The organism is Micromonospora sp. NPDC048871, from assembly GCF_043198155.1.
Taxonomy (GTDB): domain Bacteria; phylum Actinomycetota; class Actinomycetes; order Mycobacteriales; family Micromonosporaceae; genus Micromonospora.
This window is the reverse complement of record NZ_JBICUM010000001.1, coordinates 1-451,594: the sequence shown is the minus strand read 5'-3', so window position 1 is coordinate 451,594 and position 451,594 is coordinate 1. Positions and strand designations below refer to the sequence as shown.

General features: G+C 71.4%; 417 protein-coding genes, 9 tRNA genes, 4 pseudogenes and 1 riboswitch (1 of these 431 cut by a window edge). Of the genes and pseudogenes, 260 read left to right on the top strand and 170 right to left on the bottom strand.

Going from position 1 to position 451,594, the window contains the following annotated elements:
* Nucleotides 1-930, bottom strand: the 5' portion of a protein-coding gene (locus tag ACGFIK_RS02150; RefSeq protein WP_327022339.1) for a LacI family DNA-binding transcriptional regulator. It extends 84 nt beyond the left edge of the window; 930 of the gene's 1,014 nt are visible here — the first part of the coding sequence; the start codon lies at nucleotides 928-930; its stop codon lies off the left edge, out of view.
* 322 nt (nucleotides 931-1,252) lie between these two features.
* On the opposite strand from ACGFIK_RS02150, the gene ACGFIK_RS02145 reads away from it, so the two are divergent.
* From ACGFIK_RS02145 to ACGFIK_RS02130, 4 genes are all read left to right on the top strand, one after another.
* A complete protein-coding gene (locus tag ACGFIK_RS02145) occupies nucleotides 1,253-2,530 on the top strand; it encodes an extracellular solute-binding protein (protein ID WP_327022338.1) in 1,278 nt (425 codons plus the stop codon).
* Between the two features lie 76 nt (nucleotides 2,531-2,606).
* Nucleotides 2,607-3,599, top strand: a complete 993-nt coding sequence (locus ACGFIK_RS02140) for a sugar ABC transporter permease (protein ID WP_327022337.1) — start codon at nucleotides 2,607-2,609, stop codon at nucleotides 3,597-3,599.
* A 62-nt stretch (nucleotides 3,600-3,661) separates the two neighbouring features.
* Nucleotides 3,662-4,507, top strand: coding sequence for a carbohydrate ABC transporter permease (locus tag ACGFIK_RS02135; RefSeq protein WP_327027239.1), 846 nt, complete (start codon nucleotides 3,662-3,664; stop codon nucleotides 4,505-4,507).
* Nucleotides 4,504-6,987 (top strand): glycoside hydrolase family 2 protein, encoded by a 2,484-nt coding sequence (locus ACGFIK_RS02130; protein ID WP_327022336.1) that lies wholly within the window; start codon nucleotides 4,504-4,506, stop codon nucleotides 6,985-6,987. The genes ACGFIK_RS02135 and ACGFIK_RS02130 overlap by 4 nt, the downstream gene beginning before the upstream one ends.
* Before the next feature lie 58 nt (nucleotides 6,988-7,045).
* Here the strand turns inward: ACGFIK_RS02130 and ACGFIK_RS02125 are convergent, their stop codons facing one another.
* The 4 genes from ACGFIK_RS02125 to ACGFIK_RS02110 all read right to left on the bottom strand — a co-directional run bounded on the left by ACGFIK_RS02125 (nucleotide 7,046) and on the right by ACGFIK_RS02110 (nucleotide 9,609).
* A complete protein-coding gene (locus tag ACGFIK_RS02125) occupies nucleotides 7,046-7,834 on the bottom strand; it encodes a hypothetical protein (RefSeq protein WP_327022335.1) in 789 nt (262 codons plus the stop codon).
* Entirely contained in the window at nucleotides 7,831-8,163 is a 333-nt protein-coding gene (locus tag ACGFIK_RS02120) for a hypothetical protein (protein ID WP_327022334.1), read from the bottom strand. Before ACGFIK_RS02120 ends, ACGFIK_RS02125 begins: the two co-directional genes overlap by 4 nt.
* 37 nt (nucleotides 8,164-8,200) lie before the next feature.
* Nucleotides 8,201-8,893 carry a YbaB/EbfC family nucleoid-associated protein gene (locus tag ACGFIK_RS02115; protein WP_327022333.1) on the bottom strand — a complete coding sequence of 231 codons (693 nt, stop codon included), beginning with the start codon at nucleotides 8,891-8,893 and terminating at the stop codon, nucleotides 8,201-8,203.
* A 104-nt stretch (nucleotides 8,894-8,997) separates the two neighbouring features.
* Complete coding sequence (locus ACGFIK_RS02110) at nucleotides 8,998-9,609, bottom strand: hypothetical protein (protein ID WP_327022332.1); 612 nt, start codon at nucleotides 9,607-9,609, stop codon at nucleotides 8,998-9,000.
* A 141-nt stretch (nucleotides 9,610-9,750) separates the two neighbouring features.
* Here ACGFIK_RS02110 and ACGFIK_RS02105 point away from each other — a divergent pair, with 141 nt between their 5' ends.
* The 3 genes from ACGFIK_RS02105 to ACGFIK_RS02095 all read left to right on the top strand — a co-directional run bounded on the left by ACGFIK_RS02105 (nucleotide 9,751) and on the right by ACGFIK_RS02095 (nucleotide 13,563).
* The gene (locus tag ACGFIK_RS02105; protein WP_327022331.1) at nucleotides 9,751-10,089 is read left to right on the top strand and encodes a metalloregulator ArsR/SmtB family transcription factor; all 339 of its coding nucleotides are present in this window, start codon (nucleotides 9,751-9,753) and stop codon (nucleotides 10,087-10,089) included.
* Between the two features lie 38 nt (nucleotides 10,090-10,127).
* Nucleotides 10,128-11,792 (top strand): SulP family inorganic anion transporter, encoded by a 1,665-nt coding sequence (locus tag ACGFIK_RS02100; RefSeq protein WP_327027237.1) that lies wholly within the window; start codon nucleotides 10,128-10,130, stop codon nucleotides 11,790-11,792.
* 199 nt (nucleotides 11,793-11,991) lie between these two features.
* Nucleotides 11,992-13,563, top strand: coding sequence for a carbohydrate-binding protein (locus tag ACGFIK_RS02095; RefSeq protein WP_327022330.1), 1,572 nt, complete (start codon nucleotides 11,992-11,994; stop codon nucleotides 13,561-13,563).
* A gap of 65 nt (nucleotides 13,564-13,628) precedes the next feature.
* On the opposite strand, the gene ACGFIK_RS02090 is transcribed toward ACGFIK_RS02095, so the two are convergent.
* The 3 genes from ACGFIK_RS02090 to ilvD form a co-directional block, all read right to left on the bottom strand.
* Nucleotides 13,629-14,261 carry an endonuclease/exonuclease/phosphatase family protein gene (locus ACGFIK_RS02090; RefSeq protein WP_327022329.1) on the bottom strand — a complete coding sequence of 211 codons (633 nt, stop codon included), beginning with the start codon at nucleotides 14,259-14,261 and terminating at the stop codon, nucleotides 13,629-13,631.
* Between the two features lie 179 nt (nucleotides 14,262-14,440).
* On the bottom strand, nucleotides 14,441-15,538 hold the full coding sequence (locus ACGFIK_RS02085; RefSeq protein WP_327022328.1) for a DUF4037 domain-containing protein: 1,098 nt from the start codon (nucleotides 15,536-15,538) through the stop codon (nucleotides 14,441-14,443).
* Nucleotides 15,539-15,552: 14 nt separating this feature from the next.
* Nucleotides 15,553-17,400 carry a dihydroxy-acid dehydratase gene (ilvD, locus tag ACGFIK_RS02080; protein ID WP_327022327.1) on the bottom strand — a complete coding sequence of 616 codons (1,848 nt, stop codon included), beginning with the start codon at nucleotides 17,398-17,400 and terminating at the stop codon, nucleotides 15,553-15,555.
* Between the two features lie 109 nt (nucleotides 17,401-17,509).
* Here ilvD and ACGFIK_RS02075 point away from each other — a divergent pair, with 109 nt between their 5' ends.
* The 5 genes from ACGFIK_RS02075 (at nucleotide 17,510) to serA (ending at nucleotide 25,567) form a co-directional block, all read left to right on the top strand.
* Nucleotides 17,510-19,843 (top strand): EAL domain-containing protein, encoded by a 2,334-nt coding sequence (locus tag ACGFIK_RS02075; protein WP_327022326.1) that lies wholly within the window; start codon nucleotides 17,510-17,512, stop codon nucleotides 19,841-19,843.
* Nucleotides 19,844-20,069: 226 nt separating this feature from the next.
* On the top strand, nucleotides 20,070-21,935 hold the full coding sequence (locus ACGFIK_RS02070) for an acetolactate synthase large subunit (RefSeq protein ID WP_327022325.1): 1,866 nt from the start codon (nucleotides 20,070-20,072) through the stop codon (nucleotides 21,933-21,935).
* 121 nt (nucleotides 21,936-22,056) lie between these two features.
* Entirely contained in the window at nucleotides 22,057-22,572 is a 516-nt protein-coding gene (ilvN, locus tag ACGFIK_RS02065; RefSeq protein WP_327022324.1) for an acetolactate synthase small subunit, read from the top strand.
* Between the two features lie 85 nt (nucleotides 22,573-22,657).
* Nucleotides 22,658-23,671, top strand: a complete 1,014-nt coding sequence (gene ilvC / locus ACGFIK_RS02060) for a ketol-acid reductoisomerase (RefSeq protein ID WP_327022323.1) — start codon at nucleotides 22,658-22,660, stop codon at nucleotides 23,669-23,671.
* A gap of 297 nt (nucleotides 23,672-23,968) precedes the next feature.
* Nucleotides 23,969-25,567 carry a phosphoglycerate dehydrogenase gene (serA, locus tag ACGFIK_RS02055; RefSeq protein ID WP_327022322.1) on the top strand — a complete coding sequence of 533 codons (1,599 nt, stop codon included), beginning with the start codon at nucleotides 23,969-23,971 and terminating at the stop codon, nucleotides 25,565-25,567.
* A gap of 73 nt (nucleotides 25,568-25,640) precedes the next feature.
* Here serA and ACGFIK_RS02050 read toward each other — a convergent pair whose 3' ends face one another.
* Both ACGFIK_RS02050 and ACGFIK_RS02045 read right to left on the bottom strand, forming a co-directional pair.
* Nucleotides 25,641-26,000: a hypothetical protein gene (locus ACGFIK_RS02050; protein ID WP_327022321.1), complete on the bottom strand. Its 360-nt coding sequence runs from the start codon at nucleotides 25,998-26,000 to the stop codon at nucleotides 25,641-25,643.
* Nucleotides 26,001-26,320: 320 nt separating this feature from the next.
* Nucleotides 26,321-27,166: an FAD:protein FMN transferase gene (locus ACGFIK_RS02045; protein ID WP_327027236.1), complete on the bottom strand. Its 846-nt coding sequence runs from the start codon at nucleotides 27,164-27,166 to the stop codon at nucleotides 26,321-26,323.
* A 220-nt stretch (nucleotides 27,167-27,386) separates the two neighbouring features.
* Between ACGFIK_RS02045 and ACGFIK_RS02040 the strand changes: the two genes are divergently transcribed.
* Together ACGFIK_RS02040 and ACGFIK_RS02035 are read left to right on the top strand one after the other, a co-directional pair.
* Nucleotides 27,387-28,418, top strand: coding sequence for a 3-isopropylmalate dehydrogenase (locus ACGFIK_RS02040; protein ID WP_327022320.1), 1,032 nt, complete (start codon nucleotides 27,387-27,389; stop codon nucleotides 28,416-28,418).
* 195 nt (nucleotides 28,419-28,613) lie between these two features.
* On the top strand, nucleotides 28,614-29,711 hold the full coding sequence (locus ACGFIK_RS02035; protein WP_327022319.1) for a branched-chain amino acid aminotransferase: 1,098 nt from the start codon (nucleotides 28,614-28,616) through the stop codon (nucleotides 29,709-29,711).
* Between the two features lie 53 nt (nucleotides 29,712-29,764).
* Here ACGFIK_RS02035 and ACGFIK_RS02030 read toward each other — a convergent pair whose 3' ends face one another.
* Nucleotides 29,765-30,505 (bottom strand): tyrosine-protein phosphatase, encoded by a 741-nt coding sequence (locus ACGFIK_RS02030; RefSeq protein WP_327022318.1) that lies wholly within the window; start codon nucleotides 30,503-30,505, stop codon nucleotides 29,765-29,767.
* A 70-nt stretch (nucleotides 30,506-30,575) separates the two neighbouring features.
* A complete protein-coding gene (locus tag ACGFIK_RS02025) occupies nucleotides 30,576-31,034 on the bottom strand; it encodes a PRC-barrel domain-containing protein (protein ID WP_327022317.1) in 459 nt (152 codons plus the stop codon).
* Nucleotides 31,035-31,339: 305 nt separating this feature from the next.
* On the opposite strand from ACGFIK_RS02025, the gene cimA reads away from it, so the two are divergent.
* Nucleotides 31,340-32,917 carry a citramalate synthase gene (gene cimA / locus ACGFIK_RS02020; protein WP_327022316.1) on the top strand — a complete coding sequence of 526 codons (1,578 nt, stop codon included), beginning with the start codon at nucleotides 31,340-31,342 and terminating at the stop codon, nucleotides 32,915-32,917.
* A gap of 77 nt (nucleotides 32,918-32,994) precedes the next feature.
* Here cimA and ACGFIK_RS02015 read toward each other — a convergent pair whose 3' ends face one another.
* Nucleotides 32,995-33,981 carry an endonuclease/exonuclease/phosphatase family protein gene (locus ACGFIK_RS02015; RefSeq protein ID WP_327022315.1) on the bottom strand — a complete coding sequence of 329 codons (987 nt, stop codon included), beginning with the start codon at nucleotides 33,979-33,981 and terminating at the stop codon, nucleotides 32,995-32,997.
* Between the two features lie 166 nt (nucleotides 33,982-34,147).
* Between ACGFIK_RS02015 and ACGFIK_RS02010 the strand changes: the two genes are divergently transcribed.
* The 7 genes from ACGFIK_RS02010 to ACGFIK_RS01980 all read left to right on the top strand — a co-directional run bounded on the left by ACGFIK_RS02010 (nucleotide 34,148) and on the right by ACGFIK_RS01980 (nucleotide 40,212).
* Entirely contained in the window at nucleotides 34,148-35,197 is a 1,050-nt protein-coding gene (locus ACGFIK_RS02010) for an AAA family ATPase (protein ID WP_393337221.1), read from the top strand.
* A gap of 20 nt (nucleotides 35,198-35,217) precedes the next feature.
* A complete protein-coding gene (locus ACGFIK_RS02005) occupies nucleotides 35,218-36,204 on the top strand; it encodes a DUF58 domain-containing protein (RefSeq protein ID WP_393337218.1) in 987 nt (328 codons plus the stop codon).
* The gene (locus ACGFIK_RS02000; protein ID WP_393337215.1) at nucleotides 36,201-37,160 is read left to right on the top strand and encodes a VWA domain-containing protein; all 960 of its coding nucleotides are present in this window, start codon (nucleotides 36,201-36,203) and stop codon (nucleotides 37,158-37,160) included. Before ACGFIK_RS02005 ends, ACGFIK_RS02000 begins: the two co-directional genes overlap by 4 nt.
* A gap of 77 nt (nucleotides 37,161-37,237) precedes the next feature.
* Nucleotides 37,238-38,083 carry a trypsin-like peptidase domain-containing protein gene (locus ACGFIK_RS01995; RefSeq protein ID WP_357532263.1) on the top strand — a complete coding sequence of 282 codons (846 nt, stop codon included), beginning with the start codon at nucleotides 37,238-37,240 and terminating at the stop codon, nucleotides 38,081-38,083.
* Between the two features lie 110 nt (nucleotides 38,084-38,193).
* On the top strand, nucleotides 38,194-38,490 hold the full coding sequence (locus tag ACGFIK_RS01990; protein WP_327022310.1) for a hypothetical protein: 297 nt from the start codon (nucleotides 38,194-38,196) through the stop codon (nucleotides 38,488-38,490).
* A 9-nt stretch (nucleotides 38,491-38,499) separates the two neighbouring features.
* Nucleotides 38,500-38,925: an alternative ribosome rescue aminoacyl-tRNA hydrolase ArfB gene (gene arfB / locus ACGFIK_RS01985; RefSeq protein WP_327022309.1), complete on the top strand. Its 426-nt coding sequence runs from the start codon at nucleotides 38,500-38,502 to the stop codon at nucleotides 38,923-38,925.
* A gap of 117 nt (nucleotides 38,926-39,042) precedes the next feature.
* Nucleotides 39,043-40,212 (top strand): cellulose binding domain-containing protein, encoded by a 1,170-nt coding sequence (locus tag ACGFIK_RS01980; RefSeq protein WP_327022308.1) that lies wholly within the window; start codon nucleotides 39,043-39,045, stop codon nucleotides 40,210-40,212.
* Nucleotides 40,213-40,263: 51 nt separating this feature from the next.
* On the opposite strand, the gene ACGFIK_RS01975 is transcribed toward ACGFIK_RS01980, so the two are convergent.
* Together ACGFIK_RS01975 and ACGFIK_RS01970 are read right to left on the bottom strand one after the other, a co-directional pair.
* Nucleotides 40,264-41,124, bottom strand: coding sequence for a 3-methyladenine DNA glycosylase (locus ACGFIK_RS01975; protein WP_327027235.1), 861 nt, complete (start codon nucleotides 41,122-41,124; stop codon nucleotides 40,264-40,266).
* A gap of 73 nt (nucleotides 41,125-41,197) precedes the next feature.
* Nucleotides 41,198-42,535: a hypothetical protein gene (locus ACGFIK_RS01970; RefSeq protein ID WP_327022307.1), complete on the bottom strand. Its 1,338-nt coding sequence runs from the start codon at nucleotides 42,533-42,535 to the stop codon at nucleotides 41,198-41,200.
* A 134-nt stretch (nucleotides 42,536-42,669) separates the two neighbouring features.
* Here ACGFIK_RS01970 and ACGFIK_RS01965 point away from each other — a divergent pair, with 134 nt between their 5' ends.
* The 4 genes from ACGFIK_RS01965 to ACGFIK_RS01950 all read left to right on the top strand — a co-directional run bounded on the left by ACGFIK_RS01965 (nucleotide 42,670) and on the right by ACGFIK_RS01950 (nucleotide 44,264).
* Nucleotides 42,670-43,473: a fumarylacetoacetate hydrolase family protein gene (locus ACGFIK_RS01965; protein ID WP_327022306.1), complete on the top strand. Its 804-nt coding sequence runs from the start codon at nucleotides 42,670-42,672 to the stop codon at nucleotides 43,471-43,473.
* A 95-nt stretch (nucleotides 43,474-43,568) separates the two neighbouring features.
* Nucleotides 43,569-43,640: transfer RNA gene (locus ACGFIK_RS01960), tRNA-Gln, on the top strand.
* Between the two features lie 135 nt (nucleotides 43,641-43,775).
* A tRNA-Glu gene (locus ACGFIK_RS01955) sits at nucleotides 43,776-43,848 on the top strand.
* A 340-nt stretch (nucleotides 43,849-44,188) separates the two neighbouring features.
* A tRNA-Glu gene (locus ACGFIK_RS01950) sits at nucleotides 44,189-44,264 on the top strand.
* A gap of 196 nt (nucleotides 44,265-44,460) precedes the next feature.
* Here ACGFIK_RS01950 and ACGFIK_RS01945 read toward each other — a convergent pair.
* The gene (locus ACGFIK_RS01945; RefSeq protein ID WP_327022305.1) at nucleotides 44,461-45,147 is read right to left on the bottom strand and encodes an IclR family transcriptional regulator; all 687 of its coding nucleotides are present in this window, start codon (nucleotides 45,145-45,147) and stop codon (nucleotides 44,461-44,463) included.
* 49 nt (nucleotides 45,148-45,196) lie between these two features.
* On the opposite strand from ACGFIK_RS01945, the gene leuC reads away from it, so the two are divergent.
* From leuC to ACGFIK_RS01925, 4 genes are all read left to right on the top strand, one after another.
* Nucleotides 45,197-46,642, top strand: coding sequence for a 3-isopropylmalate dehydratase large subunit (gene leuC, locus ACGFIK_RS01940; RefSeq protein ID WP_327022304.1), 1,446 nt, complete (start codon nucleotides 45,197-45,199; stop codon nucleotides 46,640-46,642).
* Nucleotides 46,643-46,656: 14 nt separating this feature from the next.
* A complete protein-coding gene (gene leuD, locus ACGFIK_RS01935; RefSeq protein ID WP_327022303.1) occupies nucleotides 46,657-47,244 on the top strand; it encodes a 3-isopropylmalate dehydratase small subunit in 588 nt (195 codons plus the stop codon).
* Between the two features lie 172 nt (nucleotides 47,245-47,416).
* A complete protein-coding gene (locus tag ACGFIK_RS01930) occupies nucleotides 47,417-48,079 on the top strand; it encodes an HU family DNA-binding protein (protein WP_327022302.1) in 663 nt (220 codons plus the stop codon).
* 125 nt (nucleotides 48,080-48,204) lie between these two features.
* Nucleotides 48,205-50,139: an endonuclease/exonuclease/phosphatase family protein gene (locus tag ACGFIK_RS01925; protein ID WP_327022301.1), complete on the top strand. Its 1,935-nt coding sequence runs from the start codon at nucleotides 48,205-48,207 to the stop codon at nucleotides 50,137-50,139.
* A 23-nt stretch (nucleotides 50,140-50,162) separates the two neighbouring features.
* Here the strand turns inward: ACGFIK_RS01925 and ACGFIK_RS01920 are convergent, their stop codons facing one another.
* The 4 genes from ACGFIK_RS01920 to cofC are packed head-to-tail and all read right to left on the bottom strand — an operon-like array spanning nucleotide 50,163 to nucleotide 54,259.
* On the bottom strand, nucleotides 50,163-51,095 hold the full coding sequence (locus ACGFIK_RS01920) for an NUDIX hydrolase (RefSeq protein WP_327022300.1): 933 nt from the start codon (nucleotides 51,093-51,095) through the stop codon (nucleotides 50,163-50,165).
* A gap of 4 nt (nucleotides 51,096-51,099) precedes the next feature.
* Nucleotides 51,100-53,319, bottom strand: coding sequence for an RNA degradosome polyphosphate kinase (locus tag ACGFIK_RS01915; RefSeq protein WP_327022299.1), 2,220 nt, complete (start codon nucleotides 53,317-53,319; stop codon nucleotides 51,100-51,102).
* Between the two features lie 53 nt (nucleotides 53,320-53,372).
* Nucleotides 53,373-53,570, bottom strand: coding sequence for a cold-shock protein (locus tag ACGFIK_RS01910; protein WP_327022298.1), 198 nt, complete (start codon nucleotides 53,568-53,570; stop codon nucleotides 53,373-53,375).
* Nucleotides 53,571-53,629: 59 nt separating this feature from the next.
* Complete coding sequence (gene cofC, locus ACGFIK_RS01905; RefSeq protein WP_327022297.1) at nucleotides 53,630-54,259, bottom strand: 2-phospho-L-lactate guanylyltransferase; 630 nt, start codon at nucleotides 54,257-54,259, stop codon at nucleotides 53,630-53,632.
* 122 nt (nucleotides 54,260-54,381) lie between these two features.
* On the opposite strand from cofC, the gene ACGFIK_RS01900 reads away from it, so the two are divergent.
* The 5 genes from ACGFIK_RS01900 to ACGFIK_RS01880 are packed head-to-tail and all read left to right on the top strand — an operon-like array spanning nucleotide 54,382 to nucleotide 59,164.
* On the top strand, nucleotides 54,382-55,116 hold the full coding sequence (locus tag ACGFIK_RS01900) for a lysophospholipid acyltransferase family protein (RefSeq protein WP_327022296.1): 735 nt from the start codon (nucleotides 54,382-54,384) through the stop codon (nucleotides 55,114-55,116).
* A complete protein-coding gene (locus ACGFIK_RS01895) occupies nucleotides 55,113-56,111 on the top strand; it encodes an NAD(P)H-dependent glycerol-3-phosphate dehydrogenase (RefSeq protein ID WP_327022295.1) in 999 nt (332 codons plus the stop codon). The genes ACGFIK_RS01900 and ACGFIK_RS01895 overlap by 4 nt, the downstream gene beginning before the upstream one ends.
* 4 nt (nucleotides 56,112-56,115) lie before the next feature.
* The gene (locus ACGFIK_RS01890; protein ID WP_327022294.1) at nucleotides 56,116-57,264 is read left to right on the top strand and encodes a cystathionine gamma-lyase; all 1,149 of its coding nucleotides are present in this window, start codon (nucleotides 56,116-56,118) and stop codon (nucleotides 57,262-57,264) included.
* On the top strand, nucleotides 57,261-58,079 hold the full coding sequence (locus ACGFIK_RS01885; protein WP_327022293.1) for a putative protein N(5)-glutamine methyltransferase: 819 nt from the start codon (nucleotides 57,261-57,263) through the stop codon (nucleotides 58,077-58,079). Before ACGFIK_RS01890 ends, ACGFIK_RS01885 begins: the two co-directional genes overlap by 4 nt.
* A 38-nt stretch (nucleotides 58,080-58,117) precedes the next feature.
* On the top strand, nucleotides 58,118-59,164 hold the full coding sequence (locus tag ACGFIK_RS01880) for an ROK family protein (protein WP_327022292.1): 1,047 nt from the start codon (nucleotides 58,118-58,120) through the stop codon (nucleotides 59,162-59,164).
* Between the two features lie 100 nt (nucleotides 59,165-59,264).
* Here ACGFIK_RS01880 and ACGFIK_RS01875 read toward each other — a convergent pair whose 3' ends face one another.
* Both ACGFIK_RS01875 and ACGFIK_RS01870 read right to left on the bottom strand, forming a co-directional pair.
* Entirely contained in the window at nucleotides 59,265-59,465 is a 201-nt protein-coding gene (locus ACGFIK_RS01875; RefSeq protein ID WP_327022291.1) for a DUF397 domain-containing protein, read from the bottom strand.
* Nucleotides 59,465-60,313 (bottom strand): helix-turn-helix transcriptional regulator, encoded by an 849-nt coding sequence (locus tag ACGFIK_RS01870; protein WP_327022290.1) that lies wholly within the window; start codon nucleotides 60,311-60,313, stop codon nucleotides 59,465-59,467. The genes ACGFIK_RS01875 and ACGFIK_RS01870 overlap by 1 nt, the downstream gene beginning before the upstream one ends.
* A 225-nt stretch (nucleotides 60,314-60,538) precedes the next feature.
* Here ACGFIK_RS01870 and ACGFIK_RS01865 point away from each other — a divergent pair, with 225 nt between their 5' ends.
* Both ACGFIK_RS01865 and ACGFIK_RS01860 read left to right on the top strand, forming a co-directional pair.
* Nucleotides 60,539-60,871: a hypothetical protein gene (locus ACGFIK_RS01865; protein WP_393337201.1), complete on the top strand. Its 333-nt coding sequence runs from the start codon at nucleotides 60,539-60,541 to the stop codon at nucleotides 60,869-60,871.
* A 110-nt stretch (nucleotides 60,872-60,981) separates the two neighbouring features.
* Nucleotides 60,982-62,088 carry a D-alanine--D-alanine ligase family protein gene (locus tag ACGFIK_RS01860; protein WP_327022288.1) on the top strand — a complete coding sequence of 369 codons (1,107 nt, stop codon included), beginning with the start codon at nucleotides 60,982-60,984 and terminating at the stop codon, nucleotides 62,086-62,088.
* 48 nt (nucleotides 62,089-62,136) lie between these two features.
* Here the strand turns inward: ACGFIK_RS01860 and ACGFIK_RS01855 are convergent, their stop codons facing one another.
* Both ACGFIK_RS01855 and ACGFIK_RS01850 read right to left on the bottom strand, forming a co-directional pair.
* Nucleotides 62,137-62,748 (bottom strand): DUF3515 family protein, encoded by a 612-nt coding sequence (locus tag ACGFIK_RS01855; protein ID WP_327022287.1) that lies wholly within the window; start codon nucleotides 62,746-62,748, stop codon nucleotides 62,137-62,139.
* 9 nt (nucleotides 62,749-62,757) lie between these two features.
* Nucleotides 62,758-62,991, bottom strand: coding sequence for an Lrp/AsnC ligand binding domain-containing protein (locus ACGFIK_RS01850; RefSeq protein ID WP_013732068.1), 234 nt, complete (start codon nucleotides 62,989-62,991; stop codon nucleotides 62,758-62,760).
* Between the two features lie 168 nt (nucleotides 62,992-63,159).
* Here ACGFIK_RS01850 and ACGFIK_RS01845 point away from each other — a divergent pair, with 168 nt between their 5' ends.
* Together ACGFIK_RS01845 and ACGFIK_RS01840 are read left to right on the top strand one after the other, a co-directional pair.
* Entirely contained in the window at nucleotides 63,160-64,098 is a 939-nt protein-coding gene (locus ACGFIK_RS01845) for a thiamine-phosphate kinase (protein ID WP_327022286.1), read from the top strand.
* 62 nt (nucleotides 64,099-64,160) lie between these two features.
* Nucleotides 64,161-64,628 (top strand): GNAT family N-acetyltransferase, encoded by a 468-nt coding sequence (locus ACGFIK_RS01840; protein ID WP_327022285.1) that lies wholly within the window; start codon nucleotides 64,161-64,163, stop codon nucleotides 64,626-64,628.
* Between the two features lie 89 nt (nucleotides 64,629-64,717).
* On the opposite strand, the gene rpmB is transcribed toward ACGFIK_RS01840, so the two are convergent.
* Complete coding sequence (rpmB, locus tag ACGFIK_RS01835; RefSeq protein ID WP_007075181.1) at nucleotides 64,718-64,909, bottom strand: 50S ribosomal protein L28; 192 nt, start codon at nucleotides 64,907-64,909, stop codon at nucleotides 64,718-64,720.
* Between the two features lie 232 nt (nucleotides 64,910-65,141).
* Here rpmB and ACGFIK_RS01830 point away from each other — a divergent pair, with 232 nt between their 5' ends.
* From ACGFIK_RS01830 to mutM, 10 genes are all read left to right on the top strand, one after another.
* On the top strand, nucleotides 65,142-66,755 hold the full coding sequence (locus ACGFIK_RS01830) for a DAK2 domain-containing protein (RefSeq protein WP_327022284.1): 1,614 nt from the start codon (nucleotides 65,142-65,144) through the stop codon (nucleotides 66,753-66,755).
* On the top strand, nucleotides 66,752-68,950 hold the full coding sequence (gene recG / locus ACGFIK_RS01825; protein WP_327022283.1) for an ATP-dependent DNA helicase RecG: 2,199 nt from the start codon (nucleotides 66,752-66,754) through the stop codon (nucleotides 68,948-68,950). Before ACGFIK_RS01830 ends, recG begins: the two co-directional genes overlap by 4 nt.
* A gap of 356 nt (nucleotides 68,951-69,306) precedes the next feature.
* Entirely contained in the window at nucleotides 69,307-69,870 is a 564-nt protein-coding gene (gene rsmD, locus ACGFIK_RS01820) for a 16S rRNA (guanine(966)-N(2))-methyltransferase RsmD (RefSeq protein WP_327022282.1), read from the top strand.
* Entirely contained in the window at nucleotides 69,867-70,358 is a 492-nt protein-coding gene (coaD, locus tag ACGFIK_RS01815; protein ID WP_327022281.1) for a pantetheine-phosphate adenylyltransferase, read from the top strand. The genes rsmD and coaD overlap by 4 nt, the downstream gene beginning before the upstream one ends.
* A gap of 249 nt (nucleotides 70,359-70,607) precedes the next feature.
* A complete protein-coding gene (locus ACGFIK_RS01810) occupies nucleotides 70,608-71,105 on the top strand; it encodes a hypothetical protein (RefSeq protein ID WP_327022280.1) in 498 nt (165 codons plus the stop codon).
* A 225-nt stretch (nucleotides 71,106-71,330) separates the two neighbouring features.
* Nucleotides 71,331-71,894, top strand: coding sequence for a YceD family protein (locus tag ACGFIK_RS01805; protein ID WP_327022279.1), 564 nt, complete (start codon nucleotides 71,331-71,333; stop codon nucleotides 71,892-71,894).
* Nucleotides 71,895-71,899: 5 nt separating this feature from the next.
* A complete protein-coding gene (rpmF, locus tag ACGFIK_RS01800) occupies nucleotides 71,900-72,073 on the top strand; it encodes a 50S ribosomal protein L32 (RefSeq protein WP_013732077.1) in 174 nt (57 codons plus the stop codon).
* A 129-nt stretch (nucleotides 72,074-72,202) separates the two neighbouring features.
* Complete coding sequence (locus ACGFIK_RS01795; protein WP_327027234.1) at nucleotides 72,203-73,156, top strand: phosphate acyltransferase PlsX; 954 nt, start codon at nucleotides 72,203-72,205, stop codon at nucleotides 73,154-73,156.
* Complete coding sequence (gene rnc / locus ACGFIK_RS01790) at nucleotides 73,153-73,995, top strand: ribonuclease III (RefSeq protein ID WP_327022278.1); 843 nt, start codon at nucleotides 73,153-73,155, stop codon at nucleotides 73,993-73,995. The genes ACGFIK_RS01795 and rnc overlap by 4 nt, the downstream gene beginning before the upstream one ends.
* Nucleotides 73,988-74,845: a bifunctional DNA-formamidopyrimidine glycosylase/DNA-(apurinic or apyrimidinic site) lyase gene (mutM, locus tag ACGFIK_RS01785; RefSeq protein ID WP_327022277.1), complete on the top strand. Its 858-nt coding sequence runs from the start codon at nucleotides 73,988-73,990 to the stop codon at nucleotides 74,843-74,845. Before rnc ends, mutM begins: the two co-directional genes overlap by 8 nt.
* A 6-nt stretch (nucleotides 74,846-74,851) precedes the next feature.
* Here mutM and ACGFIK_RS01780 read toward each other — a convergent pair whose 3' ends face one another.
* Nucleotides 74,852-75,682, bottom strand: coding sequence for an endo alpha-1,4 polygalactosaminidase (locus ACGFIK_RS01780; RefSeq protein WP_327022276.1), 831 nt, complete (start codon nucleotides 75,680-75,682; stop codon nucleotides 74,852-74,854).
* Nucleotides 75,683-75,830: 148 nt separating this feature from the next.
* Nucleotides 75,831-77,276, bottom strand: coding sequence for a CAP domain-containing protein (locus ACGFIK_RS01775; protein WP_327022275.1), 1,446 nt, complete (start codon nucleotides 77,274-77,276; stop codon nucleotides 75,831-75,833).
* A gap of 357 nt (nucleotides 77,277-77,633) precedes the next feature.
* Here ACGFIK_RS01775 and ACGFIK_RS01770 point away from each other — a divergent pair, with 357 nt between their 5' ends.
* The 3 genes from ACGFIK_RS01770 (at nucleotide 77,634) to ACGFIK_RS01760 (ending at nucleotide 82,346) form a co-directional block, all read left to right on the top strand.
* Nucleotides 77,634-77,828, top strand: coding sequence for a hypothetical protein (locus ACGFIK_RS01770; protein ID WP_327022274.1), 195 nt, complete (start codon nucleotides 77,634-77,636; stop codon nucleotides 77,826-77,828).
* A 283-nt stretch (nucleotides 77,829-78,111) separates the two neighbouring features.
* Nucleotides 78,112-81,726, top strand: a complete 3,615-nt coding sequence (gene smc, locus ACGFIK_RS01765) for a chromosome segregation protein SMC (protein ID WP_327022273.1) — start codon at nucleotides 78,112-78,114, stop codon at nucleotides 81,724-81,726.
* Nucleotides 81,726-82,346: an HAD-IA family hydrolase gene (locus tag ACGFIK_RS01760; protein ID WP_327022272.1), complete on the top strand. Its 621-nt coding sequence runs from the start codon at nucleotides 81,726-81,728 to the stop codon at nucleotides 82,344-82,346. The genes smc and ACGFIK_RS01760 overlap by 1 nt, the downstream gene beginning before the upstream one ends.
* A gap of 7 nt (nucleotides 82,347-82,353) precedes the next feature.
* Here ACGFIK_RS01760 and ACGFIK_RS01755 read toward each other — a convergent pair whose 3' ends face one another.
* From ACGFIK_RS01755 to ACGFIK_RS01735, 5 genes are all read right to left on the bottom strand, one after another.
* Nucleotides 82,354-82,881: a DinB family protein gene (locus ACGFIK_RS01755; protein WP_327022271.1), complete on the bottom strand. Its 528-nt coding sequence runs from the start codon at nucleotides 82,879-82,881 to the stop codon at nucleotides 82,354-82,356.
* Between the two features lie 56 nt (nucleotides 82,882-82,937).
* The gene (locus tag ACGFIK_RS01750; protein WP_327022270.1) at nucleotides 82,938-83,423 is read right to left on the bottom strand and encodes a universal stress protein; all 486 of its coding nucleotides are present in this window, start codon (nucleotides 83,421-83,423) and stop codon (nucleotides 82,938-82,940) included.
* 5 nt (nucleotides 83,424-83,428) lie between these two features.
* On the bottom strand, nucleotides 83,429-85,027 hold the full coding sequence (locus ACGFIK_RS01745) for an MDR family MFS transporter (protein WP_327022269.1): 1,599 nt from the start codon (nucleotides 85,025-85,027) through the stop codon (nucleotides 83,429-83,431).
* 116 nt (nucleotides 85,028-85,143) lie between these two features.
* Nucleotides 85,144-85,608 carry a MarR family transcriptional regulator gene (locus ACGFIK_RS01740; protein WP_327022268.1) on the bottom strand — a complete coding sequence of 155 codons (465 nt, stop codon included), beginning with the start codon at nucleotides 85,606-85,608 and terminating at the stop codon, nucleotides 85,144-85,146.
* 106 nt (nucleotides 85,609-85,714) lie between these two features.
* Nucleotides 85,715-87,418 carry an alkaline phosphatase D family protein gene (locus ACGFIK_RS01735; RefSeq protein WP_327022267.1) on the bottom strand — a complete coding sequence of 568 codons (1,704 nt, stop codon included), beginning with the start codon at nucleotides 87,416-87,418 and terminating at the stop codon, nucleotides 85,715-85,717.
* A gap of 149 nt (nucleotides 87,419-87,567) precedes the next feature.
* Between ACGFIK_RS01735 and ftsY the strand changes: the two genes are divergently transcribed.
* From ftsY to ACGFIK_RS01630, 21 genes and pseudogenes are all read left to right on the top strand, one after another.
* Complete coding sequence (gene ftsY / locus ACGFIK_RS01730) at nucleotides 87,568-88,758, top strand: signal recognition particle-docking protein FtsY (protein WP_327022266.1); 1,191 nt, start codon at nucleotides 87,568-87,570, stop codon at nucleotides 88,756-88,758.
* Between the two features lie 24 nt (nucleotides 88,759-88,782).
* Nucleotides 88,783-89,628, top strand: a complete 846-nt coding sequence (locus ACGFIK_RS01725) for an aminoglycoside phosphotransferase family protein (RefSeq protein WP_393337670.1) — start codon at nucleotides 88,783-88,785, stop codon at nucleotides 89,626-89,628.
* 219 nt (nucleotides 89,629-89,847) lie between these two features.
* Nucleotides 89,848-91,173 carry an ammonium transporter gene (locus tag ACGFIK_RS01720; protein WP_327022264.1) on the top strand — a complete coding sequence of 442 codons (1,326 nt, stop codon included), beginning with the start codon at nucleotides 89,848-89,850 and terminating at the stop codon, nucleotides 91,171-91,173.
* Between the two features lie 25 nt (nucleotides 91,174-91,198).
* On the top strand, nucleotides 91,199-91,537 hold the full coding sequence (locus ACGFIK_RS01715) for a P-II family nitrogen regulator (RefSeq protein ID WP_165521895.1): 339 nt from the start codon (nucleotides 91,199-91,201) through the stop codon (nucleotides 91,535-91,537).
* Between the two features lie 13 nt (nucleotides 91,538-91,550).
* Entirely contained in the window at nucleotides 91,551-93,905 is a 2,355-nt protein-coding gene (locus tag ACGFIK_RS01710; protein ID WP_327022263.1) for a [protein-PII] uridylyltransferase, read from the top strand.
* 277 nt (nucleotides 93,906-94,182) lie between these two features.
* The gene (gene ffh / locus ACGFIK_RS01705; protein WP_327022262.1) at nucleotides 94,183-95,730 is read left to right on the top strand and encodes a signal recognition particle protein; all 1,548 of its coding nucleotides are present in this window, start codon (nucleotides 94,183-94,185) and stop codon (nucleotides 95,728-95,730) included.
* Between the two features lie 66 nt (nucleotides 95,731-95,796).
* Nucleotides 95,797-96,375, top strand: a complete 579-nt coding sequence (locus ACGFIK_RS01700) for a Uma2 family endonuclease (RefSeq protein WP_327022261.1) — start codon at nucleotides 95,797-95,799, stop codon at nucleotides 96,373-96,375.
* A gap of 18 nt (nucleotides 96,376-96,393) precedes the next feature.
* On the top strand, nucleotides 96,394-97,473 hold the full coding sequence (locus ACGFIK_RS01695; protein ID WP_327022260.1) for an amidohydrolase family protein: 1,080 nt from the start codon (nucleotides 96,394-96,396) through the stop codon (nucleotides 97,471-97,473).
* Between the two features lie 67 nt (nucleotides 97,474-97,540).
* Entirely contained in the window at nucleotides 97,541-98,947 is a 1,407-nt protein-coding gene (proS, locus tag ACGFIK_RS01690; protein WP_327022259.1) for a proline--tRNA ligase, read from the top strand.
* Nucleotides 98,948-99,092: 145 nt separating this feature from the next.
* The gene (locus tag ACGFIK_RS01685) at nucleotides 99,093-99,740 is read left to right on the top strand and encodes a DUF402 domain-containing protein (protein ID WP_327022258.1); all 648 of its coding nucleotides are present in this window, start codon (nucleotides 99,093-99,095) and stop codon (nucleotides 99,738-99,740) included.
* A gap of 245 nt (nucleotides 99,741-99,985) precedes the next feature.
* Nucleotides 99,986-100,432, top strand: a complete 447-nt coding sequence (rpsP, locus tag ACGFIK_RS01680; protein ID WP_327022257.1) for a 30S ribosomal protein S16 — start codon at nucleotides 99,986-99,988, stop codon at nucleotides 100,430-100,432.
* Nucleotides 100,407-100,667 (top strand): RNA-binding protein, encoded by a 261-nt coding sequence (locus tag ACGFIK_RS01675; protein WP_357530361.1) that lies wholly within the window; start codon nucleotides 100,407-100,409, stop codon nucleotides 100,665-100,667. Before rpsP ends, ACGFIK_RS01675 begins: the two co-directional genes overlap by 26 nt.
* On the top strand, nucleotides 100,667-101,230 hold the full coding sequence (gene rimM / locus ACGFIK_RS01670) for a ribosome maturation factor RimM (RefSeq protein ID WP_327022256.1): 564 nt from the start codon (nucleotides 100,667-100,669) through the stop codon (nucleotides 101,228-101,230). The genes ACGFIK_RS01675 and rimM overlap by 1 nt, the downstream gene beginning before the upstream one ends.
* 18 nt (nucleotides 101,231-101,248) lie before the next feature.
* Complete coding sequence (gene trmD / locus ACGFIK_RS01665; protein ID WP_327022255.1) at nucleotides 101,249-102,025, top strand: tRNA (guanosine(37)-N1)-methyltransferase TrmD; 777 nt, start codon at nucleotides 101,249-101,251, stop codon at nucleotides 102,023-102,025.
* Nucleotides 102,026-102,167: 142 nt separating this feature from the next.
* Complete coding sequence (gene rplS / locus ACGFIK_RS01660; RefSeq protein ID WP_327022254.1) at nucleotides 102,168-102,524, top strand: 50S ribosomal protein L19; 357 nt, start codon at nucleotides 102,168-102,170, stop codon at nucleotides 102,522-102,524.
* A 183-nt stretch (nucleotides 102,525-102,707) separates the two neighbouring features.
* A pseudogene (gene lepB, locus ACGFIK_RS01655) lies at nucleotides 102,708-103,582 on the top strand (signal peptidase I).
* A 9-nt stretch (nucleotides 103,583-103,591) separates the two neighbouring features.
* The gene (lepB, locus tag ACGFIK_RS01650; RefSeq protein ID WP_327022252.1) at nucleotides 103,592-104,227 is read left to right on the top strand and encodes a signal peptidase I; all 636 of its coding nucleotides are present in this window, start codon (nucleotides 103,592-103,594) and stop codon (nucleotides 104,225-104,227) included.
* Between the two features lie 53 nt (nucleotides 104,228-104,280).
* Nucleotides 104,281-104,766: an NUDIX domain-containing protein gene (locus ACGFIK_RS01645; protein WP_327022251.1), complete on the top strand. Its 486-nt coding sequence runs from the start codon at nucleotides 104,281-104,283 to the stop codon at nucleotides 104,764-104,766.
* Nucleotides 104,760-105,572, top strand: a complete 813-nt coding sequence (locus ACGFIK_RS01640; protein ID WP_327022250.1) for a ribonuclease HII — start codon at nucleotides 104,760-104,762, stop codon at nucleotides 105,570-105,572. Before ACGFIK_RS01645 ends, ACGFIK_RS01640 begins: the two co-directional genes overlap by 7 nt.
* Nucleotides 105,569-105,892: a DUF2469 domain-containing protein gene (locus ACGFIK_RS01635; RefSeq protein WP_007075222.1), complete on the top strand. Its 324-nt coding sequence runs from the start codon at nucleotides 105,569-105,571 to the stop codon at nucleotides 105,890-105,892. Before ACGFIK_RS01640 ends, ACGFIK_RS01635 begins: the two co-directional genes overlap by 4 nt.
* Nucleotides 105,893-106,105: 213 nt before the next feature.
* Nucleotides 106,106-106,837, top strand: a complete 732-nt coding sequence (locus ACGFIK_RS01630; protein ID WP_393337665.1) for a M23 family metallopeptidase — start codon at nucleotides 106,106-106,108, stop codon at nucleotides 106,835-106,837.
* On the opposite strand, the gene ACGFIK_RS01625 is transcribed toward ACGFIK_RS01630, so the two are convergent.
* From ACGFIK_RS01625 to ACGFIK_RS01605, 5 genes are all read right to left on the bottom strand, one after another.
* Nucleotides 106,725-107,906 carry an aminotransferase class V-fold PLP-dependent enzyme gene (locus ACGFIK_RS01625; protein ID WP_327022249.1) on the bottom strand — a complete coding sequence of 394 codons (1,182 nt, stop codon included), beginning with the start codon at nucleotides 107,904-107,906 and terminating at the stop codon, nucleotides 106,725-106,727. The genes ACGFIK_RS01630 and ACGFIK_RS01625 overlap by 113 nt on opposite strands.
* An 88-nt stretch (nucleotides 107,907-107,994) precedes the next feature.
* Nucleotides 107,995-109,080: a tyrosine recombinase XerC gene (locus tag ACGFIK_RS01620; RefSeq protein ID WP_393337179.1), complete on the bottom strand. Its 1,086-nt coding sequence runs from the start codon at nucleotides 109,078-109,080 to the stop codon at nucleotides 107,995-107,997.
* A 10-nt stretch (nucleotides 109,081-109,090) separates the two neighbouring features.
* Nucleotides 109,091-110,311 (bottom strand): DNA-processing protein DprA, encoded by a 1,221-nt coding sequence (locus ACGFIK_RS01615; RefSeq protein ID WP_393337176.1) that lies wholly within the window; start codon nucleotides 110,309-110,311, stop codon nucleotides 109,091-109,093.
* Entirely contained in the window at nucleotides 110,308-111,825 is a 1,518-nt protein-coding gene (locus ACGFIK_RS01610) for a YifB family Mg chelatase-like AAA ATPase (protein ID WP_393337174.1), read from the bottom strand. Before ACGFIK_RS01610 ends, ACGFIK_RS01615 begins: the two co-directional genes overlap by 4 nt.
* Nucleotides 111,825-112,184: a YraN family protein gene (locus tag ACGFIK_RS01605; protein WP_327022245.1), complete on the bottom strand. Its 360-nt coding sequence runs from the start codon at nucleotides 112,182-112,184 to the stop codon at nucleotides 111,825-111,827. Before ACGFIK_RS01605 ends, ACGFIK_RS01610 begins: the two co-directional genes overlap by 1 nt.
* 192 nt (nucleotides 112,185-112,376) lie before the next feature.
* On the opposite strand from ACGFIK_RS01605, the pseudogene ACGFIK_RS01600 reads away from it, so the two are divergent.
* The 8 genes and pseudogenes from ACGFIK_RS01600 to ACGFIK_RS01565 all read left to right on the top strand — a co-directional run bounded on the left by ACGFIK_RS01600 (nucleotide 112,377) and on the right by ACGFIK_RS01565 (nucleotide 121,012).
* Nucleotides 112,377-113,358, top strand: a pseudogene (locus ACGFIK_RS01600) (hypothetical protein).
* A gap of 310 nt (nucleotides 113,359-113,668) precedes the next feature.
* Complete coding sequence (gene rpsB, locus ACGFIK_RS01595; RefSeq protein ID WP_327022244.1) at nucleotides 113,669-114,526, top strand: 30S ribosomal protein S2; 858 nt, start codon at nucleotides 113,669-113,671, stop codon at nucleotides 114,524-114,526.
* Between the two features lie 132 nt (nucleotides 114,527-114,658).
* Nucleotides 114,659-115,486, top strand: coding sequence for a translation elongation factor Ts (tsf, locus tag ACGFIK_RS01590; protein ID WP_327022243.1), 828 nt, complete (start codon nucleotides 114,659-114,661; stop codon nucleotides 115,484-115,486).
* Nucleotides 115,487-115,636: 150 nt separating this feature from the next.
* On the top strand, nucleotides 115,637-116,404 hold the full coding sequence (gene pyrH / locus ACGFIK_RS01585; protein WP_327022242.1) for a UMP kinase: 768 nt from the start codon (nucleotides 115,637-115,639) through the stop codon (nucleotides 116,402-116,404).
* Nucleotides 116,405-116,483: 79 nt separating this feature from the next.
* Nucleotides 116,484-117,041: a ribosome recycling factor gene (gene frr, locus ACGFIK_RS01580; protein WP_327027231.1), complete on the top strand. Its 558-nt coding sequence runs from the start codon at nucleotides 116,484-116,486 to the stop codon at nucleotides 117,039-117,041.
* A 317-nt stretch (nucleotides 117,042-117,358) separates the two neighbouring features.
* Nucleotides 117,359-118,594 (top strand): phosphatidate cytidylyltransferase, encoded by a 1,236-nt coding sequence (locus ACGFIK_RS01575; RefSeq protein WP_327027230.1) that lies wholly within the window; start codon nucleotides 117,359-117,361, stop codon nucleotides 118,592-118,594.
* A gap of 92 nt (nucleotides 118,595-118,686) precedes the next feature.
* Nucleotides 118,687-119,838 carry a 23S rRNA (adenine(2503)-C(2))-methyltransferase RlmN gene (gene rlmN, locus ACGFIK_RS01570; RefSeq protein ID WP_327022241.1) on the top strand — a complete coding sequence of 384 codons (1,152 nt, stop codon included), beginning with the start codon at nucleotides 118,687-118,689 and terminating at the stop codon, nucleotides 119,836-119,838.
* 31 nt (nucleotides 119,839-119,869) lie between these two features.
* Complete coding sequence (locus ACGFIK_RS01565; RefSeq protein ID WP_327022240.1) at nucleotides 119,870-121,012, top strand: DivIVA domain-containing protein; 1,143 nt, start codon at nucleotides 119,870-119,872, stop codon at nucleotides 121,010-121,012.
* 174 nt (nucleotides 121,013-121,186) lie between these two features.
* On the opposite strand, the gene ACGFIK_RS01560 is transcribed toward ACGFIK_RS01565, so the two are convergent.
* A complete protein-coding gene (locus ACGFIK_RS01560; protein ID WP_327022239.1) occupies nucleotides 121,187-121,408 on the bottom strand; it encodes a DUF2631 domain-containing protein in 222 nt (73 codons plus the stop codon).
* A 269-nt stretch (nucleotides 121,409-121,677) separates the two neighbouring features.
* Between ACGFIK_RS01560 and ACGFIK_RS01555 the strand changes: the two genes are divergently transcribed.
* Entirely contained in the window at nucleotides 121,678-123,252 is a 1,575-nt protein-coding gene (locus ACGFIK_RS01555) for a Rieske 2Fe-2S domain-containing protein (RefSeq protein WP_327022238.1), read from the top strand.
* Nucleotides 123,253-123,332: 80 nt separating this feature from the next.
* Here the strand turns inward: ACGFIK_RS01555 and ACGFIK_RS01550 are convergent, their stop codons facing one another.
* On the bottom strand, nucleotides 123,333-124,916 hold the full coding sequence (locus ACGFIK_RS01550) for an NAD(P)/FAD-dependent oxidoreductase (RefSeq protein ID WP_327022237.1): 1,584 nt from the start codon (nucleotides 124,914-124,916) through the stop codon (nucleotides 123,333-123,335).
* A gap of 110 nt (nucleotides 124,917-125,026) precedes the next feature.
* Nucleotides 125,027-125,863 (bottom strand): YhjD/YihY/BrkB family envelope integrity protein, encoded by an 837-nt coding sequence (locus ACGFIK_RS01545; protein WP_327022236.1) that lies wholly within the window; start codon nucleotides 125,861-125,863, stop codon nucleotides 125,027-125,029.
* Between the two features lie 88 nt (nucleotides 125,864-125,951).
* Here ACGFIK_RS01545 and ACGFIK_RS01540 point away from each other — a divergent pair, with 88 nt between their 5' ends.
* The 5 genes from ACGFIK_RS01540 to ACGFIK_RS01520 all read left to right on the top strand — a co-directional run bounded on the left by ACGFIK_RS01540 (nucleotide 125,952) and on the right by ACGFIK_RS01520 (nucleotide 132,503).
* Entirely contained in the window at nucleotides 125,952-126,494 is a 543-nt protein-coding gene (locus tag ACGFIK_RS01540) for a GNAT family N-acetyltransferase (RefSeq protein WP_327022235.1), read from the top strand.
* 116 nt (nucleotides 126,495-126,610) lie between these two features.
* Nucleotides 126,611-129,175, top strand: coding sequence for a M14 family metallopeptidase (locus ACGFIK_RS01535; protein WP_393337165.1), 2,565 nt, complete (start codon nucleotides 126,611-126,613; stop codon nucleotides 129,173-129,175).
* Between the two features lie 293 nt (nucleotides 129,176-129,468).
* A complete protein-coding gene (locus ACGFIK_RS01530) occupies nucleotides 129,469-131,133 on the top strand; it encodes a hypothetical protein (protein WP_327022233.1) in 1,665 nt (554 codons plus the stop codon).
* Nucleotides 131,134-131,211: 78 nt separating this feature from the next.
* Nucleotides 131,212-131,760 (top strand): GNAT family N-acetyltransferase, encoded by a 549-nt coding sequence (locus ACGFIK_RS01525; protein WP_327022232.1) that lies wholly within the window; start codon nucleotides 131,212-131,214, stop codon nucleotides 131,758-131,760.
* Nucleotides 131,761-131,819: 59 nt separating this feature from the next.
* The gene (locus ACGFIK_RS01520) at nucleotides 131,820-132,503 is read left to right on the top strand and encodes an endonuclease V (protein ID WP_327022231.1); all 684 of its coding nucleotides are present in this window, start codon (nucleotides 131,820-131,822) and stop codon (nucleotides 132,501-132,503) included.
* Here ACGFIK_RS01520 and ACGFIK_RS01515 read toward each other — a convergent pair.
* The 3 genes from ACGFIK_RS01515 to ACGFIK_RS01505 are packed head-to-tail and all read right to left on the bottom strand — an operon-like array spanning nucleotide 132,442 to nucleotide 133,207.
* Nucleotides 132,442-132,714, bottom strand: a complete 273-nt coding sequence (locus ACGFIK_RS01515; protein ID WP_357530300.1) for a hypothetical protein — start codon at nucleotides 132,712-132,714, stop codon at nucleotides 132,442-132,444. The genes ACGFIK_RS01520 and ACGFIK_RS01515 overlap by 62 nt on opposite strands.
* On the bottom strand, nucleotides 132,714-132,956 hold the full coding sequence (locus ACGFIK_RS01510) for a DivIVA domain-containing protein (protein ID WP_327022230.1): 243 nt from the start codon (nucleotides 132,954-132,956) through the stop codon (nucleotides 132,714-132,716). The genes ACGFIK_RS01515 and ACGFIK_RS01510 overlap by 1 nt, the downstream gene beginning before the upstream one ends.
* Nucleotides 132,953-133,207: a hypothetical protein gene (locus ACGFIK_RS01505; RefSeq protein ID WP_327022229.1), complete on the bottom strand. Its 255-nt coding sequence runs from the start codon at nucleotides 133,205-133,207 to the stop codon at nucleotides 132,953-132,955. The genes ACGFIK_RS01510 and ACGFIK_RS01505 overlap by 4 nt, the downstream gene beginning before the upstream one ends.
* A 202-nt stretch (nucleotides 133,208-133,409) precedes the next feature.
* Here ACGFIK_RS01505 and ACGFIK_RS01500 point away from each other — a divergent pair, with 202 nt between their 5' ends.
* Nucleotides 133,410-134,291 carry a helix-turn-helix transcriptional regulator gene (locus tag ACGFIK_RS01500; RefSeq protein ID WP_327022228.1) on the top strand — a complete coding sequence of 294 codons (882 nt, stop codon included), beginning with the start codon at nucleotides 133,410-133,412 and terminating at the stop codon, nucleotides 134,289-134,291.
* 4 nt (nucleotides 134,292-134,295) lie between these two features.
* Nucleotides 134,296-134,478 (top strand): DUF397 domain-containing protein, encoded by a 183-nt coding sequence (locus ACGFIK_RS01495; protein WP_327027229.1) that lies wholly within the window; start codon nucleotides 134,296-134,298, stop codon nucleotides 134,476-134,478.
* 113 nt (nucleotides 134,479-134,591) lie between these two features.
* Here the strand turns inward: ACGFIK_RS01495 and ACGFIK_RS01490 are convergent, their stop codons facing one another.
* Both ACGFIK_RS01490 and ACGFIK_RS01485 read right to left on the bottom strand, forming a co-directional pair.
* Nucleotides 134,592-134,720, bottom strand: a complete 129-nt coding sequence (locus ACGFIK_RS01490) for a hypothetical protein (RefSeq protein ID WP_327022227.1) — start codon at nucleotides 134,718-134,720, stop codon at nucleotides 134,592-134,594.
* A 2-nt stretch (nucleotides 134,721-134,722) separates the two neighbouring features.
* Nucleotides 134,723-134,971, bottom strand: a complete 249-nt coding sequence (locus ACGFIK_RS01485; RefSeq protein WP_327022226.1) for a hypothetical protein — start codon at nucleotides 134,969-134,971, stop codon at nucleotides 134,723-134,725.
* A 208-nt stretch (nucleotides 134,972-135,179) separates the two neighbouring features.
* On the opposite strand from ACGFIK_RS01485, the gene ACGFIK_RS01480 reads away from it, so the two are divergent.
* The 4 genes from ACGFIK_RS01480 to ispG all read left to right on the top strand — a co-directional run bounded on the left by ACGFIK_RS01480 (nucleotide 135,180) and on the right by ispG (nucleotide 139,587).
* Entirely contained in the window at nucleotides 135,180-135,845 is a 666-nt protein-coding gene (locus tag ACGFIK_RS01480) for a Uma2 family endonuclease (protein ID WP_327022225.1), read from the top strand.
* A 98-nt stretch (nucleotides 135,846-135,943) separates the two neighbouring features.
* Complete coding sequence (gene dxr, locus ACGFIK_RS01475; RefSeq protein ID WP_327022224.1) at nucleotides 135,944-137,155, top strand: 1-deoxy-D-xylulose-5-phosphate reductoisomerase; 1,212 nt, start codon at nucleotides 135,944-135,946, stop codon at nucleotides 137,153-137,155.
* Nucleotides 137,155-138,405, top strand: coding sequence for a site-2 protease family protein (locus ACGFIK_RS01470; RefSeq protein ID WP_357530294.1), 1,251 nt, complete (start codon nucleotides 137,155-137,157; stop codon nucleotides 138,403-138,405). The genes dxr and ACGFIK_RS01470 overlap by 1 nt, the downstream gene beginning before the upstream one ends.
* A 9-nt stretch (nucleotides 138,406-138,414) precedes the next feature.
* Entirely contained in the window at nucleotides 138,415-139,587 is a 1,173-nt protein-coding gene (gene ispG / locus ACGFIK_RS01465; RefSeq protein WP_327022222.1) for a flavodoxin-dependent (E)-4-hydroxy-3-methylbut-2-enyl-diphosphate synthase, read from the top strand.
* Between the two features lie 139 nt (nucleotides 139,588-139,726).
* Here ispG and ACGFIK_RS01460 read toward each other — a convergent pair whose 3' ends face one another.
* Nucleotides 139,727-140,326, bottom strand: a complete 600-nt coding sequence (locus tag ACGFIK_RS01460) for a PadR family transcriptional regulator (protein ID WP_393337156.1) — start codon at nucleotides 140,324-140,326, stop codon at nucleotides 139,727-139,729.
* Nucleotides 140,327-140,500: 174 nt separating this feature from the next.
* Here ACGFIK_RS01460 and ACGFIK_RS01455 point away from each other — a divergent pair, with 174 nt between their 5' ends.
* Nucleotides 140,501-141,340, top strand: coding sequence for a GNAT family N-acetyltransferase (locus ACGFIK_RS01455; protein WP_357530292.1), 840 nt, complete (start codon nucleotides 140,501-140,503; stop codon nucleotides 141,338-141,340).
* Nucleotides 141,341-141,470: 130 nt separating this feature from the next.
* Nucleotides 141,471-145,091, top strand: a complete 3,621-nt coding sequence (locus tag ACGFIK_RS01450; RefSeq protein ID WP_327022220.1) for an ABC transporter ATP-binding protein — start codon at nucleotides 141,471-141,473, stop codon at nucleotides 145,089-145,091.
* 100 nt (nucleotides 145,092-145,191) lie between these two features.
* Here ACGFIK_RS01450 and ACGFIK_RS01445 read toward each other — a convergent pair whose 3' ends face one another.
* Genes ACGFIK_RS01445 through ACGFIK_RS01435 form a run of 3 tightly spaced genes read right to left on the bottom strand, consistent with a single transcriptional unit; the run spans nucleotide 145,192 to nucleotide 147,945 of the window.
* Complete coding sequence (locus ACGFIK_RS01445; RefSeq protein ID WP_393337152.1) at nucleotides 145,192-146,259, bottom strand: NADH:flavin oxidoreductase/NADH oxidase; 1,068 nt, start codon at nucleotides 146,257-146,259, stop codon at nucleotides 145,192-145,194.
* Between the two features lie 26 nt (nucleotides 146,260-146,285).
* The gene (locus ACGFIK_RS01440; RefSeq protein WP_393337150.1) at nucleotides 146,286-146,987 is read right to left on the bottom strand and encodes a DUF998 domain-containing protein; all 702 of its coding nucleotides are present in this window, start codon (nucleotides 146,985-146,987) and stop codon (nucleotides 146,286-146,288) included.
* Nucleotides 146,980-147,945, bottom strand: a complete 966-nt coding sequence (locus ACGFIK_RS01435; RefSeq protein WP_327022217.1) for a glutathione S-transferase C-terminal domain-containing protein — start codon at nucleotides 147,943-147,945, stop codon at nucleotides 146,980-146,982. The genes ACGFIK_RS01440 and ACGFIK_RS01435 overlap by 8 nt, the downstream gene beginning before the upstream one ends.
* Before the next feature lie 106 nt (nucleotides 147,946-148,051).
* On the opposite strand from ACGFIK_RS01435, the gene pcaF reads away from it, so the two are divergent.
* The 4 genes from pcaF to ACGFIK_RS01415 all read left to right on the top strand — a co-directional run bounded on the left by pcaF (nucleotide 148,052) and on the right by ACGFIK_RS01415 (nucleotide 152,940).
* Nucleotides 148,052-149,254: a 3-oxoadipyl-CoA thiolase gene (gene pcaF / locus ACGFIK_RS01430; RefSeq protein WP_393337147.1), complete on the top strand. Its 1,203-nt coding sequence runs from the start codon at nucleotides 148,052-148,054 to the stop codon at nucleotides 149,252-149,254.
* A gap of 145 nt (nucleotides 149,255-149,399) precedes the next feature.
* Nucleotides 149,400-150,218 (top strand): SAM-dependent methyltransferase, encoded by an 819-nt coding sequence (locus ACGFIK_RS01425; RefSeq protein WP_393337144.1) that lies wholly within the window; start codon nucleotides 149,400-149,402, stop codon nucleotides 150,216-150,218.
* 4 nt (nucleotides 150,219-150,222) lie between these two features.
* The gene (locus ACGFIK_RS01420; RefSeq protein ID WP_327022214.1) at nucleotides 150,223-152,361 is read left to right on the top strand and encodes an EAL domain-containing protein; all 2,139 of its coding nucleotides are present in this window, start codon (nucleotides 150,223-150,225) and stop codon (nucleotides 152,359-152,361) included.
* 78 nt (nucleotides 152,362-152,439) lie between these two features.
* Complete coding sequence (locus tag ACGFIK_RS01415) at nucleotides 152,440-152,940, top strand: DUF456 domain-containing protein (protein ID WP_327022213.1); 501 nt, start codon at nucleotides 152,440-152,442, stop codon at nucleotides 152,938-152,940.
* 236 nt (nucleotides 152,941-153,176) lie between these two features.
* Here ACGFIK_RS01415 and ACGFIK_RS01410 read toward each other — a convergent pair whose 3' ends face one another.
* The 3 genes from ACGFIK_RS01410 to ACGFIK_RS01400 form a co-directional block, all read right to left on the bottom strand.
* The gene (locus tag ACGFIK_RS01410; protein WP_327022212.1) at nucleotides 153,177-153,824 is read right to left on the bottom strand and encodes an SRPBCC family protein; all 648 of its coding nucleotides are present in this window, start codon (nucleotides 153,822-153,824) and stop codon (nucleotides 153,177-153,179) included.
* A gap of 51 nt (nucleotides 153,825-153,875) precedes the next feature.
* On the bottom strand, nucleotides 153,876-154,220 hold the full coding sequence (locus tag ACGFIK_RS01405; protein ID WP_327022211.1) for a metalloregulator ArsR/SmtB family transcription factor: 345 nt from the start codon (nucleotides 154,218-154,220) through the stop codon (nucleotides 153,876-153,878).
* A gap of 507 nt (nucleotides 154,221-154,727) precedes the next feature.
* Nucleotides 154,728-155,186 carry an SDR family NAD(P)-dependent oxidoreductase gene (locus ACGFIK_RS01400; RefSeq protein WP_327022210.1) on the bottom strand — a complete coding sequence of 153 codons (459 nt, stop codon included), beginning with the start codon at nucleotides 155,184-155,186 and terminating at the stop codon, nucleotides 154,728-154,730.
* Between the two features lie 63 nt (nucleotides 155,187-155,249).
* Between ACGFIK_RS01400 and ACGFIK_RS01395 the strand changes: the two genes are divergently transcribed.
* Nucleotides 155,250-155,834: a TetR/AcrR family transcriptional regulator gene (locus ACGFIK_RS01395; protein WP_327022209.1), complete on the top strand. Its 585-nt coding sequence runs from the start codon at nucleotides 155,250-155,252 to the stop codon at nucleotides 155,832-155,834.
* A 197-nt stretch (nucleotides 155,835-156,031) separates the two neighbouring features.
* On the opposite strand, the gene ACGFIK_RS01390 is transcribed toward ACGFIK_RS01395, so the two are convergent.
* A complete protein-coding gene (locus ACGFIK_RS01390; protein WP_327022208.1) occupies nucleotides 156,032-156,487 on the bottom strand; it encodes an SRPBCC domain-containing protein in 456 nt (151 codons plus the stop codon).
* A gap of 223 nt (nucleotides 156,488-156,710) precedes the next feature.
* Between ACGFIK_RS01390 and ACGFIK_RS01385 the strand changes: the two genes are divergently transcribed.
* Nucleotides 156,711-157,325, top strand: coding sequence for a DUF4291 domain-containing protein (locus ACGFIK_RS01385; RefSeq protein ID WP_327022207.1), 615 nt, complete (start codon nucleotides 156,711-156,713; stop codon nucleotides 157,323-157,325).
* Between the two features lie 58 nt (nucleotides 157,326-157,383).
* Here ACGFIK_RS01385 and ACGFIK_RS01380 read toward each other — a convergent pair whose 3' ends face one another.
* Nucleotides 157,384-157,791 carry a nitroreductase family deazaflavin-dependent oxidoreductase gene (locus tag ACGFIK_RS01380; protein WP_327022206.1) on the bottom strand — a complete coding sequence of 136 codons (408 nt, stop codon included), beginning with the start codon at nucleotides 157,789-157,791 and terminating at the stop codon, nucleotides 157,384-157,386.
* Nucleotides 157,792-157,928: 137 nt separating this feature from the next.
* Here ACGFIK_RS01380 and ACGFIK_RS01375 point away from each other — a divergent pair, with 137 nt between their 5' ends.
* Complete coding sequence (locus ACGFIK_RS01375) at nucleotides 157,929-158,099, top strand: hypothetical protein (protein ID WP_327022205.1); 171 nt, start codon at nucleotides 157,929-157,931, stop codon at nucleotides 158,097-158,099.
* Nucleotides 158,100-158,117: 18 nt separating this feature from the next.
* Here ACGFIK_RS01375 and ACGFIK_RS01370 read toward each other — a convergent pair whose 3' ends face one another.
* Both ACGFIK_RS01370 and ACGFIK_RS01365 read right to left on the bottom strand, forming a co-directional pair.
* Nucleotides 158,118-159,233, bottom strand: coding sequence for a MerR family transcriptional regulator (locus tag ACGFIK_RS01370; RefSeq protein WP_327022204.1), 1,116 nt, complete (start codon nucleotides 159,231-159,233; stop codon nucleotides 158,118-158,120).
* Between the two features lie 63 nt (nucleotides 159,234-159,296).
* On the bottom strand, nucleotides 159,297-159,665 hold the full coding sequence (locus ACGFIK_RS01365; protein WP_327022203.1) for a VOC family protein: 369 nt from the start codon (nucleotides 159,663-159,665) through the stop codon (nucleotides 159,297-159,299).
* 135 nt (nucleotides 159,666-159,800) lie between these two features.
* Here ACGFIK_RS01365 and ACGFIK_RS01360 point away from each other — a divergent pair, with 135 nt between their 5' ends.
* From ACGFIK_RS01360 to ACGFIK_RS01340, 5 genes are all read left to right on the top strand, one after another.
* Complete coding sequence (locus ACGFIK_RS01360; RefSeq protein ID WP_327022202.1) at nucleotides 159,801-160,055, top strand: flavin reductase; 255 nt, start codon at nucleotides 159,801-159,803, stop codon at nucleotides 160,053-160,055.
* 101 nt (nucleotides 160,056-160,156) lie between these two features.
* The gene (locus tag ACGFIK_RS01355; protein ID WP_327022201.1) at nucleotides 160,157-161,521 is read left to right on the top strand and encodes a glutamine synthetase family protein; all 1,365 of its coding nucleotides are present in this window, start codon (nucleotides 160,157-160,159) and stop codon (nucleotides 161,519-161,521) included.
* Between the two features lie 151 nt (nucleotides 161,522-161,672).
* Nucleotides 161,673-163,022 carry an aldehyde dehydrogenase family protein gene (locus ACGFIK_RS01350; RefSeq protein WP_327027228.1) on the top strand — a complete coding sequence of 450 codons (1,350 nt, stop codon included), beginning with the start codon at nucleotides 161,673-161,675 and terminating at the stop codon, nucleotides 163,020-163,022.
* Between the two features lie 2 nt (nucleotides 163,023-163,024).
* A complete protein-coding gene (locus ACGFIK_RS01345) occupies nucleotides 163,025-163,792 on the top strand; it encodes a 3-oxoacyl-ACP reductase (RefSeq protein ID WP_327022200.1) in 768 nt (255 codons plus the stop codon).
* A gap of 158 nt (nucleotides 163,793-163,950) precedes the next feature.
* Nucleotides 163,951-167,598 (top strand): SpoIIE family protein phosphatase, encoded by a 3,648-nt coding sequence (locus ACGFIK_RS01340; protein WP_327022199.1) that lies wholly within the window; start codon nucleotides 163,951-163,953, stop codon nucleotides 167,596-167,598.
* Nucleotides 167,599-167,619: 21 nt separating this feature from the next.
* Here ACGFIK_RS01340 and ACGFIK_RS01335 read toward each other — a convergent pair whose 3' ends face one another.
* Complete coding sequence (locus ACGFIK_RS01335; RefSeq protein WP_327022198.1) at nucleotides 167,620-167,934, bottom strand: STAS domain-containing protein; 315 nt, start codon at nucleotides 167,932-167,934, stop codon at nucleotides 167,620-167,622.
* Between the two features lie 95 nt (nucleotides 167,935-168,029).
* Between ACGFIK_RS01335 and map the strand changes: the two genes are divergently transcribed.
* The gene (gene map / locus ACGFIK_RS01330) at nucleotides 168,030-168,887 is read left to right on the top strand and encodes a type I methionyl aminopeptidase (protein WP_327022197.1); all 858 of its coding nucleotides are present in this window, start codon (nucleotides 168,030-168,032) and stop codon (nucleotides 168,885-168,887) included.
* Nucleotides 168,884-169,600, top strand: a complete 717-nt coding sequence (locus tag ACGFIK_RS01325) for a VIT1/CCC1 transporter family protein (RefSeq protein ID WP_327022196.1) — start codon at nucleotides 168,884-168,886, stop codon at nucleotides 169,598-169,600. Before map ends, ACGFIK_RS01325 begins: the two co-directional genes overlap by 4 nt.
* Nucleotides 169,601-169,777: 177 nt before the next feature.
* Here ACGFIK_RS01325 and ACGFIK_RS01320 read toward each other — a convergent pair whose 3' ends face one another.
* The 6 genes from ACGFIK_RS01320 to ACGFIK_RS01295 form a co-directional block, all read right to left on the bottom strand.
* Complete coding sequence (locus ACGFIK_RS01320; protein WP_327022195.1) at nucleotides 169,778-170,245, bottom strand: nitroreductase family deazaflavin-dependent oxidoreductase; 468 nt, start codon at nucleotides 170,243-170,245, stop codon at nucleotides 169,778-169,780.
* A 19-nt stretch (nucleotides 170,246-170,264) separates the two neighbouring features.
* Complete coding sequence (locus tag ACGFIK_RS01315) at nucleotides 170,265-173,003, bottom strand: FtsX-like permease family protein (protein ID WP_327022194.1); 2,739 nt, start codon at nucleotides 173,001-173,003, stop codon at nucleotides 170,265-170,267.
* Nucleotides 173,000-173,752: an ABC transporter ATP-binding protein gene (locus ACGFIK_RS01310; RefSeq protein ID WP_327027226.1), complete on the bottom strand. Its 753-nt coding sequence runs from the start codon at nucleotides 173,750-173,752 to the stop codon at nucleotides 173,000-173,002. Before ACGFIK_RS01310 ends, ACGFIK_RS01315 begins: the two co-directional genes overlap by 4 nt.
* 50 nt (nucleotides 173,753-173,802) lie before the next feature.
* Nucleotides 173,803-174,384 (bottom strand): PadR family transcriptional regulator, encoded by a 582-nt coding sequence (locus ACGFIK_RS01305; RefSeq protein ID WP_327022193.1) that lies wholly within the window; start codon nucleotides 174,382-174,384, stop codon nucleotides 173,803-173,805.
* A gap of 96 nt (nucleotides 174,385-174,480) precedes the next feature.
* The gene (locus ACGFIK_RS01300) at nucleotides 174,481-174,921 is read right to left on the bottom strand and encodes a ferritin-like domain-containing protein (protein ID WP_327022192.1); all 441 of its coding nucleotides are present in this window, start codon (nucleotides 174,919-174,921) and stop codon (nucleotides 174,481-174,483) included.
* Entirely contained in the window at nucleotides 174,918-175,376 is a 459-nt protein-coding gene (locus ACGFIK_RS01295; RefSeq protein ID WP_327027225.1) for a hypothetical protein, read from the bottom strand. The genes ACGFIK_RS01300 and ACGFIK_RS01295 overlap by 4 nt, the downstream gene beginning before the upstream one ends.
* Nucleotides 175,377-175,597: 221 nt before the next feature.
* On the opposite strand from ACGFIK_RS01295, the gene rimP reads away from it, so the two are divergent.
* The 10 genes from rimP to ACGFIK_RS01245 all read left to right on the top strand — a co-directional run bounded on the left by rimP (nucleotide 175,598) and on the right by ACGFIK_RS01245 (nucleotide 185,455).
* The gene (gene rimP, locus ACGFIK_RS01290) at nucleotides 175,598-176,242 is read left to right on the top strand and encodes a ribosome maturation factor RimP (protein WP_327022191.1); all 645 of its coding nucleotides are present in this window, start codon (nucleotides 175,598-175,600) and stop codon (nucleotides 176,240-176,242) included.
* On the top strand, nucleotides 176,239-177,282 hold the full coding sequence (gene nusA / locus ACGFIK_RS01285) for a transcription termination factor NusA (protein ID WP_327022190.1): 1,044 nt from the start codon (nucleotides 176,239-176,241) through the stop codon (nucleotides 177,280-177,282). Before rimP ends, nusA begins: the two co-directional genes overlap by 4 nt.
* Nucleotides 177,215-177,607: a YlxR family protein gene (locus ACGFIK_RS01280; protein ID WP_393337127.1), complete on the top strand. Its 393-nt coding sequence runs from the start codon at nucleotides 177,215-177,217 to the stop codon at nucleotides 177,605-177,607. The genes nusA and ACGFIK_RS01280 overlap by 68 nt, the downstream gene beginning before the upstream one ends.
* Before the next feature lie 115 nt (nucleotides 177,608-177,722).
* Entirely contained in the window at nucleotides 177,723-180,722 is a 3,000-nt protein-coding gene (gene infB, locus ACGFIK_RS01275; RefSeq protein ID WP_327022189.1) for a translation initiation factor IF-2, read from the top strand.
* A gap of 91 nt (nucleotides 180,723-180,813) precedes the next feature.
* On the top strand, nucleotides 180,814-181,107 hold the full coding sequence (locus ACGFIK_RS01270) for a DUF503 domain-containing protein (RefSeq protein WP_327022188.1): 294 nt from the start codon (nucleotides 180,814-180,816) through the stop codon (nucleotides 181,105-181,107).
* Between the two features lie 143 nt (nucleotides 181,108-181,250).
* Entirely contained in the window at nucleotides 181,251-181,742 is a 492-nt protein-coding gene (rbfA, locus tag ACGFIK_RS01265) for a 30S ribosome-binding factor RbfA (protein ID WP_327022187.1), read from the top strand.
* A gap of 101 nt (nucleotides 181,743-181,843) precedes the next feature.
* A complete protein-coding gene (locus ACGFIK_RS01260; protein ID WP_327027224.1) occupies nucleotides 181,844-182,902 on the top strand; it encodes a bifunctional oligoribonuclease/PAP phosphatase NrnA in 1,059 nt (352 codons plus the stop codon).
* 65 nt (nucleotides 182,903-182,967) lie between these two features.
* Nucleotides 182,968-183,375: a hypothetical protein gene (locus ACGFIK_RS01255; protein ID WP_327027223.1), complete on the top strand. Its 408-nt coding sequence runs from the start codon at nucleotides 182,968-182,970 to the stop codon at nucleotides 183,373-183,375.
* Nucleotides 183,375-183,584: a DUF6186 family protein gene (locus ACGFIK_RS01250; RefSeq protein ID WP_181445169.1), complete on the top strand. Its 210-nt coding sequence runs from the start codon at nucleotides 183,375-183,377 to the stop codon at nucleotides 183,582-183,584. Before ACGFIK_RS01255 ends, ACGFIK_RS01250 begins: the two co-directional genes overlap by 1 nt.
* Before the next feature lie 521 nt (nucleotides 183,585-184,105).
* Nucleotides 184,106-185,455, top strand: coding sequence for an MATE family efflux transporter (locus tag ACGFIK_RS01245; protein ID WP_327022185.1), 1,350 nt, complete (start codon nucleotides 184,106-184,108; stop codon nucleotides 185,453-185,455).
* Nucleotides 185,456-185,472: 17 nt separating this feature from the next.
* Here the strand turns inward: ACGFIK_RS01245 and ACGFIK_RS01240 are convergent, their stop codons facing one another.
* Nucleotides 185,473-185,787, bottom strand: coding sequence for a hypothetical protein (locus tag ACGFIK_RS01240; RefSeq protein ID WP_327022184.1), 315 nt, complete (start codon nucleotides 185,785-185,787; stop codon nucleotides 185,473-185,475).
* 147 nt (nucleotides 185,788-185,934) lie between these two features.
* On the opposite strand from ACGFIK_RS01240, the gene truB reads away from it, so the two are divergent.
* The 6 genes from truB to dapB all read left to right on the top strand — a co-directional run bounded on the left by truB (nucleotide 185,935) and on the right by dapB (nucleotide 193,242).
* The gene (gene truB, locus ACGFIK_RS01235; protein ID WP_393337122.1) at nucleotides 185,935-186,819 is read left to right on the top strand and encodes a tRNA pseudouridine(55) synthase TruB; all 885 of its coding nucleotides are present in this window, start codon (nucleotides 185,935-185,937) and stop codon (nucleotides 186,817-186,819) included.
* 56 nt (nucleotides 186,820-186,875) lie between these two features.
* Nucleotides 186,876-187,805 carry a bifunctional riboflavin kinase/FAD synthetase gene (locus ACGFIK_RS01230; protein WP_327022183.1) on the top strand — a complete coding sequence of 310 codons (930 nt, stop codon included), beginning with the start codon at nucleotides 186,876-186,878 and terminating at the stop codon, nucleotides 187,803-187,805.
* Between the two features lie 186 nt (nucleotides 187,806-187,991).
* Complete coding sequence (gene rpsO, locus ACGFIK_RS01225; protein WP_137782330.1) at nucleotides 187,992-188,261, top strand: 30S ribosomal protein S15; 270 nt, start codon at nucleotides 187,992-187,994, stop codon at nucleotides 188,259-188,261.
* 224 nt (nucleotides 188,262-188,485) lie between these two features.
* Nucleotides 188,486-190,861 carry a polyribonucleotide nucleotidyltransferase gene (locus ACGFIK_RS01220; RefSeq protein ID WP_327022182.1) on the top strand — a complete coding sequence of 792 codons (2,376 nt, stop codon included), beginning with the start codon at nucleotides 188,486-188,488 and terminating at the stop codon, nucleotides 190,859-190,861.
* A gap of 130 nt (nucleotides 190,862-190,991) precedes the next feature.
* Nucleotides 190,992-192,374: a M16 family metallopeptidase gene (locus ACGFIK_RS01215; RefSeq protein ID WP_393337117.1), complete on the top strand. Its 1,383-nt coding sequence runs from the start codon at nucleotides 190,992-190,994 to the stop codon at nucleotides 192,372-192,374.
* 100 nt (nucleotides 192,375-192,474) lie between these two features.
* Complete coding sequence (dapB, locus tag ACGFIK_RS01210; RefSeq protein WP_327022180.1) at nucleotides 192,475-193,242, top strand: 4-hydroxy-tetrahydrodipicolinate reductase; 768 nt, start codon at nucleotides 192,475-192,477, stop codon at nucleotides 193,240-193,242.
* 27 nt (nucleotides 193,243-193,269) lie between these two features.
* On the opposite strand, the gene ACGFIK_RS01205 is transcribed toward dapB, so the two are convergent.
* Entirely contained in the window at nucleotides 193,270-193,851 is a 582-nt protein-coding gene (locus ACGFIK_RS01205; RefSeq protein ID WP_327022179.1) for a GNAT family N-acetyltransferase, read from the bottom strand.
* Nucleotides 193,852-193,886: 35 nt separating this feature from the next.
* Between ACGFIK_RS01205 and ACGFIK_RS01200 the strand changes: the two genes are divergently transcribed.
* Nucleotides 193,887-195,173, top strand: coding sequence for a glycosyltransferase family 87 protein (locus ACGFIK_RS01200; protein WP_327027220.1), 1,287 nt, complete (start codon nucleotides 193,887-193,889; stop codon nucleotides 195,171-195,173).
* On the opposite strand, the gene ACGFIK_RS01195 is transcribed toward ACGFIK_RS01200, so the two are convergent.
* Nucleotides 195,072-195,623 carry a GNAT family N-acetyltransferase gene (locus ACGFIK_RS01195; protein ID WP_327022178.1) on the bottom strand — a complete coding sequence of 184 codons (552 nt, stop codon included), beginning with the start codon at nucleotides 195,621-195,623 and terminating at the stop codon, nucleotides 195,072-195,074. The two genes, ACGFIK_RS01200 and ACGFIK_RS01195, sit on opposite strands and share 102 nt — an antisense overlap.
* A gap of 79 nt (nucleotides 195,624-195,702) precedes the next feature.
* On the opposite strand from ACGFIK_RS01195, the gene ACGFIK_RS01190 reads away from it, so the two are divergent.
* The 6 genes from ACGFIK_RS01190 to ACGFIK_RS01165 all read left to right on the top strand — a co-directional run bounded on the left by ACGFIK_RS01190 (nucleotide 195,703) and on the right by ACGFIK_RS01165 (nucleotide 202,602).
* Nucleotides 195,703-196,932: a DNA glycosylase AlkZ-like family protein gene (locus ACGFIK_RS01190; protein ID WP_327022177.1), complete on the top strand. Its 1,230-nt coding sequence runs from the start codon at nucleotides 195,703-195,705 to the stop codon at nucleotides 196,930-196,932.
* 161 nt (nucleotides 196,933-197,093) lie between these two features.
* The gene (locus ACGFIK_RS01185; RefSeq protein WP_393337657.1) at nucleotides 197,094-197,621 is read left to right on the top strand and encodes a DUF2752 domain-containing protein; all 528 of its coding nucleotides are present in this window, start codon (nucleotides 197,094-197,096) and stop codon (nucleotides 197,619-197,621) included.
* Nucleotides 197,622-197,854: 233 nt separating this feature from the next.
* A complete protein-coding gene (thyX, locus tag ACGFIK_RS01180; protein ID WP_327027218.1) occupies nucleotides 197,855-198,598 on the top strand; it encodes an FAD-dependent thymidylate synthase in 744 nt (247 codons plus the stop codon).
* A 78-nt stretch (nucleotides 198,599-198,676) separates the two neighbouring features.
* The gene (gene dapA, locus ACGFIK_RS01175; RefSeq protein ID WP_327022176.1) at nucleotides 198,677-199,603 is read left to right on the top strand and encodes a 4-hydroxy-tetrahydrodipicolinate synthase; all 927 of its coding nucleotides are present in this window, start codon (nucleotides 198,677-198,679) and stop codon (nucleotides 199,601-199,603) included.
* Between the two features lie 52 nt (nucleotides 199,604-199,655).
* The gene (locus tag ACGFIK_RS01170) at nucleotides 199,656-201,347 is read left to right on the top strand and encodes a ribonuclease J (protein WP_327022175.1); all 1,692 of its coding nucleotides are present in this window, start codon (nucleotides 199,656-199,658) and stop codon (nucleotides 201,345-201,347) included.
* Between the two features lie 70 nt (nucleotides 201,348-201,417).
* Nucleotides 201,418-202,602 (top strand): S1 family peptidase, encoded by a 1,185-nt coding sequence (locus tag ACGFIK_RS01165; RefSeq protein ID WP_327022174.1) that lies wholly within the window; start codon nucleotides 201,418-201,420, stop codon nucleotides 202,600-202,602.
* A gap of 63 nt (nucleotides 202,603-202,665) precedes the next feature.
* On the opposite strand, the gene ACGFIK_RS01160 is transcribed toward ACGFIK_RS01165, so the two are convergent.
* The gene (locus ACGFIK_RS01160; protein ID WP_327027216.1) at nucleotides 202,666-204,255 is read right to left on the bottom strand and encodes a YbjN domain-containing protein; all 1,590 of its coding nucleotides are present in this window, start codon (nucleotides 204,253-204,255) and stop codon (nucleotides 202,666-202,668) included.
* 35 nt (nucleotides 204,256-204,290) lie between these two features.
* The gene (locus tag ACGFIK_RS01155; protein WP_327022173.1) at nucleotides 204,291-204,770 is read right to left on the bottom strand and encodes a YbjN domain-containing protein; all 480 of its coding nucleotides are present in this window, start codon (nucleotides 204,768-204,770) and stop codon (nucleotides 204,291-204,293) included.
* Nucleotides 204,771-204,880: 110 nt separating this feature from the next.
* Here ACGFIK_RS01155 and ACGFIK_RS01150 point away from each other — a divergent pair, with 110 nt between their 5' ends.
* Nucleotides 204,881-207,310: a DNA translocase FtsK 4TM domain-containing protein gene (locus ACGFIK_RS01150; RefSeq protein ID WP_327022172.1), complete on the top strand. Its 2,430-nt coding sequence runs from the start codon at nucleotides 204,881-204,883 to the stop codon at nucleotides 207,308-207,310.
* 76 nt (nucleotides 207,311-207,386) lie between these two features.
* On the opposite strand, the gene ACGFIK_RS01145 is transcribed toward ACGFIK_RS01150, so the two are convergent.
* The gene (locus tag ACGFIK_RS01145; RefSeq protein ID WP_327022171.1) at nucleotides 207,387-207,614 is read right to left on the bottom strand and encodes a hypothetical protein; all 228 of its coding nucleotides are present in this window, start codon (nucleotides 207,612-207,614) and stop codon (nucleotides 207,387-207,389) included.
* A gap of 86 nt (nucleotides 207,615-207,700) precedes the next feature.
* Nucleotides 207,701-208,015: an SMR family transporter gene (locus tag ACGFIK_RS01140; RefSeq protein WP_327022170.1), complete on the bottom strand. Its 315-nt coding sequence runs from the start codon at nucleotides 208,013-208,015 to the stop codon at nucleotides 207,701-207,703.
* A 57-nt stretch (nucleotides 208,016-208,072) separates the two neighbouring features.
* Nucleotides 208,073-208,137: riboswitch (guanidine-III (ykkC-III) riboswitch) on the bottom strand.
* A 95-nt stretch (nucleotides 208,138-208,232) separates the two neighbouring features.
* On the opposite strand from ACGFIK_RS01140, the gene ACGFIK_RS01135 reads away from it, so the two are divergent.
* The 7 genes from ACGFIK_RS01135 (at nucleotide 208,233) to ACGFIK_RS01105 (ending at nucleotide 214,408) form a co-directional block, all read left to right on the top strand.
* Nucleotides 208,233-209,162, top strand: a complete 930-nt coding sequence (locus tag ACGFIK_RS01135) for an ornithine cyclodeaminase family protein (protein WP_327022169.1) — start codon at nucleotides 208,233-208,235, stop codon at nucleotides 209,160-209,162.
* A 66-nt stretch (nucleotides 209,163-209,228) separates the two neighbouring features.
* Nucleotides 209,229-210,707, top strand: a complete 1,479-nt coding sequence (gene rimO, locus ACGFIK_RS01130; RefSeq protein WP_327022168.1) for a 30S ribosomal protein S12 methylthiotransferase RimO — start codon at nucleotides 209,229-209,231, stop codon at nucleotides 210,705-210,707.
* Between the two features lie 53 nt (nucleotides 210,708-210,760).
* The gene (gene pgsA / locus ACGFIK_RS01125; protein ID WP_327022167.1) at nucleotides 210,761-211,354 is read left to right on the top strand and encodes a CDP-diacylglycerol--glycerol-3-phosphate 3-phosphatidyltransferase; all 594 of its coding nucleotides are present in this window, start codon (nucleotides 210,761-210,763) and stop codon (nucleotides 211,352-211,354) included.
* Nucleotides 211,355-211,421: 67 nt separating this feature from the next.
* Nucleotides 211,422-211,985: a CinA family protein gene (locus ACGFIK_RS01120; RefSeq protein WP_393337105.1), complete on the top strand. Its 564-nt coding sequence runs from the start codon at nucleotides 211,422-211,424 to the stop codon at nucleotides 211,983-211,985.
* A 125-nt stretch (nucleotides 211,986-212,110) separates the two neighbouring features.
* The gene (locus ACGFIK_RS01115; RefSeq protein WP_327022166.1) at nucleotides 212,111-212,551 is read left to right on the top strand and encodes a helix-turn-helix transcriptional regulator; all 441 of its coding nucleotides are present in this window, start codon (nucleotides 212,111-212,113) and stop codon (nucleotides 212,549-212,551) included.
* A 194-nt stretch (nucleotides 212,552-212,745) separates the two neighbouring features.
* Nucleotides 212,746-213,603, top strand: a complete 858-nt coding sequence (locus ACGFIK_RS01110) for a PspA/IM30 family protein (protein ID WP_327022165.1) — start codon at nucleotides 212,746-212,748, stop codon at nucleotides 213,601-213,603.
* A 22-nt stretch (nucleotides 213,604-213,625) separates the two neighbouring features.
* A complete protein-coding gene (locus ACGFIK_RS01105; protein WP_327022164.1) occupies nucleotides 213,626-214,408 on the top strand; it encodes a hypothetical protein in 783 nt (260 codons plus the stop codon).
* A gap of 65 nt (nucleotides 214,409-214,473) precedes the next feature.
* Here ACGFIK_RS01105 and ACGFIK_RS01100 read toward each other — a convergent pair whose 3' ends face one another.
* Both ACGFIK_RS01100 and ACGFIK_RS01095 read right to left on the bottom strand, forming a co-directional pair.
* Nucleotides 214,474-218,112, bottom strand: coding sequence for a hypothetical protein (locus ACGFIK_RS01100; RefSeq protein ID WP_327022163.1), 3,639 nt, complete (start codon nucleotides 218,110-218,112; stop codon nucleotides 214,474-214,476).
* Nucleotides 218,113-218,292: 180 nt separating this feature from the next.
* Nucleotides 218,293-219,087: a DNA-formamidopyrimidine glycosylase family protein gene (locus ACGFIK_RS01095; protein ID WP_327022162.1), complete on the bottom strand. Its 795-nt coding sequence runs from the start codon at nucleotides 219,085-219,087 to the stop codon at nucleotides 218,293-218,295.
* Between the two features lie 111 nt (nucleotides 219,088-219,198).
* Between ACGFIK_RS01095 and ACGFIK_RS01090 the strand changes: the two genes are divergently transcribed.
* Nucleotides 219,199-220,398 (top strand): hypothetical protein, encoded by a 1,200-nt coding sequence (locus tag ACGFIK_RS01090; protein WP_327022161.1) that lies wholly within the window; start codon nucleotides 219,199-219,201, stop codon nucleotides 220,396-220,398.
* A 43-nt stretch (nucleotides 220,399-220,441) separates the two neighbouring features.
* Here ACGFIK_RS01090 and ACGFIK_RS01085 read toward each other — a convergent pair whose 3' ends face one another.
* Nucleotides 220,442-220,669, bottom strand: a complete 228-nt coding sequence (locus ACGFIK_RS01085; RefSeq protein WP_327022160.1) for a CPCC family cysteine-rich protein — start codon at nucleotides 220,667-220,669, stop codon at nucleotides 220,442-220,444.
* Nucleotides 220,670-220,733: 64 nt separating this feature from the next.
* Nucleotides 220,734-221,570, bottom strand: a complete 837-nt coding sequence (locus ACGFIK_RS01080; protein ID WP_393337100.1) for an S-adenosyl-l-methionine hydroxide adenosyltransferase family protein — start codon at nucleotides 221,568-221,570, stop codon at nucleotides 220,734-220,736.
* 67 nt (nucleotides 221,571-221,637) lie between these two features.
* On the opposite strand from ACGFIK_RS01080, the gene ACGFIK_RS01075 reads away from it, so the two are divergent.
* A complete protein-coding gene (locus ACGFIK_RS01075) occupies nucleotides 221,638-222,318 on the top strand; it encodes a hypothetical protein (protein ID WP_327022159.1) in 681 nt (226 codons plus the stop codon).
* Between the two features lie 42 nt (nucleotides 222,319-222,360).
* On the opposite strand, the gene ACGFIK_RS01070 is transcribed toward ACGFIK_RS01075, so the two are convergent.
* Entirely contained in the window at nucleotides 222,361-226,935 is a 4,575-nt protein-coding gene (locus ACGFIK_RS01070) for an ATP-dependent helicase (RefSeq protein WP_327022158.1), read from the bottom strand.
* Nucleotides 226,936-227,116: 181 nt separating this feature from the next.
* On the opposite strand from ACGFIK_RS01070, the gene ACGFIK_RS01065 reads away from it, so the two are divergent.
* The 10 genes from ACGFIK_RS01065 (at nucleotide 227,117) to ACGFIK_RS01020 (ending at nucleotide 237,324) form a co-directional block, all read left to right on the top strand.
* The gene (locus tag ACGFIK_RS01065) at nucleotides 227,117-227,488 is read left to right on the top strand and encodes a hypothetical protein (RefSeq protein ID WP_327022157.1); all 372 of its coding nucleotides are present in this window, start codon (nucleotides 227,117-227,119) and stop codon (nucleotides 227,486-227,488) included.
* 166 nt (nucleotides 227,489-227,654) lie between these two features.
* Complete coding sequence (locus ACGFIK_RS01060; RefSeq protein ID WP_327022156.1) at nucleotides 227,655-230,492, top strand: Na+/H+ antiporter subunit A; 2,838 nt, start codon at nucleotides 227,655-227,657, stop codon at nucleotides 230,490-230,492.
* Nucleotides 230,489-230,956 carry a Na(+)/H(+) antiporter subunit C gene (locus ACGFIK_RS01055; protein ID WP_327022155.1) on the top strand — a complete coding sequence of 156 codons (468 nt, stop codon included), beginning with the start codon at nucleotides 230,489-230,491 and terminating at the stop codon, nucleotides 230,954-230,956. Before ACGFIK_RS01060 ends, ACGFIK_RS01055 begins: the two co-directional genes overlap by 4 nt.
* A 34-nt stretch (nucleotides 230,957-230,990) precedes the next feature.
* Nucleotides 230,991-232,493 carry a Na+/H+ antiporter subunit D gene (locus ACGFIK_RS01050; RefSeq protein WP_327022154.1) on the top strand — a complete coding sequence of 501 codons (1,503 nt, stop codon included), beginning with the start codon at nucleotides 230,991-230,993 and terminating at the stop codon, nucleotides 232,491-232,493.
* Nucleotides 232,490-233,080, top strand: a complete 591-nt coding sequence (locus ACGFIK_RS01045) for a Na+/H+ antiporter subunit E (protein WP_327022153.1) — start codon at nucleotides 232,490-232,492, stop codon at nucleotides 233,078-233,080. Before ACGFIK_RS01050 ends, ACGFIK_RS01045 begins: the two co-directional genes overlap by 4 nt.
* On the top strand, nucleotides 233,077-233,340 hold the full coding sequence (locus ACGFIK_RS01040) for a monovalent cation/H+ antiporter complex subunit F (protein ID WP_327022152.1): 264 nt from the start codon (nucleotides 233,077-233,079) through the stop codon (nucleotides 233,338-233,340). The genes ACGFIK_RS01045 and ACGFIK_RS01040 overlap by 4 nt, the downstream gene beginning before the upstream one ends.
* A 77-nt stretch (nucleotides 233,341-233,417) precedes the next feature.
* Nucleotides 233,418-233,747 (top strand): monovalent cation/H(+) antiporter subunit G, encoded by a 330-nt coding sequence (gene mnhG, locus ACGFIK_RS01035; protein WP_327027213.1) that lies wholly within the window; start codon nucleotides 233,418-233,420, stop codon nucleotides 233,745-233,747.
* Nucleotides 233,748-233,987: 240 nt separating this feature from the next.
* Nucleotides 233,988-235,340 (top strand): hemolysin family protein, encoded by a 1,353-nt coding sequence (locus ACGFIK_RS01030; RefSeq protein ID WP_327022151.1) that lies wholly within the window; start codon nucleotides 233,988-233,990, stop codon nucleotides 235,338-235,340.
* Nucleotides 235,337-236,404, top strand: a complete 1,068-nt coding sequence (locus ACGFIK_RS01025) for a hemolysin family protein (protein ID WP_327022150.1) — start codon at nucleotides 235,337-235,339, stop codon at nucleotides 236,402-236,404. The genes ACGFIK_RS01030 and ACGFIK_RS01025 overlap by 4 nt, the downstream gene beginning before the upstream one ends.
* An 11-nt stretch (nucleotides 236,405-236,415) precedes the next feature.
* Nucleotides 236,416-237,324 carry a sporulation protein gene (locus ACGFIK_RS01020; RefSeq protein ID WP_327022149.1) on the top strand — a complete coding sequence of 303 codons (909 nt, stop codon included), beginning with the start codon at nucleotides 236,416-236,418 and terminating at the stop codon, nucleotides 237,322-237,324.
* A gap of 27 nt (nucleotides 237,325-237,351) precedes the next feature.
* On the opposite strand, the gene leuE is transcribed toward ACGFIK_RS01020, so the two are convergent.
* Together leuE and ACGFIK_RS01010 are read right to left on the bottom strand one after the other, a co-directional pair.
* Nucleotides 237,352-238,014 (bottom strand): leucine efflux protein LeuE, encoded by a 663-nt coding sequence (gene leuE / locus ACGFIK_RS01015; protein ID WP_327022148.1) that lies wholly within the window; start codon nucleotides 238,012-238,014, stop codon nucleotides 237,352-237,354.
* Entirely contained in the window at nucleotides 238,014-239,255 is a 1,242-nt protein-coding gene (locus tag ACGFIK_RS01010) for a bifunctional pyridoxamine 5'-phosphate oxidase family protein/GNAT family N-acetyltransferase (RefSeq protein WP_327022147.1), read from the bottom strand. Before ACGFIK_RS01010 ends, leuE begins: the two co-directional genes overlap by 1 nt.
* 34 nt (nucleotides 239,256-239,289) lie before the next feature.
* Here ACGFIK_RS01010 and ACGFIK_RS01005 point away from each other — a divergent pair, with 34 nt between their 5' ends.
* The 8 genes from ACGFIK_RS01005 to rny all read left to right on the top strand — a co-directional run bounded on the left by ACGFIK_RS01005 (nucleotide 239,290) and on the right by rny (nucleotide 248,342).
* Entirely contained in the window at nucleotides 239,290-240,630 is a 1,341-nt protein-coding gene (locus ACGFIK_RS01005) for an aminotransferase class I/II-fold pyridoxal phosphate-dependent enzyme (protein WP_327022146.1), read from the top strand.
* A gap of 243 nt (nucleotides 240,631-240,873) precedes the next feature.
* Nucleotides 240,874-241,566, top strand: coding sequence for a UdgX family uracil-DNA binding protein (locus tag ACGFIK_RS01000; protein ID WP_327022145.1), 693 nt, complete (start codon nucleotides 240,874-240,876; stop codon nucleotides 241,564-241,566).
* Between the two features lie 164 nt (nucleotides 241,567-241,730).
* On the top strand, nucleotides 241,731-243,095 hold the full coding sequence (locus ACGFIK_RS00995; protein WP_393337091.1) for an MFS transporter: 1,365 nt from the start codon (nucleotides 241,731-241,733) through the stop codon (nucleotides 243,093-243,095).
* Nucleotides 243,086-243,286, top strand: a complete 201-nt coding sequence (locus ACGFIK_RS00990; protein ID WP_327022143.1) for a DUF3046 domain-containing protein — start codon at nucleotides 243,086-243,088, stop codon at nucleotides 243,284-243,286. Before ACGFIK_RS00995 ends, ACGFIK_RS00990 begins: the two co-directional genes overlap by 10 nt.
* A 185-nt stretch (nucleotides 243,287-243,471) precedes the next feature.
* The gene (recA, locus tag ACGFIK_RS00985; RefSeq protein WP_327022142.1) at nucleotides 243,472-244,518 is read left to right on the top strand and encodes a recombinase RecA; all 1,047 of its coding nucleotides are present in this window, start codon (nucleotides 243,472-243,474) and stop codon (nucleotides 244,516-244,518) included.
* Between the two features lie 12 nt (nucleotides 244,519-244,530).
* Nucleotides 244,531-245,223 carry a regulatory protein RecX gene (locus tag ACGFIK_RS00980; RefSeq protein WP_357530233.1) on the top strand — a complete coding sequence of 231 codons (693 nt, stop codon included), beginning with the start codon at nucleotides 244,531-244,533 and terminating at the stop codon, nucleotides 245,221-245,223.
* A gap of 26 nt (nucleotides 245,224-245,249) precedes the next feature.
* Nucleotides 245,250-245,954, top strand: coding sequence for a 3-keto-5-aminohexanoate cleavage protein (locus ACGFIK_RS00975; RefSeq protein ID WP_393337086.1), 705 nt, complete (start codon nucleotides 245,250-245,252; stop codon nucleotides 245,952-245,954).
* Between the two features lie 621 nt (nucleotides 245,955-246,575).
* Nucleotides 246,576-248,342 (top strand): ribonuclease Y, encoded by a 1,767-nt coding sequence (rny, locus tag ACGFIK_RS00970; RefSeq protein WP_327022139.1) that lies wholly within the window; start codon nucleotides 246,576-246,578, stop codon nucleotides 248,340-248,342.
* A 107-nt stretch (nucleotides 248,343-248,449) separates the two neighbouring features.
* Here rny and ACGFIK_RS00965 read toward each other — a convergent pair whose 3' ends face one another.
* The 4 genes from ACGFIK_RS00965 to ACGFIK_RS00950 form a co-directional block, all read right to left on the bottom strand.
* Complete coding sequence (locus ACGFIK_RS00965; protein WP_327022138.1) at nucleotides 248,450-249,322, bottom strand: amino acid ABC transporter permease; 873 nt, start codon at nucleotides 249,320-249,322, stop codon at nucleotides 248,450-248,452.
* Entirely contained in the window at nucleotides 249,322-249,996 is a 675-nt protein-coding gene (locus ACGFIK_RS00960; protein WP_327022137.1) for an amino acid ABC transporter permease, read from the bottom strand. The genes ACGFIK_RS00965 and ACGFIK_RS00960 overlap by 1 nt, the downstream gene beginning before the upstream one ends.
* Before the next feature lie 81 nt (nucleotides 249,997-250,077).
* Nucleotides 250,078-250,941 (bottom strand): glutamate ABC transporter substrate-binding protein, encoded by an 864-nt coding sequence (locus ACGFIK_RS00955; protein ID WP_327022136.1) that lies wholly within the window; start codon nucleotides 250,939-250,941, stop codon nucleotides 250,078-250,080.
* A gap of 59 nt (nucleotides 250,942-251,000) precedes the next feature.
* Entirely contained in the window at nucleotides 251,001-251,756 is a 756-nt protein-coding gene (locus ACGFIK_RS00950; RefSeq protein WP_327022135.1) for an amino acid ABC transporter ATP-binding protein, read from the bottom strand.
* A gap of 182 nt (nucleotides 251,757-251,938) precedes the next feature.
* On the opposite strand from ACGFIK_RS00950, the gene selD reads away from it, so the two are divergent.
* Together selD and ACGFIK_RS00940 are read left to right on the top strand one after the other, a co-directional pair.
* Nucleotides 251,939-252,928 carry a selenide, water dikinase SelD gene (gene selD / locus ACGFIK_RS00945; RefSeq protein WP_327022134.1) on the top strand — a complete coding sequence of 330 codons (990 nt, stop codon included), beginning with the start codon at nucleotides 251,939-251,941 and terminating at the stop codon, nucleotides 252,926-252,928.
* 213 nt (nucleotides 252,929-253,141) lie between these two features.
* Complete coding sequence (locus ACGFIK_RS00940) at nucleotides 253,142-253,621, top strand: hypothetical protein (protein ID WP_327022133.1); 480 nt, start codon at nucleotides 253,142-253,144, stop codon at nucleotides 253,619-253,621.
* 90 nt (nucleotides 253,622-253,711) lie between these two features.
* Here ACGFIK_RS00940 and ACGFIK_RS00935 read toward each other — a convergent pair whose 3' ends face one another.
* Nucleotides 253,712-253,921 (bottom strand): DUF2277 family protein, encoded by a 210-nt coding sequence (locus ACGFIK_RS00935; protein ID WP_327022132.1) that lies wholly within the window; start codon nucleotides 253,919-253,921, stop codon nucleotides 253,712-253,714.
* 52 nt (nucleotides 253,922-253,973) lie between these two features.
* Between ACGFIK_RS00935 and miaB the strand changes: the two genes are divergently transcribed.
* A complete protein-coding gene (gene miaB, locus ACGFIK_RS00930; RefSeq protein ID WP_327022131.1) occupies nucleotides 253,974-255,476 on the top strand; it encodes a tRNA (N6-isopentenyl adenosine(37)-C2)-methylthiotransferase MiaB in 1,503 nt (500 codons plus the stop codon).
* Between the two features lie 44 nt (nucleotides 255,477-255,520).
* Here miaB and ACGFIK_RS00925 read toward each other — a convergent pair whose 3' ends face one another.
* Nucleotides 255,521-256,957: an RICIN domain-containing protein gene (locus tag ACGFIK_RS00925; RefSeq protein WP_393337079.1), complete on the bottom strand. Its 1,437-nt coding sequence runs from the start codon at nucleotides 256,955-256,957 to the stop codon at nucleotides 255,521-255,523.
* A gap of 438 nt (nucleotides 256,958-257,395) precedes the next feature.
* Nucleotides 257,396-258,604 (bottom strand): DUF349 domain-containing protein, encoded by a 1,209-nt coding sequence (locus ACGFIK_RS00920; RefSeq protein ID WP_327022130.1) that lies wholly within the window; start codon nucleotides 258,602-258,604, stop codon nucleotides 257,396-257,398.
* A gap of 299 nt (nucleotides 258,605-258,903) precedes the next feature.
* On the opposite strand from ACGFIK_RS00920, the gene ACGFIK_RS00915 reads away from it, so the two are divergent.
* The 3 genes from ACGFIK_RS00915 to dapF are packed head-to-tail and all read left to right on the top strand — an operon-like array spanning nucleotide 258,904 to nucleotide 261,384.
* Nucleotides 258,904-259,626, top strand: a complete 723-nt coding sequence (locus tag ACGFIK_RS00915) for a hypothetical protein (protein WP_327022129.1) — start codon at nucleotides 258,904-258,906, stop codon at nucleotides 259,624-259,626.
* On the top strand, nucleotides 259,623-260,537 hold the full coding sequence (miaA, locus tag ACGFIK_RS00910) for a tRNA (adenosine(37)-N6)-dimethylallyltransferase MiaA (protein ID WP_327022128.1): 915 nt from the start codon (nucleotides 259,623-259,625) through the stop codon (nucleotides 260,535-260,537). The genes ACGFIK_RS00915 and miaA overlap by 4 nt, the downstream gene beginning before the upstream one ends.
* A gap of 7 nt (nucleotides 260,538-260,544) precedes the next feature.
* Nucleotides 260,545-261,384 carry a diaminopimelate epimerase gene (gene dapF / locus ACGFIK_RS00905; RefSeq protein WP_327022127.1) on the top strand — a complete coding sequence of 280 codons (840 nt, stop codon included), beginning with the start codon at nucleotides 260,545-260,547 and terminating at the stop codon, nucleotides 261,382-261,384.
* A gap of 317 nt (nucleotides 261,385-261,701) precedes the next feature.
* On the opposite strand, the gene ACGFIK_RS00900 is transcribed toward dapF, so the two are convergent.
* Nucleotides 261,702-263,174, bottom strand: coding sequence for an NAD-dependent malic enzyme (locus ACGFIK_RS00900; RefSeq protein ID WP_327022126.1), 1,473 nt, complete (start codon nucleotides 263,172-263,174; stop codon nucleotides 261,702-261,704).
* A gap of 174 nt (nucleotides 263,175-263,348) precedes the next feature.
* Between ACGFIK_RS00900 and hflX the strand changes: the two genes are divergently transcribed.
* Both hflX and ACGFIK_RS00890 read left to right on the top strand, forming a co-directional pair.
* Complete coding sequence (hflX, locus tag ACGFIK_RS00895) at nucleotides 263,349-264,791, top strand: GTPase HflX (protein ID WP_327022125.1); 1,443 nt, start codon at nucleotides 263,349-263,351, stop codon at nucleotides 264,789-264,791.
* Between the two features lie 51 nt (nucleotides 264,792-264,842).
* A complete protein-coding gene (locus ACGFIK_RS00890) occupies nucleotides 264,843-266,705 on the top strand; it encodes a hypothetical protein (protein WP_327022124.1) in 1,863 nt (620 codons plus the stop codon).
* Nucleotides 266,706-266,881: 176 nt separating this feature from the next.
* Here ACGFIK_RS00890 and lexA read toward each other — a convergent pair whose 3' ends face one another.
* Nucleotides 266,882-267,664: a transcriptional repressor LexA gene (gene lexA / locus ACGFIK_RS00885; RefSeq protein WP_327022123.1), complete on the bottom strand. Its 783-nt coding sequence runs from the start codon at nucleotides 267,662-267,664 to the stop codon at nucleotides 266,882-266,884.
* Between the two features lie 563 nt (nucleotides 267,665-268,227).
* On the opposite strand from lexA, the gene nrdR reads away from it, so the two are divergent.
* Entirely contained in the window at nucleotides 268,228-268,728 is a 501-nt protein-coding gene (gene nrdR / locus ACGFIK_RS00880) for a transcriptional regulator NrdR (RefSeq protein ID WP_327022122.1), read from the top strand.
* Nucleotides 268,729-268,791: 63 nt separating this feature from the next.
* Entirely contained in the window at nucleotides 268,792-271,671 is a 2,880-nt protein-coding gene (locus ACGFIK_RS00875; RefSeq protein WP_327022121.1) for a vitamin B12-dependent ribonucleotide reductase, read from the top strand.
* Between the two features lie 226 nt (nucleotides 271,672-271,897).
* Here the strand turns inward: ACGFIK_RS00875 and ACGFIK_RS00870 are convergent, their stop codons facing one another.
* Together ACGFIK_RS00870 and ACGFIK_RS00865 are read right to left on the bottom strand one after the other, a co-directional pair.
* Nucleotides 271,898-273,145 carry an RNA polymerase sigma factor gene (locus tag ACGFIK_RS00870; protein ID WP_393337653.1) on the bottom strand — a complete coding sequence of 416 codons (1,248 nt, stop codon included), beginning with the start codon at nucleotides 273,143-273,145 and terminating at the stop codon, nucleotides 271,898-271,900.
* 116 nt (nucleotides 273,146-273,261) lie between these two features.
* Entirely contained in the window at nucleotides 273,262-273,603 is a 342-nt protein-coding gene (locus tag ACGFIK_RS00865) for a YciI family protein (RefSeq protein ID WP_327022120.1), read from the bottom strand.
* Nucleotides 273,604-273,766: 163 nt separating this feature from the next.
* On the opposite strand from ACGFIK_RS00865, the gene ACGFIK_RS00860 reads away from it, so the two are divergent.
* Nucleotides 273,767-274,006: a DUF5522 domain-containing protein gene (locus ACGFIK_RS00860; RefSeq protein ID WP_327022119.1), complete on the top strand. Its 240-nt coding sequence runs from the start codon at nucleotides 273,767-273,769 to the stop codon at nucleotides 274,004-274,006.
* A 9-nt stretch (nucleotides 274,007-274,015) separates the two neighbouring features.
* Here the strand turns inward: ACGFIK_RS00860 and ACGFIK_RS00855 are convergent, their stop codons facing one another.
* Entirely contained in the window at nucleotides 274,016-274,705 is a 690-nt protein-coding gene (locus ACGFIK_RS00855; RefSeq protein WP_327022118.1) for a metal-dependent transcriptional regulator, read from the bottom strand.
* Nucleotides 274,706-274,804: 99 nt separating this feature from the next.
* On the opposite strand from ACGFIK_RS00855, the gene ACGFIK_RS00850 reads away from it, so the two are divergent.
* Genes ACGFIK_RS00850 through ACGFIK_RS00840 form a run of 3 tightly spaced genes read left to right on the top strand, consistent with a single transcriptional unit; the run spans nucleotide 274,805 to nucleotide 279,476 of the window.
* On the top strand, nucleotides 274,805-275,662 hold the full coding sequence (locus ACGFIK_RS00850) for a sulfurtransferase (protein ID WP_327022117.1): 858 nt from the start codon (nucleotides 274,805-274,807) through the stop codon (nucleotides 275,660-275,662).
* A 51-nt stretch (nucleotides 275,663-275,713) separates the two neighbouring features.
* Complete coding sequence (locus ACGFIK_RS00845; RefSeq protein WP_327022116.1) at nucleotides 275,714-276,895, top strand: acetoin utilization protein AcuC; 1,182 nt, start codon at nucleotides 275,714-275,716, stop codon at nucleotides 276,893-276,895.
* Nucleotides 276,896-276,920: 25 nt separating this feature from the next.
* Nucleotides 276,921-279,476, top strand: a complete 2,556-nt coding sequence (locus ACGFIK_RS00840) for a GNAT family N-acetyltransferase (RefSeq protein WP_393337071.1) — start codon at nucleotides 276,921-276,923, stop codon at nucleotides 279,474-279,476.
* Nucleotides 279,477-279,505: 29 nt separating this feature from the next.
* Here ACGFIK_RS00840 and ACGFIK_RS00835 read toward each other — a convergent pair whose 3' ends face one another.
* From ACGFIK_RS00835 to sigB, 3 genes are all read right to left on the bottom strand, one after another.
* A complete protein-coding gene (locus ACGFIK_RS00835; protein WP_327022114.1) occupies nucleotides 279,506-279,913 on the bottom strand; it encodes a VOC family protein in 408 nt (135 codons plus the stop codon).
* Between the two features lie 4 nt (nucleotides 279,914-279,917).
* Nucleotides 279,918-280,151, bottom strand: coding sequence for a hypothetical protein (locus tag ACGFIK_RS00830; RefSeq protein WP_393337068.1), 234 nt, complete (start codon nucleotides 280,149-280,151; stop codon nucleotides 279,918-279,920).
* Between the two features lie 65 nt (nucleotides 280,152-280,216).
* Nucleotides 280,217-281,221, bottom strand: a complete 1,005-nt coding sequence (sigB, locus tag ACGFIK_RS00825; protein WP_393337064.1) for an RNA polymerase sigma factor SigB — start codon at nucleotides 281,219-281,221, stop codon at nucleotides 280,217-280,219.
* A gap of 237 nt (nucleotides 281,222-281,458) precedes the next feature.
* On the opposite strand from sigB, the gene ACGFIK_RS00820 reads away from it, so the two are divergent.
* On the top strand, nucleotides 281,459-282,247 hold the full coding sequence (locus tag ACGFIK_RS00820) for a sporulation protein (protein WP_327027209.1): 789 nt from the start codon (nucleotides 281,459-281,461) through the stop codon (nucleotides 282,245-282,247).
* A gap of 45 nt (nucleotides 282,248-282,292) precedes the next feature.
* On the opposite strand, the gene dtd is transcribed toward ACGFIK_RS00820, so the two are convergent.
* Together dtd and ACGFIK_RS00810 are read right to left on the bottom strand one after the other, a co-directional pair.
* Nucleotides 282,293-282,715: a D-aminoacyl-tRNA deacylase gene (gene dtd / locus ACGFIK_RS00815; protein WP_393337061.1), complete on the bottom strand. Its 423-nt coding sequence runs from the start codon at nucleotides 282,713-282,715 to the stop codon at nucleotides 282,293-282,295.
* Nucleotides 282,715-284,199 (bottom strand): methyltransferase, encoded by a 1,485-nt coding sequence (locus tag ACGFIK_RS00810; protein ID WP_393337060.1) that lies wholly within the window; start codon nucleotides 284,197-284,199, stop codon nucleotides 282,715-282,717. The genes dtd and ACGFIK_RS00810 overlap by 1 nt, the downstream gene beginning before the upstream one ends.
* Nucleotides 284,200-284,377: 178 nt before the next feature.
* Here ACGFIK_RS00810 and ACGFIK_RS00805 point away from each other — a divergent pair, with 178 nt between their 5' ends.
* Nucleotides 284,378-285,598, top strand: coding sequence for a S8 family peptidase (locus tag ACGFIK_RS00805; protein ID WP_327022109.1), 1,221 nt, complete (start codon nucleotides 284,378-284,380; stop codon nucleotides 285,596-285,598).
* Between the two features lie 47 nt (nucleotides 285,599-285,645).
* On the opposite strand, the gene ACGFIK_RS00800 is transcribed toward ACGFIK_RS00805, so the two are convergent.
* From ACGFIK_RS00800 to ACGFIK_RS00780, 5 genes are all read right to left on the bottom strand, one after another.
* A complete protein-coding gene (locus ACGFIK_RS00800) occupies nucleotides 285,646-286,719 on the bottom strand; it encodes an ABC transporter ATP-binding protein (RefSeq protein ID WP_327022108.1) in 1,074 nt (357 codons plus the stop codon).
* A gap of 34 nt (nucleotides 286,720-286,753) precedes the next feature.
* Entirely contained in the window at nucleotides 286,754-288,280 is a 1,527-nt protein-coding gene (locus ACGFIK_RS00795) for an iron ABC transporter permease (protein ID WP_327022107.1), read from the bottom strand.
* Between the two features lie 74 nt (nucleotides 288,281-288,354).
* Nucleotides 288,355-289,413, bottom strand: coding sequence for an iron ABC transporter substrate-binding protein (locus ACGFIK_RS00790; RefSeq protein ID WP_327022106.1), 1,059 nt, complete (start codon nucleotides 289,411-289,413; stop codon nucleotides 288,355-288,357).
* A gap of 59 nt (nucleotides 289,414-289,472) precedes the next feature.
* Entirely contained in the window at nucleotides 289,473-289,712 is a 240-nt protein-coding gene (locus ACGFIK_RS00785; protein ID WP_327022105.1) for a hypothetical protein, read from the bottom strand.
* A gap of 129 nt (nucleotides 289,713-289,841) precedes the next feature.
* Nucleotides 289,842-290,129, bottom strand: a complete 288-nt coding sequence (locus tag ACGFIK_RS00780) for a hypothetical protein (RefSeq protein ID WP_327022104.1) — start codon at nucleotides 290,127-290,129, stop codon at nucleotides 289,842-289,844.
* 88 nt (nucleotides 290,130-290,217) lie between these two features.
* On the opposite strand from ACGFIK_RS00780, the gene ACGFIK_RS00775 reads away from it, so the two are divergent.
* Nucleotides 290,218-290,799 carry an HhH-GPD-type base excision DNA repair protein gene (locus tag ACGFIK_RS00775; RefSeq protein WP_327022103.1) on the top strand — a complete coding sequence of 194 codons (582 nt, stop codon included), beginning with the start codon at nucleotides 290,218-290,220 and terminating at the stop codon, nucleotides 290,797-290,799.
* Nucleotides 290,800-290,844: 45 nt separating this feature from the next.
* Here the strand turns inward: ACGFIK_RS00775 and ACGFIK_RS00770 are convergent, their stop codons facing one another.
* On the bottom strand, nucleotides 290,845-291,156 hold the full coding sequence (locus ACGFIK_RS00770; RefSeq protein ID WP_327027207.1) for a hypothetical protein: 312 nt from the start codon (nucleotides 291,154-291,156) through the stop codon (nucleotides 290,845-290,847).
* 2 nt (nucleotides 291,157-291,158) lie between these two features.
* Nucleotides 291,159-291,458, bottom strand: a complete 300-nt coding sequence (locus ACGFIK_RS00765; RefSeq protein ID WP_327022102.1) for a hypothetical protein — start codon at nucleotides 291,456-291,458, stop codon at nucleotides 291,159-291,161.
* A 107-nt stretch (nucleotides 291,459-291,565) separates the two neighbouring features.
* Between ACGFIK_RS00765 and ACGFIK_RS00760 the strand changes: the two genes are divergently transcribed.
* Complete coding sequence (locus ACGFIK_RS00760) at nucleotides 291,566-291,922, top strand: DUF3099 domain-containing protein (RefSeq protein ID WP_327022101.1); 357 nt, start codon at nucleotides 291,566-291,568, stop codon at nucleotides 291,920-291,922.
* 92 nt (nucleotides 291,923-292,014) lie between these two features.
* On the opposite strand, the gene ACGFIK_RS00755 is transcribed toward ACGFIK_RS00760, so the two are convergent.
* Both ACGFIK_RS00755 and ACGFIK_RS00750 read right to left on the bottom strand, forming a co-directional pair.
* Nucleotides 292,015-292,944: a PfkB family carbohydrate kinase gene (locus ACGFIK_RS00755; RefSeq protein ID WP_327022100.1), complete on the bottom strand. Its 930-nt coding sequence runs from the start codon at nucleotides 292,942-292,944 to the stop codon at nucleotides 292,015-292,017.
* 4 nt (nucleotides 292,945-292,948) lie between these two features.
* Nucleotides 292,949-293,869: a pseudouridine-5'-phosphate glycosidase gene (locus tag ACGFIK_RS00750; protein WP_327022099.1), complete on the bottom strand. Its 921-nt coding sequence runs from the start codon at nucleotides 293,867-293,869 to the stop codon at nucleotides 292,949-292,951.
* Nucleotides 293,870-293,961: 92 nt separating this feature from the next.
* Between ACGFIK_RS00750 and ACGFIK_RS00745 the strand changes: the two genes are divergently transcribed.
* The 3 genes from ACGFIK_RS00745 (at nucleotide 293,962) to ACGFIK_RS00735 (ending at nucleotide 296,781) form a co-directional block, all read left to right on the top strand.
* On the top strand, nucleotides 293,962-294,180 hold the full coding sequence (locus ACGFIK_RS00745; protein WP_327022098.1) for a DUF3039 domain-containing protein: 219 nt from the start codon (nucleotides 293,962-293,964) through the stop codon (nucleotides 294,178-294,180).
* Nucleotides 294,181-294,208: 28 nt separating this feature from the next.
* Nucleotides 294,209-294,862 (top strand): trimeric intracellular cation channel family protein, encoded by a 654-nt coding sequence (locus tag ACGFIK_RS00740; RefSeq protein WP_327022097.1) that lies wholly within the window; start codon nucleotides 294,209-294,211, stop codon nucleotides 294,860-294,862.
* 188 nt (nucleotides 294,863-295,050) lie between these two features.
* Nucleotides 295,051-296,781, top strand: coding sequence for a DEAD/DEAH box helicase (locus ACGFIK_RS00735; RefSeq protein ID WP_327022096.1), 1,731 nt, complete (start codon nucleotides 295,051-295,053; stop codon nucleotides 296,779-296,781).
* 210 nt (nucleotides 296,782-296,991) lie between these two features.
* Here ACGFIK_RS00735 and ACGFIK_RS00730 read toward each other — a convergent pair whose 3' ends face one another.
* On the bottom strand, nucleotides 296,992-297,225 hold the full coding sequence (locus tag ACGFIK_RS00730) for a hypothetical protein (protein WP_327022095.1): 234 nt from the start codon (nucleotides 297,223-297,225) through the stop codon (nucleotides 296,992-296,994).
* 243 nt (nucleotides 297,226-297,468) lie between these two features.
* On the bottom strand, nucleotides 297,469-299,082 hold the full coding sequence (locus tag ACGFIK_RS00725) for an RNA polymerase sigma factor (protein ID WP_327022094.1): 1,614 nt from the start codon (nucleotides 299,080-299,082) through the stop codon (nucleotides 297,469-297,471).
* 284 nt (nucleotides 299,083-299,366) lie between these two features.
* Between ACGFIK_RS00725 and ACGFIK_RS00720 the strand changes: the two genes are divergently transcribed.
* Nucleotides 299,367-300,182, top strand: a complete 816-nt coding sequence (locus tag ACGFIK_RS00720) for an inositol monophosphatase family protein (RefSeq protein ID WP_327022093.1) — start codon at nucleotides 299,367-299,369, stop codon at nucleotides 300,180-300,182.
* Between the two features lie 147 nt (nucleotides 300,183-300,329).
* Here ACGFIK_RS00720 and ACGFIK_RS00715 read toward each other — a convergent pair whose 3' ends face one another.
* Complete coding sequence (locus tag ACGFIK_RS00715; RefSeq protein WP_327022092.1) at nucleotides 300,330-300,845, bottom strand: LytR C-terminal domain-containing protein; 516 nt, start codon at nucleotides 300,843-300,845, stop codon at nucleotides 300,330-300,332.
* A gap of 421 nt (nucleotides 300,846-301,266) precedes the next feature.
* Between ACGFIK_RS00715 and ACGFIK_RS00710 the strand changes: the two genes are divergently transcribed.
* Together ACGFIK_RS00710 and ACGFIK_RS00705 are read left to right on the top strand one after the other, a co-directional pair.
* Nucleotides 301,267-301,563, top strand: a complete 297-nt coding sequence (locus tag ACGFIK_RS00710; RefSeq protein WP_007075406.1) for a DUF4193 domain-containing protein — start codon at nucleotides 301,267-301,269, stop codon at nucleotides 301,561-301,563.
* A 208-nt stretch (nucleotides 301,564-301,771) separates the two neighbouring features.
* Nucleotides 301,772-302,590 carry a hypothetical protein gene (locus tag ACGFIK_RS00705; protein WP_327022091.1) on the top strand — a complete coding sequence of 273 codons (819 nt, stop codon included), beginning with the start codon at nucleotides 301,772-301,774 and terminating at the stop codon, nucleotides 302,588-302,590.
* 134 nt (nucleotides 302,591-302,724) lie between these two features.
* On the opposite strand, the gene ACGFIK_RS00700 is transcribed toward ACGFIK_RS00705, so the two are convergent.
* Complete coding sequence (locus ACGFIK_RS00700; protein WP_327022090.1) at nucleotides 302,725-303,213, bottom strand: DUF3093 domain-containing protein; 489 nt, start codon at nucleotides 303,211-303,213, stop codon at nucleotides 302,725-302,727.
* 84 nt (nucleotides 303,214-303,297) lie between these two features.
* Between ACGFIK_RS00700 and dut the strand changes: the two genes are divergently transcribed.
* The 4 genes from dut (at nucleotide 303,298) to ACGFIK_RS00680 (ending at nucleotide 305,769) form a co-directional block, all read left to right on the top strand.
* On the top strand, nucleotides 303,298-303,828 hold the full coding sequence (gene dut, locus ACGFIK_RS00695; protein ID WP_327022089.1) for a dUTP diphosphatase: 531 nt from the start codon (nucleotides 303,298-303,300) through the stop codon (nucleotides 303,826-303,828).
* Entirely contained in the window at nucleotides 303,825-304,484 is a 660-nt protein-coding gene (locus tag ACGFIK_RS00690) for a DUF3710 domain-containing protein (RefSeq protein ID WP_327022088.1), read from the top strand. Before dut ends, ACGFIK_RS00690 begins: the two co-directional genes overlap by 4 nt.
* Nucleotides 304,485-304,628: 144 nt before the next feature.
* Nucleotides 304,629-305,009 (top strand): OB-fold nucleic acid binding domain-containing protein, encoded by a 381-nt coding sequence (locus ACGFIK_RS00685; RefSeq protein WP_327022087.1) that lies wholly within the window; start codon nucleotides 304,629-304,631, stop codon nucleotides 305,007-305,009.
* Nucleotides 305,010-305,085: 76 nt separating this feature from the next.
* A complete protein-coding gene (locus ACGFIK_RS00680; RefSeq protein WP_327022086.1) occupies nucleotides 305,086-305,769 on the top strand; it encodes a DUF3159 domain-containing protein in 684 nt (227 codons plus the stop codon).
* 32 nt (nucleotides 305,770-305,801) lie between these two features.
* On the opposite strand, the gene ACGFIK_RS00675 is transcribed toward ACGFIK_RS00680, so the two are convergent.
* Together ACGFIK_RS00675 and ACGFIK_RS00670 are read right to left on the bottom strand one after the other, a co-directional pair.
* Entirely contained in the window at nucleotides 305,802-306,491 is a 690-nt protein-coding gene (locus ACGFIK_RS00675; protein ID WP_327022085.1) for a TrkA family potassium uptake protein, read from the bottom strand.
* 2 nt (nucleotides 306,492-306,493) lie between these two features.
* Nucleotides 306,494-307,156 carry a TrkA family potassium uptake protein gene (locus ACGFIK_RS00670; RefSeq protein WP_327022084.1) on the bottom strand — a complete coding sequence of 221 codons (663 nt, stop codon included), beginning with the start codon at nucleotides 307,154-307,156 and terminating at the stop codon, nucleotides 306,494-306,496.
* A 155-nt stretch (nucleotides 307,157-307,311) separates the two neighbouring features.
* Between ACGFIK_RS00670 and ACGFIK_RS00665 the strand changes: the two genes are divergently transcribed.
* From ACGFIK_RS00665 to dxs, 3 genes are all read left to right on the top strand, one after another.
* Entirely contained in the window at nucleotides 307,312-309,384 is a 2,073-nt protein-coding gene (locus ACGFIK_RS00665; RefSeq protein WP_327022083.1) for an APC family permease, read from the top strand.
* 5 nt (nucleotides 309,385-309,389) lie between these two features.
* The gene (locus ACGFIK_RS00660; protein ID WP_327027206.1) at nucleotides 309,390-310,649 is read left to right on the top strand and encodes a TRAM domain-containing protein; all 1,260 of its coding nucleotides are present in this window, start codon (nucleotides 309,390-309,392) and stop codon (nucleotides 310,647-310,649) included.
* A 98-nt stretch (nucleotides 310,650-310,747) separates the two neighbouring features.
* Entirely contained in the window at nucleotides 310,748-312,697 is a 1,950-nt protein-coding gene (gene dxs, locus ACGFIK_RS00655) for a 1-deoxy-D-xylulose-5-phosphate synthase (protein WP_327022082.1), read from the top strand.
* 136 nt (nucleotides 312,698-312,833) lie between these two features.
* On the opposite strand, the gene ACGFIK_RS00650 is transcribed toward dxs, so the two are convergent.
* Complete coding sequence (locus ACGFIK_RS00650) at nucleotides 312,834-314,009, bottom strand: hypothetical protein (RefSeq protein WP_327022081.1); 1,176 nt, start codon at nucleotides 314,007-314,009, stop codon at nucleotides 312,834-312,836.
* 313 nt (nucleotides 314,010-314,322) lie between these two features.
* Here ACGFIK_RS00650 and ACGFIK_RS00645 point away from each other — a divergent pair, with 313 nt between their 5' ends.
* Complete coding sequence (locus ACGFIK_RS00645; RefSeq protein ID WP_393337649.1) at nucleotides 314,323-316,161, top strand: hypothetical protein; 1,839 nt, start codon at nucleotides 314,323-314,325, stop codon at nucleotides 316,159-316,161.
* 4 nt (nucleotides 316,162-316,165) lie between these two features.
* Here ACGFIK_RS00645 and ACGFIK_RS00640 read toward each other — a convergent pair whose 3' ends face one another.
* Entirely contained in the window at nucleotides 316,166-317,917 is a 1,752-nt protein-coding gene (locus ACGFIK_RS00640) for a hypothetical protein (RefSeq protein WP_393337045.1), read from the bottom strand.
* Between the two features lie 179 nt (nucleotides 317,918-318,096).
* Here ACGFIK_RS00640 and ACGFIK_RS00635 point away from each other — a divergent pair, with 179 nt between their 5' ends.
* The 5 genes from ACGFIK_RS00635 to ACGFIK_RS00615 all read left to right on the top strand — a co-directional run bounded on the left by ACGFIK_RS00635 (nucleotide 318,097) and on the right by ACGFIK_RS00615 (nucleotide 323,162).
* Complete coding sequence (locus tag ACGFIK_RS00635) at nucleotides 318,097-319,395, top strand: PQQ-binding-like beta-propeller repeat protein (protein ID WP_393337043.1); 1,299 nt, start codon at nucleotides 318,097-318,099, stop codon at nucleotides 319,393-319,395.
* Between the two features lie 64 nt (nucleotides 319,396-319,459).
* Nucleotides 319,460-320,746: a PQQ-binding-like beta-propeller repeat protein gene (locus ACGFIK_RS00630; protein WP_393337041.1), complete on the top strand. Its 1,287-nt coding sequence runs from the start codon at nucleotides 319,460-319,462 to the stop codon at nucleotides 320,744-320,746.
* A gap of 113 nt (nucleotides 320,747-320,859) precedes the next feature.
* Nucleotides 320,860-321,528: a response regulator transcription factor gene (locus tag ACGFIK_RS00625; RefSeq protein WP_393337039.1), complete on the top strand. Its 669-nt coding sequence runs from the start codon at nucleotides 320,860-320,862 to the stop codon at nucleotides 321,526-321,528.
* A complete protein-coding gene (locus ACGFIK_RS00620) occupies nucleotides 321,525-322,718 on the top strand; it encodes a sensor histidine kinase (RefSeq protein WP_393337036.1) in 1,194 nt (397 codons plus the stop codon). Before ACGFIK_RS00625 ends, ACGFIK_RS00620 begins: the two co-directional genes overlap by 4 nt.
* 63 nt (nucleotides 322,719-322,781) lie before the next feature.
* Nucleotides 322,782-323,162 carry a VOC family protein gene (locus ACGFIK_RS00615; RefSeq protein ID WP_393337034.1) on the top strand — a complete coding sequence of 127 codons (381 nt, stop codon included), beginning with the start codon at nucleotides 322,782-322,784 and terminating at the stop codon, nucleotides 323,160-323,162.
* Between the two features lie 17 nt (nucleotides 323,163-323,179).
* Here the strand turns inward: ACGFIK_RS00615 and ACGFIK_RS00610 are convergent, their stop codons facing one another.
* On the bottom strand, nucleotides 323,180-323,908 hold the full coding sequence (locus tag ACGFIK_RS00610) for an IclR family transcriptional regulator (protein ID WP_393337031.1): 729 nt from the start codon (nucleotides 323,906-323,908) through the stop codon (nucleotides 323,180-323,182).
* A 122-nt stretch (nucleotides 323,909-324,030) separates the two neighbouring features.
* Between ACGFIK_RS00610 and mdlC the strand changes: the two genes are divergently transcribed.
* The gene (gene mdlC / locus ACGFIK_RS00605; protein WP_327022072.1) at nucleotides 324,031-325,620 is read left to right on the top strand and encodes a benzoylformate decarboxylase; all 1,590 of its coding nucleotides are present in this window, start codon (nucleotides 324,031-324,033) and stop codon (nucleotides 325,618-325,620) included.
* A gap of 19 nt (nucleotides 325,621-325,639) precedes the next feature.
* Nucleotides 325,640-326,731 carry a Glu/Leu/Phe/Val dehydrogenase dimerization domain-containing protein gene (locus tag ACGFIK_RS00600; protein WP_327022071.1) on the top strand — a complete coding sequence of 364 codons (1,092 nt, stop codon included), beginning with the start codon at nucleotides 325,640-325,642 and terminating at the stop codon, nucleotides 326,729-326,731.
* A gap of 107 nt (nucleotides 326,732-326,838) precedes the next feature.
* Here ACGFIK_RS00600 and ACGFIK_RS00595 read toward each other — a convergent pair whose 3' ends face one another.
* Together ACGFIK_RS00595 and ACGFIK_RS00590 are read right to left on the bottom strand one after the other, a co-directional pair.
* Entirely contained in the window at nucleotides 326,839-327,336 is a 498-nt protein-coding gene (locus tag ACGFIK_RS00595; protein WP_327022070.1) for a polyketide cyclase, read from the bottom strand.
* Between the two features lie 66 nt (nucleotides 327,337-327,402).
* Nucleotides 327,403-327,951, bottom strand: a complete 549-nt coding sequence (locus ACGFIK_RS00590) for a TetR/AcrR family transcriptional regulator (protein WP_327022069.1) — start codon at nucleotides 327,949-327,951, stop codon at nucleotides 327,403-327,405.
* Nucleotides 327,952-328,102: 151 nt separating this feature from the next.
* Here ACGFIK_RS00590 and ACGFIK_RS00585 point away from each other — a divergent pair, with 151 nt between their 5' ends.
* On the top strand, nucleotides 328,103-328,327 hold the full coding sequence (locus ACGFIK_RS00585; protein WP_327022067.1) for a hypothetical protein: 225 nt from the start codon (nucleotides 328,103-328,105) through the stop codon (nucleotides 328,325-328,327).
* 130 nt (nucleotides 328,328-328,457) lie between these two features.
* Here ACGFIK_RS00585 and ACGFIK_RS00580 read toward each other — a convergent pair whose 3' ends face one another.
* The 4 genes from ACGFIK_RS00580 to ACGFIK_RS00565 form a co-directional block, all read right to left on the bottom strand.
* Entirely contained in the window at nucleotides 328,458-330,557 is a 2,100-nt protein-coding gene (locus ACGFIK_RS00580) for a 3-hydroxyacyl-CoA dehydrogenase NAD-binding domain-containing protein (protein ID WP_327022066.1), read from the bottom strand.
* 50 nt (nucleotides 330,558-330,607) lie between these two features.
* Complete coding sequence (locus ACGFIK_RS00575) at nucleotides 330,608-331,804, bottom strand: acetyl-CoA C-acyltransferase (RefSeq protein WP_327022065.1); 1,197 nt, start codon at nucleotides 331,802-331,804, stop codon at nucleotides 330,608-330,610.
* A gap of 204 nt (nucleotides 331,805-332,008) precedes the next feature.
* Complete coding sequence (locus ACGFIK_RS00570; RefSeq protein WP_327022064.1) at nucleotides 332,009-333,325, bottom strand: ribonuclease D; 1,317 nt, start codon at nucleotides 333,323-333,325, stop codon at nucleotides 332,009-332,011.
* Nucleotides 333,326-333,405: 80 nt separating this feature from the next.
* Entirely contained in the window at nucleotides 333,406-333,978 is a 573-nt protein-coding gene (locus tag ACGFIK_RS00565) for a DUF3000 domain-containing protein (RefSeq protein ID WP_327022063.1), read from the bottom strand.
* 191 nt (nucleotides 333,979-334,169) lie between these two features.
* Here ACGFIK_RS00565 and hemE point away from each other — a divergent pair, with 191 nt between their 5' ends.
* The 3 genes from hemE to hemQ are packed head-to-tail and all read left to right on the top strand — an operon-like array spanning nucleotide 334,170 to nucleotide 337,371.
* Entirely contained in the window at nucleotides 334,170-335,258 is a 1,089-nt protein-coding gene (hemE, locus tag ACGFIK_RS00560) for a uroporphyrinogen decarboxylase (protein ID WP_327022062.1), read from the top strand.
* 5 nt (nucleotides 335,259-335,263) lie between these two features.
* Nucleotides 335,264-336,673: a protoporphyrinogen oxidase gene (gene hemG, locus ACGFIK_RS00555; protein WP_327022061.1), complete on the top strand. Its 1,410-nt coding sequence runs from the start codon at nucleotides 335,264-335,266 to the stop codon at nucleotides 336,671-336,673.
* Nucleotides 336,670-337,371, top strand: a complete 702-nt coding sequence (gene hemQ / locus ACGFIK_RS00550; RefSeq protein WP_327022060.1) for a hydrogen peroxide-dependent heme synthase — start codon at nucleotides 336,670-336,672, stop codon at nucleotides 337,369-337,371. The genes hemG and hemQ overlap by 4 nt, the downstream gene beginning before the upstream one ends.
* 139 nt (nucleotides 337,372-337,510) lie before the next feature.
* On the opposite strand, the gene ACGFIK_RS00545 is transcribed toward hemQ, so the two are convergent.
* The 3 genes from ACGFIK_RS00545 to ACGFIK_RS00535 form a co-directional block, all read right to left on the bottom strand.
* Nucleotides 337,511-338,596, bottom strand: a complete 1,086-nt coding sequence (locus tag ACGFIK_RS00545; protein ID WP_327027203.1) for a lytic polysaccharide monooxygenase — start codon at nucleotides 338,594-338,596, stop codon at nucleotides 337,511-337,513.
* Between the two features lie 162 nt (nucleotides 338,597-338,758).
* Nucleotides 338,759-339,199 (bottom strand): GNAT family N-acetyltransferase, encoded by a 441-nt coding sequence (locus tag ACGFIK_RS00540; protein ID WP_327022059.1) that lies wholly within the window; start codon nucleotides 339,197-339,199, stop codon nucleotides 338,759-338,761.
* Between the two features lie 76 nt (nucleotides 339,200-339,275).
* Entirely contained in the window at nucleotides 339,276-339,536 is a 261-nt protein-coding gene (locus ACGFIK_RS00535; RefSeq protein ID WP_327022058.1) for a Prokaryotic metallothionein, read from the bottom strand.
* Nucleotides 339,537-339,732: 196 nt separating this feature from the next.
* Here ACGFIK_RS00535 and ACGFIK_RS00530 point away from each other — a divergent pair, with 196 nt between their 5' ends.
* The 3 genes from ACGFIK_RS00530 (at nucleotide 339,733) to ACGFIK_RS00520 (ending at nucleotide 341,498) form a co-directional block, all read left to right on the top strand.
* On the top strand, nucleotides 339,733-340,008 hold the full coding sequence (locus ACGFIK_RS00530) for an isoamylase early set domain-containing protein (RefSeq protein WP_327022057.1): 276 nt from the start codon (nucleotides 339,733-339,735) through the stop codon (nucleotides 340,006-340,008).
* 93 nt (nucleotides 340,009-340,101) lie between these two features.
* Nucleotides 340,102-340,851 carry a lytic polysaccharide monooxygenase gene (locus tag ACGFIK_RS00525; protein WP_327022056.1) on the top strand — a complete coding sequence of 250 codons (750 nt, stop codon included), beginning with the start codon at nucleotides 340,102-340,104 and terminating at the stop codon, nucleotides 340,849-340,851.
* On the top strand, nucleotides 340,836-341,498 hold the full coding sequence (locus ACGFIK_RS00520; RefSeq protein WP_327022055.1) for a DUF305 domain-containing protein: 663 nt from the start codon (nucleotides 340,836-340,838) through the stop codon (nucleotides 341,496-341,498). Before ACGFIK_RS00525 ends, ACGFIK_RS00520 begins: the two co-directional genes overlap by 16 nt.
* Before the next feature lie 5 nt (nucleotides 341,499-341,503).
* Here ACGFIK_RS00520 and msrB read toward each other — a convergent pair whose 3' ends face one another.
* Nucleotides 341,504-341,914 carry a peptide-methionine (R)-S-oxide reductase MsrB gene (msrB, locus tag ACGFIK_RS00515; protein ID WP_327022054.1) on the bottom strand — a complete coding sequence of 137 codons (411 nt, stop codon included), beginning with the start codon at nucleotides 341,912-341,914 and terminating at the stop codon, nucleotides 341,504-341,506.
* Nucleotides 341,915-341,961: 47 nt separating this feature from the next.
* Between msrB and ligD the strand changes: the two genes are divergently transcribed.
* On the top strand, nucleotides 341,962-342,987 hold the full coding sequence (ligD, locus tag ACGFIK_RS00510; RefSeq protein WP_327022053.1) for a non-homologous end-joining DNA ligase: 1,026 nt from the start codon (nucleotides 341,962-341,964) through the stop codon (nucleotides 342,985-342,987).
* A gap of 131 nt (nucleotides 342,988-343,118) precedes the next feature.
* Here ligD and ACGFIK_RS00505 read toward each other — a convergent pair whose 3' ends face one another.
* Nucleotides 343,119-343,316, bottom strand: coding sequence for a DUF397 domain-containing protein (locus tag ACGFIK_RS00505; RefSeq protein WP_393337019.1), 198 nt, complete (start codon nucleotides 343,314-343,316; stop codon nucleotides 343,119-343,121).
* Complete coding sequence (locus ACGFIK_RS00500; protein WP_393337017.1) at nucleotides 343,309-344,175, bottom strand: helix-turn-helix domain-containing protein; 867 nt, start codon at nucleotides 344,173-344,175, stop codon at nucleotides 343,309-343,311. Before ACGFIK_RS00500 ends, ACGFIK_RS00505 begins: the two co-directional genes overlap by 8 nt.
* A gap of 404 nt (nucleotides 344,176-344,579) precedes the next feature.
* Between ACGFIK_RS00500 and ACGFIK_RS00495 the strand changes: the two genes are divergently transcribed.
* Entirely contained in the window at nucleotides 344,580-344,834 is a 255-nt protein-coding gene (locus ACGFIK_RS00495) for a hypothetical protein (RefSeq protein WP_393337014.1), read from the top strand.
* On the opposite strand, the gene ACGFIK_RS00490 is transcribed toward ACGFIK_RS00495, so the two are convergent.
* Entirely contained in the window at nucleotides 344,824-345,276 is a 453-nt protein-coding gene (locus ACGFIK_RS00490) for a GNAT family N-acetyltransferase (RefSeq protein WP_393337011.1), read from the bottom strand. The two genes, ACGFIK_RS00495 and ACGFIK_RS00490, sit on opposite strands and share 11 nt — an antisense overlap.
* 98 nt (nucleotides 345,277-345,374) lie before the next feature.
* Entirely contained in the window at nucleotides 345,375-346,034 is a 660-nt protein-coding gene (locus ACGFIK_RS00485) for a C39 family peptidase (RefSeq protein ID WP_393337008.1), read from the bottom strand.
* Between the two features lie 354 nt (nucleotides 346,035-346,388).
* Between ACGFIK_RS00485 and ACGFIK_RS00480 the strand changes: the two genes are divergently transcribed.
* On the top strand, nucleotides 346,389-348,017 hold the full coding sequence (locus ACGFIK_RS00480; protein ID WP_327022047.1) for a hypothetical protein: 1,629 nt from the start codon (nucleotides 346,389-346,391) through the stop codon (nucleotides 348,015-348,017).
* An 82-nt stretch (nucleotides 348,018-348,099) separates the two neighbouring features.
* Here ACGFIK_RS00480 and ACGFIK_RS00475 read toward each other — a convergent pair whose 3' ends face one another.
* Together ACGFIK_RS00475 and ACGFIK_RS00470 are read right to left on the bottom strand one after the other, a co-directional pair.
* On the bottom strand, nucleotides 348,100-349,683 hold the full coding sequence (locus ACGFIK_RS00475; RefSeq protein ID WP_393337005.1) for an alpha/beta hydrolase: 1,584 nt from the start codon (nucleotides 349,681-349,683) through the stop codon (nucleotides 348,100-348,102).
* Nucleotides 349,684-349,716: 33 nt separating this feature from the next.
* A complete protein-coding gene (locus tag ACGFIK_RS00470; protein WP_327027201.1) occupies nucleotides 349,717-350,829 on the bottom strand; it encodes an ATP-dependent DNA ligase in 1,113 nt (370 codons plus the stop codon).
* Between the two features lie 135 nt (nucleotides 350,830-350,964).
* Between ACGFIK_RS00470 and ACGFIK_RS00465 the strand changes: the two genes are divergently transcribed.
* A complete protein-coding gene (locus ACGFIK_RS00465) occupies nucleotides 350,965-351,177 on the top strand; it encodes a hypothetical protein (RefSeq protein WP_327022046.1) in 213 nt (70 codons plus the stop codon).
* Between the two features lie 26 nt (nucleotides 351,178-351,203).
* Here the strand turns inward: ACGFIK_RS00465 and ACGFIK_RS00460 are convergent, their stop codons facing one another.
* Nucleotides 351,204-352,121 carry a DNA-3-methyladenine glycosylase family protein gene (locus ACGFIK_RS00460; RefSeq protein ID WP_393337002.1) on the bottom strand — a complete coding sequence of 306 codons (918 nt, stop codon included), beginning with the start codon at nucleotides 352,119-352,121 and terminating at the stop codon, nucleotides 351,204-351,206.
* Nucleotides 352,122-352,620: 499 nt separating this feature from the next.
* Between ACGFIK_RS00460 and ACGFIK_RS00455 the strand changes: the two genes are divergently transcribed.
* From ACGFIK_RS00455 to ACGFIK_RS00440, 4 genes are read left to right on the top strand one after another with little or no spacing between them, the layout of a single operon-like run.
* A complete protein-coding gene (locus tag ACGFIK_RS00455) occupies nucleotides 352,621-354,477 on the top strand; it encodes a stealth family protein (RefSeq protein WP_393337001.1) in 1,857 nt (618 codons plus the stop codon).
* Nucleotides 354,474-356,075 carry a stealth family protein gene (locus ACGFIK_RS00450; protein ID WP_393336999.1) on the top strand — a complete coding sequence of 534 codons (1,602 nt, stop codon included), beginning with the start codon at nucleotides 354,474-354,476 and terminating at the stop codon, nucleotides 356,073-356,075. Before ACGFIK_RS00455 ends, ACGFIK_RS00450 begins: the two co-directional genes overlap by 4 nt.
* Nucleotides 356,072-358,270, top strand: coding sequence for a glycosyltransferase family 4 protein (locus ACGFIK_RS00445; RefSeq protein ID WP_393336997.1), 2,199 nt, complete (start codon nucleotides 356,072-356,074; stop codon nucleotides 358,268-358,270). The genes ACGFIK_RS00450 and ACGFIK_RS00445 overlap by 4 nt, the downstream gene beginning before the upstream one ends.
* Nucleotides 358,271-358,328: 58 nt before the next feature.
* Entirely contained in the window at nucleotides 358,329-360,095 is a 1,767-nt protein-coding gene (locus tag ACGFIK_RS00440) for a stealth family protein (RefSeq protein WP_393336995.1), read from the top strand.
* Nucleotides 360,096-360,151: 56 nt separating this feature from the next.
* On the opposite strand, the gene ACGFIK_RS00435 is transcribed toward ACGFIK_RS00440, so the two are convergent.
* The 9 genes from ACGFIK_RS00435 to ACGFIK_RS00395 form a co-directional block, all read right to left on the bottom strand.
* Nucleotides 360,152-360,838, bottom strand: a complete 687-nt coding sequence (locus tag ACGFIK_RS00435) for a hypothetical protein (protein WP_393336994.1) — start codon at nucleotides 360,836-360,838, stop codon at nucleotides 360,152-360,154.
* Between the two features lie 184 nt (nucleotides 360,839-361,022).
* The gene (locus ACGFIK_RS00430) at nucleotides 361,023-361,799 is read right to left on the bottom strand and encodes a zf-HC2 domain-containing protein (protein ID WP_327022040.1); all 777 of its coding nucleotides are present in this window, start codon (nucleotides 361,797-361,799) and stop codon (nucleotides 361,023-361,025) included.
* The gene (locus ACGFIK_RS00425; RefSeq protein WP_327022039.1) at nucleotides 361,796-362,488 is read right to left on the bottom strand and encodes a sigma-70 family RNA polymerase sigma factor; all 693 of its coding nucleotides are present in this window, start codon (nucleotides 362,486-362,488) and stop codon (nucleotides 361,796-361,798) included. The genes ACGFIK_RS00430 and ACGFIK_RS00425 overlap by 4 nt, the downstream gene beginning before the upstream one ends.
* Nucleotides 362,489-362,571: 83 nt before the next feature.
* Complete coding sequence (locus ACGFIK_RS00420) at nucleotides 362,572-363,429, bottom strand: fused MFS/spermidine synthase (RefSeq protein ID WP_327022038.1); 858 nt, start codon at nucleotides 363,427-363,429, stop codon at nucleotides 362,572-362,574.
* The gene (locus tag ACGFIK_RS00415) at nucleotides 363,429-364,409 is read right to left on the bottom strand and encodes a hypothetical protein (RefSeq protein ID WP_327022037.1); all 981 of its coding nucleotides are present in this window, start codon (nucleotides 364,407-364,409) and stop codon (nucleotides 363,429-363,431) included. Before ACGFIK_RS00415 ends, ACGFIK_RS00420 begins: the two co-directional genes overlap by 1 nt.
* A 7-nt stretch (nucleotides 364,410-364,416) precedes the next feature.
* Nucleotides 364,417-366,891, bottom strand: coding sequence for an SMC family ATPase (locus ACGFIK_RS00410; protein ID WP_327022036.1), 2,475 nt, complete (start codon nucleotides 366,889-366,891; stop codon nucleotides 364,417-364,419).
* Nucleotides 366,891-368,039 carry an exonuclease SbcCD subunit D gene (locus tag ACGFIK_RS00405; protein WP_327022035.1) on the bottom strand — a complete coding sequence of 383 codons (1,149 nt, stop codon included), beginning with the start codon at nucleotides 368,037-368,039 and terminating at the stop codon, nucleotides 366,891-366,893. The genes ACGFIK_RS00410 and ACGFIK_RS00405 overlap by 1 nt, the downstream gene beginning before the upstream one ends.
* 70 nt (nucleotides 368,040-368,109) lie before the next feature.
* Nucleotides 368,110-369,861, bottom strand: coding sequence for an ATP-binding protein (locus ACGFIK_RS00400; protein WP_327022034.1), 1,752 nt, complete (start codon nucleotides 369,859-369,861; stop codon nucleotides 368,110-368,112).
* 167 nt (nucleotides 369,862-370,028) lie between these two features.
* Entirely contained in the window at nucleotides 370,029-370,772 is a 744-nt protein-coding gene (locus tag ACGFIK_RS00395; protein ID WP_327022033.1) for a pyrimidine reductase family protein, read from the bottom strand.
* A gap of 150 nt (nucleotides 370,773-370,922) precedes the next feature.
* Between ACGFIK_RS00395 and ACGFIK_RS00390 the strand changes: the two genes are divergently transcribed.
* The 6 genes from ACGFIK_RS00390 (at nucleotide 370,923) to ACGFIK_RS00365 (ending at nucleotide 377,540) form a co-directional block, all read left to right on the top strand.
* A complete protein-coding gene (locus tag ACGFIK_RS00390) occupies nucleotides 370,923-371,486 on the top strand; it encodes a plasmid pRiA4b ORF-3 family protein (protein ID WP_327022032.1) in 564 nt (187 codons plus the stop codon).
* Between the two features lie 269 nt (nucleotides 371,487-371,755).
* Entirely contained in the window at nucleotides 371,756-373,048 is a 1,293-nt protein-coding gene (locus ACGFIK_RS00385) for an extracellular solute-binding protein (RefSeq protein ID WP_327022031.1), read from the top strand.
* 114 nt (nucleotides 373,049-373,162) lie between these two features.
* Complete coding sequence (locus tag ACGFIK_RS00380) at nucleotides 373,163-374,131, top strand: sugar ABC transporter permease (protein ID WP_327022030.1); 969 nt, start codon at nucleotides 373,163-373,165, stop codon at nucleotides 374,129-374,131.
* Nucleotides 374,132-374,198: 67 nt separating this feature from the next.
* Nucleotides 374,199-374,981, top strand: a complete 783-nt coding sequence (locus ACGFIK_RS00375) for a carbohydrate ABC transporter permease (RefSeq protein WP_327027198.1) — start codon at nucleotides 374,199-374,201, stop codon at nucleotides 374,979-374,981.
* On the top strand, nucleotides 374,978-376,411 hold the full coding sequence (locus ACGFIK_RS00370) for a GH1 family beta-glucosidase (protein ID WP_327022029.1): 1,434 nt from the start codon (nucleotides 374,978-374,980) through the stop codon (nucleotides 376,409-376,411). Before ACGFIK_RS00375 ends, ACGFIK_RS00370 begins: the two co-directional genes overlap by 4 nt.
* 82 nt (nucleotides 376,412-376,493) lie before the next feature.
* Nucleotides 376,494-377,540 carry a LacI family DNA-binding transcriptional regulator gene (locus ACGFIK_RS00365; RefSeq protein WP_327022028.1) on the top strand — a complete coding sequence of 349 codons (1,047 nt, stop codon included), beginning with the start codon at nucleotides 376,494-376,496 and terminating at the stop codon, nucleotides 377,538-377,540.
* 235 nt (nucleotides 377,541-377,775) lie between these two features.
* Here the strand turns inward: ACGFIK_RS00365 and ACGFIK_RS00360 are convergent, their stop codons facing one another.
* Both ACGFIK_RS00360 and ACGFIK_RS00355 read right to left on the bottom strand, forming a co-directional pair.
* Nucleotides 377,776-378,990: an acyl-CoA dehydrogenase family protein gene (locus tag ACGFIK_RS00360; protein ID WP_327022027.1), complete on the bottom strand. Its 1,215-nt coding sequence runs from the start codon at nucleotides 378,988-378,990 to the stop codon at nucleotides 377,776-377,778.
* Nucleotides 378,990-380,060, bottom strand: a complete 1,071-nt coding sequence (locus ACGFIK_RS00355; RefSeq protein WP_327022026.1) for a phosphotransferase family protein — start codon at nucleotides 380,058-380,060, stop codon at nucleotides 378,990-378,992. Before ACGFIK_RS00355 ends, ACGFIK_RS00360 begins: the two co-directional genes overlap by 1 nt.
* 153 nt (nucleotides 380,061-380,213) lie before the next feature.
* Here ACGFIK_RS00355 and ACGFIK_RS00350 point away from each other — a divergent pair, with 153 nt between their 5' ends.
* The 3 genes from ACGFIK_RS00350 (at nucleotide 380,214) to ACGFIK_RS00340 (ending at nucleotide 385,524) form a co-directional block, all read left to right on the top strand.
* Nucleotides 380,214-380,915 carry an amino acid-binding protein gene (locus tag ACGFIK_RS00350; RefSeq protein ID WP_327022025.1) on the top strand — a complete coding sequence of 234 codons (702 nt, stop codon included), beginning with the start codon at nucleotides 380,214-380,216 and terminating at the stop codon, nucleotides 380,913-380,915.
* 111 nt (nucleotides 380,916-381,026) lie between these two features.
* Nucleotides 381,027-382,073, top strand: a complete 1,047-nt coding sequence (locus ACGFIK_RS00345) for a GNAT family N-acetyltransferase (RefSeq protein ID WP_327022024.1) — start codon at nucleotides 381,027-381,029, stop codon at nucleotides 382,071-382,073.
* A gap of 526 nt (nucleotides 382,074-382,599) precedes the next feature.
* Entirely contained in the window at nucleotides 382,600-385,524 is a 2,925-nt protein-coding gene (locus ACGFIK_RS00340) for a glycoside hydrolase family 9 protein (RefSeq protein WP_327022023.1), read from the top strand.
* A gap of 237 nt (nucleotides 385,525-385,761) precedes the next feature.
* Here ACGFIK_RS00340 and ACGFIK_RS00335 read toward each other — a convergent pair whose 3' ends face one another.
* From ACGFIK_RS00335 to bioB, 3 genes are read right to left on the bottom strand one after another with little or no spacing between them, the layout of a single operon-like run.
* Nucleotides 385,762-386,271, bottom strand: a complete 510-nt coding sequence (locus ACGFIK_RS00335) for a GNAT family N-acetyltransferase (protein WP_393336983.1) — start codon at nucleotides 386,269-386,271, stop codon at nucleotides 385,762-385,764.
* 2 nt (nucleotides 386,272-386,273) lie between these two features.
* Nucleotides 386,274-386,468, bottom strand: coding sequence for a hypothetical protein (locus tag ACGFIK_RS00330; protein ID WP_327022022.1), 195 nt, complete (start codon nucleotides 386,466-386,468; stop codon nucleotides 386,274-386,276).
* 5 nt (nucleotides 386,469-386,473) lie between these two features.
* Nucleotides 386,474-387,469, bottom strand: coding sequence for a biotin synthase BioB (gene bioB / locus ACGFIK_RS00325; protein WP_327022021.1), 996 nt, complete (start codon nucleotides 387,467-387,469; stop codon nucleotides 386,474-386,476).
* A gap of 158 nt (nucleotides 387,470-387,627) precedes the next feature.
* Here bioB and ACGFIK_RS00320 point away from each other — a divergent pair, with 158 nt between their 5' ends.
* Nucleotides 387,628-388,764, top strand: coding sequence for an 8-amino-7-oxononanoate synthase (locus ACGFIK_RS00320; protein ID WP_327027196.1), 1,137 nt, complete (start codon nucleotides 387,628-387,630; stop codon nucleotides 388,762-388,764).
* The gene (gene bioD / locus ACGFIK_RS00315) at nucleotides 388,761-389,489 is read left to right on the top strand and encodes a dethiobiotin synthase (protein WP_327022020.1); all 729 of its coding nucleotides are present in this window, start codon (nucleotides 388,761-388,763) and stop codon (nucleotides 389,487-389,489) included. Before ACGFIK_RS00320 ends, bioD begins: the two co-directional genes overlap by 4 nt.
* A gap of 12 nt (nucleotides 389,490-389,501) precedes the next feature.
* Here the strand turns inward: bioD and ACGFIK_RS00310 are convergent, their stop codons facing one another.
* Together ACGFIK_RS00310 and ACGFIK_RS00305 are read right to left on the bottom strand one after the other, a co-directional pair.
* Nucleotides 389,502-390,686, bottom strand: coding sequence for a cytochrome P450 (locus ACGFIK_RS00310; protein WP_393336979.1), 1,185 nt, complete (start codon nucleotides 390,684-390,686; stop codon nucleotides 389,502-389,504).
* Between the two features lies 1 nt (nucleotide 390,687).
* Nucleotides 390,688-391,356 carry a 50S ribosomal protein L11 methyltransferase gene (locus ACGFIK_RS00305; RefSeq protein WP_327022019.1) on the bottom strand — a complete coding sequence of 223 codons (669 nt, stop codon included), beginning with the start codon at nucleotides 391,354-391,356 and terminating at the stop codon, nucleotides 390,688-390,690.
* A gap of 177 nt (nucleotides 391,357-391,533) precedes the next feature.
* Between ACGFIK_RS00305 and ACGFIK_RS00300 the strand changes: the two genes are divergently transcribed.
* Nucleotides 391,534-392,457: a hypothetical protein gene (locus tag ACGFIK_RS00300; RefSeq protein ID WP_327022018.1), complete on the top strand. Its 924-nt coding sequence runs from the start codon at nucleotides 391,534-391,536 to the stop codon at nucleotides 392,455-392,457.
* A gap of 16 nt (nucleotides 392,458-392,473) precedes the next feature.
* On the opposite strand, the gene ACGFIK_RS00295 is transcribed toward ACGFIK_RS00300, so the two are convergent.
* Nucleotides 392,474-393,049, bottom strand: coding sequence for a TIGR03086 family metal-binding protein (locus tag ACGFIK_RS00295; protein ID WP_327022017.1), 576 nt, complete (start codon nucleotides 393,047-393,049; stop codon nucleotides 392,474-392,476).
* Between the two features lie 54 nt (nucleotides 393,050-393,103).
* Entirely contained in the window at nucleotides 393,104-393,706 is a 603-nt protein-coding gene (locus tag ACGFIK_RS00290) for a TetR/AcrR family transcriptional regulator (RefSeq protein WP_327022016.1), read from the bottom strand.
* Between the two features lie 269 nt (nucleotides 393,707-393,975).
* Between ACGFIK_RS00290 and ACGFIK_RS00285 the strand changes: the two genes are divergently transcribed.
* The 4 genes from ACGFIK_RS00285 to ACGFIK_RS00270 all read left to right on the top strand — a co-directional run bounded on the left by ACGFIK_RS00285 (nucleotide 393,976) and on the right by ACGFIK_RS00270 (nucleotide 395,021).
* Nucleotides 393,976-394,048, top strand: a tRNA-Gly gene (locus tag ACGFIK_RS00285).
* A 34-nt stretch (nucleotides 394,049-394,082) separates the two neighbouring features.
* Nucleotides 394,083-394,153, top strand: a tRNA-Cys gene (locus ACGFIK_RS00280).
* A 13-nt stretch (nucleotides 394,154-394,166) separates the two neighbouring features.
* A tRNA-Val gene (locus tag ACGFIK_RS00275) sits at nucleotides 394,167-394,238 on the top strand.
* A 168-nt stretch (nucleotides 394,239-394,406) separates the two neighbouring features.
* A complete protein-coding gene (locus ACGFIK_RS00270; protein ID WP_393336975.1) occupies nucleotides 394,407-395,021 on the top strand; it encodes an FAD-dependent oxidoreductase in 615 nt (204 codons plus the stop codon).
* A gap of 24 nt (nucleotides 395,022-395,045) precedes the next feature.
* Here ACGFIK_RS00270 and ACGFIK_RS00265 read toward each other — a convergent pair whose 3' ends face one another.
* Nucleotides 395,046-395,288, bottom strand: a complete 243-nt coding sequence (locus tag ACGFIK_RS00265) for a DUF6458 family protein (RefSeq protein WP_327022015.1) — start codon at nucleotides 395,286-395,288, stop codon at nucleotides 395,046-395,048.
* 149 nt (nucleotides 395,289-395,437) lie between these two features.
* On the opposite strand from ACGFIK_RS00265, the gene ACGFIK_RS00260 reads away from it, so the two are divergent.
* The 3 genes from ACGFIK_RS00260 (at nucleotide 395,438) to ACGFIK_RS00250 (ending at nucleotide 397,004) form a co-directional block, all read left to right on the top strand.
* Nucleotides 395,438-395,510 (top strand) — tRNA-Gly (locus ACGFIK_RS00260).
* Nucleotides 395,511-395,548: 38 nt separating this feature from the next.
* Nucleotides 395,549-395,623 (top strand) — tRNA-Val (locus tag ACGFIK_RS00255).
* 88 nt (nucleotides 395,624-395,711) lie between these two features.
* A complete protein-coding gene (locus ACGFIK_RS00250; protein ID WP_393336971.1) occupies nucleotides 395,712-397,004 on the top strand; it encodes an MFS transporter in 1,293 nt (430 codons plus the stop codon).
* Between the two features lie 18 nt (nucleotides 397,005-397,022).
* Here the strand turns inward: ACGFIK_RS00250 and ACGFIK_RS00245 are convergent, their stop codons facing one another.
* Together ACGFIK_RS00245 and ACGFIK_RS00240 are read right to left on the bottom strand one after the other, a co-directional pair.
* Nucleotides 397,023-401,087, bottom strand: coding sequence for a trypsin-like peptidase domain-containing protein (locus ACGFIK_RS00245; protein WP_393336969.1), 4,065 nt, complete (start codon nucleotides 401,085-401,087; stop codon nucleotides 397,023-397,025).
* A 19-nt stretch (nucleotides 401,088-401,106) separates the two neighbouring features.
* Nucleotides 401,107-401,436 carry a CU044_2847 family protein gene (locus ACGFIK_RS00240; RefSeq protein ID WP_327022013.1) on the bottom strand — a complete coding sequence of 110 codons (330 nt, stop codon included), beginning with the start codon at nucleotides 401,434-401,436 and terminating at the stop codon, nucleotides 401,107-401,109.
* A 415-nt stretch (nucleotides 401,437-401,851) separates the two neighbouring features.
* Between ACGFIK_RS00240 and ACGFIK_RS00235 the strand changes: the two genes are divergently transcribed.
* Both ACGFIK_RS00235 and ACGFIK_RS00230 read left to right on the top strand, forming a co-directional pair.
* Nucleotides 401,852-402,457: a hypothetical protein gene (locus ACGFIK_RS00235; protein ID WP_393336967.1), complete on the top strand. Its 606-nt coding sequence runs from the start codon at nucleotides 401,852-401,854 to the stop codon at nucleotides 402,455-402,457.
* A complete protein-coding gene (locus tag ACGFIK_RS00230) occupies nucleotides 402,454-405,816 on the top strand; it encodes a helicase HerA domain-containing protein (protein WP_393336964.1) in 3,363 nt (1,120 codons plus the stop codon). Before ACGFIK_RS00235 ends, ACGFIK_RS00230 begins: the two co-directional genes overlap by 4 nt.
* A gap of 61 nt (nucleotides 405,817-405,877) precedes the next feature.
* Here the strand turns inward: ACGFIK_RS00230 and ACGFIK_RS00225 are convergent, their stop codons facing one another.
* Nucleotides 405,878-406,549, bottom strand: a complete 672-nt coding sequence (locus ACGFIK_RS00225; protein WP_327022010.1) for a polysaccharide deacetylase family protein — start codon at nucleotides 406,547-406,549, stop codon at nucleotides 405,878-405,880.
* Between the two features lie 4 nt (nucleotides 406,550-406,553).
* Nucleotides 406,554-406,805, bottom strand: coding sequence for a hypothetical protein (locus ACGFIK_RS00220; RefSeq protein WP_393336961.1), 252 nt, complete (start codon nucleotides 406,803-406,805; stop codon nucleotides 406,554-406,556).
* 252 nt (nucleotides 406,806-407,057) lie between these two features.
* Between ACGFIK_RS00220 and ACGFIK_RS00215 the strand changes: the two genes are divergently transcribed.
* The 4 genes from ACGFIK_RS00215 (at nucleotide 407,058) to ACGFIK_RS00200 (ending at nucleotide 411,887) form a co-directional block, all read left to right on the top strand.
* Nucleotides 407,058-408,350: an extracellular solute-binding protein gene (locus tag ACGFIK_RS00215; protein WP_393336958.1), complete on the top strand. Its 1,293-nt coding sequence runs from the start codon at nucleotides 407,058-407,060 to the stop codon at nucleotides 408,348-408,350.
* Between the two features lie 62 nt (nucleotides 408,351-408,412).
* Nucleotides 408,413-409,432 carry a LacI family DNA-binding transcriptional regulator gene (locus tag ACGFIK_RS00210; RefSeq protein ID WP_327022007.1) on the top strand — a complete coding sequence of 340 codons (1,020 nt, stop codon included), beginning with the start codon at nucleotides 408,413-408,415 and terminating at the stop codon, nucleotides 409,430-409,432.
* 183 nt (nucleotides 409,433-409,615) lie between these two features.
* Entirely contained in the window at nucleotides 409,616-410,632 is a 1,017-nt protein-coding gene (locus ACGFIK_RS00205) for a LacI family DNA-binding transcriptional regulator (RefSeq protein WP_327022006.1), read from the top strand.
* Between the two features lie 253 nt (nucleotides 410,633-410,885).
* Nucleotides 410,886-411,887, top strand: a complete 1,002-nt coding sequence (locus ACGFIK_RS00200) for a reductase (protein ID WP_327022005.1) — start codon at nucleotides 410,886-410,888, stop codon at nucleotides 411,885-411,887.
* Here ACGFIK_RS00200 and ACGFIK_RS00195 read toward each other — a convergent pair.
* Nucleotides 411,884-412,861, bottom strand: coding sequence for an Acg family FMN-binding oxidoreductase (locus tag ACGFIK_RS00195; RefSeq protein ID WP_327022004.1), 978 nt, complete (start codon nucleotides 412,859-412,861; stop codon nucleotides 411,884-411,886). The two genes, ACGFIK_RS00200 and ACGFIK_RS00195, sit on opposite strands and share 4 nt — an antisense overlap.
* A gap of 265 nt (nucleotides 412,862-413,126) precedes the next feature.
* Between ACGFIK_RS00195 and ACGFIK_RS00190 the strand changes: the two genes are divergently transcribed.
* Nucleotides 413,127-413,765: a response regulator transcription factor gene (locus tag ACGFIK_RS00190; protein ID WP_327022003.1), complete on the top strand. Its 639-nt coding sequence runs from the start codon at nucleotides 413,127-413,129 to the stop codon at nucleotides 413,763-413,765.
* Between the two features lie 29 nt (nucleotides 413,766-413,794).
* On the opposite strand, the gene ACGFIK_RS00185 is transcribed toward ACGFIK_RS00190, so the two are convergent.
* Together ACGFIK_RS00185 and ACGFIK_RS00180 are read right to left on the bottom strand one after the other, a co-directional pair.
* Entirely contained in the window at nucleotides 413,795-415,423 is a 1,629-nt protein-coding gene (locus tag ACGFIK_RS00185; RefSeq protein ID WP_327027191.1) for a GAF domain-containing sensor histidine kinase, read from the bottom strand.
* A gap of 140 nt (nucleotides 415,424-415,563) precedes the next feature.
* On the bottom strand, nucleotides 415,564-416,559 hold the full coding sequence (locus ACGFIK_RS00180) for an Acg family FMN-binding oxidoreductase (protein ID WP_393336953.1): 996 nt from the start codon (nucleotides 416,557-416,559) through the stop codon (nucleotides 415,564-415,566).
* 242 nt (nucleotides 416,560-416,801) lie between these two features.
* On the opposite strand from ACGFIK_RS00180, the gene ACGFIK_RS00175 reads away from it, so the two are divergent.
* Nucleotides 416,802-418,730, top strand: coding sequence for a heavy metal translocating P-type ATPase (locus tag ACGFIK_RS00175; RefSeq protein ID WP_393336951.1), 1,929 nt, complete (start codon nucleotides 416,802-416,804; stop codon nucleotides 418,728-418,730).
* 27 nt (nucleotides 418,731-418,757) lie between these two features.
* Here ACGFIK_RS00175 and ACGFIK_RS00170 read toward each other — a convergent pair whose 3' ends face one another.
* From ACGFIK_RS00170 to ACGFIK_RS00160, 3 genes are all read right to left on the bottom strand, one after another.
* Complete coding sequence (locus tag ACGFIK_RS00170) at nucleotides 418,758-419,633, bottom strand: universal stress protein (protein ID WP_327022001.1); 876 nt, start codon at nucleotides 419,631-419,633, stop codon at nucleotides 418,758-418,760.
* Between the two features lie 12 nt (nucleotides 419,634-419,645).
* Nucleotides 419,646-422,039, bottom strand: coding sequence for a phosphoketolase (locus ACGFIK_RS00165; RefSeq protein ID WP_393336949.1), 2,394 nt, complete (start codon nucleotides 422,037-422,039; stop codon nucleotides 419,646-419,648).
* Between the two features lie 115 nt (nucleotides 422,040-422,154).
* Complete coding sequence (locus ACGFIK_RS00160) at nucleotides 422,155-423,018, bottom strand: universal stress protein (protein WP_393336946.1); 864 nt, start codon at nucleotides 423,016-423,018, stop codon at nucleotides 422,155-422,157.
* Nucleotides 423,019-423,212: 194 nt separating this feature from the next.
* Here ACGFIK_RS00160 and ACGFIK_RS00155 point away from each other — a divergent pair, with 194 nt between their 5' ends.
* The 5 genes from ACGFIK_RS00155 (at nucleotide 423,213) to ACGFIK_RS00135 (ending at nucleotide 428,494) form a co-directional block, all read left to right on the top strand.
* Nucleotides 423,213-424,214: a diacylglycerol/lipid kinase family protein gene (locus tag ACGFIK_RS00155; protein WP_393336944.1), complete on the top strand. Its 1,002-nt coding sequence runs from the start codon at nucleotides 423,213-423,215 to the stop codon at nucleotides 424,212-424,214.
* Between the two features lie 52 nt (nucleotides 424,215-424,266).
* The gene (locus ACGFIK_RS00150; RefSeq protein ID WP_393336941.1) at nucleotides 424,267-425,313 is read left to right on the top strand and encodes a YihY/virulence factor BrkB family protein; all 1,047 of its coding nucleotides are present in this window, start codon (nucleotides 424,267-424,269) and stop codon (nucleotides 425,311-425,313) included.
* A gap of 48 nt (nucleotides 425,314-425,361) precedes the next feature.
* Nucleotides 425,362-426,852, top strand: coding sequence for a phosphatase PAP2 family protein (locus ACGFIK_RS00145; RefSeq protein WP_393336938.1), 1,491 nt, complete (start codon nucleotides 425,362-425,364; stop codon nucleotides 426,850-426,852).
* Nucleotides 426,853-426,858: 6 nt separating this feature from the next.
* Entirely contained in the window at nucleotides 426,859-427,635 is a 777-nt protein-coding gene (locus tag ACGFIK_RS00140) for an endonuclease/exonuclease/phosphatase family protein (protein WP_393336936.1), read from the top strand.
* 124 nt (nucleotides 427,636-427,759) lie between these two features.
* A complete protein-coding gene (locus tag ACGFIK_RS00135; protein ID WP_393336934.1) occupies nucleotides 427,760-428,494 on the top strand; it encodes a hypothetical protein in 735 nt (244 codons plus the stop codon).
* 7 nt (nucleotides 428,495-428,501) lie between these two features.
* Here ACGFIK_RS00135 and ACGFIK_RS00130 read toward each other — a convergent pair whose 3' ends face one another.
* Both ACGFIK_RS00130 and ACGFIK_RS00125 read right to left on the bottom strand, forming a co-directional pair.
* Nucleotides 428,502-428,657 carry a hypothetical protein gene (locus ACGFIK_RS00130; protein ID WP_393336931.1) on the bottom strand — a complete coding sequence of 52 codons (156 nt, stop codon included), beginning with the start codon at nucleotides 428,655-428,657 and terminating at the stop codon, nucleotides 428,502-428,504.
* 223 nt (nucleotides 428,658-428,880) lie between these two features.
* On the bottom strand, nucleotides 428,881-429,843 hold the full coding sequence (locus ACGFIK_RS00125) for a TIGR03557 family F420-dependent LLM class oxidoreductase (RefSeq protein ID WP_327021993.1): 963 nt from the start codon (nucleotides 429,841-429,843) through the stop codon (nucleotides 428,881-428,883).
* A 358-nt stretch (nucleotides 429,844-430,201) separates the two neighbouring features.
* Between ACGFIK_RS00125 and ACGFIK_RS00120 the strand changes: the two genes are divergently transcribed.
* The 3 genes from ACGFIK_RS00120 to ACGFIK_RS00110 all read left to right on the top strand — a co-directional run bounded on the left by ACGFIK_RS00120 (nucleotide 430,202) and on the right by ACGFIK_RS00110 (nucleotide 433,564).
* Complete coding sequence (locus ACGFIK_RS00120) at nucleotides 430,202-431,587, top strand: cellulase family glycosylhydrolase (RefSeq protein WP_327021992.1); 1,386 nt, start codon at nucleotides 430,202-430,204, stop codon at nucleotides 431,585-431,587.
* A 107-nt stretch (nucleotides 431,588-431,694) separates the two neighbouring features.
* Entirely contained in the window at nucleotides 431,695-432,252 is a 558-nt protein-coding gene (locus ACGFIK_RS00115; RefSeq protein WP_393336928.1) for an AAA family ATPase, read from the top strand.
* Between the two features lie 118 nt (nucleotides 432,253-432,370).
* A complete protein-coding gene (locus tag ACGFIK_RS00110; RefSeq protein ID WP_393336925.1) occupies nucleotides 432,371-433,564 on the top strand; it encodes a sporulation protein in 1,194 nt (397 codons plus the stop codon).
* A gap of 97 nt (nucleotides 433,565-433,661) precedes the next feature.
* Here ACGFIK_RS00110 and ACGFIK_RS00105 read toward each other — a convergent pair whose 3' ends face one another.
* Nucleotides 433,662-433,967, bottom strand: coding sequence for a hypothetical protein (locus tag ACGFIK_RS00105; RefSeq protein WP_327027188.1), 306 nt, complete (start codon nucleotides 433,965-433,967; stop codon nucleotides 433,662-433,664).
* Between the two features lie 443 nt (nucleotides 433,968-434,410).
* Between ACGFIK_RS00105 and ACGFIK_RS00100 the strand changes: the two genes are divergently transcribed.
* Nucleotides 434,411-434,812, top strand: coding sequence for a hypothetical protein (locus ACGFIK_RS00100; protein WP_327021989.1), 402 nt, complete (start codon nucleotides 434,411-434,413; stop codon nucleotides 434,810-434,812).
* 134 nt (nucleotides 434,813-434,946) lie between these two features.
* Here the strand turns inward: ACGFIK_RS00100 and ACGFIK_RS00095 are convergent, their stop codons facing one another.
* The 3 genes from ACGFIK_RS00095 to ACGFIK_RS00085 form a co-directional block, all read right to left on the bottom strand.
* Nucleotides 434,947-437,169, bottom strand: a complete 2,223-nt coding sequence (locus ACGFIK_RS00095; RefSeq protein ID WP_327027187.1) for an ATP-binding domain-containing protein — start codon at nucleotides 437,167-437,169, stop codon at nucleotides 434,947-434,949.
* A 219-nt stretch (nucleotides 437,170-437,388) separates the two neighbouring features.
* The gene (locus tag ACGFIK_RS00090; RefSeq protein ID WP_393336923.1) at nucleotides 437,389-439,329 is read right to left on the bottom strand and encodes a tetratricopeptide repeat protein; all 1,941 of its coding nucleotides are present in this window, start codon (nucleotides 439,327-439,329) and stop codon (nucleotides 437,389-437,391) included.
* Nucleotides 439,330-439,386: 57 nt separating this feature from the next.
* Entirely contained in the window at nucleotides 439,387-439,860 is a 474-nt protein-coding gene (locus ACGFIK_RS00085; protein ID WP_327021987.1) for a MarR family transcriptional regulator, read from the bottom strand.
* A 51-nt stretch (nucleotides 439,861-439,911) separates the two neighbouring features.
* Here ACGFIK_RS00085 and ACGFIK_RS00080 point away from each other — a divergent pair, with 51 nt between their 5' ends.
* Nucleotides 439,912-440,433: a VOC family protein gene (locus ACGFIK_RS00080; RefSeq protein ID WP_327021986.1), complete on the top strand. Its 522-nt coding sequence runs from the start codon at nucleotides 439,912-439,914 to the stop codon at nucleotides 440,431-440,433.
* Between the two features lie 56 nt (nucleotides 440,434-440,489).
* Complete coding sequence (locus ACGFIK_RS00075; RefSeq protein ID WP_393336920.1) at nucleotides 440,490-441,329, top strand: hypothetical protein; 840 nt, start codon at nucleotides 440,490-440,492, stop codon at nucleotides 441,327-441,329.
* Between the two features lie 85 nt (nucleotides 441,330-441,414).
* Here ACGFIK_RS00075 and ACGFIK_RS00070 read toward each other — a convergent pair whose 3' ends face one another.
* A complete protein-coding gene (locus ACGFIK_RS00070; protein WP_327021984.1) occupies nucleotides 441,415-441,594 on the bottom strand; it encodes a DUF4236 domain-containing protein in 180 nt (59 codons plus the stop codon).
* Between the two features lie 245 nt (nucleotides 441,595-441,839).
* Between ACGFIK_RS00070 and ACGFIK_RS00065 the strand changes: the two genes are divergently transcribed.
* Nucleotides 441,840-442,451, top strand: coding sequence for a flavin reductase family protein (locus tag ACGFIK_RS00065; RefSeq protein ID WP_393336917.1), 612 nt, complete (start codon nucleotides 441,840-441,842; stop codon nucleotides 442,449-442,451).
* 22 nt (nucleotides 442,452-442,473) lie between these two features.
* Here ACGFIK_RS00065 and ACGFIK_RS00060 read toward each other — a convergent pair whose 3' ends face one another.
* Nucleotides 442,474-442,929: an Rrf2 family transcriptional regulator gene (locus tag ACGFIK_RS00060; RefSeq protein ID WP_327021982.1), complete on the bottom strand. Its 456-nt coding sequence runs from the start codon at nucleotides 442,927-442,929 to the stop codon at nucleotides 442,474-442,476.
* Nucleotides 442,930-442,990: 61 nt separating this feature from the next.
* Nucleotides 442,991-443,884, bottom strand: a complete 894-nt coding sequence (locus ACGFIK_RS00055) for an AraC family transcriptional regulator (RefSeq protein ID WP_327021981.1) — start codon at nucleotides 443,882-443,884, stop codon at nucleotides 442,991-442,993.
* Between the two features lie 176 nt (nucleotides 443,885-444,060).
* On the opposite strand from ACGFIK_RS00055, the gene ACGFIK_RS00050 reads away from it, so the two are divergent.
* Nucleotides 444,061-444,837 (top strand): glucose 1-dehydrogenase, encoded by a 777-nt coding sequence (locus tag ACGFIK_RS00050; RefSeq protein ID WP_327021980.1) that lies wholly within the window; start codon nucleotides 444,061-444,063, stop codon nucleotides 444,835-444,837.
* Nucleotides 444,838-444,946: 109 nt separating this feature from the next.
* Here ACGFIK_RS00050 and ACGFIK_RS00045 read toward each other — a convergent pair whose 3' ends face one another.
* Entirely contained in the window at nucleotides 444,947-445,378 is a 432-nt protein-coding gene (locus tag ACGFIK_RS00045) for an SsgA family sporulation/cell division regulator (protein WP_007457244.1), read from the bottom strand.
* A 373-nt stretch (nucleotides 445,379-445,751) separates the two neighbouring features.
* On the opposite strand from ACGFIK_RS00045, the gene ACGFIK_RS00040 reads away from it, so the two are divergent.
* The 6 genes and pseudogenes from ACGFIK_RS00040 (at nucleotide 445,752) to ACGFIK_RS00015 (ending at nucleotide 449,721) form a co-directional block, all read left to right on the top strand.
* Complete coding sequence (locus ACGFIK_RS00040) at nucleotides 445,752-446,354, top strand: TIGR02611 family protein (protein ID WP_393336913.1); 603 nt, start codon at nucleotides 445,752-445,754, stop codon at nucleotides 446,352-446,354.
* Between the two features lie 50 nt (nucleotides 446,355-446,404).
* A tRNA-Val gene (locus tag ACGFIK_RS00035) sits at nucleotides 446,405-446,476 on the top strand.
* Nucleotides 446,477-446,604: 128 nt separating this feature from the next.
* Entirely contained in the window at nucleotides 446,605-446,988 is a 384-nt protein-coding gene (locus tag ACGFIK_RS00030) for a hypothetical protein (RefSeq protein WP_393336910.1), read from the top strand.
* A 467-nt stretch (nucleotides 446,989-447,455) separates the two neighbouring features.
* Nucleotides 447,456-448,655: a helix-turn-helix transcriptional regulator gene (locus ACGFIK_RS00025; RefSeq protein WP_327021977.1), complete on the top strand. Its 1,200-nt coding sequence runs from the start codon at nucleotides 447,456-447,458 to the stop codon at nucleotides 448,653-448,655.
* Between the two features lie 401 nt (nucleotides 448,656-449,056).
* Nucleotides 449,057-449,428 (top strand): annotated as a pseudogene (locus tag ACGFIK_RS00020) (hypothetical protein).
* Nucleotides 449,425-449,721 carry a hypothetical protein gene (locus ACGFIK_RS00015; protein WP_327021976.1) on the top strand — a complete coding sequence of 99 codons (297 nt, stop codon included), beginning with the start codon at nucleotides 449,425-449,427 and terminating at the stop codon, nucleotides 449,719-449,721. Before ACGFIK_RS00020 ends, ACGFIK_RS00015 begins: the two are co-directional and overlap by 4 nt.
* 227 nt (nucleotides 449,722-449,948) lie before the next feature.
* Here the strand turns inward: ACGFIK_RS00015 and ACGFIK_RS00010 are convergent, their stop codons facing one another.
* Nucleotides 449,949-451,127, bottom strand: a complete 1,179-nt coding sequence (locus tag ACGFIK_RS00010) for a polysaccharide deacetylase family protein (RefSeq protein WP_327021975.1) — start codon at nucleotides 451,125-451,127, stop codon at nucleotides 449,949-449,951.
* 296 nt (nucleotides 451,128-451,423) lie between these two features.
* Nucleotides 451,424-451,594 (bottom strand): annotated as a pseudogene (locus ACGFIK_RS00005) (DinB family protein); the annotation flags it as partial.

Sequence of the window (451,594 nt, the reverse complement as noted above, 5' to 3'; positions counted from 1 at the left end):
CCGAAGGAGTTGCCGGGCGGCATGTGCCCCGTAGGCCGGGATGTCCCGGCCCACCGCGGTCAGCGGCGGATGCACCAGCCGACACAGTGGAGAGTCGTCCCAGGCCACGATGGACAGATCGGCGGGAACGGTCAACCCCATCTCCTGGGCCACGGACAACCCGGCGATGGCCATCACGTCGTTGTCGTAGATCACCGCGGTGGGGCGGACCCGGGAGCTGAGCAACCGCCGGGTCACCCGGGCCCCTTCCTCCCCGGTGTAGTCCGTCGAGACGACGACCGACTCGGCCAGCCCCAGACGCTGACACACCTCGGTGAAGGCCCGGGTGCGGATGTCGGTGTGCAGCAGGTCGGGCAGGCCGGCCACCCGGGCCACCCGGCGATGCCCCAGGGCGTACAGGTACTCCACGGTCTCCACGAGGGCCGCGGCGTCGTCGGCCCAGACGCTGGCCAGCCGCCCGGTGCCGGACGGCCCCCCGATCACCACGGCGGGCAGCCCCAACTCCTCCAGCACCGGCACCCGCTGGTCGTCGGTGCGCAGGTCGCAGACCAGCACCCCGTCGACCCGCCGCTCACCCCACCACCGGCGGTAGACCGCGATCTCGGCCTGCGGGTCGGCGACCACCTGGAGGGTCAGGGCGTACGACCGGGCGGACAACTCCGCCTCGACGCCACTGATCAGCTCCATGAAGAAGGGTTCTATGCCGAGGGTCTGGGCGGGGCGGGCGAGGATCAGGCCGATGGCCCGGGCGGTGGCCCCGGACAGGGCCCGGGCCGCACTGCTGGGGCTGAAGCCGATCTCGGCGGCGATGGCGAGGATGCGTTGCCGGGTCGCCTCGGAGACCCCGGGCTGGCCGTTGAGGGCGTACGACACCGCGCCCTTGGAAACCCCCGCCCGCCGGGCGACATCCGCGATCGTGGGCCGCTTCACCGGCGTACGCCCTCCTGAGCCAGTCCGTTGTCCGCTGGACAGGCTACCCGCCGATGGCCACCGACCAGGTGTGGGCCTGAAGGTGGCAACTTGTTCGGTTCAGCCCAGCACCTGAGGGCTCGGGTTCTGTCGAGCTGAGCCGGCCAGGCCCCCTGTATCGCCGGGTGGATCAGGGTTTTGTCGTCCTGAGGTTACGGGCGGGCCGGTTTGGTGACCCGCCGTTGACACGCCTGATGCGTCCCCGTACGGTGGCGTCACTTATCCGGTTCAGTCGATGTATCTCGATCTTTGTATCGATCCCACTCGTCTTGGAGGATGGGTCATGAAGCGGTCTACGCCTCGATGGCTGCGGGTAGCAGCCGTGGCACTGGCGGTCGGCTCCCTCGTCGTAGCCTGCAGCGGACGCAGCACCACCGGTGGCACCGGCGGTGACGGTCAGGTCACCCTGACGATCAACTTCTGGGGCGACTTCGGCCTCCAGGAGCTCAAGACCAGGTACGAGGCCGAGCACTCGAACGTCAGGATCGCCCTCAACTCGGGCGAGTACAACGCCCAGCACGAGGACCTGCAGAAGAAGCTGATCGCCGGTTCCGGTGCGCCCGACATCGCGGCCATCGACGAGGGCTTCATGGTGCAGTTCCGCAGCCAGGCGGACCAGTTCGTCAACCTGCTCGACCGTGGTGCGGGCAAGTACGAGAGCAACTATCTGCCGTGGAAGTGGAAGCAGTCGCTGTCGGCCGACGGCAGGACCCAGATCGCTCTCGGCACCGACGTGGGCGGCCTGGCCATGTGCTACCGCACGGACCTGTTCGCCGCCGCCGGCCTGCCCACCGACCGGGACCAGGTCTCCGCCCTCTGGCCCACCTGGGACGACTTCCTGACGGTGGGCCAGCGCTATGTAGCCCAGACGAACAGGAAGTTCCTCGACAACGCGACGAACCTGTTCAACCCGATCCTCGGCCAGCAGCCGGTCGGCTTCTACGACTCCGAGGAGCGGCTGCTGATGGCGGGCGGCCCGAAGGTCGCCTTCGACTACGCGGTCAAGGCCGCCGACCTGGGCCTGTCGGCCAACCTGACCAGCTTCCAGGCCGACTGGGACAAGGGTTTCACCAACGGCTCCTTCGCGGTGCTCACCTGCCCGGCATGGATGCTCGGTCACATCCAGAACACCGCGCCCGGGACCGAGGGCAAGTGGGACATCGCTGCGGTGCCCGGCGGTGGTGGCAACTGGGGCGGGTCCTTCCTGACCGTCCCCAAGCAGGGAAAGAACATCGATGAGGCGTACAAGTTCCTGGAGTGGCTGATCCAACCCGAACAGCAGATCGAGGTCTTCAAGACGGTAGGCAACCTGCCCTCACAGCCCGGGCTCTACACCGATCCGGCGATCGCCGACTTCAAGAACGAGTTCTTCAACTCGGCGCCGGTCGGGCAGATCTTCCCGAAGATGGCCGAGGGCCTGACGCCGCAGTACCTGGGACGGAAGAACGGACCGACCCGGGTGGCGGTGGAGAACGTGATCAACCGGGTGCAGAACGGCACCCTGAAGTCGGACGCGGCCTGGGCCGAGGCGATCAAGGAAGCCGAGAAGGCCAGCAGGTGAGGTGACCGGGGCGCGCGGGCGGGTCCGCGCGCCCCGGCACCGGTCCGTCGTCCCGTCGTACCTGGAGTGTGTCCTCATGCCCACCACGCGCGCGGCCGGCGAACCGGCCCTCCGCCGCCGAGGGGCGGCCCCCGACCGGTCGATGACCTGGCGGGATCGGCTCCACCGCTTCGACGTGCGTTACGTGCCGTACCTGTTGATCGCGCCGTTCTTCCTGCTCTTCCTCGTCTTCGGGCTGTTCCCGATGGTCTTCAACGCGGTGGTGGCACTGCGGCACTGGCGCCTGGACCAGCCGGACCTGACCGGCTGGGCCGGGACGGAGAACTTCCGCCGGCTGTTCACCGACGGCGACTTCGGCAACGCCCTCTACAACACCTTCGGCATCTTCCTGCTCTCCACCATCCCGCAACTGCTGCTGGCGCTGGTCGTCGCCTCGATGCTGAACCGTCGGCTGCGGGGCCAGACCTGGTGGCGGGTCAGCGCGTTGCTGCCGTACATCACCCCGATCACCGCCTCCACCCTGGTGTTCAACGTCTTCTTCGCCCGTGACCTGGGCATGGCGAACTGGGCGCTCGGGCTGGTCGGGATCGGCACCGAGAATCCGATCGACTGGCGGGCCGACAAGCTGCACTCCTGGATCGCCATCGCCACGATGGTCAACTGGAAGTGGGTCGGCTACCACGCCCTGCTCTTCCTGGCCGCTATGCAGTCCATTCCCCGGGACGTGTACGAGGCCTCGGCCCTGGACGGGGCCGGCCCCTGGCGTCAGCTCTGGCGGATCACCGTGCCGATGATCCGTCCGGTGCTCATCTTCAGCGTGGTGCTCTCCACCATCGGCGGGCTCCAGTTGTTCACCGAGCCGATGCTGTTCGACCTCAACGCACAGGCCGCCACCGGGGGTTCCGGCGGGGAGTGGCAGACCGTGGCCCAGCTGATCTACCGGGTGGGCTGGAAGGACCTCAACCTCGGGTACGCCGCCGCGATGTCCTGGGCGCTGTTCCTCATCATCCTGGTGGTCGCCGCGCTGAACACCGCACTGACCAATCGCATGTCGGGGGGACGCAGGTGAGTCTTCTTCAGCGGCGGCGTACCGCCCCGGCCGTACCCTCCGCCGCGCGTCGGCGGTCCGCGATGCTGGGTCGGGCACCGCAGGACACCCCGGCCGGCATCGGCACCTATCTCTTCCTGTCGGTCACCGCACTGTTCGCGGCCTTCCCGCTGTACTGGATGTTTGTCATCGCCACCAGCACCGACGAGGCCACCTCGCAACTGCCGCCGGTGGTGATCCCCGGGGACCGGTTCCTGGCGAACCTGGAGGAGGTCTTCTCCCTCCAGGACGTCTACTTCGCCGCATCCCTGGTCAACAGCGTCATCGTCGCCACGGCGGTGACCGCCTCGGTGCTGTTCTTCTGCTCGCTGGCCGGCTTCGCCTTCGCCAAGCTGCGGTTCCGGGGCAGCCGGGCCCTGATGCTCTTCGTGATCCTGACCCTGACCGTGCCCAACCAGCTCGGCATCGTCGCGCTCTACATCGTGATGGGCAGGCTAGGTTGGAACGGCACCCTGCTGGCGGTGATCGTGCCCGGCATGGTCACCGCGTTCGGGGTGTTCTACATGCGACAGTTCATCGTCAACACGGTGCCGGACGAGTTGGTCGAGGCCGCTCGGGTGGACGGGGCCAGCACCATGCGGATCTGGTGGACGGTCGCCCTGCCCGCGGTGCGTCCGGCCCTGGTGGTGCTCGGCCTGCTCACCTTCGTCGCCACCTGGAACGACTTCCAATGGCCCCTGATCACCCTCAACGGCACCGACTACCCCACCTCGATGGTGGCCATCTCCGACCTGGCCAGCGGCAACTACGTCATCTACCGGCGGGTGCTGGCCGGCGCGTTCGTGGCAACGGTGCCACTGCTGATCATGCTCGTCATCGGTGGTCGACAGATCGTCCGAGGAATCATGGAAGGCGCGGTGAAATCGTGAGCGACACGCGCGGGACCGGTCCGCTCCGGCAGGCACTGCACGAGGGTTGGACCCTGCGGGCGGTCACCGGCCCGCAGGTCCCACCGGAGACAGAGGGTCGGATCGTACCGGCCACCGTGCCCGGCTGTGTGCACACCGACCTGCTGGCCGCCGGGCTGATCCCCGACCCCTACCTGGACGACAACGAGACCCGGCTGGCCTGGATCGGGCACACCGACTGGGTCTACGAGACCACCTTCGACCGGCCCCCCGGCGCCCACCGGCGGCTCGACCTGGTCTGTGCCGGGCTGGACACGGTGGCCACGGTGGCCCTCAACGGGGTCGAGGTGGGCCGGACGGAGAACATGCACCGCGGCCACCGCTTCGACCTGACCTCGCTGCTACAACCCAGGAACAACACCCTGGCCGTACGCTTCGACTCCGCCTACCGGTACGCCCATGCCCACCGGGACCGCCTCGGCGACCGGCCCAACGCCTACCCGGAGCCGTTCCAGTTCATCCGCAAGATGGCCTGCAACTTCGGCTGGGACTGGGGGCCCACCCTGGTGACCGCCGGAATCTGGCAGGAGATCGGCCTGCACGGGTGGTCGGTAGCCCGGCTGGCCACCGTACGCCCACTGGTCACCGTCACCGGTGGCGACGGGCGGGTGGACCTGCATGTCGAGGTGGACCGGCTGGCCGAGGTGCCGCTTACCGTACGGGCCCAGGTGGCCGGGGTGCTCGTCGAGGCGACCCTCCCGGCGGGGCAGCGCAACACCACCCTGGTCGTCGAGGTGCCCCGACCCGCCCGGTGGTGGCCACGGGGCCACGGCGACCAGCCCCGCTACGACCTGGACCTGACCCTGCACGGGCCGGAGGGGGACATTCTCGACACCTGGCACCGGCGGATCGGGTTCCGCTCGGTACGCCTGGACACCACCCCGGACCCGCACGGTGCCCCGTTCACCCTGCACGTCAACGAGGTGCCGATCTTCGTCCGGGGAGTCAACTGGATCCCGGACGACGTCTTCCCCACCCGGGTCACCCGGGAACGCCTGGCCCACCGCTTCGACCAGGCCCTGGCGGCCAACGTCAACCTGCTGCGGGTCTGGGGCGGCGGCCGGTACGAGTCGGCGGACTTCTACGACCTGGCCGACGAGCGGGGCCTGCTGGTGCAGCAGGACTTCCTCTTCGCCTGCGCGGCCTACCCGGAGGAGGAGCCGTACGCCGGGGAGATCGCCGCCGAGGCCGCCGAGCAGGTGACCCGGCTGGCGTCGCATCCCTGTTTGGTGCTGTGGACCGGGAACAACGAGAACATCTGGGGCTGGCACGACTGGGGTTGGCAGGAGCAGTTGGCCGGGCGCAGCTGGGGTCGCGGCTACTACCTGGACCTGCTGCCCGGCATCCTCGCCGACCTGGACCCCACCCGCCCCTACTGGCCGGGCAGTCCCTGGTCGGGCAGCGAACAGATCCACCCCAACGACCCGGCGTACGGCACCACCCACATCTGGGACGTCTGGAACACCGAGGACTACCTCAGGTACCGCGACTACCTGCCCCGGTTCGTCGCGGAGTTCGGATACCAGGGGCCACCGGCGTACGCGACCCTGCGCCGGGCGATCTCCGACGAACCCCTTGCGTACGACTCGCCCGGCATGGCGCACCACCAGAAGGCCATCGACGGCGACGCCAAACTGCGCCGGGGGTTGGACGCCCACCTGCCCGAGCCGCGCGACTTCGACGACTGGCACTACCTGACCCAGCTCAACCAGGCCCGGGCCATCCAACTGGGGGTGGAGCACTTCCGCTCCCACCGGGGGCGGTGCATGGGCACCATCGTCTGGCAGCTCAACGACTGCTGGCCGGTCACCTCCTGGGCCGCCATCGACGGGGACGGTCGCCGCAAACCCCTGTGGTACGCCCTGCGCCGGGCGTACGCCGACCGGCTGCTCACCCTGCAACCCCGCGACGGCGGACTGGCCCTGGTAGCGGTCAACGACACCGGCAGGCCCTGGCGGGCCCCGGTCACGGTCACCCGGTTCACCCTGGCCGGGGAGCCCCGCGCCAAGACCACCCTGGAGGTGGCGGTGCCCGGGTACGCCACGGTCACCCTGGCCCTGCCGGCGGACCTGGCCCGCCCGGAGGACCCGTACACCGAACTGCTGGTGGCCGAGGCGGGCGAGGCGGCCGGACGGGCCTGGTGGTTCTTCGCGGAGGACCGTGACCTGCCGTTGCCGGCGGCGGACTTCGCGGCCACCGTGCAGCCGGTCGACGGCGGCCTGCGGGTCCGGGTGCACGCCCACACCCTCCTGCGGGACCTGGTGCTCTACCCGGACCGGCTAGATCCCGACGCCGAGGTCGACGAGGCCGTGGTGACCCTGCTGCCCGGGGAGTCGACGACCTTCACGGTGCGCACGGCGCAGCCGATCGACCCGACCGCCCTCATCACCCGACCCGTGCTGCGCTGCGTCAACGACCTGTCCACCCCGTCACCGGCCTGATCGACCGGCCACCCCGCCGCCCGGCACCGGGTCTCGGGCGGCGGATCATGGCGGTGGGTCAGTCTGCGACCCGCCAACGTCCGCTGGCGGCCGTGGGATCCACCCGGGGCCAACCCCACTGGCCACCCTGCTCGACCAGCCCGCCGTTGTCGTTGAGGGCCTGCTGGAGGCTGGTCAGGCTGGTGCTGCGGGTCTGCAGGTAGGCGGTGGTCAGGCCCACCGTGGCTGCGATCAGGCCGATCACTGCGGCGGCGGTGGCCCCGGCGTCGACCGGTGCGGCAGGCGCACCGATCAGGGAGGCCAGCAGACCGACCGCGGCGGCCAGGCCGACCACGAAGGTGACGAGGGCTCCGGCGATGCCGATCCAGAAGCCGATGACCCCCCAGGCGAGCTCCTCGAGGATCTCCTGCACCCGTTCCGCCAGCGGCTTGATCGTCGCCACCGCCCGGGACTGGGCGTCGGCGGAATCCGCGTACGCCGAGGCGGCCGAGCCGGTCCACCGGTTGTCGGCCTTCATGCCATATGTCGAGACCTTCTGTTCCAGCCCGCTGGCCGGCGTGCCGACGTGCTGGTCCCAGTACTCGCCCAGCCGGAACAGGGTGGGGGGCATACCCGGCTGGGTGATGAACTTCTGCACCTCGTCGAAGATCTGGTTCGCCTTGGGGCGGAACTTTCGCCAGCACCACCGCATCGTCGCCACCACCGGGATGGGCAACCACTTGGCCACCCGGTCGATCCCGTCCGACAGTTCGTTGATCGCCTGCTGAATGTCCTCAAGGAGTTCGTCGACGTCCTTGAGCAGTTCCTCGAAGATGAGTTCGAGTTCGCCGGCCCCCGCAGTGCTCACTTCGGCTCCCCGATCGTCTTGAAGCTGATCGACGCCTCCGCGTCGGTGTACTGGTAGTCCTCGACCACCGAAACCAGGACTCCCGCCATCTCCTGCATGGCGCGGGCACCCTCGGTCAGCAGGCGGACTGCCAGATCCTGCACCTCCTGGTACTTGCTGGTCACCCCGCCGCTGTCGGCCAGGTAGCCGAGATGCGTCCCAGAGAGGTTGAGAGATCGTGCGTGGGCGGCTGCCATGTTCAGGGTGTCGGCGGATCGGCGCCAGTTAGCGGCGTCCTGGTGGATCGCCTCGAAGGCGGCGACGACCTCTTCGTTGCTAGGGTGCGACATCAGGCTCCTCGAAGGACGCGGATGGTCGGCGGCCGACTCAGGCCAGCAGGCCGATGCGGCGCAGCATGGCGGTCGGGTCGGCGGCGTTGGACGGGTGCGCCGCAGCGATCGCCGGGAAACCGGCCAGCACCTCGGCCGCCTGGGTGGCAGCCCGGTCATAGGCGTCCCGGCAGGCCCGCAGGATCTCCTCGGCCAGTTCCCGACTGCCGGGCCGCTCACGTAGCCAGCGCGGGCTGATCTCGATGCTGGTCACCTGCTCACCCACCAGCCGTACGGTGACCCGGTCGCCCGCGCGGCCGAGGATCTCCTTCTCGGCCTGCGCCTCGAGTGCCTGCCGGTAGCTCCGCAGATCCGCACGCACCTGCCGCAGCTCCGTCAGGGTCTGCCGCAGCGCCTCGATCTGCCCCGCCAGATCCGGTGCCGGGGCGAAGCGGGGTCGGCTGATCGCCGGGTCCGGCTGCGGCACCGGTCCGGACTCCTCCGCCCGGGTATCGACCCGACGTGCCCAGGCTTCCCGACGATCGGAGACCGCCGCCTCGATCGCGGCCTGCACCGCTGTGGGAAGACCATGTGGGCCCACGATGGAGGCCCACCGCGCAGTGATCTCCAGTCGGGTGACCCGGTCGGCGTGGTCGACCTGAACGTGAACCACCTGGGCCTCGTCCCGGCCCTCACCGACGATGTCTGATCCGTCCATCTGCCACATCAGCTGCTGTGCGTCAGCGTGCATGGCGAAAAACTCGCGCTCGGCGACCATTGCATCCCCCCGGTGTCGTCGCCGGCCGAAGCTAGCAGATCTTGGTCGCTTCCGATGGCCCGTGACGGTGGCGGCGGTCAGCCCTGTGGTGCCCGGGTGGCCAGGGCGGACAACTCCTGGGCCACCTCGGCCGTGCCGGGTCGTCCCGCGGCGGACAGCATGGTGGCCAACGCGATCAGTTCGCGCTGTGGCAGCGGCGCCCCGGTGTCCACGGCCAGCATGAGACGGACCGATCCCTCGGGGCCGGTCACCACCAACTCCGGGATGCGTTCCTCGTTGACCCTGGTCACTCCGGGTCCGGTCACCGTGAACCGACGCGTCGTCGGCCGCAGGGTCACCTGGTGCGCCGTGGCCAGGTCCACCGTGCGGGGTCGAATCCGCTGTACGGTCAGCCGGGTTCCCTCCAACCAGGCGGCCGACCGCAGCACCACGAGCACGCTGCGGATGACCCAGGCCGTCATGGCGGTGGCCAGCACAGCGGGTGTGCCGAAGATCACCACATTGAACAGGGGTCGACTCCCCGTGTCGCTCGAACTCAGCGTCCAGAGCAGGAACATGCCGAGGACGGCACCGAGGCAGCCGGCTACCACGACACCGAGTACGCCGAGGAGCACCAGGACCGTCAACCGTCCGGACCGGGTCTGCCGAAAGCCGGACGACAACTGGATTCTCTGGCTGTGGGGGTTCACCCGCTGATCATGTCAAGAAGGCCCGCTCCGGTGCTGCCCCGACCGATCCGGGCCGTCCTATCGATCTTCCAAATTGAAGAATCCTGCAAGTGCTAAAGTCTTCAGCGTGCCGACCCGGGCGCTGGGGAAGGAGTACGAGGCGTGTCCGTGCCGCTGTACCAGGCGAAGGCGGAGCTGTTCCGCACCCTCGGCCATCCCGTCCGCATCCGGGTGCTGGAGCTGCTCCAGGACGGCCCCAAACCGGTGCGTGACCTGCTCGCCGCCATCGATGTGGAGGCCTCCAACCTCTCCCAGCAACTGGCCGTGCTGCGCCGGGCGGGCATGGTCACCTCCCACCGGGACGGCCCACTGGTGATGTACGCGTTGAGCACCCCCGACGTGGCCGACCTGTTGGCCGCCGGTCGGCGGATCCTCGGGGCGGTGCTCGCCGACCGGGACGGCCTGCTCGACCAGTTGCGTGCCGGGGGAGCGGGCCGGTGAACGACGTCGGAGCCGCACACAACAGCGGGCCGGGCTCGATGCTGGCCGCCGTCTGGCGGCGTACCCGTGCACTGCTGCCCGACCGGGCCGACCTGCAGGCGGTCCGGCGAGCGCCGCGCCGCGACCTGGTGGCCGGGCTGACCGTGGCGGTCGTCGCCCTGCCGCTGGCCCTGGCCTTCGGGGTCACCTCCGGGCTGGGGGCGGAGGCCGGGCTGATCACCGCGGTGGTGGCCGGTGCGGTGGCCGCCGTCTTCGGCGGGTCCAACCTCCAGGTCTCCGGGCCCACCGGGGCGATGACGGTGGTGCTGGTGCCGATCGTGGCCCAGTTCGGGGCGGCCGGGGTGCTGATGGTCGGCGCCCTGGCCGGGCTGATCCTGATCGCCCTGGCCTTCGCCCGCATGGGGCGATTTGTGCGCTTTCTTCCGGTCCCGGTGATCGAGGGCTTCACCGCCGGCATCGCCGTGGTCATCGCCCTGCAACAGGTGCCGGCCGCCCTGGGGGTGACCGAGGCCGAGGGGGAACGGGTCTGGGCGGTGGCCGCCGACGCGGTGGCCCGTTTCGTCGTACACCCCCAGCCGGCCCCGATCGCGATGGCCCTCGGGGTGGCGGCGGTGATGCTGCTCGGTGCCCGATGGCGTCCCGGAGTGCCCTTCTCGCTGCTGGCCGTGGCCGCCGCGACCCTGCTGGCGGAGTTCGCGCCGGTCGACCTGATCCGCATCGGGGCGCTGCCGCAGTCCCTGCCCGCCCCGTCGCTGGACTTCCTGGACCTGGGTGCGGTCGGGGTCCTGCTGCCCGCCGCCCTGGCGGTGGCGGCACTGGCCGCGTTGGAGAGCCTGCTCTCGGCCACGGTCGCCGACGGCATGACGGTCGGCCAGCGACACGATCCGGATCGGGAACTGTTCGGGCAGGGCCTGGCGAATCTGGCCGCCCCGCTGTTCGGCGGCATCCCGGCCACCGCGGCGATCGCGCGTACCGCCGTGAACGTGCGGGCCGGCGCGGTCTCCAAGCTGGCCGCCCTGGTCCACGCCCTGGCCCTGGCCGGCATCGTGCTGGCCGCCGCGCCGCTGGTCGGCCGCATCCCACTGGCGGCCCTGGCCGGGGTCCTGCTGGCCACCACGGTACGGATGGTCGAGGCGGCCTCGCTGTGGGCGCTGGCCCGCTCCACCCGGGGCGACGCCCTGGTGCTCGTGCTCACCTTCGCCGTCACCGTCATCTGGGACCTGGTCACCGCCGTGGCGGTCGGGGTGGGGGTCGCCGTCGTGGTGGCCCTGCGTGCCGTGGCCCGCAGCGCCCGGCTGGAACAGGTCCCCCTGGACCGTGGCGAGCACACCGAGGAGGAGCAGGCCCTGCTGGCCGAGCACATCGTGGCCTACCGCCTGGACGGTCCCCTCTTCTTCGCGGCCGCGCACAACTTCCTGCTCCAGCTCTCCGACGTGGCCGACGTGCGGGTGGTCATCCTGCGGATGTCCCGGGTCTCCACCATCGACGCCACCGGCGCGCAGGTGCTCGGCGACGCCATCCGCCGTCTCCAGGGCCGGGGCATCACCGTGCTGCTGTCCGGCATCGATCCCGACCACGACCAGGTGCTGGACACCCTCGGGGTGGCCGATCAGCTACGCCGCGACAACCTGATCTTCCCGGACACCCCGGCCGCCATCGCCCACGCCCGCACCCTGGCCCTGCCCGCCGCAGCCGCGGCCTAGGCGGCGAGGGCGCGCTGGTAGGGTCGCCGCCCCCTAGGCGGACACCCGCTGACCGTCCGTCGGGCGGGGGCGCCGCCGCCGTAACGGCGCCGCCATCCCGCACGCATTGACCGATGTCGAATGACCGGCTACCATTCGGCGGGTCGGAAAGCGCTTTCCCGCTGGCGGGTGGCCCGGCCTCGATCCTTGGAGAAGCCCCATGGAGTGGAAGTCAGTCGGTGCCGCCCTCCTACTCGTGGCCGCCGCCGTCACCGTGCCGGCGGCCGGACCGGCATCGGCCGCCCCGGTCCGGTACGAAGCCGAGCACAGCCCGGCACGGTGCACCGGCACCATCGACAGCAACTGGCCCGGCTACTCCGGCAGCGGGTTCTGCAACGGCAACAACGCCGTCGGTGCGTACGCCGAGTTCACGGTCTCCGCCGCCACCTCCGTGACGGCGGAGGTGCGGGTCCGGTTCGCCAACGGCACCACCGGCAGCCGTCCGGTCGACCTGATCGTCAACGGATCGACCGTGCGGAGGGTGTCCTTCGAGAGCACCGGGGCCTGGGGCACCTGGGTGACGAAGTCGCTGTCGGTGAGCCTGCGTGCCGGCAGCAACACCATCCGACTGCACCCGACCGCCGCCGAAGGGCTGCCCAACCTGGACTACCTGGAGTGGGACACCGACCCCGCGCCGTCGGAGGTGCTCCATGTGGCCACCAACGGCGACGACGGCAATCCGGGCACCCTGGCCGCCCCGCTGGCGAGCATCCAACGGGCCGTCGACCTGGCCCAGCCCGGCCACACCATCCTGATCCGGGGCGGGCGGTACGCCCCCGGCAGCAACATCCAACTGCTCAAGGACGGCACCTCCGGCCGACCCATCACGATGCGCAACTACCCCGGGGAGCGGGTGGTCATCGACGGGGAGAACATGCCGCACACCCCGGCCCCGGTCGGCGGCAGCATCCCCCGGCCCGAGCGGGGCGCGGTCCACATCGAGGGCGGCTGGTGGCGGCTGATCGGTCTGGAGATCATCAACGGCCCGTACGGGGTGTTCGGGCTGGATGTCAACAACGGGGTCTTCGAACGCCTGGTGACCCGGGACAACTACGAGTCCGGCTTCCACCTGCAAGGGGCCTCGAGCAACAACCAGATCATCAACCTGGACTCGTACGGCAACCGGGATCCGCGGAAGAACGGGGAGAGCGCCGACGGCCTGGCCATCAAGGAGGGGTCCGGCAGCGGCAACCTGGTGCGGGGCGTCCGGTTGTGGAACAACTCCGACGACGGGCTGGACTACTGGATGTTCGCCTCGCCCATCCTCACCGAGAGCAGCCTGGCCTGGGGCAACGGGTTCAACCGGTGGAACCTGCCGGACTACACCGGTGACGGCAACGGGTTCAAGCTCGGCGGCAATTCCGTCTCCGCCAACCACACCGTGCGCAACAGCATGGCCTGGGACAACGCGGTCGGCGGCTTCATCGACAACAACAACCCCGGACAGCACCGGATCGAGCGGAGCACCGCCTGGCGCAACCCGGGCACCGGATTCAACCTCAGCCGCTCCACCAGCACCCTGACCGGCAACCTGGCCGTGGGCAACGGCACCAACGTCTCGCTGGGTGCCAACTCCCGGGGCAGCGGCAACTCCTGGGACCTCGGCGGCAGTTGGTCGCTGGCCAACACCAACCCCACCACGATCACCGGCCCCCGCAACGCGGACGGTTCGATCCCCTCCTCGACCTTCCTGCGCCCGGCCAACGGAGCCAACGTCGGAGCCCGCTTCTGAGGGCCTGCGCCGAGGAGGTCGACAAGGCCCTGGGACAGTCGACACAGGCCCAAGGGACGGCCGCCTCAGCGCCGCAGGTCCAGCCAGACCAGCCGGTGGTCGGAGGTGGGGAAGCCGCCCGGCAGGGCGGGGGAGTAGTCGCCGACCAGCCGGAACAGCGGGTCACCCGGCACCGGCCAGAAGACCCCGGCGGAACGGACCGGCAGGCCCCGGCTCGGCAGCAGGTAGTCGACCCGCAGGTTGCCGGGGCTGGTGTCGGCGAAGTCACCGGTGTCGAAGCGCGGATCGCCGCGGTGGTCGAGGTTGGCGCCACCCTGCCGCTGGGCTGCGGCCGTACCACCCGCGCTGGCCGGCACGACCCGGTCGTCGACCCGGGGGTGGTCGAGCAGCTGCTGCGCCGCCCCGGGCACGCTGTCCCCGTCGTACGGGTCGGCGTTGAGGTCCCCGGCGATCACGAGGTAGTTCTCCTGGAACAGCGCCAACGCCCGGCCGGCCGGGTCGTAATCGAACTCGTTGACCAGCAGTACCTCGGGGCGTACCCGCTGGATCACCTCGGCGACGTTGGCGGCCTGGGCGTTGTCCCGGCGGGACACGTCGGCGACCAGCCCACCGGCGGTGTCCCGGTTCAGCGAGGCGTTGAAGGTGGCCACCCGTACGGTGGCAGGATGCCGCCCACCGGCACCGGCCGGACCCGTCACCGCGAGCGTCGCGGTCGCCGCCAGCAGCGCCGCCGTGACACCGGCGCAGACCTCCGCCTAGCACCCATCGAGGTACCTCCCCATTCACGATTCACGATCGCCACGCTACCGAAAGCGGCGTGGCGGCAGGATGAACCGCGATCGACGATCGTGCCCGGGATGAGCGCTCAGGGCGAGGGTCACCGGTGCAGGGCGGCTGTGACCGCGCGGGCCCGGTCGGGCACGGTGAGGACCTCCGTGCTGTCCACGAACTGGTCGACCCCGCCGAGGTGTCGCGGCAGGGCCGACACCTCCGGATCGGTGATCGACCGGTGGGTGGAGTCGGCGAAGCGGTCCGCGGCCAGCACCCGGAAGGGTCGGTCGTGGAACTGGCGCACCCGGGGCTCGACCGGTTCGCACAGGCCGAGGTCGTTGTGGGCGCGGGCCAGATGCTCGTACGCGGCGCAGAGGGCCTCCTCACGCTGTGGCCAGCCGGGGGCGGCCAGGGCCTCGGTGAGCCACGGTTGCAGGGTCGGGGCGCAACGCAGTCGGGCGAACGCCGTACCCAGCCATTTGCTGTAGGGCGGGTAGCTGCGTTCGATCAGCATCGCCAGGCGCATCAGGTCGCGGACCAGCCGCGCGGTGACCAGCCGGCAGCCGAGGTCGTCGCCGACCTCGGCGCAGCGGCCCGGGAAGGATTCCTCCTGGGCGATGCGCCGCCACTGGCCGGCCAGCAGATACCGCCAGATCTCCTCGGGATACCAGGCCAACGCGGCCCGCAGGGGTTCCAGTCGGCCCAGCCCGTCGTGGAAGACCGCACCGGAGGTGAGCTCCAGCAACCGTTGGGTCGGGAGGGCCAGCCAGTCGCGGGCGGACAGCCCGCCGCGCGGGTCCGTGCCGAGGCGGGCGACCAGCCAGGTGTCCAGGTCGATCACCTCGACCCGGTGCGCCACCGGGCCCTCGCCGACCGGCCCCAGGGTGCCCGAGCGGCCCGGCTCGGGCGGGCTGAAGTTCGTGCTCCAGCCCCGCACCGTGGCCGGCATCCGCTCGGCCAGCATCCGGATCAGGTCCTCGGTGTGCCGGTGGGCGTCGGCGGGCCGGAGGAACAGCAGCAGCCGGGGTCCCCAGTCGTGGTCGGTCGAGCGGGGGGTGTCGAAGCCGAGCACCTCCGACCCGGGGCCCAGCAGGGCCGCGGAGTGGACCAGCCCGGGGTGGGTGGCATCGAGGATCGGCCGCACCGCCTCGTGGTAGGTGTCGGCCGCGAGAGACAGACCAGGGATGAACGCCGGTACGCCCATCCCTGGTGTCTAGCTCATTCGGGCACGCGGCGGTAGGCGCCGTCGCTGGCCGAGGTGGCCATCGAGGCGTACGCGCGCAGTGCCGCGGAGACCGGGCGCTGCCGGTCGACCGGGGTGTACGGGCGGTCCCGCTTCTCCTGGGCGATGCGGCGGGCCTGTAGCACGTCCTCCGGCACGTTCAGCTCGATGGACCGGTTCGGGATGTCGATGACGATCTCGTCGCCGGGCTCGACCAGCGCGATCAGCCCACCGGCGGCGGCCTCGGGGGAGGCGTGGCCGATGGACAGCCCGGAGGTGCCACCGGAGAACCGGCCGTCGGTGAGCAGGGCGCAGGCCCGGCCCAGCCCCCGGCCCTTGAGGAAGGAGGTGGGGTAGAGCATCTCCTGCATGCCGGGGCCACCCTTGGGCCCCTCGTAGCGGATCACCACCACGTCCCCGGCGACGACCTCCTTGGCCAGGATGGCGGTCACCGCGTCGTCCTGCGACTCGTAGACCTTGGCCGGGCCCCGGAAGGTCAGGCACTCCTGCGGCACCCCGGCGGTCTTCACCACGCAGCCCTCCGGCGCCAGGTTGCCGTAGAGGATGGCCAACCCGCCGTCGGCGCTGTACGCGTGCTCCCGGTCCCGGATGCAGCCCTCGGCGGCGTCGGTGTCCAGGGTGGACCAGCGGTTGGTGGTGGAGAAGGGTTCCGTGGTGCGCACCCCGCCCGGTGCGGCGTGGAACAGCTCGGTCGCCTCCGGGGTGGCCGAGCCGCTACGCACGTCCCAGTCGGCCAGCCAGCGCTCCAGGGTGGGGGAGTGCACGGCGTGCACGTCCCGGCGCAGCAGCCCGGCGCGGTTCAGTTCGCCGAGGATCGCCGGGATGCCACCGGCCCGGTGCACGTCCTCCATGTGGTACTGCGGGGAGTTCGGGGCGACCTTGGCCAGGCAGGGCACCCGGCGGGAGATCTCGTCGATGTCGGCGACGGTGAAGTCCAGCTCGGCCTCGCGGGCGGCGGCCAGCAGGTGCAGGATGGTGTTGGTCGAGCCGCCCATCGCCACATCCAGGGCCACGGCGTTCTCGAAGGCGGCCCGGGAGGCCACCACCCGGGGCAGTACGGAGGCGTCGTCCTCGTCGTACCACCGCTTGGCGATCTCCACGACGGTGCGGCCGGCCTCGACGAACAGGGACCGCCGGGCGGCGTGGGTGGCCAGGGTGGAGCCGTTGCCGGGCAGGGCCAGGCCGATGGCCTCGGTCAGGCAGTTCATCGAGTTGGCGGTGAACATGCCCGAGCAGGAGCCGCAGGTCGGGCAGGCGGAGCGCTCGATCTCGCCGAGCTGGTCGTCCGTGACGGCCTCGTTGGAGGAGGCGATCATCGCGTCGATCAGGTCGATCTTGGAGTGCACGATGCCCTCGATGGCCACCGTCTTGCCGGCCTCCATCGGGCCGCCGGAGACGAATACCGTGGGGATGTTCAGCCGCAGGGCGGCCAGCAACATGCCCGGGGTGATCTTGTCGCAGTTGGAGATGCAGACCAGGGCGTCCGCGCAGTGCGCGTTGACCATGTACTCCACCGCGTCGGCGATCAGTTCCCGGCTGGGCAGGGAGTAGAGCATCCCGCCGTGGCCCATGGCGATGCCGTCGTCGACCGCGATGGTGTTGAACTCCCGGCCCACCCCGCCGGCCTCCGCTACAGCGTCGGCAACCAGGCCACCCATGTCCTTGAGGTGTACGTGACCCGGGACGAACTGGGTGAAACTGTTCGCGATGGCGACGATCGGCTTACCGAAATCGTCGTCGGTCATCCCGGTGGCCCGCCACAGGGCCCGGGCACCGGCCATCGTCCGACCGTGCGTGGAGGTCTTCGACCGCAGCTCAGGCATGGGTACCAGTCTGGCACCGTCGTCCCGGGGTCGGACAGGTGAGTCGGATGTGTCCCAACAGATGCACACCCGATCCCCACGGCGCGCGGCCATCCGGCAGAGTGAGGTGGTGCACACACCCCCGGGCATGATCGGTGCCGCGGTGCTGAGCGCGCTCGTCGCCGTCGCGGCCGGGGTGTTGCTGGCCGCCGCCGCCCGGCGTCGTGGTGGGCCGCACCGCCAGGCGTACGCCCTGCTCGCGGTCGCTGCGGCGGTGTCCCTGATCACCCTGTTGCTGGCCGCGGCCGGTGCCCTGAGCGCCAACGAGCACTGGGCACACGAGCAGGCGCAACGCACCGACTGGGCCAGTGCGGTGGCGGTCGGCACCGCGGTGAGCGGCCTGTTGTTCTGCGGCGGTCTGCTCCGGATGCCCGGGGTCGCCGGTTCGGTGGGCTCGGCCGGTGGGCTGGCCCTGGAGGGCGTGGTCGTGGGTGCCGCGCTGTGGTTCGTCGGTTGGGTGCTGGTTTCCGAACCGACCCGGCTGCTCGGCGACGGCACCCCGGCGGCCTGTCCGGCGATCCTGCTCACCTCGGTCAGCGCGGCGCTGTGCTGCGGCCTGGCTGCCATCCTGGTGCTGCGGGCCACCCGACCGCGACGTGGCCTGGCCATGCTGGGCGCCGGCATCTCCGTGGCCACCTGCGGCGGCCTGGGGGTGGCGGCCGGGCTCTGCCAGGTCGGTCCCGCGGTGACCTCGGTCAGCCTGATCGTGCTCGCCGTCGGCCTGCTGACGGCCGCGGTGGCGGTGGGCCGGATCGACCCCTCCGGGCAGCTCACCACGGATGTGATCCGCCACGACGGCGAGTACGCCTTCATCCCGATGGCCGCGATGGCCGGTTCGGCGATGTACCACCTGCTGCGGGGCGGCCAGTTCGACGCCCTGGGCATCATCGCCGGCAGCGTGGAGGGTTTCGCCCTGGTGGCCCGGCAGCACCTGACCCTGCACCTGCTCCGGGCCTACGCCGGGCGGTTGGCGGAGCGGGAGGCCCACTTCCGGCAGCTCGCGCACACGGACGCGCTCACCGGGCTGGCCAACCGGCGTGGGCTGCTGCGGGCCCTGCACCGGTGCGCGCAGAGCCCCTGCATGCTGGTCAGCCTGGACCTTGACGGCTTCAAGAACGTCAACGACATGCGCGGTCACGACGTCGGTGACGCGGTGCTGGCCGAGGTGGGTCGGCGGCTGCGGAGCAACCTCCGGCCGGGGGACCTCGCCGCCCGCCTTGGCGGAGACGAGTTCGCGGTCCTCATGCACGGGCAACCGGCCGAGGTGGAGGCGGTCGCCGAGCGGCTGCGCAAGGTGCTGGGGGAGGCGTACCAGCAGCCCGAGGGGCCGGTCTTCCTCTCGGTCAGCATCGGCCTGGCGACCTGGGCCGACACCCCGGACGTGGAACTGCTGCTGCGGCACGCCGATCTGGCGCTGCGCTACGCCAAGCAGCGGGGCAAGAACCGGACCGAGCGGTACGACGGGGGGTACGACCGGCTGCTGCGCCGGCGGACCACCCTGGAGCACGAGTTGCGGGGCGCGATCGGGCGCGACGAGCTGCGGCTGGTCTTCCAGCCGGTGGCCTCCCTGCCCTCGGTGCGGCCGGTCGGGGCGGAGGCGCTGCTGCGCTGGCGCCACCCCGAGCTCGGCAACGTCCGCCCGGACGAGTTCATCCCCCTGGCCGAGGAATGCGGCATGATCGCCGAACTCGGTGCCTGGGTGCTGCACCAGGCCTGTCGGCAGTTGTCCCGCTGGCTGGCCGAGGGGCACGACGTCTGGGTGTCCGTGAACGTCTCCCCCCGGGAACTGCACGCCCCGGCCTACGTGGTCCAGGTGGCCGAGGCGCTGCGGATCCACCACGTCCCGCCGCAGCGGCTGGTGCTGGAGGTCACCGAACACGCGGTAGCCACCGATCTGGACGAGCTGATCCGCCGGCTGACCGCCCTGCGGCGGACCGGGGTGCGGATCGCCCTGGACGACTTCGGTGCCGGCTACTCCTCCCTGGGCCAGCTGCGCCGACTCCCGATCGACATCCTCAAGATCGACCATGGTCTGGTGGCCGAGCACGAGCCGGTCCGCCCGGTAGGGAGCGAGGGTCCGGCCTTCGCCCCCATGGTCGACATCGTGATGCGGCTGGGGCACCAGTTCGGCCTGGAGGTCATCGCCGAGGGGGTGACCACCCCCACGGAGTTGGCCGCGGTGGTGGCCGCCGGCTGCCGCTTCGGTCAGGGGGCCCTGTTCGGGTGGGGCGTACCGGCAGAGCATCTGGAGGCGATGCTGGAGGCGGCCACCTCGCCGGGGGCCCGCCCGGCGCGTCCGGCCGGGGTGGGCTCGGTGCCCGCCCAGAGGGCCGAAAATGGGACGTCGGAGCAGGTCAAACCGGGTGCTGCGGGCCTGCCAGGGGGCAATACCCCCCGTCCGTGAACCAAAATGTGGGATCAGTTGACTCATCGCGTGAGATGCGTCAGTCTTGAGCCATGTCGTACCGGTCGCTGCGAGTACTTATCTGAGCGCACTCTCCTCACTGAGAGTGCGCTGGCCCCGTGCATCTGGCACGAGGGCTTTTTTGTTGCCGTCGAACCCACCGCATCCGGCTCGTCCGTGTGCACTGTGTGAGCAGCCCAACCAACTCCAGCCGAAGGCAATCGCCATGACGAGACCCACACCAGAGACCATCGCCCATTCCGTCCGGCGAGCCCGTAACTCCGCCGAGACCACGGGTGACAACGACCACACCCGCGCGGAGGTCGCCTCGGCCCCGGCGGTACAACCCGCCCAGGTCTCGGGAGCCGGCTCGCTGGTGCGCTCCCTGGAGGCGCTCGGGGTCGACGTCGTCTTCGGCATCCCCGGCGGGGCGATCCTGCCGGCGTACGACCCCCTGTACGACTCGACCGTCCGGCACATCCTGGTCCGGCACGAGCAGGGGGCCGGTCACGCGGCCACCGGCTACGCGCAGGCCACCGGCCGGGTCGGGGTCTGCATGGCCACCTCCGGTCCGGGCGCCACCAACCTGGTGACCCCGATCGCGGACGCGTACATGGACTCCGTGCCCCTGGTGGCGATCACCGGCCAGGTGGCCCGTCCGGCGATCGGCACGGACGCCTTCCAGGAGGCGGACATCCAGGGCATCACCCTGCCGATCACCAAGCACAACTTCCTGGTGCAGAGCCCCAGTGAGATCCCGCGCATCCTGGCCGAGGCGTTCCACCTGGCCTCGACCGGCCGGCCCGGCCCGGTCCTGGTGGACATCCCCAAGGACGTCCTCCAGGCGGAGACCACCTTCGTCTGGCCGCCCACCCCGGACCTGCCCGGCTACCGGCCGACCCTGCACCCGCACGGCAAGCAGATCCGCGAGGCGGCCCGGCTGATGACCACCGCCCGCCGCCCGGTGCTCTACGTCGGCGGTGGGGTGCTCAAGGCCGCTGCCACCGAGGGGCTGCGCCGGCTGGCCGAGCTGACCGGCATTCCCGTGGTGACCACCCTGATGGCCCTGGGCGCCTTCCCGGACTCCCACCGCCAGCACCTGGGCATGCCCGGCATGCACGGTACGGTCGCCGCGGTCTACGGGTTGCAGAAGGCCGACCTGATCGTGGCCCTGGGTGCCCGGTTCGACGACCGGGTCACCGGCAAGCTGGACTCCTTCGCCCCGGACGCCACCGTGGTGCACGCCGACATCGACCCGGCCGAGATCGGCAAGAACCGGCACGCCGACGTGCCGATCGTCGGTGACGCCCGGTACGTCATCGACGAGCTGCTCGCGGCGGTCACCGCCGAGCAGGCCGCCGGGCGGGTCGCCGACCTCGGCGACTGGTGGACCCAGCTGGACGACCTGCGGGAGCGCTACCCCCTGGGCTACGAGGAGCCCTCCGACGGCACCCTTTCCCCGCAGTACGTGATCAAGCGGCTGGGCGAGATCGCCGGGCCGGACGCGATCTACGTCGCCGGGGTCGGCCAGCACCAGATGTGGGCCTCCCAGTTCATCTCGTACGAGAAGCCGCAGACCTGGCTCAACTCCGGTGGTCTCGGCACCATGGGGTACGCCGTGCCGGCCGCGATGGGCGCCAAGGTCGGCCGGCCGGACGCGGTGGTCTGGGGCATCGACGGTGACGGCTGCTTCCAGATGACCAACCAGGAGCTGGCCACCTGCGCCCTGGAGGGCATCCCGGTCAAGATCGCCGTGATCAACAACGGCAACCTCGGCATGGTCCGGCAGTGGCAGACCCTGTTCTACGGTGAGCGCTACTCCAACACCGACCTGGGCACCCACAAGCACCGCATCCCGGACTTCGTCAAGCTGGCCGAGGCGCTCGGCTGCGTCGGGCTGCGCTGCGAGACCGCCGAGGACGTGGACAAGACGATCGAGGCGGCGATGTCCATCAACGACGCGCCGGTGGTCATCGACTTCGTGGTCGGCAAGGACGCGATGGTCTGGCCGATGGTCGCCGCCGGTACCAGCAACGACGAGATCATGTTCGCCCGCGGCGTCCGCCCGACCTTCGACGAGGATGACATCTAGTCATGGCCGATTGCACCGAGCGAAGCGAGGGCCAAGAGGACATGACGAGGAAGGCTTCGGCCATGGCCGATTGCACCGAGCGAAGCGAGGGCCAAGAGGACATGACTAGGAAGGCACTGCCATGACGATGCACACACTGTCCGTGTTGGTGGAGAACAAGCCGGGCGTGCTGGCCCGGGTCTCCGGGCTGTTCTCCCGGCGCGGCTTCAATATCGACAGCCTCGCGGTCGGGGAGACCGAGAACCCGGACGTCTCGCGGATCACCATCGTGGTCAACGCCGACTCCTCCCCGCTGGAGCAGGTCACCAAGCAGCTCAACAAGCTGGTCAACGTGCTCAAGATCGTCGAGCTGGACCCCTCCACCTCGGTGGCCCGGGAGCTGCTGCTGGTGAAGGTGCGCGCCGACCGCGCCGCCCGGGGACAGGTCCTGGAGACGGTGAGCCTGTTCCGGGCCCGGGTGGTCGACGTGGCCGCCGACACGCTGACCATCGAGGCCACCGGCACCCCCGACAAGCTCGACGCGCTGCTGCGCGACCTCGAGCCCTTCGGCATCAAGGAAATGGTCCAGTCGGGCCTGGTCGCGATCGGACGCGGCCCGCGTGCGATCACCGCCGGCCCGGCCCTGAGGGCCGCCTGACCCACATCACCCCGGCCGGGTCCGCCTGGACCGGCCGGCCACGAGCCACGACGGGCCGCTGCGGCCGCCGTACGAAAGGGAAGTCATGAGCGTTGAGGTGTACTACGACGACGACGCCGACCTGGGCCTGATCCAGGCGAAGAAGGTCGCCGTGATCGGGTACGGCAGCCAGGGCCACGCCCACGCGCTGTCGCTGCGCGACTCCGGTGTCGACGTGGTGATCGGTCTGCCGGAGGGCTCGAAGAGCCGCCCCAAGGCCGAGGAGCAGGGCCTGCGGGTGCTCACCCCGGCCGAGGCGGCGGCCGAGGCCGACGTGATCATGATCCTCGCCCCGGACACCGCGCAGCGGCACATCTACACCGAGTCGATCGCGCCGAACCTCACCGCAGGCAAGGCGCTGTTCTTCGGGCACGGGTTCAACATCCGCTACGGCCTGATCAAGCCGCCGGCCGACGTGGACGTGGCGATGGTCGCCCCGAAGGGCCCGGGTCACCTGGTCCGCCGGCAGTACGTCGACGGCAAGGGGGTGCCCTGCCTGGTCGCGGTCGAGCAGGACGCCAGCGGCACCGCCTTCGCGCTGGCCCTGTCGTACGCCAAGGGCATCGGCGGCACCCGGGCGGGTGCGATCAAGACCACCTTCACCGAGGAGACCGAGACCGACCTCTTCGGCGAGCAGGCCGTGCTCTGCGGTGGGGCGGCAGCCCTGGTGCAGACCGGCTTCGAGGTGCTCACCGAGGCCGGGTACGCCCCCGAGGTGGCCTACTTCGAGTGCCTGCACGAGCTGAAGCTGATCGTGGACCTGATGTACGAGGGCGGCATCGCCCGGATGCGCTACAGCGTCTCCGACACCGCCGAGTACGGCGACCTGTCCCGAGGCCCGCGGGTCATCGACAGCCGGGTCAAGGACGAGATGCGCAAGATCCTCGGTGAGATCCAGAACGGCGAGTTCGCCCGCGAGTGGGTGGCCGAGGACGAGGCCGGCCGGCCGAACTTCGGCAAGTGGCAGGCCGAGGGCGCGGCTCACCCGATCGAGGAGACCGGCGCCAAGCTGCGCGGCATGATGAGCTGGGTGGACCGCCCGATCACCGAGACCGCCTGAGATCTTCGCGACGGGTTGCGAGATCCGTCTCACCCGACGGCACCCGCGCCGGACGTTCTCCCCGACGTCCGGCGCGGGTGCCGTGCTGTTCGGACCCACCGGCAAGGGGTCAAACCGCACGTCACGTCCGGTTTGTGAGGGCACTCACCCCCTGGTCCGGGCCATCTCGGGCGGCCGGGCCCCTACGATTCCGGGTAGGTGCTCCAGCCGCACCCCACGGCCATGGCCCTGCCCGCGCCGGGCGCAGCGCAGCGTCCACGCACCGGCCGACCGCTCTGACGACATCTACGAGGACCAATGACTCCTGTCGTACTGATCGCCGAAGAACTCGCTCCTGCCGCAATCGAGGTGCTCGCTCACGACTTCGACGTCCGGCACGTCGACGGCACCGATCGCCCGGCTCTGCTCTCCGCCCTGGCCGAGGCCGACGCCGTCATCGTCCGCAGCGCCACTCAGATTGACGCCGAGGCGATCGCCGCCGCACCCCGGCTGAAGGTCGTGGCCCGGGCGGGCGTGGGTCTGGACAACGTCGAGGTGCCGGCCGCCACCGCGCGGGGCGTCATGGTCGTCAACGCCCCCACCTCCAACATCGTCTCCGCGGCCGAGCAGGCCGTCGCGCTGCTGCTGGCGGTGGCCCGCAACACCGCCAGCGCCAGCGCCGCCCTCAAGGCGGGGGAGTGGAAGCGGTCGAAGTACACCGGCGTGGAGTTGCAGGGCAAGACCGTCGGCGTGGTGGGCCTGGGCCGCATCGGGGTGCTGTTCGCGTCTCGTATCGCCGCCTTCGGCACCCGGCTGATCGCCTACGACCCCTACATCCAGCCGGCTCGGGCCGCGCAGCTCGGGGTCCGCCTGGTCGGCCTGGAGGAGCTGCTGCGGGAGAGCGACTTCATCTCCATCCACCTGCCGAAGACCCCGGAGACCGTGGGCCTGATCGGTGAGAAGGAGTTGTCGATCGTCAAGCCGGGCGTACGGATCATCAACGCCGCCCGCGGCGGACTGGTCGACGAGCAGGCCCTGGCCGACGCCCTGGCCGAGGGTCGGGTCGCCGGTGCCGGGGTGGACGTGTACGCCAAGGAGCCCTGCACCTCCTCGCCGCTGTTCGCCTTCGACAACGTGGTGGCCACCCCGCACCTGGGTGCCTCCACCGCCGAGGCCCAGGACAAGGCCGGCCTGGCCGTGGCCAAGAGCGTGAAGCTGGCCCTGCAGGGCGAGTTCGTGCCGGACGCGGTCAACGTGCAGGCCGGTGGGGTGGTCGCCGAGGACGTACGCCCGCTGCTGCCGCTGGCCGAGAAGCTCGGCCGGGCCTTCACCGCGGTCGCCGGTGGGGTGGCCGCCAGCGTCACCGTCGAGGTGCGCGGTGAGATCGTCAACCACGACGTCTCGGTGCTCAAGCTGGCCGCCACCAAGGGCCTGTTCAGCTCGGTGGTGGAGGAGCAGGTCACCTACGTCAACGCGCCGCACCTGGCCGCCCAGCGTGGGGTGGAGGTCTCCCTGACCACCCACACGGAGACCGTGGAGCACCCGGTGCTGGTCACCGTGCGCGGCGCCCTGCCGGACGGTCGTACGGTCAGCGTCTCCGGCACGGTGACCCACGCCGGCACCCGGGACATCATCAAGCTGACCGAGGTGGACGGCTTCGACGTGGAGATCGGGGCGGAGGGCATCCTGCTCTTCCTCCGCTACGCCGACCGTCCCGGGGTGGTCGGCACGGTCGGCACCCTGCTCGGCGAGGCCGGGATCAACATCGCGGCGATGCAGGTGGCCCGCCGGGAGGCCGGTGGCGAGACCCTGATGACCCTCACGGTCGACCAGGCCCTCGGGGCCGACCTGCTCACCTCGGCGGCCGACTCGATCGGCGCGGCCTCGGCCAGCGCGGCGGACCTGCGCGACGAGTAACAGTTCAGGCGACGCCACCAGGGGCTCGGCCATCGGCCGGGCCCCTGGTGCTTGACGTCTGCGTGGTGCCGGGTCAGCCGGACAGTCGGGCTACCGGCGGCGGGTAGACCGAGCCGTCCTGGGCGTCGTAGAGCATCAGCCGGTGCTCTCCGGCCAGCCGCTCGATGTCCAGCAGCACCTCATCCGGGCAGGCCGGGTCGAGATTCATCTCGATATGGTCGGCCGTCGCGTGCAGTGGTGCCACCGCCCAGGGCCCACCGGTGATCCCCGGTTGGTCGGGGTAGCGGGCGGTGATCGCCCGGTAGAAGGCGACCACCCGGGGGTCCGGTCGGTGCTGGGCGTGCTGGCCCTCCCGGCACCGCTGCACCGCCGCGCGCACATCGTCAGGCGTCGCCCCGTCCGCCAGGGCCCACACGCTCAGATCGAAACTCACGGCCGACAGCGTGCCATCCGCGATTGTCCCTGTCGAAAACGGCCCTGGCACGGGCCTGCGGTGACGGGTGTGATGGTCCCCTGTAGAGCCTTGCCGTGAAACACGCCGATTCGCTAGCTTACTGGTGCGGTTTCTGGCCGATCCGATGATGCCGGCCCGTCTTCGGGTGGCGAGGTCGACGTCCGATCGACCGGCCCGTACCCCTCGATTGCGCGAGCCATGCGCATTCGCCTCGACCGGCCTCCGCGGCCGTTGCCGCGGCCGTGGAGGCCGATCGCCGAGACTCCACGATGGACCCTGTCCAGGGTGCATGTGGACGGTCAGTGGTGGGTGGCGATGAGGGCGCGGTAGGGCGATCCGGCCCGGAACCAGTTCAGCCCGGTCGGACCGGCGGCGTACAGCGCGGTGGCGTAGGCGTCCGCGACCGCCAGGTCCGGGCCCACCACGGTGGCGGCGACCATCTGGTCGGCCGGTTCCCCGGTGCGCGGGTCGACCACATGCCCGCGTCGGCCGGTCACCCCGGAGGTGCCGATCGCACCCGCCGTCATCTCCAGCACCAGTGGCGCCCGACGGTGGTCGGTCGGATGGTGCACGGCCACCCGCCACGGGCCGCCGTGCCCGGCGTGTCCGCGTACCACCAGGTCGGCGCCGGTGAGCACGGCGTAGTTCGTGATGCCGGCGGCGCGCAGCCGGGCCGCCGCCCGTTCGACCGCCCAGCCGCCGAGCAGGCCACCGGGGTCGAATCCGCCCGGCACCGCCCAGGCGTCGAACCAGCCGTCCGTGGCGGCGCGCATCGCGGCGCAGCGGTCCACCAGGTCCGCCAGCGGCGGGTAGGACTCCGGACTGATCTCGCCCCGACGCAGCCGGGACACCAGACTCTCCGGCCGGTTGGGACCGTAGGTCAGGTCGATCGCGCGCAGTTCGGCCACCGCGTCCCGCAGGGCCTCACCGACTCCCCGCCGACCCGGCCCGGTCGGGGCGTTGAGCAGCAGGGTGTACTCGGCGGTGGAGGTGCGCACGGTGTGCCGTACGGTGAGCCGGTCGTCGGCACCCCGGCCGGCCCGGTCCGGGCGCGCGTCGCGGATGCCCAGGCGCAGGTCCGGTCGGCGGTAGCGAAAGGTCGCCGGGTCGATCCAGCGGGTACGCGGCTGCTCGTCGGTCCACATGGTGTCCGCCCCTCCTTCGACGACCGGCCCCACGCCGTAGTGGTCGTCGTCGGCCCTGTCCGGCCGGTTGTCGCTCACGCTAGGCAGCCCAGATGACGGCAGCATGAGCGGACGCTGAGAAGCTGCTGTGCGTGTCACATCCCGAAAAGTGGAACACTCGTACCGGGAGGCGGGACGGCGGCGTACCGTCTAGCCGATACGAGCGAAGGAGCTGACGAACGTGGCACGGATCGCGGTGGTGGCCGGGGACGGGATCGGACCCGAGGTGGTCGCGGAGGCCCGCAAGGTCATCGATGCGGTTCTGCCCGGGGTGCAGGCCACCGAGTACGACCTCGGTGCGGCACGTTACCACCGCACCGGCGAGGTGCTGCCGGACTCGGTGTTGGCCGAGCTGGCCGGGCACGACGCCATCCTGCTCGGTGCGGTCGGCGACCCCACCGTCCCCCCGGGGGTGCTGGAGCGGGGTCTGCTGCTCAAGCTGCGTTTCGCCTTCGACCAGTACGTCAACCTGCGGCCCTCCCGGCTCTGGCCCGGGGTGGCCAGCCCGCTGGCGACGGTCAAGCCCGGCGAGGTCGACCTGGTGGTGGTCCGCGAGGGCACCGAAGGGCTGTACGCCGGTGCCGGCGGCACCCTGCACCGCGACACCCCGGCCGAGGTGGCCACCGAGGAGAGCCTGAACACCCGATACGGGGTGGAGCGGGTGGTCCGTGACGCCTTCGCCCGGGCCAGCCGTCGGGAACGGCGCAAGGTGACCCTGGTGCACAAGACCAACGTGCTCACCCACGCCGGCTCGTTGTGGGCCCGCGCCTTCGAGGCGGTGGCCGCGGAGTACCCCGAGGTGACCACGGAGTACCAGCATGTCGACGCCGCCGCGATGTTCCTGGTGACCCAGCCCCAGCGCTACGACGTGGTGGTCACCGACAACCTCTTCGGCGACATCCTCACCGACATCGCCGCCGCGGTGACCGGCGGGATCGGGCTGGCCGCCAGCGGCAGCATCAACCCCGACCGGACCTACCCCTCCATGTTCGAGCCGGTGCACGGCTCCGCGCCGGACATCGCCGGGCGTGGCATCGCCGACCCGGTGGCCGCGGTCCTCTCCGGCGCCCTGCTGCTCGACCAGCTCGGCCACTCCGAGGCCGCGGAGCGGATCACCGCCGCGGTCGGTGCGGAACTCGCCGCTCGTACCCCGGGCGAGGCGGTACGCACCGCCGAGGTGGGCGACCGGATCGCCGCCCAGGTAGCCGCCTGAGTCCACATCAGGTCTCGCCACCGGCGACAGCCGGTGGCGATCGGCCCGAACGTCCGGGTGGAAGCGACGACTCGCTGGTACTACCGACCAGTGCGCCTACCCGCTGAACGACCGTTCGGGGTAAGTTTTTGGCACAAATACTTCTGATGTGCGCCGCCTCGGCGCATGTCGTCGTCCCCCAGGGAGGTCAGCGCGATGAGCGGTGGTGACAAGCTCGAATTCGAGATCCGTCCGAATCCCGCGCCGGTATCCGCCGCCGACCGGGCCGCGCTGCTGGCCAACCCTGGATTCGGCCGGGTGTTCACCGACCACATGGCCATCATCCGCTACGCCGACGGCAAGGGCTGGTACGACGCCCGGGTCGAGGCCCGGGGGCCGATCCCGATGGATCCCGCCAGCGCGGTGCTGCACTACGCGCAGGAGATCTTCGAGGGGATGAAGGCGTACCGCACGGTCGACGGCGGGGTGACCATGTTCCGCCCGTACGCCAACGCGGCCCGGTTCAACACCTCCGCCACCCGGATGGCCATGCCGACCCTGCCGGAGCAGGCCTTCGTCGACTCGCTGCTGCGGCTGATCGAGATCGACCGGGAGTGGATCCCGGAGGGCGAGGACGGCAGCCTCTACCTGCGGCCCTTCATGTTCGCCAGTGAGGTCTTCCTCGGCGTCCGCCCGGCCAACGAGTACCTCTACGTGGTGATCGCCTCCCCGGTGGGGGCGTACTTCTCCGGCGGGGTCAAGCCGGTGACGGTCTGGGTGTCGCCGGACTACACCCGGGCCGCCCCGGGGGGCACCGGCGCGGCGAAGTGCGGCGGCAACTACGCGGCCTCCCTGGCCGCCCAGGCCGAGGCCGCCGAGCACGGTTGCGAGCAGGTGGTCTTCCTGGACGCGGTGGAGCGCCGGTACGTCGACGAGCTGGGCGGCATGAACGTCTTCTTCGTCTACGACGACGGCTCGGTGGTCACCCCGCCGCTGACCGGCACCATCCTGCCCGGCATTACCCGGGAGTCCGTGCTCACCCTGGCATCGGCGGCCGGTCATTCCGTGCAGGAGCGGCCGGTGAGCTTCGACGAGTGGCAGGCGGACGCGAACAGCGGCCGACTGCGCGAGGTCTTCGCCTGCGGCACCGCCGCGGTGATCACCCCCATCGGCCGGGTCCGGTACCCGGAGGGGGAGTTCACCATGGGCGGTGGTGAGCCGGGTCCGATCACGATGGCGTTGCGTCAGCAACTGGTCGACCTGCAGCGCGGCAACGCCCCCGACCCTCACAACTGGGTCCACCGCGTCCTCTGAGCTGTGCGAAAGGGCCCCCTGCCGGTGCGGGGGGCCTTTTTCGCAACCAGGGCTCAGTCGAGCAGGTGGGTGCGCAGGGCGGCGAGTTGGTCGTCGGTGACCCCGGCGTGCCGCAGGTAGCCGTCGATCGAGCCGTGGCCCTCGCGGATCTCCGCCAGGAAGGTCAGCATCGTCTCCGCCGGTGAGAACACGAACGGGGCGGGAAGTTCCGGCAGGTGGGGGTAGGCGGTGGCGAGCCAGGCGACGAACCGCTGCGAGGCCTCCGTGCTCAGCGCGTAGTCCGCGGCGATCTCGGCATCATCGACACCCAGGGCCGCCAGGGTCAGGCCGCAGACGATGCCGGTGCGGTCCTTGCCGGCCACGCAGTGCACCACCACGGGGGCGTTGGCGCTGTCGGCGATCAGGCCGATGGCCTGGGCCAGCCCGGCGGTCCCGGTCCGGGCCAGGTCGGCGTACCGGTCGGCCAGGTAGCGGGCCAGATCGCTGCCGGGCTGGTACGGCTGCCTGCCCCATTCCTCGTGCTCGGGGTGGATGTGCTGGTAGTCGAGCCCCTCGATTTCGGGGACCCGGCCGTCGCGTTGGACCTCCTGGGGGCGGCGCAGGTCGACGACCGTGCGTACCCCCAGGGCGCGGAAGGCGTCCAGGTCCGCGCCGTCCATCCGGTGCAGGGAGTCGGAGCGGTAGAGCCGCCCGGAGCGCACCGTCCGCCCGTCCAGGCCGCGGTAGCCACCCACGTCCCGGAAGTTGAACATCGCGGTGAAGGGGATCCTGCGCCTGTCGTCGATCGCGTCCATGCGGACACCGTATCGGCCGGTGGGAGGCTTTCCCACCGGCCGATACCGCGGATCAGTACTTCAGGTCGCCTCAGCGAAGGCCGCCGGGCGGGGTGGCGGAGTAGGTGTCGTTGTAGTACCCGCCGAGCTTGTCCCGGTACGCCGGGTCGTTGATCGAGTCGTCGTACTCCGGCGCGGCCTTGATCTGGTCCTTGGTGCGGTCGACGTAGACCTTCTGCTCGTCGTGGTCGACGTGGTTGACCGTCCCGGCCGGCAGCATGACCTTCTTGCCGAAGATCCACGGGCCGGTGTCGACCACCAGGTAGCTGGCGTCGACCTCGCTGCTGTCACTGTCGATCTTGCCGATCGAGCCGTCGCTGGCCTCGACCTTGTAGCCGATCAGGCTGGTGCCGGCGACCCCGGCCTCGTCCCGGTAGCTCCAGGGGCTGAAGGAGCTGGTGGGGGCGCCGGTGGTGACCACGTCCTGGTCGACGGCGCGCAGGGCCGGGTCCGGCGTGGCGTGCGTGTTGTTCGGGTCGAGCCTGTCCATGGGATCTCTCCTGTCTCGACTTGGATCAGTCGTCTCGGAGGTACGTGGTTCGTTGTCCCGAAAACTCCTACCCGGTGCGACTCGTCCTACACCCACCTTCTCCGATGAGACCCAAGTCATCGTCCCGAGATATGGATTCTGCCTCCCAGATCCGCCGCCGAGTGGCAGAGTGCAGAGCGTGACCAGCACCGCCCGCATTATTGGCAACTAGCGCGCCGGCCTTCCCCTCCGCCGAGCGCGCAGACCTCCCGCAGCCGCGGGGGGTCTTTTTGTTGCGCCGGCCGGTGCCATACGAAGGGATCACCATGACGTTCCAGGTCTACGACACCACCCTCCGCGACGGTGCCCAGCGCGAGGGGGTCAGCTACTCCGTGGTCGACAAGCTCGCGGTGGCTCGACTGCTCGACGAGTTCGGCGTCGGGTTCATCGAGGGTGGCTGGCCGGGAGCGGTGCCCAAGGACACCGAGTTCTTCCGTCGGGCGCGTACCGAGCTGGAGCTGCGGCACGCCGTGCTGGTCGCCTTCGGCGCCACCCGCCGGGCCGGTGCGGTGGCCGCCGACGACCCGCAGGTGCGCGGCCTGCTGGAGGCGCAGACCCCGGCGATCGCCCTGGTCGCCAAGGCCGACCTGCGGCATGTCGAGCGGGCCCTGCGGACCACCGCCAAGGAGAACCTGGCGATGATCCACGACACGGTCACCCACCTGGTCGCCGAGGGCCGTCGGGTCTTCGTCGACGGGGAGCACTTCTACGACGGCTACCGCCACGATCCGGCGTACACCGCCTCCGTGGTGGAGACCGCCCTGGCCGCGGGCGCCGAGCGGTTCGTGCTCTGCGACACCAACGGCGGCATGCTGCCCTCGCAGGTCACCGCGGCCATCACCGACCTGACCGACCGCATCGGGGTGGCCCCCGAACTGCTCGGCATGCACGCCCAGAACGACACCGCCTGCGCGGTGGCCAACACCATCGCCGCCGTCGAGGCCGGGGTCCGCCACGTGCAGGGCACCGCCAACGGGTACGGCGAGCGGCCGGGCAACGCCGACATCTTCGCGGTCGTCGCGAACCTTCAACTCAAGCTCGGGCTGCCGGTCCTACCGGAGGGCTGCCTGGAGCAGATGGTGCGGGTCTCCCACGCCATCGCCGAGATCGCAAACATCGCCCCCGACACCCACCAGGCGTATGCAGGGGCCGCAGCCTTCGCTCACAAGGCGGGACTGCACGCGAGTGCGATCAAGGTGGATCCGCTGCTGTACAACCACATCGAACCCGAGGTGGTCGGCAACGACATGCGGATCCTGGTCACCGAGATGGCCGGCCGGGCCAGCATCGAGCTCAAGAGTCGTGAGCTCGGGCTGGATCTGGCCGGCCATCCGGAGGCCCTGTCCCGGGTCACCAACCGGGTCAAGGAACTGGAGGCCGGCGGCTGGTCCTTCGAGGCCGCGGACGCTTCCTTCGAGCTGCTGGTGCGCTCCGAGTTGCCGGGCGCCGCGGCGGTGCAGCCCTTCAACCTGGAGTCGTACCGGGTGCTGGTCGAGCACCGGGAGGACGGCGCGGTGGTCTCCGAGGCGACCGTGAAGATCCGGGTGGGCGGCGAACGGGTGATCGCCACGGCCGAGGGCAACGGCCCGGTCAACGCCCTGGACGAGGCGCTGCGGGTCGGTCTGGGCCGGCACTACCCGCAACTGCGGGACTTCGAGCTGGCCGACTACAAGGTGCGCATCCTGGAGGGCAGCCACGGCACCGGAGCGGTGACCCGGGTGCTGGTCGAGACCGCGAACGGCCGTGGCGGCGGCTGGACCACGGTGGGTGTGCACCCCAACGTGGTCGAGGCGAGCTGGCACGCCCTGGTCGACGCCCTGACCTACGGCCTGGGCCGGGGGTAAGGAAGGGCCCCTGCTTAACGCCTGCGGTAGAGGAAGGGCCCCCTGTTAACGCCAACCCGTGAGCCGTGCCGGCTGGCTCAGCCGGTGTCGGCTGCGGGCAGGCGCAGTTCGGCCAGCACCATGCGGTGGTCACTGCCCGGCAGTGGCCGGACGGTCGCATCGTGTACCGCGATGCGACGGTCGACGAGCACGTGGTCGATCGTTACCGGGGGGATCAGGCTGCCGTCGTACGGGCCCCAGGTGCCGGTGAGCCCGGCGCCGACCGCCGCGGCGGCGTCGACATAGCCGGTATCCAGCAGGGCCCGCAGCGGCCCGTGGTCGAGGGTGGCGTTGAAGTCTCCGGCGAGGATGCTCAGCGCCCCCTCCGGGGTGGCCGCCGGCTGGGCCGCCAGGTCGTCGCGCCAGAAGCCCGTCTGATCCAGGGCGTACGGCGCGGAGGGGTGGGCGGACTCGACGCGTACCTCCTGGGCGCCCGGTACGGCCACGGTCGCGTACGCCTGGGTGAAGCCCCAGCCACCGCGCAGGGTCCGGAGGCCGGCGTCGCGGATCGGGTGGCGGGCGTACAGGCCCGAGCCCGGGGTGCCGACCACCGGGTTGAGGTGGCGGTACGGCAGCAGCCGGTCCAGGCCCAGCCGATCCAGTTCGACCTGGGCCGAGGGGGTGAACTCCTGCACCACGAGCACGTCGACCCGCTCGGTGCGGACCAGTTCGACCACCGTCGCCGGGTCGGCGGCACCGGCCAGCAGGTTGGCGGTGAGCAGCCGTACCGTCGGCCCGTTCACCTGCGGTTGGGGCGAGGGCAGGGCCCGGGGCACCACCACGGCGACCAGGGCCACCGTGGTCAGCGCCGCGACCACGGCCGGCCAGCGGCGCCGTAGGGCGAGCGCGAGCAGCAGCGGCACCAGGCTGCCGAGCGCCGCGTACGGGGTGAACGCCAGCAACTGCACCAGGGGCCCGCGGTCCAGGCCCAGCAGTCGGGCCAGTACCCAGCCGAGGCCCGGTACGACGGCCAGCCAGCAGATCGCGGTGCCGAGCCGGGGGAGTCTCGCGGTGACGATCTGCACATCTGGAGGCTACGGGTGCCCCGCCCGCATCCGGTTGCTGACCGGCCGGGCGGCTCTGGGCGGTCCGGCACCCTCCAGGGTCGTAACGCCGCCGCCGCGCGGTCTGGGTGCCCCACGGCCGTAAATTCCGACGTTTGTCCGACGGCCGTCGCGGGAAGCAAGCACCGTGACGGACATCTCGGACACCCTGTCCAGCCTGCCCACCCCGGCCGATCAGGACGCGACCGCGGCCGAGCTGCACCAGACCCTCAACGAGGTCAGACGGGTGATCGTCGGGCAGGATCAGCTCGTCGAACGCCTGCTCACCGCCCTGCTGGCGGACGGGCACTGCCTGTTGGAAGGCGTACCAGGGGTGGCCAAGACCCTGGCCGCACAGACCCTGGCCACAGTGGTCGGTGGCACCTTCTCCCGGATCCAGTTCACCCCCGACCTGGTGCCCTCGGACATCGTCGGCACCCGCATCTACCGGGCCTCCAAGGAGAGCTTCGACGTCGAACTGGGCCCGATCATGGCCAACCTGGTGCTGGCCGACGAGATCAACCGGGCTCCGGCGAAGGTGCAGTCCGCCCTGCTGGAGGCGATGGCCGAGCGGCAGGTCTCGATCGGTGGGCGCAGCTACCCGGTGCCGGAGCCCTTCCTGGTCCTGGCCACCCAGAACCCGATCGAGTCCGAGGGGGTCTACCAGTTGCCGGAGGCCCAACGGGACCGCTTCCTCATGAAGATCGTCATCGACTATCCGGACGACGCCGACGAACTGGCGATCCTCTACCGGATGAGCGCCGAGCGCCCCCGGGCCCACCGGGTGCTGCGACCGGACCGGCTGCGGGAGTTCCAGCTCCACGCCCGGCAGGTCTTCGTCCACCACGCCATCGCCGAGTACGTCGTCCGACTCATCCTGGCCACCCGTGACCCGGCCCGGTACGGGATGCCGGACCTGGCCCCCCTGCTCGCGTACGGTGCCAGTCCTCGCGCCACCCTGGGGATGGTCGCCGCCGCCCGGGCCCAGGCCCTGCTGCGCGGCCGGGAGTACGTGCTGCCGGAGGACGTCCGGGAACTCGCCGTGGACGTGCTGGCCCACCGGCTGGTGCTCTCCTTCGACGCGGTCGCCGACGGGGTGAGCGCCGAATCGGTGGTACGCCGACTGGTCGAGGTGGTGCCGCTGCCCCGGGTGGTCAACGGCCAACCGGAGTACGCCGCCGATCTGGCGGCCGCGTGATGAGAGGTGGCCGGGTCCCGGTGCCGGCGGACCCGGTGCTCACCGAGCTGACCCCCGACCAGCGGCTGCGCCGGCTGGAACTGACCGTCACCCGGCGCCTGGACGGTCTGTTGCACGGCGAGCATCGGGGTCTGCTGCCCGGACCGGGCAGCGAACCCGCCGGCAGCCGCGAGTACCGGCCCGGCGAGGACGAGGTACGCCGGATGGACTGGGCGGTCACGGCCCGGACCACCGTGCCGCACGTCCGGGAGGTCGACGCCGACCGGGAACTGACCACCTGGCTGCTGGTCGACGCCAGCCCCAGCATGGAGTACGGCACCGCAGAACTGGACAAGCGGGAACTGGCCGTGGCGGCGGTGGCCGCCATCGGCTTCCTCACCGCCGGCAGCGGCAACCGCCTGGGGGCGCAGGTGCTCACCCCGTACGGGCTGCATCGGGTGCCCGCGCGGGGTGGACGCAGCCATCTGGTCGGCCTGATGCGCGGCCTGCTGGCCGCCCCCCGGCAGGGGGTCAACCCGCCGGCCCGCCCGCCCGGCGAGGAGGTCGACCTGGCCGCCGGGCTGGCCGCGGTGCACCGGACGGCCAACCGGCGGGGTCTGGTGGTGGTGATCTCGGACTTCCTGGACGGCCTGCCGGACGACCCACGGTCACCGGCCGACTGGGAACGCCCGCTGCGCCGGTTGGGCGTGCGGCATCAGGTGCTGGCGGTGGAGGTGGTCGATCCGCGCGAACTGGAACTGCCGGACGTCGGACTGATCACCCTCACCGATCCGGAGACCGGCGCACGCCGCGAGGTCTGGACCGGCGACCCCGGCCTGCGGGAGCGGTACGCGGCCGCCGCCGCGGCCCAGCGGGACCAACTCCGCCAGGCCCTGCGCCGGGCCGGGGCGGCCCACCTGGCGTTGCGTACCGACCGGGACTGGGCCACCGACATCGTGCGGCATGTGCACGCCCAGCGTCGGTTGGCCCTGGCACCGGCCGCGCCGAGGCGGGGAGGTGTCGCATGATCTGGGAGTCACCCATCCGGCTCTGGTTGCTGCTCGGGGTGGCCGCGCTGGCGCTGGCCTACCTGGTGGCGCAGCGCCGCCGCAGCCGGTACGCCGTCCGGTTCACCAACCTGCGTCTGCTGGACCGGGTGGCCCCCCAGCGCCCGACCTGGCGTCGGCACCTGCCGGCCGGTCTCTTCCTGGCCATGCTGGCGTTGCTGGTGGTCGGCTTCGCCCGGCCGACGGCGGAGGTTCGGGTGCCCCGGGAACGGGCCACCGTGATGGTCGCGGTGGACGTCTCCACCTCGATGCTCGCCACCGATGTGGACCCGGATCGGCTCAGCGCCGCCAAGAGCGCCGCCCGGGAGTTCGTCGACGGACTGCCCAGGGAGTTCAACGTCGGGCTGGTGGCCTTCGCCGGCAGCGCCGCCGTGCTGGTGCCGCCGAGCACCGACCGGGAGGCGTTGGACGAGGGGATCCAACGCCTGGCGGAGGGGATCACCGGGGTGCAGGGCACCGCCATCGGCGAGGCGATCAGCACCTCCCTGGGCGCGGTCCGGGCCCTGGACGAACAGGCCACCACCGAACCGCCCCCGGCCCGGATCATCGTGCTCTCCGACGGGGCCAACACCTCCGGCATGGATCCGATGGAGGCCGCCGCGGAGGCGGTGGCCGTGGAGGTGCCGGTGCACACGATCTCCTTCGGTACCCCGGGCGGCTTCGTGGACCGGGGCGGGCGACCCATCCAGGTGCCGGTGGACGGGGAGACCCTGCAGGCCGTGGCCGAGCAGACCGGCGGGGCCTTCCACCAGGCCGACACCAGCGACGAGTTGCGTGCCGTCTACGACGACATCGGCAGTTCGGTGGGGTGGCGCAAGGAGCGGCAGGACATCTCGGCCCGGTTCATCGGGCTCGGCCTGGTGTTCGCGATGGGGGCGGCCTTCGGCTCCATGCGCTGGTTCTCCCGCCTGCCCTGATCGCGTACCGGCCGGTCCGACCCCGGCCCGGCCCGACCTCCGCACCAGCTGCGGGCGCACATGTGAGGAGCGTACGAATGGCAGTGCAGACCGGACTGGGTGAGCCCCGTGGGCCCTGGTTCGTCTCGCCGGAGCTCGACCCGCACGGTCGGGACGGGACGGGGCAGGCTGCCCGGATGCGCGACGAGGCGGGGTGGGGTTGGCGTCGTCGACTGCTGGGCGGGCTGGCGGTGCTGGCCCTGTCGACCGGCTCGGGGGCGGTGGCCGGTGGCTGGGTGGCCAGTCGGGGGATTCCCGAACCGGCGGCGGCCTCGGCCGCGCCGGTGCCCGCCGAGCTGGTGACCGCCGCCGAGAAGACCGTGCCCGGGGTGGTCTCCGTGCTGGTGGGTGGGGCCACCGGGTCCGGCTTCGCGGTCGACTCCGAGCAGCACATCATCACCAACGACCACATCCTGGCCAAGGGCCGGGGTGGCCCGGTGACGGTGGAGTTGCCCGACGGCCGCCGGTTCGGCGCCCAGGTGGTCGGCCGGGAACCCGGCAGCGATCTGGCGGTGTTGAAGGTGCCGGGGTCCGCCGGGCTGGCCTCGCTGCCACTGGCCAAGCCGGGCTCGACCCGGGTGGGGGAACCGGTGCTGGCGGTCGGGTCCCCGCTGGGGCTGTCCGGCACGGTCACCGCCGGCATCGTCAGCGCCCTGGACCGGCAGGTGCGCCTCGGGGACAACCGGCACCGGGCGGTGCAGACCGACGCCTCGATCAACCCGGGCAACTCCGGCGGACCGTTGGTCAACGCCCGGGGGGAGGTGGTCGGGGTGAACACCGCGATCGCCACCATCGACGGTAACGGCTCGATCGGCATCGGCTTCGCCATCCCCATCGAGCAGGTGCAGCAGACCGCGGACACGATCATCGGCAAGGGCGGCTGATATCACCGAGAGCGACTGTCCGATTACGGAAGCATGGGGGGATCTGTCGGATTCTGGCGATCAAAGATCGGAGAATGGAAATATCACGCTGAGTATGCATACTCACGGTTGTGGAGCGTCCTCTCATCGCGGTCCTCCTGCTGGTGGGCCTCATCATCGGAACCGGCGTGGGGTCCTCGTACGCCCGCGCTCGACGGGGCTGGACCGACTACCAGACCGCCAAGAAGACCGTGCCGGGTGCCCGTCGTGGCGCCTGGCTCCTGATCAAGGTGGCCACCACGAAGATCGGGGTGATCCTCCTGCTGCTGATCGGGGCGGTCGCCTATGCCGCGACCGGGGGAGACGACGACTCGGAGCCGGCCTCGCCGAACCCGAGCAGTTCTCCCGAAGCGTCCCCGGGGCGCTAGCCTCAGGGCGTGGACGGCGGACTGCGGGTTACCGATCGGTGGGTCGTGCCCGCTGCCGAGCTGCGGGAGCGGTTCTCCCGTTCCTCCGGGCCGGGCGGGCAGGGGGTCAACACCACGGACTCCCGGGTGGAGCTGAGCTTCGACCTGGCCGCCTCACCCAGCCTGCCGGAGTCGCTGCGGGTGCGGGCGCTGGACCGACTCGCCGGACGGCTGGTCGACGGGGTGCTGACCATCGCCGCCAGCGAACACCGGGCCCAGTTGGCCAACCGGGAGGCGGCCCGGGAGCGGTTGGCCGCCCTGCTGCGCGAGGCGGTCGCCCCGCCACCGGCGCCGCGTCGGCCCACCAAGCCCTCCCGCGGGGCCAAGGAGCGGCGGCTGGCCGACAAGAAGCGCCGTTCCCAGCGCAAGCGCGACCGTCGGGTGGACGGCGACTAGCCGGGTCGACTCCAGGAGAGCCCGGACATTGATGATTTTCATCTTTGTTGGTTGAATGCGCGCGGGAGCATTCGGGCCGTCACACGAACTTCGACACGTGACAGGAGTCCCTCCACCATGCTCCGTAGGCCTCTGCGCAACGCTGCCGCCGGGTTCGCGGCCGTCCTCCTGGCGATCACCGCCTGGTCCGCGCCATCGACCCCACCAGCCGACCCCCTCCAGTCCGCCTCCCCGGTCGCCGCCTCGGCGCCCCTCGCCTCGGCGCCCCTCGCCTCGGCGGCGCTTGCCGATCCGGTACGCATCATGCCGCTCGGCGACTCGATCACCGGTTCACCGGGCTGTTGGCGGGCACTGCTCTGGAACCGCCTCCAGTCCGCCGGGCACTCCGCCATCGACTTCGTCGGCACCCTCGGCCCGCAGGGCTGCGGCCAGCCCTACGACGGGGACAACGAGGGCCACGGCGGCTACCTGGCCACCAATGTGGCCAACCAGAACCTGCTCCCGGGCTGGCTGTCGGCCACCCGGCCGGACATCGTGCTGATGCACTTCGGCACCAACGACGTGTGGAGCAACATCGCCCCGACCACCATCCTGGCCGCCTACAGCAGGCTGGTGGACCAGATGCGGGCCAGCAACCCCGCCATGCGCATCCTGGTAGCGAAGATCATTCCGATGGCCCCGAGCAGTTGCCCGGAGTGCGGGCAGCGGACCGTGGCCCTGAACAACGCCATCGACGGTTGGGCGGCGGGCAAGACCACCAGCCAGTCGCCGATCGTCGTGGTGGACCAGTGGACCGGCTTCAACACCGCCACGGACACCTACGACGGGGTGCACCCCAACGCCGCCGGCGACCAGAAGATGTCCGACCGCTGGTACCCCGCCCTGGTGTCCGCCCTGACCGGCATCCCGACCCCCACCCCGACGCCCACTCCCACTCCCACTCCCACTCCCACGGTCACCGCGACCCCGACCCCGCCGCCGCCGGGAGGTTGCGTGGCCGGCTACCGGCTGGCCGGTAGCTGGCAGGGCGGGTTCCAGGCGGAGGTGACCGTACGCAACGACGGTGCGACCGCACTCGCCGGCTGGGTGGTACGACTCGACTTCGCCGACGGGCAGCGGGTCACCCAGGCCTGGAGCGCCGAGGTGACCCAGACCGGCTCGGTGGTCACCGCCCGAAACGCCGGCTGGAACGGCACCCTGGCGCCCGGCGCCCAGACCACCTTCGGGTTCCTGGCCTCCGCCGGCGGCACCAACACCGCGCCGACGGCACACTGTTCCCGCTCGTGACCACGGCTGCGGGGCCACCGGTCGGTGGTCCCGCAGCCCTCTGCCCGCTGGTCAGGCCGGCGCCGGTTGCTCCACTGTGGCCAGCAGGGTGGTGCAGACCTCGATCAACCGGGCCCGGAGCAGCCCGGAACGCTGGGCGAACTCCCGTTGCCGGGTCACGTACTCGGCCTTGCCCTCCGGGGTCTCGATGGCCACCGCCGGCTGCCCGTAGGAGGAGAGGTCGTACGGGGAGGCCTGCATGTCCAGCAGCCGGATGTCCCGGGCCAACTCGAAGCAGTCCAGGGCCAGTTCGCCGGGGACGGCCGGGCCCAGCTTGGTGGCCCACTTGTGGCAGTCCATCGCGGCGTGCAGGCAGCCCGGCTGGTCCAGGTCCACCTGGCTGGCCCGGGTGGGACGCAGCCGGTTGAGGTCGACGGCCTCCGGGGTGAAGAACCGGTACGCGTCGAAGTGCGAGCACCTGATCTGGTGCGCCTCGACCACCGCGTCGGTGCCCTCCTGCCCCAGCCGCAGGGGCAGGGGGTGCCGATGCTCGCGCTGGCGGTAGACCATCGCCCACTCGTGCAACCCGAAACAGCCCGTGAAGGCCGGGCGGGTGGCGATCGAGGAGAGCAGCCGCCAGATGAAAAGTACCGATTCGGCCCGGTCGGCGAGGAACGCCGCCGCGTCGAAGCCGACCCGGCCCTCGGAGTCGGTCGCGTACCACCGCCACTGCCCGTTCGGTGCCGGGCCCTGCGGCCCGGGTTCCAGCCGGACCCCCACCCCGGGATGCCAACGGCGCAGCATCGAGGGCCGGGTGCCGTAGTACTCGTAGAGGAAGTCGTCGATCGCGTGACGTTGCCGGGCCGCCCGGCGCCGGCGATGTGCGGCCGTCAGGGCGTCGGCCCGCTCCTCGTGGGCCCGGGCGCGCGGCATCCACACGGCAGCCGGCAGGCTGTCGAAGCTGGGGTGGGCGGCGGTCACCGTCCAAGGGTACGACCGCCGCTGATCAGGGCACGTCCACCCGTACCCCGGAGGAGAAGACCCCGCTGCGAAGCTCCAACTGCTGCGGTGCCTCCCCGCCGTTGACGGTGAAGACCAGCGGCAGCACCATGCGGCTGCCCGCGGCCATCGGCTCGGCGAAGACGTCCCGGCCCTGGTTGACCCGGCGGGTGGCCTGCTCGTCGGTGGTCACCCAGTTGCCGTTCGCCAGGTACGCCCGTTGCAGCTTGCCGTGCCAGCTGTGGTGCTCCCGGGTCAGGTTCCGGACCCCGACGGTGGCCTGGCACTGCCGGGCGCCCTGCCCCGGATCGCAGTTCATCCGGTAGACGGTGAACTCGAAGGCGTCCTCCCGCAGGGGTATCCCCAGGCCACCGGTGACCCCGGTGCCCTTCCAGGCCCCGTTGGTCGGCTGGCTGTCGGTGTCGATCGCGGCCACCCGGCGGGTGGCGGTCCACGCCGCTATGCCCAGGGTGGCCGCCAGCACGGTCGCGGCCACCGGGACGATCACCCACACCGGCGGGGTACGCCGACGGGTGGGCGGCCGAGGTGCGGCCGGTCGGGGATAGATCCGCCCGGGCCCCTCCGAGGCCAGCGCCGCCGCGGCCGGGGGCCGGCGCCGCCGCCAGGTGGCGAAGCCCAGGCCGGCGAGGACCAGCAGCACGGCCACCCCGGCCAGCAGGGCGGGTGCCTGGTCACGCCACCCCGGGGACTCCTGGGCGCGCGCCTCGGTGGCACCCGGGGCCGTCCAGGTGGCGGTCGCGCAGTCGTACGGCCGGCGGCCGTCCACCGCGAAAGCGCAGGCCGGAGCGGTCACCGGCTGCTGCGCCGCCGTACCGCTCAGGGTGGTGTCCAGCTTGGTGGTGCTGCGCGGGGACAACCTCAGCCGCCAGGTCACCTCCGTGGCCGTGGACCCCCCGGGACGTACCTCCCGACCGCCGTCGCTGATCGCGGTCGCCGAGACCCCCTGGGGCAGTTCCTGGCGCACGGTGGTCTCCACCGGGGTGTTGCCGGCGTTGCGGACCTCGATGCGGTAGCTCGGCTGGGTGGTGCTGGCCGGAGCGACCTGCACGCTGACCTTCGGCGCCGGAGCGGGCGAGGCCAGCCGGGTCGGAGTGGGCACGGCCGGTGGTGCCGAGGGCATCGTCGGCTCCGCCGTGGCCACCGCCGCCGGACGCCCGGCCGCTGCGACCGCCGGACGTTCGGCCGCCGAGACTGCCGGCGGACGTTCGGCCGCCGCGGGCTCTGCCGCGGTGAACGCCGGTAGCGCCGGCACCGCGGCGGTGAGAAACCCCACGCAGTGCACGATCGCCGCCAGGGCCTTGTGGTGTCGTGTCGATGCAGGCATACGAACGAACCTCCGCAGCCGACGCTAGGTCGACGGCGTCGTCGGCCGGGTACGAAGCGGCGAATCCGGCACCGAGGGTGATCGTCAGGGGTAAGCTGCCGCACCCGGTCCACGGGCGGGGCTAGATTGTCCTGGTGCGTATCGCTCGTTTCGCTCATGCCAAGGGAATGTCGTTCGGAGTCGTCGAGGGGGAGCCGGGGACGGGCCCGCAGGGGCTGACCATCGCCGAGATCTCGGGACATCCGTTCGGCCAGATAACTTTCAGCGGCGCCCGTTGGGCGCTGTCCGACGTCCGCCTGCTCTCGCCGATCCTGCCCAGCAAGGTGGTCTGCGTCGGCCGTAACTACGCCGAGCACGCCGCCGAGCACGGCAGCGAGGTGCCCAGCGAGCCGCTGCTGTTCCTCAAGCCCTCCACCTCCGTCATCGGCCCTCGGGACGCCATCCGGCTGCCCGAGTTCAGCAAGCAGGTGGAGCACGAGGCCGAGCTGGCCGTGGTGATCGGTGCCCCGGGGGCGCGCCGCGCCGACCGGGCCGCGGCGCAGCGGGCCATCTTCGGCTACACCTGCGCCAACGATGTCACCGCCCGGGACCTGCAACGCTCCGACAACCAGTGGACCCGGGCCAAGGGGTTCGACTCCTTCTGCCCGATCGGCCCCTGGATCACCACCGGCCTGGACATCAGTGACCTGGAGATCCGGTGCGAGGTGGGACGGGACCCGGAGGAGATGGAGGTCCGCCAACTGGGCCGGACCCGGGACATGGTCTTCGACGTGCCCGCCCTGGTGTCGTACATCTCGCATGTGATGACCCTGTTGCCGGGCGACGTCGTGCTGACCGGCACCCCGGCGGGGGTTAGCCCGCTCGTGGACGGGGATACGGTCACCGTCCGGATCGAGGGGATCGGCGACCTGACCAACCCGGTGGTATCCGCCACCTGAGCCTGTTTCCGCAGGTCAGAGGTGGGTTGGGGAAGTCGATTTGGCCTGCCGGTGCCGGGAGGGTAAGGTTTGATCCCGGCGCCGCAAGGGGCTGATGGGGTATGGGGTAATTGGCAGCCCAACTGATTCTGGTTCAGTTAGTCTAGGTTCGAGTCCTGGTACCCCAGCGCATCCGAGGTTCGCGAGAACCGAGGTCGCTGGATTCTGGTGGGTTCAGCATCAAGGTTCCGCCACGGAACATTGATCGCTAGGTCTGGTAGAGTTCGGCGACACCACCGAAAGGTGGTGTCGCATTGTGTTCTGGCCCCGTCGTCTAGCGGCCCAGGACGCCGCCCTCTCAAGGCGGTAGCGCCGGTTCGAATCCGGTCGGGGCTACAGATAGGTTCACGGCTCGTCCCTCCAGGGGCGGGCCGTTCGCCGTTTTCCTGCTCAGTGTCCCCTTCACCCCGCCCGGCCAGTGCCCGCTGCGGCGCACAGCGCCTCTCCGGTTCAGCCGGACCGACGCCCGCCGGCCCGGCGCAGCAACCCCTGCCAGCCCGGCGCGCAGTTGCTCTGACCCGCCCCCGCGTTCGAGCATTCGACCAGCTAGGAGGCGCCGCCAGGGTTCGGCGCGCCGACGGTGCACCAAGCCCACCCACCCCGCTGATACGGCGCTGGAGATCGCCGCTAGACTACTGCCGCACCGCTGGAAACGGCGGTGAACCAGGGAAGTTCTGGCCCCGTCGTCTAGCGGCCCAGGACGCCGCCCTCTCAAGGCGGTAGCGCCGGTTCGAATCCGGTCGGGGCTACCAACCGAAAGCCCGCCTCCTCGAGGCGGGCTTTCCCCTTCCCCCACCCCACCCCTGCTCCGTCCCAGCCCCACCCCAGCCCCGTCCCAACCCCGTTGATCATGAGGTTGGCGGCATCTGTCGATCTTCAAGCTGCCGCCAACCTCATGATCAACGGGGGCAGCGCGGGGGCAGTGCGGGGGTGGGGGGTGGGGGTGGGTTAGAGGCCGGAGAGGCGTTGGCCGGCTCTCACTACGGCCATGGCGTGGCGTTCGCCGGGGCGGCGGCCGAGGCGTTCGATGGGGCCGGAGATGCTGATGGCGGCGATCACCCGGCCGGTACGGTCGCGGATCGGGGCTGAGACACTGGCCACACCGGCCTCGCGTTCCGCGACGCTCTGCGCCCAGCCTCGGCGGCGTACCTCGGCCAGGGTGCGGCCGGTGAACTTGGCCCGCGGCAGCAGTGGCATGACCGCCTCGGGTGGCTCCCAGGCGAGCAGGATCTGGGCCGCCGACCCGGCGGTCATCGGCAGCACCGAGCCGACCGGGACGGTGTCCCGCAGGCCGCTGGCCCGTTCGGCGGCGGCCACGCAGATCCGTTCGTCCGCTCTGCGTAGATAGAGCTGGGCGCTTTCGCCGGTGGCGTCCCGCAACGCGGCCAGCAGTGGCTCGGCCGCGGTCAGCAGGACGTCCGGCGCGGCATTGGCCAGCTCGCCCAGGCGAGGGCCGGGGCGCCAGCGGCCCTGGGTGTCCCGGACGAGCATCCGGTGGATCTCCAGGGCTTGGGCCAGCCGGTGCGCGGTGGCTCGGGGCAGCTTGGTGCGTTCAACGAGTTCGGCCAGGCTGGCGCCGTCGACACAGGCGGCCAGGATGACCACCGCCTTGTCGAGAACGCCGACACCGCTCATACTGTGTCCCACAAGCCGAAATTTACCTCCCAGAATTTAGGATGTCCAGATGGTGGGAGCCACTACTCAGCCGAGAACCTTGGCCGAGAAGGTCTGGGACGCGCATGTCGTCCGGTCTGTCGAGGGAGAGCCCGATCTGCTCTTCATCGACTTGCACCTGCTGCACGAGGTGACCAGCCCGCAGGCGTTCGACGGGCTGCGGCTCGCCGGTCGGCGGGTGCGTCGTACCGACCTCACCCTCGCGACCGAGGACCACAACACCCCGACCGGGTACGCCGATCCGTCGTTCCAGCAGCGCCGTGGTGACCTGCTCACCATCGCTGACCCCACCTCGCGTACCCAGATCGAGACCCTGCGCCGCAACTGCGCGGAGTTCGGCGTGAAGCTGCACCCCCTGGGCGACGAGAACCAGGGCATCGTGCATGTCATCGGTCCGCAGCTCGGGCTCACCCAGCCCGGCATGACCATCGTCTGTGGCGACTCGCACACCGCCACCCACGGCGCCTTCGGGGCCCTGGCCTTCGGCATCGGCACCAGTGAGGTCGAGCACGTGCTGGCCACCCAGACGCTGCCGCAGGCCCGTCCGAAGACCATGGCGGTCACCGTCAACGGTCAGCTCGGCCCCGGTGTCACCGCCAAGGATCTGGTCCTCGCGCTGATCGCCAAGGTCGGCACCGGTGGCGGTCGCGGGCACATCGTCGAGTACCGCGGTGAGGCCATCCGGGCGCTGTCCATGGAAGGCCGGATGACCATCGCCAACATGTCGATCGAGTGGGGTGCCAAGGCCGGCATGATCGCGCCGGACGAGACCACCTTCGCGTACCTGAAGGGGCGGCCGAACGCCCCCACCGGCGCCGACTGGGACGCGGCGCTGGCCTACTGGCGGACCCTGCCCACCGACGAGGGGGCGACCTTCGACGCCGAGGTGATCCTGGACGCATCGGAGATCACGCCGTTCGTGACCTGGGGCACCAACCCGGGGCAGGGCGTTCCGCTGGGCGCGGCCGTGCCGGACCCGGAGGACTTCACCACGGACGCGGAACGGGCCGCCGCCCGTCGCGCCCTGGAGTACATGGACCTGCGACCGGGCACCCCGCTGCGTGACCTGGCGGTCGACGTGGTCTTCGTCGGCTCCTGCACCAACGGCCGGCTGGAGGACCTGCGTGCCGCCGCGGACGTGCTGCGCGGTCACCGGGTCGCCGAGGGCGTACGCATGTTGGTGGTGCCCGGCTCCGCCTCCGTACGGGAGGCCGCCGAGGCCGAGGGGCTGGACAAGGTCTTCACCGACGCGGGTGCCGAGTGGCGCTTCGCCGGGTGCTCGATGTGCCTGGGCATGAACCCGGACACCCTCTCGCCGGGGCAGCGCTCCGCCTCGACCTCCAACCGGAACTTCGAGGGCCGCCAGGGCCGGGGCGGGCGTACTCACCTGGTGAGTCCGCCGGTCGCCGCCGCGACCGCAGTGGTCGGCCGACTGGCCGCTCCCGCCGATCTGTAGAAGGGCTGCGACAGATGGACAAGTTCACCGTGCACACCGGCACCGCCGTGCCGCTGCGTCGGTCCGACGTGGACACCGACCAGATCATCCCGGCCGTCTACCTGAAGCGGGTGACCCGTACCGGTTTCGCCGACGGGTTGTTCAGCGCGTGGCGGGAGGACCCGGGATTCGTACTCAACGATCAGTCTTATGCCGGGGCGTCGATTCTCGTCGCCGGTCCGGAGTTCGGCACCGGGTCCTCCCGCGAGCACGCCGTCTGGGCGCTGCGCGACTACGGGTTCCGAGCCGTGATCGCACCCGGCTTCGGTGACATCTTCCGGGGCAACGCGCTCAAGGAAGGGTTGCTTCCGGTAGAGCTGGAATTGAAAGCGGTCGAGGAAATCTGGGGTCTGGTCGAGGCCGACCCCGACACCTCGATCACCGTGGACCTGACCACCCGCCAGGTCCGGGCCGGCACCTTCACGTGGTCGTTCCCGCTCGACGACTTCAGCCGCTGGCGGCTGATGGAGGGCTTGGACGACATTGGACTCACCCTTCGGCACGAGGAGCAGATCAGCACCTTCGAGACCACTCGGCCGTCCTTCCTGCCCCGGGTCGCATAGCCGTTCGCCGGGTCTGTTCGCCGATTCCGCCCCCACCGGTGCCGCCGGTGGGGGCGAATCCGTTACGACACAAGGGCTTTTTTCCACCGAATGTTTGTGTCCCGGCAGCACAGGGCATACCGTGCGCGCAGAATGGCTCGCGTCGAGTCAGTTGCACAATCAGGAGGAAGTCGTGAACAAGGCCGAGCTCATCGAGGCGCTCGCCGTTCGCCTGGGGGACCGGAAGACGGCGACGGCCGCGCTCGACGCGGTCCTCGCTGAGGTCCAGGCGGCGGTCACCAAGGGCGAAAAGGTGGCGATCACCGGATTCGGAGCGTTCGAGAAGCGTGTTCGTGGCGCTCGAACAGCGCGCAACCCGCGCACAGGCGAGGCGGTGAAGGTCAAGAAGACCTCCGTCCCGACCTTCCGCCCAGGCGCCGGGTTCAAGGAGATGGTGGCCAGCGGCAAGGTGCCGAAGGCCACGGCGGCGGCGAAGAAGGCAGCCGCAACCACCGCCAAGACCACCGGCGCGAAGGCTACCGGTGCCAAGGCGACCACCGCGAAGAAGACGACCGCGACCAAGACCACCACCACGGCGGCCAAGACCACGGCGGCCAAGAAGACCACCGCGACGAAGACCGCGGCGGCCACCAAGAAGGCCGCACCGGCGAAGAAGGCCACCGCGACCAAGACCACGGCGGCCGCGAAGACCACCACGAAGAAGGCCGCACCGGCGAAGAAGGCCACCGCGACCAAGGCCACCGCGACCAAGACCACCACGGCGGCCAAGGCCACGGCGGCCAAGAAGGCCCCGGCGAAGAAGGCGCCGGCCAAGAAGACCACGACCCGGCGCTGACCGGCCGTACGAGCAAGGGCGCCCGCCTCGGTGGTGGGCGCCCTTTGCCGTGCGCGGACCGCACCGCACTGCCCCGTTGACCGACGCGCCGCCTGGCACCAGAATCGCCGCACACCCTCGGCGAAATGAGGACCGTGTTGCGTCGTCGCCACCTCGGTACCGCCACCCTGGCGTTGGGTCTGCTCGTCTTCACCGACGTGCTGCGGGTCTTCCTGCCGTCGGTCATCACCATCTTCGGGCAGGCCGCCTCGACCCCGGCCGAACTGCTCGGTGCCTTCGCGCTCGGCTGGTTCGTGCTCGCCCTGGCCGCACCGGCCCTCGTAGCCCGGGTCGGTGCCCGTCCCGTCGGCCTGGTGGCGGTGGCCGTACTCAGCGCCGCCCGGCTGGCGTTGACCGCGACGCCCGGGGGTCGTACCCAACTCTGGTTGGCCACCGCAGGCCTGCTGGCCGGGCTGGTGTGGCTGGCCGCCATCGCCGGCCCGGTCAGCCGACCGCTGCCCGGGCTGGTCCTCGGACTGACCGCCGGGGCGCTCGGCCAGGCCTTGACCGGTACCCACGACCCGGTGTGGTGGGGACGCTGGGAGGCCTGGCTGCTGAGCCTTTTCCTGGTGGGGTCCTTGCTGGTGGTCGCCTTCGCCGCGAAACCCGAATCCGGTCGGCCTGAGGACGACACCGAGGCGCTACCGCCGGGCCGGAGTTGGCTGCTCGTCGGGCCCGGGTTGCTGTTGGGTGGCATGGTCGCGTTGTCACCGGCGGTCGCGAGCACCGCGATGTCCTTCTGGCTCGGTGCGGCCGGCACCGCCGGCACCCCTCTGTTCGCCCTGGCACCCCTGGCCGCCGCGGTGGCGCTGTTCGTGCTCTGCGCGTTGACCCCGCCGCCGAGCCGTCCCCTGTTCCCGGTGCTGCTGCTGGCCGGGGCGCTGCTGTTCGGGTACGGGCCACCGGGGTTCCTCGGTGTCGCGATGCTGCTCACCGCAGCGGGGCTGGGCGGCTGCCTGGCCCTGGCCGCCGCCGACCGGGGGCGGTCGACCGCTGCCCGTCGTGGGTACGCGGCGACCGGCGGCATGCTGGTCTTCGCCCTGGCGGCGGTGCTCTACTACGCCGCCTACGACATCGGCTACCCCAACGGCTGGCTGCCCGCCCTGGTGGCGGCGATGGTAGGGATCGTCGCGCTGGGCGGACGGCGGCGACCTGCGACAGCGGCCCCCGCTGCCCCGCCGCCGGTACCCCTCGCCACCGGACGATCGGGGTGGCTGGTCGCCCCGATGGCAGCCCTGTTGGCCGCCGTGCTCGCCCTCGTCGCCGCGGCCGTGCAGGGGCCGTGGCTGGTGGCCACCAACCGGGGCGGGCCACCCGAGCAGATCCGGCTGGTGGCGTACAACATCCGGATGGGCTTCGGCCTGGACGGGCGGCTCGACCTGGCCGCTCTGGACCGGGCGGTCGGGCGGGCCGACGTGGTGCTGCTCAGCGAGGTCGACCGGGGCTGGCTGCTCAACGGCGGTCACGACACCCTGCACCTGTTGGCGAACCGGCTGGATATGCCGTACGTCTTCGCGCCCGCCGCCGGGGCCCTGTGGGGCGATGCGGTGCTGAGCCGGTGGCCGGTCCAGCGGGCCCGGACCCGTACGCTGCCTGCGGTCGGCGCACCCACCGGTGCCCAGGCCCTGGGGGTGACGGTCGACTTCAGCGACGGCGTACGGCTGGCGGTGGTGAGCACCCACCTGCAACCCCCACCGGGTACGGATCCGGTGGTGCAGGCCCGGGTGGTCGCCGAATTCGCCACCGGGTACGCCGAGGGTGGGCCGCTCGTCGTCGCCGGTGACTTCAACACCGAGCCGGGTGATCCGGCCTTCACGGCCCTCACCGACGCCGGGCTGGTCGACGCCCTGGCGGCCGTACGCCCGCTGCCCACCAGCCCGGCCGACGACCCGCGTACCCAGATCGACCACATCTTCGTCTCCCCGGACCTGTCGGCCACCGACCCGACCGCCACCCCGAGCACCGCCAGCGACCACCTGCCGGTAGCCGTCACCCTCAAACTGCCACCGGCCCGGCCGTAACGGCCCAGCCGTGCGGGAGGGATTCAGAGGCGGTCGGCCGCTAGCAGGCGGTCGCCGGTGAAGGTGAGCAGCCAGCCGCCGCCCTTGCCGGTGGCGTAGTCGCCGGGCTGGCCGGCGAGCCGTTCCAGCGCGCCGGGGATGACCTTGCCCTGGCTGCACGCCGCTACGGACTCGCTGTTCGCCGCTGATGCGGTCAGTGCTGCCGCTACGGCCAGGGCGCACTCGTCGGCCTGCTGGCCGGCGCGGGGCTCGTCCAGGTCACCGCTGATCTCGATCGGCAGGTCGAGCTGCGCGGCGGCCGGGTCCAGGGTCTGCACGCATCGGCGGGGCGAGGCGGAGAGCAGTCGGGTGGGACGGACCAGCGCGATCAGCGGCGCCAAGGCGTGCGCCTGCGACCAGCCACGGGGGTCCAGGGGGCGGCCGGTGTCCGGGCCGGACCAGTCCAGTCGCCGACCGGCGTGGCCGTGGCGGACCAGCAGCATGGTCGCGGTCACGCGGGGCAGCGCGGCGAAGGCGGCCAGCACCTGGTTGTCGTGCGGGTAGCTGACCAGCCGCATCGCATCGTCCACCCCCAGCCAGCGCACCTCGTCGACCTCGGTGCCGGGTTGGAAACCGCCCGTGCCGACCGCCCGCATCGACCAGTAGTCGACCGTCTTGTCCAGGCCCTCGCTGCGGTACCGCACGCTGGGCAGGCGCACCTGGGGTACCGCCTGGGCGTCGGCCTCCTCGGCGACCTCCCGGACTGCGGCCAGCAGTGCATGCTCGCCCGGCTCCAGCTTGCCCTTCGGCAACGTCCAGTCCCCGTACCGGGGGCGGTGCACCAGGCACACCTGGACCCCGCCGTCCGGTGCCGGTCGCCACACCACCCCGCCGGCCGCTCGGATCTCGGCCACGCCGGCATCGGGTTGCAGGGTACGCCGACGGCCGGGAAGCGCCGGATCCTCCTCCTCGACCATCTGCTCAGCCTATTGCCCGGGCGGCTCGTCCGGCGGTGCCCCCGACCCGATGCAGCAACAGATCCTGTAGATGGTCCAGGGGCGCCGCGGGAGTGCCGCTGCGCCGGATCCAGCTGCCGTCGGCGGTCAACTCGAACGCCTCGACCTCCGGGCTCATCGCGGCCTGGAGCACGTGGTCCAGTTCGGCGCGGGCCACCGGGTCGCTGACCTGGACCAGTGCCTCGACCCGTCGATCCAGGTTGCGGTGCATCAGGTCGGCCGAGCCGATCCAGAACTCGGCGTCACCGTCGTTGCCGAAACGGAAGATCCGGGAGTGTTCCAGGAACCGGCCGAGGATGGAGCGGACCCGGATGTTGTCCGACAGCCCCGGCACCCCGGGACGCAGGGTGCACATCCCCCGGATGATCAGGTCGACGTGTACCCCCGCCTGGGAGGCCCGGTACAGGGCGTCCGTGATGGCCTCGTCGACGAGGGCGTTCACCTTGAACTGCACCAGGGCGGGCCGGCCGAGCCGGACCTGGGCGATCTCCCGTTCGATCCGCTCGATCAGACCCCTGCGTACCCCCTGGGGTGCCACCAGCAGCCGCCGGTACGCGGTCTGCCGGCTGTAGCCGGTGAGCACGTTGAACAGGTCGGTCAGGTCGGCGCCGATGTCCGGGTCGGCGGTCAGCATGCCGAAGTCCTCGTAGAGGCGGGCGGTCTTGGGGTGGTAGTTGCCGGTGCCGATGTGGCAGTAGCGCCGGATCTGGTCGCCCTCCTGGCGTACCACCAGGGCCGTCTTGCAGTGGGTCTTGAGGCCGACCAGCCCGTAGACCACGTGGCATCCGGCCCGTTCCAGGGTGCGGGCCCAGCCGATGTTGGCCACCTCGTCGAAGCGGGCCTTCAACTCGACCAGCACCACCACCTGCTTGCCGGCCGCGGCGGCCTCCACCAGGGCGTCCACGATGGGGGAGTCCCCGCTGGTGCGGTACAGGGTCTGCTTGATGGCCAGCACGTTCGGGTCGGCGGCGGCCTGCTCGATGAAGCGTTGCACGCTGGTCGCGAAGGAGTGGTACGGGTGGTGCACCAGCACGTCCCCGTCGCGCAGGGTCGCGAAGACGCTGCGGGGCACCTCGCCCTCGGCCAGCCGGGGATGGGTGGCCGGTACGAAGGGAGGGTCCTTCAGGTCGGGGCGGTCCGCCTCGCCGTAGAGCTGCCACAGGGCGGACAGGTCGAGCAGCCCGCGGACCCGCAGCACGTCCTGGCGGTCCATGTCCAGTTCCCGGACCAGCAACTCCAGCATGTGGTCGGAGATCGAGTCGGCGACCTCCAGCCGGACCGGGGGACCGAACCGGCGCCGGGCCAGTTCCCGTTCCAGGGCCTGCAGCAGGTCCTCGTCGCGGTCCTCGTCGACCTCCACCTCGGCGTTGCGGGTCACCCGGAACAGATGGCACTCCACGACCTGCATGCCGGAGAAGAGTTGACCCAGGTGGACGGCGATGAGGTCCTCCACCGGCAGCACCCGTACCCCGGGCTGGTCCCGGTCGACCCGGACGAACCGGGGCACGTTGTTGGGCACCTTGACCCGGGCGAACAGCTCAGGTCCGCCGTCCGGGTCGCGCACCGACACGGCCAGGTTGAGCGACCGACCGGAGATGTACGGGAAGGGGTGGGCCGGGTCGACCGCCAAGGGGGTGAGCACCGGAAAGATCTGCTGGCGGAAGTAGGAGTGCAGCCGGTCCCGCTCACGGTTGCCGAGGTCGGACCAGCCCAGCACCCGGATGTCCTCCGCCGCCAGCGCCGGCAGCACGTCGTCGATGAGACAGGCGGCGTGCCGGGCCACCAGGGTGGCCGCCTTGGCGGCGACCAGTTCCAGTTGGGTACGCAGGGGCAGCCCGTCTCCGCCGCGTACCGGCAGCCCGGCGGTGAGGCGCCGTTTCAGCCCGGCGACCCGCACCATGTAGAACTCGTCCAGGTTGCTGGCGAAGATGGCGAGGAACTTGGCCCGCTCCAGCAGGGGGGTGCGCCGGTCCTCGGCCAGGGCCAGGACCCGGGCGTTGAAGTCGAGCCAGGACAGCTCCCGGTTGAGGAACCGGTCCTCCGGCAGGGGGCGGTCGGGCCGCGTCTCGGGGGGTTCCGGCAGGGCCGGCCCGGGGCCGGGGTCCAGCACCTCCGCCAACCCGGAGGAAGCTGCCGCAGGGTCGGGTCGGTCGGGATTGTCCGGGCCTTCGCGAGGGGTGCTCACCTGCCCATAATCACCCGGTCACGGTTAACCCGAACTGAACTTGAGCTGGGAGGTCAGGACATCGTCGGGATGGTCACCCGGACGACGACACCCTCGCTGTCGGTTTCCACCCTGACCCGCTGACCCAGGCGCAGCAGCCGCAGCCCGGAGGCGTCGAACGCGGGAGCCGGGAAGGGCAACTCCGTGCCGTCGTCGAGCAGCAGCAGGCCGCTGCGGGTCGCCGCGTCGAAGGTAGCCACCGTGCCCTGCATGCCCAGCACCGTACACGCAGCCGCCGCCCAGCCGGGGGCAAGCCCGCCGCCAGCGCCGCTCAGCCGGTCAGGCAGTCGGCGGTCAGGGCAGCGGTGCGGGGACCGAGCCCGAGCCGGGCCGCAGCGGCCAGGTCGGCGGCGGTGTCCACATCCCGGCGCAGGCTGGGCCAGGCGGCGGTGAGCGGCCGGGCCCCGCTGCGCGCGTGCGCGGCGGCCGAGCCGGGCCCGAAGCGGGGATCCAGGGGTACCCCGGGCGGGGCGGCCAGCAGCACCGTGCCGGTCCCGGGGCAGTCGCTGACGAAGGACCGGAGGTGCGGCGGGCCTGTCCGGGCGGCGTCCAGAGCGGCGGCCAGTTCGGCCGGACGCAGGGCGGGCAGATCGGCGGTGAGGGCCACCACCCACCCGTCGACCCCGGCCGCGCCGTGCCGGAAGGCGGCGTTCAGGCCGGGGGTCGGGGGGTCGGGCAGCACCCGGGCGTCGATCATCCGGGCCAGCAGGCTCACCTGGGGGTCGTCGGTGACCACCCGGATCTCGGCCACCCCGGGACAGGCGCGCACCACGTCCAGGGTGTCGGCGATCAGGGCCAGGGTCAGCTTCTCGTGAGGTACGCCGGGCACCCCGCCGCGCAGCCGGGTCTTCGCGGCGGTCAGACGCTTGACCGGTACCACCACGGTCCATGGCTGACTCACACTGTCATCCTGCCAGCCTTGCATCGGTACCCTCACTGGCCGTACCAGGGTCGAGCAGGCATGATTTCGGCTGCGGGCGTCACCGGTTCCTCCGGTGGGCGGGGCTGGTACGAGGAGGCACGGTGGGTCAGCGCAGGCTGGGGTTCTGGCAACGGGTGGCCGTGGTGCTGGTCAAGCCGGTGATGACGGTCTGGACCCGGCGTACCTGGCGGGGGATGGAGCACCTCGGCACCGAGGGTCCGATGATCATCGTGGCGAACCACATGTCGCATGCCGATCCGTTGGTCGCCTCCCACTTCATCTACGACTCCGGACGGTGGCCGCAGTTCCTGGGCAAGGCGAGCGTGTTCAAGGTCCCGGTGATCGGCTGGATTCTGCACCGGTGCAAGCAGATCCCGGTCGAGCGGGGGACGGTCGACGCGGCCAAGTCGCTGGACGCCCTGATCAAGGCGCTCGGCGAGGGTGACGCCGTGATCATCTACCCGGAGGGCACCATCACCCGGGAACCGGACCTGTGGCCGATGAAGGGCAAGACCGGGGCCGCTCGGCTGGCGTTGGCCACGGGTGCCCCGGTGGTGCCGGTGGTGATGTGGGGCCCGGAGCGGATCTTCGACCCGCGCCGGGGCCGGCTCAGCCTGCGGCCCCGGATCCCGGTGACCGTGGTGGCCGGGCCGCCGATCGACCTGAGCCGGTGGGCCGGTGCCGCTCCCAGCCGGTCGGTGCTGGAGGAGATGACTGACGTGATCATGCTGCGGCTGCGGGACATGCTGGCCGAGATCCGAGGTGGCACCCCACCGCCGCTGTGGCAGCGCAACGGTCGGGCCAACGTCGAGCAGCGTCCGGAGGCGACGGCGTGAGTGGGCACGTGGCGGTGCTGGGCGCCGGGTCCTGGGGTACGGCGTTCGCGAAGATCCTGGCCGACGCCGGCCGGGAGGTGACCATCTGGGCCCGCCGACAGCCGATCGCGGACCTGATCCGTACGGAGCGACGCAACCCGGAGTACCTGCCGGGGGTGCTGCTGCCGGAGCGGGTCACCGGCACCGGCGACCCCGTAGAGGCGATCAAGGGCGCCGAGATGGTGGTGCTGGCGGTGCCCTCGCAGACCCTGCGGGGCAACCTGGCCGAGTGGGTCCCGCACCTGCACCCCGACGCCACCCTGGTGTCCCTGATGAAGGGCATCGAACTCGGCACCACCAAGCGGATGAGCGAGGTGATCGTCGAGACCGCCCAGGTGGCGGCGGACCGGGTGGTCGTCGTCTCCGGCCCCAACCTGGCCCCGGAGATCGCCGCCGAGCAGCCGGCCGCCACGGTGGTCGCCTGCACGGACTCCGACCGGGCCACCCTGGTGCAGCGCTCCATCACCACGCCCTACTTCCGGCCGTACACCAACGACGACGTGATCGGCTGTGAGCTGGGCGGGGCGGTGAAGAACGTGATCGCCCTGGCGTACGGCATCGCCACCGCGATGGGCTTCGGTCACAACACCCGGGCCATGCTGGTCACCCGAGGGCTGGCCGAGACCGCCCGGCTGGGGGTGGCCCTCGGCGCGGACCCCCTGACCTTCGCCGGGCTGGCCGGCATGGGTGACCTGGTGGCCTCCTGCTCCTCGCCGTCGGCCCGTAACCGCACCTTCGGCGAGCACCTGGGGCGGGGCGCCACCCTGGAGGAGGCGCGGGTGGCCACCCGGCAGACCGCCGAGGGGGTCAAGAGCGCCCTGGCCATCCGCGACCTGGCCCGGGCCCACGGGGTGGAGATGCCGATCACCGAGCAGGTCGAGCTGGTCTGCCACGAGGGGGTCGACCCGCGGGTCGCGGTACGCGCTCTGATGAGCCGTACCACCAAGCCGGAGTGAGCGGATGAGTGAGGGCGGGTTCGCGCAGCGGCCTGCGGCCGACGGCGACGGCGACGGCACCCGGTGTGTGCGGGCCGGGCTGCCCGCCCCGGAACCGGGCCGACCCTTCCTGCCGGGGCCGGTCTTCGCCGCGCCGTACCATCTGGACCCCCGGCACGGGCCGGAGGCGGCGGCCGACGGGTACGGACGCCCGGACAACCCCACCCGGCGGCTGCTGGAGGCGGCGATCGGCGAGCTGGAGGGCGGCGAGTGTCGGGTCTTCGCCAGCGGCCAGGCGGCCATCACCGGGCTGCTGCTGGGGCTGCTGCGCGCCGGTGACACCGTGGTGCTGCCGGCCGACGGGTACTTCCCGGTCCGGGCCTTCGCCACGGACACCCTGGCCGGCAACGGCGTACGGGTGCTGCTGGCACCGACCGCCGGGCCCTACCCCTCCTTCGAGGGGGTACGCCTGGTGCTGGTGGAGACCCCGGCCAACCCGGGACTGGACGTGGTGGACCTGCCGGCGCTGGCCGAGCGGGTGCACGCTGCCGGTGCCCTGCTGGCGGTCGACAACACCACCGCCACCCCGCTGGGACAGCGTCCCCTGGATCTCGGTGCCGACCTGGTGGTCGCCTCCGGCACCAAGGCCCTGACCGGGCACTCCGATCTGCTGCTGGGTTACCTGGCCACCCGGTCGGCGGAGCTGGTGCAGCGGTTCACCACCTGGCGTACGGCCACCGGGGCGGTGCCCGGGGCCTTCGACGCCTGGCTGGCGCACCGGTCCCTGGCCACCCTGGACCTGCGCCTGGCCCGGCAGAGCGCCAACGCCGAGGCCCTGGCCGGGCTGCTGGCGGCCCGTGCCGAGGTGACCGGGCTGCGGTGGCCGGGCCTGCCGGCGGATCCGGCCTATCCGGTGGCCTCGCGTCAGCTGCGGCGGATGCCCGGGGTGCTCTCCTTCGATCTGGGTACCGCCGAGCGGGTGGCCCGCTTCCTGGAGGCGGCCCGGCTGGTCGGTGCGGCCACCTCCTTCGGTGGCCTGCACACCACGGCCGACCGACGGGCCCAGTGGGGTGACGACACCTCACCCGGTTTCGTCCGGCTCTCCTGCGGGGTGGAGGACACCGCCGATCTGATCGCCGACGTGTCGGCCGCCCTGGACGCCGCCGCTAGATGATCGACGTCTCCTCGGCGGTACGGGACGCCACGGTCGACCGGCTCCGCCGGGCCGGCTGCGTCTGGGCCGAGGACGAGGCACGGCTGCTGCTCGAGGCGGCCGACAGCCGGCAGAACCTGGCCGCACTGGTCGACCGACGGGTGGCCGGGGAACCGCTGGAGTACCTGCTGGGCTGGGCCGAGTTCTGCGGCGAGCGGATCGTGGTCGTACCCGGGGTGTTCGTGCCCCGGGCGCGTACCGCCCTGCTGGTCTCGGCGGCCGTGGCGGTGACCGGGCCGGGGGCCAGGGTGGTCGAGCTCTGCTGCGGCTCCGGCGCCCTGACCCGGGCCCTGGCGCGGCGGCTGCGCGCCCCCAGGCTGCTGGCGGCGGCCGACGTGGACCCCGCCGCGGTGGCCTGTGCCCGCCGCAACCTGGCCGAGTTGGCCGTGCCGGTCCGCACCGGTGACCTGTTCGAGGCCCTGCCGGGGGCCTGGCGGGGCAGCCTGGACCTGGTGGTGGCGAACGCGCCGTACGTGCCCAGCGCGGCCCTGGAGCTGCTGCCGGCCGAGTCGCGCCGGTACGAGGCCCCGGTGGCCCTGGACGGTGGGCCGGACGGGTTGGCGGTGCTGCGCCGACTGGCCGAGGAGGCGGCGCGCTGGCTGGCCCCGGGTGGGAACCTGGTGGTGGAGGTCGGCGAGTCCCAGGTCGACCCGCTGGCGGCCGTACTGCGGGCGGCCGGACTGATCCCGACGACCGTCCGGAACGAGTCGCTGGGGGCCACCGCGATGACGGCCCGCCGGCCGGTCGACATGGCGGGTAGCGGGTTGGAGAACTAGCCTCACGTCAGAGCGGATCGGTGGGAGGCGGTTGGCGGGTGGCTGGCACAACGGTGGTCGTGGGCATCGACAACGGCGGTACGAACAACAACGCCACAGTGCTCACGGCCGATGGGCGGTTCCTGGTCGATCACCTGGTGGAGACCCCCAGCGAGGTACGCGCCGGACCGGAGGCCGCCGTCGAGGCGATGGCCGGTTCCTTCGCGGAGGTCCTGGCCCTGACCGGGGTGTCCCGCGACCAGGTGCAGGCCGTCGGGCTGGACACCCCCGGTCCGGCCAGCGCCACCGGAGTGATCTCCGCTAAGGGGTCCACGAACTTCTCCCAACCGGCCTGGCGGGGCCACGACATCCGCAGGGCCCTGGAACGCCGGCTAGGGCTGCCGGTGGTCTACCACAACGACGGCAACGCCGCCGCCCTCTACGCCCACCACGTCCACTTCGGCGCCGAGGCCATGCAGCGGTCATCCGTGTCGGCGATCGTGGGCACCGGGCTGGGCGGTGGTCTGGTCGAGCACGGTCGGGTGGTCGCCGGGGCGGCGGGAATGGCCGGTGAGCTGGGGCATGTGCACATTCCGCTGACCCAGGTGCTGGCCGCCGACCAGCCCGTGCCGACCTGCGCCTGTGGCTTCGCCGGTGACGTGGAGTCGGTCGCCTCGCTGACCGCGATCGAGCGCAACCTGCTGCCGTACTGGCTCACCCGGTTTCCGGACCATCCGCTGGCCGCTGAGCCGCCGGCCCGGGCGGCGAAGCTGGTGCGCGGCTACGGCGAGCGGGGCGACGAGCTGGCCCGGGAGATCTTCGCCCAGCAGGCGAGGGCCCTGGGGGCCCTGTTCACCATCGCGGCCAACTTCACCGACCCCCATGCGTACTTCGTCGGGGGTGGGGTGGTGGAGACCGGCCCGGAGTTCCGGGACTGGTTCCTGGCGACCGTACGCGGGCACACCGCGTTGCGGGACGAGCAGGCCGCCCTGGCCACCTTCGCGCTGGTGCCGGACCGCGACATGGCCGGGGCCCGAGGCGCCGCCCTGGCCGCCCTGGCGACCGTACGCGCCCTGCCGGCCCCGCCGCCGCTGGTCGGCGGCTGACGACTGTCCACGGACGCGGGGCTGACCGGGCCGGCGGTGCCCTTGACCGGCCCGGTCAGCGGTTCCGGGTGACTGTCGGATCAGGGAAGGGCCGATCGCGTCAACGCACCGGTGGTGCCCCGGCGAAGGCGGTCCAGGCGGCCGGGGCGAAGAACAGCAGCGGGCCCTGCGGGTCCTTGGAGTCGCGTACGGCCACCGCGCCCGGTGCCATCCCCACCTCCACACAGGCCCCCTCGTCACCGCTGTGGCTGCTCTTGCGCCATCCGGCCACCGCCGGGGTGGCGTTGGTCGTCGGTGTCATCAGCTACGTCCCTTCAGGATCGTGATCAGTTCGTCGCGGCTGGCCGCCGGGCTCAGCGCGACCGTCCGCAGGTGTTCCATGATCCTGGTGCAGGTGCGCAGTTCTGCGGGCCGGTCGAGGATCATCTGACCGGCCACCGTCTCCACCGAGGCGATGATCGGATCCTCCGGATCGGCGAATTCGAGGATGTGCAGCGAGCCCCGGGTGCCCCGGTGGTAGCCGGCCGCCAACGGGATCAGCTGGACGGTGATGTTCGGCAACTCGCTCATCTTGAGTAGGTGGCGCAGTTGCCCCTGCATGGTGGCCGTGTCGCCGACCGGGCGCAGCAGCGCGGCCTCGTCGATGATCGCGTCGAAGATCGGGGGTTCGTCACCGGTGAGGCGCTGCTGCCGGTCCAGCCGTAGGTGGACCCGCTCCTCCACATCACTGTCGCTGAGGGTGTGCGGGCCGCCCCGCATCACCCCACGGATGTAGTCGGCGGTCTGCAACAGGCCGGGCACCACGGAGGGCTCGAAGTTGGCGATGCCGGTGGCCTCCGCCTCCAGGGCGATGAAGTCGATGGTGCGCCGGTCCAGCAGGTACGAGTAGGACACCCACCAACCGGGCTTGCGGGCGTCCTTGGCCAGCGCGACGGCGGCCGCCACCTCGTCCGCCCCCACCCCGTAGAGGGTGAGCAGCGCGCGTACGGTGGCCGGACTGACCAGGGTCTGCGCGTTCTCGTAGCGGGACAGGGTGCTGCGGGTGCTGTTGATCTCGTCTGCCGCGACTTCGAGGGTCAGGCCGGCGGCCTCACGGTGCTGGCGCAGGGCGATGCCCAGCCGACGGGCACGGGCGGTCTTCGGAGCCATGAATCGATGATCGCACATATTTGAGACCGTGTACATGAGAAAACGCGTGTGGGAGTTGCATTCACAACCGTGATGGTGTCAGGCTGTCGTCAAGTCCTCACCATCGGTTGTCGTGGCGACGGTGATGGTGAGTGACCGGAGGGGATGGGGCGCGCGGCGGTCGGGTTATTCCCCCTACCCGGCCGCCGCGTGCCCTGCCATGAGCCCGTACCGGAAAGGGGGGCGATGTGCGCAGCGACCCTCGGGCAGTCTCGCGGCGGTCACGACGGACCCGGGTGGCGGCCGATGGCCCGCTTCCTGGTGGTGCTGACCGATGTCCGGCCGAATGTCGCCGGTGGACGCGACGAACGAACCGCCCCCGAGCGTCGCCGTCAGGTGGTCGGGGCGAGTAACCGGGAGGCCGCCGAACGGATCGCCGGCGCCTTCATGGCCCTGGGCATGGTGCGGGCCGGTCGGCAGCGGGTCAAGGTGCTCGCGATCGGCCGACGGCGTGCTCCGGGGCGGGGGAGCCGCCCGGTCGACCGGCTGACTGATTACTCACCGTATGGTGATGATTGACCGGATGTGCCCGCCTCGGCTTCTCGCAGGGTATCGGCAACCGGCTACGGCCACGCACAGTAAGGTCATCCGGGGAAGCGCCAGCAGTGCGTCCCGGAAAGGTGACCGCAGTGACCACCCCAGGCAAGACCCGCGTGGCGATCGTCTTCGGCGGCCGCAGCCCGGAACACGGCATCTCCTGCGTCAGCGCCGGCAGCGTGCTCGCCGCTCTGGACCCGGACGAGTTCGAGGTGGTGCCGGTCGGCATCACCCGAGCGGGCCAGTGGGTGCTCACCGACGGGGATCCCACCCGATTGTCGATCAGCGCGCGTAGCCTGCCGGAGATCACCGCCGAGTCCGGCCACGACATCGTGCTGCGGACCGACCCGACCGGCGGCGGCCTGGTGGTGCTGGACCCCACCGAAGGGCCCCGGGCACTGGCCGATGTGGACGTGGTCTTCCCGGTGCTGCACGGCGCCTACGGCGAGGACGGCACCATCCAGGGCATGTTGGAGATGGCCGGCATCCCGTACGTGGGGGCCAAGGTGTTCGCCTCCGCCGCCGCGATGGACAAGGAGTTCACCAAGAAGCTCTGCGCCGCCGAGGGCATCCCGGTCGGCGCGTACGCGGTGCTGCGCAGCGGCATGACCCTCAGCGAGCAGGACAAGCAGCGGCTGGGGCTGCCGGTCTTCGTCAAGCCCTCCCGGGCCGGATCGTCCTTCGGGGTCAGCAAGGTCACCGACTGGGCGGACCTGGACGCCGCGGTGGCCGCCGCCCGGAAGATCGACAGCAAGGTACTGGTCGAGGCGGCCATCGTCGGCCGGGAGATCGAGTGCGGAGTGCTGGAGGGCGAGGCCGGCGGCATGCCCGAGGCCTCCGTACTGGCCGAGGTGCGAGTGGTCGGCGACTACGACTTCTACGACTTCGAGGCCAAGTACATCGACGCGGAGTCGGCCTGCGAGTACGACGTCCCCGCCGACCTGCCCGACCGGGTGGCCCGGCAGGTACGCGACTACGCCGTGCGGGCCTTCACCGCGCTGGACTGCGCCGGACTGGCCCGGGCCGACTTCTTCGTCACCCCGGAACTGGACGTCTACCTCAACGAGATCAACACCATGCCGGGGTTCACCCCGACCTCGATGTTCCCCCGGATGTGGGCGGCCTCCGGCCTGGAGTACCCGAAGCTGGTGGACCGGCTGATCCGTACCGCCCTGCTGCACGGCCCCGGGCAGTACTGACCGATCCCGGCGGCTTCGATCGGGTGCTGACCGGCCTGGCGGCTTCGATCAGGAGGTGCAGCCGGACGGGACCGAGTCCGCCGAGGGGACGGAGGCGACGACCGTGGTGGCGATCGGGGCGGCCCACTGCAAGGCCTCGCCGTAGAAGTGCGGCACCCGTACGGTCACCGGGGTCTCCCGATCCAGGGTGGTCAGCACGGTGGCGTCGACCTCCTCCACCGCGTGCCAGCACACCGCGTTGACCAGGTAGACATGGTCGGTGGGGCTCACCTCGGGCGCGGTGCCACCGCAGGCCACCGTCACGGCCGGATCGCCGTAGGCGGCGTTCTGCTCCGGCCCGGCGCTCACCGGCCGCTGCGGCAGGTCGCGGATCGAGGCGGGCAACTGGGACAGCAGGGCGCGGCAGACCGTGGCCGGTCGCTCGGCCAGCGCCGGGGCGGCCATCTCGACCGGGGCGGTGGACTGCGGCCGGGGTACGGTCGGCGAGGGGGAGGCCGTGGGGGTCGAGTCCTCCGGCGCCAGATTGACGAAGGCCAGGGTGCCGACCAGCAGGGCCACCGGCAGGGCCACGGCCGTGGCGACCAGGGCCGCGGTGCGGCTGGTCCGGTCGGTCCCCTTCGGGGTGCCCTTCTCGCTGGTCTCGGTGGGAGATTCGGACATGGTGCCCACTTACAACCGCACCACCGAACACGTCAGGGTCCGGGTGATCCCGGGCACCATCTGCACGTTGCTGACGATGAGTTTGCCGAGCTCGTCGACGGTGTTCGCCTCGGTGAGCACGACCACGTCGTACGGCCCGGTCACCGCGTCGACCCGGACCACGCCGGGAAGATCCGCGATGAGACCGGCCACGTCACGCGCCCGGCCGACCTCTGTCTGGATGAGGATGTACGCCTGTACCACGACTCGACCTCCCTCCGTCGCCGCCTGCCAGGCGGCCCGAAGGGAGAAAGTACCTTACGGACCAGGTGTGATCCCTATCGGCGGCCGAGGAGAAGCGGTGAGCGAGCGTACCTTCAGGTTCGGCGGGGTGGCCCCAGACGCCGCCGCGGAGTGTGGCGGAGTGGCGGCGTGAGTGTCGCGGGGGTCGGCGAGTTCGGCCTGATCGACCGGGTCACCGCCCGGTTGTCCTACGGATCGACCGTGTTGCTCGGGCCGGGTGACGACGCGGCCGTGGTCGCCGCACCGGACTCCCGGGTGGTCGCCTCCACCGACGTGCTGGTGGAGGGGCGGCACTTTCGCCGGGACTGGTCCGAGGCGTACGACATCGGTCGTCGGGCGGCGGCGGCCAACCTGGCCGACGTGGCGGCGATGGGGGCGGAGCCGACCGCCCTGCTGGTGGCCCTCTGCGTGCCGACGGAGGTGGAGACCGGCTGGGTCGAGCAGCTCGCCGACGGCATCGGTGCCGAGGCGGCCGGGGTGGGCGCGAGCGTGGTCGGTGGGGACATGTCGGCCAGCCCCACCCTGACCATCGCGGTCACCGCCCTGGGCGATCTGGCCGGACGGCCCCCGGTGACCCGGTCCGGCGCCCGACCGGGCGACCTGGTGGCCCTGGCCGGGCGCACCGGCTACGCCGCGGCCGGGTTCACCGTGCTCTCCCGTGGCTTCCGCACCCCCCGGCTGCTGGTCGAGGCGTACCGGCGGCCGGAGGTGCCCTACGCGGCCGGTCCGGTGGCCGCCCGACTCGGCGCCACCGCCATGATCGATATCTCGGACGGGTTGCTGGCCGACCTCGGGCACGTGGCCAGGGCCAGCGGGGTGGCCGTCGACCTGCGCCGGGAGGCCTTCGAGGTGCCACCGCAGATGCGCGACGCCGCCCAGGCCCTCGGGGTCGACCCGTACGCCTGGTTGCTGGCCGGTGGCGACGACCACGCGCTGGCCGCGACCTTCCCGCCGGAGGTGGAGCTGCCGGACGGGTGGCGTCCGATCGGTCGGGTGGCCGAGGGCCGTGGGGTGACCGTGGACGGGGCACCCTTCGACGGCCCGGCCGGCTGGGACCATTTCCGCTGAGCCCCTGCCAGGGTCCCCTGGTCGCCGGCGGTGCGGGGGTGGGCTGGTCGTACGCTGAACAGGTGCAGCAGATCGAGATCCACGTGGTGCCGTTCGACTCTCCGGTGGCGCAGCGACTGATCACCTCCGCGCTGGCCGACCTGGGCGCCCGGTACGGCGGTGACGGCGACGAGACCCCGGTCGAGGCCGGCGAGTTCACCCCGCCGCACGGCACCTTCCTGGTCGCCCACCTGGACGGTGAGCCGGTCGGCTGCGGTGGTTGGCGCAGTCACGGCAGCGACGGCGAGACGGCCGAGTTGAAGCGGATGTACACCGCCCCGCAGGCCCGTGGCCGGGGGGTGGCCCGTACGGTGCTGGCCGCGATCGAACGCTCCGTCCGTGAGCAGGGCCGCAAGCGGATCATCCTGGAGTGCGGGGACCGGCAGCCCGAGGCGATCGCGATGTACACCTCGGCCGGCTACGAGCGCATCCCCAACTTCGGCTACTACGCCGCCGAGCCCGGCTGCCTCTCCTTCGGCCGCACCCTCTGACATCCCGCTGGAGGGTCGGCGGACACGACGATGCCGGCGGGCCATCGAGGCCCGCCGGCGATGCAGATCGTGGTGCCGGTGCTACCGCGTCAGGCGCGGGTGACCTTGCCCGCCTTGATGCAGGAGGTGCAGACCTTCAGCTTCTTGGTCGTGCCGCCACCGGCCGGGGTACGCACCGACTGGATGTTCGGGTTCCAGCGGCGGTTGGTCCGCCGGTGCGAGTGGGACACGTTGTGGCCGAAGCCCGGTCCCTTGCCACAGACGTCGCACACGCTAGCCACGGGATACTCCTGGGATTGAAACGTTCATGAGGTCGCCGCCAGGCGATGCCCGGGCAACCTGGCCAGGTTACCCGATGGTGAAAGCCCTCGCCCAACCGGGCTCGGCAGCGTGACCGCCGTCGGCGGCCCGGTCCAGGGGGCCGACCACGACGCAGGCCCCGCTGGTCACCGGAGCGTACCGGACACGCCGGCCCGGCAGCGACTGTCAGGGTACGCCAGTAGGCTTCCCAGCGTGCTGGACACCCTCGATGCCGCCGCCGTGCGCCGCTGGTGCGCCAGCGGGCTGGCCACGCTGAAGCGGCACCAGGGGGAGATCGACGACCTGAACGTCTATCCGGTGCCCGACGGCGACACCGGCACCAATCTGGTGCTGACCCTCACCTCGGCGCAGCAGGCCCTGGCGATGAACCTCGACACGGTCGCCGACGGCGCCGCCACCCCGCACGGGCACGCCCTGCGGCTGATGGCCCGAGGGGCCCTGCTCGGCGCCCGGGGCAACTCCGGGGTGATCCTGTCGCAGATCCTGCGGGGCTTCGCGGACGCCCTGGCCACCACCCCCAGGGTCGAGGGCCCGGAGTTGGCCGCCGCCCTGCGTGCCGCCACCACCGCGGCCTACTCGGCGGTCGCCCGGCCGGTGGAGGGCACCCTGCTCTCCGTGGTCGCCGCCGCCGCCGAGGCGGCCGAGCGGGCCGACAGCCCGCAGCTGCGGGTGGTCGCCCGGGAGGCGGCGGATGCGGCCGCCCAGGCCCTGGCGCGTACCCCGGAGCAGTTGCCCGCCCTGGCCCGCGCCGGGGTGGTCGACGCCGGTGGGCGCGGGCTCTGCCTGCTGCTGGACGCCCTGGTCGAGGTGGTCACCGGAGAGAGCCCGCAGCACCCCGAGCCACCGCCGACCATCCCGCCCCGGAGGGTGCCCCCGCCGGCCACGGCCGCCCGGGAGACCGGCTCCCCGGAGTACGCCTACGAGGTGCAGTTCCTGCTCGACGCCGAGCCCGAGGCGGTCGGCCGGATGCGGGACACCCTGGCCGCCCTGGGTGACTCGCTGGTGGTGGTCGGCGATCAGGGCACCTGGCAGGTCCATGTGCATGTCAACGACGTCGGGGCGGCGATCGAGGCCGGGGTGGTCGCCGGTCGCCCGTACCAGATCTCGGTGACCCGCTTCGCCGACCAGGTCCCGCCGAGGCCGGTCCGCGCGCCGGACGGTCGGGCCGCCGTGGTGGTCGCCGCCGGGGCCGGGATCGCCGAGCTGCTCACCCGGGAGGGCGCGGTGGTGGTGCCCGGCAATCCCTCCACCGGGGAACTGCTGGAGGCGGTCTTCGGCACCGGGGCGGCCCGGGTGGTGGTGCTGCCCAACGACCCGGACGCGCAGGCGGTGGCGAACCAGGTAGCCGAGGAGGCGCACCGGTCGGGGGTCAAGGTCAGCGTGGTGCCCACCCGCTCTCCGGTGCAGGCACTGGCCGCGCTGGCCGTACGCGATCCCCGCCGCCGCTTCGAGGACGACGTGATCGCGATGGCCGAGGCCGCCGGGGCCTGCCGGTACGCCGAGGTCGTGCACGCCGGGCGGGACGCCCTGACGGTCGCCGGTCCCTGCCGGGCCGGTGACGTGCTGGCCCTGGTCGAGGGGGAGGTGCATCTGATCGGCGCCGACCTGGTCGACACCTGTGTGGCCCTGGTCGACCGGCTGCTGGGTGGCGGCGGTGAACTGGTCACCCTGCTGGTCGGGGCGGATGCGCCGGACGGGCTGACCGACGCGGTGTCCACCCACATCGCCCGCCGGTGGCCCTTCGTCGAGGTGCAGGCCTACCCGGGCGGGCAGCCGCGCTATCCGTTGCTGGTGGGTGTCGAATGACCGCAGAGCCGTCCACCGTGGACACCCCCCTGGCCAAGCTGGTCGGGGAGAAGACCGCCAAGGCGCTGGCCGGGCATCTGGACCTGCACACCGCCGGTGACCTGATCTACCACTTCCCGCGCCGCTACGACGAGCGCGGCGAGCACACCGACATCCGCTCCCTCGACGTCGGCGAGCAGGTCACCGTGCTGGCCCAGGTGCAGCGCACCGCCGTACGCCCGATGCGGCAGCGCCGGGGCAACCTGCTGGAGGTCACCGTCGGGGACGGCTCCGGGGGCAGCCTCACCCTGACCTTCTTCGGTAACCAGGCCTGGCGCGAGCGGGAACTGCGGCCCGGCCGGTGGGGGCTGTTCGCCGGCAAGGTCACCGATTTCCGGGGCCGACGACAGCTCAACGGGCCGGAGTACGTCCTGCTCGGCGACCAGACCGACGGGGAGGCGGCGGCCACCGAGCAGATCGAGGAGTTCGCCGGGGCCCTCATCCCGGTCTACCCGGCCGCCGCAGCCGTACCGACCTGGGTGATCGCCCGCTGCGTACGGGTGGTGCTGGACACGGTGGCTCCCCCGGAGGACCCCCTGCCGGCGGGGGTACGGGCCAGCCGGAACCTGGTCGGCCTGGGCGGTGCCCTGCGGGAGATCCACCGGCCCTCCAGTCGGGAGGAGCTGTACCGGGCCCGTCGGCGGTTGAAGTGGGACGAGGCCTTCGCCGTGCAGTTGACCCTGGTGCGGCGCAAGCACCAGGCCGCCGCCTCGCCCGCCCGGGCCCGGCCGCCCCGGACGGACGGTCTGCTGGCGGCCTTCGACGCCCGGCTGCCGTACGAGCTGACCGGCGGCCAGCGTGAGGTCGGTGCCGAGATCGCCGCCGACCTGGCCACCGGCCATCCGATGCACCGGCTGTTGCAGGGTGAGGTGGGCTCCGGCAAGACCGTGGTCGCTCTGCGCGCCATGCTCCAGGTGGTCGACGCGGGCGGGCAGGCCGCGCTGCTGGCCCCGACGGAGGTGCTCGCCGCCCAGCACTACCGGGGCATCCTCGACCTGCTCGGCCCGCTGGCCCAGGCCGGTGAGCTGGGCGCCGCCGAGCACGCCACCCGGGTGGAGCTGGTCACCGGCTCCCTGGGGGCGGCGGCCCGGCGCCGGGCCCTGGCCGAGGTCGCCGGTGGCGCCGCCGGCATCGTGCTGGGCACCCACGCCCTGCTGTACGAGGGGGTCGACTTCGCCGACCTGGGGCTGGTGGTCGTCGATGAGCAGCACCGGTTCGGGGTGGAGCAACGCGACGCCCTGCGGGCCAAGGCGGAGCAGCCCCCGCACGTGCTGGTCATGACCGCCACCCCGATCCCCCGTACGGTGGCCATGACGGTCTACGGCGACCTGGAGATCTCCACCCTGTCCCAGTTGCCCCGGGGCCGGTCACCGATCGCCTCCCATGTGGTGCCGGCCGCCGAGAAGCCGGCCTTCCTGGACCGGGCCTGGCGGCGGCTGCGCGAGGAGGTGGCCGCCGGCCATCAGGCGTATGTCGTCTGCCCGCGTATCGGTGAGGCCACTGCCGAGGAGGAACCACCGGCGGTGGACGACAACGGTCGACGCCCGCCCCTGGCGGTGACCGAGGTGGCCCCGTTGCTGGCCGAAGGGCCACTGCACGGGCTGCGCATCGGGGTGCTGCACGGTCGGCTGCCGGCCGACGAGAAGGACGCCGTGATGCGCTCCTTCGCCGGCGGGGAACTGGACGTTCTGGTGGCCACCACGGTGGTCGAGGTCGGGGTGGACGTACCCAACGCGACCATGATGGTGGTGCTGGACGCCGACCGGTTCGGGGTCTCCCAACTGCACCAGTTGCGGGGCCGGGTGGGTCGGGGCAGCGCACCCGGGCTCTGTCTGCTGGTGACCGAGGCGACCGAGGGCAGCAGCGCCCGGGAGCGGCTGGACGCGGTGGCCTCCACCACTGACGGGTTCAAGCTGGCCGAGCTGGATCTGGAGCAGCGGCGCGAGGGCGACGTGCTGGGGGCCGCCCAGTCCGGGCGGCGGTCCCACCTGCGCCTGCTGTCCCTGCTCCGCGACGCCGATCTGATCCGGGACGCCCGGGCCGAGGCCATCACCATGGTCGAACAGGATCCGGAACTGGCCCGGCAGCCCGCCCTGGCCGCCTCGGTGGCCGCCCTGGTCGACGCCGACCGCGCCGAATACCTGGAAAAGGGCTGACCCCCCCGGGGGTCCCTACCCGGTCGAGGCGCGCTACCCCCCGGCTGCCTCCTGGACGCGGGAGAACCGCCCCTGGCGTTGTGCTCACCTGAACCCGCTCACCATGATCGCGCTCGATCCTGGATCGAGTGGTCTCGGGCTGGCTCGAAGGCACTCGATCCTGGATCGAGTGGCCATCGGCCTGTATCGGAAGCGATCGATCTGTGCTCCTTTCGGATGGTGTGGCTCGTTGGGAGGGCTCGACGCCGGTCGCGTAGCGTCGGCGGCATGAGCGGAAGCAGGCTCGACAGCAGGCGCAGGTGGGTGCCCGGTCTCAGGTGCGAGGTCGGGTTCGGCGGCGTCCCCGGCAGTGGGCGATGACCCGGATCGTGGCCGGCAACCTGGGTGGCCGGCGGATCGCCGTACCACCGGGAGTCGGCACCCGACCCACCTCAGATCGGGTACGCGAGGCCCTGTTCAGTTCCGTGCAGGCGGAGATCGACCTGGTCGGGGCCCGCTTCGCCGACCTGTACGCGGGCTCGGGTGCGGTCGGCCTGGAGGCCCTGTCCCGGGGAGCGGGGCACGTGCTGCTGATCGAATCCGACGCCCGGGCCGCCCGGGTGATCAGGGAGAACATGGCGATCCTGCGCGCGGCACCGGCCGCTCGACTGGTCACCGGGAAGGTCAGCGCCGTGCTGGCGGCCGGCCCGGACGGCGAGCCCTACGACGTGGTCTTCGCCGACCCGCCGTACTCCCTGTCGCCCGAGGGGGTGCGGGCGATGCTCACCGCCCTGGTCGAGGGCGGTTGGCTGGCCCCGGAGGCCATGGTGGTGGTGGAACGGTCGACCCGCAGTGAACCGGTCGACTGGGTGGAGGGGATCACTGGTCAGCGCAGTCGTCGGTACGGCGAGACCACCATTTGGTACGGTCGCCGATCATGAGACGTGCGGTGTGCCCCGGCTCGTTCGATCCGGTCACCAATGGTCACCTCGACATCATCGGCCGAGCCAGTCGGCTGTTCGACGAGGTGATCGTCGGCGTTCTGATCAACCAGTCAAAGACCGGACTGTTCACCATCGAGGAGCGGATAGCCATGCTCCGCGAGGTGACCGCCTCCTATGACAACGTCCGGGTGGAGTCCTTCCGGGGGCTGCTGGTGGACTTCTGCCGCGCCCAGCAGGCGAGCGTACTGATCAAGGGCATCAGGGCGGTCAGCGACTTCGACTACGAACTCCAGATGGCCCAGATGAACATCGGCCTGGCGGGTGTCGAGACGTTGTTCATGCCCACGAACCCCCTCTACTCCTTCCTCTCCTCCAGCCTCGTCAAGGACGTGGCCAAGTGGGGCGGCGACGTAACCCCCCACGTCCCCGACCTCGTCCGCGAAGCCCTCAAATCCCGCCTGACCCCCCCACCCCCCACCCCCTAACCCACGCGCCCTCACCCCTTTTCCCCGTCGATCTTGCAGTTTTGGTCGCTGCTTTGTCCGCTTGTGCGGCTTATGCGGGGACGAAAAGTGCAAGATCGGCGGGGAAAGACGGGGGTGTGGGAGCGACTCGCCGGGGGTGGGGGTGTGGCGGTGGGTGGGGGGTGGGACGACATCATTGGATGAAGCGGGAGACTGGCCTTAGCCCGCATGATGTAGGTCGGCCTGACCAACGACAGGAGTGAGGTGCCGGTGGACCCGCTCGACCGCATCGAGGAACTGATTGCCATCGTGGAGCAGGCGCGCTCCGTCCCGATGTCGCGCACCAACTGCATGGTCGATCGGGGCGAGATGATCGCTGCTCTCGACGAGTTGCGTGCCGAGCTTCCGGCTGACCTGCGCCGGGCCGCCGCTCTCCTGGAGGAACGCGACAAGATCATGGAGGCCGGCAAGCGGGAGGCCGACCGGATCATCAGCGAAGGTGAGGCGGAACACGCCCGCCTGGTCTCGGTGAACGAGATCACCGTCTCCGCCGAGCACGAGGGCGCCCGGATCATTGCCGAGGCCCGGGCCGAGGCCCAGCGCCTGCGCGAGGAGGTCGACGACTACGTCGACACCGCGCTGGCCAACTTCGAGCAGTTCCTCACCCGGGCGCTGGCCTCGATCGAGCGCGGGCGGGACAAGATGCACGCGCTGCGGGAGATCGGCACCTTCGGTGGTGAGGAGACGGAACGGCCGCTACCGTTCTGAGCGGCCCGACCGCATCGGCGCCGCGATCTTCCAGCCACACCGACCAGAGCCGGCGACAATCCGGAGACCGGCAGCCGACCGGAGCCCGGGAACCGGCGATCGTTCGGAGCTGGCCTGCCACCCGCATCCGCCCCGCCGCCAGCGGTGGGGCCGCCCCCGGTTCGACGTTCGAGTGCCTGTCCAGGTAACCTCGTTTGTCGGCCTCTCACCGGCCGGAGTCTGACTATGCCCAAACACACGCCTTCTTCACTCGACCCCAGGTCGCCGCTGGTCCTCGACACGAGGGAGCTGCCGCGCCGACCTGGTGCGTTGCGTACCGTCGAACGGGTGGTTCAGGCACCGTCGGACCTCGGCGTTGAGTTGATCGGCGTGCCGGAAGGCGCGGACCTCGAACTCGATCTGCGGATGGAGTCGGTGTCCGAGGGCGTGCTCGTGTCGGGGACCGTCAGCGGTTCGATCCGGGGCGAGTGCGGTCGGTGCCTACGCGAGATCGACGACTCGGTGACGGTGACCATCCAGGAGCTGTACGCGTACGAGAACAGCACCACGGACGCCACCACCGAAGAGGACGAAGTCGGTCGATTGCAGGGTGACCTGATCGACCTGGAACCGGCGCTGCGGGACGCGGTGGTGCTCGCACTGCCGACCAACCCGCTCTGCCGTCAGGACTGCCCGGGCCTGTGCCCCGAGTGTGGGGTGCACTGGGACGATCTGCCGGCGGACCACAGCCACCAGCAGGTCGACCCGCGTTGGGCGGGCCTGTCGCAACTGACCCGTACAGAGGAGTAAGAACCGTGGCCGTCCCCAAGCGCAAGATGTCGCGCAGCAACACCCGGTCCCGCCGGGCGAACTGGAAGGCCGCGGCGGTCGCGACCGTGGCCTGCCCGCAGTGCAAGTCCCCCAAGCTGCCGCACGCCGCCTGCTCCGTCTGCGGCACCTACAACGGCCGCCAGGTTCTCGAGGTCTGACCCGGACGCCGCGTGACGTCTCCGACCGCGAGTCGGGCGACACGCACGCCCCGGCGATCGCCCGCTGCTCCCGCCGACGCCGGCCGGCTCTCCCCGGCCGGCGTCGTCACGGAGCCGGGTACCGCACGGATCGCCGTTGACCTCCTCGGCGGGGACGACGCTCCCGACGTGGTGGTGGACGGCGCTCTACGGGCGGTGCGCGCCGACCCCGACCTGCACCTTCTCCTCGTCGGCCCGACCAAGGCAGCCGGCGTGCTGGTGAGCGCCCTGGACCCGGCCCAACGGGCCCGGGTGACGCTTCGACCGGCGCGTACCGCCGTCGGCATGGCCGCCGATCTCACCACGGCCCGCGCCGACACCACCGTCCGGGCGGCCGTCGCCGCGGTCCGCACCGGTCAGGCCGACGCGGTGGTCTCCGCCGGCTCGACCGGTGCCACCGTCGCCGCCGCCGCTCTCGGCCTGGGCCGCTGGCCGGACACCCGACGGCCGGCGCTGGCCGCCACCCTGCCGGGCACCTCCGGGCCGGTCGTACTGCTCGATGTCGGCGGCTCGATGGAGTCGGGCCCGACGACCCTGACCCGGCACGCCGTGCTCGGCGCCGCGTACGCCGCCATCAGCCACGATCTCGCCGCCCCCCGGGTGGGGCTGCTCTCGGTGGGCACCGAACCCGGTAAGGGCGACCGTTCCCGCCGGCTGGCCGAGCCCCTCCTGAGCGCGGTGGAACTGCCCGCTGACGCCCGGTACGTGGGCCTGGTCGAGGGGTACGACGTCTGCCTCGGCACGCGCGCCGATGTGGTGGTCACCGACGGGTTCACCGGTAACGTGCTGCTCAAGGCGATCGAGGGCGCGTACGCCATGGCCGGGGGGCCACCCCCCGATGGGGGCGCGCCTCGGGCGGCCGCGCTGCTCGGGGTGGCCGGCACCGTGGTGGTCTGTCACGGCGCCGCCCGCCCGGCCGACATCGCTTCCGGCATCGCACTGGCCGCCCACCTGTGGCGGCGAGCCGCCACCGACCGGGTCGCCGCGCTGCTCGCCGCCGACCGCATCGATCGCACGACCGACACCGAGGTACGCACATCATGAGCAATGACAATCGACGGCGCCCCTCCATCGGCCACCTCGAGGCAGCCTTCGGCGTGTCAATGGACCCGGACCTGCTGGAGCGGGCCCTGACCCACCGCTCGTACGCGTACGAGAACGGTGGCCTGCCGACCAACGAGCGGCTGGAGTTCCTCGGCGACTCGGTACTCGGGGTGGTGATCACCACCGCCCTCTTCCACAACCACCCGGACCTGCCGGAAGGGCAGTTGGCCAAGTTGCGGGCCAGCGTGGTCAACATGCGGGCCCTGGCCGATGTGGCCCGGGGCCTGGGCCCGGACGGGCTCGGCCCGTACCTGCTGCTGGGTAAGGGGGAGGAGACCACCGGGGGCCGGGACAAGGCGAGCATCCTCGCCGACACCCTGGAGGCCCTGCTCGGTGCGATCTACCTCCAGTACGGGCTGGACACCGCCGCCATGGTCATCCACCGGCTGTTCGACCCGCTGATGGCGGAGTCGGCCGGTCGGGGTGCCGCCCTGGACTGGAAGACCAGCCTCCAGGAGCTGACGGCCGCGCTGGGTCTGGGTGTGCCGGAGTACCGGATCGAGGGGGCCGGACCGGATCACCTGAAGACCTTCACCGCCTGGGTGGTGGTCGCCGGCAACCGGTACGGCGGCGCCGACGGGCGCAGCAAGAAGGAGGCCGAGCAGCGGGCCGCCGAGTCGGCCTGGCGGACCCTGAACGCGCAGGCCGAGGCTGACCGGGCGGAGTCGGCGACGGACGAGCCCGCGGTCGCCGGGGTGGCCGCCGACCCGGTAGCGGTCGGCGACGGGCGGATCGGCGCGGACAGCGGCCGGCCCGAGGTGCAGGCGCCAAGTGCCTGAGCTGCCCGAGGTGGAGACCGTCCGCCAGGGGCTGGCCCGCTGGGTCACCGGCCGACGGATCGACTCGGTCGAGGTACGCCACCCGCGGGCGGTACGCCGCCATCTGGCCGGGGGTGCCCACTTCGCCGACGTGCTGGCCGGGCGGACCGTGCTGGACGTGTGCCGACGCGGCAAGTATCTCTGGCTGCCGTTGGACAGCGGGGACGCGGTGATCGGGCACCTGGGCATGTCCGGGCAGCTGCTGCTGCAACCGGCTGCCGCCCCGGACGAGACCCACCTGCGGGTCCGCTTCCGGTTCGCCGACGAGGGCCCGGAGTTGCGCTTCGTCGACCAGCGTACGTTCGGCGGGCTGTCGGTCAGCGAGGGCGGCGCGATCCTGCCCTCGGAGATCGCCCACATCGCCCGGGATCCCCTGGATCCGCACTTCTCCGACCAGGACTTCGTCACCGCGCTGCGCCGTCGGCGAACCGAGGTCAAGCGGGCCCTGCTCGATCAGACCCTGATCTCCGGGGTGGGCAACATCTACGCCGACGAGGCGCTGTGGCGGGCCGGACTGCACGGCACCCGCCCGACGGACGCCCTGACCGGCCCGGCGGTGGGGCGGCTGCTGGGCCACGTACGCGACGTCCTGGGTGAGGCGATCGTCGCGGGCGGCACCAGCTTCGACGCCCTGTACGTCAACGTCAACGGGGAGAGCGGCTACTTCGATCGGGCCCTGAACGTCTACGGCCGGGAGGGTCAGCCCTGCCGGCGGTGCGGCGCCCCGATCCGCCGGGAGGCCTTCATGAACCGGTCGTCGTACAGCTGCCCCCGCTGCCAGCCCCGCCCCCGCGCCACCCTGCGGGGCTGACCCGGATCACGGGGCGGGGCAGGGCAGCCGCCAGGCGTCCAGGGTGCGGTTCTTCCGGATGGAGGCGAATCCGTACCCGACGCTGGTGACACAGAAGTCCGTCAGGGTACCGGCGTACTCGACATGGAAGACCGGCTTGCCGGCGTCGACGAAGGGCAACAGCTTCGCGCACCGCTTGAGGCGTACGCATTCCTCGTCGACCGCGAAGTCGAAGTCCGGCTCCAGCGCGGCCACCTGCCCCAGGTTGCCCAGCAGGCCGGGGGAGAGGTCCAGCGAACGGGCCAACCCCGCTACCCGGCGGTTGAACTGCAACTGGTCGTCGAACTCCAGCGGGAAGCCGGGGGAGCGGGCGTAACCGTCGGCGTCGGCCAGCAGCACCGCGCCGAAGCCCTTGCCCCGGCAGAGCCGAAACCGGTCGGCCAGCACCGGCCGCAGGGCCTCCCATCGGCGTACGTCCAGCCACCGGCGACCGGTGCGGGCAGCGGTCGCGCCACGGACCTGGGGTGCGAACCGGGTCGCATCCGGGTCCTGCGGATGCACCGAGCCGACATGCACCTGGCAGACCAGCCGGCGGTCCAGGGCCCGCAGCTCACCGGTCTGCGCCGAGGTGGTGGCTACCGGATCCAGGACGAACACGTCCGCCTCGACCGTCAGGTCCAGCGGGCCGTCGAGCTGCCACTGCCACCGCCACAGCCGGGCCGAGGCGGCCGGCCAGGTGGTCGGCGCCCCGGGCGGGGTGAGATCCGGCCGGCAGGCGGCCGGCGACACCAGCAGCGTGAGGGCCAGGGCGGCGAGCAGTACCCCTCGTACCGGTCGCCCGCCCAGCCCGATCCGCATCGCCAGCTCCGCAGGTAGCGCCGGCGGCGTCCTGCCGCCCGAGCCGGTACGCCGGCCCGGCGTACCTCACCCGGTAGAACGAGCACAGACCCGACAAGGACTCGCGGCTGCGGCTGATGGCGACCCGGCGGCGGTCCGTCGCGCCGGCTCAGCGGGGTTTGGCGAAGACCTGGGTCCAGTACGGCCCGTTGCTGCTGGCCACCCCCACCCCGATCTCGGTGAAGGTGCAGTTGAGGATGTTGGCCCGGTGCCCGGGGCTGTTCATCCAGGCCTCCATCACCGCGGCGGGCGACTGCTGGTTCCAGGCCACGTTCTCGCCGTAGGTCTGCCAGGTGTACCCGACCCGGTCGATCCGCTGGCCCGGGTCGCTGCCGTCGCTGCCGGTGTGCGACATGTTCCGGTTGTCGGCCTGGTCCTGGCTGTGTCGCTGGGCCGCCGTCATCAGCTTGTCGTCGATGCTCAGCGCGCCGCAGCCGGCCTTGGCCCGTTCCTCGTTGACCAGTTCGACGACCTGGGTGGTCTGGGCGGTGGCGGACCCGACCGTGGCGGGTGGGGTGGTGGCCGTGGCACCCCGGCTGGGGCTGCCTCGACGTTCGGCGGCCTGCTGGGAGGGGGTGCTGCTGCGTGCGGGTGCGGTGGGGCTCGGCTTGGCGGTGCGGCTGGGCTTCGGTGCGGGGGTGGCGCTGGGCGAGAGGCTGGGGCTGGGGCTCGGCGAGTCGGTCGGGTCCAGGGTGTCGATCGGCTCCTCCGGATCCACCAGCGCCGGTCCGGTGGCCACCGGACCCTCCTCGGCCGTGGTACCGCTCGGCGCCTTCTCCCCGGGCAGGGCCAGGGCGGCGATCCCGATGCTCACGACCAGGGTGGCCGCCGCGGCGGCACCCCCCAGCACCAGGGGACGCGACCGGCGGCGGTGCGCGGGCCGGGGCTCCGCCTCGGTCATCTGCGTACCGATCTCGGTCGGCTGCGCACCGGCCTCCGACGGCCGAGAGTCGGCCTCGTACGGCTGAGCGTGGTGCGGCCGGGTGCCGGAGTGCCGCCAACTGCCGGCGTACCCCTGGTCCGGCTGCCACCCGGCCTGGTACGGCTCGGGAGCGGCGTACGGGTCGGCCTGGTCGTACCGCGCGGCCTGATACGGCTCAGGTGTGACGTACGGCTCCGGGACGGTGTACGGCTCGGGGGAGGTGTACCCGTCGGGGGCGGCGTGTCGGGCGGGCTGGGGGTCGGTCCAGCCGCCGACCTGGGTGGTCGGCTCCTCGGCCCGCCAGCCGCCGTCGTGGCTGCCCGGCGCGGTGCCGCCGTACGGTGCCTCGGCCGCCGGCCAGGCGGAGTCCCGGTAGTGCCGGCCGCTGCCGTGATCGACGCCGTGATCGTGACCAGTGGGCTCGGCGGACCGGTGTGGGCTCTGCCACTGTTCGGTGGGCTGGTGGTCGTACCACCGGTCGGAAGAACTGTCGGGTTCGTCACCGAACAGGTACGACGAGCGCGGCGCCGGGCGGTCGGTCAGCCAGGCCGGGTCGTCGTTCGGTGGCTCGGATCGCCGGGTGCCGTCCGGGTCGAGGGGGTCGTTCCAGCCGTGCACGCCTGTCGCCTCCACGGGTCAATTACGGGCCGGGGTGACGCTACGTGCTTGCTTTGAACAGCAGCAACGTGGCTAAGAAAGAGTTAAGGGGACCCTGTACATCCGGGTGAGGTATTCCGTCGAATCGGTGCGTAGAGTTGGGTTGTCCGGACAGAGTGTGTCCGCGCCGTGTGGCAGCCTCCCAAGATGGGTCTGGTCGACGCAGAGATGATCTACGGCCTGCGAGAACTTGACGAAACGGGGACTGTCGGCTCAATATGGAGGTGTCGCCAGTCGCGCCCGGCCGTGCCCAGATTCCGTGGGAATGGTAGTCGCGTACACCAAGGGCGCGCGTTGGCCGGCCTCTCCGGCAGCGCAATTCAAGGAGTCAACATGGCGAAGGCCCTCTTCGGCCACGTAGGTGCGGCGCCCGACCGGCGCCTGCTCGACGAGGTCACCCGACTGCGTGCCAGGGTTCAGTCACTGGAGTTCGAGATCACGCGGCTGCGTGCCGAGAATGATCGGCTCGCGGCGGCTGCGGCGGAGACGGATGATCTTCTTCGTCTCGCCGAACCCGCACTCACCTGATCAACCTGGCCGCCACAACCGAATAGCACGACCGCACAAAAAGCGCGCCGACACCAAGTGCCGGCGCGCAATTCTGTGCCCCACTGATCCGTCCGTAACTGATCCACTCGGTGTGTGAATGATCGAACTGGTTGTCCGACCAGGGTGAATTAGGGACGCCGGTGACATCACCGCCGGGTGGGTCGCATCGCACCGGTCATCCGGTGCCGGGTTAGTCTGCGGGTTCACCAAGGTCCGCGCAGCCGGGCGACGGTACGGCGGCCACCGGACGAGGATCGAGAAGGTGCATCTCAAGAGCCTGACGGTGAAGGGCTTCAAGTCCTTCGCCTCCGCGACGACGCTGAAGCTGGAGCCCGGGATCACCTGCGTGGTGGGCCCGAACGGCTCCGGCAAGTCCAACGTCGTCGACGCCATCGCCTGGGTGCTCGGCGAGCAGGGGGCGAAGGCGCTGCGGGGCGGCAAGATGGAGGACGTCATCTTCGCCGGCACCGCCGGGCGGGCCCCCCTGGGCCGCGCCGAGGTGACCCTGACCATCGACAACACCGACGGCGCCCTGCCGATCGAGTACACCGAGGTCTCCATCACCCGCCGGATGTTCCGCTCCGGTGAGAGCGAGTACGAGATCAACGGCGACACCTGCCGCCTGCTCGACATCCAGGAGCTGCTCTCCGACTCCGGCATCGGCCGGGAGATGCACATCATCGTCGGGCAGGGCCGACTCGACGGGATGCTGCACGCCAAGCCGGAGGACCGGCGGTCGTTCATCGAGGAGGCGGCCGGGGTCCTCAAGCATCGCAAGCGCAAAGAAAAGGCCCTGCGCAAGCTGGACGCGATGCAGACCAACCTGAACCGGCTGACCGACCTCACCGCCGAACTGCGCCGTCAACTCAAGCCGCTGGGTCGCCAGGCCGAGGTGGCCCGCCGCGCCGCGGTGATCCAGGCCAGTCTGCGCGACGCCCGGCTGCGGCTGCTCGCCGACGACCTGGCCACCCTGCGTACCACCCTGGACAAGGAGATCGCCGACGAGACCGCCCTGCGGCACCGGCGCGAGGAGGTGGAGGCCGAGCACACCGAGGTGCAGGGCCGCCTAGGTGAGCTGGAGGAGGCCCTGGCCGCGGACGCGCCGTTGCTGGCCGCCGCCCAGGACACCTGGTACAAGCTCTCCGCCCTGCAGGAACGCTTCCGGTCCATCGAGCAGCTCGCCGTGGAACGGCTGCGGCACCTCAGCGCCACCCCGGACGACGAGCGGCCGGGCCGGGACCCGGACCAGTTGGAGGCCGAGGCCGAGCGGGTCCGGGAGCAGGAGGAGGAACTGCGCGCGGCGCTCACCGACGATCAGGTCCGCCTGGCCGAGGCGGTGGAGCACCGGCAGGAACTGGAACGGCAGCTCGCCGCCGCCGAGCGGGAACTGGTCGCCGCCGCCAAGGCGATCGCCGACCGTCGTGAAGGGCTGGCCCGGCTGACCGGCCAGGTCAACTCGGCCAGGGCCCGGACCACCAGCGCCGGTGAGGAGATCGAGCGGCTGGCCGCCGCCCACGCCGACGCCATGGCCCGGGCCGAGCGGGCCCAGGCCGACCTGGACGCCGTGGCGGAGCAGTCCACCGAGGCCGACCGGGACAACGCCGACCTGGACGCCCGGCACGCCGAGGCGGTCGGTGTCCAGGAGCAGGCGCAGGCGACCGTCCGCTCGCTGTCCGACGCGGAACGGGCGGCGGAGAAGGACGCCGCCACCTGGAAGGCCCGCGAGGAGGCCCTGGCCCTCGGCCTGCGTCGCAAGGACGGTGCCGGTGCCCTGCTGGCCCGCACCGACCAGGTACCCGGGCTGCTGGGCAGCCTGGCCGGCCTGCTCACGGTGGCCCCCGGGCACGAGGCGGCCCTGGCCGCCGCCCTGGGCGGGCTGGCCGACGCGGTGGCGGTCAGCGGGGTGGACGAGGCGGTCGAGGCGATGCGGCTGCTGAAGATCTCCGACGCCGGGCGTGCCGGGCTGCTGGTCGGCAGTCCGGCCGGGCCGGGGATGTCCGGTTCCGCCGAGGCGCTGCGCCCCAAGCTGCCCGACCGCGCGCACTGGGCCCCCGACCTGGTCGAGTGCGACAGCCGGATCCGTCCGGCGGTGCACCGGGCGCTGCGCGACGTGGTGCTGGTAGACGATCTCGCCGCCGCGGCGGAGGTGGTCGCCGCCAACCCTGAGCTGCGGGCGGTAACCCGCGAAGGAGACCTGCTGGGGGCGTACGCGGCGGCCGGCGGCTCGGCGAAGGCCCCCAGCTACATCGAGGTGCAGGCGGCCGTCGAGGAGGCCCGGGCCAACCGACTGGCCGCCGAGGAGACCAGCGCGGAACTGCGCGGACAACTGGTCGAGGCCCGGGCGGCCGTGGCCGAGGCCAAGGAGCGGGTGCAGCACGCCGCCGCGGCGAAACGGGAGGCGGAGAGCCACCGCAACGCCGCCGCCCGCCGGCTGGCCGAGTTGGGTGCCGCCGCCCGGTCCGCCAAGGCCGAGACCGACCGGCTGGGCGAATCGCGGGCCCGGGCCGAGGCCGCCCGGGAGCGGGACCTGACCGCCCTGGCCGAGTTGGCGGAGCGGCTGCGCCTGGCCGAGGCCACCCCGATCGACGCGGAACCCTCCACGGAGGAACGCGACCAACTGGCGGCGATGGTGCCGCAGGCCCGGCAGAACGAGATGGAGGTCCGGCTAGCGGTGCGTACCGCCGAGGAGCGGGTGTCCTCCATCGCCGGGCGGGCCGACTCGCTGCGTCGGCAGGCCGCCGCCGAACGGGCCGCCCGGGAACGGGCCGCGGCGCGGCGGGCGGCGCGGGTCCGGGGGGCGGGCATCGCCCGTGCCGTGGCCGGTGGGGCCCGGGAGGCGCTGACCCGGCTGGCCACCAGCATCGCCCGGGCCGAGGAGCACCGCGACGCGGTGGCCCGGGCCCGGGCCAGCCGCGAGGCGGAGCTTCAGGAGGTGCGGGCCGCCGCGAAACGGCTCGGTGCGGAACTGGAGCGGTTGACCAGCCAGGTGCACCGCGACGAGGTGGCCCGGGCCGAGCAGCGGCTGCGCATCGAACAGTTGGAGGCCAAGGCCGCCGAGGACTTCGGGTTGACCGTGGAGACCCTGATCGCCGAGTACGGGCCGAGCCAGCCGGTGCCGCCCACCGAGGCCGAGGTGGCCGCCGCCGAACGCGACGGCCTGCCGGTGCCCGAACCGGTCCGCTACGAGCGCCCGGTGCAGGAGAAGCGGGCCGCCAAGGCCGAACGCGAACTGGCCCTGCTGGGCAAGGTCAACCCCCTGGCGCTTGAGGAGTTCGCCGCGCTGGAGGAGCGGTACAAGTTCCTCTCCGAGCAGTTGGAGGACCTCAAGGCGACCCGGCGTGACCTGCTCACCGTGGTCAAGGATGTCGACGACCGGATCCTGGAGGTCTTCGCCAGCGCCTTCGCCGACACCGCCCGGGAATTCGAGCAGGTCTTCACGGTGCTGTTCCCCGGTGGGGAGGGGCGGCTGGTGCTCACCGACCCGGACGACCTGCTGACCACCGGGGTGGAGGTCGAGGCCCGCCCACCCGGCAAGAAGATCAAGCGGCTGTCGCTGCTCTCCGGTGGTGAGCGGTCGCTGACCGCGGTGGCGATGCTGGTGGCCATCTTCCGGGCCCGGCCCAGCCCGTTCTACATCATGGACGAGGTCGAGGCGGCGCTCGACGACGTGAACCTGGGTAGGCTGATCACTCTGCTCGCCCAGTTGCGGGAGAAGAGTCAGCTCATCGTCATCACCCACCAGAAACGGACCATGGAGATCGCCGACGCCCTGTACGGCGTGACCATGCGGGGCGGGGTGACCCAGGTGATCAGCCAACGGCTCAACCGGGCCGACGGAGACGACGAGCGGCGAAGCCGCGGCGAGGAGAACGGTTAGTGGCTCGGGAACGCGCGTCAGCGCTCCTGGTGGACCTCGACGGCGTACTGCGGCGTTGGGACCCGGCGGTCGCCGCCGGGGTGGAGCGGGAGTACGGCCTCTCCACCGGGGTGCTCGGGGAGATCGCCACCTCCTGGGGGATGCTCCAGCCGGTGCTCACCGGCCGGGTCAGCCACGCCGACTGGATGTCCAGTGTGGTCGACGCGCTGACCCCCGCGGTGGGGGACCCGGAGCGGGCCCGGGCGGCCGTGGAGCAGTGGCAGCGCTACCGCGGTGAGGTCGACCCGCAGGTGTTGGCGTTCATCCGCGAGGTGCGGGCCGCCGGCATCCGGGTCGGGTTGGGCACCAACGCCACCGACCTGCTCGACGCCGACCTGGCCGCCCTGGACCTCACGGACGAACTCGACGTGGTGGTCAACTCCTCGGCCATCGGCATCCACAAGCCGGCCAAGGAGTACTTCCAGGCGGCCTGTGTGGCCCTGGAGACCCCGCCGGACCGGGTGCTCTTCGTCGACGACGAGGACCGGGCGATCAACGGGGCCCGGGTGGCCGGGCTGTCGGCGTACCGCTGGAACGGGCCGGAGGACCTGCGCTATCTGCGGGCCGTGCTGGCCTACTGAACGCGGGTCACTCGCCGGTCACCCCGTCGATCGCCTCGCGGATCAGGTCGGCGTGCCCGTTGTGCCGGGCGTACTCCTCGATCATGTGCAGGTAGACCCAGCGCAGGCTGACCTCATGGCTCTTCTCGGCGCGGCGCAGGGTGAAGACCTCGTCCAGGTCGTGGCCGGCGGTGGCCGCGTCGGCAGCGGTGATCTCGGCGCGGAACGCCGCGAAGTCGGCCTCGGGGTCGGCGGTGTCCACGGTGTTGAACTCGGCGTCCGGGTCGGCGTCGAAGTCGTACAACTCGGGTAGGTCCTCGCCGGCGAAACACTGCCGGAACCACGACCGCTCGACGACGGTCATGTGCCGCACCAGACCGAGCAGGGTGAGCGTGGACGACGACACGCTCGCCGTCCGTAGTTGCTGGCCGGTCAGCCCGGCGCACTTGAGCAGCAGGGTGTCACGGTGGTAGTTGAGCCAGCCCTCCAGCATGGTGCGCTCGTCGGCGCGGTAGGGCTCGCTGCGGCGGTCGATGGGCGGTGCGGTCCATGTCATGCCGGTCATCGTGCGGCCCGGGTACGACAACGGCGAGCGAATTTCGGGCTTCGATGTCAGGGCACGACGACGACCGGCCAGCGGCCGGTGCGGACCAGGCGGGTGGCGACCGAGCCGACCAGGCGATGCCCGGCCTGCTCGGAGGAGCCCACCACGACCGCGTCCGCCTGGGTCTCGTCGGCCGCGGCGCAGAGTTCGGCGTACGCGTCGCCGCGCCGACACAGGAAGGTCACCGGTACGCCCAGTTCCTCGGCGCTGCGCCGGCACTCCTGACGCAGGTCCTCGGCCAGTTCGTCATGGCTCTGCTGCACCGCCTCCGCGACGAGGTCGGACAGAACCGCGTAGGCGGTCGGCGAGCTGACGAAGACCACCACCAGCCGGGCGCCCTGGCGACGGGCCAGCCCGGCGGCGTACGAGGCGGCGCGCAGCGAGGTCCGGGTGCCGTCCACCCCGACCAGCACGACCCGTGGCCCGTCGGTGCCCCGCTCGAAGGGCACCGGCCGGGCCTGCGGGCCGTACTGCTGACGATCAGCGGTGTTCATCCGAGTCAGTTCTGGGCGCCGGTGCGGATCGCTGCGGCGTCCTCGGTCGACTCCTCCTTGTCGGCGAGCGGCCCGCCGGTGTGCCGCAGCAGTGGCACCTCCTTGATGAACAGGATGGCGATCAGCGCGATCAGTCCGAAGGGTGCGGCCGCCAGGAAGATGTCCCCGGCTCCGTGCCCGTACGCGGACTCCACCACGGCCCGGATGGGCGCGGGCAGGGTGGTCACGTCCGGCAGGGTCCCACCGCCTGCCCCCGAGGTCGGCAGGCCGAGGGCGGCCAGCCCGTCGCTGAGGTAGCGGGCCACGTTGTTGCCGAGCAGGGCGCCCAGGGCGCTGACCCCGACCGCACCGCCCAGGCTGCGGAAGAAGGCCACCACGGAACTGGCCGTGCCGAGTTCGTGCGGGTCGACCGTGTTCTGCACGGCGAGCACCAGGTTCTGCATGGTCATGCCCACACCCACCCCGATCAGCGCCATGTAGATGCTGAGCAGCCAGTACGGGGTGTCCGACCGCAGGGTGCCCATCAGGGCGAAGCCGACGGTCAGCAGGGCCGCGCCGATGACCAGGTACCGCTTCCACCGGCCGGTGGTGGTGATGAGCCGGCCGACCACGGTGGAGGAGACCAGCAGGCCGATGATCATCGGCAGGGTCATCAGGCCGGACATGGTGGGGGTGGCCCCCCGGCTGATCTGGAAGTACTGGCCTAGGAAGACCGAGGCACCGAACATGCCCACACCGACGGCGATGCTGGCCACCACCGAGAGGGTCAGGGTGCGGTTGCGGAACAGGCGGGGCGGGATCAGCGGCTCGCTGACCCGGGTCTCTACCCGGATGGCGGCGGCACCGAGCAGGAGGGCGCCGGGCACCATCACCGCGGTCTGCCAGGAGAGCCAGTCGTACCGGCTGCCGGCCAGGGACACCCAGATCAGCAGCAGCGACACCGCGCCGGTGATCAGGGTGGCACCCCACCAGTCGATCTCCACCTTGCGGCGGACCACCGGCAGGTTGAGGGTCTTCTGGAGTACGACCAGGGCGGCCAGGGCGAAGGGCACCCCCACGTAGAAGCACCAGCGCCAGCCGAGCCAGGGGGTGTCGACGATCACGCCGCCGATCAGCGGGCCGCCGATGGTGCCGACGGCCATCACCGAACCCAGGTAGCCGCTGTAGCGGCCCCGCTCCCGCGGCGAGATCATGGTCGCGATGATCACCTGCACCAGTGCGGTCAGACCACCGGCCCCGATGCCCTGGACCACCCGGCAGGCGATCAGTTGTCCGGTGGACTGCGAGAGCCCGGCCAGAACGGAACCGAGTACGAAGATCGCCAGGGAGGCCTGAACCAGGACCTTCTTGCTGACCAGGTCGGCGAGCTTGCCCCAGAGCGGGGTGGTCGCGGTGGTCGCCAGCAGGGTCGAGGTAACCACCCAGGTGTACGCGGACTGGCTGCCGTTGAGATCGGTGATGATCCTCGGCAGGGCGTTGCCGACGACCGTGCCGGACAGGATCGCGACGAACATGCCCAGCAGCAGGCCGGAGAGGGCCTCCAGGATCTGCCGGTGGCTCATCTGCACGGTGCTCGCTCGGGCGGGCGCGCTCGCCTGAGTCATGGGGAGGGCCTCCAGATGGAGTGGAAGATGTTGCTGAAGGCAACGGTACGACTTGGTTGCCTAAAGCAACAACATGCGCCGGTCCCGGTCTATTTCCGCGTGGCCGGCAGTCTGGATCAGCCCCAGGCGTCGTTGAACCGGCGGATCAGCCGGGCGAACTCCTCGACGTCCTGTTGCGGCCAGCTCTGTAGCGCTCGCCGGATCTGTCCGAGTCGGGGCGCCCGGGCGGCGTCGAAGCGGCGCTGGCCCTCCTCGGTCAGGCTGAGCTGGGCGGCCCGCCGGTCACCCGGATCCGGGTCCCGCCGTACCAGGCCGAGGGTCTCCAGGTTGTGGATCTGACGGCTCAGGGTGCCCTTGCCGACCCCCAGCCGGGCGGCCAGGTCGGTGAGCCGGATCGCGCCGGAGCGACGCAACCAGAGCAGCAGCCCGTACGCGTTCGGCTCCAGATTCGGATGCACCTCGCTGGCGATCTCCCAGGAGATTGCCCTGGCCCGCCGGAGCAGGGCGGCCAGCTCGTCCTCCACCTCGCGCAGGCTCACCGGCAGATCCTCGTCCACGCTCACCGGCAGATCGTCGTCCACAGCGACGAGACTACGGAGCTGGGGTGACGGTCTGCTGGCCGCCCCGCAGCACAGCGTTAACCGGGGGCCCTTCTACTACGCCAGGCGTTAACAAGGTGCCCTTCCTTCAGGGGGTCAGGCGGTGGTGGGCCACCTGGCGCAGGTGGCCGTCGTTGGTGGTGCCCTCGATGATCACGTCGGCGGTGCGTTTGGCGTGCGTCAGGGTGGCCACCGCGTTGCCGAAGTACGGCCCGGCCAGCTTGCGCCAGCGCACCTGCGGCCGGGGCACCCCGGCGGTGCGGGCCAGGGCCCGGGTGGCCGAGGCCGGTCCCCGGGCCCAGCCCAGCCGCATCAGGGGACGCATCCCGGCCGGCACCTGGTTGTGGATCGGCGAGCAGGTCAACTGGTGCACCGGGGTGCGTACGGCCGGATCGGCGAACCGGACCCGGGCCACGTACGAGTGGTGCACATCACCGGAGAGCACGTTGATCGATGCCGGGGGCGGGTACGCCGGACCGGCCCCCTTGCGGTCGCCCGGCTCACCCGGGGTGCCGCCGCCGACCCGGGCGAACAGGGCGCCCATGGCGTCGAAGGAGCGGCGGAAGGCACCCCAGTGCTCCAGGTCCAGTCCTCGGCGGAGCCGCTCGGACACCGCGGCCAGCCAGGGGCGGGGCGAGTCGGCCAGCTTCTCGTTCCAGGCCTCGACGTGGTGGATGCCCGGCGGCAGCAGCCAGGGCAGCGAGGAGCCGACCACCAGGTGGTCGTAGTCGCCGTGCACCCGGTCGACGAACCAGGCCCACTCCCCGGGCGGCAGCATCGCCCGTTGGCCCGGCCGCAGCACCCGGCTGCACCGGGTGTCCAGCATGACCAGGCGGGTACGCCCCAGATCCAGGGAGTAGCTCCACTGGTACTGCACCGCATGCCACCGCTCGGGGTCGTGCGCCAGGTCGGCCTCGGTGTCCACCCGCTGACCGAACTCGCGCAGCACCTCGGTGGCGTCCCCGGCCGTGGTCACCTTGGCGTAGATCGGGTCGGCCGCGATCTCGTCCGGCGAGAGGTTGCCCAGGTGCTGATACACCCAGTAGGTGGCCAGGCCGCTGGCGATCCGCTCGGCCCACCAGGGCTGCTCGCGCATGTCCGCGCGCCAGGAGGCCGAAGTGTTCCAGTCGTCGATGATCTCGTGATCGTCGAAGATCATCACACTGGGCACGGTCGAGAACAGCCAGCGGATCTCCGGATCCCCCCAGGACTCCAGGTAGAGCTTGGTGTATTCGTCGAAGCTGACCACCTGGTCGCTGGGAGCCTTCGCCGGGCGGCGTCGCCGTCGCTTGAGCAGTCGCTTGACCGTCGGTGAGGTCTCGTCTGCGTACACCTGGTCGCCGAGGAGCACCAGCAGGTCCGGCAGGGCCGCCGGGTCCGGGTCGGCCAGGATCCGCCGGGCGTACGCGTCCAGGGCGTCCGGGGGCAGCTTGCGGGTGGTGGCGTGCTGGGTGGTCTCCCGGCAGGAACCGAAGAGCAGCCGTACCGGCTGGTCCCGGTCATCGGCGGCCCGGGTCCGGATCACACTCGGCGGAAACCGCCCCTTGGGCAGCGGCCAGACCACCTGGTCGTCGAGGAACACCTCGTAGGTGGTGGCGCTGTCCGGGATCAGCCCCTCGACCACCACCAGGGCGTAGTGATGGTCGTACGCGGTGAAGGTGTGCGCCGTGCCGGTGGCGCCGGCGGCCGTGCGGACGGTGACCACCGCCGGGGCCGTGGTCTCCACCCAGATCGTGGCCCGCGTACCGATGACCCGGCGCAGCAGTGGGCCGATGAGCAGTTCGGCGGGCATGAGGAACCTCCAGATGAGAGTGGTTCAACCTCTACTACCCGATCGGCGGCCAGGCCAGTGCTGGCTGTGGTGCAGACTATCGCCGTCGGCGCGCCGGGGTGGGGAGCGGTGGCTGAGACGCGGTCGTCGCCATCTGACAGGATTTCGGCATGACGGAATACCTCCTCATCGCTCTGGCCCTGCTCGGTGTGCTGATCCTCGGCGGCATCGGGTTGGTCGTGCCGAGGCTGCGCCGTCGGCCGGCACCGCCGCTGCCGCGCACCGAGGTGGACACGCGGGCGGAGGAGGAGCTGGCCGGGCCGCCGGTGGAGGCCCCGGAGGCCGAGCTGTCCACCGGGGTGCTGGTCGAGCCGCCGCCGGTGGTGGAGGCGCCGGCCCCGACCGTGGAGGTGCCCGAGCCGACGGCCGGTCGGCTGGTCCGGCTGCGGTCCCGCCTGTCCCGTTCGCAGAACGCCTTCGGCAAGGGGCTGCTCGGTCTGCTCAGCCGCGACCGCCTGGACGAGGACGTCTGGGAGGAGATCGAGGACAGCCTGATCACCGCCGACGTGGGGATCGACGCCACCCGGGAGATCGTCGACCGGCTGCGGGAGCGGACCCGGGTGCTCGGCACCCGTTCGGCCGCCGAGCTGCGCGCCCTGCTCGCCGCCGAGCTGGTCAACGCCCTCGACCCGGAGCTGGACCGCTCGCTGCGCACCACCCCCAAGGAGGGGGTGCCGGCGGTGCTGCTGGTGGTCGGGGTCAACGGCGCCGGCAAGACCACCACCTGCGGCAAGATCGCCCGGGTGCTCATCGCCGACGGCCGCACCGTGCTGCTCGGAGCGGCGGACACCTTCCGGGCCGCCGCGGCCGACCAGTTGGAGACCTGGGCCGGGCGGGTCGGGGCGGAGACCGTCCGGGGCCCGGAGGGCGCCGACCCGGCCAGTGTCGCCTTCGACGCGGTCCGACGCGGCATCGACACCGGGGTGGACACCGTGCTCGTGGACACCGCCGGCCGGTTGCAGAACAAGGTCGGCCTGATGGACGAGCTGGGCAAGGTCAAGCGGGTGGTGGAGAAGCACGGCCCGATCGACGAGACCCTGCTCATCCTGGACGCCACCACCGGGCAGAACGGGCTGGAGCAGGCCCGGGTCTTCACCGAGGTGGTCAATGTCACCGGGGTGGTGCTCACCAAGCTCGACGGCACCGCCAAGGGTGGCATCGTGATCGCCGTACAGCGCAAGCTGGGCATTCCGGTGAAGCTGGTCGGGCTCGGCGAGGGTCCGGACGACCTGGCCCCGTTCGACCCGGTGCAGTTCGTCGACGCCTTGCTGGGCACCGAAGCCCCCGGGCCGACCGCGTAACCTCGGGTGACCAGAGACAATCGCGTGTACGCGGGCTGGCGTGACCCGAGCCACCCGTCGCAGCGCCTCGGGAGACCGTACGTGACTTCGCAGGAGATCCCCCTGCACGGCGGGAACGTCAGCACGGTGGTGCGGGTCGGCGACACGGTCCGGCGTAACGCCGGCCCGTGGACCCCGGCGGTGCACGCCCTGCTGCGTCACCTGGAGTACGTCGGGTTCACCGGCGCCCCCCGGGCCCTGGGCATGGACGAGCGCAACCGGGAGGTGCTGTCGTACCTGGAAGGGGAGTGCGGGGAGTACCCGCTGGCCCCGCACTGGGTCACCGACGAGGCACTGGTCACGGTCGCCACCATGCTGCGGATGTTCCACGACGCCCAGTACGGTTTCGTGCCCCCGCCCAACGCGGTGTGGCGCTCCTTCGGGCCCCCGCCCCCGGACACCGAGGTGATCTGTCACCACGACGCCGCGCCGCACAACGTGATCTGGCGGCCGGACGGCACCCTGGGGCTGATCGACTTCGACCTGGCCTCACCGGGTGCCCGGATCTACGACGTGGCGTACGCGGCCTGGACCTGGGTGCCGATCTTCTCCGACCGGGACTCGATCACCCTGGGCTGGAAGCGTCCGGACCGGCCGCGCCGGTTGCGGTTGTTCGCCGACGCGTACGGGTTGATTCCGCGGGACCGGCACCGGCTGATCCGTACCATCCGCAAGCGGATCGTCGACCATGTCGAGGGCATCCGGCGGATGGCCGCGGCCGGGGAGCCGGCCTTCGTGCGGATCGTGCACAAGGGTCACCTGCGTAGGCCGATGCGTGATCTTCGACTGCTCGATTACGAGCGTCATGCCCTGGAGTACGCCCTGCGGTGAACCGTCAGGGGGATAGACCGGCACCAAATGGCTGATTGACCCCCGTCGAAGCGCTGAGGTGTGCGTTTTTCTTCACACGTACGAAACAAGCCGTCACGGTCCGGAAACCAGCCGGGGACCCTCGTCGAAACAGCCGGCGACCAGGCTTCCGGCCAACCGGCGTACGGGCGATGCTGCGCGATGCCGGGAGGGAGGGAAAACAACCCGAGAGGAGGCAGCGTGCCGGAGCTAGATTCTGGTGCCACCGCCTGGATTTTGACTTCTGCCGCCCTGGTGTTGCTCATGACGCCCGGCCTGGCCCTGTTCTACGGCGGCATGACGCGATCCAAGTCCGTGCTCAACATGATGATGATGAGCTTCGGTGCGATCGGCCTGGTCAGCCTGTTGTGGGTGTTCTACGGCTACAGCATCGCATTCGGCGAGGACATCGGCGGGATCACCGGTGATCTCTCCGCCGCCGGTCTGCGGGGCATGTTGGAAAGCGGCACCGAGGGAGGAATCCCCGACCTGCTGTTCGCCGGTTTCCAGTTGATGTTCGCGGTGATCACGGTCGCCCTGATCAGTGGTGCGATCGCCGACCGGGCCAAGTTCGGCCCGTGGCTGCTCTTCGCCGGCCTCTGGGCCACCCTGGTCTACTTCCCGGTCGCCCACTGGGTCTGGGGCGGCGGCTGGATCATGGAGCTCGGCGTGCTCGACTTCGCCGGTGGCACGGCGGTGCACATCAACGCCGGTGCCGCGGCCCTGGCCCTGGCTCTCGTCCTCGGCAAGCGGGTCGGCTGGCCGAAGGACAAGTTCAAGCCGCACAACCTGCCCATGGTGCTGCTCGGTGCGGGTCTGCTGTGGTTCGGCTGGTTCGGCTTCAACGCCGGCTCCGCCGGTGCGGCCAACGGCACCGCCGCCATCTCGCTGATCAACACCCAGGTCGCCACGGCCGCCGCGGTGCTCGGCTGGATCGTGGTCGAGTGGCTCCGTGACGGCAAGCCGACCACCCTGGGTGCGGCCTCCGGTGCGGTCGCCGGTCTGGTCGGTATCACCCCCGCCTGTGCCTTCCTGGAGCCCCTGGGCGCGATCGCCCTCGGTCTGATCGCCGGTGCCATCTGCGCCCTCGCGGTCGGCATGAAGTACAAGCTCAAGTACGACGACTCCCTCGACGTGGTCGCCGTGCACATGGTCGGCGGCATCATCGGCTCGCTGCTCATCGGCTTCCTGGCCATCGAGGTGCTGGCCGGCGAGGGCAACGCGGGTCTGCTCTACGGCGGCGGCATCAAGCTGCTGGGTCTGCAGGCACTCGGCGTGGTCGCCGTGCTGGTCTACTCCTTCGTGGTCGCGTACATCATCGGCCTGGTGATCGAGAAGACCATCGGCTTCCGGGTCAGCGCCGAGGCCGAGGTCGAGGGCATCGACAACGCCGAGCACGCGGAGAGCGCGTACGAGTTCAGCTCCACGAGTGGTGGTGGCGGGGCCTTCGCCGCCGCGGGTATCGCCCCCTCGGCCAAGCCGAAGAGTGAGCCCACCGAGGCGGTAACCGAAAAGGTCGCCAGCTAACGTTCGTGAGATGGAGGGGTTGGACATGAAGCTGGTGACCGCGGTCATCAAGCCGCACCAGTTGGACGCCGTCAAGGAGGCCCTGCACGCCCTGGGCGTGGCCGGACTCACCGTCAGTGAGGTCCAGGGCTACGGACGGCAGAAGGGCCACACCGAGGTCTACCGGGGTGCCGAGTACACCGTCGAGTTCCTGCCCAAGATCCGGGTGGAGGTGCTGACCGACGAGATCGACGTCGAGAAGATCGTCGACGCCGTGGTCGGGGCCGCCCGGACGGGCAAGATCGGTGACGGCAAGGTCTGGGTGACCGGAGTCGAGGAGGTCGTCCGGGTCCGCACCGGTGAGCGCGGCCTGGACGCCCTGTAAGGAGACACCGTCGATGACCTCGTTGACCTCTCGGCAAGCCTCGGCTTCCAGCCCCACGGCAGCACCGAAGGTCAACGAGGTCGTCGGCGTACCGGCCGGGATCGGCGCGGCGGCGCGTCGAGCCCGAGCCGAGGCGTACGACGCCTGGCTGGCCCGGCTGCTGCCGGACCGGCCGGGGGTCGCCCTGCTGACGGTCGGCGGGCTGGGCCGGCAACAGTGCGCCCCCTACGGCGACCTGGACCTGGTGCTGGTGCACTCCGGGGTGGCCGGGATCGACGAGTTGGCCGCGGAGCTGTGGTACCCGATCTGGGACGCCGGCCTGCGGCTGGACCACTCCGTACGTACGGTCGCCGAGGCCCTGTCGGTGGCCCAGGACGACGTCAAGGTGGCCCTGGGGCTGCTGGACGCCCGCCTGGTCGCCGGCGACCCCGAACTGGCCGACACCCTGATCCGCAGCGCCACCGACCACTGGCGGCGCACCGCCGTACGCCAACTGGCCCCGCTGCGGGAGACCACGGTCGCCCGCTGGCAGGCCCACGGCGAGCTGGCCTTCCTGCTGGAGGGCGACCTCAAGGAGGCCGCCGGAGGGTTGCGGGACGTCGGCATCCTGCGGGCCGTGGCGCTGGCTGGGATCACGGATGCGCTGCGTCCCGCCGTACACGCCGCCCACCTTCGCCTGCTGGACACCCGGGACGCCCTGCACCAGCAGGTGGGTCGTCGGGTCGACCGGCTGCTGGCCCAGGAACGCGAAGGGGTGGCCGCCCTGCTCGGCCTGCGCCAGACACCCCCCGGCGACCCCGACACCGATGCCGCGGGCCCGGGTGGATCGGCTACCGCTGCGGGGCCGGCTGGAGCGGCCGGTGACGGGGACGCCCTGCTGCGTCGGGTGGCCGGGGACGCCCGGACGGTCAGCCACGCCCTGGACGACGCCTTCCGGGCCGCCGACCGGCTGCGCACCGGCCGCCGTCGAGGCGCCGACGGGCGTCCGCTGCGTCGCCCGGTGGCCCGGGACGTGGTCGAGCACGACGGGGAGCTGGTGCTGGCCCGCACCGCCATCGGGGCCCGCCCCGACCCCAACCTCTCGCTGCGGGTGGCCGCCGCGGCGGCGGTCACCGGGCTGCCGATAGCCCGGGCCACCTGCGAATGGCTGGCCACCTACTGCCCACCCCTGCCCACCCCCTGGCCGGCGGAGGCCCGAGCCGCCCTGACCACCCTGCTCGGTGCCGGCACCGGGCTGCTGCCCGCCTGGGAGACCTGCGACCGGTACGGGCTGATCGACGGCTGGCTGCCGGAGTGGACCCGGCTGCGCAGCCTGCCCCAGCACAACCCGGTGCACCGCTTCACCCTGGACCGGCACCTGGTGCAGACCGCCTTCGAGGCCAGCCGACACACCCGGGACGTGGACCGCCCCGACCTGCTGCTGCTCGGGGCCTTCCTGCACGACATCGGCAAGGGTCTGCCGGGTGACCATTCCACGGTCGGGGCCCCGATCGCCGAGTCCATCGCCGCCCGGATCGGCCTGCCCGCCGCCGAGGCGAAGCTGATCGGCACCCTGGTCCGGCTGCACCTGCTGCTGCCCGAGGTGGCCACCCGCCGCGATCTGGCCGATCCGGTGACCATCTCCGGGGTGGCCGAGGCGGTCGGCGACGTCACCACCCTCGACCTGCTGCACGCGCTGGCCCGGGCGGATGCCGCCGCCACCGGACCGGGGGCCTGGTCGGACTGGAAGGGCCGGCTGATCGCCGAACTGGTGGCCCGGGTCCGCACCACCCTGGACACCGGGGCGGTACCGGAACCGCCCGCCCCGGACCCGGCCCTGGTGGCGGGGCCGCTGCCGGTCGTACACCTGACCGGGGACCGGGTGGCGGTGGCCGCGGCCGACCGGCGGGGCCTGCTCGCCACGGTGGCCGGTTGCCTGGCCCTGCACCGCCTGGAGGTGCTCGCGGCCGACGCCTCGACGGTGGACGGGCGGGCCCTGGTGGAGTGCCGGGTGCAGCCCCGCTACGGGCTGCCCCCCGAGCCGGTGGCGCTCAGCTCCGACCTGCGTAGGGCGGTCGGTGGCGACGTCTCCGTCACCCAGCGACTGCGTGGACGGGCCCTGGCCGCACGGGGGGCCGGGGCCGAACCACGGGTGGTCTGGCACCGGGACGCCGCCACCGACGCGGTACTGCTGGAGTTGCGGGCCGCGGACGCCGCGGGCCTGCTGTACCGGGTGACCAGCGCCCTGGACGCGGCCGGCGCCCAGGTCCGCGCGGCCCGCATCGCCACCCTGGGCGGAGACGTGGTCGACGTCTTCTACCTCGTCGGCTCCTGGCCCTCCGACGAGGACCGCACCCGCCTCGAAGCCGCCGTCCTAGCCGCCGTGTAACCGCCCCCGGCGGCGTCTCCCGGGAAATCGGACAGCAGTTTCGGGGAAAGTGCTGCCTCACCAGCCGACGAGGCAGCACTTTCCCTGATGTTGCTCGCCGCAGCCGCGCAGTGCGCGGCGCGCAGGGTGGGGGCGCGGGTGTGCGGGTGGGCTGCCGTCGGGAAAGGGGGCGGCTGGGCCGGGCCGGGGAAGCGGGGTCGGGCTAGGCTAGCGGTGGGCTGGACACCACCCGCGTGTCCGTACCGTGCCCGCCGAAGACGACAATCGGGATGTTCGCGTGTTTGACACCTTGAGTGACCGCCTCTCCGGGATCTTCACCAAGCTCCGCGGCAAGGGACGCCTCACCGACGCCGACATCGACGCCACCGCGCGCGAGATCCGCCTCGCGCTGCTGGAGGCCGATGTCGCGCTGCCGGTGGTCAAGGGCTTCATCGCGAACGTCAAGGAACGGGCGCGTGGTGCGGAGGTCTCCCAGGCGCTCAACCCGGCCCAGCAGATCATCAAGATCGTCAACGAGGAGCTGGTCGCCGTCCTCGGTGGCGAGGGGCGTCGGCTCCAGTTCGCCAAGCAGCCGCCGACGGTGATCATGCTCGCCGGCCTCCAGGGTTCCGGTAAGACCACCCTCGCCGGCAAGCTGGCCCGCTGGCTCAAGGCCCAGGGCCACCAGCCCCTGCTGGTCGCCGCCGACCTCCAGCGCCCCAACGCCGTCGGGCAGCTCCAGGTGCTCGGTGGCCGGGCCGGGGTCGAGGTGTACGCCCCGGAGCCCGGCAACGGGGTCGGCGACCCCGTGCAGGTGGCCAAGGCCTCCCTCGAACACGCCCGCCGGGCCGCCCGCGACGTGGTCATCGTCGACACCGCCGGTCGACTCGGCATCGACGCCGAGATGATGCGGCAGGCCGCCGACATCCGGGACGCGGTCGACCCCGACGAGGTCATCTTCGTCATCGACGCGATGGTCGGCCAGGACGCGGTGCGTACCGCCGAGGCCTTCCGTGACGGCGTCGGCATCACCGGCGTGGTGCTCTCCAAGCTCGACGGCGACGCCCGGGGTGGTGCCGCCCTGTCGGTGCGTGAGGTCACCGGGCAGCCGATCCTGTTCGCCTCCACCGGCGAGAAGCTGGAGGACTTCGACGTCTTCCACCCCGACCGGATGGCCAGCCGGATCCTCGGCATGGGCGACGTTCTCACTCTGATCGAGCAGGCCGAGGCGGCCTTCGACACCGATCAGAAGGAGAAGATGACCGCCAAGCTGATGGGCGGCGAGCAGTTCACCCTGGAGGACTTCCTCGACCAGCTCATCGCGGTCCGCCGGATGGGGCCGATCGCCAACGTGCTGGCCATGATGCCCGGCATGGGGCAGGTCAAGGACCAGTTGGCCGAGGTGGACGACAAGCACTTCGACCGGATCACCGCGATCATCCGGTCGATGACCCCGGCCGAGCGGACCAACCCGAAGATCATCAACGGCTCCCGCCGGGCCCGGATCGCCAACGGTTCCGGGGTCACCGTGATGGACGTCAACCAGCTGCTCAACCGCTTCGCCGACGCGCAGAAGATGATGAAGCAGATGGGCGGCATGATGGGCCTGCCGGGCGGGCGGCGCAAGGCCACCAAGAGCCCGAAGAACAAGCGCAAGGGTACGAAGGGCGGCGGTCGGCCGCGTACCGGTGCCGGGCTGCCCGGTGGCTTCCCGGGTGGCATGCCGCAGCTTCCGCCGGGCATGAAGCCGGAGGACCTGGCGGCCGGTCAGGGCCTCCCGCCGGGCTTCAAGCTCCCGAAGATCGACTTCAACAAGCTCGGCAAGGGCGGCCAGCCACCCCGCTGAGCGTGTCGGTGACGGCGGGTGGTGTTGTCGGCGCTTAGGGTGATGCCGCCCCTGGAAGGAGGAGTCATGACCGTGGCGCCCATCCTGCCCGAGCGGTCGGAGTGGACGGTTGACGACCTCGGCGACCTGCCGAAGGACCTTCCGTACGAACTGATCAACGGAAGGTTGATCGTGCCGTCCCCCACTGCCCTGCACCAAGATCTCTGTGTCCGGCTGCTGCTGGCGCTTGAAGTCAACTGCCCGGCGGAATACCTGGTCAGCATCGACCTGTCGATGCGGGTCGACCGCCGCAACGAGCCTCGGCCGGACGTGGTCGCGATCCGTCGTCAGCACGCCGACCGCTCGCCCGTGCCGGTCGAGGACGCCCTGCTGGCCGTCGAGGTGGTCTCGCCCTCCTCGACCTTCCGCGACCTCTACGACAAGGCCCGGGTCTACGCCCGCGCGGGAGTACGCACCTACTGGGTGGTCGACCCCCTGCACGAGAAGATGACCCTGACCGAGTACGTGCTGACCTCCGCCGGTGAGTACGAGGTGGCCGCCCACACGGAGGACCTGTTCGTCACCGAGCGACCCTGGAAGGTGTCGGTCGACCTGCCGGCGTTGACCGTACGGCGGGCGGGGCTCCTCGCCAGCGACGGAGAGTGATCCGGTAGGACTGTGCGCATGGCTCTGCATGTGCGCGGTGTGCTCCTGCCGGACGACGAGGTCCGGGATCTGTGGCTGGTCGGCGACCGGATCACCTTCGAACCGGTGCCCGGTGCCGAGACGATCGCCGACGGCGGCTTCGTCCTGCCGGGGCTGGTGGACGCGCACTGCCACATCGGCATCGCCCGGGGCGCGACCCCGATCACCTCGCTGGACCAGGCGCGGGCCTTGGCGCGGATCGACCGGGACGCGGGTGTGTTGGCGATCCGGGACGCCGGTTCGCCCTTTCCGTACCCGGAGCTTGAGGACGAACCCGACCTGCCCCGGATGATCCGGGCCGGGCGGCACATCGCGCCGCCGAGGCGCTACCTGCGCGACATCGGGGTGGAGGTCGAGGCGGCCCAGGTGGCGGCGACCGTGGCCGAGCAGGCGGCGGCCGGCAGCGGCTGGGTCAAGCTGGTCGGGGACTGGATCGACCGGGGGGTCGGTGACCTGGCGCCGGCCTGGGACGCGGACACCATGGCCGCCGCGGTGGCCGCCGCGCACGCCGCCGGGGTGCGCGCCGCCGTGCACACCTTCAGCGAGTCGGCCGTGGAGATCATGGTGCGGGCCGGGGTGGACTCGGTCGAGCACGGCACCGGGTTGAGCCTGGACGTGATCGACCTGATGGCCCGGCAGGGCACCGCGCTGATCCCCACGATGATCAACATCCGGACCTTCGGCCACATCGCCGACCAGGCCCGACCCAAGTTCCCCGGGTACGCCGACCACATGATCGCCCTGCGGGACCGCTTCCCCGAGGTGGTGCGTTCGGCGTACGAGGCCGGGGTGCCGATCTTCGTGGGTACCGACGCCGGTGGTGGCATCGACCACGGCCTGGCCGCCGAGGAGATGCTGTTGCTGCACGAGCAGGCCGGCATGAGCACCGAGGACGTGCTCGCCGCCGCCACCTGGCGGGCCCGGCAGTGGCTGGGCTTCCCCGGTCTGGTCGACGGTGGCCTGGCCGACCTCGTCGTCTACTCCGAGGACCCGCGCCGGGACCTGCGGGTGGTTCGCGAGCCTGCCCGCATCGTCCTGCGCGGTCGGGTCATCCGCTGACCCGACCTACCAGTGATGCCGCGCCCGATCGCGCTGCCCCGTCCGCCCCTGCATAGGATGTGCGGTTATGGCGCGCGTGCTTACTCCCCGGGCTGAAGACTTCCCCCGGTGGTACCAGGACCTCATCGCTAAGGCGAAGCTGGCCGACAACGGGCCGGTGCGGGGGACCATGGTGATCCGACCGGCCGGCTATGCCATCTGGGAGCGGATGCAGGCCGAGATGGACGACCGGATCAAGGCGGCCGGGGCGGAGAACGCGTACTTCCCGCTGTTCATTCCGGAGAGCTACCTCAAGCGCGAGGCCGAGCACGTCGAGGGCTTCTCGCCGGAGCTGGCGGTGGTCACCCACGGCGGCGGCAAGCAGTTGGCCGAGCCGGTCGTGGTGCGCCCCACCAGCGAGACCGTCATCGGCGAGTTCATGGCCAAGTGGATCGACTCGTACCGGGACCTGCCGCTGCTGCTCAACCAGTGGGCCAACGTGGTCCGCTGGGAGCTGCGCCCCCGGATCTTCCTGCGCACCAGCGAGTTCCTCTGGCAGGAGGGGCACACCGCCCACGCCACCCGCGAGGACGCCCGGGCCTACGCCCGCAAGATCCTGCACGAGGCGTACGAGGACCTGATGGTCAACGTGCTCGGCATCCCGGTGGTGGTCGGGCTCAAGACCGCCCGGGAGCGGTTCGCCGGGGCGACCGCCACCTACACCTGCGAAGGCATGATGGGCGACGGCAAGGCCCTGCAGCTCGGCACCAGCCACGAGCTCGGGCAGAACTTCGCCAAGGCCTTCGACATCAGCTACTCCTCGGCCGAGGGCGGCCGGGAGCACGTCTGGACCACCTCCTGGGGCACCTCGACCCGGATGCTCGGCGGTCTGATCATGTGCCACGGCGACGACAACGGCCTGCGGGTGCCGCCAAGGCTGGCCCCGGTGCAGGCGTACGTCATGGTGGTCAAGGACGGCGAGGGTGTGGGCGAGGCGGCGGCCAAGCTGCGCGACGCCCTGCGCGACGCCGGGGTCCGGGTCCTGCTCGACGACCGCACGGACACCCCCTTCGGCCGCCGGGCCGTCGACGCCGAGCTGCGCGGCTACCCGGTACGTGTCGAGGTCGGCCCCCGTGACCTGGCCGCCGGCAACGCGGTCGTGGTCCGGCGTACGGACGGCTCGAAGGCCCCCACCCCCATCGCGGACGTGGTCGGCGCGGTGCTCGCCGCCCTGGCGGCCGACCAGCAGGCCCTGCACGACCAGGCGCTGGCCTTTCGCCAGTCCCGCACCACCGAGGTCGCCACCCTCGATGAGGCGATCGAGGCGGCGGCCACCGGCTGGGCAAGGGTTCCGTGGTCGGCGGTAGGTGTCGAAGGCGAAGCCAAGGCCAACGCCCAGGGCGTCACCGTCCGCTGCCTGGTCCGCGCCGACAACTCCGTCCCGGACACCGAGGACGAACCCGACCTGACCGCCATCCTCGCCCGCGCCTACTAACCCACCCCAGGCGCTACCCACGCGCCCCCACCCCCGCTCTGCTCGTCGATCTTGCACTTTCTGTCGGGGCGAACCCGCAGCAAAGGTGCATTTCGGCGACCAGAAGTGCAAGATCGCGGGGAATGGGGGGCGGTAGGGTCGGGGGGTGAGGTTTGAGGTGGGGCGGTTGGTGGTGCACCGTAATGTGCGCCGGGGGCGGATCGGGTGGGTTCGGCCCGCCCGGGTGGTCAGTGATGACGAGCGGGGGCTGCTGCTCTGGGTGGCCGAGGGGTCGCCGGTGGCCGGCGAGGTGAACGCCGACGGGCTGGGGATGCGGGCGGTTCCGTTCGCGCAGTGGCTCACTCCGACCTTCCAACTGAAGCAGGGGCGGTGGAACGGGCCGCCGCTGCTGAAGTTCCTGCCTGCCGGGGCGGCGCATTCCGTCTGGTGGTTCCGCGACCCGCAGGGGCGTTTCGCCGGGTGGTACGTCAACCTGGAGGAGCACGGGGTCCGGTGGGACGACGGCGGGCTGGCCGGGGTCGACATCGTGGATCAGGATCTCGATGTGTGGGTGCGCCCGGACCGCAGCTGGGAGTGGAAGGACGAGGGCGAGTTCGTCGAGCGGCTGGCCTTCCCAGAGCACTACTGGGTGACCGACGAGGCGGCCGTACGAGCCGAGGGCAAGCGGGTGATCGCCCTGGCCGAGGCCGGGGAGTTCCCCTTCGACGGCACCTGGTGCGATTTCACCCCACCCCCGCAGTGGGTGCCCCCGGAGCAGTTGCCCACCGGCTGGGACCGCCCACCCGCACGCTGAGCCGGCTGTGTTCTGCGTCACTTCGGGGCCACTGCGGGTGACCCGCCCCGGTCCGATGTGAGGGATCCCGGGTGGATCTGGCAGAATGGCTGGCTGGTATCCGGCGCGCGTCCGGCGCCCTCTAACCCGGGCGTGCCGCCAGTCCACCCGAGCTGTCTCCGGCCCAACCCCACTGTGCCGGTTGGCGCTCACCCGTGCACACCGCCCACCTGGGCCGGTGAGATCGCAACAGGAGCGAAACAACCGTGGCCGTAAAGATCCGGCTCCTGCGGATGGGCAAGATCCGCAACCCGCAGTACCGCATCGTCATCGCCGACTCGCGTACCAAGCGCGACGGCCGGGCGATCGAGTTCGTCGGGATCTACCAGCCGAAGGAAGACCCTTCGGTGATCGAGGTCAAGTCGGAGCGGGTCCAGTACTGGCTGTCCGTCGGCGCCCAGCCGAGCGAGGCGGTGCAGCGGCTGCTGGAGCTGACCGGTGACTGGCAGAAGTTCAAGGGCCTGCCGGCCCCGCCGCCGCTGAAGGTGGCGCCGGAGCGGGTCGACCGCACGGCCGCCTACGAGGCCGAGGCCAAGGCCGCCGCCGGTGTGGCGGACACCCCGGCCAAGCCGGCCAAGAAGGCCGCCAAGGCCGAGGCGGAGGCGCCGAAGGCCGAGGAGCCGGCCGCTGCGGACTCCGGTGAGCAGGCCTGACATGGCACTGCGGCCGGCGTTGGAGCACCTGGTCAAGGGCATCGTCGATCACCCCGATGACGTACGCGTCCGGATGGTCGACTCCCGTCGGGGCAAGCGGCTCGAAGTCCGCGTGCACCCCGAGGACCTGGGCACCGTGATCGGGCGGTCCGGTCGGACCGCCAAGGCACTGCGCCAGGTGATCGGCTCCATCGGTGGGCGCGGCGTGCGCGTCGACATCGTCGACTCGTACTGATGCAGCTCATCGTCGGCAGGATCGGCAAGCCGCACGGCATCCGCGGTGAGGTCACCGTGGAAGTGCGTACGGACGAGCCCGAGACGCGGTTCGCCCCCGGCATGGTGTTGACCACCATGCCGGGGGCGGTTCCCCGTGGCCGCCAGGAGCCGGCCGCCAGTCCGGGAGAGCGCTACGAGGTGCCCGCCGAGCTGACCGTGGAGGCTGCCCGCTGGCACCAGGGTCATCTCCTGGTCGCCTTCGACGGCGTGCTGGACCGCAACGTCGCGGAGGCGTTGCGGGGCACCCTGCTCGCCGTGGACAGCGCCGACGTGGCCCCGCCGGAGGACCCGGAGGAGTTCCACGACCACCAACTGGTCGGGCTGGCCGTGGTCACCCCGGCCGGGGAGCGACTGGGCGAGGTGGCCCGGATCGACCACGCACCCGCCTCGGATCTGCTGGTGCTGCGTCGCCCCGAGGGACGTACCGCGCTGATTCCCTTCATCAAGGTGATGGTCCCCGAGGTCGATCTCGCCGGTGGTCGCGTCGTGGTCGACCTGCCTGACGGCCTGCTCGACCTCTGATCCCGCGGAGCACCCCTGATGCGTGTCGACATCGTGTCGATCTTCCCGGAGTACTTCGCCCCCCTGGATCTGTCCCTGATCGGCAAGGCTCGGGCCAACGGCACCCTGCGGCTGGGCGTACACGATCTGCGTACCTGGACCCACGACGTGCACCGCACGGTCGACGACACCCCGTACGGCGGTGGGCCGGGCATGGTGATGCGGCCCGAGCCCTGGGGTGCGGCCCTGGACGCCCTGGCCCCCGCGGAGTCGGCGGCGACCCCCCGACTGCTGGTGCCCTCCCCGGCCGGGGTGCCCTTCACCCAGGCGTTGGCGTACGAGTGGGCCGCCGAGCCGCACCTGATCTTCGCCTGCGGCCGGTACGAGGGCATCGACCAGCGGGTCCTGGACCACGCGGCCACCCGGATGCCGGTCACCGAGGTCAGTCTGGGCGACTACGTGCTCTTCGGTGGCGAGGTGGCCGTGCTGGTGATCCTGGAGGCGGTCACCCGGCTGCTGCCCGGGGTGCTCGGCAACGCCGGCTCGCTGACCGAGGAGTCACACGCCCACGGGCTGCTGGAAGCGCCGATGTACACCAAGCCGGCGGCCTGGCGGGGGCTGGAGGTGCCGGAGGTGCTGCGCTCCGGCGACCACGGGCGGATCGCCCGCTGGCGCCGCGACGAGGCCCTGCAGCGCACCGGCCGACGTCGGCCGGACATGCTGGCCGCCCTCGACCCTGAGCAGTTGGACAAACGGGACGTGGCGACCCTCGACCGGGCCGGGTTTCCGGTGCCCGGACGGGATATGGCAAAGTAGAGGGGTTGCCGCAGTCGTCTGCGCCGTGGACGGCTGCGAGGATCCCCGACCGGGGTCGGTTCCACCGGCCGCCATCCGGGGATCAGTATCACCCATTCGCGCGCCGATTGACGGTGCGCCGTGAGCCTCACGAGGACGAGCGATGAACATCCTGGACGCTCTTGACGCCCAGTCGAAGCGCACCGACCTTCCCGACTTCCGCGCCGGTGACACCGTGAAGGTGCACGCGCGAGTGGTCGAGGGTAACCGCTCCCGGGTCCAGATCTTCCAGGGCGTGGTCATCCGTCGCCAGGGCGCCGGACTGCGCGAGACCTTCACCGTCCGCAAGCTCAGCTTCGGCGTCGGTGTCGAGCGGACCTACCCGATCAACAGCCCGGCGATCGACCGGATCGAGGTCGTGACCCGTGGTGACGTCCGCCGCGCCAAGCTCTACTACCTGCGCGAGCTGCGGGGCAAGAAGGCCAAGATCAAGGAGCTGCGCGAGAAGCAGCCGAGCTGACCTCGCGCTGCGCCACGCCGCCTCAGCTGCGCGTATGTCGTACCGGCCAGACCGCACTACCCTGGTCGTACGGGCGCAGCGGGGCGGCGACCCGCCATGGCCGGCGGGTGACCTCCACTACCGCCCGGGAAGTCTCGACGAGACTGCCGGGCGGTAGTCGTATCTGCGGACCGGGGAGTGGGCGTGGTACAGGCGCTTGACGACAGCGGCTCGGTTGATCCGTGGCGACGACGGGCCCGGCGTGAGAAACGGCAGATGCCGCTCTGGCAGGAGTTGCCGCTGCTGCTCGTCGTGGCCTTCTGCCTGGCGGTGCTGATCCGTACCTTCCTGCTCCAGGCGTTCTTCATCCCCTCGGGGTCGATGGAGGACACCCTGCTGGTCGGGGACCGGGTCCTGGTCAACAAGGTCGTCTACAACGTGCGGGATCCGCAGCGTGGCGAGGTGGTGGTCTTCCGGGGCACCGACCAGTGGGTCCCGCAGGTGGACGTGGAGCCGGCCGGGGGTTTCACCGACCGGCTAGGCCGCACGGTGGGTGACCTGGTCGGGCTGAGCCGCCCGGGGGAGAAGGACTTCATCAAGCGGGTCATCGGCCTGCCGGGTGACCGGGTCAGCTGCTGCGACGAGCAGGGGCGGGTGCTGGTCAACGGCACCCCGCTGGACGAGTCCGCGTACGTGCTGCGGGACTCCCCCCTGGAGTTGCCCCCCAACCCGCAGGAGTGCCGGTCCCGGCGGTTCGAGGAGATCGTGGTCCCGCCCGGTCAGATGTTCGTGCTCGGCGACCACCGGCTCGTCTCCCAGGACGCCCGCTGCCAGGGCACGGTGCCGATTGACAACGTGGTGGGCCGGGCCTTCGCGGTGGTCTGGCCCTCCAGCCGCTGGCACACTCTGCCGGTGCCGGAGACCTTCGCCGAGGTGCCTCCGGCGGTCACGGCCACCGGCGGGGCGGCCCCACCGGTGCGGCCCACGACCGAAGGAGGGGTGGTCCTGGTGCTTCCGATCGCGGCCACCCTAGCCGTTCTAGCGCGTTCCACGCGGTGGCACCGATCCGGGCAACGTAGGCTCCTCCCGTGATTGACGAGCAGACCGACAAGCCACGCCACTCGTTCTGGAAGGAACTTCCCATCCTGCTGGGGGTGGCGATCCTGGTCGCGGTACTGGTGCGGGCCTTCGTACTGCAGACCTTCTTCATCCCGTCGCCCTCCATGGAGAACACCCTCAAGATCGATGATCGGGTGCTGGTCAACAAGTTGGTGTACAACTTCCGGACCCCGCACCGGGGCGAGGTGATCGTCTTCAAGGCCCCGGTCGAGTGGAGCGGCAACCCCGCGGGCGAGGACTTCATCAAGCGGGTGATCGGGGTCGGCGGGGATCGGCTGGTCTGCTGCGACGCCCAGGACCGTCTGGTGATCAACGGGGTGCCGCTGGACGAGCCGTACATCTTCTCCTTCGACGGCAACCGGGACAAGCCGGCGGACCAGGAGTTCGACGTCGTCATTCCGCAGGGTCGGCTCTGGGTGATGGGTGACCACCGTTCCGCCTCCGGTGACTCCCTGGAGCACTACCAGCAGTCCGGGGAGAACGTCACCGCGGCGACCATCCCGGAGAAGGACGTAGTGGGCCGGGCCTTCACGGTCTTCTGGCCGTTCAACCGGGCCACCCTGCTGACCGTGCCGGAGGAGTTCGAGGCCATTCCCACCCCCTGAGGTGTCGGGGACGGGACGTGGGCGTTGTCGGCCACGTCTGGCAATCTGGTGCGGTGACGCTCTACACCCCGAGGCGCGCCGCCCGGGTGCTCCTGGTCGACCGGGCCGACCGGTTGCTGCTCTTCCGGGGCTTCGATCCCGCCCGTCCGCAGGACGGACGCTGGTGGTTCACCCCGGGTGGCGGACTGGACCCGGGGGAGAGCTACCCCGAGGGCGCGGCGCGGGAGTTGGCGGAGGAGACCGGGTTGCGGTTGGCGATGACCCAGTTCGGTGAGCCGGTGCACGCCGAGGTGACGGAGTTCTCCTTCGACGGGGTGTGGTACCGGCAGGAACAGCGGTTCTTTCTGGTGCGGGTCGCCGCACACGAGGTCGACACGACGGGATTCAGCGAGGTGGAGCGCAACAGCGTGGACGGTCACCGGTGGTGGTCGGCCCAGGAACTGCGCAGCACCGCCGAGCGGTGCTACCCCCTGGACCTCCCCGAGGTCCTGACCCGGGCCCTGGCCTCTACGGCCACGGCTCCCGGTGCGCCATGCTGACCCCGCCGCGCACGGTGGTGCGCCGGGAGGCCGGGCTGTACGCCCTGGAGCGGGCCCTGCAACGGCGTGGCTTCCGGTACGTCGCCGGTGCCGACGAGGCCGGCCGGGGGGCCTGCGCCGGGCCGCTGGTGGCCGCCGCCGCGGTGCTGCCGGAAGGGCGGCGAGGTGAGATCGAGGGCCTGGCCGACTCCAAGCTGCTCACCCCGGCGAGCCGGGAGCGGGTGTACGCCGAGGTCGTCGCGCGTGCCCTGGCATACGCCGTGGTGGTCATCCCGGCCGAGGAGGTCGACGCCCGGGGGCTGCACGTGTGCAACCTGGCCGCGATGCGTCGGGCGCTGGCCTCGCTGACCGTGCGACCGGAGTACGTGTTGACCGACGGGTTCGGGGTCGACGGCCTGGACGTGCCCGGTCTGGCCGTGTGGAAGGGCGACCGGGTGGCGGCCTGCGTAGCGGCGGCCAGCGTCCTGGCCAAGGTGACCCGGGACCGGATCATGGTCGACCTGGAGGCTACCTACCCGGGGTACGGCTTCGCCGAGCACAAGGGGTACATCACCGCCGATCACACGGCGGCCCTGCGCGAGCGGGGTCCGTGCCGGGAACACCGGTTCTCCTACGTCAACGTAGCGGCCGTCTCCGGCCTGGACGGCCGTCCACCCCGCTCCCGTCGACCGCTGGGCGCAAGCTGGGACGAGCCGATGGAGCGCTCAGGCTTCGCAGGGGGTACCGTCGGCGTGGCGTTGGGCGAGCAGCCTCAGCCTCCGGCGTCGGTGGGGGAAGATGTGGTCATGGAAGGCGGAGTGCGATGAGCGCGGAAGATCTCGAAAAGTACGAGACCGAGATGGAGCTACAGCTCTACCGGGAGTACCGCGACATCGTCCGTCAGTTCTCCTACGTGGTGGAGACCGAGCGGCGGTTCTATCTGGCCAACCAGGTCGACCTGCACGTGCGCAACTCCGACGGCGAGGTCTACTTCGAGGTCGAGATGCACGACGCCTGGGTGTGGGACATGTATCGTCCCGCCCGGTTCGTCAAGAACGTGCGGGTGATGACCTTCAAGGACGTCAACGTCGAGGAGCTGGAGAAGCCGGACATCTCCCTGCCGGCCGACTCCGGCTTCGGCGGCTGATCCCTGCTGAACCCCGGCTGATCTCCGGCCGGTTTCCGCGCGGTGGACCCCCACCCGCCGCGATCGGTCCACACTGGCGGTCCGGCCCGGCTGTCGTCAGGCCATAGCAGATCAGCTTCGTCGGCGTGGGTTGTCCACAGGACCCCGCGTCGTCCACAGGCGACCCTTGCCGGGCAGCGAGGCCGCCCCAGGATCGGCACACTCGCCGCCATGGTGACCCGAACCCGGGCGCTCTGCGCCCTCCTGCTGCTGCCCCTCCTCATGCCGACCCTCTCCTCGTCCGGACAGCGGTCGTCCCCCACCATGCTGCCGCTCTCAACGGTGGTGGCTGGTCCGTCGGGGGTGGTGCCGTCGCCCAGCGTCGTGCTGTCGCCAGGGGGCGGGTCTGCCGGGCAGGGGTACCGGTGGCCGGTCGAGGGGGTGCCTCGACCGGGCCGCCGGTTCGATCCTCCGGCTCGGCCCTGGCTGTCCGGCCATCGTGGGGTGGATCTGATCGCCCCGGCGGGCGCGCCGATCCGGGCCGCCGGCAGCGGCACGGTCTCGTACGCCGGTCTGGTCGCCGGCCGGCCGGTGATCTCGGTGACCCACCCCGACGGGCTGCGCACCACCTACGAGCCGGTGGAACCGGTGGTCACGGTCGGCACGGCGGTGGCGGCCGGCACCCTCCTGGGGGTCCTGGCGCCCGGGCACCTGGGCTGCCCCGAGGCGGCCTGCCTGCACTGGGGGCTGCGCCGGGGTACTGACTACCTGGACCCGTTGGCCCTGCTCGGTCTCGGTCGCACCCGGCTGCTGCCGCTGGCCGAGGAGCCGATCAGCCTGGCCGGGAAGCCGGTCAGCGTTGGGCCAGCAGGGCGGGCAGCCGCCCGGCTAGCCGGTCGTACTCGTCGGGCGAGTTGTACACCTGGCCGCACAGCCGCAGCCAGCCCTGCCCGTTCCAGGGGTTGACCGCGACCTGGATGGCGAGCCGCTCGGCGATCCGGGCCCGCAGCGCCAGGGCGCCCTCGACCGTGGTGGCCAGCCCTGGCGGCAACGGGATGATCCGCATGGCGACCGTGGGTCCGCCGGGCTCGGGCAGATCGGCCGGCCGCACCCCCAGGGCATCCCCCACCACCCGCTGGCCGTACGCCGCCAGAGCCGCGTTGTGCGCGCGCACCCGGTCCACCCCGAGGGTACGCAGCAGGTAGAGCCCCACCGGGGCACTCAGCCAGGCGGTGTAGTCCGCGGTCGCCTGCCACTCCACCCGGCTGGGGAAGCCGGCCGCCTGCTCCCAGGAGACCACCAGGGGTTCGATGCGGTCCCGCCAGGACGGGGCGACCACCAGCACGGCCGTGCCACGGGGGGCGTACCCCCACTTGTGCAGGTTGCCGACCCAGAAGTCGGCCCCGATGCTCTGCACGCTCGCCGGCAGCATCCCGGGAGCGTGGGCGGCGTCGACGAGCACGGACACCCCGTGTTCCCGCGCCACCCCGACGATGGCGGCGACCGGCAACAACCGTGCCGTGGCCGAGGTGAGCTGGTCGACCACGAGCAGCCGGGTACGCCCCGGACGCAGCCCGGACCGGACGATCTGCACGATCTCCTCGGTGGTCGCCGACAGTGGCACCGGCAGCACCCGATGGGTCGCTCCGCTGCGGCGGCACTCCCGGGCGATGGCGAAGTCGACCGCACCGTAGCCATGATCGGTGGTGAGCACCTCGTCGGCCGGGCCCAGCCCTAGGGACTGCAACACCACCGCCACCCCGGTGGTGGCGTTGACGGTCAGGGCGGTGCCGTCCGGGTCGGCGCCGAGGAAGCCGGCCAGGTGCCGGCGGGCGTGGGTGATCCGGTCGACCAGGCCGGTGGCGAAGAAGCGCAGCGGGTCGGCCTCCATCTCGTCCCGCAACCGCTGCTGGGCCCGCTGCACGATGATCGGCACTGCGCCGAACGAGCCGTGGTTGAGGTGACTGACCGCCGGGTCGAGGGAGAAGAGCAGGCGGGCGCCCGTCATAGGCTCAGGCGGAGGCGGGACGCTCACCGGATGATCGTAACGCCACCCCCGGGCCCTGGGTGATGGATCTTGATCGGAAAGTGTTCCGCCATTCGGGCGCTGTCGTGGCCGCGACTTAGGCGCGGGGGTGGGCCTGGCGGTACGCCGCACGTAGCCGATCGACCGAGACATGGGTGTAGACCTGCGTACTGGCCAGCGAGGAGTGGCCCAGCAACTCCTGTACCGCCCGCAGGTCCGCCCCGCCTTCGAGCAGGTGGGTGGCGGCCGAGTGGCGCAGCGCGTGCGGTCCGATCCGGGGCAGGTCGGCGGCCTCGGCGTACCCACCGACGATCCGGCGGGCGGTGGTCGGATTCAGCCGGCCACCCCGGGCGCCGAGCAGCAGCGCCTCCCCGGAGGCCGGGACCGCCAGCACGGGCCGCCCGTGTCGCAGCCACTCGTCGAGGGCCCGCTGCGCCGGCAGGCCGTACGGCACGGTCCGTTCCCGGCCACCCTTGCCCCGGACCCGAACCACCCGCCGGCCATGGTCGACATCGGCCAGGTCGATGCCGCACACCTCACTGACCCGCACCCCGGTGCCGTAGAGCAACTCCAGCAGCACCCGGTCACGCCACCGCACCGCCCGAGCCACCCGCTCTCCGTCCTCGGCACCCTCCGCTTCCTCTGTGCCGGTGCCATCGGCGGTGGGAGGGCCAGCCGTGGGGTGGGCGTCGGCCTCGGGGGTGGGATGGGCGCCGGAAGTGGCGCGGCCATCGGCGGTGGATCGGGTGGGTGCCTCGACGAGGAGGGCGGCCTGGTCGGCGCGGAGCACGGTGGGCAGGGTGCGCTGCGGGCGGGGACTGGCCAGGGTGGCGGCCACATCCGTGGGCAGCAGCCCGCCCCGGTGCGCCCAGGCACTGAAGGTGCGCGCCGCCGCCGCGCGTCGGGCCAGCGACGCCCGGGCCGCTCCCATGGTGCGCTGCTTGGCCAGCCAACTGCGTACCGTGTCCAGGTCCAGTTCGGCCACCTCGGCGGCGCCCATCCGATGCGCGTGATCCAACAGGGAGACCAGATCGGCGACGTAGGCCCGTACGGTGTGGGCCGAACGGTTGCGGACCGAGGCCAGGTGCCGGGCGAACTCGTCCACCGCCTCGCGTAGCGGCTCCGGCAGCGCCGCGTGCACGGCCCGGGTGCCACGGGTGCTGCGACCTTCCGTACCCCCCACGGGTCACAGCCTAGGGTCGGGTGCCTCCGCCCGCGACACCGTCAGGGTGGGCGGCTCGGCGGGCGCCTGGGGCCGTCACCAGGGCGTAGCCGTCGCCGCGGCGAACCACCAGGGCCAACTCCTCCAACAGGGACAGCTTGCGCAGCACGGTGCGTACCGCCAGACCGGCGCGACCGGCCAGGTCGTCCACCCCGATCGTGCCCCGTCGGGGCATCACCTCCACGATCGCCCGGGCGTCGTCGTCGATCAGGTCGGTGGGTCGCTGCGGACCTCTTGGCACCGGGGCCAGTTCCCCGATCCGACCCACCTCCTCCAGCACCTGAGCCAGCCCGGTCACCAGGCGGGCGTCCGGTTCCTCCCGCAGGAACTCGTGCGTGCCGACCGACATCGCCGAGGTGACCGGACCGGGCACCACCATCGCCGGTTTGTGCAGCGCCAGGGCCCGTCGGGTGGTCTGGGTGGCGCCGCTGCGGGCCGCCGCCTCCACCAGCACGGTGCCCTTCGTACCGGCCGCGATCACCCGGTTGCGGATCAGGAAACGGGGACGAAGCGGCTCGGCCTCCGGCGGCCATTCGCTGACCAGCAGCCCGGAGTCGGCGATCCGGTCGAACAACGCCGTGTTACCCATCGGGTAGGGGCGGTCCACTCCACAGGCCAGCACCGCGACCGTCCGGCCGCCCGCGCTCAGCGCGCCCCGGTGTGCGGCGGCGTCGATGCCGAAGGCACCGCCGGAGACGACCGTCCAGTCCCGGTCGGCCAGGCCGTAACCCAGGTCCCTGGCGACATGCAGGCCGTACGGGGTGGCGGCCCGTGCCCCGACCACGGCCACCGACCGGTCCAGCGTCTCGGCCAGCGGCAACGGCCCGCGTACCCAGAAGCAGAGGGGTGGGGCGGTCTCCCGGTCGACCCGGCGGCGCGCATCCTGCAGCACGAGGGTGCGCAGTTGCTCGACCGAGGCGGGCCACTCGTCGTCATCCGGCACGATGACGCGGGCACCTAGCCGTTCGCCGCGTTCCAGGGCCTCGGCGGCGATGGCCCGCGCATCCCCGGCCTGGCGGCGGGCCGCCACGCTGTCGCGTAACTCCTCCTGGGGCGCCCCGCCGTCGAGCAGCAGATCCAGGGCGGCCACCGGGCCGAGTTCGTCGACCAGCGCGTACACCGAGCGGGTGCCCGGCTCGGCCAGCCAGGTCAACGCCACCCGGGCCAGTGTGGTCTCGTCGTACGTGCTCATATGCCCTCTCCCGTCCTGAGGTGGATGGCCTCGCCGACGTCGTGTCGGTCCGGGCGGGGGCGCCCGTCGAGGTCGGCGATGGTCCAGGCGAGCCGGATGACCCGGTCGAAGCCGCGCGCGGAGAGCGACCCCGAGTCGAGCCGGGCTCGTAGTTCGGCGGTGTCGGCGGCGGGTAGCTGCCACGGGGGCCGGCGCAGTTGCTGACCGGGCACCTCCGCGTTGAGGCGGCGACCCAACACCGACCAGCGCTCCGCCGCCGCCCTACGAGCGGCCAGCACCCGGGACGCCACCACCGCGGAGGACTCGTGGGTGCCCGCCTCCATCAGGTCGGCGGCGCGCATCGGCAGCAGCCGCACCTGAAGATCGATCCGGTCGAGCAGGGGACCGGAGAGTCGACCCAGGTAGCGGCGGCGGGCCTGCGGGGGACACTCGCACCGGTCGTCGCCGGCCGGACTGGCACACGGGCAGGGATTGGCCGCGATCACCAGCTGTGCCCGGGCGGGGTACTCGGTGCCGCCCCGGCTACGGGCCAACCGCACCCGACCGTGCTCCAGCGGTTGGCGTAACGCCTCCAGGGCGGCGCGGCTGAATTCCGGAGCCTCGTCCAGAAAGAGCACCCCTCGGTGGGCCAGCGAGATCGCGCCGGGCCGGGCCATCCCCGTCCCGCCGCCGACGATGGCCGGGATGGTCGCGGTGTGGTGCGGGGCCTGGAACGGGGGCCGCCGCAGCAGCCCACCCTCCGCCGGCAATAGCCCGGCGATCGAGTGCAGCGCGGTCACCTCCAGGGCGGCGGCGTCGTCCAGCTCCGGCAGAATCGAGGGCAGACGCTCGGCCAGCATCGTCTTGCCGGCCCCCGGCGGGCCGATCAGCGCCAGGTGGTGGCCCCCGGCGGCAGCCACCTCCAGGGCCCGCCGACCGAGCCCCTGCCCGGCCACCTCGGCCAGATCGGGGCCGGGATCGGCCGGCGGCGGCAGGTGGGTCGGGGGCTCGATCAGGGGTACGCCGTCGCGGACGTAGGCGATCAGCCGGTGCAGGTTGTCCACGCCGCGTACCCGCAGGCCGGGCACCACGGCGGCCTCGGCACTGTTGGCGGCCGGCACGATCACCCGCTGGACCCCGGCCCGGGCCGCCGCGGCGGCCATCGGCAGCACCCCCCGGACCGGTCGGACGGTGCCGTCCAGGCCCAGTTCGCCGAGGATCACCACGCCCTCCAGCGGGGCCAGGGGCAGCTCACCGGAGCCGCCGAGCAGCGCCGCCGCGATCGCCAGGTCGAAGGCCGAGCCGAACTTGGGCATGGTGGCCGGTAGCAGGTTCAGGGTGATCCGCCGGTTCGGCCAGCGCTGGCCGGAGTTGACCACGGCGGCGCGGACCCGGTCCCGGGCCTCGTGCAGGGCGGTGTCCGGCAGCCCGGAGATGACCACGGCGGGCAGGCCGGGTGCGAGATCCGCCTCCACCTCCACCAGATGACCGGTGACCCCGACCAGGCCGACACAGAGCACCCGGGCGTAGCTCATCAGAAGGCTCCCTTGAGATGTTCGACCTGGGCCCGGCCGGTGCGCGGCAGCAGGACCGAGACGACGTCGAAGCGGATCTCCTCGGCGGTAGTGCCGGTGGCCGCCAGCCACGCCACGGCGAGCCGACGCAGCCGGCGGGCCTTGCGGCTGACCACCGCCTCGGCCGGGGTGCCGAAGTCGTGGTTGCGGCGGGTCTTCACCTCGCAGATGACGAGCACCGGCCCGTCCCAGGCCACGATGTCGATCTCTCCGGAGGGGCAGCGCCAGTTCCGGGCCACCGGGCGCAGCCCTGCCTCGATCAGGTGCCGGACGGCGCAACGCTCCCCGTACCCGCCGACCGCCTGGTTCCGCTTGCTCATGGCCGGCACCCTGCCGGGACCGGAGCCGTCGAGGTGCCCCCGGTGGTACGACCTGTGGACAACGGGAGGTGTTGTGGACAGCCGGACGATCATGCCCTTGGTGTGCTAAGGCGGGCCTGAGTGACGAATCAGCTTCTTGCTCTGCGTACCCGGTCGAATCGCCCTTCCGGTCCTGGTCAGGGCCGGGGCCGAATGGCGACCGGCCGGTTGGTCGCATACCGTGCCGGACGTGGATGGACGACGTAGCTTTGCCGATGATCAGGAGTCGCGTTGGTACCCCGGCGACCGTGATTACCGCGACCCGGACTGGCTCGGCACGGCGCAGGCGAGACACCTGGACGACCAGCTGTCGGTGGCCCCCGAACAACGGGTCGACGACGAGGACCGGCACGACACCTCGGCGCGGCGCTTCGGCGGTGCGGATCCCCTGGCCGAGACCTCGGCCGAGCCCGAGCGCTACCGGGCCTCGCGCGCCCGGCGAGCCGGGTCGACCGACCCGGACATCTCCGGTGAGCTGCCCACCGAACGGTCGCCCTGGCGGACCGCCCAGGAGACCAGCCCGCCGGTGGCTGGAGATCCCCTGGGTGACCCGACCCGCCCGGCGCCGATGGTGAGCGACCCGGCCCCGCTGGCGTCCGTGGTGGGTGACCCGGCCCGGCCCGTGCCGCTGGCCGGGTATCCGATCGTGGAGGCCAAACGGGGCACGGAGGCGGTGAATCCCCTGGAGCAGCCGACCGGGCCGATGCCGCCGGTGGCCCCTCGGGGTGACCTGTCGGCGGGGGAGGCCGGGACGGACACCGGCTTCCGGCCGGCGGCCGGGGAAGCCGGCTACCAGGTGCCGGGCGTACCGGCCGGGTCGCCCAGCGGCGACGGGGTCTACCGGACCCGCCGACCGGTGCTCGCGGTGCTGTTCGCCGTCCTGTTGGTGATCCTCGAGGTGCCGGCCCTGCGGGTGTTGCTGCACGGGGCGACCGCGGATCCGGTTTCCGCCGCCGATGTGCTGGTGGGTACCTTCCTGGTGGTCGGTCTGCCGATCTTCGCGGCCGGTCTGTACGGGCTGCGGACCACCGGGTTCGCGCTCACCGACGGGGCACGCGGCTGGCTACGCCCGCCCACCGCCTACCTGACCGTCGGCCTGGCGCTCTTCCTCGCCGCGGCGCTGGCCGCCGGCTGACCCACCTGCCGCTCCACCGGCTGACCATCTGGGCGCTCGGAGGTGTTAACAAGGGGCCCTTGCTCTACCGCAGGCGTTAACAGGGGGCCCTTCCTTGCACCCGGGGGCTGGGCGGTGGGGCAGGGGCGTACACTGGTCGACTGGCGACCGCCTCGCGCGGTCGACCTCGCGTGCCCTCCTCACGAAGTCGTCGTGCGGCGGCGGCCTCCCTGGTCCCGACCTGTCGGGCCCATCCTGGCCGACGACCGGGCACCAGGCCACTCGGCCGCCGGCCGAGCGGACGAACCAGGGACCCCAAGGAGTACGAACCATGGCCGTCGTGACCATGCGTCAGCTGCTGGAAAGTGGTGTTCACTTCGGGCACCAGACCCGGCGCTGGAACCCGAAGATGAAGCGCTTCATCTTCACCGAGCGCAATGGCATCTACATCATCGACCTGCGCCAGACCCTCGACTACATCGAGAAGGCGTACGAGTTCGTGCGCAACACGGTGGCCGAGGGCGGCAGCATCCTGTTCGTCGGCACCAAGAAGCAGGCCCAGGAGGCCATCGCCGAGCAGGCGACCCGGGTCGGCCAGCCGTACGTCAACCACCGCTGGCTCGGCGGCATGCTGACCAACTTCCAGACGGTGTACAAGCGGCTGCAGCGGATGAAGGAGCTGGAGGCCCTCGGTGACCTCAGCGGCACCGCTGCCGGCTACACCAAGAAGGAGACCCTTCAGCTCTCCCGCGAGAAGATCAAGCTCACCAAGACCCTCGGTGGTCTGCGGGACATGCAGAAGCTCCCGGCCGCGGTCTGGATCGTCGACACCAAGAAGGAGCACATCGCCGTCGACGAGGCCCGCAAGCTGGGCATCCCGGTGATCGCCGTGCTCGACACCAACTGCGACCCGGACGAGGTCGACTTCCCGATCCCGGGCAACGACGACGCGATCCGCTCGGCCGAGCTGCTGACCCGGGTCGTGGCCGCCGCCGTCGCCGACGGCCTGATCGCCCGTTCCGGCCGTCGCCGTGGTGGCGACGAGAAGCCGGAGGCCGGTGTCGCCACCGACGAGCCGCTGGCCGAGTGGGAGCGCGAGCTGCTCGAGGAGCCCAAGAAGGCTGACGAGGAGCCCGCCGCCGCCACCGAGCCGGCCCCCGAGCAGCCGGCTGCCGTTTCCGGTCAGTGATCCCGCCGCCGTCCGGTCACCGTCGATTCGCTGATGGTGACCGGCGGCGACCAGGTCGGCACGAACTTCCCGAATCCGGGTAACCGGCACCTCAGACCATCCCATCGCAATCTCAACACCGAAGAGAGAGCCATGTCCCAGATCACCGCCGCGGACGTCAAGAAGCTCCGCGACCTGACCGGCGCCGGCATGATGGACAGCAAGAAGGCCCTGACCGAGGCCGAGGGCGACTTCGACAAGGCCGTCGAGATCTTGCGCGTCAAGGGCGCCAAGGATGTCGGCAAGCGGGCCGGTCGTACCGCCGCCAACGGGCTGATCGCCCACGCCGGCCAGGCCCTGCTCGAGTTCAACTGCGAGACCGACTTCGTCGCCAAGAACGACGCCTTCATCGCTCTGGCCCAGCAGTTGGTCGAGCACGGTGAGCGTTCCGGCGTGAGCAACGCCGAGGAACTGCTGGCCAGCGAGATCGACGGCCGTCCGGTCGCCGACCTGGTCCAGGAGCAGTCGGCCAAGATCGGCGAGAAGCTGGTGCTGAACCGCTTCGCCAAGCTCGACGGCACGGTCGCGGTCTACCTGCACCGTAAGGCCCAGGACCTGCCCCCGGCGGTCGGCGTGATGGTGCAGTACACCGGCAAGACCGACGAGGCCGCCGACGCCGACGCCCGCGCCGCTGCCATGCAGATCGCCGCGATGCGTCCGCAGTACCTCACCCGTGACGAGGTGCCGGCCGAGGTCGTCGAGTCCGAGCGGCGCATCGCCGAGCAGACCGCCCGGGAGGAGAACAAGCCCGAGGCGGCCCTGCCGAAGATCGTCGAGGGTCGGGTGAACTCCTTCTTCAAGGACTTCGTCCTGCTGGAGCAGTCCTCGGTCACCGACAACAAGAAGACCGTGAAGCAGGTGCTGGCCGAGGCCGGCATCGAGGTCACCCGCTTCGTGCGGTTCGAGGTCGGCCAGGCCTGAGCCGCCGTCGGGCGCCCTGCGCCCGTGGGCTGAGCAACGACACGACGAGGAGGCCGCCGGTGTACGCGACAGGCACCGCGGCCTCCTCGTCCCATAAGGTCGACAGCGGCAGATATGCACCCGGTGTACCGGTGGGGGAAGGACGGGCGGATGACGCAGGTTGTGAGTGATCGGACGCTGGCGGCGGACGACCCTACGGCGCCACCGCCCGGCCGGTCCCGTCGGGTGGTGTTGAAGCTTTCCGGCGAGGTGTTCGGTGGTGGCGCGATCGGCGTCGACCCGGACGTCGTACAGGCCATCGCCCGGCAGATCGCCACGGTGGTACGGCGCGGGGTGCAGGTTTCCGTGGTGGTCGGCGGCGGCAACTTCTTCCGGGGTGCGGAACTCCAGAAGCGGGGCATGGACCGGGCCCGGGCGGACTACATGGGCATGCTCGGCACCGTGATGAACTGCCTGGCCCTGCAGGACTTCCTGGAGAAGGAAGGCATCGAGACCCGGGTGCAGAGTGCGATCACGATGGCCCAGGTCGCCGAGCCGTACATCCCCCTGCGGGCGATCCGGCACCTGGAGAAGGGCCGGGTGGTCATCTTCGGTGCCGGGGCGGGAATGCCGTACTTCTCCACGGACACGGTGGCCGCCCAGCGCGCGTTGGAGATCCACGCGGACGTGGTGCTGATGAGCAAGAACGGCGTGGACGGGGTCTACACCGCCGACCCGCGGATCGACCCGACCGCCAGCAAGTTCGACTCGATCACCTTCTCCGAGGTGCTGCGCCGCAACCTGCGGGTCGCCGATGCCGCCGCTTTCAGCCTCTGCATGGAGAACGGTCTGCCGATGCTGGTCTTCGGCGCCCAGGGGGACGACACCATCGTCCGAGCGGTGGGCGGCGAGAAGATCGGCACGCTGATCACCACCTGAAGCGACCGTCGATCTGATCTCGACGGCCCCGGTGACCGACAAGCCCCACGACGAGCACAAGAAGGAGGCGAGGAGAACGGTGATCGACGACACCCTCCTCGAGGCCGAGGAGAAGATGGAGCGTGCGGTCGAGCACGCCAAGGAGGAGTTCGGTGCCATCCGCACCGGCCGCGCCACTCCGGCCATGTTCTCCAAGGTCATCATCGACTACTACGGCACCCCGACCCCGCTGACCCAGATGGCGTCGGTGGCCGTCCCGGAGCCGCGGATGGCCATCATCAAGCCGTACGACAACTCGCAGCTCAATGCCATGGAGAAGGCGATCCGCGACTCGGATCTCGGGGTCAACCCGAACAACGAGGGCAACCAGCTGCGCATCCTGCTCCCGCAGATGACCGAGGAGCGCCGCCGCGACATGATCAAGGTCGCCCGGCACAAGGGTGAGGAAGCCAAGGTCGCCATCCGCAACATCCGCCGCAAGGGCAAGGAAGAGCTGGACCGGCTCGTCAAGGACGGCGAGGTCGGCGAGGACGACGGCCGCCGCGCGGAGAAGGAACTGGACGACCTGACCCAGCGGTACGTCGGGCACGTCGATGAACTGGTCAAGCACAAGGAGACCGAACTCCTGGAGGTCTGAGCGCGCACCCGGTCGCTGGTGCCCGGCCCGTCCGCCTGGCCCGCCCCCGCCAGGTTGGTCCGGAGGTTCTCGTCATCGCCGATGGAGGCGACGGCGCCAACCTCATGATCAACCCGGTGGGGGTCGAGGGCGGGTGCGGGCTGCGGAGCGGACAGGTGCAGTAGGCTCGGCAGGATTCCCAGTGATCCGGGCATACCAGGATGGGGATCGGTCAACCGACTGGCCGGCAAATCAGACGGAGCGCCTCGCGCGGGTAGGGGAATGGCAGTGGTTGTGCGGCAAGTGGTGGATTCCGTCCCGCTCTCGTCCGGTGCGTGATGTCCCACCTCGACCCCTACGGTGGTGCCGAGGCCCGTGGCTGGGATCGGCCGGACCAACCCACCCAACTGCCCTGGCCTGAACCGGATCTCGACCCCGGCACCGGCCCCTGGGCCGGTCAGCCGCAGGTCGGCGCCGAACGGTACGCCACCCCGACCGCCCAGTTCGAACCGGTGCCCGGCACCGCCGGCCTCCTCGGTCACGAGGAGGCCCCGACCGGGCAGATCGAGCGGGTCCCGGCCGGTGTCGGCCTCGATCACGAGGACGCGCCGACCGCCCAGTTCGCCCCGGTGCCCGGGGAGGAACCCGCCGCCGAGCAGTCGCCCTCCGGTAAGCGTCATCGGGGTCGGCGCCGCGCAGGCGGCGGACGGCCGCCCGCCGGGCCACCGGCCCCGAGCCCCGGCCAGCCGCCGTCGACCGGCCGCGCCGGACGGAACCTGCCGGCGGCCATCTCGGTCGGCCTCGGCCTGGGGGCCCTGGTCCTGCTGCCGCTGTTCCTCTACACCCCCTCCTTCCTGCTGGTGCTCGCCGGCGCCTTCGGGGTGGGCATCTGGGAGATGTCCCGCGCGGTACGCCGGGCCCGGGCCGTGGTGCCCCTGGTACCCCTGATCGCCGGTGGGGTGCTGACGGTCACCATCGCCTGGTTCGGTGGACTGGACGCCCTGCTGCTCGGGCTGCTGGTCACGATCGCGGGCACCCTCGTCTGGCGGCTCGGGGACGGCCCGGCCAACTTCCGGCGGGACATGACCGCGGCCACCATGATCGCGGTGTACGTGCCCTTCCTCGGCGGCTTCGCCGCCCTGCTGGCGGCCTCCCCGGACGACGGGGCGTTGCGGGTGCTGGTGACCCTGGTAGCCGTGGTGCTCTCCGACACCGGGGGGTACGCCGCCGGCGCCAACTTCGGCAAGCATCCGATGGCCCCGACGATCAGCCCGAAGAAGTCCTGGGAGGGCTTGCTCGGCTCGGTCAGCGCGGCGGCGCTGGGCAGCGCTGTGCTGCTCTGGCTGCTGTTCGACGTGGCCCCGTGGTGGGGAGCGGTGTTCGGGGTGGCGGTCTCCGGTGCCGCCGTCCTCGGTGACCTCGCCGAGTCCATGATCAAGCGGGACCTCGGGGTCAAGGACATGAGCAATCTGCTGCCCGGGCACGGCGGCCTGATGGATCGCCTCGACTCGGTGCTGTTCGCCGTGCCGACGGCGTACCTGCTGCTCGTGGTCCTCGTCCCGGCGGTGAGCTGAGGCATGGCTCACGTCGGACCAGCCTTCACGGGTCCGATCCAGGCCCTCTGGCCGGGTGCGTTCCCGGTCGGGCGTGACAGACTGGACAGGTCATGACGAGTCTGCCCCTGATTCCGGTCGACCCGGACGCGCCCGGTGCGCGCCGGGCCTCGATGCCACCGCAACATCTCGCCGACCTCGATCTGGCCGGCCGAAAAGCCCTGGTCACCGACCTGGGTGAGCCGGCCTTCCGGGCCCGGCAGATCTCCACCCACTACTTCGGCCGGCTGGTACGCGACCCGGCCCAGATGACCGACCTGCCGGCGGCCTCCCGCGAGCGGCTGGCCGACCAGCTGCTGCCCAGGCTGCTCAACCCGGTGCGCGAGCTGGCCTGCGACGACGGAGCGACCCGCAAGGCGCTCTGGCGGCTGCACGACGGGTCGCTGGTGGAGAGTGTGCTGATGGGTTACTCCGATCGGGTGACCGTCTGCATCTCCAGCCAGGCCGGCTGCGGGATGGCCTGCCCCTTCTGCGCCACCGGCCAGGCCGGTCTGACCCGCAACCTCTCCACCGCCGAGATCGTCGACCAGGCGGTCTACCTGGCGGGGGTGGCCGCCTCCGGTGTGGTGGCGGGTTCACCGGCCAGGTTGTCGCATGTCGTCTTCATGGGCATGGGCGAGCCGCTGGCCAACTACAACCGGGTGGTGGCCGCGATCCGTCGGCTGGTCGCACCGGCCCCCGAGGGCCTGGGGTTGTCGCAGCGGCACATCACCGTTTCCACGGTCGGCCTGGTGCCGGCCATCCACCGACTGGCCAGCGAAGACCTCTCGGTGACTCTTGCGTTGTCGCTGCACGCCCCCGATGATGAGCTGCGCGACGAACTTGTGCCGGTCAACCAGCGCTGGAAGGTGTCCGAGGTGCTGGACGCCGCCTGGACGTACGCGGCTCGCACGGGGCGTCGTGTGTCGATCGAATACGCGATGATCAAGGACGTGAACGACCAGCCGTGGCGAGCCGACCTGCTCGGGCGGTTGCTGGCCGGCAAGCTGGCCCACGTGAACCTGATCCCACTCAATCCGACTCCGGGCAGCCGCTGGGACGCCAGCCCGAAGCCGGTGGAGCGGGAGTTCGTCCGGCGGTTGCGCGACGCCGGGGTGTCCACCACCGTTCGGGACACCCGAGGTCGCGAGATCGACGGGGCGTGTGGGCAGCTGGCCGCCGCGGAGGACATGGGCACGGACCCGGCCGGGAACCTGCCGGCATGACCGGGCGTGGCGAACGAGACCAGGAGACATAGTGGCGAGTCAGGGTCAGCGTTTCCGGCGTAAGGCGCTCCGCCGGGGATACAAGGTTGACGAGGTGGACACTTTCCTGGACCGGGTCGAGGCGACCCTCGCCGGCCAGCCGGTGGGGGCACCGGTGACCTCGCAGGAAGTCCACGACGTCGTCTTCCGGGTTCGCTTCAACGGCTACGACGAGTGGCAGGTCGACCTGCACCTCGACCGGGTCGAGCGACAGCTGGCCGAGCTTGAGGAACGGGGCACCGGCCGGGCCGGTGGCGAGGCCCGGATGAGCCCGCCGGACCGGATGGGTCCGCCCATACGCGAGGACCGGGGCATGGCCGCGATGCCCCAGCCGCCGATGCCACCCCGACCGATGCCGGCCCAGGCCGGCCCGTACAACCGCTATGACGAGCCCACCGGTGCGTTCGCCGGAGGGTACGACGCACCTCGCGGCGGCTACGACGCGCCGCGCGGCCCGGGTGGGCCGATGGGACCGGGTGCCCCCGGGGGTCCCGGCCCGATGGGTCACGGCGCCCCGCCTCGCGGCCTGCCGGCCGGGCCGGGCGGCTACGGCCCACCGGATCGGGCGGACAGCTACGGCCCCCCGGACAGCTACGGGCCGCCGGATCGGGCGGAGAAGTACGGTCTGCCGGAGCGGCCGGGCGGCTACGGGCCCCCGGACGGGCCGGGCGGTTACGGTCCGCCGGACGAGCCGCGCTTCGACGGCTTCGAAGCGGGCCGACGCGCCCGTACGGACATGACCGCGGAGATCCGTATGTCGGACCGTGACCTGCGGCGCGGCCCGGCAGGCCCCCCTGCGGTGCCGCAACAGGCCCTGGGTGGCCCCTCGATGGCGGGACCCTCGGGACCCCCGGCGGGCGGCCCGCCGATGGCCGGCCCTCCCGGCAGCGATCTCTACCAGGTGGACCAGATCCGGCGCAGTTTCCAGGTGCGTCGCTTCGGCAGCGGGTACGACCCCGACCAGGTCGACCGCTTCTTCGACACCCTCCTGGGCGGGATGGCCGGACGTAACCCGATGCCGATCAACCCGAAGGACCTGGACACGCTGCGCTTCGGCCTGGTGCAGGGTGGCTACTTCGAGGCGGAGGTCGACGCCGCCCTCAAGGACGTGCAGAACATCCTGTTCGGCCGCTGAACCGGTACCGACGAATCGGGCCCGCCCTCCGATCTCGGAGGCGGGCCCAACTCGTGTCTGCATAAGGCGGCCGTACCGGCCTGGGTCACCCGGTCGCCCCACTCCCGCAGCAGCCGACGGCACCCGGCAGCGCCTCGACGGGCGGCGCCGGGTGGTGCCGGCGGGCGGCTGGGGTCAGGAACGCAGGCCGTTGCGGCGCAGTACGGCGTCGCCGGCCACGATGAGCAGCAGGAGGGCGGCCAGGCCGATCAGCCACAGGTCCTCGACCCTGCCCTCGTGGTTGCCGCAGAGCATCGCCAGCAGCGCGAACGCGGTGAGGATCGCGCCGATCCGCCCGGCCTTGCGGTGCCCAGGCTTGTGCTGGTCTGGCGACGTTACCGGCTCGCTTCCTGCCACTGGTCGGTCCTTCCCTCGCGATCGGATCTCCGGTTAGTCTGGCACGCCCGCTGGCGGCCCTGGCGCAGGGTCCGGCCGATAGAGAAAAGATCACCCGGGACGGCCCGGCGTGGCGCACCGAACGGGCCGGTCCGAAAGCGAGCGCACGGGCCGAAGGGCCCGTCTTCGGTGGGTCGGGGGGGACTACCGGTGTCGAGGGACGGGGAGCACGCTACCTCCGGTAGCGTTTCGGCGTACGCCTTGATTTGTCTTCTTGAGGGGGAACTGCGGTGCGAGTGACCGGTACCGGGCACGCGAGCATGCGGATCGACACGGGGGCGGGCAGCATCCTGTGCGACCCGTGGGTCAATCCGGCCTACTTCGCCTCCTGGTTCCCGTTCCCGGACAACTCCCAGCTCGACTGGGAGACCCTCGGCGACGTCGACTACCTGTACGTCTCCCACCTGCACCGGGACCACTTCGACGCGGCCCACCTCAAGCGGTACGTGTCGAAGAAGGCGACCGTGCTGCTGCCGGAGTTCCCCACCTCGGAGATGGAGGACGAGTTCCGCGAGCTGGGCTTCACGAAGTTCCTGAAGACCCGCAACGAAGAGGTCGTCGAGCTGGACGGCGGCCTGAAGATCATGATCCAGGCGCTGACCAGCCCGACCGACGGCCCGATCGGTGACTCGTCGCTGTGGGTGGAGTACGACGGGGTCCGGCTGCTCAACCAGAACGACGCCCGCCCCACCGACCTGAGCACCTTCGCCGAGCTGGGCCACGTGCACGCCCACATGCTCCAGTTCTCCGGGGCGATCTGGTACCCGATGGTCTACGAGCTGCCGCAGTCGGCGAAGACCGCCTTCGGCAAGCAGAAGCGGGACCGGCAGTTCGACCGCACCTGGCGCTACATCGACGACCTGAAGGCCGACCATGTCTTCCCGATCGCCGGCCCGCCCTGCTTCCTCGACGACGAACTGTGGCAGTTCAACGACATCTTCGGCGACGAGGGGAACATCTTCCCCGACCAGTCGGTCTTCCTGACCGAGTACGCCAAGGTCGGCGGCACCAACGGCATCGTGCTGCTGCCGGGCAGCGTCTCCGAGGTCACCACCTCCGGGGCGAGCACGACCCACCCGGTGCCGGTGGAGGAGTTCTTCGCCAACAAGGTGGCCCACCTGGAGGAGATGCGCGAGCGCAAGCGCCCGATCATCGAGGGGGAGAAGGCCTCCTGGCGGCACCCCGAGATCGACGTGCTCAAGGAGCTGAAGCAGCGCATCGAGCCGCTGCTCGACGAGTCGATCTACCTGGCCAAGGGGGTGGGCGGCCCGGTCCGCTTCGACCTGGTCGGCTACGACGGCGAAAGCGTCGAGTCCATCGTGGTGGACTTCCCGGGCAAGCAGGTGCGGCCGTACGCCGACGAGAAGGTGCGCTACCGGTTCCGTACCGAGCGGGCGCTGGTCGAGCACCTGCTGCACATCGGCGAGGTGGACTGGGTCAACTCCCTCTTCCTGTCCTGCCGGTTCTCCGCCGCCCGCATCGGCCAGTACAACGAGTTCGTGTACGCCTTCTTCAAGTGCCTGTCCACCGAGCGCCTCCAGTACGCCGAGGGCTGGTACGACGAGCACGAGCGGGCAGTCGACGCCGAGGACATCACCCTGGGCGACTGGGTGGTGCAGCGCCGCTGCCCGCACCTGAAGGCGGACCTGAGCCGGTTCGGCATCGTCGACGGCGACCAGTTGACCTGCCAGCTGCACGGCTGGCGCTTCGACCTGCCCAGCGGCCGGTGCCTGACCAGTGTCGGCCACAAGGTCCGGGCCCACCGGGTAGGCGAGGAGACCGAGGTGGCCCAGCCGACGAGCTGAGCCGCCTGCCTGAGGTGTTAAGAAGGGGCCCCTTTACTACGCGAGACGTTAATAAGGTGCCCTTCCTTGCACCCGGCCGTTCAGCGGCCGAGGTCGGCGAGGATGCGGCGGGCGGCGTTGTGTCCGGCGGCGCCGATCACGCTGCCCGCCGGGTGACAACCGGCGCTGCCCGCGTACAGGCCGTCGACCCCGGTGGCGTACGGCATCCGGTCGGTGAATGAGACCGTGTTGTCGACATGGTGGATGTGTCCGCCGGTGATACCGAAATGTTCCTCGATGCCGGGCGGGGGCAGCGGCACCGCATCGGCGATCAGGTCACCGGTGCCGGGGGCGTACCGCTCGCAGATGCTCACCAGTTGGTCGACGTACCCGGGCAGCGCCGCCTCCCAGGTGGTGCCGGTCAACTCGTACGGCACCGACTGGACGAACAGGGCCGAGGAGTGGTGCCCGGCTGGGTCGGCCAGCGAGGGGTCGACCGTGGTGTGCAGGTACCACTCGATGGTCGGCTCCGCCGGCAGCCGTCCGGCCCGCACCTCGGCCCACATCGCCCGCAGCGCTGCCATCGGGGACTCGCCGCCGCCTGCGGTCAGTGACGCCGAGCCGGGCAGCAGGTGGATGGTGGAGCCGAAAGGGCTCGGGGCCTCCGGTGGCAGGCAGGAGAACCGGGGCAGGTCGCGCAGGGCCAGGTTGAGCTTGAGGGTGGTGCCGGTGCGCCGGACCGCCGTCATCCGTTCGGTCAGCTCGGTCGGCAGCGCCCCGTCGGGCACCAGCTCCATCAGCCGGTACGGGTCGCAGGCGCCGAGCACCACCTCGGCGGCGATCTCGCGGCCGTCGGCGAGCACCACCCCGCTGGCGGCACCGCCGTCCAGGGTGATCGCGGTGACCGGGGCGCCGGTGAGGATCCGGGCACCGGCCGCACGGGCCGCCTCGGCGAAGGTGCCCGAGACCGTACCCATGCCGCCCTCGACGATCATCCAGGTGCCGTCGGCATCGGGCAGCCGGCACATGTTGTGCACCAGGAAGTTGTGCCCGGTGCCGGGGTCGTCCGGGCCGGCGTTGAGCCCGGACAGGCCGTCGGTGACCGCGTACATGCTGACCAGCAGTTCGGAGCGGAACTCGAAGCGGGCCAGGTAGTCGGCGACCGAACCACGCACCAGGTCGACGAAGACCTGCTGAAGTTCGGGGCGGACGTAGCGCTGTGCGGTCTCCTCGACGGCGAGCGGCTCGGCCAGCCAGGCCGGCGCGAGATCGGCTCGCAGCGCGGCCAGTTCGGCCTGCAGCGCGTCGTCGGCGGCCACATCGGCCGGGGAGAAGAACTCGGCCAACTGCGCCCGAGTGGCCGCCGCGTCCGTGCCGAACAGCAGGTACGGCGACCCGACCCCACCCGGAGTAGGCAGAAGATAGTGCGGATCCCGCCGCAACACCGGCAGTCGCACGTCAAGCGCCGCCAACAACTCCGGCGGCATCAACCCCAGCAAGTAGGACCCAGTGGAATGCCGCAACCCCGGCACCCGGGGAAACGGGTTCTCCGTACGAGTAGCCCCACCCACCACCCCAGCACCCTCAACCACCACCACATCCAGCCCCGCCCGCGCCAACAAGATCGCGGAAACCAACCCGTTGTGCCCCGCCCCCACCACCACCACATCAACCCGCATCACCATCCCCCCACCCTAACCACCCCACCCCCACCCCTGCCCTGACCTGCGTTGATCATGAGGTTGGCGGCACTTGTGGATCTTCAGAGTGCCGCCAACCTCATGATCAACAGGGCTCAGGGGCGCGCCTCACGGCGGGTGCGCCAGGTGGAGAGGGCGAGGGTGGCGGAGTAGCCGGCCAGGACTATGACGTGGAAGAGGTAGAGCCAGAGGAGGACGGCTACGGCGGCGCCTACCTCGTCCAGGCCACCGAAGGGGAGGCCCAGGTCGAGGGGGAGGGAGGCGAACAGGACGAAGCCGTGCAGGAAGCCGGAGAGGTTCGCCGCGGTGAACGAACCCACCAGCAGGGTGGAGAGCCAGTCCGGGGAGGCGGGACCGACCACCCGGAAGACCCAGAGCAGCACCGGGGTGAGCACCAGCCACACGGCCAGGAAGGAGAGCACCACCCCTAGGGCACCGGCCCAGCCGCCCCGGCGGACCAGGCCGGTGGTGGTCGGCAGGGCCAGCAGGATGGCCAGCAGCAGCGCCGGGGCCGGCGCGAGCAGGGGCAGCAGCAACAGTCGTCCCCGCCAGCCGACCAGGTGTTCGTCCGAGCGGGGGGCGGCGACCGACACGAAGGCCCGGCGCAGCCCTTCGCCGTACAGCGAGGCGGGCAGCACCGCGGCCAGGGCCAGCCACGGGGTCAGGCCCACCCCGGCCTCGACCAGGGCGGCCACCGCGTGCGGGGCACCGATCGCGTCCGGCAGCGCCTCCACGGCGTACCCGGTGAGTCGCCGGACCTGGTCGGCTCCCGCCAGCAGGCTGGTCAGCCAGATGGCCAGCAGGGCCACCGGCACCACGGCGATCGCACCGTAGAAGGTGATCGCGGCGGCGTGCAGTGACAGGTCCCGTCCGCGTACCGGCCGGAAGGCGGCCTGGGTGATCCGCCTCGTCCGTCGCCATGCTGCACCCATCACACCTCTGTTCCCCGTACCGACTGCGGCCACGCTTCCCGGCCCGGCCGGCGATTCTGGGGGTGGGCGCGACGTAGGATCGCCAGCCATGACCGTAGCCAGCACCGACCGGCTGGTCCTGCGAGAGTGGACCGACGCGCCGACCGACCTAGCCCGGATCTACGAGATCTACTCCCGGGAAGACGTGATGCGTTGGCTGGGCGGGGGAGCGGGACGGCTGCTCGAACCGGAACAGGCCGCCGAGCGGCTGGCCACCTGGCGGCAGCGCTTCGCCCCGTACCACGGGCGGTACGGCTTCTGGGCGATCGAGGTACGCGACACCGGCAAGGTGGCGGGCAGCGTACTGCTCAAGCCGTTGCCCGGCGCGGACGGCCATACCCCGACCGAGGACATCGAGGTGGGGTGGCATCTGCACCCCGACTCCTGGGGTTACGGCTACGCCACCGAGGCGGCCCGGGCCGTGCTGGCCCGCGAGTTCGCCACCGGCAACCCCCAGGTGTACGCGGTGGTCATGCCGGGCAACGAGCGATCCATGGCGGTCTGTCGACGACTCGGCATGACCTATGTGGGCCGACGCTCCGACTGGTACGGCGGCACCGAGGTGGAGACCTTCCTCCTGACCGCTGAGTAGGTAACCAGCACCCCTCAGGCTATCGACTTGAGCTGTCGTCGCTGGTAGAACAGCCATTCAACGGCGTTGGCGATCAAGAGTCGCCACCTGCCCCCTCCTCGAAGCGAGGTATCTGCGTGGCTGTACGACGACCATTGATGGCCCTGCTCGCCGCGACGCTCCTGATCGGACCGGCATCCGCCGCCGTGGCAGCACCCCCTGACCCGGGAGAGCGCGGCCCGGCCGCTGCCTCGCCGCGCGGCCAGTCCGACACCGAACTGCCCTTCGGCGTCGGGCCTGGCAAGCGCGGACGCTCCGCCGACGCTCCCGGCCGGAAGCCCAGCCAGCCGGCCGCATCGGCGAAACTGCCCGGCAAACCGCGTAACGATGTCATCGCCGACGTGCCGGTGGAGCTGACCGACGCGTCGATCCCGCTCAACCTCATCCCGTACCACGACATCCCGGCTGCCCTGCGCAACCTGCAGCGCAGCAACCGGATCAACGTGGAGGTGATCGGCCAGTCCGTGCTCGGCCGGGACCTGCACCTGGTGGTGGCCACCGCACCGATGAGCGACGCCCAGTGGAAGACCTGGCAGCAGCTGTCGGACCTGCGGATCAGCGACCCGCACGCGGCCCAGGCCAAGCTGGCCGCCGGTGGGTACGCCAACTGGCGCACCCCGCTGTTCGTCAACAACAACATCCACGGCAACGAGTGGGAAGGCACCGACGCCAGCCTCCAGATCCTGCAGGACCTGGCCTTCTCCTCCGACCCGGCGATCGTGGACATGCTCAACAAGCACGTCTTCGCCTTCGTGGTCACCAACAACCCGGATGGGCGGGTGGCCGCTACCCGGGCCAACGCCAACGGCTTCGACATGAACCGTGACTACATCACGGCCTCGCAGCCGGAGGTCCGCGCGGTGCGGGCCCAGCTGGTCCGCTACAGCCCGTTGACCATGTTGGACATCCACGGGTACGTCAACTGCACCCTGATCGAGCCGACCACCGGTCCGCACGGTGACAACTACGAGTACGACCTGTACATCAAGCACGCCCTGCGCAACGCCCTGTCCATGGAGCGGGCCGTGCTGGCCACCGGGGAGAACCGGGCCAGCTGCACCAACTCCGACGGCACCCGGCGCAACGACATTCCGTTCCGGGACCGCACCCAGGGCTGGGACGACTGGCCGCCGATCTTCACCCCGATGTACGCGATGTACCACGGCGCCATCGGCCACACCATCGAGGTGCCGCTGAACCCCCGGGGCAACCTGACGGTCGCCGAGCGCCACGAGCGCACCCGGATCAACACCGCCGTTGCCGCCGCCACCATCCGGGGCAACTTCGAGTACGCCACCCAGAACCGCGAGGAGCTGCTCGCCAACCAGCTGGAGTGGTTCCGCCGTGGGGTGGACGGTGAGTCGACCCGGCCGATCGACGACCCGCTGGCCATCTCCCTGGCCCGCGGCGACAACATCAAGACCCACCTGCAGGACTTCGCCCGGGCGTACGTCATCCCGGCCGGTAAGGACCAGCGCAGCGCCACTGCGGCGGCCCGGCTGGTGCAGTTCATGCTCGACAACGACCTTGAGGTGCAGCGCGCCAGTCGGCCGTTCAAGCTGGGCCGTACGCACTACGAGGCCGGCACCTACGTCGTCGACATGCGTCAGGCCAAGCGGGGACTGGCCAGCACCCTGCTCGGGGTCGGGCGGGACGTGACCAACGACTTCAACGCGATGTACGACATCTCGGCCTGGAGTCACGGTCACCTGTGGGGCGCCACCGTGCAGCAGGTGGACGGCAACATCAAGCTGGACGACAAGGCGCTGCGTCCGGTGACCGAGGCCCACGCCACCGGTTCCGTGCCGCCGGGCAAGCAGTCCCACTACGGGCTGGTCGTCGACTCCGTGGCCGGCATCCAGGCCGTCAACAAGCTGCTCAACGACGGGGTACGGCTGTCCCGGACCGCCGACGGCACCTTCGTGGTGCCCGGTGACCTGTCCGTGGTCCGTCAGGTCGCCGAGGCGTACGGGGTGGAGTTCATCCGGATGACCCCGCCGCAGGTCCGCAACACCACCGGAGTGTCGAAGACCCGCCTGGGTGTCGCGGCCAACGGTGGTGAGATCTTCGCCCTGCAGCAGATGGGCTTCGAGCCGATCTCGGTGACCCACACCGCCTTCAACAACGGCACCCTGTCCTTCGCCGACTTCGACGCCTTCTTCGTCTCGACGACGTCGTTCAACCCGCTGAGCCTCAACGCCACCCAGGCCGCCGCCTTCAACCAGTGGCTGGCGAACGGCGGCACCATCGTCGGGCGCGGGTCCAGCGGCAAGCAGTTCAACGACCGCGCCGGTCTGCTCGACGTGACCATCGCGGCGGGACGCAGCGACGCCAACGGCATCGTGAAGGTGGTCAACGACCCGGCTTCGCCGATCACGGGTAACGCGCTGCCGACCGCCTTCGTCGACGCGCCGCAGTACTTCACCCGCGTCGGTGACGGCGTACGTGTCGACCAGCGCCTGGCTGCGGAGGGCTTCTTCCTCGCCGGGCACTGGGGTGGCCAGGAGGCCGCCGCCGGTCACGCGGTAGTGGTCAGTGGCGTGGCGAAGGGGGCGAACGTGACCCTGTTCGGCACGGAGCCGCTGTTCCGGGCCCACCCCGAGGGCCTCTACCCGCAGGTCGCCGCCGCCCTCTGGCAGTAAGCGATCATCCTGGGCAGTTCCCGCCGGCCTCCCGTGTCGGCGGGAACTGCCAGAGTAAATCTTGGACAGTTCCCGTTAGTCGCTAACGAGAACTGTCCAAGATTCGTTTAGAGCTGTCGGCGGGAGAGCAGGGTCCGCGCCACCCCAGCCCGGTTGATCGTGGGCGGCATGATCGATGGTGGCCCCGCCCCCGACCTTGGAAATGCCAGTTCGCGGCGAAGGCGAGACGGCTCCGTTACCTGCTGAGTCGACTGTGGAGGACGGCAGCTCACTGGACCACGGGGGAGTGGAACATGGCGGGGTTCCGGCGGGAGGGCACGACTGATGCAGCCTGGGCGGAGAACTTCCTGCGCTGGTTGATCCATCCGGTGACGGTGGCGGCCACCGCCTTGCTGATCGTCAACGACCATCTGCTGAAGGCGGTCTTTCCGGGCTGGTTGACCGGCAAGCTCAGTGATGTGGCCGGGATGGTGATGACGCCACCCCTGCTGGCCCTGGTGCTGGTCGGTGCCGTTCGACTGTGGGGGTGGTGCAGACCTGCCCTCCGGCGTACGACCGGGGAATCGGGTCTGCTGGGCGAGGTGCTCGCCGTCGGCGCGATCCTGCTGGTGGGGGTGGGGTTCACGGTGGTGAAGGCCACCGCGACGGGGGCTGCGGTGGCCTCGGCGTGGTGGAGCGTGGTCAACGGCCCGTCCGTGATCCGGGCTGATCTGACGGATCTGCTGGCTCTGCCGGCGCTGGGGCTCGCCTGGTGGACGTGGCGGTCCGCGGCGGCCCGGCCGACCCTTGCCGGTTGGCTGCGGATGGTCGCGGTGCTCGTGGTGTTGCCGATCGCCGGGCTGGGCGTCGCGGGCACCTCCGCCCCGCAGCACGACGACGCGATCGCCCTGTACGAGTGGCGCGGTGGGGTGGTCGGCGGGAACGGTAACGCCTACCACGGTGACCGGGAGCCCGACTGGTGGGACATCAGCCCGGATGACGGACTGACCTTCACGGCCCTCAAAGGTGACGATCTCGAACTGTTCCGTAGGCAGGCCCCGCCCGCAGCCTCCGGGCTGGACTGCTCGGCACGAGAGCCCACGCACTGCTTCCGGGTCGTACCGGGTCGGTTGGCGGTGCAGGATAGCCGGGACGGTGGGGCGACCTGGCGGCTGGCCTGGCAGGTCGACGAGGACGCGCGGGCGCGACTCGGCCTGCGGATGCGCGGCTTGAAGAACCCCGATGAGTACCTGTCGTCCCGTGCCCTGCTGGTGCGGGACCAGGCCGACGACGGGGTGGTGGTGCTGGTGGCGAACGGCCGGGACGGCTACGCCCGCCGCGACTCCGCCGGCCGCTGGGAACGGATCGGCTTCGGCACCACTGTCGGTGACACCTACCGGATCGAAGCCTCCGCGACGGCGATCCCGAGCGTCACCGAGGCGACCGCGATCGCCGGTCGGCGGGTGGCCCTTCCCGTGTCGGCAGCCGTGGGCAGCTTCGTGGCTCTGGTCGGCTGCGCCGCCCTGCTGGTGCGACGCGCCGGCCGACAGCGGGCCGCGCTGGTCGTCGTCGCCGGCCTGATGAGCCTGACGGGACTTGTCATGTTCGTGGAGTACGCGCTGACCGGAACGAACTCGGGTGATCCCCTGGGAACGGTCTTCACCCTGGGCGCAGCTTCCGGTTTGTCGGTGCTGCCGGCCGCTGCCCTGGTGTACGCCGTCGCCGTCGGCAGGATGGCGCCGGGCCTGGCCAGGCGGTCCTGCCTGGCGGGTCTGCTCGCCGGTGGACTGATCTGGCTGCCGTACCTGCTGCGGCTGCTGACGAACTGGCCGCAGCAGCAGGTGCTCACCGAACTCGTGGTGCTCCTGGCGGCGGGTATGGCGTTGCTCAGCATTCCGGTGGGGATTCGCCACAGCGCCCGTTTCCTCGACCAGCCGGTGCCTGCGACAGACGGCGGAGCGGAGCAGGGCGGGGGCTAGTCGTACCAGTGGTGGCCGCTCTGCACTGGCCAGGAAATGGTGTTGCGGCCAGGTCGGCGGTAATTACGATCATGGTTCATGACGATCGTGACCACCGAGCGGCTACTCGTGCGGGACTGGACCGATGGGCCGGCGGATCTGGCCCGGCTGTTCGAGATCTACTCCCGGCCGGAGATCGCTCAGTGGCTCGGTGCCGCATCGAGGTTCCCGTTGACGGACCCGACACAGGCGGCGGAGTTGTTGGCGAGGTGGCAACGGCGACACGCGGCGTACGGCGACCGGTACGGCCTCTGGGCGATCGAGGTGCGGGAGACCGGCGTGCTGGTCGGCACGGTGATGATCAAGCTGTTGCCGGGGCGCGACGAGCAGGTGCTCACCGATGACATCGAGGTGGGCTGGCACCTGCACCCGCAGGCCTGGGGCAACGGGTACGCCACCGAAGCCGCTCGCGCCTGCCTGGACCGGGAATTCGCCACCGGGACACCGCTGATCCACGCGGTGGTCGCCCCGGGCAACACCGCCTCGGTGGCGGTGGCCCGTCGGCTCGGCATGACACCCGTCGGTCGCCGCAGCGACTGGTACGGCGGCGCGGAGTTGGAGACCTTCGTCCTGGCCCGCCCGGCGTGACCCGACCACCCGACCCCGGTGAGCCGTTCGCGGCCCCTGTGTCGATGGCTCCTGTGTCGATGGCTTCTGGCTCGGTGGCTCCTGGCTCGGTGGCTGCGGCCGAGGGCATCCAGGAGCAGTTGCGGCAGCGTCTCGACCTGCACGAACACCTGACCACCGCGCCACGACTCGTGGCTGGCATCGACGTCTCGTACGACAAATCGTCGCCGCGTGTCACGGCCGCCGCGGTGGTCTTCGACCTGGCCACCGGCGTCGAGGTGGAGTCGGCCGTCGTGCCCGGCGAGGTGACCTTTCCGTACGTCCCCGGGCTGCTGGCGTTTCGCGAGGTGCCGATCCTGCTGACGGCGCTCGACCGGCTCGCTACCCCTCCCGACCTGGTGGTGTGCGACGGGTACGGCATCGCCCATCCTCGACGCTTCGGCCTGGCCTGTCACCTGGGTGTGGTCACCGGGCTGCCGACCTTCGGGGTGGCGAAGACCCCCTTCGTCGCCGGGTACGACGAGCCGGGCAGGAGCCGGGGCGACTGGTCGCCGCTGCGGGCCGACGGCGAGGTGCTGGGCCGGGTGCTGCGTACCCAGACCGGGGTCAAGCCGGTGTTCGTGTCGGTGGGCCACCGCACCACCCTCGACCAGGCGACCACCCTGACCCTCGACCTGAGCCCGCGCTACCGCCTTCCGGAGGTCATCCGCCGAGCCGACTTCCTCTCCCGCGAAGCCCTCCGCAGGGTCCGTCGTGGTCGTTAGGGCGGTGGCAGCGGCCAGGCTCGTCGAGTGGGGCGTCGCACCAGATTCGGGTACGCAGGCTTTGGTGGTCTTCTTCGCTGAGGGTGGTTTCGCCGAAGTCGATGACCGTCAGGTGGCCGAGTGAGTCGCGCAGCGCGACGGCTAGGGCGGTGGCCTGGTCGAGGCTGGTCAGGGTGGTGGGCAGGTGGATGATCCAGCGGGCTGCACTCATCACGACTCCCGGCGGTGGTGGCGGTGGGCGGCCTGGCGGGACTGCCACTGTCGTAGTGCCTGCCGGATGCGTTCGGCTTCGGTGTTGGCGGTGGTCAGTTCGCGGTGCAGACGTTCCATCTCCTCGGCGAGCCGGTCGAGGTAGGCGTACACCTGGGTGGGGTCGAGGCCGCGTAGCCGGGTGTCGAAACTGGCGGCGCGGACGTGCTGGGGGAGTGGGCGCTCCCCGGACAGGTAGATCATGGGCGGGCGGCTTCCTGCTCGGCGAGCATCGTGGTGATCTGCTGGTCGGTGAGGCCGCGTTGGGTGAGGACGCGGCGGCCCCAGCGGTGCAGTCGGCAGGGATGTGGTGCCCGGTCGTTGCGGCAGCGCGGGCCGTCGGGCCATTCTTGTGCGGCGTGCACGGTGATCGCGCGGAGCGCAAAGGTCACGTCTTCGGCGGTGATGTAGGGCGGTAGCGGAATGTCGCCGAGGACATCATCGAGCGATTCCATGATCCTCCCTTTCGTGATTACGGCACCGGGGCGGGCGCCGGGATGAGGATTCGGGGAAGGGCGCCCGCCCCGGTGTGACCTGCCAGGGGGATCGGCTGGTCATCCACGATGCTCATTTCACTCGTGGTCTTCCGCAATGTTTTGCGGAAGAATGCGGACCAAGGGATGAGGAGCCTTACGCGACAACAGCAGAGGAGATGACGTGGACGACTCGGGCAGCACCGTCCCGCGTAGGCAACTCGGCAGATATTTGAGAGAACTTCGCGAAAACGCGCATGTAACGGTGGTCGCGGCCGCGAAGGAACTGGAATGGTCGACGCCGCGAATTTGGCGGTACGAAACCGGCCAGGTCCCCATGCACCCGAACGACGTGGAGGCGATGTGCCGGGTGTATCGCGCGACCCCGGAGACCATCCAGACCATGCGTGCCCTGGCCCGGGAAACCAAGGCACACGGCTGGTGGCACAGCTACGGGGAGGTAATCAAGGACTGGTTCAAGCTCTATGTCGGCCTGGAGGCCGCCGCGACCAGAATCCGGAAGTACGAGGGCAACCTGATTCCCGGCCTGTTGCAGACGGTCGAGTACATGGCCGAGGTCATCGCGACGGACCATCCGGACCTGTCCCCGGCGGAGCAGCAGGCCAGGGTGGATGTCCGGCTGCGCCGACAGCGGTTGTTGGCTCGGGCGGTGCCCCGGGCGCCCTACTACGACGTGATTCTCAGCGAGGCGGTGCTGCGTCGGCCGCTGCGTGACCTGTCAGCCATGGCCCGGCAACTCGACGCGCTGATGGTGGCGGGTCGACAGCACAACATCAAGATCCGGGTGCTCCCGTTGGCCGCCGGGCTGTTCCGCTGGGTTGAGACAGGCACCTTCACCATGCTCGACTTCCCGACCGACGTGCGGGAGCCGGAGCCGACCACGATCTACATGGACGGTCCGTGCGGCGCGGTTTACCTTGACAAGCCGCACGAGATCCAGACCTACGAGGATGCTTGGCGTTCGCTCGGCCAGCGGGCGCTCGATGTCGATGACTCCCGTGAGCTGATCACGGCGATCGCGAAGGAGATGACCCATGAAGCGTGACGGGATGTGGCGCACGTCGTCCCGGTCCGGCGGCAACGGTGAATGCGTGGAGGTGGCGGGGTTCGCTGATGCCGTCGGCGTACGCGACAGCAAGGATCGGCAGGGCGCGGAGCTGAGCTTCGGCCCCGAGAGCTGGACCCGGTTCGTCGCCGCCGCCCGCGAGGGCCGATTCGGCGTGCGCGGCTGAGCCCGACGTGACCGAGAGCTGTGGGTGCGTTTCTTGCTGCCCCAACGACAAGAAACGTACCCACAGTCGGCGGCTGACCTGCCGACCGGCTCGGCACCAGGCGTCTGGCCTGGTCAGGCGACCGGAAGACCGAGCTGTTGCGCAACCGCCCTGCCGTCGCGTCCGGTGAACGGATCGTAGGGGTGCTGCCAACGGCCGACGAACTTGATCAGGGCCGCCCGGATCTCCTCACCACTGCGCATGGTCAAAAGAGCTTAGGCGAATCCGCAGAGAAGTAGGCACCCTGAAACAGGTCCTTGCGAGCAATCTCCAGATTCCGGGCCGCCGTATCCAACATCCGAGCCAGATCATCGCAGCCAACCGTCATGGAGACGGTGCGCTTCGCCCGCTCAGTCCGTTTGATGGCCTGCTCGATGTTGAGTAGCGCCTCGGAGACCTCGCGGAGCCCCGCCTCCCGGGCAGCCTGTTCAGGAGTGTGGTCAAGATCAGACATGTGTGGTCCTTTCGGCGGCCGGGCAGACCCAGCGTACGGCCTGGTCGGGCCGCTCCGCGATCGCAGCCCGCCGAGGTGCGGGGTGCCACAGGCTTGGTCGACATCACTCTGCCCGGCTGCGTCGGACAGGTTGTGCGATGGCGTGCGCTGCGGGCTGTGCTGGCTAGGCTGAGTTGAGCAAGATGTTCCGCTGAGGGGGTGAGCCCGGATGGCCCAGGCCGCGTACGCGCCCGAACCCGCGCCGGACGCCGATGACCGGCCCGCCGGGCCGTCGTTCGACGTGCTGCGGTGGCACGACGAGCCGTGGACCGCTCAGCTCGCCCTCGACCTGTTGCCGGAGACCAACGGCCCCAAGGTTGAGGTCCTGAGCGGAAGCGTGATCGTGACACCCCACGCCGGATATGACCACCAGGATGCCGAGCTTGATCTCGCGTACCTGTTGAAGCAGGCTGCCCGGAAGGCCAAGCTGTGGCTCTACGCGGAGGCGAACGTCGTCTCCGGGCAGGATCTGTTCATCCCCGACCTCGTCGTGCTGCGCGTTCCCGGAGGGGGGCGCACGACCATGGACATCAGGCATGCCGTTCTGCTCGGTGAGGTCGTGTCGCCCGGCAATCGGCGTAAGGACATCATCGATCGTCCCCGCGAGTACGGTACGGCCGGCGTACCCTTCTTCCTCCGGGTCGACCTGCGTAACCGAGTCCCCACCATCGCACTGTTCGAGCTGATCGACGGCGAGTACCGACCGGTGGCCGCCGCTGCGGCCGGAAATACCTTCGTGATGCGGGAGCCGTTCGAGTTCTCGATCGATCCGGCTGACCTGCTCGGCGAGGAAGCTCCGTTGGAAGAGGAGAACCCTCCGAGCGAGGAGAGCTGACGGTAGCTCCTCCGGTTAACAAGGGGCCCTTCCTCTACCGCAGGCGTTAATAAGGTGCCCTTCCTTCTCGCCCAGCGGGCGTGGGGAAGAATGGCGGCGTGAGTTCCCCCCGTGATCTTGTGCTGTTGGGTTGTACCGGGTCGATCGGTACCCAGGCCATCGACATCGTGCGGCGCAACCCGGACCGGTTCCGGGTGGTGGCGCTGGGTGCCGGTGGCGGCAATGTAGGGCTGCTCGCCGCCCAGGCCCTGGAACTCGGCGTCGAGGCGGTCGGGGTGGCCAAGGCCTCTGCCGCGCAGGATCTTCAGTTGGCCTTCTACGCCGAGGCGAGCCGGCGGGGCTGGGCCTCCGGGGAGTTCAAGCTGCCCAAGATCGTGGCCGGGCCGGACGCGATGACCGAGTTGGCGCAGTGGCCGTGTGACGTCGTACTCAACGGGGTGGTGGGGTCCCTCGGGCTCGCGCCGACCCTGGCCGCGCTGCGCGCCGGGCGTACCCTCGCGTTGGCCAACAAGGAGTCCCTGGTGGCCGGCGGCTCGCTGGTCAAGGCCGCGGTGACCCGGCCGGAGCAGATCGTCCCGGTGGACTCGGAGCACTCGGCGCTGGCGCAGTGCCTGCGCGGCGGCACCCGGGGTGAGGTACGCCGGCTGATCGTCACCGCCAGTGGTGGGCCGTTCCGGGGTAGGCGGCGCGACGAGTTGACAGCCGTCACGCCCGAGCAGGCCCTGGCGCACCCGACCTGGAACATGGGGCCGGTGGTCACGATCAACTCGGCGACCATGGTCAACAAGGCGTTGGAGGTGATCGAGGCGCACGAGCTGTTCGACGTGCCGTACGCCGACATCACCGTGATGGTGCACCCCCAGTCGGTGATCCACTCGATGGTGGAGTTCGTCGACGGGTCCACGATCGCCCAGGCCAGCCCGCCGGACATGCGGCTGCCGATCGCCCTGGGACTCGGCTGGCCGGACCGGGTGCCGGACGCCGCCGGAGCCGTGGACTGGAGCAAGAGTCACACCTGGGAGTTCGCGCCGCTGGACGACACCGCGTTCCCGGCGGTGGCGCTGGCCAAGGCGGCCGGCGAGGCGGGGCGCTGCCGGCCGGCGATCTACAACGCGGCCAACGAGGAGTGCGTCGCGGCGTTCGTCGCCGGGCGACTGCCCTTCCTCGGCATCGTCGACACGTTACAGCGGGTGTTGGAGGGGGCTCCCGATTTCGGTGAACCGGGTACCGTCGAGGACGTACTCGAAGCCGAGTCGTGGGCCCGCGCGCACGCGCAGGAGATCATCGCTGCTGCGGTGGAAGGAGCTTGATGTCGTTCGCGTTCGGGGTGGCGCTGTTCGCCCTCGGCATCCTCGTTTCGGTCAGCCTGCACGAGGCCGGCCACATGCTCACCGCCAAGGCCTTCGGCATGAAGGTCACCCGCTACTTCGTCGGCTTCGGTCCGACGATCTTCTCCTTCAAGCGGGGCGAGACCGAGTACGGCCTCAAGGGCATCCCCCTCGGTGGCTTCTGCAAGATCGTCGGCATGACCCCGCAGGACGACGACGTCGAGCCGGGTGACGAGAAGCGGGCCATGTGGCGCTACCCGGTGTGGAAGCGGACCATCGTTATGTCCGCCGGGTCGATCACCCACTTCGGGTTGGCGATCTTCGCGGCCTGGCTGGCGGCGATGACCTTCGGCCTGCCCAACCCGGACTTCCCCCGGGACGAGCAGCAGATCCGGGCCGAGCCCGCGGTGATCGCCATCCAGGACTGTGTCCTGCCGGACACCACCTACCGGGAGTGCGCCGCGGGCGACGCGGCCAGCCCCGCCGGGGCGGCCGGGCTGCGCAACGGCGATCGGATCACCTCGATCAACGGCACCCCGATCAACAACTACGGCGAGCTGCTGACCACCCTGCGGGCCACCACCCCGGGCAGCACCGCCACCATCGGGTACGAGCGGGACGGCCAGCCGGCCACCACGGAGACCACCCTGGCGACCACCAAGCGCCCGCCGATCGACAACCCGGAGGGCCCGGTCACCGAGGTCTCCGCGCTCGGCGTCGGCCTGGTCCTGAGCACCCCGGGCCTGGTCTCCTACGGCCCGGTGGAGGCCGTCGGCGCCACCAGCACCTTCATCGGCGACATGGCGGTGGCCACCGCCCAGGCCCTGCAGCGCCTCCCGGAGAAGGTCCCCGCCCTGTGGACCGCCATCACCGGTGGGGAACGTGACATCGACACCCCGATCAGCGTGGTCGGCGCCAGCGTGCTCGGCGGCGAGGCCGTCGCCAACAACGCCTGGGAAATCTTCATCATGCTGTTCATCTCGCTGAACTTCTTCATCGGGGTGTTCAACCTGCTGCCGCTGCTGCCCCTGGACGGCGGCCACATCGCCATCGCCTGGTTCGAACGGGCCCGCTCCTGGGTGTACGCGCGGCTGCGCCGCCCCGACCCGGGCCGTGTCGACTACTTCAAACTGATGCCCTTCACGTACGTGGTGATCCTGATCGGTGGGGTGTTCACCCTGCTCACGATCACTGCGGACGTCGTCAACCCGATCACCCTCTTCCCAAGGTGAGTGCCTGAAGTGACCGCTGTCCGCCTCGGTATGCCCGCCGTACCGCCGCCGCCGCTGGCCCCCCGCCGGGCCAGTCGCCAGATCATGGTCGGTTCGGTGCCGGTCGGTGGGGGTGCCCCGGTCTCCGTGCAGTCGATGACCACCACCCTGACCGCCGACGTCAACGCCACTCTCCAGCAGATCGCCGAGCTGACCGCCTCCGGCTGCCAGATCGTCCGGGTGGCGGTGCCCAGCCAGGACGACGTGGAGGCCCTGCCGGCGATCGCCCGCAAGTCGCAGATCCCGGTCATCGCCGACATCCACTTCCAGCCGAAGTACGTCTTCGCCGCGATCGACGCCGGCTGCGCGGCGGTACGGGTCAACCCGGGCAACATCCGGCAGTTCGACGACAAGGTCAAGGAGATCGCGGCAGCGGCCTCCGCCGCCGGTACCCCGATCCGGATCGGGGTCAACGCCGGTTCCCTGGACAAGCGGCTGCTCGCCAAGTACGGCAAGGCCACCGCCGAGGCCCTGGTCGAGTCGGCGCTGTGGGAGTGCTCCCTGTTCGAGGAGCACGGCTTCCGGGACATCAAGATCTCGGTCAAGCACAACGACCCCGTGGTGATGATCCGGGCGTACCGGCAGCTCGCCGCGCAGTGCGACTACCCCCTGCACCTGGGGGTCACCGAGGCCGGCCCGGCCTTCCAGGGCACCATCAAGTCGGCGGTCGCCTTCGGCGCCCTGCTGGCCGAGGGGATCGGCGACACCATCCGGGTGTCCCTGTCCGCGCCGCCGGTCGAGGAGATCAAGGTCGGCAACCAGATCCTGGAGTCCCTGGGGCTGCGTGAGCGCGGCCTGGAGATCGTCTCCTGCCCCTCCTGCGGGCGGGCCCAGGTGGACGTCTACAAGCTCGCCGAGGAGGTCACCGCCGGCCTGGAGGGGCTGCCGGTGCCGCTGCGGGTGGCCGTGATGGGCTGTGTCGTCAACGGTCCCGGTGAGGCCCGTGAGGCCGACCTGGGGGTGGCCTCCGGCAACGGCAAGGGCCAGATCTTCGTCAAGGGCCAGGTCATCAAGACCGTGCCCGAGGGGCAGATCGTGGAGACCCTCATCGAGGAGGCGCTACGGCTGGCCGACGAGATGGGCGCCGAACTGCCCGAGGACCTGCGCGGCCTGCTCCCCGGCGCCACCGTCAGCGTCCACTGACCCACCCACTGATGCCCTCGCGCTCCGCGGGGGCCCCATGATCGTGCTCGATGTGGGATCGAGTGGCTATTCGTCGAGACGAGGCCACTCGATCCCACATCGAGGGTGATGTTGCGCCTGGAGTGCAGCACCTCCCGGGTCACTCGGATTCGGCGAGGATGGCGTACAGCTTGCGGCGGGTCTCGTCCAGCACCGTGGCGGCGCGTTCCCGCTGGTCGTCGGTGCCGGTCAGCATCACCTGCCGGAGGGCCTGCATGGCCTGCGCGCCCGCGTGCCGGATGTCGTGCCAACTGTTGACGGTGTCCTCGGCGACCTCCGCCCAGGGTGGTGTCTGAGCCGCCGTCTCGGCCTCGGCGCGCCCCTGCTCGGTCAGGGTGAACCGTTTCCGGCCGCCACCGGACTCCTCGGTGGCGATGACGACCCCCTCGTCCTCCAGGAGCTGCAGGGTCGGGTAGATCGACCCGGGGCTGGGCCGCCAGGCCCCGCCGGTGCGGGAGTCGATCTCCTGGATCATCTCGTAACCGTGCATCGGCCGCTCCACCAGCAGGGCCAGCACGGCGTTGCGGACGTTCGGCCGGCGTCCCCGGCCACGTCCCCGTCCACCCCGGCCGTGCCCGTGCCCGTGACCAGGCGAGCCGGGCGGAAAGGGCGGAAAGGGCGGAAAGGCCGAGCCGGGCGGGAAGCCGAAGCCCCGCATCCGAGCCTCGGCTGACCAGGGTCCACGTCGATGGAATCTCATCAGGATCACCTCTCGTTGAACTATCACTGATGCATCGACGATATATCGGCAACGCAACGCCGACAACTCAGAAGACAGGAGCGGGGACGTTCCGTGCTCGCAGTGCTGCCGAGGGTGCTCATGACGGTTACCGTCCGCCAACACGACTCGGACCGATCTGGCAGGCTGGTAACCGTGCTGACGGCGCCGGTGCGGCAACTGGGGGAGTCGGAGCGTCGTGCGGTCGAACGGCTGCTCGACCTCGACCCGTACGCGGGAGCGCAGGTCGCCGAGCGGGTCGCCGCGCGTGGGCTGGCCTGGTGGCGGGCCGAGGGGCGGGTGCTCGGGTACGGCTCCCGTCGGCAGCTCGAATCGGTCTGCTGGCTGGGCGGCAACCTGACCCCGGTGCTGGCCACCCGACAGGCCACGGCCGCCTTCGCCGACCTGCTGGCCGGTGAGGACCGGATCTGCTCCTCCATCGTGGGGCGGGCCGACGCGGTGCTGGAGTTGTGGGACCGCCTCTGCGACACCTGGGGACCGGCCCGGGACGTACGCCCCAACCAGCCGTTGCTGGTCACGGAGGCCCTGCCGACCGTCCCGGCCGACCCGCACGTACGCCTGGTCCGGGGTGCCGAACTAGACCTGCTCTTCCCGGCGGCGGTGGCGATGTACACCGAGGAGGTCGGGGTCTCACCGCTGACCGAGGACGCCGGGCGCGGGTACCGCCGCCGGGTCACCGACCTGATCCGAGCCAATCGGGCGTACGCCCGGTTCGTCGACGGTCGGGTGGTCTTCAAGGCCGAACTCGCGGTCGTCACCCGGCACACCGCGCAGATCCAGGGGGTCTGGGTGGCGCCGGAGTGGCGCGGCCGGGGCATCGCCACGGCGGCGATGGCGGCGGTGGTACGCGACGCGCTCCACCGGGTGGCCCCGACGGTCAGCCTGTACGTCAACGACTTCAACCAGCCCGCCCGGCGGGTCTACGAGCGGTGCGGGTTCCGCCCGGTCGGCACCCTGGCCACCGTGTTGTTCTGACGCGCGGCGAGAGTTGCCCAGCTCACCTGGGCCGCTGTGAGGTGGCCCGGATAACGCAAAAATGGGTTGAATCGGCTGGTCGCCCACCGCAGGCTGGAGCCTTCGTACAGCACACCGGAGGACCTGACCCGTGCGACTGCTTCGTGATCTGTGGGTCACCTCTCCCCGCCGGATGACCCTGGTGGTCGTCCTGATCGTGCTCGGCGGCATCGGTCAGGCGGTCACGGCCGCGCTGGCCGGGCCGGTGCTGGTGAACCGGTCCGTCGGCTTCTTCCTGGTGCTGTCGATCGCCCTGGTGGTCGCCGTCCTCAGCGACCTGGTGGTCAGCCTGGTGATGGCCGGGGTGACCGCCGACTGGTCCGCCGACCTGCGGCGTCGGCTGTGTCGGGTGGCGCTGGGGCAACCCGTGCCCGCCCTGGAGACCACCCCGGTGGGCGAGATGCTCGACCGCATCGACGGTGACGTCTACGACGTGGCCTCCGGGGTACGCGGCCCCGGCATCCGGTTGGCCCAGGCGCTGGCGGTGGGCCTGGTCTCCACAGTGGTCGGGCTGACCGTCTGGTGGCCGGCCGGGCTCGGCATGCTGCTGCTGACCATCCTGCTGGCGGTCACCCTGCGGCGTCCCGCGAGCCGGATCGCCCCGGCCCGGATGAAGGAGGAGGCGGCCTGGTCCGACCTGGCGGCGGTGATGGAGGAGTCCATCCACGGCCAGGACGACGTACGCACCACCCTGGCCCGCCCGTACGTGCTGCGCCTGTACGCCCGCCGGGCCTCCGAGGTGCTCCGCCGGGGCCTGCTGGTCTGGCGGATGGGTGCCCAGGTGAACACGATCGCCGCCGGGGTCACCCGGGTCGGCATCGCCCTGGTGGTGCTGGGCGGGGTGTGGGCGCTGAGCACCGGCCGGGTGGATGCCGCCCGGCTGACGGCGATCTGGCTGCTGGCCCTCTCCCTGGGCATGACTGTCGAACACGTCAGCCGGATGGTGCCCGAGGTGCAGTACGCCCTGGGCGCCTGGGGACGGGTGCAGCTGCTCCAGAACGCCGAACAGGAGCCCACCGGCGGCGACCCTCCGGTCGACGGGGACCTGACCATCCGCGACCTGACCTTCCACTATCCGGCCGGGGCGGACACCGGCCGGGGCCCGGCCCTGCGCGACATCGACCTGACCTTCACCCGGGGCCGGTCGTACGCGCTGGTCGGGCGGACCGGTTCGGGCAAGTCGACATTGGCCAAGGTGCTGACCCGGGCGGTCGAGGTGCCACCGGGCACGGTGCTGCTCGGCGGGCGGGACGTGCTCGACCTGGATGTGGAACAGCTTCGCCGGTGGATAGCGGTGGTGCCGCAGCGCACCGAGATCCTGGCCGGCACCCTCGCCGAGAACGTGGCCCTGTTCGACCCGGAACTGCTCGACGCCGCCGGGCGGGCCCTGCACGAGTTGGGCCTGGCCGGGTGGATCGCCGAACTGCCCGCCGGCCTGGACACCCGGCTCGGTGAGGGTGGGCATGTGCTGTCCGCCGGGCAGGAACAACTGGTCGCCTTCGCCCGCATCCTGGTCCGCGACCCCCATGTGGTGATCCTCGACGAGGCCACCGCCCGACTGGACCCGGTCACCGAGGCCCGGGTGCAGCAGGCCACCGCGCGGCTGCTGCGGGACCGGATCGGCATCGTCATCGCCCACCGGCTCTCCTCCGTACGGGAGTGCGACGAGGTGGTGGTGCTGGCCGACGGCGCGGTGGTGGAGGCCGCCCCGCTGGCCAGCTCCCGCCGCTTCGCCGAACTGCTGGCCGCCAGCAATACGGACGGGTACGGCGACGCCGCCGCCCTGCTCGGCGAAGCCGAAGCCGATGCCGCTCGGGTGCTCGGGGAACCGGCACTGGTCGGGGCCGTGGCGACGGAGTCGGCGGGCCGGGTGCTCACTCCGGCACCCTCCGGTGGTGCCGGGCCGTCGGCCCCGGGAGTCGAGCGCTCCGCCGACGATCCGGGGCCGACCCTGACAGCCGAACCGATCGCGCCGGTCGCGGGGGACCAGGTCGACGGGGGTACGACCGGGTCGGGTGTCGACCGGCGACCGGCCTCCCGGACCCAGACCCTGCGGGAGGTCCTGCGCCTCTGCCTCAACGATCCCCGTTACGGGGTGGCCGTCATCGGGGTCTTCGCCGTACTGGCCATTCTCGGCCTGGACGGCCCGATCCTGGCCTGGCTCTGGGCCGACGTGGTCGACGGCACCGGGGACCCCTGGCTGCCCGCGTTGGGCATCGCGGTCGGCCTGATCGTCGCCATCCCGACCAACTACTGGACCCACCTGTGGTTCCCGGCCTGGTTCGTGCGGCAGATGCTGCGGATCAGCGCCCGCCTGGTGCACGGTCAGACCGGTCCGCGCCGGATCAGCCGACACACCCCGGCCGAGGTGGTGGCCCAGGGCGGTGACACCGAACGGGTCGTCCAACTGGCCGACAACATGCTGGACCAGACCGTAGCGGTGATCCTGCTGACCGTGATGACCCTGGTCACCGGCAGCGTGGTGCCGGGGCTGTTCTTCCTCGGCACGATGGTGCTGTCCGGGCTGGCCGCCACCGGGTTCGGGCCGCGACTGGAGCGGGCGGCCCGCGACACCGTGGCCGCGCGGGCGGCCTTCGCCACCGCCCTGGTGTCCAGCCTGTCGGCGGCCCGGACGATCAAGCTGGCCGGGGCCACCCGTCCGGTGCTGACCCACCTGGCCGACCTCGACACGGTACGCAGCGACCGGCAACGCCGGGAGATCGCCGTGCAGGTGTGGGCCAGATCCACTCCGGCACTGGCCAGCGGCCTGCTGCCGATCGGGGTCTGGGCGCTGTACCTGGCCGGGAGCATCTCCTCCGGAGCGGCGCTGGTCGCGGTCGCCACCCTGGGCGCGGCGCGCTGGTTCGCGTGGACCACCGCATCCCTGGTCTCCCAGGTGCCGTCAGCCCGGGTGTGGACCCGCCGGACGATCGAGATGGCCGGGGTCGAGGCGTACTCAGCGGGGATTCCCGGGGTCGATCTCACGGCGGGCACCGCCCCGGCCCCACCGCAGGCACCGCGTACCCCGCTGCGTCGGCTGGAGTTGACCGGCTTCGGGGTACGGCACACCGACGGCACCGTGGCGGTACGCGATGTCGACCTGACCGTGGCGCGTGGTCAACTCGTGCTGGTCGTCGGACCGGTCGGCTCGGGCAAGTCCTCCCTGCTGCGGGCCCTGGCCGGGATCGCCCCGCACATCGGGCAGTTGACCTGGAACGGGGATCCGGTCACCGAGCCGGAGGTGTTCCTGCGCCCCAACCAGGTCGGTTATGTCGGCCAGGTGCCCCGGGTGCTCTCCGGCACGGTCGCCGACAACATCACCCTGGGGCATCCGGTCGACCCCGAGCACGCCGTGACCACCGCTCAACTGGAACACGACCTGGCGGCCACCGGCAGCGGGCTGGGGCTGCTCATCGGGCACAAGGGCACCCGGCTCTCCGGCGGGCAACTCCAGCGCCTGGCCCTGGCTCGGGCGTTGGCACCGCGTACCGAACTGCTGATCGCCGACGACATCTCCAGCGCCCTGGACGTCACCACGGAACTGGACCTGTGGCAGGCCCTGCGCGAGCACGGGGTGACCGTCGTGGGTTCCACCTCGAAGCGGGCCGCCCTGGTGCGGGCCGACCATGTGCTGGTGCTGATCGGCGGCACGGTGGCGGCCCAGGGCCCGTGGCGCGACCTGGAACAACGTTGGGGGCACCTGGCCGGCTGAGCCCGGCGGCAGCACGGCCGGGCCCGGCTCCCGCCCTGAGACCGCCTGCCGGGCCCGGCCCTGTCGCCCTGAGACCGCCCGCAGGTACGGCCTCTCGTGCTCAGACCGCCCGCAGGTACTGCCGGGGCCAGGCGGCCTCGGCGCCCAGCTTGGCGGCGGCCTGGTGCGGCCAGTACGGGTTGCGCAGCAGTTCCCGACCGAGCAGCACCAGGTCGGCCGCACCCTCGGCGATGATCGCCTCGGCCTGCTCCGGCTCGACGATCAGGCCGACCGCTCCGGTGGGCACCTGGGCCTCCCGGCGGACCTGGGCGGCCAGCGGCACCTGGTAGCCCCGGCCGACCGGGATGCTGGCGTCCGGCGAGGCACCGCCGGAGGAACAGTCGACCAGGTCCACTCCGGCGGCGGCCAACTCGGTGGCGAGCGCCACGCTGTCGTCCACGGTCCAGCCGCCCGCCACCCAGTCGGTGGCCGAGATCCGTACCAGCACCGGCAGGTCCTCGCCGACGGCGGCCCGGACCGCCCGGGTGACCTCCAGGGTCAGCCGCATCCGCCCGGCCCGGTCCCCACCCCAGCCGTCGGTGCGGTGATTGGTCAACGGCGACAGGAACTCGTGCAGCAGGTAGCCGTGCGCGGCGTGCACCTCCACGGCGGCGAAGCCCGCGGCCACCGCCCGGTCGGCCGCCACCGCGAAGGCCCGCACCACGGCGGCGATGCCGGCCTCGTCCAGGGCGGTCGGCACCCGGTACTCCGGCAGGAAGGGCTCCTCGGTGGGCCCCATCGGAGTCCATCCGCCCTCGGCGTCCGGTACCCCACCTCGGCGCGGATCCCCGGGCCGGTAGGTGGAGGCCTTGAAACCGGCGTGCGCCAGTTGCACGACCGGCACCGCCCCGTGGGCGGCCACGAACCGGGTCACCGGACGCCAGGCGTCGACCTGTCGGTCGGACCAGATCCCGGTGTCCTGCGGGCTGATCCGTCCCTCCGGCAGCACCGCGGTCGCCTCGGTCATCACCAGGCCGGCCCCACCGACCGCCCGGGTGCCCAGGTGCACCAGGTGCCAGTCGTGGGGCAGGCCGTCGGGACCGGCACTGTACTGGCACATGGGTGCCAGGGCGATCCGGTTGGGCAGGGTCACCGCGCGCAGGGTCAGGGGTGTGAACAACGCACTCATCAGCCCATCCTCTCCCGGAGCAGGTGCTATCCGGGCGGGCGGCCATGGTGTGCTGAAGCACCCGCCAAGGGGTCCCGGCGGTCGGCGGCTGCGGACCCGGTGGCGAGGATCAGAGCGGATACCGCCCCCCAGGAGACGATCACCAGCAGCAGTAGGCGTTCCAGCACCCCGGCCAGCGGTCCCCGGCCGATGAACAGCATGGCCAGGGCTAGGGCGCCGGCCAGGGGGAGAGCCGCCGCCAGGCTGATCCCGGCGGTTCGGCGCAGCGGGTCCGTCGCCACCCGGGACAGCACGATCGCGATCATGGCGAGGACGGTGGCGCCGGCCGCGACGATGCTGACCGCCCCGTGCACCAGATCCGCCACGGTCGCCGCCTCGAACGGCGGCAGTGGGCAGCCGGTGCTACAGGGCACCGCAGCGGACAGGCCGGTGGCCAGCGCACCCGCGACGAGCAGCAGCACCCCCACCCGCAACGCCTTGTCCGGCTGCCGCCCGGGATGGTCACGCCGGGCCAGGTGGTCGCGTAGGGCGGAGGCGAGGAGCAGCAGTGCGGCGCCGAGGGTGAACAATCCCAGCCGGTAGGTCCAGGCGTACCGGTTGCCGGTCACCCCGGCCTCGCTGACGTACCCGGCCAGGCTCGGACCGGGACCGACGACCACGGCGAGGGTCGCCGCGATCGCGCCGGCGAGTACGCAGACGGCCGCACCGGTCGCGCGGGGCTCAGCCACGTCCGTGCGGCGTCATCCAGCCGTGCAGGTCCGGGCCGAGCGGTACGACACCACTCGGGTTGATCTCGTCGTGGGTGGCGTAGTAGTGCCGCTTGATGTGATCGAAGTCGACGGTCTCCCCGAAACCGGGGGTGGTGAACAGATCCCGGGCGTACGCCCACAGCACCGGCATCTCGGTCAGCTTCTGTCGGTTGCACTTGAAGTGCCCGTGGTACGCCACATCGAAGCGGACCAGGGTGGTGAACAGCCGGATGTCCGCCTCGGTGATCGTGTCGCCCATCAGGTACCGCTGGTCGGCCAGCCGCTGCGACAGCGCGTCCAACCGGTCGAACAGGGCCCGGTACGCCTCGTCGTACGCCTGCTGGGAGGTGGCGAAACCGCAGCGGTACACCCCGTTGTTGACGTCCCGGTGGATCTCGGCCATCAGCCGGTCCATCTCCGGCCGCAGCGCCACCGGGTAGAGGTCCGGGGCGTCCGGTGCGTGCAGCCGTCGCCACTCGGTGGACAGATCCAGGGTGAGCTGCGGGTAGTCGTTGGTGACCACCCGCCCGGTGCGGGTGTCGATCAGGGCCGGCACGGTGACCCGGCCGGTGTAGTCGGGGTCGGTGGCGAGGTACGCCTCGGAGAGGAAACCGACGCCCAGCACGGGGTCGAAGCCGTCCGGGTCGAGGGTGAACCGCCAGCCCCGCTCGTCCCGGATCGGGTCGACCGTGCCCAGGGAGATGACCTCGTCCAGCCCCAGCAGATCGCGCACGATCAGGGCCCGGTGTGCCCAGGGGCAGGCCCGGCACCAGATCAGCCGGTACCGGCCGGGTTCCAGGGGCCAGCGGCCCTGCTCGTCCGGGCCGCCACCGGGGGGTGAAGTGGAATGCGGGGTGACCCGCCCGGTGAACCGGTTGGGTTGGCGGACGAAGGCACCGGCCTGGCTGGTCTCCGCGTCGAACTGGGCTCTTGCCATGCCGACAAACCTATCCGGCCCGGTCGGCGATATCCTGGCGGTCGAAGCTTCCCTTGATCCAATGGCTGCTTCCTACCCCCGCCTTCCCACCCCCGAAGGATCTGCGATGACGGTGGCATACCTGGTGGCCGGTGTCCGCACCCCGATCGGCCGGTACGCCGGCGCGCTAGCGGGCGTACGCCCCGACGACCTGGCCGCGCACGTTATCCGGGAACTGGTCGCCCGGCACCCGTCGGTGGACTGGTCCCGGACCGATGACGTGGTCTTCGGCTGCGCCAACCAGGCCGGCGAGGACAACCGCAACGTGGCCCGGATGGCGGCGCTGCTCGGCGGGCTGCCGGAGCAGGTGTCCGGCAGCACGGTCAACCGGCTCTGCGGCTCCGGCCTAGACGCCCTGGCCTCGGCCGCGCGGGCGATCGTCGCCGGGGAGGCCGATCTGGTCGTGGCCGGCGGGGTGGAGAGCATGAGCCGGGCCCCCTTCGTCATGCCGAAGGCCACCAGCGCCTTCTCCCGGGCCGCCGAGGTGTACGACACCACGATCGGTTGGCGGCTGGTCAACCCCCTGATGGAGCAGGGCTGGGGGGTCGACTCGATGCCGGAGACGGCGGAGAACGTCGCCGTCGAGTTCGGGGTGGACCGGCTGGCCCAGGACGAGTTCGCGTACCGCTCGCAGGTGCGTGCCGCCAAGGCGCAGGCCGACGGGCGGCTGGCCGAGGAGATCGTGCCGGTGACCGTACCGGCGGGTCGGCGGGAGACCCGGCTGGTCGAGCACGACGAGCATCCCCGGCAGACCTCGATGGAGAAGCTGGGCGCCCTGCCCACCCCCTTCCGTACCGGCGGCACGGTGACCGCCGGCAACTCCTCCGGGGTCAACGACGGTGCGGTGGCGCTGCTGGTCGCCTCGCAGCGGGCCGTCGAGGAGTACGATCTCACCCCGCTGGCCCGGGTGGTCGGGACGGCGACCGCCGGGGTGCCCCCACGGATCATGGGTATCGGTCCGGTGCCGGCGACCCAGCGGCTGCTTGAGCGCCAGGGCCTGACCGTGGCCGACCTGGACGTGATCGAGTTGAACGAGGCGTTCGCCGCCCAGGCCGTGGCGGTGCTGCGGGAGCTGGGGCTGCCCGAGGACGCCGAGCACGTCAACCCCAACGGTGGCGCCATCGCGCTGGGACACCCCCTGGGTGCCAGCGGGGCCCGGCTCGCGCTGACGGCCGCCCTGGAGCTGCGTCGTCGCGGCGGCCGGCGGGCCCTGGCCACCATGTGCGTGGGCGTGGGGCAGGGCATCGCCCTGCTGCTGGAAGCCGCCTGACCCGCCGCCTGACCCCGCCCGGGGGTAGCCCGGGCGGGTGCGGGGTCGGCTGTCGACAAAGAGCCTTGTGGATCTCCCAGGGTGTGCCGCGCGGGCCTAGAGTAGTCAGCGTCACTTGATCTGTGGCGAGGACTTGGGGTGACCAGTGCAGCAGCCGGACGGACCACCAATCGAGATCGACCTTTCCCGGCCCAGCGCGGCCCGGGTGTACGACTACTTCCTGGGCGGCGCCCACAATTTCGAGATCGACCGACAGTTGGCCGATCAGATAGCGGCCATGACCCCGAACCTGCCGGCCACCATGCGGGCGGGTCGGGAGTTCCTGCGCCGGGCGGTACGGGTGCTGCTCGACGCCGGCATCGACCAGTTCCTCGACATCGGCTCCGGCATCCCCACCGTCGGCAACGTGCACGAGGTCGCCCAGGCCGCCGACCCGAAGGCCCGGGTGGTGTACGTCGACATCGACCCGGTGGCGGTGGCCCACAGTCGGGAGCTGCTGGCCGGCAACGAGCTGACCGCTGTCATCCACGCCGACCTGCGCGAGCCGGAGCGGATCCTGGCCGAGGCCGAGAGGTTGCAGCTGCTCGACTTCGGTCGGCCGATGGGCATCCTGCTGGCAGGGGTGGTGCACTTCGTTCCGGACGCCGACCGTCCCGCCGACATTCTGGCCACCTTGCGTGCCGCCGCCGCACCCGGCAGTCACCTGGTGATCTCGCACTCCACCTTCGAGGACCAGCCCCAGGAGATGCTGGACGCGCAGCGGCTCTCCGCGCGGACCAGCACCGAGATCACCCTCCGCTCCCGGGCGGAGATCACCGACTTCTTCGGTGACTGGACGATCCTCGAACCGGGTGTGGTGCACATGGAGCTGTGGCGTCCGGACTCACCCGCTGAGGTGGCGGCCGAGGCGCAGCGTTTCGGCGCCTTCGGTGCGGTGGCTCGCCACGACCGCACCGCGGAGTGATCTGATGTCGGCCGTCGACGCCGGCGGGGGGCGTGCCGTCGACCCGGTCGGTGCGCAGAGCTACGCGAGTGAGTGGGCACAGGCGGTACGCCGCCTGGGCTTCATGCCGATGAGCGCGGCCGACACCCAGCGGCTGCTGCTGTCGTACACCCTGCGGTTGGCCGAGGCGTTGCTGGACGCCGAGGAGGTGGCCTCGGCGGCAGCGGAGGAGGTCGGCCAGGCCCTGGTCGAGGCGCACCTGACCGAGCCGGGGGTCATCGAGTGGGCGGTGCGTTCGGTCGCGGACCGGCTGCCCGACCAGGTGCTGGGCGGGGCGGCCGGGCTCGACGACCGGATCGCGGCGATGCAGGGTGGCCTGGCGGCCGGGTTCGCCCGGGCCCTGCGCAACCGCACCTTCGTCCAGCAGGAGCGGATCGCCCGGTCGGCCTGGCAGGCCCGGGACAACGTCGAGCAGGCGTTGCGGGACAGCGAGGCCCGATTCCGGGCGGTGTTCCGGGGTGCGGCCATCGGCATCGGCATCGCCGACGTGGACGGGCAGATCATCGACGTCAACCAGCCCTTCGCCGACATGCTCGGCTACTCCATCGAGGAACTGCGGCACCTCAACGTGGCGGAACTGTTCCACCGCGACGACGTGCCCGGCATGTGGGAGTTGTACCGGGAACTGGTCGAGGGCAAGCATGACGCCGTCCGGGTGGAGAAGCGCTACCACCGCAAGGACGGCAGCTCCGTCTGGACGGACCTGGCGGTCTCCCTGATCCGGCACGAGGACGGTCGTCCCCGGTTCACCGTCGCGGTGGCGGAGGACATCACCCAGCGCTACGAACTGCAAAATCGACTGCGCTTCCAGGCGCTGCACGATCCCCTCACCGAGCTTCCCAACCGGACCCTGTTCTTCGAGACCCTCAGCCGCCTGCTGGCCACCTCGGGCCGGGTCGGGGTCTGCTTCCTCGACCTGGACGGCTTCAAGGCGATCAACGACAGCCTCGGGCACGATCTCGGCGACCGGCTGCTCATGACGATCGCCCGGCGGCTGGCCGGCTGTGTGGCCGAGCACGGCTACCTGGTCGCCCGGATGGGCGGGGACGAATTCGTCATCCTGGTCGACGGGGACGCCGGTGTCGAGGACATGATCGCGGTGGCCGAACTGGCACTGGCCGCAGTAGCCGCCCCGGTGTTCATCGACGACCAGCAGCTGATGGTCTCGGCCAGCGTCGGCATCGTCGGCTCGGACCTGGTCGGCACCAGCCCCTCCGAGCTGATGAAGGCCGCCGACACCACCCTGTACTGGGCCAAGGAGCAGGGCCGGGGCCGCTGGGCGGTGTACGACCCGGAGCGCAGCGCCCGGGACATCGCCCGCTCGGCCCTGGTCGCCGGGCTTCCGGTGGCTCTGGACCGGGACGAGTTCGTGGTGCACTACCAGCCGATCGTGTCGCTGCTGGACGGTCGGATGCTGGCGGTCGAGGCGCTGGTCCGCTGGCAGCACCCCGAGCTGGGCCTGATCGGCCCGGACATGTTCATCGGGTTGGCCGAGGAGACCGGCCTGATCGTGCGGCTGGGGGAGTGGGTGCTGCGGCAGGCCTGCCGGGACGCCCACCGGTGGCATGTCGACTTCCCCGAGGCACGGCTGGTGGTCAGCGTCAATCTGGCGGCCCGGCAGGCCGACGCTCCGGTGATCGTGGACACGGTGGCGGACGCCCTGGCCAGCAGCGGACTGCCGGCGGATCTGCTGCAACTGGAGTTGACCGAGAGCGCCGTGATGGGCTCCGGCGGTGAGCCGCTGCGCACCCTGCACCGGTTGGCCGCCCTAGGGGTCCGGCTGGCCGTCGACGACTTCGGCACCGGTTACTCGAATCTGGCGTACCTGCGGCGGCTGCCGATCACCTGCCTGAAACTGGCCGCCCCCTTCGTCGAGGGCATCCGGGGCGACGAGCCGGACCTCGCCGACCACCGGGACGAACGCATCGTCGACGCCCTGGTGCGGTTGGCCCACGCCCTGGAACTCTGGGTGACCGCCGAGGCGGTGGAGACCGAGGCCCAGGCCGAACGGCTGCGGGCGCTACGCTGCGACTCCGCGCAGGGCCGCCTGTTCGGCTGTGCAGCACCCGCCGAAACCATCTCCACCCGCCTGGCCGGCGGGTAAGGAAGGGCACCTTGTTAACGCCTGCGGTAGAGAAAGGGCCCCTTCTTAACAGATGAAGCAATCGGATGGGGAGTCGGCGTGAGCCTGACAGAGACCGGTGCGCTGATATCGGTGATCACCGCGTTGGCCATCCTCGCCGGGCTGGCCGGCGTGGTGGTGCCCGGCCTGCCGGCCCTGCCGCTGTGCTGGGGCGGCGTCCTCGTGTGGGCGCTGTTCGGGGAGGCCGGCACCGGCCGCTGGCTGGTGCTCGCGGCGGCCACCGTCGTCGCCCTGGGCGGCACCGTGGTCAAGTACGCCTGGCCGGGCCGCAACCTCAAGCGGGCCGGGGTACCCACGGCCACCCTGCTGGTCGGGGCCCTGCTCGGTCTGGTCGGCTTCTTCGTCATCCCGGTCGTCGGGCTGGTCATCGGCTTCGTCGGCGGCATCTTCCTGATGGAACGACTGCGGCTGGGCGACACCGGACTGGCCTGGCCCGCCACCAAGCAGGCCGTCGCCGCCGCCGGCCTGGCGATGCTGATCGAGTTCCTGGCCGGGGTGGTGATCGGCGCACTCTGGGTGGCCGGTCTGGTGCTGACCTGACCGTCGGACCAGGACCGAGGCGGCGCGGGGCGGGTGTCAGGGTAGGGCGTCACGCCGTACCCGAGAGAGAGGTGACGTTTCCCCGCGCCGCCGCGGCTGCCGGGCGTGCCGAGGGCCCGGGTCGGCCCGTCGCGATCGGGCCTGGTCACAAGCCCAAGAATGGGGTACGCCGTAGCTCTCGGCAACACAATTGTGGGCTCGAGCGGTGGGCGCTCCTCGGGTGGCCCCAGGCGAGGTCAGTGCGCGGTCTCGGGGAAGTAGTGCTGTACCGCGAATGCGGTGGCCGCCGCGAGGTCGTCGTCGCTGGTTCCCCAGGTGGCCTGGACGGCAGGCGCCCAGGCGCGGCAGCTGGCCGCGGCGAACTTCTTCGCTTCGGGGGTGTCCTCCCAGGTGGCGCAGTCGAAGCTCACGCCGTTGAGGAACATGTCGAGAGCGACGAGGGTGAGGTCCCAGCCGCCGCCGATTCCGATGGTGCCACCGGGACCGTACGTGCGCACCAGCTCATCGACGATCTCGGCGGGCGAGGCATGCTCCAACTCGAAGAGGGTGCGTCCGTCGTCATCGGGCGTCAGGCGTACCTCGACCTCGGTCGGCATGCCTTCGCCCAGTACCCAGGTCACCTTGATCAGACGGGGTTCCTCGCAGCGAAGGATCTCGCCACCGGCGTTGTCCTTGAGCTGGAACCTGCCGCCGACCCGCAGGTCGCCCTCGATTGGCCCCAGCCAACGGCTGAGCCGTTCCGGGTCGGTGCAGGCACTCCAGACGTCTTCGATCGGGAAGCTGTAGGTCCGTCGTAGCAACAGCGATCGCCCGGCCCCGGTGGCTACCGACTGATCGCCGATCTTCCGATGAGTGGCGTTGATCTGGTTGACGATGTCGATCATTTCATCTCCTCGCTCGATCGCGGCTCGCTTGTTGGCGGTGAAACGGTGTTCCTACGGGTTGCCGCGCTGTTCGCGGCGTTGGTGTCTGCCGCGGGCCAACTCGGTGGCCAACGCGTCCAGGCGCTGATCCCAGAACTGTCGGAAGCGCTCCAGCCAGACGTCGATTTCCCGTAGAGGCGCCGCCTCCACGCTGTAGAGGCGGCGCGTGCCGTCTGGGCGGACGGTGACGAACCCCGACTCCCTCAGCACTCGCAGGTGTTGCGACACCGCAGGTGGCGAGATGCCGAACTCGGCCCGGATGACCTCGCTGACGGAGCCGGCAGCCTGTTCGCCGTCGGCGAGCAGTTCCAGTATCCGGCGTCTCACCGGGTCGCCGAGGATGTCGAACGCGTGCACGATCGAACTATTTCAGCTTCAGGTTAATTAAGTCAATGCTGAATCTATCGTGTCGGTGTCACCTGCTCCTGGCTGGTGTGGCGGGCAGCGGGAACCTCACGCCGGTCAGGTCTTCGGAGATCAGCCAGAGGCGGCGGGCGGTGGCGGCGTCCCGGGCGGCCTTGGAGCGGCCGACCAGCTTCGGTGCGCCACGTCCCTGCAGCAGCCCACCGGGGCCGGCGTAACTGCCACTCGGGAGGTCGGCGACGGCCGCGTACAGGGTGGGCAGCGCGCCGTCCTCCTCGCTCTGGGCCAGGAAGTGACCGCAATCGTGTGCACCAGACGCCTCCGCAGGGGGTCACCGTCGAGGTGCCCGAGCAGGTTGGTGGCCGCCAGGCCGGGGTGGGCGGCGAGGGCGCGCACCGGTGACGCGACCTCGGTGAGTCGGCGTTGCAACTCGGCGGTGAAGAGCAGATTCGCCAACTTCGACTGGGCGTACGCCCGGAAGGCCCGGTAGGGCTTGCGCTCTCAGTTGAGGTCGTCGAAGTCGATCGCGCCGGCCCGGTGCCCGCTGGAGGAGACCGTGACCACCCGGCCGGTGATCTGCGGCAGCAGCAGGTTGGTCAGCGCGAAGTGCGCCAGGTGGTTGGTGCCGAGTTGAAGCTCGAAGCCGTCGGCGGTGCGGCCGAGGGGCGGGATCATCAGGCCGGCGTTGTTGATCAGCACATCGATCGGGTCGCTGAACCCCTCCGCGAAGGTACGCACCGAGGCGAGGTCGGCCAGGTCGAGTCGGCGTACGACGACATCGCCGGCCATGGTCGCGGCGGCGGCCTGCCCCTTCGCGGGGTCGCGGACGGCGAGCACGACGCGGGCGCCCTTGGCGGCGAGCGCGTGGGCGGCGGTGCGGCCGATGCCGCTGTTTCCGCCGGTGATGACGACGGTCCGGCTGTTCATGGCGGGGATGTGGCCAGTCGTGAATGTGTTCATGGAAAACAATGTATGCAGTGGCAACAATGATGTCAGCGACTACATTCCGTTAGAGTGGAGCCCATGTCCGGGTACCACCACGGGAACCTCCGTGCGGCACTGCTCGCCGCCGCCGAGCGCAGCCTGCGCCAACACGGCGCGGAGCAGCTCTCCCTGCGCGAGCTGGCCCGGGAGGCAGGGGTCAGCCACGCCGCGCCGCGCCGGCACTTCGCCGACCGCCAGGCGTTGCTGGACGCGCTCGCGGAGGCCGGTTTCGCCCGACTGGACACGGAGCTGCGCGCGGCGCTCGCCGTCGCCGGGCCGGAGTTCGAACCTCGCCTACACGGTGTGGCAACGGCCTACCTGCGGTTCGCCACCGAGGACGCCGCGCTGCTGGATCTGATGTTCGCCGGCAAACACCGCGAAGGCGCCGACCGGCTCGTCGCCGCCGCGGCGGCGGCGTTCGGGTTGCTGAACGATTTGATCGTGCAGGGGCAGGAGCAGGGCGTACTCGCCCCCGGCGACCCGCAGCAGGTGGGCATCGTGCTGTTCGCGACCCTCCACGGCATCGCCACGCTGACCAACGGCAACCTGGTCCCGCCGGACCTGGTCGACGGTCTCGTGCCGACAGCCGTCGACCAGTTCATCCGAGGATCGCGACCCGACTAGTCAGTCGGCGGCCGCGCCAGCTGTGGATCCCGGGACCTACCTCACCGTCGAAAGGCTGCCACCCAGGTGAGCGCTCGGTCGACATCCGCTCGGGTCCGTCCGATCGCAGGATCGACCGACACAAGGAGGGTGGGGGCCAACCTTGAGTTCTGGGGGCAGCCTGGTGCTGACCCTGACACCTGACCGGGATCAGGTTGTCAGCTCATCGACCTGGCCTGCTCCTCAAGCCGCTCCAGGAGTTGCCGAGAGCCTTCAACGGCCTGGAATTCCTCCACATGCCTGCGCTTGTCTTCCTCCGTGGTGAAGCGTGCCTTCAAGGTCACCTGCGTCGTGTCGCCGGTCCCCACCATGTCGAAAACAGACTGGAAGGCGGCCAAGCCGAATTCGGCTGAGCCCACGTTGGTGTAGACGAGCTGCCGGTAGGGTTCGACGGAATCGAAGACGTACACATTCTGGTAGTCAGTCCCGTCGGGCCCGTGCATCGTCACGTCGAAACGTCCGCCCTCGTGGACATCGAGTTCCTTGACGGTGCTGCGGAAGCCTGCCGGGCCCCACCATCTCGCGATCTTCTCGGAGTCGTTCCAGGCATCCCAGACGTTGGCGACAGGTGCCGCTATCTCCCTGGTCGCGACGATTGTGTAAGAGTCATCCACTCCGCTTCTCCCGTTCAGTGAAGGGCCCCGAGCGCCCTGGGACGTCGAGCGGGCATCGTTCAGGCGCATCGCGCAATACCCGGGTGCGGTGAAACGACTTCGAGATCATGCGCTCGCCTTCATTGGCCGCAGCCAAAGTATCCGACAGGAGAGTCACCGATCGGAGCGTAGGCGCGCGGAATTTCGATGGTGCGGCCGAGTGCCGATCGGTGAGGATCTCAGGATGTCCGTTCCCGCTCGTCAGATCCGCGCCCTCTTCGCAACCGACACCATCACCGTCTACCAGGCGTATCCTCCGCAGATTGCGGTGCCGGCGGTGGTGGCCGGCCGTTTCGTGGCCCCCTTCAAGCGGGAGCGGATGACGTGGATCAAGCCGTCCTTCCTGTGGATGATGTACCGCTGTGGCTGGGCCACCAAGTCGGGGCAGGAACGGGTACTGGCCATCGAGATCACGCGGGAAGGATTCGAGTGGGCGCTCGCCCGGGCCTGCCTGAGCCACTACGACCGGGACCTGCACGGTGACCAGGCGACCTGGTCACGGCAGCTGAAGACCAGTCCGGTGCGGGTGCAGTGGGATCCGGAACGGTCCCTGCGTCTTCAGCCGCTGCCGTACCGGTCGCTACAGGTCGGCCTCTCCGGCGAAGCGGTCGACAGGTACGTCGACGACTGGATCGTCGCCGTCACCGACATCACCCCCACCGTGCACCGGGTTCGGGACCTGCTGCGCGGCGACGACCGGGCGGCCGTCGTTCACCTGCCGGTCGAGCAGGTCTACCCGATCCCGGATCAGATCGCCGCCAGCCTCAACGCCAGCCCGTACGTCCCCATCGGTGCCTGAGCGGCATGGACCGTGACGGCCGTCCCTGCCGGTGTTGGCCGGCTTGTCCCGTCTCCGCCTACCGAACGGGTTCCAGAATGATCACCGGGATCTTGCGGGTGGTCTTGCGCTCGTAGTCGGCGAAGATGGGGTACGCGGTCTTCTGCGCGTTCCAGATCCGCTCCCGCTCCTCCTCGGTGGCCACCCGGGCGACCAGCTCGACCGTGTCGGTGCCGATCTCCGCCTGGACCCGGGGCTGAGCGAGCAGGTTGTGGTACCAGTCGGGATTGGTGGGCGCCCCGGCCTTGGAGGCGAACACCGCGTAGCCGCCGTCCACCTTCTGATAAGTCATCGGGTTGACGCGGGGCTGGCCGCTCCGGGCGCCGACCGTGTGCAACAGCAGTAGCGGCTCACCGGCGAAGTGGCCGCCCACCTGCCCGCCGTTGGCGCGGAACTCCGCGATGACCTTGTCGTTCCAGTCACTCATGTCTTCTCCCCGCCTTGCGCGATCCTGGCTGGACAGTCCACCCATTCTGCACTCTTGCCGGGCCCAGAGGGCGGTCGAGCGCCGGGCCTTCACGAGAGCTTCGACGCCTTGTCAGCGGCACGGACCTCGCCCGCGAGGTGGAACGGGAGATCTATCTGCCCGTCGGCGAGGCCGGTGCCCAGGCCCTCGTCAGGTACAGCGAGGACCAGCTCGCCACGATCCTCGACTTCCTGACCACCGCCCGCCAGGTGCAGGAAACCCAGATTGCCCGGGTGAACGGAAGCCCCGCACCACCGTCGGACCGCTGATCGGCACAGCGCCGGTGGTCAGGCCACCAGCAGGCGGAGGCCGAGTTCCGCCGCGTCGAGGGCGAGAATCTCCCGGTTGCGCTCCGCCCACCGGCCGGAAGCCAGGTCTTCGCGGAGGGTCTCGACCGCCCGTCGCTGCGCCTGCGGGCCGACCCTGGTCCATACCGACACCGCCCCACGGACCCGCTCGTCCAGGTACGCCTCAGGCCGGCGCCAGTGTGCCTCGAAGAAGCCGTCCGCACAGTCCCACGGGATGAGCACCGGCTCGATGTGGGCCCCGATCGCGCCGGCCACCTGGTCCACCGGCGGACGGTCGGCCACCAGGTCGGCGACCTCGGGCAGGTAGTCGCGGGTCAGCCAGAACCGGTGACGCCAGCCGGTGTCACTGGCGTCATGGGTGAACACCACCACCCGGCGGGCCACCCGCCGCATCTCGCGCAGCCCGGCGATCGGGTCGTGCCAGTGGTGAATGGTGCTGAAGGCCATCGCGGCGTCGAAGGACTGGTCCTCGAAGGGCAGGCTTTCCGCAGCGGCTGCCACACACGGTGCCGCCCCGGGGGGACGCTGGGCCCGCATGACCGCCGACGGTTCCACCGCCGTCACCTCACGGTCGGGCGGTTCATAGGAGCCGGTGCCCGCCCCGACGTTCAGGACCGTCCGCGCGTCACCCAGCGCCGCCCAGACCCGCGCGGCGATCCGGGGCTCGGTGCGCCGAGTCGCGGGGTACGCCGACCCGATGACGTCGTACAGCCGGGCTCCGAAGGCTTTCAGCGGCTCCTGCGGGGTCGTACCGATGCCCATCGCCCGCGCCGCCAACTCCCGGTCGATGGCCGCCACCATGGCGGCGGCCCGGTCCTGCCGGTCCACCAGCAGGCCACGCAACCGGCGCAGGTGGGCGACCGGGTCGGTGGCCGGGTCGCCCACCAGATCGGCGATCTCCCGCAACCCGAAACCCAGCCGCCGGTACGCGAGCACCTCCCGGAGCCGCTCCACATCGGCTGCGGAGTACGCCCGGTGCCCCGAGATGGTCCGGGCGGACGGCACCAGCAGGCCGACCTCGTCATAGTGATGCAGGGTGCGGACGCTGACGCCGGTCAACCGCGCCACCCGCCCGACGGTCAGTAGCTCATCCACACCATCGACTATGTGACCTGACGCCACGTTAGGAGCAAGGGCTCCGCTGTCGGTCTGATCGGGCTACGCCTCGGCCCAGACGCCCAGTTCGTTTCCGCTCGGATCGGTGAAGTGGAAGCGCCGACCGCCGGGGAAGTCGTACGGCCCCGCCACCACCACGCCACCGGCATTCTCGACCGCCTCGACGCTCTGCTCCAGGTCGGCCGAGTAGAGCAGCACCAGTGGACCTCCGCCCGTGCGTGCCCGCTGGTCCTGGCGCAGGCCGCCCACCTCAGAGCCGGACCCGCCCTGGATGCCGGCGTACGCCGGGCCGTAGTCGGTGAACTGCCAGCCGAACGCATCGGCGTAGAAACGCTTGGCGTCGGCCAGGTCGGTGACCGTCAGCTCGATGTAGTCGATGGAATGGTGCCGGTGCGAGGTTGGCGGCGACATGCCCACCATTCTTCAGGCGGGGTACGACGTTCAGCGGTCAGCCCACGGGGCCGATCTGCTTGGCGAGGTCGACGAAGGACTGCCACGACGCCGGCGTGAGGTGCAGGGTGCCGCCTGCAGACGGTGGGTGCGCTGATGGGGCGGCGGGTGATTCCCCACGTGGCGATGCGTCCGCTCTGGCAGTGCCGCAACTGCGGCGCGGAGTGGCCCTGTCAGCCGGCCCGGCTGGCCCTGCTGATGGAGTACCGGAAGGACCGGCTCGGATTGCTGCTCTACCTGGGTGGGCTGATGGTCCAGGCCCGGGACCAACTCTCCCAACTGAACCCCGAGCACACCCCGGATCTGTACGACCGCTTTCTCGGCTGGGCGCGGCGCCGCGACCGGAGGTGAGCGGTGGTCGGTTTGTCGGGGCAGGGGATCGGGGTACGAGCGGAGCGGCCCATTGACGGTCTTCGGCTAGGCCGGTAGACCTTGGTGATGGAGGCGCGCGGATGAGGAGAGCTCCGCTCACGCTGGAACAACTGCGGGTCGCCGTCGCCGAGGGCGAGATCGACACGGTGGCCCTGGCGCTCGTCGACATGCAGGGGCGTTTGCAGGGCAAACGGTTCCACGCCCCGTACTTCCTCGATCAGGTGGTGGCCCACGGCAGCGAGGGGTGCAACTACCTGCTGGCCGTGGACGTCGACATGAACACGGTCGACGGGTACGCGATGTCGAGCTGGGAACGCGGGTACGGCGACTTCGTGATGAAGCCGGACTTCGACACCCTGCGCCGGGTGCCCTGGCAGCCCGGCACCGCCATGCTCCTGGCCGACCTGGAGTGGCCCGACGGGGCCGGTCCGGTTGTCGCCTCGCCCCGGCAGATCCTGCGCGGTCAACTGGACCGCCTGGCCGCGCACGGGCTGACCGCGTACGCCGGCACGGAGTTGGAGTTTGTGCTGTTCCGTGACTCGTACGAGCAGGCGCTGGCGCGGGGCTACCGGGACCTGACCCCGGCCAACCAGTACAACGTGGACTATTCGCTGCTGGGTACCGCCCGGGTCGAGCCGCTGCTGCGGCGCATCCGCAACCAGATGGCCGGGGCCGGGCTGACCCCGGAGAGCGCCAAGGGCGAGTGCAACCTGGGCCAGCACGAGATCGCCTTCCGGTACGACGAGGCGGTGGCCTGCGCCGACCACCATGTGATCTACAAGAACGGGGCCAAGGAGATCGCCGCCCAGGAGGGCATGTCGATCACCTTCATGGCCAAGGCGAACGCCCGGGAGGGCAACTCCTGCCACATCCACTTCTCGCTGCGGGACGCCTCCGGCGGCTCGGCGATGCTCGGCGACGGCCCGGCGTACCTGAGTGTCACCGGGCAGCGGGTGCTGGCCGGGCTGCTCGCCACCATGCGTGAGCTGAGCCTGTTCTTCGCCCCGAACATCAACTCCTACAAGCGGTACCAGCCGGGCTCGTTCGCCCCGACCGCCCTGCGCTGGGGTACGGACAATCGCACCTGCGCCCTGCGGCTGGTGGGGCACGGCCAGGGGATGCGGGTGGAGAACCGGGTGCCCGGTGCCGACGTGAACCCCTATCTGGCGATCGCGGCGCTGGTGGCGGGGGCGGTGCACGGCATCGAGCAGGAGTTGGACCTGGAGCAGGAGTGCACCGGCAACGCCTACGACGACGCCGATGCCGAGCGGGTCCCCGGCACCCTGCGCGACGCCCTCACCCTCTGGGAGTCCTCCACCGTGGCCCGCGAAGCCTTCGGCGCCGAGGTGGTGGCCCACTACGCCAACATGGCCCGCGTCGAACTGTCCGCCTTCGACGCCGCCGTCACTGACTGGGAACTCGCCCGTGGCTTCGAACGCCTCTGACCCGCCCCTTCTTCTCTCCGCCGCGATCTTGCACTTGTGGTCGCTGATTTGCAGTGGTTAGCGGCTTTTGTCCCGACCAAAAGTGCAAGATCGACGGGGCGGGCGAGGGCGGGCGAGGGCGGGTTAGGGAGAGGGAGGGGTAGGCGTGGGGGTGGTTTGGGATCCGGCGCGGGGGGTGGTGTTGGGGGAGGTTGCGCAGTGTTCGGTGGGGGAGGTGGATGCGGCGGTTGAGCGGGCGGTGCGGGCCTTCGAGGGGTGGCGGGGGGTGGCGCCGGGGGAGCGGGGGCGGATTCTTCGGCGGTTCGCAGCGGTGGTGGATGCGCATCTGGAGGAGCTTGCGGGGCTGGAGGTGCGCAATGCCGGGCACACCATCGGCAATGCTCGCTGGGAGGCGGGCAATGTGCGGGACGTGCTCGACTACTACGCCGGTGCCCCGGAGCGGCTGACCGGGCGGCAGATCCCGGTGCCGGGTGGGCTCGATGTCACCTTCCACGAGCCGCTGGGGGTGGTCGGGGTGATCGTGCCGTGGAACTTCCCGATGCCCATCGCCGCCTGGGGCTTCGCCCCGGCCCTGGCCGCCGGCAACACGGTCGTGCTCAAGCCCGCCGAGTGGACCCCGTTGACCGCGCTGCGGCTGGCCGATTTGGCACTGGAGGCGGGCCTGCCCGAGGGGGTGTTCACCGTACTGCCCGGTCGGGGTGAGGTGGTCGGCGAACGGTTCGTCACCCACCCCGCCGTACGCAAGATCGTCTTTACCGGTTCCACCGAGGTCGGCACCAGGATCATGGCCGGTTGTGCGGCCCAGGTGAAGCGGCTGACCCTGGAGCTGGGCGGCAAGTCCGCGAACGTGATCTTCGCCGACGCGGACCTGGAACGGGCGGCGGCCACCGCGCCGTACGCCGTCTTCGACAACGCCGGCCAGGACTGCTGCGCCCGCTCCCGGCTGCTGGTGCAGCGGTCGGTCCACGACCGCTTCCTCGAACTGCTCGAACCGGCGGTACGGGCCTTCCGGGTCGGTGACCCGGCCGCCGAGGACACCGAGATGGGCCCCCTGGTCTCGGCGGGACACCGGGACCGGGTCGCCGGGCATGTCGAGGGCGCCCGGGTCGCCTTCACCGGCGGATGCCCCAGCGGCCCCGGCTACTGGTACCCCCCGACGGTGCTGTTCGCCGACTCGCCGGCCGACCCGCACTGGCGGGCGGAGATCTTCGGTCCGGTGGTCTCCGTGCTCCCCTTCGACGACGAGGCGGAGGCGATCCGGCTGGCCAACGACACCGAGTACGGCCTGTCCGGCTCGATCTGGACCCGGGAGGTGGGCCGGGCGTTGCGGGTGGCCCGGGGGATCGAGGCCGGCAACCTCAGCGTCAACTCGCACTCCTCGGTGCGGTACTGGACCCCCTTCGGCGGGATGAAGCGTTCCGGGCTGGGGCGGGAGTTGGGACCGGACGCCCTGCACGCCTTCACCGAGGTCAAGAACGTGTTCATCAGTACGGAGGAGTGAGTATGCCGGGACGCTTGCAGGATCGGGTCGCCGTGGTCACCGGAGCGGCCAGCGGGATCGGGCTGGCCACGGTACGCCGGTTCGCCGCCGAGGGGGCGAAGGTGGTCTGTGTCGACATCGACGCCGAGGCCGGTAGCCGGGCCGCCGAGGAGGTCGACGGCAGCTTCGTGGCGGCCGACGTGGCCGACGAGGCGGCGGTGCGGGCCCTCTTCGACGGAGTGGTCGAGCGGTACGGTCGGGTGGACATCGCCTTCAACAACGCCGGCATCTCCCCGCCGGAGGACGACTCGATCCTGGAGACCGGCCTCCAGGCATGGGAACGGGTGCTGCGGGTCAACACCACGAGCGTCTACCTCTGCTGCAAGTACGTGATCCCGCACATGCGTCGGCAGGGCCGGGGGTCGATCATCAACACGGCCTCCTTCGTGGCCCTGATGGGTGCGGCGACCTCGCAGATCGCCTACACCGCCAGCAAGGGCGGGGTGCTGGCGCTGACCCGGGAGTTGGGCGTGCAGTTCGCCCGGGAGGGCATCCGGGTCAACGCCCTGTGCCCCGGGCCGGTGGCCACCCCCCTGCTGCGGGAACTGTTCGCGGCCGACCCGGAACGCGCCGCCCGTCGGCTGGTGCACGTGCCGATGGGGCGTTTCGGCGAGCCCAGCGAGATCGCCGCCGCGGTGGCCTTCCTGGCCAGCGACGACGCCTCGTTCATGACCGCCGCCCAGTTCGTGGTCGACGGCGGGATCACCGGAGCGTACGTCACCCCGCTGTGATCTCCCCGGTGCCGACGGTGATCGGTCCCGGTGGTGTCGGAGGTGCGACGACGCTCCGCAGCGTCCAATGGCTCTGATGCGTTACGTTGCTGGTCCTTCGGGGTAGAAGCGGAACGCGGCAGGATGATCGGAGCGCATGTGGACGGCCGGGAGGCTGCATGAACTCGGCCCAGGGGGGTGTGGGGGGCGGGAGTCATCCGTCCGGTACGGACGGCGGGATCCCGCCTCTGCTCGCGGCGGCCTTCGCCGGTGGCGGCGAGATGGGCAGGCTGCTACGTGACCATGACTGGTCGGCCAGCCCGCTGGGCGGCCCGCACCAGTGGCCGGACACGCTGCACAACGCCCTGAGCACCATGCTCGCCTCCAAGGCCCAGATCGTCGTGTTCTGGGGCGAGGAACTGCGCGCCTTCTACAACGACGCCTACCGGCCGACCATCGGCGACAAGCATCCCGCCGTGCTCGGGCAACCGGCCCGGGAGCACTGGGCGGAGACCTGGGAGGTGCTGGGGCCGCTGCTGGCCGGGGTGCTGCGCGACGGCGAGGCGTACCAGGCACAGGACCACCACTTCCTGCTCAACCGGCACGGCTTCGTCGAGGACGTCTACTTCGACGTCTCCTACGACCCGATCCGCGGCGCGGACGGGGCGATCCACGGCGTGCTGTGCATCTGTAGTGAGACCACCGGCCGGGTGCTCGGTGAGCGGCGGCTGCGGACCCTGGCCGAACTCGGGTCGGAACTGGCCGACCCGGGCAGCATCGAGGATCTCGGTCGGGCCGTCACCGCCGTACTCGACCGGCATCGGGCCGACGTACCCTTCGGGCTGCTCTATCTCGACGCCGGCGACGGGCGCCTGCAACAGGCCGGGGTAGCCGGGTTGGACGACGCACCCCTGGACCCACCCAGCCGGCTGGTCGAGGTGGCGAAGACCGGGGTCGCCGCCACGGTGCCCACCGTCGACCTGCTCGGCCGGGTGCCCGCCGGGGCCGCCGACCAGATGGTGGTGCTGCCCATCAGTGCGACGAACGAGCCCGCCGGGGTGCTGGTGCTCGGGGTGGCCCGCCGGCTGCCCTTCACCGACGACTACCTGGACTTCTTCGAGTTGGTGGCCGCCCAGATCTCGCGGGCGGCCGGCAAACAGCGGGCGTACGAGCAGGAGCGGGCCCGCGCCGCCGAACTGGCCGCCCTGGACCTGGCCAAGACCAACTTCTTCGCCAATGTCAGCCACGAGTTCCGTACCCCGCTGACCCTGGTGCTGGGGCCGCTGGAGGAGATGCTCGCCGATCCGGCGTTGCCCTCGGCGTACACCCAGCGGCTCACCATGATGCACCGCAACGGACTGCGCCTGCTGAAGCTGGTCAACACCGTGCTGGACTTCTCCCGGCTGGAGTCCGGTCGGCTGGCCGCCCACTACGAGCCGACCGACCTGGCCGACTACACCAGCCGGTTGGTCAGCACCTTCCGGTCGGCCACCGAGCGCACCGGCATCCGCCTGGTGGTGGACTGTCCGCCGTTGGCCGAGCCGGTCTACGTCGACCAGGACATGTGGGAGAAGGTCGTCCTCAACCTGGTCTCCAACGCGGTGAAGTTCACCTTCGAGGGCGAGATCCAGGTCCGGGTCCGGGCGGTCGACGGGGTGGCCCGCCTGGAGGTCAGCGACACCGGTGTGGGCATCCACCCGGATGAACTGCCGCACGTCTTCGAGCGCTTCCACCGGGTGCCGGGAGTGCGCTCCCGCAGCCACGAGGGCACCGGGATCGGGCTGGCCCTGGTCCGCGAGTTGGCCGAGATGCACGGCGGGCAGGTCAGCGCGAGCAGCCAGGTGGACAAGGGCAGCACCTTCGCGGTCACCATCCCGTTCGGCACCGCCCACCTGCCCGCCGACCGGGTGGCCGAGACCGAGGACGCCGAGCGGGAGCCGCGTCAGGCCCCCCTCTTCGAGGCCGAGTCGGCGCGGTGGACCAGTGACACCACCCCCACCCTCCCGGCACCGGCCACCGTCGAACCCCAGGGCCGCATCCTGGTCGTCGACGACAACCCCGACCTGCGCGAACATGTGGCCCGGCTGCTCGCGACCTGGGAGGTGACGACGGCCGCCGACGGTGTCGAGGCCCTGCGGCTGGCCACCGAGGTCACCTTCGACCTGGTGCTCACCGACGTGATGATGCCCCGGATGGACGGATTCGGCCTGGTCGCCGCCCTGCGGGCGGACCCCCGCACCCGGTACGTCCCGATCGTCCTGCTCTCCGCCCGGGCCGGCTCGGCGGAGGAGGTGGCCGGGCTGTCGGTCGGGGCGGACGACTACCTGACCAAGCCCTTCTCCGGGCAGGAGTTGATCGCCCGGGTCCGCGCCAATGTGGAACTGGGCCAGTTGCGTGGCCAGATCATCCGAGGGTTGCGGGCCCTCGCCGACGCCGCGGTGGCGGTGAACACCGCCCGCTCCACGGCCGAGGTGCTCCAGGTCGCGGCCCGGCACGCCCTCAGCCTCGCCGAGGCCGTCCGGGTGGTGGTCGACGCCGGCGGGGCACGGTACGAGGCCGACGGCGGGGGTGCCGCCCCGACCGAGCCCTCCTTCGTACTGCCGTTGACCGGAGCCGCCAACCGGCAACTGGGGGAACTGCGGGTGTGGCGGCCCTCCGTGGACGGCGTCGGCACGGACGAGGCCGCCCTGACCCAACTGGCCCGGCTGGTCGGGGTACGACTGGAGAACGCCCAGCTCTACGAGGCCGAGCACCGTATCGCCACCACCCTGCAGCACAGCCTGCTGCCCCGTACCCTGCCGCACCTGCCCGGCACGGTGGTGGCCAGCCGGTACCTGCCCGGCAGCGCCGATGTCGAGGTCGGCGGCGACTGGTACGACGTGGTCGCCCGGGACGAGGACGAACTGGTCCTGGTGATCGGTGACGTGGTCGGCAAGGGGGTACCGGCCGCGGCGGCGATGGGCCAACTGCGTAACGCGCTGCGGGCGTACGTCCTGGAGGGTTTCGATCCGGGGGAGTCGCTGACCCGGCTGAACCGGCTGGTGGACTCCACCGAGTCGCGTACCTTCGCCACGGTCTTCTGTCTCTGGTTCAGCCCCCGCACCGGTCAGGTGCGCTACGCCAACGCCGGGCATCCCTCCCCGCTGATCATCCGGGGCGGGGAGGTGGAGTTCCTGCACGACCGGGCGCTAGGGCCCCCGATCGGGGCCATCCCCGGTGCCGGGTACGAGACGGTCTCCGGTGAACTGCGGGCCGGTGAGCGGCTGCTGCTCTACACCGACGGGCTGATCGAGGATCGGCACGTCGCCATCGACCTGGCCCTGGCCCAACTGCGGGCCGACGCCGCCCGACCGGGCGAACACGTCGCGGACCTGGTGGACGCGGTGGTTGAGCGGGTCGCCGACCGGCCGCGCCGGGACGATGTGGCCGTGCTCGCTCTGGAGGCGACCGAACTGAACCGGTTCGCCCTGCGGTTGCCGGCCGACCCGACCCGGCTGAGTGTGCTGCGTAAGCGGCTGGAGGACTTCCTGGTCGGGCACAAGGTCAGCGAGAACGACCTGTTCGACCTGACCGTCGCGGTCTCCGAGGCGGCGGCGAACGCGATCGAGCATCCGGTCGACCCGGTGGAGCCGGTGATCGAGATCACCGTGTCGGTGGAGAACCGGGAGGTCGTGGCGACCGTGCGGGACACCGGCCAGTGGCGCGAGTCGACCGGGGCGGGTTTCCGGGGCCGGGGACTGTCCCTGATCCGGGCCCTGGGTGAGCTGTCGGTAGAGCACACCCCGAACGGCACCCAGGTCACCCTGCGCCGACGGTTGACCGACTGAGCGGTGGGGCTGTCCGGCCGGTCAGCCTGGGGTGAGCCAGGGCTGGCCGCTCAGGCCGGCGATCTCCAGCACCCGGGTCACCTGGCGGGAGGGCAACACCCTCAGGGCCTGCGGGTAGTGGCCGGCGAGCCGGACCACCGCATGGATGGCCGCCGAGTCGAAGAAGGTGACCGCCCGCAGGTCCAGGGTCATCCGCCCGGCCGGCTCCCGCAGCGCGGTCTGGAGCATGGTGTCGGCGGTCGCCATGTCCACCTCGCCGGTGACCACCACCATGAGGTGATCACCGTCGGTCTCCGCCACGGCGGAGAAGACGGGAGGTGTGCCCCCTTGATCCACGCTGACACCTTGACACAGCCGAACTGGTGTGGCAACAACTCATGGCCCTGGACGGTGGTGGGGGTCACCGAGCGCGCGGCGATAGGCTTGCGGGCATGACCGTCCGTGCGCCGCTGACCCCAGGCAGGCTCTCCCCGTGGCGGCCGGTACCCGCCCACATCACCCGGCCCGAGTACGTCGGTAAGAAGGCACCCCAGCCCTGGCAGGGCTCCCACGTGCAGACCCCGGAGACCATCGAGAAGATGCGGATCGCCGGCCGGATCGCCGCCCAGGCGGTGCAGCTAGCCGGGGAGCACTGCAAGCCCGGAGTCACCACCGACGAGATCGACCGGGTGGTGCACGAGTTCCTCGTCGACAACGACGCCTACCCCTCGACCCTGGGCTACCGGGGCTTCCCGAAGTCCTGCTGCACCAGCCTCAACGAGGTGATCTGCCACGGCATCCCCGACTCCACCGTGCTGGCCGACGGCGACATCATCAATGTCGACGTCACCGCGTACATCGGCGGGGTGCACGGCGACACGGACGCCACCTTCTGCGTCGGTGAGGTCAGCGAGGAGGCTCGACTGCTGGTCGAGCGGACCCACGAGGCGATGATGCGGGGCATCCGGGCGGTCGCCCCGGGCCGCCAGATCAACGTCATCGGTCGGGTCATCGAGTCGTACGCGAAGCGGTTCGGTTACGGGGTGGTCCGCGACTTCACCGGTCACGGCATCGGTGAGGCCTTCCACAGCGGGCTGTACGTCCCGCACTACGACAGTCCCCGGCCCACCGACGTGATGGAGCCGGGCATGACCTTCACCATCGAGCCGATGATCACTCTCGGCACCCACCAGTACGACCTCTGGGAGGACGGCTGGACGGTGGTCACCAAGGATCGCAAGTGGACCGCCCAATTCGAGCACACCATCCTGGTGACCGAGGATGGTCACGAGATCCTGACCCTGCCGTGACCGAGACCCCGGCGGCGTTGAGGGAGTCGCATCACGCGGACGTCTCCGGCGGCTGGCTACGGCCGGCCGTGTTCGGGGCGATGGACGGACTGGTCACCAACATCGCCCTGATCGCGGGCGTCGGCGGCGGCGGGGTGTCGCCGCGCAACATCGTGCTGACCGGCACCGCCGGTCTGGTGGCCGGCGCGATCTCGATGGCCCTGGGTGAGTACACCAGCGTCCGGTCCGCCAACGAGCAGATCGCCGCCGAGGTGGCCAAGGAACGTCGCGAACTGGAACGCCATCCCGAGGCCGAGGCCAAGGAACTGGCCGACATCTGGGTGGGCCGAGGCCTGCCGCCCGAGTTGGCCCAGCAGATGGCCGAGGCGATCCGCCAAAACCCGGAGATCGCCCTGCGGGTGCACGTACAGGAGGAACTGGGCGTCAACCCGGACGAACAGCCCAACCCCTGGACGGCCGCCTTCTCCTCCTTCCTCTGCTTCTCCGTCGGCGCGCTGGTGCCGCTGCTGCCGTACCTGCTCGGTGCGACCAGCCTGGCCCTGGCCCTGGTGGTCGGCGGGTTGGGTCTGTTCATCGCCGGTGCGGTCGTCGCCCGGTTCACCGCCCGCCGCTGGTGGACCGGCGGCCTGCGCCAACTGCTCCTGGGCGCCGCCGCAGCAGCCGCCACCTACGCCATCGGCGCCCTGATCGGCGTCCAAGGCGGCCTGGGCTAACCCCTCCTTCCCTCCCCATCCCGCCCTCGTCGCACCCGCCCCGCGCGCCCTGCCCCCGCCGATCTTGCACTTTGTGTCGGGGAATAAGCCGCGAAAGCCGCATTTCGGCGACCAAAAGTGCAAGATCGGCGCGAAAAGGGCGCTGCGGGGTGGCGCGGCAGCGCGAGGGGGTGGGGGTTAGGGGGTGGGGGTTAGGCGGAAGATGCGGATCTGGCGGTCGCCGGCTCGTTCCACGTAGGCCTGGTAGGCGGGCCATTCGTCGAGGAGCAGTTGCCACAGGCGGTCGCGTTCGGCGCCGGTGGCCAACTCGGCGCGTACCGGGATGCGGCGTCCCGCCACGTCGACCTCGGCCTCGGGGTTGGCCAGCAGGTTGAGCGACCAGGCCGGTTGTTGCTTCTGCCCCCAGTTGGAACCGATCACCACGTACCCCGTGCCGTCGGGTATGTACAGCAGGGGGTTGCTGCGGGGCTTGCCGGAGCGGCGGCCGGTCGTCGTGATCACCAGGGACGGTACGAGCCCGAGCGCCACCACCCGGCCCCGGGTCAGTCGCCCGACGATTCGGTCGGCGGGGACGAGCAGGCGCATGGCGGCACCGAACCAGCGGTACCGCCCGAGTCGGCGGGCCAGGGAACCCAGTGTGGACATCCGCACAGTGTGCCGTACTTCAGTCCAGCCGTCGTTCCACCGGTAGTCGGGAACGGGTGAACAGGGCCGCCCCGAGCATCGCCACCAGCGGCACCACCACCAGTACGCCCAGGGTGAGCCAGGGGACGACGAACGGATAGGGCGGCTCGATCGGCCAGGCCTGCGCGTACTGCCGGTTGGTGAAGAACAGGATGATCAACGCAGCGCCGAGGCCGGCGATGATGCCCAGCAGGGAACCCAGCACGGCGATCACGCCGGCCTGACACAGGGAGAGCAGTCGGCGTACGCCTGGACTGGCGCCGACCGCGGCGAGGGTGGACAGGTCGGCGCGGCCCTCGGCCGCAGCCAGGCCGGTGGCTATTCCGGCGGCCCCCACCGTCACCACCGCGGAGACCCCGGCCAGCAGGAGCAGCATCCCTACGGTGCCGCTGTGCCGGCTGTCGTCCGGGGTCTCCACGCTGAGGGGCCCGAGTGGACGGATCGCGGCGGTGAACTGCTCGTGGCGGTCTCGATCGGTCGTCCCGTCCATCGCCCAGCCGGCGTGGCGGGTGACCACCCCCAGCCGGTCGGCCACCGCCTGCGAGAGCAGGACCCAGTCGCTGTCGAGGTCGTTGTCCACGGCGTGGCCGGGAACGATCACCGACCGGGTGTGGCCGCTCAGCGAGCCATCGGAGCTCTCCTGGTAGCGCAGCTCCACGTGGCCGTCCAGCAGGTACCGGGGGTCGGTCACCACCACCCCGCCGGCCCGCAGCACCGCAGTGGCCGCGGCCGTCTCCTCCGCCCCGGTGCCGGTGAGGATCGGCAACGCCGCACCGTCGTCCACGGCGACCTGGAAGTACGGGCCGTAGTAGGCGTCCGGGGGGCCCTGGCAGCGGTCGTCGGCCCGGGCCCGACGCTGGTCGGCTTCGCTCAGGGTCTGCTCCGTCTGCCAGGGGCAGGCACGCTCGGCCGGCAGCACCGGGCTGAACTGACACTCCTCGTGTTCGGGCAGGCAGCCGGCCGTGACCAGCGGGGCGACCGTCCGGGCGCCGAGGTGCTCCCGGGCCGGTCCGGTGATCTCGGCGCGGGTGGGCGGGGAGGGGGTCTCGGGCCATTGGTCGACCCAGACCAGGATGCTGCCCTCCGGCAGCATCGGCCGGAACCGCTCCTCGTCGCGGGCCTGTTCACTGGCGAGGAAGAGACCCAGGGCGACACTGCCGGCGACAGCGGCCATCACCGCGGAGATGGCCGGGGCGGCAGAGGAACGGTTGCGGCTGGCGTCCCGTAGCGCGATCCGGGGGGCGAGCGGCAGGAACCGGCCGGCCCGGGCCACCATTCCGACCAGTGTCGGGGTGGCGAAGACCAGCCCGAGTTCACCGAGCAGCAGCCCGGCCAGGATGATCGCCTGTGAGGTCAGCACCGCACCGAGGGCGGCCACGCCCACCCCGCCGACGGACAGCAGTACCCCGATGACCAGCCAACGGCGTGGACGCGCCGGCGGGGTTCCCCGGCCGGCCAGCCCGGCCACCACGTCCTGTCGGGCGGCCGTCCAGGCCGGGGCCAGTGCCGCCAGCACCCCGGCGAGTACCGCCACCAGCCCGATCACGACCAGGGCAGCGGGCCAGACCCGGTACCCCCCGAAACGGTGCTGGACGATGAACTCCTCGACCAACGGGCGGGTGGCGAAGGCCACGGCCACCCCGAGGGCGATGCCGATCGCGGCGCCGATGCAGCCGAGGATCACCCCGTCGGCGAGCACCACCCGACGGAGCTGGGCGGCATCACCCCCGGCCACCGAGACCAGCGCCAGGTCCCGCCGCCGTCGGCGTACCCCGACGGCGAAGGCCGGGCCGACCAGCAGCACCACCTCCAGCAGACCCAGCCCGGCGACCAGCAGGCCGCTACCGATCTCCTCGCCTGACGTGGCCAGGTCGAACCGTCCGTCGGCGACGACGGTGGGCGGCGTCGCGGTGATACGGGCGGTGACCACGACCCCCTGCTCATTGAGCTGGCGGAACAACTCGGCGGTCATCGGGGTGGGCAGGTCCACCAGGAAGTTCGGGTCGGCGCCCCCCGCGGTCGTCGGTGACCCGGTGGGATGCAGGGCGACCCCGGGGCTCAACTGTCCGGGGAACTCGACCACTCCGACGACGGTCCAGCTGCGGCTGTTGTTGCCGGCGGCGATCTGGTCACCGAGGTCGAGGTCGAGTTGACGCCGGGTGGCCGGGTTCACCGCGACCTCGTCGGCAGCGGCCGGAACCCGACCGGCGTGCACCCGGGCCAGTCCGTGCCCCAGCGGGTCGGTCAGGTCGACCACGGTGGCGTTCAGATGATCGCGGACCCGGTCACCGTCGCGGACGGGGAAGGGCACCCAGTGGGTGATCGGCAGGACCCGGCTGCCGGCGGGCAGCAGCGCGGCCACCTGGTCCGCGCTGACCTTCGCCAGGGCCTCGCTCTCCTCGACCTCTTCGCCGGCCGGCCACCAGTCGTTGCCGTCGGCGCTCTGTCTGATCGGGACGCGGCTGACCACCCGCAGTTGGGCGTCCGCGTCGGCCAGGGTGCGGTCCAGCCTCTCGGCGGGAGTCAGCCGCGACATGTCCACGCTGACCGCTACGAAGGTGAGCGCCAGCACCGGCAAAATGATCATGCCGAGCACCAGGGCGGTCCGCCCACGTGCCCGTCTCGTCTCCCGGCGGGCGATGCGCAGGGCGGTCCGCCACGACCCGATGAACTCCGCCGTCCGCGCCTTGCCGAGCCTCGAGTCGACCTGGTCGCTCACCGGCCGCTGCCGGAGAGCAGGGCCTCGATGCCGACCAGCGGGGCGGTCGAGTCGACCGCCACACCGTCGCGCAGGAACACCACCCGGTCCGCCCAGCCGGCGTGTCGGGCCTCATGGGTGACCAGCACCCCGGCGGCGCCCGCGTCGACCCGGCGGCGCAGCAGCCGCAGCACGGCCTCCCCGGTCTGTGAGTCCAACGCCCCGGTCGGCTCGTCGGCGAGGACCAGGCGGCGCTCACCGACCAGCGCGCGGGCGATGGCCAACCGCTGCTGCTGGCCGCCGGAGAGCTGATCCGGAAAGCGGTCGCCCAACTCCGTCATGCCCACCTCGGTCAGGGCTTCCAGCGCCAATCGACGAGCCCGACGTACCCCCGTACCGTCCAGTTCCAGGGGGAGTGCGACATTCTCCACCGCGGTCAGGCTGCCGATCAGGTTGAGGTTCTGGAAGATGTAGCCGATCCGGCGGCGCCGCAGTCGCGCCAGGCCGCTGCGATCCAGCGCGTGCAGCGGCTGGCCCTCCACCCGCACCTCACCGGAGGTCGGGCTGTCCAGCCCGCCGGCCAGGGTGAGCAGGGTGGACTTGCCGGAGCCGGAGGGGCCCATCACGGCGACCAGTTCGCCGGGTCGGACGACCAGACTGACTCCGCGTAGCGCGTACACGGCGGCCGGACCGGTGCCGTGGGTGCGGTGCACCTCCCGCAGCTCCAGCACGGCCTCGGTGGCGTCATCCCCGCCGGATCCGCCGTCCACCGGCGGGACACCCTGGTCGGAAAGGGTGGGTCTCGGGTCGTTCGCCGCACTCACCGTCGGGCCTCCTCACCCGTGTGGCCCACCGCCTCCGAGTGGGACGCTGGGCCGGAGACCGGGGGGCGGTGCCGGGCCAGGCTGGTCTCGCAGTGGTCGAGCCAGCGCACCTCGGCTTCGGCCTGGAACATCATCGCGTCGAGCACCAGTCGCCAGGGCAGATCCTCCGGCCGGTCGCTGGCGTATTTCAACCGGGTCAACTCCTGGAGGGTACGCATGGTGGCGGTGCGTTGGTTCTGCACCACGGCGCGGACGTCGACCCCCGGTGTGGTCAACGCCAGGGCCAGCTTGATCGCCAGCTCGTCACGGGGGCGGTCGGTGCGGCTGATCGGGGTGGCGAACCACAGCGCCAGGTCCGCCCGCCCGGCGTCGGTGATCTCGTACGGCCGCTGTCCGGTCTCGCTCTCCGGCAGGGATCTGACGAGTCCGTCGCGCTCCAGCCTCGACAGGGTCGTGTAGACCTGACCGATGTTCAGCGGCCAGGTAGACCCGGTCGACTCCTCGAACGCCGCCCGGAGTTGGTAGCCGTACATCTGGCCGCGTTCGAGCAGGGCGAGCAGGCCGTGGCGGATGGACATGTAGCGGAGTATGCATACCAGGTATGCCGGACCGCAACCGCAAAGCCGCCCCGACCACTACGGATGTTCATATTTTCGCCCCCGGGCGGGGTCGGTTCAGCCGGGACGGCCGGGAAAGGCCACCGTCACCGGGGTGATCCCGGCCGCCCGCCGCCAGCGGGTCGCCCGCACCGAGTAGTCGATCAGGGCGGTCAGGGCCCGGTCCCGTTGCTCTCCCGTGCTGGCCGGCAGCACCGCCCGCCAGAAGGCCGCAGCGCGCTCCTCCACCTCGACCGCCAGCCGCAGGGCGCTGGCCCGGTCGGTCACCGGGAAGGGCAGGGCGTAACCGGGTCGGTCCGGTGGGACAGCCCCGCCGCCGGTGGTCAACTGCATGATCAGGGCGTCGCGTCGGCCGCGGTGGGCGGCCTCCGCCTCGACGGCGGCCTTGCGTTCGGCGTCGGCCAGCCGTACCCCGATCGGGCCGTACGCCCAGATCGCGGCGTATTCGGCGGCCAGCGCGGCGACCAGGGGGTCCTCGGTGCCGGTGGGTGCGGTCACTTGAGCGCCTCCAGGTGGGTGGCCCGCGCGGCGGCGATCGAGCCGAGCAGGGCGGCCCGCTCGGCCGGGGCGGCGGCGCAGGCTGCGGTCGCCGAGTCCCGGCCGGACCGTTCGGCCTTGCGCAGCGCGGACAGGGCGGCTGCCCGGTCCGCCGGAGGCTCGGGTGACGGTGGTGCGGCCGATCCGGACGGCGCGGCCGACGGAAGGGCCGTACCGGTCAGTCGGGCCAGTTCGTCGGCGTGGGCCTCGTGGGTCTCGGCCAGGGGGACCAGCCGGGCGGCCAGGTCGGGATGGGCCTCGGCGGTGGTGCGGAGCCCGGCCGCTAGGCGCAACGACTCCTCGATCAGGGGGGCCAGGGGGTCCGGCCGTGGCGGGTCCTCGCGGTCCAGGAGGCCGCAGCCGGTCAGCGGGGCGGCGGCTGCGCCGAGCACCAGCAAGGCCCCCGCCCGCAGCACGGTGCGCCGGGGAGGCGGGGAGGATCCCTCCCGCCGAGTCGTTCTGCCCATCACCACCGGACAAGTCAACACCATCGACACGGTCGGTGTACGGCGGTGGGCGTCGGTGCGCCGCTCGGGTCCTCCTCCGGTGGGCGCGTTACGCTCTGCGCAGCCACCGGCGCGTCCGCACCGGTGGCGTGCCGGCATGGCAGTCGGCGAGCAGTGAAAGGGTCGGACAGATGACGCAGCGTGGCCGTGCCACCAGAACGACGGGACGACCCCGTGGCGGCGGCCCGGCTCCGCGAGGCGGCCAGGGTCCCCGAGGAGACCTCGCCGCCCGTCGGGAGCGACTGCGTGCGGTGATCGCACCGGTCGTCGACGGCGCCGGCTACGACCTGGAGGACCTGTCCGTGTCCCGGGCCGGTCGACGACACGTGGTTCGGGTGATCGTCGACGCGGACGGCGGGATCAACCTGGACGCGGTGGCGGAGATCTCCCGGGCGGTCTCGGCGGCGCTGGACGCGGCCGAGGAGACCGGCGGTGACATCGTCGCCGGGGAGTACCAGCTTGAGGTCAGCTCACCGGGGGTGGACCGGCCGTTGACCCTGCCCCGGCACTGGCGGCGCAACATCGGCCGGTTGGTCCGGGTGACCGTCCGAGGGGCGGGGGAATCCAGCGACCGGCAGGTCACCGGCCGGGTGGTGGCCGCGGACGAGGAGTCCGTGGAGTTGGAGGTCGACGGCGAGGGGGCCTCGTGGCCGTACGCCGACCTCGGCCCGGGGCGGGTGCAGATCGAGTTCAGCCGCCTGGACGAACTGCCCGATTCAGAAGACGTCGACGACGATGACGATGACGATGACGATGTGGAGGACGAGGAGAGGTGAATATCGACCTCGCGGCGCTGCGCGCACTCGAGCGCGAGCGGGAGATCCCGTTCGACACGATCCTCGCGGCGATCGAGACCGCACTGCTGACCGCGTACCGGCACACCGAGGGTGCCCAGTCGCACGCTCGGGTGGAGATCGACCGCAAGAGCGGCGCGGCCCTGGTCTACGCCCAGGAGATGGACCCGGAGGGTGGCGTCGCCCGGGAGTGGGACGACACCCCGCACGACTTCGGTCGGATCGCCGCCATGACCGCCAAGCAGGTGATCCTCCAGCGGTTGCGGGAGGCCACCGACGAGGTGCACTTCGGTGAGTACGTCGGCCGTGACGGCGACCTGGTGACCGGGGTGGTCCAGGCGCACGAGGCGCGGGCCGAGAAGGGCATCGTCACGGTCGACCTGGGCAAGCTGGAAGGTGTCCTGCCGCAGTCGGAGCAGGTGCCCGGGGAGCGGTACGCCCACGGCGAGCGGATCCGGTGCGTGGTGGTGCACGTGTCCAAGGGGATGCGCGGCCCGCAGATCACCCTGTCGCGTACCCATCCGAACCTGGTGAAGAAGCTGTTCGCCCTGGAGGTGCCGGAGATCGCCGACGGCACGGTGGAGATCAGCGCGATCGCCCGTGAGGCAGGTCACCGTACGAAGATCGCGGTGCGTTCCGCCGTGTCCGGTGTCAACGCCAAGGGCGCCTGCATCGGCCCGATGGGCCAGCGGGTCCGGGCGGTGATGAGCGAGCTGCACGGCGAGAAGATCGACATCATCGACTGGTCGGAGGATCCGGCCACCTTCGTCGGCAACGCCCTCTCCCCGGCCAAGGCCCTGCGGGTGGAGGTGGTCGACCTGGCGAACCGGGCGGCCCGGGTCACCGTTCCGGATTTCCAGTTGTCGCTCGCCATCGGGCGGGAAGGGCAGAACGCCCGGCTTGCTGCCCGCTTGACCGGATGGCGGATCGACATCCGGTCCGACGCCGAGCAGAGTGGCTCTGCCGGCCGCCCCGGAGCCGATCAGGTCCGGGAACCGGGCGGCGCGGTCTCGGGCAGCTAGGGGTAGACTTCCACCAGTGGCACGACGCGCGCGGCCGGAGCGCACCTGTGTGGGTTGCCGACGGCGTGCGCCGGCCAATGAGTTACTGCGGATCGTCGCGATCGATGACGAGGCTGGCTACAGCCTCCGGCCCGATCCGACCCGCAGACTGCCGGGTCGGGGAGCGAACATGCACCCGGATCCGGCCTGCTTCGCGCAGGCAGTGCGGCGCCGCGCCTTCGGGCGTGCGCTGCGCCTCGCCGGGGCTCCCGATGACGGAGCCCTCGCGGAGTACCTGACGCGTCAACCACCACGTCCGGTCACCCGACCGGGCGAGGGTCGCTAGCAAGGTAGGACGACCAGCATGAGCACACGATGAAGTCCCAGAAATGACCAGGCTTCAAGTGCACGAGTGAGGTCGCTGCGGGTGCTGCCCGCACGACCTCGGAGTGAGGAGTGCAGTGGCAGGTAAGGCCCGCGTACACGAGCTTGCAAAAGAGCTCGGGGTCGAAAGCAAGACCGTTCTCGCCAAGTTGAAGGAAATGGGCGAGTTCGTGAAGTCCGCGTCGAGCACCGTCGAGGCGCCGGTCGCCCGGCGGCTGCGCAGCGCCTTCGTCGCCTCCGGCGGCGCCGGCGCTCCGACGGCTGCGCCGTCGGCCGCGCCAGCTCCGGCGGCACCGACCCCGTCCTCGCCGACCCCCGGCGAGCCCCGGATCACCGCCAAGCCGACGCCGCCGCGGCGTCCGGCGGCGCCCGGGCCCAAGCCGAAGGCCCCGGTGCCCGGTCCGCCGCCCGCGGCGGCCCCGGTCGCCAAGCCGGCGAGTGCTCATGACATCGAGGTGGCCGCCGCGGAGGCGCGCGCGGCCGCGCTGAAGGCGGAGCAGGAGGCTGCGGTCAAGGCCGCCCAGGCCGCCCGCCAGCAGCAGCGCGACAACGTCCGCCGGGAGCCCCCGGCGGAAGGGGGCGCCCGTCCGGGTCCCCGTCCCGGCCCCAGCAACATGCCGCCGCGTCCGGGTTCCCCGGCCGCCGGTCGCACTGGCGGCCCGACCCCCGGCCCGGGTGGCCGGCAGGGCCGTCCGCCGGCGCGGGGTGCCGGTAACAACCCCTTCGGCATCCAGGGCAGCCAGCAGCAGCGTCCGCCGGCCGCCGGTGCCGGTGGACCTCGTCCCAGCCCGTCCTCGATGCCGCCGCGGCCGAGCCCGGCCTCCATGCCGCCTCGGCCCAGCCCGGCCTCCATGCCGAGCCAGCGGCCCGGTCGTCCGGGTGGTCCCGGTGCCGGTCGTCCCGGTGGTGGCGGCGGTGCCGGTCGTCCCGGTGGTGGCGGCGGTGCCGGTGGCGGCTACCGCGGCGGTCCCGGTGGTGGCGGCGGTGCCGGTGGCGGTGGCTACCGCGGTGGCCCCGGTGGTGGCGGCGGTGGCGGTGGCTACCGTGGCGGCCCCGGCGGTGGTGCCGGTGCCGGTGGCGGTTTCCGCCCGGGTGCGCCGGCCGGTGGCGGTGGGCGTCCGGGTGGCGGCGGCCGTGGCCGTGGCGGCGGCGCCGCCGGTGCCTTCGGGCGTCCGGGTGGCAAGCCGACCCGTGGTCGCAAGTCCAAGAAGCAGCGCAGACAGGAGTTCGACAACCTGTCGGCTCCGACCATGAGCTCGGGTGCTCCCCGGGGTCAGGGGCAGACGGTCCGGCTCTCCCGGGGCGCCTCGCTGTCGGACTTCGCCGACAAGATCAACGCCAACCCGGGTTCGCTGGTCCAGGAGATGTTCAACCTGGGCGAGATGGTCACCGCGACCCAGTCCTGCTCTGACGACACCCTGCTGCTGCTGGGTGAGCACCTCGGCTTCAACGTGCAGATCGTCAGCCCGGAGGACGAGGATCGCGAGCTGCTCGCGCAGTTCAACATCGACCTCGACGCCGAGGTCGCGGAGGACCGCCTGGTCAGCCGTGCGCCGGTGGTGACCGTCATGGGTCACGTCGACCACGGTAAGACCAAGCTGCTCGACGCGATCCGTAAGGCGAACGTGGTGGCCGGCGAGGCCGGTGGCATCACCCAGCACATCGGCGCCTACCAGGTCCACGTCCCGCACGAGGGCGAGGACCGGGCGGTCACCTTCATCGACACCCCGGGTCACGAGGCGTTCACCGCCATGCGTGCCCGTGGTGCCCAGGTCACGGACATCGTGATCCTGGTGGTGGCGGCCGACGACGGCGTGATGCCGCAGACCATCGAGGCGCTCAACCACGCCAAGGCGGCGGAAGTGCCGATCGTGGTCGCGGTCAACAAGGTCGACAAGCCGGAGGCCAACCCGGACAAGGTCCGCCAGCAGCTGACCGAGTACGGCCTGGTCGCCGAGGAGTACGGCGGCGACACCATGTTCGTCAACGTGGCCGCGAAGCCCGGCATCGGCATCGAGGAACTCCTCGAAGCGGTGCTGCTCACCGCCGACGCGTCGCTGGAGCTGACCGCTCCGATCGACGGGCCAGCGCAGGGTGTGGCCATCGAGGCGCACCTGGACAAGGGCCGTGGTGCGGTGGCTACCGTGCTGGTGCAGAAGGGCACCCTGCGGGCGGGCGACTCGATCGTCGCCGGTGGGGCGCACGGCCGGGTCCGGGCGATGCTCGACGAGAACGGCAACCAGCTCACCGAGGCCGGTCCGGCGCGTCCGGTCATGGTTCTCGGCCTGACCGCGGTGCCGGGTGCGGGCGACACCTTCCTGGCTGCGGCGGACGACCGTACGGTGCGGCAGATCGCCGAGCAGCGCCAGGCGCGGCGGCGGGCGGCGTCCTTCGCCAACTCCCGTGGCCGGGCCACCCTCGAGACGCTCATGGAGCAGCTCAAGGAGGGCGAGAAGACCTCGCTCAACCTCATCCTCAAGGGTGACGTCTCCGGTTCGGTGGAGGCCCTGGAGGACGCGCTGTTCAACCTCGACATCCCCGAGGAGGTCCAGCTCAAGGTCCTCGACCGGGGCGTCGGCGCGATCACGGAGAGCAATGTCATGCTCGCCAGCGCCTCGTCCGAGCCGGTCACGATCATCGGCTTCAACGTGCGGGCCTCGAACAAGGTCCGCGAGATGGCCGACCGCGAGGGCGTGGAGATCCGGTACTACACCGTCATCTACCAGGCCATCGAGGAGATCGAGGCGGCGCTCAAGGGCCTGCTCAAGCCGGAGTACGAGGAGGTCGAGCTGGGCACCGCGGAGATCCGCGACGTCTTCCGCTCGTCCAAGATCGGCAACATCTCCGGTTGCATCGTCCGGTCGGGTGTCATCCGGCGCAACGCGAAGGCGCGCCTGCTGCGCGACGGCGCGGTCGTGGCGGACAACCTCACGATCAGCTCGCTCAAGCGGTTCAAGGACGACGCGACCGAGGTCCGCGAGGGCTTCGAGTGCGGTCTGACTCTGGGTGGTTACAACAACGTCCAGGTCGGCGACGTGATCGAGACCTTCGAGATGCGGGAGAAGGTTCGCGCCTGATCCTGCGGTGACGCACTGATCAAGGGGTTTACGCCGGGCGGCGTAAACCCCTTGATCATGTGGGGTGGGATGCGGGTAGTGTCCGCAGACGATGTATACCGCTACCGCAGTATTCGACCTGCTGCTGCCGGGGGACTCCCGGTCGCTGAAGGCCAAGAGATCCTACGTACGGCCGATCGTGGCGGCGCTGCGCCGCTTCGAGGTCTCGGCCGCCGAGGTGGGCGCGCTCGACCTGCACGGGCGAGCGGAGATAGGGGTGGCCGTGGTGGCCGCCGAGCCGGCCCACGCCCGTGAGGTGCTCGACTCCTGCGAACGGCTGGTGGCCGGTCGGCCGGAGATCGAACTGCTGTCGGTGCGTCGCCGACTACACGGCGAGGAGGACTGACCGTCAGTGGTCCGGGCCGTCGGCCGCCCGCGCGGGCCCGGGTGCCCCGCGGGTAGGGTTCGAGGTGTTAAGGGCCGACCCGGGCCCGGTGACGTAGGCGTCAACCGGCCCGGTCGGTAGCGGCACGCCGTGGAGGTGGCGAGATGACGGATCCGGCCAAGGTACGCCGGCACGCGGAGCGGGTGCGTGAACTGGTCGCGTCGGTGGTGCGGAGCCAGATCAAGGACCCCCGGCTCGGGATGATCACCATCACGGACGCCCGGATCACGGCCGATCTCCGCGATGCCACGGTCTTCTACACCGTGCTCGGCGACGCGGCTGCCCAGGCCGGCACCGCCGCCGCCCTGGACAGCGCCAAGGGCATGCTGCGCAGCACGGTCGGCAAGGCCCTGGGTCTGCGCCACTCGCCGACTCTGACCTTCGTCCTGGACAACGTGCAGGATCAGGTCAAGCACATCGACGACCTGCTGGCGGCGGCCCGTAACGCCGACGCCGAGGTGCAGCGCCTGGCGGCGCGGGCCGAGTACGCCGGTGACGCCCAGCCGTACCGCCTGGAGGACGACGAGGACGACGAGGACTCCGGCGAGCCCGAGGCCGGCGACGTCGACGAGGCCCGGGGCGGGGACCGGCGGTGACCGCCCCGACCGGCGGCGCCACGACCGAGACGGCCGCGCCGCCGGGACCGGCCGGGGTCGGCGGTTCGGCCCCGTACCGGCCGGCTTCCGCCGGTGCGGTCCTGGCGGCTTCGGCGGTCGGTACGGCCTCGACCGGCCCGGTGGAGGCCGACTGGGCGGCGGCGGTGGCGGCCGTGCGGCAGTTGCCCCCCGATGGTCGGGTGCTGCTGATCTGCCACATCAACCCGGACGGCGACGCGCTGGGCAGCATGCTCGGCTTCGGGCTAGGGCTGCGTCAGCTAGGGGTGGGGCTGCTCCAGGCGACCTTTCCCGGCCCGCTGGAGATACCGGAGCCGTTGCTAGGGCTGCCCGGTCAGGAGCTGCTGGTGCCGGCGACGGAGGCCGACCCGGAGCCGGATCTGGTCATCTGCTTCGACGCGGCCAGTGAGTCCCGGCTGGGCGAGCTGGCCGGTCGGCTGACCGGCCCGGGCACCGCCCTGGTCCTCGACCATCACGCCTCGAACCCGGGCTTCGGTGATGTCAACCTGATCGACCCGGGCGCCGCGGCGACCTCCGTGGTCGCGGAGGAGTTGCTGGCCCGGCTCGGGGTCTCCCTGGATCCCGGCATCGCCGAGTGTCTGTACGTGGCGTTGAGCACGGACACCGGCTCCTTCCGGTTCGAGGCGACGACCGTGGCGGTGCACGAGATGGCGGCCCGCCTGTTGGCCACCGGCATCCGTCCCGGCGAGATCTCCCGGCGGATCTTCGACAACCGCCCCTTCGGCGCGGTGCGTCTCTTCGGTGAGGTGCTGGGCCGGGCCCGGTTGGAGCCTGCCGCCGCCGGCGGCCACGGCCTGGTCTGGACCTACGCCACCCTGGACGACCTGGCGCGACACGACCAGCGACCGTACGTGTTGGAAGCCCTGATCGATCCGGTCCGGTGCACCGCGGAGGCGGACGTCAGCTGTGTGGTCAAGCAGACCGGGGTGGCCGAGTGGGCGGTGTCCCTGCGCAGCAAGGGGGCGATCGACGTGAGTCGGGTGGCCCTGGCGCTGGGTGGCGGCGGCCATCGCCTCGCCGCCGGCTTCACCGGACGGGGAACGGTCGACGAGGTGATCGCGCGTATCCGGACGGAACTGGACGTACCAGATGGGGAGGGTCGTATTAATCGGCAAGGGTGATATCCGGGTCGATATCAGGGGGTGTTGACCTTTCCGTACCTGGACGGGATCGGGAGAATCGGATGATGGAGCAGCCCCGCGACCTCACCCTAGAGGCCCCTCGAACCTGGGAGCGCCCGGTCGTCAGTGTGCCGGTGCTCGTCGCTCTCTCCCTGGTCGGTGGTCGTTTTCCGTCCTTCTCGACGGAGGCAAATCTCTATGTGTTCGGGGCCGGCGGGATGCTGATCTGGCTCGGGATGTCGAATCGGGTGCCGCGTCGACCGGCTCCGCAGCGGCTGAACTCGGGTGCCCTCTGGTGGACCCTGCCGGTGCTGGTGTTCGGCGTCTTCGAGGGTGCGACCTTCTTCTCGGCGGCCGGTGACGACTTCCCCACCTTCTCCCGGCTGGCGGACCCGCTGCTGGAGGACCGGCTGGTGCGGTCCGCCGGCTGGCTGGTGTGGCTGTCGGCCTTCTGGGGTTTGGTGCGGCGATGATGCGGGCCCTGGCGATCGGTGGATTCCTGGTCGGGCTGGCGCTGTTCGGCCTGGTCGAGTGGCTGGCCCGCCGGGAGGGATCGCGGATTCCGACCCTCGGCGAGGTCTGCGCGTACGTGATGCGCTACGAGGTGGGCCCGGTCCCGGTCGGGCGGATCGGGTTGTTCGGCTTCTGGTGGTGGGTGGGCTGGCATTTCCTGGCGCGGTGATCGGGTTCGATCGGTCCAGATGTCGGGAACCGTGGGCGACATGTGGACCTGAACGATAACTTGGGTATCGGCCGACGCCGTTATGGCGCAGGTCAGGATGGCGGAGCCATACCCTGCGCCGCTTTCCTCCAGGGTCGACCGACCCGGGCCGTAAAGGTCGTCCACCCGCCGCTCCGGCGACCCCGGAGCCTGGGCTGGGCGCCGTCAGCGACATCGCCCGTGACGCGCCGCCGTGCTCGGCGACGCGCGCCCTGGAAGGGACTCACCATGGCCGCCAAGCCCAAGCCCGAGACCACCGACGAGGCCCGCGAGCAGGCCCGCCGCGCCCTGCAGACCTCCATGGACACCCGTCAGTGAACGTACCCGACCGGCGGTGACGCCGAGACCGCCTGGCACGTACGGCGTCACCGTCCGGTAGTTCCACCGCTCCACCACCGCCCGCCATGGTGTGACGTGACCGCCATTGGTAAGCAGCACACTTCTCTTGTCTCCTTACACCTCGCGTGCCAGTATCGGCGGCGATGAGCCAGCCCACCCCGACCGTCGACCGGGTCGCCTCGCCCCGCCGGATCGCCGCGCTAGCCCTGCCGGCCCTCGTGGTGCTGGCCGCCGAGCCGCTCTACGTCCTGGTGGACACCGCCGTCGTCGGGCATCTGGGTCAGGTTCCGTTGGCGGCGGTCGCCGTCGGCGGCACCGTGATGACCCTCACCGCCTGGGTGGGCACGGTCGTCGCGTACGGCACCACCGGGCGCGCCGCCCGCCGCTTCGGTTCCGGGGACCGGGCCGCCGCGGTGGCCGAGGGGGTGCAGGCCTCCTGGCTGGCCCTGGCCCTTGGGGTGCTGGTCGCCATCGGGATGCAGGTCGGGGGCCCGGCGCTGACCGGTGCCCTGGCCGGCGGGGGAGAGGTCGGCAGGGCCGCCGGTGAGTGGCTGCGCATCGCCTCCCTCGGGGCCCCCGGGCTGCTGCTGGCCGCCGCCGGCAACGGCTGGCTGCGCGGTGTGCAGGACACCCGTCGGCCGTTGTGGTTCGTGGTCGGGCCCAACCTGCTCTCGGCGGTGCTCTGCCCGGTGCTGGTCTATCCGGTGGGGATGGGCCTGAACGGTTCCGCGGTGGCGAACGTGATCGCGCAGACCCTCTCCGGGGTCCTGTTCGCCGGGGCCCTGGTGGCCGAGCGGGTGGCCCTGCGCCCGCACCTGCGGGTCATCGGCCAGCAACTGGTCCTCAGCCGGGACCTGTTGATCCGTGGGGTGGCCTTCCAGGCCAGCTTCCTGTCCGCGACGGCGGTCGCCGCCCGGTTCGGCGCCGCCGCGGTCGGTGCTCACCAGATCGCGGTACAACTCTGGTTCTTCGCGGCCCTGGTGCTCGACGCGCTGGCCATCGCCGCGCAGGCCCTGGTCGGTGCCGCCCTGGGGGCCGGCGACGATCAGGCGGCCCGCGCCCTGGCCAAGCGGATCGGTCGGTTCGGTGCGGTGTGCGGGGCGGCGTTCGCCGTGCTGGCCGCAGCCGGGGCGGGGGTGGTGCCGACCTGGTTCAGCGCCGAGCCGGCGGTACACGAGCAGGCCCTGGTGGCCTGGCCCTGGTTCGTCGTCATGCTGCCCCTGGCCGGGGTGGTGTTCGCCCTGGACGGGGTCCTGATCGGTGCCGGTGACATTCGGTATCTGCGTAATCTGACCGTGGTCGGCGCCCTCGGCGGATTCCTCCCCGCGATCTGGCTCTCCCACGCCTTCACCCTCGGCCTCGGCGGCATCTGGGCGGGTCTGCTGCTGTTCACCGTGATCCGGCTGATCGGCCTGGTGCTGCGCCTGCGCAGCGGAGCCTGGGCGGTCACCGGGGCGGTCCGCACCGAATCCCGGGCGACACCCGCCGCCTGATCCCGGCCGGAACAGGGTCAGATCTGGGCGTAGAGGGCGTAGAGCAGCGACACCAGGGCCATCACCACGATCCAGGAGACGACCATGGCGACCATCTTGAAGGTGGTCGGGTAGCGCTGGTAGAGGCGGTCCCGGTCCTGCCAGGCCCACCAGCGGCGGCGCAGCCGGCCCACGCCGGGCAGGGCGGCGAACGCCTGGGCGACCCGCACCCCCAGGGTGCGCCTGGGAGGTGGCGGATCGAGCATCCAGGCGGGCAGGGTGCTCGCCGGTCGGGGCGTACGCAGGCGGATAGTCTCATCGGGCCGCTCGGTGGATGTGCCGCCGGTGGTCATTTCGGTCTCCCCGTGGTCGGCGGCACCGGATCGGCCGACGCCGCTGTGAGTTCATCGTCACAGTCGTGTTCCACGCCGTAAATCCGGTTTCGGCGGCCGGTCGTCCGCTGCCGGGCCCGCCGGGTCGATCTGGCAGGCTTGCACGTCGTGAGCACAGACGGTCTGATCGTGGTGGACAAGCCGGGCGGCATGACGTCGCATGATGTGGTGGCGCGCATCCGCCGATTCGCGCGTACCCGCCGGGTGGGCCACGGCGGCACCCTGGATCCGATGGCCACCGGGGTGCTGGTGATCGGGGTGGGTCGGGCCACCCGCCTGCTGACCTACGTGATCGGCGCCGACAAGACCTACGCCGCCACCATCCGGTTGGGCCAGTCCACCGTCACGGACGACGCGGAGGGCGAGGTGATCGCCACCGCATCCGCCGGTGCGCTGACCGACGAGGCGATCCATGCCGCCCTGGCCGCCTTGACCGGCGAGATCGACCAGGTGCCGAGCGCGGTCAGCGCCGTCAAGATCAACGGGCAGCGGGCGTACAAGCGGGTCCGGGACGGCGAGACCGTCGACCTGCCGGCCCGGCGGGTCACCGTGTCCCGGCTGGAGGTGCTGGCCATCCGCCGGGACCAGCCCGAGGTGGTGGACGTAGACGTGGAGGTGGCCTGCTCGACCGGCACCTACATCCGGGCGATCGCCCGGGACGCCGGCCTGGCGCTGGGGGTCGGCGGACATCTCACCGCCCTGCGGCGTACCGCCGTGGGGGGTTTCACCCTGGCCGAGGCCGCCACCCTGGATGAGCTGGAACAACGCGCCCCCGAGGTGGTCGACCTTCCGCTGGCGGCCGCCGCCGCCCGGTTCTTCACCACCCGGGTGGCCAGCCCGGAGGAGGCGAAGGTGCTCTCCCACGGCGGCCCGCTCGACCCGATCGGCCACCTCGGGCCGTACGCGGTCTTCGATCCGGCCGGCCAGTTGATCGCTATCGTCAGCGAGCGGGCCGGCCGGGCCCGCGCGGAGATCGTGCTCGCCCCGGCGTGACGGCGGCCGACACCCGAGTGGAAGACCTGGCAGTACCGGCTACAGGAAGGACGAGCATGCAGCGGTGGCGGGGGTACGACGCGGCGCCGGGGGGTTGGGGACGTTCGGTGGTCACCATCGGGGTCTTCGACGGCGTGCACAAGGGCCACCAGGCCACCATCGGGCACGCGGTGGCGCGCGCCCGGGAGTGGGGAGTGCAGTCCGTCGTGGTCACCTTCGACCCGCATCCGGCCGAGGTGGTGCGGCCGGGTTCCCATCCGGCGGTGCTCACCGAGCCGGCCCGCAAGGCGGAGCTGATCGAGGCCCTCGGTGTCGATGTGCTCTGTGTGGTGCCGTTCACCTCCGAGTTCTCCCGGCTGCCGGCGGAGGCCTTCGTCCACGACGTGCTGGTCGAGCACCTGCACGCCGCCCTGGTGGTGGTGGGGGACAACTTCCGGTTCGGGCACCGGGCCGCCGGGGACGTGGCGCTGTTGGAGCAGTTGGGGCGTACCTTCGGCTTCGCCGTCGAGGGGGCACCCCTGGTGGCCGAGGCCGGCACGGTCTTCTCCTCGACGTACATCCGCTCCTGCGTGGATGCCGGTGACGTGACCGCGGCGGCCAGCGCCCTGGGGCGTCCGCACCGGCTGGAGGGGGTCGTGGTCCGGGGTGACCAGCGCGGCCGGGAGTTGGGCTTCCCGACCGCCAACCTGCTCTGCCACCGCTACGCCGCGATCCCGGCCGACGGCATCTACGCCGCCCGGCTGATCCGTCGGGGTCAGCGTGAGCCGCTGGGCGCGGCCGTCTCGATCGGCACCAACCCGACCTTCGCCGGCCGGGAACGCCGGGTCGAGGCGTACGCGCTGGATTTCGACGGCGACCTGTACGGCGAGCGACTGGCCCTGGATTTCGTGGCCCACCTGCGGGGACAGGTCCGCTTCGACGGCGTCGAGCCACTGGTGGCCCAGATCGCCCAGGACGTCGAACGGACCCGCCGGGCGCTGGCCTGACGGCCTCATTCGGGCGATGGTCACGAGGTGCTGGTAGGCTGACGAAGACGTCGGCTGACCGACGTGGGTCCTCGCATGTCTGCTCGACGCCGCGGATGCGAGGACGTCCGGTAGCGATGCCCAGCCTGCAGAGATTCAGCCTGGCTCGCACGGACACCATCGACAACCCACTGAAACAGGGAGAACATGGCGCTCGACCAGCAGGCAAAGGCCAAGATCCGCGAGGAGTACGCGACCGTCGAGGGCGACACCGGTTCGCCGGAGGTGCAGGTCGCGGTCCTCACCAAGCGGATCGCTGACCTCACCGAGCACCTGAAGGTGCACAAGCACGACCACCACAGCCGCCGTGGGCTGCTGCTGCTGGTCGGCCGCCGCCGTCGGCTGCTCAACTACGTGCAGAAGAAGGACATCAACCGCTACCGGTCGCTCATCGAGCGGCTCGGCCTGCGCCGGTGACGTGAGACGGGGGAGTGGCCACCGGGCCGCTCCCCCGTCGGCGTAACCACCTCGAGACACGGGCTGCGAGCACCCAGACAGGGGAGCCGTCGGCGTACCGGTCTCCGGTAGTGGCCTCCGGGTGTCTCCGGCTTTCGCCGGTGGTCCCGGGCGCTTCGATCGAAGACCGGCCGTCGGTACAGCTCCCGCTCGTGGCCCCCGATGCGAAGGAGCATTGCCGCACCATGACCGAGACCAAACTCGGCACCGAATCCCGCACCGCCGTGATCGACAACGGGTCCTTCGGCACCCGTGAGATCACCTTCTCCACCGGCCGGCTGGCCCGTCAGGCCGCCGGCTCCGTCGTCGCCCAGCTCGGCGAGACGGTCGTGCTGTCCGCCACCACCGCCGGCAAGCAGCCGAAGGAGCAGTTCGACTTCTTCCCGCTGACCGTCGACGTCGAGGAGCGGATGTACGCCGCGGGCCGGATCCCCGGCTCGTTCTTCCGCCGGGAGGGCCGTCCCAGCGAGGACGCCATCCTCACCTGCCGCCTGATCGACCGGCCGCTGCGCCCGTCGTTCGTCAAGGGCCTGCGTAACGAGGTCCAGGTCGTCGAGACCATCCTCGCGCTCGACCCGCAGCACCCGTACGACGTGGTGGCGATCAACGCCGCCTCGATGTCGACCAAGCTGTCCGGCCTGCCGTTCTCCGGCCCGATCGGGGCCACCCGGATGGCGCACGTCGACGGCCAGTGGGTCGCCTTCCCGACCCACGACGAGCTCAGCCGGGCCACCTTCGACATGGTGGTTGCCGGTCGGGCCCTGGCCGACGGCGACGTCGCGATCATGATGGTCGAGGCCGAGGCCACCGAGCACACCGTCAAGCTGGTCGCCGACGGCGCCCCGGCCCCGACCGAGGAGGTCGTGGCCAGCGGCCTGGAGGCCGCCAAGCCGGCCATCCGTGAGCTGTGCCGGGCGCAGAGCGAGCTGGCCGAGGTCGCCGCCAAGCCGGTCGCCGAGTTCCCCGTGTTCCTGGACTACCAGAACGACGCGTACGACGCGGTCGCCGAGTTCGCTCGCGGCGATGTCGCCGAGGCTCTCCAGATCGCCGGCAAGGCGGATCGCGAGGAGGCCCTGGACGCGGTCAAGTCCCGCCTGGTGGAGGAGCTCGGCCCGCGCTTCGAGGGTCGGGAGAAGGAGCTGTCGGCTGCCTTCCGCTCGCTGACCAAGTCCGAGGTGCGCAACCGGGTGCTGCGGGAGCAGGTCCGCATCGACGGGCGTGGCCCGCGCGACATCCGGCCGCTGAACGCCGAGGTCGGGGTGCTGCCCCGGGTGCACGGCTCGGCGCTGTTCGAGCGCGGCGAGACCCAGATCCTGGGCGTCACCACCCTCAACATGCTGCGCATGGAGCAGGCCCTGGACACCCTCTCCCCGGAGAAGTCCAAGCGCTACATGCACAACTACAACTTCCCGCCGTACTCCACCGGTGAGACCGGCCGGGTCGGTTCGCCGAAGCGCCGCGAGATCGGCCACGGCGCCCTCGCGGAGCGGGCCCTGATCCCGGTGCTGCCCTCGCGCGAGGAGTTCCCGTACGCCATCCGGCAGGTCTCCGAGGCCCTGGGCTCCAACGGCTCCACCTCGATGGGCTCGGTCTGCGCCTCGACCCTGGGCCTGCTCAGCGCCGGTGTGCCGCTGAAGGCCCCGGTGGCCGGCATCGCCATGGGCCTCATCTCCGACGAGGTCGACGGCAAGACCCAGTACGTGACGCTGACCGACATCCTCGGTGCCGAGGACGCCTTCGGCGACATGGACTTCAAGGTCGCCGGCACCCGGGACTTCGTGACCGCCCTGCAGCTCGACACCAAGCTCGACGGCATCCCGTCCGACGTGCTGGCCGCCGCGCTCCAGCAGGCCCACGAGGCCCGGCAGACCATCCTCGACGTGATGCAGCGGGCCATCGAGTCCCCGGCCGAGATGTCCGACTACGCGCCGCGGGTCACCACGGTGAAGATCCCGGTCGACAAGATCGGCATGGTGATCGGCCCGAAGGGTCAGACCATCAACGCCATCCAGGACGAGACCGGCGCCGAGATCTCCATCGAGGACGACGGCACGATCTACGTCGGTGCCACCAACGGCCCCTCGGCCCAGGCGGCGGTCGAGCGGATCAACGCGATCGCCAACCCGACCATGCCGAAGGCCGGGGACCGGTTCCTCGGCACCGTGGTCAAGACGGCCCCCTTCGGCGCGTTCATCTCGCTGCTGCCGGGTCGTGACGGCCTGCTGCACATCTCCAAGGTGGGCGACGGCAAGCGGGTCGAGAAGGTCGAGGACTTCCTCAACGTCGGCGACCGGGTCGAGGTCGAGATCGCCGACATCGACCAGCGGGGCAAGATCTACCTGGACAAGGTCCGTCCCGAGGGTGCTGAGGCACCGGCTCCCGCCGAGGCGGGCGGCGAGCGGCCGGCCGGCCGTGGTGACCGGGGTGACCGTGCCCCGCGTGACCGGGGTGACCGCGAGCGCGGCGGTGACCGGGGCGGCCGTGGCCCGGAGCGGGGCGAGGGCGGAGAGGGCGGCGAAGGCGGCGACTCCCGGCCGCGTCGGCGTACCCGGCACAGCTGATCTTCGACCAACCGCAGTGAATCGCTGACCGGCCGGGCGACCATGTCGCCCGGCCGGTTCGTCACCGTCAACCCCCTCGTCGCACCGGAAGCAGGTTGCCGTGAGTCGTACCCGGCGAACGTCTCTGTCCGTGACTCGCCCGCCGGCGACGCCACCCGGCCCCGGCCGGCAGGCAGTCGGTACCGTGCGGTCCGCCGGCGGCGCCACCCGGGCCGTCACCCGCACCCTCAGTGAGGACCCCTTGGGGGGTACGGTGCGCCGCACCGTGCTGCCCAGCGGGCTGCGGGTACTGACCGAGGCCATCCCGGCGATGCGCAGCGTCTCCTTCGGCATCTGGGTCGCGGTCGGTTCCCGGGACGAGACCGGGTCCACGGCCGGTGCCGCGCACTTCCTGGAGCACCTGCTGTTCAAGGGCACCCACAAGCGGGGTGCGATGGAGATCTCCTCCTCGATCGAGGCGGTGGGCGGCGAGACCAACGCCTTCACCACGAAGGAGTACACCTGCTACTACGCCCGGGTGCTCGACGAGGATCTGCCGCTGGCCATCGACGTGATGTGTGACCTGGTAGCCGACTCGGTGCTGGAACCGGCCGACGTGGAGACCGAGCGGGGCGTGATCCTCGAGGAGATCGCCATGCACGACGACGAGCCCGGCGACGAGGTGCACGACCTGTTCGCCCGGGCCGTCTACGGCGACCATCCCCTGGGCCGGCTGATCTCCGGTACCTCGGACACGGTCACCCCGATGACCCGCCGCCAGATCCAGACCTTCTACCGGCGCCGGTACGTCGCCCCGCAGATCGTCATCGCCGCCGCCGGCAACCTCGACCACGCCGCCGTGGTCCGGCTGGTCCGGCAGGCGCTGCGCGGCACCCCCCTGGACACCGACCCGGCCCCGCCCGCGCCGCACCGCCCGGCCAGCCCGGCGGTACGCACCCGGTCCGCCCGTACGGTGGTGGAGGTCAAGGAGACCGAGCAGGCGCACATCGTGCTCGGCTGCCCGGCCATCGACCGGCTGGACGATCGGCGTTTCGCGCTGGGTGTGCTCAACAACGTGCTCGGCGGCGGCATGTCCAGCCGGCTGTTCCAGGAGATCCGGGAGCAGCGGGGGCTGGCCTACTCGGTCTACTCCTACGCCAGCCAGTACGCCGACAGTGGGGTGTTCGGCGTCTACGCCGGGTGTGCCCCCGGCCGGGTGGACGAGGTGCTGGCGCTGACCCGGGCCGAGTTGGCGCGTACCGCCGCCCACGGCATCACCGAGGCCGAACTGGCCCGGGGCAAGGGGATGAGCAAGGGGGCCTTCGTGCTGGGGCTGGAGGACACCGGCTCGCGGATGAGTCGGCTGGCCAAGGGCGAACTGCTCTACGGCAACCTGATGCCGGTGAACGAACTGCTCGACCGGGTGGACGCGGTCACCCTGGAGGACGTCAACACCCTCGCCGCCGACCTGCTGGCCCGACCGATGTCCCTGGCAGTCGTCGGCCCCTTCGCCGACCGCGACTTCCCCGCCTGACCCCTCGGCTGTCCGGCTGTCCGGCGGGGTGATCGCCGCATCACGCCGGATCTCCCGCCTCTGCGGCTGGCGGCGGACCTGTTGGGATAGGTTGTGCCGCGTGACTGACGAGCGGGAAAAGGCCGGGCTGATCCGGGTCGGCGTACTGGGTGCGCGGGGTCGGATGGGCGCCGAGGTGTGCAAGGCCGTCGAGGCCGCTACCGATACGACGCTGGTGGCGGCGGTCGACCAGGGCGACGAACTGTCCACGGTGGCCCAGGCCGGGGCGCAGGTGGTCGTCGACTTCACCACCCCCGGCGCGGTCATGGACAACCTGCGCTGGTGCATCGAGCAGGGCATCCACGCGGTGGTCGGCACCACCGGCTTCACCGAGCAGCGCCTCGACCAGGTGCGCGACTGGTTGGCCGGCAAGCCCGGGGTGGGTGTGGTGATCGCCCCGAACTTCGGCATCGGCGCCGTACTGATGATGCAGTTCGCGGCCCGCGCCGCCCGGCACTTCGAGTCCGTGGAGATCATCGAGCAGCATCATCCGCGCAAGCTCGACGCCCCCAGCGGCACGGCCACCCACACCGCCCGTCTGATCGCCGCGGCCCGCGCCGAGGCCGGGCTGGGCCCGGTGCCGGACGCCACCGCCGACGAGGTGGCCGGTGCCCGGGGCGCCGACATCGACGGGGTACGGGTGCACGCCGTCCGCGCCACCGGGCTGCTGGCCCACCAGGAGGTGCTGTTCGGCACCGCCGGTGAGACGCTGACCATCCGGCACGACTCGTACGACCGGGTGTCCTTCATGCCCGGGGTGCTGGTCGCGGTCCGCGCGGTCGGCGACCGCCCCGGCCTGACCCTCGGCCTGGACCCCCTGCTCGACTGACCGCCCCCCGGGGGGCCTAGGTGCGGGTCAGCCCGCGTCGGTCGGCTCGGTGGGGAGGGCCACGTGCAGGCGGAGTTGGGGGACCAGCATGTCGTCCACGTCCAGTGCGCGGCCCGCACCGTCCGGTTGCCACCCGGCGGCGGTGAGGAACTTGCGGGAGGCCTGATCGCCTTCGAAGACCCAGGCCAGCGCCGTGGTGAAGCCGGACTCCCGCCACAGGTCGACACTGGCGGCCAGCAGCCGGCTGCCGTGCCCCCGACGGCCCCACCGGGGCTCCACCAGCAGGTCGGTCACCGCGACCACCTCCGGGCCGAGGGCCTCGGCGGGCTCGTTCGGGGCCAACGCCTCGGCGTCCACCGGACCGGAGGCGGCGAAGCCCACCAGATACGATTGCTCGGCCTGTTCGACCGCGACCAGGACCCGGTGGTGTTCGCTGGGCGGGCGGCGTACCGCAGCCTCCCAGCGTTGGGCGAGCAACCCCTCGTCGAGCTCGGCCAGCACATGCCGGGGCAGCAGTCGCCGATAGGCGACCCGCCAGGTGGCGAGCTGGATGCGTGCGATCTCGCCGGCGTCCTCGGGACGCGCCGGGCGGACAAACCCGAGAGCCATGGGACGACAGCCTACGCAGGGTGAGGGAGGCGACGGTGGCGCAGGGTGCCAGGCGGACGGTCGGACAGATCGTCTTCGTGGTCGTACTCGCCGTCGCGGTGGCCGCCTTCCTGTCCGTGGCGGCGGCCCGGCACGGCTTCTTCGACCTTCAGGTCTACCGGGGGGCACTCATCTGGTGGGCCCGCGAGGGCGGGGAACTCTACGACCACCTGCGCCCCGGCACCCAGTACGGCTTCACCTACCCGCCGTTCGCGGCGCTGCTGATGCTGCCGATGGCGTACCTGCCCTGGCACGCGGCGATCGTGGTGAGCGTGGCCGCCGGGGTGGCTACCAGCGCGGTGTTGATCTGGTGGCTGCTGGACCCGGTGTCCCGGCGGGCCGGGTGGACCCGCTGGTTCGCCTTCGCGGTGGCGTTCTGCCTGGCCGCCGCCTTCGAACCGATGCGCGAGACCATCAACTTCGGCCAGGTCAACACCCTGCTGCTGTTCCTGGTGGCGGTGGACCTGATGCGGCTGCTGCCGGGCGGCAGCCGGTGGGCCGGCATCGGCATCGGCCTGGCCACCGCGATCAAGCTAACCCCGGGCATCTTCATCGTGTACCTGCTGGTGACCGGTCGCATCCGGGCCGCGGTAACCGCCGTGGCCGCCGCTACCGGGGCCACCGTGCTGGCCGCGGCACTGTTCCCGGACGCCTCCCGGGAGTTCTGGACCACCGCGCTGTGGAACACCGGTCGGGTCGGTGAGCTGGCGTTCGTCTCCAACCAGTCGCTCCGCGGTGTGGTGGCCCGACTGGACCCGACCAACCCCAGCACCCTGGCCTGGCTGGGCCTGGTGGCCGTGACCGTGGCGCTGTGGGTGTGGCGGTCCCGTGCCGCCGTACGCGCCGGGAACGAGACCGCCGGGCTGGCCCTGACCGGCGCGGTGATGTGCCTGGTCAGCCCGGTCACCTGGGTACACCACCTGGTCTGGCTGCTGCCGGGTCTGCTGCTGCTGGTCGAGGGGGCCGTCGCCGCGCCGTCGGGCAGCCGCCGACGCCGTGGCCTGCTGGCCGCCGCGATCGTCGGGTACGGCTTCCTGATCAGTCGGATCGTCTGGGCCTGGGAGAAGGACTTCACCGGGTTGGACGGGTTCGTGTTCAGCAACACCTATGTCTGGATCAGCCTGGCGTTGCTGGCCTTCCTGCCGGTACGCCGGCCGGGCTGGGCCGACGAGCCACCGGCCTCAGCGGTCGAGTCGTCCGGCGTACCGCAGCTCGACCAGGTGCAGCGGCGCACGCCCGCCGGACAGTGGCACCGGATAGGTCGACCGCTCACCGTCCGGTGACAGCCCGGCCCGCTGATAGAACCGGCGGGCCCGGTGGTTGTCCGCCAACACCCAGATCCGGTACTCGGCCAGGCCCCGCTCGCGCAGACCGGCCTGAGCCGCCGCCAGCAGGGCGGGTGCCGTGCCGTCACCCCAGTGCTCCGGCACCACGTACATCGCCACCACCTCGCCGTAGGCCGGGTCGAGGTCGCCCCGGTCCTGATTGTTGCGGTACGGGCCGAAGGTGGTGAATCCGGCCAGCGTGCCGTCGATCTCGGCCAGCAGGGTGGTGAAGGGGTGCTCCGGATCGGCGGTACCCAGATCCCGGCGCCGTTGGGCCCAGGCCACCGGGTTGAGCCGAGCCAGCACCTCGTCCGGCATGATCCCGGCGTACCCGGCCCGCCACCCGCTGATGTGCACCCGGGCGATCGCCTCGGCGTCGGCGGCCTGTTCACGACGGATGGTCGGCATGACTGCCGTTCTACGCGGCCGACGACGGCAGGTCCAGCGTGGCACACCTGTGTCGTACCGCTGGCGTAGCCTGCCCGCGATGGCCATCAAGGAATCGCTCTCCCTCACCCAGGCTCGGCGGATCGCGCTGGCCGCCCAGGGGTTCGCCGACCCCGCGCCCACCGGGGCCCCCACCCGTCGTCACCTGCGTCGGGTGCTCGACCGGGTCGGCCTGATCCAGATGGATTCGGTCAACGTGCTGCAACGGGCGCACTACCTGCCGCTCTACAGCCGGATCGGGCCCTACCCGACCTCGCTGCTCGAATCGGCCGCCTACCGCAGCCCTCGTGAGCTGTTCGAGTACTGGGGGCATGAGGCGTCGCTGGTGCCGGTCGGCCTGCATTCCGTGTTTCGCTGGCGGATGGCCCGGGCCAAGGCCGAGGCATGGGGTGGCATGCGCCACATCGCTGCGGAGCAGCCTGATCTGGTGGCCTGGGTCCGCGACGAGGTGGCCGCCCGAGGGCCGCTGACCGCGGCCGAGATCGAGCACGACGCACCCCGGGCGACCGGCAACTGGGGGTGGAACTGGTCGGCGGTCAAGCAGGCCCTGGAGTTCCTCTTCTGGGCCGGTGAGGTCTGCGCCGCCGAGCGCACCACCTCCTTCGCCCGCCGCTACGACCTGCCCGAACGGGTGCTGCCGGCCGAGGTGCTGGCCGCCCCGACGCCTACGGACGGCGAGGCGTACCGCACCCTGGTCGGCATCGCCGCCCGGTCGCTGGGGGTGGCGGCGGAGCCGGAGCTGCGCGACTACTTCCGGCTGCCGGTGGCCGGAGCCCGACAGGCCATCGCCGAGCTGGTCGAGGCGGGGGAGCTGCAACCGGTCACGGTGCAGGGCTGGCGGCACCCGGCCTGGCTGCACCACCAGGCCCGGCTACCCCGGTGGGTACGCGGCAACACCCTGGTCAGCCCGTTCGACCCGCTGGTCTGGGAACGGGGCCGCACCGAGCGGCTGTTCGACTTCAGCTACCGCATCGAGATCTACGTGCCGGCGGCCAAGCGGCTGTACGGCTACTACGTGCTGCCCTTCCGGCAGGGGGAACGCTTCACCGCCCGGGTCGACCTCAAGGCCGACCGCAAGGCCGGGGTGCTGCTGGTGCCGGCGGCCTGGGCGGAGCCGGGGGCCGACCCCGGGGAGACCGCGGTGGCGCTGGCCGCCGAGCTGTACCGCCTGGCCGGCTGGCTGGGACTGGACGCGGTGGCGCCGCCGGCCGCCGGAGACCTGGCCGCCCCGCTGGCCGCAGCCCTGGTGGGCCTGTCCGGTGTACGGTGAGGCTCGTGACGAGCGTTGACCGATCGCCCGCCCAGCCGCACCCGTCGAGCGGGGAACCGACCTCCCCCGGCACACCGACCGAAGCCGTGCCGACCGAGGCCGGGGCGGCTGTTGGCGGGCAGACCCTTGGCGCGCCCGGGGGTGCCGGGCCGGTTGCCGGGATGCCAGGCGGGATGCCGGCGGGTGAGGTGGGTCCGGGCGGATGGCCGGCGGGTCATCCGGGCGGCTATCCGGTGGTCGAGTCGGATCGACTGACCCGGTTCGTGGCGCGGATGTACGAGCGCACCCCCCGTTGGGTGGTGCCCTTGGCCGCGCTCGGCTGCGTCGGCGCCGGCATCGGTTACACCCTGCTCAGTGACCCCACCCGGTCGGCGCCGGACGCCCTGCCGAGCTGCCTGCTCAAGATGACCACCGGGCTGGACTGTCCTGGCTGCGGCGGCACCCGTGCCCTGTGGTACGTGCTGCACGCCGACCTGCCGGCTGCCGCCCGGCACCACTTCCTCTTCGTCTTCGCGTTGCCGTTCCTGGCGTACTTCTTCATCGCCTGGGCCGGCCGGCAGGCGTTCGGCTGGCGGCTACCCGAGCTGCGGGTGGGCCCGAAACTGGTGGGTGGCTTCCTGGCCGCCTGGATGGCCTTCTCGGTGGCCCGCAACCTCCCCTGGCCCCCCTTCACCGCCCTCTACGTCTAGCCCCACCCTCGCGCGCCCCCTCCCCACGCCCCCCTCTCTCTGCTCGCCGATCTTGCACTTTCTGTCGGGACAGAAGTGGTCAAGGGGTGTATTTCGGCGACCAAAAGTGCAAGATCGACGGGGCTGTCAGCGGGGTGGCGCGGGGGAGTCAGCGGGGTGAGGGTGGGGTGTGTGCGGTGGGGGTGCAGGGGTGGGGAGGGTGGGGGTGGGGTTAGAGTCGCGGCATGCCGGAGATGGTGCAACCCCAGGTCAGGTTGATCGCGTGGACTCATTTCGAGCCACCGCAGGATGTGCCGTGGTCGACGGACGCCGACGGGGGGCAGGCGCTCGCGGAGTTCGCCGGGCGGGCCTGTTACCAGAGCTGGAAGAAGCCGAACCCGGCCACCGCCACCAACGCCGGTTACCTGGCACACATTCTGGAGGTCGGGCACCTCTCCGTGCTGGAGCACGGTTCGGTCAGCTTCTACTTCACCGGGGTGTCCCGGTCCTTCACCCATGAGCTGATCCGGCACCGGCACTTCTCGTACTCGCAGCTGTCCCAGCGGTACGTCCCGGAGCGGGACGCGGCGATGGTCGAGCCGCGGGTGATCGCCGAGGACCCCGAGCTGCACAAGCGCTTCGTGGAGGCCGCAGAGGCCAGCGTGCGGGCCTACAACGAGCTGTTGGAGGGGCTGGAGCGGCACTTCGTCGACGAGCCCAACCCGACGCTGCGGCGCAAGCAGGCCCGTCAGGCGGCCCGTGCGGTGCTGCCGAACGCCACCGAGACCCGCATCGTGGTCAGCGGCAACTACCGCGCCTGGCGGCACTTCATCGCGATGCGGGCCACCGAGCACGCCGATGTGGAGATCCGCGAGCTGGCGGTGGAGTGCCTGCGGCAGTTGCAGGGGGTCGCCCCGAACGTCTTCGCCGACTTCGTCATCTCGACCCTGCCCGACGGTACCGAGGTCGCGGCGAGCCCGCTCGCCGAACAGTCCTGAGCGGTGGGGCTGCCCCGCCCGGCGAGCATGCCACCCTTCCCCGGCAGCCCTCCCTCCGCTGTCCGATAGGTTGTCACCATGACGCACGACCACGTTGACGCCCCGGCACGGGCGGTGTCCCGCCCCTTCGGTCGGCTGATCACAGCCATGGTGACCCCGTTCACCGCTGAGGGTGTGCTCGACCTGGACGGCGCCGCACGGCTGGCGAACCATCTCGTCGTGGAGCAGCGCAACGACGCGCTGGTGATCAACGGCACCACCGGTGAGTCGCCGACCACGACGGACGCCGAGAAGGAACAGCTGATCCGGACCGTGGTGGAAGCCGTCGGGGACCGGGCGCGGGTGCTGGCCGGGGTGGGCACCAACGACACCCGGCACACCATCGAGCTGGCCGCCTCGGCGGAGAAGGCCGGTGCCCACGGACTGCTGGTGGTCACCCCGTACTACAACAAGCCGCCCCAGGCCGGGTTGCTGCGACACTTCACCGCGGTGGCGGACGCCACCGGCCTGCCGGTGATGTTGTACGACATTCCGCACCGCTCCGGGGTGCCGATCGAGACCGAGACCCTGGTCCGGCTCGCCGAGCACGGCCGGATCGTCGCGGTGAAGGACGCCAAGGGTGACCTGACCGCCACCAGTTGGGTGACCAGCCGGACGGATCTGGCGTACTACAGTGGTGAGGACTCCCTGACGCTGCCCGCGTTGGCCGTCGGCTCGGTCGGCGTGGTCGGCACCTCCACGCACTTCACCGGCGCGGAGACCAAGCGGATGATCGAGGCGTACGACGCGGGCGACACCTCCACCGCCTTGGCTCTGCACCACAGGTTGCTGCCGCTGTTCACCGGAATCTTCCGTACTCAGGGCACGATTCTGGTCAAGGCCGGTCTGAACGTCCAGGGCCTGCCGGCAGGCCCGGTCCGGTCGCCGTTGGTGACGGCGACCGAGGACCAGGTGGCCCAGTTGCGCGCCGACTGCGCGGCAGCGGGCCTACCACTTCCCGAATGATCAAACGAATGCACGGACGCCGGGTGACGGCGCCGCAGAATGAGGTGAGCGCGTGACCGAGGCGCACAACGAGGAGGCTCAACTTCCCCCGCCGCTGCCGGAGGGCGGATTGCGGATCATCCCGCTCGGTGGGCTCGGCGCCATCGGTCGGAACATGACCGTCTTCGAGTACGACGGGAAGTTGCTGGTCGTCGACTGTGGGGTGCTCTTTCCCGATGTGGAGCAGCCCGGGGTCGACCTGATCCTGCCGGACTTCGGGCCCATCCTCGACCGGCTCGACGACATCCAGGCGATCGTGCTGACCCACGGCCACGAGGACCACATCGGCGCCGTGCCGTACCTACTGGCCCACAAGTCCGACATCCCGCTGGTCGGCTCGCAGTTCACCCTGGCCCTGGTCGAGGCGAAGCTGGCCGAGCGGCGGATCCAGCCGTACACCTTGACCGTCCGGGAGGGCGGCCGGGAACGGCTCGGCCCGTTCGAGTGTGAGTTCTTCGCGGTCAACCACTCCATCCCGGACGCTCTGGCGGTGGCCATCCGCACCCCGGCCGGGCTGGTGCTGCACACCGGCGACTTCAAGATGGACCAGCTTCCGCTGGACGGCCGGATCACCGACCTGGCCGGTTTCGCGCGGCTCGGCGCTGAGGGCGTGGACCTGCTGCTGTCGGACTCCACGAACGCGGAGATCCCCGGCTTCGTCACCCCGGAGCGGGAGATCGGCCCGGTCCTGGACTCGATTTTCGCGAAGGCGCGGGGCCGGATCATCGTGGCCTCCTTCGCCTCGCATGTGCACCGGGTGCAGCAGGTCTTCGACTCGGCGCTCGAGCATGGCCGCAAGGTGGCCCTGATCGGCCGGTCGATGGTGCGCAACATGGGCATCGCCCGCGACCTGGGCCTGCTGAACATCCCCGCCGGCCTGGTGGTCGGCCTGGACGAGGCGACCTCCATGCCGCCGGAGCAGATCGTGCTGATGTCCACCGGCTCGCAGGGGGAGCCGATGAGCGCCCTGGGCCGGATGGCCAGCGGTGATCACCGGCACATCACCATCGCCCCCGGGGACACCGTGGTGCTGGCCTCCTCGCTGGTGCCCGGCAACGAGACCTCGGTCTACCGGGTGATCAACCGCCTGGCCCGGGCCGGTGCGGTCGTGGTGCACAAGGACGTGGCCAAGGTGCACGTCTCCGGGCACGCCCCGGCCGGTGAGCTGCTCTACCTGCTCAATGTCGTACGCCCGAGCAATCTGATGCCGGTGCACGGCGAGTGGCGGCACCTGCGGGCGCACGCCCGACTGGGCATCGAGTCCGGGGTGGCCCCGGACCGGGTGGTGCTCTGCGAGGACGGCGACGTGGTCGACCTGGTGGAGGGCCGGGCCAGCCTGGTCGGCCGGGTCAAGAGCCGGTACGTCTACGTCGACGGCCTGGCCGTCGGCGACGTCAGCGAGTCCCTGCTCACCGAGCGGCGCATCCTGGGCGACGGCGGGTTCATCGCGGCCACCGTGGTGGTCGACTCGGTCACCGGCAAGGTGGTCGCCGGTCCCACCGTCTCCGCCAAGGGCTTCTCGGAGGACGCCGCGGCGTTCAACGCGGTGATCCCGCTGGTGACCGAGGCCCTGAACCGGGCCGCGGCGGACGGGATCACCGATCCCCACCAGCTCCAGCAGATCGTCCGTCGGACGGTGGGCCGCTGGGTCAACGACGCCTACCGGCGCCGACCGATGATCGTGCCCACCGTCGTCGAGGTCTGAACCGTTCAGAGCTCGGAGCCGTACTCCGACCCGGCAGGCGTGCCCGCGCCTGCCGGGAGGAGCGTGGCGGATGGACCGCAGGAGATGGACAGCCCTCGGTGTCGTGGTGGCGGCGGTGGGCGCGGCGGCGGCGGTGACGCTGCCGTCCTTCGCCGGTGAGGGTGGCACGGCACCCAGTGCCTCTACCGCGCCGACGGTGCCGGGTGCCGACCCGGAACTGGTCGAGGCGATGGGTCGTGACCTGGGGCTGAACCAGTCCCAGGTGGCGGCCCGACTCAAGACGGAACGCTGGGCCGGCGGGGTGGTCGAGCAGCTTCGGGCCGAACTCGGCACCGACTACGGGGGCAGTTGGCTCAGCGCCGACGGCGGCCAGTTGAACGTGGCGGTGGCCGACCCGGCCGAAGCGGCACGGGTCCGGGCCACCGGGGCGGTGCCGAAGGTGGTCGAGCGTGGGGTCGGGCAGCTCGACGCGCTCAAGACCAGGATGGACCGCAACGCCGCCCACGCCCAGCAGGTCTCCGGCTGGTACGTCGACGTGGCCTCGAACAGTCTGGTGGTGCTGGCCCAGCCGGGTGCCGAGGCGGCCGGCTGGCGGTTCGTCGCCCGCGCCGGGGTGGCCCGCCAGGCGGTCCGGATGGCCACCGAGGAGCAGCCGCGCCTCTTCGCCGATGTCCGGGGCGGGGAGCCGTTCTTCGTCGGCGCGGGACGCTGCTCGGTCGGGTTCGCGGTGGTCGGCGGCTACGTCACCGCCGGACACTGTGGCCGGGTCGGTGCCCGCACCTCCGGGCCGGACGGGGAGTTGCAGGGGGTCTTCCGGTCCTCCTCCTTCCCCGGCGACGACTGGGCCTTCGTGCAGGTGAACAGCAACACCAGGGTGTTGCCGGAGGTCACCGACTTCCGGGGCGGCATCGCCCGGGTCGCCGGCTCCCGGGAGGTGGCCGTCGGCTCGTCGATCTGCCGTTCCGGCTCCACCACCGGGGTGCGCTGCGGCACCGTGCAGGCCCGCAACGCCACCGTCCGCTACCCGGAGGGGCTGGTCAGCGGGCTGGTCCGGACCAATGTCTGCGCCGAACCGGGTGACTCCGGCGGCTCGTGGATCTCGGGCAACCAGGCCCAGGGGGTCACCTCCGGCGGTTCGGGTGACTGCGTACGCGGCGGCACCACCTTCTACCAGCCGGTCAACGAGATCCTGCAACGCAACAACCTGACCCTGCTCACCACGCAGAACTTCCGCACCCTGGGCGGCCGGCGCTGATCGGCCGGGCCCGGCCGGCCGCGCGCCGGTCGGGCCCGCCGCACAGGGTGCGTCGGCGTCGGGTCAGGGCAGGGCGGCGACCGCCTCGGCGTATGCGACCCCGGTCCGTACCGCCGCCTCCACCAGCACGGTGACCTGGGCCGGGGCCACCCCGTACGCCAGGTCGGTGGCCACCTCACCGGCCAGCACCAGCTCACCGTCACCGGGATCGTGCACGTACGCCTTGGGCAGCAGCCGGTCGCGGTTCCACCCGTTGCAGAAGGCGTACGCCTCGGCCCGGCGGTCCGCCGGCAGCCGGCGGTCGGCGACCACCCGGGCGTGCAGCACCTCGCCGCGTTCCCCGGCCCGCCGGAACTGGATCACCGCCTCCCCCCAGCGCCCCCGCACCGTGCCGGCGCTGTCCAGGGCGTACCGGTCGCCCCGCCGGTCCAGCGCGGCCGTGATCATCCCCACGGAGAGGGCGGCCAACTCCTCCTCGCCCGCCGGGTCGGGTGCCCCGGAGAAGAACCCCTCGTCGGCCTCGTCCGGCTCCTCGGCGGGCAGCGGCACCGGCGCGGCCAACGGTCGTTCGGCCAGCCAGGCGGCCATCCGACCGGACTGGTGGCCGGTGCCGTTGCGGGCGTCGAAGCTGCCGGCCAGCTCGGTGGCGACCGCGAGCAGGTCGGCGCCGAGGGCCGCCACCGGGACGGTCCCGGCGGGCCGCCCCTGATAGGCCGGTCGGGGTACGGTCCGATCGCCGCCCTCCTCGGCGGCCAGGGTGCAGACCAGGGCCCCGGCCGCGGCGAACTCCATCACGGCCAGATCCTCGTGCGGCTGGTCGAGCCGGGGCAACTGCTCGACCAGGATCGCCAGCCCTCGGTCCAGGTGCCCGCCCAGGGCGCAGTAACGCAGGTGGGTGGCGAGGTGGTCGAACCCCTCCGGCGCCACCCGGTGCCGCCGGTAGGCCCGTACGTGCGCCTGCGCCGCCTGCTGCGCCGCCCCCGCCCGCAACCAGGGCAGCAGGGCCCCCGTCAGGGCGGCCTCGGGTTGGGCGGTGCACCCCAGCGGACCGTCCAGCAGGGGTGCCACCAGGGCGATCGCCTCAGCCCAGTCGCCCCAACCGGCGAGCAGTTCGGCCTGGCGGACCGGCAGGCAGTCGGGACATCCGGCGGCCGGGTCCGGATCGGCGGCCTGCCAACGCCGCAGCCAGTGCCGGGCGGTGGGCTCGTCACCGACATGATCGGCGATGCGGCAGCGTAGCTGGGCGACCAGAGCCGACCCGGTGTCGGCCGGGTCGTCCAAATCGGCCAGCACGGACCGGGCCTGGTCGATGCCGACCCGGGGGGTGCCGAGCAGGGCCTCCACGGCGTACCGCTGGTAGCGGCGCAGGGTCTCGGCGTCCGGCCGCGCAAGGGGTGTGCCGTCCTCGGGGCGGTGCGGCCGGCGAGCCGCCTCCAGACAGCGCCGGACGGGTTCGAAGAGCCGCCACCGTTGGCCGCCGCGCACCTGGGCCTCGACCAGTTCGGACCAGGCGGCCAGCGCCGTGCCGGGATCGCCGGTGGCCTCCGCTAGGGCGGCCACCCGTTCCAGTTCGGCCGTACGCGCCTCACCGTCCGGCATGTCCCGCGCCTCGGCCAGCAGCTCGGCCGGTCGGCGCTCGGCCGGTGCCGACATCCGGGGCCGGTGGCGGCGACCGGCGGCCCACCCGCTCACCGGTGGGCCGTCCCGAACAGCCGGCCCACCTCGGCGGCCAACCGGCAACCGGTGCCGATGCCCCGGTCCAGCAGCCGGTCCAGTTGGTGGGGGGTGACCCCCCGTTCCAGGTCGGTGATGACCTCGCCGCAGACCCGGGCCTGCCCGGCGTCGTCGACATGGACGAACGCCTTGGGCCAGAACCGGTCCCGGTTCCACCCGTTGCAGAAGTCGTGCAGCCGGGGCACGGCCTGCGTCGGGAAAGGGTGAATGGCGACCGTGCGGACCTGGAGCAGCTCTCCGGCGTCACCGGCGCGCAGGAACCAGATGTGCGCCTGCGCCCATCGTCCTACCAGGTCACCCCCGGATTCGGTGGTGACCGGGTGGCCCCGGTGGGCGAGCACCGTGGCGATCAGGTCGTGGGTCAGGGGCCGCAGGGTGCCCGGATGCCCGGCCAGCGGGTCGTCCAGACCGTCGTCGTACTCCGGCGACGCCATAGACATCCCTTCGCAGGCGAATATCACGACAGGTGGCGGGGACCGCGTTGCGACACGCGGAGCCGACTGGAAGACCGGCGTATCGCGGGACCCGCCGTTACGGTGATGCTATGGCGGGCCGTACCTCTCAGGCGAGCCGGCGACGCGGCGCGTCGCCGCGTGCTGGCGCGAACAGTCGTGCCCGTCAACCGGCGAAGAAGGCCGCACCGGCCCGCCGCCGTACCGCCTCGCGGGGTCCCGGCCCGGCCGCCTACATCGGTCGGGCGGTCCGTGCGGTGTGGATGGGGCTGGCCCACGGCGTCGGCTGGGCGGTACGCGCCGCCTCGGGCCGTGACCTGGAGCCGGAGCACCGCCGCGACGGCGCCGGGCTGCTGATGATCGGCCTGGCCCTGCTCAGCGCGGCAGCCCTCTGGTTCTCCGCCGCCGGGCCGGTCGGCGCCCGCCTGGCCGACACCGTCCGGCTGTTCCTCGGCGCCATCTCCGTGGTGGTGCCGGTGCTGCTGGGCATCGGGGCCTGGCGGCTGATGCGTCAGCCCGGCGACCCCGAGCACCGGGGCCGGGGCTGGGTCGGCTGGGGTTCCATGCTGATCGCCACGGCCGCGATGCTGCACATCGGGCAGCAGCCGGGCGACCCGGGGGAGCGGGACTTCGCCGGGGGCCTGATCGGCGCGGGGGTGGGCAGCCTGCTGGAACGGGCCGTCACCGCCTGGGTCGCGGTGCCCCTGCTGATCCTGCTGCTGGTCTTCGGCCTGCTGGTGGTCACGGCGACCCCGATCAACAAGATCCCCGAACGGCTCGGTCTGCTGGCCGGCAGCATGGTCGGCCAGACCGGGCAGGAGACGGAGGAGGCCCCGGCCCCGCCGGCCCGGCGTCGCCCCGCCAAACGCACCCCGCCGCCGGTCGACCCGGAGGACTTCGACGACCTGGACGATGTGGATCTCCAGGAGACCATCGTCCTGCCCCGCAAGGCGCCCTCCCGGGTGCCGGCCAGCCGCAAGCCGGCCGAGCCGCCGGAGCACTCCCCGGCACCCACCCGCGCCGAGCAGTTGGCGCTGACCGGGCTGGCCGGTGACTACACCCTGCCGCCGGCGAACATGCTCGGCAGCGGGGCTGCGCCGAAGACCCGCAGTAAGGCCAACGACGAGGTGATCGCCGCCCTGACCGGGGTCTTCGAACAGTTCGACGTGGACGCCGCGGTGACCGGCTTCACCCGGGGGCCGACGGTCACCCGCTACGAGGTCGAGCTGGGCCACGGGGTCAAGGTCGAGCGGATCACCCAGCTGTCCCGCAACATCGCCTACGCGGTCAAGTCCCCGGACGTACGCATCCTCAGCCCGATCCCGGGCAAGAGCGCCGTCGGGGTGGAGATCCCGAACACCGACCCGGAGAACGTGGCCCTCGGTGACGTGCTGCGCTCCCGCGCCGCCACCAGCGACCACCACCCGATGGTGGTCGCCCTGGGTAAGGACATCGAGGGTGGCTATGTGGTGGCCAACCTGGCGAAGATGCCGCACATCCTGATCGCGGGAGCCACCGGCGCCGGGAAGTCCAGCTGCCTCAACTCCCTGCTCATGTCCGTCCTGACCCGGGCCACCCCGGACGAGGTGCGGCTGCTGCTGATCGACCCCAAGCGGGTCGAGATGACCGGCTACGAGGGCATCCCGCACCTGGTCACCCCGATCGTGACCAACGCGAAGAAGGCCGCCGACTCGTTGGAGTGGGTGGTCCGCGAGATGGACATGCGCTACGACGACCTGGCGGCCAACGGGGTCCGGCACATCGACGACTTCAACCGCAAGGTCCGCAACGGCGAGATCAAGGCGCCCCCGGGCAGTGAGCGGGAGATCCGGCCGTACCCGTACCTCCTGGTGATCGTGGACGAGCTGGCCGACCTGATGATGGTCGCCCCCCGCGACGTGGAGGACTCCATCGTCCGGATCACCCAGCTGGCCCGGGCCGCCGGCATCCACCTGGTGCTGGCCACCCAGCGGCCGAGTGTGGACGTGGTGACCGGTCTGATCAAGGCCAATGTGCCCTCCCGGCTGGCCTTCGCCACCTCCTCGCTGGCCGACTCGCGGGTCATCCTCGACCAGCCGGGTGCGGAGAAGCTGCTGGGTCGGGGCGACGGGCTGTTCCTGCCGATGGGCGCCTCCAAGCCGATCCGCATCCAGGGCGCCTGGGTAACCGAGCGTGAGATCAACGACGTGGTGAAGTTCTGCAAGGACCAGCGCGAGCCGGAGTTCCGTCCGGACGTGCTGGCCCCCGCGCAGGACAGCAAGAAGAAGATCGACGAGGACATCGGCGACGACCTGGACCTGCTGGTGCAGGCGGTCGAGTTGGTGGTCACCTCGCAGTTCGGGTCGACCTCGATGCTCCAGCGCAAGCTGCGGGTCGGCTTCGCCAAGGCCGGCCGCCTGATGGACCTGATGGAGACCCGGGGGGTGGTCGGCCCCTCGGAGGGCTCCAAGGCCCGCGAGGTGCTGGTCAAACCGGACGAGCTGGAAGAGGTCCTGGCGGGCCTGCGCGGCGACGAGGACTGACCGCCGCCGAAAGCACCGATGGGCATACGTCACGGGCCCGCCGCGTGTCGCGGCGGGCCCGTGGCGGGTCGGTGGCTCAGAGGGCGCCGAGGATCAACATGCTGAGCAGCATGGCGACCACGTTGGCGCCGGCGGCGTACCAGCCCAGTGGCTTGTCGCCGAGCACCGCGCCGACGATGCCGAGGACCAGACCGATGACTCCGAAGAGAATCGGATTGAGCAGCAACGCGAGAACCGCGCACACGAAGCCCACGATGGTGCAGATGCGGGCGGCGCTGGTCGAACGAACGGTGCTGGTGGCCATGTCTGCCTCCGGATGGTGAGTCTTCCTCTGCCGTCCGGTCTCTACCCACTGGTGCGGGCCGTCACGCCCACCCCCTGGGATGAAGGTCAGTGGAAGACCTTCAGGCCGACCACCCCGGCCACCACCAGCAGCAGACACAGGATCCGGGGCAGGCTGGTCGACTCACCGAGGGCGAACATCCCCACCAGGGCGGTGCCGGTCGCCCCGATGCCCACCCAGACGGCGTACCCGGTGCCGACCGGGATCTCCCGCAGCGCGTACGCCAGGCCACCCATGCTCAGCACCAGGGTGACCGCGAAGATCGCGGAGGGGAGGGGCCGGGTGAAGCCGGCGCTGCGGTCCAGGGCGATCGCCCACGCTGTTTCCAGCAGTCCGGAGAGCACCAGCACGATCCAGGCCATCGGGTCACCTCTTCACGGTCGCCCGGGCCACCTGGCACGGGACGAGTCGGGTCCAGTTCCGGGGCGTCTTGACCTGACCGGGTACGCCCACGACTCGTCCGGGGGGCCGCAGGGGCCACCGGGATCGACCGTAGCACCGTCCCCGGTCCCCAGGCCCAGGTGAGACCGATCACCTGAGGTGGACCTCAACCTCGCTTGACGTTGCACGATGGAAGGCATGACCCTCCTCATCTCCGATCCGGAGGTCGCCGCCGCCCTGGACGCTCCGACCACCGTGGAGGCGATGCGCCACGCCCTGCTGGCCGCGTACGAGGGGCGGCTGGTGGCGCCGCCCCGGGCCGCCGCGCCGCTGGGCGCCGGCCGGATGGTGCTCACCGCCGGGCACCTGACCGGGCAGTGGTACGGCTACCGGTCGTACGACACCTTCGGTCATCCGGGAGCCGAGCAGGTGGTGGTGCTGCACGACGGGCGGACCGGCGCGGTGCGGGCGGTGGCGGTGGGGGAGGAGTTGGGGTCCCGGCGTACCGGTGGGCTGGGCGGGGTCGCGGTGGACGCGCTGGCCCGCCCGGACACCACCACCCTGGGGGTGATCGGCTCCGGCGGGCAGGCCTGGACCCAGGTCTGGGCGGCCGCCGCCGTACGCCCGTTGCGGGAGGTGACCGTGTTCAGCCGGTCGGCGGCCCGTCGGAGCGCCTTCGCCGACCGGGTGCGGGCCGAACTGGGTATCCCGGCCCGCGCGGTGGACACCGCCCGCGCCGCGGTGCACGAGCGGGACGTGGTGGTGCTCGCCACCACCAGCCCGACCCCGGTGCTGGACGCCGCCGACCTGACCCCGGGCACCCATGTCAACGCGGTCGGCTTCAAACAGCGGGACCGTACGGAGTTCGGCCCGGATCTTCTCGACGCCGCCGCTGTGCTGGTCACCGACTCCCCGGCGCAGGCCGGGGCGTACGTGCCGCCGATGCTGGCCGCCGAAGCGCCGTACGCCTCGCGGTTGCGTGACCTGGGCGCGGTGCTGGCCGGGGCGGCACCGGGTCGCGCCACCGCGGACCAGATCTCGGTCTTCTGCTCGGTCGGCCTGGCCGGCACGGAGGTGTTCCTGCTCGACCAGTTGGTCCGGACCCTCGCCCCGGTCGTCCCGAGCTGATCCGCCCGACCCGTTGGACACCGCGCCCGCCCCGCCGGGGAAGGCGCGGCGGCCCGGTACCCTCGGATGGTGTCTGCCACCTCTTCTGACGGTCGTCGTGTAGCCCTGCTGACCCTGGGCTGTGCCCGTAACGAGGTCGACTCGGAGGAGTTGGCCGCCCGACTGCACGCCGACGGCTGGCAGGTGACCACGGACGGCGAGGGCGCCGACGTGGTGGTGGTCAACACCTGCGGTTTCGTGGAGAAGGCCAAGCAGGACTCGATCCAGACCCTGCTGGCCGCCGCCGACACCGGCGCCAAGGTGGTGGCCGCGGGCTGCATGGCCGAGCGGTACGGCCGGGAGTTGGCCGACAGCCTGCCCGAGGCCCAGGCGGTGCTCAGCTTCGACGACTACCCGCAGATCGCCGCCCGGCTGGACGCGGTGGTCGAGGGCCGCGAGTTCACCGCCCACACCCCCCGCGACCGGCGGGAACTGCTGCCGCTGACCCCGGTGGCCCGGCGGGACAGCGCGGTGTCGCTGCCCGGGCACGGTCGGGGCGCGGACGTCGACGAGCACACCCCGGCGCATCTGCGTCCGGTGCTGCGGCGTCGGCTCGACAGCGGGCCGGTGGCCTCCCTCAAGCTGGCCAGCGGCTGCGACCGCCGGTGCGCCTTCTGCGCCATCCCGGCCTTCCGGGGCGCCTTCGTCTCCCGTACCCCGGACGAGTTGCTGGCCGAGGCCGAGTGGCTGGCCAAGAGCGGTGTCCGCGAGCTGGTCCTGGTCAGCGAGAACTCCACCTCCTACGGCAAGGACCTGGGCGACCCCCGCGCCCTGGAGAAGCTGCTGCCGCAACTGGCCGCGATCGAGGGCATCGTCCGGGTCCGGGCCAGCTACCTCCAGCCGGCCGAGACCCGACCCGGCCTGATCGAGGCGATCGCCACCACCCCGGGGGTAGCGCCCTACTTCGACCTGTCGTTCCAGCACTCCAGCGAGCCCGTGCTGCGCCGGATGCGACGTTTCGGCTCCACCGACCGATTCCTGGAGCTGCTGGCCTCGGCGCGGGAGTTGGCCCCCCAGGCCGGGGCCCGGAGCAACTTCATCGTCGGGTTCCCGGGCGAGACCCGGGCCGACGTCGATGAACTGGTCCGATTCCTGACCGAGGCCCGGCTGGACGCGATCGGCATGTTCGACTACAGCGACGAGGACGGCACCGAGGCCGCCGGGTTGCCCGGCAAGGTCTCCGCCGCCACCATCAAGCGCCGGTACGACAAGCTCAGCGCGTTGGCCGACGAACTGTGCTCGCAGCGCGCCGAGGACCGGCTCGGTACGACCGTCGAGGTGCTGGTCGACTCGATCGACGGGGATCTCGTCGAGGGACGGGCCGCCCACCAGGCGCCGGAGGTGGACGGTTCGACCACCCTCGTCGCCCCGGACGGCGGTGGGGTCGACCTGGCCGCACTCCGCCCGGGTGACCTGGTCCGGGCCACGGTGACCGGCACGGAGGGAGTGGACCTGCTGGCGGTGCCGGATGAGATGATCTCGGCGGCGCCCGGCGCGACACGGTGACGGCGGGGCGAGACGAGAGGGAACGACAGCATGGGGTGCCCGAGCGTGGGCCGATGACCGGCGCTACCGAGTCGACACCGGCTCCGGTGGCGGCCGGGGTGCCGGTGGTGAACGCCGCCAACGCGCTGACCGCCCTGCGGCTGCTGCTCGTACCGGTCTTCGCGGTCTCCGTGGTCTTCGCCGGCATGACCCACCCCGGTTGGCAGATCACCGCCTGCCTGATCTTCGCGGTCGCCTCGGCCACGGATCTGGTCGACGGCTGGATCGCCCGCCGGTTCGGGTTGATCACCGCGGTCGGCAAGGTGGCCGACCCGATCGCCGACAAGGCCCTCACCGGCGCCGCCCTGCTGCTGCTGTCCTTCTACGACCGGCTGCCCTGGTGGGTGACCGGGCTCATCCTCGCCCGCGAACTCGGCATCACCGCCCTGCGGTTCTGGGTGATCCGGCGCGGGGTGATCGCGGCCAGCCGCGGCGGCAAGGTCAAGACCGCCCTGCAGATCCTGGCCATCGTCTGGTACCTGTGGCCGATGCCGGCCGGGCTGGCCGGTGTGGGTCCCTGGATCATGGGGGCGGCGGTGGTGGTGACCGTCGTCACCGGCTTCGACTACATCGCCCAGGCCCTGCGCCTTCGCCGCTCCCGTAGCTGACCCGTCCCGCTCCCGCTGGGCGGCCGAACCGCGCGGCGGCGAGTAGAACCCCGGCTGGTCGGGAAGGATGTCAGGCGTGGGTGTCAGAGAAGCCGAAGGATCGATGGGTCGCGCGGCGGCCGCCGTGGTGCACCGTCTCACCGAGCGACGGGAGACCCTGGCCACGGTCGAGTCGCTGACCGGAGGGCTGCTGGCCGCCACGATCGTGGAGATCGCCGGGGCCAGTGTCGTCTACCGGGGCGGCCTGGTGGTGTACGCGACCGAGCTGAAGGAATGGCTGGCCGGGGTGCCGGGACAGCTGTTGGCCGAGCGCGGCCCGGTCGACGCCGAGGTGGCGGTGGCGCTGGCCGAGGGGGGACGCCGCCGCTGCGGGGCCGACTGGGGGTTGGCCACCACCGGAGTGGCTGGCCCGGAGCCGCAGGACGGCAAGCCGGTCGGGCTGGTCTTCGTCGCGGTCGCCGGCCCGGACGGTACCCAGGTGCGTGAGCTTGACCTCGACGGCGGACGCGACCAGATCCGGGGTGCCACCGTGACCGAGGCGTTGCGGCTGCTCACCGAGCACGCCCAGCTCGCCGAAGGCGCGGAAGTGGCCGTCGGGAGCAGATTTCAGAATGGCCACGCGGCTCGTTAGCCGGGCGGGGAGGGATGTCGCAGCGGCCTACAGCGGGTACGGTTGCGGGAAGGCTCCGTCGATCGGAGCCGGTGCCGCCGCCGGGCCGCACGGTCAGGCGTACTCTGTCCCCCAGGGGAGGTGCGATGGTCCTGCTACGCCGGGTGATCGGTGACGCACTACGGGCGCGCCGGCAGGGGCAGCACCGCACGCTGCGCGAGGTCTCGTCCGCCGCCAATGTCAGCCTGGGCTACCTGTCCGAGATCGAACGCGGCCAGAAGGAGCCCTCCAGCGAGCTGCTGGCCGCGATCTGCCACGCCCTGGGCGCCCGCCTCTCCGAGTTGCTGCGTGAGGTCAGTGACACGGTAGCGCTGGCCGAGCAGTTGCCGGAGGTGCTCGTGCCCGTCTCGAACGAGACGGTCGAGTCGACCCCGGTGGGTGCGGCATCGAGCCGCGCCGTACGCCAGGTCAGCGCGGACGGGGTGGCCGTCTCGGTGCACCAGGAGTCCCCACTCAAGGCGACCCTGCGCAGCACCCGGGTCCGGGCCGCCGACCGCACCGACCGGGACGTGGTCTGCGCCGCCTGAGCCCCGGGTGGCTCGTCGGCGGATGGTCCCGGTGGCAACCGCCGCGTAGGGTTGATCGCGTACGTTCCCTCGTCGCCGGTACGGATGTCTTGCTGGCGCTCGACTGGGACGATGGACCCACCATCGCCGGTGGCCGCGCCGGGCCATCCGAGGTGGGGCTGGCGCAGCAACGCTACTGAGGGGATACCGCGGAGATGGCGAACCCGTTCGTCAAGGGTTGGAAGTACCTGATGGCGCTCTTCGGCGCCCGCATCGACGAGCACGCCGATCCCAAGGTGCAGCTCCAGCAGGCCATCGATGAGGCGCACCGGCAGCACCAGGCCCTGGTCCAGCAGGCCGCCGCGGTGATCGGCAACCAGCGTCAGCTGGAGATGAAGCTGTCCCGGCAGATGTCCGACGTCGAGCGGTTGCAGTCCAACGCCCGTCAGGCCCTGGTCCTGGCCGACCAGGCCCGGGCCAAGGGGGACGAGGCCGAGGCCGGGCGCTACGAGCAGTCCGCGCAGACCCTGGCCACCCAGCTGGTCTCCGCCGAGCAGGCCGCCGAGGACCTGAAGACCCTGCACGACCAGGCCCTCGCGGCGGCCGGGCAGGCCCGCCGGGCGGTGGAGAACAATTCCATGATCCTCCAGCAGAAGCTGGCCGAGCGCGCCAAGCTGCTCAGCCAGCTGGAGCAGGCCAAGATGCAGGAGAGCGTGGCCGCCTCGTTGGAGTCGATGTCCGCCCTCACCGCCCCCGGCAGCACCCCCAGCCTCGACGAGGTCCGGGACCGCATCGAGCGGCGCTACGCCAACGCCATGGGCCGCGCCGAACTGGCCAGCAACTCGGCCGAGGGGCGGATGCTGGAGATCCAGAAGGCCACTCTGGATGTCGCCGGCACGGCCCGGCTGGACCAGATCCGGGCCAGCATGGCCGGTGAGCAGCTCGGTGCCGGTGCCGCCCAGGGCGGTGCCGCGCAGCCGGCGACCGCCGACCCGGCCGTGGCCCGGCTGGACGAGATCAGGGCGACCATGAACCGGGACCGGGGCACCGGCGACGCCAGCGCCGCCGGCTGAGCGGGGGATCTAGGAGGCGACGGTGGCAGCAGACGAACGCACCCGCTACTTCCGGCGGCTGGGCAGGCTGCGACGCTCTGCCCGGCGGTGGAGCGTACTGGCGGGTGGGTTCGGGGGTGCGGCCGTCATTCTGACCCCGTACGCCGGGATCGGGCTGGCCGACGCGGCCTGGGCCGCCGCCGCGGGCGCCACCACCGCCCTGGCCGCCTGGCGGTGGGTGGACCTGCGGGCCCTGGCCGCCCAGCCGGCCCCGCCCGCCCTGGACCCGGCCCAGGCCGCCGCCCGCAGCCGGGCCCGCCTGGTCGCCGCGGTGGAACGACTGCCGGTCGGTGCCGGGGTGGTGGCCGAGGTACGCCGGGCCCGGGCCCGCACCGCCCTGCGGGGCACCAGCGCCGCCGGGCCCTGGGAACGGCTGGACCGGGCCGCCGCGACCATGGCCGGGATGACCGGTCGGCTGACCGGCCTGGCCGAGCCGGCCGTCGCCGAGGCCAGCGCCGCCGAGCAGTCCCTGCGGGAGTTGGCCAACCGGGTGGCCAGTGTGGAGCGGGCCGCCCGCCTGGCCCCCGCCGAGGCCCGGGCACCCCTGGCGGAGGCGCACCAGGCGCTCACCGGCCAACTGGAGGCCGGGGTGGCGGCGTACGAGCGGCTGGTGGTGGCCGCCGCCGGCTACCTGGCCGAGGAGTACCGTCCCCAACTCGAACACCCGGCCGCCGCCCGCCTGACCGAGGCCACAGACCTGCTGCACGGCTTCGCCTCGGCCCTGTCCGAGCTGCGCCCCCACCCCACCCCCGACCTGCCCCGTTGATCAAGAGGTTCTGGTCGTCGGGGCGACGGATCCAGACCGAAACTTCTTGATCAACACCGCAGGGGTCAGTCCGGGGTGGTGATGGGGATGGGGGCGGTGAAGGGGGAGGCGCCGACCACGTTGAAGGAGCGGATCCGGTAGTGGTAGGTGACGCCCCGGGCCAGGCCGGTGTTGGTGAAGCCCCGGCCGGTGACGGTGAAGGTGGACAGTTCGCGGGTGAAGGCCACATCCAGGGCCCGCTGCACGGTGAAACCGGCCCCCTGGCCGGCGGGAGTGCTGGCCGCCCAGCTCAACACCACCACGGCGGTGTCCGGGCCGGGTGAGCTGGTGGCCACGCTCACCGAGGTGGGCACCCCCGGCGCCGGCGGACTGGTCACCGTGACCACGGTCGACCAGGGCGAGGCGGCACCCAGGTAGGTGGTGCGTACCCGGTAGTAGTAGGTGGTGTCCGGGGCGACCGCGGGATCCAGGTGGTGGTCGCCGACCCCGATGGCAGTGGTGCCCGGCCCGCTGGTGAAGGTCGGGTTGGTGGCCCGCTGGACGTCCACACCGGTCGCGAAGGACCGGTTGATCCAGCGCAGCGCCACCCGCAGCGGCGCGGCCGGTGGTATCGCCGCGGTCAGCTTCGTCGGCGCCGCCAACTGCACCGAGGCCGGGACGCTGTTCGACCAGGCGGAGCAGCCCACGGTGTTCTCCGCCCGGATGCGGTAGTGGTAGGTGACCCCGGGGGTGACGGTGGCGTCGGTGTACCGGGTGGCGGTGGCCGCCACGGTCAACTCGGTCAACCCGTCGGTGAAGGTCGGGTCGGTGGCGCGTTGCAGCAGGTGACTGGTGGCCGGTGGGCGGCTGCCGTTACCGGTCCAGGTCAGGTTGATCGCCGGTAGGGCGGTGGCCGAACCGGGCGCGGCGGTGGCGGTCAGCCCGCTGGGTGCCCGGGGCGACACCCGCACCACCAGGGGGCGGCTCATGCCCTGGTCGCGGTGCCCGCCCGCACCGCTGCACCAGCGGTACTCCCAGCCCAGGTTGACCAGCTGGTTGACCACCGAGGCCGGGCGCCCGTCCAGCGGACTGACCGGGGTGGACCCGACCGGTACGCCGACCGGCCGGGTCGGGTCGAGCAGCCGTACGCTGTCGCCGATCTTGAACGGCAGTGCCGGCGGCTCCGGGCGCAGCGCCAGGATCACGTCCTCGCCGGGGTCCACCCGGACGATCTGTTTCCAGCCCAGTTCCCCCGGATCCGGTGGGCGGATCGTGCCGTCGCGGCCTACCCGGCCGACCACCTGCACGTCCAGCCCGTCGAAGCGCACCGGATGGCTCTGCCGGCCGGTGCCGCACACCCGCCACAGCTGGGTGCCGTCGCCGGGCGCCCCGACCGGCACCGCCGGGTCGCTGACGTGCAGCAACTCGGTGGCCGGGTCGGTCGGCCCCAGCGGCAGGAGGGTCTCGGCGCGGGGCCCGGCGTGCGGATGCGCCACCCCCAGTCGCCCGGTGAGTCGGCCGTGTTCGGCCTCGAAGACCTGCCGCACCGCCTTGACGGTCAGCGGCAGGGTGACCGGGCCGGGGGCACCGGTGGGGACGAACTCGACCCCGGTGGCGTGCACCGGGATCCGGGTCGTCCCGGCGGTGACCGTGCCGAAGCAGGGGTCGTACGCCGGGTCCGGCACGATCGGGGGGCGTTGGCTGGCCGCGTACGCCGTCGGTAGTCGCTCGCGCAGCCGGTCCAGGTCGTACGGCTGCGCGGGGGTGCCGGTGACCCGGATCTGCACCAGGGTCCGGGTGTTCGGACCGTAACCGGGCAGGGTGGGTGGCGGGCCCCCCTCGGCGGTCCGGTCGGCCGCACCGGTGTGCTGGTCGTAGCGGGGGTCGAAGGCGGGAAACGGGGCGGGACAGTCGTTGTAGAGGATCAGGGTGCTGCCCGGGGTCACCGTGGCGAAGTCCACCAGCACGTCGGCCCGCTCGCCGGGGGCCAGCAGCAGGGCGTGCCCGTCGACATTGAGCACCCCCGGATCGCGCCGGTCGTAGCGGAACCCCACCGGCCGGTTGGGGATCACCACGGGGGCCGGCAGCAGCCCGCACTCGTTGCCGATCCGGATCAGTGGTGGGCCGCTGGCCCCCGGGTCGGGGACACCGCCGGGACGACCGTCCGTGGGCCAGCCCGCCGGCCGCCCCGGTGCCCGTACCGCCTCGACCATCGGCACCTCACCGGCCTGGGCGTCGGCCAGCCGGTCGTCCGGGTGCCACATCGGCTCGTCCGAGCCGGCCCGGTAGAGCTGGAGGTTCAGCCAGCGGTCGGTGCAGGCGTTGAGGATGCGCCACCGGTACACCCGGGGTTCGACCTCCAGGTAGGGGTAGGCGGCGCCGTTGACCAGCACGGTGTCGCCGTAGACGGCCGGTACCGCGCTGGGGTGGGGGACCCCGGGCACCTCCGGGGGCTCCGCCGGATCGCCGTCCGGGTCGTGGCGCGGGTTCGGCACCGGCCCGGCCTGCGGTCCGGCCGCCGGCACGGTACGAGACCAGGGGCCGTAGTCCCATCGGCCGGTGGGGTTGCCCCCGTCGGGTTGGTACGGGTTCTGCCGGGGCTGGTAGACGTGCGGGTGCCACAGGTTGCCCCGGGCTCCCCAGCGGTGCCGGTCCCAGGTCGGATCCTGCTCGGCGAGCTGGGCGTCGTCCGGTACGAAGGTCTTGTCCTCGAAGACCAGGGGCAGTTGATCGTCGGGCAGTACCCCCTCGGCCACCAGCCGGTCCTGCGCCTCGTCGGCTAGCAGACAGAGCGCGGACTGTCCGGAGTAGACAGTCAGCCGGGACATTCCGATGGTGTTGTCGTGGAACCAGAGCAGCCGTCCGCTCTGCTCGTTCGGGAAGTACAGGGTCGTGGCCCCCGGCCCGGGAGGCGGCATGTCCGGTACGTGGCGCAGGCCCACCCCGGTCGGATAGGGGGTGATCTCACCGGCCGGGGTGATCCACTGGTGGGGGTTGCCGGCGCTGATCCAGCCGGTGTGCGCCCCGGCCAGGTGCAGCACCGCCCGGTTCTGCGGGTAGGGGGCCGGCCCGCCGAGGGGTCCCGGGCCGGTGGCGGGCACTGTCGGATCCACCGGGAGGAAGAGTTCGCCGGCCGGTCCGGTGGGCAGTTGGTTGATGAACTTGATCCGTACCGGTCGGCCCCGGCGGGCCAGGATGACCGGGCCCAGGTACCAGGCCCGGGGCGGCGGGGCGAGGGTGTTGTGTCCGTCGGCGTCGGTGCCCAGGTTCAGTTGCCGGTAGCCGCGCAGCCGGGTCGCCGGCAGGTCCCGGTGCAGCCGCTGGGTGTACTCCGTCAGCCCGATCTCGTAGTAGTCGCAGCCGGGATGGCTGATGGTGTCCGGCAGCGCCACCGGAAGTCCGGCCCCCAGCGGGGTGCGTCCCGCCAGGCCCAGACCGGGCAGGGGGTCCAGGAACTTGCGGATCCCCGTGCCGGCCAGCACCGCCCCGGTGTCGTCTAGCACCGGCAGGGGGCTGTGGGCGTGGTTGGGCACCGGGCCGAAACAACGGGGCGCCGCCGCCGGGTCCAGGCTGGCCGGGGCCGGGCTGCCGGCGGATTCGGGGCCGGCCAGGGCGTCCGGCGCCGAATCGGTACGGGCGGCGGGCAGGGTGGCGGGCGGAGCCGGTTGATCGCTGCGGGTGGTCCGGTCGAGCCAGGTCGACCGGAGTCTACGGAAGACGGCCATGGCTCTCCCGGTGATCGGGGCGCGGCGGTCACCACCCCGACGTGGTCGGCCGCATCACGCTGCATTGACTATCCGTGAGCGCTCAACCGCAGCATGCGACCTGACCGGCCGGCAAGGAAGTACCCAATCGTGTCAATTTGCTGCTCATTCGGCGTGTTGTCGCCCGCCACCCCGCCGCGGTCAGGTTGGGGCGGGCTGGCAGCGGGGGCACCAGTAGGTGACCCGTTCGCCCAGTTCCTCCTTGCGGATGGCGGTGCCGCACCGCCGGCACGGCTGGGCCCGCCGCCCGTACACGTAGCTGGTCTTGCCCCGACGAAGTGACCCGGTGGTGCTCTGGGTCCATCGGCCCCGGTTGGCGGCCAGCAAATCGTGCGCCAGGGCTACCAGGCCCGGAAGGTCCGGCACGGCCTCCACCCGGGTACGCGGGTTGACTCCGCGCAGGAACAGCAGCTCGCACTTGTAGAGGTTGCCGACACCGGCCAGGTTGCGCTGGTCCAGCAGGGCCTCCGCGATGCTCTCGGCCGGTCGGTCGGCCAACCGGCGGACCGCCTCGGCCGGGTCCCAGTCCGGCCCCAGCAGGTCGGGGCCGAGGTGCCCGACCAGCCGGTGCTCCTCGGCGGTCGGCACCAGCGTCACCTCGTGCAGGTGGTAGCCGACCGCGGTGGCGGTGGCCGTGGTCAGCACCACCCGGATCAGGTGGGTCGGGCGGGCGGTCCAGCGTTGCCCCGGGGCGTACACCCGCCAGGTGCCGTCCATCCGCAGGTGGGAGTGCAGGGTCCAGGGTGCCCCGCCGGTCGGCTCCGCCAGCCGGAGCAGCAGGTGCTTGCCGCGGCTGGCGCAGTCGGTCACCCGCCAGTCGGTCAGGTCGGTGGTGGCCAACCGGGGCACCCGGAAGTCGCTGCCGGTCAGCCGAGCTCCGGTGAGGGTGCGAGCCAGGAGACGGGCGGTGTTCCACACGGTGTCACCCTCGGGCATCCCGCCATTATCCCCCCTTTCGAGCGCAATTCACGTGTATCGCTATCTGTAGCGCACTTCTCATCGCTGTGCCGATCTGGGCAGGATTAGCCAACTACATGGAGGATTGACATGAATTCTCTCCGTATTCCGTTCCTCTCGATGGCCCTGGCCACCCTGCTGGCGGTGACCCTGCACCCGACACCCGCCTCCGCCGCCCGTACCGACCGGTGGCAGGTGGACCTGTCCGTCGTGGACGCCGACGACGTCAACGTCCGGCACACCCGGGCCGGTCTGCGACTGGCCGATGCCCGCCCACCCACGGCCCCGGGGCGGCACAGCCTCGTCGCCGAGGGAATGCTGGTGACCCCCGCCCGTACCCTGGCCGCCCCGGCCACCCGGGTCCGGGCCGAGGTCACCGCCACGGTCAGGCCGGGGGCCGCCGCTACGGTCCAGGTCCGAGGGTGGCGGACCGGCGGCTGGACCGAGTGGCGTGCGGCCGGCCCGGCCGCCGTCTTCGACGGCCCGGTCACTCGGGTGCAGACCCGGGTGACGCTCACCGCCAGCCGGTCCGGCGCGAGCGCCCAGGTCCGGTCCGTCCGGCTCACCGCCGACGAGGTCCCCACCATCACCGCGGCCACCCCCGGCCTCACCTTCCGGGTGTTCGCCACCCGGATCGGTCTGGTCGGCAACACGACCGCGAACGGGCACGTCATCGTGCCCGGTGACCACTTCGTGGCCCTGCCCTCCGGGCGCAGCCTGTCGCCCCGCAACAGCGGGGACTACACCGTCCGGGTCTGCACCACTCCCGGCAGCCGATGCGAGTACGCCCCGGTCTGGGACATCGGCCCGTGGAACACCCGCGACGACTACTGGAACATCAGCGGGGTGCGGGAGAACTGGAAGGATCTGCCGCAGGGTCGACCGGAGGCCCAGGCCGCCTACCAGTCCGGCTACAACGGCGGGCGGGACCAGTTCGGACGGGTGGTGCTCAACCCGGCCGGCATCGACCTGGCCGACGGGACCTTCTTCGACGGGCTGCAACTGACCACGAACGCCTGGGTCGACGTGGCCTACCTGTGGACGGGTACCGGCACCCGGGGGGTGGTCGGAGACGGTCCGCTGAACATCCGCACCGGCCCGGGCACCAACTACGCCACCCGGGGCCTGGCGGCCCAGTACGCCAGCGTGCCGATCGAGTGTTACGTGACCGGGCAGACCGTGACCGGCCCGTACCGCACCACCAACCGGTGGAATCGACTGGCCAGCGGGCAGTTCGTCAGCCACGCGTACATCTCGGCGGTCTGGGGCGGCGCGGTGCCGGTCTGCTGAGGGCCGGATCGGGTCGGGGTCGGAGCACCCCGGCCCGGCCGGGTCAGGGCAGTTCCTCGGGCCGAGGGGGGCGTACCGAATCCTGGTAGCGGGGGTGGCAGGCGCCGTAGACGGCGAAGTTGAGCCGGGCCATGGTCAGGCTCAGCTCCCCGTTGGGACCGCCCCGCACCACCTCGGCGTCGGCGTCGGCCTGGCCGTCGTCGGTCCAGAAACACACCGGACAGGTGCCGCCGCCGGTACGCGACGCGCAGCAGGGACAGGCGGCAGGCACCCAGCGATCTTCCACTCCGACAGCCTTCCACAATGGAGGTTTCGTGCGTGTGGCGCCGGACCGGTCAGCAGTCGGCGAGCCCATCGACCCGCAGCAGCGTACCGGCAGCGACACCGAGCACCTCGGCCGCCCGGCCACCGTTGGTCGACAGGGCGACCCGACCGGCCGAGTCCGGGTGCGCCACCAGGGCACCGGGCGAAGCGTCCCCAAAGGTACGACCATGCACCGCGACCCGCTCCCAGGTCTGCTCGCCGACCGGGCGGATCCGGACCCGGGCCGGCAGGGCCAGCAGCAGGTCGGCCGGGGCGGCCAGTTGGAGGTTGCCGAAGTGGTCGACCGTCAACACCTCGGCGGTGAAGCCGTCCGGACGTACCTCGACCACCGGCTCGGGCAGCCGGATCAGGGTAGACACCTCGACGGCCGGACCGGCCTCGGACAACGGGGCGCCGGAGGCCAACCGGGCCGCGACCGGAGCGAAGACGTCCCGCCCGTGGAAGGTGGCCGACACCCGCTGCGCCAGCCACCGCGGGTTGGTCAACTCCACCGCCTCGGTGACCCCGCCGAGCGCGGTGGCCGCGTCGATCAGCAGCCCGTTGTCCGGCCCGACCAGCAGGCCACCGGGGGTGGCCAGGGCGATGCCCCGGCGGGCCGTGCCCACCCCCGGGTCGACCACCGCCACGTGCACCCCGACCGGCAGGTACGGCACGGTCTGCGCGAGCACGGCCGCACCCCGACGGATGTCGCCCGGTGGCACCAGGTGGGTCACGTCGATCACCCGGAGGCTCGGGGCCAGCCGGGCGATCACCCCGTGGCAGGCCGCCACGAAGCCGTCGGCCAGGCCGTAGTCGGTGGTCAGGGAGACGATCTGGGTCGACCCGGTGAGGTGCGCACTGCTGGTCACGGCATCGGATGGTACGTCCGCCCACCGGCACCGGTGCCAGGACGGCCACCTGCCGGATAGGTGACAGGTGCACTGGCCGACCGGCCACTGCACGGTCTGGGCCGAGTTGGGCAGACTGCCAGGAGTGACCCAACGGATGATCCTCCCCGCCGTCGTCCTGCTCACGGCCGCTGTCGCGCTGACCGGCTGCGGCGGTGACCCGGATCGGCCGTCCACGGCCGCCCCGGCGCCGTCCACCTCCCTACCGGCGGCCACCCCGGCCGTACCGACGCCCTCCTCGGCCGAACCGGCCACCTCGGCCGCCGCCCCGGAGCCCGCCACCACAGCGAGCGCCGCCGTCCCACCGGCCCCGCCCGCGCCGCCGGAGGCCAAGCCCGGGCCGGACAGCACCTCCCCCCGGCTGCCGCTGAGCCCACCGCCGGTGGAGCTGCCGCCCCGCCAGCCGGGGGCACCCAGCGCCCGGGAGGTCGTAGCGGCCTTCCGCAAGGCCGGCCTGAAGGTCGCCAACTCGCGCAACCGCTCGGTCGAGTGCGGGCCGGACGGTCTGGGACTGGGCTGCTCCGAGCTGATCGTCACGGACAACATCGGGGTGTACGTCTTCCCCGACGAGGGCAGCGCCATCGACATGGCCGAACTGTGGAGCGGGGCCTCCCACCGCCGGGGCACCATCGTGCTCAACTACCTGGAGGGGCCGACCCCGAAGGCCGACCGACCCCGCTACGAGAAGGTCCTAGCCGACCTGCACTGAGCGAGCGGCGCGGTCGGGCACCGTGCGGGGTGGTCGGCAGGATCAGGCGCGCAGGCGCAGACCGCGGGGGGTGGCCCGGAAACCGGCGGCGGTGAGGGCGTCGCTCAGCGCGGAGGAGCGCACCGACTGGCCGTCGGCCCGCTCCACCGAGATCGGCCCCAACGCGCCGGAGGCCACCGCACCGGCCAGGGCCTTACCGGCGGCGGCCAGGGCCTCCGGGTCGTCGGTGTAGGAGAGCAGGGTCCGCCCGCCCCGCTCCACGTAGAGCACCAGGTCACCGGCGACCAGCACGACCAGGGCGCCGGCCTTGCGCCCGGCCCGGTGGCCGGTGCCCGGTGTGGCCGCGTCGCCGGAGTCGACCACCCGGTCCGGCCAGGGCAACGCCGCGCCGTACGGGTTGGCCGGATCGGTGGCGGCCAGCACCAGGGCCGGGCCACCGGGAGTCTTCGGGGCGTCCAGCGGCTCGGCCAGGGCGCGGATCCGGTCCACCGCCCCGGGCACGGCGAACTGTGCCGCGCCCAGCCCGTCGACGAAGTAGCCACGTCGGGCGGCGCCGCGTTCCTCCATGGCGGCCAGCACCGGATAGACCGCCGCGAAGCCGCCGGCCACCTGCTCGGCCACGACCGCCCCCCGGGTCAGCACACCGTGTCGTTCCAGCAGCACGTCGGCCAGGGCCGCGGCCCGTCGGGTCGGATCGGTGTCCCGTTCGGGCAACCGGGACCAGCGGCCGGCCACCGTCGGCGGGCCGCCCCGGCTGGGCAGGGCCACCCGCCCCGGACGCCGGTAGCGACTGCGGGCCGCGGTAGGTCGGGCCCGGTGCGCGCCGCCCCCACCGAGGGCCGCCCGCAGGGGGGCCAGGGTGTCGTTGGTCAGGTGCCCGGCCCAGACCAGATCCCAGAGGACTCCGGTCAGCTCGGCGTCGTCGGTGGCACCGACCCGGTCGGCCAGCGCCCGGAAGAACAACGCCTGCCCCTCGCCGAGGGCGTCCAGCACGGCCTCGTGCAAGGGGGTACGGGCCAGAGTCTCGTCCGGCATCGGGAGCAGCAGCGGTGCCAGGTCGGCGTAGGCCAGGCTGACCCAGCCGTCCCCGCCGGAGATCGCCCCGGCACCGGCCCACAGCACCTCGCCGCTGGCGCAGAGTTCGTCGAGCAGGGCGGGGGAGTAGTCGGCCACCCGGGCCGGGAGCACCAACCGTTCCAGTGCCGAGGCGGGCACGGACATCCCCTGCAACTGCTCCACGACGGCGGCCACCGCCTCCACCCCCCGGGCCGAGGAGCCGACCTGCTGCCACCGGGGCAGGAAGGTGGCCAGCGCCCGGGGCGGCACCGGCTCGATCTCCCGGCGCAGCGCGGCCAGGGATCGGCGGCGCAGCAGCCGCAGCACCTCGGCGTCACACCACTGGGTGCCGACGCTTTCCGGGGTGAACTCGCCGGAGACCACCCGCCCGGTGGCGGCCAGGCGGCGCAGCGCCTGCTCCACCACGAAGACCCCCAACCCGAACCGGGCCGCGCAGCTGGCCGCCGCGAACGGGCCGTGGGTCCGGGCGTACCGGGCCACCAGGTCGCCCAGCGGGTCGGCCACCGGTTCGAGGTACGCCTGGGCCACCCCCACCGGCAGGGCCACCCCCAGGGCGTCGCGCAGCCGACCGGCGTCCTCCACGACCACCCAACGGTCCTGCCCGGCGATGCGTACCGGCAGCACCCGGCGGCTGGCCGTCAGCTCGGTAAGCCAGTCCAGCGGCACCCCACGCTCGGCCAGCTCCCCGGTGCTCAGGTCGCCGAGCTGGCGCAGCAACTCGACCACGTCCTCCGCGTCGCGGGGCCGGCGCTGGGGAGTCAACCAGCGCAGTTGCCGCTCGGACTCGGCCAGCACCACCGGGTCCAGCAACTCGCGCAGGTCCACCCGGCCCAGCAGCTCACCCAGCAGGGCGGAGTCCAGGGCCAGGGCGGCGGCCCGCCGCTCGGCCAGCGGGGCGTCGCCCTCGTAGAGGAAGGCGCCGACGTACCCGAAGAGCAGGGACCGGGCGAACGGTGAGGGCCGGGGGGTCTCCACCTCGACCAGCCGGACCCGGCGGCCGGCCAGGTCGCGCATCACCTCAACCAGGGCGGGTACGTCGAACACATCCTGCAGGCACTCCCGGGCCGCCTCCAGGGTGACCGGGAAATCGGCGTACTCGCGGGCCACGTCGAGCAGTTGGGCGGCGCGTTGCCGCTGCTGCCACAGCGGCTGCCGGCGGCGGGGGTCACGGCGGGGCAGCAACAGCGAGCGGGCGGCGCACTCCCGGAACCGGGCGGCGAACAGTGCCGAGGAGCCGACGGACTCCTCCACCAGCTGGGCGATCTCCTCGGGGTCGAAGGCCACCACGTCGGCGCCGGGCGGGCTGTCGGCGGTGTCCGGCAGCCGTACGACGATCCCGTCGTCGGAGGGCAGGACCTGGGCGTCCATCCCGTAGCGTTCGGCGAGTCGACGGGCTAGGGCCAGGGCCCAGGGCGCGTTGACCCGGGCCCCGAGCACACTGTGCACGGCCAGTCGCCAGTCGCCCAGCTCGTCGCGGAACCGCTCGACCACGACCGTCCGGTCATCCGGCAGGGAGCGGGTGGCGGCCTGCTGTTCGCGCAGGTAGGCCAGTAGGTTCCCGGCAGCCCAGTCGTCCAGCCCGGCGGCCCGCAGCGCGGCGGTGGCCTCCTCGTCGCCCTTGCGCAGCAGGGTCCGGATCCGCGCCCCGATCGCCCGGCCCAGTTCCACCGGGCGGCCCGGCTGGTCGCCCTTCCAGAACGGCATCTTGGCGGCCTGCCCGGGGGCGGGGGAGACCAGCACCCGATCCGGGGTGATCTCCTCGATCCGCCAGGAGGAGGAGCCGAGCAGGAAGACGTCGCCCACCCGGGACTCGTAGACCATCTCCTCGTCCAGTTCGCCGACCCGGGCGGCGCGTTCCGCCCCGGCCAGGAAGACGCCGAACAGTCCCCGGTCCGGAATGGTGCCGCCGCTGGTCACCGCCAGCCGCTGGGCCCCCGGGCGGCCGGTCAGCACATCGGTGGCGCGATCCCAGACCAGCCGGGGACGCAACTCCGCGAAGGCGGTAGAGGGATAGCGCCCGGAGAGCATGTCCAGTACGGCGTGCAGGGCCGAGTCGGGCAACTCGGCGAAGGGCGCCGCCCGGCGGACCACGGCCGCCAGGTCCTCGACCCGCCACTCGTCCAGGGCGACCATCGCGACGATCTGCTGGGCGAGCACGTCCAGCGGGTTGCGGGGATGGTGCAGTTCCTCGATCCGGGCCTCGCTCATCCGCTCGGCCACCACCGCGCAGGAGAGCAGATCCCCCCGGTGCTTGGGCAGCACCACCCCCCGCGACACCGCGCCTACCTGGTGCCCGGCCCGGCCCACCCGCTGGAGACCGGCGGCCACGCTCGGCGGTGCCTCGATCTGCACCACCAGGTCGACCGAGCCCATGTCGATGCCGAGTTCCAGGCTGGAGGTGGCCACCACCGCGGGCAGTTGACCTGCCTTGAGTGACTCCTCGATGTGCCGGCGTTCCTCCCGGGAGACACTGCCGTGGTGGGCCCGGGCGATCACCGGCAGGGCCCCGGCCATCGCACCGGCCTGAGCCATGATCCGCGCCGGGGTGGCGGTGACCCCGGTGGGCCGTGCCGTCGGCGACTCCTGGGGGGACTCCTCGGCGGCCAGCTCGTTGAGGCGGGCGCAGAGTCGCTCGGCGCTGCGCCGGGAGTTGGTGAACACGATCGTGGAACGGTGTGCCTGGATCAGGGCGTACACCCGTTCCTCCAGGGCGGGCCAGATCGAGGCGGTGCGCGGGCCGTCCAGCCCCTCCTCGGGGCCGGGTTGCTCGTCCAGGCGGGTCATGTCCTCCACCGGCACCTGGACGCTGACCTCGATGGTCTTGGCGGTGGTCGGGGCGACCACCTCGACCGGTCGGGAACCGCCGAGGAACCGGGCGCACTCCTCGATCGGTCGAACGGTCGCGGAGAGCCCGATCCGCTGCGCCGCCGCCGGCAACAGTTCGTCCAGCCGCTCCAGGGAGAGCGCCAGGTGGGCCCCGCGCTTGGTGCCGGCCACCGCGTGCACCTCGTCCAGGATCACCGTCTGCACCCCGCGCAGCGAGTCGCGGGCCGCGGAGGTCAACAACAGGAACAGCGATTCCGGGGTGGTGATCAGGATGTCCGGTGGGGTACGGGCGAAGGCCCGGCGCTCGTCCGCCGGGGTGTCGCCGGTACGCATCCCTACGGTGATCTCCGGCGGGGGCAGCCCGAGCCGGCTGGCGGCCTGTCGGATGCCGGCCAGGGGGGCCCGGAGATTACGTTCGACGTCCACCGCCAGGGCCTTCAGGGGGCTGACGTAGAGCACCCGGCACCGGTGCCGGGGTTCGGCCGGGGCGGGGTCGCGGGCCAGCCGGTCCAGGGACCAGAGGAAGGCGGCCAGGGTCTTGCCGGAGCCGGTCGGCGCCACCACCAGGGCGTTGCGTCCGGCGGCGACCGCGGCCCAGGCACCGGCCTGGGCTGCCGTAGGTGCCTCGAAGGCGGCGCTGAACCATTCCCGGGTGGCCGCACCGAACCGGGAGAGGGTCGCCCCACCGGTCGGGGCCGCACTTGATGGTGCCACCAGCCCATCCTGCCCCGGACCCTGGAGGTCCGCCGACCCGAACCCCTGGTGGGTTATTGGGCAGTTAAGGCTTTAGTCGCTGTCTGAGCGCTTAATCCGTTAAGTCTTACTTAACTGCTTGCTTAGGTCAGGCAACATAAAGTAACTTCACCCGCGGTGTGCTGATGGGTGAGGAGATCGGATGGCCGTCGAGCAGCGGGGCCCAGGGACCTCCGGCACCGATGTCCTGATTCGCAAGGTCGACAGTCGGGTGGTGGCCCTGCGCGCCGGGCTGCGCGGAGCCGACCTGGAGTTGGCCGAGCGGCTGGCCGACTGCCTGCGGGAGTTGGTCCTCGTCACCGCACAGGCCAGCGCGGCCGACCGGGCCCAGGTGCGGGTCGCCGTGCACTACTTCGTACTGCGCCGGGAGAGCCGGGGCCGACTGCTGTCCGTGCGCTCCCTGACCGCCACCCAGCGGCTGGTCAACAAGGTGGCCCGGCGGATCGGCCGACCGGACCTGATGGTGGACCCCCGTCCCGGGCGCGACCCGGTCCCACCGGCCCCTCACCGCTGATCCGGCACCGACCCGGGGGCCGGGGTGATGCCCTGGCCAGACCGAAGGTGAATATGGGGCTTTTTCGGCGAACTAGCCCATTGGTGTCCTGAACTGTCGTCTGATCCTTATCAGGCGCCAGGCACCCGACACGGGCGCCGCTGCCCCACCTCGACCGGGAGCGCGCGTGCTCGTACTGCTGACCCTGCACCTCGCGGCGGCCATCACGGCGCCGCTGCTGGTGCGCCGCTGGGGTCCCCGCGCCTGCTACCCCCTGGCCCTGGCCCCGGCCACCGCCTTCGGCTGGGCGCTGGTGCAGACCCCGCAGGTGGCGCACGGCGGGGCGGTCGTCGAGACGTACCGGTGGATTCCGCAGTTGGGGTTGGAGCTGGCCTTTCGGATCACCACCCTGTCCTGGCTGATGGCCCTGCTGGTCGGCGGGGTCGGGGCGATGGTGCTGATCTACAGCGCCCGCTACCTGCCACCGGAGGCCGTGGGCACCGCCCAGTACGCCGGCGTCATGGTCGGCTTCGCCGGGGCGATGCTGGGCCTGGTCTTCGCGGACGACCTGCTGCTGCTCTATGTCTGCTGGGAACTGACCACGGTCCTGTCGTACCTGCTGATCGGGCACAGCACCGAGCGGCGCTCCGCCCGCTGGGCGGCCGGTCAGGCGCTGATGGTGACCAGCCTGGGCGGCCTGGCCATGCTCGTCGGATTCATCATGCTCGGCCACCACGGCGGCACCTACCGGTGGTCCGAGCTGGCCGAGCGGCCGTTGCCCGGTGGCGCGTACCTGGTCGTCGCCGTGCTGCTGATCCTGCTGGGCGCCCTGTCCAAGTCGGCGCTGCTGCCGTTCACCTCGTGGCTGCCGGTGGCGATGGCGGCACCGACCCCGGTGAGCGCGTACCTGCACGCGGCGGCCATGGTGAAGGCGGGCATCTATCTGCTCGGTCTGCTGGCCCCGGTGCTGGCCGGGGTGGGGCCCTGGCGCCCGGTGGTGCTGATCTGCGGCCTGGCCACCATGGTGCTCGGCGGCTGGGCGGCGCTGCGCCAGAACGACCTGAAACTGCTGCTGGCGTACGGCACGGTGAGCCAACTGGGTCTGCTTGCGGTGGCCGTCGGGGTGGGCACCGCGGACGCCGCCCTGGCCGGTCTGGCGATGCTGGCCGCGCACGCGTTGTTCAAGGCGACCCTGTTCCTCGTGGTCGGGGTGATCGACCACGGCGCGGGCACCCGGGACCTGCGGCGCCTGTCCGGGCTGGGAAGGTCCGCACCGGTGCTGGCCGGGGTGGCCCTGCTCGCGGCCGCCTCGATGGCCGGGGTGCCACCCCTGCTCGGCTACGTGGCCAAGGAGGCGATCTTCGCCGCCTTCACCGACCGCCCGGTGGTGCTGACCGTGCTGGTCCTCGGCACGGTCCTCACGGTCGCCTACAGCCTGCGCTTCCTCTGGGGGGCCTTCGGCACCCGCCCGCAGACCCCGCCGACCACCCTGGGGCCGATCCCCTCGGCGATGCTGCTGCCCCCGGCCGCCCTGGCCCTGGCCGGGCTGGTCGCCGGTACGGCTGCCGGTCCGGTCGACCACCTGCTGCGGCCGTACGCGGAAATCCTGGGGCCTCTGCACGGGCACCTGGCCCTGTGGCCGGGCCTCAACCTGGCCCTCGGGCTCTCCGCGCTGGCCCTGGCCGGCGGGGCGGTGCTGTTCCTCGCGCGCCGTCCGCTGGCCCCCGTGCTGGCCTGGCTCCGCGCCCCGGTCGGCGGCCGACAGGGGTACGAGTGGGTCACCCACCGCTTCGACCGGATCGCCGTCGACGTCACCAGCGTCACCCAGCGGGGTTCCCTGCCCCAGTACCTGGGCCTGATCCTGCTGGTGTTGGCCGCCGTCCCCGGTGGTGTGCTGCTGACGATCCGGCCCTGGCAGCAGCCGATCGCGCCGTGGGTTACCCCGGTCCAGCCGGTGGTCCTGCTGGTGATCAGTGTGGCCGCCCTGCTGGCCGTGGGGGCTCGTCGCCGGATGACCGCGATGCTGCTGGTCGGGGTGACCGGCTACGGCACCGCGATGCTCTTCGTCCTCCACGGGGCACCCGACCTGGCACTGACCCAGTTCCTGGTGGAGACCGTGACCATCGCGGTCTTCGTGCTGGTGCTGCGCCGCCTGCCGCGCCGGTTCTCCGTCCGGCCACTGTGGAGCAGTCGGTGGCTGCGACGGACGGTCGGGGTGATCGTGGGGGTGACCGTCGCCGGACTGGCCGTCGCCGCCGCCACCGCCCGCCAGGCCCGCAGCATCTCGGAGGACTTCGCCCAACTCGCCGTCGAGCAGGGACACGGTCGCAACGTGGTGAACGTGACCCTGGTCGACATCCGGGCCTGGGACACCCTGGGTGAGCTGTCCGTGCTGGTGGTCGCCGCGACCGGGGTGGCCAGTCTGGTCTTCGAACGCTCCCGCACCGGTCCCCGCCCCCGTCGGCTGGACCTCGACCGTCGGGAGGTGGTCGCCGGGCGGCCGGTCTGGCTGCGCGGGGGTGTCACCCTGCGGGAACGCAACCGCTCCCTGGTGCTGGAGGTGATCACCCGGCTGATCTTCCACACCGCGGTGCTGTTCTCGTTCTATCTGCTGTTCTCCGGCCACAACGCGCCCGGTGGCGGCTTCGCCGGCGGGTTGGTCGCCAGCCTGGCCCTGACCATGCGGTATCTGGCCGGTGGGCGGTACGAACTGGCCGAGGCCGCCCCGGTCAGCGCCGGCACCGTGCTCGGGGCCGGACTGGCCGTGGCGGTCGGCTCCGCGATGGTCACCCTGCTGGACGGGGGAGCCGCGCTGAGCAGCGCCAAGGTCGACTTCTGGCTGCCGCTGGTCGGCGACTTCTACCTGGTCACCTCGCTCTTCTTCGACATCGGGGTCTACCTGGTGGTGATCGGGTTGGCGTTGGACGTGCTGCGCAGTCTCGGCGCCGAGGTCGACCGCAACATCGAGGCGTCCGGCGGGTTCACCGGTGGGCTGGCCGTCCAACGTCGGGGAGGGCCCAGGTGACCGGTACCGGCGCCAACCTGGTGTCCTTCATCGCGATCGGGATCCTCGTGGGTTGCGGGGTGACCCTGCTGCTGGAACGCAGCCTGAGTCGCATCCTGCTCGGGGTCATCATGATCAGCAACGGGATCAACCTGCTCATCATCTTCGGTGGCCGCCCCGGCGGGGCCCCGGTGGTCGGGGTCACCGACCCGGCCGCGATGAGCGACCCCCTGCCGCAGGCCATGGTGCTGACCGCCATCGTGATCACCTTCGGGTTCACCGCCTTCCTGCTGGCCGTCAGCTACCGCAGCTGGTACCTGGACGGCGACGACGAGGTGCCCGACGACATCGAGGACCAGCGGATCAAGCACCGCGCCGCCCGCAAGGAGGTCTCGACCGTCGACCTCAGCGAGGAACCGCCGGAGGCCGACCCCGAACAACTCGACGCGCCGGCACCCCGGCGACGCCGGAAGGGGCCCGGATGAACCGACCCCTGCCGGGCGAGAGCGAGGGCCGGCGATGAACACCCTCGTACCGCTGCCGGTGCTGCTGCCGTTGCTGGGGGCGGCCCTGACCCTGCTGCTGGCGAACCGGCCGGTGCCGCAGCGCCTGGTCAGCGTCAACTGCCTGGGCGCCACCCTGCTGGTGGCGGTACTGCTGCTGGTGCGGTCCTACCGGCACGGACCACTGGTCGTCGAGATCGGTGCCTGGCCCGCACCGGTCGGCATCGTGCTGGTGGCCGACCAACTGGCCGCGCTGATGCTCGTCGTCTCCTCCGCGGTGACCCTGTGCGTCCTGCTCTACTCCATCGGCCAGGGACAGGGGGAGACCGGCGAGAGCGCCCCGCTGGCCATCTTCCACCCCACCTATCTGGTGCTGACCGCAGGCGTGACCAACGCCTTCCTCGCCGGTGACCTGTTCAACCTGTACGTCGGCTTCGAGATGCTGCTCGCCGCGAGCTTCGTCCTGATCACCCTGAACGGCACCCGGCTGCGCATCCGTACCGGCTCCACCTACGTGGTGGTCAACGTCCTGGCCTCGATGATCTTCCTGATCTCGGTGGGTCTGGTGTACGCGGCGACCGGCACCCTCAACCTGGCCCAGCTCGCCGCCCGACTGGACGCCCTGCCCGACGGGGTCCGACTGAGCCTGCAACTGATGCTGCTGCTGGCCTTCGGCATCAAGGCGGCGGTCTTCCCCCTGTCGGCCTGGTTGCCCGACAGCTACCCCACCGCCCCGGCCCCGGTCACCGCCGTCTTCGCCGGACTGCTCACCAAGGTCGGGGTGTACGCGATCATCCGGACCCAGACCCTGCTCTTCCCCGGCGACCAGGCGGGCACCCTGCTGCTGGTGGTGGCCGGGCTGACCATGCTGGTCGGCATCCTCGGCGCGGTGGCCCAGTCGGACATGAAACGACTCTTCTCCTTCACCCTGGTCAGCCACATCGGGTACATGATCTTCGGGGTCGGGCTCAGCACGGTCGCCGGACTCGTCGGGGCGATCTTCTACGTGGTGCACCACATCACCATCCAGACCACCCTCTTCCTGGTCGCCGGCCTGGTCGAACAACGCACCGGCAGTACCGATCTGCGTCGGCTCGGGGGAGTGGCCCGGGTGGCGCCCCTGCTCGGGCTGCTCTTCTTCGTCTCGGCCATGAACCTCGCCGGCATCCCGCCCTTCTCCGGCTTCCTCGGCAAACTCGGGCTGCTCCAGGCCGGGGTGGCCGTCGGCGGGGCGCTGCCCTGGACCCTGGTCGCGGTCGGCACGGTGACCAGCCTGCTGACCCTCTATGTGGCCAGCCGGGTGTGGAGCCTGGCGTTCTGGCGGGCCCCCTGCGAGACCGTCCACCCGAGCGGCCCGCTGCCCGGTCTGACGGTCGGTGCCACCACCGCCCTGGTGGTCCTGGGAGTGGCCCTGACCGTGGTCGCGGGACCCCTGTTCGAGGTGACCCGGGGGGCGGCGGTCGACCTGCGGGAACGGACCCCGTACATCCAGGCCGTCCTGCCGGGTGGGCCGCCGTGACCGGGCCGGGGGCGGCGAGGCCGCAGGGGGCACCGGCCGGGCGGGGGCGCCGACGGGACCGACTGATCGCGGTGGGCTGGCTGGTGCTGGCCTGGAACCTGTTCTGGGGCGACTTCAGCTGGGGGAACCTGCTGGGCGGCCTGCTGGTGGCCGCCGCGGTGCTGCTGTTCTTCCCGTTGCCGCCGGTGACCTTCGGTGGCCGGCTGCGGCTGCCCGGCCTGCTGGTGTTCGGGGTGCGGTTCGTCGCCGAACTGGTCCGGGCCAGCCTGCATGTGGCCCGGATCGCGGTGCAGCCCGGCTATGTGCCCCGGTCGGCCATCGTGGCGGTCCGGCTGCGGGTGCCCACCGACCTCAACCTGGCGCTCACCGCCGAGGTGCTTTCTCTCGTACCGGGCACCTTGATCGTGGAGACGGACCGGGAGGCCGCCGTTCTCTACGTGCACGTGCTCGACGTGCACGGCCCGGCGGACCTCGTCGCCGCCCGCAAGCAGATCCGCATCGTGGAGCGGCGGATCGTCGCGGCGGTCGGTTCGGACGCCGAACTGCGTCAGGTGCGCTCCGTTCCCGTAGACAAGGAGTCCTGGTGAACTTCGTCCTGGTCCTGGTGATCGCCGGTCTGCTGTCAGTGACCGCCCTGCTAGCCCTGGTGCGGCTCTACCGGGGGCCCTCACTGCTGGACCGGGTGGTCGCCGCCGACATGCTGCTGGCCACGATGGTCAGCGCGGTGGGCGCGGAGGCGGCGCTCAACCGACATGCCAGCACCCTGCCCGTACTGGTGGTGCTGGGGCTGCTCGGCTTCGTCGGCTCGGTCTCCCTGGCCCGCTTCGCCGTCCGGGACCAGCCGTGACACCGCCACTCGCCGGTCCAACCGAAGCGGTGTCCGGCCCGGTCGGGGCGGTGCCGGCCCTCGACTGGAGCCCCACCCTGGCGGAGGTGGCCGACTGGCTGGGTGCCGCCAGCCTGGTCGCCGGGGCCCTGCTGAGCCTGGCCGCCGCCATCGGGGTGCTGCGGTTTCCCGACACCCTCAGCCGGATGCACGCCGCCACCAAGCCGCAGGTGCTGGGGGTGCTGTTGCTGCTGCTCGGGGTGGCGCTGCGGTTGCGTACCCCCGCTGATCTCGGCATGGTCGCCCTGGTCGGAGTCTTCCAACTGGCCACCGCCCCGGTCGCCGCCCAGATGGTGGGTCGGGCGGCCTACCGCACCGGCCGGCTGAATCGGGACCTGCTCGACGCCGACGAACTGGCCGACCGGTGAGGTGACCGGAGGGGCTACTGAGCAAGCTGACACCTGCGGTGACGACGCCTGCGGAGGTGGCGACGATGGGGCGCGCGCCACACCGCCGCGAGGCACGCGGTGCAGCCTCAGCTACCGGCCGGATTCGGCCGGTAGAATGGCTCGCATGATCGACTCTTCTGCCCAGGAGGGCAGCAGTAGCCAGCCGGGTAAGCCCCGGCATTCCCCTGACCCGACGACCCCGGGAGCCCTGAGCGTCCCGTGTTGATCCTCGTTGGGCTTCTTCTGATCATCGTTCTGACCGTCGCGACGGGTTACTTCGTCGCGCAGGAATTCGGCTATGTCGCCGTGGACCGGGGCAAGCTCAAGCAACGCGCCGCCGAGGGGGACCAGGCTTCCGCCCGGGCCCTGGAGGTGACCGCGCGGCTGTCGTTCATGCTCTCCGGTGCCCAGCTCGGCATCACCGTCACCGCCCTGCTGGTCGGTTACGTCGCCGAACCGTTCCTCGGTGCCGGCCTGGCCGAGCTGCTCGGGCTGGCCGGGGTCTCCAGCAGCGTGACCCTGCCGCTCTCCGTCGTACTGGCCCTGGTCATCGCTACCGTGGTGCAGATGGTGGTGGGCGAGTTGGCCCCGAAGAACCTGGCCATCGCCGAGCCCGAGCCGGTCGCCCGAGCCCTGGCCCGGTCGACCCTGGTCTACATGACCCTCGCCGGGCCGCTGATCAAACTGTTCGACCGGGCCGCGGTGCGGCTGCTGCGGCGCCTCGGTATCGAGCCGATCGAGGAACTGCCCAGCGGCGCCACCCCGGAGGACCTGGAACAGATCATCGCCGAGTCCCGCCTGGAAGGTCACCTGGACGCCGAGACCTCCGCACTGCTCGACCGAGGGCTCGACTTCCGTGAGCTGACCGCGGGCGAGGTCATGGTGCCCCGGGTCGACGTGCACACCGTACGCGCCGACGAGACCATCAGCCGGGTGGTCGAACTGCTCGACACCGGCCGCTCCCGGTTCCCGGTACGGGGTGCCGAGGGGGTGGACGACCTGGTCGGAGTGGTCGGCATCTCCGACGTGCTCCGGGTGCCTCCGGCGCAGCGGGCCACCACCCCGATCAGCGCGGTCGCCGGAGCACCGTTGCTGGTGCCGGAGACCCTGCCCCTGCCGATCGTCCTGGACCGGCTGCGTTCCGGACACCGGCAGTTGGCCTGCGTGGTCGACGAGTACGGCGGCTTCGCCGGGGTGATCACCCTGGAGGACATCGCCGAGGAGCTGGTCGGCCCGATCCGCGACGAGGACGACCCGCCGGAGCGGGCCCCGGCCCGACAGGACGACGGTTCCTGGGTGGTACCGGCGCGCTGGCGCATCGACGAGGTCGCCGACAGCACCGGCATCGCGTTGCCCGAACACCCTGAGTACGACACCCTCTCCGGGCTGGTCATGCGGGAGCTGGGCCGGGTGCCGGAGGTCGGCGATCGACTGGAGATCGGCCTGCCGACCGAGGGTGACAACACCGAGGAGGGCCCGCGGGCCCTGGTCGAGGTGCTCGCGGTCGACCGGCACGTGGCCGACTCGGTCCGCCTGCAACTCGCCGGTGGGCGTGAGGAGGTGAGCGCGTGAGCACCGGATTCGCGCTGATCACCTCGGTGATCCTGCTGGCGCTCAACGGATTCTTCGTCGCCGCCGAGTTCGCGCTGGTGGCCAGCAAGCGCTACCGCCTGGAGCAGGCGGCAGCCGGCGGTGGTCGGGCGGCCAAGGCCGCGCTCGACGGGGTACGCGAACTGTCGCTGATGCTGGCCGGCGCGCAGCTGGGCATCACCCTGTGCACCCTGGGGCTCGGTGCCCTGGCCGAGCCGGCGATCGAACGGCTGTTGGGGCCGCTGCTGCACGCCGTCGGCCTGCCCTCGGGGGCCAGCCACGTGATCGCTCTGATCTTCGCCCTGAGCCTGGTCACCTTCCTGCACCTGGTGGTCGGCGAGATGGCACCGAAGTCCTGGGCGATCACCCATCCGGAGCGGTCCGCGCTGCTGCTGGCCCTGCCCTTCCGGGCCTTCGCCCGGGTGGCCCGGCCGGTGCTGTCCGCGCTCAACGCGGTGGCCAACGCGATGCTGCGGCTGGTCAAGGTCAACCCGCAGGACCAGCTCGCTCAGGTGCACGGCCCGGACGAGCTGCGGATGCTGCTGGAGCAGTCCCGGGAGCACGGCCTGCTCGGTGCCGCCCAGCACGAACTGCTGACCAGCATGCTGGCGTTGCAGGGGACCACGGTGGCCCAGGTGATGGAGCCCTTCGACCGGATGGTGACGGTCCGCCACAACGACCCGGTGGACCGGATCGAGCGGGTCAGCCAGGACAGTGGCCGGTCGCGGCTGGCGGTGCTGGACTCCGCCGGTCAGGTGGTCGGCCTGGTGCACGTACGGGAGGCGGTGCGAGCCGCCGCCGTCCGGCCGGAGGCGACCGCGTCGGATCTGATGAACGAGGCGATCACCCTGCCCGACACGGCGACGGTGAACGAGGCGGTGGCCGTGATGCGGGCCCGCCAGTCGCAGTTGGCCATGGTCCGCAACGGTGCCGGTCCTACCCGGCCGGTCGGGTTCGTCGCCTTGGAGGACCTGCTGGAGGAGGTCATCGGGGAGTTCGACGACGAGACCGACCCGATCCCGCGCGCGATGCGCCGACTCAGGTAAGAGCGGCACGGATGCGGCTGACGGGGGTGTCGCCGGGCGGTACAGGCCTGACGGTGCAGACCACGTTGGCCAATCCGAGCACCCGCCCCGGCCTACGACTGCCGGGGCGGGTGAACCTGATCGCCGGTTCCGTCGACGTGCCGGTCTACCACGTCCGGCTCGGCCTGGTCAGCACGGTCGAGCCGGACGACCCGGAGGCCCCCCGCCGCCTGGTGCAGTTCCACCAGGCGCAGGTCTCCGACGCCCTGGTGCTGCGGGCGGGGCGGGCCCGCACCATCCCCTTCGAGTTCCCACTGCCCTGGGAGACCCCGCTGACCACCCTCGGCGGCGTACCCCTGCTCAGCCTGCGGATGGGGCTGCGTACCGAGGTGGCCGTCGAACCGGCGCTGGACCAGGGCGCGATGGTGCCGGTCTTCGTCCATCCCCTGCCCACCCAGCAGCATGTCCTGGCGGCCCTGGACACCCTGGGTTTCAGCGCCCGTCAGGCCGGGCTGATCGACGGTCGGCTGCCCGGGGTGACGCAGACCCTGCCCCTGCACCAGCGCTGGGGTTTCTGGGTGGGCCCCCTCTACGCCGGGCCGATCACCGAACTGGAGGTGATCTTCGTGGCCGACTCCGCCGGCCTCGAGGTGATCTTCTGGTGCGATCGCCGGCTGGCGCTGGCCGGCATCACCCACACCAGCATCAGCCGGTTCCGGGTCTGGCATGTCGGCGCGGACGAACGAGACTGGATCTCCACGGTCGACGGCTGGCTGCGCCAGACCATCAACCGACACGCCGCCGCGGCGGCCCACGCGGACTGGTCGGCGACCGTCAACGAGTCCGCCCATGTCAGCCGCCCACCCGACGAGCCGATCCCGCCCGGCTACGGCCTGGGTGGCACGGCCGGTGGCTCCGGCACCGGCGGCGACGGCACCTGAGCCTTCCCTCAGCCTTGGGCGAGCACCTCAGCCTTGGGCGAGCTTGAGGCCGAAGCCGATGAAGAGGGCCCCGACGGCCGAGGTGGCACCGGCGGACAGCCGGCGCCGCTGCCGGAACTGGGCGGCCAGAAAAGTCCCAGCGAAGATCAACGCCGTCAGGTACAGCGCGCTGGTCACCTGGGCGATCAGGCCGAGCAGCAGGAACGACAACGCCGGCCAGGGGTAGGTCGGGTCGACGAACTGGATGAAGAACGAGACGAAGAACAGGATCGCCTTCGGGTTCAGCAGGCTGATCACCAGCGCCTTGCGGAAGGGGCTGCGCATCTCCGCCGGCTGGGCGGCGTCGATCAGGCGCGGGGTGGCGGGATCGTTGCGGTCCCGCCAGCGCCGCCAGGCCGCGAGCAGCATGGTCAACCCGACATAGCCCAGGTACGCCGCACCCACGTACTTGATCACGAGGAAGATCGGCGGGTACGCCTTGAGCAGCGAGGCCACCCCGGCGGCGGAGAGGAACATCAGCACCCCGTCGCCGACGAACACCCCACCCGCCGCCCGGTAGCCGGCGCCCACCCCGCGTCGCGCGGCGGTGGAGAGTACGAACAGCGAATTGGGTCCGGGCAGCAGCACGATGGCCACGGTGCCCAGCACGTACGTCCAGATGTCGGTGATCCCCAGCACGCTGGACATCATCAGGCCACGGGTGCCTGCGCGCGAAGCATTTCCCGCAGCCTGACCTGTGCATTCGGCCACTCTTCGACAGTCATCGAATATTGCACGGTGTCCCGCCAGGAGCCGTCCGGACGCAGCCGGTGCTTACGCAGCACCCCCTCCCGGGTCGCGCCGAGCCGTTCGATGGCGCGCTGGGATCGCTCGTTGCGGATGTCGGTGTGCCACACCACCCGCACCGCCGCCAACTCGCCGAAGGCCCGTTCCAGCAGCAGCAGCTTGGCCTCGGTGTTGATCCCGGTACGCCACCAGGGCCGGCCGAGGATGGTGTGCCCGATGGCCACCGACCGCCGCTCGGGATCGATCTCGTAGTACGAGGTGGTGCCGACCACCGCGCCGGTCACCGCGCAGCGCTGTACCCAGGGCACCTGCTCACCCCGTAGCCCGGCGGCCAGGTAGGCCCCGATGGCAGCGCTCAACTCGTCCACGGTCGCCGGCTGAGGGGCGCCGAGATGCTGCCACACCTGCGGGTCGGCGGTGGCGGCGAACAGGCCCTCGGCGTGAGTCAGGTCCAGGGGCTCCAGCAGTACGTGCTCGCCGCCCAGCACCACGGGCTCATGCCAAGAGGTGCGGGCAGGTCGCAGATAGGGCGGCACCGGCACGGTGACCCCGAGGTCCGGCTCCGGTAGCCCGGCGGTCAACCGCAGCGGAAGCACCCCGGCCCAGTGCGGCAGCGCATGGTCGGCCGGGTCCTCGTTGACGCCACCGGCGCGGGAGCGTACGGAGACCTCCGTCAACGGCAAGGCCAGCACCGCGGTCTCGGCCAGCTCCCGGCGGTTCGGCGGCCGACTCTCCGCCGCGCGGCCGGGGCCGACCTTGTCGACCAGGGCGGTCAGCACCTCGGCCTTCTCGGCGGGGTCGGTGACCAGCCGGGCGGTGCCGTGCGCGATCACCGAGCGGTAGTTGGCGCTGTGGTGGAACTGCGAACGGGCGTAGACCAGGCCGTCCAACAGGGTGACGGCCACGCAGACCGGCAACCCCGCACCCCGGGCCGCCAGCAGGGGCCGGCTGCCGGTGGAGCCGTGCAGGTAGAGGGTGTCACCCAGGCGTACGTGCAGGGTGGGCAGCACCCGGGGCTCACCGTCCACGGTGAAGCCGAGGGCACAGTGGTACGCCTCGTCCAGCACGGCGTGGGCGGCGGCGCGGTCGTAGCTCATCCGCTCCCGGGAGCGGCTGGCGGTGGTTCGGGCAGTCGGCGCGTACATGCTCCCGCCTTTGTTCTAGTACAATACCGAATTTGTGTCAGCACGATATCAGGTGACCGGTACGACAGCCGCCGAGATCTCCGCCAGCATCGAGTCCGGCATCCGCGACGCCGCCCTGGCCCCCGGCGACCCCCTGCCCCCGGTGCGCGTCCTCGCCGCCGACCTGGCCGTCAGCCCGGCCACGGTCTCCCGCGCCTACGCCGAACTACGCCAACGTGGACTCATCGTCACCGCCGGTCGGCACGGCACCCGGGTCCGCCCCCGTCCGCCGGTGGCCGCCCGCCGGTCCGCCCTGCACCCACCATCCGCCGCCGGACTGCGCGACCTGTCCCGAGGCGAACCGGAGGCCGGACTGCTCCCACCGCTCGGCCCTCACCTGGCCGCGCTGGCCGACACCATCGGCCCGGCGATCAGCTACTCCGACGCCGGCACCCTGCCCGAGTTCGCCGAGGCGGCGCGCGAACGGCTGGCCGCCGACGGCGTACCCGCCGCCGACCTGACCCTCAGCGGCGGGGCCCTCGACGGCATCGAACGACTCCTCACCACCTGGCTGCGCCCCGGAGACGCGGTGGCCGTGGAGGATCCCGGGTGGGCCAACCAACTCGACCTCATCGCCGCCCTGGGCCTACGCCCGATCGGGGTACCGGTCGACGACGACGGCCCACTGGTCGCCGGGGTGGCCGCCGCCCTCGCCGCCGGGGCCCGGGCGCTCATCGTGACCAGTCGCGCCCAGAACCCCACCGGTGCGGCCGTCTCCGCCGACCGCGCTGCCGCCCTGCGTGACCTGCTGGCCGGCCGCGCCGACGTACTGCTGATCGAGGACGACCACGCCGCCGAACTGGCCCGGGTGCCGCTGCATCCCCTGGCCGGGGCGACCGCCCACTGGGCCTTCCTCCGCTCGGTGAGCAAACCCTTCGGCCCCGACCTGCGCCTGGCCGTGCTGGCCGGAGACGAGACCACGGTGGCCCGGGTGGCCGGCCGTACCCGGGTCGGCGCCGGCTGGGTCTCCACCGTGGCGCAGCGGCTGGTGCTCTCCCTGTGGCGCGACCCGGCGGTGACCGCCCTGATCGAACGGGCCGCCGACAGCTACGAACGCCGCCGCCGCGGACTCGTCGAGGCCCTGGCCGAACGCGGCCTGACCGCACACGGCCGCAGCGGGCTCAACGTCTGGGTGCCGGTGCCCGACGAGACCGTCGCCTCCACCGTGCTGCGCGACGCCGGCTGGCTGGCCGCCCCCGGCGCCCTCTTCCGCATCGCCAGCCCGCCCGCCCTACGCCTCACCGTCAGCCCCCTCACCGACCCGGACCTCCACCCCCTAACCCAAACCCTCACCCAGGCCGCCCACCCCACCCCACCCCCCCACTTCACCACCTAACCCACCCCACCCCCACCGTCCCACGCCCCGCCGCGCGCCCGCCCCACCCCCGCGATCTTGCACCTTTGGTCGGGGCATACCTCGTATTCGTGTGCAAAAGGGAGACCAAAAGTGCATGATCGGCGCGGGTGGCGCGGGTGGCGCGGGTGGCGCGGGTGGCGCGGGTGGCGCGGGTGGCCGGGTCGGGGTGGCTTGGCGGGGTGGTGGGGGGCTGGGGTGGGTGGGGCGGGTAGAAAGGTGGGTATGGTCGATATTGCGCCCGGGGCGCAGCAGTTCATTCCACCGCAGGCGGAGACCCTCGACGACCTGCGCGCGGCCGCTGCCGGCTGTCGGGGCTGCGAGCTGTACCGGGACGCCTCGCAGACCGTCTTCGGTCGGGGTGACGCCACCGCCCGGCTGGTCTTCGTCGGTGAGCAACCCGGCGACATGGAGGACCAGAAGGGACTGCCCTTCGTCGGCCCCGCGGGCCGGCTGCTGCGTCGCGCGGTCGATGACGCGGGGCTCGACCCCGGCCACATCTACCTCACCAACGCGGTCAAGCACTTCCGGTTTGAACTGCGTGGCAGGCGACGCATCCACCAGACCCCGGACCAGGTGCACATCACCGCCTGCCGACCCTGGTTGGTCGCCGAGTTCACCAAGCTGAGCCCGGAGGTCATCGTGGTGCTCGGCGCCACCGCTGCGAAGGCCCTGCTGGGTCCGGGTTTTCGGGTCACCCGCCAGCGTGGCGAACTGCTGCCCTGGCCGGCCGCCGCCCAGCACCCCGAGGACTTCCAACGGGTACCGGTGGACAGCGCCGGAGACACCACGGACGCGCCGTCGGCCCGCCTGCTGGCCACCATCCACCCCTCCGCCGTGCTCCGCGCAGACAACCAGGACAAGGCGTACGAAGGACTGGTCGCCGACCTGACCGTCGCCGCACGAGCCCTGACCTGACCGTGCCGCACCCGGCTCCGCCGGCTACCCGGATCACCACCAGACAGCGGAATCCGGCAGGTCAGTGACACACTTGCCGCCAGCAGGCCACGGCGGCACCACCGGGATCACGAAGGAGATCATCGGGCGCGGCCGGGAATCGTGACGGAAGCCGAGGACGAGCGTTGACCACCGATCTGACCACCACGGCATCCGCGCCGCCCGACATCGTGCCGATCCAGCGGCGTACCCTGCGCCTGCTGTTCAGCACCCAGATCATCGGTGGCATCGGGGTGACCATCGGCATCGCCGTCGGTGGGCTGCTCGCTGCCGAGATCGCCGGCACCGCGGTCTCCGGCCTGGTGCTGAGCGCCTCCGTGGTCGGCGGTGCCCTGCTCGCCATCCCGGTCACCCGGATCATCACCCGACACGGCCGTCGGCCCGGCCTGGCCTTCGCGTACGGCGTCGGGGCCGTGGGCGGGGCCCTGGTGGTGCTCGCCGCGGCGAGCGGGTCGATCCCGCTGCTCTTCCTCGGCATGCTCATGTTCGGTGGCGGCTCTGCGGCCAATCTCCAGGCCCGCTACGCCGCGGTGGATCTCGCCGCGCCGGACCGTCGGGCCCGGCAGCTGTCCCTGATCGTCTGGGCCACCACGGTCGGCGCGGTGGCGGCACCGAACTTCGCCGCGCTAGCCGACCGGGCCGGCGGGGGTTGGGGACTGCCACCACTGTCCGGTCCCTTCGCCTTCAGCACGGTGGCGTTCCTGCTGGCTGCCGGCGTACTGCTGCTGTGGTTGCGGCCGGACCCGCTGCTCACGGCCCGCCGGTTCGCGGCGGCCCGGACCGGCCCGGACCCCGCCACCGAACCGGCCGGGACCGGTGCGGGGACGCCGGTCAAGTTGCCCACCGCGCCGTCGGCCGGGCGCGGCGCGGGTCTGCGGGCCGGCTGGCTGGTGGTACGCGCCCAGCCCGCCGCCCGACTCGGGGTCGCCGCCGTGGCGGTCGGCCACCTGGTGATGGTGGCGGTGATGGCGATGGCCCCGGTGCACTTGCGGGACCACTATCCCGTCGAGGAGGTGCTCCCGGTGGTCGGCCTGGTGCTCAGCCTGCACATCGCCGGCATGTACGCGTTGGCGCCGCTGGTCGGCTGGCTGGCCGACCGGCTCGGCCGGCGCGGGGTCATCCTCGGCGGGGTCGGCATGCTGCTGGCCGCCTGCGCGGTCGCCGGTACCGCCGGGCACAGCACTTTCCGGCTGGCCGTCGGGCTGGTGCTGCTCGGGCTGGGCTGGTCGGCGACCATGGTGGCCGGTTCCACCCTGCTGTCGGAGTCGGTGCCGGACGCGGTACGACCGCACGCCCAGGGCCTGTCCGACCTGCTGATGGGGTTGGCCGGTGCCCTGGCCGGGGCGGTCAGCGGTTTCGTCATGGAGTGGGCGGGCTATCCGGTGCTGAGCCTGCTCGCCGCGGTCGCGGTGGCACCGCTGCTGGCACTAGCGTTGCGTCCGGTGCGGCCGGGCGTACCGGAGCAGGAGGGGCGGGCACAGTGCGGCTGACGGACTTCTGGACGCGGCTGGAGGAGGCGTTCGGGCCGGGCTACGCGGCAAGTATCGCCCGCGACCAGGTGCTGTCGCAGTTGGGCGGGCGGACCATCGAGCAGGCCCTGGCCGAGGGTGAGCAGACCCACGTGGTGTGGCGTGCGGTGGTCGCCGCCTATCCCGACCGGGTCCCCGCCCGGCTACGCTGAGCAGCCGATTCGTTACTTCCGCGCGTCTGTTGCCGACTCGTACACCTGTTCGGCTATTGTCCACAGGCAGGTGCTCGTCCACAGGCCACGGCAGGTCGGCTGGTTTTCTGTCGGACCCAGCGCCTAGCGTGTGTCGCGTGACGCGAAGCTCAGGAAAGACGCCGGCGAAGGCAGGGGTGGCAACGATGGCGGCAGGGCCTGACCGGGAGAAGGCGCTTGACCTTGCTCTCGCTCAGATCGACAAACAGTTCGGCAAGGGCTCGGTGATGCGGCTGGGGGAGCGGCCGGTCGTGCAGACCGCGATCATCCCCACCGGCTCCATCGCGCTCGATGTGGCTCTCGGCGTGGGGGGTCTGCCCCGGGGGCGGGTCATCGAGATCTACGGCCCGGAGAGCAGCGGTAAGACCACGGTCGCCCTGCACGCGGTGGCCAACGCCCAGCGCAACGGCGGCATCGCCGCCTTCATCGACGCCGAACACGCACTCGACCCGGAGTACGCCAGGGCCCTCGGTGTCGACACCGACGCCCTGCTGGTCTCCCAGCCGGACACCGGCGAGCAGGCGCTGGAGATCGCGGACATGCTGGTCCGCTCCGGCGCGCTGGACATCATCGTGATCGACTCGGTGGCCGCGCTGGTGCCGCGGGCCGAGATCGAGGGTGAGATGGGCGACAGCCACGTGGGTCTGCAGGCCCGGTTGATGAGCCAGGCGCTGCGGAAGATCACCGGTGTGCTCAACAACACCGGCACCACCGCGATCTTCATCAACCAGCTCCGCGAGAAGATCGGGGTCATGTTCGGGAGTCCCGAGACGACCACGGGTGGTCGGGCGTTGAAGTTCTACGCCTCGGTCCGGCTCGACGTGCGGCGCATCGAGAGCCTGAAGGACGGCACCGACGTGGTCGGTAACCGCACCCGGGTCAAGGTCGTGAAGAACAAGGTCGCCTCTCCGTTCAAGCAGGCCGAGTTCGACATCATGTACGGCAAGGGCATCTCCCGCGAGGGTTCGCTGATCGATGTCGGTGTCGAGCAGGCGATCATCCGGAAGTCCGGCGCCTGGTACACCTACGAAGGCGACCAGCTCGGCCAGGGCAAGGAGAAGGCCCGCGAGTTCCTCCGGGAGAACCCGGACGTGGCCGCCGAGATCGAGAAGAAGATTCTGGAGAAGCTCGGTGTCGGGGTCGGCTCGGGCGATGCCGCCGGTGGCCCGGAGCTGCCGCCGGTCGACTTCTGATCGATCTGATCAGTGGCTGGACGACGTGCCCGTACGGGGCGGGGCTGGGATGCCAGTCCGCCCCGCACGGGTGACTCCACACCGCGTCCGCGCCGGGGCCGCCGCACCTCCGGCGACGAGTCCACACCGGGCCCTGGTGCCGCCGGGCGGGACGATGCCGACCAGGTGGCTGCCGCCGGGCGGGACGAGGCCGAGGTGGCCCGGGAGATCTGCCTGCGGCAACTGGCGGTGCGCCCCCGCACCCGCGCCGAGTTGGCCACCGCCCTGGCCCGGCGGGGCATCTCCGAGGAGACCGCCGGCGAGGTTCTCGACCGGTACGACGAGGTAGGCATCATCGACGACGCCGCGTTCGCCCGGGCCTGGGTGAGCAGTCGGCACTCCGGTCGTGGGCTGGCCCGCCGGGCCCTGGCCAACGAGCTACGGCAGCGCGGGGTGGACGGGGACACCGCCAGCGCGGCCCTGGAGGAGTTGGACGAGAGCACGGAGGCGGAGACGGCCCGGGCTCTGGTGCAGCGGAAGCTGCGTACCGTCCGGGGTGAGCCGGAGGCGGTGTTCCGGCGGCTGGTGGGCATGTTGGCCCGCAAGGGCTACCCGCCGGGGGTGGCGATCCGGGCGGTCAAGGAGGCCCTGGCGGCGCAGAGCGCCGAGGCGGCCGAGTTCGCCGAGCAGATCGACGCGGACGCCCTGGCCGACACCGAGGGGTGACCGCCGGGCCGACAGGAGGCGCGAGGATGTTGCAGGGGTGCCTCAACGGGAACCGTGCCCGCGACAGCCATCCTGCCCTACCGTTGAGCCCTGCCGAGTTGGCGGCCGACGCGGCCCGGTGCGCCGGGCTGGGGGTCGCTGCGGTGCATGTTCATCCGCGTACCGCCGAGGGGGTGGAGTCCCTGCGGCCGGAGGTCGTCGCCGATGCCCTGGTGGCGATCCGCGCGGCGGTGCCAGGCCTGCCGGTGGGGGTGAGCACCGGGGCGTGGATGGAACCGGATCCGCAGGCCCGGGTGGCGGCGGTGCAGTCCTGGCCGGTGCTGCCCGACTTCGCCTCGGTCAACGCGCACGAGCCCGGGGCGGAGGCGGTGGCGCGGGCCCTGCATGAGCGGGGGGTCATGGTGGAGGCCGGGCTCTGGACATCCCCGGCGGTCGAGGCCTACCTCGGCTGGCGGGTGCCGGTCGGCCGGGTGCTGGTGGAGTGCATGGCGCCCGCGCCGGACGATGCCCTGGCCGAGGCGGCCGCTATGCTCGACGCGCTCCCGCCGGGAGGGCCTGGGGTGCTGTTGCACGCCGAGGGTGCCGGGGTCTGGGCGGTGTTGGCGGAGGCGGTCCGGCGGGGCCTGGCCACCCGGATCGGGCTGGAGGACACCCTGTGGCTGCCGGACGGGTCGCCGGCGCCGGACAACGCCGCTCTGGTGGCTGCCGCCACGGCACTGGGGGCCGGTTGACCGGGCCGCTGGGCCGGGGGCCGGGGATCCGGGTCGATAATCGTCTCGATTGTGTCGCTCTGACCGACTCGTGATCAGCGCAGCGTCACGACGCAACTTCGCTCCGTCCGGGTGGTTTGATCATGACTTCTTGACCGGAGGCCCTCGGAGACCTAGCCTCGCCATAAAGGCTCACATTGCCCGACCAAGCGCAGGCTAAGCGCACAACATAGATCGCGTAACAGAACAGCATCACTTTGGCCAGCGTCAACGGCCACTGACGCCAGCTTCGGACAGGCCGGTCCGGGGCCGAGGCGACAACTGCACCTGGCCTGCCGAGGGTCCCCACGGACCGTCGGCAGGGAGAGCTATCCGCGGCCTGCGCTCCGGTCGGGCGTCCAGAGCCGTAGGAGCACGCCCACCGGCGGCTCCTACGGCGCGACGTTCAGGGGAGGCGCGCCATGGCGGGGCGACAGAGGTTCACCGGATGGCCGGCATGAGCGAGCGTGGCGGGCGGGCCGGCGCGGACTCCGGCGCCGCCGACGAGGATGAGCAGAGCTCCGGGCACCCGGATGATCCGGTATTGCGGCCGGGTGCTGACCGGTGTGGCTCTGCGGCCCTTCGACAGGGCGGGGTGCCGGCATGAGGGCCCTGGACGTCGTACTCCTGATCGTCGTGCTGGTGCTGACCGTGGTGGTGCTCGCCGCGGCGGTCTTCGGGGCGCGAGTGCTGCGCGGGCTACAGACGCGACCGGTGCCGGAGGATCCGGCGTACATCGCCGAGAAGGACCGCCAGGAGCAGTCCCTGGCCGCGCTCCGGACGGCCGCCGACGAGGCGAACAGCACCATCGATGTGGCGAAGTCCGCGGCGGCGGCGGCCCGGGCCGAGGCGGCGGCGGCCCGGGCTGAGGCCAAGGCGGCCAGGGCGGAGGCGCGGCGGGTCCTCGACGACGCCCGGGCCGAGGCGGACACCGTGCTGGAACGGGCGCACAAGCAGGCCGAGGCGGACGCCGAGCAGTTGCGGGCGGCGGCCCGGCGCAGCGGTGAGCGGGAGGTGGCGGTGCTCGCCGCGACCACCCGGGAGCAGGCGGCCGAGGTGGAGCGGCGGGCGGCCCGGATGGACGAGCGGGAGCGGATGCACACCGAGGAGGTGGAGCGACTGGCCGAGCGGGAGCGGCAGCTGACCGCGGCCAGTGCCACGCTCGCCGCCCGGGAGGCCGCCCTGACCGTCCGGGAGGCGGAACTGGCCGAGGCGGAGAGCCAGCGGCGGCGCGAGTTGGAGCGGGTGGCGGGGTTGACCGCCGACACCGCCCGGGCCGAGCTGGTGGAGTCCATCGAGAGCCAGGCCAAGCGGGAGGCCGCGCTGCTGGTGCGGGAGATCGAGTCGGATGCCCGCTCGACCGCGGAACAGCGGGCCCGGCACATCGTGGTCGACGCCATCCAGCGGGTGGCCAGTGAGCAGACCGCCGAGAGCGTGGTCAGTGTGCTGCACCTGCCGGGTGACGAGATGAAGGGCCGGATCATCGGCCGGGAGGGCCGCAACATCCGGGCCTTCGAGTCGGTGACCGGGGTCAACCTGATCATCGACGACACTCCCGAGGCGGTGTTGCTGTCCTGCTTCGACCCGGTACGCCGGGAGGTGGGTCGACTGACCCTGGAGAAGCTGGTGCTGGACGGGCGGATCCACCCGCACCGCATCGAGGAGGTGCACGAGCTGGCCCGGCAGGAGGTGGACCAGCTGTGCCAGCGGGCCGCCGAGGACGCCCTGGTGGAGGTCGGCATCACCGAGATCCACCCGGAGCTGGTGACCCTGTTGGGGCGGCTGCGTTACCGCACCTCGTACGGGCAGAACGTGCTCAAGCATCTGGTGGAGACCGCGCACATCGCCGGCATCATGGCCGCCGAGCTGCGCCTGGACGTGCCACTGATCAAGCGGTCGGCCTTCCTGCACGACATCGGCAAGGCACTCACCCATGAGGTGGAGGGCAGCCACGCCATCATCGGCGCCGACATGGCCCGCAAGTACGGCGAGAGCGAGGACGTGGTGCACGCCATCGAGGCGCACCACAACGAGGTGCCGCCGCAGACCGTCGAGGCGGTGCTGACCCAGGCCTCGGACGCCTGCTCGGGGGGTCGGCCGGGGGCCCGGCGGGAGAGCCTGGAGGCGTACGTGAAGCGGCTGGAGCGGATCGAGGAGATCGCGGCCGGCAAGCTCGGGGTGGAGAAGGTCTTCGCCATGCAGGCCGGCCGGGAGATCCGGGTGATGGTCAAGCCGGACGACGTGGACGACATCGGCGCGGCGGTGCTGGCCCGGGACGTGGCCAAGCAGATCGAGGAGGAGCTGACCTATCCCGGTCAGATCCGGGTGACCGTGGTCCGCGAGTCCCGGGTAACCGAGATCGCCCGCTGATCGAGGGGCCCGGCCGCCGCAGCGCTGCGGCGGGGCACACCCCCACAGACTAGAAACGACAGGGCCGGCCCGAATGGGCCGGCCCTGTCGCGTACGTCGAGGTTCGCTCAGCCTTGCGGCTCGACCGTGGTGGCGTTGGTCGGGGCCTGGTTGTTACGCGGTTTGCGCGCCCGGCGGGTGGCGGTGCGGCGCTCCAGCCAACCGGCGAAGGCGGTCAGCAGGGAGTTGATGATGATGTAGATCACCGCGATGACGATCGCCGCCGGGATGATGTTGCCGTAGTTGGCGGCGAGGTCGTTGACACCCCGCTGGAGCAGCTCGGGGTAGGCCACGATGTAGCCCAGTGCGGTGTCCTTGAGCAGCACCACCAGCTGGCTGACGATGATCGGCAGCATGGCCCGGGCCGCCTGCGGGATCAGGATCAGCTGCATGACCTGGGTCTTGCGCATACCGATCGCGTACGCCGCCTCGGCCTGGCCGCCCGGCAGGGACCGGATGCCGGCGCGGAAGGCCTCGGCCAGCACCGACCCGTTGTAGAGGGTCAGACCGATCACCACGGCCCAGAAGGCGGTCACCGGCCCGTCGATCACATACGGGAGGCCGTAGAAGATGAAGAAGATCATCAACAGCAGGGGTACGGCCCGGAAGAACTCCACGATCGCACCGGCCGGAATGCTGATCCACCGGTGGTCGGAGAGCCGGGCGACCGCGAAGATGATGCCGAAGGCCAGGGAGAGCAACATGCCCAGCCCGGCCGCCTTCAGGGTGGCCCACAGGCCCGGCACGATGAACTGGGTCCAGGTCTTCGGCTCGGTGAACGGCTTCCACAGCCAGGCTTCCAACTGGTTCGCCTGGTCGAACTTGGTGTAGATCCAGTAGACCAGCCCGAGCAGGGCGACACCGAAGACCACGCTGAGCACGGTGTTGCGCACCTTGGCGCGTGGCCCCGGGTGGTCGTAGAGGACGCTGCTGGTGCTCATCAGCGCTTCACCGCCAGTTTGTTGGCCAGCCAGCCGAAGAAGTAGCCGGTGGGGATGAGGAGCGCGGCGAACGTGCCGGCGAAGACCAGGAAGATCTGGATGACGGCGTCACCGTTGAAGTTGATCAGGTCCTTCATCACGTTGGAGGACTCCATCAACCCGATGGTGCCGACGATCGTGGCGTTCTTGCAGAGCGCGATCAGAATGCTGCCGAACGGCGCGATCACCGAACGCGCGGCCTGCGGCAGGACCACGATCCGCAGGGTCTGCCCGAAGGTCAGCCCGATGGCCCGGGCCGCTTCGGCCTGCCCGGTCGGCACGGTGTTGATGCCGGAGCGGACCGCCTCACAGACGAACGCGGAGGTGTAGGTCGACAGGCCGATCACGCCGAGCCAGAAGACGTTGAGGTCCAGATCCTGCGACAGGCTCAGCCCGAGGGTGACGAACAGGCCGAAGTAGCAGAAGAAGACGACCAGGGTGAGCGGGGTGTTACGGAAGATGTTGACCCAGGCTGCGCCGAAGCCGCGCAGTACGGGTACGGGGGAGACCCGCATCGCGGCCAGCAACACGCCGAGCACCAGCGCGGTGGCCGCTGACGCGCCGGTCAGCTTGAGGATCCAGAGGAAACCCGACACGTACGCGTCGAAGTTCTTCGGATCAGTGAATACGTGCATGCTTCGGCTCCCGGGGCACGTGTTGGCGGCCGGTGACAGGCCGGAGCCGGCACCCACGCGGGATGCCGGCTCCGGTACCGGTCATGCGCCGCAGTGGGTCAGCTTGGTGGTGTCCAGCTCGGGCGCGGGGGTGCCGCTCTTGCCCAGGGTGGTGTCCCAGGCGGCCTTGTAGCTACCGTCGGCGGCGGCAGCCTTGAGGATCTCGTTGATCTTCTCGCAGCCGGTGGTGTCGTCCTTCTTCAGGCCGATGCCGTACGGCTCGTCGGAGAAGGTGCTGCCGACGACCTTGAACTTGCCGGCGTACTGGTCCTGCGCGGCGTAGCCGGCGAGGATGATGTCGTCGGTGGTCACGGCGTCAACCTGGCCACCGTCGAGCAGCGGCAGGCACTTGGAGTACGAGTCGAACTGCTGCAGCCGAGCGTCCGGGTAGTTCTCCTGGATCCGCTTGGCCGGGGTCGAGCCGCTGACCGAGCAGACCGTCTTGCCGGCCAGCTGGTCCGGGCCGGTCAGGGTGGAGTCGGACTTGACCAGCAGGTCCTGGCCGGCGATGTAGTACGGGCCAGCGAAGTTGATCTTCTGCTTGCGCTCGTCGTTGATGGTGTAGGTCGCCACCACCAGGTCGACGGTGCCCTGCTCGATGAAGGGCTCACGGTTGGCCGACACGGTGGTCTTCCACTCGATGTTGCCCGCGTCGACGCCGAGGCCCTTCGCGATGATCTTGCCGATCTCGATGTCGAAGCCCTCGTACTGGCTGCCGGTCTGAAGACCCAGGCCGGGCTGGTCGGCCTTGACGCCGATGACCAGCTTCTTCTGGCTCTCGGCCTTGCCGACGATGCCGGTGGCGCCGGTGCTGCTGCCGCCCTCGTCGCTGTCGCCGCCACAGGCGGCCATGGTGACCGCGAGACCGGCAGCGGCGGCGACGGCCGCCATGCGCTTCATTCGCATAGGTGTTTCTCCTTCTGGAATGGGAGCCTGCCGGGTCACGGCACACTCCGCTAAGGGGTTTAGTGCGTGAGGATTTTGGAGAGGAAGTCCTTGGCGCGCTCGCTACGCGGGTTGGCGAAGAACTCCGCCGGAGTAGCGTCCTCCACGAGTTTGCCGTCGGCCATGAAGATGACCCGGTTGGCGGCGTGCCGCGCGAAGCCCATCTCGTGGGTGACCACGACCATGGTCATGCCTTCGCGGGCCAGCGAGGTCATGACGTCCAGCACCTCGCCGACCATCTCCGGGTCCAAGGCGCTCGTGGGCTCGTCGAAGAGCATCGCCTTGGGCTGCATGGCCAGCGCCCGCGCGATCGCGGCCCGCTGCTGCTGCCCGCCGGAGAGCTGGGCCGGGAACTTGTCGGCCTGGTTGGCGATGCCCACCCGGTCGAGTAGGGCCAGGCCCCGCTCGCGTACCGCGGCGGGCTTCTCCTTGCGCACCTTGATCGGGCCCAGAGTGACGTTCTCCAGGATCGTCTTGTGCGCGAAGAGGTTGAACGACTGGAACACCATGCCGACCTCGCTGCGCAGCTTGGCCAGTGCCTTGCCCTCCGCCGGCAGTTCCTGCCCGTCGAAGGTGATGGTGCCGGAATTGATCGGCTCAAGTCGGTTGATCGTGCGGCACAGGGTCGACTTGCCGGAGCCGGACGGGCCGATGACCACGACCACTTCGCCCCGACCCACCGACAGCGAGACATCGTTCAGCACGTGCAGCGGCCCAAACCACTTGTTGACCGAATCCAGCACGATGAGCGGTTCGCCCGTCGTCACGTCGTCCACCGTCCCCCTCGTTGCTTTCGGGGTCGGTCGACCCCCGGATGACGGCCACTGTAGGCGGGCTGACGTGGCTGAACACAACTCAGATGGTCACGAGGCGGTAACACCCTGGCGGATCGCGTCCCAGCGTCCGAAATTGCCCGCTCCTGGTGGCGATTTCGGGCGGTGATGTAGATCATGGGAGGGTGGCAGAGCAGGTGCGATTGACCAGGTACGCCCGGGGTGGCGGATGCGCGTGCAAGATTCCGCCGGGTGAGTTGGAGGCGATGGTGGCCGGGCTGGGCCCGGCCGTCAGCTCGCCGGATCTGTTGGTCGGACTGGACCATGGCGACGACGCCGCCGTGGTCCGGTTGGACCCGCACACCGGGGTGGTGAGCACCGCGGACTTCTTCACCCCGGTCGTCGACGACGCCTACGACTGGGGCCGGATCGCCGCGACCAACGCCCTGTCGGACGTGTACGCGATGGGCGGCCGCCCTCTGGTCGCCCTCAACCTGCTCTGCTGGCCCCGGGAGGTGCTCCCCCTAGAGTTGGCCCGGGAGGTGCTGCGTGGCGGCCGTGACGTCGCCCGGGAGGCCGGCTGTCACCTGGCCGGCGGGCACAGCGTCGACGACGACGGCCCGAAGTACGGCCTGGCGGTCACCGGGCTGGTCCGCCCCGAGGAACTGATCACCCTGGACGCGGGGCGGGCCGGACTGCCGCTGTCGCTGACCAAGCCGCTCGGTGTGGGGGTGCTCAACACCCGGCACAAGAACACCGGGGAGACCTTCCCCGAGGCGGTCGCGGCGATGACCACCCTCAACCGGGAGGCGGCCCAGGCGGCGGTGGCGGCCGGGGTGCGGTGCGGCACGGACGTGACCGGATTCGGCCTGCTCGGCCACGCCTCCAAGCTGGCCCGGGCCAGCGAGCTGACGGTGGCCATCGACATCGACCGGGTGCCGTACCTGGCCGGTGCCCGGGAGGCGGCCCGGGAGGGGTACGTCAGCGGTGGCTCGCGCCGGAACCTGGAGTGGGTCACTCCCTGGACCGACCTGGCGGCGGCGGGGGAGATCGACCGGTTGCTGCTGGCCGACGCGCAGACCTCCGGCGGCCTGCTGGTGGCCGGGGAGATTCCGGGCGCACCCGTGATCGGTGAGCTGCTACCGCGCGGCGAGCACCTGGTCGTACTGCGCTGAGGTGGTGCGGGCTGCGGCGTGCCGTGCTTACCCCCGCGCGCGATACCCGATAATCTGTCACCTTCCCGATACTCACAGCGAGGTGCCTCGGGGAAAATTGCCCAGAATGGTCACAGACCGGTAACTTGCCCCCGCCTGAGGGCAAATGCCCCCCACCATCGTGGGTAGGGCCCGCTCCCGAGGCCCCTGGGACGAGCACAGCGAGGAGGCGGCATGACCGAGCTGTGGAACTGGAGAATCGACCAGGTACGACCGGTGGAGGTCTACCCGGCACTGGCCGATGCGCTCGGTCGGGTGGTGATGCCCCTGGCCGTCGCCGACCCGGCGCGACTGCCGACGTACGCGGTGGTCTGCGACGTGTGGCAGGCGCCCGGGGAGTTCGCCACGATCGTGGACTGTTACGGGGTCCCGGACGGGCTGCCCGAGCTGCCCAGCATCGCGGCACTGGCCCGGCTGCTGGACCGCAACTGCCTGCTGCGGGACGACACCCTGGACGAGACCCGGCACCTGCTGGTCGCACCGGACGGCAGCATCCGCCCGGTGCACTTCGACGTGCGGGAGACCGACGAGGGCGAGGTGCTCAGCGACCGGCGGCTGTGCACCGAGGCCGACCCCCGGTGCCGGGGCTGGTCGCGCTGCCACCGGTCGCGCTGGGCCCCGGACTCGGTGAACCCCGCCCTGGCCGCCGCCTGAGCCTCACCCAGGCCGCCTGAGCACCACCCAGCCGGTGAGCGCCAACCCTGAGCGCACCCGGCCGGCTGAGCGGCGACAAGGGGCCGTCGCTCACCGGCCGCGGACGACGAGGTCGTCCAGGAGGGTGCGGGTGGCGGCCGCCACGGCGGTCACCGCGGCGTCGAAGGCGGCGGCGTTGTGCCCCGCCGGGGCGCGGAAACCGGAGATCTTCCGGACGTACTGCAACGCCGCGGCCTGCACGTCCGCGTCGGTGACCTCCGGGGTGTACGGCTCACGCAGGGTTTTGATGCTTCGGCACACGGCTCCTCCTAGTTCCGTCCGACCACAGGGTGCCGGATACGCTGTGCATGTCATGACTACCGCAGCGGCGGGCAGCCCGCGCACCTACCAGGTACGCACCTACGGCTGCCAGATGAACGTGCACGACTCCGAGCGCATCTCCGGCCTGCTGGAGCAGGCGGGTTACATCCGCGCGGGCGAGGCCGAGGACTCCCCGGACGTGGTGGTGTTCAACACCTGCGCGGTCCGGGAGAACGCCGACAACCGCCTGTACGGCAACCTCGGTCATCTGCGTCCGGTCAAGGACCGGCATCCGGGGATGCAGATCGCGGTCGGTGGCTGCCTGGCCCAGAAGGACCGGGGTGACATCGTCCGCAAGGCGCCCTGGGTCGATGTGGTCTTCGGCACCCACAACATCGGGTCGCTGCCGGTGCTGCTGGAGCGGGCCCGGCACAACGCCGCCGCCGAGGTGGAGATCCTCGAATCCCTCGACGTCTTCCCGAGCACCCTGCCGACCCGGCGGGAGTCGACATACGCCGGCTGGGTGTCGATCTCGGTGGGCTGCAACAACACCTGCACGTTCTGCATCGTGCCGTCTTTGCGGGGCAAGGAGAAGGACCGACGCCCCGGCGACATCCTCAGCGAGGTACGCGCCCTGGTCGACGAGGGTGTGCTGGAGGTGACCCTGCTGGGGCAGAACGTCAACTCCTACGGGGTGGAGTTCGGCGACCGGTACGCCTTCGGCAAGCTGCTGCGGGCCTGCGGGGAGATCGACGGGCTGGAGCGGGTCCGGTTCACCAGCCCGCATCCGAAGGACTTCACGGACGACGTGATCGCCGCGATGGCGGAGACCCCGAACGTCTGCCACTCGCTGCACATGCCGTTGCAGTCCGGATCGGACGACGTGCTGCGGGCGATGCGCCGGTCCTACCGGGCCGAGCGGTACCTCGGCATCATCGACAAGGTCCGGGCGGCGATGCCGGACGCGGCCATCACCACCGACATCATCGTCGGGTTCCCCGGCGAGACCGAGGCGGACTTCGAGCGCACCCTGGAGGTGGTCCGGGCGGCCCGGTTCTCCTCCGCCTTCACCTTCCAGTACTCCAAGCGCCCCGGCACCCCGGCCGCCACCATGGACGGTCAACTGCCCAAGCAGGTCGTGCAGGAGCGCTACGAGCGGCTGATCGCCTGCGTCGAGGAGATCACCTGGGCGGAGAACAAGAAGCTGGTCGGCGAGCCGGTGGAGGTCCTGGTGGCCGTCGGGGAGGGCCGCAAGGACGAGCGCACCGGCCGGCTGTCCGGGCGGGCCCGCGACGGGCGTCTGGTGCACTTCGACGCCGGGTCGTACGCCGGGGCGATCCGCCCGGGGGACATCGTGCACACCGTGGTCACCTACGCCGCACCGCATCACCTCAACGCCGACGGGGAGCCGCTGTCGCATCGGCGGACCCGGGCCGGCGACGCGGCCGAGGCGGGGCGTGCGACGCGTACCCCCGGGGTGTTGCTCGGTCTGCCCACCATCGGTGCCCCGGCCCCAGCGCCCGCGCCGACGACCGGCTGCGCCGTCTCACACTGAACCGGTCGGGGCCCGGTGGAAACCGGACCCCGACCGTCGTACGGTCAGACCGAGATCCGACCGGCGCCCGCGCCGCCGGTCACGATCGACTTCACGCTGCTGGCACTGTCCAGGCTGTAGCCGTACGGGATGCCGGCCACGCTGCCGCCGGACTGCCCGCCGCCGGAGTTGACGAAGTGGTTGTTGCGGGCCACCAGGGAACCCGGACCGGAGTCGCCCTCACCCCGGTGGAACGGGTCCGGGGTGTTCTCGAAGTAGTTCCCCTCGACCAGCACCCCGGCGTTCATCGTGGACGCCACGCCGTAGCCGCGTACGTTGCTGTAGAAGTTGTTGTAGACGTGCACCGGGTTGCCGAAGCGGACCCGCGGGTTGCGCTGGTTGCTGCCGTCGAACCAGTTGTGGTGGTAGGTGACCCGCAGCTTGCCGGTGTCCTGGCTGCCGTTGCTGTCGCTGTGCCCGAGCAGCATCGCCTTGTCGTGGCTGAAGATCCGGTTCCAGGACACGGTGATGAAGTCCGACCCCCGCTTGATGTCGACCGCACCGTCGTAGCCGCTGCTGAAGGTGTTGTGGTCGACCCAGATGTTGGTGGCCGACTGCTCGATGTTGATCGCGTCGTCGCCCCAGTTCCGGAAGGTCAGGTTCCGGATGATCACGTTGCGGTCGCCGTTGATGGTGAAGCCGCAGCCGACGATCGTGGCACCCGCGTTGCCGAGGATGGTCTTGTTGGACCGTACCCGCAGCATCCCCGAGCAGTTGATGGTGCCGGAGACCCGGATCACCGCCGCGCTGCTGGAGTTCAACGCGCTGGTCAGCGCCGAGGCGCTGGTGACCGTGGTGGTGCCGGCGCTGCCGCCGCCGGTGGTACCGCCGTTCTGGGTGGCCCAGCCGACCAGCCCGGTCTGCGGGGCGGGGTTGGGCGGGGGAGTGGTGCCGCCACCACCCAGCCGGATCAGCTGCCAGCGCTGGTTGGCGCCGTCGAGATCCGCGTACTGCGAGACCATCCCGCCGTCAGCGGTGGACCACTGCCACACCTCCAGGGCCTTGCTGCTGTGCCGGTTGATGAACCGGACGTCGCCGTTGGCGGAGTCCGCGAGCCGCCAGTGCTGCTTGGTGTCGCTGCTCGCGGTGACCTGGGTGACCTGCACGCCGTCGTTGGAGTTCGGGACGGCGACGACCTTGCCGGAGTGCCGGTTGCGCAGCTGGTAGTAGCCGTTGCCCACGTCGACGAACTGGAACTGCTGATTGTTGCCGTCGGCACGGGTGAACTGCCGGATCTCCCCGCCGTCGGCGGTGGACCAGTTCCACAGATCCATCGCCTTGCCGCTGTTGCGGTTGACGAACACGTATTGCGCGCTGGTGTCCACGGTGGCCGCCGAAGCGGGGGTCACCGCCACCGCCACCACCGCCGCGGGCAGTACGACCGCCGTCGCGGCCATGACCGCCAGTCGCCGGGTCAGGCGACGTGTGACGAGTGCAAGCACGGTCAATCTCCTCATCCTCTGGGTACGCGGAACGGGTCGGACGACGCGCGTCAGGGCGGCACAGACCAGTTGCCGGCACCGGCGGCGCAGGGTCCGTGACGCGGGTGGCCGCAACGACCATGGATGGTGGTGGAGCGTCGCGGCGTACGCCTGGAGGCGTCATCGGCGTGTGGTCGGCAGGGGTACGCCCCGACATCGGAGGCTGCCGTGCCCAGCGGCAGCGATGCCGGTGGCGGTCGCAGAGTTGCGCCCTGCCGTCGGAGGAACTGGTCGGAAACGGCTCCCATGCCCAGCCCGAAAGGGCAACCGCTTTCCTCAGATAATCACAGATCGACGTCGATGTAAATGTCGAACGTTAACATCGCCGTGACCAGGGGCGCGACAACCGAAAAAGCCCCCGGTTCCAGGCGGAACCGGGGGCTTTTCGCAAGCGGTGACTCAGCCGGCCTGCTCCGCCAGGGCGAGGAACTGGCGCTTGGAGGCGAGGGCCTGCTCCGCCTCCTTGATCCGGCGGGCGTCCCCGGCGGCCTGAGCCCGGCTCAGCCGCTCCTCGGCCTCGGCGACCTGGGCCCGCATCTGGGCCAGCAGGGGGTTGTCCTCCCGGCTGGTCCGACGCCACGCCGAGTCCATCACCTCGCGGACCTTCTCGTCGATCGCACGCAGCCGGCGCTCCAGCCCGGCAGCCGCCTCCCGCGGTACCCGTCCGGCCTCGTGCCACTGCGCCTGGATCTCGCGCAGCTTGGCCTGAGCACCCTTCGGGTCACCCTCGATGTCGAGGGCCTCTGCCTCGGCCAGCAGCGCCTGCTTGCGTTCCAGGTTGGCGCGCTGCTCGTTGTCCCGCGCCGAGAAGACCTCACTGCGCCGGGTGAAGAAGGCGTCCTGGGCGGCCCGGAACCTCTCCCACAGCCGCTGCTCGGCCTCCTTGGAGGCACGCGGCGCGGCCTTCCACTGGTTCATCAGCTCCTTGAGCTGGTTGGCGGCCGAGGCCCACTCGGTCGAGTCCTTGACCTTCTCGGCCTCGGCGACCAGCTCCTCCTTGACCGTCTGCGCCTGCTTGCGCTGCTGGTCCAGGGAGGCGAAGTGCGCACCCCGACGACGGGTGAACCCGTCCCGGGCGGCAGCGAACCGCTTCCAGAGTTCACCGTCGGTCTTCTTGTCGACCCCCCGAATGGTCTTCCACTCGTCGAGGATCTCCTTGAGCCGGTCACCGGCGGTCTTCCAACCGGTCGACTCGGCGGCCAGCTTCTCCGCCTCCTCCACCAGCGCGGTCTTGCGGGCCAGGGCCTCGCTGCGGGCCGCCTCCTTGGCGGCCTTGGCCTCGCCGGCCTTCTCCTCGGCCACCGTGGCGAGCCGGTCCAACCGCGCGGCCAGCGCGTCGATGTCACCGACCACGTGCGCCTCGGCGAGCGAGGCGCGAATCCGTCGTACGGTGGCCAGGGAGTGGTTCGCGTCCGCAGCGCCGGAGTTGAGCCGTGCCTCGGTCAGGTTCACCTCGGTCACCAGGTCGGCGAAGCGGCGGGCGAAGTGTGCCAGCCCCTCCTCCGGTGCTCCCGCCTGCCAGGATCCGACCACCCGCTCGCCCTCGGCGGTCTTGACGTAGACGGTGCCGTCCGCGTCCACCCGTCCGAAGGCAGTCCAGTCGCTCATGTGCCCATCCTCGTTCTCCCGGTGCCCCTGGGGAGAACTCTCTCCCGGGCACCGCCACGGCGCAGCCAAGTTTCTCCGGGCATTGTCACAGGTACGCCCCGGTCCGCGTCGAGCGCCTATCGCCGACCGTGACCATACGGTGTCCTAGGCACTCCGTGGCATCATCCGGACCGGCGTGCCGCACCGCGCCGGTCGGCTGTTGCGGCACCGGCGCCGCACGGAACTGACCTCCCAGCTCAGTGGGTACGGCGGTGACCTGGGGTGCATGGTCGGTCCGGCCGGACCGATACGGTTGCCGGGTGCCACTGGTCGCCGCCGCCGTCTGCCCACACCCGCCGTTGCTGATTCCCGAGGTCGCGGGTGCCGCCGCCGCGGAATTGGACGATCTCCGTCGGGCCTGCCTCGCCGCGGTCACCCGGCTGCTCGACTCCGGCGCCGCCGAGGTGCTGGTCGTCGGTGATGGTCCTTGTGCGCTCCGTCACGATCCGCCCTTTCACGGCTCGCTCGCCTCCTTCGGCCTGCCGGTCGAACCGGCCCTCGGTCGGATGCCCGCCGGTAGCCGTCCCGATCTGCCGCTGAGCCTGACCATCGGCACCTGGCTGCTGGGCCGGGCCCGCCCGGAATCCACCCCTGTGGTGTCGGGCATGTACTCCGTGACGGGAGAGACCGCCCCGGACGCCTGCGCGGAACTCGGCGCCCGCCTCGGTGGTGAAGCGGACTGGGCGCTGCTGGTGATGGGTGACGGGTCGGCCTGCCGGGGTGAGGGAGCGCCCGGCTACGCCGATCCCCGCGCCGAGACGTACGACACCGGGGTCGCCGAGGCCCTGGCCGACGCGGACCTGGCCGCCCTGCTCGACCTGGACCCGGAACTCTCGGCGCAGCTGCGGGTCGCCGGCCGGGCCCCGTGGCAGGTGCTGGCCGGTGCGGCCCGGGGCGCCGGGGGCCGCTGGCGGGGCGAACTGAGCTATCACGCCGCCCCCTACGGAGTGGCCTACTTCGTGGCCAACTGGGAACGGCAGTGAACCCGGGCACGGTGCTCGCCGTGGTCGGACCCACGGCGGCGGGGAAGTCGGCGCTGAGCATCGCCCTGGCCCACGCTCTGGACGGCGAGGTGGTCAACGCGGACTCGATGCAGCTCTACCGGGGGATGGACATCGGCACCGCCAAACTCACCGTCGCCGAGCGGGAGGGGGTACCGCACCACCTGCTGGACATCTGGGAGGTCACCGAGGCGGCCAGTGTCGCCGAGTACCAGGGGCTGGCCCGGGCGGCCGTCGACGACATCCTCACCCGGGGACGGGTGCCCCTGCTGGTCGGCGGTTCCGGGCTGTATGTGCGGGCGGTACTGGAACAGTTCGAGTTCCCCGGCACCGACCCGGTGCTGCGGGCCCGGCTGGAGGAGGAACTGGCCACCGAGGGCCCGGCACCCCTGTACGCGCGGCTGCGGGAGGCCGACCCGGCGGCGGCGGCCGGCATCCTGCCCGGCAACGGCCGGCGGATCGTCCGCGCGCTGGAGGTGATCGAGCTGACCGGGGCTCCGTTCACCGCGGCCCTGCCCGAGCCGACACCGTACTACCCCGCCGTGCAGATCGGCGTCGACCTGGACACCCCCCTGCTCGACGAGCGGATCGCCGTCCGGGTGGACCGGATGTGGGCCGAGGGACTCGTCGCCGAGACCGAAGGGCTGGTCGGGCGGGGCCTGCCCGAGGGGCGTACGGCCAGCCGGGCGCTCGGCTACCAACAGGTGCTGCGGATGCTGGCCGGGGAGCTGACCGAGACCGAGGCCCGCGACGACACCGTACGGGCCACTCGGCGCTTCGTCCGCCGCCAGCGTTCCTGGTTCCGGCGCGACCCCCGGGTGCGGTGGCTGGACTCGGCCGCGCCCACCCTGGTCGAGGATGCCCTGCGGATCGTCGGTGACGCTGCGCGATGATGGAGGGGTGAACTTCACCAAGGGGCATGGCACCGGAAACGACTTCGTGATCCTGCCCGACCCGGACGGTGCGCTGGACCTGACCCCCGACCTGGTGGCCGCGATCTGCGACCGGCGACGGGGGATCGGCGGCGACGGCGTGCTGCGCGTGGTCCGGGCCGCCAAGCACCCCGACGGGGCGGGCCTGGCCGGTGACGCCGAGTGGTTCATGGACTACTGGAACTCCGACGGCTCCTTCGCGGAGATGTGCGGCAACGGCGCCCGGGTCTTCGTCCGCTTCCTACTCGAAACCGGACTGGCCACCCCGGTCGACGGTGTCCTGCCGGTGGCCACCCGGGCCGGGCTGGTGCGGGCCCGTCTCGACGGCGCGGACATCGCCGTCGAGATGCGCCGCCCTGACCTGTACGCGACCTCGACGGCCGCCCTGGGCGGACTGGCCCTCAGCGGCACGGCGGTGGACGTCGGCAACCCCCACCTGGTCTGCCCACTGCCGGCCGGCCTCGACCTGGCCGGTCTCGACCTGACCCGGGCTCCCGGCTACGACCCGGCGATCTTCCCGCGCGGGGTGAACGTGGAGTTCACCGCCGCCGGGGAGCCGCTCGACGGGGTCGACGGGCACGTGCTGATGCGGGTCTACGAGCGCGGCTCCGCCGAGACCCTGTCCTGCGGCACCGGCGCCTGCGCCGTCGCCGCAGTCGCCCTGCGCGACCTGGCCCGGGAGACCGGCACGGTGGCTGTCGACCTCCCCGGCGGCCGACTCACCGTCACCCTGACCCCGGACTCCTGCTGGCTCTCCGGCCCCGCCCTCCTCATCGCCACCGGCACCCTCACCCACCCCACCCTCTAGCCCCACCCCCGAGCGCCCCGCCTCGCCGATCTTGCACTTTTTGTCGCTGAAGTGCCCCTTTATGTCGCATCTGTCCCGACCGAAAGTGCATGATCGACGCGCTGGGCTGCGCGGGCCGCGCCGCACTGGGCTGCCATGCGACGCGCCGGGGTGCGAAACGCGCGCCTGGGCCGCGTAGGGCGCGGGTGTGGGGATGAGGGTGGGCGGTCGAGGCGTGGGGCGGACTCAGGCTGCACGAGGAGGGGGAGCGAAACGCGTCGCCCGCGCGCCTGGCTGGGCGCGCGGGCGATTGAGGTGCGCGGGGGCTGTTCCGCCCGTCAGGGGGTGGCGGAGGCGTTGGCGGCGATCTCGGGGAGGTCGGCGGGACCGGGGTCGGCGGCCGGCGGGGGAGTGCTGGCGGGGTTCTGGGCGGCGGCGCGGACGGCGGCGGCCACCGCCGGGGCGACCCGGGAGTCGAAGACGCTCGGCACGATGACGGTGGCGTTGATCTTCTCCTCGCCGACCACGTCGGCGATGGCCTGGGCGGCGGCGAGCGCCATCTCCTCGGTGAACTCCTCGGCGTGCGCGTCGAGCATGCCGCGGAAGACGCCGGGGAAGGCGAGCACGTTGTTGATCTGGTTCGGCTGGTCGGAGCGGCCGGTGGCGACCACGGCGGCGTGCTTGCGCGCCTCCCGCGGGTCGACCTCCGGGTCCGGGTTGGCCAGCGCGAAGACGATCGAGTCCTTGGCCATCCGGGCGATGTCGTCGCCGGTGAGCAGGTTCGGGGCGCTCACCCCGATGAAGACGTCCGCACCCTCCAGCGCCCCGGGCAGGTCACCCGAGTAGCCGTCCCGGTTGGTGTTCTCGGCCAGCCACTGCCAGGCCGGGTTGAGGTCGGGCTGACCGCGGTGCAGGGCTCCCTGGCGGTCGTACGCGATGATGTCGCCGACCCCCTGGCGCAGCAGCAGCTTCATGATCGCGGTGCCGGCCGCGCCGGCCCCGGAGACGACCACCCGTACGTCCGCCAGCCGCTTGCCGACCACCCGCAGCGCGTTGGTCAGCGCGGCCAGCACGCAGATCGCGGTGCCGTGCTGGTCGTCGTGGAAGACCGGGATGTCCAGCGCCTCACGCAGCCGGGCCTCGATCTCGAAGCACCGCGGCGCCGCGATGTCCTCCAGGTTGATCCCGCCGTACGCGGGCGCGATCGCCTTGACGATGGCGACGATCTCGTCGGTGTCCTGGGTGTCGAGCACCACCGGCCAGGCGTCCACCCCGCCGAAGCGCTTGAACAGGGCCGCCTTGCCCTCCATCACCGGCAGGGAGGCCGCCGGGCCGAGGTTGCCCAGCCCCAGTACGGCCGAGCCGTCGCTGACCACGGCCACGGTGTTGCGCTTGATGGTCAGCCGGCGGGCGTCGGCCGGGTTGTCCGCGATCGCCTGGCAGACCCGGGCCACCCCCGGGGTGTACGCCCGGGACAGCTCGTCACGGGTGCGCAGCGCGACCTTCGGGCTCACCTCGATCTTGCCGCCGAGGTGCAGCAGGAAGGTGCGGTCGGAGACCTTGCGCACGTCGACCCCGTCGAGGGTCCGCAGCGCGTCGACCACCTGGTCGGCGTGGCCGGCGTCGGCGGTGTCGCAGGTGAGGTCCACGATCACGTGGTTGGGGTCGGAATCGACCACGTCCAATGCGGTGACGATGGCCCCCGCCTCGCCCACCGAGGTGGTGAGTCGACCGATCGAGGAGGCATCGGCGGGCACGGCGATACGGACCGTGATCGAAAATCCAGCACTGGGCAGTCGGGTGATGGCCACGCAATTCCCTCCGTCGGCGGCGAACGGCTCATGGAATTTCTACCCGTTCTACCTGGGCCTCTGGCAGCCACCCCCAATTGTGCTGCTTTGTGTGCTGGGCATATAGCGGGTGCGACCAGCGTTGCCACATGACAGGATTACTTCGTACAGCAACAGTTCGGACAGGAGAAGCGCTTGCGAGACCAGGAGACCTACGTCCCCAACGACGACATCGAGACAACCACCGGTGAGTACGAACTCTCCGAGCGGCAGGCGTTGCGACGGGTCCCCGGCCTCTCCACCGAGCTGACGGACGTCACCGAGGTCGAATACCGCCAGCTGCGGCTGGAGCGGGTGGTCCTGGTCGGGGTCTGGACCGAGGGCACCCAGGCCGACGCGGAGAACTCCCTGACCGAGTTGGCCGCGCTGGCCGAGACCGCCGGCTCCCAGGTGCTCGAAGGTCTCATCCAGCGACGGACCCGACCGGACCCGGCCACCTACATCGGTCGCGGCAAGGTCGACGACCTGGGTGCCATGGTGCTCGCCGCCGGTGCCGACACGGTGATCTGCGACGGTGAACTGTCCCCGTCCCAGCTGCGCAATCTGGAGCAGCGGACCAAGGTCAAGGTGGTCGACCGTACCGCCCTGATCCTGGACATCTTCGCCCAGCACGCCAAGAGCAAGGAGGGCCGCGCCCAGGTCGAGCTGGCCCAGTTGGAATACCTGCTGCCCCGGCTGCGCGGTTGGGGTGAGACCCTGTCCCGGCAGACCGGTGGTTCCGGTCGCGGTGGGGGCGCCGGCGGCGGCGTGGGTGTGCGTGGTCCGGGTGAGACCAAGCTGGAGACCGACCGGCGACGGATCCGCCACCGCATCGCCCGGCTGCGCCGGGAGATCAAAGCCATGAGCACCGTACGCGAGACCAAGCGCTCGCGTCGCTCCCGCAACGCCGTCCCGGCGGTGGCCATCGCCGGCTACACGAACGCCGGCAAGTCCAGCCTGCTCAACCGGCTCACCGGGGCCGGGGTGCTGGTGGAGGACGCCCTGTTCGCCACCCTGGATCCGACCACCCGCCGCGCCACCACGGCCGAGGGGCGGGTCTACACCCTCTCCGACACGGTCGGGTTCGTCCGGCACCTGCCGCACCAGATCGTCGAGGCCTTCCGCTCGACCCTGGAGGAGGTCGCCGAGGCCGATCTCGTGGTGCACGTGGTCGACGGCACCCATCCCGACCCCCAGGAGCAGGTCCGGGCCGTGCGGGAGGTGCTGAGCGAGGTCGGCGCCGACCGGCTGCCCGAGCTGCTGGTGGTCAACAAGACCGACGCCGCCGACGAGGAGACCCTGCTCCACCTCAAGCGGCTCTGGCCGGACGCGGTGTTCGTCTCCGCGCACAGCGGGCTGGGCATCGAGGAACTGCGCGCGACCATCGAGCAGCGGCTGCCCCGTCCGGCGGTCGACGTGCGAGTGGTGCTGCCGTACGACCGGGGTGACCTGGTGGCCCGGGTCCATCGACAGGGTGAGGTGCTCAGCACCGCCCACCTGGCGGAGGGCACGATGCTGCACGTACGGGTCAACGAGGCCTTGGCGGCCGAACTGGCCCCGTACCACGACACGGCGGAGACGGCCCGTACCGCCGGGTAACGCGGCTGCCGCGTGACCCGGCGGAAACCTCCGGCATGCGACACTTCCATCATGCTCCGCACTGCTTCCCCGGTCACGGTGGCACTCGGCCTGCTCGGGGCCACCGTGACTGTCACCGGTGCCGTCCTGGCGGCACCGGTACCGCAGCCTGCCTCCGCTGCGTCGACCGTCGCGGTGACAGGCCGGGCGGCGGCGCCCAGCACAGTCCTGCCGGCGGCCCTCGGTGCGCCGTTGACCAAGGCGGGCAAGAAGCAGTGCACGGTCACCGATTCGCGCCTGCGGGAGATGTCCGGTCTGGTGGCCACCCGCAACGGGTACATCGTGATCAACGACAGCACCGACCAGGACGACCGCAAGCGGGTCTTCTACCTCAACAAGGACTGCCAGGTCGTTCGCGACGTGGGCTACTCCGGCGCGGGGCCGTTCGACACCGAGGATCTGGCCATCTCGCCGGACAAGAAGAAGCTGTGGATCGCCGACACCGGTGACAACGTCACCAGCCGGCAGCGCCGCGAGCGGGTGGCCGTCTGGAGCATGCCGGTCAACGGCAGCGAGCAGCCCAAGTTGCACCGGCTGGCGTACCCGGACGGCAAGCCCCGCGACGCCGAGGCCCTGCTGATCGGCGACGACAACCTGCCGCTGATCATTACCAAGGTCACCGCCGGCAAGGCCGAGATCTTCACCCCGGACGGGGCCCTGAAGACCGGTGACACCGCGCCGGTGCCGATGAAGAAGCTCGGCGACATCACCCTGCCGAAAACGGACACCGAGAACCCCCTGAGCACCTTCGGGCGGGTCGCGATCACCGGTGCCGCCCGGTCCCCGGACGGTGCCCGGGTGGTGCTGCGCACCTACGCGGACGCCTTCGAGTACGACGTCCAGAACGGCGACCTCGTCGGTGCCCTGACCAACGGCACCCCTCGGGTCACCGCCCTGGCCGACCCCTTCGGCGAGGCGATCTCGTACTCCACCGACGGGAAGACCTTCCTGACCGTCTCCGACGCCGGTCACCTGGACGACGACGAACCGGTCGACATCCTCAGCTACACCCCCTCCACGGAGGGCCCGAAAAACCTGGCCGAGGATCCGGACGCGGCCAAGAAGTCGACCGGCCAGTCCTTCCTGGACGGGTTGACCCTCGACGACATCACGTACCTGATCGCCTCCGTCGGGGTGCTCGGCGCGTTGCTGGTCGGCGCGGGCATCTTCGGCATCCTGCGGGCCCGCAAGCGGCGGCCACCCGCGGGCAAGGGCGGCAACCGCGACGACGACGGCCCGGGACCCACCCGCGGTGGCGACGACGGTACGCCGAAGGACCGCGCCCGCTCCGGTGCGGTGTACGGCGGCGCTGGCGGTGGGGTCTACGGCGGCGGCTCACCTGACGGTGAACGCCCCGGGGCGGCCCGTTCCGGTCCGGTCTACGGGGGGCGTGCCGGCGGCAACGGTGCCCGTCCGGGCGGTGGCGGTGTCTACGGCGGTGGGGGCCGCGCCGGCGAGGCCGGCCCCGGCAGCGGCGGCCGACCCGGCGGTGGCCGCCCGGCCGGCGGCGGTGGCGGCGGGGTGTACGGCGGCGGGGCCCGGTCCGGCGGACCGCCGCCCGCCGGCGGTCGCGCGGAGCCCCCGCGAGGTGGTGCACGGGTCGAACCGCCACGGGGTGGTGGCCGCGCAGAACCCCCACGGGGTGGCGGCCGTGCGGAGCCGCCACGGGGTGATGCGCGTGCCGAGCCACCACGCGGCGGGGGCCCTGCCCAGCCACCGCGCGGTGGAGGACGTGCCGAGCCGCCGCGGCGGGGCGGTGGCCCGGCCGAGAACGACTATCGGGGTCGACGATCCGGTCGCTACCGCGAAGACAACTCCGAGCCCTACGGCCAACCGCCCGGCGGCAGCTACGGCTACCGGGGCGACCGGTACTGACCCGAAGAGGCCCGGCACCGTTGCGTGCCCAGGGCGATACTGGGCACGGCCAGCGGCGCTTCTCGAGGCCGTCCCGACCTGGCCGCACCGGTAGGGTGCCTGGCGTACCCAGCACCGGTAGGTGCCCAGGTACTTCCCTGGGCACCGTCCGTCGAGCTGAGGCTGGTGGGTGCCGGTCAGATCCGGCGCAGCACCGCCACCACCCGGCCCATGATGGTGGCGTCGTCGCCGGGAATGGGGTCGAATGCCGGGTTCTGCGGCATCAGCCAGACGTGACCGTCGCGGCGCCGGTAGGTCTTCACGGTCGCCTCGCCGTCCAGCATGGCGGCGACGATCTCCCCGGAGTCGGCGGTCGGCTGCTGCCGGACCACCACCCAGTCGCCGTCGCAGATGGCCGCGTCGAGCATCGAGTCGCCCTTGACCTGGAGCATGAAGACCTCGCCCTCGCCGACCAGCTCGCGGGGCAGCGGGAAGACCTCCTCCATCGACTGCTCGGCGAGGATCGGCCCACCGGCGGCGATCCGGCCGAGCATCGGCACGTACGCCGGGGTGGGTCGCTGGGAGCGGCTCAACTCGTCGTCGAGGTCGGCGGGCGGGCGGACGTCGACCGCCCGGGGCCGGTTCGGGTCCCGGCGCAGGAAGCCCTTCTTCTCCAGCTCCTTGAGCTGGTAGGCGACGCTGGAGGGGGAGACCAGCCCGACCGCCTCGCCGATCTCACGCACGCTCGGCGGGTAGCCGTGCCGTTCCACCCAGGTACGGATGAAGTCCAGGATGCGCCGCTGCCGGGCGGTGAGGTCCGCGGTGGCCGGGTCCGGGAAGGTGTTGGTCACCGGGGCCACCGGGCGTACCGCGGGCTGTGCCGCCCGGGCCCGGGTGACGCTGCGGCGTCGGGTGGGCGGCGGCCCCGCCTCGCTGCTCTGCTGCGGGCTGTGTGGCCGGTTGGCCCGGTCCTGGGTCACGTCCGTCCTCCCTGGTCGGCGCTGGGTGCCTCGGCGGCTCGTGGTGCGTGCGGTGGTCTGCCGGACAGCAGGTCGACCATGGTCACCTCCGGCTGTTCAGACCGTATAGGTGAGATCAGTCATTTTCAAACATCTGTACGAGGTTTCTCCGCGTGTCGACACGCCTAACGGTGACATTCGTACGCCTGTTCTGATAAATGATACGTCTGGTCGAACGGATGTTCGATCCGCTGCCTTTTTCGGAGATCCGATCCCCTCGGGCGGTAACCGGCGTCACCTCGCCGCGTTGGGCTCTCGGGTTGCGTCGGAGTCGCCGGTCGGGTGGGCTGTCAGGCGACGCGCCGGACACGCCGGTCAACTTGACCGCGGTTCGCCAGCGGCCTAGGTTCAACCCCTAGATGTAGTAGTCACACGGGCGTAACTCGCCTACAGGTTGGGTTCGACTACGGAACGCACTCCCGTACAGTCAGTCGGCGGCCATCGGTTGAAGGATGGTTCGTCGCGCTGAATCGTGCCCGGAGGCGGCCGTAGGCGTGCCCTTTGTCGATCAAGGAGGTCGGGCGATGCGGTGTCCGTACTGCCGGCACGCCGACTCCCGGGTGGTCGACTCGCGGGAGGCCGACGACGGCCAGCTGATCCGTCGCCGACGCTCCTGCCCGGAGTGCGGCAAACGGTTCACCACGGTCGAGGAGGCCGTGCTCGCGGTCGTCAAGCGCAGCGGGGTGACCGAGCCGTTCAGCCGTACGAAGATCATCGGTGGGGTGCGCAAGGCCTGCCAGGGCCGGCCGGTCGACGAGGACTCGATCGCCCTGCTGGCGCAGCGGGTCGAGGAGACCATCCGGGCCAAGGGGGCCGCCGAGATCCCCAGCCACGAGGTGGGGCTGGCCATCCTGGGTCCCCTGCGGGACCTGGACGAGGTCGCCTACCTGCGGTTCGCCAGCGTGTACCGGTCGTTCGACTCGCTCGCCGATTTCGAGCGGGAGATCGAGACGCTGCGGGCCGCCGCGCGTGCCCGGCTGGGTGCCGAGGCCGAGACGGCCGGCGCTGCCGGCCCCGCGCAGTGAACTTTTTTCAGCGGTAGTGACAGTCGGATCGCGCGGTGCCGCGCGGACGAGGGGGCGGATGAGATGCCGGGGGATGGCGTGACAACAAGCAGGGCACGAAGCAAGGCCGGCGCGGGTCTGAAGGTCGAGCGGGTCTGGACCACCGAGGGCGTGCACCCGTACGACGAGGTCGCCTGGGAGCGGCGCGACGTCGTGATGACCAACTGGCGGGACGGCTCGATCAACTTCGAGCAGCGGGGGGTGGAGTTCCCGGAGAGCTGGAGCGTCAACGCGGCCAACATCGTGACCACCAAGTACTTCCGGGGCGCGGTGGGCACCCCGGAGCGGGAGTGGTCGCTGCGGCAGCTGATCGACCGGGTGGTCACCACCTACCGCACCGCCGGGGAGGAGTACGGCTACTTCGCCAGCCCGGCTGACGCGGAGATCTTCGCCCACGAGCTGACCTGGATGCTGCTGCACCAGGTGTTCAGCTTCAACTCCCCGGTCTGGTTCAACGTCGGCACGCCCTCACCCCAGCAGGTCAGCGCGTGTTTCATCCTGGCCGTGGACGACTCGATGGACTCCATCCTCGACTGGTACAAGGAAGAAGGGCTGATCTTCAAGGGTGGCTCCGGCTCCGGGGTCAACCTCTCCCGGATCCGCTCCTCCCGGGAGCTGCTCTCCTCCGGTGGCACCGCCTCCGGCCCGGTCAGCTTCATGCGCGGCGCGGACGCCAGCGCGGGCACCATCAAGTCCGGCGGCGCCACCCGGCGGGCGGCCAAGATGGTCATCCTGGATGTCGACCACCCTGACATCGAGGAGTTCGTGATCACCAAGGCGCGGGAGGAGGACAAGATCCGCGCCCTGCGCGACGCCGGGTTCGACATGGACCTGGGCGGCGCCGACATCGTCAGCGTGCAGTACCAGAACGCCAACAACTCGGTCCGGGTCTCCGACGAGTTCATGACCGCGGTGGAGAACGGCGGCGGCTTCGACCTGCGGGGTCGGCTCGACGGGCAGACCATCGAGACCATCGACGCTAAGAAGCTGTTCCGCACCATCTCCCAGGCCGCCTGGGAGTGCGCCGACCCCGGCCTGCAGTACGACGACACCATCAACGACTGGCACACCTGCCCGGAGACCGGTCGGATCACCGCCTCCAACCCCTGCTCGGAGTACCTGCACCTGGACAACTCCTCGTGCAACCTGGCCTCGCTGAACCTGATGAAGTTCCTCCGCGCCGACGGCGGCTTCGAGGTGGAGAAGTTCGTCAAGTCGGTCGAGTTCGTCATCACCGCGATGGACATCTCGATCTGCTTCGCCGACTTCCCGACCGAGAAGATCGGCGAGACCACCCGGGCGTACCGGCAGCTCGGCATCGGGTACGCCAACCTGGGTGCCCTGCTGATGGCCTCCGGCCTGCCGTACGACTCCGACCAGGGCCGCTCCCTGGCCGCCGCGATCACCTCGCTGATGACCGGTACGGCGTACCGCCGCTCGGCCGAGCTGGCCGGCATCGTCGGGGCGTACGACGGCTACGCCCGCAACGCCGAGCCGCACAAGCGGGTGATGCGCAAGCACGCCGCCGCCAACGACCAGATCAAGCCCAGCGGTACGGTGGCCACCGCAGTGGTCCGCGAGGCCACCAAGCAGTGGACCCAGGGCAACAAGATCGGCGACAAGAACGGCTGGCGTAACTCGCAGGCCAGCGTGCTCGCGCCGACCGGCACCATCGGCCTGATGATGGACTGCGACACCACCGGAGTCGAGCCGGACCTGGCGCTGGTCAAGTTCAAGAAGCTGGTCGGCGGCGGCTCCATGCAGATCGTCAACCAGACCGTGCCGCGCGCCCTGCGTAGCCTCGGCTACCCGGAAGAGCAGGTCGAGGCGATCGTCGAGCACATCGCCGACCACGGCCACGTGGTGGACGCCCCCGGCCTCAAGCCGGAGCACTACCCGGTCTTCGACTGCGCCATGGGCGAGCGGTCCATCGCCCCGATGGGTCACGTCCGGATGATGGCGGCGGTGCAGCCGTTCATCTCCGGTGCCATCTCCAAGACGGTGAACATGCCGGAGCAGGCCACTGTCGAGGACGTCGAGAAGATCTACTTCGAGGGCTGGAAGCTCGGCCTCAAGGCCCTGGCGATCTACCGGGACAACTGCAAGGTGGGCCAGCCGCTGTCGGTGGCCAAGCCGAACAAGGCCGCCGAGCCGGCCCCGACCACCGCGGTCGAGCCGGTGGTGGAGAAGGTCGTGGAGTACCGCCCGGTGCGCAAGCGGCTGCCGAAGAAGCGCCCCTCGGAGACCATCTCCTTCTCGGTCGGTGGCGCCGAGGGCTACCTCACCGCCTCCTCCTACCCGGACGACGGCCTGGGCGAGGTCTTCCTCAAGATGTCCAAGCAGGGTTCCACCCTGGCCGGGGTGATGGACGCCTTCTCGGTGGCCATCTCCATCGGCCTGCAGTACGGCGTCCCCCTGGAGACGTACGTCAGCAAGTTCACCAACATGCGCTTCGAGCCGGCCGGCATGACGGACGACCCGGACGTGCGGATGGCCGCCTCGGTGATGGACTACATCTTCCGTCGCCTGGCCCTGGACTTCCTGCCGTACGAGCGCCGCGCCGAACTGGGCATCTTCACCGCCAAGGAGCGGGCCGCCCAGCTGGCGGCCGAAGCCGAGGCGGAGGCCAACGGCACGGACCTGACCGCGATGGCTGCCTCCGCCCCGCTGGAGCACCGGCCGGAGGAGCCGAAGGCCGGGCCGATCGCCCAGCCGGCCCAGGAACTCGCCGAGGTCGCCGCGGTCAAGCCGGCCCCGGCGGTCGGTTCCAGCACTGAGCTGCTGGAAGCCGTGATCGGCAAGGCCGCCGACGCGCCGCTCTGCTTCACCTGCGGCACGAAGATGCGCCCCGCCGGCAGCTGCTACGTCTGCGAAGGCTGCGGCTCTACCAGCGGCTGCAGCTGATCCATCACACCCGACCGCCCGGCCTCGCCCCCCGAGGCCGGGCGGTCGCCGCATCCCCCACCTGCCTGCTCCTCCCACACCCCGCTCTCCCGTACCCCTCTTTCTCCCCGTCGATCTTGCACTTTTCGTCGCGGCAAAAGCCGCATAGTGGATCTTTTCGGTGACCAGAAGTGCAAGATCGCGGGGTGGGAGTGAGGGCGCGAGGGGGTGGGGCGCGGGGCGTGGGTCAGGGGTGGGGGAGGAGGGGGGTGAGCATGGTGGTCAGGTGGGTGCGTTCGGCGGTGTTGTCGGTCAGGGCCAGGGCGGCGCGGTAGGCGTCGGCGGCTTCGGCCGGGCGGTTCAGGCGGCGGAGCAGGTCGGCGCGGATCGCCGGCAGATAGTGGTAGCCGGCCAGACGAGGGTCCCGGGCCAGGGTGTCCACCTCCGCCAGGGCCGACTCCGGCCCCTGCACCATGGACACCGCCACGGCTCGGTTCAGGGCGACCACCGGGGAGGGCCAGCGGGCCAGCAGCGCGTCGTAGAGCCGGAGGATCTGCGGCCAGTCGGTCGCGGCGTAGCTGGGCGCGTGGGCGTGCAGCGAGGCGATGGCGGCCTGCAGCGCGTACCGGCCCGCCCGTCCGGTGCGCAGGGCTTCGACCACCAGGCCATGACCCGTACCGATGGCGCTCCGGTCCCAGCGGGAACGGTCCTGGTCCTCCAGTCGTAGCAGCCGGCCCTGGTCGTCGGTGCGGGTGGCCCGGCGGGCGTCGGTGAGCAACAGCAGGGCGAGCAGCCCGCCCACCTCGGGCTCCTGGGGCATCAACTCCCGCAGCATCCGGGCCAGGTGCAGGGCCCGGTCCACCAGGTCGGCGCGGACCAGGTCGCCGCCGGTCGGCGCGGTGTGCCCGGTGGTGAAGAGCAGGTGTACGACGGTGAGCACCGCGTCCAGCCGTTCGGGCAGTTCGGCGGAGTCCGGTACCCGGTAAGGGATCCGGGCCGCTGAGATCTTCTTCTTGGCCCGGGTGAGTCGGGCCGCCATGGTCGACTCGGAGACCAGGAAGGCCCGGGCGATGTCGAGGGTGCTGACCCCGCAGACCAGACGCAGGGTGAGGGCCACCTGCGCCTCCCGGGCGAGCGCCGGATGACAGCAGGTGAAGACCAGCCGCAGCCGATCGTCCGGTACGGCTACCTCGTCGGGCGTCTCCGGCTCGACCGCCTCCGGCTCGACCGCCTCCGGCTCGACCGCCTCCGGCTCCACGAGCAACGGGAGCTTGGTGCGCAACACCTGCCGTCGGCGCAGTACGTCGAGGGCCCTGCGGCGGGCGATGGCGGTCAGCCAGGCACCGGGCTTGTCCGGTACGCCGTCCCTGGTCCAGGTGCCCAGTGCGGCGACGTACGCCTCCTGGACGCATTCCTCGGCCAGGTCCAGGTCACCGGCGACCCGGGCGGTGGCGGCGAGCACGAAGACCCACTCCCGGCGATGCGCCTCGACCAGTGCCTGACCGGCGGCGCTGAGATCGCCCGGCGCGGCGCCGGTGGGATCGCGCGGGGTGGCGCCGACCGCTCCCGGTAGCGCGGCACTGCCGGACCCGGCGGGTTCCGCGCGGTCGTTCACTCCGTCGGGGCGATGAACAGGGGCCGGACCTCCACCCCGCCGTGGATGGTGGCCGGGTTCAGCTTGGCGATCTTCAGTGCCGTCTCCCGGTCGGGCGCCTCCAGCACGAAGAATCCGGCGACGACCTCCTTGGCCTCGATGAAGGGGCCGTCGGTGACGAGGTCTCCGCGTACCGCGGCGGCGGTGGTGCTCGGTTGCAGCGCGAAGCCGGTGAGGATCTGCCCGCCCAACTCGGTCACCTTCGCCGGATACTGTTCGAGTAACGCTACGTAGTCGGGGGTCAGCTCCATCGGGTCGGCCGGTGCCGGCGAGTAGATCAGTACTGCGTACTGGGGCATGGGTCCTCCTTGGATCGCTGTTCATCCTCGGCGTAACCCGCGCGGGAGGCCAGCGCGAATCGGTCCGGGTGGAAAGATCTCCACCGATCCACCCACGCGTTCAGCTCGACAGGGCAGCGCCACGCTGGTCAGCGCATCGGGTACGGCTGCCTAGACTGCCGCGGTGAGCGGAGAGCGACGGCCCTTGGCGGGGCGACCCCTGACCGAACCGCATCCGTCCCGGCTGTCGCCGGAGCATCCGGAGCGGGAGCGGATCCTGGCCGCCCACGCCGCCGCCCTGGCCGCCGGTGACGCCGGGTACCCGGACCCGGCCACCGGCCTGTTCGTACTCACCGCCGGCTTTCTGGCCCGGCGAAGCACCTGCTGCGGCCGGGGCTGCCGGCACTGTCCGTACGTGACCTGAGGGCCGGCCTCAGGCTGCGGCGACGAACACCCGGGAGGCCACCTCACGGGGCAGCCGGATGATCTCTCCGGAACGGTCGATGGAGACCCCGTCGCGTTCCTGGGCCACCGTGACGGTGGCACCGGGGTCCACCCCGGCGGCGTGCAACTGCCGGAGCACCTCCGCGTCGGTCTGCACGCTCTCGCAGATCCGCCGGACGACCACCTGCCCGGTCAGGCCCGGGAAGGCCAGGTTCCGCTCGCCCTCGACCGGCTCCGGCTCGGTCTCGCCCGGTGAGCCGAGATCCTCCAGGCCGGGGATGGGGTTGCCGTACGGCGACCGGGTAGGCCGGTTCAGCAGGTCGTAGACCCGCTTCTCGACCGCGTCGCTCATCACGTGCTCCCAGCGGCAGGCCTCCTCGTGGGCCTCCTCGTAGGGCATCCCGATGATGTTGACCAGCAGCAGTTCGGCGAGCCGATGCTTGCGCATCACCGAGACGGCCGTGCTGCGGCCCAGCGGGGTGAGGCTGAGATGGCGGTCGCCCTCGACGGTGAGCAGGCCGTCGCGCTCCATCCGGGCGACGGTCTGGCTGACGGTGGGGCCGCTCTGGCGCAACCGTTCGGCGATCCGGGCGCGCAGCGGCGGTACACCCTCTTCCTCGAGTTCGAGGATCGTACGCAGGTACATTTCGGTCGTATCGACCAGGTCGTGAGACTTCATGGTGTCAGCGGCCCTCCAACGATCGATGGTACCCTGCCGCACCTTCGACACCTGTCGCCGAACCGCAGCCAGGCTCACCGATGGTGTTGACTGGGCGACATGTCCGCTACCGATGATCTTCTGGTGGAGGCGGAGCAACTCGCCGCCGAACTTGCCGCGGTCGACCCGCCCACCCTGCTCGACGTCCGCTGGCGGCTGACCGGTCCGCCCGGCCGGGCCGACTACGCGGCGGGACACCTGCCGACCGCGGTCTTCGTCGACCTGGACACCGCCCTGTGCGGTCCGCCGGGACCGGCCGGTCGCCACCCCCTGCCCGACCCGGCCGCGTTGCAGTCCGCGCTGCGGGCCGCCGGGGTGCGGGCCGGTCACCCGGTGGTGGTGTACGACGGCGGTGACGGCATGGCCGCGGCCCGGGCCTGGTGGACCCTGCGGTGGGCCGGACACCGTCCGGTACGCGTCCTGCACGGCGGCTTCCCGGCCTGGTCGGCGGCCGGTCTGCCGGTCAGCACCGACGAGCCGGACCCGGCGCCGGGGGACGTGACTCTCACGCCGGGGGCGTTGCCGGTGCTGGACGCGGTCGGCGCCGCCCGACTGGCCGCGGCCGACGAGGGGGTCCTGCTCGATGTGCGTGCCGCCCCCCGGTACCGGGGCGAGCATGAACCGATCGACCCGGTCGCCGGGCATGTGCCCGGTGCGGTCAACCTGCCCGCCCCGGAGTACGTCACCGAGGGGCGGTTCGGCGCTGCTGCGGCCCTGCGCGACCGGTTCATCGCCGCCGGGGTGAGTCCCAGCGCGCCGGTCGGGGCGTACTGCGGCTCCGGGGTGACGGCCGCGCAGGCCGTGCTGGCGCTGCATCTGGCCGGTCGACCGGACGCCGCGCTCTATGTCGGCTCCTGGAGCAACTGGGTGGCCGACCCACAACGGCCGGTCGCGGTCACCCCACCGTCGGGCCCCTGACCGTGCCTGCCGACCCCTGACGCCCGGCTGGTTGCGTGCGACCATGGTCAGATGTCCGAAGACACGGTGGTGGTGTGGGACGAGTCCCTGCTCGCCTACGACCTCGGTGACCACCCGCTTGACCCGGTGCGGGTGGAGTTGACCATCGCACTGGCCCGGGAACTGGGTGTGCTGCAACGGCCCGGGGTACGGCTGGTCCGGCCGTGGCCGGCCGACGAGGCGCTGCTCACCCGGGTGCACGACCAGCGTTACCTGGACGCGGTCCGGATGGCCCCCCGCGAACCGTACTTCTCCGGCTTCGGCCTGGGCACCTCGGACAATCCCATCTTCGACCGGATGCACGAGGCCAGCGCGTTGATCGCGGGCGCCTCGGTGGCCGCGGCCGAGGCGGTGTGGTGGGGGCAGGCCCGCCGGGCGGTCAACGTGGCCGGCGGCCTGCACCACGCCATGGCCGGCCGGGCCGCCGGGTTCTGTGTCTACAACGACCCGGCGGTGGCCATCGCCCGCCTGCTCGACCTCGGTGCCCAGCGGATCGCGTACGTCGATGTCGATGTGCATCACGGCGACGGGGTGCAGCAGATCTTCTGGGACGACCCCCGGGTGCTGACCGTCAGCCTGCACGAAACCCCGCTGGCGCTGTTCCCCGGCACCGGCTTTCCCGACGAGACCGGCGGCCCGGGCGCCGAGGGCACCGCGGTCAACGTCCCGTTGCCGCCCGGTGTCTCCGACGCCGGTTGGCAGCGCGCCTTCCACGCGATCGTGCCGTCGGTGCTGCGGGCCTTCCGCCCCCAGTTGCTGTTCACCCAGTGCGGCGCGGACGCCCACCGCAGCGATCCCCTGGCCGACCTGCATCTGTCCGTCGACGGTCAGCGGGCCACCTACCTGGCCCTGCGGGCCCTCGCCGACGAACTGTGCGAGGGGCGCTGGGTGGCCACCGGTGGCGGCGGGTACGCCCTGGTGGAGGTGGTGCCCCGGGCCTGGACCCACCTGCTGGCGGTGGCCACCGGGGCGCCGCTGGACCCGGCCACCCTGACCCCGCCGGCCTGGCGGGCGTTGGCCGCCCAGCGTCGGCCCGGCACGGAGGTGCCGGTGCGGATGACCGACGACGTCGATCCGGGGTACGAGCCGTGGCAGCCCACCGGCGAGCCGAACCCGGTGGACCGGGCGATCGCGGCGACCCGCAAGGCGGTCTTCCCGTTGCTCGGCCTCGACCCGCACGATCCGCGCGACTGAGTCGGCCAGGGGAGGGCCGCCCGAGGTGACCACAGCAGAACATGCCATCGACGTCCTGCTCAGCGATGGCGCAACGGTCCAGTTGCGACCGATCCAACCGTCGGACGCCCCGGCGATCGTCGCCATGCACGCCCGGTTCTCCGAGCGCACCCGGTACCTGCGCTACTTCTCGCCGTACCCCCGCATTCCCGAGCGGGACCTCCAGCGGTTCGTCAACGTCGACCATGTAGACCGGGAGGCCTTCGTGGTGCTGGCCGGCGAGCGGATCGTCGCGGTCGGCCGCTACGAGCGGCTCGGCCCGGCCGCACCCGACGCCGAGGTGGCCTTCGTGGTGGAGGACGCCTACCAGGGGCGGGGGATCGGCTCGGTGCTGCTGGAACACCTGGCCGACGCCGCCCGCCGGGCCGGCATCGTCAACTTCGTCGCCGAGGTGCTGCCGGCCAACGGCGCCATGTTGCGGGTCTTCGCCGACTTCGGCTACCAGGTGCAGCAGCAGTTCGCCGACGGGGTGGTGCACCTGACCTTCCCGATCGCTCCCACCGAGGCGACCCTGGAGGTGCAGCGCGGCCGGGAGCAGCGGACCGAGGCCCGCTCCATCGCCCGGCTGCTGGCCCCCCGGGGTGTGGCCGTCTACGGGGCCAGCGCGACCGGCCAGGGGGTCGGCGCGGCCGTACTCGGGCACCTGCGGGACGGGGGCTTCACCGGCTCGGTGGTGCCGGTGCATCCCCACGCGACCCGGGTCGCCGGGCTGCCCGCGTACCCCTCGGCGGCCGACGCGGGGCTGCCGGTGGATCTGGCGGTGGTGGCCGTGCCACCGGAGTCCGCCTCCGAGGTGGTCGCGGACGCGGCCAAGGCCGGGGTGCACGGCCTGGTGGTCATCTCCGCCGGCTTCGCCGAGGCCGGGGTGCAGGGTGCGGCCGCGCAACGGACCCTGGTCCGGGCGGCCCACGCGGCGGGCATGCGGGTGATCGGCCCGAACTGCCTGGGGGTGGCCAACACCGACCCGACCGTACGCCTCAACGCCACCCTGGCCCCCCGCCTGCCGGTGCCCGGCCGGGTCGGCATCTTCAGTCAGTCCGGTGCCTTCGGGGTGGCGCTGCTGGCCGAGGCGGATCGACGTGGCCTGGGTTTGTCCAGCTTCGTGTCGGCCGGTAACCGGGCCGACGTGTCCGGCAACGACCTGTTGCAGTACTGGCAGGACGACCCGGCCACCGACGTGATCATGCTGTACCTGGAGACCTTCGGTAACCCGCGCAAGTTCGCCCGGCTGGCCCGGCGCATCGGCCGGGACAAGCCGGTGGTGGCGTTGGCCTCCCCGGCCCGCCCACCCGGGGTGGGGGACTCCGTGGGCCCGGACGAGGCGGCCGTCAGCGCCCTGTTCGCCCAGTCCGGGGTGATCCGGGTGGACACCGTGGCCGAGTTGCTCGATGTCGGGGTGCTGCTGGCCAACCAGCCGCTGCCGGCCGGTGACCGGGTGGGCATCGTCGGCAACTCCTCGGCGTTGACCGGGCTGGCGGCGACCGCCTGTATGGCCGCCGGGCTGACCGTCGCGGTGGGCTACCCCCGGGACGTCGGTCCACGGGCCAGCGCCTTCGACTTCGCCGAGGCGCTGGCCGCCGCCGCGCAGGACGAGAACGTCGACGCCCTGGTGGCACTCTTCGCCCCACCCCTGCCTGGCCAGCTGACCGGCACCGAGGCGGACTTCGCGGCCACCCTGCCGGTGGCGTTGACCGCCGACAAGCCTGCGGTGGCGACCTTCCTGGTCGGCCGGACCCCGGCCGGAGTGCCCGCCTACCCGAGTGTGGAGGAGGCCGTCCGCGCCCTGGCCCGGGTCACCGCGTACGCCGACTGGCTGCGCCGACCCCCCGGGGTGCTGCCCGAACTGTCCGACGTCGACCCCCAGGCGGTGCAGGCGGCGTTGCGCGGGGACGGAGCCGACAGCGCGGCCCTGCTCGCCGCGTACGGCATCGAGGTGATCGAGTCCGTGCCGGCCGATTCGGCCGGGGAGGCGGTCGAGGCGGCGACCCGGCTCGGCTTCCCGGTGGCCCTGAAGGCCGCCGCCGCCGGTCTGCGGCACCGCCTCGATCTCGGCGCGGTACGGCTGGATCTGGCCGACCCCGCCACCGTGCGCCGCACCTATGCGGAACTGGCGACGACCTTCGGCAACCAGGTGCTGGTGCAACCGATGGTCCCGCCCGGGGTGGCCTGTGTGGTCGAGGTGGTGGAGGATCCGGCCTTCGGTCCGGTGGTCGGTTTCGGGCTGGGTGGGGTCGCCACCGAGTTGCTCGGCGACCGGGCCTGGCGGGCTGTCCCGCTGACCGACCGTGACGCCGCCGAACTGGTGGACGCGCCGCGCGCGGCACCCCTGCTGCACGGGCACCGGGGAGCCGATCCGGTGGACCGGGGGGCCCTGATCGACCTGCTGTTGCGGGTCGGACGGTTGGCGGACGAACAGCCCCGGGTCCGTTCCCTGACCCTGAACCCGGTACTGGCCCGGCCGGACGGTTTGTCGGTGCTGCACGCCAGTGTCGGGGTGGGCTCCGCGGTAGCCCGCCCCGACACTGGCCCCCGTCGACTGTGAAGCGGCGGCGCGGCGGCACCCGCGATCGATCAGGCCCGGCTGGAAATCTGTTGCACCGCCCAGGCGTTACCGTCCGGGTCCGCGAAGTGGATGAAGCCGACATTGTCCAGCGGGTCCGGCACCGGGTGCGGGTTCTCGCCCAGCACCTGGATCTCGCTGACCTCGACGCCGCGTTCGAGTAGTTGGGTCCGCGCCTTGTGCAGGTCCGGTACGACGAGCTGGAGTCCCTTCAGCGACCCCGGCGGCATCTGCGGCACCGCGCCCTTGCCGATCACTATCGAGCAGCCGGAGCCCGGCGGGGTCAACTGCACCAGCCGGATGTCGTCGTTGATGACGGTGTCGTGGTCGACCGTGAAACCGAGTTGGTCGGCGTAGAAGGCCTTGGCCCGGTCGAGGTCCGAGACCGGTACGACGACCACTTCCAGTGTCCAGTTCACGGCTTCACTCCCAGTGTTGTCGCCAGCAGTTCGGCGAGTCGGATGTAGCTCTCGGTGACGCCGCGGGCCATCGGGTAGCGCAGGACCGTGGCCCGCCCGCCGGGGTGGCGAAGCGCAGCGTGGTGGTCACCGTGGTGCGCCCGGCCAGCTCGGTGAAGTCGTGGTCGACCACGGTCTCCCCGGGGTACGACTGATCGTCGAACAGTTCGGTGTAGACCAGCCGGCGGGGCTGGGTCAAGCCGACACGACGATGTCGGCCCCGGCGAAAGCACCGGGGCCGACATCGCAGTTCACCTCACCCGCTCAGCAGGCGTACGCCTCCAGCCGCTGGGCCCGCTCCGGGGCCCGCAGCTTGAGCAGCGTCACCTTCTCGATCTGCCGGATCCGCTCGCGGGACAGGCCGAACTCCCGGCCGACCTCGTCCAGGGTGCGCTGGCGGCCGTCGTCGAGCCCGAACCGCAGGCGGATCACCGCCTGCTCACGCTGGGACAGGGTGGCCAGCACGATGCTCACCTCGTTGCGTAGCTCGCCCTGGCCGGCTTCGTCGGCGACCATGGGGTCGACGGCGGCGACGAAGTCACCCAGGGCACTCTCACCGTCCTCGCCGACGGTCTGGTCCAGACTCACCGGCTCCCGGTCGTACGAGATCAGCTCGATCACCTGGAACTCGGGCACGTCGAGGGCCCGGGCGATCTCGGCGACGGTGGGTTCGCGGCCCAGCGACACCGCCAGCTCGCGGCGGGCCCTGACCATCCGGTTGACCTGCTCGACCATGTGGACCGGGATGCGGATGGTGCGGGCCTGGTCGGCCATGGCGCGGGTGATGGCCTGTCGGATCCACCAGGTGGCGTAGGTGGAGAACTTGTAGCCCTTGGTGTAGTCGAACTTCTCGACGGCGCGGATGAGGCCGAGGTTGCCTTCCTGGATGAGGTCGAGGAAGGCCATGCCGCGACCGGTGTACCGCTTCGCGATGCTGACCACCAGGCGGAGGTTGGCCTCCAGCAGGTGGTTCTTCGCGGCCTGCCCCTCCTGCACGACCACCGTAAGGTCGGCGCGCAGCTCGGCGGAGACCGGAGTGCAGGTGCTCAGCTTCTCCTCGGCGAAGAGCCCGGCCTCGATGCGCTTCGCCAGATCGACCTCCTGGGCGGCGGTGAGCAGCTTGGTGCGGCCGATGCCGTTGAGGTAGGCGCGGACCAGGTCGGTGGAGACGCCGCGCTCGTCGGTGGCGTCCAGGTCGGTCAGGGTGTCGATGCCGGGCTCGGCCTCGATGCCGACGCGCGTCTGGTGCTCCATCATCTGCAGACCCATCTCCGTCTCCCCGTTTCGTCCGTGCGGTGTTGCGTGGCCAGTTCTGCCGGTGACACACAGCTTGGCGGTCGGGGCGTAAAACGGGAGTGAGGCGATCGAGAACCTGACAGCACCACATCGGTCGGATCGGTTGATTCGCCCGGTTCGGGTTGCTCACTCCGGTTACCGTGCCTGCGGTCGGGCCGACCAGGTGGTCTGCCGAGGTGGGACAGAGACGTTCGAGTGACGGAGGCAACGGTGGTCTTCAAGCGACTCATGCAGGCGATGGGAGTCGGTGGTCCCACGGTGCAGACGGTGTTGGCGAATCCGAACTGTCGGCCGGGAGGCCAACTGGAGGGCACCGTCACGGTCGGCGGCGGCGACCACCCGGTGGACATCTCGTACGTGGCGCTGGGGTTGCAGACCCGGGTCGAGGTGGAGAGCGGTGACAGCGAGTACTCGACCAACCAGGAGTTCCACCGGCAGCACGTCACCGGGGCCTTCCGGCTGGAAGCCGGACAACGGCACGACATCCCGTTCCGCTTCGAGGTGCCCTGGGAAACCCCGGTGACCGAACTGTACGGACGGCACCTGACCGGGATGACCATGGGGCTGCGTACGGAGCTGGAGGTGGCCCGGGCCGTCGACTCCAGCGACCTGGACGCGGTGGCGGTGCACCCCCTGCCGGCCCAGGAGCGGCTGCTGGAGGCGTTGCTGCGGTTGGGTTTCCGGTTCGCCCGGGCCGACCTGGAACGGGGGCACATCTACGGCGTGCACCAGACCCTGCCGTTCTACCAGGAGATCGAGTTCTATCCGGCCCCGCAGTACGCCGGCGCGATGAACCAACTGGAGGTCACCTTCATCGCCGACCCCCGACAGGTGCAGGTGGTGTTGGAACTGGACAAGCGCGGCGGGCTGTTCACCGAGGGTAGGGACGTCTTCGGCCGGTTCACCATGGACCACGCGACCCTGGACCAGACCGACTGGGCCGCCCAACTCGACGGCTGGCTGCGGCAGTCCCTGCGACGCCGAGGACTCTTCGGCTGATCTCCCGGGCCGCCCCCACCGCCCCGGATGAGGGCGGCCCGGTCGTCAGAGGTCGAGCAGGATGGTGCGGGGGCCGACGTTGACGCTCTCCACCAGCATGTGCGCCCGGAAGCGACCGGTGTGGACCTGGGCGCCACGCTGACGCAGCGCCTCGACGACCGCCTCCACCAGGGGCTCGGCCACCTCGGCCGGGGCCGCAGCCGTCCAGGAGGGGCGGCGCCCCTTGCGGGCGTCGCCGTACAGGGTGAACTGGCTGACCACCAGGATCGGGGCGGCGACCTCGGCGGCGGAGCGTTCCTCGTCGAGGATCCGCAGCTCATGCACCTTGCGGGCCATCGTTCGGGCAATTTCCAGGGTGTCGGTGTGGGTCACCCCGACCAGCACCAGCAGCCCGTCGGTGATCGCACCGACCACCTCGCCGTCGACCGTGACGCTGGCCCGTCCGACGGTCTGCACCACCGCGCGCACTAGGCCGCCACCGGCTCGATGAAGCCCCGCTCCACCAGGTGCGCCACGATTGGGCCGGCGGCCTCGGCCAACTCCTCGACGGCGACGTCGTGCGCCACGGCGAGCAGGGCGAGCTGGTCCCGCAGCGGTAGCCGCCCGTCGGCCCCGCCGACCAGGGCCAGCACCAGGGGGTCGATCTCCTCGCTCCAGCGCAGCCCGCGCGGCATGGTCAGGACCTGACGATCCACCCCCCAGCCCTCCTCGCCCATGGTGGCCTCCTGGTGCAGCCGCAGCCCCTCGGCGGCGCGGTAGCGGGCGGCCAGCAGGCCCTCGGTGCCCTGCTGCCGCAGCCAGTCCTGCCGGTCGAACCAGGTGGCGATGCGCTCACCCAGGGGCGACTGCACCCGCTGGCGCAGATCCTCGACCCGTACGACCGGGTCGTCGTGGCCACTTCGTCGCAGCGAGACGATGCCGAAGCCGATCGCCTCCACCTTGTGCGCGTCGAACCAGTCCAGCCAGTCCGCCATCCGCTGGGGGTCGGCTACCTCACCGACGTCGGTGAGCCACAGGTTGACGTACGCCATCGGGTCGGCCACCTCGCGCTGGATGACCCAGGCGTCCAGCCCGGTGTCGGCGAACCAGCCGGTCACCCGCTCCGCCCAGTCCTCGCCGGTGACGTGCACCCAGTTGGCCAGGTACTGCATGGTGCCGCCCTCGGTGAGCAGGCCCGGCGCGGCGGCGGCCAGCTCGGCGCCGATCGCGTCACCCACCCGGCCGGAGTCGCGGTACACGTGGGTGGTGATGCCCGGCCCGACCACGAAGGGCGGGTTGCTCACCACCAGGTCGAAGCGGCGCCCGGCCACCGGCGCCACCATGTCCCCGCGCAGCAGCTCCCAGTCCTGGCCGTTGAGGGCCGCGGTGGTGGCGGCGAAGCGCAGGGCCCGCCGGGAGACGTCCGTGGCGGTGACCCGCCGGGCGTGGGTGCTCAGGTGCAGGGCCTGCACCCCGGAGCCGGTGCCCAGATCCAGGGCGGTCTCCACCGGCCGTCGGACGGCGGCGCCGATCATGGTCTGGGTGGCCCCGCCGATGCCGAGCACGTGTTCGGCGTGCAGCGGGCGGCCGGGGCGGGCGCTGGCCGGCACGTCCGCCAGCACCCACCAGTCGTCCTCGTACGGTTCCAGGTCCAGGCCCATCCGCAGACCCTCGCCGTGCCGTTCGACCAGTCCGGCCTCCAGCGCCTCGGCGATCGACAGCGGGGCCAGGGCCGCCGCGACGGCGGCCTCCGGCTCGGTCTGCTCGCAGATGAACATCCGGATCAGGGTGGCGAGCGGATCCCGGTCGGTGGTGGCGCGCAGCGCGGCTCGGAAGTCGTTGCGGGCCACCCCACCGGTCGCCGTCGAGCCGAGCCGGGCGGCGATGCCGTTGGCGGTGAAGCCGGCGTTGGTCAGCGCGGTCCGCAGGGCGTCGACGCCGGCGGGGGAGAGCAGCATGTCGTGTCCGTCCACCCTGTCATCCTGCCTGGTCGCACCGCCCTCTACTGCTAGCACCCGTGACATCTGAAGTCAATCGATGCACATCTCTGTTATATCCATCGATCTAGCGCTAGCATCTCCTGCAACTCAATCCACGGGCGGGTCGTCCGGCCAGAACCCGGTCGGCTGCCCAGGTAAGGGAGGCAAGACGATGTCCTCAGGGTCCCCCGCGCGGCGCAGCCTCATCCGGGCGTTCGCCGTCGTCGCCACCGCGGCGGCCGTCTCCGCGGCCACCACCACCGCTGCGGTAGCCGCACCCACCGGCGAGATCCGCGGTGCCGGCGCGTCGAACGCGATCAGCGGAAGTTACCTTGTCGTTCTTCGCTCTGACGCGGTCGGCACCGCCGGCTCGTCGGCCGCCCGGGCCGCCGTCCCGGACCGGGCCAGCGCCCTGGTCAAGCGGTACGGGGGCAGTGTCTCCGACGTGTTCAGCGCCGCGCTGACCGGCTTCTCCGTCAAGATGACCGCCGCCCAGGCCGCCCGGCTGGCCGCCAACCCGGCGGTGGAGTACGTGGAGCAGGACCAGAAGATCACCCTGGCGGCCACCCAGACCAACCCGACCTGGGGCCTGGACCGCATCGACCAGCGTAACCGTCCGCTGAGCGGCACCTTCACCTACCCGAACACGGCCACCAACGTGCGGGCGTACATCATCGACACCGGCATCCGGACCACCCACGGCCAGTTCGGTGGCCGCGCCACCTGGGGCACCAACACGGTGGACAGCAACAACACCGACTGCAACGGCCACGGCACCCACGTCGCCGGCACGGTCGGCGGCTCGACCTACGGTGTCGCCAAGGGGGTCCGCCTGATCGCGGTCAAGGTGCTCAACTGCTCCGGCAGCGGCACCACCACCGGTGTGATCAACGGCGTGAACTGGGTGACCGCCAACGCGGTGAAGCCGGCCGTGGCCAACATGAGCCTCGGCGGAGGGGTCAGCAGCACCCTCGACAACGCGGTGGCCAACTCGATCCGCGCCGGCATCAGCTACGCCGTGGCAGCCGGCAACTCGAACGCCAACGCCTGCAACTCCTCGCCGGCCCGTACCTCGACCGCGATCACGGTCGGCTCGACGACCAGCACGGACGCCCGGTCGTCCTTCTCCAACTACGGCTCCTGCGTGCACATCTTCGCCCCGGGCTCCAGCGTGCTGTCGGCGTACCACACCAGCAACACCGCCACCAGCACCCTGAGCGGCACCTCGATGGCCGCGCCGCACGTGGCCGGCGCCGCCGCCCTGGTCCTGTCGGCCAACCCCTCCTGGACCCCTGCCCAGATCAAGACCTACCTGGTCAACAACGCCACCACCGGCGTGGTGACCAGCCCGGGCAGCGGCTCCCCGAACCGCCTGCTGTACGTGGTCAACTGATCCTCAGCTGAGACCGGCCCGGTGGATCACCGATCCACCGGGCCGCCTCATGCCGCCAGATCGACCAGCACCGAGGTGGTCGAGCCGGGTACGGCCTGGGTCGGGAAGACCCGGGCCGGGCCGTCGACCTGCACCGTGACCTGGCCACCTACCGGGCAGGGCGGACCGCCGTCGAGAATCCGGGCGGTGATCCGGGTGCCGTCCTCCAGCCGGAGCCCGATCAACGCGTCATGTCCGTGGAAGTCGTGCCGCAGGACCCTGGCGGTGATCCCGGCCTGGCCGGTGGCCAGGCGAATCTGCTCCGGGCGGACCAACACGGTCACCGGACCCTCGGCCACCGACCCGGTGACCGGCAACGCACCCAGGGCGGTCCGGGCGATTCCCCGCTCGACGACCGCCGGCAGCAGCACCGCCTCGCCGACGAACCCGGCCACCCAGGCGTCGACCGGCTCCCGGTAGATCGTCGCCGGGGCGTCCGCCTGAACCACCCGCCCGTCGCGGAGCACCACCACCTTGTCGGCCACCGACAGGGCCTCGCCCTGGTCGTGGGTGACCAGCACGCCGGTCGCACCGTCGGCGCGCAACGCCTCGCGTACGTCGTGCCGCAGTCCCGCCCGCAGACCCGCGTCGAGGGCGCTGAACGGCTCGTCCAGCAGCACCACCGAGGGGCGGGGGGCCAGCGCCCGGGCCACCGCCACCCGCTGCTGCTGCCCGCCGGAGAGTTGATGCGGCATCCGGGCGCCGTACCCGGCCAGCCCGACCAGGGTCAGCACCTCCTCGACCCGGTCGGATCGGCGGGCCGCTCGGTCCAGGCCGTAGCCGACGTTGTCGGCGACACTCAGGTGCGGGAAGAGGGCACCTTCCTGGGGCACCACCGCGATGTTGCGTCGGTGCGCCGGCAGGTGCCGCCCACCGCCGGCCACCCGGTTGCCGTCGATCCGGATCTCCCCGGCGTCGATTCGCTCGAAGCCGGCCAGGCTGCGCAGCAGGGTGGTCTTGCCGCACCCGGAGGGACCGAGCACGGCGGTCAACTGACCGGAGGGCACGCTGACATCCACCCCGCCCAGGGCGGTGACCCGCCCGTACCGCTTGACCACCCCGCTGAGCACGACCTCGCTCATGCCGGTCCTCCACTGAGTTGATTGTTCGTACGGCTCATGCCCGCTCCTCCTTGTCGAGCAGGCCGCTGCGGGCGACCAGCCACCAGGTGGGCAGGGCGGAGATCGCCACCAGCAGTGCCGCGTAGGGTGCCGCGGCGGCGTAGGCACCGACCGCGGTGCTGGTCCACAACTCGGTGGCCAGGGTGTCCATCCCGGTGGGCCGCAGCAGCAGGGTGGCGGGCAGTTCCTTCATGCCGGTGAGGAAGACCAGCGCGGCCCCCGCACCGATGCCCGGCAGGGTCAGGGGCAGGGTCACCGTCCGCAGCACGGTCCACGGCCCCCGGCCCAGGGACCGGGCCACCTCCTCCAGCCCGGCGGGGGACTGGGCGGCCGCCCCGGCCACCGCACCGACCGCCAAGGGCAGGAACAGGGTGGCGTACGCGAGAGCCAGCAGCCACCGGGTCTGGTAGAGCGGGAAGGCGACATTGATCCCGAAGAAGATCAGGGAGAGCCCGATCACCACCCCGGGAAGGGCGTGGGCCAGATAGGCCAGCCGGTCCAGCAGGCTGGTCAGCGGGCCGGGTGCCCGCGCGGTGAGCAACCCCAGGGGCAGCGCCAGCAGCATGGTCAGTGCCGCCCCGGCCAGCGAGACCGTCAGCGAGTTCCCGGCGGCGGCGAGCACCTCGGGCAGGGCCCCGGGGCGGGACACCCCGGCGGCCAGTCGCCGCCCCAGGCTGACCGCCGGCACCCCGAGGGCCAGTCCGGCCAACCCGATGAGCACCGCCATGACCGGCCAGCGGGCCGGGCCCAGCGACAGCCGGGACACCGGGCGGCGGGCACCGCCGAGTCGGGCGTACCGGGCGCCCCGGCGACGGGTGGCGGTCTCACCGGCCAGCAGCAGCACGGTGAGCGCCACCAGCACGCTGGAGAGCACCAGGGCTCCGGTCCGGTCGAAGCCCAGGTCGAAGGCGACGAAGATGGCCCGGGTGAAGGTGTCGGCGCGCAGGATGGACACGGCGCCGAAGTCGGAGAGCACGTAGAGCGCCACCAGCAGGGCGCCGGCCGCGGTGGCCGGACGGATCTGCCGCAGGGTGACCGCGGTGAAGGTCTGCCAGCCGCTGCGCCCCAGCGACCGGGACACCTCCTCCTGGGCCGGGTCGGCCCCCCGCAGAGCGGCGGCGACCGGCAGCAGGACGTAGGGGTAGGAGCAGAGGGTGAGCACCAGGGCGGCCGGCCAGAAGCCCTCCAGCCGGGGCAGCGCGGAGACCCAGGCGAAGGCGGCGATGTAGGTCGGTACGGCCAGCGGCAGGGCCGCCAGCACGGCGAAGACCCGACGACCGGGCAGGTCGGTGCGGGTGACCAGGAAGGCCGTACCCACCCCGAGCAGCACACAGGCCATGGTGACCACGGCAGCCAGGCCGATGCTGCGCAGGGCCAGCAGGCCCACCCGTTCGGTCCACAACTCCGCGGCGATCCGGTCCCAGCCCGCCTCGGCGGTGCGTACCGCCAGGTAGGCCAGCGGGATCAGGGCGACGGCCACCGCGGCGGTCGAGGCCACCAGCAGGGTGGGCCGGGGGGCCATCCGCCGTACCTGCCCGGATACGCCGGACAGGGCCGACCCGGTGCGGGGCGGCCCTGTGACGGTCGGGGGAGCGGTCAGGGGACCAGCCCCGAGTTCTTGATCATGGCGACGGTGGCGTCCAGGGTGTCCAGGTCGTTCAGGTCGATCTGCGGCACCGCCAGGTCGGCCAGGGCGGGCACGAACGCCGGGCCGGGCACCCCCTCGATCACCGGGTACTCGTAGGTCTGCTCGGCGAAGTAGGTCTGGGCCTCGGTGCCGAGCAGGAAGTCCACGAACTTCTGCACGTCCGGGTTGTCGGCCGCGCGCTTGAGCACCCCCACGCCGGCGACGTTGACCAGGGCACCGGTGTCGCCGCCGGGGAAGAAGTGCAGCTTGGCCTTGAGGGCGTCCGGGGTGGTGCCCTGCTCCTTGGCGACCTCGCCGAGGTAGTAGTGGTTGATCAGGCCGACCGGGGTGGCCCCGTTGAGCACGTCCTCGAGGATCTTGCCGTTGCCGTCGCGGATCTGCGGGTCGTTGGCCTTGAGGCCGCGCAGGAACTCCTCGGCCTTGGCGTCGTCGTGCTGCACCCGGATGGCCGTGACGAACGCCTGGAACGACGCGTTGGTCGGTGCCACGCCGACCTTGCCCTTCCAGGCCGGTCCGGTGAGGTCGAACACCGAGGCGGGCAACTGGTCGGCCGACACCAGGTCCGGGTTGTAGGCCAGCACCCGGGCACGGGCGCTCACCCCGACCCACTGGCCGTTGCCGGCACGGTAGGTGGCCGGCACCTTGGCCGTGGTGGCCTCCGGCAGGGTGCTGAACATGCCCTGCTTGGCGACCGTGCCGAGGGCCCCGGCGTCCTGAGCCAGGAAGACGTCCGCCGGGGACTTGTCGCCCTCCTCGACCAGCTGGGCCGCGAGCTGCGCGGTGTTCGCGAAGCGGGCGTTGACGGCGATGCCGGTCTGCTCGGTGAACTTGTCCAGCAGGGGCTTGATCAGTTGCTCGTTGCGGCCGCTGTAAACCGTGATCTGCTTGTCGGTCGACTGGCCGGAGCCGTTCGTCGTGTCCTCCTCGCCCGATCCGCAGGCGGCCAGGCCCACGGTGAGCAGGCTGGCGGCAAGCAACGCACTCGCGATGCGGCGGGTGGCAGGCACGGTGAACCCCTTCTCCGGTTGGTCGAGCAACCGCCTTAGCGAAGCGGCCGACGCCGAAGTTAGCACAGCCTAACCTCAGTTCCGAATCGGGTGGACTGCCCCACCGCTTCCGGGGGAGGCAGGTCGTAGAGCTTCTCGGCTTCGGCGCGGGTGTCGAGGGCGTCAGCCGGATTGTGGGCGTACGCCCGGGGGGCGCGGTGGATGCGATGGATGGTGTCGATGTCGGCGGAGGTCGGGCGGCGCAGTGACAGCCGAGGAGTCCGCAACTCCTCGTGATCGATCCGGTCGGCCTGGCCCATGCCTGAATTCTCCCTCAGGTGCCACGGGTCGAGGTCGGCACGCTGACGGATGCGACACGCCTCGATCACCTGGCGCCGGTGGTCCATGCCGAGGGGGGAACATGGCTGCCTCGTGACTCGGTCACGCCGCTACTGAGCTTGCTCCGCGCGTAACTCGTCGGCCGTGATGCGCACGTCCCGGAAATCGATGATCGCTTCGAGCGTCACACGGATCAGCGTGGCCAGGTCACCCCGGGAACACAGCAGGATGTCGGCGAGGACCCTTGGCTCGATCTCCAGGTCATTCGGATAGCAGTCGTGCCACGCCATGTCGGCCAGGTGCAGAAGATCGAGGGCGGCCTCGACACGCTTCCGACCGAAGAGGGCCTCGACCTCTGGTCGGCGTTCGCGGCGGCGCTGCTCACTGCCGATGGCCATCGAACTGCCTCCCTCGTACTGACGAGACACCACGCGCGTCCGGGCAAGGATGTGTCCGGAGCCGCCCGGTGGACGGCAGGATGGTCTCATGACGCTGTCACTGCCCATTGACCCGGAGGCGAACCGGCTGCTGGCCCGCGAGCCGTTGGCCCTGCTCGTCGGCATGGTGCTGGACCAGCAGGTGTCGATGGAGAAGGCGTTCTCTTCTCCGTACGTGCTGACTCAGCGACTCGGGCACGACCTGGACGCCCGGGAGATCGCCGGGTACGACCCGGAGGCCCTGGTGGCCCTCTTCGCCCAGCCGCCAGCCCTGCACCGGTTCCCCAAGGCGATGGCGGCCCGGGTGCAGGAGGTGTGCCGGGCGCTGGTCGAGCACTACGACGGCGATGCCGCCCGGCTATGGGCCGAGGTGCCGGACGGGGCGCAACTGCTCGCCCGGATCACCGCCCTGCCCGGCTTCGGTCGGCAGAAGGGGCAGATCTTCCTCGCCCTGCTCGGCAAACGGTTCGGGGTGCAACCGCCCGGCTGGCGGGAGGCGGCCGGCGACTACGGCGACCCGGAGGCCCACCGCTCCGTGGCCGATGTCACCGACGCGGAGTCGCTGCGCCTGGTCCGTGAGTACAAGCAGCAGATGAAGGCGGCGGCGAAGGCGAAGGCCGCCGGGGCCTGATCGCCGGCCGGATTCCGCCTTCGGTCCGGCGGCCCGGGTCGATCGTCAGGCGGCGCTGGGCTGGGCCAGGGCGGCGATGGCCCGCCGGACGTCGGCCAGTGAGACCGTGGCGGAGTCGTCCAGGTCGGCGAGGCCGGCCTCGATCCACTGCCGCATCAGGGTGGTCACCCCGATGCCCCGGGCGTCGGCCGCTTCCCGGACCCGCTCGTAGGTCTCCAGGGGCAGCCTGACCGAGCGGCTGACCATCGGGGTGTCGGTGTCGGGGACGGGTAGCTCCACGGGTCGGCTCTCGTCGATCAACTCGGCGAGTCGCTCGCCGCCGCCGTGGAACTGCTTGGTCGCGTCGTGACGGTCCATCGTCACCGCCTCCTGCTCTCCGGGGATCTTCGTACGGCCTCGTCGTAGCGCTTGGCCTCGATGTCACTCAACTCGCGGGCGGACAGGACGTCCCAGTCGTTGTCGGCCCCGTCGGCCTCGGCCAGCAGTACGGCGATCCGCCGCCCCTGGGCGGTGGTGGCGTAGACCACCATCACGTCGTCGCCGAGGTGGCGGATGACTCGCCGACCGCTGTGCAGCGCCGCCCAGACTTCCCCCGGTGTGACGTCGTAGACCCGCAGGTTGGCCAACGCCTCGTCGGTGAAGCTGAACCGGCTGCCCACGGCGAGAGCGTACCACGTACGTAACACGGGATCCGGGGGCCGGACATTCCTCGTCGGCGGGCCGGTGGCAGTGACAGGATGGGGAACAATCCCCGAGGAGGTAGAGGGTGAAGCGTCAGGCGTACCGACCGATCCTCATCACCGACGCCTCGCGAAGCCAGGACGACCAACTGACCACCCGGCAACGGCGCTACATCGTGATGATGGGCATCCGGGTGGCCTGTCTGATCGTCGGTGCCATCCTGGTCAGCGCCCGCACACCCCTGCTCTGGCTCTGGTTGCCCCTGCTGGCGGTGGGCATGCTGGTCGTCCCCTGGCTGGCGGTGCTGCTCGCCAACGACCGCCCGCCGAAGGAGCGACACCGGCTGGCCAACCGGTTCCGGGCCGGCCGGTCGACCGAGGCCCCGGCGATGAGTCTCACCACCGAGGAACGACCCCACAAGATCATCGACGGCGAGCCCTGACGGCCGGGTAGCCGGTGCTGCCCACCGCCCCCGTGGTACCGGTTCTGCCCACGGGGGCGGTGTCGTCTGTCTCGCGGGACCGCGCGGCCGGATCAGTCGCTCGGGCGGGCGCCGACCTGGGAGACCGCCGCCGCACCGAGGCGGGTGGCCCGCTCCAGGGCGGCGTGGGGCGGTGCCCCGGCCAGCCACGCGGTCAGCAGCCCGGCGGCGAAGGCGTCACCGGCTCCGGTCACGTCCGTCACCGCCACCCGGCGCGCCGGAATGGCCACGATCGTCGGCTGCCGGTCCACCCAGGTAGCGCCGGCCGCCCCCTGCTTGACCACCACCCGTCGGGCCGAGGCCGCCAGGGCCCGCCCCTGCGCCACCGGATCCAGCCCGCCGGCCAACACGGCCGCCTCGTCGGTGTTCACCAGCAGCACATCCACCCCGCGTACCCAGGACAGGAAGGCCGCCGCCCCGGCCGCCCGCAGGGGGGCCGCGGAGGCCGCGTCGACGCTGGTGGTCAGGCCCTGCTGACGGGCGAGGGCCAGCGCGTGCAGCCCGGCCGGTCGGGAACCGGGGTCCAGCAGGACGTACCCGGACAGGTGCAGATGGGTCGCCTCCGGTGCCCCGGCCAGGGCCTGCTCGACATGCTCCGGGGTCAACCGCAGGTTAGCTCCACGCTCGGTGATCATGGTGCGTTCGTCGCCTGCGGCCAGCACGATCACCGTGCCGGTGGGGCATCCGGCGATCCGGGCCACGGCACAGTCCACCCCGGCGGCGATCAACTCCGCCACCCGGTCCCGCCCCGCGGCATCGTCACCGACCGCGGCGACGAGCGTCACCGGCACCCCCTGGGCGGCCAGCCAGGCGGCCGTGTTGGCGGCCTGACCGCCCCCGGTGAACCGGATCTCCGCCGCCGTGTCCGAGCCGGACGCCAGCGGGCCGGCCAGCATCGCCACCACGTCGGTGATCACGTCACCGACTACCAGGATCCGACCGCCCTGACCGGCCGGGTCGGGTCTCGCAGGGTCGGCGGGCACGGTGTCACCCACGGCGGGCGGCGGCGACCGCGATGCGGGCGGCGAGGTCGGCGTTACGCAGGATGATCCGGACGTTGACCGCCAGGCTCGCGCCCTGGGTGGCCGAGTGGAAGTGAGCCAGCAGGTACGGCGTCACAGCCTTGCCGCTGATCCCGTCACGCTCCAGCCGGGCCAGCCCTTCGGCGAGGGTACGGTCGTGCAGTTGCGGATCCAGCTGTTCCTCGGTGGGCAGCGGGTTGGCGACCACCAGGCCGCCGTGCTGGACGCCGTGCTGTTCGCGCGCGGCCAGGATCTCGGCGATCAACTCCGGGGAGTCGACGGACCAGTCCAGGTCGAAGCCGCCGTCGGTGATGAAGAAGCCCGGGAAACGGCGGGTGCGGTAGCCGACGACGGTCACCCCCAGGGTCTCCAGGCGTTCCAGCGTCGCGCCGACGTCGAGGATCGACTTGACCCCGGCGCAGACCACCGCGATCGGGGTGGCGGCCAGGGCCACCAGGTCGGCCGACTCGTCGAAGGTCTGCGCCGCCTCCCGGTGCACCCCGCCGAGCCCACCGGTGGCGAACACCCTGATCCCCGCCGCTGCGGCCAGGGCACTCGTCGCGGCCACCGTGGTGGCACCGTCCGCGCCGGTCGCTGCGGCCACGGCCAGATCACGTACGGAGAGCTTGGTCACGCCGTCGGCGGTGGCCAACCGGGTCAGCTCGGCGTCATCGAGGCCCACCACCACCTCACCGGAGACCATGCCGATGGTGGCCGGCACCGCGCCGGCGTCCCGCACCGCCTGCTCAATCTGACGGGCCACCGTCAGATTGTCCGGCCGGGGCAGGCCGTGCGAGACGATGGTGCTTTCCAGGGCGACCACCGGACGGCGTTCGCGCAGCGCCTCGGCCACCTCGGTGCCGTAGCGAAGATGAAAGTTGGTCACGGTTGCCCACCGTACTGCCCAGCGGTGCAGGTCACCCTCAGGTGGACCGAGGCCACGCGGACCTGCAAGACTTGACGGTCGGAGGTGCAGACGTGAGCGCACAGGTCCTTGAGCGTCCGGAACTGAAGGACGCCGACACCGGTCCGGAGATGTTCCACTACGTCCGGAAGGAAAAGATCGCCGAAAGTGCCGTCATGGGCACCTTCGTCGTGGCGTTGTGCGGAGAGACCTTTCCGGTGACGAAGACTCCCAAACCGGGATCGCCGGTCTGCCCGAAGTGCAAGGAGATTTACGACTCGTACTCCGAGTGAGCCTGCTCGGGCGGCGTAACCTGCGGCGGTGACCACCTCCACCGCCCTGCTCCTGGCCGACCTGGCCGGAGTCACGGTCTTCGCCGCCTCGGGTGCCTCCGCGGCGGTGGCCAAGCGGCTCGACCTGTTCGGTGTCGTCTTCGTCGGGTTCGTCGCCGCCCTCGGTGGCGGGATCGTCCGGGACCTGGTGATCGGCGAGGTTCCGCCCCTGGCCTTCGCCGACTGGCGGTACGCGACCACCGCCGCGGTCACCGCCGGGGCGATCTTCTGGCTGCACCCCCAGTTCGCCCGGCTCCGCACCACCGTGCTGGTGCTGGACGCGGCCGGGCTGGGGCTGTTCACCGTCGCCGGCACCCTCAAGGCCCTGGACGCCCAGGTGCCCCCGGTGGGTGCCGGTCTGATCGGCATGATCACCGCCATCGGTGGTGGGCTCTGCCGCGACCTGCTGACCGCCGAGATCCCGGTCGTGCTGCGACGGGAGATCTACGCCGTGGCCGCTCTGGCCGGGGCGATCCTGGTGGTGCTCCTGGACACTCTCGGCCACGCCGGGCCGGCCCCGCTCACCGCGGCGGTGGTCCTGGTCTTCGGCGTACGCCTGGTGGCCCTGCGACGACGCTGGTCGGCGCCGGTGGCGACCCTGCGACCACCGCGCACCGGCACCCCCGGACCGACCCCGGACTAGCGCGACCCGCCACCGGGGGACCACCCGGTGTGGCGTCGAGTGGGGCGCGGGGCCGGTGCTGGTTATGCTGAATCGGCCTTCGCGGCCCTGGCGCGCGGAGGCGTTTTCATGGGGCGACCGACCTGCCCCTCGGCCCGGTCCGTCGGCCTGCGGTCGGGCCATCGTGCGCATCGGAGAGGAGCCAACGCGTGGCAGCCCGGACGCCGGCGCTCGAGACCTTCCCGCCCCTGCGGGCCTGGCAGCGTAAGGCACTGGTGGAGTACCTGCGCCGGCGCAGCGAGGATTTCACCGCGGTCGCCACCCCCGGCGCCGGTAAGACCACCTTCGCCCTGCGGATCGCGGCCGAACTGCTCGCCGACGGCACCGTCGAGGCCGTCACGGTGGTCGCTCCGACCGAGCACCTGAAGACCCAGTGGGCGCAGGCCGCGGCCCGGGTCGGCATCCAACTGGACGCCGCCTTCCGCAACGCCGACCTGCACTCCTCGGCCGACTTCCACGGCGCGGTGGTCACCTACGCGCAGGTCGGCATGGCCCCCCAGGTGCACCGGCGCCGCACCATGACCCGGCGGACCCTGGTCATCCTGGACGAGATCCACCACGCCGGCGACTCCCGTACCTGGGGCGACGGGGTGAAGAACGCCTTCGAGCCCGCGGTACGCCGACTGATGCTGACCGGTACCCCGTTCCGCTCGGACGACAATCCGATCCCCTTCGTCAGCTACGAGCGCGGCGAGGACGGTCTGCTGCGTTCCCGGGCCGACTCGGTCTACGGCTACTCCGACGCCCTGCGCGACGGCGTGGTCCGGCCGGTGCTGTTCCTGGCCTACTCGGGGGAGACCCGGTGGCGTACCAACGCCGGTGAGGAGTTGGCGGCCCGGCTGGGCGAGCCGATGACGCAGGATCTCATCGCCCAGGCCTGGCGTACCGCCCTGGACCCGGCCGGTGACTGGATGCCCCAGGTGCTGCGGGCTGCCGACGCCCGGCTGAGCGTGCTCCGGGAGGCCGGCATGCCGGACGCCGGTGGGCTGGTCATCGCCACCGACCAGCAGGCCGCCCGGTCGTACGCCAAGCTCATCGAGCAGGTGACCGGGGAGAAGGCCGCCGTGGTGCTCTCCGACGACGTGGGTGCCTCGGCCCGGATCGCGACCTTTGCGGCCTCTGAGCAACGCTGGCTGGTCGCGGTGCGGATGGTTTCCGAGGGGGTGGACATCCCCCGGCTGGCCGTCGGGGTGTACGCCACCAGCGCCAGCACCCCCCTGTACTTCGCCCAGGCCATCGGCCGGTTCGTCCGAGCCCGTCGGCCGGGGGAGACCGCCTCGGTCTTCCTGCCCAGCGTGCCGCACCTGCTCGGGCTGGCCAGCGAGATGGAGACCGAGCGGGACCACGTACTCGGCAAGCCCAAGGACCGGGAGGGCTTCGACGACGACCTGCTGGAGCGGGCCCAACGGGACGAGCAGGCCAGCGGCGAGTTGGAGAAGCGCTTCGCCGCCCTGTCCGCCACCGCCGAACTGGACCAGGTGATCTTCGACGGTGCCTCCTTCGGCACGGCCGCCCAGGCGGGCACTCCGGAGGAGGAGGAGTACCTGGGGCTGCCGGGCCTGCTGACCGCGGACCAGGTCGCCGCCCTGCTGTCCAAGCGGCAGGCCGAGCAGCTGGCCGCCCGGCGCCGCCGCGCCGCCGAGCGGCAGTCCGAGTCGTCGGCTCCGGTGGCGGCCCCACCGGCCCCGATGAGCGCCGCCCAGCGCCGGGTGGCCCTGCGCCGGCAACTCAACGCCCTGGTCGCCGCCCGGCACCACCGTACCGGCCAGCCGCACGGCAAGATCCACGCCGAACTGCGCCGGCTCTGCGGCGGCCCTCCCAGCGCCCAGGCCACCATTGAACAACTGGAAGAACGCATAGCCACCGTCCAGACCCTCTAACCTCCCACCCACCCAACCCCGCCCGCTCACCCCGGCCAAGCCCACCACCCAGCCCTTGTTGATCAAGAGGTTTGCGTCACGAACCCGCGTTCTCGTGACGCAAACCTCTTGATCAACAACGCCGGGGTGCGGGGTGGGGATGGGGATGACGAAAGCGGCCGGAGGCATCCAGTGGATGCCTCCGGCCGCTTTATGTCGGGTTGTGAATCCTCAGTTGGCTATCAGGTCGGCGCCGCGCCAGGAGAACTCCGGGTCCGTCGCGTACCGTACGGTGATCTTCACAAGATCCTCGGCGTACTTGTTGGCGTGGTGTCCACAGAACACCAGCTCACTACCGCCCGCGAGGGTGATCCGGAGCTTGCCGGCGGCATTGCAGCGGTCGCACCGTTCATCGGCGGCCGGGGGGCTCACCGTCTCGGGCGGCGGCGTGAGGGTCGGGGTCATCGCCTTCCTCCTCTGGTCGTCACCGATGAACACTCTCTTCGGTCTTGGTCACCTATCGTGCAACACCCATCCCGGGTCTCGCCTTCCCTGTGTGCCCCCGGGGGACCGAGGTCACACCTGGCACCGACAGTGTGCCGGGTACCCCGGGTGTCACGTCAACGATCACATTCGCGCAACCACCTGATCACCGCCCGGCCTTGACGCCAGGTGATCAAAACGACACGATCAGTTGACGATTACTGATCAGTCGAGGTAGTCGCGCAACACCTGGGAACGCGACGGGTGTCGCAACTTGGACATGGTCTTGGATTCGATCTGCCGGATGCGTTCGCGGGTCACACCGTAGACCTGGCCGATCTCGTCCAGGGTGCGTGGCTGACCGTCGGTCAGACCGAACCGCAGGCGTACCACACCCGCCTCACGCTCGGACAACGTCTGGAGGACCTGCTGGAGCTGATCCTGGAGCAGCGAGAAGGAGACCGCGTCGACCGCCACCACGGCCTCGGAGTCCTCGATGAAGTCACCGAGCTGGCTGTCGCCCTCGTCGCCGATGGTCTGGTCGAGCGAGATGGGCTCCCGGGCGTACTGCTGGATCTCCAGCACCTTCTCCGGTGTGATGTCCATCTCCTTGGCCAGCTCCTCCGGGGTGGGCTCGCGGCCCAGGTCCTGGAGCAGCTCGCGCTGGATCCGACCCAGCTTGTTGATCACCTCGACCATGTGGACCGGGATGCGGATGGTGCGGGCCTGGTCGGCCATGGCGCGGGTGATGGCTTGTCGGATCCACCAGGTGGCGTAGGTGGAGAACTTGTAGCCCTTGGTGTAGTCGAACTTCTCGACGGCGCGGATGAGGCCGAGGTTGCCTTCCTGGATGAGGTCGAGGAAGGCCATGCCGCGACCGGTGTACCGCTTGGCGAGGGAGACGACCAGGCGGAGGTTGGCCTCCAGCAGGTGGTTCTTGGCCCGCTCACCGTCCCGGGAGATCCAGAGCAGGTCCCGCTGCATGTCGCGGGCGAGCTTCTCCTCGCCCTCGTCGGCCGCCCGCAGCCGCTCGGCGGCGTAGAGCCCGGCCTCGATCCGCTTGGCCAGCTCCACCTCCTGCTCGGCGTTGAGCAGCGGGACCTTGCCGATCTGCTTGAGGTACGCCCGGACCGAGTCGGCCGAGGCGGTCAGCTCGGCGTCCCGACGGGCCTGCTTGAGGGCCTCGGACTCCTCGTCGTCCCACTCGAAGTCGTTGTCGCTGGCGGAGTTCGCCGCATCGGCCTCGGCCGCCTGAGCCAGCTCGGCCGGCTCCTCGACCACCACGTCCTCGATCTCGGCGGCGAGATCCTCGGGGTCGACGTCACCCTCGGCGCCCTCCCCCTTGGCCTTACCGGCGGCCTTGGCGGGCTTCCCGGCGCTCGCGGCGGCCACGGTCGCCTTGGTGGCCCGGGTCGACTTCTTGGCCGGAGCGGCAGCCTTGGCGGCCACCTCGGCGGTGGTGCCGGTCTTACGGGAGGTCGCCTTCCGGGGGGCCGGGGCGGTGGCCTCCTCGGCGGCGGGCGCCTGCTTCGGGGCGGACGGGGCGGCCGGTGCCGCCTTCTTGGTGGTCTTGGCAGTGGTGGCACGGGACGCCGGGGTCGCGGAGCGGGCGGCGGCAACCCGGCGACGGGTGCTGGCCGAGCCGTCGACCACCACGGTCACTCCAGCCTCGGAGAGCGCCCGCAGGATCTTCTTGGCCTGGGCCGGAGTCACCTCGGCGGACTCGACGGTGCGCGCGAGCTGGGCCGACGTGAGCTGGCCGCCGGCGCTCTGCGCGTGGGCGATCAGGGTGTCGGTGAGCGAGCGAACGTCGGCGCCGGTCTGGCGGGGTTCTGTCACGAATGACCTTCCGGAGGCGAAGAGCGAGCACGGCCGGATCGTCCGGCGCAGAGTGGTGCACCGTGCCGGGCGATGTGGTTGAGGAACCCCCGTGTCCCCGGCCGACCGGTCGTTCGGTCGTCCGTGGCGCGTGGGCAGGGGTGAATTGTAACGCCGTCTGCGGCGATCATCCTGCGCCGCACGGCTGAACGACGGCCGGGGCCGCCGATTCGGTGCGCTTGTGGAGTTTGTAAGGATGATACCCGCGTGCGACCCGGATACCCGGCCGTGCGGGAAGGGGACGGATGATGGATCGCCCGGCGGCGCAGGAACTGTTGGAAATCGCGGTCGAGGTGGCCCGGGAGGCCGCCGACACCGCCTCCCGGATGCGCTCCGAGGGGGTCTCCGTCGCCGCGACCAAGAGCACCGTCACCGACGTGGTGACCGCCGCCGACCGGGCCGTCGAGCGCCAGATCAGCGAGGCCCTGCGGCGGCTGCGGCCGGACGACGCCATGTTGGGCGAGGAGTACGGCGCGGCGGCCCCCGGCGACGCCACCGCCCAGGTGCGCTGGATCGTGGATCCCATCGACGGCACGATCAACTACCTGTACGGGCTGGGGCATTCCGCGGTGTCGATCGCCGCCGAGGTCGAGGGCCAGGTGGTGGCCGGTGTGGTGCGCAACATCCACACCGGCGAGGAGTGGACCGCCACCCTCGGCGGCGGGGCCTGGCGGGCCGGTCGGCGGCTGCGTTGCTCCGCCGAGACCGACCTGGGACAGACCTTGGTGATCACCGGATTCGGCTACGACCCGGCCCGTCGGGCCCATCAGGCCCGGGTGGTGGCCGAGTTGATTTCGCAGGTACGGGACATCCGCCGACTCGGTGCGGCCGCCATCGACCTCTGCCTGGTGGCCGAGGGGCGGGCCGACGCGTACTTCGAGAAGGGGCTGGCCGCCTGGGATCAGGCGGCCGGGGCGCTGGTCGCCACGGAGGCGGGTCTGCGGGTAGGTGGCCTGCGGGGGCGGGCCCCCGGCCCGGACATGGTCCTCGCCGCGCCGGCGGCGCTCTTCACCCCGCTGCACGACCGCCTGGTCGAACTGGACGCCGACGGGGGCCCCTGAGCCCGTACGACCCTCGCCGAACCGGCCCGGGGCCTCGGTGTCGCCCGGCCGGACGAGTCGGGATCTGGCCGTGCGGTCGATGATGTCGGTCCGTACGGCCAGGGGTGCTGTCCACGTCACGGGATTCGAGCGGCCCGGCGGCCGGAGTCAGTTGTCGACCGGCATCGGGCAGGAACCGGGCGGAGCGACCGGGGCGCCCAGGTCACCGATGGACTGGTTGACCTCGGTGGTGGTGGCCAACTGCTGGAACTCGTTGCCGAGCACGACGTCGACGACATCGTCCGGGCGCTTGGCGTCGTACTCCAGCTCGGCGTTGCCGAGGAAGTAGGCCCGCAGCAGATGGGCGGATCCGACCCCCTTTGGGCCGTAACGCAGCACCGCGACCTCGTCGATCTGCTTCTTCTCGTTTGCTTCCTTTTCCACCTGGAAGTCGCGGTTGCGGAAGTCGTCGCCGACGCTGGAGGCCAACCCGGGGCGGTCGGTGCCGTTGAGCACCCGGATCTTGACATCCTTGTGGTCGCGCAGGGTCACGTCGGCACGGGGCCAGTCCGCGGGACATCCCTCGGCGGCACCGGCGTTGCTCTGGGTGTCCCGGACCACCGCGACCACGACGAAGACCAGGGCGATCACCGCCAGCATGCCGACGATTACGAGTGCTCGCACTCGCGCGAAACTCATCAGGGCGCTCCCGGACAGTGATGGGTGGCGGCGGACGTCGACGGCCGGGCCGTCTGGTACGCCGCTGAGGTTAACCGCTGTCCGACCGTCGCGTGGAAACAGTCCGACATACCGGCGCGCCACCCGAGAACCGGGTAGTACTACCCCTATCTTCGTGTCGCCTGAGTCACATTGGGAACAACTTCCCGTGCAGGGGCGTACATCTCAGCCACAAGGGCGGTATACATGCCTCGCCCAAAGGGGGGGTAGGGTTCCGCGCTCGCCGGGAGATTCTTCCGGGCGGCCCGGCCCGAGCGGTCGTCGGGTCGGGTGGCCGACACTAGCGGTGGCCGGCCAGCGGAACCGAAACAGCGTCGCCCGGCGTTACAACCGGAAGCGACAACATCGAAATGGGAGAGTGAAACCGATGGCCACCGACTACGACGCTCCGCGCCGGGACGAGGTCGACCTCGGCGAGGACAGCCTGGAAGAGCTGAAGGCCCGGCGTGTCGACTCGCAGTCGGGCGCCGTGGACGTCGACGAGGCCGAAGTGGCTGAGAGCTTCGAGTTGCCCGGTGCTGACCTGGCCGACGAGGAGTTGACGGTCAAGGTGCTGCCGATGCAGCAGGACGAGTTCCGCTGTGCTCGCTGCTTCCTCGTGCACCACCGCAGCCAACTGGCGGTCGAGCGCAACGGCGAGCTGATCTGCCGCGAGTGCGTCTGACCGACGATCCGACACCATCACCGCACGGCGGCGGCTTCCCAGGGGAGCCGCCGCTGCCCGGCTCGGCGAGCGCCGCGCCGATCGACCTGCTTCACTCGTAAAGGGTGGCCGTCGCGCCGGCGGCCGCCGGTCGGGGAGGTCGGGCAGTGAGGGAACGAACCATCGGCGTACGGCGGTGGCGCGAGCGGGCGTCGACCGGAGCGTCGGCATGAGCGAGTGGAGCGCGGGCATCGACGGCGAGGGCGCCGACGAGCTCGGTACGACGGTCGCGGCGCTGACCGCCGACGAGATCGAGCCGGCCCGGCGACGTCAGTTGCTGGGGCGCCTGGTCCGGCAGGCCCGGGCCCGTGGGGTCGGCGGGCTGTTCAAGCCGAGGACGGCGCTGCGCTGGATGACCGAGGTGGTCGCCGAGATCGCCCCGCACGTGCCGATCCGTGACCTGGCCACCCTGCGCCGACACTTCCCCGGCCTGGACGACGAGGCGCTGGCCGATCGGCTGGTACGCAATGCCGCCAGGGCGACCGCCGGTGTCGGTGCGGCCGGCGGGGGCGCCTCGGCGGTGCAGTGGACGGTCACCCCCAGCCTGCTCTCCGCGCCGGTCCTGCTCGCCGCGGAGACCGTGGCCGTGGTGGCCATCGAGTTGAAGCTGACCGGGGAGCTGCACGAGATCTACCGGGCCCCGCTGCCCGCCGGGGGTGCCCAGCGCACCGTCGCGCTGCTCCAGGCCTGGGCCAACCAACGCGGGGTCAACCCGATGGTGCCCGGGGTGGGCATCGGCGCAGTCCTCGGCACGGCCGCCCGACGGGAGCTGCGGGACACCCTGCTCAAGCGCTTCGGCCGGAACCTGACCACCCTGGGACCCTTCCTCACCGGCGCGGCCGTGGCGAGCTACCTGAACCGGCGGGCCACCCGCACCCTGGCCGACCAGCTCCGCACCGACCTGCGTCGGCAGCGGCGCAGCCTGCCGGACACCCCACCGGCCCCGCCTGCACTCCCCGGCACCCCGCCCGCCCTGCCCGGCCCCTGACGCCGTCACCCGGCCCTGGTCGCGGTCACCCGGCCGCTGGCCGCCGTCAGCTGGCTCCTGAACGCCGTTACCCGACCTCTGGCCACCGGAGCGCTCCGGCCGGATCGTGGCGGTGTAGCGGGGCGCTGGGGCGGTCAGCGGCTGGCGTCGCGGGCGGCCAGCAGGGCCTCGGCCAGGGCTACCGGATGGCGGGTGCTGACCACCCAGAAGGGGGTGGGGTCGTTCGGGTCGTCGAGGACCACCTGCACCGCGCCGGAGATCCAGGGCCGCTGGACGACGAAGGCCAGCGGATCGGCCCCCACCCCGAGCACCTCACGGCGCCCGTCGGCGTCCAACGCGATGACCTCGGCGACGAACCGGGCCGGTAGCCGGGCGTCGTCGACCCGGAATTCCCCGTCGGTCACCGCGATCCTGATCCGGCCCAGCCAGGTCAGTGCGGCGACGGCGGCGGGCAGCAGCACCACGAAGGGCAGCCAGGCCCGTACCCCGGTCGCGCCCATCCACAGCTCCACCGCCAGCAGGCCGGTGGCGGCCAGCCCGGCCAGCCACAACCACCAGGGCAGGCTGAGCCGTTCGGCGTACGCCCGGGTAGCCGCATCGGTGGGGGAGGGTGACACGCTCACTCATACCAGGGTACGGCGCGTGGCCGCCGGGGTACCGGGCAGGATGGCAGGGTCACCTCCGTGCAGAAGACGAAAGAGGCAACCGTGACCGACGTGGTGCCCGTGCTGGTCCGCCGGCTCGACCCCGAGCTGCCGCTGCCGGCGTACGCCCATCCCGGCGACGCCGGTGCCGACCTGGTGGCGGCCGCGGACGTCGAGTTGCCGCCCGGCGGTCGGGCCCTGGTGCCCACCGGCGTGGCGATCGCGCTGCCGGAGGGGTACGTGGGCCTGGTTCATCCCCGTTCGGGGCTGGCGGCCAGACTCGGCGTGACCGTGCTCAACGCGCCCGGTACGGTCGACGCCGGCTACCGGGGTGAGATCCTGGTCAACCTGATCAACCATGATCGGGCTGTGCCAGTGAAGATCTCCCGGGGCGACCGGATCGCGCAACTCGTTGTGCAACGGGTGGAACGGGCGGCCTTCCAACCGGTGGCCGAGCTGCCCGAGTCCGGACGCGGAGGCGGCGGGCACGGGTCCACCGGCGGACACGTCGCTCTGGTGCCGCCACCGGCGGCCGACGGCGCGGACGGAGGAGAGGGCACGGTGAGTGTGAACAGCGGAAGGTGGACACAGTGATCTTCTCGCGGAAGCGGGCCACGGGGCGGCACGCCAGTGACGAGCGGACCGTCGAGGCGCCGGAGACCGTCGAGGCGGCCCCGGCGCGCGGGCCGTACGACGTCACCGAGGCCCCTGCCGGGGTGCAGCGGCTGGACCTGGGCAGCCTCCAGATCCCGGCGGTGCCCGACGTCGAGGTGCGGGTGCAGGCCGACCCGCAGGGGGTGATCCAGCAGGTCGTCCTGGTGCACGGGCAGAGTGCCCTGCAACTCGGGGTGTTCGCCGCTCCCCGCAGCGAGGGAATCTGGGACGAGGTGCGCGAGGAGATCCGGCAGTCGCTGTTCAACGACGGCGCCGCCGCCCAGGAGGTGACCGGCGAGTACGGCACCGAGCTGCGGGCCCGGGTGCGCACCGAGGAGGGCCTGACCGATCTGCGGTTCGTCGGGGTCGACGGCCCCCGCTGGATGGTCCGGGCGGTCTTCCAGGGCGAGGCGGCGACCAACCCGGACGCGGCCGGAGCCCTGGCCCGGTGCATGGAGGGGCTGGTGGTCGACCGCGGCATCGAGGCCAAGCCGGTACGCGAACCGCTGCCGCTGCGGCTGCCGCGCGAGGCGGGCGAGGCGGCTGAGCAGGCCGCGGCGGCCTCGGAAGGCGCACCGGCGCCCGGCGCGAACTGAGCGGGGTCCGTCCGGCGGGCGCGCAATCGTCAGCACCGGGAGGGCCTCACGTCGGCGTACGCTGGCGTGGGGCCCTCCCGTTCTGCTGGGAGCGGCCCGGTGTCGGCGTGGGCCGGCCGGTTCGGGAAGGGTGACGCGGAGTTCATGACGACCGAGGAGGGGCAGGGTTCGCTGCGGCGGATGCTGCGCCGGCTCACCGCCAGTGAGGCCGAGATCGAGGCCCAGTTGTTGCGGCAGGAGAGTGCCCGCTGCGGCGGGGTGCCGGTGACCCAGTGCGTACGCGGTCAGCTGGTCTCCGTCGCCGGGCGGCTGCGTACGGTCGTCTACACCCCTCGGACCAACCAGCCGGCGCTGGAGGCGGACCTCTACGACGGCAGCGATGTCGTCACCCTGGTCTGGCTGGGCCGACGGCACATCACCGGGATCGAGCCGGGACGACACCTGACCGCGCGGGGACGGGTCGCGCTGCGTGACGACCGTAAGGTGATCTACAACCCGTACTACGAGTTGGAGCCATCGACGTGACGTCCGTGACCCGGAGGATGAGAGACTGTCCGGAAACCCCGGCACGACAGCCACGATTCTGCCGGAAAGGCGGGCGATGACCACCGGACAGCAACCGGCCACCCAACCGGCCAGTGGAGCCGACGACGAGGAGCGGCTGCCCACCGTCGCCGAGCAGATGGCCGACCAGCTCGGCGGCTGGCGAGGGCTGGTCGAGTCCAGCATCCCGGTCGTGGTCTTCGTGGTGGTCAACGTCGTCGGTTCGCTGCGACCCGCGGTGATCGCCTCGGTCGGTGTGGCGGTGCTCATCGGTGGGCTGCGGCTGGCGCAGCGCAAGCCCGTACGGCACGCCGTCAACGGGCTGTTCGGCATCGGCATCGGCGCCGCGATCGCCTGGCGGACCGGTGAGGCCCGGGACTTCTACCTGCCCGGCATCCTCTACGGCATCGGCTACGGCCTGGCTCTGCTGGTCTCGGCCGCGATCCGTCAGCCCCTGGTCGGTTGGCTCTGGTCGGTGCTGGTGGCCAAGGGCAGCTCCGCCTGGCGGGAGGACCCGAAGCTGGTCCGGACCTTCACCGGGCTGACCGTGCTCTGGGGAGTGGTGTGGCTGGCCAAGGTGGGGGTGCAGGCCGCGCTCTACCTGGCCGAGCAGGACACCGCTCTAGGGGTGGCCCGCCTGGCGTTGGGCTACCCGCCGTACGTGATGCTGCTGTTGATCACGGTCTGGACGGTGCGCCGGGTCACCCGGCAGGCCGAGCCGGTGCCGCTGGCCGGTAGCTGACCGACACGGGGGAACCCCTCACCCCTCACCCCTCACCGCGACTGGCGGGTGCGTTCGACGCTGTCCGGACCGAGCATCACCGCGCGTACCGCGTCCTCCATCTCGGCCGTGCAGACGAAGATCAGCTCGTCGCCGACCTCGATCGGATCGTCCGGGCTGGGCACCAGCACCCGCTTGCCGCGCAGGATCGCCACCAGGGCGGCGTCGCGGGGCAGCGGCACCGCACGCAACGGCTGACCGACATGCGGCGCGGTCGGCGGCAGGGTGATCTCGACCAGGTTGGCCTCACCCTGGCGGAAGGTCATCAGCCGTACCAGGTCGCCCACCGTGACGGCCTCCTCGACCAGGGCGGCCATCACCCGGGGCTTGCTGACCGCGACGTCCACCCCCCACTGCTCGGTGAACAACCACTCGTTCTCGGCCCGGTTGATCCGGGCGACCACCCGGGGGACCGCGAACTCGGTCTTGGCCAGCAGGGAGACCACCAGGTTGGCCTTGTCGTCGCCGGTCGCCGCGACCACCACGTCGCAGCCGGCCAGGTCGGCCTCCTCCAGGCTGGTCAGCTCGCAGGCGTCCGCCAGCACCCACTGGGCCTGCGGTACCCGTTCGGGCCGCAGCATCCGGGGCTGCCGCTCGATCAGCATCACCTGGTGGCCGTTCTCGATCAACTCCTGGGCGATGGAGCGGCCCACGTTGCCGGCACCCGCGATGGCGACTCGCATGATCACTGCCCTCCGTCCGGGGCCGCCGCGATCTCGGTGACCGTGGCCACCATGTCGTCGGTGACCAGCATGAAGATCTGATCACCCTCCTGCACCACGCTGGAGGCGGTGGGCAGGGTGCCGATGCCGAACCGCAGCAGGTAGGCAACCCGGGCCCCGGTGGCCTGTTCCAGGCGCTGCACCCGGTGCCCGATCCAGTCCTTGTGCACCGGCACCTCGATGATCGACACCGTGCTGGTCGGGTCGCGGAAGATCTCCACGTTGCCCTCCGGCAGCAGGTGTCGCAGCATCCGGTCGGCGGTCCAGCGCACGGTCGCCACCGTGGGGATGCCGAGGCGCTCGTAGACCTGCGCCCGCCGCTGGTCGTAGATGCGGGCCGCCACCCGGGACACACCGAAGGTCTCCCGGGCCAACCGCGCCGAGATGATGTTGGAGTTGTCCCCGCTGGAGACGGCGGCGAAGGCGTCCGCCCGCTCGATGCCGGCCTGGCGCAGCACCTCACCGTCGAATCCCGCCCCGGTGACCGTGGTGCCGGCGAAGTCGGGCCCCAGTCGGCGGAAGGCGTCGGCGTCCTGGTCGATCACCGCCACCGAGTGCCCGCGGGACTGGAGGCTCTGCGCCAGGGTCGACCCGACCCGGCCACACCCCATGATCACGATATGCACGCCGCCCTCCCAAGGTGCGCCCGTCACCGCGAGCCTGCCACGTCGTGACGTCAGGCGGAGACCGACGCTACTCCGCCGGCCGCAGACCCCCGCAGTGCCCTCACCGGCGGTGCGGGACGACGAGGTTGCCGAGGGCGGTCGTACGCTTGGCGACCGTGGCCCGAACCCTGCTGAAGCGGCTGCTCGTCGGTCGACCATTCCGGTCCGACCGGCTCAAGCACACCCTTCTGCCGAAGCGCATTGCGCTGCCCGTCTTCGCCTCGGACGCGCTGTCCAGCGTCGCGTACGCCCCGGACGAGATCCTGCTGATGCTCTCCATCGCGGGAGCCTCGGCTTTCGTCTTCTCGCCCTGGGTGGCCCTCGGGGTGGTCGTGGTGATGCTGACCGTGGTGGCCAGCTACCGGCAGAACGTGCACGCCTACCCCTCCGGCGGTGGCGACTACGAGGTGGCCACGGTCAACCTGGGCCCCCGGGCCGGGGTGGGGGTGGCCAGCGCCCTGCTGGTCGACTACGTGCTGACGGTCGCCGTGTCGGTCTCCTCCGGGGTGGCCAACCTCGGCTCGGTGATCCCCTTCGTCGCCACCCACAAGGTGCTCATCGCGGTCAGCGCGGTGGTCCTGCTGACCGCGGTCAACCTGCGGGGGCTCAAGGAGGCGGGCAGCGCCTTCGCCATCCCCACCTACGGGTTCATGATCGTGATCGTCGGCATGATCCTGACCGGGCTGGTCCGCATCGTGGTGCTCGGTGAGGACCTGCGGGCCCCCAGCGCCGACCTGGTCATCGCCGCCGAGTGGCACGACACCACCGGCTGGGCCATGGCCTTCCTGCTGCTGCGCAGCTTCTCCTCCGGCTGCGCCGCCCTGACCGGGGTGGAGGCCATCTCCAACGGGGTGCCGGCCTTCAAGGCGCCCAAGAGCCGCAACGCCGCCACCACCCTGCTGATGCTGGGTCTGGTAGCGGTGACCATGCTGGTCGGCATCGTGTGGCTGGCCCGGCTGACCGGGTTGCAGTTCGTCGAGGACCCCGGCCACCAGATCGTCTCCGGCCCCGAGGGATACGTGCAGAAGACCGTCACCGCCCAGCTCGGCGAGACGATCTTCGGCTCCGGTTCGGTGCTGATGTTCCTGGTCGTCGGGGTGACCGCCACGATCCTGTTCGTGGCCGCCAACACGGCCTTCACCGGCTTCCCGGTCCTCGGGTCGATCCTGGCCCAGGACCGCTACCTGCCCCGGCAACTGCACACCCGAGGCGATCGGCTGGCCTTCTCCAACGGCATCCTCTTCCTGGCCGCCTTCGCGATCGTGCTGATCGTCGGGTTCCAGGCCGAGGTGACCAAGCTGATCCAGCTCTACATCGTCGGGGTGTTCGTCTCGTTTACCCTCTCCCAGGCCGGCATGATCCGGCACTGGAACCGGCATCTGCGTACCGAGCGGGATCCGCAGCTGCGCCGCCGGATGATCAGGTCCCGGGCGATCAACACCTTCGGCATGGTGATGACCGGTGCGGTGCTGGTCATCGTGCTGATCACGAAGTTCCTGCTGGGCGCCTGGATCGCCATCGTCGCGATGGGCGTGATCTACCTGCTGATGCTGGCCATCCGTCGGCACTACGACCGGGTGGCCGTCGAGTTGGCACCGGACGACGGGCGACCGGTGCTGCCGGCCCGCAACCACGCGATCGTGCTGGTCAGCAAGCTGCACCAGCCCACCCTGCGGGCCGTGGCGTACGCCCAGGCAACCCGGCCGGACACCCTGACCGCGGTGACCGTCAACGTGGACGACGTCGACACCCGGCAGTTGCAGACCGAGTGGGAACGCCGGGACGTACCGATCCCGCTGACGGTGATCGATTCCCCGTACCGGGAGATCACCCGCCCGATCCTGCACTACGTGGCCGGGGTCCGCCGGGCCTCGCCGCGCGACGTGGTCACGGTCTTCATCCCGGAGTACGTCGTCGGGCGCTGGTGGGAGAACCTGTTGCACAACCAGAGCGCGTTGCGGCTCAAGGGCCGGCTGCTGTTCGAGCCGGGGGTGATGGTCACCAGCGTGCCGTGGCAGCTCGCCTCGACCGCCGGCAAGGATCTCGACCGGATGGACGCCACCCTGGGTAGGGGGCCGGTCCGGGGTCCCCGGGCGGTGCCCCGCAGCACCCTGCCACCGACCATCCCGCCGGTGGATCCCGTGTCCTCCGGGCCGGGCCAGCAGTCGTCGAACGGAGAGACACGGTGAACGAGATGACCCTCCCGGGGCAGCGGTCCGACACGGCCGACGGTCGTAGCGGGCTGACCGAGGCCGAGCAGGTCGAGTTGACCGTGGCGGCGGTGGCTCCCGGCGGGCACTGCGTGGCCCGGGTCGAGGGTCAGGTGGTCTTCGTCCGGCACGCCCTGCCCGGCGAGCGGGTGGTGGCCGAGGTCACCGAGGTGCACCGGGGCTTCGTCCGGGCCGACGCGGTACGGGTGCTGGAGCCCTCCCCGGACCGGGTCGAGCCACCCTGCCCGTACGCCCGGCCGGGACGCTGTGGGGGCTGCGACCTGCAACATGTCGCGGTGCCCGCCCAGCTGCGCTGGAAGACCGAGGTGGTACGGGAGCAGCTGATCCGCCTCGGTGGTCTCGACGAGGCCGGGTGCGACGCCCTGGCGGTCCGGGTCGAGGCCCTGCCCGGCGGTCCCCTCGGCTGGCGATCCCGGGTCCGGTACGCGGTCGACGCGGCGGGTCGGGCGGGTCTGCTGAAGCACCGCTCGCACGAGGTGGTGCCGATCGGCCGGTGCCTGATCGCCCACCCGGCCATCCAGGACCGGCCGGTGCTCACCTCCAGTGGCACCAGGTGGCCCGACGACGATGCGGTGGAGGTGGTCGCCTCCACCGGCGGCGACGTGACCGTGACGGCCTCCACAGCGGGGCGTACCCGGCGGATCGGCGGCCCGGAGCGGGTCCGGGAACAGGCCGCGGGCCGGGACTGGATTCTGCCCGCCTCGTCCTTCTGGCAGGTCCATCCCGCCGCCGCGGACACCCTGGTCGCCGCGGTACTGGAGTTGGCCGAGCCGGGGCCGGGGGAGCGGGCCTGGGACCTCTACGGCGGGGCCGGGCTGTTCGCCGCCGGCCTGGCAGCCCGGGTCGGCGAGACCGGCCGGGTGACCCTGGTGGAGGCGGCCGGCGACGGGGTCGGCGCGGCCAGGGAGAACCTGCGGGACCTGGCTCAGGTGGAGGTGGTGGCGGCCCGGGTGGAGACCGCCCTGGCCCGCCGTCGGATCACCGCACCGGTGGACGTGGTGGTGCTCGACCCGCCGCGTACCGGCGCGGGGGCGCGGGTGGTGCGCGAGCTGGTCGCCGCCGGGCCCCGGGCGGTGGCGTACGTGGCCTGCGACCCGGCCGCCTTCGCCCGGGACCTGCGGGTCTTCACCGAGCTGGGCTGGGAGCTGTCCGCCTTGCGGGGGTACGACCTGTTTCCGATGACCCAGCATGTGGAGTTGGTCGGACTGCTGTCCCCGAAGTGAGAACCCCCTGTTCGGGTGGGTGGCGCGGGTCTCCTCCCCGGGGCCCCGCTGCGGTGACCGCGCTGCGAGGTGGGCGAAGGCCGATAGACTCTGCGGTCATGAGTGCTGAAGAGGACACGGCCAACCAGGGCCGGCTGCTGGCCAGGGTGCACGGTCCGCAGGACGTCAGGCGGATGTCGGGCACCGAGCTGGACAACCTCGCCGCCGAGATCCGTGACTTCCTGGTCGCCAAGGTGTCGCGTACCGGCGGGCACATCGGCCCCAACCTGGGCGTGGTGGAACTCACCCTCGCCCTGCACCGGGTCTTCGACTCTCCCCGTGACCGGCTGCTGTTCGACACCGGTCACCAGGCGTACGTCCACAAGATCATCACCGGTCGGCAGGACGGCTTCGACCAGCTGCGCCAACGCGGCGGGCTCTCCGGCTACCCCAGCCAGGCCGAGAGCGAGCACGACATCATCGAGAACTCGCACGCCTCCACCGCCCTGTCGTACGCCGACGGGCTGGCCAAGGCGTACGCCCTGCGCGGCGAGGCCCGCAGCGTGGTGGCCGTGGTCGGCGACGGGGCCCTGACCGGCGGCATGTGCTGGGAGGCCCTGAACAACATCGCCTCCGCCGGCAACCCCCTGGTGATCGTCGTCAACGACAACGGCCGCTCGTACGCCCCGACCATCGGCGGGCTCGCCGACCACCTGTCGACCCTGCGGCTCAACCCCGGCTACGAGAAGGTCCTCGACACGGTCAAGGACGCCCTCGGCTCGACCCCGCTGGTCGGCAAGCCGATGTACGAGGTGCTGCACGCGGTCAAGCGGGGCATCAAGGACGCGGTCGCCCCGCAGGCGATGTTCGAGGACCTCGGCATCAAGTACGTCGGCCCGGTCGACGGACACGACGTTCCTGCGGTCGAGACCGCGCTGCGCGCGGCGAAGAACTTCGGCGGCCCGGTGATCGTGCACGCGGTGACCCGCAAGGGCTACGGCTACCGCCCCGCCGAGGAGGACGAGGCGGACTGCTTCCACGGCCCCGGCGCCTTCGACATCGCCACCGGCAAGGCCACCGCCGCACCCTCGGTGAAGTGGACGAACGTCTTCGCCGACGAGCTGGTCAAGATCGCCGACGAGCGGCCCGACGTGGTCGGCATCACCGCCGCGATGGCCGAGCCCACCGGGATCGCCAAGCTGGCCCGTAAGTACCCGGAGCGCACCTACGACGTGGGCATCGCCGAGCAGCACGCGGCCACCTCGGCGGCCGGGCTGGCCCTGGGTGGCCTGCACCCGGTGGTGGCGGTCTACGCGACCTTCCTCAACCGGGCCTTCGACCAGGTCCTGCTGGACGTGGCGATGCACAAGCTGCCGGTCACCTTCGTGCTGGACCGGGCCGGCATCACCGGCCCGGACGGGCCCAGCCACTACGGCATCTGGGACATGTCGCTCTTCGGCGTGGTGCCCGGCCTGCGGATGGCCGCCCCCCGCGACGCCGCCACCCTGCGCGAGGAGCTGCGCGAGGCGGTCGCCGTCGACGACGGCCCCACCGTGCTGCGCTACCCGACCGGCGCGGTCGCGGCCGACCTGCCCGCCGTGCGGCGCATCGGCACGGTGGACGTGCTGACCGAGTCGGACCGGGCGGACGTACTGCTGGTGGCGGTCGGTTCCTTCGGTCAGATGGGCATGGAGGTCGCCGCCCGGCTGGCCGAGCAGGGCTACGGGGTCACCGTGGTCGACCCCCGCTGGGTCCGTCCGATCCCGGCCGAACTGGTCGAGCTGGCCGCCCGGCACCGCCTGGTGGTCACCGTCGAGGACGGGGTCCGGGTCGGTGGTGTCGGTGACGGCCTGGCCCAGGCCATGCGCGACGCCGACGTCCAGGTGCCGCTGCGCGACCTGGGGGTGCCGGCCGCCTGGCACCCGCACGGCTCCCGTGCCCAGATCCTCGCCGACCTGGGCCTGACCGCCCAGGATGTCGCCCGCGACGTCACCGGCTGGATCTCCCGCCTGGACACCCAGACCGTGGAGCCGTTGCCGGTAGCCGACAACACCCCCACCCACAACTGATCCACCCACCGGTCGACCCAGCTACTCAGCCAGGTCGACTCGTCGCTCAGGTGAACCGGCCCCGGTGACCTCCCCGGGGCCGGTACCACCCGTAGCTCTCCACTCGGTCGGCAGCGCCCCAGGGCTGGCGGATTGGTCAGCGGCGGGTGGAGCCGGCGGTGCGGTAGTGGGTCTTGTCCTCAGCGGCGAGGCTGAAGGTCTGACGGCGCTCGGGCAGTGGCGCCACGACCAGGCCGGGGCGGTCGACCAGGCGGACCGTGCCGGGGGGCACGGACAGGTTGGTGTCCTTGGTGGACCGCCAGCTGAGCACGACCAACGGGTGCCCGGGCACCGGCAGTTCGTAGACCTGCAGGGCATTGGTCCAGTCGGCGGGGGAGAACACCACCGGAGCGTCGTCGGCCGGTCGGTAGACCACCGCGCTCATCGTGCCGTCGGCGGTCTCCCAGGTCAGTTGCTCCAACTCGGCCGGTTGGCCCCCGTCGAGGGCCACCTCGCCGAGGGTACGGACGGCCAGCTTCGTCTTGGGCCAGGAGGCCGGTACGGAGTCGGGGGAGTTCCGGTCCCCTACCCGCCGGGTCATGCTGCCGAAGGGACCCTCCGACCCGGCCAGTTGGCAGGTGTCCAGGTCGGCCAGCGCCCGTCGTCCGGAGCCGCTCTCGTCGCGGACCAGCGGGTACCGGGGTGCCGTGATGCCGGTGCCGAGATCGAGCAGCCGGTCGGCCGAACGACCCCGAGGCAGGGAGGTGGTGGACCGTAGGGTGGCCGACACCGCCACCGCGCGGCATGCCGGCACCTCCACCGGGTCGGTGAGGCCCTCGGTGACCGGCAGCACCTTGCCCTGGGGGCCGACCAGCCGGCGGACCCGTTCGGAGGTGAAGTAGCGCCGCCGGTCGGCGGCCTGCACCGGCAGTACGTCGGAGTAGACGAGGTAGCCGGGATCGGTGTACTCGGTGGCGTGGCTGACCTGGTACCCCTCGCCGTCACCGGTCAGTTGCAGGAGCCAGGAGGCGGCCTGACCGGGCACCGAGGCGGCGACCAGGGCCAGCGGAGCGCCGTCGACCTGACCGGAGTAGAGGATGCCGGAGGACGGCACATGCACCCGATCATCGACGGGGGAACGCCAGTCGCGCACCGCCCGGGTCACCGCGGCGGTCGCCGCAGGGTCCTCGATCAGCGAGCCGCGCGGGGGCCAGACGGTCAGCGAACCGTCCTGGCTGTCGTAGCCGACCCGCAGGTCCTGCGGTCGGCGCTCGGCCACGGGACCACAGGCGGCGACGGTGACCAACAGTGCCGACAGGCCGGTGGCCGTCAAGCCGCGCCAGCGGACTGGACCCACCTGTTACGCCCCCGATCGCGTCGGTCGTCGTGTCGGAGGGCAATAGTACGAGATGTCACCCCGACGCTTTCCCCCGCCTCACGCTGCGTCGTGGCGCTGTTCAACGACCACAAGGGACTTGCCGGTCGACTTTGGGGCTATTTCCCTACTCCGGTAGACTCCGCCGACTGTGACGCCTGCCGAGATTAGCGCCGCAAATCCGCTGAAAACCGACGTCACCCCGGATCTGCCAGCCGAACCCGTCACGGTGCGTGAGGAAGCCTCCGTCTCGGTCGCCCCAGCCCCGATTGTGGACGGCGAATCGACCGGTGGCAGTTCTTCCAGCGATGGCGCGGTCGGCGGGAACTCGGTAGAGGATGGTGCGGATCGGGCGGAGGTCGCCCCGAAGCGGCGCTTCCGGTGGACCCCCCGTCGGGTGGACCTGGCCGTCTTCGGTGGATTCCTGCTCGTCGCGGTCTGGGTGACCAGCCAGATCTGGGCGGACCCGGCCGGTCGGGTCGCCTCCCTCTACAGCAGTGACCCGGCCCAGGTGCAGTTCTTCCTGGCCCACTCGGTGCGGGTGGTGCTGCACGGAGAGTTCCCGTTCTTCACGGAGCAGTTCAACTATCCCGACGGGGTCAATCTGATGGCCAACACGGCCATCCTGGCGCTCGGCATCCCGATGGTGCCGGTGACCCTGCTGTTCGGGCCGGCGGTCACCTTCGTGGTGCTGGTCACCCTGGCCCTGGCGGGCACCGCCTCGGCCTGGTATCACGTGCTGTCCCGGCACGTGGTGAGCAACCGGCTGGCCGCCGTGGTGGGCGGCTGGTTCTGCGGCTTCTCACCGGCGATGCTGTCCCACGCCAGCTGGCATCCCAACATCATCAGCCAGTTCCTGCTGCCCTTCATCGTGTGGCGGGTCATGGTGATCACCCGTTCGACCCGGCCGTACCGGGACGGGGCGGTGCTGGCGCTGCTGGTCACCGTGCAGGCCTTCATCAACGAGGAGATCCTGCTGTTCACCGCGATGGGCTGCGGGATCTTCCTGATCGCGGTGGTGGTCCAGCGTCCGGCCCTGTGGTCGGCCGCCTGGCGACCGCTGGGCAAGGCGGTGGCCACCTGCACGGTGATCGCCGGGGCGCTGCTGGCCTACCCGTTGTACATCCAGTTCGCCGGGCCGATGGCGTACCACGGGCTCAGCGACGCGGTACGCGACTACGGCAACGACATCGCCGCATACCTGGCCCCCGGATCGCCGACCATCGGCGGCAACCAGCGGGCCAACGTCAACCTGGCGCCGAACTACTCCGAGGAGAACGCCTTCTTCGGCTGGAGCCTGACACTGATCGCCGTGGGCATCGTGCTGTGGCTGCGGCGGGAGGTGCTGGTCCGGGCCCTGGCCGGCACGGCCGCGTTCTACGCCCTGCTCTCCCTGGGGGAGCGCATCACCTGGTGGGACCGGGAGCTGATCGTGGGTCCCTGGGAGTGGCTGGTCCGACTGCCCCTGCTCGACGCGGTCGTACCGACCCGGTTCGGCATGATCACCAGTGTGGTGGTGGCGATCCTGCTGGCGCTGGCCATCGAGCGCAGCCGAGCGCTGCCCCTGGATCCGCGCACCCTGCGTACCCTCACCGCCGGTGGGCTGGTCCTGGCCCTGCTGCCGATCGCGCCCATGCCGCTGCCGATGACCTCCCGACCGCCGGTGCCGAAGTTCATCACCTCCGACCGGTGGCGGGCCTACGTCGGGCCGGACCAGACCCTGGTGCCCATCCCGGTCCCGAGCATGGGCAACACCCACGGTATGCGGTGGGCCGCCGCCACCAACCTCGACTTCAAGATCCCGGGGGGCTACTTCCTGGCCCCCCGCAACGGCAACACCGGCGACCCCGGCCGCTTCGGTGGCCGGCCCAGCGGCATCGGCCGGCTGCTGGAGGAGGTCGCCTCGACCGGTCGTACGCCCGAACTGGACGACCGCCAGCGGCGCCGCGCCCTCGACGAACTGCGGCACTGGCGGGCGGCCGTGCTGGTGTTGCCGGTGAGCCAGCCGCACTCCGAGCCGCTGCGCCAGACCGTCGAGCAACTCGTCGGTCCGGCACGCCAGGAACTGGACGTCTGGGTCTGGGACGTACGGGCGTTGACCGACCGCTGACCGCTCACACCCGGTCGCGGACGTCCCAGAGCCAGACGTCGTCGACCCGCTGCGGCTCGCCGAGCAGGGCGGTCATCAACTCGCGCAGCACGGCCTCCTTGGGGTGGGCGCCGAGGACCACCACGGAGGCCCGCCAGAAGTGCAGATCCTCGACCGCCCGCCGGCGGTCCTCCTCGGTCAGTTCCGGCAGCTCACCGGTGTCCATGCTGCGGTAGATCAGGGTGCTGGTGGGCCGGTTGGGGGCCCCGAAGACCCCCTCACCGTCCAGGTTGGGACCGATGAAGTAGCCGGCCGGGATCGGGAACTGGTGCTGGGTCAGCGCGCTCCACCTCAGGGTGGACAGTCCGTGCACGTTGCTGGGGATCGGCACCGGCACCAGGGTCCTGCCCTGCGGCACGTACGGCCGCCAGGCGCCGGAGGTGATGAAGGTCGGCGGCGGATCGACCGGTTTGGCCGGCAGCGGAGTGGGGATCAGCGGCAGCACCGCCAGGGTGATCGCGGTGTACCCGAGGGCCTGCTGCCAGCGCGGTCGCCGCCACCACGCCACACCTGCCGGCTGCGGGGCGCGGGGGGCCGGCACCGGCGGCCGGTTCCGACCGGAGATCGCCTCCCAGGCCAGCGCGAGCAGGACGCCGAGAGCGGCCGTGGTCACCAGGGTCAGCCGGGTAGGCATCATCATCTCGACCAGCGGCAGGTCCTCCGGGATGTAGGACCAGGGTCCGGGGATCCCGGTCAGCTCGCCGTTGAACCGGATCTCCGGGCCGAGCGAGGCCACGGAGAAGAGCACCACCAGCACCGCCAGGATCCGGGCCACCAGCGACCGGCGTACCAGCAGCGCCAGGGCCACCACGGACACCAGCACCAGCGGCCAGCCGAACCAGGTGTTCTGCTCGGTCATCCCGATGGTCTTCTCCACCGCCTCGGTGCCGGCGATGGTGTCGCGGGGGAAGGTGACGAAGGCGACGATGTCCTCGCCCCAACTGTGGAACACCCCGCCCTGCAAGCCTCGGTAGGACTGCGGGCCGTTGAACTGGAACCAGATCGGGTACGCCGTCAGCAGCAGGGCCAGCCCGCCGCCGAGGCCCAGCCCGGCGGCGAAGGTGCCGGCCCGCTGCCGCGCCGCGCGCGGCCGCATGATCGCGTACGCGATCACGATGACCAGGCAGGCCATCGCGGTGAGCAGCAGCATCTCCTCGTTGATGAAGATCTGGTACGCCACCAGCAGTCCCAGTATCAGCCCGTTGCGCCGCCACCGGCCCGGCTCGGCCAGCCGGAACACCCGCACCACGATCAGCGGGAGCAGGAAGTTGGAGACGAAGTTGGGCTGGCCGTTGGCGTGGTGCACGATGCCCGGGGCGAAGCCGAGGAACCCGCCGCCGATGAAGGCCGCCGCCCGCGAGCGCACCAGGTGCCGCGACAGCATCCAGTACGCGGTGCCGGCCGTGGCGGCCAGCGCAGCGCCCAGGTAGAGCGCGTACACCACCTGGGGGCCGAGCAGCCAGGTCAACGGGGCCAACGGCAGGGTCACCCCGAGCAGCGAGGTGTTGGCCATCATGTTCACCCCGTCCGGGGCGTTCTGCTGCGTGCTGAACAGCGGGTTCTCCAGGTTGCGCACCGAGTACGCGCCGTGCGAGAACAGCCACTCGAACCAACTGTGGTCGGTGGGCAGATGCGAGGAGACCCGGTTGTTGACGTCCACCCAGTAGTTGAGGCACACGAGAACGCCGAGCAGCACGTAGGCTCCGAGGGCCACCATGTCGACCCGGGCCGGTCGTCGACGGGGCCGCCGTGTCGATGATTGCGCCTCGACGGTCGGGGAGACGGGATTCAGCGAAGGATCTACCACCGGCACAGCCACGACGGGCCATCGTACAGGCGGCGTCTGGGCCTTTAACGGCCATAGGGTGCGTACCGGATAGGGGCGGGAGGACGACCGTGACGGTGATCGATCTCGGCGACCGGACCGAACGGATCGATCCCCGGCGCCGACATAGGATCGTTCCCTCCCGGTGGCTTCTGGTGCCGGTGGCGCTGGTCGTGCTGCTGGCCCTGACCAGTGCCGTGCCGCCGGCCCGGCGGATGCAGGCGATCCTGCCGTCCTCCCTGGCCGCCGAGGTGATCCTTCCCGGCGGCGGTCAGATCCTCGCCGTGGCGCCGGCGACCGGGAGCGCCGAGGGTGGCCAGGAGTTGCTCGCCTATCAGCCGCCGGCGCGGGCCACCGGCTCACTCCAGCAGCTCACTCCACTGTGGCGGCGGCCCCTCGGTGTCGTCGAGCCGGTGAGGGTCGAGCGGGTGAACGACTCCACGTTGGTCATCTCTGTGTTCGACTCCGCCGAAGGAGCGCAGAGCCTGCTGCTGGACAGCCGCACCGGAGAGCTCCGCTGGCGGCGACCGGGGATGGTGGTACTGGTGGAGCCGGATCGGGTCATCCTGCGCTCCCACGACTCGCAGGGTCTGGACCAGCTCACCACCCTTGAGGTGGCCAGTGGTCGGGAACTGTGGTCGGTGCCCTCCGCCCGGGCGGTCTGGCCGCTGTACCACCTGGCAGCGCCGGTGATCGACGTCGTCGCGGTGGCCAAGGTGAGTGGCGAGATCGAGGTGCTGGACGCGCGGACCGGCGCCCTGCGCGGTCGCCTCCCGGCCGCCCCGGACGACCCGGCGAATCCGGTGAGCCATCGGTACCCGATGGTCGCCGGTGATCTCCTGCTGGCCTGGAATCCATCGGCGGTGACCGCGTACGACCTCGACGGTCTGGTCCGGCGTTGGCACATCGAAGTGCCGTCGCTCGAGTGGATCTACCAGTGTGGGGCGCTGCTCTGTGCGCCGAGTGGCCGGTCCCGCGTGCATCTGCTGGATCCGGTGACCGGAGCCGTCCGGTGGACCGCCGAGGACGACGTCGAGGTGCTGCGCGCCGGGGACCGACGGGCCCTGGCGGCCGACCACCACCGGCAAGGCAACCTCAGCGTGGTGACCTTCGACGCGGAGACGGGGCAGCGGGCGACCGCCGAGGGCAGCTGGGATCTGGTGCAGGACTTCGGCAACGCCCCGCACCTGCTCGGCACCCGGGCCGTCCCCGGGGTGGGTGCGGTGCTGGCCCGGCTCGATCCGAAGGCCGGTCAGCCACGCCGCATCGACCTGCTGCCCGGCGCGGTCGGCAACTGCCGGTACCGGGATGATCTGATCCTGTGTCGGCGCCGGGACGGCAACTTCGGACTGTGGCAGCTACCCGACTGACCGCAGGTGCCCGGCGGGTCGGCTGCCTGCGTCGCCCGGCAGGTGAGTGGTGGAGGGGACGAGCGTGACGGTGATCGACCTCGGTGTGATGACCGTGTCGGACGACCCGCAGCCGCCACCCCGACGGCGTCGCCGTGGCACCCGGAACTGGCCGGTCGCGCTGATGGCCCTGGCTGCGCTGGTGACGCTCGCCAGTGCCGCACCCCCACCCGTGCGGGTGCACGCGACGGTACCGGCCGGTCTGGCGGCCGACCTGTTCCTCACCGCGCAGCGCATCTTCACCGTCACCCCGGTCCGCGGGGTGACCGACGGGTCGCGGGAACTCACCGCCTATGCCCGGCCCCGGCGAGCCACCGTCACCCCGCAGCGCCTCGTACCGCTGTGGCGGGTGCCGGTGCCACCAGGAATCCGGTTCTTCCAGCTGGCGGACACCCCCGCCGGCGTGCTGTTGTCGCTGCTCCCGTCGCAAGACCTGGGCCGGATGAGCGAGACCATGCTGCTGGACGCCGCCACCGGGCAGCAGCGCTGGCGCAGCGCCGGGCTCGGCATCCGCGACGCGTCGGGTCGGGTGCTGCTTCAGACGTGGGCCGCTCAGGAGTCGACCACGCTGCGTTCGGTCGAGTTGGCCACCGGCCGTGAGCTGTGGTCCAGGGCGTTGCCGCCGTCCTGGGTGGAACACCACCAGCGGGACGGTGTGATCGACGCCATCGTGGTGTCCACCGCCGCCGGTGACGTCGAGGTGCTCGACGCGCGGACCGGACAGCTCCGCGACCGGCTGCCCGCCGCCGACCGCACCGGCTACCAGCAGTCGTCGGTGGTCGATGACCTGCTGCTGGTGGTCCGTAACTCGCGGACCATCACCGCCTACGACCTGGCCGGTCTGGTGCCGCGCTGGCAGACCACCGTGCCGCTGGCGGATCACGTGACCCCCTGCGGCGCGCTGCTCTGCGCCAGGGCCAACAGCGGCGGCACGCATGTCATCGACCCGGTGACCGGGCAGGTGCGGTGGAGCACCAGCGAGGATGGCGACCTGCTGTGGGTGACGCCGACGAGGGCTCTCGCGCAGTTGGGCGAATCAAGGCTCGTCACGCTCGACGCGGCGACCGGGGAGGTGGTGACCGAGCACGGCTCCTGGGAGACGGTCGCCAGCTACGAGCAGGAGCTCCGGCTGCTCGGCATCCACCTGTTGCCCGAGGGGGGCGCGGTGCTGGCCCGGCTCGACCCGGCGGAGGCACAGCCACGGCGCCTCGACGTGCTTCCCGGTGTCGTCGGCGACTGTCAGAGCCGGTACGACCTGATCGCCTGCCGCCGGCAGGACGGCTCCTTCGGGGTGTGGACGTTGCCGGACTGAGTCGGGTGGGGCCGAAAGCTCAAGAACTCCGACCCTCCGCAGCGGGGGGTTGGGGTTCGGCTTGGCCGTCGGCGCTAGGTTGTCGAGTTGTCGTCGCCGGGAAGGGGCTGGACATGCGGGTACTGGTGGTCGAGGACGAACGCCACCTCGCCGACGCGATCGCGCGGGGCCTGCGCAAGCGCGGCATGGCGGTGGATGTGGCCTACGACGGCGACAGCGGTCACGAGATGGCCTTCGTCACCCGCTACGACGTGGTGGTGCTCGACCGTGACCTGCCCGGGATGCACGGTGACCAGATCTGCGCCGAGCTGGCCACCTCCGGTGCCCTGACCCGGGTGCTGATGCTCACCGCCAGCGGCACGGTGGCCGACCGGGTCGAGGGGTTGCAGCTCGGTGCCGACGACTATCTGCCCAAGCCGTTCGCCTTCGACGAACTGGTCGCCCGGGTTCAGGCGCTGGGTCGGCGGGCCACCCCGGCGGCCCCGCCGGTGCTGGAACTGGCCGACCTGGTCGTCGACCCGGCCCGCCGTACGGCCACCCGGGGCGGGGCCCCGGTGGAGCTGACCAACAAGGAGTTCGGCGTCCTCTGCGAGCTGCTCAAGGCCCGAGGTGCGGTGGTGTCCAGCGAGGAACTGCTGGAACGGGTCTGGGACGCCAACACCGACCCCTTCACCACGATCGTCCGGGTCACCGTGATGACCCTGCGTCGTAAGCTCGGCGACCCGTCGCTGATCGAGACCGTGGTGGGGGCCGGCTACCGTACCGCCGAGGTGTCGGCGTGACCGGCACCCCGCGGGAGGAGTTGCGCCCGCGCCTGCGACCCACCCTGCGGCTGCGGTTGACCCTGCTCAACGGGGTGCTGCTGGTGGGAGCGGGGGCCATCCTGGTGCTGCTGGCCTGGCTGCTGGTCCGCGATGCCCTGCGCCCCACGGACGAACTGCTGCCGGGCACCACCGTGCTGCTGGCCGACGGGCGTTCCATGGACGCCGCCGCCTGGCAGCGGCAACTGGTCGACTCCGCCTCCGGGGAACTGCTGGCCAAGGGGCTGGCCGCCCTGCTGGCGATCGGGACGGTCGGGGTGGTCGGGGCGTACGCGGTGGCCGGTCGGGCGTTGCGTCCCCTGCACCAGGTGACCGCGACCGCCCGGCGGCTCGGCGAGACCACCCTGGATCAGCGGATCAGCTACTCGGGCGCCAACGACGAGGTGGCCGAGCTGGCCGACACCTTCGACGAGATGCTGGACCGCATAGCGGCCGCCTTCGAGGCGCAGAAACGGTTCGTCGCCAACGCCTCGCACGAGCTGCGTACCCCCCTGGCCGTGATGCGTACCGAGATCGACGTGACCCTCAGCGACGACGAGGCGGATGCGGGCGAGTACCGCCGGATGGCCACCGTGGTGCGCGACGCCTCCGAGCGGGCCAACGGCCTGGTCGACGCGCTGCTGGTGCTGGCGCGCAGCGAGGCCCAGACCGGCCGCCGACTGGGTCGGCGTACCGAGTGTGACCTGGCCGCCGGCACCCTGAACGCCTTGTCGGCGGTACGCCGTGAGGTGGAGCGGATCAAGCTGGATGTGCAGACCTCCCTGGAACCGGCACCGGTGGTCGGTGATCCCGGCCTGCTGGACCGGTTGGCCGGCAACCTGATCGAGAACGCGGTCCGCTACAACCACCTGCACGGCCGACTCTGGGTCCGCACCGGCTCCGACGGGCAGCGGTCCTGGCTGGTGGTCGGCAACACCGGCTTCGAGGTGGATCAGGCGGACGTGCCGGGGCTGTTCGAACCCTTCCGGCGGGGTGGCCGGGAGCGGACCGGGGCCCGCGGGTCCGGGCTGGGCCTGTCCATCGTCCGGGCGGTCTGCGACGCCCACGGCGGCACGGTGACCGCGGTGGCGCAGCCCGGGGGCGGCCTGGAGGTGACCGTAAGCCTGCCGGCCGCCGACGCCGCGTCAACGGGGGAGAGCCCCAGCCGGTGACCCTGCGCGAGCCGGGTGACCCGGTGGCGGTAATTCGCTTGATCTCGGTGAGAGATTGGGCCCATGACTTCCAGGGTGCGTTGGATCGATTTTGACTGTGCCGACCCGTTCGCCATGGCGACCTTCTGGGCCGAGGCTACCGGGATGCGGCACGATCCGGACAACAAGCCGGGGGAGCCGGAGTGCGCCCTGCTGTCCGGCACGGAGATCGCCGAGGGCGGGATGCTGTTCCAGCGGGTACCGGAGGGCAAGACGGCGAAGAACCGGATGCACCTGGATCTCCAACCGACCGACCGGACCCGCGACGAGGAGATCGACCGCCTGCTCGGCCTGGGTGCCGCACTGATCGACGATCAGCGTCGACCCGACGGCACCGGTTGGGCGGTCCTGGCCGACCCGGAGGGCAACGAGTTCTGCGTGGAGCGCAGCGCGGCCGAGCACTAGGCGTAACGGACGCCGGCTCACCGCCAGCCCTGGGTGAGGCGGGTGCCGGCCTGGAGGAGTTGCTCGGCGAGGAGGTCGGCGCGCCGCTCGTCGGTCCGGTGTGCGGGGGCGGAGATGGTCAGTGCGGCCACGGCGCCCCGGGTGGGATGGATCAGGGCCACCCCGACGGCGTACACACCGTCGACGCATTCTTCGAGGTTGGAGGCGTAGCCGCGGGCGCGTACGGCGTCGAGTTCTTTGATCAGTTGATCGGTCGTGGTGATCGTGGCGGAGGTCAGGGCGGCGAGGATGCGCGGATGCAGGGCCCGGATGTCCTTCGGGCGCAGCTGGGCGAGCAGGGCCTTGCCGCCGGCGGTGGTGTAGGCGGGTAGCCGGTCGCCGGTGCGGACCCCGACCCGGACGGTCTGGGTGCTCTCGACGCCGTCGAGGAAGACGATGCTGGCGCCCTGCAGGCCGATCAGGTTGACCGTCTCCCGGGTGGTCGCGGCCAGGTGTTCCATGTGGGGGCGGACGGCGGCGACGACGTCCCAGGGGGCCTGTCGGGTGGCGACCTCGTGTGCCGCCGGGCCGAGGCGGTAGCGGCGGGAGTCGTCCTGGCGGGCGAAGTCGTACTCCTTGAGGGTGGACAGCAGCCGGTGCGCGGTGGACGGGGCTACCTGGAGGTGCCGGCCCAGGTCCGCCACGCTTACCGACTCCTGGGTGCCCAGATAGCGCAGGGCGCGTAGCGCGTTGCCCACCGACTCCATCGCCTACCTCCGCTCGTCACCGGACCAGCAGTATTCCGCACAGCGGAACCGTTGTCCCAGACCCTTCTGCAAGGCGGAAGATCCAGGTCTACTGGTCGGGGTCGACGGAGAGGAACTGTGCGGTGGCGAGCGTGCGGGATGTGACCTTCGAGCTGTTGCGGGCGCACGGCCTGACCACCATCTTCGGCAACCCGGGCTCCAATGAGCTGCCGTTCCTGGCCGGTCTCCCTGACGACTTCCGGTACCTCCTCGGCCTGCACGAGGGGGTGGTGCTGGCCATGGCCGACGGGTACGCCCAGGCCCGCCGGGGCCCGGCCCTGGTCAACCTGCACGCGGCAGCCGGCACCGGCAACGCGATGGGCCAGCTGACCAACTCGGTCTACTCGCACAGCCCACTGGTGGTCACCGCCGGGCAGCAGGTCCGCTCGACCATCGGCCAGGAGGTGATGCTGGCCAACATGGACGCCGCCGCGCTGCCCCGGCCGCTGGTGAAGTGGAGCAGCGAGCCGTCCTCCGCCGAGGACGTGCCCCGAACCATCAGCCAGGCGATCCACACCGCCACCCTGGTCCCCCAGGGACCGGTGTACGTGTCGGTGCCGTACGACGACTGGCAGGCGGAGTCCTCCGTCGAGGCGCGGCACCTGCTGTCCCGTACCACCGTGACCGCCGCGGCGCTGACCACCCCGCAGCTCACCGAGCTCGCCGCGGCGCTGGACCGGGCCGAGCGGCCGGTGCTGATCCTGGGACCGGATGTCGACGCGGCCGCCGCGAACGATCATGCCGTGGCCCTCGCCGAAGCCCTGGCCGCCCCGGCCTGGATCGCCCCCTCGGCGTCGCGCTGCCCGTTCCCCACCCGCCACCCGGCCTTCCGCGGGGTCCTGCCGGCCGGGGTCAGGGCGATCAGTGACCTGCTGACCGGACACGACCTGGTCCTGGTCGTCGGCGCGCCGGTGTTCCGCTACCACCAGTACGACCCGGGCCGGTACCTGCCCGAGGGGGCCCGACTGGTGCACCTGACCGTGGACCCGGGTGAGGCCGCCCGCGCGCCGATGGGCGACGCGATCGTCTGCGATCTCCCCGACACCCTCGCCCGGCTGGCCGCCGCCGTCACCCCCGGGCGGCGGCCCGCCCTCGTACCCTTGCCGCCCATCCCGGCACCGCGACCCGGCTCGGCAGGCCGGTTGCACCCGGAGGAGGTGTTCGCCGTACTGCGGGACACCGCTGGGGCCGACACCGTCTGGGTAACCGAGTCCACCTCGACCACCGGTGCTTTCTGGGCGCAGGCGGACCTTCGCCGGCCCGGCAGCTACTACTTCCCGGCCTCCGGCGGCCTGGGTTTCGGGCTGCCCTCGGCCGTCGGGGTGCAGCTGGCCGACCCCGACCGGCAGGTCGTAGCCCTGGTCGGTGACGGGTCGGCCAACTACGGCATCACCGCGCTGTGGACCGCCGCCCGCTACCGCATCCCGGTCATCTTCGTCATCCTGCGCAACGGGACCTACGGTGCCCTGCGCTGGTTCGCCGGGGTGCTGGGGGCCGGGGAGACCCCGGGCCTGGACATCCCCGACATCGACTTCACCGCGCTGGCCGCCGGGTACGGCGTCACCGGCGTGGCGGTCTCCAGCCGTACGGCACTCGTCGAGGCGGTCACCGAGGCCCTTGCTGCCGGGGAACCCCGGCTCATCCAGGTCGACACCGACCTCACCACCCCCTGAACCGCTGAAAGGCAAGCCCATGTCCGCACCCCAGCCGTCCGCCCCGGTGCTCGGCCGCTTCCCCGACTTCCCACACGAGCAGGTGACCTTCTGCCAGGACCCGGAGACCGGGCTGCGGGCCATCATCGCCGTCCACGACAGCACCCTCGGCCCGGCCGTCGGGGGCACCCGGATGCACCCGTACGCCACCGAGGCCGAGGCGCTGACCGACGTGCTGCGCCTGTCGCGGGGGATGACCTACAAGAACGCGGTCGCCGGTCTGCCCTGTGGCGGCGGCAAGGCCGTCATCATCGGCGACCCCGACACGGTCAAGTCCGAGGCGTTGCTGGAGACCTACGGACGTTTCGTGCAGAGCCTGGGCGGCCGCTACGTCACCGCCGGTGACGTGGGGATCAGCGCCGCCGACCTGGATGTGATCGGCCGGGGCACCGACCACGTCCTCGGCCGCACCACCACCGCCGGTGGGTACGGCGACAGCGGCCCGATGACCGCGTACGGTGCCTTCCACGCCCTGCGTGCCGCCGCTGCCGTCCGGTGGGGAACCGCCGACCTGACCGGGCGTTCCGTCGGGGTCGAAGGGCTCGGCAAGGTCGGCTACGAGCTGGCCCGACTGCTGGTCGAGGCCGGTGCCGGAGTCACCGCCGCCGACCTCTCCGGGCCCGCCCGCGAACGCGCCCGACGGGACCTGCCCGCAGTCCTCCTGGCCGAGCGGGTCATCGACGCGCCGGTCGACATTTACGCCCCGTGCGCGCTCGGCGCCACCCTCACCAGCGACTCGGTCCCGACGATCCGCGCCGCTGTCATCTGCGGCGCCGCCAACAACCAACTCGCCACCCCCGAGGTGGAGGAGCAGCTAGCCGAGCGCGACATCCTCTGGGTACCCGACTTCGTCGCCAGCGCCGGTGGGGTCACCACCGGTTGCGCCGAGTACCGGCGGATTCCTCTGGAGGAGGTGCCCGCCCAGGTTGCGAAGATCTTCGACACGGTGACCGAGGTGCTCGGCCTGGCCCGCGGACAGGGCATTCTGCCTGGCGCAGCAGCCGAAGACCTGGCCCACACCCGCATCCAGCAGGCCCGAACCGGCCTCAAGCCCGGCTACCTGCCCCGCTGAGTGACCCCCCTTTTTGATCGACTCCATTACGGCGTAACGGTGGTATCCGACCGGGCCGATCACCGCCATTACGGCGATACGGCGAGGCCGGCAGCCGTGCCCGACGGTCAGCCGGGGCATTCGGCCAGATCCTTGAAGGTGAGTAGTTGGCGGCGGGCCATGATCAGGTCGCCGACGGCGAAGGCTGCCGCGTACACCCGATTGGTCTGCATGACGATCTTGAGTAGCAGTCGGGTGGTGCCGTCCTCCTGGGGCACCAGGAGGTAGGACAGGTAGGCGTTCATGATGGTCGCGGTCAGGTGCACTCCGGGCTCGACCGCGAGGATCCGGCCGCGCTGTCGCCCACCGGCGGTGGTGAAGGCCTCTCCTACCTGGGGATCCGCAAGGCCGACGAGCCGTCGAGGTGAGCGGCGGCCGAGATTGTCGATCCAGTCGTAGGAGTACGGCGCCAGCCGGATCTGGGCTATCCACGGCCACACCGCCGTGGGCGGCGCGTTCACCCGTACTCCTCGCCAGACCTGCAGGGCGGGCGAGACGACGAAGTCGTCGCACGGATAGGCCCGCGCCATCTCGTGTTCGGTGACCCCCCACCGGTCACCGAACACGAGTGGCTCCTTCCCCTGTCGGCCCGACCCACAGGTCGGCTCCGACCCCCTCGGCAGTCGGCGAGCTCACACCGTCACCTCCGTGGGCCGCAGCGAGTCGACGGCGGCCTGGCTGCCCCCACTCAGGTCCATCCCCAGCGCCTGGAGCATCACCACCAACGCGCCGAGGGCCAGCGTGTCGCGTAGCTGCCGGGGCGCGGCGGTGGACAGCCTTCCCGCCTCGTCGAGAATCCCGCCGAGCAGGGCCCGGCAGCGGGCCGCGACCACCTCGTCGGAGCGGGCCACCGCGCAGGCCTGCAACCACAGGCCGGTGACCACGCCGTCGGCGATCAGGGCCCGGAAATCGGCCCGCATCGCCGGCAAGGGGTCCTCCGGATGCCCGGCCGCCGCCCGCCGGAGCACCTGCCGGATGCGGGCCTCCAACTCGTCCAGGCAGGCCAGGAAGAGGCCACGCTTGCTACCGAAGAGCCGGAAGACGTACGGCTGTGACACCCCCATCTGGTCGGCCACCTTCTGCATCGAGGCCGTCGTCAGACCGTTGTCGGCGAAGACCCGAATCCCGATGTCGACCGCATCCGCACGTCGTCGTGGCGCCGTGCTGCGCTGCGTTGCCATGTCAGGCAGCCTTACATTAGTAACCACTTCCATACAAGACTGTGATTGACTGGGATCGGCGACCGCGTACTCCCGACAGACGGCCCCTCCGCCGCTGCCGGTGCCGGCGTTCCTGCCCTCCGCGGGTGGGGCAAGCGACCATGGAGGCCCGATGATCCCGGCGCTGATCGTGTTCGGCCTGCTGTTCGGGCGCTGGTGGCGCTCGGCACTCGTCCTCGCCGCGCTGGGCTGGCCGATTCTGCTGGTAGCGAGCGGCGTGGAGGAAGTCGGACCGGGCCTGCTCGCCGCCGCCGGCCTGGCCGTGCTCAACACCGCCGTCGGCGTGCTGATCCATCAGGGCGTCCTGCTGGTGATCCGGCGACGACGAACCTCCTGACCGCCGTCCGGCCGCGGAACCGTCGCGTGGGCATCTGACCCCGCCCTCGCCCAAGGGGGCCACACCAGAACGAGATCGCGGTGGCCGCCCAGACGGGCGACCACCGCGATCCGGTGTTCTCGGGTGGGGGTCAGCCGGCCAGGCTGGCCACTCCCGGCGGCAGGAACCGCCGGCCGGTCACCCGCTCGCTGGTGCCGGTCCGGTCCAGGTACGGCGTGACGCCGCCCAGGTGGAACGGCCAACCGGCACCGAGGATCATGCACAGGTCGATGTCCTGCGCCTGCGCCACGACACCCTCGTCGAGCATCAGCCGGATCTCCTGCGCCAGCGCGTCCAGCGCGTTGCGGCGTACCTCCTCCTCGGTGAGCGGCTGGTCACCGACCACCAGCAGCTTCGCCACCTCGGCGTTGATCTCGTCGTCGACGACGATCGGCTGACCGGAGTCCGCGATCCGCTTGAGGTTCTCGCTCAGACCGAAGCGGTCCGGGAAGGCGGCGTGCAGGGTGCCGCCCACGTGGTACGCCACGGCCGGGCCGACCAGTTGGAGCAGGGCCAGCGGACGCATCGGCAGACCCAGCGGGTCCACCGCGCGGTTGGCCACCTCCAGCGGGGTGCCCGCGTCCACCGCGGCGAAGATCGACCCCAGGAAGCGGGTGAGCAGCCGGTTGACCACGAAGGCCGGGGCGTCCGCGACCAGCACGGAGGACTTCTTCAGCTGCTTGCCGACCGCGAAGGCGGTGGCCAGGGTGGCGTCGTCGGTCCGCTCGCCCCGGATGATCTCCAGCAGCGGCAGGACGGCCACCGGGTTGAAGAAGTGGAAGCCGACCACCCGCTCCGGGTGCTCCAGCTCCGCCGCCATCGCCGTGATGGACAGCGAGGAGGTGTTCGTCGCCAGCACCGCCTCCGGCTTGACGATCTTCTCCAGCTCGGCCCAGACCTGCTTCTTGACGTTCAGGTCCTCGAAGACGGCCTCGATGACGAAGTCACAGTCAGCAAACGAAGTGCGCTGGCCCGGGGTCGACGCGGCGAAGGCCTCTGCCTTTGGCGAGCCGCTGATCAGGCCGTACAGCTTGGCGGCCGTACCCTTGTCCATCCGGCCCTTGCTGACCTGCTTCTCGATCTGGGTGTGCACGTAGCCCACACCCTTGTCGACCCGGGCCTGGTCCAGGTCGGTCATGACGACCGGCACCTGGAGGCGGCGGGCGAACAGCAGGGCCAGCTGGCTGGCCATCAGCCCGGCGCCGACAATGCCCACCTTGGTCACCGGGCGGGCCAGGCCCTTGTCCGGTGCCCCGGCCGGGCGCTTGGCCCGCCGCTGCACCAGGTCGAAGGCGTACAGGCCGCTGCGCAGCTCCTCGGAGAAGATCAGGTCGGCCAGGGCCTCGTCCTCGGCGGCGGTGCCGGTGGCGAAGTCGGCGTCCTTCGCCGTCTCCAGCAGGTCCAGCGCCTTGTACGCGGACGGGACCGCGCCGTGCAGCCGCTGGTCGAGGGTCTGCCGGGCGAAGTAGAGCACGCCCGCCCACATGTCCTTGTCGACCTCGGGCCGGGTCACGGTGACCTCGCCCCGGACCACTCCGGCGGCCCACTCCAGGGACCGCTCCACGAAGTCGGCCGGCTCCAGCAGCACATCGGCGATGCCCAGCTCAGCGGCCTGCTTGGGCTTGAGCATCTTGTTCTGCATCAGCGGGTTCTGAATGATCACCTGGGTGGCCGCCGGAATGCCGATCAGGTTCGGCAGCAACTGGGTACCACCCCAGCCCGGGATCAGCCCCAGGGAGACCTCCGGCAGCGCCAGGGCGGCGGCACCGGCGGACAGGGTGCGGTAGTGGCAGTGCAGGGCCAGTTCCAGGCCGCCGCCCATCGCCGCGCCGTTGACGAAGGCGAAGGTCGGGATCTGGCTGTCCTTGAGCCGGGCGAAGACCCGGTGGCCCAGCCGGCCGATGGCCAGGGCCTGCTCCCGGTCGGCCAGCAGCGGCAGGCTGGTGATGTCCGCGCCGACACAGAAGATGTACGGCTTGCCGGTGACCGCGATGAAGGCGGGCTCGGCGGCCAGGGCGGCGCTGATCGCCTCGTCCAGGCTGGCCAGTCCGCCGGGACCGAAGGTGTTCGGCTTGGTGTGGTCGAATCCGTTGTCGAGGGTGATCAGGGCGGCCGGGCGGTCCAGCCCGGGTACGTTCACCTGGCGCAGCAGGGCCCGGGTGACCACCTCGTTCGGTGCGGTGAGGCTCACAGTGCCTCCTTCGTTCGCGACTGCGGGGCTCGCAAGCTCACTCCTCGCGCTCACTTGTCTTCACCCTCCCAGTGCGGGTTCTCCCAGATCACGGTGCCGCCCATGCCGATGCCGATGCACATGGCGGTGAGGCCGTAGCGGACCTCGGGGTGCTCGGCGAACTGCCGGGCCAGCTGGGTCATCAGCCGTACGCCCGAGGAGGCCAGGGGGTGACCGATGGCGATCGCGCCGCCCCACTGGTTGACCCGCGGGTCGTCGTCGGCGATGCCGAAGTGGTCCAGGAAGGCGAGCACCTGCACGGCGAAGGCCTCGTTCAGCTCGAACAGGCCGATGTCGTCGATGGTCAGTCCGGCGATACGCAGGGCCTTCTCCGTCGAGGGGATCGGGCCGACGCCCATCACCTCGGGCTCGACACCGACGAAGCCGTACGACACCAGGCGCATGGCGACCGGCAGGCCCAGCTCGCGGGCGACGTCCTCGGCGACCAGCAGGCTGGCGGTGGCGCCGTCGTTCAGACCGGCGGCATTGCCCGCGGTGACCTTGCCGTGCGGCCGGAAGGGGGTCTTGAGGCTGCCCAGCTTCTCCAGCGAGGTGTCGCGGGGGGCCTCGTCGGCCGTGGCCAGGCCCCAGCCGCCCTCCTCGTCCCGGATGGCCACCGGCACCAGGTCGTCCTGGAGCTTGCCGTTGGCGTACGCCTTGGCGGTCTTCTGCTGCGAGGCGAGCGCGAAGGCGTCCGTGCGCTCCTTGGTGATGTGCGGCAGCCGGTCGTGCAGGTTCTCCGCGGTGGCGCCCATGACCAGCGCGGACGGGTCGACGAGCTTCTCGGCGACGATGCGCGGGTTGGGGTCGACGCCCTCGCCCATCGGGTGGCGGCCCATGTGCTCGACACCGCCGGCGATCGCCACGTCGTACGCACCCACCGCGATGCCGCTGGCGACGGTGGTCACGGCGGTCATCGCCCCGGCGCACATCCGGTCGATGGCGAAGCCGGGGACGGTCTTGGGCAGGCCCGACAGCAGGGCGGCGGTACGGCCGATGGTCAGTCCCTGGTCACCGATCTGGGTGGTGGCGGCGATGGCCACCTCCTCGACCCGTTCCGGCGGCAGTTGCGGGTTGCGGCGCAGCAACTCACGGATGCATCGGATCACCAGGTCGTCGGCGCGGGTGTTGGCGTACATGCCACCCGCCTTACCGAAGGGGGTACGGACGCCGTCGACGAAGACGACATCCCGAACTTCACGGGGCACTGGAGCCTCCTAGCCGGCACTGGCATTTCCCCGAATGCTACCCGCCAGTAACTATCCCCGCCCCACCCCTCCCTGTGGCCCAGCCCACACCGACCCCCGTCCCCAGCCCACCCGGCCCCTCGCCCTGTTGATCAAGAGGTTCGCGTCAGCCGTACGGCGTGTCGTTGACGCAAACCTCTTGATCAACAGGGGCAAAGAGTGCGGTCAGGTGGGGAGGAGGGCTTCGGCCAGGGCGGGGAGCAGGAGGGTGATCTGCCATTCGCGGGCATGCATGGCGCGCAGGGCCTCCGCCACCGTGGCCTCGGTGATCTCCTCCGGGGGTTGCCAGGCGAGCCGACGGATCGAGTCGGGGGAGATCAGGTTCTCCGGCGGCAGATTGTGTTCACCGGCCACCCGCAGGACGACCTCACGGCTGCGGGCCAGCCGGGCGGCGGCGGCCGGATCCCGTTCGGCCCACCGGTGCGGCGGGGGTGGGCCCTCCACGGTCGGGGCCGCCGGCAGGTCCTCGTCCGGCAGTTGCCGGGCGTCCTCCAGCGCCGCCAGCCAGGTCCGAGCCAGTCGGCGTACCGACCGGCCACCGAACCCGGGCAGGGTGAGCAGGGTCTTCTCGTCCTTGGGGTCCAGCTCGGCCGCCGCCACGATGGCCGAGTCGGGCAGCACCCGGCCCGGCGCCGAGTCCCGGCGGGCCGCGATCTGGTCGCGGGCGTACCACAGGGACCGGACCCGGGCCTGCGCCCGCGCACCGCGTACCCGGTGGATGCCGGAGGTGCGACGCCAGGGCTCGGCGCGTACCCGGGGTGGGCGGGTGCCGGCCTGCACCAGGGCGGCGAACTCCTCCGCCGCCCACTGCGACTTGCCCTGCCGGGTCAGCTCCGCGTCCAGGGCGTCGCGCAGATCGGTCAGCAGTTCCACATCCAGGGCGGCGTAGGTCAGCCAGGACTCCGGCAACGGGCGGCTGGACCAGTCCGCGGCCGAATGGTGCTTCTCCAGGCTGTAGCCGAGCAGTTGTTCGGTGAGGGCGGCCAGCCCCACCCGCTCGAACCCGGCCAGCCGGGCGGCCAACTCGGTGTCGAACAGCCGACGCGGGCGCAGCCCGAGCTCGGCGAGGCAGGGCAGATCCTGGTTGGCCGCGTGCAACACCCACTCGGTGTCCGCGATCGCGGTGTCCAGAGCACTGAGGTCGGGCAGGGGCAGGGGGTCGATCAGGGCGGTACCGGCGCCGCTGCGCCGCAACTGCACGAGGTACGCCCGCTGGCTGTAGCGGTAGCCCGAGGCGCGTTCGGCGTCCAGGGCCACCGGGCCGCTGCCGGCCGCGAATCGGGCCACCACCTCGGCCAGTTGCTCCGGCACGGTCACCGGTTCCGGGGTGCCCTCACGGGGTGCGGTCAGCGGCACGGACTCGCTGCCGGTGGGTTCGGTCCCCGCGTCCGACGGCTCCGGCCGCGCCGAAGGCGGGGTCTCGATGTCGTTTCCCGTACGGCTTGCGGCGGCCCGACGGCGCAGGGGTGGTTCGTCGGTCACCTGACAACCCTAGTGCGGAAGCGGAACACACCGCGCGCACCCGCCCCCGGCCGCGTGTCGACTCAGCCGGCCGGGTCGGCTCAACCGGCCGCGGCGGCCCGGCGCTCCGGCAGGGCGGTCACCCCGGGTGGCGGCAGGCCGGCGGTGGAGGCCAGCAGGGTGCACCAGGCGTACAGGTGGGCGGTGAGATCGGCATCGGTAGGGGTCCACGAGGCGCGGATCTCGATGTCGGCGGTCGCCGGTGGGCCGGACAGCTCCCCGAACCGGTTCGACATCGTCTGGGTGATCGTCCCGCCGATGGCCCGGTGACCCGCCTGCTGGGCGTCGAGGGCGTCGGTGAGCCAGGTCCAGCCGACCCCCGGCAACAGGGGGTCCGCGGCCAGGTCGTTCTCCAACTCGGCCGTCACGTAGGTGACCAGGCGCAGGGTGCCCTGCCAGGCCTCGTGCCCGGCCGGGTCGTGCAGGAGGATCAGTCGCCCGGTGGCCACCTCCTCGCCGTCGCGCAGCACCGTGGCGGACAGCGCGAAGGCGTACGGCGCGAGCCGCTGGGGTGCGCCGACCTCCTCCAGGAGGATCTCCGGCCGGGGTGTCGCCGACCGGAGCCCGGCGACCGCGCGGGCGAAGGTGTCCGGAAGCGCGATCGGGGGGGGCATGTCCGCAGCCTAAGCCGCTGTCGGTCGCTGCGCCCGGACGGCGCGCCGACGATCACGAACCAGAGCCGCTGCCCCGGCCGTCCACGCCGCGCCGAGTTCATCGACAGTCATCGGTGGGCTGCCTTATTCAAACCAGCCAAACTCCGCGACCGCCCGATAGCGGTCATCCGGGGCGTGGCACGATTGCCGCGATGACCACCGACACCACGGGCACCGCTGCCCGAGACGACGCCTCCCGCCCCGGCGGGCCCGCCGACTCGCCCTTCGTGCGGGCGTGTCGTCGTCGGCCCGTCCCACACACCCCGGTCTGGTTCATGCGCCAGGCCGGCCGGTCGCTGCCGGAGTACCGCGAGATCCGGGCCAACGTGGCGATGCTGGAGTCCTGCCGCCGACCCGACCTGGTCACCGAGATCACCCTCCAGCCGGTACGCCGGCACGGGGTGGACGCGGCGATCCTGTTCAGCGACATCGTGGTCCCGGTCGCCGCCGCCGGGGTCGACCTGGACATCGTGCCGGGCACCGGACCGGTGGTGGCCGAGCCGGTGCGTACCGCCGCAGACGTGCAGCGGATCCGGCTGATCGACCGCGACGACGTCCCGTACGTCGACGAGGCGGTCCGGATGCTGGTCAAGGAGCTGGGCGACACCCCCCTGATCGGCTTCGCCGGTGCGCCGTTCACCCTGGCCAGCTACCTGGTCGAGGGCGGGCCGTCGCGGAACCACGTCAAGACCAAGGCCCTGATGTACGGCGACCCCGAGCTGTGGCACGCCCTGGCCGGGCGGCTCGCCGAGGTGACCCTGGCGTTCCTGCGGGTGCAGATCGCCGCCGGGGTCAGCGCGGTGCAGCTCTTCGACTCCTGGGCCGGGGCGCTCTCCGAGGCCGACTACCGCCGGTTCGTGCTGCCGCACTCGACCGCCGTGCTGTCCGGCCTGGCCGAGGCGGGGGTGCCCCGGATCCACTTCGGGGTGGGCACCGCCGAGCTGCTCGGCGCGATGGGTGAGGCCGGGGCCGACGTGGTCGGGGTCGACTGGCGTACCCCGCTGGACGTCGCGACCCGGCGGATCGGGCCCGACAAGGCCGTGCAGGGCAACCTGGATCCCTGTCTGCTGTTCGCCCCCTGGCCGGTCATCGAGGCCGAGGTGCGCCGCATCCTCGACCAGGGTCGGTCCGCGCCCGGGCACGTGTTCAACCTGGGGCACGGGGTGTTGCCGGAGACCGACCCGGAGGTGCTCACCCGGGTGGTCGCCCTGGTGCATGAACTGTCCGCCGAGGGGGCCTGACCGCCATGACGACGCGCTGGCGGGTGGCCGTGATCGGCGGCGGCATCGCCGGACTGGCCGCCGCGGTCCGGTTGCGCGACCAGGCTCCCGCCGACACGGAGATCACCATGTACGAGCAGTCCGGCCTGCTCGGCGGCAAGCTGCGTACCGGTGAGCTGGCCGGCGGGCCGGTGGAGTTCGGCGCGGAGTCCTTCCTGATGCGCGACCCGGCCGGCGGGCAGTCGGCGGCGGTACGCCTGATCCACCGCCTGGGGCTGGGTGCGCGGATCGTGCACCCCACCGTCGGGCAGGCCGCCCTGGCCGTGGACGGCGGGCTGCGGCCCATCCCCGGCGGGACCCTTGTCGGCGTACCCGGGGATCTGGACAAGGTGGCGACGGTGGCCCGGCCGACCCCGGAGGCCGACCGCGACGGTGGTGCTCCGCTGCTGGGTGCCACCGAGGACATCTCCGTCGGGGCACTGGTCCGGGCCCGGTTCGGCGACGAGGTGGTCGACCGGCTGGTCGACCCGATGCTCGGCGGTGTGTACGCCGGCCGGGCCGACGACCTCTCCCTGGTCACCACCATGCCCGCCCTGGCCCGGGCCGCCCGCACCAGCCACACCCTGCTAGACGCGGTCCGGACCGCGCAGGCCGCCGCACCCCGGGCCGTCGGCGAACCGGTCTTCGGCACCCTGGACGGCGGGCTGAGCACCCTGGTCGAGGCCGCGGCCACGGCCAGCGGGGCCACCATCCGCACCAACGCGGCCGTACGGGAGTTGATCCCCACCGACACCGGCTGGCGGCTGACGGTCGGACCGACCCGGGACCCGGAGCATGTCGAGGTCGACGCGGTGGTGCTGGCGTTACCGGCCCGGCCGGCGGCCCGACTGCTGACCGAGGTCGCCGAGCCGGTCGCGGGGAGCATCGGCGGACTGGACTACGCCAGCGTCGCCCTGGTCACCCTGGCCCTGCCCGAGGCGACCCTGCCGCAGCTCTCCGGTTTTTTGGTGCCCAGCACCGAGGGACTGCTGATCAAGGCCTCCACCTTCTTCACCACCAAGTGGGGGCACCTGCGTCGGGACGACGGGGTGGCCCTGGTCCGCGCCTCGGTGGGCCGCTACGGCGACGAGGCCCAGCTCCAGCGCCCCGACGAGGACCTGGCCGCCACGGTGCACCGGGAGGTGTCCGCGGTGATCGGTACCCCGCTGCCCGCCCCGATCGCCGGGCATGTGCAGCGCTGGGGCGGTGCGCTGCCGCAGTACACCCCGGGCCACCTGGACCGGATCGCGGCCGCGCGGGCCCTCCTGCGGGCGGCGCATCCGACGTTGACCCTGGCCGGAGCGGGCTACGACGGGGTGGGCATCCCGGTCTGCATCCGCTCCGGCGAGACAGCGGCCGAGGAGATCATCACAGCATTGGGAGGATCGGCGAGATGACCGAGCAGAGCAACGCGGCCCGGCTGAAGGAACTCAACTCCACCATCCGCTACACCATGTGGTCGGTGTTCCGGGCCAGCGCACCGCTGCCCTCGCTGCGCGACAACGTCACCGGCGAGGTCGAGTCCCTGATCGAGGAGTTGGCCGGCAAGGATGTGGTGGTCCGGGGCACGTACGACGTGGCCGGGCTGCGCGCCGACGCCGACCTGATGATCTGGTGGCACTCCTCCTCCAGCGACGCCCTCCAGGACGCCTACCTGCGGTTCCGGCGTACCACCCTGGGGCGGGCGATGACCCCGGTCTGGTCGCAGATGGCCCTGCACCGGCCGGCCGAGTTCAACAAGAGCCACATCCCGGCCTTCCTCGCCGGTGAGCAGGCCCGCGCCTACCTGTGCGTCTACCCCTTCGTCCGCTCGTACGACTGGTACCTGCTGCCGGACGCCGAGCGGCGGGAACTGCTCGCCGAGCACGGCCAGATGGCCCGGGGCTACCCGGACGTACGCGCCAACACGGTGGCCTCCTTCGCCCTCGGCGACTACGAGTGGATGCTGGCCTTCGAGGCCGACGAACTGCACCGGATCGTGGACCTGATGCGGGACCTGCGTGCTTCCCGGGCCCGGCTGCACGTACGCGAGGAAGTGCCCTTCTACACCGGCCGCCGCCGCTCCATCGCCGACATCGTCACCGCCCTGGCCTGACGAGAAGGGGTCCCCTGCTGAGGTAGCAGGGGACCCCTTTTTCAACTCAGGGCGCCGGCACCCGGACGGGAGTCGAGGGCCGGCCGGCCCGGCCGGGCGGGGCCGCGTCCGAGGGAGAAGGGCGCGACCCCACCCGGGATCAGGTGGTGGCCGTACAGGTCAGCGTGGGTGCGCTGCTGGAGCCGGAGGCCAGGAAGCCGAAGGTGGTGCTGGCTCCCGCGCCGAGGCTGCCGTTGTAGCCGACGTTGGTGGCGGTCACCGTGGAGCCGCTGGAGCTGACGGTGGCATTCCATGCCTGGCTGACCTGCTGGCCGTTGGCGTACGTCCAGGTCACTCGCCAGCCGCGGATCGCCGCGTTGCCCGCGGTCACCTTCACCTCACCCTGGAAGCCACCGGACCAGGTGTTGGTCACCTGGTACGTCGCCGAGCAGGCACCCGCCGGCGGCGGGTTGCTGGGCGGCGGAGTGGACGGCGGGGGAGTGGTGGGCGGCGGGGTCGTGGGCGGGGGAGTGGTCGGCGGCGGCGTGGTGGGCGGCGGGTTGGTGCTGCCACCGAACTGCACGTCGCTGCAGTGGTAGTACGACTGGTCGAAGTGGCTGGCCTGCCAGATGGTGTAGATGATGTGCCGGCCGCTGCGACCCGGCGCGTTCACCGGGATCTCGATGGAGACGCCGTCGACCTCACGCTGCCACTGGGAGGCCGGGGTGTTGCCGATCTGCCCCACGAGCTCCAGGTCCGACCAGGCCAGGGGCTTGGTCAGCGCGTCGAATCCCTGCCGGGTCGCGTACACCCGGATGTAGTCGGCCCCGTGACTGGCCTGGTCGAAGAACTTCAGTCGGAAGCTGTTGGAGACCTGGGTGGTCCGCCAGGCGCCGACGGTGTCCAGGGCGTTGTACCGCCCACCCTCGGCGCGACCGCCCGAGCAGAGCTGGCCGTCCGGGATGGCCGCCTGGTGGTTGCCGCCAACGCCCTCACGGAACTGGCCGTTCCAGTTCCACATGGCCTGCGGGTTGGCCTGCCAGGCCTGCCAGCACATCGGGTCCTCGGTGGCCATCCGAGGGTTCATGTGGTCGCCACCCCAGCGCTCCCAGCAGCTGTAGGCGCGGGCTCCGGGGTTGACCACCGAGCCGTGTGCGGAGGCGGAGTTGACCAGAGCGGTGGAGACGAGCAGGGTGGCGGCCGCCGCGGTGGCGAGCAGGCCGACCAGCCTAGAGGGTTTGAGCATTTTGGACATGGATGGAGCCCCCAGGGGGAGTCGTCGGATTGCGACATCGCCCGAACGCCCGGGAGTTGCCTCTCCCGCGCCGGTCCGCGTGGCACTGCGGTATAGCTCCGTGCGGAAGAATGGCACAAAACATCGCCAGCCGTCAATCGCCCTGGTTCAGGGTCAGGGGTCGCGGCGCATCGGGGTGTGCGGGATGCCGTCCTCGACATAGTCCGGGCCGCTGACCGTGAACCCGCGTCGGGCGTAGAAGTCGACCAGGTGGGACTGGGCCTCCAGCACGCACGGCCGGTCGCCGATCTCGGCCAGCGCCGCGGCCAGCAGCCGCCCGGCATGCCCGGCGCCGCGCGCCGAGGGGGCCACCACCACCCGACCGATCCGGGCCACCCCGTCGGGGTCGGCCAGAATCCGCAGGTACGCCAGGACGGCGCCGTCGCGCGCCAGCCAGAGGTGTCGGGTGCCGGGTTCGAGGTCCCGACCGTCGAGTTCCGGGTACGCGCACTCCTGCTCGACCACGAACACGTCGATGCGCAGCCGTACCAGGTCGTGGAAGGTGCGGGCGTCCAGGTCGGCGAAGCCGGCGATCCGGAGGTGCGTGCTCGGCATCGGCCCAGGTTAGAGCCTCGCCCGGCCCTTGCCCGTCGCGGGTCCCGGGTGCTCGGGGGCGGCGGGCGGGTGCCGGTCAGGCGGGGCGGGCGCCTACCGCGTCGCGGATCTGGGCGCCGTGCTCGGCCTCGACCGCGCGGGCGCAGTGGCCGCAGCAGAAGAAGCGCCCGGACACCTCCACCCCGTGCCCGACGATCTTCACCTGGCAGTGTTCGCAGATCGGGGCCAGCTTGTGCGCGGCGCACTCGAAGCTGTCGAAGGTGTGCACGTCCCCGCTGACGGTGCGTACCTCGAAGGCCAACCAGTAGTCGTTTCCGCAGACCTCGCACGTCGCCACGACGCACATCCCTTCGCTAGCCGGTGTCCTGCCCAGGGTGCGGCAGGTCGTCGGCCGGCCCGGTGGGAACCAGCCTGCATCGCCCGTACGGGGCGGCGTGTCGCCGGTCGCCGGTGCGCCGTTGTACCCAGTGACCTGGCCGGAGGCGGCGGCCCGGCCGCCGCCTTTCGGTGGAGCACCCGAACCGGGAGGAACAATGATCAAGCGCAACCGGCTGTTCGGCAGTCAGACCCGGGTCACCTTCTGTCTTCCCCGGGACACCCCGCCCGGCACGGTCAGCGTGGTCGGGTCCTTCAACGACTGGCGGCCCGGTGAGCACGTGCTGGTGGCCCGGCGTGACGGCACTCGGACGGTGACCGTACGGCTGGGGCCGGGGCAGCACCGCTTCCGCTACCTGGCCAGCGGTGGGCTGTGGTTCGACGACGAGTCCGCCGACCGGCTCGACGACCATGGTGGCCTGCTGATGCTGTGAGCCCCTTTTATTGATAGCAGTCTTTACTGTTAACAATGTTTAAATTATGTTGGTGGCACCTCACCAGGCAACACGCCGAAAAGGAGTGCCGCCATGCGTCGAAGACTCACCCTCGCCCTGGCCACGACCGGCGCCATGATCTCCACCCTGGCCGTCGCCACCCCGGCCCAGGCCCACGGTTACGTCTCGTCACCGCCCAGCCGGCAGGCCCTCTGCGCCCAGAACCGGGTGCCCGACTGCGGGCAGATCCGGTGGGAGCCGCAGAGTGTCGAAGGCCCCAAGGGGCTGCGTACCTGCCATGCCAACATCTCCCACTTCGCCGTCCTCAACGACGACAACCGGGGCTGGCCCGCCACCTCGGTCGGCACCACGGTCACCTTCACCTGGGTGAACACCGCGATGCACGCCACCCGCGACTGGGAGTACTTCATCGGCAACACCCGGGTCGCCGTGTTCAGCGGCGGCGGACGCCAGCCGGGCCCCACGGTCTCGCACAGCGTCAACCTGTCCGGCTATCCCGGCCGCCAGAAGGTGCTGGCCGTCTGGAACATCGCGGACACCGCCAACGCCTTCTACTCCTGCGTCGACCTCCAGATCGGCGGTGGCGGCAACCCACCGCCCAGTCCGAGCCCGACCACCCCGGGCCCGACCAGCCCGCCGCCGTCGCCCACCCCGGCACCGACCACCACCCTGCCGGCCGGGGGCACCTGGACCGCAGGCCGGGCGTACGCCGTCGGCGACCAGGTCACCTACGGCGGGCGGGCGTACCGGTGCCGGCAGGCGCACACCGCGATCGCCGGTTGGGAGCCGCCGAACGTACCAGCGCTGTGGAGCCTGCTCTGAGCAGCGGCAGGTGCGGCCTTGACCGGCCGCGCCTGCCCTTCGCCCTGTTCCGGGCGGCGCTGGCCCTGACCCTCGTGCTGTCGGCCACCGGCTGTGGCGGCGGATCGGCAGCCTCGACCGCGACTTCCTCCGCCTCGGCGGCCGACACCGGTGGCCGGGCGGCGTCACCCACCCGTGACGCACCCGGTACCCCGACGGCCACCGACATGACCGGGGTGGACCTGCTGTACCTGTCGATGACGGCCGGGCACACCGAACAGACCCTGCGGATCGTCCGGCTGGTGCACGACCGGCTGACCGACCCGGAACTGCGTACCCTGGTCGCCGCCATCGAGGTGACCGAGGCCGAGGAACTGGCCACCGTACGCCGCTGGTTGGCGCAGGCCGGACGCAGCGCCCGCGCCGACGACCACACCGGCCACGGCGCCGGCCCGGACCAGTTGGCCCGGCTGCGCGACGCCGAGGACGGCGAGGTCGACAAGGTGTTGATCGAGGTGCTGTCTGCCCACCAGCGGGCCGCCGCCGACCTGGCCCGCGCCCACCTGGCGGCCGGCACCGAGCAGGGGGTACGCGACCTGGCCCGACGCATCGAGCAGTCCCGTACCGCCCAGGTAGCGATGCTGGCCGCCCACCCGGCAGCGGCCTGACCGGCTCAGGGGGTGCTGGGGTCCAGGCGAATCGACAGCGAGTTCACGCAGTGGCGGGTGTTCTTCGGGGTGAAGCCCTCGCCCCGGAAGACATGCCCCAGGTGGCTGTCGCAGCGGGCGCAGCGGATCTCCGTGCGCCGCATGCCCAGGGAGTTGTCCTCGATCTCCTTGATCGCACCCGGGATGGCGTCGTCGAAGCTCGGCCACCCGCAGTGCGAGTCGAACTTGGTGTCACTGGGGTACAACTCGGCACCGCAGGCCCGGCAGTGGTACATGCCGGGGGTCTTGGTGTCGACGTACTCGCCGGTCCAGGCGGGCTCCGTGCCGTGCTCGCGCAGCACCCGGAACTCCTCGGGGCTGAGCCGGACCCGCCACTCGTCCTCGGTGCGGGGCAGTTCACTGTCGGGAAGACTCACCCGTCAACGGTACGTCGAACGTCGGACCCATCGCATATGGTCGCGAAATGGCAGGCACGAAGGCGGCGGCCCAGGAGATCGAGGTCGCCGGACACACCGTACGGCTGTCCAGCCCGGACCGGGTGATCTTTCCGAAGCGGGGCTTCACCAAGGCCGACGTCTTCGGCTACTACCTGGCGGTGGGCGAGGGCATCCTGCGTGCCCTGCGCGAACGGCCGACCACCCTGCAACGCTTCCCGGACGGCATCGAGGGGGAGATGTTCTTCTCCAAGCGGGTGCCGACCCGGGGGGTGCCGCCCTGGGTGCGGACCAGCGAGATCACCTTCCCCAGTGGGCGTACGGCGGCGGAGCTCTGCCCGGCGGACCTGGCCCATGTGGCCTGGGCGGCACAGATGGGCACTGTCGTGTTCCACCCGTGGCCGGTACGCGCCGCCGACCCGGACCGCCCCGACGAACTGCGGGTAGACCTCGACCCGCAGCCCGGCACCGACTTCGCCCACGCCGCCACCGCCGCCGCCGAGCTGCGGGCCATCCTCGACGAGCTGGGCGTGCCCGGCTGGCCGAAGACCTCCGGCGGGCGGGGGGTGCACGTCTACCTGCGAATCCAGCCACGGTGGACCTTCGTCGAGGTACGCCGGGCCACCATCGCCCTGGCCCGGGAACTGGCCCGCCGCCGCCCCGACCTGGTCACCACCGCCTGGTGGAAGGAGGAACGCGGCGAACGGGTCTTCGTCGACTTCAACCAGATGGCCCGGGACCGCACCATCGCGTGTGCGTACTCGCTGCGAGCCAACGCCCGGGCCACGGTCTCCACCCCGGTCACCTGGGAGGAGTTGCCCCAGGTCGACCCGGACGACTTCGACCTGGGTACGGTCCCGCAGCGGCTGGCCGAGCAGGGCGACCCGCACGCCGGCATCGACGACACCGCGTGGGACATCACCCCGCTGCTGGAGTGGGCCGAGCGGGACGCCGCCGCCGGCGAGGGCGATCTGCCCTACCCCCCGGACCACCCGAAGATGCCGGGTGAGCCGAAGCGGGTCCAACCCTCCAAGGACCGCGACCGCCCCCGCTGACTCGCTTTTCGTACGGGCCTTTGAAGATCGCGCTCGATCCAGGATCGAGTGGCCTTGATTGGCTCCGAGACCACTCGATCCCAGATCGAGCGCGATCTTGCGGGTGCGTGGGCTCGGGGCGGGGTGAAGGGCTACGAGAGGTCGTCGGCCTTGATGGTCGCTACGAAGGACCGCCACTGGGTGGGGGCGAACAGCAGCACCGGCCCGGTGATGTCCTTGCTGTCCCGCACCCCCACGAGCCCACCAAGATCGTCGGCCACCTCGACACAGTTCCCCTGGTCGCTGCTGTAAGTGGCCTTGCGCCAAGTCGCACTGCGTAGGTCAGTCATGATGCCTCTCCTTGACTCGTCGCAGGAGCGCGCGGGATTCCTCGCTGCTCAACGCTGTTGCGCTGAGTTGGTTCCACACCTCGGCGTACGCTCGGACCTCATCTAGACGATCAAGGTACAACGCGCCGGAGAGGCTTTCGTGGAACACGGTAGTTGGTTCGGCTGATCGAGCCCCCTTGGCGGGGAAGTCCAGGATCACGAAACTGCCGGCGACGGCCGCACGGTTGAGCTTGCCGCCAAGCGGAGCGATTCTGACGGTCGCGTTGGGTGCCTCGCTGGCCTCGATCAGCTTGTCGATTTGCCGAGACATGCCGGGCACGTTCTTGTGCAGAAGACCCTCGTCGAGGATCACGTCCAGCGTGGGCGCGGCCGGCCGCTGCCTGGTGAGAATGCGCTGTCGTTCCAGCCGCAACTCGACGATTTTTGCGACCTCGTCATCGGTGATGTTCGGTCGGCACTTCGCGACCGCTGTCGTGTAGTCGGGAGTCTGTAGCAGCCCAGGAACCAGGCTCTGCTCGTAGGTGCGGATGCGAGTCGCGGCGGACTCAAGCCCCACGTACAACTGGAACCATCGGGGGATCACGTCACCGTAGGCGTGATACCAACCCTTGCTCTTGGACTCCTTGGCGAGGCTGACCAGTACCTCTGACATCTCCGGCGAGGCGCCGTAGAGCCGGCACATCTGCTCGACGTCAAGTGCACGGATCGGAGTCTGCCCTGATTCGATCCGATACATCTTGGCCCGCGACCATTCAAGATCCGAGGCAGCGGCCTCCAAACCGATCCCGGCCTGCTCCCGGGTCTGGCGGAGTAGCCGTCCGAGTTCCCGTCGGGGCACCGTGGAGCCGACTTCGGCCATGGCCGTCCTCTCTGTCTCATGCCGACGCATCACCGGGCTTGCCGCGAGACGGCCTGCGCATCGGCAAACGAAAAGAGCATCTCCAGGTGACTGTCTCACGAGGAATGTTGCGCGATCGCTCGCGCCGCGCAGATTCTGGCTCCGGAAGGAGATTGGTCGCTGGCATTGGGAGGTTTCGAGGTGGGTCGGTGGAAGTGGTTTCAGCGCAAGGACGATCCGTTTGACGTGGTGGAGGAGTCGACCTGCTCTGATGGGTCCGATGAGTCTGCCGGGCATGTCCCCACGGCGGCCCAGCCTGAGCGACGGACGACGACGAGGGTGGGGCTGCGCCCCAGTCGTGTGGTGGGGCGATGCAACCGGGGCGGCAGCCGGTGAGCCGGCAGCCAGGGCTGAAGCCTGTGGAGGTGGCGGACCTGCCCGAGATCGAGGTGGTCAGTCAGCCGATACTGCTGGTTCTGGCGACCGAGGACGACGGGCCGGTCGGGTGGGCGGTCGTCCTGCCGGAAGGCGATTTCTGGTTGATCCGCAATGCCGCCCGGAGCCTGACCCACGGTTCGAGCCTTTCGGTACTGACCAGCTTCTGGGCCGGCATCCTCGACTGCCAGGTCGGGCGTCCCCGGCTGGCCGAGCAGCCGACCGGCGACGGCGTCAGAGAGTGAGCTTCATGCCCTCGTGGCTGGCGACGAAGCCGAGCCCCAGGTAGAAGCGGTGGGCGTCGTGGCGGCTCTTGTCGGTGGTGAGTTGCACCAGGCCGCAGCCACGCAGCCGCGCCTGCTCGATCGCCCAGGTCATCATCAGCCGACCCAGGCCCCGACCCCGCTGATCGGAGCGAACCCGAACCGACTCGATCAGTTGCCGTTCGGCCCCGTGCCGACCGAGCCCGGGGATGTAGGTGAGCTGCATGCAGCCGACCACCTCGCCGTCGACCTCGGCGATCACTAGGTGGTTGCGCGGGTCGGCGGTGATGTCCGCGAACGCCTTCTCGTAGGTGGCGTCGACCTCTCCGACGTCCCGGGTACGTCCCAGCATGTCGTCGGCGAGCAGGTCGAGCACCGTAGGCAGGTCGGCCCGGATCGCCGTACGGAAGATCATGTCGTTCATTCAGTGAGGGTGACATACCTGCGGCGACCGGTTTCCGGCAGACCGAAGGGCCGACCCCGGCAGGGGGTCGGCCCTTCGAGTGTTCGGTTGTCGGATCGTCAGGAGGCTGCGGAGTAACCGCGGGTGGCGATCCAGTTGGCGAGGGTGTCGACGTCCATCCGGTACGAGGCCTTGGCCGGGTCGGCCGAGTCGGCGATGGTCACGGTCTCGCCCTCGTCGTCGTATCCGGTGACGCTGACGTAGTGCCCGCCCTCGAAGCTGTGCACGCCGCCGTCGGTGTCGGTGGCGGTGCCGGCGATGTTGGCAACCACTGCACGGCCGTCGTCGACGGTCCGCACGATGTCCTCGCGCAGCTTGTCGGCATGCTTCTCGGCGGCCTTGGCGTCCCGGATCTCCACCGACTTGTAGACGTCCTTACCGGTCTCCTTGTTCAGCACCGGCGTGATGTCGTTGATGGAGTCGGTACCGGCCTCGGTGGTACCCATCCGCTTGGCCATGTCGTACACGTCGATGTTCTTGCCCTGCACGCTCAGCGCGTTACGGGCGGCGGCCGGGCCGCAGAAGTAGAAGTTGGGCTGGGCCTCGTAGCGTACGTCGAGCTGGCGCTCGTCGCTGGGCTTGCGGTCGGCCTGCACCGAAGCGGCGGCGGCCGGCGCGGGGGCGGCGTAGGCGGCGACAGCGGGGCCGGCGATGCCACCGGCGGTGGCGGCGGCAGCGGCGACGGTCAGAGCGGTCTTACGCAGGATGGTGGTACGCATGATCGACTCACACCTTCCGTTCGGGGGTACGCAGCAGGAATCAACCCGGTTCGGGGTTCGCGGTGCTGCGGGGGGAAAGAGGAACGCCCGGCGGGGGTGCTCGGGCGTCCGGGGGATGTAACGATCCCGGGCGCCCCCACATTCCAGGGGTTCCGGGAGACCGCGTTGCGGGGCGGGGGAAGCCCTCGCGGTATGCCATGTACAACGACCCGCGGCCGAGCATCATTCCGCGCCGTCGGCTGATCGGGCCGCCTCATAAACGGTCTTATACCGGACGGCAGGGAGGTATCGGGCATGAATTCTCGGGCCCCCTACCCCGGGCGGCGGCTTGCCGAAGGGGATCACAATGCCCGAATGACTGTTATCCGCCAGGCTGCGTCGATGGTGCTCGCCCTGCTGCTGCTGAGCACGGCCACGAGCTGCACCGAAGCGGAACAGGACGATCTGCCCGTCCGAGTGGCGCAGGTGCCGGCTGAGGTGCGTGGGCTCGGTCCGGCGGTGCTGGCGGTTCCCGTGACGGAGGATGTGACCGGGCTGCTCGCGCTGGAACGGTTCGGCGATGACCTCGCCGGCCTGACGCCCGCTCGGCGACACACCCAGGTCGCCTTCGGCGGTGATCCCCGTCTCCCGACCGTCGCCCGAGGGCTGGGTGAGGATCGCCGTGACGCCGTGCTCGTCGACGGTCGCCTGCGCGACGTCACGCTGCCCGATCTCGGGTACGCCGACCGGGCCTTCAACGTCGATGCCACGCTGTCGATCACGGCATCCAGTTGTCTCACCGTCACCGGCGACGGCAGGGTCGGGCTACCGGTGGAAGAGGCCTTCTGCAAGATCGCCGACCGAGGCGGGGTGATCTGGGAGGACCGGCAGGGCGGGCGGTACGGCGGGATCGACCTGGCGTCCGGAGCGGCGAGCCCGGCCGTCGAGCTGCCGTCGTATCCGATCGCCGCCACACCCGACGGCCGCTACCTCGCCGCGCTCACCCGCCAGGACCCTCGGCAACTCGTCATCGCGGACACCAGGACCGGCCAGTCCCGGCCCACCGTGACGGTCAGCGGGGCGGAGTTCCCTGGGGTCTTCACCGGCGACGGGTTCGCTCTGCTGCACCGGACGGCTCCCGGCCCCCGCCGGATCAGCCTGGTCACCCCGAAGGGGGAGGTACGTGACCTGCTTTCTCCGGTCGGCGAGGTCGCCTTCGCTCCTGACGGGCGGCGCGCCATCGTGGAGGACAACCGTTCCGGCAAGGGCCGACTCTCCGTACTCGACCTGAAGTCGGGCGCGGTCACCCCGGTGGTCGGTGACGGCACCGCGCCCAGCGGCGAACAGCCGACCCGGCCGGCGGAGCTGCCGCCGACGACCGGCACCGTCACCGCGACGGTTTCCGGCGACCACGCCCTGGTCGTCGAACTGGAGGCCCGTCCGGACGGCCAACGGGTGCCCCGGCCCAGCCGCGCCTGGTCGGTACGACTCTCCACCGCGACCGCGACCCTCCACGCGAACACACCGGAGGCGTCGGAGGTGACGGTGTGGCAGCACGAATTCCCGCCGACCGGCACAGCCGCGTTGTCGGCGCTGTGGTTCGAGCCGGGCAAGCAGACCCTCACCCTCAGCCCCGACGGTACGGTCACCAGCGCCCCGTCCGGAACCTTCCCCCGAGAGACCCTCGGTGACGGTGCGGTGCTGCACACCCTTCTCGCCGAGAGCGGACGCGAACGGGTGGATCGGCTGCTGGTGACCGACAGCTCCGGCGGCCGGGTCGAGATTCCCACCGGCGCCGGCCCTGACCAGCGGGTCGCCAACGTAATCCTCACACCGGACCAGGAGCACCTGCTGATCTCGCTGCGTCCGCTCAAAAGCCGATCAGAACCAGGAGATCTCGACGTCGTGGTGATCGCTCGCCGGGACGGCACCGGCGAACCAGTCGTCGTCTACCGAGGGGCCTGGTTGGTCAGCCTCGGCACCGTTCCCACCAGCACCAGTTGACCTGATGGTGCCGTGAATCCGGTGACCTGGCGTAAGGGGGTGGTGGCCCAAGCCGCCCGAGCTGGCAGAGGTAGGGCTGCGGCTAGCGGGCCGGGCAGCGTTTGCCTTCGGCAGGGACGGTGAGGTCGATCAGGTAGGCGTCGACGGCAGCCGTGATGCAGGCGGTCTGCGGGTATGCCGTGTGACCCTCACCCTCCCAGGTGAGCAGCCGCCCCACCCCGAGCATCTCGGCCAGGGCCGGGGCCTGCTCGTACGGGGTCGCCGGGTCGCCGGTGGTGCCGATGATCAGGATGGGTGGGGCGCCGTCGGCGCGGCCGGTGGGGTAGGGGTCGCTGCCGCCCGGCCATTCGGTGCAGGAGATCAGGCCGGTGGCCAGGGCCGGGCCGAACAACGGGTACTGTCCTCGCCACTGGGACTGCAGTTGGCGGATGCGGTCCAGGTCGGGCCGTTCCTCCTCGTCGGCGCAGTTGATCGCCGTGTTGGCGTCGAAGAGGTTGGTGTAGTGGCCCCGGTCGTCGCGGTCGGCGTAATTGTCGGCCAGTTGGAACACGCCCTGCGGGTTGCCGCCCTCCAGTTGGTCGATGGCGCGGGCCAACTCCTGCCAGCCGCTCTCGGTGTAGAGGGAGGAGATGACCGCGTAGAAGACCCAGCCGGCGGTGGCTTCCCGACCGTCGGCGGAACGGGCCGGGGACACCCGGGCCTTGTCGATCGCGGAGACGACCGCCGCCCGGGCGTCCGGGGCGATCGGGCAGCGGGCGGCGTTGGCAGCACACCACCGGTGGAAGTTGTCGAAGGCCCGCTCGAAGCCCTTGGCCTGGCTCTCCGAGCCCTCGATCAGACCCTGTCGGGGGTCGATCGCCCCGTCGAGCACCAGCGCCCGCACCCGGGTGGGGAACAGTTGGGCGTACGTGGCACCGAGCAGGGTGCCGTAGGAGTAGCCCAGGTAGGTGAGCTGGTCGTCGCCGACCGCCGCGCGGATCGCGTCCATGTCCCGGGCGGCCTGCTCGGTGCCGTACAGCGGGAGTTGGTCGCCGTACTTGTCGCCGCAGCCCTGGCCGATGCGGTCGGCGAGGTCGACCAGGCCGTCGAAGGACTCCTGGCTCTGCGGGTCGGGATCGGAGCCGAAGACGGCGTCCAGGTCGTCGTCGGAGATGCACTCCACCGGGCTGGACCGGGCCACCCCGCGAGGGTCGAAGCCGACGATGTCGAAGCGTTCCAGGATGCGGTCGGGCAGCCCGCCGTACCGCTCGCCGAAGGAGAGGTAGACGGCGGTGTCCACTCCGGAACCGCCGGGACCACCGGGGTTGACCAGCAGGGAACCGATCCGGTCGCGTTGGTTTTCGGAGCGGGCCCGGATCAGGGCGATCTCGAAGGTCTCTCCGGCACCGGGGCCGGTCGTGGCGCCACTGCCGCCGGCCCAGTCGCGGGGGACCCGGATGCGGGTGCACTCGTACCGGATGCCCGGTGCCCCTCGCCCGACCACCTCGTCGGCGGCCTCCGGGCAAGCCTGCCAGGTCGGTGTCGTGCCCGGTGGGGCGGCCCTGCTGACGGTGTCGTCGTGCGGCGCCAGCGCCGGCAGGGTGCAACCGGCGGCGACCACCGCGGCGGCGACCAGACCGGCCAGGGTGCGCCGTCGACGGCGGATCGGTGCGGAAGTACGGGTCACGAGCGGGCCTCCGGGATCGGTGCGATCGTCAGGCTACGCCGAACCGGAAGCGGACCCCACCGTCACCGCCGGATCGCCGCGCAGGACCTGGTCCACGTCGAACCGGATCGGCCGCTCCAACTGGTCGTACCGGCAGGAGAGGGGGTCCCGGTCGGGCCGCCAGCGGACGAACCGCGCGGTGTGCCGGAACCGGTCACCCTCCATCGCGTCGTACGCCACCTCGACCACCAGCTCCGGGCGCAGGGGCTCCCATTCCAGGTTCTTCGTGCCGGTCCACCGGCTGACCCCGCCCGGGATGCGTTGGCCGCGCTCGTGGTCGCCGTGCACCCACGGGTGATCGTCTGCGACCTCGCGGTAGGGGGCCAACTCCTCCAGCAGCTCGGCCCGACGGGCCATGGTGAACGAGGCGCTCACTCCGATGTGGTGCAGCACCTGCGCGTCGTCGTAGAGCCCAAGCAGCAGGGAACCGACCACCGGCCCGGACTTGTGCCAGCGGAACCCGGCGACCACCACGTCCGCGGTGCGGGCGTGCTTGACCTTGAACATCAACCGCTTGCCCGGCTCGTAGGGCAGGTCGGCGGGTTTGGCGATCAGCCCGTCGAGACCGGCGCCCTCGAACACCTCGAACCAGCGGCGGGCGGTCTCGGCCTCGGTGGTGATCTGGGTGAGGTGCACCGGCGGGCGCACCTTTGCCAGGGCCTGCTCCAGCCGGGCGCGCCGGGTCGGGTACGGCACCTCCAGCAGGCTCTCGTCGTCGAGGGCGAGCAGGTCGAAGGCGACGAAGTCGGCCGGGGTGGTCTCGGCGAGCAGCTTCACCCGGGAGGCGGCCGGGTGGATGCGCTGCGCCAGCAGCTCGAAATCGAGCCGGGGGGCGGCCTCCGGGCCGTCGCGGCGGATCACGATCAGCTCGCCGTCGACCGCGCAGCGGGCCGGCAACTGCCGACGGGCCTGCTCGACCACCTCGGGGAAGTAGCGGGTCATCAGCTTGCCGCCCCGGCTGGCCAGCTCCACCTCGTCGCCGTCGCGGAAGATGATGCAGCGGAACCCGTCCCACTTGGGCTCGTAGGTCATCCCCGGCCCGGTGGGGATCGAGGCGACACTGCGGGCGAGCATCGGCTCCACCGGCGGATTGATCGGCAGGTCCACGGCGACAGTCAACCAGAAGCCACCGACAACGGTGAGGCACATCACGGCGTGCCGGTGGGTGGCGTGTCCGCCGCTGGGCTGTCCCAGCGCGCCTGGGAGATTCGGATAACCGCAGGTCAGAGCTACTTTCGCGGGGTGTCTGAGTGGGTCTGCGGGTGTTGCGGACGGTGGCGGGTCAGCGTCGAGCTGATCCGGGGCCGGTACGTCTACCGGCTGGCCCACCGCTACCCCAGCCGCTTCGGCGGCGGGGACAACGTGCTCGGCGAGGCGGCCACGGTGGCCGAGTTGGCGGCCCTGCTGCGCCGGTGGAGCCCGGTCGACCTGGCCGACCTGCACGAGGCCGCCTGAGACCCGGCTGGCAGCGGGGGTGACCGTCAGTAGCGGGCGAAGGAGCGGATCGGCATCCGGGGGCCGAACCTGGGGGCGTGGATGCCGGCCACCTCCAGCAGTCGGCAGACCCGGCCCCGGTGGCCCCGGAACGGCTCCAGCAACTCCAGCATCCGGGCGTCGTCCGCGCGGGCCTCGCCGGCCAGGGCCCAGGCCACCGTGTTCGGTACGTGGTAGTCGCCGACGCTCACCGCGTCCGGGTCGCCGTACGCCACCCGGACGACCTCGGCGGCCGTCCACGGGCCGATCCCGTTGATCGACAGCAGGGCACGGGTGGCCCTCGCCGAGTCCTCGCAGCGTTCCAGCCGGTCGGCGACGGCGGCGGCCCGGCGCAGGGTGTCGGCGCGGCGCTGCTCCACCCCGAAGGGGTGGAAGACCCAGTAGGGGGCGGCTGCCACGGCCCCCGGCTCGGGCGGCAGGAGCAGCGACACCGGTCCCGGTGCCGGCTCGGCGAAGTGGCGGACGGTGGCCGCGTACGCCCGGTAGGCCTCCTTGCCGGTGACCTTCTGCTCGAAGACGGCCCGCAGCACCCGGGGGAAGACCAGCCCGGTGGCGGGCATCCGCAGACCTGGGTGCTGGGCCGCCAGGCGGGCCACCACGGGGTGGGACCGGGCCAGGTCGGCGAAGCCGGTGAGGTCGTCGCGCAGCCCGGCGATCGCGTCGGCCTGCTCGACCAGCCAGCCGCCGCCGGGCCCGTACCCTTCGGCGCGCAACTCGTCGCCGGTGGCGTGCAGGGCCAGGGTGGCGGGCCCGACCGGGGTGCGCGCCGCCAGCCAGAAGGTGTCGCCGGTGATCCGGGCGCAGGGGTCGTACGGGCTGAAGGTCAGAGGCCGGATCGAGGCGACCAGCCGGTAGCCGGACGGCGGGCGCAGGGTCCGGCCGGCGGTGGGTGCGGCTCCGGTCACGACCCCACTGTGCCACCTCACCGGCGCCCCGGACACCGCCGGACCCGCCTCTGGCCGGCGCCCCGGATACCGGCGGCTCGGCCCTGATCGGCGCTCCGGACCCTCGTCGGTCACCTTCCGTTCATCGCGGGGACCACCGAACGGTCAGGAATCATCGGGCAAATACCTCCATTTGCTGATGTAACTGACCTCACGCCGAGACACGATCAATATGGAAAGGTTTGATTCCTCACCTGTAAGTGAAGTGCGCTGTTAGGGTCCGACCAGCGCGGCATCCGCCCGGCCTGCATAGCAGCCGGTGCATGTCGGATGGCTGGCCACGAGGTCACCCCGATGAGGTCAGACCTGCCGCGGGTCACGGGGAATCTGCTCAGGAGGTGCCGGGATGGCTGCTGGAGCGATCGTTCGGTCGGGGTGTTTCAGAACCGTCGTCACGCCGTACGGGCGTCACCTTTGAGGTGGGGTGGCCCCAGGTGGCTGAACCGAGCGTGACGATCCGATGATCGCGCTGCGCGTCTACCGTCTCCTGCCGCCGGGCGTCCGGCGTCACCTGTTGCGGCTGCTCCCGGAGCAGCACCGGCTCGGCATCGTGCGTAGCCTCACCCGCCCCCGTGGCGGGGAGACCCGGCACCCGGTCGGTGCCCGGGTGCCGGTCACCGAGGACGGGGTCCGCGCCGAGGCCGAGGTCGTCGCCGCGGCGACCCCACTTCAGATGTGGCACCGCAACCTGACCGCGGTGACCTCCACCCTGGAGTCCGCCGGGATCGAATACCACTGTGTACGCCACGACGACTACCTGCGCAGCTCGGTGGCGGTCCTGGACGATCAGCGGGAGGCGGTGCGGCGGTTGGTCGACTCCGCACCGCTGCTGTCCGGGGCCCAGGTCCGGGTGGTCGAGGTACGGCCGGACCGGGACCAGCCGGACCGGGAGCCGACCGAGGTGATCCAGGTGTGGTTCCCGGTGACGGACGTGCGGGCGGGGGTGGTGCTCGGCGCGCAGTTCGCCTGCGAGATCGAGATGTGGACCCGGGTCGGCGACCTGGTACGGGCACCCCGGCACAACGCCGTGATCGACGAGGCTCCGGCCCAGGCGCAACCGGTGCGGGTGGCCGCCGCCCTGCTCAGCCACTTCGTGCCCGAGGCCGACGACCACACCTACGGCACCCGTCGCGACCTGGCCGTACGCGCACCGGACCGGGTCAGCTTCCCGATCGACGCGGTCTACACCTGGGTGGACGGCGCGGACCCGGAATGGCGGGAGCGCAAGCAGGCGGCGATGGGTACCCCGGACGCCGCCCTGCACGCGATCGCCGCCAACACCTCGCGCTACCACAACCGCGACGAACTGCGGTACTCCATGCGCTCGCTGCACAGCTTCGCCCCCTGGCTGAGGAAGATCTTCGTGGTCACGGACAGCCAGTTGCCGAGCTGGCTGGACCCCGACCATCCGATGGTCACGGTCGTGTCGCACGCGGACCTCTTCGCCGACCTGGACGGCCTGTCCTCGTTCAACTCGCACGCCATCGAGTCCCGGCTGCACCGCATCGAGGGCCTGGCGGAGCACTTCCTCTACCTCAACGACGACGTCTTCCTGGGTCGGCCCCTGTTGCCCACCCACTTCTTCCACGCCAACGGGATCGCCAAGTTCTTCCCCTCTCCGGCGCAGTTCGGGCTCGGCGAGGCCACCCCCGGTGACCTCCCGGTGAACGCCGCCGGGAAGAACAACCGGCGGCACATCCAGCGCCACTTCGGTGTGACCATCACGCAGAAGATGAAGCACACCCCCTTCGCCCTGCGGCGCAGCATCATGCAGCAGATCGAGGCGACCTTGCCGGCGGAGGTGACCGCCACGGCCCGGCACCGGTTCCGCGACCACCGTGATCTGTCGATCCCGTCCTCCCTGCACCAGTACTGGGCCTACCTGACCGCCCAGGCCGTCCCCGGGGAGATCGAGTACGAGTACGCCGACCTCGGCCACCCGGCGACCCCCGCCCGGCTGGCCGAACTGCTGGCCCACCGCGACCGTGACGTGTTCTGCCTGAACGACACCGACTCCGACCCCCGGACCTTCCAGGAGCAGGAACGGATGCTCGCCGATGTCCTGCCCCGCTATCTGCCCTTCCCCGCACCCTTCGAGCTGCCGGAGGAGGAGGTGGCCCGGCGCCGGGAGTTGGGCGCCAGTGCCCTGTGGCGGCAGTCCGCAGGTGTCGATCGGTACGCCGGGCAGGTGGACGCCCAGACCACCCCCTCGCTTCCGACGGCCCGCCAGGTGGACGCGGCCACCCTCCCGGCCCTGCGGGTCGGCCCCCGGTCGGACGCCCCCACCCTGCCCTCGACCCCCAGGGAATCACCGTGAACCTGACCTCCCCACCCCGGACGACCGACACGGTGCCCCCGGGGGGTGTCGATGTTCGTGAGGTGTTGGTGGACGGGCGTCGTCGGCGCGCTCATGTCCACCCCGACCTGACCCCCCTGCTCGCCCGCCGGCTAAATGTCGCCGCGGTGACCGGGGCCCTGGACGCGCACGGCGTGGACCATTTCCTGGTACGCGGGATGGACGACCGCACCCCGGTGATCGGGGTCAGCCAGCAGGATCGGACGGCCGTCCTGGGTGCCCTGGAGAAGCTCGGGGCCACCGCCGGCTGCTACCTCAGTCAGGTGCTGCCGAAGCCACCGGTCACCGCGGTGCTGCACGATGCCGAGGACCCGGCGGTCTGGGCCGACCTGCACACCGTCGAGGCGTTCAAGCTGACCTGGTTCCGGGTGGACCCGACGATGAAGCTGGTCCTCGGCCCGGTGTACGGATGCGAGATCGAGTTCTGGCAGCCGGACCGGGGGGCCGAGGTGCTGCGTGCCCCCAGGCGCAACCGGATGATGCCGGCGGTCTCGATGGCGGGGGTGCCGGTGCGGGTCGGCGAGCACCGCTTCACCCGCCTGGCGGCCGCGCGCGGCAGCGGCCCGGGTCTGCGTACCCGGCCGGAGTTCGACCACTCGCTGCCGGACGACATCGAGTTCCCGATCGATGTGGTCTACACCTGGGTGGACGGCGCGGATCCGGACTGGCAACGCCGGCGGGCCGAGATCAAGGGGGAGGCCTTTCACGCCGAGGCCGCCAGCGAGTCGCGCTACATCAACCGGGACGAGCTGAAGTACTCGCTGCGCTCACTGCACCTCAACGCGCCCTGGGTCCGCAACATCTACATCGTGACCGACCGGCAGCGCCCCGCCTGGCTCGATCTGAGCCCGGGGAACATCTTCGTGGTCGACCACCAGGACATCTTCGCCGACCGAGCGGCCCTGCCGACCTTCAACTCGGTGGCCATCGAGACCCAGCTGCACAACATCGACGGCCTGGCCGAGCACTTCCTCTACCTCAATGACGACATGTTCTTCGGCCGGCCGCTGGCCCCGCAGACCTTCTTCCTGGCCAACGGCAACACCAAGTTCTTCCTGTCCCAGAACCGGGTCCCGGTCGGTCCGATCACCAACCTGGACACCCCGATCGACGCCATGATCAAGAACAATCGGCGGCTCATCGAGCAACGGTTCGGCCGGACCCTGACCCAGGGCAGCCAGCATGTGCCCTACCCGCTGCGGCGCAGCATCCTGGCCGAGATCCAGCGGGAGTTTCCGCAGGAACACGCCCGCACCGCGCACAGCCGGTTCCGCAGCGCCACCGACATCATCATCACCTACTCCCTGTACCACTACTACGCCTTCCTGACGGGTAGGGCCCTGCCCGGCCAGGTGAACTACGGGTACGTGCAGTTGGCGGTGCCGGATCTCGTCGCCCGACTCAAGCGGGCCGAGGCCCGGCGGGACTGGGACACCTTCTGCATCAACGACGCCTTCTCCACCTACGCCCAACTCCAGCAGCAGATGGCCGTCCTGGAGCCCTTCCTTCAGGCGTACTTCCCGGTGCCCAGCCCCTACGAGGCGGCGGACCAGCGGTGAAGTTCTCCTTCCTGGTGCACAACTTCTACGGGGTGGGCGGCACCAACCGAGCGGTGCTCAACCTGGCCACCGGCCTGGTCGAGGACGGCCACACCGTCGAGATCGCCTCGGTCTTCCGGCGAGTCGACCGGATGATGTTCGACGGCGACGACCGGATCACCGTGGTGCCGCTGGTCGACATCAGGCCACGGCGGCCGGACCGCTCCGACCCCCAACTGCGGGAACCCTCCACGGTGATCCCGACCCAGGAGGAGTTCCACCAGCAGTACAGCCGGCTGACCGACGAGCGGATGGTCCGCTACCTCAGGCACACCGACGCCGACGTGGTCGTGGGCACCCGACCGGGGCTCAACCTCGTCATCGCCAGGTACGCCCCGGAGCATGTGGTGCGGGTGGCCCAGGAACACATGACCCAGGACCTGATCCACGAGGCGGTCAAGGCCGACATCAGCCGGTACTACTCCCGCATCGACCTGGCGTACACGGTGTCCCAAGCGGACGCGGAGGCCTTCCGCACCGGCAACCCGGTCCCGGCCACCCAGGTCAAGGCGTTGGCCAACAGCGTCCCGGCCAGCGCGATCGCGCCGGCGGACGGGCGGAGCCGGATCATCGTGGCGGCGGGCCGCCTGGAACCCCTCAAGCGGTACGACCAACTGATCCTGGCCTTCGGCCAGGCGGTCCGGGACTGCCCGGGTTGGACCCTGCGGATCTACGGAGACGGCGACCAGCGGCCGGGGCTGGCCCGGCTCATCCGTGAACTGGGCCTGTACGGCCAGGTCCTGTTGATGGGTCGACGCGAGGACATGGCCGCAGAGTGGGTCAAGGGCGCCATCGCGGCGGTCTCCTCGCAGCGTGAGTCCTTCGGCATGACGATCGTCGAGGCCATGAGACTGGGCCTGCCGGTGGTCAGCAGCGACTGCCCGGTCGGACCCCGCGAGATCATCACCCACGGCGAGGACGGCCTGCTGGTACCCACGGACGACTTCGGGGCGTACGCCGATGCGCTGCGGATGCTGATGCACAACGACGAGTTGCGCATCCGGATGGGCCGGATGGCGGTGATCAACTCCGCCCGCTTCGATCCGGTGCACCTGGCCACCCAGTTCGCCCGGGACTGCGCCCAGGTGCTAGCGGTCCGCCGCAGCCAGGTGCCCCGCCCCCGGCGGGTGGGACGCCGACCCCTGCCGACGGAGCCGACCCGCCGGGAGGCCGGGCTGGCCCGCGCCCTGGCCGATCCGGTGCTGCGGGGGATCGCCGGCAACGAACTGGCCCGACGGGCGAGCATGGGCGCTCTGGTGCGACTGACCCGGATACCCCGGGCCCGCAGCACCAGCACCCGGCTGCAATCCGCGATCAGACGCCGGATCTCGGAGACCCAGGAGGCACCGGTGGCGGACTGCCTGGTGTTGCCGGATCTGGGCCTGCGGGTGTCGGTGGACGGGACCACCGGTGCCGGCGAGGCGTGCGTGGTGCTGAGCAACCGGGACACCCGGGAGGTGCTCCGTACCCCTCTCGTGCCCTCCCCGGACGGCACGCGGGCGGAGGTCGCCCTCGACGCCGGGACCCTGTCCGAGGGCCGCTGGAACCTCTTCCTGACCGAGGGGAACAAGGGTCGGCGTCGGTTGCGTCCCCAGCGGGTGGACTGCCGGGTGCTGTCCGGTGCCGCCGGTCCGCTGGGGGACCGGGCGGGCCTGTCGGCGCAGGTGCCGTACCAGACGGCGGACGGTTTCCTGGCGATCCGTAGCTGGGTGCGGGCCCGCCACGCCGAGGTACGCCGGATCGCGGTCGACGGCACGGCTGTAGCGGTCACCTTCACCTGGCACGGACCGGGGGTACCGGATCAGGCGGTGCTGCGCCGACGGGGGGATGTCCCGGAGTCGTTGAGCCTGCCGGTCGGGCCGGCCAGGCAGGGGCAGCTGAGCATGGTGGTGCCGTTGACCCCCCTGACCGACCTGCGGTTGGGCCGGTACGAGGACTGGGACGTCTATCTGCGGTGCGGCCCGGAGGAGGTGCGGATGGGCCGGTTCGCCGACGACGTGGTCGACAAGAAGCGCGCGTACAGCTATCCGGAGATCGACCTGACCCAGCTGATCCCATTGGACCTGGTCGAGGAGGACCCGGCGCCGAGGTTGCGGGTCCGCCCCTACTACACCAACGACAGTGAACTCTCCTTCACGATCATCGATCGCCCCTAGCGCCCGCCAGATCGCGCCCCCGGGAGCCGGAGCGCCCGCACAGAGGAGCAAGGTAGCCGTGACCGAGCCGGGGCGAGTCCCGTCGGAGATCCCCAGAGCTGTCGCCGAACCCTCCGGGTTCGTGGAGGTCTATCGGCGGGTGCTCAGCCCGCAGACCCGGCGGGCCATCGCCAAGAAGGTGAGTCCGCGCGCCCGGCACCAACTGAAGCAGTGGGTGGCCCGGGCCGCCGAGGACACCCGGTCGGCGGGTCGTCGAGCCGAGCGGCTGGCCCGCCAACAGCCGGAACTGCTCTCCGGCGGTGACCGGGCGGCCGTCACCGCCGACCGGGCGCCCCGGATCGCCCTGGTGGCCGCCGACCTGACCCCCCTGCTGGCCCGGACCGAGAACCTGGCGGCGGTGACCGTGGCCCTGACGGAGGCCGGTGTCGACTTCTTCCGGGTCCGGGGCGGCTCCGAGAGGTCCTCCGTGGTCGGGGTGGACATCGCCGACCGGGACCGGGTGTACGCCGCCCTCGCGGGGGCCTGCACGCGTACTCCCGGCTATGTCACCCAGGTCGGCTCCGGCGGCGAGCAACCGCCGGCCCCGGGATTCGAGCCCAGGGTGTGGAAGCGCCTGGCAGCGGCCGAGGTGCTCCGGCTGACCTGGTACCGGACGGATCCCCGACACCGGATGGTGCTGGGGCAGCAGTACGGGTGCGAGGTGGAGTTCTGGACCCGCCGGGGAAACACCCTGGTGGCCCCCCGCCCCAATCCGGTGGCCGAGCAGGTAGACCCGGCGGAGCCGCCGGTCGTCGCCTCCGAGGCGCTGTTCACCAGGCTGCTGCCCCCGACCACCACGGCGACCGCCCGGACCAGGTCGCCGTTCGCCGGGCGACGTCCGGAGGATGTCACCTTCCCGATCGATGTGGTCTACACCTGGGTCGACGGCACCGACCCCGACTGGCTGCGGCGGCGGGCGGCGGCGACCGGGGTGCCGTACCACAGTGAGGCGGCCAACCCGGCCCGGTTCCTCAGCCGGGACGAGCTGCGCTACTCACTGCGTTCCCTGCACCTGTACGCGCCCTGGGTGCGCCAGGTTTACCTGGTCACCGACGATCAGGTGCCGCCCTGGTTGGACCGGTCCGCGCCCGGCCTGCGGGTGGTAGGCCATCGGGAGATCTTCGCCGACCCGGAAGTGCTGCCCACCTACAACTCGCACGCCATCGAGAGCCAACTGCACCACATCGAGGGGCTGGCGGAACACTTCCTCTACTTCAACGACGACGTGTTCCTCGGCAGCGAGGTGCTGCCCTCGGACTTCTTCCTGGCCAACGGCATCTCCCGGTACTTCCCCTCGCCGGCCCTGGTGCCGCCGGGCACGGCGACCGCCGAGGACATCCCCTCGTCGGCGGCCGGAAAGAACAACCGGGCCCTGATCGCCGAGCGGTTCGGGACCGTGCTGACCCAGAAGATGAAGCACATGCCCCACGCCCTGCGGCGCAGTGTGCTGTACGAGATCGAGGAGGCCTTCCCCGCTGCCCACCGGCAGACGGCCGGGAGTCGTTTCCGCAGCATGACGGACATCTCGATCGCCTCGTCGCTGCATCACTACTACGCCTTCCACACCGGGCGGGCCGTGCCGGGGAACCTGCGGTACACCATCGCGGAGCTGTCCGATCCGGGCACCCCGGGACGGCTGGCGCACCTGCTGGCCCGGCGGGACCGGCATGTCTTCTGCCTGAACGACGCCTTCTCCACCGAGGAGGATCTGGCCGCTCAACTGGCGGTCGTCACGCCCTTCCTGGACACCTACCTCCCGGTCCCCAGCCCCTGGGAGCGGGCCTGACGGACGACGATGGCCGACCGCAGTTGCTGCGGCCGGCCATCGGAGGAACCTCAGGGTCAGTAGTCGTAGTCCGAGTCGGAGCCGCCCGACTTGGTCTTCGACGGCGGCTCTACCGCCTTCGGGGTGCCCTTGGGCAGGCACTCCAGGTTCTTGCTGCCGTCCGGGTTGACCACGAACCAGGTGCCGCCGACCCCCTGGCCCTTCCACTGGCCCGGCTTCTTGTCACCGATGTAGGTGTAGAGGGGCCAACCGTCCAGGGTGATCTGACGGGTGCCGTCGGGGCGGGTGATGGTGCCGACCGCGTCGTCGGAGACCCCCTTGAGCTTCGGGTTGCCGTCGGTCAGTGCCGGGGGCCACACCTCGGCGCACTGGTCCTCGCAGTTGGTCGTCGGCGGGTCGTTGCTGTCCCGGTCGAAGCGGTACAGCAGGAACCCGTCCTGGTTGACGACCGCGCTGCCCATCCGGGGGAACTTCTTGCCGGTCAGACTCTCGGTCAGTTCGACACCCTCGGGCAGCGGGGCATCGTTCTCGTTCTCCGCACCCGGCGAGGCCGAGGTGCCCGGTTCGGGACTGGCCCCGGGGTCCGCGCTGATCTCCGGCTCCGGGGTCGCCGAGGAGTCGGCCGCAGCGACGGCGACCGGTTCCGCCGCGCCGGGGTCCGCTCCGTTGTAGCCCGCGGGCGCGCAGGCCGTCAGTGCGACCATGGCGCTCGCGACAACGACGGTCCGCTTCATCTTCGCCACGTGCCCTCCTCATACTTGACAAGTCACCGGGAAGTACGGGAAACAGTGCTGTCAAGGTTGAAAGCAGAACGGTGGCTCATTTCACAGCCCATCGATTGAACCGGAATCGACGGCTGTCCGTGCAGGGGTGGACGCGCGAAGGCCCGCCTCGATCGAGGCGGGCCTTCGCACGATCTCCGGGCGCTCAGCCAGCGGGCACCGTGACCAGGGTCTTGCCCACTCCCTTGCCGTCGACCTCCTGCACCTGGAAGTGCTTGACCTCGTCCAATGTGGAGGAGGTGGCGGCGGACAGGGTCAGCGGTTGGGGATTGCTGTTGGTGCCGTAGCCGCCCTGCGGGACCGACCAGCTGGAGATGACCTCGGTGCTGGCGTCCCGGCGTACCACCACCAGACGGCACTCCCGGGGACCGGGCAGCCGACCCAGGGTGAAGGCGATGTTGGTGCCGAAATCCTTCGAGGCGAGGAAGAAGGTGGCCGTGACCCCCGTGGTCGGGTCGGTGGCGTCCACCTGCTTGCCCTCCTGCTCGTTACCCCCGACTCCCGGGCCACCGGGGTTGCCCGGGCGGTTGTTCGGCACCTCCACCGGCCCGGAGGTCGGACCGGCGACCGGGGGTGCGGCACCACTGTCGGCCAGATTGCTGAACACCACCCCGGTGATCCCACCGAGGACCACCACGGCCGCGGCGGTCGCGAGAATCTGCCGGAACCGTGCCTTGCGCCGGTGCGCCCGCATCGCCACCAGGGTCCGATCCAGCAGGACCGGATTGGTGTGGGTCTGCTCCAGCGCCGTCACCGACTCCGCGTCGATGTCGGAGAGCAGCCCGACCACCGGCACCATCGACTCCAACTCGGCGGCGCACGCCCAGCAGGTTGCGAGGTGTTCCTCGAACCGTTCCATGTCCTGTTCGTCCAGCACGCCGAGCGCGTACGCGGCGACGTCCATGTGGTCAACTCGGCTCATTCCGTCACCCCCCTCTCCTGCAAGGCTGTGCGCAGGGCGCGCAGCGCGTAGTAGACCCGTGACTTGGCGGTGCCCAGGGGCAGACCGAGTTCCTCGGCCGCCTCTGGCACCGTACGCCCCCGGAAGTAGGTCGCCACCAGGATCTCCCGGTGCGATTGACTCAACGTGCGTAGTGCGTCGGCCACTGTCATCGAACGCAGCACCCGGTCGGTGTTGTCCGACTCGGCGAACGCGGTCAGGTCCCGGTCGTACGTCTCGGCCGGGCGGGCCTGTTCACTGCGGTGTTCGTCGATGGCGATGCGGCGGGCCACCGTAACCAACCAGGGACGCAACGAACCCTGCCCCTGGGTGCCCAGCCGGTGGGCGTTACGCCAGGCCCGCAGCAGTGTCTCCTGCACGATGTCCTCGGCCCGCTGCCGGTCACCACCGGTCAGTCGCATCACGAACATCAGCAGCGGACCGGCGTGCTCGGCGTACAGGGTGCGGATCAACTGGTCGGAGTGGGCGGCCTCGGTGGTCGTCGCCTGATGGCGGCCAGGGGCGGGGCGCGGCGTCACCGGGCTATTCTGGCGAGACCCCGCACGCGAGTCGACCCCGTTGGTGGTCGTGGTCGGCCGGGACTGGGACCGGGCAGACATCCAGTCCACCCGCACCCGTTCGCCGTGCCAACCGGCCGCCAGTGCGTGCATGCAGACCTCCGGTTGTCCATGGACAGAAGCCGTCCCCCCACGGGCATGGCTGCCGATTGATACGCACGGCCGGGCCGCACAGATCAACGTCGGACGGAAAAAATTCCCGCCGGGGGTGGGGTGGAGTCCGTGGCCTGCTCGTCGTGGACCACCGGGGCGCCCCCGACGAAGCGGTCGAGGTCGGTGCCGGCCAGTACCCGGCCGGGAAACCAGTCACCGGCGGCCCGGCGGGTCAACTCCGGTACCGGGGGCTCCTGAGCACCGGCGACCAGCACCAGGTTGCCGTAGCGGCGGCCCCGCAGCACCCCGGCGTCCGCGACCAGACAGGCCCGAGGCAACACGGTACGCACCGTGGCGACCTGCCCCCGGGCGTAGCGCAGGGGTGGGCCGTCGGCGAGATTGGCCAGGTACCAGCCGCCCGGCCGGAGTACCCGGGCCACCTCGGCGGCGTACTCCACAGAGGTCAGTCGGGCCGGGGTGCGGGCACCGGCGAACACGTCGGCGACCACCACGTCGTAGCTGCCCTCCCGGGTGCCGACCAACGCCGCCCGGGCATCGGCGACCCGCACCTTCAGGCGGGCGTCCGGCCGCCAGGGCAGGGCCCGGCGGACCAGGTCGACCAGGGCACCGTCCACCTCGACCACCCGCTGGGTGGAGCCGGGTCGGGTGGCGGCGACATAGCGGGGCAGGGTCAACGCCCCGCCGCCCAGGTGCAGCACCCGCAGGGGGGTGCCGGTCGGTGCGATCAGATCCAGTGCGGCGGCCAGCCGCCGGACGTACTCGAACTCCAGGTGGGTCGGATCGTCGAGGTCCACATGCGACTGTGGGGCCCCGTCCAGCGACAGGGTCCACGAGCCGGGGCGGTCCGGATCGGGGGTCAGCTCGGCCAACCCGGTGTCGACCTGTTCGGTGCGCCGGTCGGTGTCGCGGCGGCGGCCCATCAGCGCAGGCCGGTCGAACCGGTGGCGGCGGAGTTGGTCCGCGCGGCGGCGTTCAGGGCGCGGTGCAGCAGCCGGGCGTCACCCAATCGGGACCGCAGCAGCCGCTCCAGGCCGGCGATCGGCACCAGGTTCTGCGGGGCCCGGGGATCCTTGTAGGGGGTGGAGGCGAACCGGGGCAGGGTCACCAGCGACAGATCCGCCAGCCGTACCGCCTCGTCGATCTCCAGTTCGGCGGAGCATTCCATCCGGACGATGCCGGCCCAGGGGGCCCCGGGGGCCACCGGCAGCCGCAGATACCACGACCAGCCACCCCAGGCGGTGCCGAGGCGGAACACCGGCGACCGGTGGCCCGGTGCCAGCCCGGTGACCACGGCGGTGAGCCGGGCGTCGAGATACTGGCTGTGCTGGGTCTTGATGTACCCCAGGGTGCGCGGCAACTGCCGCCGGTTGCGCAGCGGCCCGTCCACCACCAGCAGATCCTCATCCGTACGGGCGGCGTCGGAGACCTCCACCTCCAGGGCGGTCAGCGGCCCCTGCACGGCCGCCGGCAGCTTGGCCAACTCGCCGGTGCCGCTGACCCGGTGCACCGGGTAGCGGACGTTGCCGGCCACCACCTCGGCCGCCGAAGGGCTGGCCGTGAACAGCCCCCGGCCGACCTTCGCACCGGCCAACTGCGCCGCCCCACGCTCAAGGTCGCAGCGCACCACCCCGGCGGCGTACGAGGCGGCCAGGCCGGGGTACGAGGTGCCGTCCTCCTCGGCCGTCCAGACGCTGGCGTCGATCCGGCGTACCCCGTCGACCAGCAGCACCACATGAGGGGCTTGCACCCCCGGGCGGGGGCCGATGGCCCGCCAGTCCACCGCGGGCAGTTCGGCGTCGGCGTCGACCTGGGCGCTGCTCGGCGCGGCCGGGCCACCTCCGGAGGCCTCGAAGGAGGCCCCGTAGGCCGGATCCCAGGCGTCGACGAAGAACCGGGTCATAGTCGTCTCACCGGCCGGTCCGTTCGACCCGGGCCGAGCGGGCGTCCTTGCGTACCTCGAAACGCACCGGGATCCGCTCGGCCAGCGCCGGTACGTGGGTGACCACCCCGACCATCCGGTCCCCCCGGGCGGCCAGGTTCTCCAGAGTGGCGGCGACCGTGTCCAGGGTGGCCGCGTCCAGGGTGCCGAAACCCTCGTCCAGCACGATCGACTCCAGGCTGGCCGCGGTGGTGGACATCCCGGCCAACTGTTCGGACAGGGCCAGCGCCAACGCCAGGGAAGCCTGGAAGGTCTCCCCGCCGGACAGGGTCCGCACCCCCCGCCGCAGGCCGGCATCGTGATGATCGACGACGAAGAACTCGCCCTTGTCGTGGACCAGGTCGTACTGGCCGCCGGAAAGCTCCCGAAGGATCCGGGAGGCGCCGTCGACCAGCAGGTCCAGGGCCTCGGCCAGCAGCCACCGTTCGAAGTTGTTGGCCCGCAGGTGCCCGGCCAGCGCCCGGGCCACCTGGGCCTCCCGCTCGTGCTCGGCCCGCTGCTCGCGTAGCTGCGCCGCCTGCTCGCGGCGCTCCACCAGCCGGCGCAGCTCGGCCTCGGCCCGCTCCACCGCCACGGTCGCGGCGCGGACCGGATCCTCCGGAGCGGGCAGCCCCGCCTCGGCGAAGATGCCCTCGATGCGCTCCGTCGCCGCCCGGGTGGCCGTCTCGGCGTCGGCGACCGATGCGGCCAGGCCCTCCCGCTGCGAGCGGCGGTCCCGGGCCTGCTGCCGCGCCCACTCCGACAGGGCGGTCCAGGCGGCGGCCAGGTCCTCCCGGTCGACCCCCGGGGGGCCGAAACGGGCCAACCCGTCGCGGGTGCCGTCGAAGTGCCGCCAGGCCGTACGCAGCCGCTCCTGGGCCGCCTCCAGGGTGCCCCGGGCCCGGCGGGCGGCGTCCCGACCGGCCCGTACCGCGGTGGCCGCCTCGTCGAGGGAGGCCCGCAGCCGGGTGTGTTCGGCCAGCTGCTCCCGCAGGGTCTGCGGGCTGGCCGCGTCGGCCAGGCGTTCGTCCAACGTGGACAGCCGGGCCCGTACCCCGTCGTGTTCGGCGCGGGCCCGCACCAGGACCCGGTCCAGTTCCCGGGCCGCCGTGTCGCGTTCGGCCACCAGCCGCTTGGCGGCCTCGCTGGCCGTCCGGGCGGCCTTGCCGGCGGCCACCGCCCGGGCCACCGCCGACCCGGCCGGCATCGCCGGCACCCGGGCCACCACCTGCTCGCACACCGGGCAGGGGTCCCCGTCGCTCAGGTGCGCCCGCAGCGCCGCCGCCTGGTCGGCGGTCTTCGCCTCCTCGTGGGCCTGGAAGGCCGCCGCCAGCTCCGCCTCGGCCCGTTCGGCCTGCGTACCGGCCTGGGCCAGCGCCGTCACGGCCGCCTCGTGCCGCGCGGCGGCCTGCTCCACCGCCACCCGCAGCGCCTCGGCCTGCCCGGCCAACTGCTCCCGATCGGCGTAGGCCCCCAGCAGCAGCCGCAGGGTGCTCTCGTCGCCCAGGGCGGTCAGCTCGCCGCGCAGCTTCTCCTCACGCTCCTCGGCCAGCGAGACCTCGTCCACCGCGGCATCCGCCGCCGCCCGGGCGGCGGACACCGCCCGGGTCAGCTCGGCGGTGACCTCCGGGGCCCGGACCGCCTCCAGCAGGGCCAGGTCGGCGTCCAGGGCGGCCAGGGCCCGGGCCACCTCCCGGGCCGTGGCCCGCGCCCGCTCCAACTCCGGTACGGCCTCGGTCACCGCCTCGGCCAGCTCGGTCATCCGCTCGACCTGCGCGGTGGCCTGTTCCAGGGTGGCCTCGTCGGTGTCGGCCAGCCCGGCTAGCAACTGGTCAAGGGCCTCCAGCTTCGCCTCGGCCTGCCCGGCCCGACCGGTGGCCAGCTTCTGCACCTCCTCGTACACCCCCAGGCCCAGCAGGTTGACCAGGATCTGCTGCCGGGTGGCCGGTCGGGCGTGCAGGAAGTCGGCGAACTGCCCCTGCGGCAGCACCACGCAACTGGTGAACTGCTCGTACGGCAGGCCGACCGCCGCCAGCACGGCGGACTCCATCTCGGCCGGGGTGCCGGCGACCACCTCGCCGAGATCCTCCGGGCTCAGCCCGGTGTCCAGCTTGGTGACGTCGAAGCCGTCCGGCATCAACTGCAACCCGGCATTGGCGGTCTTGACATTGCCCCGGCCGTCGCGACGCACCACCCGGGTAGCCACGTAACGGGCCCCGGCCGACTCGAAGACCAGCCGCACCCGGGCCTCCGTGGCCGAGGGGGCCAGCGCGTTACCCAGCCCCCGGGTGCCGCCCCAGCGGGGCACCGTGCCGTAGAGGGCGAAGCAGATCGCGTCGAGCACTGTCGACTTGCCGGAGCCGGTGGGACCGACCAGGGCGAAGAAGTCCGCGTCCGTGAAATCGATCGTGGTCTCGTCCCGGAACACCGTGAACCCGGCCAGGTCCAGCCGCATCGGCCGCATCAGTGCTCCACCTGTTCGAGGAGTTCGTCGAAGAGGTCCCGGACCCCCTCGTCGGCGTGCCCCCGACTGTCCAGGTAGTCCGCGAACAGTTGGCGGGGGGTACGCCCGGCGCGCTGGGCGACCCGGGCGCCGCTGCCGGGCGCCGCCAGCAGCTCCGGGTCGATGCGGATCTCCAGGGCGCGGGGGAACAACTCCTGCACCTCCTCGCGCAGCCCGGCGCGGGGCTGCTCGCGTACGTACACCCGCAGCCAACCCTCCGGTGGGGTGATCCCGGCCAGCTGCTCCAGCGTGCCGCGTACGGTGTGCAGGGCGGTCGCCGCCGTCACCGGCACCTCCCGCACCTGCGCCGCCGTGGTCGCGCTGACCTCTACCAGGGTCACCGAGGGGACGTTCTCCTGCTCGCCGAAGTCCACCGCCAGCGGGGCACCGCTGTAGCGGATCGGGCAGGGCCCGGAGACCCGCTGGGCCCGGTGCAGGTGCCCCAGCGCCACATAGTGGGCGGTGCCCGGGAAGACCGTGGCCGGTACGGCGTACCCCATGACGGTGTGCGCATCCCGTTCACCGCCGCCGGTGGCCGCCCCGACCACGGTCAGGTGGGCGGTGACCAGGTGGACCCGGTCCGGCTCGGTGAACCCCTCGGTCAACCGGGCCAGGATGCGGCCCAGGTGGTCGGCGTAGGTCTGGATGGTCTCCGCGGCGGTCAACTCGTACATCTCCACCGCCCGGATCGCGTACCGCTGGGACAGGAACGGCAGGGCGGCCAACCGCCAGCGTTCCCCACCGGGGGTGGTGCCGTCGATGACGTGCTCGGCCGGGTCCTCGCGTACCGCCCCCCGCAGGGTGATGCCGGCGGCCTCGGCCCACGGGCGCAGGGCGTCCAGGGCGGCGCCGTTGTCGTGGTTGCCGCCGATGGCCACCACGTCCGCGCCGGTGCGCCGCAAGGCGGTCAAGGCCCGGGTGACCAGCCGGGTGGCCTCCGCCGTCGGGGCGGCCGTGTCGTACAGGTCACCGGCGATGACGACCAGATCCGGTCGCTCCTGCCGGGCGATGTCGATGACCCCGGCCAGCACCTGTTTGTGCTCCTCGGCCCGCGACTGCCCCTTGAGGACCTTGCCCACGTGCCAGTCCGAGGTGTGCAGGATCTTCACTGAGCCAACCTTTCGCTCGCGACTGCGGGGCTCCGCTTCGCTGCACTCCTCGCGCTCACTGGCTGCCCTCTCAGAAGGGGATGTCGTCGTCGGCGCCGCCGCCGGAGCCCACGACCGCGAAGGGGTCGGCGGACTGGGTCAGCGAGCGCAGGGTGTGCGAGGGCGCGGTGCCCGCCTCGGAGACCCGGGTCGCCCAGGCCGGGAAGGGGAACTCCAGGCAGAGCGGGACCGGGATGTCGGGCTGGTTGACGAACATCGTGCCCGGCTTGGCCAGCAACGCCCGCTGCCGCTGGGCCGGGGGGAGGAAGCCGTACTCGGGGCGGGAGGCCTCGGCCGGGTCCAGCCGACCCACCACCCGGATCGCCGAGTTGGTGACGATGCGTCGTTCCACCTCGCTGGCGGTCTGCTGGGCCCCGATCAGGATCACCCCGAGGGACCGGCCCCGCTCGGCGATGTCGAGCAGCACCTCCTTGATCGGGGAGGAGCCCTCCCGGGGGGCGTACTTGTTCAACTCGTCCAGCACCACGAACAACAGGGGCTTGGCGGTGCCGGCCTTCTCCTTGCGCTCGAACTCGCTCTTGAGGGTCACCCCCACCACGAACCGCTGCGCGCGGTCCGGCAGGTTGTGCAGGTCGACCACGGTGACCTGGGCACTCTCCGCGGTGTTGATCGAATGCGGGCGGCGGGTGGCCAGGTCCCCCCGGATCAGCCGGGACAGGTCCTTCTTGCTGCCGATCAGCCGTCGGGCGAAGGCGTTCACCGTGCCCAGGCCGACCGCGCTGCCCGCCCAGTCGCCACGGGTCTCGTCGTCACTGAGCTGCTCGACGATGTGGTCCACCAGGTCGCCGTAGCTGCCCAGGCGCACCCCGTCGATGCTCACCCCGCCGTCGGCCGGCTGGGCGTACCGGGCCAGGTGGGCGGCGACCGAGTGGACCACCATGGTGTACTGCTGGCGTTCGTCGTCGGCGTCGGCGAAGACGTACGGCAGGAGCCGGTCGGCGCAGAACTCCGACAGGGTCCAGTAGAAGCTGTCCACCCCGGTCAGCCGACTGCTCACATCCGGGGTGCCGGAGGAGTCACCGACCCGGGGCGGGGCGTAGACCCGTACATCACCGAAGGCGTCGGCGACCAGGCCCAGTCGGGCGTACGCGGCCCGGGTGGAGTCGTCCAGCCGGGCGTTCGGGTGATCCAGGAAGAGCAGATCCTCGCCCTTGACGTTGAAGATCAGTGCCTTGGCGTTGACCGCGTCACCACCGAGCTGCCCGGAGCGGAACACCGAGTAGAGCAGGAAGGTGGCGAAACTGGTCTTGGTGGCCACCCCGGAGATGCCGGAGATCGACACGTGGGCGCCCCGGGTGCCGTCCAGGAAGTCGGCGTTGAGGTAGACCGGCACCCCGTCCCGGCCGGTGCCCATCGGGATGCGGCGTTCCATCCGGTCGAAGTGCAGCGCCCGCGCCCGGGCGTCCCCCTCGGCCCGGTGCACCACCGCCCCGGGCTGCGGCGGCACGTAGAACTCCGGATCGACCCGGGTGGTGGTGATCTCGGCGGCCTCCTGCACCTGGGCGGGCAGGGTGCCCTCGGCGATGGCGAACACGTCGGAGTCGAACTGGGCCCCCTCGTGTCGCGCCCGGACCTGGGTGACCACCCCGGCGATGGTCACCGGCTCCCGGTCGGGCAGCTCCCGGCGGGTCACCACCACGTCGTCCAGTTGCAGGTAGCTGCCGGGGGCGACGGCCGTCCAGAACTGAAGGGGAGTGGCGTCGGCGGTGCCCAGCACCCGCCCGACCCCCTCGCCCATGACCTCGAACCCCTGGTCAGTCATCGGGCGGCCCCTCCTCGGCGGTCATCGCGGTCGGCGTACACGCCCTGCATCCTGCCGGAGGAGTACGACAGGTCGCCACGCGACGCGGCGGAGGCCACGCCGGGACCCCCGGGGTGACCGCACAGCGCTACCGCATCCTCACCGGGGGTTGCGCGGGGTGTGTCCGGTCAGCGGGCGTGGCGCAGCAGCAGGGTGCCGTCCCCGGCGAGCAGCACATGGCGTAGCGGCAGCTGTCGGGCCGGACTGGGCGGACCGGCGGTGATCCGGCCGGCGCCGGCGCCGGCGAGCAGCGGAGCCACCGACAGGCAGACCTCGTCGACCAGGTCGGCGGCGGTCAGCGCGCCGAACAGCTGCGGGCCACCCTCGCAGAGCACCTGGCGCAGGCCCCGTCGCCGCAGTTCGGCCAGGCCGAGGGTCAGGTCGACCCGGTCGGTGCCGCAGTGCACCAGATCGGCGACCGCGGCCAGTCGCGGCGCCGCCGGTGCGCCGTCGCGGGTGAGCACCACCGGGCGTACCGGGGCGTCGGCGAAGGCCGCCTGGGCCGGGTCTAGGTCGAGGCTGCCGGAGACCACCACCAGGGTGGGATACTCGGCCAGTCCGTGCGCTAGCCGCCAGGCCCGGCGCCGCTCGTCCAGCCGGATCGCCCGGTAACCCTCGTGGCGCAGGGTGCCGGCGGCGACCAGCAGCCCGTCGCAGAGCATCCGCAGCAGCCCGAAGACCCGCTTGTCCGGTGTGCCGGACAACCCGGCGGAGTAACCGTCGAGGCTGACCGCACCATCGACACTCGTCACGAAGTTCATCCGCACCCGCGGGCCCTCGGCCCGGGGATAGCGGGCGATCAGCGCCTCGTCGTCCAGCGGGCCGGGGGAGGGGGCCGGCCAGAGGGCGCGGATGGCTGCCTCGGCGGTCATTCGCCGGCCGGACCGGTGACGACAGGGGTGGGTCGAGGGGTACGGTGCTGGCAGTCGCACCAGTTCCGGCCCGGGCAGTCGTCGTGCCGCCGCGACCGGCACGCTCGGCAGATCATGCTCGCAGCCTATGCCGTGGAAGGACGGGACAGCATGCCGCGTCAGATCTTCCAGCTGAGGATCTCCCTGTCCGGGGTCCGTCCCACCATCTGGCGTCGGGTGCTGGTGCCGGGCGGCTACACCCTGGACCGACTGCACCGGGTGGTGCAGCACGCGATGGGTTGGCGCGACTGCCACCTGCACTCCTTCGACATCGAGGGCGTGCAGTACGCGGAGCCCGACCCCGAGGGTGATCTGCTCCTGGAGGAGGAGATGACCCCGCACGACGAGTTGGACGTGCGCCTGGACGCGGTGGCGGGCAAGGGCAGCCGGTTGCACTACACGTACGACTTCGGCGACTGGTGGGAGCACGACCTGCTGGTGGAGGACGTCTTCACCGCCGAGGCCGACGAGCGCTACCCGAGGTGTGTCGACGGGGAGCGGGCGGCGCCGCCGGAGAACATCGGTGGCCCGCAGGGTTACCTGCTGCTGCTCGCCGCGCTCGCCGATCCGGGGCACCCGGAGCACCCCGGGATGCGCGAGTGGGTCGGCGACGGCTACGACCCGGGGGCCTTCGACCCCGACCGGGTGACCACCCTGTTGCGGCGATTCTGCTGATCATCGATATTCTGCGGGGCTGATCGCAGGATTTCCCGACGGGTGCGAAGCGGGATCAAACCGGTTCTGTGGTAACGATCTGGGAACGCTCCCAACGGCCTATTGACACTCCTGATACGTCCCGGCAATCTCATGGGAGCGTTCCCAAGGGGCGTAGATCACATTTTCACCGCCCGGGGCGTCGACGCTCGGCTCACCAGCCGGCGGCCGGCAGACGCTGCGGCACCCCCCACCACATAACCAGCCTCACCATCGAAAGAGGGGTCAGGATGAACCTCACCAAACGGAGTACCCGCCTGGCGGCGGCCACCTTCGCGGCGGTCATCGCCGTCGGTGGCCTCGCGGCCTGCGGTAACGACGACGACGACAACACTTCGGCAGAGGGCGGCAAGCCCGCCAAGCTGGTCGTCGACACCTTCGGCGAGATGGGCTACGACGAGCTCGTCAAGCAGTACGAGCAGCAGACCGGCATCAAGATCGAGCTGCGCAAGACCGCGCAGCTGCGGGACTACCGTCCCAAGCTGGTCCGTTACCTCGCCACCGGCAAGGGTGCGGCCGACGTGACCGCCCTGGAAGAGGGCATCCTCAACGAGTTCAAGGCCAACTCGCGCAACTGGGTGGACCTGACCACGCTGGTCGACGACCACTCCAAGGAATACCTGCCCTGGAAGTGGGAGCTGGGCAAGGCGGCGGACGGGCGGCTGATCGGCCTGCCCACCGACGTCGGCAGCCTAGCGGTCTGCTACCGCAAGGACCTGTTCCAGGCGGCCGGTCTGCCCACCGAGCGGGACCAGGTCTCGGCCCTGTGGCCGGACTGGAGCGGCTTCCACAAGGCCGGCCAGACCTACAAGCAGGCCACCGGCAAGGGCTTCATCGACTCGATCACCGCGGTCTCCAACGGCGTGCTGTTCCAGCAGGGCAGTGACCTGTTCTACGACAAGGAGAACAACGTCATCGCCAAGGACAGCCCCGCGGTGAAGGCTGCCTGGGACACGGCGACCTCGATGGTGGACATCTCCGCCAAGGCGGAGACCTGGTCGCCGGCGTGGAACGCCGGCTTCAAGCAGGGCACCTTCGCGGCGACCTTCTGCCCGTCCTGGATGCTCGGCATCGTCGAGGAGAACTCCGGCGAGGGCAACAAGGGCAAGTGGGACGTGGCTTCCGTGCCGGGTGGCGGCGGTAACTGGGGCGGCTCCTGGCTGGCCGTGCCGGAGCAGAGCAAGCACCAGAAGGAAGCGGCCAAGCTCGCCGAGTTCCTGACCAACGCCAGTGGCCAGATCGCGGCCTTCAAGGCGGCCGGCCCGCTGCCGACCAACCTCGAGGCGCTGAAGAACGAGGAGTTCCTCAGCTACACCAACGAGTACTTCAGCGGCGCGCCGACCGGCAAGATCTTCGGCGAGAGCGTGTCCAAGATCGAGCCGGTCCACCTGGGCCCGAAGCACCAGGCGGTCAAGGAGAACGCGTTCGAGCCGGCCATGCGGGCCTTCGAGAACGGGCGGGCCAGCAAGGACGAGGCCTGGGCGCAGTTCGTCAAGGACGCGGAAACTCAGGGCGCCTTCTGAGTGTGATTCCCATCCGGTGGCGTTCGGGGGGATTTCCCGAACGCCACCGGTCGGTCACCCCTTGCGCGTGGCACCGCGTGCGGGCCCCGGGGCGTCGCCCGGAAAGGAAACCCCATGAGTCTGTCGGCCACGACGGCCCCGCCGTCCTCAGCACCACCACCCCCCAACGCCGAGCAGCGGCGCCGGCGTGGGCATCTGCTCAACCGTCTGGATCTCAAGTACTCCCCGTACCTCTACATCGCACCGTTCTTCCTGATCTTCGGCATCTTCGGGTTGTACCCGATGGTGCGTACCGCCTGGATGTCCCTGCACGACTGGGACATGATCGGCGACAACACCTTCATCGGGTTCGACAACTACACCCGGCTGATCTCCGACGGGTACTTCTGGAACGCGCTGGTCAACACCTTCGGCATCTTCGCGCTGTCGACCATCCCGCAGCTGCTGCTGGCGCTCTTCCTGGCCAACCTGCTCAACCGCACCCTGCTGCGGGCCAAGACCTTCTTCCGGATGGCCATCTTCATCCCGAACGTGGTCTCGGTGGCCGCGGTGGCGATCGTCTTCGGCATGCTGTACCAGCGCGACTTCGGTCTGTTCAACTGGCTGCTCAGCTTCTTCGGGGTCGAGGCCATCGACTGGAACGGTGAGAAGTGGAGCTCCTGGACGGCGCTCGCCACCATGGTCAACTGGCGGTGGACCGGGTACAACACTCTGATCCTGCTCGCCGGCATGCAGGCCATCCCGAAGGACCTCTACGAGGCGGCCGCGATCGACGGCGCTGGTCAGTGGCGGCAGTTCTGGCAGATCACCCTGCCCATGCTCAAGCCCACCTTCATCTTCGTGGTGATCCTCTCCACGATCGGTGGCATGCAGCTGTTCACCGAGCCGCTGCTCTTCGCCAACGGCAACATCATCGGTGGTGACCAGCGGCAGTTCCAGACCCTGGCCATGTACATGTACGAGATGGGCATCGTGAACCTGAACACCGCCGGCTACGGAGCCGCGGTCGCCTGGGCGATCTTCATGATCATCGTGCTGGTGTCGCTGATCAACTTCGTACTCGTCCGCCGTACGGCGAAGTGAGGAGAGACCAGTGAAATCGGCTTCCCGCCTGTGGCGTACCAGCCCGCTGACCTACCTGGCGCTCGTCATGGCGGCCCTGCTCTCCATCTACCCGTTCTACTACATGATCGTGATCGGCACCCGCAGCCTGGACGCGATCAACGACGTGCCGCCACCGTTCACCCCGGCGGGCTCGTTCGGCGACAACTTCGGCCGGGTGCTCGACAACGACGCGGCCAACTTCGTCACCGGTCTGATCAACTCGATCATCGTCTCCGCGGTGGTCACCGTGTCGGTGGTGCTCACCGGCTCGCTGGCCGGCTTCGCCTTCGCGAAGCTGCGCTTCCGGGGCCGCAACATCCTGCTGCTGTCGATCATCGTCACCATGATGATCCCCACCCAGATGGGCATCATCCCGCTCTGGGGCATGATGCAGTCGTTCGGGTGGTACGACAGCCTGCTCGCGGTCACCGTGCCGTTCCTGGTCAGCGCCTTCGGCGTGTTCATGATGCGGCAGTACGCCAGCCAGGCGATCTCGGACGAGCTGATCGAGGCCGGCCGGGTCGACGGGGCGAGCACCTTCCGGATCTACTGGAACATCGTGCTGCCCGCCCTGCGTCCGGCCGCCGCCGTGCTCGGCCTGTTGACCTTCATGGAAACCTGGAACTCGTTCCTCTGGCCGTACGCGATCCTCAGCCCGGAGAACCCCACCCTCCAGGTGTCGCTCTCCTTCCTCTCGTACGCCTACTACACGGACTACTCCCAGGTCTTCGCCGCCACGGCGGTCGGCACCCTGCCACTGGTCCTGGTCTTCATCGTGTTCGGCCGCCAGATCATCGGCGGGATCATGGAAGGTGCAGTCAAGTCGTGAGCAACCCCGCCACCCCACCCTCAGTCGGCGTCCTAGACGAACGTGCGCCGCTGACCTTCCCGCCGGGCTTCCTCTGGGGAGCGGCCACCGCCGCGTACCAGATCGAGGGGGCCGCGGCGGAGGGTGGGCGTACCCCGTCGATCTGGGACACCTTCAGCCACACCGAGGGACGCACGGTCGCCGGGCACACCGGTGACGTGGCCTGCGACCACTACCACCGGGTCCGTGACGACGTCCGGCTGATGGCCGAGCTGGGGCTCAAGTCGTACCGGTTCTCGGTCTCCTGGCCCCGGGTGCAGCCCGGCGGGTCCGGTCCGGTCAACGCCGAAGGGCTGGACTTCTACCAGCGGCTGGTCGACGACCTGCTGGCCAACGGGATCGAGCCCTGGCTCACCCTCTACCACTGGGACCTGCCCCAGGAGTTGGAGGACGCCGGGGGCTGGCCGGCCCGCGACACCGCCGGCCGGTTCGCCGAGTACGCGCAGTTGATGGCGGACGCCCTGGGTGACCGGGTGAAGTACTGGACCACCCTGAACGAGCCCTGGTGCTCGGCCTTCCTCGGCTACGGCTCCGGGGTGCACGCCCCGGGCCGTACCGATCCGGCGGCGGCCGTCCACGCCGGGCATCACCTGATGCTCGGGCACGGGCTGGCCGTGCAGGCGTTGCGGGCGGCACTGCCCACGGCGCAGCTAGGGGTGACGGTCAACCTCTACCCGGTCACCCCGGCCAGCGAGGCACCCGGCGACGTCGACGCCGCGCGCCGCATCGACGGGTTGGCCAACCGGTTCTTCCTCGACCCGATGCTGCGTGGCCAGTACCCCGACGACCTGGTCGCCGACCTGGCCAAGGTGACCGACTTCGGGCACGTCCGCGACGGGGACCTGGCCGTCATCTCCGCTCCGATGGACCTGGTCGGGGTGAACTACTACAGCCGGCACGTGGTCGCCGCACCGCTGCCCGGCGAGGAGCCCGAGAAGTACTGGCGGGCGCCGACCAACTGGCCGGGCAGCGAGGATGTCCGGTTCGTCACCCGGGGCGTACCGGTCACCGACATGGACTGGGAGATCGACGCCCCCGGCTTGGTGGAGACCCTGCGCCGGGTGCATGAGGAGTACACCGACCTTCCGCTGTACGTGACGGAGAACGGTTCCGCCTTCGTCGACACCGTGGTGGACGGCCAGGTCGACGACGCCGAGCGCCTGGCGTACTTCGACGGTCACCTGCGCGCCGCCCACGAGGCGATCACCGCCGGTGTCCCCCTGCAGGGATACTTCGCCTGGTCGCTGTTGGATAATTTCGAGTGGGCCTGGGGCTACACCAAGCGGTTCGGCATGATCTACGTCGATTACGACAGTCAGACCCGCATCCCCAAGTCCAGCGCCAGGTGGTACGCAGAGGTGATCCGACGCAACGGTCTGGCCGCACAATAAGGCGACGGCCAGCCAGTAACAGGCGGCCCGGCACCGACGCTTCACCAGGTGCCGGTGCCGCCTGACGTCGGAGGAGCAGACGATGACAACGCAGCGCACCCGGTCGCTCGGGCGCCCGACCCTGGACGCGGTCGCGGCCCGTGCGGGGGTTGGCCGTGGGACTGTCTCCCGCGTGGTCAACGGTTCTCCCCAGGTGAGCCCGGAGGCCCGCGCGGCCGTGCAACAGGCCATCGCCGAACTGGGGTACGTGCCGAACCGAGCCGCCCGGGCGCTGGTCACCCAACGGACCGACTCGGTGGCCCTGGTGGTCAGCGAGTCCGGTGAGCGGATCTTCGCCGAGCCGTTCTTCGCCGGCATCGTGCGCGGGATCAGCTCGGCGCTGCTGGAGACCCCCTTACAGCTCTGGCTGGCCATGGCGCAGTCCCCGCTGGAGCGGGAGCGGGTAGAGCACCACCTGACCAACCAGCATGTCGACGGCGTACTGCTGCTGTCGCTGCACGACGACGACCCCCTGCCCACCCTGCTGGAGGAGCGGGGCCTGCCGACCGTGCTCGGTGGCCGCCCGGCGCGGATGCTGCACCCGGAGGCCCAACCCGCCTCGTTCGTGGACGTGGACAACGTCGGCGGGGCACGCCAAGCTGTGGAATATCTGGCCGGTCGCGGCCGGCGGCGCATCGCCACCATCGCCGGCCCTCAGGACATGGGCGCCGGCCTGGCCCGCCTCTCCGGCTACCGGGACGCGGTACGCACCGCCGGGTTCGGCATCAACCCCGACCTGATCGCGTACGGCGACTTCAGCGAGGAGAGCGGTGCGACCGCCATGCGGCAACTGCTGGACCGCTGCCCGGATCTGGACGCGGTCTTCGTAGCGGCCGACCTGATGGCCTTCGGGGCGATGCGTACCCTGCGCGACGCCGGCCGCCGGGTACCACAGGACGTGGCCGTGATCGGCTTCGACGACGCACCGATCGCCCGGCAGGCCGTACCCCCGCTGACCTCGGTCTTCCAGCCGGTCGAGGAGATGGGCCGACAGATGGCCCGGCTGCTGGTGGCCCGCATCCGCGGCGACGAGATCCCCGCCCCGCACATCGTGCTCCAGACCCAACTGGTCGAGCGCGCCTCCGCCTGACCAGCGGGCGGACCTCGGGGCGATCGACCCGCCTGACCAGCGCCCAGCCTGCCCGAAGCGCGCGGTCGGCTTCGCTGCCCCCCTGCGGGTGATCGACTCCGTTACGGCGTAGTGGCGGTGTCCCGCCTTGGTCTACCCCGCCGTTTCGGCGTAACGGCGCCCGGCAGGCGGGGCTCGTCCGAGGTGGGATCAGGCCGGCCGGCAGGCGGGTTCAGGTGGGCCGGCAGGTGGGGGATCAGGTCGTCCAGCGGCGTAGTTCGCGGCGGGCGAGGCTGGCTCGGTGGACCTCGTCGGGGCCGTCGGCCAGTCGGAGGGTGCGGGCCTGGGCCCAGAGGGCGGCCAGGGGGGTGTCCTGGCTGACTCCGGCGGCCCCGTGGGCCTGGATGGCCTTGTCGATGACCCATTCGGCCATCGCCGGGGTGGCGATCTTGATGGCCTGGATCTCGGTGTGGGCCCCCTTGTTGCCGACGGTGTCCATCAGCCAGGCGGTCTTGAGCACCAGCAACCGGGCCTGTTCGATGCGGACCCGGGACTCGGCGATCCACTCGCGCACCACCCCCTGCTCGGCCAGGGGTCGGCCGAAGGCGATCCGCTCGGTGACCCGTCGGCAGAGCAGTTCCAGGGCCCGTTCGGCCATGCCGATCAGCCGCATGCAGTGGTGGATGCGGCCCGGGCCCAGTCGGGCCTGCGCGATGGCGAAGCCACCCCCCTCGGTGCCGATCAGGTTCTCCGCCGGCACCCGTACCCCGGTGAAGTCGATCTCGGCGTGCCCGCCGTGCGGGGCGTCGCGGTAGCCGTACACCGTCATGCCTCGGCGGACGGTGACCCCCGGGGTGTCCCGGGGGACCAGGATCATGCTCTGCTGCCGGTGCCGCTCGGCGTTCGGATCGGTCCGGCCCATCACGATGAAGATCGCGCAGGTCGGATCCATCGCCCCGGAGGACCACCACTTGCGGCCGTCGATGACGTAGTGGTCGCCGTCGCGGCGGATGGAGGTGGCGATGTTGGTGGCGTCGGAGGAGGCCACCTGGGGCTCGGTCATGCAGAAGGCGGACCGGATCTGCCCGTCCAGCAGCGGCATCAGCCAGCGTTCCCGCTGGGCGGGAGAGCCGAACTCGGCCAGCAGTTCCATGTTGCCGGTGTCCGGCGCGGCGCAGTTGAGCGCCTCCGGGGCCAGGTACGGGCTGTGGCCGGTCAGTTCGGCCAGCGGGGCGTACTGGAGGTTGGTCAGCCCGGCACCGTAGCGGGGGTCGGGCAGGAACAGGTTCCACAGGCCCCGCCGTCGGGCCTCGGCCTGCAACTGCGCCAGCACCGGCGGGCGGGCCCAGGGGTCCCCGGCGGCGGCCACCTGCTCGGCGTGCACCGCCTCGGCCGGGTAAACGTGCTGCGCCAGGAAGTCGGTCAGCTCCGCGCGCAGCTGTTCGGTGCGGGTGTCGTACCGGAAGTCCATCAGCTCTCCCGTACCGCGGACAGACCGTGGGCGACCAGCGGTGCCACCAGGTCGCCGATGGTGTCGAAGCCCTCGCCCAGGGTCTGCCCGAGGGTGTGCCGGTAGTGGATACCCTCGCAGATCACGGCGAGTTTGAAGCAGCCCAGGGCCAGGTGCCAGTGCAGCGGGCCGACGTCGACGCCGCTGCGGGCGGCGTACCTGTCGATCAGTTCGGCGCCGGTCGGGAAGCCGGCCCCCGGACCCGGGTGCTCGGCGCCCTGGGTGCCCTCGGGGGGATCGACGCCGCCGAGCACCTCCCAGTAGGTCAGCAGCAGCCCCAGGTCGGCCAGGGGGTCGCCGAGGGTGGCCATCTCCCAGTCCAGTACGGCCGAGACGGCCACCGGTTCGATCGTGGCGAGCAGATTGTCCAGCCGGTAGTCGCCGTGCACGATGCGGCCGACGGGGTGACTCGCCGGGACGGTGGCGGCCAGCAGATCACGTAGCTCGTCGATGCCGGGCAGCACCCGGCTGCGGGAGCGGTCCAACTGCCCGGCCCAGCGGCGTACCTGCCGGGCCAGGTAGCCCTCGGGGCGACCGAAGTCGGCCAGGTTCACCGCCTCGGGGGCGACCGTGTGCAGGGCCGCCAGGGTGTCCATCATCGCCATGGCCAGCCCGTGGCGCTGTTCAGCGCTGAGCCGGTCGGTCTGCCGCCGACCGCGGAACACTTCGCCGGGCATCCGTCGCATCAGGTAGAAGGGTGCCCCGAGCACCTCCGGATCGGGGCAGAGCAGTACCGCGTGCGGCACCGGAACCTCGGTGTCGGCGAGTGCGGAGATCACCCGGAACTCCCGGGCCATGTCGTGGGCGGTGGCCAACACGTGCCCGAGGGGTGGGCGGCGCAGCACCAACTCCTGGTCCCCGGCCCAGAGCAGGTAGGTCAGGTTGGACCGGCCCCCGGCGATCAACTGGGCCCGCAGGGGATCGGTGGCCAGCTCGGGCCGGTGCTCGGCCAGGTAGCGGCGAAGCCGGCCGAGGTCCAGACCGGCGGGCGGGTCGTCGCCCTGATTCCACTGGCTGCCCGGATCGGTCATCCGGACAGTCCAGGGCAGCTCCGCCGGCTTGTCAAGGTCAGGTTTGACTCTCGAGACATGCCGCCGCAACGGGGGCGAAATGGTCAACTGCCACCCTGGAGATCAGCCTGCCGGCCACCTCCGGGTGCCGGCCTGCCGAGCGGAGGGTTCGAGATGTTGTTGCGCGTACGGGTCACCCTGCCGGACCGTCCGGGCACCCTCGGCCAGGTGGCCCGGACCCTGGGGGTGTCGGGCGCGGACATCGTCCAGGTGGTCGTGCTGGAACGTCTCGGCGGGCGGGCGGTCGACGACTTCACCGTGGTGTGGCCGGGCGCCGCCCGGGTGGAGCGGCTGCTGGCCGGGCTGGCGGCGATCCCGGGGGTCCAGGTGGACGGGGTGTGGCGGGCGATCGGCGCGCCCACCACCACCGGCCAGGACGCCGAGTTGTTGGCGCAGGTCGCCGCCAACCCGGCCGACGGGTTGGCCACCCTGGTCGACGCGGTACCCGGGCTGCTGGCCGCCGACTGGGCGGTAGCGGCCGTGGTACCGGCCGACTGGGCCAGCCGGACCGACGGCGGTGGGGCCACGGTCGGGCACGCCAGTTGGCGTACCCCGGTGCCGCCGAAACTGCCGGAGGTGACCCCCCTGCGGGCCCGGTCGCTTACCGTTCCGGACGGCGGGCACTTCGCGATCGCCCCCTTCGGTCGGGCCGGGTTGGTCATGGTCGTGTGCCGGGAACGCAGCGAGGCACTGACCCCGGCCACCTTCCACTGCACCGAGGTGGACCGGTTGGCCCAGTTGGTCCGGGCCAGCGCGGTGATCCTCGGCGATCGGCTGGACCTGGTCGACACCCCGCCGGTCGTAGCCAAGCAGTGACCGCCCCTGGCCTGCTGTGACGCACACCGCAGGGCTGGTCGCGGCACGACACGGCCAGGCAATCCGCCGGCAACAGCCGGGCGCGAGGGTGGTGCGGGAAGGGAGGCAACAATGACCCTGTGGCGGATCCGGGCCACCGTCGACGACCGACCGGGCTACCTGTCGGTGCTGACGGCCAGCCTCGCGTTGCGCGGAGTCAACATCCTCACCGTGCAGGTACACACCACCGAGCAGGGGGCCGTCGACGACTTCCTGGTCGACGCGCCGGACACCCTCGACGAGACCGACCTCATCGCTGCGGTGGAGCGGGGTCGGGGACGAGACTGCTGGGTGGCGCGCAGCGAGGCGCGTGGCCTGGTCGACCAGCCGACCCGGGTGCTCGGGCTGGCTACCCGGCTGGTTCGCGACCCGGACGCGACCGGGGAGGTGCTGCGGGCCCTGCTCGGCGCGGACGAGGTGAGCTGGCGGCCCGAAGCCCGGTCCGGCATCGACGGGACGACGATGCAGTTGGCCGACCCCGGCGGGGGGTCGTATCACCTGAGTCGGGTGGCCCCGAGCTACACCCCGGCGGAGTACGCCCGGGCGCAGGCCCTGCTGGAGCTGGGGGCCACCGCGGCCGGCCGGTACGCCGAGCAGATCACCCTGGTCCTGCCCGACGGGGCCGAGTTGACCGTTCGGCCGGCCGTCGCCGAGGACCTGGCCGCGGTGGTCGAATTGCACCGGGCCTGCTCGCCGAGCACCCGGCAACGGCGCTACCTGGGCGGGGCGGGTACACCGTCCCCGGCACGGTTGCGGCGGCTGCTGGAGCCGACCCGAGGGCTGACCCTGGTCGCGGTCACCACCGACCCGGAAGCGGGTCGGGAGTCCGTGGTGGCGATGGCGAACCTGCTGGCCGAGGGCGACGAGGCCGAGGTGGCGTTGCTGGTGCGTGACGACTGGCAGCGGCGCGGGCTGGGTTCGACCCTGCTGCGGCGGTTGACCCGGCAGGCCGAGACGAGCGGGTACGCGGCCGTGGTGCTGCACACCCAGGCCGACAACACCCCGATGCTGCGGACCCTGCGTCGGCTGGGCCGACCGGCCACGGTAGAGCCGGACGGCGGATTGTTGACCCTGACCGTGCCCCTGACCGCCGAGGTTCCGGCGCAGCGTACGGGCTGACCGGGAAACAGACGACCGTCCTCCGGTGCGGAGGATGGTGAGAAGGGCAGGACTTCCGGTGCGGAGGGCCTGCCCTTTGCTTTGCTGCTCTGCGGCGGGCGGCCCGGCTACCGGTGGGGGAGAAAACGGCCGTCGGAGGGACACCGACGGCCGTTTTCCGGTGGTTGGTACGCAGCGAGCTTCCCGACCTGGTCGGGGGATGACCCAAGTCTGCCTGCCCACCGTCGGTGTTGATCTCAGGTGAACGGTCTGAATCGGGCGGACGGGAGGATCTCCTGTCGGGACAGCGGAGACGAATCCGGGGCCTGCGACGGCGTGTCGCCGTAACGCACCAGGCCGGATGGACGCTGCGCACCACTTCCTGGTGGCTTCCCAAACCACCCGCTGCCACATTACATTGCTAGCTATCCATGGGAGCGCTCCCGGTCCTGCTGGATCCCACCCTCGCCACCTAGCGGGCAGCCGTCCAATTCCGACGCGCGGTCGCGCGTCGGCGCTGCCTGCGCCGCACCGACAGGAGCAGTCGATGCACCACACCTCCGGGCCGGGTCGCGCGCGCCGCGACTGTTCCGGCCACCGCGAACCCTGGTCCCGTCGCCTCCGCACGGCGGGTACCGCCCTGGTCACCGGGCTGGCGCTGGTGCTCGGCGTACCGGGGACGGCCGTCGCCGCCCCGACCTCCGGCGACGCCTCGACCAGCGCCGCCGCGCCCGCCTTCAACTACGCCGAGGCGCTCCAGAAGTCCCTGCTGTTCTACGAGGCGCAGCAGTCCGGCAAACTGCCGGACTGGAACCGGGTCTCCTGGCGGGGTGACTCCGCCCTGCGTGACGGCTCCGACGTCGGGATCGACCTGACCGGCGGCTGGTACGACGCCGGCGACCACGTGAAGTTCGGCTTCCCGATGGCCTTCACCACCACCATGCTCGCCTGGGGTGCGGTGGAGTACCGGTCCGGCTACGCCGCCTCCGGCCAGCTCACCCACCTGCTGAACAACCTGCGGTTCGTCAACGACTACTTCGTCAAGGCCAACCCGGCCCCGAACGTGCTCTACGGCCAGGTGGGCAAGGGCGACGACGACCACAAGTGGTGGGGGCCGGCCGAGGTGATGCAGATGGCGCGGCCCGCGTACAAGATCGATGCCAGCTGTGGGGGTGCGGACCTGGCCGGGGAGACCGCGGCGGCGATGGCCGCCTCCTCGATGGTGTTCCGACCCACCGACGCCGCGTACGCCGACAAGCTGCTCACCCACGCCCGGCAGCTCTACACCTTCGCCGACACCGTGCGGAAGAACTACCACGAGTGCATCACGGACGCGACCAGCTTCTACCGCTCCTGGAGCGGGTACACCGACGAGCTGGTCTGGGGGGCGATCTGGCTGTACCGGGCCACCGGCGACGCCGCCTACCTGGCCAAGGCCGAGAGCGAGTACGACCGCCTCGGCACCGAGCCGCAGACCACCACCCGCTCCTACAAGTGGACCGTGGCCTGGGACAACAAGCAGTTCGGGGCGTACGTGCTGCTGGCCAACCTGACCGGCAAGCAGAAGTACATCGACGACGCCAACCGCTGGCTGGACTTCTGGACCGTCGGGGTCAACGGGGAGCGGATCCGCTACTCGCCCGGCGGGATGGCCGTGCTCGACTCCTGGGGGGCCCTGCGCTACGCGGCCAACACGGCCTTCGCCGCCCTGGTCTACAGCGACAAGACCACGGACGCGACCCGCAAGGCCCGCTACAAGGACTTCGCCGTCCGGCAGATCAACTACGCGCTCGGTGACAATCCGCGCAACTCCAGCTACATGATCGGCTTCGGGGCCAACTCCCCGAAGAACCCGCACCACCGCACCGCGCACGGCTCCTGGTGGGACAGCATGACCGTACCCACCGAGACCCGGCACACCCTGTACGGCGCCCTGGTCGGCGGGCCCTCCTCGCCGAACGACGCGTACACCGACAACCGGTCGGACTACGTGATGAACGAGGTCGCCACCGACTACAACGCCGGCTTCACCTCCGCCCTGGCCCGGCTGACCCAGGAGTACGGCGGCACCCCCCTGGCCAACTTCCCGGTCCCGGAGCAACCGGACATCGACGAGCTGACCGTGGAGACCACGGTCATGCAGAACGAGCCGCGGGCCACCGGGATCAAGGCCATCGTCTACAACAAGTCGGCCTTCCCGGCGCGGGCCCTGACCGACGCCAAGTTCCGCTACTACTTCCGGGCCAGCGGCCTGGGCCTGTCGCCGGTGGTGGTCACCCCCGGCTACACCCAGGGCTGCCCGGCGCCCACCTCCGCCCGCAACGTGGGCGGCGATCTCTACTACGTCGAGATCGACTGCACCGGGCACACCATCGCGCCGGCCGGTCAGTCACAGCACCGGATGGAGGTGCAGTTCAAGATCGGCGTCCCCGAGGGTGTCGCGTGGGACCCGAGCGACGACCCGTCGTACCAGGCCACCGCCGGGCCGAACCGCAAGGTGCCGCTGTACGTCGGCGGCCAGCGGGTGTGGGGCGAGGAGCCCGCCACCAGCACGGACACCACCCCGCCCACCATTCCCGGTACGCCCGTGGCGACCTCGGTCGCCTCCCGTTCGGTCAGCCTGACCTGGGCACCGTCGACGGACAGCGGCAGCGGTGTGGACGTCTACATCGTCAACACCCACGTGGTCGGCAGCGACACCTACAGCTGGTACCCCTCCAGCACGAACTCGCTGGTGCTCAGCGTGTCCCCGGGACGCACCTACGAGATCACCGTGCAGGCTCGGGACAAGGCCGGCAACACCTCGTCCGCGTCGCCGATGCTGACCGTCACCGTACCGGCCGTCGACGACGGGGACACCGTGCCACCCACCGCGCCCGGCTCGTTGACCGCTTCGGCGATCACCACGACCGGGGTGACCCTGAACTGGGCGCCGTCGACCGACAACGTGGGGGTGACCGGTTACCGGATCTACCGGGGCCCGGCGCTCGGTGACGTCCTGGTCGCCACGGTCACCGGCACCACGTACCAGGTGACCGGCCTGGAGCCGGACATCACGTACTACTTCTACGTGGTGGCTATCGACGCGGCCGGCAACGCCTCGCCGCCCTCGGAGCGGGTGACCGTGACGACGTCGGCGCCGCTGCCGGCCTCGCCCTGCCGGATCACCTACGGCACCAACGACTGGGGCACCGGCTTCACCGCCAACATCACCATCGCCAACACCGGCACCACGGCCATCAACGGCTGGACCCTGGCCTTCACCTTCCCGCACAGCGGCCAGCGGGTCGGCCAGAGTTGGTCGGCCGTCTTCCAACAGAACGGCACCTCGGTGACCGCGACCAACATGTCCTACAACGGAACCATCGCCCCGGGCGCCTCGACCAGCATCGGTTTCAATGGCACCCACACCGGCAGCAACCCCAGGCCGACCAGCTTCACCCTGAACGGCAACCCCTGCACCATCGCCTGACGGATCCCTGGTGGGGTGGGGTGCCTGGTCGCAGGGCCAGGCACCCCACCCTCGCTCACATGCCGGGGGCCGGGAATCCGGCGCAGGCCGGAGCAGAGGAGGTCCGCTCGCACTACGGGTCAACGCTGACCAAGCACAAGATCACGCTCGATCTGAGATCGAGTGGCCTCGAGCGCGACAATAGCCACTCGATCCCACATCGAGTGTGATCTCGAAGGCGGGGTGCTGAGACCTGGGTCAGTCGGCCAGTTCGTCGGCGAGCAGGTCCATCAGCAGGCCGTCGTGCCAGCGGCCGTCCGCGCCGCGCTCGTAGCGGCGCAGCACCCCCACCGGGCGGAAGCCGACCTTGGCGTACGCCCGGATCGCGGGGGTGTTCGCCGCCGCCGGGTCGATGGTGAACCGGTGGTGGCCGTGGGCGTCGATGAGGTGCCGGATCAGGGTGCGGATGGCGTCGCCGCCGAGCCCGGCACCGCGTACCGCCGGGTCCAGGAAGATGTCCAGGCTGGCGTGCCGGTAGTCGCGGTCGTTCTCGGCGTACCACTGGATGGCGCCGATCACCCGGCCCTCGTGCTCGACGGCGTACACCGTCAGGTCCTCGTCGGCCAGATCGGCGGTGACGGCGGCGGCCAGGTCCTCGTCGCCGCGCCACCAGCGGTGCACCTCCGGCTCGGCGCGGATCGCGGTGAGAGCCGGTACGTCCGCGGCCGTCACTGGTCGCAGCACCACCGAGCGTCCCCGCAGCACCATGCTCAGCCTCGCAACTCGCCGTGTTCGACACAGACCGCCGACCAGCCGACCGGCAGCACCTGCACCTTCATCCGCCGTCGGCAGTGCGCACAGTAGCGCGGCGGTTCCAGTGCGCGAGCCGCCGCGCAGCCGGGGTGGGTGCCGGTGTCCACGGCCTCCCCACACCGGTCGCACCAGGCGCCGAGCATCTCGCCCATCGGGGTCACAGGGTCGCCGAGAGCGCCTTGACCGGCATCTTGAGGTCTTCGAGCAGCTTGAGGTCGTCCGTGGCGGGTCGACCCAGGGTGGTCAGGTAGTTGCCGACGATCACCGCGTTGATGCCACCGAGCAGCCCGTCGCGGGTACCCAGATCACCCAGGGTGATCTCCCGGCCGCCGGCGTACCGCAGGATGGTGCGCGGCATGGCCAGCCGGAAGGCGGCGATGGCCCGCAGCGCGTCCTTGCCCTCGACCACCGGCCGGTCGCCCAGGGGGGTGCCGGGTCGGGGGTTGAGGAAGTTCAGCGGCACCTCGTGCGGGTCCAGTTCGGCCAGCTGGGCGGCGAACTCGGCCCGCTGCTCCACGGTCTCGCCGAGGCCCAGAATGCCGCCGCAGCAGACCTCCATGCCGGATTCGCGGACCATCCGCAGGGTCTCCCAGCGCTCCTCCCAGGAGTGGGTGGTGACCACGTTCGGGAAGTAGGAGCGGCAGGTCTCCAGGTTGTGGTTGTAGCGGTGCACGCCCATCTCGACGAGTTCGTCGACCTGTTCCTGGGTGAGCATGCCCAGCGAGGCGGCGACCTGGATGTCGACCTCGGCCTTGATCGCCGCCACACCCTCGCGCATCTGCTTCATCAGCCGGGCGTCCGGGCCGCGTACGGCGGCCACGATGCAGAACTCGGTCGCCCCGGTGGCGGCGGTCTGCTTGGCGGCCTTGACCAGGGAGGGAATGTCCAGCCACACCGAGCGCACCGGGGAGGTGAACAGGCCGGACTGGGAGCAGAAGTGGCAGTCCTCCGGGCAGCCGCCGGTCTTCAGCGAGACGATGCCCTCGACCTCCACCTCCGGGCCGCACCAGCGCATCCGCACCTCGTGGGCGAGTTGCAGGGTGGCGGTCAGGTGCTCGTCGGGCAGGTTGAGCACGGCGAGGACACCGGCTTGGTCGAGGCCGACGCCGCCCTCCAACACCTGGGTGCGGGCCTGGTCGAGGATCTCTGACATGCACGTACCCTACAAGGCCACCAGAGCGGCGGTAACGGGCGCGGCGAGCCGGCGGGCCGGCAGCGTCCGGCGCCTTGCGGCGAGCCGTCCTGCGCCACGCCGGGGCGATCCGTACGGATGGTAATTTCGCCGGCGGGGACACGGGGAGGGGCGTGGCGGTGGCGGACTGGCTGGCGGCGCTGAACCGCCGCGCCGAGCTGCGGGCGCGGGCGGGTCTGACCCGCAAGCTGTACCCGCGCCCGGCCGCCGACGCCGTGGTCGACCTGGCCGGCAACGACTACCTGGGGCTGTCCGGGCACCCCGAGGTGATCGCCGCCGCCACCCGGGCGCTGTCCCGGTACGGCCTGGGGGCTACCGGTTCCCGGTTGGTCCGTGGCTCCACCGAGGCCCACCACGCCCTGGAGGACAGCCTCGCCGGTTGGCTCGGCACCGATCGGGCACTCGTCTTCTCCTCGGGATACCTGGCCAACCTCGGTGCCGTCCGGGCCCTGGTGCGCCCCCGTACCCTGCTGATCTCCGACGCCCACAACCACGCCAGCCTGATCGACGGGTGCCGGGTCTCCGGTGCGGAGACCGTGGTCACCCCGCACGCCGACGTGGCCGCCGTCGCGACCGCCCTGGCGGCGGCGCCCGGTCGACCGGCGGTGGTGATCACCGAGTCGATCTTCTCCGTCGACGGTGACCTGGCCCCCCTGGTCGACCTGCACCGGGTCGCCCGCGAACACGGCGCCCTGCTGCTGGTCGACGACGCGCACGCCCTCGGGGTGACCGGGCCCGCCGGGGCCGGTGCGGTGGCCGCCGCCGGGCTGGCCGGCGAACCGGATGTGGTGATCACCGCCACCCTGTCCAAGGCCCTGGCCGGGGCGGGTGGGGTGGTGGCCGGTCCGGCCGAGTTCGTCCGGCATCTGGTGGAGACCGCCCGGACCTTCATCTACGACACCGCCCTGCCCCCGGCCGTCGCCGCCGGGGTGCACGCCGCAGTCGAACTGGCACGCACCGGGGAGGAGCGGCGGGTCCTCCTGGCCGAGCGGGCCGCCCTGGCGGTGGGTCGGCTGCGCGCCGCCGGCCTGGAGGTCTCCACCCCCGACGCGGCCGTCGTCTCGGTCACCGCCCCCGGACCGGAGGCGGCGACGGCCTGGGCCGCCGCCTGCCGCGAGCGGGGTGTGGCGGTCGGCTGTTTCCGTCCCCCCTCCACCCCGGACAGTCGGTCCCGGCTGCGACTGACCATCGGCGCGGGGGTGTCCCAGGCGGACTTCGAGCATGCCCTGGAGGTCATCGTGGAAAGCGCCCCATGACGGAGCAGTGGCGGGGACCGGTGCTGGTCACCGGGACCGACACCGAGGTCGGCAAGACCGTGGTGACCGCGGCCATCACGGCCGCCGCGCAGGCGGCCGGGCTGCGGGTGGCGGTGGTCAAACCCGGCCAGACCGGTACGGCCACCGGCGAGCCCGGGGACATCGAGGCGATCACCCGACTGGCCGCCCCGATGACCGGCCGCACCCTGGCCGCCTTCCCCGACCCCCTGGCCCCGCTGGCCGCCGCCCGGGTGGCTGAGTTGCCGCCCCTGGAGCTGTACAACGCGGTCGACGCGATCCGCGAGGAGGCCGAGAAACACGACCTGGTGCTCGTCGAGGGGGCCGGAGGACTGCTCGTACCGATGGGGGTGCGGCCCTCGGGGGAACCATGGACGGTGGCCGACCTGGCGGTGTCGCTGGGCGCCCCGGCGGTGGTGGTGGCCCGCGCCGGCCTCGGCACCCTCAACCACACCGCCCTGACCCTGGAGGCCCTGGACCGGCGGGCCGTACCGGCCGGGGTGGTGGTCGGCGCCTGGCCGGCCGAACCGGAACTGGTGCACTGGGCCAACCTCAGCGATCTGCTGCCGAACCTGCTCGGTGCCCTGCCCGCCGGGGCCGGGGCGATGGACCCGGGGGTGTTCCGCCGGTCCGCCCCGGGCTGGTTGACCCCGGCGCTGTACGGGGTGCTCGACGACTGGCGGGCCTGGGCCGACGAGATCAGTTGAGCGTCTCGCCGCTCAGCGGCCGACCAGCAGGGTGTCCGGCATTCGGAAGGTCAGGTTGTCCGGGCACCAGGGTGCCCGCAGCACCCGCACCTCGGCCAGCAGCGGGGCCACCTCCGCCACCACGGTAGCGGCCTCCATCCGGGCCAACTGGTCGCCGACACAGCGGTGGGCGCCCGCCCCGAAGGCCAGGTGTCGACGTGACCCGCGCTGACCGGGCAGGAACTGCTCCGGTGCGTCCACCACGGCCGGGTCCCGCCCGGCCCCGGCCAGCCACAACACCACACTGGTGCCCGCCTCCACCGCCGTACCGCCCAGAAAAGTGTCCATGGTGGACACCCGTCGCCAGGTGACGATCGGCGGCTCCAACCGCAGCCCCTCCTCGACCACCTCGGCGACCCCGACGGAGCCGTTTCGCAGCCCGGCCAGCACGGTCGGTTCCCCGATGAGCCGGTGCATCAGCAGGGTGAGGAACTGGGAGGTGGTCTCCTGACCGGCGACCAGCAGGAAGAACAGCGCGCCGACCACCACGTCGGGTGGGTGCCCGGCGGCCCGCAGGGAGGCGGCCAGCCCACCCCCGGTGGCCGCGAACTCCCGCAGCACCAGATGAAAGCGACCCACCTCGGCGGCCAAGTGCTGCTGCCGGTCGGCCTCCAGCGGGGCCCAGAACAGTTCCAGGGCGGCGCGGGCGAAGTCCTTCACGGCCGTCACCGGGGCGTCCGGCAGCTCGATCAGCCGGGCCAGCACCAGCAGCGGCAGGTCGGCGGCGAGCCCGGCGTACAGGTCCACCGGTGCGCCCGCGTCCAGGTCGGCGGTCAGCCGGTTCACCCGCTGCCGCACCAACTCGGTCAGCCAGTCCCGCTGGGCGGCCACCCGGGAGGGGTGCAGGGCATCGGCGACCAGGGCTCGGATGCCGGGGTGGCTGGCCTCGCCGTTGTTGGCCAGGGTCGGTGGCAGCCGGAACCGGTGCCGGGCCAGGATCCGCAGCGCGGCCACCGGGATCGGGGTCACCGCGTCCAGGGCGTTGTCGGGCCGGTAGGTCCGGGGATCGGTCAGTACCTGCCGGACCAGTGCGTGCCGGGTCACCAGCAGGTGTTCGACCCCCAGGTGATCGGCTACCCGGGTCACCCCGTTGCCGGCCCGGGCGTCGTCGTGCGCCGCCGGGGCCGACTCCCAGCTGCGGAACAGCACGGGCGCCACCCTAGTCGCCCGCCGCCGGCCGTCCCGCGCGCAGCTGCCACACGGTGGTGCGCTTCACCCGTACGCTCTCCAACGCCTCGCTGACCGGCACCTCGTAGCTGGCTAGTTCGTCGAAGCGGTCCCGGGGCAGGAAGGCCCGGCCGGGGTCACCGACGAGCACCTGGGCCCCGTTACGCGCGGCGCGCAGCAGGAACCGCAGCACCCGGTTGGTCATGGCCGCGCTGTAGAAGACGTCCCCGGCGAAGATCACCTCGGCGTCTCCGGCGTCGCCGTCGAGGATGTCGGCGAGTTCGGCGTCGACCCGTACCCCGTTGGCCTCGGCGTTGAGGGTGATCGCCGCGACCGCCAGGGGATCCACCTCCACCGCCCGTACGGCGGCGGCCCCGGCCTGGGCGGCCGCGATGGCCACCAGCCCGGAGCCGGAGGCCAGGTCGAGCACCCGACGCCCGGCGGACAGCTGCGGATTGTCGACGACGTACCGGGCCAGGCCCTGCCCACCGGCCCAGGCGAAGGCCCAGAACGGCGGCGGCTGGTCGCTGCGGAACTCGCCCTCGGTCAACTCCCACAGCCCGATCGGTTCGTCGGCCTGATGCAACCGCACCTCCGGTACGAAGGCGACGGGGGCCAGGCGGGCGTGCAGCCGGACGAAGGCGGTGGAGAGCGCGGACATCCGGTGATTGTCCACCGGGGGCCTTCCCGGCGTGTCGCGGGTGTCCGGTGAGCGGTTCAATACCGTCCGTGAAAAGGGGCATCTTGCTTCACCACCGGTGCGAACACACCCGTCTACCCGGTGGCCGCCGGCCCTCCTAGCGTTGCCGATGGAGACGACCAACGGGAGGACAGGATCGTGAAGAGGCTGTGGCGCAGCACGCTACGGATCGGGGTGGTGCTGGCCTGTCTCACCGGGGTGGACGTCGCCATGGCCGCGCCCGCGCACGCGGCGTTCGCCACCGAACTCAGCGGTCTGCCGCGGCAGTTCACCGCGGGCGGGCAGGCGGCGACGGTGTCCGCCGTGGTGTCCCGCGACGACCCCGGCGGCTGCCTGAAGGTCCGCTGGTCGTTGCTGCTGGCGGTGCAGGGAATGCGGCTGGATCAGGTCCGGGTGGACCGGATCGAGGAGACCGGCTCCTTCCCGGTGCAGGTGCGCATCGACGGTGACGTGGCCCGGCTGACCGACCGGCAACTGGACCCGGGCACCCTCTGCCCGGGGCGTACGGTGACCGCCCAGTACCGGATCGGGTTCGCCGCGGACGTCGGGCAGGGCCGGGTCAGCCTGGCCGCCGAGGCGTACGACCGGAACCTGCGGCTGCTGTCGCGGCAGACGGCGACCCGGGAGGTGATCGGCCGGGGTGCGGCGACCCCACCCACCACGGCCGCCCCCACCCCGAGTTCGGTGCCGACGGTGGATCCCACCGAGGAGCCGATCGAGGTGCCGACGATCGATCCGACCGACGAGGAGACCGAGGTCGACGACCAGGGCGATGTAGCGCCACCGGCAGACGATCCGCCGGCCGCCGGGGCCGCCGGCAACCAGGTGTCGCAGTCCGGCACCGGGATCGGTCTGACCGAGGCCGCCTTCCTGCTCGGCGGGCTGCTGCTGTTCCTCGGTGTCGGGCTGCTGATGCGGTTGCGGCAGTTGACCCGCGAGCCGGAGGTGGCCGAGGGTACGACCGTCACGGTCGGCCCGGGGCGGGTAGGCGAATGGGAAGGGCCGCCCGGCGACTGGCAGCGGCCGCCCGACCGTCGGCGATGGCGGACCGTACCCCGCTGAGGGCGCTCGGTCGGGGTCAGGGCGCCCAGTCGGGGTCGCGGCCGAAGGCGGCGATCAGCCGGTCCTGCCGGTCGGCGGTGGGGGAGACCCCCACCTCGGTACCGACCAGCCCGCTGCGCTGGTAGTCGTCGATCTGTCCGGCGAACCACTGGGCGCACTCGGCGACCGCGTCGGGGTCCAGCGCCGGGTCGGTGCCGATCGCCACGGCGAGATCCCAACCGTGGACGAGGTGTTCGGCGATCAGTTGCCGCAGGTACTCCTCCGCAGGGGTGTCGCCGGCCGACAGGTGCACGGTGGCCTCCCGGGCCCCGGGGCGGGTGGCGGCCAACTCGGCCTGCGCTGCCGCGTCGCGGGCGGCCGCTACCGGGTCCGCGCCGAGTTGATCACCGTCGTACCGGTCGCCGACCTCGGCTATGGTCCGCCCGGCGAGCAGGGGCACGCTCCACCGTTCCTCGCCGACCACGTGGTTGACCAGGGTACGGACGTCCCAGTCGGCACACGGGGTGGGCGCCGACCACTGCCCGGGGGCGACCAGTGGCACCCGTTCGATGAACTCGGCCACGCTGCGCCGGTAGGTCTCCAGCAGGTCCATGGCGTCATTCTGACCGGCCGGGGGACAGCCGGTGACCGGTTCCCGGGGACGGGCTCAGTCCAGTTGTGCCGGGTCCAGGCCGAGTTCCCGGGCGGCCACCAGGCGTACCCATTCGGCGAACTGTCGGCGGGAGATGACCCGCTCGTGCACCGCCAGTTGCACCGCCAGGCCGTCCATCACCGCACTGATCCGCCACGCCGCACCGGCCGGGTCCGCGCACTCGAAGACCCCCTCGCGCACCCCGTCGGAGATGACCTCGGCGAGATCCTGCCGCCACCGCAGGTCCAGGCGGCGGGACACCTTCTCCAATTCCGGGGTACGCAGGGACTCCGACCAGCCGTCGATCCAGATGGACCAGGAGGTGGGCCGTCCGGTCGGGGTGTAGAGCCGCAGAATACGCCGCAGTTTGGTCAGCGGTGCGGCATTGGACTGGGTAACCGCGTCCAGCCGGGCCAGATCCTGTTCGACGGCGTAGGCGAAGGCCTGGGCGAGGAGGCGTTCCTTGGTGGCGAAGTGGTAGAAGACCAGGGCCTGGCTGACCCCGGCGGCCTGCGCCACGTCCGCCGTGCGGGTGTTGGCCAACCCGCGCTGCGCGATGACGTCACACGCGGTGCGGAGCAGGGCATCCAGGCGGATTTCGGCCGCACGTCTCGTCACGCCCGTCACCGTAACCCATTCAAATGGATACGGCGTGTCACCGAAGCCCGGGTGATCCGACTTGCGACAGTCGGACACCAGACAGTTGTTCACCGGGCCCTTCCCGCACCCCCTCCGCCTTCCTGCTTCCTTGCCCGATTTCCTGCCCATCCTCCTAGGAAGCTCAGGGATGGGGATTGCTGACGCGCCGCGGCGACCACCCGATTTGGCAACCGTTCCATGGCTCGGCTAAAGTTCTCATCCGTCACCGGAGAACGCGCCGGGGGCACGCGGACGTAGCGCAGCTGGTAGCGCATCACCTTGCCAAGGTGAGGGTCGCGGGTTCGAATCCCGTCGTCCGCTCGGAGCTGCCGCCACGCTTGACGGGGGCAACCTCGGTGGGGTGGCCGAGAGGCGAGGCAACGGCCTGCAAAGCCGTGTACGCGGGTTCAAATCCCGTCCCCACCTCGGACAACAGCAAGGGCGATTGGCGCAGTGGGAGCGCGCTTCCTTGACACGGAAGAGGTCACTGGTTCAAACCCAGTATCGCCCACCGGATTTGAACGACTGACGAAGCCCGTCACCGGAAAACGGTGACGGGCTTCCTCGTTTTCCCAGGAAACCATGGGGGATCGAACATGACAGATGTTCGTACCGCCCTGGTCGTCGGCGGCGCGACGACCTGGCGCGGGCCCTGCGCGAGCGGGCCCAGGCGCAGGGCGTGCCCATCGTGTACGGCAAGCGCCTCGTCGACGCCGAGTCGACCGCGGGCGGGGTGCTGGCCCGGTTCGGCGACGGCTCCACCGCCACCGCCGACCTGCTGATCGGTGCCGACGGCATCCGCTCCCGGGTGCGTACCCTGATCGATCCGCGACCGACCACCTGGGCCGAGGCCCACCAGACCCCGCCGGGCCAGTGGCTGCACCGGCTGCGTGAGGTGTACGCCGACGACGTGCCGGCCCACCAGGCGCTCGCGCACACCGAGCCCGCCGACGTGGTGGCGATCGGGTCGATCGGGACCATGCCGTCGGTGCCGCACTGGTGCCGCGACCGGATGGTCCTGGTCGGCGACGCGGTGCACGCCCCGTCACCCAGTTCCGGCCAGGGCGCCTCCCTGGCCGTGGAGAGCGCCGTGCAGTTGGCGCGCTGCCTGCGCGACCACCCCGACCTGCCGACGGCGTTGAGCGCCTACGAAGGGTTGCGTCGCCCGCGGGTGGAGAAGGTCCTCCGCCCCGGTCAGCGCGGAGTCGGCGCGACGCTGACCGGCGGCGCTGCGGTCCGCGCCCGGACACGACGGTGGCGGCCACCGAAGTCGGTGGCCGCCACTGCCCGTTGACCGCTCAGCTTGCTCGGCCGCTGGTCACAGCGGCGGTGCGACGTCCCGACGCTCCTCGACGCGGCGGTACTCCACCGGCTCCTCGGTCGTGGCGACCACCTCACGCCGGCGTCCCCAGACGAGCATGGTCATGATCAGGCCGACCACACCGGCTGCCATCAGAATCCAGCCGACGACGTCCAGGTCCAGACCGCCGATGCTGGCGTTGAGCGCGAAGGTGAGGATGGCGCCCACCGCGAGCAGAAAGATACTGGTGCCGATACCCATGACAGCCTCCTTTTTCCGGGGATGCGGTGTGCTGTCGAAGGGCTCTGTACCCCGGCGGTGAACGGCGCAATCACCCGCACTGTGGGGTGCCCGCTCGAGCGATCTTGTCATCGGGTACAGTTGGCCCGTCCCCGGCGGTGCCGGGGCAGGCGGACGTAGCGCAGCTGGTAGCGCATCACCTTGCCAAGGTGAGGGTCGCGGGTTCGAATCCCGTCGTCCGCTCGCGATTCGCCCACCCGTCGGGGTGTGGCGGTCACCACGGGCGATTGGCGCAGTGGGAGCGCGCTTCCTTGACACGGAAGAGGTCACTGGTTCAAACCCAGTATCGCCCACCAGCAGGCCCTCTCCGGCGCGAGTGATCCGCGTTCTGCCGGGCGCTAAGCCTGAGCCGAAATGATCGATCGGGCTGCCAGACTTTCCCGCATGGGCACCCCGGCGTTCGTTCGTTCGTCACCCTACTGGCCGGTGGTCCGGCACCGGATCCTGCGGCGGCTGCTGCCGGGCTTCGCGCTGTCGTACCTCGGGGAGGGGATGGCGCTGCTGGCGGTCAGCTGGCTGGCCATCCAGTTGGCACCCCGGGCCAACGCCGGTGTCTGGGTGGCCGCCGCGGTCGCCGCGTACACACTGCCGGGTGCCCTCGGCACCGTGCTGTTCGCCCGGGTGCTCAGTGGCCGCAGCGGGGCTCAGCTGGCCGCCTGGGACGCTGTCGTCCGGGCGGTGATGCTCGGGGCGATCCCCGTCGTCCACCTCGCCGGAGCCCTCGACATCAGGTGGTTCACGCTGCTGCTCGGGTGCTCCGCACTGCTGCGCTCGTGGGGGTCGGCCGGCCGGTTCACCCTCATCGCCGAGCTGCTGCCGGTCGAGCACCGGCTGGCGGGCAACGCGCTCATCGGACTGTTCAGCGAGGCGTCGACCCTGATCGGGCCGGCCCTGGCGGCACTGCTCATCGCGGCCGCCGGGCCGGTGCTCGTCATCGCCGTCGCCGCCGGCACGTACGCCGTCCTCGCGGTCAGCTACCTGGTCGCCGTGCCGAGGACGGCCCGGGCCCCCATCGAGCAGCGGCAGGGATCGAGTCTCGCCGGCTTCGCCGCGATCTGGCGCGATCGCCCGTTGCTCGGACTGTCCACGCTGACCTTCGGGTTCTTCTTCCTCTACGGGCCCGTGCAGGTGGCGTTGCCGATCCACGTCGCCGAGTCGCTCGGCAACTCTGCCGGCACCCTGGCCGCGTTCTGGACGGCGTTCGGCGCCGGGGCGCTGATCGGCGGATTCGCCGCCGGCTACCTGCGCCGTTGGCGGCTGTGGCCGACAATTATCGCCATCGTCGTCGGCTGGGGTGCGGCACTGCTGCCATTGGGACTCGGCGCACCGACCGGCGTGGCCCTGGTCGCCATCGCGATCGGCGGACTGATCTGGGCGCCGTACCCGGCCGCCACGATGGCGTTGCTGCAACGCAGCACCGACGGTGCCGGCAGAGCACCGGTCCTCGCCGCGTACGCCGCGATCGCGACACTGTCCGTACCGCTGGGCACCATCACCGCCGGGCCGTTGATCACCGGCGTCGGTGCCGAGTTCACCATCCTGGCCGCAGCGGTGCTCACGGTGGCCTTCGGCGTCATCGCCGCGGCGATCGCGATCTCGCGGGCGGTCAAGGGCAGCGCCGTGCAGGACCGAGCCGACCTCGCCGTCCGTCAACTGGACCCGGAGCCGCTGCCGTGACCGGCCGGGCCACCAGGATTACCGGTCGTCTCGGCCGGTGACAGCGAGGGCGAGCAGGCCCTGATCCAGACCGACCAGCAAAGTGTCACCGACGGTGCAGCAGGCCAGGGCCGGGTGATAGACCGGGATCGTACGGACCGTCCGGCCGGTCGTCGGATCCCAGATCCGCACCGTACGGTCGCGGCTGGCAGAGGCCAACAGGTCCTGACCATCGACCTGGATCAGGCTCAGCCCGGTGACCGCCGCGCTGTGCCCGGTGAACCAACGGACCGGCTGGCCCCATTCGGCGTCCCACATCCGGATCGAGTGGTCGGCGCTGCCCGACACCAGCATCCGCCGGCCGGCCACGGTGATGCCGCAGAGCGCGGTCACCGCATCCTGGTGACCCTGCTGCACCCAGACCGGGGTGTCGCCACCTCCCCACAACATCACCGTGCCACTCTTGTCCGCCGAGGCGAGCGCCTCGATGCCGGGCCAGCTCACCGTGGCGAGCGCGGTCACCCAGGCATGGGTGACATGCCCGAGCAGCACCATACGTACGGCACCCGTGTGCGGGTGCCACAGTCGGACCGCCTGGTCGTCGCCGGCGGAGGCGATCAGGGTCTCACCGTTGATGACGATCGGGCAGACCGCAGCCACCTCGCCGTAGTGTTCCCGCATCTCCAGCCCTTGCGCGCCGTCGCGGACGTCCCATCCGACGACGGCACAGTCGTCCTGGGCGGTGAACAGCAGCGGCTCCTCCTCGTCGGCGACCGCGCACATGGCGTTGACGGTGCCGCCCGGGGTGTTGAATTCCTGCAGGCGTTCGCCGGTGTGCACGTCCCAGAACCGCACCAGGCCGTCGGTGCCACCGGCGGCGACCAGCGGCCGTTCACCGGGCAGTTGGCAGAGCGCGCTCACCGGAGCGAACCTGTCCTGGTCGGCGATGGTGCCTGGCTGACCGCCGGCCGGATCCCACAACCGTACGGTGCCGTCGTCCCCGGCGGTCGCCAGCATCCGCTGCTCTGCGGTGCGCAGCTCGCACACCGCGCGGATCCAGCTCGCGTGTCCCCGTAGGCTCGGCCGGCTCGTCCAGGTCGGCACCTCCCACAGCCGGATCAGTCCGTCCTCACCGGTGGAGACCAGCAGGCAACCATCGTCGACGTCGATGGTGCACAGGTCGGTGACCGGCCCACCGGTCTCCAGAAGCTTGACGCACCGGCCGGTGAACGGATCCCACAGGCGGACGGTGCCGTCGTAGCCGCCCGAGGCGAGCAGGGTGCCGCCGGGGGTGCGCACCGCGTAGAGGGTCGTCGCCCAGCCGGCATGTCCGGCGATGGTCAGCGTCGGCTCGACACCGGCGGTCGGCTCCCAGATCCGGATCATTCCGTCGAAGCCGGTGGAGGCGAGCAGGTGACGTCCGTCGGCGGGGACGTAGGTCACGGCGGTGGCCCAGCCGATGTGCCCGGTCAGCTTGTACCGCTGGATGCCGTTGGCGGGATCCCAGATTCGTACCGTCCGGTCGTCGCCAGCCGAGGCGAGCAGGTCGCCCCCGGGCAGCGGAATGGTGCAGATGTTGCGTACCCAGTCGTGGTGTCCGCGCAGTTCGTGTCGGCGCTGGCCGGTCCGTGGCTCCCACAGGCCCACCGTGCCGTCATGGCTGGCCGTGGCGAGTAGGGTCTCGCCGGCGCTGGTCCGAACGGCGCAGACGCCGCGGACGGTGTCGTCGTGACAGTTGAAGACCGACTCGGCCTGGTTGGTCAGCGGATCCCAGAGCCGAACGGTGCCGTCGTCACCGACGGAGGCGAGCAGCCGCCGACCGTCGACCTCGATGGCGGCGACGTCGTAGACGGCCTGCGAGTGCCCGTCAAGCACGCTGCGTTCCTGCCGGGGCGGGGTGTGCGCCCACCGGGCCCGGTAGGGCGCGCCGTCGGCGCCGATGCCACTGTCGAGATCGTCGAGGCGGTCGACCACCGAGAAGAGCGCGGCCCGCTCGGCGGGCTCCGCGGCCACCGCCAACGGCGTACGTCGCAGCAACCGCGCCCGGGACTGCGCTCGCGGGGACATCGGGGCCCGGGCGGTGTCGACGACGGTGAGCAGCCGATCCAGATGCGCGTGCAGCAGGTAGTCCCCATCGGCGAGCAGGCGTTCGACGAGTCCGGCCCGAGCGGCGTGCTGGGGCAGCGAACGCAGGAGGTAGTCCGGCGCGGACGCCCAGCCGGTGTCAGCGGCCAGGTCGAGCCAGGCGGACACCAAGCGGCGCTGGTCGTCGCGTCGGACGCCCTGCTGATCCCGGTCGGCCAGCAGCGCATCGTTGAGTGCCTGGTGGAACAGCCGGTACGCGGGCTGTGCGCCGCCGCCTGTCTCGACCAGGAAGTTCGCCGCAGAACCGCGGGCGAACAGGGCGAGCTGCTCAGCCGTGGCCGTACCGCCCAGCGCCGTCACCGCCGCCTGCCACAGCGGCAACGGCAGCCCTGGCGCCTCGGCGTACGCCAGGGCTGTCAGCGCCAGGCGGGCGGAGGCCGAACCGGCCGCCGGAAGCCCGGCGAGGTAGGCGTCCAGCGCGTGGGCCACCGTGGCGGTGAACGACACCGAGGCCGGATCGACCGCCGATGTGTCGCGCAGCGCGTGTGCCCGCGCGACCAGTCCGGCAACGAGGAAATTGCCCTTGGCCAGGGCGGCGATGCGTCGGGCGAGCGGGGCTGCCACGCCCGGATCGGCGTACGGGTTGGCCGCGCGCTCGGCACCGAGCAGTTGCAGGGTCGCCTGGGCGTAGTTCACCAGGTCGGACTCCGCGAAGTATTCGGGCGTGTCCAGGTCGATCAGATCCGTGTTCTCGCCGAAGCAGGCGATCAGGTCGCCTTGGTCGTCGCGGCGTCGGGTGCCGACCACCACCCGGAATCCGTACGGGCCGCAGTCGCGTGCCAGCGGCAGCAGGATCTCGTCGACGATCCGGCGGGCGTGGCCGGGGTCGGCGGCCTCGTCGAGTGCGTCGATGACCAGGGCGAAGCGGCTGCCCCGCCGCATCAGGCGGTCGCGTACCGCCGGGGCCAAATCGGCCGGGGTGCCCGGCAGGTCGACGGCGGCGGCGCGGGCGATCTCCGTCGCGACCTCGATGGCGGTCTTGCCCTTCGCGTGCACGGCGCAGGAGACCGAACCGAGGGTGGCCCGCACGGCGAGGTCGTCCGCCGGCAGGCTCGCCCGGATCTGTCGGTCGGCGGTGGTGACGATCCGTCCCAGAGCGGCGGACTTTCCCACACCGGGAGAGCCGGTGACGAGCAGCGGTCGGGTGATCGGAGCAGGCTGGTCGATCCAGTCGACGATGCGTCGTAGTGCCGTGGTCCGGCCGCGGAACCGGGCGCCGCCCTCGGTGTCGACCGCAACGCCGCGGGCGCGGGGCAACCAGTGCCGCCCCGCCTCGCCGTCGGTGCGCAGCGTCCACCCCCAGGCGGACAGCGCGGCGTCGTCGGCGTCGGCGACCCGCCACGCGGAGAGAGTCGCCAGCTTCATCTCGGGTAGCTGCTCGTCGGCGTGATACAGGGTCACGGCTTGGCCCTTGCCCCGGCCGTCGGCGGAGACGACGACACCGACCACGGCCTGATACTCCGGCGACCACACCGCGCCGCCACTGAACCCCTTGCTCAGTGCGCCGCTCGAACCGCTGTCGATCATGATGTGTCCCCAGCCGCCGATCTCGGTGACGGTACCGACGGCCGGGGTACCGCCGGCTATGGCGGCGGGAAATCCGTACGCCCAGAAGGGACGTTCGACCAGTGGTTTGGGGTCAAGGCAGCGCAGCCGTGCGGGTGCGACGGTGGGCGGGACCGGCTCGACCAGCTCCAGCACGGCCAAGTCGACGTGTGCGGCCTGACGGCCGTCGTGCAGGCACTGGCCAACCTTGCGACGGTCGTAGTAGCCGACCCTCGGGGCGAGCGGGAAGGCGACCCAGAGATCGTGGAGGGTACCGTCGTCAGCGAATGCCACGTGGTGGCAGGTGAGGACGAGGTTGCTGTCGATGACGATGCCGGTGCCGACCGGTGTGTGAGGGTTGCCTTCCCGGTATAGGGCTACCGCCCATGGGCTGCCATCAGGGGCTGTGGTCACGGGCCACCGGATCCGTCCGTCAGCGCTGCGGGTCGGTGTTGCGTTCCGGAGCCGTGTCGGCCGACCAGGCGAGGGTGACTTCGAAGTTCGCCTCACCGGTGGCCTTGGCGATCACCCAACTCGCCGTGCCGGTGGCCTTGATTCCGAAACGCACCTCGACGGAGTCCGGGGCGACCGTCTTTACGTGTTCCAGCAGTTCCTTCGCGGCGGCGACCGCCGGGGCTGCGGATTCCCGGACCCAGCCGGCGACATCACCCACACCGGCGGGCTGGAAACCGGCCGGTGGTTCGACCTCGATCAACGCGACGGTGTTGTCATCGACCTGGTAGCGGACCACCTCAGACTGCACCGGTAACCTCCGTGGCGTTTCCCCGAAACGGGCAGGAGAGGGCCTGCTCCCGGCCGGTTTCACCGGCAGCCTCTCGCCGACCAGCCATGCTGCCCCCTGCTCTTGCCGTTTGGCAACGGTCGAGTGCCCGAACGGCCGACGCCCTCCCGAACGGGTGTTTCAGCCATCGCCTCCACGCTGGGCCGTTGAAGATCCACTCAATCGCCCTGTCGGTTATTGGCAGCCAGATTGGTGACCTTGCGCTCGCCAGGGACCGTCGGCAGAATCGGCCCGAACGCGAGGCCGCCTCGTCGCGCAGCCCACCCCCGAGTCTCGATCATCACCGTCAACGTGGTGAAAGCTCGTGCCACAGAGGAGCATCCGCATGCCGGAAAAGGAACTGACGCTCGTTGACCGGTGCATTCTCATCACGCTGATGATCAAAGCGGCTCCGCTGCCGCAGACCTATCTGAAGAATGTCGCCGGCATCAGCGTCACGCCAGCACACCGTCGTCGTCTGGAATCGCTCGACCTGATCGAGGTGACGCCCAAACCGAGGATCATCCTGGAGTTGACCGACAAGGGCTGGGGGCGAGCCGCCCAGGAACTGGGGGCGGAGCCGCCGGCCAGGGCCGGTACGACGGGCGGAACCCTCTACGTCGTACTCGACTTCCTGCGCCGGTTGATCGACCATTCGGGGACTCGCGCCGACGACCTGTTCCGGATGCAGATCAAGGCAGACGAGGTCGCCCTCACGCCCCAGCCGGTCGCCGCTGGTTCGGCAGATCCGGTCACCCGGATTCGGCAGGCGTACCACGGGCTGGCCGGGGGACCCGGCGACTACGTCATGCTCGCCGACCTGCGTGCCGCGCTCGGTGACCTGCCCCGTGCCGAGTTCGACGCCGCCCTGATCCAGCTCAACCAGGAGCGCAACGTCCACCTGGTGCCGGAGTCCAACCAGAAGGTGCTCCGGCCGCAGGAACGGGCCGCCGCCGTGCACATCGGCAACCAGGACAAGCACCTCATCGCCATCTCGTCATGACCAGCGAGCAGGAACGGCGAGCGCTGGCTGCGCTGCGGTTCAACTGGGCCCCGACCCCTGACGACGTCTGGAAGCCGGCGCCGTTCCATGTGGAGGCGCTGCACCACGACGTGCTCCGGACCGTGCTCGACAGTTTCACCGAGGCGGACCACAGCGCCGACTCCAGCCCGGTGGGGGTCGCGATCCTCGGTCAACGGGGAACCGGCAAGACCCACCTGCTCGGCACGGTGCGGCAGGAGGTGCAGCAGCGCGGGGGGTTCTTCTTCCTGGTCGAGCTGTTGGAGGCTCGGGCGTTCTGGCACAGCACCGCGATGTCGCTCCTGGCAGGTCTGTCCCGGCCGATGCCGGACGGGACGACCCAGCTGCGTACCTTCCTGCGCCGGCTGGCGGACCGTACCGACGCTCCCCGGACCGTGCGCCGAGCGGTCACCGGGGACACCGAACTCAGCCGGTCCGCCCTCGATGCCTTCGTCGACCTTGTCCGTAAGGCGAACCGCCAGGTAGGCACCGAGTGTCAGGACACCCTCCGGGCGTTGGTGCTGTATGCCGCCGAGTCCTCGGACCTGGAGGACATCGGTTACGACTTCCTGTCCTCCAGCGACGAGGAGGAGCCGGGCACCCGGACAGCCTGGGGCCTGCGACGTAACCGGCGGGCACCGCAGGAGGTGGTTCGGGACACGTCGCGGCTGCTGGCCATGGTGGCACCGACGGTGATCGCGGTCGACCAGATCGACCTGATGGTCGCCCAGTCCGTCAAGGCCACCAACCAGGAGGTCCGAGGAGAGATCGACTGGCAGACGTCGCTGTTGCTGGAACAGGTGGCAAGTGGCCTGATGGCGCTGCGCGAGACCACCAAGCGCTCGCTGTCCGTGGTGTCCTGCCTGCCGCAGACCTGGCGTGACCTCAAGGAGCAGGCCACCGACACCGTCCAGGACCGATTCCGCGAGGCGGCCCCGCTCAAGGAGATCCCCTCCGTGGAGGTGGGGCGGGAACTGGTCGCGAAGCGGTTCGCGGTGCTCTTCGACGAGGTGGGGTTTACACCGCCGCACCCCACCTGGCCGGTTCACCCGGCCGCGTTCGACGAGGTCGTCGGGTTCACGCCGCGTGAGCTGCTGCGCCGTATCGACACGCACGTGCGGGCCTGCCTGACCAGCGGTGAGATCCGCGAACTGTCGCACCTCAAGTACGGCACCGCCGGCCCGGCGACCGCAGTGACCGGGGTACCGCCGGTCGGCGCGCGGCTGGCCGACGAGTTCGCCAAGATCGACGCACGGTACGCGGAGCTGATCGCCGGGGCGGACCCGGAATCCGCCCTGACCCAGCAGACCGAGGACGTGCGGGTGCCGGGGCTGCTCAAGGCCGGGTTGACGGCCTGGATCGCCGCGCAGGGCACCGGTGTCGACAGCTTCAGCCTCGACCCCATTCCCGCCGGAGGGAAACCGGCCCTGCACGCCCGACTGCGGCACAGCCTCGACGACGAGAGCGAGGACGAGGAGCACTGGTCGTTCCGGGCGGTCTGCGCGCCGCACCACATCGCCGCGCTCAACCGGATCCGCAACGCGGTCACCGCCGCCGGGCTCACCGAGGGAGTCGCCAAGCGGAAACTGTTCCTGCTGCGCACGCCGGAATGGTCACGCGGTGCCCGGACCCGTGAGGTGCTGGACGCCTTCACCCGGGCCGGTGGCCGGACGATCTCCTTTCCCGCCGCCGACATCCGCCGCCTGATCGCCCTGGAACAGCTCGTTCAGGACTTCGGGCTCGAGATATTGCGGCCGTGGTTCGCCGACCGGCGGCCGGCTGCCGAAATCACCTGCCTGTGCGAGGCGCTGGGCAGCGGACCCGAGGTGACCGAGGCGAGGGTGTCCGCGATCGGGCCCGGCGGTGCGACTCCGCCGGCTGTCGCTGTGGCGTCGCCGGGCGGGCCCGTCCATGCGGCGTCGCCGGGCGGGCCCGTCCATGCGGCGTCGCCGGGCGGTCCCGTCGGCGTGGCGTCGCTGTCATCCGTGTCTGCGGACATGGCGGGACCGCCGGTCGGGGGTGTTGTCCCCGACGCGGTACAAGCGATGCCGGCGCCCGGCCCGGGCATACCGGCAGGCCCACTCGTGGCCGGGATGAATCCGGAGCGGGTGGACATCGGAGTGGTGTCCGGTCGACCAGACCCGGTGCGCGTCGAGCTCGAATCCCTGCGTCGGCACACGGTGATCTTCGCTGGATCCGGCTCCGGCAAGACCGTCCTGATCCGCCGACTGGTCGAGGAGTGCGCGCTTCGTGGCGTGTCCGCCATCGTCCTCGATCCGAACAACGACCTGGCCCGCCTCGGCGAGGCGTGGCCGGCAGCGCCGACCGGCTGGGGGCCGGACGACCCGGACCGGGCCGCGGCCTACCTTGCCGGTACGGACGTGGTGATCTGGACGCCGGGCCGGCAGGCGGGTCGGCCACTGAGCTTCCAGCCGCTGCCCAGGTTCGTCGACGTGCTCGACGACCCGGACGGGTTCACGGCGGCGGTGAACGCCGCAGTGGCGACCCTCGCCCCGCACGCCCGGGTGGACGGCGGCACCGACAAGGCTCGGCTGGGCCGGGCGGTGTTACGGGAAGCGTTGATCAGTTACGCCCGGACCGGAGCCAACAACCTGCCTGAGTTCACCGAGGTGCTCAACGAGCTGCCCGACGGGGTCAGCCAGCTCGACGGTGCACAGAGGCTGGCGGCGGGCATGGCGCAACTGCTCAAGGCCGCGCTGATCAACGACCCGCTCCTCGGCGGCGCCGGCACCCCGGTCGACCCCGGTGAGCTGCTCACACCGCCACCGGGCAGACGTGCCCGGGTGTCGGTGATCAGTTTCGTCGGGTTGCCCGAGGACCACCAACGGCAGAGCTTCGTCAATCAGCTGCAACTCGCCCTGTTCACCTGGATCAAGCGTCATCCGGCCGGTGACCGACCACTGGGCGGACTATTCGTGATGGACGAGGCCCAGACGTTCGCTCCGTCCGCTGCCAACACGGCGTGTACTCAGAGCACCCTGGCGCTGACCTCGCAGGCCCGCAAGTACGGTCTGGGACTGGTCTTCGCCACGCAGGCACCGAAGGGGCTGCACAACCAGATTCCGGGCAACGCGGCCACCCAGTTCTTCGGCCTACTGACCGTGCCCGTGCAGATCGAGGCGGCCCGGGACGTGGCCAGAGCGAAGGGGGCCGACATCACCGACGTCGGCAGGATGCGTACGGGGCAGTTCTACGCTGCGGTCGAGGGCGGTCGGTTCGTCAAGATGCAGGCTCCGATGTGCCTGAGTCACCATCCGCGTAGTCCGCTGACCACCGAGGAGGTCGTCCACCGCGCGGCCAATCCGACGGCCGTACGGTAATCGGAAACGACGCGCTCGCGAACCGCGTTCGGTGCCGGTCGGCGTCGCAGCCGTTGGTCGGTCACCGGCCGGCGAGGGCTCCGGCCGGTGGGGGTAGGGCGAACTGCCAGCCGTCGGCCCGCAGGGGTGGGATGACGGCGTCGACGGCCTCGACGGTCTGACTGCGGTCGCCGCCGCCGTCGTGCAGCAGCACCACCGCGCCCGGGGTGACACCCTCGGTGAGGCGGCGGGCCAACTCGTCGGTGCCGGGTGGCACCCAGTCGGTGACGGCCAACTGCCAGCCCATTGGCCGCATCCCCAGGGCGGTCGCCACCGTCGGGGTCTGCCCCCAGGCGCCGTACGGGGCCCGGAAGTAGGGCAGTGGGGTCTGCGGTACGGCCCGGCGGATGACCGCGTTGGTCTCCAGCAGGTCCGAGGCGATCCGACCCAGGGTCCAGTCGCTCATGTCGTCGTGGTGCATGCTGTGGTTGCCCAGCGCGTGCCCGGCGGCGATGATCCGGCGGACCAGGTCGGGGTACTTCGCTGCCTGATCGCCCTGGAGGAAGAAGACCGCCGGCACGTCGTGGCCGGCGAGCACCTCGAGCAGGCGGGGGGTGTGCACCGGATGGGGTCCGTCGTCGAAGGTCAGGCAGAGGACCCGGTCGGTACCGATCGTGACTTCGGGACATGCCGCGACGCCCGGCGCGGACCTGGAGTGGGGTGCGGTCGGCGGGGGAGAGGTGCGAGGTGACATGCGCTCAGACCTTTTGGCGGTGGGTGGCGTGGTCGAGGTCGGCGCTGTCGCCGCCGAGGTACTGCACCTGTCGCCCGTCCTCGGCCCGGGTGGGATACAGATGGTGCGGATTCTTGGATGACCGACCATCGTGGACATCCAGGACCGATGGGAAGATGCCGCCCAGGGGCAGAAGGGGCGGGTCCGGGTGGACTCCGGGGAGTACGGCTCTGCGCAGCGACCGGGTGGCCGTCGCGTCTGCGTTCTCGGTCGACATGTTCGACTCCTTCAGGCTCCGATCCCGGAGCACTTCCGGAACTTCGCCGTGGGACACGCCTGGATTTCCCACACGCTAGCGGCTTGAGTCTGCTTGCGACACCCCTCTTGACCGCGCATGTCAATGCGTCGTAACGTGCCGGCCATCACCTCGAAAATACCGGCATTGACCTGAAACTTTCGGCATGCCGACTTGGGCCTCTCGCCGTGTGTGGCGGTGCGCGCGCACGTCCCAGGGTTGAAGGGATAAGGCATGACACTGCACGTCTCCCGCAGGTCGCTGCTCGGTCTGGCCGGTGCCGGTGCCGGTGCGGTTCTGCTGGGAGGCTGTGCGGACGACGAGTCCGACGGCCCGATCGGTCCACAACGGATCAACTGGTGGCACATCCAGAACACCGATCCCATGCTGCCGGTGTGGGCCGAGATGGCGCGGCTGTACGAAACCCGCCACCAGAACGTCACCATCGAGGTGACCCCCCAGGAGAACGAGGTGTTCAAGGCCGAGTTGGCCAAGGTCACCAAAGCCGGCTCGCCACCGGATCTGTTTCAGTCCTGGGGTGGCGGGCTGCTGCGCGAGCAGGCCGAGGCGGGGCTGGTCAAGGACATCACCTCGGAGGTGTCCCCCTGGATCGGGCAGCTGTTACCGGCCGCGCTGCAGCCGTACACCGTCAACGGTCGGATCTACGGCATCCCGTTCGACATCGGCATGATCGGCTTCTGGTACAACCGTGACCTCTTCGCCGAGGCCGGCATCATCTCGCCGCCGAACACCTGGTCCCAGTTGCTGACCACGGTCAAGAAGCTCAAGTCCGCGGGCATCGTGCCCATCGCCCTGGCCGGTAAGGACAAGTGGCCCGGGCACTACTACTGGGCGTACCTGGCGATGCGCATCGGCGGCCTGGGCGCCTTGCGGCGAGCGGCCGAGGACGGCGACTTCAACACCCCGGACTTCGTGGCCGCTGGCGAGCACGTCCGTCAACTGACCGACCTGGAGCCCTTCCAGCGTGGTTGGCGGCGCGCCGAGTACGGCTCCGACGAAGGTCAGGCCGCGGCGATGGGCAACGGTGAGGCCGCCATGGAGCTGATGGGCCAGTGGGCCCCCTCCATTCAGGCCTCCTCGTCCACCAGCAAGCTGGGCATCGGCGGGCAACTCGGCTTCTTCACCTTCCCGATGGTGGAGGGCGGCAAGGGCGAGGCCACGGACGCCTTCGGTGGCGGTAACGGCTTCGCGGTCGGTCGCAACGCGCCCCCCGCCACAGTGGACTTTCTGCGGTCGCTGCTGCGGTCGGAGAACCAGCGTTGGGCGGCGGAGACCGGTGCCGTGCTGCCCACCAACCTGGCCGCCGTCGGCCGGATCAAGGACGCGAACAACCAGGTGGTGGCGGCGCATCTGGCTGTCGCCAGCGGGTTCCAGCTCTATCTCGACCAGGCCTTCCCCCCGGCGGTCGGCGAGCAGATCAACAAGAGTGTCGCCGATCTGATCGTCGGCTCGAAGCGGCCCGACCAGATCGTCAAGGACATCACCAGGGTGGCGCAGAAACAGTAGTGATGTCCGTTGGTCGACCAGTCGGCTGCGGCACGGTGACGTTTGAGCAAAGGGAGGGCCGCGTGGGTGTCAACGACAACCGCACGGTGACCATCGCGGCGATCGCCCGCCTGGCCGGGGTGTCGGTGCCGACGGTGTCGCGGGTGATCAATGGTCGTTCGGATGTGGCTCCGCAGACGCGTCAGCGGGTGGAGGAGTTGCTGTCGCGGCATGGGTATCGGCGTCGGCCGCCGAGTATGCGGGCCAGTTCGGGTCTGGTGGATCTGGTGTTCAACGATCTGGACAGTCCGTGGGCGGTGGAGATCATTCGTGGGGTGGAGGATGTGGCCCACGCCGCCGGGGTGGGCACGGTGGTCTCCGCCATCCACCGGCGTACCTCCTCGGCGAAGCAGTGGCTGGACAACATCCGGACCCGCTCCACCGAGGGGGTCATCTTCGTGACCTCCACCCTTGAGCCCCCGCAGCAGGCCGAGTTGCGTCGGCTCAACATCCCTGTGGTGATCGTCGACCCGGCCGGTGTTCCCTCCCAGGACGCACCGACCATCGGCGCCACGAACTGGGCGGGCAGTCTGCGGGCCACGGAGTACCTGATCGGTCTGGGGCACCGGCGGATCGGGTTCATCGCCGGACTGCCGCAGTTGATGTGCAGTCGGGCCCGAATGGACGGCTACCGGGCCGCCCTGGAGGCCGCCGGACTGCCCATCGACGACCGGCTGATCCAGCCGGGCAACTTCTACCACGAAGCCGGGTTCGCCGGCGGGTCGCGGCTGCTGGCCCTGGCGGATCCGCCGACGGCCATCTTCGCCTCCAGCGACCAGATGGCCCTCGGGGTCTACGAGGCCGTACGGCAGCGCGGGCTGCGGATGCCCGGCGACGTCAGCGTGGTCGGCTTCGACGACCTGCCGGAGGTGCGGTGGTGCTCGCCTCCGTTGACCACGGTCCGTCAGCCGCTGGCCCAGATGGGGATGCTGGCCGCCCGTACGGTGCTGCGGTTGGCCAAGGGGGAGAAGGTGGAGAGCCCTCGGGTGGAGTTGGCCACCGAACTGGTCATCCGGGACAGCGCGGCCGCCCCGAAGGGCTGATCAACACGCTCCCGCACGGCCCCGACCGGTGCTCCGGCGATGACCGCTGGGCGAATGTGAATTGCACCAATTACCGGTAGGCGGCTGGAATTTCTCAGCACTAGGGTAAGGAGGGCAGCCGGCCGCCCGTCCCGGCCGCTCCTCGTCGCCGCGCGGGCTGTCGCCGTACCGGTTGGGAGTGCTGTGGCCGCCAGAGAAACCCGCAAGGTGACCATCTCCGTGATCGCCGACCTGGCCGGGGTGTCGGTGCCGACGGTGTCGCGGGTGATCAATGGTCGTTCGGATGTGGCTCCGCAGACGCGTCAGCGGGTGGAGGAGTTGCTGTCGCGGCATGGGTATCGGCGTCGGCCGCCGAGTATGCGGGCCAGTTCGGGTCTGGTGGATCTGGTGTTCAACGATCTGGACAGTCCGTGGGCGGTGGAGATCATTCGTGGGGTGGAGGATGTGGCCCACGCCGCCGGGGTGGGCACGGTGGTCTCCGCCATCCACCGCCAGAACACCTCCGCCGAACAGTGGCTCGACGGCATGCGGCGGCGCGGCACCGAGGGGGTCATCTTCGTGACCTCCATGGTCGAGCCGCCGCTACAGGCCGAGTTGCGTCGGCTCAACATCCCTGTGGTGATCGTCGACGCGGACGGGCTGCCGGCCCAGGAGGCGCCGACGATCGGTGCCGCCAACTGGGCCGGTGGCCTGCGCGCCACGGAGTATCTGATCGGTCTGGGGCACCGGCGGATCGGGTTCATCGCCGGGCCGCCGCAGTTGATGTGCAGCCGGGCCCGAATGGACGGCTACCGGGCCGCCCTGGAAGCCGCCGGACTCACCTTCGACGAGACCCTCGTCTGCCCGGGCGACTTCTACCACGAGGCCGGGTTCGTCGGCGGCGGGCGACTGCTGGGGTTGGCGGACCCGCCGACCGCGATCTTCGCCTCCAGCGACCAGATGGCTCTGGGGGTCTACGAGGCCGTACGGCAGCGGGGGCTGCGGATTCCGGACGATGTCAGCGTGGTCGGCTTCGACGACCTGCCGGAGGTGCGGTGGTGCTCGCCTCCGTTGACCACGGTGCGTCAGCCGTTGAGCGAGATGGGGATGCTGGCCGCCCGTACGGTGCTGCGGTTGGCCAAGGGGGAGCGGGTGGAGAGCCCTCGGGTGGAGTTGGCCACGGAACTCGTCATCCGGGACAGTGCCGCCCCGGTGGCATAGGAGTTTACCGATAATTTTCCGGAAGCTGTTGACCGGAGTATCGGTCACCGCCCACGATGGAACTGGTCACCCGTTCTGCGAACGAAGTGATCAGGTGGTCGCCCGCCGTGCCCGCGGCACCGCCGAACCTGGCCCGCGTCGACCGGACAACTGATCGTCCGGCCGGCGCGGGCACCTTCGTTCTGCTGTCGGCAGATCTGCTGACGGTGAACCGGGCTCCCGTGGCTCCTCGACCAGGGGCAGGGTGAGGCGTATGCGACTGCTGATGCTGGGTGGAACGGGATTCGTGGGCGGGGCGACGGTCTCCGAGGCCCTCGATCGTGGCTGGTCGGTCACGGTGTTCAACCGGGGGCGGCACGGGGCTCCTCCGGCCGGCGTACGACGTCTCGTGGGTGACCGCCTGACCCCGGACGGCCTGGGCGCGCTCGCCGACGGCGAGTGGGATGTGGTCGTCGACACCTGGGATGGTGCGCCCAGGGCCGCAGGGCAGGTGGCGCGGCTGCTGGCCGGTCGGATCGGCCACTACGTCTACGTCTCCAGCGGCTCCGTCTACGCCCCGCCGGTGCCGGCCGGGGTGACCGAGCGGGATCCGGTGGTCGAGGCCGACCCGGAGGCCACCGAAGGTGACTACCCCCAGCTGAAGGCCGGTGCCGAGCGGGCCCTGCGGGAGGTGTTGGGCGACCGGGTGTTGCTGGCCCGGGCCGGGCTGATCCTGGGCCCCGGCGAGGACATCGGTCGGCTGCCGTGGTGGCTTGGCCGCATCGCCCGCGGCGGCGAGGTGCTGGCACCCGGTCCCGCCGACCTGCCGGTGCAGTACATCGACGTCCGGGACCTGGCGGCCTACCTGCTGGACTCCGGGGCGGCCCGGCGCGGCGGCCCCGTCAACGTGGTCGGTCGGCCCGGGTCGGCCACCTTCGGTGAACTGCTGGCCGCCTGTCTCGACGCCACCGGTGCGGACGCCCGGCTGCGCTGGGTCGACCCGGAACGGATCCTCGCCGCCGGGGTCGTGCCCTGGAACGACCTGCCGATCTGGATTCCACCTGACCACGAGTGGCGGTGGCTTCAGCAGAAGGACGTCACCCGCGCGTACGCCGACGGGCTGCGCTGCCGACCCCTGACCGAGACGGTGGCCGACACCTGGTCCTGGCTGCGCCGGGTCGGCCAGGTGCCGTCCCGGGCCGGTCGGCCGCCCCGGCCACCGGTCGGTCTGGACCCGCACCGGGAGGCCGCACTGCTCGCCACCCTGCCCGGCTAGGCGTGGTGGTGTACCGGCAGGTCCAGCACCTCGTCGACCTCCCGGCGAGGGGTGGGCCAGCCGGGCTGGCCGTACCCGACCCGCATCACCATCTGGGGGGCGCCGAAGCGTCCCAGCGACACCCGTAGCTGTTCGCGGGCCGAGGGCACCTCGACCGGCTGGGACAGCATGGACACCGACAGGCCGGCGTCGGTGGCGGTGAGCAGCACCCGCTGCATCGCCTGACCGGCGATGACCTGGTCGACCGCGGTGTTGCCGGGGGAGCCGAGCACCGCTACCAGGGGCTCGGGTTCGAAGTCGCGGCCGGGGGGTCGGTGTCGGTCGCCGAAGTCCCGGGCCGGCAGCAGGTCCTGCGGCTCGGCCAGCGGGCCGCCGGCGGTGACCGGTACCCCGTCGGGGGCGTGCTCGCGGCGAATCCAGGCCTGCCGTTCCGCCCGGTAGGCCGGGTCGCGTTCGAGGACCCGGTTGGCGCTGTGCGCGATCTCGGCGAAGGCGTTGACCGCACTGACCCCGATCAGCAACTCCAGCCAGCAGTGCTCGGCACGGGCCGCGTCACCGAGCCGCCAACGGGCGTCGGCCGGTACGGGGTCGGGCCAGAACGGGGCCCGGTTGCTGAACCGGCGGGGGATGGCGGCGTGCAGGTTCTGCTCGGCGGGGGTGGGTCGGCGGGGCACATCCGGCACCAGTCGGGCCACGACGTCCGGCTCCGAGGGGTACGGCCGCAGCCGTACCGTCGCCGGGGTACCGGCCACCGCCAGGGCCAGTCGCAGGTTGAACAGGGCCGCTCCGGCGGCTAGGCGGGCACCCCAGCCGCTGGGGTCGGTGGCGGGCAGCCGGCGGGCCGGGTCGATCAGGACCTCGATGGCACCATCACGGAGCCGGAACCGCCACGGCTGGACGTTGTGCAGGGACGGCGCGCGGATCGCGTCGATGGCGGCGGTCCGCAACTGTTCGACCGTGTAGCCGTTTTCCATGGTCGTACCCCCTCACACTCACCCGTTACATCCACGGTGCGCCCTCACCACCCCTCCAGAGCAGGGCCACACGTCCCGAACCCCCAGGACCCCCGCCCACCCTTGCCCGCATCTCCCATGGCCCCCGGCCCTCGGCGTTGATCAAGAGGTTTCGGTCTGGATCCGGGCGTACGCGGACGTAAACCTCTTGATCAACAGGGTTGAGGGGGAGGGTTGGGACCTTTGGCCCGTGCGGGGGGTGGGGTGGGCGGGGTAGAAACGGGGGATGATCCGGGTGTTCTTGCTCGACGACCACGAGGTCGTCCGTCGTGGCCTCGCCGACCTGCTGCAGGCAAGTGGCGACATTGAGGTGGTTGGTGAGTCCGGTTCCGCGCAGGAGGCGGCCCGCCGGATTCCCGCGCTGCGGCCGGACGTGGCGATCCTCGACGCCCGGCTGCCCGACGGCAACGGCATCGACGTGTGCCGGGACATCCGGGCGGTGGACTCCTCGATCAAGGGGCTGATCCTGACCTCGTACGAGGACGACGAGGCCCTGTTCGCCGCGATCATGGCCGGGGCCTCCGGCTACGTGCTCAAGCAGATCCGCGGCACCGACCTGGTAGACGCGGTACGCCGGGTGGCGGCCGGTCAGTCGCTGCTCGACCCGGCGATCACCACCCGGGTGCTGGACCGCATCCGCAGCGGGGTGGAACAACCCCGCGAGTTGCAGGCCCTCACCGAGCAGGAGCGGCGGATCTTGGAGTACGTGGCCGAGGGGCTGACCAACCGGGAGATCGCCGGCAAGATGTTCCTGGCCGAGAAGACGGTCAAGAACTACGTCTCCAGCGTGCTGGCCAAGTTGGGCCTGGAGCGGCGCACCCAGGCCGCCGTCCTGGCCACCCGCCTGCTCGGCAAGAGCACCTAGCCCGGCCCCGGCAGGGTGAGCTGCGCTGGTCAGTCCCGCAGGGGGATCGACCAGTACAGCTCGGTGCCCTGCGGCTCGGCCGGGCGTACCTCGAAGGTCCCGCCGTGGCGTTCGGCGCGTTCACGCAGGTTGACCAGGCCGCCCCGGGCGGCCGCCGGGTCGCACCCGACCCCGTTGTCGGCGACGCTGACAGTGACCCGGGTGGCGTCCACACTCACGGTCACCGACACGGCCGAGGCCTGGGCGTGGCGTACGGCGTTGGAGAGGGCCTCCCGCAGCACGGCGGTGAGTTCGGGACGGACCGGGTCGGGCACGGCGCTGTCGATCGGCCCGACCAGCTCCAGCCGAGGGCGGAAGCCCAGGGATTCGGCGGCCACCTCGACGGCCTCACGGATCTCGGTACGCAGCGCCGCACTCACCGGGCTGCGCAGCTCGAAGATGGTGCGCCGGATGTCCTTGATGGTGGCGTCCAGGTCGTCGACCGCCGCGTTGATCCGCTTGGCCAGCTCCGGACGGCCGGCCAACGGCACCGCGCTCTGCAACTGGAGGCCGGTGGCGAACAACCGCTGGATGACCACGTCGTGCAGGTCCCGGGCGATGCGCTCGCGGTCCTCCAGGACCACAAGCTGTTCCCGTTCCTCCTGCCCCCGGGCCCGTTCCATGGCCAGGGCGGCCTGCCCGGCGAAGCTGCCCAGCAGCACCACGTCGTCGTCGGTGGCCCCGTCGTGGTCGACGCTGTGCGCGATCACCAGCACCCCGTGCAGGGTGTCGGCGGTGGCCAGCGGCGAGATCACCGCCGGGCCGGTGTGCAGCACCGCCGGCCAGGGCGCGGCGTGGGCCAGGTCCTCCACGGAGGTGTGCCGGCCCTCGGTGACCGGGCCGGCGAAGCTGGTGTCCTCGGCCGGCAGCACCGTGCCGACCAGCGCGCGGGCCTGGTCGCCGGCACCGTCGACGACCTCCACGGTGAAGTGCTCGGCCATGTCGTCGTAGAGCAGCACCAGGGCCAGCTCGGCCTCGGCGACCTCCCGGGCCCGGCGGGCCACCAGGGTCAGGGCGTCGGTACGGCGTACCTCACCGAGCAGCAGGGAGGTGATCTCGGCGGTGGCGGACAGCCAGCGTTCCCGCCGGTTGGCCAGGGCGTACAGCCGGGCGTTCTCGATCGCCACCCCGGCCGCCGCGGCCAGCGCCACGACGATCTCCTCGTCGTCCTCGGTGAACTGGGCGCCGCCCTGCTTCTCGGCCAGGTAGAGGTTGCCGAAGACCTGGTCCCGGATGCGGATCGGCACCCCCAGGAAGGTGTGCATCGGGGGATGGTGCGGCGGGAAGCCGTACGAGTGGGGGTGCTGGGTGATGTCCGGCATCCGCAGCGGCTTCGGATCGTCGATCAGCAGGCCGAGCACCCCCCGGCCGTGCGGCAGGTCACCGATCTTGGCGTGCAGTTCCGGGGAGATGCCGTGGGTGATGAAGTCGTGCAGGGTCCGGTCCGCCCCGATCACCCCGAGGGCCCCGTACCGGGCGCCGGCCAGCTCACAGGCCGACTGCACGATCCGTAGCAGGGTGCTGTGCAGATCCAGGTCGGTGCCGATGCCGACCACCGCGTCCAGCAGGGCGCGCAGCCGTTCCCGGCTGGTCACCACCTCGCCGACCCGGTCCAGCATCTCCTGGAGCAGTTCGTCGAGGTGGACCCGGGACAGCGGACTTAGCCCGAGGGAGGGGGGCTCGTGGCGGGGGTTCGGGGCACCGAGAGTCACCAGGCGATGCTATCCGGCGCACCGCCGGGACAGAACGCCCGTGTTGATCACCCTTCCAGAGCGGAGGTGTCCACCACCTGTTCCCGGGGCAGCCGGGGGGTGTGCGGGGGGCCGGCGTGTTCCGGGTCGGCCACCCCCAGCCGCAGGGCGAGGTACGGGTGACCGAAACCGGCCAGCACCTGTCGCAGGATCTGTCGGGTGCCGCCGACCTCCACCACCCCGCTCAACGGCACCACGGACACCCCCAGCCGGGTGGCGTGCAACCAGGCCGCGGAGAGCGCCTCCCCGGCGCGCAGCCAACTGAGGGGATTGTCCTCGTCTCCGTACAGCACCCCGTAGGAGGCCGCCCGGTCGTGACCCGGGCCACCGGGCAGGGCGCCGGGGCGGCCGAAGTCCCTACCCGGCACGGTGGTCTGGGCGGGCTGCTCCAGCAGCACCTCCGGGGGAAGTCCGCTGCCACCGGCGCGGCTGGTCCAGTAGTCCAGTTCCTCCCGCAGCGCGGAGTCCTCCGACTCGACCGCGGCGGCGTGCGAGGCCGCGGCGGCCAGTTGCAGCACCTGGTCCCGGTCGAGGATCTCCAGGTGGACCCCCTCGGCGGCGGCCGCCGAGGCGATCGCGGACAGGGCCTGCTCGCTCACCGGCTCCTCGCTGACCGGCCGCCGGTCGGTGTGCCGCACCTGCATGCACTGCACCATGTGCATGGCTTCCGGGTCGGCTCCGGAGGGCTGCGGCGTGGTCAGCCGGGCCAGCAGGTCCGGCTCCTCCGGATCGGGCAGCCGGTACACCTGGGCGGTCCAACCCTCGGCGGCCAACGCCAGCCGCGCGTGGTGCAGGGCGGCACCGCAGCTGAGGGTGACCAACTGGCCGGTGGGGTCGGTGGCGGTCGGCTGGCGGTCGCGGACCACCCGCAGCTCCAACGCCTCCGGCAGTACCCGCCACCGCCAGGGTTGGGTGTTGTGCACCGACGGCGCGTGGCCGGCCATCGCGGCGGCCTCCACCAGGGCGGTGGTCAACGGGCGGGTAGCCGGGGTCTGCTGGCTCATCGTCACGACCTTTCCGTATGTCCCCATCGTGCCGCACCCGGGTACGGCTGTGGGGCGGGTCTCGTTCATCCTGGGCCACACCTCGGTCGTCCGCACGGCCGGATGGGCCCCTCGGCAGGGGCACTCCGGCCCCGATTCTGCCCGGCCTCGGCGGCCCGTCGACGGTGGCGGCAGCCGACTTTGGGTGCCCCGCGGGGCGGAAGTGGCCGACATCGGGGTCCCCGGGTTGGGACGATCCGCTGGTGGGAGTGCAGTCGCAGGCCGGCGAGCCGGAGCGCGGTCCAGGGGAATGCCTGCCGGAGCACCCGGCCGGACCGGGTCGCTCCGGTCGGCACGGCCTGCGCTGGGGGTTGTGGGCACCGCTGACCGGTCTGACCGCGCTGGTGCTGGTCGGGGTCGGGTTGCGGTTGGCCGGGCGTACCGGTGCCGCCGACCTGGTGTGGGCGGGAGTCACCCTGGTCGCCCTGCTGCCCGCCGCCGTCTCCGTACTGCGTGACCTGTGGCGGCGCCGGTTCGGGGTGGACGTGATCGCGGTCCTGGCGCTGGGCGGTGCCCTGGGGGTGGGGGAGTACCTGGCCGGTGCGGTGATCGCGGTGATGCTGGCCACCGGGCGGACCCTGGAGGCGTACGCACAGCGGCGGGCCACCCGGGACCTGCGGGCCCTGCTGGAACGGGCCCCCCGCACCGCCCGACGGCGCACCCCCGAGGGGGGTATCGAGGTGGTGCCGGTGGACCGGGTGGCGGTGGGGGACCGGCTGCTGGTCGGCCCCGGGGACGTGGTCGCCGTCGACGGGGTGACGGAGGAACCCGCGACCCTGGACGAGTCCGTCGTCACCGGGGAGTCCCGGCTCGTCGAGAAGGGGATCGGGGCGGCGGTGGCCAGTGGGGTCGTCAACGCCGGTGCCGCCTTCGGACTGCGGGCCACCGAGAGTGCCGCCCGCAGCACCTACGCCGGCATCGTCCGGCTGGCCCAGGAGGCCACCGCCCGCAAGGCGCCGACCGTACGCCTGGCCGACCGGTACGCCGCGGCCTTCGTACCCTTCACCCTCCTGCTGGCCGGCCTGGGCTGGGTGGTGTCCGGTGATGTCGTCCGGGCGGTGGCCGTGCTGGTGGTGGCGACCCCCTGCCCGCTGCTGCTGGCCACCCCGATCGCCATCGTCTCCGGGCTGTCCCGGGTGGCCCGCCGGGGGGTGCTGGTCCGCGACGGGGGGTCCCTGGAGTTGCTGGGCCGGGCGCGGACCCTGCTGGTGGACAAGACCGGCACTCTGACCGGCGGTCGTCCCCGGGTGGCCGAGACCCGGGTGGCCCCCGGCGGGGACCCCGAGGAGGTGTTGCGACTGGCCGCCTCGGTGGAGCAGTTGTCCCCCCACGTACTGGCCGCGGCCCTGGTGGACCAGGCCCGTGACCGGGGACTGCGGCTGACCATGCCGACCGAGGTGACCGAGGAGGCGGGCAGGGGGGTGCAGGGCCGGGTCGACGGGCGGCGCATCCGGGTAGGGCAACTGGCCGGGGACCCCCCACCCTGGGCCCGGGCCCGGCTAACGGAACCGGGACAGTCCGCGGTCTGGGTCACCGACGAGACCGGGCCGATCGGCGCGATCCTGCTGGCCGACCCGGTCCGCCCGGACGCCCGCCGGGTGGTGGACCGGCTGCGCACCGCCGGCCTGACCCGGATCGTGATGGTCACCGGCGACCGGCCGGACGCCGCCCGGCGGGTGGCCGAGGAGGTGGGGGTCGACGACGTGGTGGCCCACTGCACCCCGCAGGAGAAGGTCGCCCGGGTGCAGGCCGAGGCCGATCGGGCGGTGACCGTGATGGTCGGCGACGGGGTCAACGACGCACCGGCGTTGGCACAGGCCCATGTCGGGGTGGCCATGGGGGCCACCGGGGCCAGCGCCTCCGCGGACGTGGCCGACGCCGTGCTCACGGTCGACCGGCTGGATCCCCTGGCCGACGCGGTGGAGATCGCCCGGTACGCCCGCCGGATCGCCGTGCAGAGCGCCACGGTCGGCATGGGCCTGGCGGTGTGCGCGATGGCGGTCGCGGCGGTCGGCTACCTGCCCCCGGTGGCCGGTGCCTTCCTTCAGGAGGGCATCGACGTGCTGGTGATCCTCAACGCCCTGCGGGCCCTGCACGGGGGTCTGCGCGCCTCCGCCTCCCCGTCGGCCTGAGCGCCGGCGGGGAGGCGAAGGAATCGCTCAGCGTTCCCGGACCACCGCTACCGGGCAGTGGGCGTGTTGGATGAGCTGCTGACTGACCGAGCCGAGCAGCATGCCGCGTAGCCCGCCCCGGCCCCGGCAACCGACCACCATGAGCTGCGCGTTGCGGCTGGCCTCGATCAGCAGCCCGGCGGGTGCGGCGGCCACCGCTTCCACGGTCACCTCGACGTTCGGGAAGGCCGCCTGCCAGCGGGCCAGGGGCTCGTCCAGATCGGCGCGATGCGCGGCCAGCGCCGCCTCGCGGGCCTGCTCGCCGCGCAGGTGCCACTGCTCCCGTCCGGGCTGCCAGGCCCGCACGACGTGCAGCGGCACCTGGCGCAGGGCCGCCTGCTCGACGGCGAACCCCAGGGCCAGCAGGGACTGCTCCGAGCCGTCCACCCCGACCGCGACATGTCCCTCCCGGCCCGCACCGGCGGTCTCCTGACGGACCACCACCACCGGGCAGTGGGCGTGGGCGGTGACACTGACGGCGGTGGAGCCGGCCAGCAGGCCGGTGAAGCCGCCGTGCCCCCGGCTACCCAGCACGACCAGGCCGGCCTCTTTGGAGCACTCCTCCAGCACCAGGGCGGGTGGCCCGTCGAGCACCTCACCGCTGATCGTCAGGTCGGGGTGCGCGGCGGCGGCCTCGGCAGCCGCCTTGCGTACCAGCTCCTCGACCTCCTGCCGGGCCTGCTCGTCCGGCCACATCCCCGGGGTCATGCCGGGCCCGATCCAACCGGCCACGGTCAACCATTCGAAGACGTACGCCAGCCGTATCGGCCGGCCGTCCCGGTGGGCCTGTCCCAGCGCCCACTCGAGGGCCACCGCCGCGTCCGGTGAGCCGTCGTAGCCCACCACGATCTGCTCGTCGCTCACGATGATCACTCCCTACCGGTTGGTCGGGTCGGTCTCGCGGACCCAGCGCCACTCGGCGACCCGGGGGTCGTCCTCGCCGTACTGCCGGGTGTAGTCGCGGCAGGATTGCCGGGCGTCGGTCATCTTCTGGCGCAGGTGGGCGGCGCGGGAGGCCAACCCGGGCACCCGGTCGATCACGTCGATCACCAGGTGGAAGCGGTCCAGGTCGTTGAGCATCACCATGTCGAACGGAGTGGTGGTGGTGCCCTCCTCCTTGTACCCGCGCACGTGCAGGTTGCGGTGGTTGGTGCGCCGGTAGCTGAGCCGGTGGATCAGCCACGGGTAGCCGTGGTAGGCGAAGATGATCGGCTTGTCGCGGGTGAACAGGGTGTCGAACTCCGGGTCCGGCAACCCGTGCGGGTGCTCCGAGGGTGGCTGCAACCGCATCAGGTCCACCACGTTGATCACCCGGACCTTCAGCTCCGGCAGGTGCTGGCGCAGCAGGTCGGCCGCGGCCAGGGTCTCCAGGGTCGGCACATCACCGGCGCAGGCGAGCACGACGTCCGGTTCGCTGTCGTTGTCCGTGCTGGCCCAGTCCCAGATGCCCAGGCCCCGGCGGCAGTGCTGGATGGCCTCGGTCATGCTCAGCCAGTTGGGTGCGGGCTGCTTGCCGGCCACCACCACGTTGATGTAGTGCCGGCTGCGCAGGCAATGGTCCATCGTGGACAGCAGGGTGTTGGCGTCCGGCGGCAGGTAGACCCGGACCACCTCGGCCTTCTTGTTCACCACGTGGTCGATGAAGCCCGGGTCCTGGTGGGAGAAGCCGTTGTGGTCCTGCCGCCAGACGTGGCTGGACAGCAGGTAGTTCAGCGACGCCACCGGCATCCGCCAGGGGATGTCCCGGGTGACCTTCAGCCACTTGGCGTGCTGGTTGACCATCGAGTCGACGATGTGGATAAAGGCCTCGTAGCTGGTGAAGATGCCGTGTCGGCCGGTCAGCAGGTAGCCCTCCAGCCAGCCCTGGCACAGGTGCTCGGAGAGGACCTCCATCACCCGCCCGTCCGGGGAGAGGTGGTCGTCGCCGGGGACGGTGCCGGCCATCCAGGCCCGGTCGGTGACCTCGAAGGCCGCCTGGAGCCGGTTGGAGGCCACCTCGTCCGGGCCGAACAGGCGGAAGTTCTGCGGGTTGGCGACGAGCACGTCGCGGATCCACTTGCCCAGCTCGCCGGTGGCCCCGCTGGCCGTAGCGCCCGGTCGGGGCACCTCGACGGCGTAGTCGCGGAAGTCCGGCAGCTTCAGGTCACGCAGCACCTGTCCGCCGTTGGTGACCGGGTTGGCGCTCATCCGGCGGTCACCCGAGGGGGGCAGCGTGGTCAGATCCCGAACCGGGGAGCCGGTGGCGTCGAACAACTCCTCCGGCCGGTAGCTGCGCAGCCAGCGCTCCAGCTCGGCCAGCTGTCCCGGGTTCGTCCGCACCTGCGACAGCGGGACCTGGTGGGCGCGGAAAGTGCCCTCGACCTGCTTGCCGTCGACCTCACTCGGGCCGGTCCAGCCCTTCGGGGTACGCAGCACGATCATCGGCCAGCGGGGACGCTGCACGGTAGCGCCGGAGCGGGCCTGGTGCTGGATCTCCGCGATCTCGTCGAGGACCCGGTCGAAGGTGGCGGCCAGCAACTCGTGCACCGCCGCGGGCTCGTCACCGGCCACCACGTACGGCTTGTAGCCGAAGCCGCGCATCATGTCCAGCAGGTCGGACCCGGGAATCCGGTCCAGCACGGTCGGGTTGGCGATCTTGTACCCGTTGAGGTGCAGGATGGGCAGCACCGCTCCGTCGCGGGCCGGGTTCAGGAACACGTTGGACAGCCAACTGCCGGACAGCGGGCCGGTCTCGGCCTCCCCGTCGCCGATCACGCAGGCAACCAGCAGATCCGGGTTGTCGAAGGCCGCGCCGTAGGCGTGGCTCAGGGCGTACCCCAGCTCGCCGCCCTCGTGGATCGAGCCCGGCACCTCCGCGGCCACATGGCTGGGGATGCCGCCGGGGAAGGAGAACTGGCGGAACAGCCGGGCCATGCCGACCTCGTCGCGGTCGATGCCGTGGTACCGCTCGCTCCAGGTGCCTTCCAGCCAGCTGTTCGCGACCAGGGCCGGACCGCCGTGTCCGGGGCCGGTGATGTAGATCGCGGACAGGTCCCGAGCCACGATCACCCGGTTCAGGTGGGCGTAGATCAGGTTCAGGCCGGGGGAGGTGCCCCAGTGGCCGAGCAGCCGGGGCTTTACGTGTTCGGGGGCCAGCGGCTCGCGCAGCAGCGGATTGTCGAGCAGGTAGATCTGGCCCACCGTCAGGTAGTTGGCCGCCCGCCAGTAGGCGTCCAGCCGGCGCAACTCCTCATCGGTCAGGGTGCTCTCTAGGTTCAGGGCGGTGTCCATAATGGTTGAGCCTCTCCCTGCTCGGCGGATTCTGCATCCGCAACGGGCGTTACTCCTTAAGTCTGTCGATATCGGCGGGGGTGGATCAGGGCCAATGGTCCCGGCGGCCCGGGTGTCATGGCCCACCGATGACCGGTGCACGGGTCAGCCCCCGCACCACGATCACCGGCGAGGGGGCGTGGTAGAGCACCGCCTGGCTGACCGCGCCGAGCATGCCGCGCCAGGGCTGGTCGCCGCGCGCGGAGACCACCGTCAGCTGCGCCGAGCGGGACTGGTCGATCAGGACGGAGCCGGGATCCCCGCAGACGACATGACATTCGGCCGGGGTCTGCGGACGGCCGGCGCCCACCCGGCCCACCAGTTCGCGCAGCAGGCTGGTGGTCGCCTCGATCTCGGACTGCCGCTCGACCACCCGGATGGCCAGCAGTCGGGCCCCCAGATCCGCGGCGGCGGTGAAGGCCCAGGCCAGCGCGATCTCGGCGGCGGGCGACCCGTCCACCCCGACCAGCACCGGGCCCTTCGGGGGCGGTTCGCGTCGGACGACCAGCACCGGGCAGTCTGCCCGGGCGGCCACCTGCACGGCGGGGCTGTCCGCCGGGATGCAGCGGGCGCAGTGGGCCATCCCCCCGTCGCCCACGGCCACCAGGAACGCCGACTCGGACCTGCGGACCAGATTCGCCACCGCCGAGCCCTCGACGATCTCGGTGGTGAGGGCCACGTCGGGTTCACTGAGCCGGATCGCCTCGGTGGCCTCGGAGATCAGCCGCTCCGCGTCGGCCCGGGAACCGGAGACCGCCGGCCCCTCCATCGCGGCCCAGTTGAAGGCGTGCAGCAGATGTACGTCCCGACGCTGCGCGGCGGCCACTTTGGCGGCTACCCGGGCCACCGGCAGGGCGTCCTGCGGGCCGATGCCGGCCAGCACCGGTGCGTCGCCGGCCCGGTTGTCGGCCCGCATCGGTGCCTCGCTGGCTGAGGCCATCGGACCTCACCCCCTGTCGTGCTGACCTGGGTCTGAGGCTAGTCGTGGTGATGCCGTCAGGGAGGGTGATCGGAATACTGGCCGGCGGGTTCGGTCGACACCGGCGCATCGCCGCCCGATCGGTTCGCGCGATCTGAAACCTTCCACCGCGGGTGAATCTACCCACGCGGCGTCGGGTCGCCGAACCTCGTACCATGCCGCACACTGGCGCCGTGGAAGCTGGAGAGCAGGCGCGGTCGCCGCGCAGCGCGGTGGTGGTCAACCCGGTGAAGGTGGAAGACCTCGACGCGCTGCGCCACACCGTCGAGGACACTCTCGCCGCCGCCGGATGGCCCGCGCCGCTGTGGTACGAGACCACCGTCGAGGACCCCGGCCGGGGACAGACCGAACAGGCCCTCGCCGCCGGTGCCGAGGTGGTCTTCGCCTGCGGCGGGGACGGCACCGTACGAGCCTGTGTCAGTGCCCTGGTCGGCACCGAGGTGGCGCTCGCCGTACTGCCCCAGGGCACCGGCAACCTGCTCGCGGCCAACCTGGGCCTCTCCACCGACCTGGCCGCCGGGCTGGCGGTCGCGGTGGAACGCGGGCGGCGGCTGCTCGACGTCGGAGAGGTGGACGGGCAGCACTTCGCGGTGATGGCCGGCATGGGCTTCGACGCGCAGATGCTCGCCGCCACCAGCGAGACCACCAAACGGCGGATCGGCTGGCCGGCGTACGTGGTGGGGGCGGTGCGGCACCTGCGGGACCGGCCGATGCGGGTGTCCATCCGGTTGGACGACCAACCCCCGATCACCCGCCGGGTCCGCTCGGTGCTGGTCGCCAACGTCGGTCGGCTCCAGGGCGGGGTCACCCTGCTCACCGACGCCGCACCGGACGACGGCTACTTCGACATCGCCGTGCTCAGCCCGCGTAACCTGCGGCACTGGCTGGTCCTCGGCTGGGGGGTGCTGCGCCGCCGGGACCGGGTGCCCCGGATGGAGGAGTTCCGGGCCCGACGGGTCGAGATCACCAGCAACCGGGCCCAGCCCCGGGAGCTGGACGGCGACCTGATCGAGCCGGGGAGCACCCTGCGGGCCCAGATCCACCGGCGGGCGCTGTGGTTGTGCGTACCCCGGCCGGAGCAGGCGCCGGACCTCACCGAGGACGCCTCCGCTGCCGCCGAGCGAGGTGAACGACTCGTCGAAAAGGGCCACCGGTGAGCGCGAGGAGTGAGCCTGCGAGCCCCGTGGTAGCGAGTGAGAGTCGCCTGCGGTGAGTAGCACCAAGTTGGTGCCGGAGACCCGGCTGATGTCCGACGAGCAGCTCTGCGCCGACCACGCCTGGCAGACCCTGCGCCGGGAGGGCGGCTGGCACCTGCTGCGCGACGCCTTCACCCGGTTCCGCTACGGCGACGGGTTCAGCCACTCCCGGGCCTTCGCCTTCCAGCTCTGCCTGGCCGTGGTGCCGTTCCTGATCGCCTTGACCGGGCTGATCGCCGAGCTGGGTGCGGCCGTGGGCGGTGAGGTGGTCGCCGACACCGTGCTGGCGTTGACCCCCGGGGCCAGTGAGCAGGTGGTCGCCGAGCTGCTCGGCGACGGCAGCGGTGCCGGCGCCGAACGGGCCGAGGACATCGGCGAGGTGGCGCTCACCCTGGGTCTGATGACCGGTCTGGTGGCGTTGACCAGCACGATGGCGCAGATAGAGCGCGGCGCCAACCGGATCTACGGTGTGGAACGGGACCGCCCGGCGCTCCGCAAGTACCTGCGCGCGGCCGTCCTCGCCGTCACCGCCGGTCTGCCGGCCCTGGTCGGGTTCCTGATCCTGGTCGGCGGTGGGCCGATGGGGGACTCGGTGCAGCGGCACTACGCCTGGGGAAAGGTGGCCGGCGCCGGCTGGGATGTGGTCCGCTATCCGCTCAGCCTGGGGCTGACCGTGCTCGCCGTGGCGGTGCTGTTCCGACACGCCCCCCGCCGCCACCAACCGGGCCTGTCCTGGTTGTTCTTCGGCGCCGGTATCGCCACCGTGCTGTGGTGGCTGGCCAGTCTGCTGCTCGCCGGGTACGTCCGGTTCAGCGCGGACTTCGGACAGACCTACGGGGCGCTGACCGGGATGATGGCGCTGCTGCTGTGGGCCAACCTCACCGGCATGGCGCTGTTCGGCGGGCTGGCCTTCGCCGCCCAGTTGGAGGCGGTACGCATCGGGGTGCCGGAACCCGCCCAGCCGGACCTGTGGCAGCCGGAGGCCCGGGGTGGCGAGCTGTCCGACCCGGGGGAGTTGAGCCCCCTGCGGCCCGACGCGCCGACCCAGGGGTGTACCTGACAGATCGACCGGGTACTGCGGCACGCCAGAGGACGAAGGAGGCTGGGCGTGGGCGCGGTCAGGGACGTGGTGCGTCGGCCCTTGGGGCACTTCACCGAACGTACGCTCGCCGGCTTGGCGCTCGTACTCGGTGCCGGGGTCGGTTTCGGGTTGGTGCTGGTGCTGGTCCGCGTGCGGTGGTCCCCGCTGTACGACGTCGACCACGGGGTGGCCCAGTGGCTCAACGACCAGGTGTCGCCGATCGGCCCCCTGGTCACGGTGCTCAACGCGATCACCGACCTCGGGGGTAGACCGGTCATCATCTGGCTGGTCACCGTCGCGGTGGTGGGGTTGCTGATCCGGCGGCAGGGCCGGCTGGCGGTCTTCGTGATCGTCACCGGTGCCGGTGCCCTGATCCTCGACCCGACCCTCAAGACCCTGGTGGACCGGTTGCGCCCCGAGGTGGACACCCCGATCGGCACGTACGCCGGACAGAGCTTCCCCAGCGGCCACGCCCTGGGGTCGATGGTCGCCTACGGTGCCCTGCTGCTGGTCTTCCTGCCGGCGGTGGCGCCGCGCTGGCGTCGGGCGGTGGTGGCCCTGGTCGGCCTGGTGGTCTTCCTGATCGGCTTCACCCGGGTCGCGCTCGGTGTGCACTTCCTCTCCGATGTGATCGGTGCCTGGCTGCTCGGCGCGGCCTGGCTGGGCGTCACCGCGTACGCCTTCCGGCTGTGGCGGCTGGAACGGGGACGGCCGGTGGCCCCGCTGACCGAAGGGCTGGAACCGGAGGCGGCGCACGAGGTGGCGCCCGCCCCGGACGAGGAGAAGCTGCTGCCGCACGCCCGCGCCGGCATCGCCGAGATCATCGTCGGCTGGGTGCTGATCTTCGGCGCCCTGTACGCCTTCGGCATGTTCGTCAGCTACCACGCCAAGGACACCTTCCTCGGCACCTGGGACGAGGTGGTGCCGACCTGGTTCGCGCAGCGGCACACCCCGACCCTCAACGACCTGAGCTGGTGGTGGAGCAAGGTCGGGGACACCCACGCCATCCTGCTGGTCTCGATGGTCTTCTGTCCCCTGGTGCTGGCCATCTGGCGGCGCTGGCGACCGGTGCTGTTCGTGGCGTTGGTGATGTTCGGCGAACTGACCCTCTTCCTGGCCACCGCCGCCGCGGTGGACCGTCCGCGCCCGCCGGTGGAGAACCTGGACGGGCCGATGCCCACCTCCTCCTTCCCCTCCGGCCACATCGCGGCCACGCTGTGCCTGTGGGTGGCCATCGCGGTCATCGTCTACCCGCGTACCGACCGGTGGTGGCGGTGGATCTTCGTGGCGCTGGCGGTGGTGATGCCGGTCGGGGTGGCCATCTCCCGGATGTACCGGGGCATGCACCATCCGACCGACTTCATGGGGGCGATCCTGCTCACCGCCACCTGGATCGGGCTGCTCTACTGGGTGCTGCGCCCCAACGAGGACGTCCACGAAGGCAACCAGCCGACGATCGAGTCGGAGGAGGTCGACACCCTCGACGACGAGTTGGCCAAGGCCGGTCGGGCGGACTGAGCCGCCGTGCTGCGCGTGGTCACCTGGAACATCCGCAACGGGGGTCGGGACTCCGGTGGCCCGGATCGGCGCGAGGCCCTGCTGCGGGTGATCGCCGAAGCCCGCCCGGACGTGCTGGCCCTGCAGGAGCTGCGCGGACTGGACCTGCCGGCCTTCGCCAACCGGGTGGGTCTGCGGGCGTACCGGGCCGGCACCTGGTTCGGGCAACCGGTCGGGGTGCTGGTCCGGCCGGCCTGGCCGGTGCTGGCCGTGGCACCGGTACGCCGCCCGTTCCACCACGCCGCGCAGCGGGTCACGATCGGCACGGACGCCGGCCCGTTGACCGTGCTCGGCACCCACCTGCACCCGTACTCGCCTCGACGTCGGCTGGTCGAGGCCGGGTGGCTGGCCGCCGCCCTGCGCGGGGCCCGCGACGGCCTGGCGCTGCTCGCCGGTGACCTGAACACCCTGGACCCGTACGCCGAGCACGTCGAGCGGATCGCCCGGCTGCCGCAGGCGTACCGTCGCCGGCACCTGCGCTCCGACGGTCGGACCCCGGACACCCGGGCGGTGGCCCGGCTGCTCGCCACCGGCCTGGTCGACCTGGCCGCGAACGCCGGCCCCACCGTGCCCACCGGCTACGGCGGCGCCGAGTTCTCCGACATGCGCCTGGACTACCTGCTGGCCACCCCCGCCCTGGCCACCCGCCTGCACACGGTCGAGGTCCTCCGCACCCCGGAAACCCACCAGGCCTCCGACCACCACCCCCTCCTGGCCACCCTCTCCCTGACCGCCGGGCTCTGAACCCCGTTGATCAAGAGGTTTTGGTCTGCCGGGTCGGCGTGTCGTGACCAAACTTCTTGATCAACCCGGGCTTGGGTGTTGGAGGGATGGTGGGGGTTGGGGGCGGGGGTTAGGGTGGCCGGCTGTGATCGATTCCTCGTCGCCGATGCGGCGCAACGATGACCCCTCCGTGCTGGGGGTCCTCGTGCGGGGCGTAGCGCTGGTGGTGGTGCTGCCGTTCCGGCTGGCCTGGGAGCTGCTGACGGCCGTCGGCAGAGGACTGTACCGCTGGGTGCTGGCCCCGATCGGCCGGTTCCTGGACCAGTGGGTGCTGCGTCCACTCGGGTGGTTGTTGCAGCGTCTGATCTGGATTCCGCTGCAATGGCTGGGCCGTGCCGCACTGTGGCTGTGGCAGACCCTGATCTGGTTGCCGCTGGTCTGGTTGTGGCACAACGCCCTGTGGCCCCCGCTGCGCTGGTGTGGGCGCGGACTGGCCTGGCTGTTCCACACCCTGCTCGTGGTGCCGTTGTACTACCTGGTGTGGGTGCCGGTGACCTGGCTGGTCCGGGTACTCACCCCGGCCCTGCGGCAGGTGGGCCGGTGGCTGGTGGTCCTGGGCGGGTACCTGGGCGCCGGGCTGTCCTGGGCCTGGTGGGCCTCCGGCCGGATCCTGTGGTGGTGCTGGGCGGTGACCCTGCGTCCACTCTGGCTGGGGGCCCGCTGGCTGTGGCGGCACCTCGTGGTGCCGGTGGGCCGGGCGATCCGCGCCGTCTGGCGATTCACCGTGGTGGCGCCGGCCCGCTGGCTGCGGACCAGAGTCCTGGAGCCGGTCGGGCGGGAGATCCGCGAGACCCTGTACGCCCTCGGCCTGCTGCGCTGAGCGGCGCTCAGAGGACCAGATTGAGCAGTACGGTCAGCACGATCGAGGCGACGACCGAAACGAGGATCATCAGAAGGCAGCCGAGGCCGCCGCCGGCGGGTCGGATCTCCGTGTTGCCGATCCGCATGGGGTTCACCCGTTCTTCAGGGGTCGAGTCGGTCATGATCGCGCTCGTCGAGCAGGGCCCGAACGACGTCGGCGACCTGGTGGGGGGCGGTGCTGGCGACGTTGTGTGCCGTGCCCGGCACCGAAACGGTACGGGCCTGGGGCACCAGGGCAGCCGCCCGGTCCCGCCAGGCCCTGCCGACTCGACCGCCGCTCCACCGGTTCCTGCCGGGTCGACCGCTGCGCTGGGTCCTGTCTGGTCGACGGCTGATCCGGCGGGCTCACAGGTCGCGCAGGCGGGGGAGGAGTTCGTCCTGCGCCCACTCCAGGAACATCGGCTGGCTGTCCCCGCCGACCTGGACCAGTGCCACATGGGTGAACCCGGCGTCGACGAACTTCCGGAACGCCTCCACATGCTTGTCCACGTCCGGCCCGCAGGAGATGCCGGCCGCCACGTCCTCCTCGCGGACGCTGCGGGTGGCCGCCTCGAAGGCGTCGTTGTCCGGCAGGTCGGTGTTGACCTTCCAGCCCAGCCCGAACCAGCGGAACTGGTCGTGGGCGATCTTGCGGCACTCCGCCTCGTCCGGGCCGTAGCAGATGGCCACCTGCCCGTAGCGGGGTCGTCCGGCACCCCCGGCCTGCTCGTACATCTCCACCAGGCGGGCCTCGGGGTCGGTGGCGACCATGGCGTCGCCGTACTCGGCGGCCAGGGTGGCGGACTGTCGACCGGAGGCGGCCACCGCCATCGGCACCGGAACCTCCGGCCGGTCCCAGACGTAGGCGTCCGGCACGTCGTAGTGGTTGCCGGAGAAGGTCAGGGTCTCCCCACAGAGCAGCGGACGGATGATCTGTAACGCCTCCTCGAACATCTCGTGCCGCTGCTGCACGTGCGGCCAGGCGCCGACAACATGCTCGTTGAGGTTCTCCCCGGCACCCAGCCCCAGGGTGAAGCGTCCGTCCGAGAGCACCCCGATCGTCGAGGCCTTCTGCGCCACCACCGCAGGGTGGTAGCGGCGGATCGGGCAGGTCACGAAGGACATCAGCTCCGCGCGGGAGGTGGCGTGGGCGACGGCCCCGAGCACCGACCAGGCGTACGGGGAGTGTCCCTGTGACTCCAGCCAGGGGTAGTAGTGGTCGGACATGACGAGGTGGTCGAAACCGGCCGCCTCGGCCCGTACCGCGTAGTCGACCAGTTCCTTCGGGCCTGCCTGTTCACACATCAGGGTGTAACCGATGTTGACCATGGTGTCTCCTTCCGGGCCGGGTGGCCCGTTCCGGATACCCCGGTCCGGAACTGCCAACCCTCGCCGATGCTTGACGCTTGCCGACCCCCTGCCTACCGTTGACCTGAACCGGTTCAGGCGCTGATCTACCGCGCACCCTGTGGTGGGGGTGCCCGCCCCCGTGACGGCTCGGTCCCGTACGCGGTCACGGGGGCGGTGCGGTTCGCGATGCGCACTGAACCGGTTGCTTTAACCCATCCATCGGCCTACGCTGATGTCTGCCTCGCCGGGCCCTGCTACGCGGCTGCCGGGCTACAGCCGCCACCCGCTACCCATTCACCCCCTGGGCACGGGGGAGAGAACTCATGCGAGGAAGACCATGAGAAAACTGTTCGCGGGCGTCGGTGCCATCCTGTTGGCCACCGTCGCCGCCGTGTTCGCCTTCGGCCCGTCAGCGCAGGCCGCCTCCGGCTTCACGGTCAGCGGCGGCAAGCTCTACGACGCCAACGGTCAAGAGTTCATCATGCGCGGGGTCAACCACGCGCACACCTGGTACACCCACCAGACCAGGTCCTTCGCCGACATCAAGGCCCTCGGCGCGAACACCGTCCGAGTGGTGCTCTCCAGCGGCGACCGGTGGACCCGCAACAGCGCCGAGGACGTGACCAACGTGATCGGGCTCTGCAAGGCCCACCGGCTGATCTGTGTGCTGGAGGTGCACGACACCACCGGCTACGGCGAGCAGAGCGGGGCGGTCAGCCTCGACCGCGCGGTCGACTACTGGCTCAGCATCGCCAGCGCCCTCAACGGCCAGGAACGGTTCGTTATCGTCAACATCGGCAACGAACCGTACGGCAACCAGAACTACTCCTCCTGGGCCACCGACACGAGCAACGCGATCCGACGGCTGCGCGACGGGGGCCTGACCCACACCATCATGGTGGACGGCCCGAACTGGGGTCAGGACTGGTCCTTCACCATGCGGGACGCCGCCCCGACGGTGTTCAACGCCGACCCGGCCCGCAACATCGTCTTCTCCATCCACATGTACGGGGTCTTCGACACCGCCGCCGAGATCAGCGACTACCTGGGGCGGTTCCGCAGTCGACAGCTGCCGATCGTGGTCGGCGAGTTCGGCCACTACCACTCCGACGGCGACCCCGACGAGGACGCCATCCTGTCGTACACCCAGGCCAACGGGATCGGTTGGCTGGGCTGGTCGTGGAGCGGCAACGGTGGTGGGGTCGAGTACCTGGACATGGCCACGAACTTCAACCCGAACCAGCTGACCACCTGGGGCGAGCGGTTGTTCAACGGCACCAACGGCATCCGGCAGACCTCCCGGCAGGCCAGCGTCTACGACTCCCTCCCGCCGCCGACCTCGCCCCCGCCCACGACCACTCCGCCGCCCACCTCGCCGCCGCCCACCTCGCCCCCGCCGAGCACCCCGCCGCCGTCGCCGGGCTCCGGCTGCACCGCCACGTACACGATCACCAACCAGTGGCAGGGTGGCTTCCAGGGTGACGTACGGGTGACCGCCGGGCCCAACGCCATCAACGGCTGGACGGTGCGGTGGATCTACACCAACGGCCAGTCCGTGACCCAGTCGTGGAACGCCACCGTCAGCACCAGCGGCTCGACGGTGACCGCCCGCAACGTCGACTACAACGGCCGGCTCGGTGCCGGCGCCAGCACCAGCTTCGGCTTCATCGGCGGCTGGGCCGGCACCAACTCCGTACCCACGGTGACCTGCACCGCCAGCTGACGACCTGGTGGCCGGGTCCGCTCGGACCCGGCCACCGGCGGCTCGTGGTCGCCCCCGGGTTGCCCTCCACACGGCAACAGGCATCCGGTGAGGGCTATAACGACATGATGGGCGCAACCCCTACCCTCGTCGTCGTCAGCGGGCCGCCTGCGGCCGGCAAGACGACACTGGCTCACCTGCTCGCCCGGCGGATCGGCTGCCCCGCGATCTGCCGGGACGAGATCAAGGAAGGCATGGTCCACGCCACCGGCGACTTCACGGCGACACTGGTCGACGACCTGAGCCTGCGGACCCTGCCCACCTTCTTCACGGTGCTTGAGGTGCTGCTGACCGCAGGGATCACCACGGTCGCCGAGGCGGCCTTCCAGGACCGCCTCTGGCGCCCCCACCTGGAGCCGTTGAGCAGGATCGCCGACATCCGGGTGGTGCACTGCCGGGTCGCCGCGCAGACGGCCTTCGACCGCCTCCGGCGACGGCAGGCCGAGAATCCGATCCGGCGCGCCCACGCCGACGCCACCCTCGGTGACGATGAGTCCACCTACGCCGTCGGTCACCACGGCTTCCAGCCCGTCCGGCTCGAGGTACCCCGGATCGAGGTGGACACCAGCGACGGCTACCGTCCCGGACTCGACGAGATCGTCGCCTTCGTCAACGCCGGACGCTGAACACGGCGTGCGCTTTGCTGTGTTTTCAGCGACCTCACAGCGGCATTCGATAGGGTGCCCGCGTCAGCGTCCGCTCCTGAAAAGGGAGACCGGGCACCAGACCCCAGCGGGAGTACCGATGGTCTTCAAGAAGATGTTGAGCGCGCTCGGGGTGGGCGGTCCCAGTGTGGACACCGTCCTGGCCAATCCGCATACCCGGCCAGGGCAGCCCCTCGACGGCCAGGTCAACCTGATCGGCGGGGATGCCCCGGCGAACATCGAGCACCTCGCCGTGGGGCTGGTCACCCGGGTCGAGATCGAGAGCGGCGACAGTGAGTACGCCGGGGTCATGGAGTTCCACCGGCACCCGATCAGCGGCTCCTTCCAACTGGCCCCCAAGCAGCAGCTGTCCATCCCCTTCCAGCTGGTGGTGCCCTGGGAGACCCCCATCACGGACGTGTACGGCCAGCGGCTGCGCGGCATGACGATGGGGCTGCGTACCGAGCTGTCCATCGCGCGGGCGGTCGACAAGGGCGACCTCGACCAGGTCAGCGTGCACCCCCTGCCGGTGCACGAGCGCATCCTGGAGGCCTTCCTCCAGCTCGGTTTCCGGTTCAAGTCCGCCGACCTGGAGCGGGGTCGCATCCACGGCGTACAGCAGACCCTGCCGTTCTACCAGGAGATCGAGTTCTTCGCCGCTCCGCAGTACGCGCAGACCATCAACGAGCTTGAGCTGACCTTCGTGACCAACCCGCACGGTGTCGACGTGGTGTTGGAGTGCGACAAGCGCGGCGGTTTCCTCAACCCCGGCCACGACGTCTTCGGGCGCTACCAGGTCTCGCACGCCGAGGCCGAGCGCTCGGACTGGGTGCAGGTGGTCGACGGCTGGCTGGGCGAGACGGTCGGCCGGTACGGCAGCATGCGGGCCCAGAACTTCGGCCCCCCCGGGTACGGCGCCCCGCAGGGTTACGGTCAGCAGCCGGGCTACGGCGGCGCGCCCGGATACCCGCCGGGCTACCCCCCGCAGGGAGTGCCGCCGCAGGGCTACCCGGCCCCGCACGCCGCCCAGGGCTACCCCCAGCAGGGGTACGGCGCCCCGCAGGGCTACGGTGCTCCCCCCGGATACGGCCCGCCCAACAAGTACGGCCACCCGCAGCAGCACCGCAGTGGCCCCGGCATGGGCGGCATCGTGGCCGGCGCGGCCCTCGGCGCCATGGGTGGCATGGTGGCCGGTCACATGATCGGCAACGCCCTCGAGGGTGGCGAGGAGGAGATCGCCGAGGCCGCCGGTGACTTCGGTGGCGACGACTTCGGCGGCTTCGAAGAGTTCTAGGAGCCGATGCTCCCGTGACAACAGACGGTGGCCCTCCGGGAAGATCCCGGAGGGCCACCGCTTCTAGGGTCGACGTGCCGTGCGGGCATGTCGCCCGTCAACGGCCTCGGCTCCGTTCCTTGGCCGAACGCTTCTGACTACCGGCCTTGGCCAGACCACGGCTACCCAGGTAGCCCAGGGTCAGCAGGGTGATGAAGAACCACGCCTGGCTGGGGTTGTTCAGGTTCAGGCCGTTGGCGGTCGTGCCGCGCCAGAAGGCGGAGATCACGACAAGGGTCACCGCCGCCGCGTAGATCCAGAATTCCGTCGTCAGGAACGCCTGCTTGGTCTCCGTACCCGGCGACGGCTGCGGCTCCCGATGGCCGTCGTACGCCGGCATCGGCCGGGTGGGTGCCTCGTGCATGGCCTGACGGCTCTGTACGTCCTGCGCCGGACGGTTCATCGGCCTGGTGGATGCAGCCTGCGTGCTCATCTGTCCTCCTCAGGATGCGATGAGTCCTGCGATCCCTCGCCCCGCTACCGCGTGTCGGCCACGGCACGGTTCGCGTACTGGCGGGGGCACCAGGGGTCTACCCGGCCCCTCACCGGCAGTAACCCCGGATCCTCCAGCCGGACCCGGCCCAGCGTGCCCCGCAACCCCCACCGCTCCACTTCGGTGAAATGTCCGAGTTCTTTGACGGTGCGGCCGTCCCCGCCGCCCGATTCGTCCGTACCCCGGCCGAACTTGTCCTGCACCCCGGGGCGGGGTTAGTCCAGCACCCCTGCCGAGTCAGCGGGCGGGACGGGGTTTGTCCGCCCGGCCATCGGGCACCCAGCGAGTTCGACGCGTTAGCGAGGTGATGAATCATGCGTGAGGACGACCTGCGACAGGACGCCGCCCGCCGGGCCGAGGAGCGACTCACCGCCGATGTGTACGGCGAGGGTGCCCTGGACGAGGTGACGGTGCCGCCTACCGATGTGAACAGCGCCATCCAGCGCGACGACCCGGACGACCCGGCGAAGGTACCGGTCGACCCGAACGTGCTGCGCGACGGTGGCCCCACCCGCGGACAGGGCGCGATCACCACCACCGGAGGCACCGCCGGCCCGGCCAGCGCGCGCCGGGTGGCCCGCCAACCGGAGCGGCACCGCGGCAAGGTGGCCCCAACCACGACAGGTGACGCCACCACCGGCGGCCTGAGCACCCCAAACGGCGGCCCCACCAGCGACCAGTCCACCCCCTCCACCCAAACCACCAACCTCACCTAACCACCCACCCACCCACCCACCCCCACCGGGTCCCACCGGGTCCCCACCCACCCGCCTATAGGCGTTGATCATGAGGTTGGCGGCACCCTGGAGATCGACTACTGCCGTCAACCTCATGATCAACGGGGCGAAACTCAGGGGGTGGGGGTGAGGGTGGTTAGGTGTTGGGTGGCTCGGGTCAGGGCTACGTAGAGGTCGCTGGGGCCTCTTGGGGATTCGGCGACGATCTGGTCGGGGTCGACCACGATGACGGAGTCGAACTCCAGGCCCTTGGCCTCGGCGACGGTCAGGATGACCACCCGGGACTCCAGGTCGGGTTGTTCGCCGATGGCGGCCTCGGGGAGGGCGGCGGTCACCACGGTGCCGAGTTCCTCGACCCGGGTGGCCGGCACGATCACTCCCAGTCGACCATCCGTGAGGGCGGCGGCCTCGGCCGTGACCACCTCGACCAACTCCGCCGCCAGCCGGTCCGCCGGGGTCCGGCGGGACACCGGGGTACGACCGCTGGAGCGGACCGCGCGGGGTGGTCGCAGCGCCGGATCGATCTGGGCCAGCACGTTTGCGGCGACCGCCATGATCTCGGCCGGGGTGCGGTAGCTGACGGTCAACTCCGTCAGCCGCCACCGGTCGGCCACGTAGGGTTCCAGCGCCTGCGCCCAGGAGGGGGTACCGGCCAGGGCGCCGGTCTGCGCCACGTCACCGACGATGGTCATCGACCGGCTGGGGCAACGGCGCATCAGCAGCCGCCAGGCCATCGGCGAGAGTTCCTGCGCCTCATCGACGATCACATGACCGAAGGCCCAGGAGCGATCGGCCGCCGCCCGTTGGGCGGTGGTCAGCCGGTCGGCCTCCTCCTGACGTTCCAGCAACTGGTCGGCGTCGAGCAGGTCGGTGACGCCGAGGATCTCGCCGCCTTCGGCCTCGTCCTCCACGTCGATCGAGCGGGAACCCCGGGCGATCTCCAGAACCCCCTCGGCGTACTCGCGTTGCAGGGCGCGCAGCCGCTCCCGGCGGGCGCTGGCGGCCCGGTCGTCCTCGCCGAGCAGCTCCGCCGCCTCGTCCAGCAGCGGCACATCGGCCGGGGTCCACCCGCCCGGTTCCCGGTGCAGGGCGGCCCGCTCGTCCGCAGTGAGCATCGGCGCGGCGGTGGCGATCCGGTCGGGGTCGGCGTACAGGTCGGCGAGCAGACGCTGCGGGGTGAGCACCGGCCACAGCTCGTCCAGGGTGGCCCGTACCTCGGGCTCCTCGCGCAACTCCCGACGGAGCTCGGCGAGATCCGCCTCCTCCAGCAGGTTCTCTCCGCCGAGGGGGTCGGCGCCGATGCGCTCGGCGACCTGGTCGGCAAGCGCGTGGATGATCTCGATGTCGAACACCGCGCGGGCCAGATTGTGCGGCCGACCACTGCGGCGGGCCCGATCCCGGGCCTCCCGCACGGTCGCCGGGTCCAGCACCAGGATCTCCCGCTGCGGCAGCTCGATCTCCAGCGGCTCCTCGGGCACCCGTTGCCGGTCGCGTACCGCGTTGGTCAGGACCTCGACCATCACCGGCCGGCCCTTCACCGCGGCCGTGGTGGGCGGCTCCACCCGCCGCGCGTACACCCCGGGAAAAAGATCAGCCTGGGTACGCAGCAGCACCCCGGTCTCGGCCAGGGCGGGCAGCACCTGGGAGATGTAGCGCAGGAAGGTGAGGTTCGGCCCGACCAGCAGGACGCCCCGGGTCGACAGCTCCCGCCGGTGGGTGTAGAGCAGGTACGCCGCCCGGTGCAGGGCCACCGCGGTCTTGCCGGTGCCGGGGCCACCCTGCACCACCATCACCCCGGGCAGGTCGGCACGGATGATCCGGTCCTGCTCGGCCTGGATGGTCTCGACGATGTCGCGCATCCGCCCGGTGCGGCCCGCGTTCAACGCCGCCAGCAGGGAGGCCTCGCCGGTCAACTCCTCGTGGGCGGTGGGGGAGGCGGTGTTCAGGTCGAGCACCTCGTCGTTGAGGCCGATCACCTTGCGCTGCCGGGTACGCAGATGCCGGCGGCGCCGGATGCCCTGCGGGTTGGCGGCGGTGGCCAGGTAGAAGGCGCGGGCCGCCGGGGCGCGCCAGTCCATCAGCAGCGGATCGTAATCACCCTCGGTGTCGAAGATGCCGATCCGCCCGATGTAATGGCGCTCACCCTCGTCGGTGTCCAGCCGACCGAAACACAGACCGTTCTCCACGGCCGAGAACTGCTCGACCTGATCGGCGTACATGCGCACCGCGCTGTCGCGTTGAGAACGGGCCTGCAAGGTGCCGCCGGTCACCCGCAGTTCCTCGGTCAGCCGCTGCGACGCCTGCTCCCGCAGGTCGTCCAGGCGCTGGTAGAGCATCGAGACGTACTCCTGCTCGCGGCCGATCTCGTCGTCGGACGGCGAACCGTCGGAGTGCCTTGACAATCCGTCTCCCAATTGATTAGTCTCCGAGGTAAGAACGGCTTTTTCGGCCGTTCTTTTTTGTTGCCCCAACGGGTAAAGATACCTCCCCGCAGGCCGCCGGAACCAGCCGCCGGCCCGCCGCCGCATGGGCCTACCGGGGCGGGCCGGTGACTGTCAGCCACGCTTCGTGCAGACCTGTTCCGAGCGGGCCACCACCTCGGTGGACCAGACCACAGCGACGGTGAAGCAGTAGTCCAGGCTGCGGTTCAGCCCATAGACGACGAAGCTGTCCGTGCCGGCGGGCAGATCGGCGAAGGGGCTGGGCGGCTGCCCGGCCCGGCCCCCGGAGACGATCACCGGCCCCTCGCTGCCGGCCGGGTACTCCCAGCTCAAGGTCACGTTGTCCCGGTTGTCGCGCAGGGTTAGCCCGGTGGGCGGGGCCCCGGGGGAAGCGGAGGCCTCCGGCGGTGTCGGCGTGGTGGCCGGCGCACTGCCGACCGTGCCGCTCGGGGCCGGCGCACCGGGTTCGCCGCCGCCGACCTGGGACACCCCGGCGATGACGGCGGCCGCGCCGAGCAGCACCACGACCACCCCGGCCGCGACGATCGGCACCATCCGGCGGGACCGGTCGGGGGCGGGGGTGGGGGCGCTCCGGGGCACCGGCACCGGGAGCAACCGCGAGGGCGGCCCGGACCGTGGCGGCTCGTCCACCCGGCGAAGCCGATAGACCCCGGGGGCCTGCGGCGCCGGCCCGGTAAGGCCCACCACATTCGGCGGCACCGAGGTGGTCCGCTCGGGATACGGCTCCGGAGGTACGGCCCGGTAGGGATCCGGAGACTCGGCCTGATCCGAGCCCGCAGGTAGGGGCTGATACGGGTCCGGGGACGCGGCCTGGTACGGGTCTGAAGATGTGGCCTGGTAGGGATCCGGAGATGTGGCCCGGTGGGGATCCGAGGATTCAGCCTCATAGGGATCCGTGGGCACGGCCCGGTAGGGGTCCGGGGATGCAGCCTGATAGGGATCCGGGGACGCGGCCTGGTAGGGGTCCGGGTTGGTCGGGGGGCCCGGGTAGGGATCCGGTTCGGGTTGCTCGGGGGGCGCTGTCCACCAGTCGTGCGGGGGGCCGGCCGGGCCGTCGGCGGGCCGGCGGGGGGTGGGGACCGGGGAGGCTGCCCCGGGCGGGTGGTAGCCGTGACTGGGGTGGTACCCCTCGGCGGGGTGCTGCTCCTCGCCCTGGTGTGGGCTGAGCGGATCAGAGGCCGCCGACCATCCGGACTCACCGGTGGCCGGGTCCTCGGTCGGCCAGGTGGGGGCCGGGTCGGTGCTGCTCGGCGAGGCACCCCACGGTGGGGCGTCGCCGGGGGGTGGGACCCGGGCGGCTGGTACGACCGGGTCCTGAGTGCTCACCGGCGGGTTGTCGGCGCAGACGTGATCCGGGTTGGCAGCGGCTCGGGCCAGGGCCGCCACCTGGGCGGTCAGCGGGTCGTCCGGGGCCAGGTGCCGGCGGCTGAATTCGCGGGCCAGGGCGAGGTTGTCGTGGGCCTCCGTGAACTGCCCACAGTCGCGTTGCATCGCACCGAGCCGGGCCAGCATCTTGATGCCGCTGGGGTGGCCGTCGCCGTACACCTCGCGGTGCAGTTCCCAGGCGTCCTGGAGGCGGTCGCGGGCGACCTGGCACTGGCCTCGGGCGTACTCCACCGTGGCCAGGTCGGCGTGGGCGGCCAGCACCCGCAGTGACTCGGGACCGTCCGCCGCGGTCAGTTCGATGATGACGTCCTGGTACAGCCGGGCGGCCCGGGACCAGCTGCCGACCCGGTGCAGCACCGCCGCCAGGGTCGCGGCGGCAGCCACCGTACGCGGGTCGGAACGGCCGTGCAGAGCGGTGCTGGCGGCGTACGCGAAGGCTGCCCAGCCCCGCGCCGAGTGCGGCTCGCCGAGGGCGACCAGGACCCGGGCGTGCAGGCCGGCCGCCTCGGCCAGCTCGGGTGTCGCGTTGGCCGGGCGCGGGTCGGCGCCGGACAACGCGTCGGCGAGCAGCCGTTGGGCACCGACGAGATCGCCGGCGGAAACCAGGTCATGAGCCTGATCAGTCAGTTCACCGAAGCCGGAAGGCACGCCCCATCGTGCTCATTCGACGACGTTATGTACAAGTCCCGCGCCTTGGCGGTTCGGTCAGGATCCGGTCACGCCCCGGCTCAGGTGATCGTTGAGCGCCTCGCTGATCCGGCGTAGTTGATCCACCTGAGCTGGGCTGAGGGCGTCGAACAGGTGTCGGCGTACCCCTTCGACGTGGCCGGGGGCGGCGGCGGCCAGGGTGGCGAAACCCTCGTCGGTGAGCCGGGCGATCTGCCCCCGTCGGTCGGTCGGGCAGTCCTCCCGGCGGACCCATCCGGCGGCTTCCAGCCGGGTCACCGCGTGGGACAGCCGGCTGCGGGAGGAGCCGGTGGCGTCGGCCAGTTCGCTCATCCGCAGTCGACGCTCGGGGGCCTCGGAGAGACGGACCAGGATCTCGTAGTAGGCGTGGGGGATCCCGGCGTCGCGTTGCAGTTCGCGGTCGAGGGTGTCCATCAGGGCCCGGGAGGCGGCCAGGAACCCCCGCCAGGTGCGCTGCTCGTCCGGATTCAGCCAGCGGGTCATGACGACCATCATACTCCCGGGTAGTTGAACGTTCAACCAAAACGGGCTAGCGTCGGTGACATGGGAATTCACCGTCTCAACCACGCCGTGCTCTACGTCAGCGACCTTGACCGCAGCGTCACCTTCTACCGGGAGGTGCTGGGCTTCCGGCTGGTCCCGATGACCCCGAAGGGCTTCAGCGGTGCCGCCTTCCTCCAGGCGCCCGGCTCCACCAACGACCACGACCTGGGCCTGTTCGCCATCGGCGCCCGGGCCGGGGCCTCGACCGCTGGGCGCGCCACCGTCGGGCTCTACCACCTGGCCTGGGAGGTGGACACCCTCGACGAACTGGCCGACACCGCCCGGCGACTGAGCGCGGCGGACGCCCTGGTCGGCACCTCCGACCATGGCACCACCAAGAGCCTGTACGGCCGCGACCCGGACGGACTGGAGTTCGAGGTGGTCTGGCTGGTGCCGGCCGACCGGCTGGACGCCGCCGCCCTGGCCGCCCGGACCCGCATCGGTCGGCTGGACCTGTCGGCCGAGATCGCCCGCTACGGCGGCGGCACCCGGGGCGGGGTCGGGATCTCCATCCCCGCCTGAGGTGTTGCTCCCGCCCTGGCCACCGAGCTTCCAGGGCGGTGGGGTAGAACGGGAGGGTGGTGGGTCTGCGGGTCTGGGAGCGGTATCTGGGTGGGTGGCTGACCGGGGCCCTGGGGCGGGCCCGGCGGGCCACCATCGCGATCGGGTACGCCGGTGACGATGCCGGGCCGGCCGAGACCGCCCTGCGGGTGGTCGGCGAGCACGCCCACCGGCTGGGCGGTTGCCGGCTCTCCGTGCTGGTGCTGGCCGACGGCGCCGAGGACCTGCCGGCCCGCCTGGGTGCCGTCGAGGCCAAGCTGCCGCCGCAGGTGGCGGTGCACCTGATGCCCGGTGCGCCCAGCCAGTTGCCGGTGGCGCTGCGGGCGGCCGGTGCCGCCGGTGCCCCGGTGCTGTCCTACCTGGCCGCACCGGGTCCGGTGGACCCGGTGGCGCTGACCGCCTCGGCCGGTGGGCGGCCCGCCGAGGTGCTGGTGCTCTCCGGTGCGGACACTCCCGTGCGGCCGGCCCTGGCCGATGCCGGGTTTCCGCTGGTTAGCGAGGTGGAGTGGGCCGAGGGCGGCGGGCGGATCGCGTTCGGCACCGGCTCGGACCGCAACCTGGAGACCTTCAAGGAGGCCCTGTGGGCCGCCGGCGCCGCCCTCCGGGACCCGCAGGGCCTGCCCCTGCGGACCGACCAACCGGTGGAGACCGCGCCGCTGGGCGGTGCACTGCTGGCCGAGTTGACCCGGCACGGTCCGCGTACGGTCACCGAACTGCGCCGGTACGCCGTCACCGCCACGGCCTACCGGGCGGTGGACGCGGTCCGGGCGCTGACCGGGCTGCTCGACTCGGGGCAGGTGAGCCGGGACCCGCAGCAGGGCCGCCTCGGTGGTGACGTAATGATCACCGCAGGCTGACCAACCGGCGGGCCGATCGGCTCCGCCGGACACGCGAGTGGGGCGCCGGTGAACTCCGGCGCCCCACTTTCGACTGCGAGAACTCTCACGCCCGGGACTTGTCCTGTTTCCACGACAGCGGGCCGGGTAGGTCAACCCTGTGCGCCTTGGCCCGCGAGTTCCACGACCAGCGTCCGAGCTTGATGCTCCAGGACGAGAATCCGTTCTGGGTGAAGTTCAGGATCAGCGGCCCGAACTTCTTGCGCTTGCGGAACATCAGACCCATGACGGGCCTCCCTTCGTCACGTCCCCTGCGCGCTCGAAGATGCCCGTAACGCCGACTCGGCAAACGCCGCTGATCTCCATTGGAGGCCGTCGCCTCACCACAACCCGAATATCCCATTTATCAGATGGGTTATGCGGATCAGTAGATACTGGTTGGATCGGTGTTGTGCGGAGCCAGCGGCATCTGTCTCACATTTTGAAGGTGCCGGGGGTTCGCTCGACCCCGCGCACCGGAGAGGACTTGCCATGCAGCACCCCGTACCTCTGCGCGAAAGCCACCCCACCCTGCCGATCCGCGACCTGGACGGCGGTGTGACCACCGTCGGGCGGGACCGGGTGGATCAGCTGCGACCGGTGGACCAGGAGCTGTTCGACACCCTGCGGCACCGGCAGGCCGCCATGGTCACCGTGGTCACCGCGGTGGCCCGCAACACCCGGTCGGCCGGCCTGCGGGAGCCGCTGCGCGCCGGATTCACCGCGACCAGCTTCACCACCCTGTCCGTACGCCCACCGCGGGTGTCGTTCTGCTACGACACCACCACCCCGGTCGCCGCCGTGCTGGACCGGGCCGAGCACGTGGGGGTGCACCTGCTGGCCGCCAACCAGACCGAAGCCGCGACCGTCTTCGGCACCGGCGGGGTCGACCCCTTCGCCGCGTATCCCTATTGGGAGTCCGGCCCCTTCGGGCTGCCGCTGCTGACCGGGGTACCGGGCCGGATGCTCTGTCGGGTGGAGCACCGGATCCCCACCGGCGACCAGACGCTGGTCATCGCCGAGCCGCTGGCGCTCTCCGTCGGCGTCGACGGTGACCCCCTGCTGCACCATCGCGGCAGCCCCGCCACGGCGACACCCCTCTGACCGGCGGCCGCCGGGGCGTGGATCAGCGCGGCTCCCAGGCGTCCGGTTGGGTGGTCAGCCGCCGCACATGAGCCGGCAGCCGCCCGCTGATCACATCCGCCAGACTGACCTCGTCGACCACCCGCCGCAGCGCGGCCCGTACCGCCACCCAGAAGCCCGGCAGGTGCTGCGCCACCCCCTCGTAGCTGGTCTCCTCCGGACGCATACCCCGGACACCGGCCAGCGGGCCCTCCACCGCCCGCAGCACCGCGCCGACGGTCACCTCCCGGGGTGGCCGGGCCAGGGCGTAGCCGCCCTCCGCCCCCCGCTGGGCCCGGACGATGCCGGACCGACGCAGGTCCGCCAGCACCGCCTCCAGGAACTTTCGCGGCATGTCCTGCTCCGCGGAGATGGTCTGAGTGGACAGCAGGGCCGGGTACGCGGCCGCCAGGCTCAGCGCCGCCCGTACCGCGTAGTCGCCACGCGCGGAGATCTGCACCCTGCCATCATGCCCAATCCACGCCGACCGCAGGGCCGTCGGGCCCAGTCGATCCTGGCTGTCACCCCTGGTGGATGTCGGTCTGGGTGTCGACCGGGGAACGGGGACGGATCACCGGGCCCGGCCCGGGACGGTCGCGGGCGGCCCGGAAGGAACCGGGGCTGACCCCTACCTCGCGGGTGAAGAACCGGCCGAAGTTGGTCGCCTCGCTGAAACCGAGTTGCCGACCGATCTGGGCGATCGGTTCGTCCGTGGCGGCCAGCAACCGGCTGGCCTGGAGGGCCACCCGCTCGTCGACGACCTGTTTCGCGCTGCGGCCGGTCACCGCCAGACAGGCCCGGGTCAGCGTACGCACCGAGCAGCCGAGCCGGTCGGCGTAGTCCTCGACCCGGCGACTGTGCTGGAAGCCCAGCTCGACCTCCCGGCAGAACCGACGGAAGGTGACCTCCTCCGGACGCGACTCCGGCCGGCGACCGTCCGAGGGCAGCATGGTCAACCGCAGCAGCAGCACGGTCAGTTGGTGACGCAGCAGACTGCGGCCGGCCGGAGTGTCCCGGTGCCGTCGAGAGTCCACCGTCAACTGAGTCACCTCGTTGATGACGGCGTCCTCGTCCTCACCGGCCAACTGGAACCAGGCCGGCCCCTCGTCCAGGGCCACCTCCAGCCCGCGCAACGCCTCCGGATGCCAGCGCACCACGGTGGCGTCCAACTCGGGCAGCGCACACCGCAGCACCTGCCCGGGGCGTACCCGCAGCAGGGTGCCGGGCCGGCAGGGCAGGGGGCGGAAATCGACCTCGGTGTACCCGTGGCCGCTGGTGGTCAGCACGATCAGCTCCCGGTCGAGCAGGATCGGTCGCCGCCACCGTGGGTCGGGCGCCAGACTGCCCAGGGTGATCGTTTCGATCTCGCCGGTGGGGTCGAACGGGGCGGGGGAGAGGTGATCGGAAGGGACCATCACCAGCGACGTTAGCCCGCGCGTCGGCGGTATGCATCTTCTCCGGCCGGTGCGTCCGCATTCTCCTGCGGGTTGTCGGGGCCGGGCCGGGCGGCTAAGTTTCCGATCGGTAGCGATCCGACCGTGTTGATGTCCGCGCGGTCCGGGTCGCCAGGCCGACTCGCGAGAGGATTCCCATGACCGCGCTGTTCTCGGTTGACGGCAAGACGGTCCTGGTCACCGGCGGATCGCGGGGGATCGGGCTGATGATCGCCCGAGGCTTCGTCGAGGCCGGGGCGGAGGTCATCATCTCCTCCCGCAAGGCGGAGGTGTGCCGGGCGGTCGCCGAGGAACTGTCCGCCCACGGCAGGTGTACGGCGATCCCCGCCGACCTGAGCAACGACGAGGGGGCGCAGGCCCTGGCCGAGGCGGTACGCCAGCGGGTCGACCGACTCGACGTGCTGGTCAACAACGCCGGAGCGACCTGGGGTGCACCACTGGAGGAGTACCCGCAGAGCGCCTTCGACAAGCTCTGGGCGGTCAACGTCAAGGCCGTGTTCCGGCTGACCACCGCACTGCTGCCGGCCCTGCGGGCCGCCGCCACGGACGACGACCCGGCCAGAGTGATCAACATCGGCTCGATCGACGGCCTGCGGGTGCCCTCGATGGAGGTGTACGCCTACTCGGCCACCAAAGCCGCGGTCCACATGTTGACCCGCAGCCTGGCCCACCAGTTGGCCGAGGAACGGATCACCGTCAACGCGATCGCCCCCGGCCCCTTCGAGAGCAAGATGATGGCCTTCGCCCTGGAGGACCCGGGATCGCGGGCCGCCATCGAGGCGCAGGTGCCACTGGGACGAATCGGTCGACCGGAGGACATGGCGGGCACCGCGATCTACCTGGCCTCCCGGGCCGGCGCCTACCTGACCGGTGCGGTGATCCCGGTCGACGGGGGTATCACCAGCCACGGCTGAGGGGCTACCCGGGTCGCGTGGGTGAAGGCGGGAGGCTGTCCGCGTACCGCCGGACATGCCAGGGCCGCGCGGACCCGGAAGGTCAGCGCGGCCCTTGCGGTGATCGTGGTCAGCGTCCGGCGAGCAGCCGGTTGACCGCCGTGTCGACATCCAGGTGCTCGGCCTCCCGGCCGCGCGGAACGACGACGTAGGTACGCCGCAGGAACCGCACCAGTACGCTGCGCGGCACCTCGAACAGGGCGTTGCCGTCCGGCGACGACAGCGCCAGCGCGACGAAGTCGCCGCGCGGGGTGGCCCAGGGCCAGACCCGGACATCCCCGATGCCGGCCGGTTCGTCCAGGCCGGTGACCAGCAACTCGCGGGCGAACGACCAACTCACCGCCTCGCCGCCGGCCGATTCGGCATGGAACAGGACATGGACCGCATACGGATCAGCAGGGTCGTAGCGCAGACTGGCACGCACCGGCAAGGCGGTGGCGTCAGGCGCGACTAGCCTTAGCGACGTCTCGACCTCAACGGTCGTCGGTCGGATGACACTCATGGACGTTCTCCCCCCGGCACCGCGTGCGGAACGCGCGTGTCCCGCTTTTCCCATACTCAGCCGCTACTCCTGGCTACGCTCCGCCATACGCTGACTTCACCCAGTGGTGGGAAGGGGGTCGGAAAGGCCACGAGAATGTGAAAATTCATCTAGGATTTCCGGTTCTGCCCAGTGCGTAGATCCCGCCCGGCATCGGGTGGTTCAGTCGTCGACTTACTCCGGTAACGTCCAGTCGGCCGTTGCAGTGACGGGCCCGCGCGACACTGGGGTGAGGAAATGGTCGTTGAGCGATCCTCAGTGGATCCCTCGGCGCGGCGGATCCGTCGAACGTCGCGGTCCGCGAGACGAACAGCGGGGGTACGGGGTGCCGAAAATGCAGGGGGGCCAGCGCGGCCGGCCGACAGCCGAGCGTGAGCCGACAGCCAATGATCGGACCGGTCGTAACGCGGGGCGCTACGCCAACGGGCCTGGTCCCGCCCGGCGGGGTGACTCTCATCTCGGGCAGGATGACCGGGGGCCGGCGGGCCGGGCCGCGAGCAGTGAGGGGAGGGACGTCGCCGTGTCGGAACGACGTGACCCACCCCGCTGGCGGCGCCGGGTCTCCACCACCCTCGCACTGATCCGTGCCAACCCCACCGGCCGACTGGCCCTGCGGATCATCGTCGCGGTCCTCGGCGCCCTCGTCGTCGCCGTCGGAGTCATGCTCATCCCGCTCCCCGGCCCCGGCTGGCTGATCGTGATCGCCGGCCTCGGCATCTGGGCCGTCGAGTTCCACTGGGCCAAACGACTGCTCGCCTTCACCCGCCGCCACGTCCACGGCTGGGCCAACTGGGTGAAACGCCAGTCACTGCCCGTACGCGCCGCCCTCGGTGCGGTCGGCCTGCTCTTCGTCGCCGGGGTGGCCCTGATCTCGATCAAGCTGAGCCTCGACATCGACGTGATCGCCCAGGTCCTGCACTACTTCGCGACCCACTGACCCCGGGTTCGCGGTCCGGTCGCGCGATCGGGTAGAGTCATGCGCGCTGAGGGCGATTAGCTCAGCGGGAGAGCGCTTCGTTCACACCGAAGAGGTCACTGGTTCGATCCCAGTATCGCCCACGCAAAAAGAGGCCCGGATCACATTGATGATCGGGGCCTCTTGTCATTCTTGATAGGTGTGACTAGGCGCGGGCTGGCCGTCAACCTGTCGGCGGGCGTACCGGCCCAGGGGTGTGAGGAGCCGAGTCGTGGTGCGGAGGTACGAACCGCTGACGGTGGCGAGGTTGGGTGCTCTGCTCGCCGACGCTGATGAGACGCGACGCTGGCGGCTGGTGGCGGAGTTCCTTGAGGAGTACCGCTGGGAGCCCTCGGAGAGGCGTGCCGCCCTGTTGCAGCAGGAGCCATTGACCACTGGCGACGAACACTGGGACGTGTTCTTGGCGGCGTTGACGGAACACCTGGCGGCCAAGGACGGGCGTGGGGCACCGGCATGGGTCGAGACACGCTCACTGCGGCGATTCTGGTTTCCCTTCAACACTCGCGCTGCTCGGGTTGACGCGGTGGTCCATGCCCCGGCGGCGTTCCGTCGTCGTGGCGTGTTCGTGTCAGCGCAGGAGCTCAACGTCGCATGAGCGCCGAGGACCCACTGCTGGACCGCGCGGCGATCGAGGCTGCCTTCCGTCGACTCGGAGAACGGTTGCACCGACGTGGCGTGGTGGCTGATCTCTACATCTTCGGCGGAGCAGCCATGGCCTTGGCCTACGACGCACCCGGAGGCGTTTGGCCTCCTGGATGAGGACGACTGATCCGAGCGCCGCTGCCCAGCTGTCGACAGCAACAGGCGCGGACCCAGCGACCCAGTAAGGACCGACGCCGGACAGTGACCCGAGGCCAGGGACGCCGCCGGGCGCTGCCGGACCGAGCGCCCAGAACTTACAGCAAGGGGTCGATGTGGTCCTTGGCCCGGGGTGTGCCGAAGGTCGGAAGCGCTCGCCTGGCGGTTGCGGCATCAGCCGTCGTGGTGGGGGCGCGTCGGTGCGGTGGGCGGGGGTACCGTCGACAGTGGTGGTCCGCTGCCCAGACCGCTACCTGGGAGACGATGATGAGCGATTCCTCGACCTTCGGTGCGCGCCTGCGGATGTATCGCGAGCGTGCGGGGAAGACTCGGCCCGTTCTCGGCGGGCTGGTCGGGCGTAGCGCGGAGTGGGTCAAGGCGTTGGAGAATGGCCGGCTACTGCCGCCCCGTCTGCCCATGTTGCTGCGGCTGGCCGAGGTGCTCGACATCTCGGATCTTGCGGATCTGACTGGCGATCAGTCGTTGCCGGTGGCGTCGGTGACCCGGGCGGGGCATTCCGAGATCGGCAAGGTGGCTGCGGTGATGCAGCGGGCATCGGTGCCGGTGGGCGCGGTGACGCCGGTTGTCGTGATGCGTGATCTGGTGGATCAGGCGTGGGCCTTGTGGCATCGGTCGACGACCGAGCGTACGGCGGTGGCAGCGGTGCTTCCCGGGTTGCTGACGGATGCGCAGCGGAGTGCCCGGATGCTCGATGGCGGGGATCGTCGACTGGCGTTGGTGGAGTTGGCGCGGGTGTATCACCTGGTGCAGTTGTACCTGGCGCACCAGCCGCTGCCGGAGTTGGTGTGGCTGGCTGCCGACCGGGCGATGTCGGCTGCCCAGGACGCCGACGACCCGGCGGCGATGGCGGTGGCGGCCTGGTACTACGCGCACGTCTATCGGGGTGTGAACCAGGTCGACGCCGCCGAGCAGGTGCTGGTCGAGGCTGCGGGTCTGGTTGACCCGGCGGCGGGTGGTGAGCAGTTGGCGCGATGGGGTCAGGTGCAACTCGGTATCGCGCTGGGGCACAGCAAGGCCGGCCGGGCCGGTCGGGCCTGGCGTGCGTGGGATGGTGCCGACTCGGCCGCGAGACGACTCGGCGGTGGGTACGCCCATCCATGGCTGATGTTCGGACCGGCGGCGTGTGCGGCGTACGCGGTCACCATCGAGACGGACCTGTGCCGCACGGGTGAGGCGGTGCGGCGGGCCGACGCCACCGACTTTCGGGCGTTGCCCTCGCAGACCCGCCGGGCTGCCGCGCTGATCGATGCCGCTCGGGCGCACATGCTGGACCGTGGGGAGGTCGCGGCGGTGCACCTGCTCGGCCGGGCACTGCGGGAGAGCGTCGACACGGTGCGACACAACCCGTACGCCCGCACTGTCGCCCTGGAACTGTCGAACCGGCCGGGCACGGTCGGTGAGGATGCCCGAGAGTTGGCCCTCGCCATCGGCATGATCGGGTAACTCTCCCTGAGGTACAAACTCTCCCTGCCACAGCCAGTGACCACTCGTAGCGTTCCCGTCACTGGCGGCGGCGAGCATGTGCCTGCTTGATACCCGATAGAGCCGGACTGAACTTCGTCGCCGCCTCCTGTTGCTCGATCGAGGGGGCGAGTCTGTGGCGACCTGGTCTGAACTGTGCGCGTTGATGCGGTGGCTGTTCTGGCGGCCTCAGCCGCCGCCACCGCCCGGGACTGGGCAGCGGTACCAGGACGTTGAGCAGGCGGCGGCGCAACGGCGGCTGCTCGACCACGCGCGGCAACTACGGCGGTGCCAGGGCCACCACGAATCGGCAGCTCAGCTCAGCCCACGCCGATCGGAGGGCCTCCGGTGACCCGACGCGTGGCCAACTCGTCCGGGCGGTCATCTCTGAGCGGCCGGCGCGTCTCCTACGACGAGTACCTGTCGGCTACCGCGTTGACCTTTGCCCGTCGGCATCGGCCAGTCTGGTGTTGGCGGCGGTGGCGGTGGACCTGTCGATGTGGGTCCGAACTGCCCTGCCGTGCCCGGCACCGGATTCCGATCAATCGCGGGCACTGGCCTGGGGAGGGTGAGCAGTGACCGGCGGGCCGGAACGGACGATCCTCGCCGTACACGTTCGTGGGCTCGACGGCATGTGTGCTGGTTGCCGGGTGTGGTGGTCGCGGCTGGTGCCGTACCCGTGTTGGCAGGTGGAATGGGCGACCAGTCGGCAGGCTCGCGCGAGCGTGGCCCGGTTTCTGGGTGGTCTGCGGTGACCAGCCACGGCCCGGTCCTGCCGATCTGGAGCTGCGGTGGCTGCGACCTGCCCTGGCCATGCCCGACCCGGCGGCGGGAACTACGCGCGGAGTACGCGGGCGCTCCGGTGTCGCTGGCCCTCTATCTCGGCGTCTGTCTCGTCCAAGCCGCCGAGGACATGCCCTGGGCACCGGCCGGCGTGCTGCACCGTCGCTTCGTCGGCTGGGCCAGGCAGCCGCCGGAAGTACAGCAGCGAAGTACAGCAACCGTGCCGGTCGAACCAGGCCGGAAGGGGCGTCACCAGGCCGGATGACCTCGCATCAAGCCCGATCCGACCGGTCTGCGAGAGTTCACACCGAAGAGGTCACTGGTTCGATCCCAGGATCGCCGACAATCAAAATGTCCGGTGGCTGGTGGTGTGCCGAGCGGGCGGGCTCGACGTGAGGTCGAGCCCGCCCGGGTTCGGTCCGGTTCTCCTGTGTTGGGCCTAGCCCGCCAGCCTGTCGTCCTGGCTGCCGGCGAACAGTGGATCAGCGATGGTCATCGTGCGACGAGGTTGAATCGCTGGTTGGTGCCGCCGTGGCAGTCGTAGAGCTGAACCTGTGCTCCGTTGGCGGTGCTCCAGGCGTCCAGGCAGCGTCCGGACTGGACGTTGCTGATGGTGCCGTTGGAGTTGACGTTCCATTGCTGGTTGCCTTGGCCGTGGCAGGCGTAGATCTGGACGGCGGCGCCGTTGCCGGAGCCTGCTGCGTCGAGGCACATGGTGCCGTACACCCGTAGTTGTTTGTCTGAGGTGTAGGTCCAGGCCTGGTTGGTCTGTCCGTGGCAGTCGTAGAGCTGTACCCGGGTGCCGTTGTTCTGGGAGGCGTTGGGTACGTCGATGCATCGACCCGACTGGGTGCCGACGATCTGGCTGGCGGAGCCGGAGGGCGGAGGTGTGGTCGGCGGCGGGCTGGTCGGCGGCGGAGTGGTCGGCGGGGGAGTGGTCGGCGGCGGAGTGTCGTCCGGCGCCACCGCCCGGCCGGTGCTCGGTGAGATCATGCCCGTACAGAGGTTGCGGCTGCTCAGGTTTGCCATGATCTGCGGAATCGCGTTGCGGGTGTTCTGAATGCCGTCGTGCATCAGGATCACCTGGCCGTCCTGGAGACGGCTGGCGGCGGAGACGATCTGGCTGACGCTGGCACCGTTCCAGTCCTGGGAGTCGACGTCCCAGATCACCTGGCGCAGGCCAAGCGACGCGGCGACCGACTGGAGGGTCGAGTTGGTCTGCCCGTACGGCGGGCGGAACAACTGCGGCCGGACGCCGGTCGCTGACTGGATCGCTGCGTTGGTCTGGGAGAGGTCCGACTGCATCTGGCTCTGGTTCATCGAGGTCATGTACGAGTGGTTCCAACTGTGGTTGGCCACCCACATGCCCGCGTCGACCTGGGCCCGCGCGGCGGACGGGTTGCTCTGCACGGTCTGTCCGACATTGAACATGGTCGCCCGTGCGCCGTTCGCGCGAAGCACGGACAGCAGTGCGCTGGTACTGCTGTTCGGCCCGTCATCGAAGGTGAGGGCGACGTACCCGTTGCAGACGGCGGCGCTGGACGGGGTGGCGGCGACCGCGAGACCGGTGGCACTCAGCGCCACGGTGGAGGCGAGCGCGGCCAACCGGAAGGTGAGACGCGATTTTCGGGGGGCGGACGGGCGGCGGGAGCCGCCGATACTTTCGTACATGCGCAGGTCCTCCTTGGGGCGGATGGCACCTGACGACGCATGGTTTTAATCGACAGGAGCTGATGCCATCGCGTTCGGAAGTATTGCAACGGCGTTTCGAACACGTCAATAGCTTCCGGAAGTTCTCCGGAACTTCCGGAAAGGTCGGCTGATCGGCCGCGACCGCCCAGTGCTGGCACGCGTACGGCGGCGTCGGCGCGGCCCTGCACGTGGGGCTGGCTGAGCACGGTCTCTACGAGATCCGGGGCGGGCTCACAGCGTCGCGTCAGGGGTGTGTCGTTTTCCGAGCCGGTAAGTCATAGCCGCCGCAGGGTGGCTCCGTCCTGCCAGCGGTAGAGGTCGCGCAGCAGGGAGATCTCGGCACCGTGATGGATCAGCTCCCTGTTGACGTGCAGGATTCGGTTCGCCATGGGGAACCGTTCGGGACCCACCGTGGGTGGATTGTCCAGGTCGGCGTCCGAGAGGCC

Excerpts from the sequence above, each read along its gene's own strand:
- ACGFIK_RS02145 (WP_327022338.1), top strand. The coding sequence starts at position 1,253 with ATGAAGCGGTCTACGCCTCGATGGCTGCGGGTAGCAGCCGTGGCACTG.
- ACGFIK_RS02140 (WP_327022337.1), top strand. The coding sequence starts at position 2,607 with ATGCCCACCACGCGCGCGGCCGGCGAACCGGCCCTCCGCCGCCGAGGG.
- ACGFIK_RS02135 (WP_327027239.1), top strand. The coding sequence starts at position 3,662 with ATGCTGGGTCGGGCACCGCAGGACACCCCGGCCGGCATCGGCACCTAT.
- ACGFIK_RS02120 (WP_327022334.1), bottom strand. The coding sequence starts at position 8,163 with ATGTCGCACCCTAGCAACGAAGAGGTCGTCGCCGCCTTCGAGGCGATC.
- ACGFIK_RS02115 (WP_327022333.1), bottom strand. The coding sequence starts at position 8,893 with ATGCACGCTGACGCACAGCAGCTGATGTGGCAGATGGACGGATCAGAC.
- ACGFIK_RS02100 (WP_327027237.1), top strand. The coding sequence starts at position 10,128 with ATGCTGGCCGCCGTCTGGCGGCGTACCCGTGCACTGCTGCCCGACCGG.
- ACGFIK_RS02095 (WP_327022330.1), top strand. The coding sequence starts at position 11,992 with ATGGAGTGGAAGTCAGTCGGTGCCGCCCTCCTACTCGTGGCCGCCGCC.
- ACGFIK_RS02085 (WP_327022328.1), bottom strand. The coding sequence starts at position 15,538 with ATGGGCGTACCGGCGTTCATCCCTGGTCTGTCTCTCGCGGCCGACACC.
- ilvD (WP_327022327.1), bottom strand. The coding sequence starts at position 17,400 with ATGCCTGAGCTGCGGTCGAAGACCTCCACGCACGGTCGGACGATGGCC.
- ACGFIK_RS02070 (WP_327022325.1), top strand. The coding sequence starts at position 20,070 with ATGACGAGACCCACACCAGAGACCATCGCCCATTCCGTCCGGCGAGCC.
- ilvN (WP_327022324.1), top strand. The coding sequence starts at position 22,057 with ATGACGATGCACACACTGTCCGTGTTGGTGGAGAACAAGCCGGGCGTG.
- ilvC (WP_327022323.1), top strand. The coding sequence starts at position 22,658 with ATGAGCGTTGAGGTGTACTACGACGACGACGCCGACCTGGGCCTGATC.
- serA (WP_327022322.1), top strand. The coding sequence starts at position 23,969 with ATGACTCCTGTCGTACTGATCGCCGAAGAACTCGCTCCTGCCGCAATC.
- ACGFIK_RS02045 (WP_327027236.1), bottom strand. The coding sequence starts at position 27,166 with ATGTGGACCGACGAGCAGCCGCGTACCCGCTGGATCGACCCGGCGACC.
- ACGFIK_RS02035 (WP_327022319.1), top strand. The coding sequence starts at position 28,614 with ATGAGCGGTGGTGACAAGCTCGAATTCGAGATCCGTCCGAATCCCGCG.
- ACGFIK_RS02030 (WP_327022318.1), bottom strand. The coding sequence starts at position 30,505 with ATGGACGCGATCGACGACAGGCGCAGGATCCCCTTCACCGCGATGTTC.
- ACGFIK_RS02025 (WP_327022317.1), bottom strand. The coding sequence starts at position 31,034 with ATGGACAGGCTCGACCCGAACAACACGCACGCCACGCCGGACCCGGCC.
- cimA (WP_327022316.1), top strand. The coding sequence starts at position 31,340 with ATGACGTTCCAGGTCTACGACACCACCCTCCGCGACGGTGCCCAGCGC.
- ACGFIK_RS02000 (WP_393337215.1), top strand. The coding sequence starts at position 36,201 with ATGATCTGGGAGTCACCCATCCGGCTCTGGTTGCTGCTCGGGGTGGCC.
- ACGFIK_RS01995 (WP_357532263.1), top strand. The coding sequence starts at position 37,238 with ATGGCAGTGCAGACCGGACTGGGTGAGCCCCGTGGGCCCTGGTTCGTC.
- ACGFIK_RS01980 (WP_327022308.1), top strand. The coding sequence starts at position 39,043 with ATGCTCCGTAGGCCTCTGCGCAACGCTGCCGCCGGGTTCGCGGCCGTC.
- ACGFIK_RS01975 (WP_327027235.1), bottom strand. The coding sequence starts at position 41,124 with ATGCCGCGCGCCCGGGCCCACGAGGAGCGGGCCGACGCCCTGACGGCC.
- ACGFIK_RS01970 (WP_327022307.1), bottom strand. The coding sequence starts at position 42,535 with ATGCCTGCATCGACACGACACCACAAGGCCCTGGCGGCGATCGTGCAC.
- ACGFIK_RS01945 (WP_327022305.1), bottom strand. The coding sequence starts at position 45,147 with ATGAGCGGTGTCGGCGTTCTCGACAAGGCGGTGGTCATCCTGGCCGCC.
- leuC (WP_327022304.1), top strand. The coding sequence starts at position 45,197 with ATGGTGGGAGCCACTACTCAGCCGAGAACCTTGGCCGAGAAGGTCTGG.
- leuD (WP_327022303.1), top strand. The coding sequence starts at position 46,657 with ATGGACAAGTTCACCGTGCACACCGGCACCGCCGTGCCGCTGCGTCGG.
- ACGFIK_RS01925 (WP_327022301.1), top strand. The coding sequence starts at position 48,205 with ATGAGGACCGTGTTGCGTCGTCGCCACCTCGGTACCGCCACCCTGGCG.
- ACGFIK_RS01920 (WP_327022300.1), bottom strand. The coding sequence starts at position 51,095 with ATGGTCGAGGAGGAGGATCCGGCGCTTCCCGGCCGTCGGCGTACCCTG.
- ACGFIK_RS01910 (WP_327022298.1), bottom strand. The coding sequence starts at position 53,570 with ATGCAGGGCACGGTGGCTACCTTCGACGCGGCGACCCGCAGCGGCCTG.
- ACGFIK_RS01890 (WP_327022294.1), top strand. The coding sequence starts at position 56,116 with ATGAGTGAGGGCGGGTTCGCGCAGCGGCCTGCGGCCGACGGCGACGGC.
- ACGFIK_RS01885 (WP_327022293.1), top strand. The coding sequence starts at position 57,261 with ATGATCGACGTCTCCTCGGCGGTACGGGACGCCACGGTCGACCGGCTC.
- ACGFIK_RS01875 (WP_327022291.1), bottom strand. The coding sequence starts at position 59,465 with ATGACACCGACGACCAACGCCACCCCGGCGGTGGCCGGATGGCGCAAG.
- ACGFIK_RS01870 (WP_327022290.1), bottom strand. The coding sequence starts at position 60,313 with ATGGCTCCGAAGACCGCCCGTGCCCGTCGGCTGGGCATCGCCCTGCGC.
- ACGFIK_RS01865 (WP_393337201.1), top strand. The coding sequence starts at position 60,539 with ATGTGCGCAGCGACCCTCGGGCAGTCTCGCGGCGGTCACGACGGACCC.
- ACGFIK_RS01855 (WP_327022287.1), bottom strand. The coding sequence starts at position 62,748 with ATGTCCGAATCTCCCACCGAGACCAGCGAGAAGGGCACCCCGAAGGGG.
- recG (WP_327022283.1), top strand. The coding sequence starts at position 66,752 with ATGACCGCAGAGCCGTCCACCGTGGACACCCCCCTGGCCAAGCTGGTC.
- rsmD (WP_327022282.1), top strand. The coding sequence starts at position 69,307 with ATGACCCGGATCGTGGCCGGCAACCTGGGTGGCCGGCGGATCGCCGTA.
- coaD (WP_327022281.1), top strand. The coding sequence starts at position 69,867 with ATGAGACGTGCGGTGTGCCCCGGCTCGTTCGATCCGGTCACCAATGGT.
- ACGFIK_RS01805 (WP_327022279.1), top strand. The coding sequence starts at position 71,331 with ATGCCCAAACACACGCCTTCTTCACTCGACCCCAGGTCGCCGCTGGTC.
- rnc (WP_327022278.1), top strand. The coding sequence starts at position 73,153 with ATGAGCAATGACAATCGACGGCGCCCCTCCATCGGCCACCTCGAGGCA.
- ACGFIK_RS01780 (WP_327022276.1), bottom strand. The coding sequence starts at position 75,682 with ATGCGGATCGGGCTGGGCGGGCGACCGGTACGAGGGGTACTGCTCGCC.
- ACGFIK_RS01770 (WP_327022274.1), top strand. The coding sequence starts at position 77,634 with ATGGCGAAGGCCCTCTTCGGCCACGTAGGTGCGGCGCCCGACCGGCGC.
- ACGFIK_RS01755 (WP_327022271.1), bottom strand. The coding sequence starts at position 82,881 with ATGACATGGACCGCACCGCCCATCGACCGCCGCAGCGAGCCCTACCGC.
- ACGFIK_RS01750 (WP_327022270.1), bottom strand. The coding sequence starts at position 83,423 with ATGAACACCGCTGATCGTCAGCAGTACGGCCCGCAGGCCCGGCCGGTG.
- ACGFIK_RS01745 (WP_327022269.1), bottom strand. The coding sequence starts at position 85,027 with ATGACTCAGGCGAGCGCGCCCGCCCGAGCGAGCACCGTGCAGATGAGC.
- ACGFIK_RS01735 (WP_327022267.1), bottom strand. The coding sequence starts at position 87,418 with ATGCCCGCCGAACTGCTCATCGGCCCACTGCTGCGCCGGGTCATCGGT.
- ftsY (WP_327022266.1), top strand. The coding sequence starts at position 87,568 with ATGACGGAATACCTCCTCATCGCTCTGGCCCTGCTCGGTGTGCTGATC.
- ACGFIK_RS01715 (WP_165521895.1), top strand. The coding sequence starts at position 91,199 with ATGAAGCTGGTGACCGCGGTCATCAAGCCGCACCAGTTGGACGCCGTC.
- ACGFIK_RS01710 (WP_327022263.1), top strand. The coding sequence starts at position 91,551 with ATGACCTCGTTGACCTCTCGGCAAGCCTCGGCTTCCAGCCCCACGGCA.
- ACGFIK_RS01700 (WP_327022261.1), top strand. The coding sequence starts at position 95,797 with ATGACCGTGGCGCCCATCCTGCCCGAGCGGTCGGAGTGGACGGTTGAC.
- ACGFIK_RS01695 (WP_327022260.1), top strand. The coding sequence starts at position 96,394 with ATGGCTCTGCATGTGCGCGGTGTGCTCCTGCCGGACGACGAGGTCCGG.
- proS (WP_327022259.1), top strand. The coding sequence starts at position 97,541 with ATGGCGCGCGTGCTTACTCCCCGGGCTGAAGACTTCCCCCGGTGGTAC.
- rimM (WP_327022256.1), top strand. The coding sequence starts at position 100,667 with ATGCAGCTCATCGTCGGCAGGATCGGCAAGCCGCACGGCATCCGCGGT.
- trmD (WP_327022255.1), top strand. The coding sequence starts at position 101,249 with ATGCGTGTCGACATCGTGTCGATCTTCCCGGAGTACTTCGCCCCCCTG.
- rplS (WP_327022254.1), top strand. The coding sequence starts at position 102,168 with ATGAACATCCTGGACGCTCTTGACGCCCAGTCGAAGCGCACCGACCTT.
- ACGFIK_RS01640 (WP_327022250.1), top strand. The coding sequence starts at position 104,760 with ATGCTGACCCCGCCGCGCACGGTGGTGCGCCGGGAGGCCGGGCTGTAC.
- ACGFIK_RS01635 (WP_007075222.1), top strand. The coding sequence starts at position 105,569 with ATGAGCGCGGAAGATCTCGAAAAGTACGAGACCGAGATGGAGCTACAG.
- ACGFIK_RS01615 (WP_393337176.1), bottom strand. The coding sequence starts at position 110,311 with ATGAGCACGTACGACGAGACCACACTGGCCCGGGTGGCGTTGACCTGG.
- ACGFIK_RS01610 (WP_393337174.1), bottom strand. The coding sequence starts at position 111,825 with ATGAGCTACGCCCGGGTGCTCTGTGTCGGCCTGGTCGGGGTCACCGGT.
- ACGFIK_RS01605 (WP_327022245.1), bottom strand. The coding sequence starts at position 112,184 with ATGAGCAAGCGGAACCAGGCGGTCGGCGGGTACGGGGAGCGTTGCGCC.
- rpsB (WP_327022244.1), top strand. The coding sequence starts at position 113,669 with ATGGCCGTCGTGACCATGCGTCAGCTGCTGGAAAGTGGTGTTCACTTC.
- tsf (WP_327022243.1), top strand. The coding sequence starts at position 114,659 with ATGTCCCAGATCACCGCCGCGGACGTCAAGAAGCTCCGCGACCTGACC.
- pyrH (WP_327022242.1), top strand. The coding sequence starts at position 115,637 with ATGACGCAGGTTGTGAGTGATCGGACGCTGGCGGCGGACGACCCTACG.
- ACGFIK_RS01575 (WP_327027230.1), top strand. The coding sequence starts at position 117,359 with ATGTCCCACCTCGACCCCTACGGTGGTGCCGAGGCCCGTGGCTGGGAT.
- rlmN (WP_327022241.1), top strand. The coding sequence starts at position 118,687 with ATGACGAGTCTGCCCCTGATTCCGGTCGACCCGGACGCGCCCGGTGCG.
- ACGFIK_RS01550 (WP_327022237.1), bottom strand. The coding sequence starts at position 124,916 with ATGGTGATGCGGGTTGATGTGGTGGTGGTGGGGGCGGGGCACAACGGG.
- ACGFIK_RS01545 (WP_327022236.1), bottom strand. The coding sequence starts at position 125,863 with ATGGGTGCAGCATGGCGACGGACGAGGCGGATCACCCAGGCCGCCTTC.
- ACGFIK_RS01540 (WP_327022235.1), top strand. The coding sequence starts at position 125,952 with ATGACCGTAGCCAGCACCGACCGGCTGGTCCTGCGAGAGTGGACCGAC.
- ACGFIK_RS01530 (WP_327022233.1), top strand. The coding sequence starts at position 129,469 with ATGGCGGGGTTCCGGCGGGAGGGCACGACTGATGCAGCCTGGGCGGAG.
- ACGFIK_RS01525 (WP_327022232.1), top strand. The coding sequence starts at position 131,212 with ATGACGATCGTGACCACCGAGCGGCTACTCGTGCGGGACTGGACCGAT.
- ACGFIK_RS01520 (WP_327022231.1), top strand. The coding sequence starts at position 131,820 with ATGGCTTCTGGCTCGGTGGCTCCTGGCTCGGTGGCTGCGGCCGAGGGC.
- ACGFIK_RS01515 (WP_357530300.1), bottom strand. The coding sequence starts at position 132,714 with ATGAGTGCAGCCCGCTGGATCATCCACCTGCCCACCACCCTGACCAGC.
- ACGFIK_RS01510 (WP_327022230.1), bottom strand. The coding sequence starts at position 132,956 with ATGATCTACCTGTCCGGGGAGCGCCCACTCCCCCAGCACGTCCGCGCC.
- ACGFIK_RS01505 (WP_327022229.1), bottom strand. The coding sequence starts at position 133,207 with ATGGAATCGCTCGATGATGTCCTCGGCGACATTCCGCTACCGCCCTAC.
- ACGFIK_RS01495 (WP_327027229.1), top strand. The coding sequence starts at position 134,296 with ATGTGGCGCACGTCGTCCCGGTCCGGCGGCAACGGTGAATGCGTGGAG.
- ACGFIK_RS01490 (WP_327022227.1), bottom strand. The coding sequence starts at position 134,720 with ATGCGCAGTGGTGAGGAGATCCGGGCGGCCCTGATCAAGTTCGTCGGC.
- ACGFIK_RS01485 (WP_327022226.1), bottom strand. The coding sequence starts at position 134,971 with ATGTCTGATCTTGACCACACTCCTGAACAGGCTGCCCGGGAGGCGGGG.
- ACGFIK_RS01480 (WP_327022225.1), top strand. The coding sequence starts at position 135,180 with ATGGCCCAGGCCGCGTACGCGCCCGAACCCGCGCCGGACGCCGATGAC.
- ACGFIK_RS01470 (WP_357530294.1), top strand. The coding sequence starts at position 137,155 with ATGTCGTTCGCGTTCGGGGTGGCGCTGTTCGCCCTCGGCATCCTCGTT.
- ACGFIK_RS01460 (WP_393337156.1), bottom strand. The coding sequence starts at position 140,326 with ATGAGATTCCATCGACGTGGACCCTGGTCAGCCGAGGCTCGGATGCGG.
- ACGFIK_RS01445 (WP_393337152.1), bottom strand. The coding sequence starts at position 146,259 with ATGAGTGCGTTGTTCACACCCCTGACCCTGCGCGCGGTGACCCTGCCC.
- ACGFIK_RS01435 (WP_327022217.1), bottom strand. The coding sequence starts at position 147,945 with ATGGCAAGAGCCCAGTTCGACGCGGAGACCAGCCAGGCCGGTGCCTTC.
- pcaF (WP_393337147.1), top strand. The coding sequence starts at position 148,052 with ATGACGGTGGCATACCTGGTGGCCGGTGTCCGCACCCCGATCGGCCGG.
- ACGFIK_RS01420 (WP_327022214.1), top strand. The coding sequence starts at position 150,223 with ATGTCGGCCGTCGACGCCGGCGGGGGGCGTGCCGTCGACCCGGTCGGT.
- ACGFIK_RS01410 (WP_327022212.1), bottom strand. The coding sequence starts at position 153,824 with ATGATCGACATCGTCAACCAGATCAACGCCACTCATCGGAAGATCGGC.
- ACGFIK_RS01400 (WP_327022210.1), bottom strand. The coding sequence starts at position 155,186 with ATGAACACATTCACGACTGGCCACATCCCCGCCATGAACAGCCGGACC.
- ACGFIK_RS01395 (WP_327022209.1), top strand. The coding sequence starts at position 155,250 with ATGTCCGGGTACCACCACGGGAACCTCCGTGCGGCACTGCTCGCCGCC.
- ACGFIK_RS01385 (WP_327022207.1), top strand. The coding sequence starts at position 156,711 with ATGTCCGTTCCCGCTCGTCAGATCCGCGCCCTCTTCGCAACCGACACC.
- ACGFIK_RS01380 (WP_327022206.1), bottom strand. The coding sequence starts at position 157,791 with ATGAGTGACTGGAACGACAAGGTCATCGCGGAGTTCCGCGCCAACGGC.
- ACGFIK_RS01365 (WP_327022203.1), bottom strand. The coding sequence starts at position 159,665 with ATGTCGCCGCCAACCTCGCACCGGCACCATTCCATCGACTACATCGAG.
- ACGFIK_RS01360 (WP_327022202.1), top strand. The coding sequence starts at position 159,801 with ATGGGGCGGCGGGTGATTCCCCACGTGGCGATGCGTCCGCTCTGGCAG.
- ACGFIK_RS01355 (WP_327022201.1), top strand. The coding sequence starts at position 160,157 with ATGAGGAGAGCTCCGCTCACGCTGGAACAACTGCGGGTCGCCGTCGCC.
- ACGFIK_RS01345 (WP_327022200.1), top strand. The coding sequence starts at position 163,025 with ATGCCGGGACGCTTGCAGGATCGGGTCGCCGTGGTCACCGGAGCGGCC.
- ACGFIK_RS01340 (WP_327022199.1), top strand. The coding sequence starts at position 163,951 with ATGAACTCGGCCCAGGGGGGTGTGGGGGGCGGGAGTCATCCGTCCGGT.
- map (WP_327022197.1), top strand. The coding sequence starts at position 168,030 with ATGACCGTCCGTGCGCCGCTGACCCCAGGCAGGCTCTCCCCGTGGCGG.
- ACGFIK_RS01320 (WP_327022195.1), bottom strand. The coding sequence starts at position 170,245 with ATGTCCACACTGGGTTCCCTGGCCCGCCGACTCGGGCGGTACCGCTGG.
- ACGFIK_RS01305 (WP_327022193.1), bottom strand. The coding sequence starts at position 174,384 with ATGTCCATCCGCCACGGCCTGCTCGCCCTGCTCGAACGCGGCCAGATG.
- rimP (WP_327022191.1), top strand. The coding sequence starts at position 175,598 with ATGACGCAGCGTGGCCGTGCCACCAGAACGACGGGACGACCCCGTGGC.
- ACGFIK_RS01270 (WP_327022188.1), top strand. The coding sequence starts at position 180,814 with ATGTATACCGCTACCGCAGTATTCGACCTGCTGCTGCCGGGGGACTCC.
- rbfA (WP_327022187.1), top strand. The coding sequence starts at position 181,251 with ATGACGGATCCGGCCAAGGTACGCCGGCACGCGGAGCGGGTGCGTGAA.
- ACGFIK_RS01255 (WP_327027223.1), top strand. The coding sequence starts at position 182,968 with ATGGAGCAGCCCCGCGACCTCACCCTAGAGGCCCCTCGAACCTGGGAG.
- ACGFIK_RS01250 (WP_181445169.1), top strand. The coding sequence starts at position 183,375 with ATGCGGGCCCTGGCGATCGGTGGATTCCTGGTCGGGCTGGCGCTGTTC.
- ACGFIK_RS01245 (WP_327022185.1), top strand. The coding sequence starts at position 184,106 with ATGAGCCAGCCCACCCCGACCGTCGACCGGGTCGCCTCGCCCCGCCGG.
- ACGFIK_RS01240 (WP_327022184.1), bottom strand. The coding sequence starts at position 185,787 with ATGACCACCGGCGGCACATCCACCGAGCGGCCCGATGAGACTATCCGC.
- ACGFIK_RS01230 (WP_327022183.1), top strand. The coding sequence starts at position 186,876 with ATGCAGCGGTGGCGGGGGTACGACGCGGCGCCGGGGGGTTGGGGACGT.
- rpsO (WP_137782330.1), top strand. The coding sequence starts at position 187,992 with ATGGCGCTCGACCAGCAGGCAAAGGCCAAGATCCGCGAGGAGTACGCG.
- ACGFIK_RS01220 (WP_327022182.1), top strand. The coding sequence starts at position 188,486 with ATGACCGAGACCAAACTCGGCACCGAATCCCGCACCGCCGTGATCGAC.
- ACGFIK_RS01205 (WP_327022179.1), bottom strand. The coding sequence starts at position 193,851 with ATGGCTCTCGGGTTTGTCCGCCCGGCGCGTCCCGAGGACGCCGGCGAG.
- ACGFIK_RS01195 (WP_327022178.1), bottom strand. The coding sequence starts at position 195,623 with ATGCCGACCATCCGTCGTGAACAGGCCGCCGACGCCGAGGCGATCGCC.
- ACGFIK_RS01190 (WP_327022177.1), top strand. The coding sequence starts at position 195,703 with ATGGCCATCAAGGAATCGCTCTCCCTCACCCAGGCTCGGCGGATCGCG.
- ACGFIK_RS01185 (WP_393337657.1), top strand. The coding sequence starts at position 197,094 with ATGCCAGGCGGGATGCCGGCGGGTGAGGTGGGTCCGGGCGGATGGCCG.
- thyX (WP_327027218.1), top strand. The coding sequence starts at position 197,855 with ATGGTGCAACCCCAGGTCAGGTTGATCGCGTGGACTCATTTCGAGCCA.
- dapA (WP_327022176.1), top strand. The coding sequence starts at position 198,677 with ATGACGCACGACCACGTTGACGCCCCGGCACGGGCGGTGTCCCGCCCC.
- ACGFIK_RS01165 (WP_327022174.1), top strand. The coding sequence starts at position 201,418 with ATGGACCGCAGGAGATGGACAGCCCTCGGTGTCGTGGTGGCGGCGGTG.
- ACGFIK_RS01160 (WP_327027216.1), bottom strand. The coding sequence starts at position 204,255 with ATGTCGGCACCGGCCGAGCGCCGACCGGCCGAGCTGCTGGCCGAGGCG.
- ACGFIK_RS01155 (WP_327022173.1), bottom strand. The coding sequence starts at position 204,770 with ATGGCGTCGCCGGAGTACGACGACGGTCTGGACGACCCGCTGGCCGGG.
- ACGFIK_RS01150 (WP_327022172.1), top strand. The coding sequence starts at position 204,881 with ATGGCGGGCCGTACCTCTCAGGCGAGCCGGCGACGCGGCGCGTCGCCG.
- ACGFIK_RS01145 (WP_327022171.1), bottom strand. The coding sequence starts at position 207,614 with ATGGCCACCAGCACCGTTCGTTCGACCAGCGCCGCCCGCATCTGCACC.
- ACGFIK_RS01140 (WP_327022170.1), bottom strand. The coding sequence starts at position 208,015 with ATGGCCTGGATCGTGCTGGTGCTCTCCGGACTGCTGGAAACAGCGTGG.
- ACGFIK_RS01135 (WP_327022169.1), top strand. The coding sequence starts at position 208,233 with ATGACCCTCCTCATCTCCGATCCGGAGGTCGCCGCCGCCCTGGACGCT.
- rimO (WP_327022168.1), top strand. The coding sequence starts at position 209,229 with ATGGTGTCTGCCACCTCTTCTGACGGTCGTCGTGTAGCCCTGCTGACC.
- pgsA (WP_327022167.1), top strand. The coding sequence starts at position 210,761 with ATGACCGGCGCTACCGAGTCGACACCGGCTCCGGTGGCGGCCGGGGTG.
- ACGFIK_RS01120 (WP_393337105.1), top strand. The coding sequence starts at position 211,422 with ATGTCAGGCGTGGGTGTCAGAGAAGCCGAAGGATCGATGGGTCGCGCG.
- ACGFIK_RS01115 (WP_327022166.1), top strand. The coding sequence starts at position 212,111 with ATGGTCCTGCTACGCCGGGTGATCGGTGACGCACTACGGGCGCGCCGG.
- ACGFIK_RS01110 (WP_327022165.1), top strand. The coding sequence starts at position 212,746 with ATGGCGAACCCGTTCGTCAAGGGTTGGAAGTACCTGATGGCGCTCTTC.
- ACGFIK_RS01100 (WP_327022163.1), bottom strand. The coding sequence starts at position 218,112 with ATGGCCGTCTTCCGTAGACTCCGGTCGACCTGGCTCGACCGGACCACC.
- ACGFIK_RS01095 (WP_327022162.1), bottom strand. The coding sequence starts at position 219,087 with ATGCCCGAGGGTGACACCGTGTGGAACACCGCCCGTCTCCTGGCTCGC.
- ACGFIK_RS01090 (WP_327022161.1), top strand. The coding sequence starts at position 219,199 with ATGAATTCTCTCCGTATTCCGTTCCTCTCGATGGCCCTGGCCACCCTG.
- ACGFIK_RS01065 (WP_327022157.1), top strand. The coding sequence starts at position 227,117 with ATGGCCGTCGAGCAGCGGGGCCCAGGGACCTCCGGCACCGATGTCCTG.
- ACGFIK_RS01050 (WP_327022154.1), top strand. The coding sequence starts at position 230,991 with ATGAACACCCTCGTACCGCTGCCGGTGCTGCTGCCGTTGCTGGGGGCG.
- ACGFIK_RS01020 (WP_327022149.1), top strand. The coding sequence starts at position 236,416 with ATGCGGCTGACGGGGGTGTCGCCGGGCGGTACAGGCCTGACGGTGCAG.
- leuE (WP_327022148.1), bottom strand. The coding sequence starts at position 238,014 with ATGATGTCCAGCGTGCTGGGGATCACCGACATCTGGACGTACGTGCTG.
- ACGFIK_RS01010 (WP_327022147.1), bottom strand. The coding sequence starts at position 239,255 with ATGTACGCGCCGACTGCCCGAACCACCGCCAGCCGCTCCCGGGAGCGG.
- ACGFIK_RS01000 (WP_327022145.1), top strand. The coding sequence starts at position 240,874 with ATGGTCGATATTGCGCCCGGGGCGCAGCAGTTCATTCCACCGCAGGCG.
- recA (WP_327022142.1), top strand. The coding sequence starts at position 243,472 with ATGGCGGCAGGGCCTGACCGGGAGAAGGCGCTTGACCTTGCTCTCGCT.
- ACGFIK_RS00975 (WP_393337086.1), top strand. The coding sequence starts at position 245,250 with ATGTTGCAGGGGTGCCTCAACGGGAACCGTGCCCGCGACAGCCATCCT.
- rny (WP_327022139.1), top strand. The coding sequence starts at position 246,576 with ATGAGGGCCCTGGACGTCGTACTCCTGATCGTCGTGCTGGTGCTGACC.
- ACGFIK_RS00965 (WP_327022138.1), bottom strand. The coding sequence starts at position 249,322 with ATGAGCACCAGCAGCGTCCTCTACGACCACCCGGGGCCACGCGCCAAG.
- ACGFIK_RS00960 (WP_327022137.1), bottom strand. The coding sequence starts at position 249,996 with ATGCACGTATTCACTGATCCGAAGAACTTCGACGCGTACGTGTCGGGT.
- ACGFIK_RS00955 (WP_327022136.1), bottom strand. The coding sequence starts at position 250,941 with ATGCGAATGAAGCGCATGGCGGCCGTCGCCGCCGCTGCCGGTCTCGCG.
- ACGFIK_RS00940 (WP_327022133.1), top strand. The coding sequence starts at position 253,142 with ATGACCGAGCTGTGGAACTGGAGAATCGACCAGGTACGACCGGTGGAG.
- miaB (WP_327022131.1), top strand. The coding sequence starts at position 253,974 with ATGACTACCGCAGCGGCGGGCAGCCCGCGCACCTACCAGGTACGCACC.
- ACGFIK_RS00920 (WP_327022130.1), bottom strand. The coding sequence starts at position 258,604 with ATGAGCGACTGGACTGCCTTCGGACGGGTGGACGCGGACGGCACCGTC.
- ACGFIK_RS00890 (WP_327022124.1), top strand. The coding sequence starts at position 264,843 with ATGCTCCGCACTGCTTCCCCGGTCACGGTGGCACTCGGCCTGCTCGGG.
- nrdR (WP_327022122.1), top strand. The coding sequence starts at position 268,228 with ATGCGGTGTCCGTACTGCCGGCACGCCGACTCCCGGGTGGTCGACTCG.
- ACGFIK_RS00875 (WP_327022121.1), top strand. The coding sequence starts at position 268,792 with ATGCCGGGGGATGGCGTGACAACAAGCAGGGCACGAAGCAAGGCCGGC.
- ACGFIK_RS00865 (WP_327022120.1), bottom strand. The coding sequence starts at position 273,603 with ATGCCCCAGTACGCAGTACTGATCTACTCGCCGGCACCGGCCGACCCG.
- ACGFIK_RS00855 (WP_327022118.1), bottom strand. The coding sequence starts at position 274,705 with ATGAAGTCTCACGACCTGGTCGATACGACCGAAATGTACCTGCGTACG.
- ACGFIK_RS00850 (WP_327022117.1), top strand. The coding sequence starts at position 274,805 with ATGTCCGCTACCGATGATCTTCTGGTGGAGGCGGAGCAACTCGCCGCC.
- ACGFIK_RS00845 (WP_327022116.1), top strand. The coding sequence starts at position 275,714 with ATGTCCGAAGACACGGTGGTGGTGTGGGACGAGTCCCTGCTCGCCTAC.
- sigB (WP_393337064.1), bottom strand. The coding sequence starts at position 281,221 with ATGGGTCTGCAGATGATGGAGCACCAGACGCGCGTCGGCATCGAGGCC.
- ACGFIK_RS00805 (WP_327022109.1), top strand. The coding sequence starts at position 284,378 with ATGTCCTCAGGGTCCCCCGCGCGGCGCAGCCTCATCCGGGCGTTCGCC.
- ACGFIK_RS00800 (WP_327022108.1), bottom strand. The coding sequence starts at position 286,719 with ATGAGCGAGGTCGTGCTCAGCGGGGTGGTCAAGCGGTACGGGCGGGTC.
- ACGFIK_RS00795 (WP_327022107.1), bottom strand. The coding sequence starts at position 288,280 with ATGGCCCCCCGGCCCACCCTGCTGGTGGCCTCGACCGCCGCGGTGGCC.
- ACGFIK_RS00785 (WP_327022105.1), bottom strand. The coding sequence starts at position 289,712 with ATGGGCCAGGCCGACCGGATCGATCACGAGGAGTTGCGGACTCCTCGG.
- ACGFIK_RS00780 (WP_327022104.1), bottom strand. The coding sequence starts at position 290,129 with ATGGCCATCGGCAGTGAGCAGCGCCGCCGCGAACGCCGACCAGAGGTC.
- ACGFIK_RS00775 (WP_327022103.1), top strand. The coding sequence starts at position 290,218 with ATGACGCTGTCACTGCCCATTGACCCGGAGGCGAACCGGCTGCTGGCC.
- ACGFIK_RS00770 (WP_327027207.1), bottom strand. The coding sequence starts at position 291,156 with ATGGACCGTCACGACGCGACCAAGCAGTTCCACGGCGGCGGCGAGCGA.
- ACGFIK_RS00730 (WP_327022095.1), bottom strand. The coding sequence starts at position 297,225 with ATGACCCCGACCCTCACGCCGCCGCCCGAGACGGTGAGCCCCCCGGCC.
- ACGFIK_RS00720 (WP_327022093.1), top strand. The coding sequence starts at position 299,367 with ATGATGGATCGCCCGGCGGCGCAGGAACTGTTGGAAATCGCGGTCGAG.
- ACGFIK_RS00710 (WP_007075406.1), top strand. The coding sequence starts at position 301,267 with ATGGCCACCGACTACGACGCTCCGCGCCGGGACGAGGTCGACCTCGGC.
- ACGFIK_RS00705 (WP_327022091.1), top strand. The coding sequence starts at position 301,772 with ATGAGCGAGTGGAGCGCGGGCATCGACGGCGAGGGCGCCGACGAGCTC.
- ACGFIK_RS00685 (WP_327022087.1), top strand. The coding sequence starts at position 304,629 with ATGACGACCGAGGAGGGGCAGGGTTCGCTGCGGCGGATGCTGCGCCGG.
- ACGFIK_RS00680 (WP_327022086.1), top strand. The coding sequence starts at position 305,086 with ATGACCACCGGACAGCAACCGGCCACCCAACCGGCCAGTGGAGCCGAC.
- ACGFIK_RS00675 (WP_327022085.1), bottom strand. The coding sequence starts at position 306,491 with ATGCGAGTCGCCATCGCGGGTGCCGGCAACGTGGGCCGCTCCATCGCC.
- ACGFIK_RS00660 (WP_327027206.1), top strand. The coding sequence starts at position 309,390 with ATGACCCTCCCGGGGCAGCGGTCCGACACGGCCGACGGTCGTAGCGGG.
- dxs (WP_327022082.1), top strand. The coding sequence starts at position 310,748 with ATGAGTGCTGAAGAGGACACGGCCAACCAGGGCCGGCTGCTGGCCAGG.
- ACGFIK_RS00640 (WP_393337045.1), bottom strand. The coding sequence starts at position 317,917 with ATGGTGGCCCTCGGAGCCTACGTGCTGCTCGGCGTTCTCGTGTGCCTC.
- ACGFIK_RS00625 (WP_393337039.1), top strand. The coding sequence starts at position 320,860 with ATGCGGGTACTGGTGGTCGAGGACGAACGCCACCTCGCCGACGCGATC.
- ACGFIK_RS00615 (WP_393337034.1), top strand. The coding sequence starts at position 322,782 with ATGACTTCCAGGGTGCGTTGGATCGATTTTGACTGTGCCGACCCGTTC.
- ACGFIK_RS00610 (WP_393337031.1), bottom strand. The coding sequence starts at position 323,908 with ATGGAGTCGGTGGGCAACGCGCTACGCGCCCTGCGCTATCTGGGCACC.
- ACGFIK_RS00600 (WP_327022071.1), top strand. The coding sequence starts at position 325,640 with ATGTCCGCACCCCAGCCGTCCGCCCCGGTGCTCGGCCGCTTCCCCGAC.
- ACGFIK_RS00590 (WP_327022069.1), bottom strand. The coding sequence starts at position 327,951 with ATGGCAACGCAGCGCAGCACGGCGCCACGACGACGTGCGGATGCGGTC.
- ACGFIK_RS00585 (WP_327022067.1), top strand. The coding sequence starts at position 328,103 with ATGATCCCGGCGCTGATCGTGTTCGGCCTGCTGTTCGGGCGCTGGTGG.
- ACGFIK_RS00565 (WP_327022063.1), bottom strand. The coding sequence starts at position 333,978 with ATGCCCCCCCCGATCGCGCTTCCGGACACCTTCGCCCGCGCGGTCGCC.
- hemE (WP_327022062.1), top strand. The coding sequence starts at position 334,170 with ATGACCACCGACACCACGGGCACCGCTGCCCGAGACGACGCCTCCCGC.
- hemG (WP_327022061.1), top strand. The coding sequence starts at position 335,264 with ATGACGACGCGCTGGCGGGTGGCCGTGATCGGCGGCGGCATCGCCGGA.
- hemQ (WP_327022060.1), top strand. The coding sequence starts at position 336,670 with ATGACCGAGCAGAGCAACGCGGCCCGGCTGAAGGAACTCAACTCCACC.
- ACGFIK_RS00545 (WP_327027203.1), bottom strand. The coding sequence starts at position 338,596 with ATGCTCAAACCCTCTAGGCTGGTCGGCCTGCTCGCCACCGCGGCGGCC.
- ACGFIK_RS00540 (WP_327022059.1), bottom strand. The coding sequence starts at position 339,199 with ATGCCGAGCACGCACCTCCGGATCGCCGGCTTCGCCGACCTGGACGCC.
- ACGFIK_RS00530 (WP_327022057.1), top strand. The coding sequence starts at position 339,733 with ATGATCAAGCGCAACCGGCTGTTCGGCAGTCAGACCCGGGTCACCTTC.
- ACGFIK_RS00525 (WP_327022056.1), top strand. The coding sequence starts at position 340,102 with ATGCGTCGAAGACTCACCCTCGCCCTGGCCACGACCGGCGCCATGATC.
- ligD (WP_327022053.1), top strand. The coding sequence starts at position 341,962 with ATGGCAGGCACGAAGGCGGCGGCCCAGGAGATCGAGGTCGCCGGACAC.
- ACGFIK_RS00505 (WP_393337019.1), bottom strand. The coding sequence starts at position 343,316 with ATGACTGACCTACGCAGTGCGACTTGGCGCAAGGCCACTTACAGCAGC.
- ACGFIK_RS00500 (WP_393337017.1), bottom strand. The coding sequence starts at position 344,175 with ATGGCCGAAGTCGGCTCCACGGTGCCCCGACGGGAACTCGGACGGCTA.
- ACGFIK_RS00490 (WP_393337011.1), bottom strand. The coding sequence starts at position 345,276 with ATGAACGACATGATCTTCCGTACGGCGATCCGGGCCGACCTGCCTACG.
- ACGFIK_RS00485 (WP_393337008.1), bottom strand. The coding sequence starts at position 346,034 with ATGCGTACCACCATCCTGCGTAAGACCGCTCTGACCGTCGCCGCTGCC.
- ACGFIK_RS00480 (WP_327022047.1), top strand. The coding sequence starts at position 346,389 with ATGACTGTTATCCGCCAGGCTGCGTCGATGGTGCTCGCCCTGCTGCTG.
- ACGFIK_RS00455 (WP_393337001.1), top strand. The coding sequence starts at position 352,621 with ATGATCGCGCTGCGCGTCTACCGTCTCCTGCCGCCGGGCGTCCGGCGT.
- ACGFIK_RS00430 (WP_327022040.1), bottom strand. The coding sequence starts at position 361,799 with ATGAGCCGAGTTGACCACATGGACGTCGCCGCGTACGCGCTCGGCGTG.
- ACGFIK_RS00425 (WP_327022039.1), bottom strand. The coding sequence starts at position 362,488 with ATGCACGCACTGGCGGCCGGTTGGCACGGCGAACGGGTGCGGGTGGAC.
- ACGFIK_RS00420 (WP_327022038.1), bottom strand. The coding sequence starts at position 363,429 with ATGGGCCGCCGCCGCGACACCGACCGGCGCACCGAACAGGTCGACACC.
- ACGFIK_RS00415 (WP_327022037.1), bottom strand. The coding sequence starts at position 364,409 with ATGACCCGGTTCTTCGTCGACGCCTGGGATCCGGCCTACGGGGCCTCC.
- ACGFIK_RS00410 (WP_327022036.1), bottom strand. The coding sequence starts at position 366,891 with ATGCGGCCGATGCGGCTGGACCTGGCCGGGTTCACGGTGTTCCGGGAC.
- ACGFIK_RS00400 (WP_327022034.1), bottom strand. The coding sequence starts at position 369,861 with ATGACTGACCAGGGGTTCGAGGTCATGGGCGAGGGGGTCGGGCGGGTG.
- ACGFIK_RS00395 (WP_327022033.1), bottom strand. The coding sequence starts at position 370,772 with ATGACCGCCGAGGCAGCCATCCGCGCCCTCTGGCCGGCCCCCTCCCCC.
- ACGFIK_RS00390 (WP_327022032.1), top strand. The coding sequence starts at position 370,923 with ATGCCGCGTCAGATCTTCCAGCTGAGGATCTCCCTGTCCGGGGTCCGT.
- ACGFIK_RS00385 (WP_327022031.1), top strand. The coding sequence starts at position 371,756 with ATGAACCTCACCAAACGGAGTACCCGCCTGGCGGCGGCCACCTTCGCG.
- ACGFIK_RS00380 (WP_327022030.1), top strand. The coding sequence starts at position 373,163 with ATGAGTCTGTCGGCCACGACGGCCCCGCCGTCCTCAGCACCACCACCC.
- ACGFIK_RS00375 (WP_327027198.1), top strand. The coding sequence starts at position 374,199 with ATGGCGGCCCTGCTCTCCATCTACCCGTTCTACTACATGATCGTGATC.
- ACGFIK_RS00365 (WP_327022028.1), top strand. The coding sequence starts at position 376,494 with ATGACAACGCAGCGCACCCGGTCGCTCGGGCGCCCGACCCTGGACGCG.
- ACGFIK_RS00360 (WP_327022027.1), bottom strand. The coding sequence starts at position 378,990 with ATGGACTTCCGGTACGACACCCGCACCGAACAGCTGCGCGCGGAGCTG.
- ACGFIK_RS00355 (WP_327022026.1), bottom strand. The coding sequence starts at position 380,060 with ATGACCGATCCGGGCAGCCAGTGGAATCAGGGCGACGACCCGCCCGCC.
- ACGFIK_RS00350 (WP_327022025.1), top strand. The coding sequence starts at position 380,214 with ATGTTGTTGCGCGTACGGGTCACCCTGCCGGACCGTCCGGGCACCCTC.
- ACGFIK_RS00345 (WP_327022024.1), top strand. The coding sequence starts at position 381,027 with ATGACCCTGTGGCGGATCCGGGCCACCGTCGACGACCGACCGGGCTAC.
- ACGFIK_RS00340 (WP_327022023.1), top strand. The coding sequence starts at position 382,600 with ATGCACCACACCTCCGGGCCGGGTCGCGCGCGCCGCGACTGTTCCGGC.
- ACGFIK_RS00335 (WP_393336983.1), bottom strand. The coding sequence starts at position 386,271 with ATGGTGCTGCGGGGACGCTCGGTGGTGCTGCGACCAGTGACGGCCGCG.
- ACGFIK_RS00330 (WP_327022022.1), bottom strand. The coding sequence starts at position 386,468 with ATGGGCGAGATGCTCGGCGCCTGGTGCGACCGGTGTGGGGAGGCCGTG.
- bioB (WP_327022021.1), bottom strand. The coding sequence starts at position 387,469 with ATGTCAGAGATCCTCGACCAGGCCCGCACCCAGGTGTTGGAGGGCGGC.
- bioD (WP_327022020.1), top strand. The coding sequence starts at position 388,761 with ATGACGGAGCAGTGGCGGGGACCGGTGCTGGTCACCGGGACCGACACC.
- ACGFIK_RS00305 (WP_327022019.1), bottom strand. The coding sequence starts at position 391,356 with ATGTCCGCGCTCTCCACCGCCTTCGTCCGGCTGCACGCCCGCCTGGCC.
- ACGFIK_RS00295 (WP_327022017.1), bottom strand. The coding sequence starts at position 393,049 with ATGGACCTGCTGGAGACCTACCGGCGCAGCGTGGCCGAGTTCATCGAA.
- ACGFIK_RS00265 (WP_327022015.1), bottom strand. The coding sequence starts at position 395,288 with ATGGGTATCGGCACCAGTATCTTTCTGCTCGCGGTGGGCGCCATCCTC.
- ACGFIK_RS00250 (WP_393336971.1), top strand. The coding sequence starts at position 395,712 with ATGGGCACCCCGGCGTTCGTTCGTTCGTCACCCTACTGGCCGGTGGTC.
- ACGFIK_RS00235 (WP_393336967.1), top strand. The coding sequence starts at position 401,852 with ATGATCAAAGCGGCTCCGCTGCCGCAGACCTATCTGAAGAATGTCGCC.
- ACGFIK_RS00230 (WP_393336964.1), top strand. The coding sequence starts at position 402,454 with ATGACCAGCGAGCAGGAACGGCGAGCGCTGGCTGCGCTGCGGTTCAAC.
- ACGFIK_RS00225 (WP_327022010.1), bottom strand. The coding sequence starts at position 406,549 with ATGTCACCTCGCACCTCTCCCCCGCCGACCGCACCCCACTCCAGGTCC.
- ACGFIK_RS00220 (WP_393336961.1), bottom strand. The coding sequence starts at position 406,805 with ATGTCGACCGAGAACGCAGACGCGACGGCCACCCGGTCGCTGCGCAGA.
- ACGFIK_RS00215 (WP_393336958.1), top strand. The coding sequence starts at position 407,058 with ATGACACTGCACGTCTCCCGCAGGTCGCTGCTCGGTCTGGCCGGTGCC.
- ACGFIK_RS00200 (WP_327022005.1), top strand. The coding sequence starts at position 410,886 with ATGCGACTGCTGATGCTGGGTGGAACGGGATTCGTGGGCGGGGCGACG.
- ACGFIK_RS00195 (WP_327022004.1), bottom strand. The coding sequence starts at position 412,861 with ATGGAAAACGGCTACACGGTCGAACAGTTGCGGACCGCCGCCATCGAC.
- ACGFIK_RS00190 (WP_327022003.1), top strand. The coding sequence starts at position 413,127 with ATGATCCGGGTGTTCTTGCTCGACGACCACGAGGTCGTCCGTCGTGGC.
- ACGFIK_RS00185 (WP_327027191.1), bottom strand. The coding sequence starts at position 415,423 with ATGCTGGACCGGGTCGGCGAGGTGGTGACCAGCCGGGAACGGCTGCGC.
- ACGFIK_RS00180 (WP_393336953.1), bottom strand. The coding sequence starts at position 416,559 with ATGAGCCAGCAGACCCCGGCTACCCGCCCGTTGACCACCGCCCTGGTG.
- ACGFIK_RS00165 (WP_393336949.1), bottom strand. The coding sequence starts at position 422,039 with ATGGACACCGCCCTGAACCTAGAGAGCACCCTGACCGATGAGGAGTTG.
- ACGFIK_RS00160 (WP_393336946.1), bottom strand. The coding sequence starts at position 423,018 with ATGGCCTCAGCCAGCGAGGCACCGATGCGGGCCGACAACCGGGCCGGC.
- ACGFIK_RS00155 (WP_393336944.1), top strand. The coding sequence starts at position 423,213 with ATGCCGCACACTGGCGCCGTGGAAGCTGGAGAGCAGGCGCGGTCGCCG.
- ACGFIK_RS00130 (WP_393336931.1), bottom strand. The coding sequence starts at position 428,657 with ATGACCGACTCGACCCCTGAAGAACGGGTGAACCCCATGCGGATCGGC.
- ACGFIK_RS00125 (WP_327021993.1), bottom strand. The coding sequence starts at position 429,843 with ATGGTCAACATCGGTTACACCCTGATGTGTGAACAGGCAGGCCCGAAG.
- ACGFIK_RS00120 (WP_327021992.1), top strand. The coding sequence starts at position 430,202 with ATGAGAAAACTGTTCGCGGGCGTCGGTGCCATCCTGTTGGCCACCGTC.
- ACGFIK_RS00115 (WP_393336928.1), top strand. The coding sequence starts at position 431,695 with ATGGGCGCAACCCCTACCCTCGTCGTCGTCAGCGGGCCGCCTGCGGCC.
- ACGFIK_RS00110 (WP_393336925.1), top strand. The coding sequence starts at position 432,371 with ATGGTCTTCAAGAAGATGTTGAGCGCGCTCGGGGTGGGCGGTCCCAGT.
- ACGFIK_RS00105 (WP_327027188.1), bottom strand. The coding sequence starts at position 433,967 with ATGCACGAGGCACCCACCCGGCCGATGCCGGCGTACGACGGCCATCGG.
- ACGFIK_RS00100 (WP_327021989.1), top strand. The coding sequence starts at position 434,411 with ATGCGTGAGGACGACCTGCGACAGGACGCCGCCCGCCGGGCCGAGGAG.
- ACGFIK_RS00095 (WP_327027187.1), bottom strand. The coding sequence starts at position 437,169 with ATGCTCTACCAGCGCCTGGACGACCTGCGGGAGCAGGCGTCGCAGCGG.
- ACGFIK_RS00085 (WP_327021987.1), bottom strand. The coding sequence starts at position 439,860 with ATGGTCGTCATGACCCGCTGGCTGAATCCGGACGAGCAGCGCACCTGG.
- ACGFIK_RS00080 (WP_327021986.1), top strand. The coding sequence starts at position 439,912 with ATGGGAATTCACCGTCTCAACCACGCCGTGCTCTACGTCAGCGACCTT.
- ACGFIK_RS00070 (WP_327021984.1), bottom strand. The coding sequence starts at position 441,594 with ATGGGTCTGATGTTCCGCAAGCGCAAGAAGTTCGGGCCGCTGATCCTG.
- ACGFIK_RS00065 (WP_393336917.1), top strand. The coding sequence starts at position 441,840 with ATGCAGCACCCCGTACCTCTGCGCGAAAGCCACCCCACCCTGCCGATC.
- ACGFIK_RS00055 (WP_327021981.1), bottom strand. The coding sequence starts at position 443,884 with ATGGTCCCTTCCGATCACCTCTCCCCCGCCCCGTTCGACCCCACCGGC.
- ACGFIK_RS00050 (WP_327021980.1), top strand. The coding sequence starts at position 444,061 with ATGACCGCGCTGTTCTCGGTTGACGGCAAGACGGTCCTGGTCACCGGC.
- ACGFIK_RS00045 (WP_007457244.1), bottom strand. The coding sequence starts at position 445,378 with ATGAGTGTCATCCGACCGACGACCGTTGAGGTCGAGACGTCGCTAAGG.
- ACGFIK_RS00040 (WP_393336913.1), top strand. The coding sequence starts at position 445,752 with ATGCAGGGGGGCCAGCGCGGCCGGCCGACAGCCGAGCGTGAGCCGACA.
- ACGFIK_RS00025 (WP_327021977.1), top strand. The coding sequence starts at position 447,456 with ATGATGAGCGATTCCTCGACCTTCGGTGCGCGCCTGCGGATGTATCGC.
- ACGFIK_RS00010 (WP_327021975.1), bottom strand. The coding sequence starts at position 451,127 with ATGTACGAAAGTATCGGCGGCTCCCGCCGCCCGTCCGCCCCCCGAAAA.